The organism is Streptomyces triculaminicus (genome assembly GCF_017349075.1).
In the GTDB taxonomy this organism is placed as follows: Bacteria; Actinomycetota; Actinomycetes; order Streptomycetales; family Streptomycetaceae; genus Streptomyces; species Streptomyces triculaminicus.
In genome coordinates this window covers 56533-516289 of record NZ_JAFMOF010000001.1, presented here as the reverse complement: position 1 = coordinate 516289, position 459757 = coordinate 56533, and the positions used below count along the sequence as shown (strand labels likewise).

Here is a 459757-nt window from a genome sequence, read left to right as displayed (position 1 = left end):
CGCGCCTTCGCGCGCGGCGCCGCGGCCCTCGGCGTGGACGTCACCGAGATCGGCCTCTGCTCCACCGACCAGCTCTACTTCGCCAGCGGCCAACTGGGCCTCCCCGGTGCGATGTTCACCGCCTCGCACAACCCGGCTCAGTACAACGGCATCAAGATGTGCCGCGCCGGCGCCGCACCCGTCGGCCAGGACACCGGGCTGAGCGAGATCCGCGCCCTCGTGGAGGGCTGGGTCGCCACCGGCGCCCCCGAGCCCGCCGCCACCCCCGGCACGATCACCGAGCAGGACGTCCTGGCGGACTACGCCGCCCACCTGCGCTCCCTGGTGGACCTCGGCCGGATCCGCCGCCTGAAGGTCGTCGTCGACGCGGGCAACGGCATGGGCGGCCACACGGTCCCGACCGTCCTCGACGGGCTGCCGGTCGACCTGGTGCCCATGTACTTCGAGCTCGACGGCACCTTCCCCAACCACGAGGCCAACCCGCTCGACCCCGCGAACCTCGTCGACCTGCAGGCCAGGGTCCGCGAGACGGGCGCCGACATCGGCCTCGCCTTCGACGGCGACGCCGACCGATGCTTCGCCGTCGACGAGCGCGGCGAGCCCGTCTCCCCCTCCGCGATCACCGCCCTGGTCGCCGCCCGCGAGCTGGCCAAGCACCCCGGCGGCACGATCATCCACAACCTCATCACCTCCTGGTCGGTGCCCGAGGTCGTCGAGGAGCACGGCGGCAAGGCCGTCCGTACGCGTGTGGGGCACTCCTTCATCAAGCAGGAGATGGCCCGCACCGGCGCGATCTTCGGCGGCGAGCACTCCGCGCACTACTACTTCCGCGACTTCTGGAACGCCGACACCGGCATGCTGGCGGCCCTGCACGTGCTGGCGGCCCTCGGCGGCCAGGACGGCCCGCTGTCCGAGCTCGTACGCCAGTACGACCGCTATGCCGCCTCCGGCGAGATCAACTCCACCGTCGCCGACCAGGCCGACCGCGCCGCCGCCGTCAAGGCCGCCTACGAGGGACTCGAGGGCGCCACCCTCGACGAGCTCGACGGCCTGACCGTCACCACCGCCGACTGGTGGTTCAACCTCCGCGCCTCCAACACCGAGCCCCTCCTGCGGCTGAACGTGGAGGCCCGCGACGAGGCGACGGTGACCCGGGTGAGGGACGAGGTCCTGGCGATCGTGCGGGCGTGAACCACCCGCCCGGCGGGCCCCGCACGTCCGTCCCGGCCCAGCCGGGTATGTGGCTTACGCTGACCACAAAGAACCCGTACATCCCGAAGGGAACCCCCATGCCGCTCGAAGCCGGCCTCCTGGAGATCCTCGCCTGCCCGGCGTGCCACGCCCCCCTCCGCGAGGAGAACGCCACCGAGGAGACCCCCGAGCTGGTGTGCGAGGGCGCGAGCTGCGGTCTGGCCTACCCCGTCCGCGACGAGATCCCCGTCCTGCTGGTGGACGAGGCCCGCCGCCCCGCCTGACCCGCCCCGGCCTGCCCGCACGCGAGGGCAGGCTTCCCCGTACCGCACGGCGACCGGAGGCTGATCCCCGTTGTTCGACGAGTCACTCCTCGATAACCCCGACGGCCTCTCCCGCGCCGACCTCCACGGCCTGCTCCGGGGCGCCGCCGAATCCGGCGCCCGGGTCCGCACGGCCGCCCGCAACGCGGCCGAGGCCGGCGTGGGCGCCCTGCAACCCGACGGCCGCCCGCGCACCGTCCTGGTCGCCGGCCCCGGCCCCGCCGCCGGCTCCACCGCCGACCTGCTCACGGCCCTCGCCGGCGACACCTGCCCCGTCACCCTGGTCCGCCCGGCCGGCGTCGCCCCGGCCCCCGGCGCCCTGCGCTGGACCCTGCCGGGCTGGACGGGCCCGCTCGACCTCCTGCTCGTCGCCAGCCCCGACGGCACCGAACCGGGCCTCGCCCTCCTCCTCGAGCAGGCCTACCGGCGCGGCTGCACCGTCGTCACCGTCGCCCCCGCCGGCTCCCCGCTGGCCGAAGCCACCGCCCAGGTCCGAGGCCTGGTGGTGCCGCTGACCAGCACCCCCTACGAGACCACGATGGCGGGCGGCGAGAGCGCCGCCGGCATGCTCGGCGACGTCTCCGACAGCGTCCTGCCCACCGGCCCCGGCACCCTGTGGTCCCTGGTCACCCCGCTGCTCGTGCTCGGCGACCGCGTCGGCCTCCTCGACGCCCCGGCCGCCGCCATCGAGGCGCTCGCCGACCGCCTCGACCACGTCGCCCAACGCTGCGGCCCCGCCATCGCCACCTACAGCAACCCCGCCAAGACCCTCGCCGCAGAGCTGGCCGGCACCGTCCCGCTGATCTGGACCGAGGGCGACCTCGCCGTCGCGGCCGGCCGCCGCTTCGCGACCGTCCTCGCCGCCCTCGCGGGCCTGCCCGCGCTCGCCGCCGAGCTCCCCGAGGCGCTCACCGCGCACGGCACCCTTCTCGCCGGCGCCTTCGCCGCCGGCGCCGACCCCGAGGACTTCTTCCGCGACCGCGTGGACGAGCCCGAGGCGCTGCACGCCCGCGTCGTCCTGCTGCGCGAACGCGAACCCGCCGTCACCTCGCCCGCCCCCGCCGCCCGCGAGCTGGCTCTGCACCGCGACACCCCCGTCAGCGAGCTCGAGGCGACCGAGGGCAGCAGCCCCCTGGAGATCGCCGCGGAGTTCCTGGCCATCACCGATTTCGCCGCCGTCTACCTGGCGCTCGCCTCGAGCCCGTAGAACAGGCGCAGACCCCGCCCGTACGAGTCCAGCGCGCGCAGTAACAGGCCGACCCGAGACTTCGCACCAACAGTCAGGAACGCCCATGGACCGCCTCGTCAACACCGTGCGCCCCTACGCGTGGGGCTCCACCACCGCGATCCCCGAGCTGCTCGGCACCCCGCCCACCGGCGAGCCCCAGGCGGAGCTGTGGATGGGCGCCCACCCCGCCGCCCCTCCCGCGTCGACCGCGGCGCCGGCCCGGTCCCGCTCGGCGACCTCATCGCCGCCGACCCCGAGGGCGAACTCGGCGCCACGACCGCGGGACGCTTCGGCCCCGTCCTGCCCTTCCTGCTCAAACTGCTCGCCGCGGCCGACCCGCTGTCCCTGCAGGTCCACCCCGACCTCGGGCAGGCCGCCGCCGGCTTCGCCGAGGAGGAGGCGCGCGGCGTCCCCCGCGACGCGGCGCACCGCAACTACAAGGACACCCACCACAAGCCCGAGCTCATCTGCGCCCTGACCCCCTTCGACGGCCTGTGCGGCTTCCGGGCCCCCGACGCCACCGCCGAACTCCTCGCCGCCCTCAGCGTCGACTCCCTCAAGCCCTACGCCGACCTCCTGCACGCCCGCCCCGAGAGCGCCGCCCTGCGCGAGATGCTCACCGCCGTGCTGAGCGCCGAACGCACCGCCATGGCCGAGACGGTCACCGCCGCCGCCCACGCCGCCGAGCGCCTCGCCGCGAGCGACCACCCCCACCGCGCCGCGTACGCCGCCTACGCCTCCATCGCCCGGCACTACCCCGGCGACCCCGGCGTCATCGCCGCCATGCTCCTCAACCACGTACGCCTCCAGCCCGGCGAGGCCCTCTACCTCGGCGCCGGAGTGCCGCACGCCTACCTCGACGGCCTCGGCATCGAGATCATGGCCAACTCCGACAACGTCCTGCGCTGCGGCCTGACCCCCAAGCACGTCGACGTCCCCGAACTGCTGCGCGTCGTCCGCTTCGAGGCCACCGAGCCCCGCGTCCTGCGCCCGGAGGCGGACCCCGACGGCGCCGAGGTGTACGAGACGCCCGTCGAGGAGTTCCGCCTCTCCCGCTACGCCCTGGCCGCCGGCTCCGAGCCCCACCGGCTCGACGACCGGACCCCGCAGATCCTGCTCTGCGTCGACGGCCGCGCCCGCCTGCGTGGCGAGGACGGCACCGAACTGACCCTCGGACGCGGCGAGTCCGCCTACGTGCGGGCGGGGGAGCGGGTCACGGCGGACGGCGAGGGCGCCCTCTTCCGCGCCTCGGTCCCCGCGTCGCGTTGACCGTCCGGGGCCTTTCGGGTCGACCGCCCGGACCTCTCGGCGCGCGGCCGGGCGCGACTGCTGCGACAATGACCGGCCGTAACCGGTAAAGGGAAAGCAAAGCAGGCGACCGCAGCAGCAGTAGTGGCGGAGTCGCGGAAGGGAAGTCCCGCACCATGAGTGCATCAGGCGGAACCAAGGCCATCGTCGCCGCCCTGGGCGCCAACCTGGCCATCGCGGTGGCGAAGTTCGTCGCCTTCGCGTTCAGCGGCTCGTCGTCGATGCTCGCCGAGGGCGTGCACTCGGTCGCCGACTCCGGCAACCAGGCACTGCTGCTGCTCGGCGGCAAGAAGGCCCGGCGCAAGGCGAGTGAGGAGCACCCGTTCGGCTACGGCCGCGAGCGCTACATCTACGGCTTCCTCGTCTCCATCGTGCTGTTCACCATCGGCGGCGTCTTCGCCCTCTACGAGGGCTACGAGAAGATCGCGGAACCGCACGAGCTCGACAACTGGTACTGGCCGATCGGGGTCCTCGTCTTCGCGATCATCGCCGAGGGCTTCTCCTTCCGCACGGCCATCAAGGAGTCCGACGAACTGCGCGGACAGCAGAGCTGGCGCTCCTTCATCCGTACGGCGAAGGCACCCGAGCTTCCGGTGGTCCTGCTCGAGGACTTCGGCGCGCTCGTCGGCCTCGTGCTCGCCCTCGGCGGCGTCGGCCTCACCCTCGCCACGGGCGACGGCATCTGGGACGGCATCGGCACGATGTGCATCGGCGCGCTGCTCGTCCTGATCGCCCTGGTGCTGGCCGCCGAGACGAAGTCGCTGCTCCTGGGCGAGGCCGCAGGCCCCGAGCAGGTGGCGAGGATCCGCGAGGCCGCCGCCGACGGCGAGAGCGTCCTCGGCGTCATCCACATGCGCACCCTCCACCTGGGCCCGGAGGAACTGCTGGTCGCCGCGAAGATCTCGGTCCGGCACGACGACACCGCCGCCCAGGTCGCCCGCGCGATCGATGAGGCGGAAGCCCGCATCCGCGCCGCCGTCCCGATCGCCCGCGTCATTTACCTCGAGCCCGACATCTACAGCGAGGCGGCGGCCGCGGCGGGCGAGGACCCCGCGGCGACACCGGGCGGCCCGGGGGCCTGAGCCCTCAGCCTTGATTCCCGGCCCGTCCGGCGTTTGAGGACACCGGGGCGGGACGGGGGCAAGGCCCCCCACCCGCCTCAGCCCACCTCCTCCAGAACCCGCAGGGCGGACGCCACATCCGGCGCCGCCAGCAACCGCCCCCGGAAATCCGCGTCCAGCAGCTTGCGCGCCAGCAGCGCCAGAATCCGCAGGTGCTCCTCCCCGGCCGCCGCCTCCGGCACCGCGATCATGAACACGAGCCGGGCCCTCGTCCCGTCCAGCGCCCCCCACTCGATCCCCTCGGCCGACCGGGCGAAGGCCACGACCGGCTCCGTCACCGCGTCCGTCTTCGCGTGCGGGATCGCGATCTCCTCGCCCAGGCCGGTCGTGCCCAGCCGCTCCCGGGCGAGGACGGCGCCGACGAGGGCGTCGACGTCCGTCACCTTGCCGGAGGCCGCCAGCAGCTCGGCCATCTCCCGGATCGCCTCGTCCTTGCGCCCGGCGGCGAGCTCCTGACGCACGGTCCGCTCGGAGAGGTGGCCCGAGAGCGCCCCGGGCGGTCCCCCGGCCGGCGCGGCGGTCCGCGCGCCCCCGGGAGCGCGTGTCCCGGCAGCCGGGCGGGGCACCGGCAGCGCCGCGCGGGCCGTCGGCGCGCCCAGGGCCATGAGCGTGACGGTCGTCAGCGCGGTCACGACCGTTCCCATCGCGATGGCGGTCAGGTACATCGGCACCCCGCCGACCGCTCCCAGCACCGCCACGATCGGCCCGCCGTGCGGCACGCTGTCCGTGACCCCCGCGAGTCCCGCGATGGCACCCGCCACCGCGCCGCCCGCCATGTTCGCCGGGATCACCCGGGCCGGCCGCGCGGCAGCGAACGGAATGGCGCCTTCCGTAATGCCGAAGAAGCCCATGAACAGCGCGGCCAGCCCGGTCTCCCGCTCCGGATCGCTGAACATCCCGCGCCGCAGCACCGTGGCCAGCCCCTGCCCCAGCGGCGGCACCGGAATGGCGGCCGCGCACATGCCCATGACCTCCGGGTTCCGCGAGACCAGCCCCGCGCCGAAGAGGAACGCCGTCTTGTTGACGGGCCCGCCCATGTCGAACGCGATCATCAGGCCCAGCACCACGCCCAGCACCGCCGCGCCGGCCCCGGTCAGCCCGCCGAGCCAGTCGGTGAGGTGCTCGAAGACCCAGGCGATCGGACGGCCCAGGACATAGATGAAGAAGAGCCCCACGGCCGAGGTCGCCAGGACCGGGATCACGATGACCGGCATGACCGGCCGGACGAACCTCGGCACCCGGGCCTTCTTGATCCACAGGACCACGTACCCGGCCAGGAACCCCGTCACGATCGCACCGATGAAGCCCGCCCCCGACTTGGAGTCGTAGAGGGCACCCGTATTGGCGATCCAGCCGCCGATCATGCCGGGGACGAGCGCGGGGCGGTCCGCGATGGCGTAGGCGATGTAGCCGGAGAGCACCGGGATCATCAGCTTGAAGCCGATGTCCCCGATGTCGAAGACATGCCGCCAGAACGACCCCTCGGGAATCACCAGCCCGCCGTCCGGCTGCGGATGCCCGCCCAGAGCGAGCGACACCGCGATCAGCAGACCGCCGACCACGACGAACGGGATCATGTACGACACGCCGTTCATCAGCGCCCGGTAGACGACCCCACGGCCGCCCCCGCCGCCGCGCCCGTCGCCGCCGCCCAGGAGGGCGCCCCCGGCGCCGGCCCCGCCCCCGGCCTCGTACACCGGGGCGTCCCGCACCCGCTCGATCAACTGCTCGGGGTGATGGATCCCCTCGGCCACGCCCACCGCCAGCACCCGCTTGCCCGCGAAACGACTCAGGTCGACGTCCTTGTCGGCGGCGACGATGACCCCGTCGGCGTGGCGCACCTCGTCGTCGGACAGGACGTTCTCGGCCCCGATCGAGCCCTGCGTCTCGACCCTGATGTCATGGCCGAGCGCCTCCGCGGCCTGCACCAGCTTCTCCGCCGCCATGTACGTGTGGGCGATGCCGGTCGGGCACGCGGTCACGGCGAGCAGCTTGAGCCTCCGCCCGCTCGACGCCGGGCGCACGGGGGGATCGGCTGAGGGCGTCACACGGTTCTCCTCACCACTCGCTCACCATGGGTCGGTCACTGGTCGTCCGCACTGATCGTCCGCATGGATCGTCCACCGCATCCTGCAACAGAGGAAGGGCCCGAGGGCGGGTACGACGGGGCCGAACGGAGGCCAAGGGGGCTGGGGTTCGCCATACCCCCCGGTGTAGATTCGTGCCGAGAAGCCAGACGTCGCTGCTGATGGCGGTCGGGCGGCCCGCGCGACGGACCGGCCGAGGGAGAGAGGGCCTCCGACGGACTGGGCTGCGGCAGGGGATCAGTGTGGACCGAGCCGTGTCCGCGCTGTCCGGCCGCGTGCACAGCCGTACCCACTCCCGCTCGTCCCTAGAGGAGCAGCCCGTATGACTACCACTACCGGCCAGGACTTCAAGGTCGCGGACCTGTCGCTGGCGGCCTTCGGTCGTAAGGAGATCACCCTCGCCGAGCACGAGATGCCCGGCCTGATGGCGATCCGCAAGGAGTACGCGGAGGCGCAGCCCCTCGCCGGCGCCCGCATCACCGGCTCGCTGCACATGACCGTGCAGACGGCCGTCCTGATCGAGACCCTCGTGGCCCTGGGCGCGCAGGTGCGCTGGGCCTCCTGCAACATCTTCTCGACCCAGGACCACGCGGCCGCCGCCGTCGCGGTGGGCCTGGACGGCACCCCCGAGGACCCGCGCGGCGTGCCCGTCTTCGCCTGGAAGGGCGAGACGCTGGAGGAGTACTGGTGGTGCACGGAGCAGGCGCTGACCTGGCCGAACACCCCCACGGGCGGTCCGAACATGATCCTGGACGACGGTGGCGACGCCACCCTCCTCGTCCACAAGGGCGTGGAGTTCGAGAAGGCGGGCGCCGCTCCCGACCCGGCGACCGCCGACAGCGAGGAGTACGCCCAGATCCTCACCCTCCTCAACCGCACGCTCTCCGAGAACCCGCAGAAGTGGACGCAGCTGGCGTCGGAGATCCGCGGTGTCACCGAGGAGACCACCACGGGCGTCCACCGTCTGTACGAGATGCAGCAGGCCGGCACGCTGCTCTTCCCCGCCATCAACGTCAATGACGCGGTCACCAAGTCGAAGTTCGACAACAAGTACGGCTGCCGCCACTCCCTCATCGACGGCATCAACCGCGCCACCGACGTCCTGATCGGCGGCAAGGTCGCGGTCGTCTGCGGCTACGGCGACGTGGGCAAGGGCTGCGCCGAGTCGCTGCGCGGCCAGGGCGCCCGCGTGATCGTCACCGAGATCGACCCGATCAACGCCCTCCAGGCGGCGATGGACGGCTACCAGGTCACCACCCTGGACGACGTCGTCGAGATCGCCGACATCTTCGTCACCACGACGGGCAACAAGGACATCATCATGGCGTCCGACATGGCCCGGATGAAGCACCAGGCGATCGTCGGGAACATCGGTCACTTCGACAACGAGATCGACATGGCCGGCCTGGCCAAGGTCCCCGGCATCGTCAAGGACGAGGTCAAGCCCCAGGTCCACACCTGGACCTTCCCCGACGGCAAGGTCCTGATCGTGCTGTCCGAGGGCCGCCTGCTCAACCTGGGCAACGCCACCGGCCACCCGTCCTTCGTGATGTCGAACTCCTTCGCGGACCAGACCCTGGCCCAGATCGAGCTCTTCACCAAGCCGGAGTCCTACCCGACCGACGTCTACGTCCTGCCCAAGCACCTGGACGAGAAGGTCGCCCGCCTCCACCTCGACGCCCTCGGCGTCAAGCTGACCGTGCTCCGCCCGGAGCAGGCCGCGTACATCGGCGTCCCCGTCGAGGGCCCGTACAAGCCCGACCACTACCGCTACTGATCCGGCGACCGAGGCTGCTGAGACGGCTGACGCGAGTCTGAGTAACTTGTAGAGCCCCAGAAACCGGTGGAACAGGCCCCCGCCCGCACGGCGGGGCCTGCCCCGTTCGCGTCAAGGACCCCGCCATGCCCCGCGGCCGCTACTCGCTCCACGACCCCACGATCACTCCCCCTCGGCAACGAGCACTTCCACTGCGCCCCCGGCCCCTCCGGCTGGCGCTACGTCTCGCAGCTGACCGGCCCCTCCGGCACCCCCGCCGGCTCGGTCGACCTCGCCATCGACGACCTCGGCCGCCCCATCCGCCTCCAGCTCCAGCGATCGGACTGGCAGGTGCGCGGCGCGGCGATCGACGGCATGACATGGGTCCGCACCGACCCGACCGGCGAGCACGCGACGGAAGGCAACGTCCGCGCCCACGCCTTCACCGGCGCTTCCCCCGCGTTCTACGTGGCCATCGCCCGTCTCCTCCGGCTCTCCCCCGGCGACGAGGCCGTTCGAATCCGCCTCGTCTCCTTCACCGCGCCCGTCCTCGCCCCGCGCACGCTCGACCAGTCCTGGGCCCTGGTCGCCAGGACAGCACACGCCACTGACAACGGCCCGCTGGAAGTGGACGAGTACCAGGTCAGCGAGCTGGACACGGGGGAGCAGTACGCCGTCCACCTCGCCGGCGACGTGGTCCTCTCCGCCCCCGGCATCGAGCTCGAGGACCTCGAGAGCCCGCCGTCGTCCTTCGGGGCCCCCTGAACCTGGTACTGTTCTCCTCGCCTCGCAAAAACCGTTGACACGGGATGAGCGGGGAGGTAGATTCGAACGGTTGCGACGAGGTGGACCTGGTCCCCTGCAACGGTTAGTATCTGACCAGCTTCGGCCAGTGAAGACAATTCAACGGCGAAGCGGCTCGACTCCCTCCGGAATCGGAAAGCCGATGTGAATCGGCCGGAACGGTTTCTGATAAAGTCGAAAACGTCGAAACCCCGCTCCAACAGGGGGCCGGAAACGAAATCCGAACCGACTGCTTCGAATGTGAAGCGGTAAGGAACGGAAAACGGATCTGGTAAGGTTGGAAACAACGAAGGGAAGCGCCCGGAGGAAAGCCCGAGAGGGTGAGTACAAAGGAAGCGTCCGTTCCTTGAGAACTCAACAGCGTGCCAAAAGTCAACGCCAGATATGTTGACACCCCGTCCATCTCGATGGATGAGGTTCCTTTAAAAGTCCTACCGGGTCCTTTGCGGATCGGGTGGGCACACACAGCGAGGACGCTGTGAACGACCGGGCCTATTCCGCCTGGTTGTTCCGCTCAACGCGAGTGTGAACCGGATTACCGGTAAACATTCACGGAGAGTTTGATCCTGGCTCAGGACGAACGCTGGCGGCGTGCTTAACACATGCAAGTCGAACGATGAAGCCCTTCGGGGTGGATTAGTGGCGAACGGGTGAGTAACACGTGGGCAATCTGCCCTGCACTCTGGGACAAGCCCTGGAAACGGGGTCTAATACCGGATACGACCTTCGAGCGCATGCTTGAAGGTGGAAAGCTCCGGCGGTGCAGGATGAGCCCGCGGCCTATCAGCTTGTTGGTGGGGTAATGGCCTACCAAGGCGACGACGGGTAGCCGGCCTGAGAGGGCGACCGGCCACACTGGGACTGAGACACGGCCCAGACTCCTACGGGAGGCAGCAGTGGGGAATATTGCACAATGGGCGAAAGCCTGATGCAGCGACGCCGCGTGAGGGATGACGGCCTTCGGGTTGTAAACCTCTTTCAGCAGGGAAGAAGCGAGAGTGACGGTACCTGCAGAAGAAGCGCCGGCTAACTACGTGCCAGCAGCCGCGGTAATACGTAGGGCGCAAGCGTTGTCCGGAATTATTGGGCGTAAAGAGCTCGTAGGCGGCTTGTCACGTCGGATGTGAAAGCCCGGGGCTTAACCCCGGGTCTGCATTCGATACGGGCAGGCTAGAGTTCGGTAGGGGAGATCGGAATTCCTGGTGTAGCGGTGAAATGCGCAGATATCAGGAGGAACACCGGTGGCGAAGGCGGATCTCTGGGCCGATACTGACGCTGAGGAGCGAAAGCGTGGGAGCGAACAGGATTAGATACCCTGGTAGTCCACGCCGTAAACGTTGGGAACTAGGTGTGGGCGACATTCCACGTCGTCCGTGCCGCAGCTAACGCATTAAGTTCCCCGCCTGGGGAGTACGGCCGCAAGGCTAAAACTCAAAGGAATTGACGGGGGCCCGCACAAGCAGCGGAGCATGTGGCTTAATTCGACGCAACGCGAAGAACCTTACCAAGGCTTGACATACACCGGAAACGGCCAGAGATGGTCGCCCCTTGTGGTCGGTGTACAGGTGGTGCATGGCTGTCGTCAGCTCGTGTCGTGAGATGTTGGGTTAAGTCCCGCAACGAGCGCAACCCTTGTCCTGTGTTGCCAGCATGCCCTTCGGGGTGATGGGGACTCACAGGAGACTGCCGGGGTCAACTCGGAGGAAGGTGGGGACGACGTCAAGTCATCATGCCCCTTATGTCTTGGGCTGCACACGTGCTACAATGGCCGGTACAATGAGCTGCGATACCGCGAGGTGGAGCGAATCTCAAAAGCCGGTCTCAGTTCGGATTGGGGTCTGCAACTCGACCCCATGAAGTTGGAGTTGCTAGTAATCGCAGATCAGCATTGCTGCGGTGAATACGTTCCCGGGCCTTGTACACACCGCCCGTCACGTCACGAAAGTCGGTAACACCCGAAGCCGGTGGCCCAACCCTTGTGGAGGGAGCCGTCGAAGGTGGGACTGGCGATTGGGACGAAGTCGTAACAAGGTAGCCGTACCGGAAGGTGCGGCTGGATCACCTCCTTTCTAAGGAGCACATAGCCGACTGCGAGCGAATGACTCGCACGGTTGCTCATGGGTGGAACGTTGACTATTCGGCACAGTTCTTGAGGGATCACTAGTACTGCTTCGGCGTGGAACGTGAATCTTGAAAGACTGGGTCGGGCACGCTGTTGGGTATCTGAGGGTACGGACTTCGGTCTGAACCTTCGCGATGCCGGCCCCGGTAAAGCTTTGCTTCGGCAGAGTGTGACGGGTGGCTGGTCGTTGCTTGAGAACTGCACAGTGGACGCGAGCATCTGTGGCCAAGTTTTTAAGGGCGCACGGTGGATGCCTTGGCACCAGGAACCGATGAAGGACGTGGGAGGCCGCGATAGGCCCCGGGAGCTGTCAACCGAGCTTTGATCCGGGGTGTCCGAATGGGGAAACCCGGCAGTCGTCATGGGCTGTCACCCGCTGCTGAACACATAGGCAGTGTGGAGGGAACGCGGGGAAGTGAAACATCTCAGTACCCGCAGGAAGAGAAAACAACCGTGATTCCGGGAGTAGTGGCGAGCGAAACTGGATGAGGCCAAACCGTATGTGTGTGATACCCGGCAGGGGTTGCGCATGCGGGGTTGTGGGATCTCTTTTCATGGTCTGCCGGCCATGAGACGAGTCAGAAACCGTTGGTGTAGGCGAAGGACATGCGAAAGGTCCGGCGTAGAGGGTAAGACCCCGTAGCTGAAACATCAACGGCTCGTTTAAGAGACACCCAAGTAGCACGGGGCCCGAGAAATCCCGTGTGAATCTGGCGGGACCACCCGCTAAGCCTAAATATTCCCTGGTGACCGATAGCGGATAGTACCGTGAGGGAATGGTGAAAAGTACCGCGGGAGCGGAGTGAAATAGTACCTGAAACCGTGTGCCTACAAGCCGTGGGAGCGTCGCGCATCAAGCTTGCTTGGTGCGTCGTGACTGCGTGCCTTTTGAAGAATGAGCCTGCGAGTTTGCGGTGTGTTGCGAGGTTAACCCGTGTGGGGAAGCCGTAGCGAAAGCGAGTCCGAATAGGGCGATTGAGTAGCGCGCCCAAGACCCGAAGCGGAGTGATCTAGCCATGGGCAGGTTGAAGCGGAGGTAAGACTTCGTGGAGGACCGAACCCACCAGGGTTGAAAACCTGGGGGATGACCTGTGGTTAGGGTGAAAGGCCAATCAAACTCCGTGATAGCTGGTTCTCCCGAAATGCATTTAGGTGCAGCGTCGTGTGTTTCTTGCCGGAGGTAGAGCACTGGATAGGCGATGGGCCCTACCGGGTTACTGACCTTAGCCAAACTCCGAATGCCGGTAAGTGAGAGCGCGGCAGTGAGACTGTGGGGATAAGCTCCATGGTCGAGAGGAAACAGCCCAGAGCATCGACTAAGGCCCCTAAGCGTACGCTAAGTGGGAAAGGATGTGGAGTCGCAGAGACAACCAGGAGGTTGGCTTAGAAGCAGCCACCCTTGAAAGAGTGCGTAATAGCTCACTGGTCAAGTGATTCCGCGCCGACAATGTAGCGGGGCTCAAGCGTACCGCCGAAGTCGTGTCATTCACACAATAACCCCAACGGGTGTGTGGATGGGTAGGGGAGCGTCGTGTGCCGGGTGAAGCAGCCGCGGAAGCGAGTTGTGGACGGTTCACGAGTGAGAATGCAGGCATGAGTAGCGATACACACGTGAGAAACGTGTGCGCCGATTGACTAAGGGTTCCTGGGTCAAGCTGATCTGCCCAGGGTAAGTCGGGACCTAAGGCGAGGCCGACAGGCGTAGTCGATGGACAACCGGTTGATATTCCGGTACCCGCTTTGAAACGCCCAATATCGAATCAGGCGATGCTAAGTCCGTGAAGCCGTCCTGGATCCTTCGGGTGAAGGGGAGTGGTGGAGCCGACGAACCAGACTTGTAGTAGGTAAGCGATGGGGTGACGCAGGAAGGTAGTCCAGCCCGGGCGGTGGTAGTCCCGGGGTAAGGGTGTAGGCCGTGTGATAGGCAAATCCGTCACACATTAAGGCTGAGACCTGATGCCGAGCCGATTGTGGTGAAGTGGATGATCCTATGCTGTCGAGAAAAGCCTCTAGCGAGTTTCATGGCGGCCCGTACCCTAAACCGACTCAGGTGGTCAGGTAGAGAATACCGAGGCGTTCGGGTGAACTATGGTTAAGGAACTCGGCAAAATGCCCCCGTAACTTCGGGAGAAGGGGGCCATGTCCGGTGATGAGTCTTGCACTCTGAGCTGGGTGTGGCCGCAGAGACCAGCGAGAAGCGACTGTTTACTAAAACACAGGTCCGTGCGAAGCCGTAAGGCGATGTATACGGACTGACGCCTGCCCGGTGCTGGAACGTTAAGGGGACCGGTTAGCTCTGTTTCGACAGGGCGAAGCTGAGAACTTAAGCGCCAGTAAACGGCGGTGGTAACTATAACCATCCTAAGGTAGCGAAATTCCTTGTCGGGTAAGTTCCGACCTGCACGAATGGCGTAACGACTTCTCGACTGTCTCAACCATAGGCCCGGTGAAATTGCACTACGAGTAAAGATGCTCGTTTCGCGCAGCAGGACGGAAAGACCCCGGGACCTTTACTATAGCTTGATATTGGTGTTCGGTTCGGCTTGTGTAGGATAGGTGGGAGACTGTGAAGTCATGGCGCCAGCCATGGTGGAGTCGTCGTTGAAATACCACTCTGGTCGTGCTGGATGTCTAACCTCGGTCCGTGATCCGGATCAGGGACAGTGTCTGGTGGGTAGTTTAACTGGGGCGGTTGCCTCCTAAAGAGTAACGGAGGCGCCCAAAGGTTCCCTCAGCCTGGTTGGCAATCAGGTGTTGAGTGTAAGTGCACAAGGGAGCTTGACTGTGAGACCGACGGGTCGAGCAGGGACGAAAGTCGGGACTAGTGATCCGGCGGTGGCTTGTGGAAGCGCCGTCGCTCAACGGATAAAAGGTACCCCGGGGATAACAGGCTGATCTTCCCCAAGAGTCCATATCGACGGGATGGTTTGGCACCTCGATGTCGGCTCGTCGCATCCTGGGGCTGGAGTCGGTCCCAAGGGTTGGGCTGTTCGCCCATTAAAGCGGTACGCGAGCTGGGTTTAGAACGTCGTGAGACAGTTCGGTCCCTATCCGCTGCGCGCGCAGGAGTCTTGAGAAGGGCTGTCCCTAGTACGAGAGGACCGGGACGGACGAACCTCTGGTGTGCCAGTTGTCCTGCCAAGGGCATGGCTGGTTGGCTACGTTCGGGAGGGATAACCGCTGAAAGCATCTAAGCGGGAAGCCTGCTTCGAGATGAGGACTCCCACCCACTTGATGGGGTAAGGCTCCCAGTAGACGACTGGGTTGATAGGCCAGGTGTGGAAGACCGGTAACGGTTGGAGCTGACTGGTACTAATAGGCCGAGGGCTTGTCCTCAGTTGCTCGCGTCCACTGTGTTAGTTCTGAAGTAACGAACTCGCCTTGCTGGCTGGAGTTCTAACTTTATAGTGTTTCGGTGGTCATAGCGTTAGGGAAACGCCCGGTTACATTCCGAACCCGGAAGCTAAGCCTTTCAGCGCCGATGGTACTGCAGGGGGGACCCTGTGGGAGAGTAGGACGCCGCCGAACTCCTTTTGAAGAAAGCCCTGGCAGGGTTCCCTGCCAGGGCTTTCTTGCGTTTCCGGACCCTTTCGCGTTCAGCTTCCCACCCCCTCCGCACGGTCCCGACTCCCCCGGGGGCGAGGGCCGGGGCGTGTGGGGAAGCGGAGCGCTTTCCCCACACCCACCAGATCAATTACTACTGCTCGCCCTCCGCGGCGGCCCGCGCGAGTTCGATGTCCAAGGACTCGCGACGAATGCGCTGATCCATATACAGAAGAGCCGTCACCCCGGACGTAATGGGCAGGGCGATGGTCGAGGAAATGGTCGCGCTGATGCCGCTGATGATCAAGTAGGACCAGCTCATGGAGCCGCCCTGGAAACCGGCGGAGAGGTTTTCAAGATCAACGCTCGTGAACAGTCCGATGATGGTCGCCGGAACCTGGACCACCGTGCCGATCATGAATACAAGGAGAGTGGCGAGAAGCTGTATTCCGAGGATCCGCCATCCCGAGCCCCGCACCAGTTTCGCCGAGCGCCGCATACTCGCGATGGCGCCCTGCTTTTCCAGTACGAGGGCCGGCGCGGCGAGGCTGTAGCGGACCCAGAGCCAGGCGGCCAGGACGATGGCCGCGATCGCTCCGGCCGCGAGGGCCAGGAGCCCCGGACCTTCCGCACCGCTTGCGACGATCAGCCCGCCCGGCAGCAGGCCGGCCGCGAAGACGCCCCCGACCAGCAGGGGCATCAGGCAGAACAGGCCGGCCATGCTCCCCAGGTGGGGGCGGGTGCGAGCCCAGGCCTCGCGGGCCGTGACGGGGCGCCCCAGGACCGCGCGGCTCACGACGAAGGTGAGCATCGCGGCGGCGAAGACCGAGCCCACGAGGCCGACGAGTGCCATGACCGCCGTCCCGCCCAGATCCTTCACAGCGGCGTCGAGCCACTCCCGCACCGGCGTGGTCTCGTCCAGCTCCGTCACGTCGGGCAGATCGCGGAGCCACAGCCCCGTCACGACCGTGCCCACGGCCTGGGTGGAGGCCGCGACGACGAAGGACACGCCCAGTGCCGTCCTCCAGTGCCTGCGCGCCGCGCTGAACGCGCCGTCCAGGATCTCGCCGACGCCCAGCGGCCGTAGCGGCACCACACCCGGCTGTGGCGCCTGAGGCTGCTGAAAGCCGCCCCAGCCGCCTCCAGGGCCCCATCCTCCGGGTCCCTGGCCCTGGCCGCCGCCGCTGGTGGCGCGGGCCCTGCCCCAGCCGGGCGGAGTGCCGCCCGGAGAGTCGTTCATTTCCATAGCTCCTTCTGAATTCCTTACCGGTCGGCCATCGTGTCACGGGCCCCTGCGGCGCCCCCGGGCTCCTGATCCTCGTAAGAGGGAGCCGGGCGGAGGTGGCCTTCAATAGTTGCTGTGCGCGGGGCAGACTGGACTAATGGCTGATCAGCACGCGGCACCCGCGTCCCGCTCCGGATCGTCCGCCGTCCCCGCCCTGCGCTGGGAGGACCTGCCGGAAGGTCCCGTGATCGTCCTTCTGGACCAGCGGCGGCTTCCCGTCGACGAGACCGAGCTGATCTGTACCGACGTACCCGCGCTGATCGAAGCGATACGCGGCCTCGCCGTGCGCGGCGCCCCTCTTCTGGGGATCGCCGGGGCGTACGGGCTCGCGCTGGCGGCCGTACGCGGCTTCGACGTGGAAGAGGCGGCCGAGAGGCTCGCCCACGCCCGTCCCACCGCCGTGAACCTGGCCTACGGCGTGCGTCGCGCCCTCGCGGCCCATCGCGTCGCCCTGAGGTCCGGCGCGGGCCCGGAGAAGGCCGCGGAGGCGGCCCTCGCCGAGGCGCGCGCCCTGCACCGGGAGGACGCCGAGGCGAGCGCGGACATGGCGGCGCACGGGCTCACGCTGCTCCAGGAGCTGCTGCCCGGCGGGGGCTATCGCATCCTCACCCACTGCAACACCGGTTCCCTGGTCTCCGGCGGCGAGGGCACGGCCTTCGCGGTGGCGAGGGCCGCGCACCGGGCCGGTGAGCTGCGGCGGCTGTGGGTGGACGAGACGCGGCCGCTGCTGCAGGGCGCCCGGCTCACCGCGTACGAGGCGGGGCGGGCCGGCATGCCGTACACGCTGCTCACCGACAGCGCGGCCGGCTCGCTGTTCTCGGCGGGGGAGGTGGACGCGGTGCTCATCGGCGCGGACCGGATAGCCGCGGACGGCTCGGTGGCCAACAAGGTCGGCAGCTATCCGCTGGCCGTGCTGGCCCGCTATCACCATGTGCCGTTCGTCGTCGTCGCGCCCACCACGACCGTCGACCTCGGTACTCAGGAGGGCGCGGCGATCGAGGTGGAGCAGCGGCCCGGTCACGAGGTGACGGAGTTGCCGACGACGGCCGACGCGACGGGAACGACGGCTTCTGTCCCCGTCGCCCCGGTGGGTGCGCAGGCCTACAATCCTGCGTTTGATGTCACACCGCCGGAGTTGGTGACCGCGATTGTCACGGAAAACGGCGTTCTCTCACCCGTCACGGAGGCGGGTCTGGCGGAGCTGTGTGACAGGTCACGATCGGGTAATGGGATGATGTCGATATGAAGGGACGCGTCCTTGTCGTCGACGACGACACAGCACTGGCCGAGATGCTCGGAATTGTGCTTCGTGGTGAGGGTTTCGAGCCGTCGTTCGTAGCGGATGGCGACAAGGCTCTCGCTGCTTTTCGAGAGGCCAAACCCGATCTTGTATTGCTCGATCTGATGCTGCCCGGCCGTGACGGCATTGAGGTGTGCAGACTGATCCGGGCCGAGTCCGGGGTGCCGATCGTGATGTTGACGGCGAAGAGCGACACCGTCGATGTGGTGGTCGGGCTGGAGTCCGGCGCGGACGACTACATCGTCAAGCCGTTCAAGCCGAAGGAGCTGGTGGCCCGCATCCGGGCCCGTCTGCGCAGGTCGGAGGAGCCGGCGCCGGAGCAGCTGACCATCGGCGATCTGGTGATCGACGTGGCCGGCCACTCGGTCAAGCGCGACGGGCAGTCGATCGCGCTGACGCCGCTGGAGTTCGACCTGCTGGTGGCGCTGGCACGTAAGCCGTGGCAGGTGTTCACCCGCGAGGTGCTGCTCGAGCAGGTCTGGGGCTACCGCCACGCCGCCGACACGCGGCTGGTGAACGTGCACGTACAGCGGCTGCGCTCGAAGGTCGAGAAGGACCCCGAGCGGCCGGAGATCGTGGTGACCGTCCGTGGTGTGGGCTACAAGGCGGGGCCGAGCTGACATGCCGGGCAACGGTGCCGCTCCGGAGCGGGACACGGGGCGGCCCGTCGGCACGTCGTCGGGCGGCGGCATATCGTTCTTCCGCCGTCTGTGGCGTGCCGGAAGGCTGCTGTCGGACGGCGCGGGCGCGGGGCCGGTGCATCCGCTGCTGCGCCTGTACGTGCGCTGGGTGCGGCGTCCGCTGCTGCCCGCGATGCGGCTGTGGCGTCGCAACATCCAGCTTCGGGTGGTCGCCACCACGCTGTTGATGTCGCTCGGCGTGGTGCTGCTGCTGGGCATCGTCGTCATCGGGCAGGTGCGCAACGGTCTCCTCGACGCGAAGCGGCACGCCTCGCAGAGCCAGGCCGAGGGTGGTTTCAAGGCGGCGAGGGACGCCGCCGACCCGGGTGCCGAGGGACGCGGCCAGGACGGCTCGCAGTCCGGCGGCCGGGGCAATCCCGACTCCGGTGCGTGGCTGACCGCCCTGGTGCAGCAGCTGGCCAGCGGTGGCCAGGGTGTGTACCACGTGGTGGCGCTCAGTGCCGCGGGCGACGGCAGCGGTTCGTACGTGGGCGTCGGCGGTACGCGCGGCCCGCGGGCTTCGGGGGACATCGACCCCGAGCGCAGCGTGCCGGCGGATCTGCGCCGGCAGCTGGACGTGCGTACGGGCACGTTCGAGAAGCCCGGCACGATCAAGCGCAGCGCCTCGGACGAGGGCGAGCCGGCGCTGATCGTCGGCAAGCGGATGTACGACGTCAACGGCGAGCCGTACCAGCTCTACTACCTCTTCCCCTTCACCCAGGAGGAGAAGTCGCTGAGCCTGGTCAAGGGCACGTTGACGACCGCCGGGGTGTTCGTGGTGGTGCTGCTGGGCGCCATCGCGTGGCTGGTGGTGCGGCAGATCGTCACGCCTGTGCGGATGGCCGCGAGCATCTCCGAGCGGCTCGCCGCCGGCGTGCTGCAGGAACGGATGAAGGTCACCGGCGAGGACGACATCGCGCGTCTGGGTGAAGCCTTCAACAAGATGGCGCAGAACCTCCAGGTGAAGATCCAGCAGCTGGAGGAGCTGTCGCGCATGCAGCGGCGCTTCGTCTCGGACGTCTCGCACGAGCTGCGGACGCCGCTGACGACCGTGCGGATGGCCGCGGACGTCATCCACGAGGCGCGCGACGGCTTCGACCCGGTGACCGCGCGCTCGGCGGAGCTGCTCTTCGGGCAGCTCGACCGCTTCGAGTCGCTGCTGGCGGACCTGCTGGAGATCAGCCGGTTCGACGCGGGCGCGGCCGCCCTGGAGGCCGAGCCGATAGACCTGCGCGACGTGGTGAACCGGGTGATCGACGCCGCTCTTCCGCTCGCGGACCGCAAGGGCAGCAGGCTGCTCGTACGCGGCGACGAACAGCCGGTGATCGCCGAGGCGGACGCCCGGCGCCTGGAGCGGATCCTGCGCAATCTCGTGGTCAACGCCGTGGAGCACGGCGAGGGCCGGGACGTGGTGGTGCGGCTGGCCGTGGCCGGCGGCGCCGTGGCGGTCGCGGTGCGCGACTACGGCGTCGGCCTCAAGCCGGGCGAGGCGACGCGGGTGTTCAACCGCTTCTGGCGGGCCGACCCCGCTCGGGCGCGGACGACCGGCGGCACCGGCCTGGGCCTGTCGATCGCGGTCGAGGACGCGCGGCTGCACGGCGGCTGGCTGCAGGCCTGGGGCGAGCCGGGCGGCGGTTCGCAGTTCCGGCTGACCCTGCCGCGCACGGCCGGCGACACGCTGCGCGGATCGCCGATCCCGCTGGAACCGGACGACTCGCGGCGCAACCGCGGGCTGAACGAAGCGGGGGTGCCGCAGGCGCTGCCGGGAAGGCAGGCGCCGGTGCCGGCGCAGACCAGGAACGTACGCCCGACGGCGGATCCGACCGCCCTGCCGGGCAGCGGGGCACGCGTGGTGCCGCGTCCGGGCGGGACGCTCGGCGGGGACAGGAACGAGAAGAACGGTGACCGGGCGGGCCATGGGTCCGGGGGCGGCGGTCGAGGGACGACCGGAGGCGACCGTGACGGTCAGGCGTAGGACCCGGCGGATGGCCGGCGGCGGCCGCGGCCGGCGGGCGGCGGGATTCGGCGTGCCGGTGGTCGTCGGCATGCTGCTGGCCGGCTGTGCCTCGATGCCCGGCAGCGGCGAGGTGAGCTCGGTCGACTCCTCGCAGCGTGCCGACGCCGACGCGCAGGTGCGCGTGTACGGCGTGCCGCCGCACAAGAACGAGCACCCCCAGGAACTGGTGGCGGGCTTCCTCGAGGCGACGACGAGCGACGACCCGGACTACGAGACGGCCCGGATGTACCTGGCCAAGAGCGTCAAGCGGCACTGGGACCCGTCCGCGGCGACCATCGTGCTCGACCGCACCCCGCAGGTGCGCGTCGAGCGCCGCGGGGGCGACCGGGAGCAGTCCTACACCGTCACCCTGACCGGCAAGCAGATCGCGCGGGTGGACGCCAAGCACGCGTACAAGCCGGACGAACAGCAGTTCACGACGACCTTGCACATGGCGCGCGAGGACGGCGAGTGGCGCATCGACGCGCTGGACGCCGGGCTGGTGCTGGGGGTCTCGGACTTCCAGCGCATCTACCGGTCGGTCAATAAGTACTACTTCGCCGAGCTGGGCCCGGACGGGGGCGGCGCGGACAGCACCCGGGGCGTGCTCGTCGCGGACCCGGTGTACCTGCGCAAGCGGATAGACCCGGTGACCTCCGGGGTCAAGGCGCTGCTGGACGGGCCCACGAACTGGCTGGACCCGGTCGCCGGGACGGCCTTCCCGACCGGTACGCGCCTGGTCGAGCCGCGGCTGTCCCTGGACGATTCGAACGCCCTGAAGGTGCGGCTGAACGACCGGGCGGCCGGCGCGGACCAGGAGCAGTGCCGGCGCATGGCCGCGCAGCTGCTGTACACCGTTCAGGAGTCCGCCAAGGTCACCGATGTGACGCTGCAGCGCAAGGACGGCTCGCGGCTGTGCACGCTCGGCCGGGAGCAGGCCAAGGAGTACGCGTCGGACCAGACCTCCGGGCGGCCGGATCGGCAGTACTTCGTCGACGGCCAGCACCGGATGGTGAGCCTGGCCGACACCGACCACGAGGCGCGCCGGGTGGCGGGGCCGTTCGGCACGGACGGCGCGGCCCAGCTGCGGTCGGTCGCGGTGGATCGCCACCAGCGGCGCGCGGCCGGGGTGTCCGCCAACGGTCAGTTGCTGTTCGTCGCCCCCCTGCAGGGCGGCGCGCCGCTCGGCGAGGCCCGGGTGACCGTGCACGGCGGCGGCACCGCGAGGACGGGGCTGACCGCTCCGAGCTGGGACGGACTGGGCGACCTGTGGTTCGCGGACCAGGACCCGGATCGGCCGCGGCTGCTGCGGCTGGCGGGCGGCACGGGCGCGCCCGAGGAGGTCCAGGTGCCCGGGCTGGACGGCGGGCGGATCAGCGGGGTGCGGGTCGCGGCGGACGGCGTCCGGATCGCGCTGCTGGTGACGAAGGGGGACCATACGGTCCTCAAGCTCGGCAGGGTCGAGCGCCGGGGGAGCGTGGGACGGCCGAGCCTGTCGGTGCAGGAGCTGCGTTCCGTGGCCCCGCGGCTCGAGGACGTCGTCGCGGTGTCGTGGGCGGGCGCGAGCCGGCTGCTGGTGGCGGGCAGGGAGCAGGGCGGCCCGCAGCAGCTGCAGTACGTCGAGACCGACGGATCCCAGCCGAACGGTTCGGGGCTGCCCGGCATCACCGTGGTGCGCGGCATCGCCGCGTCCGAGACGCCCGGCAAGGCGCAGGCGCTGGTCGCCGAGGGCGACGGCGGCATCTTCCGGCTGCTTCCGGAGTCGAACTGGAAGCTGGTGGGCAAGGAAGGCTCGGCTCCGGTCTACCCGGGGTGACGGCCTGGCCGAGGTGCCCCCCGACTGAGGCCCTGGCGTTCGTGCTGGTCGGGGCCCGGTTTTCGGGGTTTTCCACAGGGGTGGCGGGGGTGCCGCCGCGGCGGGACAGTAGAGGCATGCGCGGATGGTGGCGGGAGATCACGGGCCTGGTGCTGCCGCCGGTGTGCGCGGGTTGCGGGCGGTCCCGCCTTGTGCTGTGCGCGGAGTGCCGGATACGGCTGTGCGGTGGGCGGGCGCGCCGGGTGGTGCCGGATCCGGTGCCGCCGGGGCTGCCGTCGGTGCAGGCGGCCGCGCCGTACGCGGACGCGGTGCGGCATGTGCTGCTGGCGCACAAGGAGCGTGGAGCGATGGGACTGGCGGAGCCGCTGGGCGCCGCGCTGGCGGGCGCGGTCATGGGGGTGCGACGGTCCGGTGCGGCGGGGGATGTACGGGGCGGGAGCGGCCCTCTGCTGCTCGTCCCGGTGCCTTCCACGCGGAGGGCGGTGGCCGGGCGGGGGCATGACGCCGGGCGCCGGATCGCTCTGGCGGCGGCGCGCGGGCTGCGCGCCGCCGGGATACCGGCCCGGGTGGCGGCCGTGCTGCGGCTGCGGCGGGCGGTCGCGGATCAGGCGGGGCTGGACGCATCGCACCGCAGGGCGAATGTGGCGGGGGCGATGGGGGTAACAGAACGAGTGGGACGCCTGTGGCTGCAGGGAAAGCAGGTGATGGTGGTGGATGACCTGATGACGACCGGGGCCTCGCTGGCGGAGGCGGCGCGGGCGGTGTCCGCGGCGGGTGGCCGCGTCGTGGGTGCCGCCGTGATCGCGGCTTCCCCGCGTGCTTTCGAAAACCACCGGAACTGACGGAGAAGGCCCTTCGTTCCTGAGGGAAACGGCGGGAAAACACCTGAATGGAGGTACGTCGCGGTAGGGGGTACCGACGGGCTTCCCAGCGAGATATGTTCGGTTGTGAGGAATGGCAGGAGCTATGCCTCATATCTCCGATTGGCGCGTTTCGTACGCCTTCGATGAAGCTTGAGACAAGCGCGAAGGGGCTCGAAGCCAGGGGGTGCAGATCTTGTCGACGGGGGAGGAGGAGGTGGAAACCGCCTAGTCGGTGGCTCCGGAGAACCCCGGAGCCTGTTGCAAGAGGGATGCGCTCCGCAACCTTCGGCGGGGCGATCCGGGAACGGAGTTCTGCGTGGACATCGTCGTCAAGGGCCGCAAGACAGAGGTGCCCGAGCGGTTTCGCAAGCACGTGGCCGAGAAGCTGAAGCTGGACAAGGTCCAGAAGCTGGACGGCAAGGTGATTCGCCTCGACGTGGAGGTGTCCAAGGAGCCCAACCCCAGGCAGGCAGACCGGTCGGACCGGGTGGAGATCACGGTGATCTCCCGTGGACCGGTGATCCGGGCGGAGGCCGCGGCGACGGATCCCTACGCCGCGCTCGATCTGGCAACCAACAAGCTCGAGGCGCGACTGCGCAAGGAGCACGACAAGCGCCACGACCGCCGGGGCAACGGACGCATCCCGGCGAGCAACGTCGCGGCGACCGTCATCGGCGCCGCGGAACTCAACGACAGCGGTCAGCTGGCTTCGGAGCAGCAGACGGGCGGGGTGCCCGTCACACACATGGGTTCGCTGGAGGTCCAGGGCGAAGGGCCGCTGGTGGTCCGCGAGAAGACCCACTCCGCAGCCCCGATGACGCTCGACCAGGCGCTCTACGAAATGGAGTTGGTCGGCCACGACTTCTATCTGTTCGTCGACTCCGAGTCCAAGCTGCCCAGCGTCGTCTACCGGCGACACGCCTACGACTACGGCGTCATCCGCCTCAACGCCGACCCGCTCTTCGAGGCGGAGCCCGGCGGCTCGGGCGGAGCACTCGGAGGCTGAAGCGCGCGGCCACGGCCGCGATCGGCGGCCGTGGCCCGTGTGAGCCGTTGAACCCGTTGAAGGTGCCCCAGGAGCGCCGGTGCGCCCCCGGGGCACCGCCGTGCGACCGCGAAGAGCACTGCCCGGCGGCCCGGCATGGAATCATGAGGGGCCAACCTCCGGTCCTCCGAAACCGGTTGGGGCGGCGCAGACTGTGCAACCGCGAGGGGCCATGGCCTTCAGGGGGAGGAACGATGGCGGACAGGTTCGGACTCGTGACCGGGCCCGGTGAGGACGACGACGGGGGCGCCCACCCGGACCGGGGGGCCGCCCGGGCGGAGCCGATCCGGGTTCTGGTCGTGGACGACCACGCCCTCTTCCGCCGGGGACTGGAGATCGTCCTCGCGCACGAGGAGGACATCCTGGTCGTGGGGGAGGCCGGGGACGGCGCGGAGGCGGTGGACAAGGCGGCCGACCTGCTGCCCGACATCGTGCTGATGGACGTCCGCATGCCCAAGCGCGGCGGGATCGAGGCCTGCACCTCCATCAAGGAGGTGGCCCCCAGCGCGAAGATCATCATGCTGACGATCAGCGACGAGGAGGCCGACCTCTACGACGCCATCAAGGCCGGGGCGACCGGCTATCTCCTCAAGGAGATCTCCACGGACGAGGTGGCGACGGCCATCCGCGCGGTGGCGGACGGGCAGTCCCAGATCAGCCCCTCGATGGCGTCCAAGCTGCTGACCGAGTTCAAGTCGATGATCCAGCGCACCGACGAGCGACGGCTGGTGCCGGCGCCCCGGCTCACCGACCGCGAGCTGGAGGTGCTCAAGCTCGTGGCGACGGGGATGAACAACCGCGACATCGCCAAGGAGTTGTTCATCAGCGAGAACACCGTCAAGAACCACGTCCGCAACATCCTGGAGAAGCTGCAGCTGCACTCCAGGATGGAGGCCGTGGTCTACGCGATGCGGGAGAAGATCCTCGAGATCCGGTGACCGGTGACCGGTGACCGGAGCCCGGCGGTCCGTGATTCCGGTGTCCCCGGGCCCGTTCCGCCGGCGGCCCCGGCCGGTGCCGTCAGCCGAGGGCCGAGACCAGCGCCGCGGCCAGGCGGGCGTCGTCGCAGCGCTCGACGCGCACGGCGTCGCAGCCCACCCACTCCGCGGCCTCCCGCAGCGCCCGGGCCATGGGCTCCACGGCCCGGGGCCCCTCGAGGGAGACCTGCCGGGCCACCAGCGTCCGCCCCTCGCGCGCCGGGTCCACCCGCCCGGCCAGCCGGCCGCCCGTCAGCAGGGGCATCGCGAAGTAGCCGTGCACCCGCTTCGCCTTGGGCACGTACGCCTCCAGCCGGTGGGTGAAGCCGAATATCCGCTCCGTGCGCGGCCGGTCCCAGATCAGGGAGTCGAACGGCGACAGCAGCGTCGTGCGGTGCCGTCCCCGGGCGTCCTCGGCCAGCGCCGCCGGGTCCGCCCAGGCCGGCTTGGACCAGCCCGCCACCGCGACCGGGACCAGGCCCGTGCCCTCGATGACCGCGTCCACCTGCTCGCCCCTGAGCCGGTGATAGTCGGCCAGGTCCGCCCGCGTCGCCACGCCCATCGCCGCGCCGGCCTGCGCGACCAGGCGCCGGGTGCACTCGGCGTCGTCGAGGTCGTCGTGGAAGAGCGCGTCCGGCACCGCGCGCCGGGCCAGGTCGTACACCCGCTTCCAGCCGCGCCGCCGCGTGCACACCACCTCACCGGTGTCGAGCAGCCACTCCACCGCGATCTTGGTCTCGGACCAGTCCCACCACTCGCCGCCGTTGCGCGCGCCGCCCAATTCCGCCGCCGTCAGGGGCCCGTCGGCCTCGAGACGGGCGCGGACGGCCGCGCACGAGCGCTCGGAGTTCTGCATCACGTGCCAGCGGTGGCCGCGCGCCCGCAGGGCGCGGCGCCGGAAGGCGAAGAGCGGCCACTCCTCGACGGGCAGGATGCACGCCGCGTGCGACCAGTACTCGAAGGCGTGGTCACCGGACCAGTACGCCTCCTCGACCGCTTCCCGCCCGACCGCGCCCAGGCGCGCGTACGGCACCAGCTCGTGGGAACGCGCCAGCACCGAGATCGTGTCCAGCTGGACCGCGCCCAGCCGGCGCAGCACTCCGCGCGTCGCCGCGCGCCGGTCGGGCGCGCCGAGCAGGCCCTGGGCGCGCAGCGCCAGCCGCCGGGCCTCGTCGGCGGACAGTTCGGCCTCGGGCCGGGGCGTCGCGGGCGTACGGGCGGTGCTCGTACGGCCGTTGGGGGTGGCGGCGGTCGTCATACCCGTCACCCTAGAGCCGGCCACTGACATCGCCGCCGGGAAGATCAGCCGCGCTCGGGAAAGGGCAGGTAGGGCGTGGGCGACGGCATCCCGAGGTCGGAGGGGAGGAGGGATCCGGTCCAGGCGTCGCGGCGGGTGCCGTTGTGGTGGATCTTCGCGCGCTGGATCCCCTCCATCCGGAAGCCCGCCTTGAGCGCGACACGGCGCGAGCCCTCGTTCCCGGCCTCGGCGTACCACTCCAGGCGCTCGACGCCGAGGTCCTCGAAGGCCCAGCGGATCACCTCGCGCGCCGCCTCCACGGTGTGGCCGCGGCCGCGGGCCTCCTTGGCGGTCCAGTAACCGAGCTCCGCCTGCCGCTCGGGGGTGCGGAGCTCGGCGAGCCGGTGCAGGCCCATGGAGCCGACGAGGCGGTCGTCGTCGCGGCCGAAGAGCCCGAAGTTGTACATGGAGTCGTCGCGCCATCCGTTCGGGGACATCTCCTCGACGAAGGCGCGGGCGTGCTCCAGCGAGTAGGGGGAGGGCACGTGGGTGTAGCGCGGAATGTCCGGGTCCTGGCAGGCGGAGTGCACCGCGGGCACGTCGGCGGGGGTGAAGGGGCGCAGCACGAGCCGTTCGGTGGTCAGCTGTATGGGCTCCATGGCCGGAGTGTAGAGAGGAGCCCGCGGAACGGCGTCCGAATATCGGTGCCCGGCACCTTCCGGGAGCGCCGTTCGTTCTCCCTGTGGGTGACACCCGGCCTGGGTGGCGACGGACCTCCCGGCGCGGCGGGGTCCTCGCTTACGATGGCCGTTGCGGCGGGGACTGTCCCGTCGTGCCCGCGCACCCCACCGTGCCCAGGCCCGACCGGCAAGGAGCCAGCCTACGTGTCCGTCTTCGGCAAGATCATGCGTGCAGGAGAAGGCAAGATCCTGCGCAAGCTGCACCGCATCGCGGACCAGGTCAATTCCATCGAAGAGGACTTCCTCAACCTCTCCGACGCCGAGCTGCGTGGCCTGACCGAGGAGTACAAGCAGCGGTACGCCGACGGTGAGAGCCTGGACGACCTGCTGCCCGAGGCCTTCGCGACCGTCCGCGAGGCCGCCAAGCGCGTCCTCGGTCAGCGTCACTACGACGTGCAGCTCATGGGCGGTGCCGCCCTGCACCTGGGATACGTGGCGGAGATGAAGACCGGTGAGGGCAAGACCCTCGTCGGTACCCTCCCCGCGTACCTGAACGCGCTGTCCGGCAAGGGCGTCCACCTGATCACGGTGAACGACTACCTCGCGGAGCGCGACTCCGAGTTGATGGGCCGGGTGCACAAGTTCCTCGGCCTGTCGGTGGGCTGCATCCTCGCCAACATGACCCCGGCGCAGCGTCGCGAACAGTACAACTGCGACATCACGTACGGCACGAACAACGAGTTCGGCTTCGACTACCTGCGCGACAACATGGCCTGGTCGCAGGACGAGCTGGTCCAGCGCGGCCACAACTTCGCGGTCGTCGACGAGGTCGACTCCATCCTGGTCGACGAGGCCCGTACGCCGCTGATCATCTCCGGTCCGGCCGACCAGGCCACCAAGTGGTACGGCGACTTCGCCAAGCTGGTCACCCGGCTGACCAAGGGCGAGCCCGCCAACCCGCAGAAGGGCATCGAGGAGACCGGCGACTACGAGGTCGACGAGAAGAAGCGCACGGTCGCCATCCACGAGGCCGGCGTCGCCAAGGTCGAGGACTGGCTGGGCATCGACAACCTCTACGAGTCGGTCAACACCCCGCTCGTCGGCTATCTGAACAACGCCATCAAGGCGAAGGAACTGTTCAAGAAGGACAAGGACTACGTCGTCATGGACGGCGAAGTCATGATCGTCGACGAGCACACCGGCCGTATCCTCGCCGGCCGCCGCTACAACGAGGGCATGCACCAGGCGATCGAGGCGAAGGAAGGGGTGGACATCAAGGACGAGAACCAGACGCTCGCCACGATCACCCTGCAGAACTTCTTCCGCCTCTACGGCAAGCTGTCCGGCATGACCGGTACGGCCATGACCGAGGCCGCCGAGTTCCACCAGATCTACAAGCTCGGCGTGGTGCCGATCCCGACGAACCGGCCCATGCAGCGCATGGACCAGTCGGACCTGATCTACCGCACCGAGGTCGCGAAGTTCGCCGCCGTCGTCGAGGACATCGCCGAGAAGCACGAGAAGGGCCAGCCGATCCTGGTCGGCACCACCTCGGTCGAGAAGTCCGAGTACCTCTCGCAGCAGCTCGCCAAGCGCGGCATCCCGCACGAGGTGCTCAACGCCAAGCACCACGAGCGCGAGGCGTCGATCGTCGCCCAGGCCGGCCGCAAGGGCGCCGTCACGGTCGCCACCAACATGGCCGGCCGTGGTACGGACATCAAGCTCGGCGGCAACCCCGACGACCTCGCCGAGGCGGAGCTGCGCCAGCGCGGCCTGGACCCGGTCGAGCACGTCGAGGAGTGGGCGGCGGCGCTGCCCGACGCCCTCAAGAAGGCCGAGTCCGCGGTCAAGGAGGAGTTCGAGGAGGTCAAGTCGCTGGGCGGCCTGTACGTCCTGGGCACCGAGCGCCACGAGTCCCGCCGCATCGACAACCAGCTGCGCGGCCGCTCCGGCCGTCAGGGCGACCCCGGCGAGTCCCGTTTCTACCTGTCGCTGGGCGACGACCTGATGCGCCTGTTCAAGGCCCAGATGGTCGAGCGCGTGATGGCCATGGCCAACGTCCCCGACGACGTGCCGATCGAGAACAAGATGGTCACCCGCGCCATCGCCTCCGCCCAGTCCCAGGTCGAGCAGCAGAACTTCGAGACCCGTAAGAACGTCCTGAAGTACGACGAGGTGCTCAACCGCCAGCGCGAGGTCATCTACGGCGAGCGCCGCCGCGTCCTGGAGGGCGAGGATCTGCAGGAGCAGATCCGGCACTTCATGGACGACACCATCGACGACTACATCCGCCAGGAGACCGTCGAGGGCTTCGCGGAGGAGTGGGACCTCGAGCGGCTGTGGAGCGCCTTCAAGCAGCTCTACCCCGTGCGCGTGACCATCGAGGAGCTCGAGGACGCCGCCGGCGACCGCGCGGGCATCACCGCCGAGTTCATCGCCGAGTCCATCAAGGACGACATCGCCGAGCAGTACGCGGCTCGCGAGGAGCAGCTGGGCTCCGACATCATGCGCGAGCTCGAGCGGCGCGTCGTGCTGTCCGTCCTGGACCGCAAGTGGCGCGAGCACCTCTACGAGATGGACTACCTCCAGGAGGGCATCGGCCTGCGGGCCATGGCCCAGAAGGACCCGCTCGTGGAGTACCAGCGCGAGGGCTTCGACATGTTCACCGCCATGATGGAGGGCATCAAGGAGGAGTCCGTCGGCTACCTGTTCAACCTGGAGGTCCAGGTCGACCAGCAGCTGGAGGAGGTCCCGGTCGACGAGGCCGAGCGGCCGTCGCTGGAGAAGGTCCAGGACACCGTGCCTGCCGCCCGTCCCGAGATCCGTGCGAAGGGCCTCGCCGCCCCGCAGCGGCCCGACCGGCTGCACTTCTCCGCCCCTACCGTGGACGGCGAGGGCGGCGTGGTCGAGGGCGACTTCGCCAACGACGAGCCGGGTGAGTACCGCTCCGAGGCGGACGGCCTGACCCGCGCCGAGCGCCGCAAGGCGCAGCGCAGCGGTGGCGGTGGCGGCCGCCGTCGCAAGAAGTAGTCCGCACCGGCGGGCGCGGAGGGGCGGGACACCACGGGTGTCCCGCCCCTCCGGCGTTCTCCCCCCCCGCCCGCGGACCACCGCATGGCCGCGCTGCCCCGCGTCATGGCCGCCGCGCCCCGCCCAGCTCGACGGCCGAGCACCGCCAGCGCAGGTCGGGGCAGTGCTCGAGCCGGAAGGCCAGCGCCTGCAGCCGGTCGCCGGAGGCGATCCGCGCGTACGCCTCGATCACCCCGGGCCGGGGCCGGAACTCGTCGCAGCGGCGTACGACCGGGGTGGCGCCGCCCGGCGGCTCGGGGCGCAGGGGCGCGCCGGGGGCCAGCTCGGTCAGCTGGTCGTAGGCGGGGCCGAGGGCGTAGCCGAGCATCCAGTGCACCGGGCGCTGCCCGCTGAGGGTGAGCAGCAGGCGCTCGGCGAACCAGTAGCGGGGTGCCGCTCGCGTTCGCGGCGGCGGGCGGCGGGCCCGTCGGCCGGGCGCCGGGTGTCCGTACGCCGGGTGTCCGGCCGGCGTGGCGGCGCGTTCCTGAGGCCGCTCTTCGTCCTGTGCATCTCTCGCCCCCGCGGTGCCCGGGCCCGGTGCGTCGTACCGGGCGGTAGGTCGGTCGTGGATCTTCTACCGGCGCCTTCGCGGGGACGGCAAGGACGCGGCGCGGGCGACGGCGCGGCGGGCGGGGTTCACCTATCCGGGGAGGCGGGCCGTGTCGCGCGGGTGCGGCCGGGAACCCCGGTGACCGACGGGCCGGACCGTGGGGGTGACCGGCACTTCGAAGGGGGACTCGCGCCCGTATGCTGGCAGCACTGTTCGTAAGCCCTCAGTCACCCAGGAAAGCGGCGGTCATGCGCGTCTACGTCCCCCTGACCCTCCCCGGCCTCGCCGAGGCGCACAAGGCGGGCGAGCTGGGCCCGGCGCCGCTGGACGCCTACGCCGTCACTCCCGCCCTGCGCGAGTGGTACGTCTCGGAGGACATCGAGGAGCTGGAGTACGCGGCCCTCGGCCGCGCCGCCCAGGGCTCGCTGCGCCGGCTGGCCGCAGACCCGCGGGCCCCGCGCCGGCGGGTGGTCGTCGCCGTGGACGTGCCGGACGGCGCCGTGACCATCGACCCGGAGCGGGGCCTGGACCAGTCGGCGCTCGGCTGGGTGCGGCTGGCCGAGCCGGTGCCGCTGCGGAAGGCGGCGGCCGTGCACGTCGACTCCGACGACGCGGAGGAGGACGTGACCGCCGCTGCCGCCGCCCTGGGCGCGGCGGACCGGGGCGACGACGACGCGCAGTTCACGGTGGACGGCGCCGACGACCACGACCTGATGTGGTTCGGCGTGCAGGAGATCCCGAACCTGATCTGACACCGGTCCGGGGGTTGTCACAGCCCCCGGGTACCGTCTGGGCATGGGGACGCACAACGTAGAAGACGCTGGAAGCGCTGCCGCGGCCGAGGGCGCTGTGAAGACCGTGAACGCCGTGAAGGCCGTGAACGGGGACGGGCCGGCGCACCTCGTCTGGGACTGGAACGGCACGCTCTTCCACGACATCGACGCGGTGATATCGGCGAGCAACGCCGCCTTCGCCGAGATCGGCCTGGAGCCCATCACCCTCGCGCGCTACCGCGAGCTGTACTGCGTGCCGATCCCGCGCTTCTACGAGCGGCTGATGGGCCGCCTTCCCACCCCGGCCGAGTGGGACCACATGGACCTGGTCTTCCAGCGGTACTACCGGGACCACCTCATACGTTGCGCGCTCGCGGACGGGGCCGAGTCGCTGCTGCGGAGCTGGCAGGAGGCGGGCGGCACGCAGTCGATCATGTCGATGTACGGGCACGAGGACCTGCTGCCGCTGGTGCGCGGCTTCGGCATCGAGCGCCGGTTCATCCGAGTGGACGGACGTACGGGCCCGTCCGGCGGCAGCAAGGCGGAGCACATGGCCCGCCACATAGCCGGCCTGGACGGGGTGAGCGCCCGCCGCACGGTGGTCATCGGCGACGCAGTGGACGACGCCGTGGCGGCGGCCCACGTCGGTGCGCACGCCGTGCTGTACACGGGCGGTTCGCACAGCCGCGAGAGTCTGGCGGAGGCCGGTGTCCCGGTTGTGGACAGTCTGGCGGAGGCCGTCGCGGAGGCCGAGCGTCTCGTCGGGTGAGTCGTCGCTGTCCAGAGCGTCAAAGTTCGGGCCCCGGATTTGTACGAAAGCGGCTCGTGACGTTTTCGGGGGGAAGAGCGATAGCCTTACCAGGTGATCAGCGCGATATCCAGCAGGGGCGACGTCGCCCCTGCCCTGCGCCCGGGATGCCACCGCTCCCGGGCCGCCGCTGGTCCCCGGAACCGGGCGCTTCACACGAACTTCATCGAGAACGTCCCGGTCACCCCTCATCCCGGCATAACGTCGAAGACGACCGGAGACTCCGGGTCACGGCGTGAAGCCATCACCACCTATGTCTCGCAACGGCGCGCGACAGGAGCCAGAGGACATGCAGACCAAGCTGGACGAAGCCAAGGCCGATTTGCTCGAGCGGGCGGCCCGCGTCGCTGAAACCGGATCGGCCGGGGGCCCACGCCCGGCCGGACCCCAGGGTGAGGGCGGGGTCGACCACGAGACCATGACCGCCTACCTCCAGCGTTACTACCTGCACACCGCGCCCGAGGACCTCACCGGACGGGATCCGGTCGACATCTACGGCGCGGCCATGTCGCACTACCGCCTGGCCGAGCAGCGGCCGCAGGGCACCGCGAACGTGCGCGTCCACACCCCGACCGTGGAGGAGAACGGCTGGACGTCCAGCCACTCCGTGGTCGAGGTCGTCACCGACGACATGCCCTTCCTGGTCGACTCCGTCACCAACGAGCTCTCCCGGCAGAACCGCGGCATCCACGTCGTCATCCACCCGCAGGTGATCGTGCGCCGCGACGTGACCGGCCGCCTGCTCGAGGTCCTCGGCTCCGCCTGCGACGCCCACGGCACGGGCACGGACACCGAGGCGCCGCACGACGCGCTCGTCGAGTCCTGGATCCACGTCGAGATCGACCGCGAGACCGACCGCGACGACCTCAAGCAGATCGCCGCCGACCTGCTGCGCGTCCTCAACGACGTCCGCGAGACCGTCGAGGACTGGGGCAAGATGCGCGACGCCGCCCTGCGCATCGCCGACGGCCTCGCCGACGAGCCGACGAACGACATCCCCGGCACCGAGCTCGACGAGGCCCGTGAGCTGCTGCGCTGGCTCGCCGCCGATCACTTCACCTTCCTCGGCTACCGCGAGTACGACCTGACCAAGGTCGCCACCAGCGGCGGCGAGGAGGACGTCCTGACGGCCGTTCCCGGCACCGGGCTGGGCATCCTGCGCTCCGACCCCTCCCACACCCCCGACGGGCACCACGACGGCCACCACGCGCCGCTCTCGCGCCCCTCCTCGCCCTCCTTCAGCCGGCTGCCGGCGGACGCCCGCGCCAAGGCCCGCGAGCACAAGCTGCTGGTGCTGACCAAGGCCAACAGCCGCGCCACCGTCCACCGCCCCTCCTACCTCGACTACGTCGGGGTCAAGAAGTTCGACGCCGCGGGCAACGTCACCGGCGAGCGCCGCTTCCTGGGCCTGTTCTCCTCCGCCGCGTACACCGAGTCCGTGCGCCGCGTCCCGGTCATCCGCCGCAAGGTCGCCCAGGTCCTGGACGACGCCGGCTTCCGCCCCGACAGCCACGACGGCCGCGACCTGCTCCAGATCCTGGAGACCTACCCGCGCGACGAGCTGTTCCAGACGGACACCGACCAGCTGCGGTCCATCGCCACCAGCGTGCTCTACCTGCAGGAGCGCCGCCGGCTGCGGTCGTACCTGCGCCGCGACGAGTACGGGCGCTACTACTCCGCCCTGGTCTACCTGCCGCGCGACCGCTACACCACCGGCGTCCGGCTGCGCCTGATCGACATCCTCAAGGAGGAGCTCGGCGGCTCCAGCGTCGACTTCACCGCCTGGAACACCGAGTCGGTCCTCTCCCGCCTGCACTTCGTCGTCCGCGTCGAGCCCGGCGCCACCCTGCCCGACCTCACCGACGCCGACGCCGACCGCATCGAGCAGCGCCTGGTGGAGGCCGCCCGCTCCTGGGCCGACGGCTTCGCCGAGACGCTGACCGCCGAGGTCGGCGAGGAGCGCGCCGCCGAGCTGCTGCGCACCTACGGCCAGGCCTTCCCCGAGGGCTACAAGGCGGACCACAGCCCCCGCGGCGCCGTCTCCGACCTCGGTCACCTGGAGAAGCTGACCGCGGCCGGAGGCGACCGCGACTTCGAGCTGAGCCTGTACGAGCCGGTCGGCGCGAAGCCGGGCGAGCGCCGCTTCAAGATCTACCGCACGGGCGAGCCGGTCTCGCTCTCCGCCGTCCTGCCGGTGCTGCACCGCTTGGGCGTCGAGGTCGTCGACGAGCGCCCGTACGAGCTGCGCTGCTCGGACCGGGCCACCGCCTGGATCTACGACTTCGGGCTGCGGCTGCCCGACAACATCGTGGGCGACGACGCGCGCACCCGCTTCCAGGAGGCCTTCGCGGCCGTGTGGACCGGCGCCGCGGAGAACGACAACTTCAACAACCTCGTGCTGCGGGCCGGCCTCGACTGGCGGCAGGCGATGGTGCTCCGGGCGTACGCCAAGTACCTGCGGCAGGCCGGTACGACCTTCAGCCAGGCGTACATGGAAGACACCCTCAGCAACAACGTCCACACCACGCGGCTGCTGGTCAACCTCTTCGAGGCCCGGATGTCCCCGGCCCTCCAGCGCGCCGGCAACGAGCTCATCGACGGGATGGAGGAGGAGCTGGACGGTGCCCTCGACCAGGTCGCGAGCCTGGACGAGGACCGCATCCTGCGCTCCTTCCTGACCGTCATCAAGGCCACGCTGCGCACGAACCACTTCCAGCGCGACGCCGACGGCGCCCCGCACCCGTACCTGTCGATCAAGCTCGACCCGCAGGCCATCCCGGACCTGCCGGCGCCCCGCCCGGCCTTCGAGATCTGGGTCTACTCCCCGCGTGTCGAGGGCGTGCACCTGCGCTTCGGCAAGGTCGCGCGCGGCGGTCTGCGCTGGTCCGACCGGCGCGAGGACTTCCGCACCGAGGTCCTGGGCCTGGTCAAGGCGCAGATGGTGAAGAACACCGTCATCGTGCCCGTCGGCGCCAAGGGCGGCTTCGTCGGCAAGCAGCTGCCGGACCCGTCGGTGGACCGCGACGCGTGGCTGGCCGAGGGCATCGCCTCGTACAAGACCTTCATCTCCGGCCTGCTCGACATCACCGACAACATGGTCGGCGGCGAGGTCGTGCCGCCCAAGGACGTCGTCCGCCACGACGAGGACGACACCTACCTCGTCGTCGCCGCCGACAAGGGCACCGCGACCTTCTCCGACATCGCCAACGAAGTCGCGCAGTCCTACGGCTTCTGGCTCGGCGACGCCTTCGCCTCCGGCGGCTCGGCCGGATACGACCACAAGGGCATGGGCATCACCGCCCGCGGTGCCTGGGAGTCGGTCAAGCGCCACTTCCGCGAGCTGGGCCACAACACCCAGACCGAGGACTTCACGGTCGTCGGCGTCGGCGACATGTCCGGTGACGTGTTCGGCAACGGCATGCTGCTCTCCGAGCACATCCGCCTGGTCGCCGCCTTCGACCACCGGCACATCTTCCTCGACCCGACCCCGGACGCGGCCGTCTCCTACGCCGAGCGCCGCCGTCTGTTCGAGCTGCCGCGCTCCTCCTGGGCCGACTACGACACCTCCCTGCTGTCGCAGGGCGGTGGCATCCACCCGCGCACGGCCAAGTCGATCCCGGTCAACGCCCATGTGCGCAAGGCCCTGGGCATCGAGCCGGGCGTCACCAAGATGACCCCCGCCGAGCTGATGAAGGCCATCCTCAGCTCGCCGGTCGACCTGCTGTGGAACGGCGGCATCGGCACGTACGTCAAGGCGTCCACCGAGTCGCACGCCGACGTGGGCGACAAGGCCAACGACGCCATCCGCGTCGACGGCCAGGACCTGCGGGTCAAGGTCGTCGGCGAGGGCGGCAACCTGGGCCTGACCCAGCTCGGCCGCATCGAGTTCGCGCTGACCGGCGGACCGGAGTCCACCGGCGGCAGGATCAACACCGACGCCATCGACAACAGCGCCGGCGTGGACACCTCCGACCACGAGGTGAACATCAAGATCCTGCTCAACGCCCTCGTCATCGACGGCGACATGACCGTCAAGCAGCGCAACAAGCTGCTGGCGGAGATGACCGACGAGGTCGGCGAGCTGGTGCTGCGCAACAACTACGCGCAGAACGTCGCCCTGGCCAATGCCGTGGCCCAGGCCCCCAGCCTGCTCCACGCCCACCAGCGGATCATGCGCAGGCTCACCCGCGACGGCCACCTGGACCGCGCGCTGGAGTTCCTGCCCAGCGACCGGCAGATCCGCGAGCGGCTGTCGGCCGGCCGCGGGCTGACCCAGCCCGAGCTGGCGGTCCTCCTCGCCTACATCAAGATCACCACGGCCGAGGAGCTGCTCACCACCGAGCTGCCCGACGACCCGTACCTGCAGCGACTGCTCTACGCCTACTTCCCGCAGGCGCTGCGCCAGTCGTTCGGCGAGCAGATCGACAGCCACGCGCTGAGCCGCGAGATCATCACCACCGTCCTGGTGAACGACACCGTCAACACCGGTGGTTCGACCTTCCTGCACCGCCTGCGGGAGGAGACCGGGGCCTCGCTGGAGGAGATCGTCCGGGCGCAGACCGCGGCCCGCGAGATCTTCGGTCTCAACGCCGTGTGGGACGCCGTCGAGGCGCTGGACAACGAGGTCGCCGCCGACGTCCAGACCCGCGTGCGGCTGCACTCGCGCCGTCTGGTCGAGCGCGGCACGCGCTGGCTGCTCAACAACCGGCCGCAGCCGCTGCAGCTGGCGGAGACCATCGAGTTCTTCCGCGACGGCGTGAACGCGGTCTGGGCCGAGCTGCCCAAGCTGCTGCGCGGCGCCGACATGGAGTGGTGGCAGTCCATCCACGACGAGCTCGTCGCCGCCGAGGTGCCCGACGAGCTGGCGGTCAAGGTCGCCGGATTCTCGTCCGCCTTCCCGGCGCTCGACGTCGTCGCCACCGCCGACCGTTCGGGCAAGCAGCCGCTGGACGTGGCCGAGGTCTACTACGACCTGGCCGACCGGCTGCACATCACCCAGCTGATGGACCGGATCATCGAGCTGCCGCGGTCCGACCGCTGGCAGTCCATGGCCCGTGCCTCCATCCGTGAGGACCTCTACGCCGCCCACTCGGCGCTCACCGCCGAGGTCCTGTCGGCCGGCAACGGCGCCTCCACCCCGGAGGAGCGCTTCGTGGAGTGGGAGGAGCGCAACGCCGCGATCCTGACCCGGGCGCGCACGACGCTGGACGAGATCCGCGGCTCGGACGCCTTCGACCTGGCCAACCTGTCGGTGGCGATGCGCACGATGCGCACGCTGCTGCGCACCCACGGCTGAGGCGCGGCCTCCGCATCGGTATGAAAGGGGCGGCTCCGGGGAAAACCCCCGGAGTCGCCCCTTTCGCATGCTAAGAGAGACGGATGGCAGTCGTTCCACGGCTCGTTTCCCGCCCGTCACGGCTCGTATCCCTCCCCGCCCGTCGCGAGACGGCCGTCGCGGTGGCCCTCCATCTGGCCGTGGCGGCCGTCGGCTTCGCCGTCCTGCTGCTGGTCAGCCACCACCTCGGGCACGGGGTGCGCTGGGTGCTGTACCGCTGGGACAGCGGCCACTACCTGCGCGTCGCCGAGCGCGGTTACCCCAGTGCCATCGTCTACCGCCCCGACGGGACGCCCGCGTACAGCCGGCTCGCCTTCTTCCCGCTCGTGCCGGCCCTCATCCGCGCCGCACACCTGCTGACCGCGCTTCCCTACGCGTACGCGGGCGTGCTCGTCTCCTGGTGCGCCGCCGCGGCGGCCGCGGCCGGGGTGTTCGCGCTCGTACGGGCGGCCGGGGGCGGCGCGGGCGCCGGGTACGCGTGCGTGGCGCTGTGGTCCTGCTCGCCGTACGCCTTCGCGCTGTGGGTGCCGTACTCGGAGGCGGTCTTCAGCGCGCTGCTGGTGTGGGCCCTGGTGGCCCTGCTGGCGGCCCGCTGGCTGACGGCCGGCGTGCTGTGCGCGCTGGCCGGCGCCGTCAGACCCACGGCCACGGTCCTCATCGCGACGCTGGCGCTGGCGGCGGGCTGGGCGGTGCTGCGGGGCCGGGACGGCTGGCGGCCGTGGGCGGCGCTGGCGCTGGCGCCGCTGGGGCTGGTGGCCGGGTGGCTGTTCCTGGGCAGCAGGGTGGGTCGCTGGGACGGCTGGTTCGAGGCGGAGCGGGCCTGGGGTCAGTCCTTCGACTTCGGCGCGGGCACGGTCGGGTTCCTGTGGGAGGTCTTCCTCCACCGCGACGGGCAGGCCGAGGACGTACGGCATGTGGCCGTGGTGGCGGTGGTGCTGCTGACGGCCGTGGGGGCGCTGGCCCTGGCGCTGGACCGGAGCGTGCCGTGGCAGCTGGCCGCGCTGGTCGCCGCGGCCTGGCTGCTGATGATGGGGACGCCGGGCTCGCAGTTCTCCAAGCCACGCTTCATGCTGCCGTTCCTGCCGGTTCTGCTGCTGTTGGTGGCCAGGCCGCTCGCGCGTGTTCCGCTTGGGGTGCGGTGCTGTCTCTACGGTGGAGGTGCGGTGGTCTCGGGTTGGTACGCGGCCGGTTTGCTCGTGCTGTTCGACGGCTCGCCGTGACCGTCGCCGGCCGCGCCGTCGTGCTCGGACGCCCGCCGCGGGACGTGGCCGGGCAGGGCGCGGAACACCCAGGCGCGGTAGGACCAGAAGCGGAACAGCGTGGCCGTGGCGATGCCGGCGAACTTGAAGACGTTGCTGAGGAAGGGGCTCGCCCATCCGAAGCCGTAGGTGGCGGCGTAGAGGATGCCGTTCTCGATGACCAGCCCGACGCCGCTGAAGGCGGCGAAGAGGAAGACCTCCCTGCTGCGGTGGCTCTTGTCGCGGTCCCGGTAGGTGAAGTAGCGCAGGCCGAGGTAGTTGAAGGCGATGGCCACGGTGGTCGCGATCACGCTGCAGCGCACCACCGGCAGTCCGGTGGCCCCGCGGCAGATGTTGAAGACGCCGAGGTTGACGAAGATCCCCAGGCCGCCCACCGTGCCGAACTTCGCGAACTCGTGAACGAGCGCCAGCAGGCGGCCGCGGCCACGCGCGCGTGCCCCTCTCGTCGCTCTCCCTCTCGTCCCTCTCGATGGTGTCGGTCGCAAGGGCTTCTCCCGATACGGTCGCCACGCCTAGCGGACATTTCACGCAGACAACCGATTGTAGTGTAAATTGCCGCAAAAAAAGACGCACTGCGATGAGGCGACCACAACGGGCGAGGAACTGGCATGACAGAGGCGGTACTGCTCGTCGGCGGCAAGGGCACTCGGCTCCAGCCGCTCACCATCAACACGCCCAAGCCCATGGTCCCGGCGGCGGGAGTGCCCTTCCTGGCCCACCAGCTGGCCCGCGCGAGAGCCGCCGGGGTGGACCACGTCGTGCTCGCCACCTCCTACCTCGCGGAGGTCTTCGAGCCCTACTTCGGCGACGGCTCCGCCCACGGCCTGCGGCTCACCTACGTCACCGAGGACGAGCCCCTGGGCACCGGCGGCGCCATCCGCCACGCCGCCCGCGCGCTGACCTCCGGGCCCTCCGACCCCGTCCTGGTCCTCAACGGCGACATCCTCACCGGCCTCGACATCCGCGGCCTGCTCCTGCGCCACGAACGGGCGCAGGCCGACGTCACCCTCCACCTGACGCGGGTGGCGTCCCCCGGTGCCTACGGGCTCGTGCCCACCGACGCCGACGGCCGGGTCCTCGCCTTCACCGAGAAGCCGCAGCGGCCCGAGGAGATCGTCACCGACCAGATCAACGCCGGCTGCTACGCCTTCCGGCGCGAGGTGATCGACGCCATCCCCGGCGACCGCCCGGTCTCCGTCGAACGCGAGACCTTCCCCGGCCTGCTCGCCGACGGCGCGCTGCTGCACGGCGTGGTCGACGCCTCGTACTGGCTGGACGTCGGCCGCCCCGCCTCCTTCGTCCAGGCCTCCGCCGACCTCGTGCGCGGCGTCGTCCGCTCCCCGGCCGTCCCCGGGGAGCCCGGCGAACACCTCGTGCTGCCCGGCGCCCGCATCGAGCCCGGCGCCCGGATCGGCGGCGGCACCGTCGTCGGATCCGGCGCCCACATCGCGGCCGGAGCCGACGTCCAGGGGTCCGTCGTCCTCGACGGCGCCCGCATCGAGGCGGACGCGCGCGTGCGCGCCTCCATGGTCGGCAGCCGCGCCCGGGTGGGCCCGCGGACCGTGCTCGACGGCGCGGTGATCGGCGACCACTCCCGGATCGGCGCGGACAATGAACTGCGCGAGGGGGCCCGCATCTGGTGCGGCACGGCCATCCCCGACGCCGCCATCCGCTTCTCCGCCGTGTGACCCCCGCTCCCGCCCGCCCTCCACCGGTCGTGGTCTTCTCCGCCGGTCGTACCGACAAGGAACCGCTGCCCATGAGCGTTCACCACCGCACCGCCCCCGCGACACCGCTCCCCGCGGAATGGGGCCGCACCCCCCTGACCGTGGTGATGCCGACCTACAACGAGGCGCAGAACCTGCCCACCATGGCCGAGGCGCTGATGGCCCTGCCGCTGCCGGGCCTGAGCCTGCTGGTCGTCGACGACGACAGCCCCGACGGCACCGGCACCATCGCCGAACAGCTGGCCGAGAAGTACAACGAACTCGGCCGCACCCGCATGGGCGTCCTGCACCGCACCACCAAGGACGGCCTCGGCCGCGCCTACGCCGCCGGAATGGGCCGGGCCGTCACCGAGGGCGCCGCCTACGTCCTGCAGATGGACGCCGACGGCAGCCATCCCGCCGACCGGATCGCCGAGATGCTCGGCGTCGCCCTGGCCACCGGCGCGGACGTCGTCGTCGGCAGCCGGTACGTGCCCGGCGGCACGCTCTCCGACGCCTGGGCCACCCACCGCAAGCTGCTCTCGCGCTGGGCCAACGCCTACGCCAGCGGCATCCTCGGCACCCGCGTCCGCGACATCACCGGCGGCTTCAACCTCTGGAGCGCACAGGCGCTGCGCGCCATCGACCTCGCCTCCCTCGACAGCGCCGGCTACAGCTTCCAGGTCGAGATGAAGTACCGCGCGCTGCGGGACGGCTTCACCGTCATGGAGGTGCCGATCCACTTCGAGGACCGTGCCGCCGGGGAGTCGAAGATGAACCTGGCGGTCCAGCTCGAGTCCGTCGCCATGCCCTGGCGGCTGCGCTCGAAGGCGCTGCGCGCGGCGAAGCCCGGCAAGCGCGCCCGCTGACCCGTGACCCGGACCGCCCCACCTCTCGCCGCGCGCGCCGCGCTGTGGCGGTCGGCCGCCGTCGGCGTCGTGCTGCTGACGGTCCTGCTGCTGCTCATGGTGGTGCGGCTGCCGTGGTCCGGCGACCTCGGCATGCACGGGGCGGTCCTCGAGCGGCTGCGCGCCGACCTCGTCCATCCGGGCAACCCCCTGGTGGACGAGGACACCGACAGCCCGTACTACTCGCCCTGGACGGTCTCGCTGGCGCTGGTCGCCACGGCGGGGGGCTGGAGCACCTTCGCGGTGCTGCGGCTGGCCGCCCTGGCCGGCCTCGTCCTGCTGGGCACCGGGACCGCCGCCTTCGTACGGACGTTCAGCCGCCGGCGGGGGGCGGTGCCGCTCGCCCTGCTGTGCGTGCCGCTGCTGTACGGGGTGCGGCTGTTCGCGTGGAGCGGTGTGCCGGGCCTCACCTCTCTCTGTCTGACCCTGGCCTATCCCAGCACCTTCGCCCTCGGGCTCGCCCTCCATCTGTGGGCGCTGCTGCGGCGGGCCCTGGCCCAGGCCTGGGGGCCGGTGGGCTTCCTGGGGCTGGGGGTGCTGCTGGCCGGGGTGCTGCTGTGCCATCAGTTCACGGGAGCGGTCGCGGTGCTGGGCGCTACGGCCGTGCTGCTGGGCGCGCGGCCGGGGCCGGGCACGGCGGTGCGGCGGAGGCTGGCCGCCGGGGCCGCGCTGGCGCTGGCGCTGCTCCTGTGCTGGCCGTACTACCCCTTCCTCGCGCTGGCCGGCGGGGGCGGCCTGGACGCCATCCACCGGCCGCTCTACGGCCATCTGGCGCAGAAGTTCTGCCTGGCGGGGCTGGGCGTGGTGGCGCTGGCGGTGCGGTGGCGGCGCGACCACCGCGATCCGCTCGCTCTGCTGTTCGTCCTGGGCACCGTGGCCTTCGCCGCCGGATGGGTGAGCGGCCACTACGCGTGGGGGCGGGTGCTGCCGGCGGTGCTGATCTCCGCCCAGCTCGCGCTCGCGGTCGAGGTGGCGGAGACGGCCGCGAGCGGCGCCGGCCGACGGCGGTGGGTGCCGGCCGCGGTGACCGGGGCGGCCCTGCTGGCGGGCGCGTGGACGCAGGCCGGCGTGCTGGCGTACGTCCTGCGCGAGGACGCCGTTCCGCCCGGGCTGCGCGACGTGCCGTCCGTCGCCCTCTGGCCGCGGTTCGGCTGGGCGGCGGCGAAGGTGCCCAAGGGCGCGACGGTGATGACCGACGACTACTACGCGCTGCGCACGCTGCCCGCCTACGGCCCGTACACGGTGGCGCCCGCCTACCCCGACGCCTTCCTCCCCGACGAGAAGCGGCGCCGGGAGGCCACCCGGCGCTACTTCACCCCTGCCACCTCCCGGGCCGAACGGCTCGGCATCCTCAAGGAGTACGGCGTGCGATGGGTGCTGCAGAAGAACGGCGGAGCGGGCCTGCCGCCCGGCGATCCGGCGCTGCGGGCGACGGCCCGGGGGCCCGGCGGGTTCGCGCTGCTGGAGGTCGTGGAGCGGTGAGCGCCCCCTCGAACGCTTCCTCGAACGCCTCCTCCGGGCGTCCGGACGGCCTGGGCCGCCTGCTGCGCGCCAGGGCCTCGTGGCCGGTGCTGACGGCCGCGGTGCTGCTGTTCGCGCTGAGCTCGATCCGCCCGTACGCCAAGGACCGCATCGGCATCGACAACGCGGTCGTCGTGCGCGCGGCCCGGGCGTTGCTCGAGGGCGGCTCGCCGTACGCGGACCGGCGGTTCCTGTATCTGCCGGGTGCCGTCTTCGCGGCGCTGCCCCAGACGGTGCTTTCCGAGCGGGTGCTGTTCTACGCCGTTCCGGTGGTGACGGGCGTGCTGGTGGCGGTGGGGGCGGTGCTGGCGCTGCGGATCTTCGGCGTACGGGCCGACAGCCGGCTGGCGGCGGCGGTGGCGGTGGGGATCGCGTTGTTCCTGCCGTTCCACAGCCTGGTCTTCCTGGGCAACTGGACGGCGGCCTCGGTGGTCGCCTTCCCGGCGGCGCTGCTGCTGGCGCGGCGGGGGCGGTGGAGCGCGGCGGGCGCGGTGGTGGGGGCGGCGATCGCGCTCAAGCCGATACTGGTGCCGCTGTTGCTGCTGTTCGTGCTGGCCCGGCGGTGGCGGGCGCTGGGGTGGGCGGTGGGCGTTCTGGTGGGGGTGTCGCTGGCGGCGGCCTCGGCGATGCCCCGGCCCGGGCTGTTCCTCACCCGGACGCTGCCGTTCCTGTTGCATGGGCAGGATGCCTACGCGCGCCCGTACGACGCCGCGTGGCCGTCCGTGCTGCCCCGGCTGGGGGTGCCGCAGTCGCTGGCGTTCGCCCTGGCCGTGCTGGCGGCGGTGGCGGTGCTGTACTGCGCCGGGCTGCGGTGGCGGGGCGGGGGTGAGCCGGGGTCCGGCTGGTGGAGCGGGGCGCTGCTGATGCTGGCGGCGTTCGTGGTGTCGCGGCCGTCGTTCCTCAACTACGCGCTGGTCGTCGTGCCGTCGCTGGTGGCGTCGGTGGTGGTGCGGGGGCGGTGGTGCGGTCGGTGTGGTTCTGGATGCCGCTGGTGCCGCAGTTGGGCGGGGTGCCGTGGCCGGGGCTGGACTCGGCGGAGCGGCACGCGTTCAAGGACATCGTGATGTTCGGCGGCCTGGCGGCGGTGCTGGCGCTGGCGGCCTGGCGGGGAGAAAACCGCGGGCGGATCGAGGGTTTGGTTACTGTGCGTAGCGGTGATTACTCTAAGTATCGACAGTCGGCCACCGCCGACGCCGCCGAGTCGCTGCCCGACCGGAAGTGAGGTGATCGTATGCCCGCCACGGCCGAGCCCCTGCCCCCCGCCGGTGAAGCCTTCCCCGCCGCCGCTGCCGGCACTCCCGACGTCAGCGTCGTGGTGATCGTCTACAACGATGCCCCGAGGCTGCCGCGCGCCGTCCGGTCGGTGCTCGGACAGTCGCTGCGCCACCTCGAGGTGATCGTCGTCGACGACTGCTCGACGGACGCCACGCCGTCCGTCGTGCGGGAGCTGGCCGGCTCCGACCTCCGGGTGCGCGGCCTGCGGCTCGCGTCGAACAGCGGAGGGTGCGGCGCACCGCGCAACGCCGGCATCGCCGCGGCCCGGGCGCCCTATGTGATGTTCCTCGACAGCGACGACGAACTCCCCTACCACTCCTGCAAATCGCTGCTGCTGGCCGCCGAGGAGACCGGCGCCGACTTCGTGACCGGCGAAGTCACCCGCCTTTTCGAGGAGACCGGAACCACGGGCCTGTGGTACCCCGAACTCTTCGAGGACGTCCGCGTCGTCGAGGGCGTCCGCGCGGCCCCCGAGTACTTCACGGACAGCCTCTCCACCAACAAGCTCTACCGCGCCGACTTCATCGACCGGCACGGCCTGCGCTTCCCCGAAGACCTGCACTACGAGGACCAGCTGTTCACCGCCAAGGCCTTCACCCTGGCGCGCGCCTTCGCGGTGGTGCCCTGGCCCGTCTACACCTGGCGGCTCGCCGGCGACCCAGCGGCCGGGCCGTCCATCTCCTCCAGCCGGCACAAGATCCAGAACGTGGCGGACCGCATCCGGGCGGCCCGGCTCGTCGACGACTTCCTGGAGGAGACGGGCAACGCCGACCTGAGGCCGGCCAAGGACGCGAAGTTCCTGAGGCACGACCTCCGTCTCCACCTGGGCGACCTGCCCTTCCGCGACCCGCGGTGGACCGAGGAGTTCGCCGCCACCGTCGCCCCCTATCTGGCCGGCATTCCGGCCGAGGCCTTCGAGGCCCTCCCGCGCGAACAGCGGATCTGCCAGTACCTGCTGACGCGGGGACGGCTCGAGGAGGCCGCCGAATGCGCGCGCACCCTCGACCGCCCCCGGCTCGCCCCGCGCCACGTTGTGGTGGACGACACCGGACGCACCTTCTGGGGCCGGACACCGCCCGAGGACGCGCGAGCCGCCGCCGCGCTGGACATCAGCGCGTGGCGGCTCGGCGAGCAGCCGTTCACCACCGGCCCGCTGCGGCACGAGGTGACCGCGCTCGAGCGGGCCGGCGCCCGGCTGCGGATCGCCGTCAGCACGTACGACCCGGCCCGGCTGCTGGCCGGCCGGGTGCCGGTCACGGCCGAGCTGCGCGTCGCCGCCGCCGGCGAGCCGCTCGCGGTGCCCTTCCGGTACGCCCCCACGCAGGACCCTCCCGGCGCGGAGCGGGGACCGGCGGTGCGGACCGCCGACGTCGAGCTCGATCTGTCCCAGGTGCCCATGGGGCTCAAGGGATTCCGGGGCCGGCGCCACCCCGTGATCACACTGGACCGGCTGGGGCTGACCCGCACCGACCCGCTGCTGGCCCCCGCCGGCCTGACCCCGCTGCGCGTCCGGGCGGGAAGGCACGAGATCCGGGCGGCGTGCGAGGGGCGGGGCGCGGGCCGGCTCGAGCTCACCTGGGAGCGTGCGGGCGCCCTGGGCCGCGCCGAGGCCGCCGCGCCCCACCTGACCCCCGTCAGCCGCGGCGCCCGCCGGCTGACCCGCAGGATGACCGGCCCCCGCGCCAAGGCCCTGGCCTACCACGAGCTGCAGAAGCTCCCCATCGACGACGAACTCGTCGTCTTCGAGGCCCTGGAGGGCCGCGGCTACGCCGACAGCCCCCGCTACATCCACGAAGAACTGTGCCGGCGCGGCCTCCCGCTGCGCGCCGTGTGGTCGTACACGGGCAGCCCCTCCTCCTACCCGGACGGCGTGGAGCTGATCAGACGGGGCAGCTGGGAGTACGTCCGTACGGTCGCCCGCGCGCGGTACTGGGTGGACTCGCACGGCTTCCCGGCGCTCTTCGCCAAGCGGCCCGGCACCCGCTATCTGCAGACCTGGCACGGCCAGGCGTTCAAGCACATGGGGTTCGACATCCCCGAGCTGCGCCTCGCCGCCCCGGAACGGCGCCGGCAGCACCGCGAGATGGTGAACCGCTGGGACGCGCTGATCGCCCCCAGTGAGGAGTTCGAGCGCACCTTCGTGCGCGCCAACGAGTACAGCGGCAAGCTGCTGCGCACCGGCCTGCCCCGCAACGACGTGCTCGTGCGGTGGAACGACCCCGAGCAGCGCGACCGCGCCGCCGCCACCCGCGAGCGGCTGCAGATCCCGGACGGGCGCGCGGTGCTGCTGTACGCCCCCACCTTCCGCGACGGGGCGCGCGGCAGCGGGGAGTCGGTGCGGGTGGACCTGGCGGAGCTGGCCCGGGAGGTCGGCGACGCGTGGACGGTCGTGGTCCGCCCGCATTACTACGAACGCTTCACGGTGCCCCGCGAGCTGGGGCACGCGGTGCGCGACGGCCGCGAGTTCACCGACCTCAACGACCTGATGCTCGCCTCCGACGCGCTGCTGACGGACTACTCGTCGGTGATGTTCGACTACGCCAACCTCGGCCGCCCCATCCTGCTCTACGCCGACGACTACGAGAACTACCGCTCCGTCTCGCGCGGCACGTACTACGACCTGGCGGACATCGCCCCCGGGCCGATGCTCTCCACGACCGGCGAACTGGCCGCGGCGCTGAAGGACCTGAAGGCGGTGCGCGAGCAGTGGGCGGGGGCCCACGCCGCGTTCCAGGAGAGGTTCAACCCGCTGGAGACCGGGCGGGCGAGCAAGGCCGTGGTCGACCTGTTCTTCGAGGGGAGCTCCCGATGAGCCGCCGCGACCTCCTCCTCGTGGGCATCGACGTCGACTCCATGGGCGGCTCCCAGCGGGTGCTGCACACCCTCGCCCAGGGATTCGCCGAGCGCGGCCACGCCGTCGAGCTGATCGGCATCCGGCCGAGCCTCGAACCGCACACCTACGTCGCCGACCCGGCGTACCGCCGCACCACGCTCTACCGCACACCGGCGCCCTCGCCCTGGCAGGCCGCCTCGCTCTCCGAGCGGCTGAACCCGGCACGGCTGCGTGAGGCCCACGCCGAACGAACCGAGCGCGACCGCGCCCGGCGGCGGCTGGTCCGGCGCTTCGCGGCGGCGCGGGAGGGCCATGTCGTCATCGGCTCGCCCTGGGCGGCGGTCTGGCTCGAGGCCGTGCCCCGGCCGCCGGGGCTGCGGGCCATCGGCCAGTATCACGAGTCCTTCCTGCAGGCCCGCTCGTCCGTCAACCTCCAGCTGATCCTGCGCCACTACCCGGAGCTGGAGAAGGCGCTGTTCCTCAGCGAGGCGGACGCGGCGGAGTTCCGCCGCCGGAGGCTGCCGAACGCCGGGGTGATGCCCAACCCGCTGCCGTTCACCCCCCTCGCGCCCGCGCCCCTGGACACCCGGCGCGTCGGCGCGGTCGGCCGCCTCGATCCCGTCAAGCGCCTGGACCGGCTGATCGACGCCTTCGCCACGGCCTGCGCCGGACACGACGGGTGGGAGCTGCACCTCTTCGGCGACGGCCCGCTCGAGCCGGAGCTGCGGGAGAGGGCCGTCCGGCGCGGGATCGGCGACCGGGTGCGCTTTCGGGGCAGCGTCCGCGACATGGCCGCCGCCTACCGCGAGCTGTCCGTCCTGGCCCTCACCAGTGAACGCGAGGGGCGCCCCATGGCCCTGGCCGAGGCCTCCGCGGCGGGGGTGCCCTGCGTCGGCTTCGACCTGTCCGGCGGCGTACGCGAGCTCGTCGCGCACGGCCGCACGGGCACGCTCGTCCCGCACGGCGACACGGCGGCGTTCGCCGTGGCGCTGGAGGAGCTGATGGCCGACGGCGCGCTGCGCGAGCGCTACGGGCGGGCAGCGCGCGAGCACGTCGCGCCGCTGGCGCTCCCGGCGGTGCTGGACCGGTGGGAGGCGCTGTTCGAGGAGATCGACCGGTGAGGCGGGAGAAGCGGGTGAAGGGGGCGAGGCCGGCGGTGTGCGCGCGGTGCGGGGTGGCCGTGCCGGCGCGAGGTGCCGCCGACCCGGGGCGTGTCCTACCAGGGCGTGCTCTGACGGACCCGGCGGCGCAGCCTGCGCAGGGCGACGCCGGTGGCGCACCGCACGCCGGGCGCGAGCCGCAGGGCGAGCGATCCCCCGCCGGTGGCGTAGGGCTGTGCCAGCAGCAGTCCGTGCCGGGCGCTGGGCAGCGCGACCGGCCGCATGTCGTCGCCGGCCGCCCGCACGGCGGCCCGCAGGATGCCGCCGTGGGTGCAGTGGATGCGCACGCGGATGTCCCAGGCCTGCGGGGCGTCGGCGGGGCGCCGGCCCCGCCGCGCCAGCTCGGCGAGGTCGAGGTTCAGCTCCGCTCCCCACATGGAGTCGTCGGCGGCCAGCGGGACGGTGTGTTCGAGGACGGCCTTGCCGTCCCTGAGCCGGAGTTCGATGTCGACGGTGTGCGGGCGGGCCGCCGTCAGGCGCCCGTAGAGGTCGTGGACGCACAGGCGCAGCTCGGTGCGGGCGCCCGTCCGTGGGCGCAGCTCGGCGTCCACGGTGACCGGCAGCCGGCGGGCGGGTTTGGCGCCGGAGCCGGTGAGGCCGTCGAGGAGGACCTGCGGCAGGTCCGTCGCCCAGACCGCCCGGCCCGCCACTTCGGCGTACGGAGGGAGCAGCCGGGCGGGGCGGGCGGCGAGCTGGGCGAGGCGGTCCAGGTCGCGGGGCGTCGCCGTGGCCAGCACGACCCGGGCGATCCAGCGCGCCGGGGCGCGGGCGGCGCACAGGTCGGCCTCGTCGTAGGAGGCCAGGCAGTCGCGGGCCACGCGCCACCAGGCGCGGCGGTAGCCGGGCCCGTGGCCGGGCAGCTCCCGGACGTACATGCGCAGGTCGTGGTCGAGGAACTTCACCCGCGCGGCGTGGGCCAGCGGTGCGCTGCCGGCCTCGCGGAAGACCTCCACGCTGTGCTGGTGGGCGCGGACGCGGGCCTGCCAGTTGGAGACGCGCTCACGGTCGAGGGAGATCGACGGGCGGTCCGCGTCCCGCCGCACGTGCCAGATGTAGACGGTGTCGGGGACGGTCGCCACCCGGGGGGCGGCCGCCAGGACCCGGGCGGTGAAGACGAAGTCCTCGTAGCGGAAGGCCCCTTCGGGGAAGGCGATGCCGTGCCCGGCGAGGAAGGCGCGGGCGTAGAGCTTGTTGACGCAGAGGGTGTCGCGCAGCAGCGCCGGGTGCCGCTCGGGGCAGTCGTGGACGGCGGGCCGCCGGTAGAGGGGGGCCTGCCAGGGGGTGTCGCGCCGCCGGGGGAGCTCCCGGCGCACGCACAGCCCGGCCGCCACGGCGGCGTCGTGCCGCAGCGCCGCGTCCAGGAGCGCGGCGGCCGCGCCGTGGGGCAGGACGTCGTCGCTGTCCAGGAACATCACATAGGGGGCGGTGGCCGCGCGGACGCCGTCGTTGCGGGGGGTGCCGCAGCCGCCGCTGTTGACGGGGCGGTGGATGACCCTCAGGCGTGGCTCGCCGGCGGCGATGCGGTCCAGGACGGCGCGGGTGCGGTCGGTGGAGGCGTCGTTCACGGCGATGACCTCGGCGACGGCCGGGCCCTGGGCGAGGGCGGAGCGTACGGCGTGACCGATGTGCGCGGCGTCGTTGTAGCCGATGACGATCACGCCGACCCGTGCGGTGAGGATTCCGCTCCCGTTCACTGTCACAAAACACAGTCTTATCGAATAAGTAGTGTCAATCAGGGCATTCTGCTCGTCCGCGTGGCCGGACGGGCCGTCGAAGGACCGGCGCAGGGGAGGGGCGCGCATGGTGAGGGAACGGGAACACGAACGGACGCGGGAACGGGAGAACGAACGGGAGGACGAACGGGCGTGGGAGCGGCCCGCGACGGCCGCGGCGGCGCGACGGGGGTGGGCCGGAGCCGCGCCGCTCGCGACCGTCGTACCGGCCGCCGTCATGCTCGTCCTCGGCCTGTGGGGGCTGGACCGGGGCACCATGTGGCGGGACGAGGCGGCCACCCTCCAGGTGGCGCGCCGCTCGCTGCCGGAGATCCGGCGCCTGCTCGAGGACGTCGACGCCGTCCACGGCCTGTACTACCTGCTGATGCACCCTCTGGCGGCCCTGGGCGCGGGGGAGACGACGCTGCGGCTGCCGTCCGTGGTGGCGGCCGCGGCCACCGCCGCTCTGGTCGCCGCCCTCGGCCGCCGCCTGGCCCGGCCCCGGGTGGGCCTGTGGGCGGGACTGCTGTACGCGGTCACCCCGTTCGTCAGCCACTACGCCCAGGAGGGCCGCTCGTACGCCCTGGTCGCGGCGGGGGCCGCGCTGGCCACCTGCCTGCTGATACGGGCCGTCGAAGGGACGCCGGGGGAGGACGGCGGGCCGCCCCGGTACGGGCGCTGGGCCGGTTACGGCGCGGTGGTCGCGGTCACGGCGCTGCTCCACGAGTTCGCCGTCCTGCTGCTGGCCGCCCACGCCGTGACCCTGCTGGTCTCCCGGGTTCCCGGGCGGGTGTGGCGCGGCTGGGGCTGCGCGGCGGTGGCCGCCTGCGGGCTGCTGGCGCCGCTGGCCGTGCTCTCGCGCCGGCAGAGCGAACAGGTCTCGTGGATCCGCACCCCGGGCTACGAACAGGCCAGGGCGCTGCTGTACGCCTTCGCGGGGCCCGGCGAGGCCGTCGTGGTGGTCACGCTGCTCCTGGCGGCCGTCGCGATCGTCGCCCCCCTGCCCCGCAAGGGGCCGCTCGGGCTGACCGCGGTGGCCCTGCCCCTGGTCCTCGTCCCGCCCGTGCTGCTCTACGCCGCGTCCCAGCGGCAGCCGCTCTTCCTCGACCGCTATCTGCTCTTCTGCCTCGCCGGGCTGCCGCTGCTCGCCGCCGCCGGCGCCGAGCGGCTGCTCGGCCTCCTGCCGTGGCGGCGGGTGGCGACGGCGGCAGGCGTCGCGGCCATCGTCCTGGCCTTCGTCTGGCAGCTGCCCTTCCACGAACGGGAGCGGCTGCCGGGCAGCCGGGGCGACGAGCTCGCCCGCGTCGCCTCCGCGGTCGGCCGCGTGGCCCGGCCGGGGGACGCGGTGCTGTTCCTCCCGCTGCACGAGCGCCGGATATCCCTGGCTTACCCGCGCGACTTCACCGGGCTGCGCGACCTCACGCTCAAGAGGACGCCCGCCGCCTCCGGCACCCTCTTCGGGAAGGAGGTCGGGACGGACGAGCTGAGGGCCCGGCTGCGGGGGCTGCCCGCGCGGCAGCGGGTGTGGGTGGTGGCCGATACGACCACCGTGGGCACGCCGTGGTTCCGCGCCCAGCGCGAGGAGTTCGCCAAGACGACCGCGCTGGGCGCGCTGTACCGGGAGGAGTCCACCGTGTTCGTGCGCGGCGGCGCCGTGTCGCTCTACATGCGCCGCTAGCAGGGGCGGTGGGCCGCCGGTTCACTTGACGGCGCCGGCCATCACCCCGCTCACGAACTGGCGCTGGAAGGCGAAGAAGACGCCGAGCGGCACGATCATCGACAGGAACGCGCCCGAGGCGAGGATGTCGACGTTGTCGCCGAACTGACGGACCTGCTGCTGCAGGGCGACGGTGATCGGCGGGTTGCCACTGTCCGCGAAGATCAGCGCGACCAGCATGTCGTTCCACACCCACAGGAACTGGAAGATGCCCAGCGAGGCGATGGCCGGTCCGCCCAGCGGCAGCACCACCCGGGTGAACAGCCGCAGCTCGCCCGCCCCGTCCAGCCGGGCCGCCTCCAGCAGCTCGCGCGGTATCTCCGCGAAGAAGTTGCGCAGCAGGAACACCGCGAAGGGCAGGCCGAAGGCGGTGTGGAAGAGGACGACGCCCACCGTGGACTCGAAGATGCCCAGGGTGTTGAAGAGCTTGGCCACCGGAATGAGGGCGACCTGGACGGGCACCACCAGCAGCCCCACGACCACCATGAACCACCAGTCCCGGCCGGGGAAGTCCAGCCAGGCGAAGGCGTATCCCGCGAGCGCGCCGATCAGGATCACGAGCGCGGTCGCCGGAACGGTGATCAGGGCGGTGGTCAGCAGGGAATGCATGACCTTGTCGTTGGCGAAGAGGGTGTTGTAGCTCTCCGTCGTGAGCTGGGCCGGGTGGGCGAAGACCTGCCACCAGCCCGACGCCGCGATGTCCGACTTGTCGCGGAGCGAGGAGAGCAGCAGCCCCACCGTGGGCATCAGCCAGAACAGCCCCACCACGACGAGGAAGACCCGCAGCAGGCCGCCGCCAAGCCGGGCGGCTATGCGGGCCGGCAGCGACTGCTCGGCCCGTACGACCGTGTTCGCGGTCGGGGTGACGCGCGTGGTGCTCATCGCCGGCCCTCCTTCTCCCTGCGGATCCGCCGGACGTTGACGACCACCACCGGCAGGACGAGCAGCAGCAGGAAGACGGCGATGGCGCTGCCCACGCCCTGGTTGACGTTCGTGCCGAAGGAGGACTGGTAGAGCTGCAGGGCCAGCACGTTGGCGTTGTCGAGGCTGGAGCCGGGGGCGATGATGTAGACGAGGTCGAAGATCTTCAGCACATTGATCATGAGCGTGACGACCACGACCGCCAGCACCGGCGCCAGCAGCGGCACGGTCACCCGCCGGAAGACCTGCCACTCGTTCGCGCCGTCCACCCGCGCCGCCTCCAGCAGTTCCCGGGGCACGCCCGCCAGGCCCGCCGCGATGAGGACCATGGCGAAGCCCGCCCACATCCAGATGTAGGCGCCGATGATGGACGGCGTCACCAGGGTGGGCCCCAGCCAGTCCACCCCGTTGTAGGCGGTGGCGAAGTTCGCGGCGGGCAGCCGCAGCCGGGCGCCGTCCGCCGCCGGGGGCAGCGTGAAGGTCCCGTCCGGGTCGGTCGTGGCCGAGGCCACCGTGCGGCCGTCCTTGACGGCCTCCACCGTCACCCCCGCGAGCGCCTTCTCGCCCGCGTCGATCTTCCCGGCGGTACCGCCGCCGCCCCGGGTGAAGTCCATCCACACGGTGCCGGTGACCTTGCCCGCCACGTCCCGCGCGGGGATCGCCTCCTTCGCGCCGCCGACGTCCTCCGGCTTCACGGCCACCAGCGGCAGCGCGACGGCCGTGCCCGCCCGCACCACGCCCCGGGTGGTGTACGAACCGCCGTCGCTCGCCGCCAGCTCGCCCGCCGGCCGGGGCCGTGCCCCCGGGTAGGGCGCGGGGGCCGCGAACGTGTCGTGGATGCCGACCCAGACCGCGTTGGCGACGCCGCGGTCCGGGTTCTGCTCGTACACCAGCCGGAATATGATGCCGGCGGCGAGCATCGAGATGGCCATGGGCATGAAGACGACCAGCTTGAACGCCGTGCCCCAGCGCACCCGTTCGGTGAGCACGGCGAAGATCAGGCCCAGGGCGGTGGCCACGGCCGGCGCCACGACGACCCAGACGACGTTGTTCTTCAGGGCCGTGCGGATCCGGTCGTCGGTGAAGACCTCCTGGTAATTGTCGACGCCGACGAAGCCGTCGCCGGAGGCGTCGAAGAGGCTGCGGTAGACGGAGTAGCCGATGGGGTAGACGACGAGGGCGCCGAGCAGGGCCAGCGCGGGCAGCAGGAAGCAGGCGGCGATCCACGGGCGCGTGCCGAGCACGCTCCGGGTCCTGGCCGCCGGGCGCTTCCCGGCCGCGGGCGGGGGAGCGGTCGCGGAGGTCACGGCGGTGGCCCCGTCAGCCCGTGAAGGCCTTGGCCGCGTCGGTCTCCAGCCGTTGCTGGGTGCCCTCCACGTCCTTGGGGTTGCGCAGGAAGTCCTGCAGCTGCTTCCACTCGCCCTGCCCCGGCTTGCCGCCGAACGCGGCGGGAGCCTGGTCGGACATGTCGAAGCGGAAGTCGTCGCCCGCCGCCACCACCGCCTTGGCGATGGAACCCATCACCTGGTCGGGGTAGACGGTCAGCGGCAGGTTCTTGTTCGGCGAGACGAAGCCGCCGTCCTTCGCCCAGATCCCCGCCGCGTCCGGGGAGGCCAGGAAGGTCAGCAGCGCCTGGGCGGCCTGCCCGTCCTTCAGCGCCACGCCCACGTCCCCGCCGGTCACCACCGGGGAGCGGCTGCCCACGGCGGGGAAGGGGAAGACCTTGGCGTCCGTACCGATCTTCGCCTTGGTGCCGGCGATGGTGGCGACGGAGAAGTCGCCCTCGAAGACCATGGCGGCCTTCGCCTTCTCCCCGCCGCTGAAGGTCTGGCTGACCGAGGCGGGGAACTGCGTCTGCAGCGCGCCGTCGTTGCCGCCCGCCAGCAGCTGCTTCGTGCCGAAGAGCTGGGCCAGCGTCGTCAGCGCGTCCTTCACGGACGGATCCGTCCACTTGATCTTGTGCTGGGTGAGCTGGTCGTACTTCTCCCGGCCCGCCTGCGAGAGGTAGACGTTCTCGAACCAGTCGGTGAGCGTCCAGCCGTCCGCGCCGCCGACCGAGACCGGCGCGACGCCGTAGTCGGCGATGGCCTGTGCGGTGCGCAGGAATTCCTGCCAGTTCTTCGGCTCCTTGGCGCCCGCCGCCTCGAAGATCTTGGTGTTGTACCAGACGAGGGACTTGTTCGCGGCCTTGAAGTACACGCCGTACTGCTTGCCCTCGGAAGCGCCCAGGTCGCGCCAGCCCTTGGCGTAGTTCTTCTCCAGCTGGGCGTTGGCCTCGGCGCCGAGCGGCTTGAGCCAGCCCTTCTTCGCGAATTCCCGCAGCACGCCCGGCTGCTGCAGTATGGCGACGTCCGGCGGATCGCCGCCCGCGACCTTCGAGCCGATGAACGCCGACATGTCGTCACCGCTCGGCACGAACGAGACCTCCGCGCCGGTGCGCTTGGCGAACTCGTCCAGCACCTTGGTGAAGCTCTTCTGCTCGGCGCCGGTCCACACGGCGGTCACCTTGAGCTTCTGGCCGTCGAGCTTGGGGAGCTGGACGGTGTGGGGGATGACGTCGGACTTGCCGGGAACCGGTTCGCCGCTCGCGCCGCCCTTCTTCCCGCCGTCATCGCCGCCGCAGCCGGCCGCGGTGAGCGCCAGGCCCCCCGCCACGACCAGGGAGAGCGCGCCGCGTATGGCGCGGGTGGATGGTGTTGCGGTCGGTGATGCGGTCGGTGATGTGCGTGTCGCCCTGCGCATGGCCCGTACCTCCCGTGCCCGGTCCCCGTTGGCGGCCGCGCCGTGCGTTGTCCCTGCATACGGCCGCACTCCCGTGCGACAGTCCTACGCCCGGTGTCAGGTCACCGCAATACCGTCTCGGGGGTTAACGAGCCGATCGTGACCGGGATGTGACGCGCTGCCAGATGGGCGACGGCAGCGCGGTCACGACGGCGGCGCGGTCACGGCGACGGCGGGGGCGACGACAGCCGGGGCGACGGCGGCGCGGTCACAGCAACGGCGGGGCGGCCTGCGCGGCCGCGGACTGGGCCGCCCGCTGCAGGGCGCTGGCCAGCAGGGCCAGATCGGTCGGTCCGTTGCCCAGCTCGCGCAACGGGCGCCGGGTGGGCGGGTCGCCCATGCGCTGCCAGTCCAGCGGGACCACCGTCGGCCGCTGTGTGGCCGTGCGCGGGATGCGGCCGGTGACCCGGCCCGCCTGGAAGGGGATGGTCGCGGCGTCGTCGGGGCGCTGCAGCCGGCCCCGGCCGGGGGCCGGTTCGCCCGCTCCCGTGCCGTCCGGCTCCGCGGCGGAGGCGTCGGCCGGCGCGATCTCCAGCGTCGCCCGCAGCCCGGCCCGTTCGACCGCCGCCGTGTCGGCCGTACGGTCCGGGCGGCCGGACGCGACGATCAGGTGGACGCCCAGCCGCTCGCCGTCACGGGCCACGGACTCCAGCGCCCGGACCACCGAACCGGCCGCCGGCCGGCCCGTGGCACCCAGGGCGGGGGCGACCAGGGCGTCGAAGTCGTCGACGAGGACGACCAGGCGCGGCAGCGCGGTCTCGGCCGTGCGGGCCGGACCGCCGCGCTGGGTGCGCAGCTTCAGGGTGCCGGTGGAGGGCGTCTCGAGGTCGCCGGAGGAGGGCTCCACCGGGCGGCGGGGAGCCACCACCGACGGCGCGGACGCCGCGGTGTCGCGCTCGTGCCAGCCGGAGAAGTCGAGCGTGCCCAGCAGCTCGGCGCGGCGCTTGAGCTCCGAGCTCAGCGCCTGGGCGAACTCCCGCATCCGCACCGGGTCGGAGGCGGCGAGATAGGTGGAGACGTGCGGCAGGTCCGTGCAGACCCGCAGCCCCTCGCCGCGCTCGGCGGCCGCCCCGTCGACGAGGACCAGCGAGAGCCGGTCGGGCCGGTCGGCGGCGGCCAGCGACGCGGCGAGCGAGCGCAGCAGCTCGGTCTTGCCGCTGCCGCGTCCGCCGTGCACCACCAGATGCGGGCCGTCCGCCGCCAGGTCGACCGTGAGCGGCCCGTGCGGCCCGGCGCCCAGCACGGCGACGGCCCGGCCCCCGGGGCGGGCGCCCCGGTCGGTCGCGGCCGCCCAGCGGGCGGTCAGCGAGGCGGGGGTGGCGCGGGCGAGCCCCAGCTCGTCCAGCAGGCGCGCGGTGCGCGGCAGGGCCGCCGCGATGCGCGAGCCCTGCAACGCCCCGGCCGTGTCCGCGAGCCGCAGGGGGGCCATCGCCCGGGCGAAGCGCTCGGCCCAGGCGGCGGAGACGGCGTCGAGCGCGGCGATGGCCGGCCGCCCGGCGGCGCCCTCGGCACCGCCGGTGTTCCGGTCCGTGGCGGGCCGCTGGGCCGGCTGCCCCTGGCCGCCGGCGACCGGGGCCGCCTCCGGGGCTTGGCGGATGACCTGGACGACCGTGGCCACGTCGCCGCTGAGCAGGGCGACGGCGCCGCAGTGCGGGAAGGCGGGCGAGGCCGCCGCGGCCGTCTTCAGGGTCGCCGACACCGGGGAGGAGGGCGTGGTGGCCGGGGCGTCCGCCAGGCACAGCAGGTGGATGCCGGCCGCCGGGCCGGCCACGGCCAGCCGGGCGACCGTCTCGCGCAGGCCCGCCGAGCCGGGGTCGCCGTCCACGATCAGCACGGTGTACGGGCCGCGGTGGCGTCCCGCGGCCGCGGCGACGACCTCGGGGGACGCGCCCGGCCAGCTGGTGCCCAGGGGGCCGTCGTCCAGGCGGCGCACCAGCTCGGCCGTGCGGGCCTCGGCCTGCTCGCGGTCGTAGGCCAGCAGCAGACGGCAGTCCTGCCCGTGCGCGGGCCGCGCGTGCGGCAGCCAGCCCAGCCAGGACCACTCCGCCAGCCGCTCCTCGGCGGGGCGTGCGCGGTCGGCGCTGATGAGGACGTACTCGAGCGCGGCGGGCGCGTGCAGCGCGGCGAGCTGGGCGAGCACGGACCGGGCCAGTCCGGACAGCCGTGCCCGGGGACCGGCCAGGCCCAGCGACCCGGCCTGGCGCAGGCCGACCGTGACCGGCACGGACGGCAGCGGGCCGCCGCCGTCGGGGCGGTAGCGGTCGGCGGTGCCCAGCCGCACGGTCAGCAGGTCGGGGTGGTCCGGGCCGCGCTCCCACAGCCGCGGTCCCGGGCCGAGGGCGGTCAGCAGGACGGTCGCCGGGTCCGGCCAGCGCTCGCGCAGCGCTACCGCGCCGCAGGCGGCGGGACCGCTCGCGGCGGGGTCGTCGCCGGCCGGGCGCTGCTCCACGGCCGGGTCGCCGGGGCGGCGGTCGGCGTCGCGCCCGGTCAGCCCGCCGGTCAGCCGGCGGGCCCAGGCTCCTATGCCGCGGCCGCGCCGCTTGCCGCCGGGCTCGGTGCCCTCGGCCGGCTCGGGACCCGCGGCCGGGGCGGAGGGGGTGCTCAGGTCGGCGTACCCGGCGGCGCTGGTGGTGGCGCCGGCCCCCGCCGGGGCGGGCGCGGTGGCGGGAGGGGCCGGGGGTGGCCCGCGCCGGGGCCGCCGCGCCAGGTGCCCTCGCCGTAGGCCGTGCCCGGCGCACTGTCGCCCCGGTCGGCGCGCGGGGGCGTGCCCGAGGCGCTCTGCGCCGGGGCGGCGTCCGGCGTCGCCCCCACCCGCAGGTGCCCCTCGCCGTCCGGGACCGCCGGCAGGACGCCGGGCCCCGAGCCGTCGGGGGAGCCCGCGCCGTGCAGGCTGAGCGTGGATTCGCCGACCCGCAGCAGGGCGCCCGCCGGCAGCGGCACGGGCTCGCCGTCCACGGCCTCGCCGTCGAGCAGTGTGCCGTTGGTGGAGCCCATGTCGTGCAGGGTGACGGTGCCGTCGTCGGCGAGGGTCACCGCGCAGTGCAGGCGGGAGACGTCGGGGTCGTCCAGGGGGATGTCGGCGGAGCTCGAGCGGCCGACGCGGACCTCGCCGCCGTGCAGCAGGTGGACGCCGCCGGCGTCCGGGCCGGAGACCACGTGCAGCCGGGCGGCCGCCTCCGGGACGCCGGAGTGGAGCACGCCCGCGTGCCGCTCGGGGTCGGCGGGGGCGCCCAGCGAGAGCACCGCGCCGTCCGTGAGCGGTGGCTCGCCCAGCGCGCAGCGCTGTGGGTCGAGGCGCTCGCCGCCGGCGTGGACCACGACGGCACCGCTGCCGAGGTCGGAGCCGGCCGCCGCGACGGCGGTCGCGAGGCCACTCGCCACGGCCGCCAGGGCGGTCCCCGTGGGGGCGGTCACGAGCACATCGCAGGCGCACGTGGTGTGGCCGCTGAGCGGCCCGAGGACGGTCAGCCGGATCTGCATCGCCGTCAACGGTCCCTTCCTGCCCCGGGTGTGCGGCGGGGCCGGAACTGAAGCCACCCCCACCGCGCACGGGCGCGTCGGCACGTACAGGTCACCACGTTCGCGCGGGGTCTCCCGCTCCCTCCCCGCCGCATCCGTGCTGCGAGCATCCTCGCACCTGCCGCCGACGACGCGCCCGGCGAGAGCCGATTCGTGATCTTGAACGACCATCCGAGTATGGGAAAGCTCGCAGCCCACGGTCGCCCTTGGCTGATTTCTTTAACCGCTTGTCCGCTCTCGACCTATTTCTTGCCGTTATTTACGAGAGCCTCCGCCGCGCGGCAACCATCCGCCCGCGCCCCGCGTCTATCCCACAAGCCCCACCGGATTCGCCGGACGGACGGTCCGGGAGGCGGCACTACAGTGGGCGCGAAGCCGAACACCTCGGAGAGCTTGGATCACAGAGCTCGCATCACGACCAGGGAGCGCATGACGTGCGGCCGGTAGGCAGCAAATACCTGCTCGAGGAGCCGCTCGGACGCGGGGCCACGGGCACCGTCTGGCGAGCACGCCAGCGCGAGTCGGCCGGAGCCGAGGCGGCGGTGGCCGGGCAGCCCGGCGAGACCGTCGCGATCAAGGTCCTCAAGGAGGAGCTGGCCAACGACGCGGACGTCGTGATGCGCTTCCTGCGCGAGCGGTCCGTCCTGCTCCGGCTCACCCACCCGAACATCGTCCGCACCCGCGACCTGGTGGTCGAGGGCGACCTGCTCGCGCTCGTCATGGACCTCGTCGACGGCCCGGACCTGCACCGCTACCTCCGCGAGAACGGCCCCTTCACCCCGGTCGCCGCCGCGCTGCTGACCGCGCAGATCGCCGACGCCCTCGCCGCCAGCCACGCCGACGGCATCGTCCACCGCGACCTGAAGCCCGCCAACGTCCTGCTGAAGAACGACGGCGGCCAGATGCACCCGATGCTCACCGACTTCGGCATCGCGCGCCTGGCCGACTCGCCCGGCCTCACCCGCACCCACGAGTTCGTCGGCACCCCGGCCTACGTCGCGCCGGAGTCCGCCGAGGGCCGCCCGCAGACCTCCGCCGTCGACATCTACGGCGCCGGCATCCTGCTGTACGAGCTGGTCACCGGCCGTCCGCCGTTCGCGGGCGCGACCGCGCTGGAGGTGCTCCACCAGCACCTGAGCGCCGAGCCGCGCCGTCCCACGACGGTCCCCGAGCCGCTGTGGACGGTCATAGAGCGCTGCCTGAGCAAGCGGCCCGAGGAGCGGCCGTCCGCCGAGAACCTCGCCCGCGCCCTGCGCGTGGTCGCCGCGGGCGTCGGCGTCCACGCCTCCCCCGCGCAGGCCGAGGCCGCCCTCGGCGTCGGCGCGCTGCTCGCCCCGGACCCCGAGCCCGCCCAGGTGCCCGGCACGGGCCTGGGCGCCGCTCCGGCGGCCGGCTCCGGCGACGCCGACCCCACGCAGATGCTGCCGCCCGTCGCCCCCGGCTCGTACGACCCGAACGCCGCGACGAGCGTGATGAACAGCACCGGCCACGGCGCCGGCCCCAACGCCGACCCCACGCAGGTGCTGCCCGCGGGCCCCGGCGCGTACGGCGGCGGGGACCCCACGCGCGCCATGCCGCCCGTGCCCCCGGGCCCGCCGCAGGGCCGCCCGGACCAGCAGCAGGGCGACAGCCCGCACCCGTGGCAGACCCAGATGCGCGCGGCCCGCGACCGCAACGACCAGACCCAGGTGCAGTACCTCGACCCGAGCGAGGACCCGCTGCGCCGCCGTCCCGCCCGCCGTCCGGGGCCCGCGCCCCAGCAGCCCCAGCAGTACGGGCAGCAGCACGGACAGCAGGGGTACGGGCAGCAGCAGTACCCCGCCCAGGCCCCCAGCCGCAGCCGCGTCCCCAGCAGTACGCGCCGCCGCGCGCCCCGCAGGGTCGCCCGGACCGGCGGCCCCAGCGGCACCACACGCCGCAGCCGCCCCAGCCGCAGCCGTACACCCCGCCGCCGGCCCCGCGCCGGCCCCCGCTCCGCGCCGCGAGCCGCGCCCGCCGCGGCAGCGCAGCGCGAACCCGATGCGGATCCCGGGGCTGGGCTGCCTCAAGGGCTGCCTGTTCATGATCCTGGTGCTGGTCGTGGGCTCCTGGCTGGTGTGGGAGTTCACCCCGCTCAAGGACTGGGTCGCCGACGGCAAGAGCTTCTGGGACGCGACCTGGGACTGGTTCACCGACCTCAAGGACTGGGTCTCGAACGTCGGTTCCGAGGCCAAATAGTCCGTCGTGCCGGACTCCCCATGTCTGTCGATTTGTCGACACCTGACGGGTGTTTTCTGCCGCAGAAGTGGCGGTTGGCGGCGAATCGGAGTCCCCAACGGTGCGTCAGACGCGTAGCTTGGTCGCCAGTGCGTCTGTCGGATGACGGAGGAGTCGGGGAACAGTCTTGGCACGGAAGATCGGCAGCCGGTACACCGCCCACCAGGTCCTGGGACGCGGCAGCGCCGGGACGGTGTGGCTCGGCGAAGGCCCCGAGGGGCCCGTCGCCATCAAGCTCCTGCGCGAGGACCTCGCCTCCGACCAGGAGCTGGTCGGCCGCTTCGTGCAGGAGCGCGCGGCCCTCCTCGGTCTGGACCACCCCCGCGTGGTCGGCGTCCGCGACCTCGTCGTCGACGGCGCCGACCTCGCCCTGGTCATGGACCTGATCCGCGGCACGGACCTGCGCACGCGCCTCGACCGCGAGCGGCGCCTGGCGCCCGAGGCGGCCGTCGCCATCGTGGCCGACGTCGCGGACGCGCTCGCCGCCGCCCACGCGGCCGGGATCATCCACCGCGACGTCAAGCCCGAGAACGTCCTGCTCGACATGCAGGGCCCGCTCGGCCCCGCCGGCGCGCACCCCGCGCTGCTCACCGACTTCGGCATCGCCCGCCTCGTGGACTTCCCGCGTCCGGCCCGCGAGCGGCCCGCGGCCTCCGGCGACACGGCGGGCGGCCGCTCACCGAGCCAGCGCAGCGTCATCGGCACCCCCGACTACCTCGCCCCCGAGATCATCGAGGGCCTGCCGCCGCGCGCCTCCGTCGACGTCTACGCCCTGGCCACCGTCCTCTACGAGCTGCTGGCCGGCTTCACGCCCTTCGGCGGCGGCCACCCGGGCGCGGTGCTGCGCCGGCACGTGACGGAGACCGTGGCGCCGCTGCCCGGCATCCCCGACGAGCTGTGGCAGCTGATCGTCCAGTGCCTGGCCAAGGCGCCCGCCTCCCGGCTGCGCGCCTCGGAGCTCGCCGCCCGCCTGCACGAGATGCTGCCCGGACTGGCCGGCATCCCGCCGCTCGACATCGACGAGCAGCCGGACGAGGAGCCCGAAGCGGCGGGTGCGGAGCGCGAGGGGCCGTACGAGTCCGCAGCGGCCGCGCCCGGCGCCGTGGAGCCGCGTCGGCGCGGCGCCGTCCCGCTGGTGCCCGGCGGCGTCTCCGACTCGTCCCGCGACACGCACACCAGCATGCGCGTCCCCGGCCCCGAGGAGCTCGCGGGCGGCGCCCACGGCACGGCGCGCGCCCCGCGCTCGCCCGGCCAGCCGCGCGCCGGGTCCGCCCGCAACCGGGCCGAGGCCGCGCGGCGGCGCCGGATCAAGCTGGGCGCCGCGGCCGTGGCGCTCGCCGCGGCCGCCGGAGTGGGGGGCTGGTTCGCCACGAGCGGCGGCTCCGACCCCGGGGACGCCAAGCCGGGCGGCAAGCCCGGCGTCCACCGCACCGGCCCCGCCCGGCCCCCGGCCGGGCCCGGCCAGGACCCCGGCCAGGGCTCGGTGGCCCCGCTGCGCTAGGCGTCCGGGCCGTCGCGGGGCCGCCTCCGGGCCCTCCGCGGCGGCCGCCGGACCGCCCTTCGGACCGGGATGTTGCGCGTAGCCGTTAGTCTGGGTGCGTGGCAGTCGTTGACGTATCCGAAGAGCTGAAGTCCCTCTCCTCGACCATGGGGTCGATCGAGGCCGTCCTGGACCTCGACAGGATGAGGGCCGATGTCGCCGTGCTCGAGGAGCAGGCGGCGGCCCCGTCGCTGTGGGACGACCCCGCCGCGGCGCAGAAGATCACCAGCCAGCTGTCGCACCTGCAGGCCGAGGTCCGCAAGGCGGAGACCCTGCGCGGCCGCATCGACGACCTCGCCGTGCTCTTCGAGCTCGCCGAGGCCGAGGACGACGCGGACACCCTCGCCGAGGCCGAGGCCGAGATGGCGTCGGTCCGCAAGGCGCTGGACGAGATGGAGGTCCGCACCCTCCTGTCCGGCGAGTACGACTCCCGCGAGGCGCTGGTCAACATCCGCGCCGAGGCCGGCGGCGTCGACGCCTCCGACTTCGCCGAGCGCCTGCAGCGCATGTACCTGCGCTGGGCCGAGCGCCACGGCTACAAGACCGAGATCTACGAGACCTCGTACGCCGAAGAGGCCGGCATCAAGTCGACCACCTTCGCCGTCCAGGTCCCGTACGCCTACGGCACGCTCTCCGTCGAGCAGGGCACGCACCGCCTGGTGCGCATCTCGCCCTTCGACAACCAGGGCCGCCGCCAGACGTCCTTCGCCGGCGTCGAGGTGCTCCCGGTCGTCGAGCAGACCGACCACGTCGAGATCGACGAGTCGGACCTGCGCGTGGACGTCTACCGCTCCTCCGGCCCCGGCGGCCAGGGCGTCAACACGACCGACTCCGCGGTCCGCCTGACGCACCTCCCCACCGGTATCGTCGTCTCCTGCCAGAACGAGCGCTCGCAGATCCAGAACAAGGCGACCGCGATGAACGTCCTCCAGGCCAAGCTCCTCGAGCGTCAGCGCCAGGAGGAGCGCGCCAAGATGGACGCCCTCAAGGGCGACGGCGGCAGCTCCTGGGGCAACCAGATGCGTTCGTACGTCCTGCACCCGTACCAGATGGTCAAGGACCTGCGTACCGAGTTCGAGGTCGGCAACCCGCAGTCCGTGCTCGACGGCGAGATCGACGGCTTCCTGGAGGCCGGCATCCGCTGGCGCAAGCAGCAGGAGCAGACGGCGAAGTAAATCTTCGCGTAAAGCTCTGCGTAAACCTCACCCGACAACTGCGAACAACCCCCAACGCAGCGGGACATACCCGCCCGTAACTTCCTTGACGCTGCCCGGAAAACTGGGAAGGCTGACGGGCGGCATGCGATCACTGGGGCGCGTGTGGCGGGGGGCGAGCGGCCCGGCCGGTACGACAGTCGTACGGCCGGTCAGTCACGCCGCCCCCAGGACGCCACCGCCCCGTGGAGAGCTGCTCCAATGACGAGATCGGCTACTGGGGGTAGCAGCAGATGACGAACAGGACGCGACTGCGTGTCGCGCGAATAGCCGCGGGCGCGATGATCGCCGCGGGCGCCTCCCTGACGGCCGCGGGTGCGGCCTCGGCCGCCGGTGTCGACGTCGAGGTCGGCGGCGTCGGCGTGAAGGCCCACGTGGGCGTCCGCGCCCCCGACGGCGACCCGACCACGGGTCCGACCGAGATCCCGCAGCCCCCGACCTCCGGGGGCTCCACTTCCGGCGGTTCGACCAGCGGTGGCTCCACTGGTGGTGACCCGTCGACCAGCGGCGGCTCCACGAGCGGTGGCTCGACCAGCGGTGGCTCCACCGGTGGTGACCCGACGACCTCCGGCGGCTCCACCTCCGGCGGTTCGACCAGCGGTGGCTCCACTGGTGGTGACCCGTCGACCAGCGGCGGCTCCACGAGCGGTGGCTCCACCGGTGGTGACCCGACGACCTCCGGCGGCTCCACCTCCGGCGGTTCGACCAGCGGTGGCTCCACCGGTGGTGACCCGACGACCTCCGGCGGCTCCACCAGCGGCGGTTCCACCTCGGGTGGTTCCACCAGTGGCGGCTCCACCTCCGGCGGTTCCACCTCGGGTGGCTCGACCAGCGGTGGTTCGACCTCCGGCGGCTCGACGAGCGGCGGCTCCACCAGCGGCGGTTCCACCTCCGGTGGCTCGACCTCCGGTGGTTCCACCAGCGGCGGCTCCACCGGCGGCGACGACGACCACAGCGGCTCCTCCGCCACCGGCGGCAGCGGCTCGACCGGCGGCAGCGGCGACGACGCCCACACCTGCCCCGTGGACACCGACGGCAACTGCAACACCGGCACCGACAGCGCCGGCTCGCGGCCCGTGGACCAGGGCAAGGACAAGGAGGAGCTCGCCCAGGTCGGCCAGCCCAGCCAGGGCGGCTCGTCCGGTTCCTCCGACTCCGCCGCGCCGTCCGGCGAGCTGGCCCAGACCGGTGCCGGTCAGACGACCTTCCTGCTGGCCGGCGCCGCGACGATGATCGCGGGTGGCATCGGCTTCCGGATGCTGCCGCGCCTGATCAACCGCGGTACCGCCGCCTGACGGCCGTACCCCCTGGTGACACGATCGAGGCCCGGAGCGCTGTCGCGCTCCGGGCCTCGATGGCTCATGTCCGCGTCGGGGCGTCACCCGGCGAAGCCGCGGGCGAGCACGGCCACCGCGACGAGCGCCACCAGCAGCGCTATCAGCGCGGCCGGCGTCAGCCCGCCGAAGACGCCTTCCTGGTGCTGCAGCCGCTCACGGCTGGCCCGGCACACAGGGCACCTGCCCTCGGCGACGGGGGCCGCGCAGTTGGCGCACACCAGTCGGTCGCATGTCATGCGAATTCCTCCTCCGGTACGTCCAACGCGCGAGAAAGCCGAGCGGTTCCCCTTACCACTGTGCCAGCTTTCCCGCCGTTCGGCGCGGGCGGTCCCCCAAACCACGGGATGGGGGCCGAATGTCCGGGACTTTGTCCCCGATGGGGCGGTCGTCGGCGTCAACGCCGGATGCCCACTGCGCGTGCACGAGCGGTTCGGTAGGGTCACGCACACCGACGGACGCCGTACGAGGCGGCGTCCGTGCCGCTACGAGGCGACGCGTGGTGCACTTGTGATCCGATTCGACAACGTCTCCAAGTCCTACCCGAAGCAGAACCGGCCGGCTCTCCGGGACGTCTCGCTCGAGATCGAGAAGGGCGAGTTCGTCTTCCTGGTCGGTTCCTCGGGTTCCGGGAAGTCCACGTTCCTGCGCCTGCTGCTGCGCGAGGAACGCGCCACCCACGGCCAGGTCCATGTGCTGGGCAAGGATCTCGCCCGGCTGTCGCACTGGAAAGTGCCCCACATGCGCCGCCAGTTGGGCACCGTCTTCCAGGACTTCAGGCTGTTGCCCAACAAGACCGTCGGCCAGAACGTCGCCTTCGCCCTGGAGGTCATCGGCAAGCCGCGCGGGGAGATCCGCAAGTCCGTGCCGCAGGTCCTGGAGCTGGTGGGGCTCGGCGGCAAGGAGGAGCGGATGCCCGGCGAGCTCTCCGGCGGCGAGCAGCAGCGGGTCGCGATCGCCCGCGCGTTCGTCAACCGCCCGCTGCTGCTGATCGCCGACGAGCCGACCGGAAACCTGGACCCCCAGACGTCCGTCGGCATCATGAAGCTGCTGGACCGGATCAACCGCACCGGGACCACGGTGATCATGGCCACCCACGACCAGCAGATCGTCGACCAGATGCGCAAGCGCGTCATCGAGCTCGAAGAGGGCCGTCTCGTACGTGACCAGGCGCGCGGCGTCTACGGCTACCAGCACTGAACCGTCCAGACGGCACTGTGGGCATTGACCCTGTAGGCATTGAAAGGACGCCATGCGCGCCCAGTTCGTCCTGTCGGAGATCGGCGTCGGTCTCCGCCGCAATCTCACGATGACCTTCGCGGTGATCGTCTCCGTCGCCCTGTCGCTCGCCCTGTTCGGGGGCTCCCTGCTCATGCGCGAGCAGGTCGGCACGATGAAGGGCTACTGGTACGACAAGGTCAACGTGTCGATCTACCTCTGCAACAAGAACGACGCCGAGACCCAGCCCGCCTGCGCCCGGGGCGCGGTCACCGAGGACCAGAAGAAGCAGATCAGGGCCGATCTGGAGCAGATGCCGATCGTCCAGAACGTTCAGTTCGAGACGACGGACGAGGCGTACAAGCACTACAAGGAGCAGTTCGGCAAGTCGCCGATCGCCTCCTTCCTCACCCCCGACCAGATGCAGGAGTCCTTCCGCGTCAAGCTCCGCGACCCCGCCAAGTATCAGGTCGTCTCCAGCGCCTTCGCCCAGCGCGCCGGGGTGCAGGAGGTGGAGGACCAGCGCAAGACGCTCGAGCCGCTGCTCAACCTCCTCAACGGCATGAACATCGCGGCCCTGGGCGTGATGGCGCTGATGCTGGTGGTCGCCCTGATGCTGATCGTGAACACGGTCCGGGTCTCGGCCTTCAGCCGCCGCCGAGAGACGGGGATCATGCGGCTGGTCGGCGCCTCCAGCTTCTACATCCAGATCCCGTTCATCATGGAGGCCGCGTTCGCCGGGCTGCTCGGCGCGGGCTTCGCATGCGTCCTGCTGGTGGGCGGCCAGTACTTCCTGGTGAACAACTGGCTGGTTCATCAGATCGACGTCATTCAGTTCATCGGATGGGACGCGGTACTGGCCAAGCTCCCGCTCGTGCTCGCGATCGGGCTGCTCATGCCCGCTCTGGCGGCCTTCGTGGCGCTGTGGAGATACCTCAAAGTGTGAGACGTGCCAAGGGCGTCGTACGGTCAACTCCCCATGCGGCGCCCCGCGGTGTCCTAGACTCACGCGCATGCCCGGCCCGACGATGTTCGCTCCGCAGTGCCGCGTGCGCCGTGGAGCGGCGCTGACACTGGTCTTCGCCGGTGTGCTGGCGGCGGGCGCCGCCGCCGGGGCGTTCGACGCGGACACCGACGACGGCCGGACTCCGGCGTACGGCGCCCCCGCGCGCACCGCCGCCCGGGCCGTGGACCGCAACGCCGTGGACCGCCGGGCCGTCGAGGCCGCCGCCGAGGCGGCCGCGCAGAACGGCCGGTCCGGCTCGGAGGCGGCCGCCGAGGTGGTCAGCCGCAGCGGCGACAGCTGGGGCGCGGTCTACAGCGCCCGCGAGTACGAGGGCTTCGCGCTCGCCCTGGACGGCGCGTACGTCGGCGTCGGCCTCACCATCCGGCGCACCCCGGACGGCCGGATGGAGGCGGGCGGCGTCGTGCCCGGCAGCCCCGCGGAGCACGCCGGCATCGCCTCCGGCGACCGCATCGTCGGCATCGACGGCACGGACGTCACCGGCCGCCCGGTCACCGAGGTGGTCTCCCTCCTGCGCGGCGACCGCCTCCGCGACGGCCGGTCCTCCTCGGCGGCCTGGGGCCGGCCGGACGGCGTCGGCACGTCCGTACGCCTGGAGCTGCGGCGCGGGGGGCGGCGGTGGGAGCGCACGCTGCGGCGGGAGCGGCTGGTCACCCGGAGCGTCGAGGTCGAGCGGATCGGTGACGGTGACGGCGCGGGGCCGCCCGCCACCCTGGTCAAGGTCGCCTCCTTCACCAAGGGCACCGGGGAGCGGGTCCGCGAGGCGGTGGCCGCGGCAGCGCCCGGCGAGGGCGTCGTGCTGGACCTGCGCGGCAACTCCGGCGGGCTGGTCACCGAGGCCGCCACCGCCGCCTCCGCCTTCCTCGACGGCGGTCTCGTCGCCACCTACGACGTCCACGGCCGCCAGCAGGCCCTGCGGGCGGAGCCGGGCGGGGACACCCGGCGGCCGCTGGTCGTCCTCGTCGACGGCGGCACCATGAGCGCCGCCGAGCTGCTGGCCGGGGCGCTGCAGGACCGCGGCCGGGCGGTCGTGGTGGGCTCGTGGACCTTCGGCAAGGGGTCCGTCCAGATGCCCAGCCGGCTGCCCGACGGCTCGGTCGCCGAGCTCACCGTCGGCCACTACCGCACCCCCGCCGGCCGCCGCGTGGACGGCGCCGGGATCGCCCCCGACCTGGCCGTGCGCGGCGACGCCGAGCAGCGGGCCCGCACAGTATTGGGTGGCCTCGGGGGTGGGTCCTAGTGCGAGAATGGCGACGCTATGACTAAGAAAGAGAAGACGGGTCGCAAACTGGTCGCGCAGAACAAGAAGGCGCGACACGATTACCACATTCTGGACACCTATGAATGCGGCATGGTGCTGACCGGCACCGAGGTGAAGTCGCTGCGCCAGGGTCGTTCCTCGCTGGTGGACGGCTTCGTGCAGATCGACGGCGGCGAGGCCTGGCTGCACCAGGCCCACATCCCCGAGTACGCCCAGGGCACGTGGACCAACCACAGCGCGCGCCGCAAGCGCAAGCTGCTGATGCACCGGGCGGAGATCGACAAGCTCGACTCGAAGTCGCAGGAGACGGGGCACACCATCGTGCCGCTCGCCATCTACTTCAAGGACGGCCGGGCCAAGGTCGAGATCGCCCTGGCCAAGGGCAAGAAGGAGTACGACAAGCGGCAGACGCTGCGCGAGAAGCAGGACACGCGCGAGTCGAACCGGGCGATCGCGGCCGCCCGCAGGCGTCAGCGCGCCCAGCAGGCCCAGCGGGGCTGACCCCTCCCGGGAATACGCTGGCACCCTCGTGCGTTGGTCACGTACGATGGGCGAACCGCACACCGGTTGGTAACCGGTGCGCAGCTTGAAAACACAACATGGGGATGATCGGTTTCGACAGCGGATGTCGAAGCAGGGGAAGCGTGTCGAGGAAGCGGCAATGATCTCGTAAACCATATGTCGCAACCAATAATCGCCAACACCAAGCGCGATTCCTTCGCCCTCGCTGCCTAAGTAGCGACTTGCGAAGTGTCAGCCCGGGGCTGTTCCCGACCCGGATCCTGGCATCAGCTAGGGAACTAAACCACTAGGTCCGGTCACGGGACCTGGTGGGAAATCAAACAGTGACTGGGCCTGTCGGAGACTTGTTCGCGTGATCTCCGGGGCCGAGAAAAGCGCAGCGAACTGCACACGGAGAAGCCCTGGTTCTGCACCGTTGGACGCGGGTTCGATTCCCGCCATCTCCACTCATCCCATGTTTCATGTGAGGCGAAGGCCCCACCGCCGAGAGGCGGTGGGGCCTTCGTCGTCTCCAACGGCCCTCCGGGAGCAACCGCCCGGCCCGGCCGGCCCTCTTACAGGAGGACCGAAGGGGGTGGCCGGGTGAACTGGACACGGACGGCGGTCGCCGTGCCGGCAGTCGTCGCGCTGTGGCTGGGCGCGGTCCCGGCCGCGTCGGCCGACGACGGACCGGGCGGGGTGCAGCTGCTGCTCAACGGCGCCTACGACAACCGCCCCGGCGAGCTGATCGACATCGATGTGCGGGGCGTACGGGGCCCCGGCGAGGTCACCGTCTCCTCGCCCGTCTTCCCCCGTCCCGTGCGCCTGGCCCCCTACACCCAGGACGGCGCCGGTCACCACGGGCGGCCCGCGATCTCGATGACCGTGGCGCCTGGTACGTACCCCCTCACCGTCCGGGCCGGCGGCAGGGCGGTGGCCAAGGAGCGGGTGGAGGTCAAGGCCGCGCGGCGGCCGGAGTTCCTGGCGGGCACACCGGGCGACGTGCTGCGGCCGGGGGAGCGGCTGGCCCTGTCCTTCGACGACCTCTACCCGGGGGAGCGGGGCGACGTCTTCACGGCGGCCTCGCCGGCCTTCGCAGCGAAGGTGCGGCTGACCCACGACCCGGCCGGCGGCCACTGGAACAACCCGCGGATGTTCACCGCGTTCGTCGCCCTGCCGACGGACGTCAAGGACGGCACGTACAAGGTCGCGCTCAGCGGCCCGGACGGGCGTCGGATCGACGAGAAGCCGCTCGAGGTCCGCGCGGCCCGCCCCGGCGACTCCGACTACGTGGGCAGGGCGCGGGGACCGGCGTTCTTCACCGCCTCCGGCCGGCCCGACGACGCCCGCCCGCACGGGCACCGGGTCCGGGCCGGCGGCAGCGTCAACGTGCTGTGGAGGGACGCCTCACCCGATCCGGGGGAGGAGGAACGGCTGATGGCGACCTCGCCCGCCTTCGAGCGGCCCGTGCCGCTGCGGCGCGACGACAGCAAGGCCGGGGACGGCGACGACCCCCGCTACTACGGCCCGGCCCGCGTCCGCGCGGGCCTGGAGGCCGGCCGCTACCCCGTCACCGTCATCAGCCACCACGGACGGGTCAAGCGCACGGGCCACCTCGTCGTCACCGGCCACGCCGCCTCCGCGGCCGCCTCCGGTCCCGGCGACGACGGCCCGGACCGCACCCTGCTGATCACGGCCATGAGCGCGGGCCTCGCGGCGGCGGTCGCCGCGACGGGCGTCGCCCTGCTGCGGCGCCGCAGCAGGGCCGGAGGATGGCGGCGCGAGCACGCCGAGGGGCCCGCGCGGAGCTGACCGGCCCGGGGGTTTTCGAGGCCGGCCGGCCGGGGCACCCTGAGGTGCGGCAGCTCGGGCGGGGCCGGGAACGCGGCGCCGCCGAGGGACTCGTGGAAAGGGGACGCGCATGGCGTCGGCAGCGGCCTCCTACGACCTGCGCTTCGACGCCGGGAGGCTGTGCCTCGACCTGGTCGCCACGGCCGAGCCGGTGGAGCGGCTGGACAGCCCCCGGCGATTACGGGCCTGGCTGCTCGGCGTGGGCCTGGTGCCGCCGGGCACCCCGCTCGACGCCGTGGACGCGGCGTGGCTGGCGCGTTTCCAGGCGGCCCGCGGCCTGCTGCACCGCGTCGTGCACGCCGAGATCGACGGCCGGGCCGCCGACCCCGACCTGGAGCGCGTCAACGCCCTCGCGGTCACCGCGCCGCCCGCACCGGTCGTCGTGCGGAGCGCCGACGGCGACCTCGTACGCGCCGTCACCGGAACCCCCGACTGCGGCGCCCTGGTGGGGCAGATCGCCCGGGACGCCGTGCAGCTGCTCACCGATCCGGCGGAGCGGAACCGGCTGCGCCGGTGCGAGGGGGAGGGCTGCCCGCTGGTCTACCTCGACACCTCGCGGGGGCGGCGCCGGCGCTGGTGCTCCAGCGAAGTGTGCGGCAACCGCGAGCGGGTGGCCCGCCACCGGGCGATGAAGCGCCGGTAGGCCACCGGCGGAGATTTCCCGCCCCGGAGGTGAACACGGCGGCCCACGCGTGCGTACTCATGGCCGGAAGGGGCTCTCGGCCCGCACCCGCACACCAAGGGGACGTCATGACGGCACACGCGCGGAGGACCGCACGCATCGGCCTGTTCGCGGTCGGCGGGGCGGTGGCACTCGCGCTCACCGCGACGGGCTGCGGAGCGGGCGACTCCTCGTACGGCGGGAGCGACAAGAGCACGCCGGGCCCGCAGCAGGAACAACCGAAGGAACAGCCGCAGCAGCCCGACGCCGGCGCCGCCGGCCTGACCACGGCCCAGGACCCGAAGCTGGGCACCGTCGTCACCGACACCAAGGGCTTCACCCTCTATCGCTTCGACAAGGACACGGCCAAGCCCTCCGCCTCCCACTGCGAGGGCGACTGCGCCGCCGCCTGGCCGCCCGTGACGGCCGCCGACCAGGTCTCCCTCAAGGGCGTCGACAAGAGCCTCGTGGCCACCGTCACCCGCGCCGACGGCTCCAAGCAGCTGACGCTCGGCGGCTGGCCGCTCTACCGGTTCGCCAAGGACGCCAAGCCCGGCGACACCAAGGGCCAGGGCGTCGGAGGCACCTGGTTCGCCGCCGGGCCGCAGGGCAAGAAGGCGCAGGCCCCCGCCAAGGCCCCGGCCGGTGACTCCGGCTCCACCGGCGGCACGTCCGGCGGAACCGGCGGTTACGGCTACTGACGGCAGAGGGAAGCCGCGCCCCGGGAATCCCGGACCGCGCTCTCGACCGAGGGGGATGGCTTGCGCAAGGATGCCGCCGTGGCTGACAGGACGCGTCCCGACGAGGACCTGATGCGGTCGCTCTACGAGGAGCACGCCGGCCCTCTGCTGGCCTTCGTGCTGCGCCTGGTGGCAGGCGACCGCCAGCGGGCGGAGGACGTCGTCCAGGAGACGCTGCTGCGCGCCTGGCGCAACGCCGACCAGCTGCGCGGATCCGCAGGCTCCGTACGGCCGTGGCTGGTGACCGTCGCCCGGCGCATCGTCATCGACAACCACCGCAGCCGGCAGTCCCGCCCCCGCGAGGTCGATCCCGGCCCCCTGGAGCTGATCCCCGCGGCCGACGAGATCGACCGGGCGCTGCGCCTGATGACCATCTCCGACGCGCTCGGCGACCTGTCCGAAGCCCACCGAGAGGCCTTGATCGAGACCTACTTCAAAGGACGTACGGTGAGCGAGGCAGCACAGGCGCTGGGCGTACCGGCCGGGACCGTCCGGTCCCGCGTCTTCTACGCGCTGCGCTCCCTGAAGCTCTCGCTCGAGGAACGAGGAGTGACGGCATGAACGGGCCGGCACCGGACCATGAGCACCCGCGCCGGGACGACGGGCACACCGCCGTCGGCCCCTACGCCCTCGGCGTCCTCGACGAGGCCGACGCCGCCCGCTTCGAGGAACACCTCGCCGAGTGCCCCCGGTGCGCCGCCGAGCTCGACGACCTGATGGGCCTCACCCCCTTCCTCGCCGAGTTCAAGGAGTCGTCCCCCGACCCCGGCCTCCTCACCGTCCGGCCCCGCCCCGAGCTGCTGGACCGGGCGCTCGACGACGTCACCGCCACCCGCCGGGCTCGGCGCGTCCGCCGGCTGTGCCTGGCTGCCGCGGCCGCCGCGCTGATCGTCGCCGGGCCGTTCGCCGGCGCCGCGCTCACCGCACGGGACGTCCCCGACCACAGCGGCGTCAGCGCGGCCAAGCAGATGTACGAAGAAGGCGACAAGATCGGCGCCGTCGATCCCGTCACCAAGGTCGACGCGACCGTCTCGCTGCAGAACAAGCCCTGGGGCACCCATGTGGCGCTCCGGCTGGGCAACGTCAAGGGCCCCCTGACCTGCGACCTCGTCGCCGTCGGCAGGAACGGCCAGGAGCAGACCGTCACCACCTGGGCCGTCCCCGCCTCCGGATACGGCATGGACAAGGGGGACGGCTCCCCGGCCAAGTGGGGCGCCGAGCCGCTCTACACCCACGGCGGCGCCGCGTTCGAACGCGCCGACATCGCCCGTTTCGAGGTCCGCACCCTCGACGGAAAGCACCTCGCGACGGTCAGGATGTGATTCGTCAACAGGCAACAGTCGTGGCAAACCCCTCATGTCATGACAGGTGCGGTCGGCACCCTTGTTCGCGTACGGTTGACGGCTGCCCTACGCACAGCAGAAGGGGGCCTGGGTGGCCGCGCAGAACGCCACACACGCGCACGTGGCGACAGGACCGGCGATGGAACCCGACGGGGTCCGCGACCGTGAGATCGGTGCCGAACAGCACCATCTGGACCGGGTGTACCGGCGCCTGGAGGAGAAGATCCACGAGGCGGAGTTCCTCATGGACGACGCCGCCAAACGAGGCCAGGTCGGCACGCCGGGCGCGCTCGCCGAGCGGGACGCGCAGGTGTTCCGCGCGGGGGTGCACCTCAACCGGCTGAACAACGAGTTCGAGGACTTCCTCTTCGGCCGGATCGACCTCCTCCTCGGCAAGGACGGCAAGAAGGGCCCCGACGGCGCCTACACCTCCGTCGAGCCCGCCGACGACGCCGTGTGCGAGGACCGCGCCGAGATCGCCGAGACGCTGCACATCGGCCGCATCGGCGTGCTCGACGCCGACTACTCCCCGCTGGTCATCGACTGGCGTGCGCCCGCCGCCGCGCCCTTCTACCGCGCCACCCCGGTGGCGCCCGGCCGGGTCGTACGCCGCCGCGTCATCCGCTCCAAGGGCCGCAAGGTCCTCGGCGTCGAGGACGACCTGCTGCGCCCCGAGCTGACCACGACGCTGGACGGCAGCGCCCTGCCGGTGGTCGGCGACGGCGCGCTGATGGCCGCCCTGGGCCAGGCCCGCAGCCACACCATGCGCGACATCGTCTCGTCCATCCAGGCCGAGCAGGACATGGTCATCCGCGCCCCCGCCGCCTCCGTGACCGAGGTCGAGGGCGGCCCCGGCACCGGCAAGACCGCCGTGGCCCTGCACCGCGCCGCCTACCTCCTCTACCAGGACCGCAGGCGCTACGCGGGCGGCATCCTCGTCGTCTCCCCGACCCCGCTGCTGGTCGCCTACACCGAGGGCGTGCTGCCCTCCCTGGGCGAGGAGGGCCAGGTCGCCATCCGCGCCGTCGGCTCCCTCGTCGACGGCGCCGAGGCCGACACGTACGACGAGCCGGCCGTCGCCCGCGTCAAGGGCTCCTCCCGCATGCTCAAGGTGCTGCGCAAGGCGGTTCGGGGCGCCCTGGAGGTCCCCGCCGGGGGCACGGGCACCCCGGACCGGCTGCGCGTGGTCGCCTTCGGCGCCCGCGTGGAGCTGGAGGCCGACGACCTCCGGCGCATCCGCGAGTCGGCCCTGGGCGGCACCGCGCCGGTCAACCTGCTGCGGCCGCGCGCGCGGCGGCTGATCCTCGACGCCCTCTGGTCGAGGGCCGGCGGCCCCCGGCGCTACACCGACCCCGAGCTGGCGGCCGAGGCCCGTTCGGCGTTCGACGAGGACGTCACCACCGAGGACTCCTTCATCGACTTCCTCGAGGCCTGGTGGCCCGAGCTCACCCCGCGCCGGGTGCTGGCCTGTATGGCCGACGAGCGCCGCCTCTCGCGCTGGGCGCGCCGGGTGCTCAACCCCCGCGAGGTCCGTCAGCTGGCCCGGTCGCTGGGCCGCCTGGACGGTCAGGGCCGGGGCCCGCTGTCGGTGCACGACGTGGCGCTGCTGGACGAGCTGGAGACGCTGCTGGGCGTGCCGCACCGGCCCAGGAAGCCGCGCGAGGCGGACCCGCTGGACCAGCTCACGGGGCTGGAGGAACTCATGCCCCAGCGCGGCGAGTCGCGCCGTGAGCGGGCCGAGCGGCTGGCGCAGGAGCGCCGGGACTACGCGCACGTCATCGTCGACGAGGCGCAGGACCTCACCCCGATGCAGTGGCGCATGGTCGGCCGCCGCGGCCGCCACGCGACGTGGACGATCGTCGGCGACGCCGCCCAGTCCTCCTGGTCCGCCCCGGACGAGGCGGCCGAGGCCCGCGACGAGGCGCTGGGCGCCCGTCCGCGCCGCCGCTTCCGGCTGACGGTGAACTACCGCAACCCCGCGGAGATCGCCGAGCTGGCGGCGAAGGTGCTGGCCCTGGCCATGCCGGGCATGGAGTCGCCCTCGGCCGTCCGTTCCACCGGCGTCGTGCCCCGCTTCGCCGTGGCGGGCGCCGACCTGGGCGCGTCCGTACGGGACGAGGCGCTGCACCTGCTGGCGGACGTGGAGGGCACCGTCGGCGTGGTCGTGCCGATGGGCCGCCGCGCCGAGGCGCGCGGCTGGCTGGCCGGTCTCGGCGACCGGGTGGTGGTGCTGGGCAGCCTGGAGGCCAAGGGCCTGGAGTACGACGCCACGATCGTGGTCACGCCCGCCGAGATCGCCGACGAGTCGCCGGCCGGACTGCGCGTGCTGTACGTGGCGCTGACCCGCGCCACGCAGCGGCTGACGGTGCTGTCGGGGGAGCGGGACGATCCGGACGAGTTGGGTGTGCCGGACCTGCTGCGGGACTGACGGCGAGGGAGGTGGGGCGGCGTCGACAGGCTGACGCCGTCCGACCGGAATTGACGTGCCCTAAATGGAAGACGCCCTACCGGAATGACTTCCGGGAGCGGTTTGTTAGCCTGGGTACGGCACCGGCTCGATCCAAGCCCCCGGGCCCAACCTTAGTCGCTTCGAGCGACCACTTGCCGCGAGGCGAGCATGGCGGGTCGGTGTCACAGACGTCCCGTACGGGCGTCCCTCTCCATCGGAGGGGGACGCCCGTTCGGCGTTTTCGGCCTTCTCGTATCTTGGAAGGCCCCTTCCGGTATGCGGCGCTGGTTACCGCGTACTGGCCGGTAGGTGGGACGATCAGGCATCGCGCATCACTGAGCGCGGCAAACGAAACAGGGAAAGCAGAGGAAAGCGGCCATGGCAACGGCGCCTAGCGTCTCGTACTCGATGACGGTCCGACTCGAGGTCCCCGCGGGCGGGACCGCGGTCAGCCAGCTCACCACGGCCGTCGAGTCCTCCGGCGGCTCCGTGACCGGCCTCGACGTGACCGCCTCCGGCCACGAGAAGCTCCGGATCGACGTCACCATGGCGACCACGTCCACCGAGCACGCCGACGAGATCGTGGAGAAGCTCCGCGGCATCGAGGGCGTCGTCCTGGGCAAGGTCTCCGACCGTACGTTCCTGATGCATCTCGGCGGCAAGATCGAGATGGCGTCCAAGCACCCCATCCGCAACCGTGACGACCTCTCCATGGTCTACACCCCCGGCGTGGCCCGTGTGTGCATGGCGATCGCGGAGAACCCCGAGGACGCCCGCCGTCTGACCATCAAGCGCAACTCGGTGGCCGTGGTCACCGACGGCTCCGCCGTGCTGGGCCTGGGTAACATCGGCCCCAAGGCCGCGCTGCCGGTCATGGAGGGCAAGGCGGCCCTCTTCAAGCGCTTCGCCGGCATCGACGCCTGGCCGATCTGCCTGGACACCCAGGACTCCGACGCCATCGTCGAGATCGTCAAGGCCATCGCCCCCGGCTTCGCGGGCATCAACCTCGAGGACATCTCCGCCCCCCGCTGCTTCGAGATCGAGGCCCGGCTGCGCGAGGCCCTGGACATCCCCGTCTTCCACGACGACCAGCACGGCACCGCCATCGTCGTCCTCGCCGCGTTGACCAACGCGCTGCGCGTGGTCGGCAAGGGCATCGGCGACGTACGGGTCGTCATGTCCGGTGCGGGCGCGGCCGGCACGGCCATCCTGAAGCTGCTGACCGCCGCCGGCGTCAAGCACGCCGTCGTCGCCGACATCCACGGCGTCGTCCACGCCGGCCGCAAGGACCTCGTCTCGGCCGACCCCGAGTCCGCGCTGCGGTGGATCGCCGACAACACCAACCCCGAGGGCATGACCGGCACCCTCAAGGAGGCCGTGCGCGGCGCCGACGTCTTCATCGGCGTCTCGGCCCCCAACGTCCTGGGCGGCGAGGACGTGGCCGCCATGGCGGACGACGCCATCGTCTTCGCGCTCGCCAACCCCGACCCCGAGGTCGACCCGGCCATCGCCCGCCAGACCGCTGCCGTGGTCGCCACCGGCCGCTCCGACTTCCCCAACCAGATCAACAACGTCCTGGTCTTCCCCGGCGTCTTCCGCGGCCTGCTGGACGCCCAGTCCCGCACGGTCAACACCGACATGATGCTCGCCGCCGCCCGCGCCCTCGCCGACGTCGTCGCCGGCGACGAACTCAACGCCAACTACATCATCCCCAGCGTCTTCAACGACAAGGTCGCCGGGGCCGTCGCCGGTGCCGTGCGGGAGGCCGCCAAGGCCGCCGGAGCGGCTGTGACGGCCGCCACGACGGCCTGACGACGGCGCGTCGAGTGGCGCGGGGCTCCTTGAGCCCCCATAAGGTGTCGGGCAGACATCCGGGGCCGCAGAAATGCGCCCGCATCCGAGGCTGTGACGCTGGCCGTGGCGCTTTCCGTGTGACTCTCCAGGGTGCCGGATTGGCTTTCCCGCCACTGGTGGGGGCAGGATGCGTAACCAGGCGCGAGGGTCTGGCATACGGACCCGGGTCCGGGGACTGTCCGAGGGCCCTGGCAGCATCGGCTTCGATCTCACGCCTCATTGGCAAGAAGAACACGGGAGTACAACATGAACCGCAGTGAGCTGGTGGCCGCTCTGGCCGACCGTGCCGAGGTGACCCGCAAGGACGCCGACGCCGTTCTGGCCGCGCTCGCCGAGACCGTCGGCGAGGTCGTCGCCAAGGGCGACGAGAAGGTCACCATCCCCGGCTTCCTGACCTTCGAGCGCACCCACCGTGCCGCTCGGACCGCGCGCAACCCGCAGACGGGCGAGCCGATCCAGATCGCTGCCGGTTACAGCGTGAAGGTCTCCGCGGGCTCGAAGCTCAAGGAAGCCGCGAAGGGCAAGTAAGCCTCGGGCGCCGCGTCAAGCGTCGCAAGGGCGGCCACCCCGGTCCGGGGTGGCCGCCCTTTTGGCGTTCGTGAGGGCCTGTCAGCCCCGTGAGCGGCCTCGGAACGCGAAGAAGCCCGTACGGACCTTCGAAGGTCTGTACGGGCTTCACGCGGCCTTACGGGGCGTCAGGCGCCGGGCGGGCCGCTTCGGGCGCCTTACGGGACGTCAGGCGCCCTGCGGGCTCAGGCTCCCGGGCGCTCCACGTTCGCGCCGAGGACCTTCAACTTCTCCATGCTGTGCTTGCCCGGGGGATGACCCCCGGACCCCCAGCCCGGCATGGGTCAGCCGGCGGAGACGCCCGGGCGCTCCACGTTCGCACCCAGCACCTTGAGCTTCTCCATGAAGTTCTCGTAGCCGCGGTTGATGAGCTCGATGCCGTGGACACGGGACGTGCCCTCGGCCGCGAGGGCGGCGATCAGGTAGGAGAAGCCGCCGCGCAGGTCGGGGATGACCAGGTCGGCGCCCTGCAGCTTCGTCGGGCCGGAGACGACCGCGGAGTGCAGGAAGTTGCGCTGGCCGAAGCGGCAGGCGGAGCCGCCCAGGCACTCGCGGTAGAGCTGGATGTGGGCGCCCATCTGGTTCAGGGCGGAGGTGAAGCCCAGACGGGACTCGTAGACCGTCTCGTGGACGATGGACAGGCCGGAGGCCTGCGTCAGCGCCACGACCAGCGGCTGCTGCCAGTCGGTCTGGAAACCGGGGGCGACGTCCGTCTCCAGCGCGATGGCGTTGAGCGGGCCGCCGGGGTGCCAGAAGCGGATGCCCTCGTCGTCGATCTCGAAGGCGCCGCCGACCTTGCGGTAGGTGTTGAGGAACGCGACCATCGAGCGCTGCTGGGCGCCGCGGACGTAGATGTTGCCCTTGGTGGCCAGGGCCGCCGAGGCCCAGGAGGCGGCCTCGAGGCGGTCGGGCAGGGCGCGGTGGTTGTAGCCGTCCAGCTTGTCCACACCGGTGATGCGGATGGTGCGGTCGGTGTCCATCGCGATGATCGCGCCCATCTTCTGCAGAACGCAGATGAGGTCTTCGATCTCCGGCTCGACGGCCGCGTTGGACAGCTCGGTGACGCCCTCGGCGAGGACGGCGGTGAGCAGGACCTGCTCGGTGGCGCCGACCGAGGGGTAGGGCAGACGGATCTTGGTGCCCCGCAGGCGCTGCGGCGCCTCCAGGTACTGGCCGCCCTCGCGCTTCTCGATCGTGGCGCCGAACTGGCGCAGGACCTCGAAGTGGAAGTCGATCGGCCGGCCGCCGATGTCGCAGCCGCCGAGGCCGGGTATGAACGCGTGGCCGAGGCGGTGCAGGAGCGGGCCGCACAGCAGGATCGGGATGCGCGACGAACCGGCGTGGGCGTCGATGTCCGCGACGTTGGCGCTCTCGACGTACGTGGGGTCGAGGACCAGCTCGCCGGGCTCGTCGCCGGGGCGCACGGTCACACCGTGGAGCTGGAGCAGGCCGCGCACGACGCGCACGTCACGGATGTCCGGGACGTTGCGCAGACGGCTGGGGCCGTGGCCGAGCAGGGCGGCGACCATGGCCTTGGGCACGAGGTTCTTCGCGCCGCGGACGCGGATCTCTCCCTCGAGCGGGGTGCCGCCGTGGACAAGCAGGACATCGTCAGGGCCGGTCATGGATCTCGCGTTCCTGGAGTTGGGCAGGGGGCAAGAAGAAAGGGTAATGCGACCGGAGCCCCTTTCGGCCGCCCCGAGGGCGCTCAGGGCACGCAATGGTTTTGTCACAACACTCTGCGTTTATGGAATGGTCGCTACCGGTTATCGCGACGTCGCATTCCGGTCATATGCGCGGGCGCTGCTCTCGTACGCCCCCTTCCCGCCCCCGACGGTCGTCCCCGTCCACTCCCCTCCGGCCCCGAAATGCGGGATCATGTGGCCATGACCGAGGTGTCCTCGCTCACAGGGCGGCTGCTCGTCGCGACGCCCGCGCTGTCGGACCCGAACTTCGACCGCGCGGTGGTGCTGCTGCTCGACCACGACGAGGAGGGCTCCCTCGGCGTGGTCCTCAACCGGCCGACCCCCGTCGACGTCGGCGACATCCTCCAGCCCTGGGCCGCGCTGACCGGGGAGCCCGGGGTGGTCTTCCAGGGCGGCCCCGTCTCGCTGGACTCGGCGCTGGGCGTGGGCGTGGTGCCGGGGGAGCAGCACGACCAGGACGACCGGCACGCCGCCCCCGCGGCGGGGGACGGGCCCCTGGCGCCCCCCAGGACGCGCCCGGGGCGCGCGGACCCCATCGGGTGGCGCCGGGTGCACGGGGCGATCGGCCTGGTCGACCTGGAGGCCCCGCCGGAGCTGCTGGCCGCCGAGCTGGGCTCGCTGCGCATCTTCGCGGGCTACTCCGGCTGGGGCCCCGGCCAGCTGGAGCAGGAGCTCGTCGAGGGCGCCTGGTACGTGGTCGAGTCCGAGCCCGGCGACGTGTCGTCCCCCGACCCGCGGCAGCTGTGGCGGGCCGTTCTGCGGCGTCAGCGCAACGAACTGGCGATGGTCGCCACCTATCCGGACGACCCGAGCCTCAACTGACGGGGCCCGGCCCCAGTACCCTTGGAGACCATGAGCACTCTCGAGCCCGAGCGCGGGGCAGGTACCGGCACCCTCGTAGAGCCGACACCGCAGGTGTCGCACGGCGACGGCGACCATGAGCGCTACGCCCACTACGTCCAGAAGGACAAGATCATGGAGAGCGCGCTCTCCGGTTCTCCGGTGGTGGCGCTGTGCGGCAAGGTCTGGGTTCCCGGGCGCGACCCGAAGAAGTACCCGGTCTGTCCCATGTGCAAGGAGATCTTCGACGGCATGGGCGCCGGCGGCGACGGCAAGGGCGGCAAGGACGGCAAGGGCGGCGACAAGAAGTAGCTCCCGTTCCACCCACCTCAGGCTTTTCCACGGCTCCTGGGAGGCGCGCACGCGCCTCCGGGAGCCGTTCGTCTTCGCCGGGCCGCGCACGCGCCCTCGGCGGCTCCCGGCGCCCGCGCACGGAGGAGTGACGCATGGCCGATCCGCTGACAGCTCCGTCGACCGGTCTGTCGACCGGTCCCCCGGCCGCTCCACCCCCGCTCCCGGACCTGATCCCTGCCCCGCGCCGGATGCGGGGCGCGCCGCCCGGGGCCGTGTACGCACCCGGCGAGGACGGCGGCGTGGTCCTCGACGAGGACACCGTGCTCGAGGCGCGGCCCGGAACCGAGGACGTGGCGCGCTGGCTGCGCGCGACCGTCGGCGCGGCGACGGGCCTGCCGCTCGCGCCCCCGGGCCCGGCTCGGCCGGACGGCGCGGATCCCGGCGCGGGGCGCGGAGTGCGCGTCGTGCTGAGCGTCGACGCGGCCGTCGGGCGGGAGCTCGGCTCCGAGGGGTACCGACTCGTCGTCGACGCCCACACCGTGCGCGTCGCCGGGGGCGGGGCCGCCGGGGTCTTCTGGGCGGCGCAGACCCTCCGTCAGCTGCTCGGCCCGGAGGCGTTCCGGCGCGCGCCGGTGTCCCCGCGCCGCGCGTGGACCGTGCCCCGCGTCGTCGTCGAGGACGCCCCGCGCTTCCGCTGGCGCGGGGTCCTCCTCGACGTCGCCCGGCACTTCATGCCCAAGGACGGCCTATTGCGCCAGATCGACCTGCTCGCCGCCCACAAGCTGAACGTCCTGCACCTGCACCTGACCGACGATCAGGGCTGGCGCGTGGAGATCGAGCGCTACCCGAGGCTGACGGAGACCGGCGCCTGGCGGGCGCGCACCCGGACCGGGCACGGCGCGTCCGCGCTGTGGGACGAGCGGCCGCACGGCGGTTACTACACGAAGGACGATCTTCGCGAGATCGTCGCGTACGCGGCCGGACGGCACGTCACCGTCGTGCCCGAGATCGACATTCCGGGCCACTCGCAGGCCGCCATCGCCGCGTACCCCGAACTGGGCAACACCGACGTCATCGACACCACCACCCTCTCCGTCCGCGACACCTGGGGCATCAGCGAGAACGTACTCGCCCCCACTGACAACACCCTGGCCTTCTACGAGAACGTGCTGGCCGAGGTCCTCGAGCTCTTCCCCTCGCCCTTCGTCCACATCGGCGGCGACGAGTGCCCCAAGGACCAGTGGAAGGCGTCACCGGCCGCGCGGGCGCGGCGGGAGGCGGAGGGGCTGGCGGACGAGGACGAGCTGCAGAGCTGGTTCGTCCGGCACTTCGACCGCTGGCTCGCCGGCCGGGGCCGGCGGCTCATCGGCTGGGACGAGATCCTCGAGGGCGGCCTGCTGGACGGCGGCCTGTCGCCCGGGGCCGCGGTCTCCTCCTGGCGCGGCCGCGCGGGCGGCGTCGCCGCGGCCCGTGCCGGGCACGACGTCGTCATGTGCCCCCAGGAACAGGTCTATCTCGACCACCGGCAGGCGCCGGGCGACGACGAGCCCGTCCCCATCGGCTACGTCCGCACCCTGGAGGACGTCTACCGCTTCGAGCCGGTACCGGCGGAGCTGACGGAGGCGGAGGCCGGCCGGGTGCTCGGGGCGCAGGCCAACATCTGGACCGAGGTGATGGAGAACCAGCAGCGCGTCGACTACCAGGCGTTCCCGCGGCTGGCCGCCTTCGCGGAGGCGGTGTGGTCCGACCTCCCGCCGCCCGCCGTCCGCGACTACCCGGGCTTCGAGCGGCGGATGACCGCCGCGCACTACGCCCGGCTCGACGCCCTGGGCGTCGACTACCGCCCGCCCGGCGGCCCGCGCCCCTGGCAGCGCCGGCCCGGCGTGCTCGGACGTCCGATCGAGGGTGCGCCCCCGATCGTGTGAGGCGCGGCGGAAGGTGACGAACCGTGGGGCGGCCCCTGGCACGGTGGTCGTTCACACACTGCCGTAAGTCGTACAAGGGTCACCGAAGCATGGCAATACGCAGGCAATACGCACAGATTGCCCAGAGTGCTCATGAGGGAGAGAGCTCCCGAATCCGGACTTTTCCTGCCTCCATCCCGAGTGAGGGCAGTCCGGCGGTTCGTGGACCCTCGCGACGGCGCACCCGGAAGATGTGCCAGAGTTGCCACGTCCGGGCCGACAGCACGTACCGTACGGCGAGACCTGGCGGAACAGTCGGGACCTCCGGGGAAGGGGCAGCTGGGTTGACCACGCACGCACCGCAGGCGGCGCACACGGTGACGTTGCCGGGCTCGCTCGACGAAGCCGTGGCGGCGCTGGCCGCCATGCCCACGGCCGTGCCCGTGGCGGGCGGCACGGACCTGATGGCCGCCGTCAACTCCGGGCTGCTCCGGCCCGCCGCAGATCCGCAACGCCGGCACCCTCGGCGGCAACATCGCCTCCGCCGCCCCCACCGGCGACGCGCTGCCCGTGCTCGCCGCGCTGGAGGCCTCGCTCGTCATCGCGGGGCCCGGCGGCGAACGCCGCGAGATGCCCATCGGCCGGCTGCTGGCCGGCCTGGACATGCTGCGGCCGGGCGAGCTCATCGGGTACGTGCGCGTGCCGCTGCTGCACGCCCCGCAGACCTTCCTCAAGGCCACCGGCCGTACGGGCCCCAGCCGCGCCATCGCGTCCGTGGCCGTCGTCCTGGACCCCGCGCGGCGCAGCGTGCGGTGCGCGGTGGGCGCGGTGGCGCCGATGCCGCTGCGGCCGTTCGACGCGGAGCGCTGGGTCTCCTCGATCATCGACTGGGACGGGGAGCGCACGCTCGCCCCGGACGTCCTCGCGGCGTTCGGCGACTACGTCGCCACCGCGTGCATCCCCGACCCGCCCCCCGCACAGTCCGCCCTCGACGGCACCGAGCCGGGTACCCTGCCGCCGGCCGTCCTGCATCTCCGTCGTACGGTGTCGACTCTGGCCCGCCGAGCTCTGGGGAGGGCACTCGCGTGAGTGACGAACAGCAGCGACACCCCCATGCGTCCGCCGCGGGCGGCTGGCAGCCCATTCCCCGAGGCGGGGAACTGGACGCCGAAGGCACGACCTTCGTGCAGCTCCCGCCGGAGCTCCTCGCCCACCCCGGCACGGGCGCCGGAGCCGGCGCGCAGGCATCCTGGGGACCGCTCGCGGCACCCGGCACGGGCTACGCCCCCCCGGTGGCCGACACGTGGCAGCAGCCCGTGGCCGCGCCCGTCCCGGTCGCGCACGGCGGGCAGCACGGCGGTCAGTGGGACGCGCCGGCGTACGAGGCCCCCTACGGCCACGCGGGCGTGCCCGCCGACTCCGCGCCGGGCGGCGCCGACGACGGCGGTGCCGCCGACCCGCACGCCACGGAGCAGTGGCCCATGCCGTTCGCGGCCGAGGACGGCCAGGGCGGGCAGGCGGGGCACGAGGTCCAGTTCGGTCATGACCTCCAGTTCGGTCACGACGGCCAGGCCGACCCGTTCGGTCACGAGGCCCAGGCCGGCCAGTTCGGTCACGACGGCCAGGCCGGCCAGTTCGGTCACGACGGCCAGGCGGGCCAGTTCGGCCACGACGGCCAGGCGAGCCACGGTGGCCAGATCGGTCACGACGTTCCGTTCGGTCATGACGTCCAGGGCGGCTATGAGGCCCAGGCCGGCCATGGCGGCCAGCCGGGCCGGCCGGGCCAGTTCGGTCACGACGGCCAGATGGGCCACGACGTCCAGGCCGACCCGTTCGGTCACGACGTCCAGGCCGGTCACGACATCCAGGCGGGTCGGTTCGGTCACGACGTTCCGTTCGGGCATGAGGTTCCGCCCGGTCACGGAGGCGTTCCGGCGGCCGATCCCGCGGTGACGGGCCAGTGGTCCGTGCCTGCCGCCGGCGACGACTCGGTGGACGAGTCGGGGGAGTACCCCCTGCGCGAGGCGGGCCTGGAGGCGCGCCACGAGTACGCCGCGCCCGTCGGCGAGGTCACCGGTGCGGGCGACGATCCGACCGGAGAGTGGACGACGGCCGCGCGCGCGGAGGCGCCGACGGAAGGCGATCCCGCCCCCGAGTCGCCCGAGCCCCCGCTCGACCACGCCGCACCCGACGCCACGTCCCCCGACCACGCCGCGCCGGCGGCACCCGAGGCCGCCACTCCGGCACCCGAGCCCGTGGCCGAGCCGACGGCGGAGCCCGTGGCCGAGCCCGAGCCCGAGGCCGTCCAGGCGCCCGCCGCCGAGGCACCGGCCGTCGCGCCGGAGGCCGTGGCCGAGCCCGTGCCCGTACCGGAGCAGTACGCCGGGCCGGAGGCGTACGCCGCGGCCGGGGCGCAGCCGGAACCGCCGCTGGAAGCGCAGCCGGAGCCGCAGCCCGAGGCGCTGCTCCAGCCGCACAACGAACACCCGTGCGCCTCGTACGTCCTGCACGTCAACGGCACCGACCGTCCCGTCACGGACGCCTGGATCGGCGAGTCCCTGCTGTACGTCCTGCGCGAGCGCCTCGGCCTCGCCGGCGCCAAGGACGGCTGCTCGCAGGGCGAGTGCGGCGCCTGCTCCGTCCAGGTCGACGGCCGGCTCGTCGCCTCCTGCCTGGTGCCCGCCGCGACCACGGCGGGCTCGGAGATCCGTACGGTCGAGGGCCTGGCGCAGCACGGGCAGCCGTCCGACGTGCAGCGGGCGCTCGCCGAGTGCGGGGCCGTGCAGTGCGGCTTCTGCGTCCCCGGCCTCGCCATGACCGTGCACGACCTGCTCGAGGGCAACCACGCCCCCACCGAGATGGAGACCCGCCAGGCCATCTGCGGCAACCTCTGCCGCTGCTCCGGCTACCGCGGCGTGCTGCAGGCCGTGCGCCAGGTCGTCGACGAGCGCGCCGAAGCGGCCGCCGCTCTGGAGGAGACCCAGCAGCAGCAGCCGGACGCGGCCACGACGGACATCCCGCACCAGGCGGGCCCGTACGGCCCGTACGGCGACGGCAGCGACAGCGGTGACGGAAGGGCGATGGCATGACGGGAATGGGCGGGACCGCCGGAATGGGCGGCCTCGGGGGCACGACGGGCGCGGGAGACATCCCGGCGTCCGTCACCACCGCCACCCTCGTGCCGCCCGCCGTCCCCGAGGGCCCGCCGCGCGGCATCGGCGTCTCCCTCCCGGCCGCCGACGCGCTCGCCAAGGCGCAGGGCACCTTCCCGTACGCGGCCGACCTGTGGGCCGAGGGCCTGCTGTGGGCCGCCGTGCTGCGCTCACCCCACCCGCGCGCCCGCATCGTCTCCGTCGACACCACCACCGCCGCGACGATGCCGGGCGTCCGGGCCGTCGTGACGCACGCCGACGTGCCCGGTGATGCCGCCCACGGCCGGGGCGTCGCCGACCGGCCCGTCTTCGCGTCCGACACCGTCCGCTACCACGGCGAGCCGATCGCCGCCGTAGCCGCCGACCACCCCGACACCGCCCGCCTCGCCGCCGCGGCCATCGCCGTCGAGTACGAGGTGCTCGAGCCGGTCACCGACCCCGAGGCGGCCTTCGCCGCCGAGCCGCTGCACCCCGACGGCAATCTGATCCGTCACATCCCGCTGCGCTTCGGCGACCCGGACGCCGTCGGCGAGGTGATCGTCGAAGGCCTGTACCGCATCGGCCGCCAGGACCCCGCCCCCATCGGCGCCGAGGCCGGCCTGGCCGTACCCCGCCCGGACGGCGGCGTGGAGATCTACACCGCCTCCACCGATCCCCACTACGACCGCGACCTCGCGGCCGCCTGCTTCGCACTGGAGCCCGAGCGCGTCAAGGTCGTCGTCACGGGCGTCCCCGGCGCGATGGGCGACCGCGAGGACGTCGGCACCCAGATCGCGCTCGGCCTGCTGGCCCTGCGCACGGGCCACCCGGTCAAGCTCGCGGCCACCCGCGAGGAGTCCTTCCTCAGCCACGTCCACCGCCACCCCACCCTGCTGCGCTACCGCCACCACGCGGACGCCGACGGCAAGCTGGTGAAGGTCGAGGCCCAGATCCTGCTGGACGCGGGCGCCTACGCCGACTACTCCTCGGAGGCCCTGGCCGCGGCCGTGTCCTTCGCCTGCGGCCCGTACGTCGTCCCGCACGCCTTCGTCGAGGGCTGGGCCGTACGCACCAACAACCCCCCCTCCGGCCATGTGCGCGGCGAAGGCGCCATGCAGGTGTGCGCCGCGTACGAGGGCCAGATGGACAAGCTCGCGGCGAAGCTCGGCCTCGACCCGGCCGAGCTGCGCATGCGCAACGTCATGGCGACCGGCGACCTGCTGCCCACCGGCCAGACCGTCACCTGCCCGGCCCCCGTCGCCGAACTCCTGCGCGCGGTCCGCGACTACCCGCTCCCCGACCTCCCCCAGGACGACCCCGAGGACGACTGGCTGCTGCCCGGCGGCCCCGACGGCGCCGGCGAGCCGGGCGCGGTACGGCGCGGCGTCGGCTACGGCCTGGGCATGGTCCACATGCTCGGCGCGGAGGGCGCGGACGAGGTCTCCACGGCCACGGTGAAGGTCAGCGGCTCGGTCGCCACGGTCATCTGCGCGGCGGTCGAGACCGGCCAGGGCTTCACCACCCTGGCCCGCCAGATCGTCCAGGAGATCCTCGGCATCGAGGAGGTCCACGTCGCCCCCGTCGACACCGACCAGCCCCCGTCCGGCCCGGCCGCCCACGGCCGCCACACCTGGGTCTCGGGCGGTGCCGTGGAGCGTGCGGCGCGCATGGTGCGCACCCAGCTGCTGCAGCCGCTGGCCCACCAGTTCGGCATGTCCACGGAGCTGCTGACGATCGCCGACGGCAAGATCACGTCCTATGACGGCGTGCTCAGCACGACGGTCGACGAGGCCCTCGACGGCAAGGAACTCTGGGCCACCGCCCAGTGCCGCCCGCACCCCACCGAGCCCCTCGACGACACCGGCCAGGGCGACGCCTTCGTCGGCATGGCCTTCTGCGCCGTGCGGGCGGTCGTCGACGTCGACGTCGAGCTCGGCTCCGTGCGCGTGGTCGAGATGGCCGTCGCCCAGGACGTCGGCCGCGTCCTCAACCCGGCCCAGGCCCGCACCCGCATCGAGGCGGGCGTCACCCAGGGCGTCGGCGCGGCCCTCACGGAGAACCTCCGCACGAGCGGCGGCCAGGTCCGCCGCCCGGATCTGACCGGCTACTCCCTCCCCACGGCCATGGACGCGCCCGAGGTGCACATCGTCAAGCTGGTCGAGGAGCGCGACGTCGTCGCCCCCTTCGGCGCCAAGGCGATCAGCGCCGTCCCCGTCGTCACCTCGCCGGCCGCCGTGGCGGGCGCCGTACGGGCCGCCACGGGCCGCCCCGTCAACCGCCTGCCGATCCGCCCCCAGACGGCCGCGGCGGCTGTGACCGCCGTGACGCAGGAGGTTTGAGTACCCGTACTCAGGTGGATGTCATTCCCCGTCAGTAATCTGTGACAGGTTGCGACATGTGACGGGGGATGACACGAGGGGTGGGACGGACGTGAGTGCCGGGTCGGCGGCTGCCGGAATGTACGCGGAGCTCGAGTCACTGAAGATCTTCCGGGGGAAGCTGGAGGGCATCCTCGCCTCCCTCCCGGGCACGGAGGCGGACCCGAAGCTCGTCGCGGACAACCATTTGACGGTGGCCCAGCTGGGTGTAGGTTTCCCCGAGGCCGACTCGCTGCACGGCGCCTACAACGACATCCACGGCCAGCTCAAGACGCTGGTCTCCCTCCTGAACGACCAGATCGAGGCCCTCAGCACGGCCACCCACGCCGCCCGCGTCGGCTACGCCAACGTCGACGAGGACCTGCGCGCACGAATGGCCGCGATCCAGGCCAGGACCCTGGCCCTCTACGACCCGAGACTCGACCCCACGCCCCGAAGACGCCCCCCCAGGCTCCCCTGCGGCCCGCCCGAAGGACACCACCGAGGGGAGCGTCGGATGACGGCATCGACACCGTCGACACCATGGTCACCGGGTGGGTGCGGGTGCGGGTGCGGGTGCGGGTGTGGGGTGAGCCCGATCCTGCCGAAGCCGGCCAGTGGTCTGATCATCGCGTCGGATTTCGAGTCGAAGTCGCATGACGAGTTGTATGCGATGGTCGAGCACGCGGATGTGGAGCGTACGACGTTGGTGGCGGCTCGGCTGTCTTCGGCTGCGGCGTTGCTCGCGTTGTTGGGTGATGAGCTCAAGGGTCATGTGTCGCAGGTGCGGTGGGAGGGTGAGGCGGGCGAGGCCTTCCGTGTGTGGGGTGCGGACATGGCCAATGCGACGTTGCGGCTGGGTGAGCTGAGTGGCAGTGCGGGTGAGTGGATGGCGCATGCGGCGTCGACGCTGTCGAGGGTGAAGTCGGCGATGCCGAAGCCGTCGGCGGCGCGGGCGACGCTGGATGCGTACCGGCAGGGGAATCCGGAGCGGGTGGGGCAGGTGCCCTCGCCGCTCGTCACGGACCAGTCGGGGGGCCTGCGGACGTCGGGGCCCACGCAGCGTCAGGCGTATGAGGCCCAGCAGGCCCCTGCGGAGGCGGCGCGCCTGATGCGCCAGCTTGCGGAGTCGTACGCGTGGTCGGCGCATCAGCTGTCGGTGGCGCCGCGGCCTACGTTCCGGCCGATGCCGCCGCTATTTCCTGATGACCGAGACCGTCATCAGGAGTATTTGCCGCTCCCTGAAGCCCAGAACGGAAGGGGAGCTGACAGCAGTTCACGAGGGACGGCCGGTCTGCCGGGAAGCCTGCCAGGCATTTCCCATCCAGCGAACGGGAGTTCCACTGTTGCAGGACCGGCTGAGCTTCCTGGAACGCGTCCGATCCCGTTGGAGGTCGCGGGAGGCGCGACGATTCCGCAGCTTCCGAGCCTGCCCTCCGGAGGACCTGCGGATCCTCCATTTTCTGGAGGTGGCGGTGCGGATCGTCACCCTCTCCCGCCTGCCGCGGCATTCCCGCAGGTCTCGACCATCCGTCCCACACCAGTCGGGCTTGGTGATGGAGCCGGGAGCCCTGCTGATCGTCGGAGGCCCATTTCCGGCTTCCCCGGGCGTGCTGTTGGGGGAGGAAGAATCAATGTGCCTCTGCCTGGCGTACCCAGTGACGGCATCATCGGCGGCCGGCCTGTGCCGCGCGCGTCGAACCAGGGCTCGTCCCAGCTTCCTCGTGGCACGGTCGTCGGAACCGAGACCACTCAAGGGCGGCCGCAGACGGGATTTGCGCCGGGCGCGAGCGGCGCCATGCCCGGAAGCCCAGCCAGCCGAGGGGGCAGCGGCAGCACGGGTGGTCGACGGCTTGCGACGGAACGCGGTGGGGTTGTGGGAGGCCGCAGGCAGCAGCGCGTCAGCGGCGAAGGAGCTCCCGCTTTTACTCCGGGCGGGGCTGGTTTGGTTCGGGGCACGAGTGAGCCGGGGCTTGCCAACGGGGCCAACAGGCGGCGGCAGAGGCCCGACTACCTGGTTGAGGATGAGGAGTCCTGGTCGCAGAGCAATCGTCGTCTCGTTCCCCCTGTCATCGACTGATCTCAAGAAGAGGACTGGAGGAAAGACGTGCGACGGAGCGGAAGGTCCGCTGGTAGATGGAAGAGCGTGGTGTGCGGTGCTGCTGCGCTCGGCATCACTCTTGTCTCGAACGGGTTGGCTGAGGCCGATACGATCCGTTCTCAACAGTGGTATTTGGACGCCATGCACGCCGACGAAATGTGGCAGACGGCCACTGGAACCGGAGTGACGGTAGCCGTGATCGACAGCGGTGTGGACGCTGAACTGTCCGATCTACGTGGGCAGGTACTGCCTGGCGAGGATTTCGCAGGCCTAGAGGGTGACGCCCACTCCGACTACAGCGGCCATGGGACGACTATGGCCGTGCTCATCGCGGGAACGGGCGAGAGTTATGGCGGTGCTGGAGCGGTGGGCCTTGCTCCGGGGGCCAAGGTCTTGCCGCTGCGCGTACTGGGCGTCAAAGCACCGCCTTCCAGGATAAGCCCTGATAAGGCATTGGCTAGAGCGATCCGGTTCGCCGCAGACTCGGATGCCAAGGTCATCAACATTTCGATGGGCAGCCCAGGCGACAGTCAGGAGCAGCAAGAAGCAGTCGAGTACGCCGTCGCCAGGGGAAAACTGATTTTCGCTGCCGCCGGCAACGACGGAGACAAGAGCAACCTGCTCGAATTCCCCGCAGCATACCGGGGGGTGGTTGGTGTGGCAGCTGTTAACCAGGAGATCAGGGCTACGCAGGAATCGACGCACGGACCCCAGGTGGATCTCGCGGCCCCCGGTGACAACATCGTCGCCACCTGCAAGGGCGGCACCGGCCTCTGCCGTACCAGCGGCACGAGCGACGCCACCGCCCTGGCCTCCGCCTCCGCGGCCCTGGTCTGGTCCGCGCACCCCAGCTGGACGGCGAACCAGGTCCTGCGCGTCCTCATCAACACCGCCGGCGGCCCCAAGAGCGGCGAGAAGCGCAGCGACAGCCTCGGCTACGGCGTCGTCCGCCCCCGCATCGCCCTGCAGAACCCCGGCGACCCCGGCCCCCGGACGTCAGCCCCCTCCCCGAACTGGCCGCGGCAGCCGCGAAGCCGGTGGCGTCGGCTCCTGCCAGGCCACAGGCCGGTGGTGCGAAGAGTTCCGAAGACGGCCACTTGTTGCTGATTGCGGGCGTTGCCGCCGCGGTCGCCGTGGCGGCAGGTGCGGCCGCGATTCTCATGTGGCGCCGCCGGGATCTACCGAACTGATTCTGTATTCGCCGTCATATGTTTATCTCATCAACTTGCTTAGTTAAGGCTCACCTTGACGGATGCTCCGCGCCCTGAAGCCAATGGCGATTCCCGAATATCGCTCGCCTCCGCCGGTCCCGCCGACGGAGGCAACGGCACCCACAAGGCGAGTGTCTGGCCCTGGACCACTGCCGCGGGTGTAGCCGGTGAGCTGCGCCAAGTGATCCGATTCCTGAAATTGGCGGAATAATGCATGCTTCTTTGAAGCTCGACATGGATCTCCTCCCGGCCTGATAGACGGAGATGAGCGGAGTGCTGTGAAGTTACTGACGCCAGCCGATTTAGACTTCGGTGCGAATCTCGTAGAGACGGGAAGCTCTAGAGGGCGCAGTGGGTGCTGGGGAAGAGATTCTGAAAGCCTCAAAAATCAAGCCCGCATGGCGGTCAGGAAGCGTAAAGAGTCCGGAATCACAGTGCCTCTGGTATCCGCATGCTTCCGCTTGGCGGAAGGCCCTGATCTGCACGGTGAATACTGACCGTCAGCGCCTCGCACGGCGTCGTACGCTTGGCCGATGAGATCCTTACGCTGCCGGTTTCTTCGCCCAGGGGCGGTCGTCATGCTGCTTGCTGTAGCCGGGTGCTCGTCGGGTGGGACTGCGGACGCGCGGCCTGAGCCGCGTCCGTCGGGGGAGGAGACGCGGTATTGCCGGGCATTGCTCGCGGCGTTGCCTGGTGAGGTGAACGGGGCGAAGCGGAGAGACGGCGGGCGTGGCTCCGAGTTCAGCGCGGCCTGGGGGCGTCCGTCCGTTGTGTTGCGTTGTGGCGTCGGGCGGCCGCTTGTTGTTACCGAGGGGCATAAGAGCTACGACCCGTATGCCCCCACGATGGAGATCGACGGCGTCGAGTGGTTGCTCGAGCCGCAGCGGGACGGCAGCGTCCGCTGTACGACGTCCAAGCGCCGGGCGTGGGTGGAGGTGACCGTACCCAAGGAGTACATGGGGAAGGCGGGCGGTATCAGTCTGCTCACCGACCTCGCCGATGCCGTGAAGAAGACAGTGCCTTTCGGATACATCTGACGTGGCACCGAAGGGACTCAGGCGCGGACCCTGAGCTCAGAGCAGGTGGTCGAGCTCGCCGCGCTTGGCGGCGGTGATGAGGTTGCGCAGGCCTTCGGGGGTGGTGGTGATCAGCCTTGTTGGGCGGGCCTTTCGGGGCGCAACATGCTCGTGGCGGGTATTACCGCCGCAGCCGTTATGGAAATCGCCGTAGCCACCTGTGTTTGACGTCCTGCCGGTGCGGTTACGGCGGCACCGGTATGGATCTGTCTCTTGCTGTGCCTCGCGGGTCGGTTACAGCCTGAAGACTCCGCGCCAGGTCCACCCTGAGCTGAGGACCACCTTCTGCAGGGCATTCCTCATGTCCCGTGTGTCCAGGCGATACGTCTCGACTCTGTGACGGCGGCCGTCGGGCCCTCGTTCGTATGCCCACGCCCGTTCAACCGAGTACCCTCACCCACGGCTGTACCCGCCCGACCGGGACAGTCCCTCCCTGGCGGAGGTCCACTGCTCCTGGAGAATCCGCACCTCATGCCCTGACGGGTCCAGGCGCATCCGGATCCTGAGTCTCCGTTCCACCTTCTCACGGGAGGAGGAGCGCGCCGGGATCCACCATTCCGCCGTCAGGTCGGCTTTCTCCCAGGGATTGGCCCTGCGCACGCGGTAGGGCACGTCCGGGCTGTTGACCGCGAACAGGGCGTTTCGGGCCTCCGTGGCGGAGCGCGGTGCGACATCGCTGTCGGGGTGCTTGGTGCCGAGGATCTTGCTCCAAAGGCCCATCGTCAGACCTCTGCTCCGGCACCCGGGCGCACCGTGCGCACGAAGTCCTGGAAGTCTCCGAGAACGGTGTCGGTCACCACTCGTTTTTCCCAAGTCCGCGCCAGATCCATCCGGCGCCGAGGACCGCGTCGCGCAGAGGCTTCTTCATAAGACGCGTGTCGAAGCGGAACGTCTCGACCTTGCGCCGGCGGCCGTCGGATCCCCGCTGGAACTCGCTCTCCCAGGAAACTTCAAAGATTTGCCCACGGCCGTGCTCGCGCGACACGGCAAACTTGGGAGGATCCCCGACCCACATCACCTTCCACTGCTCGTCGATGCTCTGCACTTCGCACTTCGCAGGGTCCAGGCGCATCCAGACATGGAATTTCCGCTCGAGCTGCTTACGGGAGCGGGCGGAGCCCCAGGCCGGCTCCCAGACCCGCCACTCCGCCAACAGCGTGGCTGCATCCGATCGGGAGGAGCCGCGCACGCTGATAGACACGTCCGAGCCGTTGATCGCCAGCAGCGCGTCCCGGACCTCTGCAGGGGAGAGCGGTGTGACACCGCTGTCGGGGTACTTGGTACGGCTCAGGTCGTCCCGGAAGCGGTTTATCTTGTCTCGAAGGCGGCCCATCGCTAGACGCCACCCTCGGTGTGCGGACGCACCGTGCGCACGAAGTCCTGGAAGTCTCCGCGAACGGCGTCGTGCTGGGCCGCGGTGGCGGTCAGAGCCAGCCGGACCACCGCCCGCTTGTGCGGCTCCTCGATGTCCGGCATGGACAGGTACACCTGGGACTGGATGAGGTCGCGGCGCGTGTCGCCGGCGACGGCCGAGAAGGCCACTCGCTGGGTCAGGGCGGGGACGTCCGGGGAGCCGGCCTCGCGGCGGTGGGTCACCACCACCGACTCGGCAACCTCGCGCAGGCGCTCCATCGACTCGTCGGCGAGCTCGGCCAGTGTCGCCGCATCCGACCGGTATTCGCCGTCGACGGTGATGTTGGCGGTGAACCCTGCGTCCGGCTGCGGATGCACCGCGGCGAACGCGACCGCGGGGGCGTCGACCCCCTCAGGACGGGCCGGGAGCCATCCTTCGGGCAGGCGGAATTCGATCGGCACCGGCAAACTCGCAGCCACTTTGGGCTTTCCTTCCGTGGAGAAATACATCAGAACCAACTGCTGACGGCTTTCTTTGCGGAGCCGGCGGCGTCGTCGACCGCGTCAAACGCATCGCCCACCGCGTCGGCCACATCGCCGGCAGCTTTGGTCACCTTGTGCGGATCGACGGTGATCTCGAATCCCACTGCTCCGCCGACAACGGGCGAGCCTCCTGCCTTTCCGCCGAGCTTCCACACTCCGGTCTTTTCGTCCTTCTTGTAGCCCCACCAAGCCTCCGCGCCAGGACCGGACCACCCCTCGGCCGTCGAGCCGATGCCGATTCCACCGACCTCCGCACCCCAGGCGACGGTGCCCTTTTCGCCGGCGAACGACTTCGCGCCGATAGTGACTTCCTCCTTGGTGGCCTTGGCATTGACCCCGACCTCGGCACCGGAGAACCCTTCGGCCCGCGCGTAACCACCGACTTGCCCCAACCCGGCCCGGCCTTCGACGGTCGCCCGATGCCCTATCGACGCCTCGGCCTTGCCGGCGACGCCCTTTTGGTTGAAACCGTAGTTAGCGGTGGCTCTGGCCCCACCGTAGGCGTCGACGATCCCGGAGAGCTTCATTGGGCCGTGGGATTCCGACACTTCCGCGGTTACGTGGTACAGGTCGATATTTGCCTTGACCGAGCCCTCCTTCCCGTACTTGGGGTCGCTGGTAACGGTGAAGCCCACATCGGGCCCGGTCGCCTTGACCTTGCTGTCGACTCGTGTACGGGAGTCGGAGTGGTGTGACCACGCCGCCGCGGCCTTCGCCAGGCCGCCCTCGGCATGCGCGTTGAAGCCGTTGCCGAAGGCCACCGCACTGCTCAACGCACGCTGAACCCCTTGGTCGACCTCGTCCACGGCTCGTACCGCCTTGGCGATTCCGTCCGTCCACTCTTGGGCCATCTGCTGGGCCTGGGCCACCAGCTGGGGGTAGCCCGGGTCGTGGTGAAGGGCGTTCTGCTCCTGTGCGGAGAGCTTGCTGAAACCGACATACGTGGCCCTGCCCGAACCGTCGACCTTGTAGTCCTTCGCCTCCGCGTCGGCGACCAGGTCCTTCACTGCTTTCTGCAGCCGGGTGAGCTCGGTGTGTGCCTGCTTCAGGAGGCTGGCGACGGCCAGTGCCTCCGTCTTGGCTGCAGCGTATTCAGAGGCCGTGGCCGCGGAGCTGTTCTGATGCGCGGTGAAAGCCTGGCCCTGCCATTTGCCGTTTGCCATCGCGCGCTGGACGTGCTTTTCGTAATCCTCTTTCAGCTCGGCGAAGCGATTGCCCATCTTCTGCCACAGTTCGGACGCGTTCAGCAGTGGCGACAGATCGGCGGCCGTCACATCCTGGTAGCTCAGCGCCATGATCGACCCCCGGTCACCAGTCGTTTATACGGCTGCGAAACGGCTCCTGCGGCGCAGTGCTTGCCGAGCCGAATTGCGCCGCAGTGGCGGCGTCCTGGCCCTGGAGAAGAGTGTTCGTGCTGCGCAGCGCATTCAGCTCCCGGTTCAGCCGGGCCATCAGCCAGCCCGCTTGCATCTGCCAGACGCTCATCGCTTCCGACAGCCCTTTGTCCGCAGCCCAAGCGGACAGTCCATTCAAACCGCTGTCCGGCTTCAGCAGACTTGACCGCGCCCCCGGGTCGACCATGGGCGGGTGCACCGTCCCGCCGCCTTCCCCAATGCGACCGGCAGCCTGGGTGTCCGGCAGCAGATGCCGCTCCATGAACGTCGCGGCACGCTGTTTGTCGCTCGCCGAGCTCGCCAGTGTCCCCTGGTCACCGCTCACTCCGCCGGCATTCGCCGGGGCCGGCTGCAGCCGTTGTCCAGCAGAGTTCCCGTCACTCATGCAACCCCCCCTAGGGTTTGGGCCTCTGTCTGTTCCGCGCGCCAAGCGGGCGCGGAAACAGATACCTGGCATGCACCTTACAGGTATGGGGCTGGTGTGAAGATCTAGAAACATGGCTCAGATGACGCGCCCAAAGCCGCCTGATTGTTGGCGTGCGTAGTCGCTGTCAGTGGCCGTCAGCAGCCTTGTTCCGCAGATCTACGGAGGACCTGGTGCGGACGATCGGGCGCGAGCGAATGCACGTTATGCGGTTCAGTCCCCGCGACGGCGCAGGAGCAAGGGGCGGCTTGGGAGAGCGCGGCCTACCACGGGAGATTTGGCCAATGGCCGATTGAGTGGCTTGTTTCGAAGGCGTTGGCCCTCATTGCCGAGGGTGGTGGTGAAGCAAGCGGCGGGCCATGCCCAGACCGGGCCAGTACCAGCTTGGGGTCCGATACATCGTCGATGCCAACAGTCGCATCGGATATGCGCTGTTCTGATGCGGGGAGTGTCTGCAAGGGATTTCGGTCTCCCAGGCGCGTGCTCCTGAGGGTATGCAGGCATGGTCACTCGGTGATCCAGCCGCGGTCGCGGGTGTCCTGACTCCACCCGACACGAATGGCGCGTGGCCGAGCCGAACACTCAACGGCATCTACAGCAAGTGGTCGAGTTCGCCGCGCTTGGCTGCTTCGATCAGGTTACGGAGGCCTGCGGGGGTCGTGGTGATCAGTTCGGTGGGGTTGGCGGTCTCGCGCAGTACCGGGGTTCCGTCCGGGGTGTGTCCTATCTGCAGGCAGGCGTTGCCGCCGTCCCCGCCGCATATGGGGTTCTGCCACTGGATCTCGGACATGGGTAATCCCTTCAGAGTTCCTTGCGGATGGAGAGGATGAGGTCGCGCGACTCGGTCGGGGAGAGGCAGGCGTCCTCCATGGTGTCGAGAAGGCGTCGGTAGCTCCTCAGCTGCGTCTCGGCGTCGACGAAGACGGAGCCGTGGAAGCTGTCCAGCTGGACGGTGTCCAGGCCGGCGACCGTTCCGTTGGCGTACAGCATCGGCTGACCTGCGCCTGCGAAGCCTCCGGCTGCGAAGGGGAGCGCCAGGATGGTGATGCCGCTTCGTTCGCTCATTTCCAGCAGGTGGGTCAGTTGGTCGCGGGCTACCTTCCGTCCACCGAACTGCATGCGTAGGGCGGCCTCGTGAACGATCGCGAGGTATCGCGGTGGGTGCTCCCGGAGCGTGAGCACCTCCTGGCGCCGCATGCGGTACGTGGCGCGGATCTCGACTTCTCTCGCTGGAAGGAAGACGAGGCTCTTCTCGAAGACGGCGCGGGCGTACTCGGCGGTCTGGAGCAGGCCGGGCATGTGCACCATGACGAAGACGCGCATGGCCGTGGCGTGGTGTTCGAGCTCGGCGATGTCCAGGAACGACGGCGGTAACTTTCCCCGGTAGGACTCCCACCAGTGGGTGCTTCGTTCTTGCGCCATGTTGACCAGAGCGGTGGTGAGGTCGCGGTCCGCGCAGCCGTAGTTGACCGCGAGAGTGCGCACGCGGTCGGCGCTGATGCCGAAGCGGCCGGACTCCATATTGGGGATGCGCGTGCGGTCGACACCCAGCAGAGCTGCGGCTTCGTGTGTGCTGACACCTGCGGCTTCACGCATTCTGCGCAGTTCGGCGCCGAGGCGCTGTTGGCGAACGGTGGGGGTGCTCCGTGGCGGCATGTCACCTCTCTCGGGGTTCTCGGACAGTCTGCTCCTGCATGGTTGGCGAATCCATCGAGTAGCAGTGTTTTACGAGCGAGCCGCACTGTGCATCGCCAATGCGCTACCGTCGGTATCGCTTGGCTCACACGCAGTGGCGCCGGAAGTGCACCGCGCGGCATGCCCTCCTTCCCTGGGTGGGGTGTGTCCGTGCCCAGGGAGGCAAGCCACCGGTGGTCCGTCGCGTGCGAGAACTCCCCCACCTGTGAACGTGCTTGGAGTCCGCACATGAGCAATCGCGATGAACTCTGCATGCCCGCCTCACCGCCGACGGCGACGTCGGACCGGCCGGACCGGGCGAATCTGGACTACTCCTTCGGGTTGCCGGGCGGTGCGTACTGCCTGGGGACGGCCCGTACCGCCGTGGGGCGGGTGCTGGCCCAGCACGGGCTCGGGGACATGGCGGAACTGGGCGTGCTCGCCGCCTCCGAACTGCTCAGCAATGCCGTGGTGTTCACGCCCGGCCGTGCTGTGAGTCTCGCCCTGCGGTGGCGCTTCGGGGTGTTGCGGCTGACCGTGTTCGACGAGCACCCCGAGCACGCGGACAGCGTCGAGATCGTCTGCCGGGCGCATCGGCGGGAGGCGTTGTCCACGTTGCAGGCGGTCGTGGACGAGTGCGGGGGCGTGGTCGGGCTGGCGGCGGCGGAGAAGCCGTTGGCCGGGAGCAAGCTGTGGGTGGCGATGCCGCGCGTGGCGGGGAGGCATTATGCCGAGCTCTGAGGCATGCCGGACGTGGCAGGCGTGGCGGATGTGCGCGCATCCGGCGGGGTGGTCGTACTTCGGCGGTGTGGCGCGCTGCGAGCGGTGCGGGACGCGGCGGTTCTTGGACTACGGGGCCCTGCGGCCGCCCGGGATGCCCAGCGTCGTACGCTCGGCCGATGGGGTTCTTACGCCGCCGGTTCCACCGCCCGGGTGCGGCCGTCGTCCTGCCCTGTGCCCTTCGGATACATCCGAGGCCGCCCCCGTGGCCGCCCTGCTCACCGGTACGCGTTGGCCAAGGCGATCCACAGCCACGCGAGAAAGATGACGGGTACCACCGTCGTCAGGACGCCCAGTACGAGGCCCGTGAGCGCCAGGCCTCCTCCCGTCGTCTCGCCTCGCTTCGCCTTGGCGCGTCCTCTCAGGCCGGTGATGACGGCGGCGATGCCGAGAGGGATCGAGAAGAGGAGGCTCGACAGGTCGCCCGCGCTCCACAGGGCTGCCATGCCGCAGGTGAACGCCGCCCAGCCGTCCTTGTTGGAGGGCTTGGACAACGTCGTCGTCAGGGGCTGGAGCGGTTCGGTGTTCATTTCGGTGTTCATGAGGTGATCTCATCGCTTCGGCATCGCCTCCGGGCAGCGCGGAGGTGCTCAATGCCGGCTGAGTGGTCGTACTCAGTGCCGGGCTTCCCGTGCCCTGAGCCGCCGCAGCGTGTAGCCCGTTCCCGTCGGGTCGACGGTCTTCGTGGCCTGCTTGAAGAGGTACTCCGCGCGTTCGTAGGACAGGCGGCGGCGGCCCGTGTCCGGGCAGAGGTCGGCCTCCGAGGGGGTCCGGGCCGGGCCGGGGCGGCGGTCGGAGAGGAACAGTGGGCCGCGGGTGCGGCCGGCCACCAGCGGTGGGAGCAGCCGGGCGGTTTGCTCGTGCCAGGTGATCCACGAGCCGTTCGCGCGGGCGCGACAACCAGAAGGATCGAGGTCCTCGACGTTCAGGGACAGGGCGGTGCTCACGCCGGCCGCCGACTCGTGCAGAAGGCTCCACAGGGCCCGCTCGCGCGGGGCGATCCCCGGGCGGCCCAACAGCTCTACGAGCTCCGCCCCTTCGATCGCCGGCGCCGGGGGACCGGTCGCCGCACGCCGTTCGAGGTGCGCCGCGAGGCCCTCGAGGGAGGCCCAGGTGCCGAAGGAGCTGACGGCCGACCGGTGCCGGTTCCACGTCCGGGCGGCCGCGTCGCCCCAGGCCGTCGCGAAGACCCGGGCCACCACGTCGGCGGTCAGCGAGGTCAGCGGCAGGTCGTCGCCCAGGGCCCGGCACAGGCGGCGCAGGGTCTGGCCGTACGAGCGGATCGTCGCGGCGTCCAGGCCGTCGCGCCCCAGGAAGTCCCGGGCGGCCGAGCCCAGGGTGGCGGCCGGCGCGGCGGGGCCGGTGAGGGCGTCGGCGCGGCGGTGCAGGAAGGCGCGTTCGGCGGCGTTCCGGGTGAGGGACGCGGCGCGGCGGAACTCCAGCCGGGCCTCTTCGTCGCGTCCGAGGCGGGCCAGCAGATCGCCCCGCACGCCGGGGAGAAGGTGGTAGTCGCGCAGCGCGGGGTCGGTCAGGAGGGAGTCGGCCTGGTCGAGGCCCGCCTGCGGGCCGTGTGCCATCCCGGTCGCCACGGCCCGGTTGAGCCGTACGACGGGCGTGGGCAGGAGCCGGACCAGCGCCTCGTACAAGGCCGCGATCCGCGCCCAGTCGGTGTCCTCGGCCGTACGTGCCTGGGCGTGGCAGACGGCGATCGCCGCCTGGAGGACGTACGGGCCGGGCGGGCCGCCGGCCTCGCGTGCGCGCAGCATGGCGGTGAAGCCGCGGCGGATGAGCAGCTGGTCCCAGCGGCCGCGGTTCTGCTCCTGCAGCTGGACGGGTTCGCCGGACGGGCCGGTCCGGGCGGCGGCACGGGAGGCCTGGAGCTCCATCAGCGCGACCAGACCGTGCACTTCGGCGTGGTCCGGGGCCAGTTCGGCCAGCATGCGGCCCAGCCGCAGGGCCTCGAGGCAGAGGTCCGGCCGGATCAGGTCGTCGCCGGCCGTCGCCGCGTAGCCCTCGTTGAAGACGAGGTAGACGACGCCGAGTACGGACGACAGGCGCTCGGCGAGCTCCGCCCGGGCGGGCAGCTCGAACGGCACCCGTTCCTCCGCCAGCGTGCGTTTCGCCGCCGCGATGCGCCGGGCGATCGTCGTCTCGTCGACGAGGAACGCCCGCGCGATCTCACCGGCGGTCAGGCCGCCGAGCAGCCGCAGTGTCAGTGCGACGCGGGCCTCGGCGGGCAGGACCGGGTGGCAGGAGACGAACATCAGCCGCAGGACGTCGTCCCGTCCGTCCTCTGCGGCGTCTTCCCGCACATCGCGGGCGATCTGCTCGTGCTTGCGCTCCAGGAGCCGGTCACGCCGGATGCGGTCGACGGCCCGGCGCCTGGCGGTGGTCATCAGCCAGGCGCCGGGGTTGGCGGGTACCCCCGACAGCGGCCACTGCTCGAGGGCTGCGACGAGCGCGTCCTGGGCGAGCTCCTCCGCGAGGCCGACGTCGCGCACCAGCCGGGGCAGGGCGGCGACGATCCTGGCCGACTCGAGCTTCCAGACCGCGTCGACCGCGCCGTGGACGTCCGTCATGGGCTTGGTGCGGGGCCGGTCAGGGACCGAAGACCTGCTGGATCACGCTCTCGCCGTCACCGACGAGCTTCCGGAAGCGGCGCGCGATCTCGATCGCCTCCTCCTTGGAGCGGACCTCGACCAGCGCGAAGCCGGCCACGGCCTCTTTGGCCTCGGCGAACGGCCCGTCCGTCACCGTTATCTCGTCGCCCGCCGACGTCACGCGAAAGCCCCCCGGCTCGAGGCCGCCGGTGGCCAGCAGGACGCCCGACGCCGTCAGCTCCTCGATCCACGCGCTCATCTCCGCGAACAGCTTCTCGTCGGGGGCGGCCTCGGTGGGCTTGGTCATCATCAGGTAGCGCATGGGTCTTCCTCCGTCTGTCGTGCGGTCCTCGGTGGCCCGCTTCCGACCAAGCGTCGATCAGCCTATGTGACAGGGAATCAGGCAGCAGACGGGCGGCACCGACGGCGGTAGTAGCCGTAGGTCTGCGCCAGCACCAGCGGGCCCCACAGCACGAACAGGCCGCTGACGGTGTTGGCCAGCGACGCCCACCCGGCGTTGTCGAAGTCCGGGTTCGAGAAGCCCGCCAGGCCGAAGGTGCACAGCACCCAGTCGGCCAGCAGTGCGGTCAGGCCGAGACCGGCCAGCGTCGCGGGCACGATCACGGCGAACGGCGGGACGCGCCTGCCGCCGATCCTCGGGATCCAGCGGGGTACGACCTCGCCCCAGGGGCGTACGAGGCCGAAGCACAGCAGCGCGAACGCCTCGGACAGCAGGCTGAGCCCGAAGACGTAGGGGATGGTGAACCACAGCGGTTCCGATGGCGGCTCGAGACCGATGCCCATCATGTACCCGAAGGCGATGGGCAGTCGCCAGAGGCAGACGGGCAGGCCGAGCAGGGGGATGAGGTGGGCGGTTCGCTCCGCCCAGCGGGTTACGGGCCGCTCGGTTCGTGTCGCGCTGATTGCCATGACCCCAGCCTGTCCGGCCACTCGCGCCCGTGGATCATGCGCGAGTGCGATCGGCCTCCGCCGTACGGCGGAGCCGGGATCGGCAGTGCGGCCTAGCCCGCGTACAGGTACAGCGCCAGGCCCACCGGGCCCGGGCAGGCGACGGCGGCGACGATGGCCGAGCGGGTCGGGGCGGTCAGGCCGAAGAGCCTGAGGCCCTGGTAGGCGGCCGCCAGGAGGAGGGCGGCCGCGGCGAGGACGCCGACCACCTGCAGCAGGAACTCCCCGGCGGGGGCGCCCGCGGCCGCTCCCCAGACGGCGATCATCGCCACGACCACCAGGCACAGGCCGAGGGCCTGCGCCGTGATGGCCCAGAGGACCACGGCCAGAGTCTCCGTGAACCCCTTGCGCCGCGAGGGACGGACGGGCAGGGCGGGAGACGTGGGGTACGTGTTCATGTGATGCATCCTGCGCCGACGGCTGCGCCGGGATCATGAGTACCGCTACTCAACGGCTACTCAAGCTCTACTCAACAGGAGTGGAGGCCGTGACTGGAATCGAACCAGCGTAACTCGCTTTGCAGGCGAGCCCCTAAGCCACTCGGGCACACGGCCGTGCTGTTCTTCTTATGGGCACGACCCTAGGGGCATGTGCCGGGGGCCTCAATGGGGCGGACCGTGCTGGCACAAGACCGCCATGTGCCGTTCATGAAGCGCGAGCCGTGTCCGGCAGTGGCCACGACCGCAGGAACTCCTCGCCTCGCCCGCGGGCACAAGTCCACCATGTCGGATCTATTCGGTGATCCAAAAGCAACCCACGCCCCCTCGCCCCATTAACCCAAATTCCGCTTATGATTTCGGCGTGTTCGACTCCCGGCACATCAAGACGTTCCACGCGGTCGTGACCGCGGGGTCGTATTCGGCTGCCGCCCGCGCGCTGGGCTACACCCAGCCGGCGATCACCCAGCAGATGAAGGCCCTCGAACGGTCGGTCGGCACTCCGCTGTTCACCCGCGTCGGCCGCCGCATGCGGCTGACCGAGGCCGGCGAGGCGCTCGCCCGGCACTCCGAGACGATCCTCGCCAGCCTTTCCGCCGCGCAGCAGCAAATGAGCTCGCTGACGCGGCTGCGCGCCGGGCGCGTCCGTGTGTGCGCGTTCCCCAGCGCCGGGGCGACCCTCATCCCCGAGGCGCTGGCCCGTCTCGCCGCCGACCACCCGGGCGTACGGGTGGAGCTGCAGGAGGCCGAGCCACCGGACTCGCTGAGCCGGGTCGTGCGCGGCGAGTGCGACATCACGCTCGCCTTCACCTATCCCGGCCTGCGCGAAGAGGTTCCCGACGAGCTCGTGGAGATACCGCTCTTCGAGGACCAGCTGACCGTTCTGCTGCCCACCGGGCATCCTCTCGCCCGCCGCCGGGCGGTCAAGCTCGCCGACCTGGCCGAGGAGCGGTGGATCGCCGGCTGCCTGCGCTGCCGCACGAACTTCCTCCACGAGTGCGCCGAGCAGGGATTCGCACCCGACATCGCGTTCACAACGGACGACAACCTCGTCGTGCAGTCGCTCGTGGCCGAGGGGCTGGGTGTGGCGATGATGCCGGCGCTCGTGCTGTCCTTCCTCCGGCACGACAAGATCACCGGACGGGCCCTGGATCCGGCCGCCCGCCGCTTCGTCTCCGCGTACGTGCTCCGCGACCACCTGAGAATCCCCGCCAACGCGCTGGTACTTGACGAGCTGAAGGCCGTCGCCGCCCGGCGCGTCGGCTGCTGAGCGGGCCCGCTCGGTCCATAAGCGCACGTTGACGGCATGGCAACAAACTGTCGTTGGACGTGATGGATCAAGCGCCTCGACGCTGCGTGTATGACCACACCTACCGCACCCCTGACGACCGCGCGGCTCGACCAGCTCGTCGGCGACGTCCGGGACGCCGTAGGCCGCGGCCTGCCGCCCGACACGACGGCGTACCTCGTCGGCGAGCGGCTCGCGGTCCACCTCGGCGCTCCCGATCTGCTCACCGACGAACAGTGCGAGGGCGACCCCGAGCGCTACCGCCAGCACATCCTGCACGCCGAGAGCGACGGCAGCTTCTCCGTCGTCGCGCTGGTGTGGATGCCCGGCCAGCAGACCTCCATCCACGACCACGTCTCCTGGTGCGTCACCGGCGTCCACCAGGGCACCGAGAGCGAGCGCCGCTACCGCCTCGTCCCCGAGGGCATGACCGCCCGCCTGGTGGCCACCGAGGACGTGGTCAACCGGCAGGGCGACGTCTGCGGCTTCGCGCCGCCCGGCGACATCCACCGGGTGCGCAACGCCTGTTCGTCCGTCGCCATCTCCCTGCACATCTACGGGGCCGACGTCTCACGCCTGGGCTCCAGCGTCCGGCGCGTGTACGACCTGCCGGCCGACGCCCTCTGATGGCCCTCCTCCACCAGCGGGCCGCGAGCCCGCCGAACCCGCCGAACCCCTCGAGCCCGCCGCGCCCGGCGGCGCCCGGCAAGCTCCCCGGCCTCGCCATGGCCGTCGGCGGGGTCGCCCTGGCCTGGGGCGTCCACGCGCTCCTGCCCGTCGTCCCCATGCTCACCGCCGCCGTCGTCCTGGGCATCGCCGCGGCCCATCTGCCGGGCGTACGGGCCAAGGTGCGCGGCGCCGGCAAGCCCGGCCTGACGCTCGCGGGCAAGCGGCTGATGCGGGTCGGCATCGTGCTGCTCGGGCTCAAGCTCAGCCTGGACGACGTGCTCGGGCTGGGCTGGGCCACCGTCGCGATGGTGCTCGCGGTGGTCGCCGCGACGTTCTTCGGGACGCTGTGGCTCGGCCGCCGGCTCGGGCTGCGCGGCGACCAGCCGCTGCTGATCGCCACCGGCTATTCCATCTGCGGCGCCTCCGCGATCGGCGCGGTCAGCGAGGTGTCGGGCAGCGACGAGGAGGACGTGGCGACGTCGGTGGCGCTGGTGACGCTGTGCGGCACGCTCGCCATCGCCGTGCTGCCGCTGCTGCACCACCCGCTCGGGCTGGGCGACGCGCAGTTCGGCCGCTGGGCCGGGGCGAGCGTGCACGACGTCGGCCAGGTCGTGGCCACGGCCCAGACCGCCGGCCAGGCCGCGCTCGGGGACGCCGTCCTGGTCAAGCTGATGCGGGTGGCACTGCTGGCGCCGCTCGTCGCGGCCGTGGCGGTGTCCGCGCGCGGCCGCCGCCGGGGCGTCGTCCAGGCGTCCGGCAAGCGGCCCCCGCTCGTACCGCTCTTCGTGCTCGGCTTCCTCGCCATGGTCGCCGTACGGACGACCGGCCTGGTGCCCGGCGGCGTGCTCGACGCCGCCCAGCACGCCCAGGAGCTGCTGCTGGCCGCCGCCCTCTTCGGGCTGGGCAGCGCCGTGCACCTGCCCTCGCTGGTGCGCACCGGCGGCCGGGTCGCGGCGCTCGGGCTGAGCTCGTGGGTCGTGATCGCGGGCGCCTCGTACGGCGGGGTGCTGCTGACCACGTGAGCCGATCACGTGGGCCGATCACGTGGGCCGACCACGTGAGCCGACTACGTGAGCTGACCACGTGAGCCGACCACATGACACGGGCGGGCCACATGACCCGGGCGGGCTCCCCCGCCCACGAGGGCCTCGAAGGCCCCGGCGCCTGGACCTGCGACGCGGGCACCGGGGGCCGGGGCCTTCGGACTAGGCCCTACGGACGATGGGATTCCATTCGTCCGGCCGGGGGCAGAAGGGCCGGTCCCTTCCTACGCTGGCCGGCATGACCACAACCGACGCCGAAGGCACCGACCTCGCCCTGTCCGCAACCACCCCGGAGGACCCCGGGGGCATACTCGGGCGCCGGTTCCGGGCGCTCACCCTCGGCATCGTCTCCGTCGTCTCCCTCATCGCCTTCGAGGCGAGCGCGGTCAACACCGCGATGCCGGTCGCGGCGCGCGCCCTGGACGGCCTCGAGCTCTACGCCTTCTCCTTCTCCGCCTTCTTCACCGCGAGCCTGTTCGCCATGGCGCTGTCGGGGGAGTGGTGCGACCGGGCCGGGCCGCTCGCCCCCCTCTTCACCGGCATCGCCGCCTTCGGCGGCGGGCTGGTCGTCGCCGGGTCGGCGGGGACGATGTGGATGTTCGTCGCGGGACGCGGGGTGCAGGGCATCGGTGCCGGGCTGGTGATCGTCTCGCTCTACGTCGTCGTCGGGCGGGCCTACCCCGAGCGGCTGCGGCCGGTGATCCTCGCGGCCTTCTCCGCCGCCTGGGTCGTCCCCGTGATCGTCGGCCCGCTGGTGGCCGGCACCGTCACCGAGCGGATCGGGTGGCGCTGGGTGTTCCTGGCCATCCCCGTCCTGGTCCTGCCGCCGCTGGCCGTGATGCTGCCCGCGCTGCGCAAGCTGCCGGCCGGCGACCGCACCGCGGCCATGGACCGCCGCCGGATCCTCCTCGCCCTCGCCGTGGCCGTCGGCGCCGGACTGCTGCAGTACGCGGGCCAGGACCTGCGCCCCGTCTCCCTCCTGCCCGCCGCCGCCGGACTCGCCCTGCTCGTCCCGTGCGTGCTGCGGCTGCTGCCCGCGCGCACCTTCCGGGCCGGGCGCGGGCTGCCCACGGTGGTGCTGCTGCGCGGCGTCGCCCAGGGGTCCTTCCTCGCTGCCGAGACGTTCGTGCCGCTGATGCTGGTGACCGAGCGCGGCCTGTCGGCCACCCTCGCCGGGCTCTCCCTCACCGGCGGCGGGCTGACGTGGGCGCTCGCCTCGTACACCCAGAGCCGCCCCCGCCTGGAGCCCCACCGCGAGCGGCTGATCGGCCTGGGCATGGCGCTGCTGGCGCTCGCCGTGGCGCTCGCCCCCCTGGTGCTGATCACGTCCGTGCCGGTGTGGATCGTGGCCGTCTCCTGGATCATCGGCGGCTACGGCATGGGCCTGACGATCTCCGGCGGCGCGGTGCTGCTGCTCAAGCTCTCCCGGCCGGGGGAGGAGGGCGCGAACTCCGCCTCCCTGCAGGTGTCGGACGCGCTCGGCAGCATCGTGCTCGTCGGCCTCGCCGGTGTGCTCTTCGTCTCCTCCGGCGGCGGCTCGGTCGCCGCGGACGCCGACGGCGCGGCCGCGCCACCGCACGCCTTCGTCGCCGTCTTCGTCCTGGCGTCGGCGAGCGCGCTCGCCGGCTCGTATCTGGCGACCCGTCTGCGGCCGCGGGGGCAGGGCGTGTCCTAGGGCCTTCGGCGGTTCGTTCCCCGGGCCGCCCCCTCGATGACCAGGGGCTCCGCCCGCGGACCCCTGGTCATCGAGGGACGAACAGGATGAATTCGGCCACTGTGACCTCCGTCCCACCCCCGGGTGAGCCCCGGTCGTACCGCCCGGGAGCCCTCGCGGACGCGGGTAGGCTTGCGCGGTTGCCGATCGCCGAGCCAGCCGACGGAGACCGTGACTACCACCACAGCGAACCACCATCTCTCACCCGCCTTCCCCGGCCGGGCCCCCTGGGGTACCGCGAACAAGCTGCGCGCCTGGCAGCAGGGCGCCATGGAGAAGTACGTCCAGACGCAGCCCCGCGACTTCCTCGCCGTCGCCACCCCGGGCGCCGGAAAGACCACCTTCGCGCTCACCCTCGCCTCCTGGCTGCTGCACCACCACGTCGTCCAGCAGGTGACCGTGGTCGCGCCCACCGAGCACCTGAAGAAGCAGTGGGCCGAGGCCGCCGCCCGGATAGGCATCAAGCTCGACCCCGAGTACAGCGCCGGCCCGCTGGGCCGTGAGTACCACGGCGTGGCCGTCACCTACGCCGGCGTGGGCGTGCGCCCCATGCTGCACCGCAACCGCTGCGAACAGCGCAAGACGCTCGTCATCCTCGACGAGATCCACCACGCCGGCGACTCCCGCTCCTGGGGCGAGGCGTGCATGGAGGCCTTCGACCCGGCCACCCGCCGGCTGTGCCTGACCGGAACGCCCTTCCGCTCCGACACCAACCCCATCCCCTTCGTCACGTACGAGGAGGGCAACGACGGCATCCGCCGCTCGTCCGCCGACTACACCTACGGCTACGGCAACGCCCTGTCCGACGGCGTCGTCCGGCCGGTCATCTTCCTCTCGTACAGCGGCAACATGCGCTGGCGCACCAAGGCGGGCGACGAGCTGGAGGCCCGCCTCGGCGAGCCGATGACCAAGGACGCGATCTCGCAGGCCTGGCGCACGGCCCTGGACCCGCGCGGCGACTGGATGCCGAACGTGCTGCGGGCGGCCGACCGGCGGCTGACCGAGGTCCGCAAGTCCATCCCCGACGCCGGGGCCCTCGTCATCGCCTCCGACCAGGAGTCGGCCCGCGCCTACGCCAAGCTGATCCGGGAGATCACGGGCGAGGGCGCCACCCTCGTGCTGTCCGACGACTCCGGCGCCTCGCAGCGCATCGACGACTTCGCGCAGTCCGACTCGCGATGGATGGTCGCCGTCCGCATGGTGTCCGAGGGCGTGGACGTGCCCCGCCTCGCGGTCGGCGTGTACGCCACCACCATCTCCACACCGCTGTTCTTCGCCCAGGCCGTCGGCCGCTTCGTACGCTCGCGGCGGCGCGGCGAGACCGCGTCGGTGTTCGTGCCGACGATCCCGACGCTGCTGACCTTCGCCAACGAGATGGAGGTCGAGCGCGACCACGTCCTGGACAAGCCGAAGAAGGACGGCGACGACGAGAACCCCTACGCCGAGGAGGACAAGCTCCTGGCGGAGGCGGAGCGGCAGCAGGACGAGGACACCGGCGAGAACGACCAACTCTCCTTCGAGGCGCTGGAGTCGGAGGCCGTCTTCGACCGCGTGCTCTACGACGGCGCCGAGTTCGGCATGCAGGCCCACGCCGGCAGCGAGGAGGAGCAGGACTACCTCGGCATCCCCGGACTGCTGGAGCCCGACCAGGTGCAGCTGCTGCTGCAGAAGCGGCAGGCCCGCCAGATCGCCCACAGCCGCAAGCGCCCCGACGCCGAGGTCGACCTGCTCGAACTCCCCGCCGAGCGGCGCCCGGTGGTCACCCACAAGGAGATGCTGGAGCTGCGCAAGCAGCTCAACACGCTGGTGGGCGCGTACGTCCACCAGAGCGGCAAGCCGCACGGCGTGATCCACACCGAGCTGCGCCGGACGTGCGGCGGACCGCCCAGCGCGGAGGCGACGGCCGGACAGCTCACCGAGCGCATCAAGAAGGTGCGCGAGTGGGCCACCCGTATGAAGTGACGTTCACGCGGGCGTTCGGGCGGAAGCCCCAGCGGACGTGACATGACGTGCCGGACAGGGCGCGGGCTCCCCGACCGGGGGCCCGCGCCCTGTCCACATGGTGGGAACTGCCCGCCGATACCCGTGAATCCGCTGCACAGTGACCGGATTGTGGGCAGACTCTTCCGCTGAGCGGACCGGCGGCGCTACGGTGCCGCTCACGCACACGCCCCGTGGCAGCGCCGCCGCGGAGCGCAGCCGGATCATGCGTCAACGGCCGGCGGCCTCTCTTCGCGCGCTGCCGGACGGGACCGGTGGCGCACCCCACCGTGACGAGGGCCGCCTCTCATCGGAGGAGGGGCGTCGTGACCGCGGAGACTTCGCAGACGCTCGACAGAGGACTGCGCGTCCTCAAACTGCTCGCCGACACCGATCACGGTCTGACCGTCACCGAGCTGTCCACCCGGCTCGGCGTCAACCGCACGGTCGTCTACCGGCTGCTCGCCACGCTCGAGCAGCACGCACTCGTCCGCCGGGACCTCGGCGGCCGGGCCCGGGTGGGCCTGGGAGTGCTGCGGCTGGGCCGTCAGGTCCACCCGCTCGTACGCGAAGCGGCCATGCCCGCGCTGCGGTCGCTGGCCGAGGACATAGGGGCCACGGCCCATCTCACGCTCGTCGACGGCGCCGAGGCGCTCGCGGTCGCCGTCGTCGAGCCGACCTGGACCGACTATCACGTGGCCTACCGCGCCGGGTTCCGACACCCCCTGGACCGTGGCGCGGCCGGACGGGCGATCCTCGCCGCACGCCGGGGCGAGGTCGACAACCCCGGATACGCCCTCACCCACGGCGAGCTGGAGGCCGGGGCGAGCGGGGCGGCGGCGCCGCTGCTCGGGGTGAGCGGGATCGAGGGGAGCGTGGGTGTGGTCATGCTCGCCGATTCCGTCCCCGAGCGGGTGGGAACGCGGGTCATGGAGGCCGCGAAGGAGGTGGCGGACGCGCTGAGGTAGCCCCGAGGGAACGCTGAGGCAGTTCCCAACGCTGAAGTAGTTCCAACGGCACGCCGGTGTCGCCCCGGCGGCACCCCGCCGGGGCGGCACCGTGCGGGCGGCCCGACGGCCGCCCGCCTGCCTCGCCTGCCGCTCGCGTGGCGCCCGCACGCCGCCCACCGGCCGCCCGCGTGCCGCGCCCGCCCCGCGCGTGAATTAGATTCGCAGCATGCCTGCTCCGTCCCAGCCCGCCCCGGGCGCGAAGACCACGGCTGCCACGACCGCCGGGAGGAAGCGCGCGCGCACCCTCGCCGTCTGCGCCGCGCCCGTCGTCGCCCTGCTCGCGGTGGCCGCGCTCGTCCCCCTGCCGTTCGTCATCGCCCAGCCGGGCTCGACGACCGCGAACGTCCTCGGCGAGCACAAGGACAAGCCGGTGATCTCCATCACCGGCGCGGCGACCCGGAAGACCAGCGGACAGCTGCGCATGACCACCATCGAGGCCACCGGGCCGGACGCGCGCGTGGACCTGGGCGACGTCGTCGACAGCTGGTTCCGCACCGACCGGGCCGTGATGCCGCGCGACTCGGTCTACCCCGCCGGGCAGAACGACGAGGAGATCGAGCGGCACAACGCCGCCGAGATGAAGAAGTCGCAGGACTCCGCCGCCCAGGCCGCCCTGCGCTATCTGCACCGCTCGCCCAAGGACGTGAAGGTGGAGCTGAGCCTCGCCGACGTCGGCGGCCCCAGCGCCGGGCTGCTCTTCACCCTCGGCGTCATCGACAAGCTCGACGGCGACGGCCGCGGCGGCGACCTGACCGGCGGCCGGAGCATCGCGGGCACCGGCACCATCGAGCCGGACGGCACGGTCGGGCCCGTCGGCGGCGTCTCGCTCAAGACGCAGGCGGCACGGCGCGACGGCGCCACCGTCTTCCTCGTCCCCAAGGAGGAGTGCTCGGACGCGCGGGCCGAGCTGCCCGCCGGCCTGCGGCTGATCCCGGTCGCCGACCTCAAGGACGCGGTCTCCTCGCTCAAGGCCCTGGCGGCCGGGCAGCGCGTTCCCGCCTGCCCGGCCTGACGCCCGCGCCCGTCCTCCTCGAGGGGCCTGCTCAGTCCTCGGACGCCTGCTTGACCAGCGGGATGATCCTCAGCGGCACCGGGTTCTCCATGACGATCGCCGTGGAGGCCCGGACGATCCCCTCGAAGCCCACCACCCTGTCGATCACCCGCTGCAGGTCGGCGTTCGAGCGGGCCACCAGCCGGCACAGCATGTCGCCGTGGCCGGTCGTGGTGTGCAGCTCCAGCACCTCCGGGACGGACGCCAGGTGGGTGCGGACGTCCGCACCCTGGCCCTGTTTGATCTCCAGCGTCGCGAAGGCGGTCACCGGATAGCCCAGCGCGGCCGGGTCCACGTCCGGGCCGAAGCCGCGGATCACCCCCTGGGACTGCAGCCGGTCCAGCCGCGCCTGGACCGTGCCGCGCGCCACGCCGAGGCGCCGGGAGGCCTCCAGCACCCCTATCCGGGGCTCCTCCGCGAGCAACTCGATCAGCCGTCCGTCCAAACGATCGATCACCCTGGTCCGCCTCTCGTGGTCATCCTGCACAGATCGCCCGGATTCCCCGGGCCTCCGCTATGCAGGATGCCCAGGGAAAACGCAAACTATTGCGCACCTTGTGGTTCGGAGAGACCCTGCGGCCATGACTCAGACCACGGATCACACCCCGCACACCGCGCGGCAGGCCGACCCCTTCCCGGTCAAGGGGATGGACGCGGTCGTCTTCGCCGTCGGCAACGCCAAGCAGGCCGCCCACTACTACTCCACCGCCTTCGGCATGAAGCGCGTCGCCTACTCCGGACCGGAGAACGGCAGCCGCGAGACCGCGAGTTACGTCCTGGAGTCCGGCAGCGCCCGGTTCGTCTTCACCACCGTGATCAAGGCGAGCACCGAGCGCGGCCGCTTCCTCGCCGAGCACGTCGCCGAGCACGGCGACGGCGTCGTCGACCTGGCCATCGAGGTGCCGGACGCGCGGGCCGCGTACGCCTACGCCCTCGAGCACGGCGCCACCGGTCTGGAGGAGCCCCACGAGCTGAAGGACGAGCACGGCACGGTCGTCGTGGCGGCCATCGCCACCTACGGCAACACCCGGCACACCCTTGTCGACCGGTCCGCGTACACCGGCCCGTACCTCCCCGGCTACGTCGCCGCCGCCCCGCTCGTCGAGCCCGGCCCGCGCCGCTTCCAGGCCATCGACCACTGCGTCGGCAACGTCGAGCTCGGCAAGATGAACGACTGGGTCGGCTTCTACAACAACGTCATGGGCTTCACCAACATGAAGGAGTTCGTGGGCGACGACATCGCCACCGAGTACTCCGCGCTCATGTCGAAGGTCGTCGCGGACGGCACCCTCAAGGTGAAGTTCCCGCTCAACGAGCCGGCCATCGCCAAGAAGAAGTCGCAGATCGACGAGTACCTGGAGTTCTACGGCGGCCCCGGCGTCCAGCACGTCGCGCTCGCCACGAACGACATCGTCGCCTCCGTCCGGGCCATGCGCGCGGCCGGCGTGCAGTTCCTCGACACGCCGGACAGCTACTACGACACCCTCGGCGACTGGGCCGGCGAGACCCGGGTGCCGATCGAGACCCTGCGCGAGCTGAAGATCCTCGTGGACCGCGACGAGGACGGCTACCTCCTGCAGATCTTCACCAAGCCGGTCCAGGACCGCCCGACCGTCTTCTTCGAGATGATCGAGCGGCACGGCTCCATGGGCTTCGGCAAGGGCAACTTCAAGGCGCTCTTCGAGGCCATCGAGCGCGAGCAGGAGCGCCGCGGAAACCTCTGACGAGGCGATCTTCCGCCCTGCCGCCGACGGTGGCAGGGTGGGGGCCATGGGCGATCTGATCAAGCTCCTGCTCGAGGAACTCCCCGCCGAGGCGGTCCTCACCGACCCCGACGTCACCGCTTCGTACGCCAACGACATGGCGAGCTTCTGCGCGGCGGGGGCGCCGGCCGTCGTCGTCCTGCCGCGCACGGTGGACCAGGTGCGTCACGTCATGCGCACCGCCACCGCCCTGCGGGTGCCGGTGGTGCCGCAGGGCGCGCGCACGGGCCTGTCCGGCGCGGCCAACGCCGTCGACGGCTGCGTGGTGCTCTCGCTCGTCAAGATGGACCGCATCCTCGAGATCGACCCGGTCGAGCGGATCGCCGTGGTCGAGCCGGGCGTCGTCAACGCCGTGCTCTCCCGCGCGGTCGCCGAGCAGGGCCTGTACTACCCGCCGGACCCCTCCAGCTGGGAGCAGTGCACCATCGGCGGCAACATCGGCACGGCCTCCGGCGGGCTGTGCTGCGTGAAGTACGGCGTGACCGCCGAGTACGTCCTCGGCCTCGACGTCGTCCTCGCCGACGGCCGGCTGCTGACCACCGGCCGCCGCACCGCCAAGGGCGTCGCCGGCTACGACCTCACCCGCCTCTTCGTGGGCTCCGAGGGCAGCCTCGGCGTGGTCGTGCGCGCCGTCCTCGCGCTCAAGCCCGCCCCGCCGCGCCGGCTGGCCCTGGCCGCCGAGTTCCCCTCCGTGGCCGCCGCCTGCGAGGCGGTACGGCAGATCATGGCGCGCGGCCACGCGCCGTCACTGCTGGAGCTGATGGACGCGACCTCCGTACGGGCCGTCAACTCCTTCGCCCGCATGGGCCTTCCCGAGTCCACCGAGGCCCTGCTGATGGCCGCCTTCGACACCCCCGACCCCACGGCCGACCTGGCCGCCGTGGCCCGGCTGTGCAGCGCCGCCGGGGCCACCGAGGTCGTCCCCGCCGAGGACGAGGCCGAGTCCGACCTGCTCCTGCAGGCCCGCCGGACGGCCCTGCCCGCGCTCGAGACCCTGCGGCCCGCCACGATGATCGACGACGTGTGCGTGCCGCGCTCGAACCTCGCGGCCATGCTGGAGGGCACCGCCGCCATCGCGCGCGAGCACGACCTGACCATCGGCGTCGTCGCGCACGCCGGGGACGGCAACACCCACCCCGTCGTCTGCTTCGACCCCGCCGACCCCGACGAGGCACGGCGGGCCCGGGAGTCCTTCGACGCGATCATGGCACTGGGCCTGGAGCTCGGCGGCACCATCACCGGGGAGCACGGGGTGGGCCTGCTGAAGAAGGAGTGGCTGGAGCGGGAGGCCGGGCCGGTGGCCATGGAGGTCCAGCGCGGCATCAAGGCCGTCCTCGACCCGCTCGGCCTGCTCAACCCCGGCAAGGTCCTCGACGGCTGACGCGGCGGGCGGCCGGGCGGGGAGGTTACGCGCAGGTCCGTACCGACCACCCCAACGGGTTCCTCCCCGGCGACCGCCCCGCACCCGAACGGTCCCCTCCGGCTAGGCGCCGGGCGCCAGCAGCTCCCGCAACGCCTCGTCCAGGGGCAGCCATTCGCGCTCGGCGCCCGGCGCCACGGTCCGCAGGGTCCTCTCCAGCCACGCCGACACGCCCGCCGCCGGGGCCATCAGCAGCGCCTGCCCATCCGGCGAGGACAGCGCGATGCAGACCATGGGCCGCCCCCGGTCCTTGCCGGGGAAGACCCGCACGTCCCCCTCCCCGGCCGCTCTGAACGTCCCGTCGACGAGCAGTTCGCGGGAGAAGGTCCACGTCACGGGCTTGTCCGAGGTGACGTGGAAGGTGATGTGGACGGCATAGGGGTCGTCCGTACGGTAGGTCAGCCGGGCCGGGACGGGGATGCTGCGCTGCGGCGACAGCACCAGGCCGATCTCGAGCTCTCGTTCCACCACGGTGTGCATGACGTACGCCCTCTCTGCTCTGCTTCCGTCGGCGCGCGGCCCCCTCGCAAGGAGAGGCCCGCTCCTGGAGAGAGCGCTCAAGGCGCACATCATGACGCGACTTCCCGGGATCGGTACCGACTTTTCGCGCGGTCCGCGCAGTCGCACGTGTGAGTGGTCCGGCCCGGGGACGGTCACAGACCCAAGTGCCGTCTGGTAGACCTGTTGGCTACCCAGTACGGCCGAGCAGATACGGGACACCGGAGACCATGAGCGCACCTATCTCGGGATCCGCTGACAGCAGCCCCGCCAGCGGCTACTATCCCGACCCCTCCATCCCCGGTTACATCCGCTACTGGAGCGGCACCGCCTGGGTCCCCGGCACCAGCAGGCCCGCGCCCGCCGCGGGGGAGCCGATGCCGGCCCCGCCCGCCGGCGCGGCCCCCGCCCCGCTGCCCGCGCTCGCCGCGCCCGTACCGCCGACGCCCCGGGCCGCCGTCCGGCAACTGCCGGACGAGACCGGCCCGGTGTTCCTGGACGAGGAGCCGCGGAGCGGCCCGGAGCGGGCCGGGGCCGCCCCGGCCTGGCAGGCCGACACCGCGCACCAGGAAGGCTTCGGCGGCGAGCAGGACCGGCGCGTCTCCTGGGGCGGTGACGTCCCCTCCGCCTCCTCCGCCGCCCCGGCGCTGCCCGCGGCGCGCGACCCGCGCGTGGCCGAGCCGCCCGCCCGGGAGGCGACGCCGTCCGCCGGGCCCGACGTTCCCGGGCAGGGCACCCTGACCCTGCGGCCCAAGCCGCACGGCGCCGCCCGGGCGGGCCGCCCGCCCCGTCCCCTCCGTCGACCCGCGCCGGGAGCCCGCCCCGACGACGCCCGCCACCCCCGCCCGCAGACCCCGCAGGCGCAGGGGGTCCAGACCCCGCCCGAGAGCGGGGCCGCCCTGCCCGTGCGGCGCCCGGAGTCCGCGCCGGTGCCCGTCACCCAGCCGCAGCCCGTGGGCTGGGCCCAGCAGGTGCAGCAGCTCGCCCAGCAGGGCCCGCGGCCCGGCGCGGGGGAGCCGGCGCCGGCCTGGAAGCCGCCCAAGGAGGATCCGTTCCTCAGCGCCGCCCAGGCGCAGGGCCGTCCCGCCGGACTCGGCCGGCGGCTCGCGGCCCGGCTGCTGGACACGCTGCTGCTGGGCGGCGTGGTGGGCGCGGTCGCCGTGCCGCTGTGGGGCAGGGCCGTCGACCACATCGACGCCAAGGTCGACCAGGCCCGGCAGACCGGCGAGACCGTCACGGTCTGGCTGCTGGACGGCACGACCGGCGGCTATCTGGCCGTCGTGCTCGCCGTGCTGCTGATCGGCGGGGTGCTCTACGAAGCGCTGCCGACGGCCAAGTGGGGGCGCACGGTGGGCAAGAAGCTGTGCGGGGTGCGGGTGCTGGACATCGAGTCGCACGAGACGCCCTCGATGGGCGCCGCGCTGCGCCGGTGGCTGCTCTACGGCGTGCTGGGCGTGCTCGGCGTGGGGGCGCTGGGCGTGCTGTGGTGTGTGTTCGACCGGCCGTGGCGGCAGTGCTGGCACGACAAGTCGGCCCGTACGTTCGTGGCGTCGGCGGAGAGCTGAGCTGACTCGAACGGCATACGGCCGGATGCGCCCTTCGGAGCCCCGGGTTCCACTGGGTCCATGAGCACCGAGCCGCCGCCGGACGCGGACGACAACGACCCGTTCAAGAAGCAGCAGCCGCCGCCCGGGCCCCCGCCGCCGTACCCGGGATCGGGCGGCGGGAGCCCGTACGGGGGCGGCCCCGGGGGCGGCGCCCCGGGCGGCGGCGGGCCCTACGGTGGCGGGCCGTACGGCGGCGGGTCGGAGAACCCCTACGGCGGCCGGAACGGCGCGGCCGATCCGCTGGCGGGGATGCCGCCGCTGGCCAGCCGCTTCAAGCGGCTGATCGCGAGGATCATCGACGCCTTCATCGTGGGCATTCCGGTGAGCGTCGTCTTCTGGCTGGCGACCTGGGGCTACGACCCGTGGAGGGACACGAGCAAGAACACGGGCCTGAGCATCCTCATCTCGCTCGTCTACTTCCTCTACGAGGGCCTGATGCTCACCACGCGCGGGCAGACGCTCGGCAAGATGGCGATGCAGATCCGCGTCGCGATGCTGGACAACGGCGCGATCCCGGAGGGCAGGCCCGGCTGGACGCGCGCGGCGGTCTACTCCCTGCCCGAGATCGTGCCGTGCTGCGGCTTCGTCTTCTGGCTGCTCAACGTGCTCTGGTGCACGTGGGACGAGCCGTACCACCAGTGCATCCACGACAAGGCGGCGAAGACCGTGGTGGTCTCGACGGTGCAGTGAGCGCCGTCAGCCGTGGAGGGAGTGCTCTCCCACGGCGGACGCGGCGTGCGCGGGCGTGCGCTGCTCGGGCAACCGGGCGGCGGCGTCCGCGCGTTCGCGCGGGATCCGCACCAGGGACGCGACGAGCAGTCCGAGGGCCAGGGCGGCCAGCGCGATGACCGCGACTTTCGGACCCGCGTCCGCCCCTGTCAGCAACAGCATGGCGAGGGTCGTGAAGACGACGGTGGCCGATCCGTAGGCGATCTGTGCAGGAGTCGGACGCGACATGGCGGGATCCGTCCTCAAGGCATCGAGAAGGGGGGTGCGGAGCCGGCTGGTACATACAGCAATCCCGACTCTACGGTGCTCTCTGCCCGAGCGGAACTGGCGGTAAGCGTGACCTAACCCACGGTACTCGGAGCATTCGGGGCGCACGGGGTCGCGGGGCGCGCCAAGGCGTGCCGGGCGCACGCCCGTTGTGGCCCGAAATCCGCAACATAAAGACCGGATAACGTACTTGCTCGCGGCGCCTCAGTCAAGATCTGTCTTTTCTTGAGTCTCTCCGGTCAAATACCTCCACAGTTCTTACTGGGGAGGACATTCACAAGTGAAGAGCAGCCAACGGCGGGTCGCTCGATCCGCCGCCGTGGTCGTCGTGGCCGCCGCGCTGGGCGCGGGGACGCTGACGACGGGTATCGCGCAGGCGACGGGCTTGACCGCCCCGTCCGGCGCGGACCAGGGCCCCTCGGCCGTCGCCGCGCGCCAGGACCCGGCACAGAAGGGCCGTGCCGTCGAGCACGACCTCAAGGGCCCGTTCAGCAAGAAGAAGGAAGCCCAGCGCAAGGCCGCGCTGGAGCAGGTGATCGCCGGCGACGCCAAGACGGAGCAGCGCGGCGCGTCGAAGGTCGTGCAGCTCGGCCGGGGGAAGTACGTCGAGCTCGCCCGGGAGAAGACCGACAGGATCTTCACCATCCTGGTCGACTTCGGCGACAAGGTCGACGACACCACGATGTACGACCCGGACGGCCCCGACGGCCCCAAGCCGCCCGTCAAGAAGTACGGCGGCAAGGCCGGCCCGGCGCACAACACGATAGCCGAGCCGGACCGTGCGAAGGACAACAGCACGGCCTGGCGCAAGGACTTCGACCGGCAGTACTTCCAGGACCTGTACTTCTCGCACGACAAGGACAAGGAGTCCCTGGCGAAGTACTACGAGAAGCAGTCCTCCGGACGCTACTCGGTCGAGGGCACCGTCACCGACTGGGTGAAGGTGCAGTGGAACGAGGCCCGTTACGGCTCCAACTACTGCGGCTCCACCAACTGCCCCAGCGCCTGGGACCTCGTCCGCGACGGCGTGAACCAGTGGGCGGCGAACCAGAAGGCCGCCGGTCGCAGCGACGCCGACATCAAGGCCGAGCTGGCGAAGTACGACCAGTGGGACCGCAACGACTACGACGGCGACGGCAACTTCAACGAGCCGGACGGCTACATCGACCACTTCCAGATCGTCCACGCCGGCGAGGACGAGTCCGCCGGCGGCGGCGCCCAGGGCAAGGACGCCATCTGGGCCCACCGCTGGTACGCCTACGGCTCCGACGCCGGCAAGACCGGCCCCACGGGCAACAAGGCGGGCGGCGCCCAGATCGGCGACACCGGCATCTGGGTCGGCGACTACACCATGCAGCCGGAGAACGGCGGCCTCGGCGTCTTCGCCCACGAGTACGGCCACGACCTGGGCCTGCCCGACGAGTACGACACCACCGGCACCGGTGAGTCCTCCGTCGCCTACTGGTCCCTGATGTCCTCCGGCTCCTGGCTGGGCGAGGGCAAGGAGAGCATCGGCGACCTGCCCGGCGACATGAGCGCCTGGGACAAGCTGCAGCTGGGCTGGCTCAACTACGGCAAGGCCAAGGCGGCGACGAAGTCGACGCACAAGCTGGGCGTGGCGGAGTACAACACCAAGGACAAGCAGGCGCTGGTCGTCGATCTTCCGAACAAGAAGGTCACCACGGACGTCGTCAAGCCGGCCGAGGGCACCCAGCAGTGGTGGAGCGGCCAGGGCGACGACCTGAAGAACACCCTCACCCGTAGCGTCGACCTCACCGGCAAGGCCAAGGCCTCGCTGGACCTGTCCGGCTGGTGGGACATCGAGGAGAACTACGACTACCTCTACGCCGAGGTCTCCACGGACGGCGGCGCCAACTACACGCCGCTCGACGGCACCGCCGACGGCAAGGTCATCACCCGTGACGGCGGCGACAAGCCGGCCCTGACCGGTGTCTCGGGCGCGTACAAGAAGCTCTCGTACTCCCTCGACGCCTACGCGGGCAAGAAGATCGACCTGCGCTTCCGCTACGCCACCGACGGCGGCACCTCCGGCAAGGGCTTCACCGCCGACGCCATCACGCTGACCGCCGACGGCGCGAACGTCTTCTCCGACGGCGCCGAGGCCGGCGACAACGGCTGGACGGTGAAGGGCTTCTCGCGCATCGGCGCCTCCTTCACCAAGGAGTACCCGCAGTACTACATCGCCGAGAACCGGCAGTACGTCTCGTACGACCGGACCCTGCGCAACGGCCCGTACAACTTCGGCTGGCGCAGCACCAAGCGCTCGTGGGTCGAGCACTTCCCGTACCAGACCGGTCTGCTGATCTGGCAGTGGGACACCTCGCAGGTGGACAACAACGTCGGCGTCCACCCGGGCACCGGCCGCATCCTGCCCGTCGACGCCCACCCCAAGGCCGAGAAGTGGGCCAACGGCAAGCTCATGGACAACCGCTTCCAGGCGTACGACTCGGCCTTCGGCTGGTTCCCGGCCCAGGGCTACACCGTGCACTCGGACGGCGTGGCGACGCGCGTCAAGGGCAAGCTGGGCGTTCCGGTCTTCGACGACCACAAGAACACCTACTACGACGCGGAGAACCCCACGGGCGGTGTGAAGATCACCGACACCAACACCCGGATCCGGATCCTCACCCAGGCCCCCAGCGGCTCGACCATGACGGTCCAGGTCGGCCCGGCCGGCAAGTGACCCACCGGTAGGCGGGAGCTCCGCGACCGCGCCGCAGGTCGGAACCGCACCGGCCGTCGCCCCCTGGCGGGCGGCGGCCGGTCGGCTTGAGAATGCCTCTCATGATGGTCTTATCGACAGCCTTGTCCATCAGGGAGGCATGAGGCGGATGACAGGTGGTGGATTCGTCCGGCTCCCCGACGGCAGCGTGGTCGTCGCCCTGTCGCTGACCATGCCGCCCGACGACGGCCCCCGGCCGGGAGCACGCGTCCGCGTCCTCGTCCACGCCGCCAACCGCGCCCGGGCCCTGACCCGGCTGCGCAACCTCGGGATGCGCGCCGTCTACCTGCGCGGCAACACCGAGCCGCCCGTGCCCGACGAGATCACCGCCGTGCTGCACCACCCGGACGGGGTGGTCTGGCGGTCCGCCCCCGACGACGACACCGAGTCCTGGCACCCCATCGCCAGCCTGCTGCGGGGCAGGCCCGCCGGAGCCGCCTGAGAGCCCCCGTACGGCCCCCCGGGCGCCGTCAGCCGCCCTGGACGACCGGCTTGCCGCTGAGCTCCACCCCGGCCTCCCGCAGCTCCTCCAGCGCCCGCTGGGTGGTGTGCGGGGCGACGCCGGCGGTCAGGTCGAGCAGCACATGGGTGGCGAAGCCGTGCCGCCGGGCGTCCAGGGCGGTGGCCCGTACGCAGTGGTCGGTGGCGATGCCCACCACGTCCACCTCGGTCACCCCGCGCTCGCGCAGCCAGTCCGCCAGCGGCGTGCCGTTCTCGTCCGCGCCCTCGAAGCCGCTGTACGCGGCCGCGTGGGCGCCCTTGTCGAAGACGGCCGCGACGGCGCCGGAGGCGATGACGGGCGCGAAGTTGGGGTGGAAGCCGCTGCCCTCCGTGCCCGCCACGCAGTGGGCGGGCCAGCTCTTCTCGTAGTCGGGGCGCTCGGAGAAGTGGTCGCCGGGGTCCACGTGGAAGTCGCGGGTGGCGACCACGTGGGCGTAGCCGGCCGGCGCCTCGCCCACCAGGTCGGTTATGGCGGCGGCCACGTCGGCGCCGCCGGCCACCGCGAGGCTGCCGCCCTCGCAGAAGTCGTTCTGCACGTCGACGATGATCAGCGCACGGTTCATGGTGCAGATCCTTTGTGAGGGGGCCTCGGCCGACGACGCGATCAACCCTGTGTGACCGAGGGTAGTGACTGCCCTTGCGCAATGGGAGGGGCACTCGGGCGCGCCCGGGGGCATCCCGTCAGGGATCTCCCGGGCGCGCGGAGTTCCCTCAGAGGTACTCCGTGGGCAGCACGGGCTCGCCGCGCGAGAGCTGGGTCGCCGACATCGGCAGCCCCCCGCGCGCCGCGGCGTGCCGCTCCCGCGCCGCGTCCAGGGGCTCGCGGGCCACGACCTCGCCGCCCCTGACCAGCTCCACCAGCAGCTGCCGGTCGGCCAGCTCGGCCGGGATCTCCCCGGTGCCCACGACCTCCGCCTCCGCGACGCCCGAGGCGTCGGTGCGGCGCGCGGCCCACTTGCGGCCGCCGAGGGAGGTCTTGCCGCCCATCGACTTCTTGGCGACGGGCCGCAGCGGAGCCCCGGGCTCGTCCGCACGGGCGACGAGCTTGTAGACCATCGAGCAGGTGGGGTGGCCGCTGCCGGTCACCAGCTGGGTGCCGACGCCGTAGGCGTCCACGGGGGCGGCGGCCAGCGAGGCGATGGCGTACTCGTCCAGGTCGCTGGTGACCACGATGCGGGTGTCCTTCGCGCCCAGGTCGTCCAGCTGCTGCCGGACGCGGTGGGCGAGCAGCAGCAGGTCTCCGGAGTCGATCCGGACCGCGCCGAGGTCCGTTCCGGCGACCTCCACGGCCAGCCGGACCGCCTCGGTGACGTCGTAGGTGTCCACCAGCAGCGTGGTGCCCGAGCCGAGCGAGTCGACCTGGGCGGTGAAGGCGTCGCGCTCGCTGTCGTGCACGAGGGTGAAGGCGTGCGCACTGGTGCCGACCGTCGGAATGCTGTAACGGAAGCCCGCGGCGAGGTCGGAGGTGGAGGAGAAGCCGCCCACGTAGGCCGCGCGGGCGGCGGCCACGGCCGCCAGCTCGTGGGTGCGGCGCGCGCCCATCTCGATCATCGGCCGGTCGCCCGCCGCCACCGCCATCCGCGAGGCGGCCGCGGCGACGGCGGAGTCGTGGTTGAGGATCGAGAGGATCACGGTCTCGAGCAGCACCGCCTCGGCGAAGGTGCCCTCGACGCGCAGCACGGGGGAGCCGGGGAAGTAGACCTCGCCCTCGGGGTAGCCCCAGATGTCACCGCGGAAGCGGTAGTCGGCCAGCCAGGCGAGGGTGGGCTCGTCCACGATCCGCTGCTCGGCGAGGAAGTCCAGCACGCCGCTGTCGAAGCGGAAGTTCTCCACGGCGTCCAGGACGCGGCCGGTGCCCGCCACGACGCCGTAGCGCCGGCCTTCGGGCAGGCGGCGGGTGAAGACCTCGAAGACCGAGCGGCGGTCGGCGGTGCCGGACCGCAGCGCACCCTGCAGCATCGTGAGTTCGTACCGGTCGGTGAAGAGGGCCGTCGATGGAACGTCCACCGGGAGCCTCAGGTCCGCAGCGTTCATGGCACAAGATGCTACCCCCAGATCTCGTCAGAGTGACGATTTCTGGAGCGTGATCTACGGAACCCCTGCTCGGGCCTGTGTGCGAAACCCGGACCCCGTTTGTGCGGGCGGGGGGTGCGAGTGGCAGCATGGATACGTGAGCGACGCACGCGAGGCCGCCGGGCCGCAGAAGATCTCAACCCGCACTTGCGCCTCGCGGGCGGAGAAGCGACCCATGGAGCGCGCGTGAGTGTTGCACCGGTCGAGATCGAACGGCCCGAAACGGGCGAGTCGCCCTTCGCGGTGGCCGAACCCGATGTTCCTTGGGTGACCCTGGTTCATAACGACCCCGTCAACCTCATGAGTTATGTGACGTATGTGTTCCAGGCCTACTTCGGCTACTCCAAGGACAAGGCGCACCGGCTGATGCTCGACGTCCATCACAAGGGCCGCGCGACGGTCTCCAGTGGCAGCCGTGAGGAGATGGAGCGCGACGTGCAGGCGATGCACGGCTACGGGCTCTGGGCGACGCTGTCGCAGGACCGTTGATGGCCGGGCACTTCGAGCCGCTGGCCGGCGGCGGGGCGGCCGTCGCCCTGGACGAGGTCGAGGTCTCCATCCTGCGCAGCCTGGCCGTGCAGCTCCTGGAGCTGATCGGCCCGGGTGACGACGGGGGCCCGGACGCCGCCGACCCGCTGGCCCGGCTGTTCGCGGAGGGCCCCAGCGAGCCCCCGGCCGACCCGGCCCTGGCCCGGCTGTTCCCCGACGCCTACGGCGACCCGGACAGGGAGCAGGACCGGCAGGAGCGCGCGCACGCCGCCGAATTCCGCCGCTACACCGAGAACGACCTGCGCACCCGCAAGCGCGAGGACGCGCTCGGCATGGTCCGCTCGCTGGACTCGCTGACGGTGTCGGGCGACGACGCCGCGGTGCTCCGGCTGGGCCCCGAGGACTGCGGGCGCTGGCTCGGCGCGCTCAACGATCTCCGGCTGACCATCGGCACCCGGCTGGAGATCACGAACGAGGACGACGGGGACGAGCTGTTCCGGCTGCCGGACGAGGATCCGCGCAAGCCGATGGTCATGGCCTACCTCTGGCTCGGGGGCCTTCAGGAGACCCTCGTCGAGGCCCTGATGGCCTGAATGAGGACGTCCGCTCAGCGGAGCCTCAATTCCGGATAACGATCGAATCACTGTAACGGCGGCCTTTGGCTGCCGTTGTTCGCTATGTCCGCTTTTATTTGTGGCGTGCGCCATAACGCGCAGGACGATCACCCGGTCACTCGTGATACATCTTGCCGACCTGCCTCTGCGACGCCACCCCTGTCGCAGCGGAAGCGCTAGCCGACCGACCGTCGGCGCTGAGCAGGAACTCCATCCGGGGGGATCGGAACCCGATCCGGAGCATCCGGATCGGTATGGAGAAAGGCGCACCACCATGACCTCTGAGCAGGTCGCCGACCGCACCGCAGTGCGGGACGGAGAGGGAAGCGGCAAGGAAGCTTCCGAGGGTTACCAGCGGGGACTGGGTAACCGACAGATTCAGATGATCGCCATTGGTGGCGCCATCGGCACCGGCCTCTTCCTGGGCGCGGGCAGAGCGATATCGAAGGCCGGACCCAGCCTGATCCTGGCCTACGCGATAGCCGGCCTGGTCATCTTCTTCATCATGCGAGCGCTCGGTGAGCTGCTCATGTACCGCCCGGTGTCGGGCTCCTTCTCGGACTACGCCCGAGAGTTCCTCGGCCCCTTCTGGGGTTATGTGACCGGATGGACGTACTGGCTCTTCTGGGTCGTCACCGGCATCGTCGAGGTGACCGCCGCGGCCTCCTATGTGCAGTACTGGAACAAGTCGATCCCGCAATGGGTCTCGGCGCTGGTCTTCACCGTCATCCTGTACTTCGCCAACCTGATCTCCGTGAAGCTCTTCGGTGAGCTGGAGTTCTGGTTCTCGATGGTCAAGGTCACCGCCATCATCGGCATGATCCTCATCGGCATCGGCGTGCTCACCATCGGCTTCTCCGACGCCGGTGACACCGCCACCGTCTCCAACCTCTGGAACGACGGCGGATTCTTCCCGCACGGCATCGGCAACACCCTGATGACCCTGCAGATCGTGATGTTCGCCTTCCTCGCCGTCGAGCTGGTCGGCGTCACCGCGGGCGAGGCCAAGGACCCGGAGAAGACGCTCCCCAAGGCGATCAACACCGTGCCGTGGCGCATCGCGGTCTTCTACATCGGCGCGCTGATCATCATCCTGGCCGTGGTCCCGTGGGGCGAGTTCATGCCGGGCGTCAGCCCGTTCGTGGCCGCCTTCCAGAAGATCGGCCTGCCGGCCGGCGCCGGAATCGTCAACTTCGTGGTCCTCACCGCGGCGCTGTCGTCCTGCAACTCCGGTATGTACTCCACCGGCCGCATGCTGCGCGACCTGTCCCTCAACGGCCAGGGCCCGAAGTTCTTCGGTCAGCTGAGCAAGAAGGGCCTGCCGCTGCGCGGCACCACCTTCTCGGCCGCGCTGATGCTGGTCGGCGTCGTGATCAACTACGAGTGGCCGGGCAAGGCGTTCGACTACGTCGTCTCCTTCGCGACCATCTCCGGCATGTGGGCCTGGATCATGATCCTCGTCTGCCAGCTCCGCTACCGTCGCAAGGCCGACCGCGGCGAGCTCCCGCAGTCCGCGTTCCGTGCCCCCGGCGCGCCGTGGACCAGCCTCTTCGCCCTCGCCTTCATCTTCATGGTCATCGTGATGATGGGCATCGACAAGGACGCGCGGGTCTCGCTGTACTGCGCCCCCGTCTGGGCGGCGATCATGTGGGTCTCGTACATCGTGCTCAAGAAGCGCAACCCCGAGGCGTTCGAGCGCAAGGAGTACTCGCAGGTCTCCTGACGACCGCCACGTGAACGACGGAACCCGCCCGTACCACTGGTACGGGCGGGTTCTTCGCGTTCGGCCGTGTTCCGAAACCGGTCATGTTCTTGAAACATCGCGACCGGCCCGCGCGACGCACACCCCTTCTATTGTGGGCGCATGCTGACCATCACCCAGGCCCTGTACGACCGGATCGTCGCGCACGCCCGTGCCGACCACCCCGACGAGGCGTGCGGCGTGGTCGCCGGCCCGGCCGGCAGCGACCGCCCCGAGCGGTTCGTCCCGATGCTCAACGCGGCCCGGTCGCCCACGTTCTACGAGTTCGACTCGACGGACCTGCTGAAGCTCTACCGCGAGATGGACGACCGCGACGAGGAGCCCGTCGTGATCTACCACTCCCACACCGCGACCGAGGCCTACCCCTCCCGCACCGACGTCTCCTACGCGGGCGAACCGGGCGCGCACTACGTCCTGGTCTCCACGGCCGACGGCGACGGCGCCGGGCCGTTCCAGTTCCGCTCGTTCCGGATCGTCGAGGGCGAGATCACCGAGGAGGACGTCACGGTGGTCGAGGCCTACTGAGCGGCCCCCATCCGCTCACCACTCAAGACGACCTGTTTCACATACCGGGACGAACATACGGCTGCCGCACGGGGAATCGATACGATGCGCCCACAGTTCTCCCTCAGGAACCAGGAACCTCCCGCACTCCGACAGGAGCACAACCCATGGCCATCGAGGTCCGCATCCCCACCATCCTCCGCACCTACACCGACGGCCGGAAGGCCGTCGAGGGCAGCGGCGCCACGCTCGACGAGCTCTTCAAGGACCTGGAGACCCGCCACGCCGGCATCCGCGAGCGCCTGGTCGACGAGTCCGGAGAGCTGCGCCGCTTCGTGAACGTCTACCTCAACGACGAGGACGTCCGCTTCCTGGCCGGGATCACCACCGAGCTCGGCGACGGCGACAGCGTCACCATCCTCCCGGCCGTCGCCGGCGGCATGGCCTAGATCGGGCAGCCGGTGCGCTACGACAGCCCCCTGGCCGCGGTGGGCAACACCCCGCTCGTCCGCCTGCCGCGCCTGTCCCCGTCCGCGTCCGTGCGGATCTGGGCCAAGCTGGAGGACCGCAACCCCACGGGATCGGTCAAGGACCGCCCCGCCCTGCACATGATCGAGCAGGCGGAGAAGGCCGGCCGGCTCACCCCGGGCTGCACGATCCTCGAGCCCACCTCCGGCAACACCGGCATCTCCCTCGCCATGGCCGCCAAGCTCAAGGGCTACCGCATGGTGTGCGTGATGCCCGAGAACACCAGCGAGGAGCGGCGGCAGCTGCTCGCCATGTGGGGCGCCGAGATCATCCCCTCGCCCGCCGCCGGCGGCTCGAACACCGCCGTGCGGGTGGCCAAGGAGCTGGCCGAGCAGCACCCCGACTGGGTGATGCTCTATCAGTACGGCAACCCCGACAACGCCGGTGCCCACTACGCCACCACCGGCCCCGAGATCCTCGCCGACCTCCCCGAGATCACCCACTTCGTGGCCGGCCTCGGCACCACCGGCACCCTGATGGGCGTGGGGCGCTATCTGCGCGAGCACCGGCCCGGTGTGCGGATCGTCGCCGCCGAGCCGCGCTACGACGACGTCGTCTACGGCCTGCGCAACCTCGACGAGGGCTTCGTGCCCGAGCTCTACGACGCGTCCGTCCTCACCACCCGCTTCTCCGTGGGGTCCGAGGACGCCGTCCGTCGCACCCGCGAACTCCTCGCCGAGGAGGGCATCTTCGCGGGCGTGTCCACGGGCGCGGTGCTGCACGCCGCGCTCGGCGTCGCGCGCAAGGCGGTACGCGCCCAGGAGAGCGCCGACATCGTCTTCATCGTGGCCGACGGCGGCTGGAAGTACCTCTCCACCGGCGTCTACACCGCCGCCACCACCGAAGAGGCGGTCGAGACGCTGCACGGCCAGCTCTGGGCGTAGTGTTCCCGTGCCGTCCGCGCGCGCCGGTCCGTATGAACAGACCGGTCCGTAAAGAACAGAACTGTGCACGGATGAACTGCTACTACCGATGTTGGGAAGCGGCTGACATCATCCCGTAGGAGACGCACATGAACTGTCCCGCATGTGGATCTTCGGACACGAGGCAACTCAACAATGGAAACTGGCAGTGCGGAAGCTGCGGCGCAGTCACGGCTGGATAGGGCGGCGTGGGATGCACTCGCCCCTGAAACGCGCGAGCGGCTGGCGGCCTTCATGTCGCCGGAGGTCTTCACCGTGACGGCGGGCAGCAAGGAGTCGGCCGAGCGCTTCCAGCGCTTCATGGACACCCTCGACCGCGCCGAGCGGCACCGCCCCCTGTAAGGCGCCCGGCTCCGGCCGCGTACCGTCCGCGCGGCCGCGCCACCCGTGCGTACGTATGTCCCCCTGCCCGTCCCCGTGAGGGCCCCGTCCGCGCCGCGTCGTCCGGCGCGGGCGGGGCCCTGCGCCCATGCGGGGGGTCGTCGGGCGCCGTAGCGGACCACGTCCGTCCTGGTGATTCCGCCCACACGCCCCGCCCCGGAGGAGTCCGCGCCTCCATCTCGCCTTACCCTCGACTGCACCGCATGGCCCCCCGTAACCAGCCCACGGAGGTTCAGGCCCGCATGAAGCTCACCGTCGTCGGATGCTCGGGCTCGTTCCCGTCCACGGAATCGGCCTGCTCGAGCTATCTGGTGGAGGCCGACGGCTACCGGATCCTCCTCGACATGGGCAATGGCGCCCTCGGCGAGCTGCAGCGCCACATCGGTCTGTACGACCTCGACGCCGTGCTGCTGTCGCATCTGCACCCCGACCACTGCATCGACATGTGCGGCTACTTCGTCGCCCGCTACTACCGCCACGAGGGCGGCCGTGCCGACGCCATACCCGTCTACGGCCCGGAGGGGACCGAGCGGCGGCTGGTCACCGCCTACGGCGACGTCCCCCACGAGGCCTGCATGAGCGAGGTCTTCGACTTCCGCACCCTCGCGCCGGGCACGTTCTCCCTCGGCCCCCTCACGATCCGCACCGCCCGGGTGAGCCACCCCGTGGAGGCGTTCGCCTTCCGGGTCGAGCACGACGGCTCGGCGCTGGTGTACTCGGGCGACACGGGCCCCTGCGAGGCGTTGTCCGAGCTGTCGCGGGGGGCGGACCTGCTGCTGTGCGAGGCGTCCTTCACCCACGGCAAGGAGGACATCCCCGATCTCCACCTCAACGGCCTCGAGGCGGGTCAGACGGCCGCCCGGGCCGCCGTGGGGCGTCTCGTCCTCACCCACATCCCGCCGTGGACGGACCCCCTCACCAACCTCCGCGACGCGCGCTCGGTCTACGACGGCCCGGCGGAGCTGGCCCGCGCGGGCGCGGTCTACGAGCTGTAGGGGCGCGGACGGTACGTACGCACAAGGCCCGCGGAACCGGAGTGGTTCCGCGGGCCTTGTCGGTCCGGCCGGGCGCTACGGCCCCGGTGCCGTCAGGACTTGATGTCCTCCAGCTGGCCCTCGGGCTCACGGCCCGGGGTGGGGAGGTTGAACTTGGTGATCGCGAAGCGGAACACCACGTAGTACAGGGCGCCGAAGCACAGGCCCACCGCGGCCAGCATCCACGGCTTGCTGGCGATGCCCAGGTTCAGCAGGAAGTCGATGGCGCCGGCCGAGAAGCCGAAGCCGTCCTTCATGCCGAGCGCCCAGGTCAGGGCCAGCGAGACACCGGTGAGCACCGCGTGGACGGCGTAGAGCGCCGGGGCGATGAACATGAAGGTGAACTCGATCGGCTCGGTCACACCCGTGACGAACGCGGTGAGCGCGAGGGAGAGCATCATGCCGCCGACGACCTTGCGGTTCTCCGGGCGGGCGCAGTGGACGATCGCCAGGCACGCGGCCGGCAGCGCGAACATCATGATCGGGAAGAAGCCGGTCATGAACTGTCCGGCGTCCGGGTCGCCGGCGAGGAAGCGGGCGATGTCGCCGTGCTTGCCGTTGAAGTCACCGGCCTGCAGCCACGGGAAGGAGTTGAGCAGGTGGTGCATGCCGACGGGGATCAGCGCGCGGTTGGCGACGCCGAAGATGCCCGCGCCCACGGCGCCGGAGCCGACGAGCCACTCGCCGAAGTTGTGCAGACCCGTGCCCAGGACCGGCCAGATGAGACCGAAGACGATGCCGATGACCAGACCGGCGAACGCCGAGAGGATCGGGACGAGGCGGCGGCCGCCGAAGAAGCCCAGCCAGTCGGGGAGCTTCTTGCGGCTGTAGCGCTGGTAGAGCAGGGCCACCACGAGACCCATGACGACACCGCCGAGGACGCCGGCGTTGACGGGCGCCTCGTTCATGACGATCTTGCCGTCGACGACCGCGGCGACCTTCGGCAGGTTCTTGTCGGTGAAGGTGGCGAGCACCTCCTTGAAGACCAGGTAACCGGCCACGGCGGCCAGCGCCGTGGAGCCGTCGGACTTCTTCGCGAAGCCGATCGCCACACCGACGGCGAACAGCAGCGCCATGTTGCCCAGCAGCGCGTTGCCGCCGGCCGACATATAGCTCGCGATCTTGGTGATGAACTCGGGGAACGACTCGCGACCGAGCATGTCGTTGTTGCCGAGGCGCACCAGCAGTGCGGCGGCGGGCAGGACCGCGACCGGCAGCATCAGGCTGCGGCCGATACGCTGGGCGACGGCCATGGCGCCGGCGCCCCGCTTCTTCTTCTGCGGTGCCGCCTCTTCAGGCGCCGCCTTCGCCGCCTTGGCTGCCGTACTCATCGGATTCCTCCAGGTGAGGCGGGCGCTCGGGGGGATGGGGGACGGCCCGCATTTGGTCTACACCACTAGTGGTTTAGACCTGTTGTAGCACGTGAGTCGGGCATAAAGGAATCCACAGTTCCAGGTGCTGTGGGCCACATCCGTAAAGATCACGTGAAGCTTAGGCGCTGCGTCACGTCGCGTTCACCACACGGTGACGGCGGGGGCCACCGGACCGCCTTCTACTTGACGTTCTCCTTCTCGATCTCCTCGGCCAGTTCCTCGGGTTCCCGCCCGGGCGTCGGCAGATCGAAGAAGGCGATGGCGAAGCGGAAGATCGCGTAATAGACGGCCGCGAAACCGAGCCCGATCGGAATGATCAGCCACGGTTTGGTCGCCAGCCCCCAGTTGATGACGTAGTCGATCAGCCCGGCCGAGAAGCTGAAGCCGTCGTGGACCCCCAGCCCCCAGGTGAGCGCCATCGAGACGCCGGTCAGCAGGGCGTGCACCACGTACAGCAGCGGGGCGATGAAGAGGAAGGAGTACTCGATCGGCTCGGTGATGCCCGTGACGAACGAGGTCAGGCCGACCGAGAGCATCATGCCGCCCACCGTCTTGCGGTGCTCGGGGCGCGCGCAGTGCGTGATGGCCAGCGCGGCGGCCGGCAGCGCGAACATCATGATGGGGAAGAAGCCGGAGGTGAACTGCCCGGCGTTCGGGTCGCCCGCCAGGAAACGGTTGATGTCGCCGTGCACCACCGTGCCGTCCGGCGTGGTGTAGGAGCCGAACTGGAACCACACGAAGACGTTCAGGAACTGGTGCAGGCCGATCACCAGCAGCGCGCGGTTGGCGACGCCGAAGATGCCCGCGCCGGTGGCGCTCAGGTCGGACAGCCACTCGCTGAAGCTCGTCAGCCAGCCGCCCACCGTCGGCCAGATCCCCAGGCACAGCACGGCGAAGGCGATGCCCACGAACGCCATGATGATCGGTACGAGCCTGCGGCCGTTGAAGAAGCCCAGCCAGTCCACCAGCCGGACCCGGTGGAAGCGCTGCCAGAACCAGGCCGCCAACAGGCCCATGACGATGCCGCCGAAGACGCCGGGGTTCTGGTACGAGGCTGCCGCCGGCGTGCCCGCCGCGGTGACGCACACGCCGCTCAGCAGGCCCAGGACGGCCGGCTTGGAGCCGGCGGGGCAGGCCTCGGGGAACTGGTGCAGCACCGCGTAGTAGACGAGGAAGCCGGCCACCGCCGCGAGCGCCGTGGAGCCGTCCGACTTCTTCGCCATGCCGATGGCCACCCCCACCGCGAACAGCAGCGGCAGGCCCAGCGAGGAGTCCAGCAGCGCACCGCCCGCGCCGGCCATGACCTTGGCGACGTCCGTCCAGCCCAGCCCGTCCCTGCCGAACACGTCCGGCTGCCCGAGCCGGTTGAGGATGCCCGCCGCGGGGAGGACCGCGATCGGCAACTGCAGGCTGCGGCCCATCTTCTGCAGGCCCTGGAAGAGGCCGTGCCGGCGCTTGCGCTCCGGCGGACGCGCCGCGGCGGTCGAGCTCATCTGCGTCCTCCGGCTGCTGGCATACTGGTGTAGACCACTTGCGGTGCGGTCGCGGACCTCCCGGAACAGGTGTGCCGGGTGGTCGCCATCTTTCGGTAGATGGCGGACATATGCCCGCATAGTTGGGCTATACGTGGGTAACCGTGTGAAAGCCGGTCGGCGGGATCGCCGAGGGGCTGAGACAACCAGGAGTGCACATGGCCAGCAAGGCTGAGAAGATCGTCGCCGGCCTCGGCGGGATCGACAACATCGACGAGATCGAGGGCTGCATCACCCGCCTCCGCACCGAGGTGAACGACCCCTCCCTCGTCGACGAGGCCGCCCTCAAGGCCGCCGGCGCCCACGGCGTCGTGACGATGGGCACCGCCATCCAGGTCGTCATCGGCACCGACGCCGACCCGATCGCCGCCGAGATCGAAGACATGATGTGAGCTGAGCCCCAAGGCTCCTCGCACAGGGCCCCGTACCGGTTCAAGCCAACCGGAACGGGGCCCTCTGTTGTCCGGATAGGCTCACCACCATGTCTCGCATCGACGGCCGTACCCCCGACCAGCTCCGCCCCGTGACCATCCAGCGCGGCTGGAGCAAGCACGCCGAGGGCTCCGTCCTCGTCTCCTTCGGCGACACCAAGGTCTTCTGCACCGCCAGCGTCACCGAGGGCGTGCCCCGCTGGCGCAAGGGTTCCGGCGAGGGCTGGGTCACCGCGGAGTACTCGATGCTGCCCCGCTCGACCAACACCCGCGGCGACCGCGAGTCCGTCCGCGGCAAGATCGGCGGCCGTACCCACGAGATCTCCCGCCTCATCGGCCGCTCCCTGCGCGCCGTCATCGACTTCAAGGCGCTCGGCGAGAACACCATCGTCCTGGACTGCGACGTCCTCCAGGCCGACGGCGGCACCCGCACCGCCGCCATCACCGGCGCCTACGTCGCGCTGGCCGACGCCATCACCTGGGCCCAGGGCAAGAAGCTCGTCAAGCACGGCCGCAAGCCGCTGACCGGCACCGTCTCCGCCGTCAGCGTCGGCATCGTCGACGGCGTCCCGCTCCTCGACCTCTGCTACGAGGAGGACGTCCGCGCCGAGACCGACATGAACGTCGTCTGCACCGGCGACGGCCGCTTCGTGGAGGTCCAGGGCACCGCCGAGGCCCAGCCCTTCGACCGCGACGAGCTCAACCGCATCCTCGACCTCGCCGTCGCCGGCTGCGCGTCCCTGGACGCCGCCCAGCGCGAGGCCCTCGCCCGCACGCTCTAGCGGCCCCGGTCCCGGGGACCGGAGGCGGTCCCCGGGATAATCGGCGCATGAAGCGCCTGATCCTCGCCACCCGCAACGCCCACAAGGTCACCGAGCTCCGCGCGATCCTGGCCGGGGCCGGCCTCGACGTCGAACTCGTCGGCGCCGACGCCTACCCCGAGATCCCGGACGTCAAGGAGACCGGCGTCACCTTCGCCGAGAACGCCCTCCTCAAGGCCCACGCCCTCGCCCGTGCCACCGGCCACCCGGCCGTCGCCGACGACTCCGGCCTGTGCGTCGACGTCCTCAACGGCGCCCCCGGCATCTTCTCGGCCCGCTGGGCGGGCCGGCACGGCGACGACAAGGCCAACCTGGACCTCCTGCTGGCCCAGCTCTCCGACATCGCCGACGAGCACCGCGGCGCCCACTTCGCCTGCGCGGCCGCGCTCGCCCTCCCGGACGGCACCGAGCGCGTCGTCGAGGGCCGCCTCGAGGGCACGCTGCGCCACGAGCCGGCGGGCTCGGGCGGCTTCGGCTACGACCCCGTCCTGCAGCCCCTCGGCGAGTCGCGCACCTGCGCGCAGCTGACGGCGGAGGAGAAGAACGCCATCAGCCACCGCGGCGAGGCCTTCCGGGCGCTGGTGCCCGTGGTGCGCGAGCTGCTGGGCTGAGACCGGACGCCGAAGGGCCGCCCCGCGACGCGCGGGACGGCCCTTCGTTCGTGTGCGGCCGGAGGGACTCGAACCCTCACGGGTGTTACCCCACTGGGACCTAAACCCAGCGTGACTGCCAATTCCACCACGGCCGCCGGTCACGGCCATCGTATCGGCCCCCAGGCGGTAGTTGGGAGGCGGTCCGGGCGGCGCGCGCCCCGCGCCGGACACGTCGCCGGCGCCCGCGAGGCGAAGCCGGTGCGCCCCGACGGGAACGCGGAGTGCCGTTTCACCGTCCCTCAGAGCGGGAGTGGACACGCCCGTGAACGAACACCCGCACGTGATCGAGGAAGAGAGCCCGATGACCGACCGCGCCGTGGCTCGTTGGGCGGGCATGCGCACCGTGGTGGCGATCCTGGCAGGAGTCGCCGTGCTGGTGCTCGGCGGGGTCTGGCTGGCCAACGCCACGGACCGCGCGCGCAGCGTCGACGAGGCGCCGAAGACCACCGCCGCCCAGAAGTCGCGGGCGGCCGGGCAGGAGTCGCAGGTGGAGGTCGACGACGCGGACTCGCGCGAGGTGCCGGGCGTGCGGGACTGCGGGGTCGGGGAGCCGGTCCCGGAGCCGACGATCATCACCCTCGACTGCTCCACCGCGGGCCGGGTGGCCAGCGGCATCCAGTGGGACCGGTACACGGCGGCCGGCGCGGACGGCAGCGGAGTGGTGCAGGTCTCCAGCGGCGCCGCGGGAGCGGCGGCCGGCAAGTCCTTCCCGGCACGGCTGCGGCTGTTCGGGCCGAAGGAGGTGGACGGGCTGGTGGCCTTCACCGCCCTCGAGGTGACGTACACGGGTGCCACTCCCAAGGGGGAGCACACAGAGGTGTTCCCGATCGCGTGATGGGTATTCGTGGCCGGATCGCGCTCGCGATCTCCTTTGTCACCGCCTTGGCCGTCGTGGTCCTCGGCGTCGCCGTGCACCACATCTCGGGCATGGAACGCGACCGGCAGGCGCTGGCGTACCAGGACGGACTGCTGAGCTCCGCCCTGCAGATCTACCAGCGCGACGGCACCCTCGCGCTGGGCGCCCAGCTGGACGACTCCACGCTGCCGTTCCCCCTGGAGAAGGCCGTGGCCAAGGGCCAGTCGGGCACGTACATCAGCGGCGGCGACGACCCGCGCGTGTGGGCCGCGACGCCGGTCGGCGACGACAAGGTGCTGTCGATCTCGGCGTCGTACCCCGACCGCGACCCGCTGCAGGCCGCGCTGGACAAGGCGCTGGTGGTGGCCGGCGCGGCGACGGTGGCGCTGATGGCGGTGGTGGCGTGGTTCGTCGCGCAGAGCCTGTCGCGGCGGCTGCGGCTGAGCGCCGCGGCGGCCCGGCGGATCGCCTCCGGCGAGGCGCCCGACGCGGACGCGCTGCACGCCGGCGGCCGCGACGAGGTCGCCGAGCTGGGCCGGTCGGTGCACCACATGGCCATGTCGCTGGCGGCGCGGGTGTCGGCGGAGCGGCAGTTCACGGCGGACGTGGCGCACGAGCTGCGCACCCCGGTCGCGGGACTCGTGGCGTCCGCGGAGCTGCTGCCGCACCCGCGGGCCGTGGAGATGGTGCAGGAGCGCGCGCAGACGATGCGTGCGCTGGTGGAGGACCTGCTCGAGGTCTCCCGGCTGGACGCCGGGGTGGAGAGCGCCCAGCTCGAGGCGGTGGAGCTGCCCTCGCTGGTGCACGGCATCGTCAAGCGGGCGCGCGGCCAGCGCGGGGTGGGCGACGTGGCCGTCGCGGTGATCGGCGAGGGCCGGATCGTGGTGACCGACGCCCGCCGGGTGGAGCGGGTTCTGGTCAACATCCTCGCCAACGCCGCCAAGCACGGCCGTCCCCCCATCGAGATCACCGTGGAGGGCACCCGGATCGTCGTCCGCGACCACGGCGACGGCTTCCCGCCGGGCCTGGTGGACCAGGGGCCGCGCCGGTTCCGTACGGCCGCGCCGGAGCGCGGCACGGGCCACGGCCTGGGGCTGACGATCGCGGTGGGCCAGGCGGCGGTGCTCGGGGCGCGGCTGGCGTTCGGGTCGGCGGAGGGCGGCGGCGCCCAGGCCGTCCTCGACCTGCCGGAGGCCGAGGACGAGGGCGAGCCCGAGCGGTCGCCGTGCCCGCGGGCGATTACAGCCCCAGGTCCTTGATGATCTTCGCGACGTGGCCGGTGGCCTTGACGTTGTAGAGGGCGCGCTCGACCTTGCCCTCCTCGTCGACGACGATGGTCGAGCGGATGACGCCGGTGACCGTCTTGCCGTACAGCTTCTTCTCGCCGAAGGCGCCGTAGGCCTCGAGGACCGCCTTGTCCGGGTCGCCGACGAGCGTGACCTTCAGGCTCTCCTTCTCGCGGAACTTCGCGAGCTTCTCCGGCTTGTCCGGGGAGACGCCGATGACGTCGTAGCCGTGCCCGGCGAGGAGGTCGAGGTTGTCGGTGAAGTCGCAGGCCTGCTTGGTGCAGCCCGGGGTGAGGGCGGCGGGGTAGAAGTAGACGATGACCTTGCGGCCCAGGTGGTCGGCGAGCGAGACCTGCTTGCCGTCCGCGTCGGGCAGGGTGAAGGCGGGGGCGGTCTCGCCGGGCTGCAGTCGCTCGCTCATGGCTCTCCTCGACAGATCGTGGTTACGGTCCCGAGGGTAGTCAGGTCACGGATCGGGGGTGCCGCGGGGCGCCGGGCCGGGGCAGCTGACAGACTGTAGTCATCACTCTTCATTCTTATCGACGAGACGGAGGCAGCGCGGTGGCGGAAGCCAGGACCCCTGCGCAGATCGAGGCGGACATCGCCCGTCGGCGGCAGGAGCTCGCCGTGACGCTCGACGAGATCGGTGTGCGGATGCACCCGAAGACGATCATCGGGGACGCCAAGGCGAAGGTCGCCTCCAAGGTGGACCACACGGCGGGCCGCGCGTATGTGGCGGCCAACCGGGTCGTCTCCGAGGTGCGCGCCCGCTTCACCGCCGAGGACGGCTCCCCGCGCCTGGAGAGGATCGTTCCGGTGGCCATGGTGGCCGTGGGCGTCGTGGGCCTGCTGGTGGCCTCCTCGAAGAAGTCCTCGAAGCCCTCCGGCCGCCGTAAGCGGTAGGCCACGGTGACCGGTTCGGGCCGGATGACGGCCCTGTGGCCTCGCCGCCGGGCCCGGGCAGGTACCGTCTTCGCGTGAGTACGAACACCACCCACGACAAGCTGCCCATCCGGATGCTCCACGACCGCGTGCTGGTCCGGACCGACATCCCCGAGGGCGAGCGCCGGTCCACCGGCGGCATCGTCATCCCGGCGACGGCGGCGGTGGGCCGCAGGCTCGCCTGGGCCGAGGTCGTCGCGGTCGGGCAGAGCGTACGCACGGTCGAGCCGGGCGACCGGGTGCTCTACGACCCGGAGGACCGCGCCGAGGTGGAGGTCCGCGGGGTCGCCTACGTCCTGATGCGCGAGCGGGACCTGCACGCGGTGGCGGCGGAGCGCCTCGAGGGATCCGAGGACTCCACAGGTCTCTACCTCTGACGGATGTCCCTGTCCGTCCACTTTTGATACGGTCGTCATACCCGACGAGACGCGCCGTACCGGGTCAGGACAAGACGACGCACCCCTGGAGAGTCCCTTTTCCCCCGGAGGTGCCGTCATGGCATGGGTCCTGCTCGCCGTCGCCGGTCTGCTCGAGGTCGGCTGGGCGATCGGCATGAAGTTCACCGAAGGTTTCACGCGGCTGTGGCCGAGCGTGTTCACCGTCGCCGGCATCGTCGCCAGCATGCTGCTGCTGGCCCAGGCCGCCAAGACGCTCCCCATCGGCACGGCCTACGGAGTGTGGGTCGGCATCGGCGCGGCCGGGGCGGCGGTGCTCGGCATGACCGTGCTCGGCGAGCCGGTGACCGCCGCCCGGGTCCTGTTCATCACCCTGCTGCTGGTGGCCGTGGTCGGCCTGAAGGCCACGTCCGGCCACTGAGCGGCCGTCAGTAGTCGTACCCCAGCAGGTCGCCGGCGCCCCGGTGCTCCGCCGGATGCCGCTCCTTGCCCTCGTTCGGCGGCCCGAACGTGGGCAGTCCCGGCGGCGTCGGGAAGCCCGGCGGGGTGACCGGCGGAACCGTGAACTCCGGTGGCTGCCGCGGGCCCTCGGTGGGCGGCGGGCTGAACGGTGGGACCGTCGTCGGCGGGGCGGTGGGCTCCGTCGGCGGAGCCGACGTCGGGCTCGGCTCGAGGGGCGGCGTCACCACGCCGCCCTGCGGCTCCAGGTCGAAGTCGGTGGCCTCGGTGCCCTCCAGCGCGTCGGCGGTGTACGACGCCCAGATCCGCGCCGGATAGTCGCCGCCGTTCATACGGGCCTCCCCGGCCGCCCCGTACAACGGCTTCTGGTCGCCGGTGTCGGGGTCCTGGCCCATCACCGCCACGACGGTCGCCAGATCGGGGGTGTAGCCCGCGAACCAGGCGGCCTTGTCCTCCTCGGCCGTGCCCGTCTTGCCCGCCGCCGGCCGGCCCGCGGCCTGGGCCCTGCGGCCGGTGCCGCTCTCCACGACGCTCTGCAGGATCGAGGTCGTGGTGTCGGCGGCCTCGCGCGTCACCACCTGCTTGACCTCCCTGCCGTCCGGCAGCTGGATGTCCTCGCCCGACTTGGCCACCGACTCCACCAGCGTGTACGGGCCGTGCCGGCCGTGGTTGGCGAGCGTCGCGTAGGCCTGGGTCATGTCCAGGACGCTGGCGGTGGCGACACCGAGCGCGATGGAGGGGGTGGCGGTCAGGTCGGGCGTCCGGGCGGGGACGCCGAGGGCGACGGCGGTGGCCTTGACCTTCGCGGGGCCGACGTCCTGGGCCATCTGCGCGTACACGGAGTTCACCGACAGGTCGGTGGCCTTGGTGACCGTGATCGGGCCGTAGGACCGGCCGTCCTCGTTCTCCGGCGCGTAGCCCACCGGGCCGCCGCTGCCCTGCACCGGCCGCCTGTTGGTGCCGTCGTAGACCGTGTACGGCGTGATCGGGCGGCCCTGCTGGGTGGTGGAGTCGTTGTCGACGGCCGAGGTGAAGACGAACGGCTTGAACGTGGAGCCGACCTGGTAGTCGCGCCGGGTGGCGTTGTTGACGTACTGCTTGGTGTAGTCGATGCCGCCGTAGAGGGCGACGACCTTGCCGGTCTTCGGGTCGATGGAGGCGCCGCCGGCGCGTACGTACCGGTCGACCTTGCGGTCGTCGCTGAGGTCGTCCATCAGCTGCCCGCGCACCGCGTCGACGAAGGCGGCCTGCTTCTTCCTGTCGATCGTCGTGGTGACGCGATAGCCGCCGGCGGCCAGCGTCGTCTCGTCGATGATCTTGTTGGTGGTCAGGTAGTCCTTGACGGCCTCCACCAGATAGCCGCGCTGTCCCGTCATGCTCAGCCGCGGCTTGGTCTTGCCGGGCATCGGGAACGTGATCCGCGCCCGCTCGTCCTGCCCGAGCCACTTCTTCTTCAGCATGCCGTCGAGGACGTAGTTCCAGCGGGCCAGCGCCCGCGGCTTGTTCTCGGGATGCGCGCCCACGTCGTAGGCGCTGGGGGCGTTGAGGAGGGTGGCGAGGTAGGCGCCCTCGGCGGTGGTGAGCTTGTCGGAGTCCTTGCCGTAGTACGCCTGGGACGCGGCCTGGATGCCGTAGGCGTTGCGCCCGAAGTAGCTGGTGTTGAGATAGCCCTCGAGGATGTCGTTCTTGCTCTCCTCGCGGTCCAGCTTGATGGCGATGAAGAACTCCTTCACCTTGCGGCTGATGGTCTGTTCCTGGCCGAGGTAGTAGTTCTTGACGTACTGCTGGGTGATCGTCGAACCGGACTGCTTCCCCTTGCCGGTGACGGTGTTCCAGGCGGCGCGCAGCATCGCCTCGGGATTGACCGCCGACTCGGAGTAGAAGTCGCGGTCCTCGGCGGCGAGGACGGCGTGCTGGACGTCCTTGGGGACGCGGCTGAGCGCCACGCTCTCGCGGTTGACCTCGCCGTCGCGGGCGAGCTGGGAGCCGTCGGAGTAGAGGAAGACGTTGCTCTCGGCGACGGCGGCCTTGTTGGCCGGGGGGATGTCGACCAGCAGATAGCCGGCGACCAGCGCGCCCACGATCAGCAGGACGATCAGGAGGAAGCCCCCGAGCACCATGCGCCAGGTGGGCACCAGCCGGCGCACGCCCGTGCGCCGGGGGCGGCGGCCTCGTCCGCCGGGCGCGCCGGGTGCCGCGGCCGCCTCCCCCCGCGGGGCCCAACGGGGCGGCGCGTGACCAGCACCGGCGGACCGCTGCTGTGACTGCTCGTCGCTCATGTCTCCAGGGACTCCTCGGCCGCCGCCGAGGTTGTGCGGCCACGGCGGAGCAGTATCGGGTCGGGCGGTTCCGAACTGCGTCGTACGCCCCGAAAGACACTGTCGCATCAAGCGTTCCGGCTGAAGGTCCCAGCGCACGTTTGACAGCTCCGTAAGGGCCGTTCAGGCCAGCCCGACCACTCCATGGGGTGAAATTCCGTGGTTCGAGGACGATACGTACGGCTAGGCTCGTGCGCTTCGGCGACGACGAGGGGGATCGCGGGATGCGGCTGTACGCGGCCGTCGCGGCCGGCGGCTTCCGGCGGTACGCGACGTACCGGACGGCCACCGCCGCCGGGGTGTTCACCAATACGGTCTTCGGTTTTATCGTCGCCTCCACCTACATCGCCCTGTGGAACGAACGCCCGCACCTGGGCGGTTACGACCGGGCGCAGGCGCTGACGTTCGTCTGGGTCAGCCAGGCGCTGCTGGCCTCCGCCTCGCTGCTCGGCGGGGGCTTCCAGGAGGAGCTCCAGGACCGCATCCGCTCCGGCGACATCGCCGTCGACCTCTACCGGCCCGTGGACCTGCAGGCGTGGTGGCTGGCGAGCGACCTGGGACGGGCGGCCTTCCAGCTGCTGGGACGCGGTGTGGTGCCGCTGGCCGTCGGCGCCCTCGCCTTCGAACTCGCCCTCCCGGCCGACCCCGTGACCTGGCTGTCCTTCCTGCTGTCGGTCCTTTTGGGCCTCGTCGTGGGCTTCGCCCTGCGCTATCTGGTGGCGCTGTGCTCCTTCTGGCTCCTCGACGGCGCCGGGGCGGGCATGCTGAGCGCCCTGCTGTGCATGTTCTTCTCCGGCACGCTGCTGCCCCTGAACGTCTTCCCCGGCGCCTTCGGCGAGGTCGCGCGGACCCTGCCGTGGGCGGCCATGCTGCAGGTGCCCGTGGACGTCCTCCTGGAGCGCCACCGCGGGACCGGCCTCGCCGCCGCGCTGGCCTTCCAGGCGGTGTGGGCGGCGGTCCTGCTCGCGGCGGGACGGCTGCTGCAGTCGGCGGCGACGCGCAAGGTGGTGGTCCAGGGTGGCTGACGCCGCCGTGCGCCGGTGGGGCGAGGGGCTGCGCTGCTACGGGCTCATCGTGGGCATGTGGGTGCGCTCGACGATGGCGTACCGCCTGTCCTTCCTGATGATGGCCGCGGGCAACTTCGCCGCCACCGCCCTGGACTTCGTGGCCATCGCCATCATGTTCTCCCACGTCGACGTGCTCGGCGGCTTCTCCCTCCCCGAGGTGGCCTTCCTCTACGGCACGACGAGCACCGCCTTCGGCATCGCCGACCTCACGCTCGGCAACATGGACCGCCTCGGCCGGCGGGTGCGCGACGGCACGCTGGACGTGCTCCTGACGCGCCCGGTGCCCGTCCTCGCCCAGGTGGCCGCCGACCGCTTCGCGCTGCGGCGGGTGGGCCGGCTCAGCCAGGGAGTCCTGCTGCTGGCCTGGTCGCTGACGCGCCTCGACGTCCACTGGACGCCCGTGACGGTGGCGCTCGTCCCGCTGATGCTCGTCAGCGGAGCGGTCATCTTCGGGGCGGTCTTCGTCGCCGGGGCGGCGTTCCAGTTCAGGGCCGACGACGCCTCGGAGATACAGAACGCCTTCACCTACGGCGGGACGACGCTGCTGCAGTACCCGCCCACGGTCTTCGCCACCGACCTGGTGCGCGGGGTCACGTTCGTCGTCCCGCTCGCCTTCGTCAACTGGCTGCCGGCACTGCGCGTCCTGGGCCGCGACGACCCGCTGCGGCTGCCCGCCTGGGTCGACTTCGCCTCGCCCCTGGTGGCGCTCGGGTGCTGCGCGGCGGCCGCTCTGGCGTGGCGGACGGGACTGCGGAGCTATCGGAGTACGGGGAGTTGACGAGGGTGGACGCGTTCATCGAGCTCGACGGCGTGCGGAAGGTCTTCGACGTTCGCCGCAGAACGGGCCTCCTGCGCCGGGAACGGCACCAGGTGCGGGCCGTGGACGGCATCAGCTTCCGCGTGCCGCGCGGCGAGATGGTCGGCTACATCGGCCCCAACGGCGCCGGGAAGTCCACCACCATCAAGATGCTCACCGGCATCCTTACGCCCAGCGGCGGGCGCCTGCGCGTCGCGGGCGTCGACCCCTCCCGCGACCGGACGGGGCTCGCCCGCCGCATCGGCGTGGTCTTCGGGCAGCGCACGACCCTGTGGTGGGACCTTCCCCTGCGCGACTCCTACGGCCTGGTGCGCCGCATGTACCGCGTCCCCGAGGACCGTTATCGCGCCAATCTCGAGCGCTGCGTGGAACTGCTCGACCTCGGCCGGCTGCTGGACGTGCCCGTACGGCAGCTCTCGCTCGGCCAGCGGATGCGCGGGGACATCGCGGCGGCGCTGCTGCACGACCCGGAGGTGCTCTACCTCGACGAGCCCACCATCGGCCTCGACGTGGTGAGCAAGACGAAGGTGCGCGAGTTCCTGCGCGAGGTGAACGCCGAGCGCGGCATGACCGTTCTGCTCACCACGCACGACCTGACCGACATCGAGCAGCTCTGCAAGCGGGTGATGGTCATCGACCACGGCCGGCTCGTGTACGACGGCGCGCTGGACGGGCTGCACGCGGTGGGGGAGAGCGAGCGGACGCTCGTGGTCGACCTGGAGCACGAGATGCCGCCCATCACCGGAGTGCCGGGCGCGCGCACGGTGAAGGTCGAAGGGACGCGGCAGTGGCTGGCGTTCCCCGCGACCCACAGCGCCGCGCCCGTCGTGGCGGCGGTGGCCGGACGGTATCCGCTGGTGGACCTGTCGGTGCGGGAGCCCGACATCGAGGAGGTCATCGCCCGGATGTACGCCGAACGGCCCACGCCGTAGGCCCTTAGGCTGAACGCCATGATGAGCGAACTTCCTGAGATGCGGGCCTCCGACGCGGAGCGCGAGCGGATCGCCGAGGCCCTGCGCGAGGCCGTCGCCGAGGGGCGGCTGGACATGGAGGAGTTCGAGGAGAGGCTGGACGCCGCCTACAAGGCCCGCACCCACGCCGATCTGGAACCGCTCGTCCGGGACCTGCCGATGCCCTCCCGCACGCGCGTCGGGGCCGCCGAGCCGGCCACCGGGGACTGGGCCGGGCGGATCGGCGGCCGGGCGACGTCCAAGGGCGCCGTGGGCATCATGGGCGGCTTCCAGCGCCGCGGCGGATGGACCGTCCCCCGGCGGTTCACCGCCTTCACCTTCTGGGGCGGCGGCGAGATCGACCTGCGCGAGGCGCGGTTCGAGGACCGCGAGGTCGTCATCCGCTGCGTCGCCGTCATGGGCGGCATGCAGGTCACCGTCCCCCCGGAGCTCGAGGTGCAGGTCGGGGGCATCGGCATCATGGGCGGCTTCGACGACAAGGCCTCCGGCCCGGGCACCCCCGGATCCCCCACGGTGCACATCACCGGCTTCGCCTTCTGGGGCGGCGTCGGCGTCGTCAGGAAGCTGCCGAAGGCCGAGCGGAAGCGGCTGCGGGAGGAGCGGCGCGAGGAGCGCCGCCTGGACCGCGAGGAGCGCCGGAGCGACCGCAAGAGGCTGGAGTGAGCGTTGGAGTGATCGTTTCTCCTCGCGTCCGGGCCGCGGCCGCGGCTCACAGCGCGGCGGCCACCGGCCGGCTCTTGAGCCCGTCGAGGTCCAGGGCGTCGGCCATCGCGCGGTAGCCGGCGTCGCTGGGGTGCAGATGGTCGCCGCAGTCGTACGCCGGGAGGAGCTGCTGCGGGTTCGCCGGATCGCGCAGCGCCCGGTCGAAGTCGACCACATGGTCGAAGACGCCCCCGGCGCGGATCTCGGTGTTCACGCCCTGCCGCACGACCTCCTGCTCCGGCACGACGCCCTTGTGGCCGCTGATGGGCGTCAGCGTGGAGCCCACCACGCGCACCCCGCGCGCGTGCGCCCGCGCCACCAGCTGCCGCAGGCCCGCCACGATCCGGGCCGGGTCGGTCTGCTTGGGGCGACGCAGGATGTCGTTGACGCCCAGTTCGACGACCACGACCCGCACGCCGGCCCGGGACAGCACGTCGCGGTCGAAGCGCTCGAGGGCGCTGGGGTTGTTCGCCGGGGAGGTGCCCTGGCCGCCGAGCAGGATCCGGTTGCCGCTGATGCCCTGGTTCAGCACGCCGTAGCGCGGGGCGTCGGGCTCGGAGCGCAGCCGGTCGGCCAGGAAGTCGGTCCAGCGGCGGTTGGCCCCCACGGTGGAGGACACGCCGTCGGTGATGGAGTCGCCGAGGGCCACCACCGAGCCGCGCGCCTCGGTGCTCCAGACGTCGACGGCGGTGACATAGCGCCAGTAGGGGCTTTTGGTGGTGTACGCGCCGGCCTCGGTGTCCTCGACCCGGTCGCCGTTCGCGAGGTAGGCGGTCTGGCGGGCGTACGGGTGAAGGGTGACCGGGCCCGAGGGCGTGGGGGAGTAGGTGGTCACCATCAGGTCGGCCGCGTAGCCGACGGCGAACCGGACCGGGTCGCTGACGGTGGCCCGGCCGGCCGGGATGGTCACCGTGCTGCGCCCGCCGAAGGTGAGCGCGCGCATGCTGCCGGGCACGGCGGCGGGGCCGCCCGGCGTGGCGGCGAGGGCCAGCGAGGCGTGGCTGACGGTCAGCGGGGTGGTCCCGAAGAGGTTGGACAGGTGCACCCGGGCGCTGCTGCCGGCGAGCGTGGTGTGCAGCACGTTGCGGATCGAGCGGCCCGGAAGGCCCTGGGGGGTGTCCGCCTCGGCCACCGCCGGGGAGGTGGACCAGGCGCCCACCCAGCCGCCCGTGGCGGCCGGCGCAGCCGAGCGCCGGGCCTCGTGGGCCCGGTCCGCGGGCCGGTCGTCGGACCCGCCCGCGGTGAGGAATATCGCGACCGAGACCACGATCACCACGCCCACCAGCGACGCGAGCACGGCGTACGCGGCGCCGTGGGGCAGGGGTGACCTCTTCATGGGCGGTTGTCTCCTGGGTACTGCGGAGCGTACGGCTCCGGGCCGGCCTGGCGGCCTGTGGGGGCGAGAGCCACGCAGCGCGTGCTCGTGACATGTCATGTGCGACTTGTCAGACGCGGGGAACTCTTCGTCCGTTCCCCGAGTAGGTCGGGCAGGGACAATGCACGTGAGGACAGCCGGAAGGGGTGGTGCGGATGAAACGGTCCCATGGACAGGAATCGGCTGCCGCCGGTGACGGTGCGAATGCCGCCGATGGAGTGATGCCCGCCGTGCCCGGCGGACTCACCTACAGCGCGGCGGACGCCGAGAAACAGCGCGGCGTCCGCCGGATGAAGGCGCTCGCCACGGGCCTGCTGCTGGCCGTCGCGGCCGTCTACACGCTCGCCACGTGGGCCCGGACCACGGGGTGGGGCGGAGGCTGGGCCGGCTTCGTCGCGGCCGCCGCCGAGGCGGGCATGGTCGGCGCGCTCGCCGACTGGTTCGCCGTCACCGCGCTCTTCCGGCGGCCCATGGGCCTGCCGATCCCGCACACGGCCATCATCCCGACCAAGAAGGACCAGCTGGGACAGAACCTCGGCGACTTCGTCGGCGAGAACTTCCTCTCCGGCGTGGTGGTGCGGCAGCGGCTGCGTTCCGTCGGCATCGGCTCCCGGCTCGGCACCTGGCTGAGCCGGCCCGAACACGCCGACCGGGTGACCGACGAACTCGCCACCGCCCTGCGCGGCGCCCTGACCGTCCTGCGCGACGCCGACGTCCAGGCGGTCGTCGGCGAGGCCATCACCCGGCGGGCCGACGCCGCCGAGATCGCGCCGGGCATCGGCACGATGCTCGAGAGGATCGTCGCCGACGGGGGCCACCACAAGGTGGTGGACCTGGTGTGCGTACGGGCCCACGACTGGCTCGTCACCCACAGCGACTCGGTGATGGCGGCGGTCGCCGGAGGGGCCCCCGGCTGGACGCCGCGCTTCGTGGACCGCAAGGTCGGCGAGCGGGTCTACAAGGAGCTGCTCCGCTTCGTGACGGAGATGCGCGACATGCCGGATCATCCGGCGCGCGGCGCCGTCGACCGCTTCCTCGCGGACTTCGCTCACGACCTGACGTCCGACGACGACACACGCGCGCGTGTCGAGCGGCTGAAGTCCGAGGTGCTGGGCCGCGGCGAGGTGCAGGACATCATCGCCTCGGCGTGGTCGTCCGTGCGCGCGATGATCGTGGCCGCGGCGGAGGACGAGCGCAGCGAGCTCCGGACGCGCACCCGCGCCTCGATCCTCTCCCTGGGCGACCGGATGACCGGCGACGAGCGGCTGCGGCGGAAGGTCGACGGCTGGCTGGAGGACGCGGCCGTCTATGTGGTGACGACCTATCGGGACGAGATCACCGCCCTGATCACCGACACGGTGGCCGGCTGGGACGCGGAGCACACCTCCCGCAAGATCGAGGCCCACATCGGCCGGGACCTGCAGTTCATCCGGATCAACGGCACGGTGGTGGGGGCGCTGGCGGGGCTGGTGATCTACACGGTGTCCTGGCTGTCGGGGGCGTAGGGCTGCGTAGGGGGCGTAGGCGACGTAGGCGGGGCGGGCGGAGTCCGGGGTGCGGGGGCCGGGGCGGCGGCCGGGCTTCTCGGTGCTGAGGCCGGAATCGGGGGCTTAGGGCGGAACGGGCTCGTCCGCGACCTAGGGTCGGTCCGTGAAGAAACGTCCCAACCTGCTGTGGCTCCTGGCCCCGTATGTCCTCTACCTGGGCACCCTCCCCCTGGTGGACCGCGTCCACCCGACCGTCCTGGGCCTGCCCTTCCTCTTCTTCTGGCTGCTGCTGGCGACGTTGCTGACCCCGGCCGCCGTCTTCCTCGCCTGGCGGGGCGACCGCAAGCGGGGACGCGCGTGAGCGGCGACGCCGCCGTCGCGTCGGCGATCTTCGGCGGATTCATGCTCCTGACCGTCGCCCTGGGGCTGCTGGCCGTCCGCGGCCACGGCCGCACCACCGGACTGGCCGAGTGGTCGGTGGGCGGCCGCAGCCTCGGCACGGTCTTCATCTGGGTCCTGATGGCCGGTGAGGGCTACACCAGCTTCAGCTACCTCGGCGCCGCCGGCTGGGGCTACAACCACGGCGCCCCCGTGCTCTACGTCATCGCCTACATGTCCTGCGGGTACGCGCTCGGCTACGTCGTCGGCCCGACGCTCTGGTCGTACGCCCGCCGGCACGGCCTCGTCACCATCACCGACATGGTGGCCCACCGCTACGGCCGGCCCTGGCTCGGCACGGCGGTGGCGATCCTGGTGACCGTGTGCCTGCTGCCGTACATCCAGCTGCAGATCACCGGCATGGGCGTCGTCGTCTCGACGATCTCCTACGGGGCGATCAGCCTGAACTGGGCCTACTTCATCGCCTTCGCGGTGACGACGGGCTTCGTGGTGGTGAGCGGCCTGCGCGGCAGCGCCTGGGTCTCGGTGCTCAAGGACCTCATGGTCATCGTCACGCTCGGCTTTCTCGCCGTCTACGTGCCCCTGCACTACTTCGACGGCTACGGCCCCTTCCTGGACCGGATCGTGGCCGAGAAGCCGGACTGGCTGACCTTCACCGGGCACGGCGGCAGCGGGCTGGGCGGCAGCTGGTACGTGACGACCAGCTTCCTCAACTCCCTGACGGTCGTCATCTTCCCGACCACCGTGGCGGGCTACCTGGGCGCGCGCAACGCCGACGCGCTGCGGCGCAACGCCATGCTGCTGCCGTTCTACAACGTGCTGCTGTTCGTGCCGATGCTGCTGGGCATGGCGGCGATCTTCGTGGTGCCGGGGCTGACCGGGGCCGGCTCGAACCTCGCGCTGTTCAAGCTGGTCGTCGACTCGCTGCCGGCCTGGGCGGTGGGCGTGATCGGGGTCGCGGCGGCGCTGTCGTCGATCGTGCCGATGGCGGTGTTCATGCTGGTCATCGGGACGATGTGGGGGAAGAGCGTGCTGGGTGCGATCCCCCGGCTGGCCGCCCGGCCGGACCGGCAGAAGACGGCGGCGCAGGTCGTGGTGGTGGCGGCGGGCACGCTGGCGCTGGTGCTCACCTACACCGAGCCCAACACGCTGGTGCGGCTGTCGCTGATCTCGTACGAGGGCATGGCGCAGCTCGTCCCCATGATTCTGCTGGGGCTGGTGTGGCGGCGGATGACGCTGTGGGGCGCGGTGAGCGGCCTGGCGGCGGGTGGTGCGCTGGTGTGCTGGCTGGTCTTCACCGGGCACGATCCCGTGTGGGGGGTGAACGCGGGCGCCGTGGCGCTGGTCGTGAACCTGGCCGTGGCGCTGGCGGTTTCGTTCTGGGGGCCCCGGACGGCCGACGCGCGGCCGGACGAGGAGGTGCTGGCGTCGGATCCGGGCCGGGATCCGGACCGGGACGCGGGCGGGGATACGGACCCGATGGGGGGCGTTGTCAGTGGGGCGGTCTACCATCGGAACGACTGAACTGGTGAGCGGCTGAACTGCCGTTCTCTCATTCGACCGTGCGAGGGGGAGGGGCCCGATGCGTCACGTACTGCGTGCCGTGGCGCGTGACGTGCTGTGGACGCACGTCAGCGTCTTCCTCCTCCTGCTCGGCGAACTGCTGCTGGCCCAGACCGGCCTGCTGTCCGCCGTCGCGTTCGCCGCGACCACCGCCGTCGCGCTCGCGCTGACGCTGTGCGCCGTCGCCGTGGCGGCCGCCCGCACGGGCGGTCCGCTCACGCCGACCCGAATACGCACCGCGATACGGGACCGGGAGCTGCGCACGGCGTTCCTCGCCCAGCGCGATCCCGACGCCCAGGGCCGCCGACGGCCCCGAGCGCCCGGCCTGCCCCTCCCGGCGGCCGCGTAGGCGCGTTCCGCGCATCCCTGTCCTCCCGCCGGCGGCATGCTCTTCATCGCTTGCCGCCCGCGCTCACCGGGGTGCCCGGGGGCTGTGCCCACGTGGCTCGTCACGCCGAATTCCCTTGCTTCCTTCGGCACGACGAGACCCGTGGAGGGCTCACTCACCATGTCCGTCTTCTCTCCCCTCTTCACCTCACTCGGCTCGCTCCTCACGCATCTCGCCGACGCGCTCGACCCGCTGCTGGGCGCCTCGGCGACCGCCGGGGCGATCGTGGTGTTCACCGCGTGCGTGCGGCTGGCGCTGCACCCCCTGACCCGTTCGGCGGCCCGTGGCGAGCGGGCCAGGGCCGAGCTCGCGCCCCGGCTCGCCGAGCTGCGGCGGAAGTACGGCAAGAAGCCCGAACGGCTGAAGGAGGAGGCCGCCAAGCTCTACGCGGAGACCGGGACGTCCCCGCTGGCCGGGTGCCTGCCGATGCTGGTGCAGCTGCCGGTGTTCTACGTGATGTACCACCTGTTCTCGACCGGTGACGGAGGAGGCGATCTGCTGAAGCACAAGCTGCTGGCCGCACCGCTCGGCGGGCGGTGGGCCGACGCCCTGGACGAGGGCGGCCCCCTGGGCGCGCAGGGGCTGGTGTACGCGGCGCTGTTCGCGCTGATGGCCGTCGTCGCCACCTGGACGTACCTGCGCAACCGCAAGACCGCGGCGGCGCTGCCCGCGGCGGCGGGCGCGGACGCCCCGGCGCCGGGGGTGGCGACGATGGTGAAGCTGATGCCGCTGCTCTCCTTCGGCACGCTGGTCACGGCCGCCGTGGTGCCGCTCGCGGCGGGCCTGTACCTCGTGACGACCACCACGTGGACGGCGGTCGAGCGGGCGTACCTCCAGCCGCTGCGGACGCCGGCAGGGCGGGAGAAGCAGGAGGAGCGGGCTTCCGCCACGTAGGGCGAGTCCGATGGGCCCTGGGTGCCACGGACCGAAAGGGGGCTTGTGGAGTGTGCCTCCGTTCTTGGACGATCGAGCGGAGGGGCTTGACGACTGGGGGGAGTTGTAGCGATGAGACTGCTGCGGGTGGGGCCCGCCGGGGCGGAACGCCCGGCGCTGCTCGAGGACGACGGGACGCTGCGCGATCTGTCCGGGCTGGTCCCGGACGTGGACGGCGCGCTGCTCGGCGACCGGGCCGCGCTCACCCACGTCCGGGCCGCCGTTGGCGCCCGCATCCTGCCCGTCCTCGACCCGAGGGGGCTGCGGATCGGCCCGCCGGTCGCCCGGATCGGCAAGATCGTCGGCATCGGCGCCAACTACCGGGACGCCGTGGCCGAGGCGGGCCTGGCGGCCCCGGCCGAGCCGGTGGTCTTCCTCAAGGCGCCGGACACGGTCGTCGGCCCGGAGGACACCGTGCTCGTGCCGCGCGACAGCGAGAAGACCGACTGGGAGGTCGAGCTCGCCGTCGTCATCGGCCGGACCGCGCGGTATCTGCGGACGGACGAGGAGGCGCTGGCATCGGTGGCCGGGTACGCCGTGGCCAACGACGTCACCGAGCGCGAGTTCCAGAACGAGCGCGGCGGCCAGTGGGACAAGGGCAAGAACTGCGAGACGTTCACTCCGCTGGGGCCGTGGCTGGTGACGGCCGACGAGATACCCGACCCCCAGGCGCTGGGGATGCGGCTGTGGGTCAACGGCGAGCTGATGCAGGAGTCCGGCACGGCGGAGCAGATCTTCCCGGTCGCGTATCTGGTGCGGTACGTCAGCCGGTTCATGACGCTGTATCCCGGCGACGTCGTCAGCACGGGCACGCCCGCCGGGACCGCGTTCGGCAGGCCCGAGCCGAAGCCGTATCTGCGGGCGGGGGATGTGATGGAGCTGGAGATAGACGGGCTGGGGAGGCAGCGCCAGCAGGTGAAGAACGCGTAGGCCGTCCGGGGGCCGACGGGTGTGGCTCCGTGATCCGCTCCGCGCAATATGCATATTTTCGGATATGTCTCAGAGGGAGCGTGGAACGCGCCGGGTCGTCCGTTCGGTCGCCGCCGCCACGGCCACACTGGCCGCGGCCGGGGGCACCCTGCTGGCATGTGCCTTCGCGGCACCGGGCGCGGGTGACGGGCGGCCCGTCGCCGGGCCGGGGCCCTGTGTGCCGGGCAGGTGCCCGGCCGCGTACCCGGACCCGCACGGCGGCGCCGTCGTGGGGCGCGACAACGGCGTCAACGTCTTCGTCGGCGGCGACTTCGCGGTGCGCGGCGCGGCGGCCGGGGCCGAGGGCCGGGTGGTCGTCGAGGGTGAGTTCGACCTGGCCAAGGGGTCGGGGTCGCCCCGGCGTACCACGTGGGGGCCGTGGGGGTGGGCTCCCGGGTGCCGCCCGACAACGGTTCGCCGTTCCTGCGGGTGGGCGGCGACCTCAAGCTCGCCGCGGGCCAGCGGCTGCTCGCGGAGGACGGTCCCGTCAACGGGACGGTCGCCTTCGCCGGACGGCAGACCGGCACGGGGACGGTGAGCCCGAAGGCCGTGCGCGACACGGGAGCGCTGGCGGCGTTCGACGGGCTGCGGGAGGAACTGACCGCGGCCAGCACGTGCTACGCCTACGACAAGGGGGTGCCGAGGAAGCCGACGGGGACGGCGGTGAACCAGGGCAAGGTCACGGTCTTCACGGGGGACGGCACCTCGGCGTTCCAGGTCTTCAACGCGCCCTTCGACCTCGTCGCACCCGACGGGAGCGCGCAGAGCCTCTCCTTCCGGAAGATCCCGGCGAACGCGACGGTGCTGGTGAACGTGACCGACGAGAATGGTGAGGCGCGGACGATCAACACCTCGGCCGTGGCGCTCGCCGGCGTGCGGCGGGAGCGGCTGCTGTGGAACATCCCCGACGCGAAGGTGGTCCGGATCGCGGGCGGCGGGCAGCTGCAGGGCTCGGTGCTGGTGGGCCGCCGCTCGTCCACGACCCGCCTGTCGGTGGCGGCGGTGAACGGGCGGGTGTTCACGGCGGGTTCGCTCGCCCATGAGTCGGGGACGGGCGGTGCGGGCGGCCAGACCATCCACGCCTACCCCTTCGTGGGCGTGCTGCCCGAATGCGGGACGGGCCCGACCCCGGACGGCGGCCACACGGACACCGGTGAGCCGGTGCCCTTCCCGACGGGAGTGCTGCCGCCCGGCTTCCCCGGCCTGGAGGGTCTGGAGGGCCTGGAAGGCCTGATGGGACGCCCGGGGGCCGCCGGCCCGGACGACGCCGCCCCCGCCGAGGGGCGCGAGCTACCGCGCGAAGGGCCGCCGATGAGGGCCTCGATGGCGGTCGGCGCGACCCTCATGGCGGTCGGCGCGGCCCTGGCGCTGACCGTACTCTTCCGCACCCGTTCGGGCCCCGGCTCCGGCCCCGGCCGCAGAACCTGACGGGACACCGGCCGCCGACCTCCGATCGCGGCGGGTTACCGCCCGGCGGCCGGCCGGTAGGTGCAGACGTTGACGCCCGTGCCGCTGGTGACGGTGGAGACCAGCTCGAGCGTGCGCAGCGTGCCGTCGACGGGGAAGATCGTCTTGCCGCCGCCGAGGAGCACCGGCATGACCATGAGCCGGAGTTCGTCGACCAGGTCCTCGCCCAGGAGGGTGCGCGCCAGGGTGGCGCTGCCCATGACCAGCAGGTCGCCGCCGTCGGTCCCGCGCAGCTCCCGGATGCGGGCGACGGCCTCGGCGCCGGGGATGCGCGTGGTGTTGTTCCAGGTCAGCTCGTCGTCGCCCAGCGTGCTGGACACGACGTACTTCGGGAGGGCGTTCATCCGGTCGGCGAACGGGTCGCCGGCCCGCTCGGGCCAGGCCGCGGCCATCGTCTGCCATGTGCGGCGCCCGAACAGCAGCGCCTCGGCCCTGCCCGTCGCGTCGGCGAAGGCGCCGCCGACCACCTCGGGGTCGAAGAAGGGGTGCGACCAGCCGCCGTGGGCGAAGCCGCCGTCGGTGTCCTCGCCGGGGCCGCCCGGCGCCTGGACGACACCGTCGAGGCTCATGAACTCACTGATCACGATGCGCATGGGGAGTGCTCGGCTTCCTGTTCGGACGTACGGCAGGTCACTGCCCGGGCTGTGACGGATCACTGCCCGGGCTATGACAGGAATGGAAGCACGCGCCACTGACAACGGCCGCTGCCCGCAGGGCGGATCAGTCGTACAGTCTCCCGGCGTACTGCGGGCCGTAGTAACGCTCGAGGTCCTCCAGGGCGTCCTCGGGCCGCTCCAGCGACTTGGAGATGCGCGCCCGTGAGGGGACCGCGTCGGGGTTCCAGGTCTCCGGCTTCCAGAGCCCGGAGCGCAGGAAGGCCTTCGAGCAGTGGAAGAAGACCTCGTCGATCTCGACGAGGACCGCGAGCTGCGGCCGGTGGCCCTTGACGACCATCCGGTCGAAGAACGGCGCGTCGCGGACCAGGCGGGCCCGGCCGTTGACGCGCAGCGTGTCGCCGCGGCCCGGCACCAGGTAGATCAGGCCGATCCGAGGGTTGCTCAGGATGTTGTGGAAGCCGTCGGCGCGGCGGTTGCCGGGACGTTCCGGCACGGCGATCGTCGTGTCGTCGAGAACGACGGTGAAACCGGGCGGGTCGCCCTTGGGGGAGACGTCGCAGCTGCCGTCGGCCGCGGAGGTCGCCACCAGGCAGAACGGCGACTGCGCGAGCCAGCGCTTGTCGTGCTCGTGGAGCCGGGTGCGGACCTTGCCCGCGGCCTGCGGTGTGGGCCGGCCGAGCAGCTCGCGCAGCTCGTCCCCCGAGGTGATCTCGACTATGCCGGCGGCGGTCCCCATCGGTGCGTCCTTTCCCCGTACGTGTCCCGTTCGGAGCGTAACCGCCCCGGATGGGCATTGCGTGGGCGTGTGGCGCACGCCATGAAGGGATTGCGTACCGAAGGGAAATGACAGCCCATCAGGGGTGTGGGGCGGATCGGTGGGGCTCGGCGAGGAACCGTTCCAGCGCCTCGACGACCAGCGCGTGGTCCTCGCCCTGCGACAGCCCCGACACCGCCACCACGCCCACCACGCCTGTGCCGCGCACCCGCAGCGGGAACGCGCCGCCGTGCGCGGCGTAGCGGCCGGGGTCGAGGCGGGAGGAGTCCTCGAAGGTGCGGCCCTTGGCGCGGAAGCGGGCGCCGACCAGGTACGACGACTCGGCGTAGCGCTCGACGACCCGGCACTTGCGGTCGATCCAGGCGTCGTTGTCGGCCGAGGTGCCGGGCAGGGCGCAGTGGAAGAGCCGCTGGGCGCCGCGCCGGATGCCGACCGTGACGGCCGCGCCGCGCTCACGGGCCAGGTCCGTCAGCAGCCGGCCCAGCCGCCAGGCGTCGTCGTGGTCGAAGCGGTCCAGGACGAGGCGCCGTTCGTCGTCGGCGAGCCGGGCGACCTCCTCGCTCACCGCGTCTCCTCCAGGCGGACCGTACGGCCCTCGGCCGCCGAGGTCTTCGCGGCCTCCAGCACGCGCAGCGCCGCCGCGGCCTCCGTCGCCGTGACCGGGGGCCGTCCGCCCGTGCGCAGGGCGTCGGCGATCGCCGCGTAGTACGCCGGGTAGTCGCCCGGCAGCGTCCGCACCGGTTCGCCGCCGCCCGTGAGCGGGGACTCGCCGGCGCCGAGGCGGCCCCAGGACGACTCGGCCTCGACGCCCCAGGCGCGGCCGTCGCCCGGCCGCAGGCCTTCGCGCAGCGCGGCCTCCTGCGGATCGAGCCCGTACTTCACATAGCCGGCCGTGCTGCCCAGCACCCGGAAGCGCGGGCCGAGCTGGGAGGCGGTGGCGCTCATCCACAGGTGGGAGCGGACGCCGCCGGTGTGGGTGAGGGCGATGAACGTGTCGTCGTCGGCCTCGGCGCTGTCGCGGCGGACGTCGGCCTCGGCGTAGACGGTCGCGGCGGGGCCGAAGAGGGCCAGCGCCTGGTCGACGAGGTGGCTGCCCAGGTCGTAGAGGATGCCGCCGACCTCCGCCGGGTCGCCGGACTCGCGCCAGCCGCCCTTGGGGCGGGGGCGCCAGCGCTCGAAGCGGGACTCGAAGCGCAGTACCCGCCCGAGGGCGCCGTCGGAGACCAGCCGGGCGACGGTGCGGAAGTCGTTGTCCCAGCGCCGGTTCTGGAAGGCGCTGAGCAGCAGGCCCCGGCTGTCGGCGAGCGCGGCCAGCGACTCGGCCTCGGCGGCGGTCGCGGCCAGCGGCTTGTCGACGACGACCGGCAGCCCGGCCTCGAGGGCGGCGCGGGCGAGCGGGACGTGGGTGCGGTTGGGGGAGGCGACGACGATCAGGTCGAGCTCGCCGGCGCGGGCGAAGAGGGCGTCCGCGCTGTCGGCGGTACGGGCCCCGGGGTGCTCGGCGAGGGCCTGGCGCCGCCGTTCGGGGTTGGCGGTGACGACCGTGTCGAGGACCAGCCCGTCGGTGGCGGCGAGGAGCGGGGCGTGGAACACCGAGCCCGCGAGGCCGTAGCCGATGAGGCCCACGCGGAGGGGGGCGCGGAGGGCGCCGGTGGCGTCGTCCGGGGCGGCATCCATGTCCGTGGTTTCCATGCCCTCCACTTTGGCAACAGTGTTGCGTAAGTGCAAGCGGAGTGGAGAATGAGGCCGTGAGCACTATCGGAGCCGGTCCCGGAACCCATCCTGGGGCCAACCTCGCCGCCCTGCGCGACCACAACGCCGCCCTCGTCCTCGGCCTGCTGCGCGACGCCGGCGAGGCCGGCGCCAGCAGGGCGGAACTGGCCGCGGGCACGGGACTGACCCCGCAGGCCGTCAGCAAGATCACCGGTCGGCTGCGGGAGTCCGGCCTCGCCGCCGAGGCGGGCCGCCGCGCCTCCACGGGCGGCAAGCCCGCTACTGTCCTGTGCCTGGTGCCCGGCGCCGCGCACGCCCTCGGCCTCCACCTCGACCGCGACACCCTGACCGTCACCCTCGCCGACCTCATGGGCGCGGCCGTCGCCACGCGCACCACGCCGCTCGCCTTCGGCGCGGGCGGGGACGCGGTGCTCGACGCGGTGGCGCGCGAGGTGACGGCGCTGCTCGCGGAGGCCGGGGCCCCCGCCGTCCTCGGCGCCGGAGTCGCCGCCCCCGGCCCGCTGGACCACCGCGGTGGCGTGCTCCACCGCGTCACCGGCTTCCCCCAGTGGGACGGCTTCCCCCTGCGCGACGCGCTGAGCGAACGGCTGGCCCTGCCCGTCACGCTGGACAAGGACACCAACGCCGCCGCCCTCGGCCTCGCCCTGCGCGGCCCGCGCGACGCCTCCTCCTTCGCCTACCTCCACCTCGGAACCGGCCTCGGCGCGGGCCTCGTGCTCGGCGGCCGGGTGCACCGCGGAGCCAGGACCGGTGCGGGCGAGTTCGGCCACCAGGTGCTCCAGCTCGACGGCCCCCCGTGCCCGTGCGGAAACCGCGGCTGCCTGGAGGTCCTCTGCCTCGCGGCCGTCGCGGCCGGCGACACCGCCCGCGCCGCCCGCCTGCTCGGCGTCGGCGCCGCCAACCTCGTCCGGCTGCTGGACATCGACCATGTGCTGCTCGGCGGCCGGACCGTGCTGGCGGACCCCGACGCGTACGTCCGCGGAGTGCGCGCCGAACTGGCCGACGCCACCGCCGTCCGCGTCGCCCCCGGAGGCGACCGCACGGTCGTCGAGGGCGCGGCCGAACTGGTGCTGGCCCCCCTCTTCGGCCGCGGTGTGGATGAGATGACCATCGGCCTATCGGGCGGACATTGACGCCCAGTCGGGCGCAAGCCGCGGGCGACGCGATGACCGGTCGCGGACCGGTGGGATGTTCCGGTACGACCGGAGCCGCCACCCGGAGAGGTCCCGCGATGCCTGCGCTGTCCGCGATGTGCCCGACCCGAGCGCCGAGGCCCGTCCGGCGGTTCCTCCTCGCGTGCGCCGCCCTCCTCGCCTGCGCCACCCCGGCCGCGGCGGCTCCGTCGCCCGCCGACCCCCCGTCGCAGCGGTGCGGCGACCCCGTCGGCAGCGAGTTCCCGATCACCTCGCGGCTGAGCGGCGGCCCCGGGGCGTACGAGCGCGGCGGCACCCCGCACACCTGGCGGCTGGAGCTGCACAACGACACCGACGGCGAGTGCCGGTCCATCCACCCCGTCGCCGTCCTCGCCGACAAGCGACGGGCCCTCCAACCCGGCCACGTCCACCTGGACTTCTACGACCAGAGCGGCTCGCGCTGGCTGCCGGTGCGCCTCGAGCACACGGACGAGGCGGAGAACGTCGGGGTCCTCGGCGACACCCCCTCCGGCTTCCCCGGCTTCGCGGTGCCCCCGCACGGATTCGTCACCGTCCAGCTGCGGCTCGGCTTCACCGCCGGGGCCCCCGAGGGAGCGGTCACCGCCAACGTCACGGCCGTCCAGAAGCGCGGCGCCGACGGCGCCTGGGTGGGGGAGTCCGACGACTACACCTTCGCCGTGGGGCCCGCCCGCGCGACCCCGGCCTCCTCCTCGCCGTCCGATCCGTCCGGGCCGTCCGCGGCGGACGTGCCGAGCGGCCCGTACGGCCCGTCCGGCGGGCCCGCCGACGCCGCCGCGGCCTCGTCCGCGCTCGCCGACAGCGGCGACGAACGCCCCGTGCTCGCGATGGGCCTCGTGGCCTGGGCCCTGCTGGCCGCCGGGGCGGCGCTGCTGATCGGCGCCCGCCTGGCCCGGGGCCGCCTGCTGGAGGCGGCGGAGGCCCCGGCGGAGGACGACGAGGAGCGGCATACCGGGACGGAACGCTAGGAATCGGCGGCCCGGGGCCACCGCCGGGGACTGATTAGGCTGGGGGTGTCAGGGCGGCGCACGAGTGGTGCCGCCCTGGCGTCCCGGTGTCCCGCCGGTGACGGGCGACAGCACGGCAGGAGTCCCGCAGTGGCAGAGCGCAAGCCGATCGAGTCCTGGCTCACCGACATGGACGGTGTCCTCATGCACGAGGGCATTCCGGTGCCCGGGGCCGACGCCTTCATCAAGGGGCTCCGCGAGTCCGGCAAGCCCTTCCTCGTCCTGACGAACAACTCGATCTACACCGCCCGGGACCTGCACGCCCGGCTGCAGCGGATCGGGCTCGACGTGCCGGTCGCCAACATCTGGACCTCCGCCCTGGCCACCGCCCAGTTCCTCGACGACCAGCGCCCCGGCGGCACCGCCTACGTCATCGGCGAGGCCGGGCTGACCACCGCCCTGCACGACATCGGATACGTCCTGACCGACGCCGACCCCGACTACGTGGTCCTCGGCGAGACCCGCACCTACAGCTTCGAGGCGCTCACCAAGGCCATCCGCCTGATCAACAACGGCGCCCGCTTCATCGCCACCAACCCCGACGAGACCGGCCCCTCCGCCGAGGGCGCCCTGCCCGCCACGGGTTCCGTCGCCGCGCTGATCACCAAGGCGACCGGGCGCGAGCCCTACTTCGTCGGCAAGCCCAACCCGCTGATGATGCGGGCCGGGCTCAACGCCATCGGCGCCCACTCCGAGACCAGCGCCATGATCGGCGACCGGATGGACACGGACATCCTGGCCGGGCTCGAGGCCGGCATGGAGACCTTCCTCGTGCTCACCGGGCTGACCCGGGCCGAGGAGGTCGACCTGCACCCGTTCCGGCCGTCCCGCGTCGTCGACTCGATCGCGGACCTCGTCGACCTGATCTGACGCCTGCTCCGCAACCGGCGTGACCGGTTCCAACGGCCGGTCCGATCCCGCCGCGTGGGGGTCGGATCCGGCCCGTAATTGGGCCGAACCGGTCTGATTGGTTCTGAAGATCGTCAAATGGAGCAATACGAGCACGGAGCGGATGCGTACGGCCGCCTCGGCGGGTGAACCTCTGGAGTACCAGGAGGTTCACTATGGCTTCAGTCCGCTACGCCCTCTGCGGCGCCGTGGCCGCGGCGGTCGTCGTCTGCGCCGCCACCGCCCACGCCAACGACGGCCCCGTCACCATGTCAGGAACCATCGAGCTCACGCCCGTCACCAGCAGGCCGGGTGCCGAAGTCCAGCTGCGGGTCGCCGGCTGCGAGAGCAACCGGGCGACCGCCACCTCCGAGGCGTTCGTGACCGACGCCAAGCTCACCAAGGACTCGGCCGGCATGTTCGCCGAGGCCACCATCCGCGAGACCATGGCCGCCGGAACGTACCCGGTCAGGATCAACTGCGAGGGCGTCGACGCCACGGCCGAGGGAAAGCTGACCGTCGTCACCGACGGCCGGGACCTGTCCGACCGTCACGCCGGCGCGCAGAGCGACCGGGCCGACGGCGACCGCGCCGCCGCCGTGGGCCCCGACCCCCGCGAGGCCTACGGCCACGCCTCGCCCGTCGCCCCGGTGCCCGCCGGAGGCGGCGGCACCCGTCATGTGGCCGCCGCCGAGGCGCCCGACACCGGGGGCCTCGTGCTCGCGGGCACCACCGCGGCCATCGCGGGCGGCCTCATCTGGTACCGGCGCCGCACCAACGCCCAGCAGCGCCGACAGCAGCAGCAGTAGCGCCATGCCGGACGAGCGCGCGAGCGGTGCAGGCCGTCTGCTGACCGGAATGGCCTGGTCCGCGCTGCTGGTGGCGCTGTGGCTGTGGGGCCGGGACGTCACCGAGGTGCCGATGGCGGTCTCTCCCACCACCGGCGACGTGGCCGCCGCCGGGCGGCCCGGCCACGCCCTGCCCCCGGCCCACGACCCCCTGCCCCCGGCCCGCCCGGGAGCCCTCACCATCACCACCGCGAACATACGTGCCCCCATCGAGCCCCACGGCCTGACCCGGCAGGGCGCCGTCGAACCGCCGCCCTTCACCCGCCCCGGCGCCGTCGCCTGGTACCAGGGAGGACCCGCCCCCGGCAGCCCGGGCGCGGCCGTCCTGGTCGGACACCTCGACACCGACCGCGCGCCCGCCGTCTTCTCCGCACTCGGCGACCTCGGCCCCGGCGAGAAGATCGGCGTCACCCGCGCGGACGGCTCCACCGCCGAGTTCACCGTCGAGGACGTCGCCGTCTTCACCAAGGACCGCTTCGACGCCGCGAAGGCCTACGGGCCGCGCCGGCCCGACCGGGCCGAGCTGCGCCTGATCACCTGCGGCGGCAACTACGACCGCGAGCGCCGCTCGTACAGCGCCAACATCGTCGTCTCCGCCTACCTGACGGACACGACCGCCCCCTTCGCCACCACCGACATCCGAAAGGCCTGACGATGAGTCCGACGCCGCGGCCGCGCCCGGTCCGGCCGAGTCGCCCGACAGGGCGACTCGGTATGTGTCATGGCATGACTGCCCACGGCCGTGGGCACGTCTGTGCCAGCATTGAGAAGGCATCTCCGGGCACCGCCAGAGGCAGTACACCCAAGGGGGAGTGGATGTACGGCAGCGACGCCGGACGCGCGCGTGGGGCCCGCCGGACGCGGGCACGGGCGGGGGCGACCGCGGGGATGCTCCTGCTCCTCGCCGTCGCGGGGTGCTCGTCGGGCGACGAGGCGTCGCCGAAGAAGAACCCCCCTTCCGTGTCGCCCGCCTCCCAGCTGCCCAAGTCCTCCTCCCCGTTCTGGGTGAACCCGGACGGCACCGCCGCCAAGGAGGCCACCCGGCTGCGCGAGGACGGCAAGAAGCGGGACGCCGACCTCATCCAGAAGATCGCCGGGCAGCCGGTCGCGGAGTGGGTGGGCGCGGACGACCCGGAGGGCCAGACCCGGGGCTTCACCGAGGCGGCCACCAAGGCCGACCGGGACGCCCTGCTCGTGTTCTACAACATCCCCCACCGCGACTGCGGCCAGTACTCCCAGGGCGGCGCGGCCGACGGCGACGCCTACCGCGCCTGGCTGGAGAAGGCCGTACGCGGTATCGGCGACCGCACCGCGACGGTCATCCTCGAACCCGACGCGCTGCCGCACATGGAGGACGGCTGCACCCCCCAGCAGTTCCACGAGGAGCGGTACGCCCTGCTGAAGGAGGCCGTGGGCAGGCTCAAGGAGCTGCCCCGCACCAAGGTCTACCTCGACGCGGGCAACCCCAGCTGGGTCACGCCGGGCGACCGGATGGCCGAGCCGCTGCGCCGGGCCGGCATCGACCGGGCGGACGGCTTCGCGCTGAACGTTTCCAACTTCCAGACCACCGAGGACAGCAAGGACTACGGCCGCAGGCTCTCCGCCCTCGTGGGCGGCAAGCACTTCGTCATCGACACCAGCCGCAACGGCAACGGCCCGCTCAGCGGCGGCGACCACGAGAAGGCCTGGTGCAATCCCTCGGGCCGGGCCCTCGGCGCCCCCCCGACCGTCCGGACCGGGGACGCGCTCGTGGACGCCTACCTCTGGGTCAAGCGGCCCGGCGAGTCGGACGGCGCCTGCAAGGGCGGCCCGGACGCCGGCCAGTGGTGGGAGACGTACGCCCTCGAGCTGGCCCGCAACTCCCGCTGACCCACCCGGCCGCTCCGGTCCGGCACCGAGCCGGAGCGGCCGTCCCACTGTGGAGCAGCGGAGCTCAGGAGGAGTTCGCCGACGACTCGGCGGCCGCCGCCGGGGAGAACTCCTCCGCCACCGGCACCTTGACCCACACCGCCTCCGACGGGGTCCCCTTCGCGTCGACGACGTTGAGCATGTACCAGCCGGGGGGCACCAGCGAGGGGTCCTTGGGGAGCGTCACGGTGAACGTGTCGCCCGAGACGGTCAGGTCCAGGGCGATCGAGCGCTGCTCGATGTTCGTGACGTGGGTGAAGGAGCCCGGCCGGATCAGCCGGCCCCTGACGATGCTCTTCGCCCGGTCCGCGCGGTAGGTGGCCGACTCTCCCAGCCGCACCGTGCGGGGCGCGGTGTCCTTGATCTCCGGGCGTTCCTCCCGGAAGGCGTAGGGCGGGGTGTAGAGGTCGATCTGCTGCTGGAAGGTGCCCGGCCTGGTGTTGTCCTTGTCGCCGAAGAGCGAGTCGGAGCCGAACGTCATCACCCGCCCGTCGGGCAGCAGCAGCGCCCCGGAGTGGTAGTTGCGCCCCACCAGCGGATCGGCGACCGGGCGGGTGCTGTTGGCCCTCGGGTCGTACAGCTCCGCCGCGATGACGTTGGAGTCGCCGCGGCCCCGGTAGTCGCCGGAGCCGTTGGTGGTCAGCACGGTGTCGTCGGGCAGGATGACGCTGCTGGGGTAGCGCACCTTGGCGTAGAGGTCGGGCCCGTCGTGGAAGCGGGGGCTCTCGTCGCGCAGGTCGACGATGCGGGTCCGGGCCGTGGACCTGCGGTCCTCGCCCACCCCGCCGCCGCCCAGGACCATGTAGCGCTGCAACTGGGCAGGCGGCAGCAGCACGGACATCGAGGTCTCGAGGATGTCCGGGTCGCCGATGCCCGGCACCACGGTGAAGTCGTTGCTCTCCAGGTCCCACAGCCCCGGCACCCGGCCCTTGTCGGCCGGGCCGTAGCCGGCGTTGGAGCCGGTGTAGAAGATCCTGCCCTTGTCGGTGAGGAACAGGGCGGGGTAGGTGGGGAAGAAACGCTCCTTGGGCAGGTACGTCCACTTCTTGGTGGCCGGGTCGTAGATCTCGTTCTTGCCGGGGACGACCTGGCCGATCTCGTCCAGGCCGGAGACCGACAGCACCCTGCCGTCCTGAAGGGTGGTCAGGGTGGGGTACCAACGGGCCTCGTGCATCGGGTCGACCGTGACATAGCGCTCGGCCACCGGGTCGAACTCGAAGGCGTCCTTGATGCCCTGGAAGTCCTTCTTGTCGAAGGAGAGCTTGTTGGCGATGCCGTAGGAGTTCCGGGCGTCGGCGCCGGACAGGCCCTCGACGCGGTAGTTGTCCGTCGCCCCGGTCTCGTACTCGTGGCCCTTGTCCAGCGCCTCCACGTACACCCGCGCCGTGCTGGCCGTGACCTTGACCTTGTCGCCCTCGCCGGTCTTGGCGGCGCGGGGCACGAGGACCGCGTCCTTGGACTCGAAGGTCTTGTGGTTGGCCTTGCCGGTGAAGCGGGTGCCCGCCGGGAAGGTCATCGGCTTGTCGGGGTTCTCGTTGTGGACGATCATCAGGCCGCCGGCCTTGTCGACGTCGCCGTCGAGCTTCTCGTAGCGCTGCGTGCCGCCCGCCACCAGGAGCTTTCCGTCGGGCAGCTGGGTGTGCCCGGAGCAGAAGAGGTCCTTGGGGGTGGGGATGTCCTTGTAGGTGTCCGTGCGCGGATCCCACAGGACCGTGCGGAAGGACTTGGCCTTGAAGTTGGCGGCGTTGTTGCCGGAGCCGGCCACGAGCAGCACCTTGCCGGTGTGCAGCAGGGCCGCGTGGATGGTGTTGATCCGGTACTCCTCCGGGACGTCCACCACGTCCCAGTGGCCGTTCCTGGCCTTGTACTCCGGCTTGTTGATCTTGTAGTCGTGGTACTGGTCGGCGGCGTATCCCCAGATGGCCGGTGCGTTCATCCCGCCCAGTACGAGCACGACCGCCGCACCGATCGCCAGGCGGCGGGTGCGGCGGCTCGGGGTGAATCTCATGTCTGGGGTGCCCCCTCGGGGTGCTCGGCGGGCCGCTTCGCGCGGTGGAGGGTCCACCACCAGGCGACGATCGGCGCGAGGGTGACCGCCAGCGCGAGCGAGGCCCAGGTGCGCATCGCCACATGGGTGTGGCCCGCGACCAACGAGGCCACCAGCGATCCGCCGAAGACCATCAGGAAGAACAGGTGGATGCGGAAGGTGCCGAAGAGGGTGTCGGGGCTGGCCGAGTCGCCCTTCGGGGTGACCACGAACCTGCTCTTGCGGCGCAGCACCGCGTCCGTCAGGGAACGGGCGTAGATCGGCGCGGAGAGCGCGGACATGACCATGCCGGCCAGGCCGCCCGAACCCTCGGGTTCGTGCGGCGAGACGTTGTGCCGGCGGTTCCAGACGTAGAGCCCGATCTGGAGGGCCGCCGCGTCGCTGTAGAGCATCATCCAGATTTCGGAATTGATGGAGATTCCCGAGGCGCCGAGCCCCAGGAAGAGCGCGCAGCTCAATGCGCCGAGCATCCAGTTGACAGCCGTCATCGGGTAGTAGATGACCATCAGGGTGTAGTTGAGGAACTTCCCCGGGGAAAGGGTGAAGGGCCCTTTCCAGTACTGCTTGATGATCGTCTCGTAGGTGCCCCGGGACCAGCGCAGCTGCTGGGTGAAGAAGTCCGTCCAGGCGCTCGGGCCCTCTCCGACGGCGAGGACGTCCGGGGTGTAGACCGAGCGCCACTTTCTGCCCGTCCCGGGATTGCGGTGGCGGTGCAGCTCGAAGCCGGTGGCCATGTCCTCGGTGATCGAGTCGTACAGGCCGCCGATGCCCTTGAGGGCGCTGATGCGCACGGCGTTGTTGGTGCCGACGAACATGGGGGCGCCGTAGCGGTTGCCGGCGCGCTGGATGAGGGCGTGGAAGAGGAACTGCTGGCTTTCGGCGGCCTTGGTGACGGCCGCGTCGTAGTTCCCGTACACCTGCGGTCCAACGACAAAGGCGACATCGGGGTCACGGAAATATCCGAGCATGCGCTCGAGGAAATTCGGCAGCGGTACGTGGTCGGTGTCCACGGAGGCGAAGAAGTCGTAGTCGTCGCCGTGCGCGTCGAGCCAGGCGTTGTAATTGCCGTGCTTGGTCTTCGCGCGGTGCGGGCCCTTGGGAAGGTTCCACTTCTCGACCCCCTTGCGGCTGAAGTGGTGCACGCCCAGCCTCCGGCAGACGTCCTTGACCTCGGGGTCGTCGCCCTCGTCGAGCAGCCATACGTGCACCGGACCGCGGTGGCGCACCCGGACGGCCGCCTCCAGGGTCCGGGTCACCATCTCGATCGGCTCCTTGCCGGGCACGAAGGAGGTGAGGAAGGCGACGCGGGTGCCGGTCTCGGGCACGACCGGTATGGGATCGCGGGCGACGAGCGTGGCGTGGGCGTTGGAGGTGACGTTGAGCGTGCGGAAGAGCTCGATCAGGCCGATGGACACCAGCATCACGGTGTCCAGGACCCGCATGAGGGTGGTGCCGTTCTCGCGCTGCGTCCAGTGGGCGGGCTGCATCAGCCACACCAGCAGGCCGAGCGAGACCACGGGCGCGGCGCCCAGCAGCAGCGCCGCCTGGACGCGGTGCGGCTCGTCGGCGAGCAGGCTGCGGTAGCGGACGCGGTACGGGCCGGGGCCCTCGCCGGGGTCGGTGAGCGGGCCGGCGAGGCGGCTGTAGTGCTCGTAGTCGAAGCGCGGAAGCGGCTTGCGATGGTGGGGCGGCGAGAGCCTCGGCGGGTCGGAGTGCCGGGGACGGCCTCCCGTGCCGGCCGGGGCCGGAAAGCGCAGCCGGGTCGTCACCGATGGATCGTAGGTCTGCTGCCGGGCATCGGCAGGCGTGGACGTCATGAGTCATCCCCCCGCACGCATGGTGAATGCGTGTACGTGCCAGTGCGTGGCCCCGCGGGCCCCCCTCGGCCGCGCGGGCGCGCAGGTGCCGGCTCCCCCCGGCACCAACCAACTCACTGGTCAGACAGTGACATTGGGTGAAGCTGTGCGTTTCAGGATCTCGGACCCCGCATCATGATCGCAAGGGTGAAACAAGGTGTTTACCGGGCAAAGCGGTACGTCGAACGAAGATGCGTACGAATGTTGCCCAAGTGGTCACGGGTGACACGCTTGTGTGTTCGTATCGCCCGGAGAACGACTCAAGGCCCCTCACCGAAAGGTGAGGAGCCTTGAGACTCGCGTGCGCCGCCAGGGACTCGAACCCCGGACCCGCTGATTAAGAGTCAGCTGCTCTAACCAACTGAGCTAGCGGCGCCTGCTGACAGAGAAAACTCTACCCGACTCCGGGGGTGCCTTTGACCACCCCCGCGATGCGGGGCCTCGGGAGCCCGTGGGGGTGATCCGGCGAAATCGAGTCCGATACGTCCGGTAATGACATGAATATTTGCTACGTACGGTAGCGCCTGGGCGACGTGCGGTCCCTTTCGGTCGCTGAGACGCTGTGCCGAGCGCCCGGGCGGTGGCCGAAAAAAATCAGCGGAAGCCGCCCGGGGCCGCCGGAAGCCGGAGGAAAGGCGGCCAAGGAGATGCCCGAGGACATATCCGGGGAGGGCGCCCGCCGTCGGCGGGGCGCCATGCGCGCCGCACTGCTGGCGGCGCTGGGGGCCGCGGCGATCGCCGGGCCGGGGGCGGTCGCGCGGGCGGCGGAGCCGCCACGGCCGGGCCCCGGTCAGGGGGCCGACACCGCCACGCTGGAGCCGAAGCCCGACGACCCGGAGCTCGCAGCCCAGGAGCTCGCCGGCCGTGAAGCCGCAGGCCAGGACCTCGCGGATCAAAACCTCGCGGAGGCGGAGGGCGCGGGCGCCGTCCCCGCCCTCGAGCCCGCGCTCGTCTTCGCGCTGCGCCAGGTGGGCGACCCGTACGCCCTCGGGGGCGTCGGGCCGCACCGCTGGGACTGCTCCGGGCTGGTCCAGCGGGCCTACGCCCGGGCCGGCGTCCGCCTGCCGCGCCTGGCCGCCGACCAGTACCGGGCCACCCGGCGCATCCCGCGCGGCGACCTGCGCCGCGGCGACCTCGTCTTCTGGTCCAGCGACGGCCGGGCCTCCGGGGTGCACCATGTCGCGATCTATCTGGGGGGCGGCCGCTACCTCGAGGCGGCCCGCCCCGGCACCCGGGTCCGGATCTCCACGTTCGCCGACTACAACCCGCACATGTACGGGCGTGTCACCCGGACGGCGGCGCGCTGACGGGGTGGCGGTGGTCGCGGTCGGTGAGGTGACCGTGGTGTGTCAAGGGTGCGAATTTGGCCTGGACATGGCGAATATCCGGGTCTAGCCTCCGTATTGGTCTGGACCGCAACCCACTCGACTCACAGAACCCCCCACGTTCTCGAGGAGTGCCAGCATGCGCAAAAAGATCAGTGCGGCGATCATCGGCTCAGGAGTCGCCTGCGTCTCGGTCCTCTCCACCACGAGCGCCTCCGGTCACGGCTACACCGACGCCCCCACCAGTCGCCAGGTGCTCTGTTCCCGGGGCACCGTCCAGGACTGCGGCGACATCCAGTGGGAGCCCCAGTCCGTCGAGGGCCCCAAGGGCTTCCCGTCCCGCGGCCCCTCCGACGGCACCATCTGCGCCGGCGGCAACAGCCGCTTCGCCGAGCTCGACGACCCGCGCGGCGGACAGTGGCCGGCCACCCAGGTCACGGCGGGCCAGAACCTGACGTTCCGCTGGAGGATCACCGCACGCCACGCCACCACGGACTTCCGCTACTACCTCACCAACAGCACCTACGACCCCCAGAGGCCGCTCACCCGGGCGGACCTCGCCACCCAGCCCTTCCTGACGGTGCCGTACGGAGGCCGCGTCCCCGACGCCACCGTCAGCCACCAGGGCACCCTCCCCGCCGGGAGGACCGGCAAGCAGCTGATCGTCGCCGTCTGGACCATCGCGGACACGGGCAACGCGTTCTACGCCTGTTCCGACGTCCAGTTCTGACGTCCGGCCGCCGCCCATGAGGACGGCCGTGGGGTGACCGGTCGGCGATCACCCCACGGCACTCATCCGGCGGCGCTCACTCGGGCGGTGTTCACCCGGCGGCGCTCACTCGTCGGGGTCGCGCCGCAGGGCGATCCGGGCGAGCACCCCCGCCACCACCAGGGCGACGACGGCCAGCAGCGCGTAGTCCGGCACCGCGTTGCCCACCCGGGAGGCCAGCTCCTCGAGGCGGAACTCCTGGTCGGCGTCCAGGACGCCCGGCAGGCCGGTCGTCCCGTCGTAGACGAGGAAGAGCGTCCCGATGCCGATGAAGAACAGACCGGAGACCAGGGACGTGGTGTGCAGCCGCAGCCGGCCCAGGCGTATCTCCCTGCCGCGCAGCCAGGCGCGCCCCCCGAGCCGGAAGCGGTCCCAGAAGAGGGCCAGGACGAACAGCGGCAGCGCCATGCCCAGCGCGTAGACGGCCAGCATCGAGGCCCCGTACACCGGGTTGCCGTTGACGGCGGTCACCGTCAGGACCGCGCCGAGGATGGGTCCGGCGCAGAAGCCGGCCAGTCCGTACACGCAGCCCAGCAGGAACGTCGACGCGGCGGTGCGCGGCGTGATGCGCCCGGCGGCCGCCTGGGCCTTCTTCGAGGCGAAGCCGAGGCCCACGATCTGTGCGACGCCCAGGGCGATCACCACCCAGCCGCCGGTGGTGACCAGCAGGTCCCGGTGGCCGTTGAAGAGCCGGCTGGCGGCGCTCGAGGCGGCGCCGAGCGGTACGAGCGTGGTGGCGAGCCCGAGGTAGAAGACGCAGGTCCGTGCGAGCAGCCGGCCGGGACTCGCGAGCGAGTACGCGAAGAACGCCGGCAGCAGCAGGGCGCTGCACGGGCTGACCAGGGCGAGTGCGCCGCCCAGGAAGGCGGCGAGGTAGCCGATGTCGGTCACTTGCCGGACTTCCCGGCGGCGTCCTTCACCGCTTTGGCCTGGGTGACGGCGGCCTCGAACTCCTTCAGCGGCTGGGCGCCCGCCAGCGGCCGGCCGCCGACGAGGAAGGTGGGTGTGCTCTTGACGCCGAGGGCGTAGCCCTCCTCCTGGTCCTTCTTGACGGCGGCCTCGGCGTCGGAGCCGTTCAGGTCCTCGCGGAACCTGTCGAGGTCCTTGACGCCCGCCGTGCCGGCCATGTCGACGAGCTTGTCCTCGGCGAGGGCGTCGCCCTTGCGGAGCTTGGCGAAGACCTCATGGTGGAACTGCGCGAAGCGGCCCTGGCGGCCGGCGGCCCAGGCGGCGCGGGCGGCGCGCTCGGAGTCCTTGCCGAAGATCGGGAAGTTGCGGAACTCGATGCGCAGGACGCCCTCGTCCACGTACTTGCGCACCAGCTCGGGCTGGGTCTCCCGGGTGAAGCGGCCGCAGAAGGAGCACTGGTAGTCGGCGTACTCCACGAGCACGACGGGCGCGTCCGCCCTGCCGACGGCCAGGGGGTCGCCCTTGTCGCGGCGGCTGGTGATCTTCTCCAGCCGGTCGTACGTGGGCTGCTGCGGGTCGAAGGCGGGCTGGGCGGCGGAGGGCTCGTGCCTGCCGGAGTCGCCGCCGTTCCTGGCGAGGGCGATGCCGGCGGCGGTGACGGCCACGACGAGGGCGATGATCGCGCCGATGGCCGCCAGGCGGCGGGAGGGCGTGGAGACGCGTGCGGACATGTGAGGTGGTGCTCCATGGGTCGTGAGGATCTGGGCATGCCGGAGCACGGCCCGTGCGGGGCCGTGGCGGGGGCGGTCCTAGATCCGCAGGACGGGGAGCAGCTCGGCGCAGCCGGCGACGGCACGGGCGGCGCCCGTGGGGCGCCGGGGCGGGGGCCTCGGTCTGGGGAGCGCCAGGCGGGTGGCGCCCGGGCCGGTGACGGGGTCGGCGTGCGCGGCGGCGACGGCGACCTCGGCGCCCTTGAGGGGAACGTCCTGCTGGCGGCAGGTGCCGCCGGTGTCGGCGGCCTCGGCCCGGGGCCGGGCCTCGGGCCGGTCCTTGGGCGCGGCGGCCGCGGCGGTGGTGTGGGCGCGGGTCGCGGCGAGGGCGGACGTGCCCGCTGGCGCGTGGACGGCGGGGGAGACGCCGCACAGGGAGGGGGCGAAGACGGCGGCGATAAGGAGCAGGAGCACGGCGGCTGCCGTCGGACGGCGTCGCTGCGACACGCGCGCCCCTCCTTCCCCTCTGTCCTCGCCGGTCTCTTCCGCCCGGGGCGGGAGACGGCCTCCCATGCTACGGGCCGTACGACGAAGGCCCCCACCGATCGGTGGGGGCCTTCGACTGTCTGTGCGCCGCCAGGGACTCGAACCCCGGACCCGCTGATTAAGAGTCAGCTGCTCTAACCAACTGAGCTAGCGGCGCCTGCTGACAGAGAAAACTCTACCTGATGTCCGGGGGTGTTCCGAACCACCGGTCACGCCAGCCCCTCGGACCCCCGCTCCGCCCCGCGCCACGGGCTGTCGGGGCCCCGCCCTACAGGGTCAGCGACAGCAGCATCGGCGCGGCGTGGCGGTTCAGCGTGTCCGCCGCCTCGCGCAGCCGGTGGGCGTGCTCGAGCGGCAGGGACAGGACCAGCGAGCCCACCGAGCGGCCCGCGGTGATCGGGACGGCCGCGCAGACCGTGCCCACCGCGTACTCCTGGAGGTCGAGGACCGGGACGGTGGCGGGCTGGGCGGCCAGCCGGCTGAAGAGGACCTTCTCGTTGGTGATCGTGCGGGAGGTGAGGCGGGCGGTGCGGTGCCGGGAGAGGTGGTCGCGCCGGTCGTCCTGGTCGAGCTGGGTCAGCAGGCACTTGCCGAGCGCCGTGGCGTGGGCGGCGGAACGGAAGTCGACCCATTCGTTGACCTTGGGGGTGCGGGGCCCGTCCGCGTACTGCGTGATCCGGATCTCGCCGTCGACGTAGCTGCTGAGGTAGACGGCCGCGCCGACCCTGTCGCGCAGCGTGTGCAGGGATCGCTGGAGCTTGGCGGCCAGCGCCTGCTTGCGGTCGCCGCCCGAGCTCAGCAGGGCCAGCGCCTCGCCGGTGACGTACGCCCCGTCGCCGGTGCGCTCGACGTACTCCTCGCGGCGGAGCATCAGCAGCAGGTGGGCGAGGTGTCCGGCGGGCAGTCCGGTCTCCCGGACGATCTGCGCCTCGCTGACGCCGCCGGTGTACTTGGCGACCGTCTCCAGCACGCGCAGGGCGTACTGCACCGAGTGGAACGGTGCGGTCGGCTCGGGCCTGAGCGCCACGGTCTCCCCCTAGCGATGTTCCTGCGGGTGTCCCGCTCTCCACGATAAGGGTGAATCCGGCTTCCGGGAGGCGGTGTTGAACAGAATGAACGCCCCACCCGTACCCCTGTCCTGGGCTTTGCGACCTTGGCATATGCCTCCGTCCTCAGGGTGCCCGCCCGGGACCGCCGAGGCCCGCCGGGAATAATCGGAGAGAGGCTCCGGTTGTGGCCGCTCAGGGTGCGACGCCGCACCCCGGACAGCTCCTGTCCGCTCGGGCTCCTGCCCGATTCAGGTTCTTGCTCAATCAGGGAGGCGGGCCACCGTGGCCGACGTGCGGGACGACGACATCATCCGGGCCAAACCCCTCGGCAGCGCCCCCGTGGCCCTGTCGGTCCTCGACCTGGCCACGGTCGGCACCGGCCGGACCGCCCGGCAGGCGCTGCTCACCACGGTCGACCTCGCGCGCCTCGCCGAGCGGCGCGGCTACCACCGCTTCTGGGTCGCCGAACACCACTCGATGCCCGGGGTCGCCAGCTCCTCCCCGGCCGTCATCCTGGCGCACGTCGCCGCCCACACCGAGCGCATCCGCCTCGGCTCCGGCGGTGTGATGCTGCCCAACCACGCCCCGCTGGTGATCGCCGAGCAGTTCGGCACGCTCGAGGCCCTGGCCCCGGGCCGCATCGACCTCGGCCTCGGCCGGGCGCCGGGCACCGACGGCGCGACCGCGGCCGCGCTGCGTCGCCAGGACCGGATGCCGCAGGGCGCCGACGACTTCCCGGAGCAACTCTCCGAGCTGACCCGCTTCCTGGACGACGACTTCCCCGACGCCCACCCCTACGCCCGCATCCACGCCGTACCGGGGCCGATCCAGGGCCGGGTGCCCGGCGGGGTGCAGCGCGCCGACCGGCCCTCGATCTGGCTGCTCGGCTCCTCGGGCTTCAGCGCACGCCTGGCCGGGCTGCTCGGCCTGCCGTTCTCCTTCGCCCACCACTTCTCGGCGGCCAACACCCTGCCCGCCCTCGAGGTGTACCGCGAGTCCTTCCGGCCGTCCGCCGTCCTCGACCGCCCGTACGCCAAGATCGGCGTCCAGGCGTTCGCCGCGGACGACGCCAAGGAGGCCCGCCGCCAGGTCCTCACCGGCGCGCTGTCCATGCTCCGCCTGCGCACCGGGCGTCCGGGCCTGGTGCCCTCGCCTGAGGAGGCCGCCTCCTACGCGTACGGCCTGGCCGAGCAGGAGTTCGTCGCCGACTGGCTGCGCAACGTCGTCTTCGGCACGCCGGACGAGGTGCGCGAGCAACTGACCTCGCTGGCCGAGCGGACCGGCGTGGACGAGCTGATGATCACGACCAACGCCCACGGCCCGGAGGCGAGGCTGCACAGCTACGAGCTGATAGCCGACGCGTTCGGGCTCCCCGGCGGCGCGTAGCCGCGGGCGCCGGGGCCCCGCCCCGCCGGACGGACCGCCACGGGGGTGCGGCCCGGCCGGCGGGGCGCCGCGCCCTCGGGCCGTACGCCCCGGCTCCGGGTCGTACGCCCGCGCCTAGGGCCGTACGCCCGCGCCGAGCAGCGCGTCGATGCGTTCCGGCGGCACGGGGCGGGAGTAGAACCACCCCTGGCCCGTGTCGCAGCCGATCCGCCCCAGGCGCTCGGCCTGTTCCGCGCTCTCCACGCACTCGGCCGTGACGGTCAGGCCCAGCCGGTGCGCGAGCTGGACGAGCGCCTCGACGATCGTCTCGTCGGCGGGGTTGGGGTGTTCCTCGGTGCGGAAGCCGCGGACGAAGGAGCCGTCGAGCTTGAGGGTGGAGACGGGCAGGCGGCTGAGGTAGGCGAGGTTGGAGTAGCCGGTGCCGAAGTCGTCGATGGCGATGGCGACGCCCATGTCGCTCAGCGCCTGCAGCTGTTGCAGCGGCCGGCCCGCCGAGCCCATCACCGCCGACTCGGTGAGCTCCAGCTGGAGCAGGCGGGCCGGCAGCCCGGTCTCCGCCAGGATCGCCGCCACGTCCGCCACCAGGTCCGAGTCCCACACCTGACGCACCGCCACGTTCACGCTGACCAGGATCGGTTCGGCGGGGTGGTCCAGCTGCCAGCGCCGCGCCTGGCGGCAGGCGGTCGCCAGCACCCAGCGGCCGAGCGGCACGATGGCGCCCGTCTCCTCCGCCAGGCCGATGAAGCGGTTCGGCGCCAGCGTCCCCAACTGCGGGTGGTGCCAGCGCACCAGCGCCTCCACGCCCCGTACGACGCCGTCGTCCAGCCCCACCAGCGGCTGGTACTGCAGGGAGAACTCCTCCCGTTCGACCGCCGGGCGCAGGGTGCTGGAGAGGGCCTGCCGGGTCATCCGGTGGGCGTTGCGCTCGGGGTCGAAGAGCGTCCAGCGGGCCTTCCCGTCGGCCTTCGCCCAGTAGAGCGTGGTGTCGGCGGCCTGCATCAGCTCGGTGGCGTGCGTTCCGGCCGCCGGGCGCTCGACCACGCCGATGCTGGCCGAGACCGCCAGCCGCTGCCCCGCCACCTCGAACGGCCGGGCCAGCCTGGCCTGTACGGCCGCCGCGAGGTCCACCAGCTGCTCGGTGCCGGCGGACTCCTCGACCAGCAGCGCGAACTCGTCGCCGCCCAGCCGCGCCACCAGGTGGCCGCCGGGGGCCGCGCACTCGGTCAGACGTCTGGCCACCGCGACCAGCAGCCGGTCGCCGGCCCGGTGCCCGAGGGTGTCGTTGATGGCCTTGAAGCCGTCCAGGTCCAGGTAGCAGAGCCCGATCCGGCCGCCGCCGCCGCGCGACACGGAGGCGGCGGCCAGCGCGGCGGCCAGCCGCTCGAAGAACAGGCTGCGGTTGGGCAGCCGGGTCACCGGGTCGTGCATCCGCAGGTGGCGCAGCCGGGCGCGCAGATCGCGCCGGTCGGAGATGTCGGCCACCGACAGCAGCGCGTCGCGGCTGTCGGGCAGCGCGGTGACGGTCACCTCGGCCCACACCCCCTGTCCGTCCGGCTGCCGGAGTCTGCGGGTGCAGTGCAGCCGGTCGCGGCGGCCCAGCAGGACGTCGCGGTACGCGCTCCAGGTGCGGGAGTCCTCGCGCAGGCCGGTGAACTCGGCGGCGGGGGAGTCCTGGAGCCGGGCGGGGTCGGTGCCCAGGAGCGCGCCGAGGGCGTCGTTGGCGGTGCGTACGAGGCCGTCGCGGCCGACGACGGCCATACCGAGGCGCGCGGCTCGGAAGGCGGCGCGGAAATCATTCGAAGTGACGTGACGTTGCGTGACGACTGGCGGCGTCGTACCGGGCGTGCCGCCCTGGCCGTCGAGTGTTCCGCTCAACGTTCGCTCCCGCGTGGCATTCGTTCCGCACGGGTCCCGTGCGGGTCTTCATGAGTCTCGTACGCGTGGTGGAAAAGGCGGCAAATGGCCGACTGTAGGGGGATTCCGTGCTGGAAGTGTGGCGAGCATAGAGCCCGCGCAGGGACCGTTCCAGCGGCCCGGCCGTGAGGGGTGGAGCCGCAGGCGGGGGTCCGACCGTTTCTGCGCGTCTGTGCACATCCATGGGCGATCACGGTTGGAGCTGCATGGTTGCGTCTTCTCGATTGACCACATGTGACCGTGTGTGATGTACCCAGAAGTCGGCTTAGTCACTCGACTGGGGTAGTGAAACGGGGCATAACACCGCAAATAACAAGAGGGTGGGTGAGGTCTCCCGATTCCGTCCCCGGAGGTCGACGTGGTGCGTCCGCTGACACCCATGGGAGTGGACCGGCCGCGGCCGCGCCGCGTCGAGCGGTCCCGGCTGCAGCGCGCGGGTGCCGTACTCACCAGCCTGTGCGCGATCGCCACCAGCCTCGCCGCCGCCCCGGCGCACGCGACCGGTCCCGGCGGCCCCTGCGCGCTGCCGCGCAGCCAGGCCCACCATTCCGAGGGCGTCGACTCCTGGAACACGGACTATCCCCGGCCCGTGGGCCGGCTCGACGCCGTCATGGTCTTCCTGTCGTTCCCCGACTCCAAGCCGAGCGTCTCCCCCGAACGGCTCGCCGCCGACCACTTCCCCGGCACGTCCCGCTTCTTCGAGCGGGCGTCCTACGGGCGGTTCACCCTGCGCGCCCACCCGCTGAAGCGGTGGTTCCAGATGCCCCGGCCCTCCGGGGACTACCACATACAGCGCGACTGGGACGGCGAACAGCGCTCCGCCTACCTGCGGGACGCCATCGCCGCCGTGGACAAGGACGTGAACTTCCGGCGCTACAACCTCGTCTACCTCGTCGCCGACCCCGACGCCCCGGGCGTCGACTCCGACGCGACCAAGGTCGTCAACCTCGAGGAGCCCATCGCCGTCGACGGCACGGAGCTGCACCGCGTCGTCACGGTCTTCGAGCACCACCCGCCGGACCGCAACGTCCTCGCCCACGAGACGGGGCACGTCCTGGACCTGCCCGACCTCTACCACCGGCCGACCGACGGCAAGGGCGACTGGGACACCCACGTCGGCGACTGGGACCTCATGGGCAGCCAGTTCGGGCTGGCCTCGGACCCCTTCGGCTGGCACAAGTGGAAGCTGGGCTGGCTCGGCCCCCGCCAGGTCGAGTGCGTCAGCCGCTCCGGCGGCTCGGCGCACGTCATCCAGCCGCTCGAGGCCCCGATGCGCCCGGGCACGGACGGGCGCACCCGCATGGTGGTGGCCCGCACCGGGGTGACCAGCGCGATCGTCGTCGAGGCGCGGGGCGCCTCCGGCAACGACGCCGCCACCTGCACCGAGGGCGTACTGGTCTACCGGGTGCGCAGCGACACCGCCTCGGGCGGCGGGCCGGTCCAGGTGCTGGACGGGCATCCGGGCACCCACGCCTGCTGGGGCGAGTCGGTCTACCCGCCGCTGGCCGACGCGCCGCTGGTGACGGGCGAGTCGCTGAGCGCGGACGGGGTACGGGTGGACGTGGTGGGGCACACGGTGACCGGGGCGTGGAAGGTACGGGTGACCCGGAGGTGAATCCTCCGCGGCGTGCCGGAGCCCGGACATGACGAAGGCCCTCACCAGTGGTGAGGGCCTTCGTCTGTCGGTGCGCCGCCAGGGACTCGAACCCCGGACCCGCTGATTAAGAGTCAGCTGCTCTAACCAACTGAGCTAGCGGCGCCTGCTGACGTGGAAGACTTTAGCACCCCGGTCCGGTGGAAAGAAAATCCGTATGTTTCAGCCCGCCGCAGGGGTGGGTACAGGGGTCGCCCGCGCGGCCCGTACACAGGCCCACAGCAGGACGTCCGCCGCCGGGAGCCAGGGACTGCGGCCGTCCGGGACGACCAGCCAGCGGCTGGCGGGCGGGGTGGGCTCGAGCCCCGCGGGCGGCGGGCAGAGCGGCGGGACGGTCACGGCGTCGCCCGTGCCGTAGGAGAGCAGCGGCGGCGGTGCCGTCCGGCCTTCGCCTCCCCACTCCTCCCAGGCCAGCAGCGCGGGCAGCCGCTGGGCCGTGCCGGGCGCGGCGAACAGCAGGAGCCGGCCGCGCTGCGCCGCGACCGGGCCCGAGCCGGGGCCCGCCGGCGACCACAGGCGGTCGAGCATCCGGCGGCCGAACAGCATCGGGGCGTCGATCACGTCGAACGCCGTGCCGCAGGGCAGGATGACCGTGGCCAGCGGGTCCTCGGCCCACAGGGCGTGGACGCTGTGCGGGAAGCGGCTGGCGGAGGCCAGCCAGTCGGCCCCGGCGAGCGGGACGTGGGGGCGGCGGGCCGGGGGCGGACGGGACGCGGATCGTGCGGCCAGGTGGTCATGGCCCTATGGTCGGCGGCCCGGCGGGGTGCGCCCGGGGGAGTTCGGGGAATTCGGGACAGGGCCGCGGGGGGTGCGCTACGGTGCGCCCCCGCATATGCCAACGGCCCATGATCGAAGATCATGGGCCGCGTCGGATCAGTCGCGGGCGCTGCTGCCGCGCAGCAGGTCACGGCCGAACTCGACCATCTTCTTCGTGTAGTCCTCGCTCCACTCGGCATGCTCGGCGATGACGGCCGTCGGCAGTCTGTCGAAACGCCGGGGATCGGCGAGCTGAGCCGCCGCCACCGCCTGGTACTCCGTCGCCCGGTCCGCTGCCGCGCGGAAGGCCAGTGCCAGCTCGGTGGAGCGGGACAGCAGCTCACGCGGGTCCTCGATCGACTCGAGGTCGAAGAAGTGCTCCGGATCGGCGACGGCCTCGGGTGGCTCGAAGAGCAGCTGCGCGGGCTTCAGGCGGCGCGGAGCACTGTCCTGCGCGCCGGGAGCCTGCTTCGGCTCGCACATGTACATACCTCCAGAATCGTCTGCACCGTCATCCATTGTCCTGCCGCGCGCAAGTGCGCCCCCGCGCCACGGCCCCCTCACGGCCGCCAGGGGACGCGGTGCTCGGCCAGGTGGGCCAGGACCGCGTGGTTGGCCTCCCACCCGTCCGGGAACTTCACCGTCACCCCCAGCTGCACCGGTTCCGTGGCGGGGTGGTCGTCCAGCAGGCGGTCGACGCCCGCCCGGCAGACCACCACGCACGCGTGCCGGTGCCGCGAGGCCAGGACGCACAGGCGGCCGGTCTCCAGGTGGAACGCCGTCGCGTCGGGGCGGCCCGACAGGGGGTGGAGCACGACCGTGACGTCGAATTCGCGCCCCTGGAGCCGGTTCGCCGTGTCCACCGTGACCCCGGCCACGCCGAGCTCCGCAAGGGCCGCGCGGACGGCCGCGGCCTGGTCGCGGTGGGCCGTGCCCACCGCGATCCGCTCCGCCGTCAGCGGGGCCGGATCCGGCGCGCTCTCGCTCGTCACGGCCCCGCCGCGGTCCAGCAGCCGCCGGACGACGTGCGCGACCGCGCCCACCGCCTCCGGGTCCGTACGGGGCGTGTGGCGCGCGGGCAGCTCCAGCAGGCCCCACCCCGACTCCGCCGCCTCGTCCAGCACCCGGTCCGGTCCGGAGCCGTCCGAGCGCACCGCGAAGGCGAGCCGCCGGTCGCCGTGGCCGGTGCCGCTGCGGAAGGGCGTGTACGGATAGAAGGCGTCCGAGACCAGCGGCGCGGCGGAGGCGGGCAGCCGCCAGGAGACCGGCAGCCGGTGCTGGGGAAGCCCGGGGTTGTGGGCGAGCAGGGTGCTGACCGCGCTCGCCGACGGGTCGTACGACAGCCCCGCCCACTGCTCCGCGCCGACCACGCTGAAGGGGTCGAGCTGCCCCGGGTCGCCCACGAACAGCGCCCGTTCGAAGAGCCCGGCCACGGCCAGCAGCGCGTCCGAGCGCATCTGGTACGCCTCGTCGACGATGGCGTGGCCCCATGGCTCGGCGATCTTGGTGTGCGCCCACTTGGCGGCCGTGGAGACCACGACGTCCAGCCCGGCGAGATCGGCGGCCTTCGCCGAGGTGACGACGGAGTCCAGCGCGTCGAGGGCAGGGTCGTAGGCGCGGCGCTCGCTGCTGTGCAGCCGGCCGACCGGCAGGTCGGGGTCCTGCTTGGCCAGGCGCAGCACGAGGTCGTCGACCTGGGCGTTGGTCTGGGCGACGATCATCAGCGGGCGCCCGGCGGCGGCCAGCTCCCGGGCCGCCCGGACGACCAGTGTCGACTTCCCTGCGCCGGGCGGGGAGTCCACGACGACGCCGCGGTGCGGGCCGTGCAGGGTGTCGCGCAGGATCGCGTCCGTGGCCTCGGCAGCCGCCCGGCCGGGGTCGAAGGCGCGCCCGCGCTCCATGCGTACGGTCACAGGTGGTCCTCCGCGGTCACCGGGTCGGGGGCCTCGGCCGCGGCGGCCGGCGGGCCGCCGTGGGTCCAGGGCGTCTGCTCGGGCTCGGGCAGCTCGGGGCCGCCCCTGGGGGCGTGCTCGAAGAGGGTCCAGCACACCTGGTCCCCCGGCTCGGGCACGGAGCCCGCCTCCGGGGTCTTGCCGCGCCCCATGCCTCCGGTCAGCCGTACGGTCAGGGTGCCGTCCGGGCCGTGGGAGACGAACTCCGCGGGCTGGGACCTGCCGTCCGGCAGCGCGCGGTGCAGCTTCACGCCGTCGGCGACGTGCGGGGCGTCCTGGGTGCGGAGGGTCACCAGCGGGCGCGGACGCGGAATCTTCGCTTCCGAATACTCCATCACCACCTCGGCGACCGGCCCGGCGAAGGCCTCACCGGCCAGCCGCCGCCCGGCCATCACCAGCGGATCGTCGAGCGCCTCCTGCGCGTCGAGCTGGGCCTGCGCGGTCTCGCGGGCGGCCAGCTTGCGGGCCGCCGTCACGGCGTCGTCCCGCCGCGGCTGCGGGGGCTCCCCGGCGCGGACGCGGTCGCGGTGCGCGGTGTACGACCAGCGGTCGCGCTTCCAGCGCTCGCCGACGCGGGCGCCCTCGGGCAGGGCGCGCAGCAGGTCGATGCCCTGCCAGACGGCGTCCCAGGTGGGCCGCAGCTGCCCCTCCAGGAGGTCGCGTATCTCCCGCTCGGCGTCGGCCAGCGCCCGGTGCGCCGCCGCGAACCGGTGCGGCGACGCCTGGAGGACGTCCGCGCGGGCCCGGTCGTAGCGGGCGATGGCCGGGGCCAGCCGCTTGTTGTCGAAGACCGGGTCGGTGGCGGGGCCCGCGGGCGGGTGGGCCGGCAGGCCCTCCGCGTCGCGGGCCAGCTCCGCCCGCAGGGCGGCCGCAGCGCCCGACGTCCCCTCCGGCGGGTCGATCCAGGCCAGCAGGGCCCCCAGGTGCTGGTCCTCGAGGACGCTCTGGCCGGTGGCCCAGTGGCGGCCCAGCACCTGGGTCATCGCCAGCAGCAGCGACGAGCCGGGGACGCGCGAGCGCTCCCCGAAGTGCGTCAGCCAGCGCCCGAGCAGCGGCACCCGAGGGGGAGCCGGATGCGGCGCGTCGGGGTCCTGTTCGGCGGTGCGGCGGAAGCGCATCGAACGGCCGAGCAGCCGGACGTACTCCACGCCCGCCGCGCTCGGCACCACCACCTGCGGGGCGTCCGCGCACAGCTCGACCTCGACCGGCACCTTCTTGCCCGTCGTCGGGTCGGTCTCCTTGCGCTCCTCGCGTTCGACGGCGTCGGCGCACTCCTCGATGCGGGGCAGCATGGCGTCGGCCAGCTCCGCGAGGAACGCCGAGCGCAGGTCGCGGTCGCGCGGCTGGGCCACGACGAGCAGGCGGGGGGCGTCCCGCTCGGTGCCCACGAGCGCCCCGAGCGGAGCACCGGCCTCGCCCGCGGTGGTCAGCGGCACGAACACCAGCGGCCGGTCGGAGACATGGCGGTGCCGCACGGTGGCCAGCGGCCGGGCCCGCCCGTCCCGCGCGGCCTCCAGCCGGGCGAGGGTGTCGATCAGGGACATGACGCCGCTCCCGCCGTCTCCAGCGACTCCGCCCGCAGCCGTGCCGCGCGGCGCAGCGCGGCGACCGCCGGATCGCCGGGGTCGCCGGCCTCGCCGGCCGCCGCGGCGAGGACCGCCTCGATCGTGCTCAGACCGCCGAGCTCGGCGCGCAGCGCGCGGCCCAGGGTCTGCACCGCGTCCGCCGCCCGGGACCGGGCGCGGCAGTGGAAGGCCAGCTCGCACGCCGCCAGGCACTCGGGGGCGTACGCCGCGCCGACGGCGTCGACCGCGGCGGCGAGCTCGTCGGCCGGCCGGGTGGGCGTCCGCCCGTCGTCGGCCAGGCAGAGGTCGAAGGTCGTGCCGTGGGGGAGGCCGTCGGCGATGTCGGCGACGCCCGTCAGCCGGTCCAGCTGACGGCGTGTCGTGGCGACCTGCTTGCGGAGGTCGACGAGGGCGGCGTCGGGGAGGTTGGAGAAGTTCTTCGGGCAGACCAGCAGCGCGCTGTGGCGGACCGAGGCGCCGTCGCCGATGCGCTCGGCGACGGGCTCCAGGGCCAGCGCGTACACCGCCGCCTGGCGGGCGGCCGCCCCCACCTTCGCCGCGTCGGCCGCGCCGTCGACCATGGCGAAGGACTTGATCTCCACGACCGTCCAGCCGCCGTCGGGGTGGACCACGACGGCGTCCGGCTCCAGGTACGCGGGCGTGCCGGCCACGGACAGGGCCAGCATGGGGTGGTCCAGCAGCGCCCACCGGCCGGCGGCCGTGGCCTCGCGCAGGGCGAGGGCGGTGCGGGCCGTGCGCCCCTCGGGCCCGGAGGCGGCGAGGTCCGGCGTGTCGACGCCGCCCGGTCCGGGCGGCGGGGGCGAGCCGTCGCCGAGCCGCTCGCACAGCAGGCGGATCAGCTCCGTGCCGCCGTCGTCCTTCGCGCGGGCCTCGAAGGCGTGGCCGCGCACGAACGCGAACTGGGACTGTCCGAACGTCGCCGGCGAGCCGAGCGCCCGGGCCAGGGCCGCCTTGTCGACGCCGGCGCCGTCGAGCAGGGCCCGGCGGTGGCAGCCGGGGTTCGCGGCCAGCGCCGCGAGCGCGCGGGCGTCGAGCGGCAGCGGTGCGACGGCCGGGCCGCGCAGCTCAGCGAGCCGCTGTCGCAGCGCCGTCGGTGCGGCTGTCTCCGGCCTCGCCCCGGGCCGGCTGACGGGGGATCTGGTCACTGGCGTCCGCCTCGCGAAGTCTCTCCGGCGCTCCCGGACGGCCGGCTCCGGCCGGGGAGCCGGGGGAGGACGTCCGGACGAGCGCAGTACCCGCCGCAGTCTCGCACCCGCCACTGACAATCGCGGGCGTCCCGGCGGTTTCCGCGGGCGCGGCGCCGGCGAAGCGGGTCCGGATCCGGTCGGCGAGGCGCACCGCGGGCCGCGAGAGCAGGAAGCCCGCGCCCATCACGGCGACGCCGGCGACGGCGTCGAGGAAGTAGTGGTTGGCGGTGCCCATCACCACGAGGGCGATGGCGAGCGGGTAGGCCACGCCCGCGACCTTCGTCCAGGTGGCGCGGCCGTGGCGCCAGAGCGCCACCCCGCACCACAGGGCCCAGCCGACGTGCAGGCTCGGCATGGCCGCGTACTGGTTGGTGAGCCCGCCCAGACCGCGCGGGGCGCTGGCGTCGCGGCCCCACCAGCCGTACGCGGAGTACTGGTGCATCGTGTCCACGAAGCCCTGGGCGTCGTCGAGGAGGCGGGGCGGGCAGGTGGGCAGCAGGGTGAAGCCGATGAGGCCGATGAGGGTGGAGATCATCAGCCAGGTCCGCATCCGGCGGTAGTGGTCGGGGCGGCGTCGGAAGAGCCAGACCAGCAGCGCGGGAGTGAGGAGGTAATGCAGGGCGGCGTACGCGAAGTCCGCGGGTATGCCGATCGCCGGATGGCTGGTGAACAGACGGTTGAGCGGGTGCTCGAAGTCTATTCGGAACGTTTTTTCAAGATCGAGAATGCCGAGGCCGTGATCCACGGCCGACTGCACATCTCCCCTGACCAGGAGCCGGCCCGCCGTGTACAGCCCGTACACCACGGCTATCAGTGGCAGTTCGGTCCACCAGCGCGGCCGCTTCCCGAGTGGTGCGGTGCGGTACATCCGGACGGCTCTCCATTTGTTCAGGCGGCCAACAAGCGCGCTTGCAACCGTACGGTGTACGCCACATTGCGCGCACACCGCCCCGGGACTTTCCCGGAACCCCGAGGCGGCGGGAGGGGAGACGCCGTCGCTGGCCAGAGGGTTGCCTGAGAGTGAAGTGAGTGATGATGGGGGCTGGACGGAACCGACGTCACGCCGGAACTGTCGCGAAAGTCACCGAAATCTTGTGAAGGGGCCCTCGCCATGGCACCGCGCATCCTGCTGGCCCGGCACGGACAGACGCAGTGGTCGCTGTCCGGGAAGCACACCGGCCGCACGGACATCCCGCTGCTCGACGAGGGCCGGCGCGGCGCCAAGCTGCTCGGCGAGCGCCTGCACCGCGCGCCGTGGAACGCCCTGCCGGACGTCGAGGTGCGCACCAGCCCGCTCGTGCGCGCCAAGGAGACGTGCGAGCTGGCCGGCTTCGGGGACCGGGCGAGCGACTGGGACGCCCTGATGGAGTGGGACTACGGCGCCTACGAGGGCATGACGCCCGCCGAGATCAAGGCGGGCCGCCCGGACTGGCTCATCTGGCGCGACGGCGTCCCCGAGGGCGAGACGCGCGAGCAGGTCGCCGCCCGCGCCGACGAGGTCGTCGAGTGGGCCCGCTCGGCCGACCGCGACGTCCTGGTCTTCGCGCACGGCCACATCCTGCGCACGATCGTGGCCCGCTGGCTGGGCGAGGACCTCTTCTTCGGCTCCCGCATCCGCCTCGACCCGACGTCCCTGTCCGTCCTGGGCTGGGCCTACGGCGCCCCCGCGCTGGTGCGCCTGAACGACACCGGCCACCTCGGCTGACGCACCGCCGGCCCCGCCGGCGCCCGCCTACCCGGCCTGCGCGGCGGGCCGGTGGCGGGCCAGGAAGCCCGCCACCACCGGCTCCGCCGCGTGCCGGCGCAACTGCCGCGCCGTGGCGGTCAGCATGGTGCGGACCCGGGACGAGCGGACCTCCTCCAGCAGGTCCAGCGCCCGGCACCCGGCGGCCGCCGCCTCGTCCGGGGCGCCGCCGCGGGCCAGGTCGCCCGCCAGCTGGGCGGTGTAGAGGGCGATGTTCCGCGCGAAGTGCGGGTCCTGCAGGTCCACCGCCCGCTCCGCGTGCTCCGCCGCGCGCCGCCAGTCGCCGAGGGCGGACCAGCACTGGGCCTCCAGGCCCTCCAGCTCCGCCTCGCCGAAGAAGGTCATCCACTCCGGGTCCGCGTCGTCCGGCCCCCGCCCGAACAACGTGCGCGCGCGCAGCAGCGCCTCCTCGCACGCCGCCCGGTCCTCCAGCCGCGCCCAGCCGCCGGCCTCCCGCAGGGCCAGCAGGGACATCAGCCGCGCCGAGCCCAGCCGCCGGCCGGCCCGCTGCGCGGCCTGTGCGGCGCGCACCGCCTCGCGGGGCCGCCCCGCGTCCCGGGCGAGGAAGGCTGTGTTGCAGAAGGCGTGCGCCTCCAGCGCCGCGTCGCCCGCCACCCGGGCGGTCGCCAGCGCCTCCGCGTAGTGCGAGCGCGCGTCGGGGAAGCGGCCCGAGTCATGGGCCAGCCAGCCCACCGAGATGGCGAGCTCGCCCGCCCCCGCGTGCAGCCGGTCGGCCACCGACCGCCGCCGCGTCTGCGCGTCGAGCAGCGCGTAGGCCGCCTTCAGCGGGCGGCCGGCGCGCCGGTAGAGGCCGTCGGCGCCGTGCCGGTCGTCGAGTACCCGGATCTGCCGGACCGCCTGCTCGACGGCGCAGGCCTCGGGCTCTCCCGCGCGGCGCGGGCCCGGGGTGCCGGGGGCGGCGCCCAGGGAGGCGGCGGCCATGGCGGCCGTGCCGGAGGTCATGAACGCGCGACGCAACACGTCGCTCTCCTTGTTGCTGTCGAAGTTGCTGCCGGAGCCTCGTGCGAAGGCCCCGTCCGCCCCGGGAGAGGCCCCGGGGGAGGTACGGCTTTCGGCGGGGCTCTCGGTTTGCCCGGGCAGCGCGGAACCCTTTTTGCGCGCCCCCCGTCCACGCACCGTTTCGCGCGGTGCGAAGCCCATGTCCACCGGCTCGAGGCCGGGGAACATGTGCCGGAACACCCGCTCGTAGGCGTAGTTGGGGCAGCGGATCTCGCCCGACTCGACACGCCCGACATAGCGCGCGTCGCAGGAGACGTGCTCGCTGATCTCGCGGCCCGCCCGCCGCACCGCCGCCGCGAACTCCCCTGGTGAGCGCTGTCCGCGCAGTTCCCGGAAGGCGGTGTTGGGGCGTGCTGACGAGGACGCGCGGTGCGACGCCATGGCGGACCCTCTCCCTGGCGAGCCGCCCCGGGGGCAACCCGCGGGGCGGGCGGCTGTGCTTGCCGTGTGGCGTGACGACCGTACCGGCTGTGGCGGGGCGACTACGCCGGGTTTGCCTACAAACGGGATATCCCACCTGTCATCCGCCATGAACTGCCATCCTTTGGCGCGGCATGGCGCCGTAGCCGTTGACGCCCACGGCCGTTGAACCCTCCGAGCGTGAGCGCGCTCGACGCGGAGTGGCACTGGCGTGAGGAGGGTTTCCCGTGGCGGAGGCCGGAGTGGACATCGGCGGCGGCTCACGGACGACGGCGCCGCACCGGCCGCGTCAGGACCACGGCCCCTCCCCCAGCCCGACGCGGGCCGCCGCCGAGGACGGCCGGCCGTGCGACCTCGTCACCGTCCCCTCCCGGCAGGGCCTCGAGGCGGTCGACATCCTCCGGCTGCGCGACGGCGTCGGGCCCGTGCTGCACGACGGCGAGGGCGACACCCTCGGCTTCCTCGTCCCGCCCGGCACCGCCGACCGCTGGGACGTGCCGGGCAGCGCCTGCACCCAGACCTACGGGCGCGGGCCGCACCCGGCGGTCGGCATGCCGCCCGTCAAGGGCACCGGCTGGCTCGTCGCGCCCGACGCCGCCTACGCCTGGGCCACCGACCCGGCCGTGCTGCGCGCCGCCCTCGGCGAGGCCGCCCGCACGATCGAGGCCGTCGACCGCTGCCGCTGAGGCACCCGTTCCGCCGGGCCGCCGCCGCGGCCGGAGCGCCGCGCGCCACCGGCGATACTTGACGGGTGGCGAAAGGCAAGCAGAAACCAGGTCGCGGGCGCACCGCGGAGGCGGTGACCGCGCGGGTCGACGGCGGTCTCGCCGAGCTCGTACCCGACCGCGACCGCCCCCGCGGCCGCACCCTGCTCATCGACGGGGCCCCGCAGTCCCATGTGGACCTCGACGACCCGGCCTACCTCGATTTCGCCTACCAGCGCAGGCTCGGCCACATCGCCGACCTCGTCGCGCCGCCCGGCAGACCGGTCCAGGTCCTGCACCTGGGCGGCGGCGCCTTCACGCTCGCCCGCTACGTCGCCGCCACCCGCCCCCGCTCCACCCAGCAGATCGTCGAGATCGACGCCCCGCTGGTGGCGTTCGTCCGCGCCGAGCTGCCCCTGGAGAGCACCTGGCGCGTCCGGGTGCGCGGCGGCGACGCCCGCGAGGGGCTCGGCAAGCTGCCGGACGGCTGGGCGGACCTGATCATCGCGGACGTCTTCAGCGGCGCCCGCACGCCCGCCCACCTGACCAGCACCGAGTTCGCGGCCGAGGTCCGCCGGGTGCTGCGCCCCGGCGGCTTCTACGCCGCCAACCTCGCCGACGGGCCGCCGCTCGCCTACGTCAAGGCGCAGATCGCGACCGTGGGGACCGTCTTTCCCGAACTGTGCCTGACCGCCGACCCGGCCGTCCTGCGCGGGCGCCGCTTCGGCAACGCCGTGCTGCTGGCCTCCGACCGCGAGCTGCCCGTCGCCGAGCTGACACGGCGGGCCGCCACCGACCCCCACCAGGGCCGGGTCGAACACGGCCGCGCCCTCGCCGACTTCACCGGCGGCGCGGCGCCCGTCAGCGACGTCGACGCCCGCCCCTCCCCGGCCCCGCCGCCCTCCGTCTTCGAGTGACGGCCGCCTCAGCTCGGCGTCAGCCGGCCGGTCCGGGCCACCCGGGCGTACCAGCGGGCGCTCGACTTGGGCGTACGGGCCAGCGTCGCGTAGTCGACGTACACCGCGCCGAAGCGCTTGCTGTAGCCGTACGCCCACTCGAAGTTGTCCAGCAGCGACCAGAGGAAGTAGCCGCGCACGTCGGCCCCGTCGCCGAGGGCGCGCAGCACCGCGTCGAGGTGGGCGTGCAGGTACGCGATGCGCTCGGGGTCGTGCACCGCCCCGTCCGCGTCCGGCTTGTCGTCGTAGGCGGCGCCGTTCTCGGTGATGATCAGCGGCAGTCCGGGCGCCTCGCGGGTGAAGCGCATCAGCAGGTCGTACAGGCCCGTGGGGTCCACCGCCCAGTCCATCGCGGTGCGTTTGCCCGGGGGCCGGTGGAACGCCACCCGGCCGGCGCCCGGCCAGGGCGAACGCCCGCCCGCACCGTGCCCGTCGGACCGGTCGGGCCGATTGTCAGTGGCGGCTGATACCACTGTAGGCGCGTAGTAGTTGATGCCCAGCGCGTCGAGGGGGTGCTTGACGATGTCCGTGTCGCCGTCCCGCACGAACGACCAGTCGGTGATCGGCTCGGTGTCGGAGATCAGATCCGCGGGGTACGCACCGCGCAGCATGGGCTCGGTGAAGATACGGGTGGCGAGGGCGTCGACGCGCCGCTGAGCGTCCAGGTCGCCCGGCGCGGGGGTACGGGCCCGCACGGCGGCGGGGTTGAGGGCGACGGACAGCCGGGCGTCCGCCGGCAGGACGGTGCGGAGCGCCTGGGCGCCGAGGCCGTGCGCCAGGTTGAGGTGGTGGGCGGCGCGCAGCGCGGCCTCGTCGTCCGTGCGGCCCGGCGCGTGGACCCCGGCGGCATAGCCGAGGAAGGCGCTGCACCAGGGCTCGTTGAGCGTGGTCCACAGCCCGACCCGGTCGCCCAGCGCCTCGCCGACCAGCAGCGCGTAGTCGGCGAAGCGGTGTGCCGTCTCGCGCGCGGGCCAGCCGCCCGCGTCCTCCAGCTCCTGGGGCAGGTCCCAGTGATAGAGCGTCAGCATCGGTTGGATGCCCCGGGCCAGGAGGTCGTCGACGAGCGCGCGGTAGAAGTCCAGTCCGCCGCGGGAGGCGGGCCCCCGGCCGGTGGGCTGCACGCGCGGCCAGGAGACGGAGAAGCGGTACGCGCCCAGCCCCAGCTCCGCCATGAGCCGGACGTCCTCCTCGCGGCGGTGGTAGTGGCCGGTGGCCGTGTCGCCGGTGTCGCCGCCCAGCACCCGGCCGGGGGTGCGGGAGAACGTGTCCCAGATGGAGGGGGTCCGGCCGTCCTCTCGGGCCGCGCCCTCGACCTGGTAGGCGGCGGTCGCGGCGCCCCACAGGAAGCCGGTCGGAAAGGTCACGGTCATGGTCGCTCCCGAAGAGGTGAGAGGAAGGGGAGGGGAGAGAGTGGACGGATCAGCCTTTGACCGCGCCCCGCATGATGCCGCCGACGATCTGGCGGCCGAAGAGGGCGAAGGCCAGCAGCAGCGGCAGGGTGCCCAGCAGCGCCCCGGCCATGACCACGGCCTGGTCGGGCACATAGCCCCGGCCGAGCCCGGTGAGCGCCACCTGCACGGTCGGGTTCTCCTGGGTCAGCGCGATCACGGGCCAGAAGAAGTCGTTCCACGCCTGGACGAAGGAGAGCATCCCCAGCACGGCCATCGCCGGCCGGGCGACGGGGAAGACGATGTGCCACACCACGCGCCAGCTGCTCGCGCCGTCCGTCCGGGCCGCCTCGATCAGCTCGGTGGGCAGCGCCTCCACGAGGTACTGCCGCATGAAGAAGACCCCGAACGCGCTGACCAGCGTGGGCAGCACCACGGTCTGCAGCCGGTCGGTCCAGCCCAGGCCGGCGACCACCATGAACAGCGGGACGACACTGAGCTGCGGCGGCACCATCATCGTGCCGACGGTCAGCGACAGCAGGACGTTCTTCAGCCGGAACCGCAGCTTGGCGAAGGCGAAGCCGGCGATCGTGCAGAAGAGCACTGTGCCGAGCGCGACCGTCCCGGCCACGAGCGTGGTGTTGAACAGCGCGAGCCCCATGTTGGCGTCGCTCCACGCCGTGCCCAGGTTCTCTCCGAGACGGTCCCCGAACCACAGCGGCGGCGGGGTGCGGGCCAGCCGGGCGTTGTAACGCGAGGCGGCGACGGCCGTCCAGACGAGGGGGAACAGCGAGCCCGCGGTGAACAGCGCCAGCACCGCGTAGCCGACCGGCCCGGCGCGCAGCGGCCGTCCCGCACGGGGTGGCATCGCCATGGGCTCCTCTCACCGGTCCTTCCGCAGCCGGCGCGCGATCAGCACGTTGACCGCGGCCACGAGCAGCAGAAGGAGGAACATGCTCCAGGCGACGGCCGAGGCCCGCCCGAGGTGGTAGTAGAACCAGCCCTGCTCGTAGAGGTAGAGCCCGAGCGTCTGGAACTGGTGCGAGGCGCCGCCCTTCTGGCCGCCCGCCCCGCCGAACAGCAGGGGCTCGCCGAAGAGCTGGGTCGCCCCGATCGTCGAGACCACGACGGTGAAGAGGATCGTCGGCCGCAGCGCCGGAACGGTGATGTGCAGGAACTGCCGCCCGCGCGACGCCCCGTCCAGCGCCGCCGACTCGTACAGCTCGTCGGGCACCGCCTGCATGGCGGCGAGATAGATGAGCGCGTTGTAGCCCGTCCACCGCCAGATCACGATCGAGGAGACCGCGCACCGCGAGCTCCAGGTGCCGTTCTGCCAGTCGACCGGGCCGACGCCCAGGGTGCCCAGGGCCCAGTTCACCAGGCCGTAGTCGCGCCCGTAGAGCAGGACGAAGACCAGGGTGGCGGCGGCGACCGAGGTGGCGTACGGGGTCAGCAGCGCGACCCGCCAGAACGTCGCGGCGCGCAGCCGGTAGTGGAGCAGATGGGCCAGGCCCAGGGCCATCAGCAGCTGGGGGACGGTGGAGAGGACCCCGATGGTGACGGTGTTGCGCAGCGCGTTCCAGAAGAAGTCGTTGTCGAGCAGCCGGAGGTAGTTGTGCGCACCCACCCACACCATGCGGTCCGGGGCGGTCAGCTCCACCCGGTGCAGCGAGGCCCAGCCCGTATAGAGGAGAGGGAAGAGCCCGAACGCGGCGAAGAAGGCGAAGAACGGCGCGACGAACGCGTACGGGCTGTAGCGCAGGTCCCAGCGGTAGAGGCGGCTGCGCCAGGCGGCCGGGCGGTCCCGGTCGCGGCCGGCGGGGCCCGCTTCCGCCCCCTCCACCGCCGTGGTCGTGGCGGTCACTCGTCCACCGCGTTCTTGATCTCCTTCTGCGCCGCCGCCCAGCCGGCCGCGGGGGACCTGCCCTGTTGTTCGACCTGGGCGATGCCGATGTCGGTGAACGCCGTGCCGATCTGCTGCTCCCCCGGGCCGAAGACCAGCAGGGGCACCGACCGGGCGGCCGTGGTGAAGATCCGCCCGATGGGGGCGTCGCCGAAGTAGGGGTTCCGCGCGTCCCTGACCGCGGGCATGGCGTACGAGGCCGGGGTGGAGGGGATGCTCGCCTGCCGTTCGAAGAGCCGGGCCTGCTGGGCGGGGGCGGTCAGCCAGACGGCCAGCTCGATCGCGGCCGCCTTGTGCCGGGCGGCCTTCGGGACCGTGACGAAGGAGCCGCCCCAGTTGGCGGGCCGGGGGGCCGCGGCCACGTCCCACGCGCCCCGGCCGGCGGCGCCCGACTTCTCCTTGATGTAGCCGAGCATCCAGGGCGGGCAGGCGACGGTGGCGAAGCGGCCGTTCGCGAAGGCCTGGTCCCAGGGCTTCTCGAACTGCTTGAGGCGGGCCGTCAGCCCGGCGCGCACCGCCTGCACGGCCAGGTCCCAGGACGTTCTGACCGCGGGGGAGTCCATGTAGACGGGCCGGCCGGAGCGGTCGTGGTAGCGCTCGGGATAGGCGTGGACCGAGGCGTTGTAGATGCCGGCCGCCGAGTCGGTGAAGACCGTGCCGGCCGGGGCCCGGCGGGCGTAGGCCTTGCCGGTGTCGATGTACTTCTGCCAGTCGCCGGCCCACAGCCGGCCGACCGCCTCCCGGTCGGTGGGCAGCCCGGCCCGCCGGAAGAGGTCCTTTCTGTAGCACAGGGCGATCGGCCCGATGTCCGTGCCGAGGCCGATGGTCCGGCCGTCGGGCGTGGTGGCCTGTGCCCACTTCCACGGCAGCCAGTCCGCCCGCCGGACGCCCTTCGCCCGGGACAGGTCCTCGAAGAGGCGGCCCTGGGCGGCCGCCACTTCGTGGACGTTGCCCACCTCCATGGCCTGGATATCGGCGAGCCCGCTGCCGGCCGCGAGGTGGGTGAGCAGCTGCGGGTAGTAGGCGTCGTTGCGCTCGATGACGCTTTCCTTGACGACGACGTCCGGGTGCAGCCGCTCGTACTCCTCGTAGAGCCCGGCCTGGCGGTAGCCGAAGACACCGAAGGTGCCGATGGTGACCGTGGTCCGCCGGTGGTGCCCGGCGTCGTCGTCACTGCCGTCCCGGGCGCAGCCGTCGAGCACGCTCACGACGAGGAGGAGCGCGGCGGCGGCCGCGAGGACCAGCGCCCGGCGTCGGTAGGGACCGCTCGGCCAGGCCGGGGTCACCTCTCGACGTTGACGTTCTCAGCCTGCGGTCCCTTCGGTCCCTGGGTGACGTCGTAGCTGACGCTGTCGCCCTCGTGCAGTTCTCGGAAGCCGGTGGTTTGGATGGCGGAGAAGTGGACGAACACATCCGGACCGCCATCGTCCTGCTGGATGAAGCCGAAGCCCTTGTCGGCGTTGAACCACTTCACTTTGCCCGTTGCCATCGATCATGACCCTTCGTCCGGTGTCGGCACCTGAGCATTCCCCGGACCGACGCCGAACTTCCCCTGGCCGCGCCGTGCATCACCCGTGAGGGCTACAAAACGATAAGAGCCCGGTCCGCTTACGCGAACCGGGCTCTTCATCAGGGTGAGTAACGGGACTCGAACCCGCGACATCCTGGACCACAACCAGGTGCTCTACCTGCTGAGCTATACCCACCATGTCCGGTGTTTGTTTCCGTGTTTCTTACCGGCCGAGAAAAAGTGTACAGGGTCCGGAGGGGTGCTCGCTCCCAGCTCTCGTCGTGCCGGGAGCGAGCTGCGTCACTATGCCTGGCTGCGGCTTTACGCCTGGACGGGCAGGACGTGTTTGGCCGCGATGGCCTTCGCCGTGTCGGAGTCCGGACCGGGCTGCGGCACGAAGATCGCCTCGCGGTAGTAGCGGAGCTCGGCGATCGATTCGCGGATGTCGGACAGTGCCCTGTGGTTGCCGGTCTTCTTGGGGCTGCTGAAGTAGGCGCGCGGGAACCAGCGGCGGGCCAGCTCCTTCACCGAGGACACGTCCACGATCCGGTAGTGCAGGTGACCCTCCAGGGCGGGCATGTCCCGCAGCAGGAATCCACGGTCGGTGCTGACCGAGTTTCCGCACAGCGGGGCCTTGCCCGCCTCCGGGACGTGCTCACGGACGTACTCCAGGACCTGACGCTCCGCTTCCTCGAGCGTCGTCCCGCCGTCCAGCTCCGTGAGCAGCCCGGAGGCCGTGTGCATCTGGCGCACCACCTCGGGCATGGTGGCGAGGGCCTCGGCGGGCGGGCGGATGACGATGTCCACGCCGTCCCCGAGGATGTTCAGCTCAGAGTCGGTGACCAGGGCGGCCACCTCGATGAGCGCGTCGGCCGACAGCGAGAGCCCGGTCATCTCGCAGTCGATCCACACCATGCGATCGTTCATACGTCTCACCCTACGGGGCGCTCCCGCTGACCGGGCAGGCGTGGAGCATAGAGGTCGGCATCCGATTTGCCGGAATCATTGGGGTTCATCCCATGACTTCCGCCGTGACCGGCGTGGCCCATATGACCTCCGTGGCCGACGTGCGGCGGCGGGCTGCCCAGGGGCGCACCCGTCACCGCGTGCGCGGCCGGAGCCATGGCCGTGCGCCGCATCCCCATGAGCGACGGCTCGCCGGAACGGTGCTCGACGGGATCCGGCCGGTCGAACCGGTCCCCGCGCTCACCCCGCTCCACACGCTCCGCCCGCTCGCTCCGCTCCACGCGCTCCGGCCCGCTCTGCGGCCGGCGCGCCCGGTAGGCGGCCCGGTAGGCGGCGGGGGAGGATCCCAGCTGCCGGCGGAAGTGGCCGCGCAGGGCCACCGGCGAACGGAAGCCGCAGCGCCCGGCGACCTCGTCCACGGAATAGTCCGAGGTCTCCAGGAGTCGCTGCGCCTGCAGCACCCGCTGAGTGATCAGCCACTGCAACGGGGCGCTCCCGGTGAGCGAGCGGAACCGTCGGTCGAACGTGCGACGGCTCATATAGGCGCGGGCGGCCAGGGTCTCCACGTCGAACTGCTCGTGGAGGTGCTCCAGCGCCCAGGCGACGACCTCGGCGAGCGGGTCGGCGCCGATCTCCTCCGGTAAAGACCTGTCGAGGTAGCGCTCCTGTCCTCCGCTGCGGCGCGGTGGCACGACGAGGCGGCGGGCCAGGGCCCCCGCGGCGTCGGCGCCGTGGTCGGTGCGGACGATGTGCAGGCACAGATCGATGCCTGCCGCGGTGCCCGCGGACGTCAGTACGTCGCCGTCGTCCACGAAGAGCTCCCGGGGGTCCACATGGACCGACGGATAGCGCTTGGCGAGCGTGGGCGCGTACATCCAGTGGGTGGTGGCGGGCCTGCCGTCGAGCAGGCCCGCGGCGGCCAGTACGAAGGCCCCGGTGCACAGCCCGACGATGCGGGCCCCCTCTTCATGGGCCCGGCGCAGCGCGTCGAGTGCGGCGGCCGGTGGCGGCTGGGTGATCGACCGCCAGGCCGGTACGACTACGGTGCCGGCCCTGGAGAGTGCCTCCAGGCCGTACGGTGCGGTCAATTCCAGGCCGCCGGTCGTTCGCAATGGCACATCTTCGCCCGCGCACACCAGCAATCGGTAGCGGGGAACTCCTGCGTCCTGTCGGTCGATCCCGAACACGGAGAGCGGAATGGAGCTTTCGAAGATGGGGCCGCCGCTGAAAAGAAGTACGGCGACGATCTCCCGGCGGCGGCGTCCGGAGAGCTTACGCGCGGCCTCCGGTGCGGTCGTGGAGTCCTGGCTCATGGCGCTAAGCCCCCCTCGGCGGTCGAGTCCTCTCGGTCCTGCACGTTTCCCCTCGGTCCTGAACGGTTCCCCCGCCGGTCATGGCCAAGATCGAATCTACTGCGTCGTTTGGAGACGCGGTGACCAGTTCACCACCCGCCTCTAAGTCGACATGACAACTTGGCGCGAAGCGTTCGATCACGAAGCGTTGCACTTGCAGGCCCCGGTGAAAAGTACGCCTCTCGCCCATGCCCTCTGTCCGTAGGCGGCAACCGCCCTGCAGGCCCGTTTCCTTGCTGGTCGACCGGCTGTTGGAGGGCTCTTTGGCCAAGGTGTGAAGTTCGGGCCGAACTTGGCTGAAAACCTACGGGTGCAGGCGTGCGAGAGGGTCCGTCGAGGGGGGATCAGGAGCCCGGATGACGCGCCCCGCGATGGCTTCCGCCGCCCGTCCGGCCGCGCCTGCCGCGGTGCGGAATCGGCTGTTCCGAGGAGACCCTCGCGGCGGTGCGCGCCGACTGGCGCAGGAGGGCGTGACAGGCGGAGGTGAGGGCCACCAGACCGGCCGCGGTGCCGGCCGCGCCGCCGAAGGACTGACCGCACATCAGCAGGACGACCGGAACCAGGACGCAGCTGAACGCCGCCCAGCGGACCACGTCGCTCACCGGATCGGGGGACTGCCCCTCGGAGGTGTCCTCGCGGGCGTCATCACGGGTTCCGGGCACGAGCGGCTCCCTGCTGGCGGCTGCTGGAGGTGGTACGCGGTACTACAACGGCGGCCCGGGGGCCTGGGTCACTGGGGAGTGGGTACCAGTGAGTAGAGCCGGGGCCATTGCGCTACGCGCCGCGCTCGTGCATGCTCCGGGGAACGCCCACGGGGGCTCGTTCCCGTGCGGCGGCCTCTGGGCAGGCAGGCAGTGTCGCCGTACCCTGGGGGTAAGCACTTGAAAAGATGAATCCCGGACGGATTTGGCCGTCCATGATCCATCCGAGGGCGTGCCCCCCGACAACTCCAACCAGTCCACCGCTGATCCCCTCGACACGAGGCTTCCTTCGCCGAGACACCGATGGCCGGTCACGAATTCTCCGAACCCGCGGACCGCAAGCGGATCGCCGATCAGACGGCGCATCCCGAAGCGGCGGAAGAAACACGTCATTCCTGCGATCCGGCGTTCCAGCACGGCGTCGTGGTGGGCTTCGACGGTTCCATGTCGAGCGAGCGAGCGCTTGCGTATGCAATCGGGATGGCCCGCCGTTCCGGCTCGGGCCTGATCATCGTGCATGTGGCCAACCGGCTGCCGACGACGGTGTGGGCCGGCTGTGAGCCGCCGGTCTTCGTGGACGTTCCCGATCACCGCACCGAGGTGCTGGGCCTGGAACTCGCCTGCGCGGACTATTTGTCCGAAGTGCCCTGGATTCTTGTGGAGCGTGGTGGGGACATCTGCCATGAGCTCGAAGAGGTCGGCCGGGAGTACGCGGCGGACGCGATCGTGGTGGGCTCCACGCACGGCCTGGTCGGCCGGATCTTCGGCTCGGTGGCGGGCCGGCTGGCGCGGCGCGCCCAGCGGCCGGTCGTGGTCATCCCGTAGAGCGACCGGACCTGTCCGGACATGCCCCGGAGGCATGTCAACTCCCGCGGACCGAAAGGCCGATGGCGTCGAATCCGGCGTGAAGCGCGTCTTGACGTGCGTCTTGGCATGCCTTGGCGCGTGCCTTGGCGAGCCGCGAAATCTACTCACGCGTAGAGGTGGCTCGTGCCCCGGGTGCGGGTAGGTCTCCGGCACACGACGCTGTCGTGCCGCCGGACGGGAGGTGACGGTTCCCGGGACCGGTGGCATCACCGCCGGTGTGAGGGCGACGCCGGCACAGGGGAGGCGGCCCTCCCCGCGCGCGTGGTGGCACGCGTGGGGAGGGCCGTCCTCTCGTACCTGTCGCGGACAGGTGCGGACAGGTCCGAGAGGGCTTGGGGGCCCGCCGGGGGCGGGCCGGGGCGGACCAGGGCGAAATCGCCCGGCCGTGACTACTCGACCGTGACGGACTTCGCCAGGTTGCGCGGCTTGTCGATGTCGCGGCCCATGGCCTTCGCCGTGTAGTAGGCGAAGAGCTGCAGCGGGATGCCCATCAGGATGGCGTCGAGCTCGTCCTCGTTCTTCGGCACCACGATCGTGTGGTCGGCCTTCTCCTGCTCCTGGTGCGCGACGGCGAGGATGCGGCCGCTACGGGCCTTGATCTCCTCGAGCGCGGCGCGGTTCTTCTCCAGCAGCTCGTCGTTCGGGACGATCGCGACGGTCGGCATGGCGGGCTCGATCAGGGCCAGCGGGCCGTGCTTGAGCTCGGAGGCCGGGTAGGCCTCGGCGTGGATGTACGAGACCTCCTTCAGCTTCAGCGAGGCCTCGCGGGCCACCGGGTAGCCCCGGACGCGGCCGATGAACATCATCGACTTGGCCTCGGCGTACTCCTTGGCCAGCTCCTCGATCTGCGCCTCGTTCGCCAGGATCTCCTCGATCTGGCCGGGCAGCTTGCGCAGGCCCTCGATGATCCGCTTGCCGTCGGCGACGGACAGGTCGCGGGTGCGGCCCAGGTGCAGGGCGAGCAGGCCGAAGGAGACCACCATGTTGGTGAAGCACTTGGTGGAGACGACGCAGACCTCGGGGCCGGCGTGCACGTAGATGCCGCCGTCGGTCTCGCGGGCGATCGCCGAGCCGACCACGTTCACCAGGCCCAGGACGCGGGCGCCCTTGCGCTTGAGCTCCTGGACGGCGGCGAGGACGTCGTAGGTCTCACCGGACTGGGAGACGGCGATGTAGAGGGTGTCGGGGTCCACGACCGGGTTGCGGTAGCGGAACTCGGAGGCCGGCTCGGCGTCCGCGGGGATGCGGGCCAGCTCCTCGATCATCTGGGCGCCGATCTGACCGGCGTGGTACGAGGTGCCGCAGCCGAGGATCTTGACCCGGCGCACCGCGCGGGCGTCGCGGGCGTCGAGGTTCAGGCCGCCGAGGTGCACGGTGGAGAAGCGGTCGTCGATGCGGCCGCGCAGCGCGCGGTCCACGGCGTCGGCCTGCTCGTGGATCTCCTTGTGCATGTACGTGTCGTGGCCGCCCATGTCGTACGACTCGGCCTCCCACTCCACGGTGGTCGGCTGGGCCGAGGTGGAGGAGCCCTCGGTGGTGTACGTGCGGTAGTCGTCGGCGCGCAGGGTGGCCATCTCGCCGTCGTCGAGGGTGACGACCTGGCGGGTGTGGCTGACCAGGGCGGCGACGTCGGAGGAGACGAACATCTCCTTCTCGCCGATGCCCAGCACCACGGGGGAGCCGTTGCGGGCGACGACGATGCGGTCCGGGAAGTCGGCGTGCAGGACGGCGATGCCGTACGTGCCCTCGATGTACTTGACCGCCTCGCGGACCTTCTCCTCCAGCGTGCCGGCCTCGGAGCGGGCGATGAGGTGGGCGAGGACCTCGGTGTCGGTGTCGGAGACGAAGACGAAGCCCTCGGCCGTCAGCTTGGCACGCAGGTCGGAGGCGTTGTCGATGATGCCGTTGTGGACGACGGCGACCTTCTCCTCCGCGTCCAGGTGCGGGTGGGCGTTGACGTCGTTCGGGGCGCCGTGGGTGGCCCAGCGGGTGTGGGCGATGCCGGTGGTGCCGGCGAAGCGCTTGGGGAGGCGGGCCTCCAGCTCGCGGACGCGACCCTTGGCCTTGGCGGACTTCAGGCCGCCGGCCTTGCCGCTGGCGTGCAGGGCTATGCCCGCGGAGTCGTAGCCGCGGTACTCCAGCCGCTGCAGGCCCTCCAGCAGCAGCGGAGCGACGTCACGCTTGCCGATGTATCCGACGATTCCACACATAGGTGACCCTCCCAGGTTAAACGATCAGTGGCGCCCGGAGGCGACGACGACGGTGGAAGCGGTGAGGCGGCCGTGCGGGGCCGCCTCACCGTTTCCGTCCCGGCTGCCGGTTCAGCCGTAGACGATGCGACGCAGTTGCCGCAGTGAGAGCTCGGGTGGTGCCACGGCGCGGTGCGGCAGCTCCGCGGCGATCCGCTCGAAGATCTCCGTGTTGTTCAGCCCGCCGGACTGCAACTCGCGGTGGCGGCGGCGGACGAACTCCTCGGCCGTCTCGTCGAAGTACGCCAGCACGTCCAGGACCACCCGGGCAGCCTCGCCGCGCTGAAGCGGCGTGCTGCGCACCAGGTGGTCGACCAGGTCGTCATGGGGCATACGGCGTTCGAGCACCCGTCGATACTGAGGGCTACGGAGAGCATTCGCAAGAATCCTGCCCGATTTCGGGCAGGGAATCCAGGGAATGTGAGGTGAATCAGCTGCAAACGTCTGAAGATCGCCTGATTTGCCAGGCCGGGCCGGCCGGCCGGGGAGGGCAGGGGCAGGCCGGGCCGGGCGGGGGAGGAAAGGGGCAGGCCGGGCCGGGCGGGGGAGGGTTCCCGCCCGGGTTCCCCCCCGAGCGGTCAGTCCGTGAGTCCCAGCTCGCGGGCGATCAGCATGCGCTGGACCTCGCTCGTGCCCTCGCCGATCTCGAGGATCTTGGAGTCGCGCCACATCCGGGCGACCGGGTATTCGTTCATGAAGCCGTAGCCGCCGTGGATCTGGGTGGCCTCGCGGGCGTTGGTGACCGCGATCTCGGAGGAGTAGAGCTTGGCCAGCGCCGCCTCCTTCTTGAACGGCTCGCCGTGCACCAGGCGGGAGGCGGCGTCGCGCCAGGCGATCCGGGCGGTGTGGGCCCGCATCTCCATGTCGGCGATCTTGAACTGGATGGCCTGGTTGGAGCCGATCGGCCGGCCGAAGGCCTCGCGGGTCTTCGCGTACGACAGGGACTCGTCGACGCAGCCCTGGGCCAGGCCCGTGGCCAGGGCGGAGATCGCGATACGGCCCTCGTCCAGTATCCGCAGGAACTGGGCGTAGCCGCGGCCCTGCTCGCCCAGCAGGTTGGCGGCCGGCACCCGGACGTCGGAGAAGGACAGCTCGCGGGTGTCGGAGGCGTTCCAGCCGACCTTGGAGTAGGGGGCCGCCACCGTGAAGCCGGGGGTGCCGGACGGCACGATGATCGAGGAGATCAGGGGCTTGCCGTCCGGCTTGCGGCCGGTGACGGCGGTGACGGTGACCAGGCCGGTGATATCCGTGCCGGAGTTGGTGATGAAGCACTTGGTGCCGTTGATCACCCATTCGCCGGTGGCCTCGTCCAGGCGGGCCGTGGTGCGGGTGGCGCCCGCGTCGGAGCCGCCGTCGGGCTCGGTCAGGCCGAAAGCGCCCAGCATCTCGCCGGAGCAGAGCTTCGGCAGCCACTCCCGCTTCTGCTCCTCGGTGCCGAAGCGGTAGATGGGCATCGCGCCGAGCGAGACCCCCGCCTCGAGGGTGATGGCCACGGAGGAGTCCACGCGGGCGAGCTCCTCGAGGACCAGCCCGAGGGCCAGGTAGTCCCCGTCCATGCCGCCGTACTCCTCGGGGAACGGCAGCCCGAACAGGCCCATGCGGCCCATCTCCCGCACGATCTCGTACGGGAACTCGTGCCGCTCGTAGAAGTCGCCGATCTTCGGGGCGACGACGTCGTGTGCGAACTCCTCCACGGTGCGGCGGAGTTCCTCGTGCTCGGGGGAGAGGCGGTGGTCCAGCGACATGGCTCAGGGCTCCTGGTGGGAGAGGGCACGGACGGTGCGGGACGGGCTGGGTCGGCCCAGTTGGCGGGCCATCCACACGCTGGTGGCGGTGAGACGGCCGAGATCGACGCCGGTGGTGACACCGAGGCCGTCGAGCATCCATACGAGGTCTTCGGTGGCGAGATTGCCGGTGGCGCTCTTGGCGTACGGGCAGCCGCCGAGGCCGCCGGCCGAGGCGTCGACCGTGCTCACGCCGTGCCGCAGGGCGGCGAGGGTGTTGGCGAGGGCCTGGCCGTAGGTGTCGTGGAAGTGCACGGCGAGGCGGTCGGTGGGCACGGCGGCCTCGTTGAGCGCGGCCAGCAGCGCCGTGACGTGGCCGGGGGTGGCCACGCCGATGGTGTCGCCCAGGCTCAGCTCGTCGCAGCCGAGGTCGAGCAGGCGGCGGGCGACGCGGACCGTCCGCTCGATCGGCACGGCGCCCTCCCACGGGTCGCCGAAGCACATGGAGAGATAGCCGCGCACCCTGAGGCCGGCCTCGCGGGCCGTCGCGACGACCGGGGCGAACATCTCCAGCGACTCGTCGACGGTGCGGTTGAGGTTGGCCTTGGCGAACGACTCGGTCACGCTGCCGAAGACGGCGACCTCACGGGCGCCGAGGGCGAGCGCGCGGTCGAGACCGCGCCGGTTGGGCACCAGCACCGGGAGGCGGGCCCCGACGCCCTCGAGCATCGGCAGCAGCTGCTCGGCGTCGGCCAGCTGGGGCACCCACTGGGGGTGCACGAAGCTGGTGGCCTCGACGGTGTCGAGCCCGGCGGCCGCCAGCCGGCGGATGAACTCCGCCTTGACCTCCGTCGGGACGATCGTCTTCTCGTTCTGCAGGCCGTCGCGGGGGCCCACCTCGTGGATACGGACGCGGGAGGGGAGGGCCGGGTCGGGCACGGCCATGGGCAGCTGGCCGATCATGATTCCTCCAGGGGCGCGACCGGGGTGACGACGGCCAGGACCTGGTCCATCGCCACCGTGCTGCCGGCGGTCACGTCGAGCTCGGTGACGGTGCCGGCGTGCGGGGCGGCGATGACGTGCTCCATCTTCATCGCCTCGACGACGAGGAGGCTCTGGCCGGCGGCGACCTCGTCCCCGACGGCCGCCTTGACCACGGTGACCGTGCCGGGCATGGGGGCGGTGAGCGTGCCCGCGTGGGCGGCGCCGCCGCCACCGGTGAGGGCGGCGGCCACGGGGTCGTGGGGGGTCAGGTGCCAGGCGTCGCCGTCCCGGGCGAGCCAGGTGCCCCGGGGGCCGGCCGCGTGGGCGAAGGCGTGGGTGACGCCGTCGATCTCGAGGGCGATCCCGGCGCCCCGGTCCGGCAGCAGCTTCGCGCCGGCCGGGCCGGCCTCGCCGACGGCCACCTCGCCCTCGCGCACCCGGACCGTCACCGGGGCCTGCCCCGGCACGCGGAAGTGGTGGGGCGTCCAGGCGGGGGTGCCGCCCAGCCGCCAGCCGCTGGGCGCGGAGAAGGGGTCCGCCCAGCCCGAGGGGCCTTCGGCCCGCTCCTCGGACAGCCGGGCCTGGGCGCGCAGGGCCCCGGCGGCGTAGACCTCCCGCGGCACGTCGGCCGGCACCAGGGACGCGGCGTCCCGGTCCACCAGGCCGGTGTCCAGGTCGCCCGAGACGACGTCCGGGTGGGCCAGCAGGCGCCGCAGGAAGCCCACGTTGGTGTCCACGCCCAGGACGGTGGTCCCGGCGAGAGCCGCCCGCAGGCGGCGCAGGGCGGTGGCGCGGTCGGGGCCGTGGGCGATCACCTTGGCGAGCATCGGGTCGTACGACGTGCCCACGTCGCCGCCCTCGGCCAGGCCGGAGTCGACCCGTATCCCCTCGCCCGCCGGCTCGCGCAGCGCGAGCACGGTGCCGGCCGACGGCAGGAAGTCGACGCGGTCGCCGCTCACGCGCGCCGTCTCCGCGCAGACGCGGGCCTCGATCGCGTGGCCGGAGAACGTCACGTCCTTCTGGGAGGGGCCCAGCACCTCGCCGGAGGCGACGCGGATCTGCCACTCCACCAGGTCGAGGCCCGTGACCAGCTCCGTCACGGGGTGCTCGACCTGCAGCCGGGTGTTCATCTCCATGAAGTAGTAGGAGGAGGGGGCGTCGCCGGGAACGATGAACTCCACCGTGCCCGCGCCCGCGTAACCGCAGGACCGCGCCGCCTGCACCGCCGCCTCGCCCATGGCCGCGCGCGTCGGCTCGTCCAGCAGGACGCTCGGCGCCTCCTCGATGATCTTCTGGTGCCGCCGCTGCAGCGAGCACTCGCGCTCGCCGAGGTGGATGACGTTGCCGTGGCCGTCCGCCAGTACCTGGATCTCGATGTGCCGGGGCCGGTCGACCCAGCGCTCGACGAGCAGCGTGTCGTCGCCGAAGGAGCCGCGCGCCTCGCGCCGGGCGGCGGTGATCTCCTCGCCGAGCAGCGCCTCGTCGCGCACGAGCCGCATGCCCTTGCCGCCGCCGCCGGCCGACGGCTTCAGCAGCACGGGCATGCCGATCTCCCGGGCGGCCTCGACGAGCCGCTCGTCGCTCAGGCCGCTGCCCACGGAGCCGGGCACGACCGGCACGCCCGCCGCCCGGACCGTCTCCTTGGCGCGGATCTTGTCGCCCATCAGCTCGATGGCCTCGGCGGGCGGGCCGATGAAGGCGAGCCCGGCACCGGCGCAGGCACGGGCGAAGGCGGCGTTCTCGGCGAGGAAGCCGTAGCCGGGGTGGACGGCCTCGGCGCCGGTGCGCGCGGCGGCGTCCAGCAGCCGCTCGATGGACAGATAGCTCTCGGAGGCGGCCGCCGGGCCGATGCGCACCGCGGTGTCGGCCTCGCGGACGTGCCGGGCGCCGGCGTCGGCGTCGCTGTACACGGCGACGGAACGGATGCCGAGGGCGCGCAGCGTACGGATGACCCGTACGGCGATCTCGCCCCGGTTGGCGACAAGGACAGTCTCGAACATGCTCCGCCTCACATCCGGAAGACGCCGTAGCCGGGCTCGCCCAGGGGGGCGTTGGCACAGGCGGTCAGGGCCAGGCCCAGCACCTGCCGGGTCTCCAAGGGGTCGATGACACCGTCGTCCCACAGCCGGGCGGTCGCGTAGTAGGCGTTGCCCTGGGTTTCGTACTGCTCGCGGACGGGGGCCCGGAAGGCCTCCTCGTCCTCCGCGCTCCACTGCTCGCCGCGCGCCTCGAGCTGGTCGCGCTTGACGGTCGCGAGGACCGAGGCGGCCTGCTCGCCGCCCATGACGGAGATCTTGGCGTTGGGCCACATCCACAGGAAGCGCGGCGAATAGGCGCGGCCGCACATGGAGTAGTTGCCCGCGCCGTAGGAGCCGCCTATGACGACCGTCAGCTTCGGCACGCGCGCGCACGCCACGGCCGTGACCATCTTGGCGCCGTGCTTGGCGATGCCGCCCGCCTCGTACTGCCGGCCGACCATGAAGCCGGAGATGTTCTGCAGGAAGAGCAGGGGGACGCCGCGCTGGTCGCACAGCTCGATGAAGTGGGCGCCCTTCTGGGCGGACTCGGAGAAGAGGATGCCGTTGTTGGCGACGATGCCGACGGGGTGGCCGTGGATGCGGGCGAAGCCCGTCACCAGGGTCTGGCCGAACTCGGCCTTGAACTCGGCGAAGCGCGAGCCGTCGACGACCCGGGCGATCACCTCGCGCACGTCGTACGGTGTGCGCGAGTCCACCGGGACGGCGCCGTAGAGCCCCGCGGGGTCGGCCACGGGCTCCTCGGCCGGCTCCACGGACCAGGGCAGGGGCCCGCGCTCGGGGAGCGTGGAGACGATGGTCCGCACGATGCGCAGGGCGTGGGCGTCGTCCTCGGCGAGATGGTCGGTGACGCCCGACACCTTCGAGTGAACCTCGCCGCCGCCCAGCTCCTCGGCCGTGACGACCTCGCCCGTCGCGGCCTTCACCAGCGGCGGGCCGCCCAGGAAGATGGTGCCCTGGCCGCGCACGATGACGGCCTCGTCGCTCATGGCGGGGACGTAGGCGCCGCCGGCCGTGCACGAGCCGAGGACCGCGGCGATCTGCGGGATGCCGGCGCCGGACATGCGGGCCTGGTTGTAGAAGATGCGGCCGAAGTGCTCCCGGTCGGGGAAGACCTCGTCCTGCAGGGGCAGGAACGCGCCGCCGGAGTCGACGAGGTACAGGCACGGGAGCCTGTTCTCCAGGGCGATCTCCTGGGCGCGCAGGTGCTTCTTGACGGTCATGGGGTAATACGTGCCGCCCTTGACGGTGGCGTCGTTGGCGACGATCACCGTCTCGCGGCCGGAGACCCGGCCGATGCCCGCGATGACCCCCGCCGCGGGGGCGGCGCCGCCGTACATCCCGTCGGCCGCCAGCGGGGCGATCTCCAGGAACGGCGAGCCGGGGTCCAGCAGGGCGTCCACCCGGTCGCGCGGCAGCAGCTTGCCGCGCGCGGTGTGCCGCTCGCGGGCCCTTTCGCCGCCGCCCAGCCGTGCCTCGGCCAGCTTCTCCCGCAGCCCCGCCACCAGCTCGCGGTGCGCGGCCTCGTTGGCCCGCCAGGCGTCGGAGGCCGGATCTGCGGCGCTCCCCAGCACCGGTGCCTGCTGCATGTACTCGAGCTCCCTTGCTCGGTTAATGAGCGTTAACACATCCGCCTTCAGGTTAACGACCACTAACGCCGCTGTCTAGAATCGATTTCGTGAATGACGCACCCGCCCGCCCCCAGGCGGCTCCCCCCCCACCCGCCGCGAGCAGATCCTCCGGGAGGCCGCCCGGCTCTTCGCCGAGCGCGGCTTCCACGGCGTCGGGGTGGACGAGATAGGAGCGGCGGTCGGCATCAGCGGCCCCGGGCTCTACCGCCACTTCGCGGGCAAGGACGCGATGCTGGCCGAGCTGCTGGTGGGTATCAGCGGCCGGCTCTTCGCGGGCGGCCGGCAGCGGGTGGCCGACGCCGCCGAGGCCGGGGCCGGCCCGGCCGAGGTGCTCGACGCGCTCATCGACGGGCACATCGACTTCGCCCTCGACGACCGCGCGCTGATCACCCTCCACGACCGCGAGCTGGGCCAGCTGCGCGACACCGACCGCAAGCTGGTCCGCTCCCTGCAGCGTCAGTACGTCGAGCTGTGGGTCGACGTGGTCCGCCGGCTGCACCCGGACGCCGCCGAGGCCGAGGCCCGGGCCGCCGTCCACGCCGTCTTCGGGCTGCTGAACTCCACCCCGCACCTCGGTCGCCCCGGCGCCCTGCCCAGCCGGGCGGCGACGGCCGCGCTGCTGCGCCGCCTCGCGCTGGGGGCGCTCGCCACGCTCTCGGCCTGACCGCCCGGCCGGGCGGTGCGTGGCGCGAAGCGGACCGTCGCGATCGCGCCGACAGGTTCTGGACAGCTCCGGTACCGGCCGGTAGCTTGCCTGAGCAAGCGCTTACACAGCGGGAGGGGAAGCCGTCATGCGCCGCACCGTCTTCAACGAGGACCACGAGGCTTTCCGGGAGACGATCCGGGACTTCATCGCCGCCGAGGTCGTGCCCCACTACGACGAGTGGCGCGAGGCGGGCATCGTGCCGCGCGACTTCTACCGCACGCTCGGCGAGCTGGGCGTCTTCGGCATCGAGGTGCCCGAGGAGTACGGCGGCGCCGGCCAGAGCTCGTTCAAGTTCCAGGCCGTCATCACCGAGGAGTGCGCCCGCGCGGGCGTGAGCTTCGGCGGCGCGGGCGTGCACACCGCGCTGTGCCTGCCGTACCTCCTCGCCTACGCGAACGAGGAGCAGAAACGGCGCTGGCTGCCGGCCTTCGTCTCCGGCGGGATGATGACCGCCATCGCCATGACCGAGCCCGGCACCGGATCCGACCTGGCCGGCATGAAGACCACCGCCCGGCTCTCCGAGGACGGCACGCACTACGTCCTCAACGGCGCCAAGACCTTCATCACCGGCGGCGTCCACGCCGACCGCGTGCTCGTCTGCGCGCGGACCGCCCCGCCCACCCCCGAGGACCGGCGCGGCGGCATCTCGATCCTCGCCGTCGACGCCGCCTCCGAGGGCTACGCGGTCGGCCGCAAGCTGGAGAAGCTCGGCCTGAAGACCTCCGACACCGCCGAACTGTCCTTCACCGACGTCAAGGTGCCCGTCGAGGACCTCCTGGGCAAGGAGGGCGAGGCCTTCTCCTACCTCATGCACAACCTGCCGCAGGAGCGCCTGGGCATCGCGTTCGGCGCGTACGCGCAGTCGGCCGCGGCCGTCGCGTTCGCCACGGAGTACGTACGGGACCGGACGGTCTTCGGCCGGACGGTCGCGTCCTTCCAGAACACCAAGTTCACGCTGGCCGACTGCCGGTCCGAGGTCGACGCGATGCAGGCGGTCGTGGACCGGGCCCTGGAGGCGCACGACGCGGGCGAGCTGACCGCCGCCGACGCCGCCTCCGCCAAGCTCTTCACCACCGAGCGCGCGGCCGTCGTCATCGACAAGTGCCTCCAGCTGCACGGCGGCTACGGCTACATGATGGAGTACCCGATCGCCCGCCTGTACGCGGACACCCGCGTCAGCCGCATCTACGGCGGCACGAGCGAGGTCATGCGGTCCATCGTCGCCAAGTCGATGGGTCTGTAGGGCGACCGATGACGAACGAGCCCCTCACCCCCCTCGACGACCTGCTCGGCCTGCTCGACCTCGAGCCGATCGAGGAGAACATCTTCCGCGGCGCCGCCGGCCGCGCCACCATCGTGCCGCGCGTCTTCGGCGGCCAGGTCGCCGCGCAGGCCCTGGTCGCCGCCGGGCGCACGGTGCCGGCCGACCGGCGGGCCCACTCGCTGCACTCGTACTTCCTGCGCCCGGGCGACCCCGGGGTGCCCATCGTCTACACCGTGGACCGCATCCGCGACGGGCGCTCCTTCACCACCCGCCGCGTCGTCGCCGTGCAGCACGGGCAGCCGATCTTCCACCTCTCCGCGTCCTTCCAGACCGAGGAGGAGGGGCTCGAGCACCAGGAGCCCATGCCCCCGGCACCGGACCCGCTCACCCTGCCCACCGCCGCGGAGATGCTGCCCCACTACGCCGACCGCCTGGGCGGCCCCGAGGTCGTCGAGCGCATCCTGGAGGCGCGCGACGCGGTCGACCTGCGGTACGTGGACGAGCCGCCGCTGGCCAGCGTCGGCGAGCGGCGCGAGCCGAAGTCGCAGGTGTGGTTCCGGACGAACGGCAAACTGGCCGACGACCCGATGCTGCACATCTGCCTCGCCACCTACGTCTCCGACATGACGCTCCTGGACTCCGTGCTGCTCGCCCACGGCCGCGGCGGCTGGGCCGTCGGGGACGTCGTCGGCGCGAGCCTGGACCACGCCATGTGGTTCCACCGGCCCTTCAGGGCCGACGAGTGGCTGCTCTACGACCAGGAGAGCCCCACCGCCCAGGGCGGCCGGGGGCTCGCGCGCGGCCGGATCTTCACGGCGGACGGGCAGTTGGCCGTGTCCGTCATCCAGGAGGGCGTCGTCCGCGTTCCGCGCGCCTGAACGACCTCGTACCCTCTTGAAGTCGATCAGTATCGGGAGGGGTACGGGGATGCCGCGCACGGGAACAGCCATGAGCAACGCGGTTCGAGCACTGCTGATGACCACCGGGGTGGCCTTGATCGCCTTCGGTGCCGTCTTCTTGTTCTTCTGGCACGCCGAGGTCGTCGAACTCGCCGGCAGCGCCCGGCTGATATCGGGCCTGGCGCTGAGGGCGGTCGAAGCCGCCGTGCTCTACGGCGGCTCCTGGCTGGCCGTCAAGGGCTGGAACGGCCGCTGGGGCAAGCAGGAGGCCTAGCCCCGCCTGGACGGCCCCGCCTACAGCAGCCCCGCCGCGCCCAGCAGATACGCGGTCATCGGCTCGTAGAAGCGCGGGTCCACGACGTGGTCGTCCAGCGGCACGGCCACCTGCAGGACGCCCTCGGCCTCGGCGAGGAAGAGGGCGGGGTCGTTGGAGTCGGCGAAGCCCACCGCGTCGATGCCGCGCTGCGCCGCGCAGCCCGCCCAGCCGTGGTCGGCGACCACGAGATCCGGCTGGGGGCGGCCCTGCAGCCGCAGGCCGTCGAGGATGGCGGCCATGGGGGCGGGGGAGTGGGTGTGCCAGAGGGTGGCCCCGCGCTCGTACACCGCCACGTCGGCGACCTGGTAGACCGAGCCGTCGTCCGCCCGCAGCCCGCCGGGGACGGAGACGATCTCGCACCCCGCCGCCCGCAGCGCGGCGGCCGTGGTGCGGTGCACGTCCAGCAGCCCGCCCGGGTGGCCCGTGGCGAACAGCACCCGCTTGCCGTCCTCCGCCGCCTTGCGCAGGAGGGTCGCCGCGCGCTCCAGCGCCGCCACCGTCAGCTCCGGGTCGATCGTGTCCTGGCCCACCCGGTGCTCGAGGTCGTCGCTGACGCCGCAGCGCTCGGCCATGACGGCCAGCACGTCCTGCTCGTCCGTCCACCGGTCGCCGAGCTCCAGACCGAACCAGTACTGCCGGTCGCCCTGCGCGAGCCTGCGGTAGTGGTCGAGGTTGTTCTCCCGGGGGGTGGCCACATGGCCCGCGATGCGCGTACGGAGGAGGTGATCGATCAGCTCGGTACGGCTGGGTGGTATCGGCATGGGCTCATTCTCCCCCGGCTGAGCGCGATGGACGTCGTGTCCATATGAACGGGCGGACCCTTCACTTCCGTACATGTGCGGAATCCGCCGCCCTGCCTACCCTCGGGTACGTCCTATGGCAGTCGCTCCGACGTTGACGTGACCGTGACCCGTCGGCGCCCCGTCCGTGATCCGAGAGGCCCCAGCATGAGCACCCCCGCCCCCCGTGAACCGCGCGGCCCCGTCGACTCCTCCCGCATCCCGCGCTACGCGGGCCCCGCGACGTTCGCCCGGCTGCCGCGCCTCGACGAGGTCGGCACGGCCGACGTCGCCGTCGTCGGCGTGCCGTTCGACACCGGCGTCTCCTACCGTCCGGGCGCCCGCTTCGGCGGCAACGCCATCCGCGAGGCCTCGCGCCTGCTGCGCCCGTACAACCCGGCCCAGGACGCCTCGCCCTTCGCCCTCGCGCAGGTGGCGGACGCCGGCGACATCGCCGCGAACCCGTTCAACATCGACGAGGCCGTCGAGACCATCGAGGCCGCGGCCGACGACCTGCTGGGCACCGGCGCCCGCATGATGACCCTCGGCGGCGACCACACCATCGCCCTGCCGCTGCTGCGCTCGGTGGCCAAGAAGCACGGCCCCGTCGCCCTGCTGCACTTCGACGCGCACCTGGACACCTGGGACACGTACTTCGGCGCCGAGTACACCCATGGCACGCCGTTCCGCCGGGCCGTCGAGGAGGGCATCCTCGACACCGAGGCGCTGTCCCACGTCGGTACGCGCGGCCCGCTGTACGGCAAGAAGGACCTCACCGACGACGAGAAGATGGGCTTCGGCATCGTCACCTCCGCGGACGTGATGCGCCGCGGCGTCGACGAGATCGCCGACCAGCTGCGCCAGCGCGTGGGCGACCGCCCGCTGTACATCTCCATCGACATCGACGTTCTGGACCCGGCCCACGCGCCCGGCACCGGCACGCCGGAGGCGGGCGGCCTGACCTCCCGCGAGCTGCTGGAGATCATCCGCGGCCTGTCCTCCTGCAACCTGGTCTCCGCCGACCTGGTCGAGGTCGCCCCCGCGTACGACCACGCCGAGATCACCTCGGTCGCGGCCTCGCACGCGGCCTACGAGCTGACGACGATCATGTCGCGGCAGATCGCCGCCGCGCGCGGCTGAGACCCCGCGTCGGGCATCACGCAACCGAACGGTTCCGGCAGCGGCGTAAAGACCGTGTAAGTCCGGGCCCGTCGGGCGACAAGGGCACGTAAGGGCACGCCGGGGGCGTGCCCTCAGGCGGTTTGCTGAGGCGGTCGTTCCCTGCCGCCCACACCGCCGAAGGCCACATCCTGATGCCGTACCTGGCGCCCGAAGCCCCCGCACAGGACCTCGTACCGCCGACGCCCGGCCCCAGCGCCCGGCGTCGCCACCGCCGCGTCTCCGGCGGTCTCGTCGACCCCCGGCAGCTGATCGCCTCCTTCCCGGACGCGTTACGCAAGCTGCACCCGAGGGCGATGGTCAAGCACCCGGTGCTCTTCGTGGTCGAGGTGGGCTCCGTCCTCACCACGCTCTCCGCCGTCCTGGACCCCTCCGTCTTCACCTGGCTCATCAGCGTCTGGCTCTGGCTCACCGTCGTCTTCGCCAACCTCGCCGAGGCCGTCGCCGAAGGGCGCGGCAAGGCCCAGGCCGAGACGCTGCGCCGGACCCGGAGCGTCACCGCCGCCCGGCGGCTGCGCGCCTGGCGGGTGGGCATGGACCGGCGCGACTGGGAGGAGGAGCGCGTCCGGGCCGGCGAGCTGCGCCCGCACGACGTCGTGGTCGTGGCGGCGGGGGAGGTGATCCCCGGCGACGGCGAGGTCGTCGACGGCGTCGCGGCGGTGGACGAGTCGGCCATCACGGGCGAGTCGGCCCCGGTCGTCCGGGGGTCCGGAGGCGACCGTTCCAGCGTCACCGGCGGCACCACGGTGCTCTCCGACCGGATCGTCGTCCGGATCACCTCGCGCGTCGGCCACACGTTCCTCGACCGCATGATTGCGCTGGTCGAGGGCACCAGCCGGCAGAAGACCCCCAACGAGCTGGCGCTGAACATCCTGCTCGCCTCGCTCACCGTGATCTTCATCCTGGCCGTGGTCTCGCTCCAGCCCATGGCCAGCCGGTCGGGCGCGCCGCAGAGCATCACGGTGCTCGTCGCGCTGCTCGTCACGCTGATCCCGACCACCATCGGCGCCCTGCTCTCCGCCATCGGCATCGCCGGCATGGACCGGCTCGTCCAGCGCAACGTCATCGCCCTCTCGGGCCGGGCCGTGGAGGCGGCGGGCGACGTCGACACGCTGCTCCTGGACAAGACGGGCACCATCACCCTCGGCAACCGCCAGGCCGTCTCCTTCGACCCCGTCCAGGGCGTCGCGCACGAGCTCCTGGCCGACGCGGCGCAGCTGGCCTCGCTGTCCGACGAGACGCCCGAGGGCCGCTCCATCGTCACGCTCGCCGAGCGATACGGCATCGGGCACGCCGCCGGCGACTTCGCCCACGGCCGCTTCGTGCCCTTCTCCGCCGAGACCCGCATGAGCGGGGTCGACTTCGCCTTCGACGGCGACTTCTGCCGCATCCGCAAGGGCGCCGGCGCCGCGGTCGCGCAGTGGGTCCACCGGCGCGGCGGACACGTGCCCGAGGAGGCCGGCCGGCTCGCCGACCTGATCGCCGCGGCCGGCGGCACCCCGCTGCTCGTCGCGGTCGAGGACCCCGAGGGGGCGCGGATCCTGGGTGCCGTCCACCTCAAGGACGTCGTCAAGCCCGGCATCGCGGAGCGCTTCGCGGAACTGCGGGCCATGGGCATCAGGACGATCATGGTCACCGGCGACAACCCCGTCACCGCCCGGGCCATCGCCGCCGAGGCCGGGGTCGACGACTACGTCGCCGAGGCCACCCCCGAGGCCAAGCTGGCCCGCATCCGCGAGGAGCAGGCCGGCGGCAAGCTCGTCGCCATGACCGGCGACGGCACCAACGACGCCCCCGCCCTCGCCCAGGCCGACGTCGGCGTCGCCATGAACACCGGCACCCCGGCCGCCAAGGAGGCCGGGAACATGGTCGACCTCGACTCCAGCCCCACCAAGCTCATCGAGATCGTCGAGGTCGGCAAGCAGCTGCTCATCACCCGTGGCGCGCTCACCACCTTCTCCATCTGCAACGACGTGGCCAAGTACTTCGCGATCGTCCCCGCGATGTTCGGCGGCGTGGCCGGCTACGAGGGCCTGGAGAAGCTGAACGTGATGGGGCTGCACAGCTCCACCTCGGCCATCGCGTCCGCGATCATCTTCAACGCCCTCGTCATCGTCGCGCTGATCCCGCTCGCGCTGCGCGGCGTGCGCTACACCCCCTCCTCCGCGCACGCTCTGCTGCGCCGGAACCTCGGCCTGTACGGGCTGGGCGGGCTCGTCGCGCCCTTCGCGGGGATCAAGCTCATCGATCTGCTGATCCAGTACGTACCCGGCATGTGACGCGTACCCGACCGGCCGTTTTGTTGCGCCGGGATGAAATCCGCAGCCCAGAGCGTTGGGGCCTTCCGTCGGAACAGGGACAGCGGGAGGTCTGGGGTGGCGGCGACGGATGCGACCGGTCAGGGGTGGGCCAGGCGGCTCGCCGGGTACTGCTGGCGGTACCGCGGGGCGGTGCTGCTCGCGCTGGGCTCCTCCCTCGCCGGCATGGCCGTCATGGCGCTCGTACCGCTCATACCCAAGATGATCATCGACGACGTCATAGGTTCCGGCGAGCGCCCGCTCGCCCCCTGGGCCACGCTGCTGATCGTGGCCGCGGTCGTCGTCTACGGCCTCACCTACGTCCGCCGCTACTACGGCGGCAGGCTCGCCCTCGACGTCCAGCACGACCTGCGGACCGAGATGTACGCCGCGATCGCCCGCCTCGACGGCAGGCGGCAGGACGAGCTCTCCACCGGCCAGGTCGTCGGCCGGGCCACCAGCGACCTGCAGCTCATCCAGAGCCTGCTCTTCATGTTGCCGATGATGATCGGCAACATCCTCCTCTTCGTCATCTCGCTCATCGTGATGGCGGTGCTCTCCCCGCTGCTGACCGTGGTCGCCCTCGCCGTGGCCCCGGCGATCTGGATCCTCGCCCAGCGCAGCCGCACCAAGGTCTTCCCCGCCACCTGGTACGCCCAGGGGCAGGCGGCGGCCGTCGCGGGCGTCGTGGACGGCGCCGTCACGGGCGTACGCGTCGTCAAGGGCTTCGGCCAGGAGGCCCAGGAGGCCGGGAAGCTGCGCGAGGTCAGCGGGCGCCTTTTCGCCGGCCGGATGCGCACGATCCGGCTCAACTCCCGCTACACCCCCGCGCTGCAGGCCGTGCCCGCGCTCGGCCAGGTGGCCATGCTCGCGCTCGGCGGCTGGATGGCCACGCGCGGACAGGTCACCCTCGGCACCTTCGTCGCCTTCTCCACCTACCTCGCGCAGCTCGTGGGGCCGGTGCGGATGCTGACCATGGTCCTCACCGTGGGCCAGCAGGCCCGCGCGGGCGTCGAGCGCGTGCTCGAGCTCATCGACACCGAGCCGGTGGTGCAGGAGCGCGCCGGGGCGCACGAGCTGCCCGGCGACGCCCCCGCCACCGTCGAGTTCGACGACGTGACCTTCGGCTACGACCCCGAGCGGCCCGTCGTGTCGGGCCTCTCGCTGCGCGTCGAGCCCGGCGAGACCGTGGCCGTCGTCGGCGCCTCCGGCAGCGGCAAGTCGACGCTGGCCCTGCTGCTGCCGCGCTTCTACGACGCCACCTCCGGCGCCGTCCGCGTCGGCGGCCATGACGTGCGCGAGCTGACCCTCTCCTCGCTGCGCGCCGCGATCGGGCTCGTGCCGGAGGACAGCTTCCTGTTCTCCGACAGCATCCGCGACAACATCGCCTACGGGCGCCCGGAGGCGACCGACGAGCAGATCCGGGCCGCCGCGCGCGCGGCGCAGGCGGACGGGTTCATCTCCGCGCTGCCCGACGGCTACGACACCACGGTGGGCGAGCAGGGCCTGACCCTCTCCGGCGGCCAGCGCCAGCGCGTCGCGCTCGCCCGCGCGATCCTCACCGACCCCCGGCTGCTGCTCCTGGACGACGCCACCTCCGCGGTGGACGCGCGCGTGGAGCACGAGATCCACGAGGCGCTGCGCGGCGTCATGGCGGGCCGTACGACCCTGCTGATCGCCCACCGCGCCTCCACCCTGGCCCTGGCCGACCGCATCGCCGTCCTGGACGGCGGCCGCCTCGTCGACGTGGGCACGGCCGAGGAGCTGGAGGAGCGCTGCGCGGTGTACCGGCGGCTCCTGACCGACCCCGAGGAGCTCGCGGGGGTGGCCAAGGACCCGGCGGGCGCCGCGATCCTCGTCGGCTCCTTCGGCGGCGAGGCGTCGGCCACGGGCCTCGCCGAGCCCCCGGTCCGCGACGCCGGCACCGAGCGGGCCGGCGTGGACGGCGTCACCCCGAGTCTGTGGGTGCGCAAGGACACCGGCGACGCGGCGGGCGCGGGCGGCGACTCGGCCGGGACGCCCGCCACGCCCGAGCTGCTGGCCAAGGTGGCGGCCCTGCCGCCGGCCACGGACACGCCCGGCATCGACGAGGAGCTCGCCGCGCGGCCCGAGGAGTCCTACGGCCTGCGCCGGCTGCTGCGCGGCTTCGGGGCGCCCCTGGCGGTCAGCCTGCTGCTGGTGGCCGTCGACGCCCTGGCGGCCCTGCTGCTGCCCGTCCTGATCCGGCACGGCATCGACCAGGGCGTCCAGCGCCTGGCGCTCGGCGCGGTCTGGACGGCCTCCGCCCTCGCGCTGCTCGTGGTGCTCGTGCAGTGGGCGGCGCAGATCGGCGAGACCCGGATGACGGGGCGGACAGGCGAGCGCGTGCTGTACTCGCTCCGCCTGAAGATCTTCGCCCAGCTGCAGCGGCTCGGCCTGGACTACTACGAGCGCGAGCTCACCGGCAAGATCATGACGCGGATGACGACGGACATCGACGCCATGTCGACGTTCCTGCAGACCGGCCTGGTCACCGCCGTCGTCTCCGTCCTCACCTTCTTCGGCATACTCGTCGCCCTCCTGGTCATCGACGTCCAGCTGGCGCTCGTCGTCTTCGCCACCCTGCCGCCGCTCGTCGTCGGGACGGTCTTCTTCCGCCGGCAGAGCGTCAAGGCGTACGAACTGGCCCGCGAGCGCGTCGGCTCGGTCAACGCCGACCTGCAGGAGAGCGTGGCCGGGCTGCGCATCGTGCAGGCGTTCCGCCGGGAGACGTCGGGTGGCCTCCGCTTCGCCGAGCGCAGCGCCTCCTACCGCGAGGCGCGGGTGCGCGGCCAGTGGCTGATCTCGGTGTACTTCCCCTTCGTGCAGCTGCTGTCGTCCGTGGCGGCTGCCGCGGTGCTGATCGTGGGCGCGGGCCGGGTCGAGGACGGCACGCTGACGGCGGGCGCGCTGGTGGCGTACCTGCTCTACATCGACCTGTTCTTCGCCCCCGTGCAGCAGCTCTCCCAGGTCTTCGACGGCTACCAGCAGGCGACCGTCTCGCTCGGCCGGGTGCAGGAGCTGCTGCGCGAGCCGACGACCACGCCGGTGGCCGCGAAGCCGTTCGCGGTGCGTGAGCTGAGCGGCGAGGTCGTCTTCGACGACGTGCGCTTCTCGTACGGCGGCGCCGACGGGGGCGGGGAGGCCGCGCTGGACGGCATCAGGCTGACCGTGCCGGCGGGGCAGACGGTGGCGTTCGTCGGCGAGACCGGCGCCGGGAAGTCCACGCTGGTCAAGCTGGTCGCGCGGTTCTACGACCCGACCTTCGGCGCGGTCCGCGTCGACGGCCGCGACCTGCGCGAGCTGGAGCCGGTCTCCTACCGGCACCGGCTCGGCGTCGTCCCCCAGGAGCCGTACCTCTTCCCCGGCACCGTGCGCGACGCGATCGCCTACGGGCGCCCGGACGCGAGCGACGCGGAGGTCGAGGCGGCCGCGCGCGCGGTGGGCGCCCACGAGATGGTCGCCACGCTGGACGGCGGCTATCTGCACACGGTCACCGAGCGCGGACGCAACCTCTCCGCCGGCCAGCGGCAGCTGATCGCCCTGGCCCGGGCCGAGCTGGTCGACCCGGACATCCTGCTGCTGGACGAGGCCACGGCCGCGCTGGACCTGGCGACCGAGGCGCTGGTCAACGAGGCCACCGACCGGCTGGCCGGGCGGCGTACGACCCTGGTGGTCGCCCACCGGCTGACCACCGCGGCCCGTGCGGACCGCGTCGTGGTCCTCGACGGCGGCCGTGTCGTCGAGGACGGCACGCACGCGCAGCTGCTGGCGAAGGACGGCGCGTACGCGCGCCTGTGGCGGACGTTCACCGGCGAGGTGGTCCCGGCCTGAGGGCCGGGGCCGCCCCCCGGGGCGGCCCGGAGCAGGACGAACCGGTCGAACCGGGCCGTACGCCCAGCAAGATCGAAATCTCCGCCCACTGACTCTGGCGTGGCGGATGGTGCCCCCGGTAGGTTCGCGGCGACCTTTGCGAACCCAGGGGAGGGCGCATGCGCAAGGCTCTCAGAGCACTGCTGGCACTGACGATGTCCATAGGGGCGGTCGGTGCCGGCAGCGCGGCAGCGGGCGCGGCGACGGCCGCCGACACCGCGCCGGACATAAAGGAACGCATCCTGAAGATTCCGGGGATGAGTTTCGTCGAGGAGAAGCCCTACGAGGGCTACCGCTACCTCGTGCTGAACTACAAGCAGCCGATCGACCACAAGAACCCGGCCAAGGGCACCTTCGAGCAGCGCTTCACGCTGCTGCACAAGGCCACCGACCGGCCGACGGTCTTCTTCACCTCCGGCTACAACGTCAACACCAACCCGTCCCGCAGCGAGCCGACCCGGATCGTCGACGGCAACCAGGTGTCGATGGAGTACCGCTACTTCACCCCGTCGCGGCCCAAGCCCGCCGACTGGTCGAAGCTGGACATCTGGCAGGCCGCCAGCGACCAGCACCGCCTCTTCCAGGCGCTCAAGCCGGTCTACAACAAGAACTGGCTGGCGACCGGCGGCAGCAAGGGCGGCATGACGGCGACGTACTTCCGCCGCTTCTACCCGAACGACATGAACGGCACCGTCGCCTACGTCGCGCCCAACGACGTGGTCAACAACGAGGACTCGGCCTACGACCGCTTCTTCGCGAACGTGGGCGACAAGGCGTGCCGCAACCAGCTCAACTCGGTGCAGCGCGAGGCGCTGCTGCGCCGCGACGAGATCGTCGGCCGCTACCAGAAGTGGGCCGACGCCAACGGCAAGACGTTCAAGGTCGTCGGCAGCGCCGACAAGGCCTACGAGAACGTCGTCCTGGACATGGTGTGGGCGTTCTGGCAGTACCACCTGCAGAGCGACTGCAAGACCGTCCCCGCCACCAAGGCGTCCACGGACGATCTCTACAAGTTCATCGACGAGATCTCCGGCTTCGAGGCCTACACCGACCAGGGCCTGGAGCAGTACACCCCGTACTACTACCAGGCGGGCACCGAGCTGGGCTCTCCGACGTTCAACTCGCCGCACCTCAAGGGGCTGCTGCGCTACCCCGGCATCTACGCGCCGCGCAACTACGTGCCGCGTGACATCCCGATGAAGTTCCGCAACGGCTCGATGGCCGACGTCGACCGCTGGGTGCGCGAGGACAGCAAGCGGATGCTGTTCGTCTACGGGCAGAACGACCCGTGGAGCGCCGAGCCGTTCCGCCTGGGCAAGAACGCCGAGGCCCGGCACGACTACCGCTTCTTCGCTCCGGGCGGCAACCACGGCACCAAGATCGCCGACCTGGTGGCCGATGAGCGGAACAAGGCCACGGCCGAGGTCCTGCGCTGGGCGGGCGTCGCACCGGCCGCCGTCCAGAAGGACGACCGCAAGGCCAAGCCGCTGGCCCCGTTCAACTCCAAGCTCGACCGCAAGGACGTGGAGCGCAACACCATGCTGCGTCCCTAGCGGCCGGTAGCACTCCGGGCAGGCTGTCAGGAAAGGCGGCGGGCGCACCCCACGGGAGCCCCGCCGCCGACCTGTACGTACAGGTCGGTCGCCGGGGGACAGTCCTCGCGGGAGCCCACCGCGCGGTCCACCCGGAACTCCGGTTCGTGCGGGCCGGAGCCGTCGCAGGCGGCCTCCTTCACCACGCCGTGCCGCTCGGTGTACACGCAGTCGCCCGGCACCGTCAGCGGGCCGCCGCCCATGCCCGGGTCGCCCGGGTGCGGCGGGCGCAGGTTGCGCATGCAGGCGTAGCCCTCGGGGACGCTGTCCGACTCCGACGTCCCGGCGTCGACGGCCGTGATGTGCAGGACGAAGTCGGTGCTCTCGGGACAGCGCGGACCGCCCGTCCGCGGGCCGTAGTAGCGGGCGAGGACGCTCGCCGCGGCCTGCTCGCTCCCGCAGTCGACCTCGGCGAAGGCGGGCCGCCCACGGCCCGTGCACGCCCCGCGGCCCAGGAACGTGGCGACATACCCCGAACCCGCGTCCGCGACGCTCCCCCCGCCCTGCGCGACGGTCTCCGCTCCGGTGCGCCCGGCGGCCTGACAGCCGGTGAGCGCGTACGAGCCGTACAGCACGGCGAGCGCGAACAGCGCCTTCGGCAGCGCGCGATGGCGCATGGTCTCCCCCAACCCACCCTACGAGCGTCCAGAGTTACCCGACGGCCACCGGCGCACACCAGGCGTGCGGGAGGCTTCGCGGAGGGTGACCGCGCGCCTCTCGTCTGCCTGCCGGGCGGTCCGCCACCGGTGCGTCGGAGGGGGTGCACCGGCGGCGGCGTGCTGCCGTCCGCAGGCGGCGGAGAGGGGGTGGGTCGGCGACGCGGCCAGCGGCGGAGCCGACACCGCTCTGCGGAACCCGGCGGCAGCACGCCCCTTGGACGGACCGCGCGCCGGAGCGGTTCCGCCCGGGGGTGCGCACCCCGTCGCCCCGGCCCGGTTTCCGGGTCTACCCGGCCGCGCGGCGCGCCCTGCCGAAGCCGCGCGCCCGGCGCCACCGGGCGGCCGGACGTACGGTCAGCAGCTTCGCGCGCGGGGCGAGCCGCCGGACCATCGCGAAGACCGACTCGGTGCGGGAGAGGTCGCTGTCCAGCACGGTGAAGAGGTTGACGCCGAGGTAGAAGGTGACCGCCGCGTTGGCCAGGTCCCTCGGGGGCATCAGCCGGGCGAGCGGGCTGCCCCCGATGACCCGCTCCAGGGTCTCCTCCATGAACGCCAGCCACGGGTCGACGCGTACGCGGATCTCTTCGCGCAGCTCCGGCTTGGCGACGGCGGCGGCGACCAGCTCGGACAGCAGCGTGATGTGACCGCCCTCGAGGTCGTCGCGGTACACGCGCGTGGCGGCCGCGGCGAGTTCCTCCAGGGTGCGGGCGCCCGCCACCGTGGCGGCGTGCTGTTCCAGGCGCTCGGCGGAGGAGCGGTCCAGGGCGGCGAACAGCAGGGCGTCGACACCGCCGAAGTGGTAGAAGATCAGCGCCGAGTTGACGCCGGCCTCCTTGCCGATCGTCCGCGCGCTGGCCTTGCCGTACCCCTGGGTGCGCAGGACCGTTCCCGCCGCGGTGATCAGCCGTTCCTTGGTCTCCACCGACATGTGCCGTCCCCTCGCAGAGCGCTCATCATACGGTTCGGGTCCTCCAGGATTTGAGCGAGTGGTCAAGACCCGGGGGGAGAGTCAGAAGCTGCGCTCCGGCCACCGCTCGCGCAGCAGCCGCACGGTCTCGTGGATGGCCGGACGGCGGGCCGCGCCCGCACGCCAGTAGGCGAACAGCCGCCGGATGGGGGTGGGTTCCAGCGGCACCGCCCGTACGCCCTCGAGGAGCGGGCCGCGGCCCAGGCGCGGCACGAGGGCGATGCCCAGCCCGGCCGCCACGAGCGCCACCTGGGTGTGGTTCTCGGCGACCTGGTAGGCCAGGTCCGGCTCGCTGCCCGCGCCGCGCAGGGTGCGCACCAGCCAGTCGTGGCAGACCGTGCCGGGCGGCTGGCAGACCCAGCGCTGGTGCGCCAGGTCCGTCTCGCGCAGCGGCCCCGGTCCGTCGAGCGGATGGCCCCGCGGCACCAGCACGTCGCACACGTCGTTGCCGATCCGCACCCGCTCCAGGCCGTCCGGCGCGGGCAGCGGCTCGATGTCCCATTCGAAGGTGACCGCCAGATCGAGCACGCCCTGCGCCACCAGGGCGACGGATTCGTGCGGGTCGACCTCGGCCAGGCGGGTGTCCAGGGAGGGGTGTTCGCGGGCGAGCGCGGCCAGGACGCCCGGCATCAGCCCGCGCGCGGCCGACGCGAACGCCCCGACCACCAGCCGGCCCGTGGGCAGCCCGCGCCGCTCCTCCAGGTCCGTCTCCGCGCGTTCGACCATGACCAGCAGCTCCCGCGTGGTCTCCGCCAGCCGCACGGCCGCGTCCGTCAGCACCACGCCGCGCCCGCGGCGCTCGAGCAGGATGGTGCGGGTCTCCCGCTCCAGCTTGGTGATGGACTGCGACACGGCGGACGGGGTGTAGCCGAGCGCGACGGCGGCCGCGCTGACCGAACCGTGCACGGAGACGGCGTGCAGGGCACGCAGCCGGGACAGATCCAGCATGATCCTCAGGCCCCCATCGTTGAGCGTTGCTGAATCCCATCATGAAGAAACCCGCGCTGGTGCTACATGGTGCGTACAGATGATGCTCGTCGCATGCGACCACCGCACATAGCCCTGGCCGTCGCCGTAGCGGCCCTGTGGGGCGTCAACTTCGTCGTCATCGACGTCGGCCTCCACCACTTCCCGCCCCTGCTCTTCTGCGGGCTGCGCTTCCTCGCCGCCGCGCTGCCGGCCGTCTTCCTCGTGGGGCGGCCGCCGGTGAAATGGCGGTGGATCATCGGAGTGGGACTGGCCCTCGGCGTGGGCAAGTTCGGGCTGCTGTTCGTCGGCATGCGTGCCGGGATGCCGGCCGGGCTGTCCTCGCTGGTCCTGCAGGCCCAGGCGGTCTTCACCGCCCTCTTCGCCATGCCGGCCCTCGGCGAACGCCCGGGAAGGGTCCGGCTGCTGGGCATGGGCGTGGCCCTGTCGGGCATCGTGGTCGCGGCCGTAGACGAGAGCGCCTCCGGGCCGGTCCTCGGCTTCGCCCTGGTCGTGATCGCGGCCGCCTTCTGGGGCGTCTCCAACGTCCTCACCCGCAAGGCCGCGCCCTCCGACGGCCTGCGCTTCACCGTCTGGATCAGCACCGTGCCGGTGCTGCCCCTCCTGCTGCTGTCCCTCGTCTTCGAGGGCCCCGAGGCCGACGCCGAGGCCCTGACATCCCTGGACTTCGCCGGGGTGGGCGCCCTGCTGTTCGTCGCCTGGGTCAGCACCGTGCTCGGCTTCGGCGCCTGGAACTTCCTGCTGCGCGGCTACGACGCCTCGTCCGTCGCCCCCTTCACGCTGCTGGTGCCCGTGTTCGGCATGACCTCCGCCGCACTGCTGCTGGGGGAGGACGTGAGCCCGCTGCGGTGGTGCGCGGCGGTGCTGCTGGTGGGCGGGGTCGCCGTCACCTCGCTCGCGGGGCGGCGGCGACCAGCCCCCGCAGATACTCCGCTCCCGGACCCGCCAGCTGCTCGAAGTCGGCCACGTGAGGATGCCAGCGCTTCTCGTACTCCCAGCACAGCCAGCCGTCCCAGCCCGCCCGGCTGAGCGTCCCCACGCAGGCGCCCAGCGGCAGGACGCCCGTCCCCAGCTGCACCGGGGTGGTGTCCTCGGCCGAGCCGACGTCCTTGACCTGCACATAACCCAGGTGCGGGGCCAGGGCGGGGAAGCTGACGGCCGGCTCCTCCCCGCCCCGCCAGGTGTGCAGCACGTCCCACAGCGCCCCGATGCTGCCGTGCCCCACGGGCCCCAGGACGCGCACGGCGTCCTGAGCGCGCCCATGGGAGTCATGGGTCTCCATCAGGACGCGCACGCCCGTGTCGGCGGCGAGCGGCGCGATCGCCCCGAGCCGGCGCGCGGCCGCCGCGTCGGCCTCGTCACCGGGCTGTTCGCCGGCGCCGGGGAACACCCGGACGTACGACGCCCCCAGGTCGCCCGCGAGCCGCACCAGGCCGTCCAGCTCCGCCAGCACCGGCTCGTCGGGGCCCGGTGCGGCCACGCGCGCGTACCCGGCCACCGCCAGTACCGCCACGCCCGCCCCGGCGAACGCCTCGGCCGCGGCGGCCCGCGACGCGGGCGGCATGCCGGGGTGCACGGGCTCCTCCGGATGGGCCCGCAGCTCGACGCCGTCGTAGCCGTGCTTCCCGGCGAGCCGCACCACGTCGGGCAGGGGCAGTCCGGGCGTTCCCAAGGTCGAAAAGGCCAGCTTCATGGTGATCGGTTTCCCCGTCCGGCGGCGGGAAATGCCCCTGATGCCGAAGTCGGGAACACCGGGGGACGGGAGGGCGACCGCGCATGACGGCCCGGGGAAGCGGAAAACCGCGCGTGACCACCAGGGACACGCGCGTGACGACCACGGACATACGCATCGCCGTGAACGGCGCGACCGGCCGGATGGGCCATCGCCAGCACCTCGTACGCTCCCTCCTCGCCCTCCGCGAGCAGGGCGGCGTGCCGCTCGGCGACGGCAGGACCCTGCGGCCCGATCCGGTCCTCGTCGGCCGCGACGGCGGCAGGCTGGCGGCGCTCGCCGCACGCCACGGAATCGAGCGGTGGTCCACCGACCTCGACGCCGTCCTCGCCGACCCGGACGTCGAGGTCTACTTCGACGCCCAGGCCACCTCCGCCCGGCCCGCCGCGCTGCGCCGGGCCATCGCCGCGGGCAAACACGTGTACTGCGAGAAGCCCGTCGCGGGCCGCTACGCCGACGCCCTGGAGCTCGCCCGGCTCGCCCGGGCCGCCGGGATCCGGCACGGCGTCGTCCAGGACAAGCTCTTCCTGCCCGGACCGCGCAAGCTCAAGAGGCTCGTCGACGAGGGCTTCTTCGGCAGCGTGCTGTCGGTGCGCGGGGAGTTCGGCTACTGGGTCCTCGAGGGCGACCGGGAGCCCGCCCAGCGGCCCTCGTGGAACTACCGCGCCCAGGACGGGGGCGGCATGGCCGCCGACATGTTCCCCCACTGGGAGTACCTGCTGCGGGAGCTGTTCGGCCCCGTACGGTCCGTACAGGCGCGCCTGGCGACCCACATCGACCGCCGCTGGGACGAACGGGGCCGGTCCTACGAGGCCACCGCCGACGACGCCGCCTACGCCATCTTCGAACTGGAGGGCGGCGCGGTCGCGCAGTTCAACTCCTCCTGGGCCGTGCGGGTGTACCGCGACGAACTGCTGGAGCTCCAGGTCGACGGGACGGACGGCTCGGCGGTGGCGGGGCTGCGCCACTGCCGGGCCCAGCACCGCTCGGCCACCCCCCGGCCCGTATGGGATCCCGACGGGCCGGCCGCCGAGGACTTCCGCGCGCAGTGGCGGGAGGTGCCGGACGCCCCCGGCGACGGCGACAACGCCTTCCGCGCCCAGTGGGAGCTCTTCCTGCGGCACGTCGCGCTGGGCACCCCGTGGCACCACGACCTCTTCGCGGGCGCGCGCGGCGTGGCCCTCGCCGAGGCGGGCCACCGGTCCTCGCGGGAGGGCCGGCGGCTGCCCGTGCCGGAGCCGGCGCCGTGATCCGCCTGCCGGACGCGTCCGGGGCGCTGCGCCCCTACACGCCACGGGCCGCGCGCCCGGTGCCCCCCGGGCCGCCGCCGCGCCTCCGTACGGTCCTGGCCGCCGCCCATGTCGTCGCCGACCCCTTCGGCGACACCGCCCCGGGCGGCCGCGCCGCCCTGGACTGGGACGCCACGCTCGCCTTCCGCCGCCACCTGTGGGCGCACGGACTGGGCGTCGCGGAGGCGATGGACACCGCCCAGCGCGGCATGGGCCTGGGCTGGGACACGGCCGCCGAGCTGATCCGGCGCTCGGCGGCCGAGGCGGCGGCGGTGGGCGGCCGGATCGTCTGCGGGGCCGGCACCGACCACCTGACGCCGCCCTACGGCTCGCCGGACGACGTCGCGGCCGCCTACGAGCGCCAGCTCGAGGTCGTGGAGTCGGCGGGCGCCCAGGCCGTCGTCATGGCCTCCCGGGCCCTGGCGGCCGTCGCCCGCGGACCGGAGGACTACGAGCGGGTCTACGGGCGGCTGGTGCGCCAGACGGAGCGCCCCGTGATCCTCCACTGGCTCGGCCCCATGTTCGACCCCCTCCTGGAGGGCTACTGGGGCGCCACCGACCTCGACGCCGCCACGGAGACGCTGCTGCGGATCGTGACCGCCCACCCCGGCAGGGTCGCGGGGGTGAAGGTCTCCCTGCTGGACGCCGGGCGCGAACGGGCGCTGCGACGGCGGCTGCCGGCGGGGACACGGTGCTTCACGGGGGACGACCTCCACTACCCGGAGCTGATCGAGGGCGACGACGGCGCGTCCAGCGACGCGCTGCTGGGCGTCTTCGACCCGCTCGGGCCGCGGGCGGCCCATGCCGCGCGCCTGCTCGACTCCGGCGACCGGCACGGCTTCCGGGCCGTGCTGGACCCGACCGTGCCGCTGGCCCGGCACCTCTTCGAACCCCCGACGCGCTTCTACAAGACGGGCATCGTCTTCCTGGCCTGGCTCGCCGGGCACCAGCACCACTTCGTGATGCCCGCGGGGCTGCACGCCGCGCGGACGGTGCCCCACCTGGCGCGGGCGTACGAACTGGGCGACGGCCTCGGCCTGTTCCCCGACCCCGAACGGGCCGGCGAGCGGATGGCGCGCTGGCTGGCGGTCCACGGGGTGGAGCGGTGAGCGGGCTCGAGCGGTTCAGCCTCAACCAGTGGACGGTCCGGCAGTGGTCGCTGCCCGAGCTGGTGGCGGGCTGCGCCGCCGCCGGGGTGCGGGCCGTGGGGCTGTGGCGGGAGCCGGTGCGGGAGTACGGCGTCGAGGCCGCCGCCCGGCTCGTACGCGGCGCCGGGCTGACCGTCAGCAGCCTGTGCCGGGGAGGCTTCCTCACCGCCGCCGACGCCCCCGGGCGGGAGCGCGCGCTCGCCGGGAACCGCGCCGCCGTCGAGGAGGCGGCGGCACTCGGTGCCGCCGCCCTCGTGCTGGTGGCGGGTGGTCTGCCGGCCGGCAGCCGGGACCTGCCCGGCGCGCGCGAGCGGCTGGCCGACGCCCTGGCCGAGCTGGGGCCCTACGCGGCCGGGTACGGGGTGCGGCTGGCGATCGAGCCGCTGCACCCGATGTTCGCCTCCGACCGTTGCGTGGTCTCGACCCTCGGTCAGGCCCTCGACCTCGCCGAGCGCTTCCCGGCCGGCCAGGTGGGCGTGGTCGTGGACACCTATCACCTGTGGTGGGACGACGCGGTGGGCCGCGAGCTGGTCCGGGCGGGGGAGGGCGGCCGGATCGCGGCCTTCCAGCTCGCCGACTGGATCACGCCGCTGCCCGAGGGGGTGTTGCTGGGGCGGGGGCAGCTGGGAGAGGGGTGCGTGGACCTGAGGTGGTTCCGCGAACGGGTGGAGGCGGCGGGGTACGCCGGGGCCGCCGAAGCGGAGATCTTCAGTCCGTCGCTGTGGGCGCGCGAGGGGGCGGAGGTGCTCGCGGAGACGCTGGACCGTTATCGCACGCATGTGCTGTGACCTGGGATTCGGTACCGTAGGTAACGGAATCATAACGCCTTGGAATCGTTGCAACCCTTCGGCGTCCTGGCGGGTCGTTATGAACATCAGGCTTCCCGGGGAGGGATCCGGGGGGATTCAGGGGAAGCCGGTTCCGGGGGGAACGCGAGGGGCTCGGTCGCAGACCGGGCCCCTCGAATCGTTCCGGCCCCGCCCCGGACCCGCTCGCCGGCTCCTCTCGCCCCAAACCGGAACCACGGCTATCCACAGGCCCGAACGACTGTCGGACCCCGGCGGTACCGTCGGGGCATGGTGCAACTGGCTGTGGTCGAAGGGGTTCTCGAGCGGATCACCTACGCCAACGAGGAGAGCGGCTATACGGTCGCGCGCGTCGACACCGGGCGCGGCGGCGGCGACCTCCTCACGGTGGTCGGCGCGCTGCTCGGCGCGCAGCCCGGCGAGTCGCTGCGCCTGGAGGGGCGTTGGGGATCCCACCCGCAGTACGGCAGGCAGTTCACCGTGGAGAACTACACGACGGTCCTGCCCGCCACGATCCAGGGCATCCGCCGCTATCTGGGCTCGGGCCTGATCAAGGGCATCGGCCCGCGCATCGCCGACCGCATCGTCAGCCACTTCGGCACGGACACCCTCGACGTCATCGAGAGCGAGCCCGCCCGCCTGATCGAGGTCCCCGGGCTCGGCCCCAAGCGCACCCGCTCGATCGGCGCCGCCTGGGAGGAACAGAAGGCCATCAAGGAGGTCATGGTCTTCCTGCAGGGCGTCGGCGTCTCCACCTCCATCGCCGTACGGATCTACAAGAAGTACGGCGACGCCTCGATCTCCGTCGTCCGCAACCAGCCCTACCGCCTCGCCGCCGACGTCTGGGGCATCGGCTTCCTCACCGCCGACCGGATCGCCCAGTCCGTCGGCATCCCGCACGACAGCCCCGACCGGGTCAAGGCGGGCCTGCAGTACGCCCTGTCGCAGTCCGCCGACCAGGGGCACTGCTTCCTGCCCGAGGAGCAGCTCATCGCGGACGCCGTGAAGCTCCTCCAGGTGGACACCGGCCTGGTCATCGACTGCCTCGGCGAACTCGCCGCGGACGAGGAGGGGGTCGTGCGCGAGAGCGTTCCCGGCCCCGACGGCGGCGAGCCGGTCACGGCCGTCTATCTGGTGCCCTTCCACCGCGCGGAGCTCTCCCTGGCCGGGCAGCTGGCGCGACTGCTGCGCACCGAGGAGGACCGCCTGGCGGCGTTTCAGGACGTCGACTGGGACAAGGCCCTGACCTGGCTCGCGGGGCGTACGGGCGCGGAGCTGGCGGCCGAGCAGCAGCAGGCGGTCAGACTCGCGCTGACCAGCAGGGTCGCGGTCCTCACCGGCGGGCCGGGCTGCGGCAAGTCCTTCACCGTGCGGTCCGTGGTGGAGCTGGCCCGGGCCAAGAAGGCCAAGGTGGTGCTGGCCGCGCCCACCGGGCGGGCGGCCAAGCGGCTCTCCGAGCTGACGGGCGCCGAGGCCTCCACCGTCCACCGGCTGCTGGAGCTCAAGCCGGGCGGCGACGCCGCCTACGACCGCGAGCGGCCGCTGGACGCCGACCTGGTGGTGGTCGACGAGGCGTCGATGCTGGACCTGTTGCTGGCGAACAAGCTCGTCAAGGCCGTGCCTCCGGGAGCGCACCTGCTGCTCGTCGGGGACGTGGACCAGCTGCCGTCGGTGGGGGCCGGCGAGGTGCTGCGCGACCTGCTCGCCGACGGCGGGCCGGTCCCGGCGGTCCGGCTCACCCGGATCTTCCGGCAGGCCCAGCAGTCCGGGGTGGTCACCAATGCACACCGCATCAACTCCGGGACGCACCCCATCACTCAGGGGATGCAGGATTTCTTCTTCTTCGTCGAGGAGGACACCGAGGAGGCGGGCCGGCTCACCGTGGACGTGGCGGCGCGGCGCGTCCCCGCCCGGTTCGGCCTCGACCCGCGCCGCGACATCCAGGTGCTGGCTCCCATGCACCGCGGCCCCGCGGGCGCCGGGACGCTCAACGGACTGCTTCAGCAGGCCATTACGCCCGCCCGCCCCGACCTTCCTGAGCGGCGCTTCGGCGGCCGGGTCTTCCGGGTGGGCGACAAGGTCACCCAGATTCGCAACAACTACGAAAAGGGGCAGAACGGAGTCTTCAACGGCACGGTGGGCGTGGTCACCGCGCTGGACGCCGTCGAGCAGCGTCTGACCGTGCGTACGGACGAGGACGAGGAGGTCGGCTACGACTTCGACGAGCTCGACGAGCTCGCGCACGCCTACGCGGTCACCATCCACCGCTCGCAGGGCAGCGAGTACCCGGCCGTGGTGATCCCTGTCACCACGGGGGCCTGGATGATGCTGCAGCGCAATCTGCTGTATACGGCGGTCACCAGGGCCAAGCGGCTCGTGGTGCTGGTGGGTTCCCGGCGTGCACTGGGGCAGGCGGTGCGCACGGTGTCCGCGGGCAGGCGCTTCACAGGGCTCGATTACCGGCTCACGGGGAGCGGCGGAAGACGTGACGGAGGTGGCATTCGTCTCTGAGCGGTTTACCAATGCGGGCGAAGGGGGCAGGATGGGCAGGCTGGGCGGCACTGAGTGCCGCCTTTAGGCCCTATGGCCGACCCCGAGTGCACGTACATCGTCCAAATGGGGGAAGGTAGGGGTAGTCAGGGCACCTCGAAGAAGAGGCACAACGTCGGTGAGGGATGACGTGAGCGACAACTCTGTAGTAGTGCGGTACGGGGACGGCGAGTACAGCTACCCGGTGGTCGACAGCACTGTCGGCGACAAGGGCTTCGACATCGGCAAGCTGCGTGCCCAGACCGGTCTGGTGACCCTGGACTCCGGCTATGGCAACACCGCCGCCTATAAATCCGCGATCACCTACCTCGACGGTGAGCAGGGCATCCTGCGCTACCGCGGTTACCCGATCGAGCAGCTGGCCGAGCGCAGCTCGTTCCTCGAGACGGCGTTCCTGCTGATCAACGGCGAGCTGCCGACCGTCGACGAGCTGGCGACCTTCAAGGGCGAGATCACCCAGCACACCCTGCTGCACGAGGACGTCAAGCGGTTCTTCGACGGCTTCCCGCGTGACGCCCACCCGATGGCCATGCTGTCCTCCGTGGTCAGCGCGCTGTCGACCTTCTACCAGGACAGCCACAACCCGTTCGACGAGAAGCAGCGTCACCTGTCCACGATCCGGCTGCTGGCCAAGCTGCCGACGATCGCGGCGTACGCCTTCAAGAAGTCGATCGGTCACCCGATCGTCTACCCGCGCAACGACCTCGGCTACGTCGAGAACTTCCTGCGCATGACCTTCTCGGTGCCCGCCGCGGAGTTCGAGCTGGACCCGGTCGTCGTCAGCGCCCTGGACAAGCTGCTGATCCTGCACGCCGACCACGAGCAGAACTGCTCGACCTCGACCGTGCGCCTGGTGGGCTCCTCGCAGGCCAACCTGTTCGCGTCGATCTCGGCCGGCATCAACGCCCTGTGGGGCCCGCTGCACGGTGGCGCCAACCAGTCGGTGCTGGAGATGCTCGAGAGCATCCAGCGCAACGGCGGCGACGTGGACTCCTTCATCCGCAAGGTGAAGAACAAGGAGGACGGCGTCCGCCTGATGGGCTTCGGCCACCGCGTCTACAAGAGCTTCGACCCCCGGGCGAAGATCATCAAGGCGGCGGCGCACGACGTCCTCTCCGCGCTCGGCAAGTCCGACGAGCTGCTGGACATCGCGCTGAAGCTGGAGGAGCACGCGCTCTCCGACGAGTACTTCGTCTCGCGCAACCTCTACCCCAACGTGGACTTCTACACCGGTCTGATCTACCGGGCCATGGGCTTCCCGACCGAGATGTTCACCGTGCTCTTCGCGCTCGGCCGGCTCCCCGGCTGGATCGCCCAGTGGCACGAGATGATCAAGGAGCCCGGCTCCCGCATCGGTCGTCCGCGCCAGATCTACACGGGCGTCGTCGAGCGCGACTTCGTCCCGGTCGAGCAGCGCTGACCCCCGTACGGCACTGGGGTCCGCGTCCCGCGGGCCCCTGGGCGCCCCGCACCGCTCCGGCGGTGCGGGGCGCCCTCGCGTTTTCGGCCTGCAGTGCGTTTTCGGCCCGCGGCGGGGCCCGGGCATGCGAAACCCGCAGGAAGCCCGGCATGCGAAAAGCGCCCCGTCTCCGATCCCCCCACGGGTCGGAGCGAGGCGCTTTTCTGTCCCGGCGCGGATTCCCCCCACGGGACCCGGCCGGGAGCCGACGGACGCGATCTGCCGGGACGCGTACGTACGGGAGGGCCGCTCAAAGCTCCCCGGGTACGTGTCCCGGCCACGCGTAGCCGGTCCGTCCCCCAAGACGATCCAGCACTGCCTGGTTAGACCAATGTCCCCCCACGATGGTTACCTGCCAATCGCTGTGATCTAGGTCTCCAGGAGAAAACGGGACGTCAGGGGCGTCGGGGACGTCAGGCGCGGCCGACGAGCTCGTAGCCCGCCTCGTCCACGGCCGCGCGGACCGCCTCGTCGTCCAGGTCGGCGCCGGCGGTGACGGTGACCAGGCCCGTGGCCGCCACGGCCTGGACCGAGGTGACGCCGGCGATCGTGGAGAGCTCGCCGGTCACGGCGGACTCGCAGTGGCCACAGGTCATGCCGGTCACCTTGTAGACGGTGGTGGTCATGTGGACTCCTCGGTAGGGAAGATTCGTGTGCCGTACGACGGCGGTACCAGACTACCCCCCGGGGGTATTCCCGGGGGGTAGGGGTGAGGGGGAAATGCGCCGCGGGCGTCAGGATCTCGGGCGGCGGTTGCGGTTGCCGGGCCGGGAGGCGACCCAGCTGCGGATGGTGTCGGCGAACCAGTACGGCTTCCCGCCCTCGCTGAGGTCCGGGGAGGGCAGCAGTCCGTGCTTGCGGTAGGACCGCACGGTGTCGGTCTGCACACCGATGTGCGCCGCGATTTCCTTGTAGGACCAGAGTCGACGGTCGGTCATCTCTCGCGCCTCTCCGCTGCGCCGCAGTCACGGAGGGGGGTCCGTGGGGGGAACTGCGACGCGGCCTTGGTGATCGTCAGCCTGCCCCCGGAGAACGACGCAGAGTGATCAGGCGGAGCCGTTGTCCGGCTCCTGTGACGGAAGGCTCGCGCGGATGTGACGCTCGTAACAAGAAGGTGACTCCGTAACAGCCGTCCTTCCGCGGGCCCCCGCCGGCCCGGCGGGTCGCCGCCCAGGCGGCCCCGGCTCCCGTCAGCCCACGTCCGCGAGCCGCACCGGACGCCGCTCGCGCCGTGAGACCTCGCAGGCCTCGGCGATGTGCAGGGCGCGCAGCCCCTCCGCCCCGGGGCAGGGGCTCGCGGAGCCGTCCCGTACCGCCCGTACGAACGCCGCGAGCTCGGCCCGGTACGCGCCCTCGAACCGCTCCAGGAAGCCCCGCCAGGGCCGCGCGGGCGCCCCGGGCCCGTCCGGCTCGGCCGAGGTCAGCGGCGCGCGCCCGGACAGCCCCACCACCCACTGGTCGCGCTCCCCGGACAGCTCCGTGCGCACGTCGTACCCGGCGCCGTTGTACCGGGTGGCCGTCGCCGTCACCAGCGTGCCGTCGTCCAGCGTGAGCAGCGCCGCGGCGGTGTCCACGTCGCCGGCCTCGCGGAAGAAGGCGGCACCGGCGTCCGAGCCGCGCGCGTACACCTCCACCACCTCGCGCCCGGTCAGCCAGCGCACCGCGTCGAAGTCGTGGACCATGCAGTCCCGGATCAGCCCGCCGGAGTGCGGCAGGAACTCCGGCGGGGGCGGCGCGGCGTCGGAGGTGACGCAGCGGATGGTGTGCACCCGCCCCAGCGCCCCCGAGCGCAGCGCCTCCCGGGCCGCCAGGAAGCCGGCGTCGAAGCGGCGCTGGAAGCCGATCTGCAGCAGGGTGCCCGCCGCCTCCACCTCGCGCAGCGCGGTGACCGTGCCGGCCAGGTCCAAGGCGACGGGCTTCTCGCAGAACGCGGGCAACCCGGCCCGGGCCGCGCGGGTGATCAGGTCGCCGTGCGCGGTGGTCGTGGCGGCGATCACGACCGCGTCCACGCCGCGCCGGTTGAGGACTTCGCCCACCGTGCGGGCCGCGTGCGCGCCGACGGCGCGCGCCAGCGCCGCCGCCCGCGCCGGGTCGGCGTCGGCGACCACCAGCTCGGCGACGCCGTCGGTGCCCGCCAGCGCGGCGGCGTGGAAGGTGCCGATGCGCCCCGCGCCGAGCAGCCCGATCCGCAGTCCGCCGTGGTTCACGGTGCTCATCCTCCGTAGAGGGCCGGGCGCGGCACGAGCGTGACGGGCGTGCGTTCGCCGGTGGCCTGGGCCCGTACCCCGGCCTCGCAGACGGCGGCGGCCGCGTAGCCGTCCCAGACGCCGGGGCCCGTGGTCTCGCCGCGCCGGGTGGCGTCCACCCAGGCCTGCACCTCACGGTCGTAGGCGGCGCGGAAGCGCACCACGTAGTCCGGGGCGATCTCCCCGCCCCACCGGCCGGCGGTGTTGACGTAGAGGCCGTGGGCGTCGCCGGCCCGGGCCGTGCCGTGTTCGCCGACCGCCTCGCAGCGCACCTGGTAGCCGAAGCCGCAGTTGAGGAAGACCTCGACGTCGACGACCGCGCCCTCCGCGGTCTCGAACAGCACGAGCTGGGGGTCGCTCAGCCCCCCGGGCGCGGCGGACGAGGAGGCGGGGCGCAGCACGGTGACGTGGGTGATCTCCTGGCCCAGCAGCCAGCGCGCCACGTCGATCTCGTGGACGACCGAGTCGTTGATCGTCATCGGGCCGGTGAAGCCGGGCGGGGTGGCGGCGTTGCGGTGGGTGCAGTGCAGCATCAGCGTCCGTCCGAACGCGCCGGAGTCCAGCAGCGCCTTGAGCTGTTGGAACTCGGCGTCGTAGCGGCGCATGAAGCCCACCTGCGCCCGCCGGTGCCCCAGCCGGACCTCCGCCTCCATCACCCGCAGCGCGGACGCGGCGTCCGGGGTGAGCGGCTTCTCGCACAGCACGGGCAGGTCGCGGGCGAACGCCTCCAGCAGCGCCGCCTCGTGGGCCGGGCCGGGGGAGGCGACGAGGACGGCGTCCACGGCGTCGTCCGCCATCGCGGCGGCCGGGTCGGTGTAGGCGGCGCAGCCCGGCACGGAGGCGGCCACGGCCCCGGCGCGCTCGCCGTCGATGTCGACGACGGCCGCCACCCGGGCCCCGCTGATGACCTCGTCGATGCGCCGGACGTGGTCCGAGCCCATCCTGCCGGTGCCGATCACGGCCACGCCGAGTGTTCCGTCTCGCGTCATTGCACGTTCCTCAAAGCTGGGGGGCCTCGGAGCTGGTGGGGCGGCGCCCTAGGCGCCGCAGGAGCGCAGGAAGGCGCGGGTGCGCCGGGCGATGGGCAGGGGCTTGCCGGGCGGGCAGGGGTACATGTCCTGCTCGACGATGGCGAAGAGGTCGACGCCCAGGCCCTGCGCCGCGGTCAGGACGGGCTCCAGCGCGGGGACGCCCGTCGGCGGTTCGCACATCACGCCCTGCGCCACGGCCGGGCCGAAGGGCGTGCCCCGCTCCACGACGCCCGCGAGGACGGCCGGGTCCACCTGCTTGAGGTGGAGGTAGCCGATCCGCTCGCCGTAGGTCTTGATGAGCTTGACGCTGTCGCCGCCGCAGTAGGCGTAGTGCCCGGTGTCCAGGCACAGGTGGACCAGCGCGGGGTCGGTGGCGTCGAGGAACCGCTCGACGTGCGCCTCGGTGTCGATGTGGGTGTCCGCGTGCGGGTGGACGGCGATGGTCATCCCGTACACGTCGAGGACCTCGCGCGCCAGGCGTTCCATGCCGGAGGCCAGGTGGCGCCACTGTTCGGCGGTCAGCTCGTGACTCTCGATCACCTCGGCCGTCCTGTCGTCGCGCCAGAAGGAGGGGATGACGACGAGGTGGCCGGCCCCCGTGGCGCGGGCGAGGCCCGCGACCCGGGAGACCTGCTCCCAGGTCTCCTCCCAGACGGCCGGGCCGCGGTGCAGGGCGGTGAAGACCGTGCCGGCGCTGACGCGCAGACCCCTGCTGCCGGTCTCCTCCAGCAGCAGATCGGGGTCGGTGGGCAGATAGCCGTAGGGGCCCAGCTCGATCCACGCGTAGCCGGCCTCGGAGACCTCGTCCAGGAAGCGCCGCCAGGGCACCTGCGCCGGGTCGTCGGCGAACCAGACGCCCCAGGAGTCGGGGGCGGATCCGACGCGGATCCGGTCCAGGGCGGGGGGAGGGGGCGAAGGCGTGGCGGTGGAGTCCATGCGGCGGCTCTCCTCTCGCCGGTCGGCGTTGACCGGTGAAGGCTTAAGGATGCCCGTAGCTTCATGGCTGTGCGGAAGAGTGTCAAGATTTCGTCCGGACATAAGGACGTAACGTCAATAGCGGCTCGATGACGTCCTTATGTAAGGACAAATGCTTGACAGGGTCGTCCGCCCCCCGCTAGACCTGAGCCCGGAGCGAGCCGCCGCGCGGAGGGGACGAGGAAGACCATGACCGGTCCGTACGAACTCATCACCATGGGCCGGCTGGGGGTGGACCTCTATCCGCTCCAGACCGGGGTGCCGCTCGCGCGGGTCGAGACGTTCGGGAGGTTCCTGGGCGGCTCGGCGGCCAACGTGGCGGTCGCCGCCGCCCGGCTGGGCCGCCGGACCGCGCTGATCAGCCGCACCGGCGACGACCCCTTCGGCGGCTACCTCCACGACGCGCTGCGCGACTTCGGCGTGGACGACCGCTGGGTGACCCCGGTGGCCGCCTACCCCACGCCCCTCACCTTCTGCGAGATCCACCCGCCGGACGACTTCCCGCTGTACTTCTACCGCCGGCCCAAGGCGCCCGACCTGGAGATCCACACCGACGAACTGGACCTGGACGCCGTCCGGGCCGCCCGCGTCTTCTGGATGACCGGCACGGGCCTGAGCGAGGAGCCCAGCCGCACCGCCACACTGGCCGCGCTCGAGGCCCGGGGCGGGCGTGGGACGACCGTCTTCGACCTGGACTGGCGGCCGGTGTTCTGGGGCGACGCCGGCGCCGCGGCCGCCCGCCCGCTGTACGCGGCCGCCCTGGCCCACGCCACCGTGGCCGTCGGCAACGTCGACGAGTGCGAGGTCGCCACCGGCGAGCGCGAGCCGTACGCCGCCGCGCGGGCGCTGCTGGCCGCCGGCGTGGAGCTCGCCGTCGTCAAGCAGGGGCCGAGGGGCGTGCTGGCCGTCCACCGCGACGGCACCACCGCCGAGGTTCCGCCGGTGCGCGTCGAGGTGCTCAACGGGCTCGGCGCGGGCGACGCGTTCGGCGGCGCGCTGTGCCACGGGCTGCTCGCGGGGTGGGAACTGGAGCGGGCCGTACGGTTCGCCAACGCCGCCGGGGCCGTCGTCGCCTCCCGGCTGGCCTGCTCCGCCGCGATGCCGACCCACGACGAGGTCACGGACCTGCTGGACCGGTCCGCAGAGAGGGACCGGCCGGCCGAAAGGGACCGTTCAGCAGAGACGGACCGGTCCGTCGAGAGGGGCCGGCCCGTCGAGATGGACCGTTCCGCCGAGAATGAGGGTTCCCCGTGAGCATCCGTATCGCCGACCTGCCGCGCGTGCGCAGCCGCCACCCCGAGGCCGTGGCCGAGGCCGCCGCCCGGCGCGCGCGCCGCCCGCTCGTCGGCGACAGCGGCCGGCTGATGATCGTCGCCGCCGACCACACCGCGCGCGGCGCGCTCGACGTGGGCGGGCGGCACCTGGCCATGGCCAACCGGTCCGACCTGCTGGAACGGCTGTGCCTGGCCCTCTCGCGGCCCGGCGTGGACGGCGTGCTCGCCACCGCCGACATCCTCGACGACCTGCTGCTGCTCGGCGCCCTGGAGAACAAGGTCGTCATGGGCTCCATGAACCGCGGCGGCCTCTTCGGGGCGTCCTTCGAGATGGACGACCGCTTCACCGGGCCCCGCGCCGACGACATCGTCCGGCGGGGCTTCGACGCCGGCAAGCTCCTGCTGCGCATCGACTACGACGACCCCGGTTCGCTCACCACGATGGAGTCGGCCGCGCGCGCGATCGACGAGATGGCGGCCCGCCGGCTGCCCGTGTTCGTGGAGCCCTTCCTCTCCCGGCGGGTCGACGGCCGTGTGCGCAACGACCTGAGCGCGGAGGCGGTCACGAAGTCCCTCGCCATCGCGTCGGGCCTGGGCGCGACGTCCGCCTACACCTGGCTGAAGGTGCCGGTCACCGACGACGCATGCGACATGGCGCGGGTGATGGAGGCCTCGACGCTGCCCGCCGTACTGCTCGGCGGCGACGTGGGCGACGACCAGGACGCCGCCTACGAGCGGTGGCGGTCGGCGCTGCGGCTGCCCACGGTGCAGGGGCTGGTGGTGGGAAGGGCGCTGCTGTACCCCGCCGACGGTGACGTGGTCCGGGCGGTCGACACGGCGGTGGGGCTGCTGTGACCGCGTCCGCACCGGCGCAGCGCCGGAAACGGAGGAAGGCCTTCCGCTACGGCGGCGAGCGGCCCCTGACGACCTGTCCGGCGTGCCGAGCGAGGAGAGACGCGCATGACCTCTGACCACCGACACCTGCCCGCCGGAGCCGGCGCCGACGGCGCCTACGACCTGGACATCGGACCGGAGCGCGCCGGATGGACGTACTCCTCGCTGCGGGTGGTGACCCTGCGGCCGGGCGCGGCCCACACCTTCGACGCCGGCGACAGCGAGTGGATCGTGCTGCCCCTTGCCGGCGGCTGCACCGTCACCACCACCGGTGACGGCGGCGGCGAGATGACGTTCGAACTGAACGGCCGCGACAGCGTCTTCACCGCCGTCACCGACTTCGCCTACGTCCCGCGCGACGCGCGCACCACGCTGACCTCACCTGGTGGGGGACGGTTCGCGCTCGCCGGGGCGCGCTGCGAGCGGGCGCTGCCCGCCCGGCACGTGCCCGCCTCCGCCGTCCCCGTCGAACTGCGCGGCACCGGCAGCTGCTCCCGCCAGGTCAACAACTTCGCCGCCGCCGACGTCTTCGCGTGCGAGCGGCTCATCGCGGTCGAGGTCCTCACCCCGGGCGGCAACTGGTCCTCCTACCCGCCCCACAAGCACGACGAGCACCACGCCGGCGAGGAGTCGGAGCTCGAGGAGATCTACTACTTCGAGATCGCCGCCGCTCCCGGCGGCGAGGCGGGCCTCGGCTACCAGCGCGTGTCGCCGTCCCGCGAGAAGGGCACGGACGTCCTCGCCGAGGTCCGCACCGGCGACGCCGTGCTGATCCCCGACGGCTGGCACGGTCCTTCCATCGCGGCGCCCGGCCACGCCATGTACTACCTCAACGTGATGGCCGGCCCCGGCCCTGGCCGCGAGTGGCTCATCCGCGACCACCCCGCCCACGCCTGGATCCGCTCCACCTGGCCCGGCCAGGACCCCGACCCCCGCCTGCCGCTGTACGAAGCGCCCTGAGGAGGCCCTTGATGACGACCCGACGGCTCACCGTCGCCCAGGCGCTGGTGGAGTTCCTCGCCCACCAGTACACCGAGCGCGACGGCCGCCGGCACCGCCTGATCGCCGCCTGCTGGGGCATCTTCGGCCACGGCAACGTCGCCGGCGTCGGCCAGGCCCTGCTGGAGTCCGGGGACGCGCTGCCCTACCTCCAGGGCCGCAACGAACAGGCAATGGTGCACGCCGCCGTCGGATACGCCCGGCACAACGACCGGCTCTCCGCCCACGCCGTCACCACCTCCATCGGCCCCGGCGCCACCAACCTCGTCACCGGCGCCGCCCTCGCCACGATCAACCGGCTGCCCGTCCTCCTGCTGCCCGGCGACACCTTCGCCACCCGTCCCGCCGACCCCGTCCTGCAGCAGCTCGAACACCCCGGCGCGGGCGACGTCTCCGTCAACGACTGCCTGCGCCCGGTCTCCCGCTTCTTCGACCGGATCACCCGCCCCGAGGCGCTGATCCCCGCCGCCCTCCAGGCGGCGCGCGTCCTCGCCGACCCCGTCGAGACCGGCGCCGTCACCCTCGCCCTGCCGCAGGACGTGCAGGCGGAGGCGTACGACTGGCCGGAGGAGTTCCTCGCCGACCGCGTCTGGCCCGTACGCCGTCCCGCCCCCGACCCGGCGGAGCTCGAGGCTGCGGCCGCGGCGGTACGGGCCGCCCGGCGGCCCCTGCTGATCGCCGGCGGCGGGGTCCACCACAGCGAGGCCGAGGACGCCCTGCGCGCCCTCGCCGACGCCACCGGCATCCCCGTCGCCTCCACCCAGGCGGGCAAGGGCTCGCTGCGCCACGACCACCCGTGCGACGTCGGCGGCATCGGCCACACCGGCACCGCCGTCGCCGACGCGCTCGCCGCCGGCGCCGACGTCGTCATCGGGGTCGGCACCCGCTACAGCGACTTCACCACCGCGTCCGCCACCCTCTTCGCCGCCCCGGGCGTCCGCTTCGTCAACCTCAACATCACCCCCTACGACGCCCACAAGATGGCCGGCCTGCCGCTCGTCGCCGACGCCCGCACCGGGCTCGAGGCGCTGACCGAGCGGCTGGCCGGTCACCGCGTCCCGGACGCGTACGCCAGTGCGTACACCGCCGGGAAGGCGGAGTGGGAGGCGACGGTCACGCGCGCGTACTCGTCGCGGGACGGCCGGGGCGACGGTGCCCGCCCCACCCAGGCGCAGGTGCTCGGCGCGCTGGACGCCGTGGTGGGCGACGAGGACGTGATCATCAACGCGGCGGGCTCGCTGCCGGGCGACCTGCACAAGCTCTGGCGGGCCCGCTCCCGCCGCCAGTACCACCTGGAGTACGGCTACTCCTGCATGGGCTACGAGATCCCGGCCGCCATCGGCGTACGGCTCGCCGACCCCGGCCGGCCCGTGTGGGCCCTGGTCGGCGACGGCACGTACCTGATGATGCCGACCGAGCTCGTCACGGCCGTGCAGGAGGGCGTCGCGATCAAGGTGATCATCGTGCAGAACCACGGCTACGCCTCGATCGGCGGGCTCTCGGAGTCCGTCGGCGGCGAGCGCTACGGCACCGCCTACCGCTTCCGGGCGCCCGACGGCACGTACACCGGCGATCCGCTGCCCGTCGACCTGGCCGCCAACGCCGCCTCCCTCGGCATGACCGTGCTGCGCGCCCGCACCACCCGCGAGCTGGGCGCGGCGCTCGCCGAGGCGCGCGCCTCGGACCGGCCCACATGTGTCTATGTGGAGACCGAAACAGCCGACACAGTGTCCGGCGCGCCTCCGGCGCAGGCGTGGTGGGATGTGCCTGTCGCCGAGACCGCGACCCGCCCGGCGGCCGTGACGGCCCGGGAGGAGTACGACCGCAACGCCGCCGCCCGTCGTCGTTATCTTTGACCGTAAGGAAGGCCGAGCAGATGAAGACCGTCAACCACTGGATCGACGGCAAGTCCGTCGAGGGCGGCTCCGGCACCTACGGGCCGGTGACCGACCCGGCGACCGGCGCCGTCACCACCCGGGTCGCCTTCGCGTCGGTCGAGGAGGTCGACGCGGCCGTCGCGGCCGCCAAGGCCGCGTACGCGACGTGGGGCGGCTCCTCGCTGGCCGCGCGCACCTCGGTGCTCTTCCGCTACCGCGCGCTGCTGGACGCCCACCGCGACGAGCTCGCCGCGCTGATCACCGCCGAGCACGGCAAGGTGCACTCCGACGCGCTGGGCGAGGTCGCCCGCGGCCTGGAGATCGTGGAGCTGGCCTGCGGGATCACCACCCAGCTCAAGGGCGAGCTGTCCACCCAGGTCGCGAGCCGGGTGGACGTCGCCTCCATCCGGCAGCCGCTCGGCGTCGTCGCGGGCATCACGCCCTTCAACTTCCCGGCCATGGTGCCGATGTGGATGTTCCCGCTCGCCATCGCCTGCGGCAACACCTTCGTGCTCAAGCCGAGCGAGAAGGACCCCTCGCCCGCGATCCGCCTCGCGGAGCTCGCCGCCGAGGCCGGCCTGCCGGACGGCGTCCTCAACGTCGTCAACGGCGACCGGACCGCCGTCGACCGGCTCCTGGAGCACCCGGACGTCGCGGCCGTCTCCTTCGTCGGCTCCACGCCCATCGCCCGCCACATCCACACCACCGCCACCGCCCACGGCAAGCGCGTCCAGGCTCTCGGCGGCGCCAAGAACCACATGCTGGTCCTGCCCGACGCCGACCTGGACGCCGCCGCGGACGCCGCCGTCTCCGCCGCCTACGGCTCGGCCGGCGAGCGCTGCATGGCCATCTCGGCGGTCGTCGCGGTCGGCGGGACCGGCGACGAGCTGGTGGCGAAGATCCGCGAGCGCGCCGAGAAGATCAAGATCGGGCCGGGCGACGACCCCACGTCCGAGATGGGCCCGCTGATCACCAAGGCCCATCGCGACAAGGTCGCCTCCTACGTCCACGACGCCGCCGCCCAGGGCGCGGAGGTCGTCCTCGACGGGACCGGCTTCACGGTGGCCGGCTACGAGGACGGCCACTGGATCGGGCTGTCGCTGCTGGACAAGGTCCCCACCACCGCCGACGCCTACCGCGACGAGATCTTCGGCCCGGTGCTGTGCGTGCTGCGCGTCGCGACGTACGAGGAGGGCGTGGCCCTCATCAACGCCTCGCCGTGGGGCAACGGCACGGCCGTCTTCACCCGCGACGGCGGTGCGGCCCGGCGCTTCCAGCTGGAGGTCGAGGCGGGCATGGTGGGCGTCAACGTGCCCATCCCGGTGCCGGTGGGCTACCACTCCTTCGGCGGCTGGAAGCACTCCCTGTTCGGCGACCACCACATCTACGGCAACGACGGCGTGCACTTCTACACCCGCGGCAAGGTCGTCACCACCCGGTGGCCCGACCCGGCCGACGGCGGGGTGGACCTGGGGTTCCCCCACCACCGGTAAGCCGGTTGGGTTGCCCCGGTTTGCTTCGGTATGGACCGTAAGCTCGGGGCATGACCTGGTCGAGCGCGCTGAAGGACACCGCACGCGCCGGGCTGACGATCGAGAAGGCCAGCCTGGAGCCGATGGTCGCGCTGCGCGGCGCGTGCGGTGTCGCGATCGTCATCGGACTCACGCTGTGGCTGGGCACCCCACGGCTCGCGGTGTCCTCGGCGTTCGGCGCGTTCGCCTCGGGACTGGCGACCTTCCAGCGCAGCTGGCGGCCGCGGCCGGTCCTCGCGCTCGCCGTGGCGATGGGGCTGGCCTTCAGCACGTTCGTGGGCTACATGGCCATCGCGAACCATGTGCTCTTCGTCGTCCTGCTGGCCCTGTGGACGCTGCTGGCGGGCATGGCCTGGGCGATCGGGCCCGTCTCGGGGATGGTGTCCTCGCAGATGGTCGCCGTCATGCTGTTCACCGTGACCCTGCCCACCTCCGTGCTGGGGGCGCTGCACCACGCCGGCCTGATCGCCTTCGGCGGGCTCGTGCAGGCCGCGCTCATCGTCGTCTTCCCCATCCGGCCCTGGGGGCGCCAGCGCGACGCCCTCGCCGACGCGCTCGCCGCCGAGGCCGACTACGCGCGCCGGCTCCGCCACGACCCGGTGGCCACCTTCGACCCGCAGCCGCTGATGGACGCCCGCAGCGCCGCCGCCATGACCCCGCGTCAGGCCCGACGGCGGCCCGGCCAGCTCGGCGGCCCGCGCGGCCTCGCCGAACGGCTGCGGCCCGTACTGGCCTCGCTCGCCGACCCCGTCCTCGGCGCGCCCCCCGAAGGCCCCGAGCGCGACCGGGTCCGCGAACTGCTCGGCGCCGCGGCGGCCGTCCTCGACGCGGTGGCGCACGCGGTCCGCTGGGGGCGGCCGGTGAAGGTCAGCCCGGAGGCCATGGCCGCGCTGGACGTGCCCGACGAGACCCGCCCGGTGCTCACGGGCGCCGCCCAACGGTCCGCGCTACGGCTGATCGTGCTCCTCGCCGACGTCGTGGAGTCCGCCGACGAACGCGTCGAGTCCACCCGCCCCACCGTCCCCGAGGAGCGCCGCCACCTGCTGCGCCCCTCCGTGCCCCGCCTCGTGCCCGTCGGCCTGCGCGCCCTGCGCCGCGAGGCGCGCTGGTCCTCGGCCATCGGACGGCACGCCGTGCGGGTCACGGCGGTGGTCTCGCTCGGCTACGCCCTGGGCTCCATGCTGCCCCTCGGGCACGGCTACTGGGCCCCCATGACCTCGGTGATGGTCATGCGTCCCGACTTCGCCCAGACCTACTCGCGCGGCGTCGCCCGCTTCGCCGGGACCGTGGTCGGCGTCTGGCTCGCCGGCGGGCTGATGGCGCTGTTCCACCCGGGCATGTACGTGTGCGCGGGGCTGGCCGTGCTGTGCATCGGGCTGATGTACCTGCTGATGCGCACGGGCTACAGCGTCGCCTCCACCTGCATCGCCGCCTACGTCGTCTTCCTGCTGGGCATCGCGGGCGAGGGCTGGTCGCAGACCGTCTGGGCCCGCCTCGCACTGACCCTGCTGGGCGGACTGCTGGCGCTCGCCGCGTACGCCGTCTTCCCCGCCTGGGAGACGCTCCGGCTGCGCGACCGCCTCGCCGACTGGCTCGACGCCAACGGCCGCTACGCCCTCGCGGTCCTCGCCCGCTACGCCCACCCCGACGTCCGCAAGCCGCGCCGGGTGCGCGAGGCCCTGCTGGACCAGCGGGCGGCCCGCCTGGAATGGGAGGAGGCCGTCGCCCGCGCGGAGAAGGAGCCGGTGCGCCACCGCGGCATCTCCCGCCGCGCGGAGCGCGCGGCGGAGTCGGCCATGGCCATGATGGGCCGGGCCACCATGCTGATGGAGGCTCACCTCCCCGACAGCGACGCCCCGCCGTCGCCGGGCGCCGAGGCCTTCGCCGCCGCCCTGCGCGACGCCCTGCCGGACGCGACGGCGGCCGTACGGGAGCGCCGCCGCCCGGACTGGACCGCGCCGCACGAGGCGTACGCCGCGTGGCGGGCGGCCGTGGACGAGGAGGGCGTGGCGGTCCGGGCGACCGAACTGCTACTGGACGCCGTGGACGAGCTGGCGGACGCCGTGGCGCCGCGCAGGCGGCGGGAGGCGCCGGGGCGGCCTACGGCGTGAACAGCCGGTCCAGGTGGGCGTCGGCCAGCGCCAGCGCCTCGGCCGGCGAGTGCACGTCGAGCAGCGTGTAGCTGGTCAGCCCGTCGACCAGGCAGATCAGCAGCGTCGCCTCGGTGTCCGGGTCGCGGTCCGGGGCGATCTGACCCTCCGCCATCGCCCGCCGGATCTGGTCCGCGAACAGCGCCCGCAGCAGCGGAACGCCCTCCTTCGCATGTTCCCGCAGCCGTTCGTCGTGCACGGCCTGCAGGAAGTACGCGACCTGCACCAGGTTGCCGCTGCGGCTCTCGTCGTCCAGCGGCAGCATCTCGGCGACCGACTCGCGCAGGATCACGCGCGGCGAGGGAGCGGTCGCCGACGCCTCGACGCGCGCCCGGACGCGCCGCGCGGCGAGCTCGTTGACGTGCTCGAGCGCGAACACCAGCATGTCGCCCTTGCTGCGGAAGTAGTGCTGCAGCTGCCCGAGCGAGATGCCCGCCTCGGCCGCCACGTCGCGCAGGCTCGCGCCCTCGAGGCCGCGCGTGGACGCGATCCGCCAGAGGGCCTCGGCGATGCGGCGTCGGCGTTCGTCGTGATCGACACGCTTGGGCACGTTTCCTGCCTCTCGTTTTTACAGGTCAGTTGTATTGCCATACGCTGCGGGCCTGGCAGTACAACTGACTTGGAAAGAATGGGGGACATGGTGGCCGGAAACCCGCACCATTCTCAAATCGGGCGGCTCCGGCCCCCACGGCACCGCGCCGGCCCCCGCGCCCGCCGCTGGTGGACCGCCCGGGCCTGGCTCGCCGTCGGCGGCCCGGCGCTCCTCGTCTCCGGCGCCCTCCTCGCCCCGTCGGCCCTCTTCTTTCCCGGGGCGCTGTTCTGGCTGGCCCCGCTCACCGCCGCCGCCCTCGCCCCCGCGCTCGGCTACGCCCTTCTCGCGCCCGCCCGGCGCTGTCGCACCCACGCTTGGGAGGTGGGGGAGTCGGCCGTCTACGCGGCGAGCGGCTGGTACTGGCGACGGCGCCGGATCGTCGCCCTGGCCGGCGTGCGCGACGTCGCCGTCCGGCGCGGACCGTTGCAGCGGCTGTACGGGCTCGCCACCGTCACCGTCACCACCGGCTCCACCGCGGCCGACCTGCGGATCGCGGGCGTGCCCGAGGCCGAGGCCCGGACGCTGGCCGAGCGCATCCGGACGGGGGTGGCGGCGTGACGGTCCTCGCCACGGCGGACATCCGCCGGCTCCGCTACGCCCCGCTCACCTTCTGGGTCTGGGGAGGCGTCCTCATCGCCGCCGGAACGGTGTGGAAGATCCTCAAGGCGACGGGCGTCAAACCCTGGCGGCTCGGCTTCGTGCGGCGCCTGGCCGAGGCGTTCGGCGGCGACGCGCTGTGGGTGTCCGTCCCCCTGGCGCTCGCGGCCATGACCGCGCTGGGCGTGGCGGGCGCGCTGGGCCTGCACGCCCTGACCTGGTCGCGGTACCGGCTCGAGCGCACCGCCGAGGGCGGCCTCACCGTCCGCCGGGGCCTTTCGGGCAAGGACGCCGTCTCCATCGCGCCCGATCAGCTGTGCGGGGTCGCGCTGCGTGAGCCGCTGCTGCTGCGGGCCGGCGGCGGAGCGTCCGTACGGGCCGTGGCGGGCGGCCTCGGCAACCGCGACCAGAACCGCACCCGCAGCGTGGTCCTGCCGCCGTCGCCGAAGGCGGAGGCCGAGCGGGTGTGCGCGGGCGTGCTCGGCGAGGGCGAGGGCGTGGACGTGGCCGGGCTGCGCGGGCATCCCCGGGCCGGTCTGCGGCGACGGGTCGTGGCCGCCCTCGGCTGGTGGGTGCTGCCGGTGGTCGTGGTGCTCGCGGTGCTGGGGTGGCTGCTCGCACTGCCCGTGCTGCTCGCCTGCGCGGCGGGCTGGGCGCTGGCCGTCACTCCGGTCGCGCTGATCCTCGCCCGGGACGCTTACCGGGGGCTCGGGCACGCCGTCCGAGGCCGCTATCTCGTCGTGCGATCCGGCACGTTCGGACGGGAGACGGTGACCCTCGCCCGGAATGCCGTACAGGCCTGGACATTTACCGATACGCCCTTTGCGCTCCGGGCAGGTGTGGTCACTCTCACTGCGGCGGTGCCCGGAGGGGAGGACGGATATCGCATTCGGGACATGTCGGCGGCGGAAGCGGCCGAGTTCGCGGAGTACGCGGCTCCGGGAATCGTCCGTGAGTTCTTGATCGATACAGATGCCTGAAAAGTCTGTCGTACATTCGCACCCAACTTTTTGTTATCTGCGGGCCGATCCCCGGTCTCCTAGGTGTCGGATCGAACGCCAACGTGGCGGGTGCGGAAAGAGGTGCGGGCGTGAAGAGTGTGAGCGTGGCCGTGATCGAGGCGGCGCGGGCCGGTGACACGGCGGCCCAGGACGAGCTCGTCGCCACCCACCTGCCGTTGGTCTACAACATCGTCGGGCGGGCCCTCAACGGCCACGCGGACGTCGACGACGTCGTCCAGGACACCATGCTCCGCGTGATCAACGGCCTCGACGGGCTGCGCGATCCCGCGAGCTTCCGCTCCTGGCTCGTCGCGATCACCATGAACCAGATACGCAGCCACTGCCGGGAGCCCCACCCCGAGGCTCCCGTCAGTGGCCTGCAGGACGTGGTCGGCGAGATCGCCGACCCCAAGGCCGACTTCGTCGACCTGACCATCGTGCGACTGGGTCTCGCGGGGCAGCGCAAGGAGGCCGCCGAGGCCACCCGCTGGCTCGACGAGGGCGAGCAGGAGGTCCTGTCGCTGTGGTGGCTGGAGGCCGCCGGCGAGCTGACCCGCGCCGAGGTCGCCTCCGCGCTCGAGCTCACCCCCCAGCACGCGGCCGTGCGCATCCAGCGCACCAAGGCCCAGCTGGACATCGCCCGGGGCGTGGTCCAGGCGCTCGCCGTCCAACCCCGCTGCCCGCAGCTCGCCGAGACCACCGCCACCTGGGACGGCGTCCCCTCCGCGCTGTGGCGCAAGCGCATCGCCCGCCACGTGCGCGGCTGCGGCCGCTGCACCGGCGCCCTGGCCGTGCTGGTCCCGGCCGAGGGGCTGCTCGTCGGCCTCGGCCTGGTGCCCCTCGGGGGCGCGCTGCTCGGCTGGTGGCGTGGCGCCGCGACGCTGCCGACGCAGTCGGTGGCCCACGCCGCCCCGATGGGCGGCCGCGCCCAGGCCCGCCGCGCGAGCGGTCACGGCCGACGCGCCGGCCGTGGCCACGGGGCACCCCGTACGAACCGCACGACCCGGCGGGCCGCGGTCGGCGCCGGCGTGCTGGCCCTCATAGCCGGCGGCGTGCTCGGCGGCGGCTACCTCTTCCAGAGCGAGCCCGAGAAGACCGTCAGGACCGAGGCGGACGCCGCCACGAGCGACCTGAAGCAGCTCAACGCCGGCGAGCCGTCGCCGCTGCGCCCCACCGCTTCGCAGTCCGCCAAGCCCAGCGCGTCGGCCTCGGCCAGCCCGTCGCCCAGCAGCTCCACGCCGGGGGCCAAGGCCTCGGCCAAGGCGTCCCCGTCCTCCTCCGCCGACGCCCCCGAGCGCACGGCCGCCGCGCCCAAGCCCACCCCGCGCAAGACCAAGGCCCCCTCCGGCGGTGGCGGGCCCCTCGCCCAGCAGGTCGTCGACCTCGTGAACGCCGAGCGCGCGAAGGCCGGTTGCTCGCCGGTGACGGAGAACAGCCTCCTCGACGCCGCCGCCCAGGGCCACTCCGACGACATGGCCGCCCGCGGCTTCTTCGACCACACCAACCCCGACGGCAAGGGCCCCGGCGAGCGCATCACCGCCGCCGGCTACCAGTGGAGCACCTACGGCGAGAACATCGCCTACGGGCAGCAGACCCCCGCCTCGGTCATGGACTCCTGGATGAACAGCTCCGGCCACCGCAAGAACATCCTCAACTGCAGCTTCAAGGAGATCGGCATCGGCATCAACAAGGCCCCCGGCGGCCCGAGGTGGACCCAGGTCTTCGGGGCGCGATAGGCGGGTCAGGCGGCGCCCCGGCGCCGCCGCTGCCGCCGCACCCAACGGGGCAGGACCCGTAGCGGCACCAGCAGCCCCCACCAGAACTTCGCGGCGGTGGGGGACGCCACGGCGACGGGAATCGACGTGGCGAAGACGACGGCCAGGGTCGCGTTGGCGTACAGCAGCCGCGCGACCCGCCCCGGCGACGCCTCCGGCACGAGCGGCGGGCCGCCGCCGGCGCGCAGCCGCAGGGTCATGACGGTCAGCAGCGCCGCGGTCAGCGCGATGGCGGCGGCGTAGCCGGCCGTGGCCTGAGCGGTCTCGCCGTACTCGCTGAGCAGCCGGGTGGGGAACGGCAGCGCGGCGATCACGGCCAGCAGCGCCAGCTCCAGGCGCACCGTCGCCCGGTCGATCTCGACGATCAGGCTGAACAGCCGGTGGTGCGCGAGCCACAGCAGGCCGACGACCGTGAAGCTGAGCAGATACGCGTAGACCTTGACCAGCACCTCGCCCAGCGCGTGGCCGAGCTGCCCGGCCGAGAGGCCTTCGGGGACGCGGATCTCCAGGGCCAGCAGCGTGATGGCGATGGCCGTCACCGCGTCGGCGAACGCCAGCAGCCGGTCCTTGCCTATCCCGTATGCATCGCTTCCGTACGCATCGCGCGGCACGGCATAAATCGTACGGAAGGTGGCGCCGCGTCATCGCCGTCGCCCGGTAAACCGCACGATCGGGTGAGCCGCCGTGGTCATGTCCCGCGCCGGACTCCTCCCTTGACCGTGGCGCGGAGGTACTCGCGGTTCATCGTGCTGATCGCCGTGAGCGGGATGCCCTTGGGACAGGCGGTGGCGCACTCGCCGGTGTTGGTGCAGCCGCCGAAGCTCTGCGCGTCCATCGCGTCGACCATGCCGAGCACGCGTGACGCCCGCTCCGGGGCGCCCTGCGGCAGGACGTTGAGGTGGACCACCTTCGCCGCCGTGAAGAGCATCGCCGAGCCGTTCGGGCACGCGGCCACGCAGGCGCCGCAGCCTATGCACTCGGCGTGCTCGAAGGCGAGGTCCGCGACGGGCTTGGGCACGGGCGTGGCATGGGCCTCGGGGGCCGAACCGGTGGGCGCGGAGACATAGCCGCCCGAGGCGATGACGCGGTCGAAGGCCGAACGGTCGACGACGAGGTCCTTGACCACGGGGAAGGCGGCCGCGCGCCACGGTTCGACGTCGATCGTCTCGCCGTCGCGGAAGTGACGCATGTGGAGCTGACAGGTGGTGGTGCGCTCGGGGCCGTGCGCCCGGCCGTTGATGACCATGCCGCACGCGCCGCAGATGCCCTCGCGGCAGTCGTGGTCGAAGGCGACGGGATCGTCACCGGCGAGGATGAGCTCCTCGTTGAGGTGGTCGAGCATCTCCAGGAAGGACATGTCCTCGCTGATACCCGTGACCTCGTAGGTGGTCATGGCGCCGGGCCCGGCCGCGTCGCGCTGGCGCCAGATGCGCAGGGTGAGGTTCACGCGTAGCTCCGCTGGGTGGGGTGGACGTACTCGAAACGCAGGTCTTCCTTGTGCAGGACGGGCGCGGCGCCGGGGGCGGTGAACTCCCAGGCCGTCGCGTACGCGAACTCCTCGTCCCGGCGCGCCGCCTCGCCGTCGGGCGTCTGGCTCTCCTCGCGGAAGTGCCCTCCGCAGGACTCGGAGCGGTGCAGCGCGTCGAGACACATCAGCTCGGCGAGCTCCAGGTAGTCGACGATCCGGTTCGCCTTCTCCAGCGACTGGTTGAGCTCCTCGCCCGAACCCGGCACCTTGATCCGCCGCCAGAACTCCTCGCGCAGCTCGGGTATCCGGCCCAGCGCCTTGCGCAGGCCGCTCTCGGTGCGGGACATCCCGCACTCGTCCCACAGCAGCTCGCCCAGCTCGCGGTGGAAGGACTCCGGCGTCCGGTCGCCGTCGTTCTCCAGCAGCCGGCGCAGGCGGGCCGTCACCTCCGCGACCGCCCCGGCGGCCGCGGGGTGGTCGTGCGGCACCTCGTCGTGGGGGTGGCGGGCGAGATAGTCGTTGATGGTGGCGGGCAGGACGAAGTAGCCGTCGGCCAGGCCCTGCATCAGGGCCGAGGCGCCCAGGCGGTTGGCGCCGTGGTCGGAGAAGTTGGCCTCGCCGATCGCGAAGAGACCGGGGACGGTGGTCTGCAGGTCGTAGTCCACCCACAGGCCGCCCATCGTGTAGTGGATGGCCGGATAGATGCGCATGGGCACCTCGTACGGATCCTCGGCGGTGATCCGCTCGTACATCTCGAAGAGGTTGCCGTAGCGGGCCTCGACGGCCTCGCGGCCCATGCGGGCGATCGCGTCGGCGAAGTCGAGATAGACGCCCTGGCCGCCGGGCCCCACGCCGCGCCCCTCGTCGCAGACGTTCTTGGCGGCGCGCGAGGCGATGTCGCGCGGGACGAGGTTGCCGAAGGCGGGGTAGATCCGCTCCAGGTAGTAGTCGCGCTCGTCCTCAGGGATCTCGGCCGGCGGGCGGGTGTCGCCCCTGGCCTTGGGCACCCAGATGCGGCCGTCGTTGCGCAGCGACTCGCTCATCAGGGTCAGCTTCGACTGGTGGTCGCCGGAGCGCGGGATGCAGGTGGGGTGGATCTGGGTGAAGCAGGGGTTGGCGAAGTGCGCGCCGCGCCGGTGGGCGCGCCAGACGGCGGTGGCGTTGGAGTTCTTGGCGTTGGTCGAGAGGTGGAAGACGTTGCCGTAGCCGCCGCTGGCCAGCACCACGGCATCGGCCAGGTAGGTGTCGACACGGCCGGTGACCAGGTCGCGGGCGACGATGCCGCGCGCCCGCCCGTCGACGACGATCAGGTCGAGCATCTCGGTGCGGGTGTGCATCTCGACGCCGCCCGCGTCGATCTGGCGGCTGAGCGCCTGGTACGCGCCGAGCAGCAGCTGCTGCCCGGTCTGCCCGCGGGCGTAGAACGTTCTGGACACCTGCACACCGCCGAACGAACGGGTGTCCAGCAGGCCGCCGTACTCGCGGGCGAAGGGCACGCCCTGCGCCACGCACTGATCGATGATCTCCACCGAGATCTGCGCCAGGCGATGCACATTGGACTCGCGGGCGCGGAAGTCGCCGCCCTTGACGGTGTCGTAGAAGAGGCGGTGGACGGAGTCGCCGTCGTTGCGGTAGTTCTTCGCGGCGTTGATGCCGCCCTGCGCGGCGATGGAGTGGGCGCGGCGCGGCGAGTCCTGGTAGCAGAACTGCACGACGCGGTAGCCCTGTTCGGCCAGCGTCGCCCCCGCCGCGCCGCCCGCGAGGCCGGTGCCGACGACGATGACGGTGTGTTTGCGGCGGTTGGCGGGGTTGACCAGTCTCGCCTCGAAGCGGCGGCGGTCCCAGCGCTCGGCGATCGGCCCGCCGGGAGCCGCCGCGTCGACGAGCGGCTCGCCGACGGCGTAGTGGAGATACTCGCTCATCTCAGCTCACGACTCCTGTCAGAACACCGAGGGGCACGGCGATGAAGCCGCAGGTCAAGAGCGCCGCGAGGGCATTGGCGACGGTCTTCAGGGCCCGGTCGCGGCGGGGCGAGCCCGCGCCCAGCGTCTGGGCGGCGCTCCAGAAGCCGTGCCGGATGTGCAGCCCGAGGGCGAGCATCGCGGCGATGTAGAAGGCGGAGACGTACCAGCGGTCGAAGGAGGCGACGAGGTTCTCGTACGGGCGGCCCTCCTGGGCGTTGGGGTTCACGTCGAGGGTGGTGAGGTCGAGGATGTGCCAGACGACGAACAGGGCGAGGATCACTCCGCCCCAGCGCATGGTGCGGGTGGCGTAGCTCTTGCGGCGCGGCCTGTGCGCGTACTTCGCCGGGCGCGCCGCCAGGTCGCGGCGGCTGAGCTGGTACGCGGCCACACCGTGCAGGACGACCGACGCGCTCAGCGCCACCCGGGCGGTCCACAGGAACCACTCGCGGTGCAGGAACGGCTCGCCGATGGTGCGGATCCAGTGCCCGTAGTGGTTGAACTCCCCGGCGCCGAAGAACACTTTGAGGTTGCCCATCATGTGGGCGACCAGGTACGCCAGCATGACCAGGCCGGTGGCGGCCATGACCGCCTTCTTGCCGACGGTCGAGCGCCACGCGGAGCGGATGAGGGACGGAGGCCGGTCCGTCCGGGTCGCCAGTGCCATGCCGCCGACGCTAGGGCGGGTGCCCACGATGCGTCCAAGACATGATCGGGCTCGTTTCCATAGGTACCTCCTATCTATCGTGGTGGGGTGCAACTTCAGCAGCTCCGCTACTTCGCCACGGTCGCCGAGGCGCGGCACTTCACCCGGGCCGCGGAGGCCCTGCATGTGGCCCAGCCTTCGCTGTCCCAGCAGATCCGCGCGCTGGAGCGCGAGTTGGGCGCCGAGCTCTTCCATCGGGCCCGGGGCAACATCACTCTCACCGACGCCGGCGAGGCCCTGCTGCCGCTCGCTCGCCGCATCCTCGCCGACACCGAGACGGCGCACCGTGAGGTGCAGGAGGTCGCCCAGCTGCGGCGCGGCCGGGTCCGGCTCGGTGCCCCGCCGAGCCTGTGCGCGAGCCTGGTGCCGGACGTGCTGCGCACGTACCACGCACGCTTTCCCGGCATCGAGCTGCACGTCGACGAGGGCGGCTCCCAGGATCTGGTGCGCCGCCTGGCCGACGGCGGGCTCGACCTGGCGCTGATCATCACCCCGCTCGGCGTCGGTGCCCCGGCGCTGGTGACGACGGAGCTGCTGCGGGAGGACCTGGTGGTGGTCTCGGCCCCGTCCGGGCCCCCGCCCACGCGTCGGGGCCATATCCGGGTGGGGGAGCTGCGGGATCTGCCGATGGTGATGTTCCGGCGTGGCTACGACCTGCGGGAGATCACCACCGCCGCGTGTCGTGCGGCGGGCTTCGAACCCTCCTTCACCGTCGAGGGCGGCGAAATGGACGCCGTCCTGGGTTTCGTGCGCGCGGGTCTCGGGCTCGCCGTCGTCCCCGGGATGGTCGCGGCCCGTTCCGGACTGCGCGTCACCCCCTTCGAGGACGACCGCATGCGCCGTACCGTGGCCGTCGCGCACCGGAAGGATGCGCCGCCTCCGCGCGCGGCCCGTGAGCTGCGGCGTGTGCTGCTCGAGCACTTGGGCGAGGAGTGAGCGCCCGGGGGTGCGGTGTGACCGGCCCCAGGGTGTGACCGTTTGCCGCGCCGGGGGCGGGCCCGGCGGCTTGGGGGCGGGGCTCAGCCCTCGCCGAGGTCGGCGCTGACGATCGCGCGGAGCGCGGCGAGGTGGGAGCGGTAGGCCGCTCGCCCCTCCTTGGTCAGGCGCAGCCACACCCGCTGCCGGGTCTCGCGCACGGCCCGCCGCTGCTCGACGTAGCCGGCGTCGGACAGGACCGTGACGTGCTTGCTCAGCACGGACGGGCTGACGCCGAGCGTCTCGCGGATCGTCGCGAACTCGATCTCCTCGACGGCGTCCAGCGCGGCGCAGATCCTCAGCCGGTTCGGCGCGTGGATCGTCTCGTTGAAGCCGTCTTCGGGGGCGGTCACTATGCGGGTATGCCCTTCGTGCGGGAATGCCTTTCGAGTCCCAGGATGCCCCCTCCGACCAGCAGCGCGGCCGGCACCCAGACCCAAGGCATGTCGGCCTGGTGTTCCACGACGAGCGCGGTCACGTACACCGTGATGCCGAGGATCGCGCCGACGGCCATCTGGCGCCCCGTCTTCGGGGTGGCGCGGTGCATGACGCCCATCTTGCGCACCTGCAGGACCACGAACGTCATCATGCCCACGAACAGGACGCCCACGGCGGTGATGTCGAAGGGGTCGGGAAGCAGATTCGTGAGGAAGATCCCGACCAGGAACGCGGCCAGCGTGGGTTGGTACCACCGCCCGGGCGAGATCGCCCCGACCGCGGCCTGAGCCTGTTCCGCGAGGGCCAGGGCCTGGGCGGCGCTCTCCCGCGAGGGCATGGACGGGTCGGACGGCCGTGAGTTCTCATCAGTTGCCATGACGGAAAGTGAACCACGCTGTTTCCGTCATGGCAACTGGTAATTTTCCGCTGTGGAAAGTCGGGTGAAAGGCCAGGTGGGAGCCCGATGGGGCGAGGGAGGGCCCGGCGGGAGCCCGGTGGAGAGGGAGGGCCTGGCAGAGAGGGGGAATCCGGTGCGGTCAGGCCGGAAGGCCGACCCACACCCCGGCGAAGGCCGCCCCCACCCCGCACGTCACGCTCGCGGCCGCGTTGAGGACGGCGTAGCCCCGCGCCCCGTCCTCGGTCAGGCGCAGCGTCTCGTACGAGAAGGTGGAGTACGTGGTCAGGGCGCCGCACAGGCCCGTGCCCAGGAGCAGGCGCAGGTGCCCGTCGGGCAGGGCGCCGGCCAGCAGGCCCAGGACGAAGCAGCCCGTGACGTTGACCGCGAACGTCCCCCACGGGAACACGGAATCGTGACGGGACTGGACGAAACGGTCGGTGAGGTAGCGCAGAGGGGCGCCGAACATGGCGCCGGCGATGACGAGGAGCCAGTTCACGCGGGAGTCTCCGGCGGAATCTCGACCTCGTCGAGGGTGATCAGGCCACCCGATCCCGGCCCGGTCAGTTCCCGCAGGACCGGCAGGAAGGCCCGTACGCGCTCGGCCGTGTCCACGATCACCACCGCCACCGGCAGGTCCTCGCTCAGCGACAGCAGCCGGGAGGTGTGGATCCGCGAGGAGGCCCCGAAGCCCTCGATGCCGCGGAAGACGCTCGCACCCGCCAGGCCGGCCGCGTGGGCGCGATGGACGATCTCGGAGTAGAGCGGGCGGCCGCCCAGGCCGCCCGAGCCCGCCGCCGTGTCCGACTCGCCGACGTAGACCGTCAGCCGCAACGCCGTGCCGGGTGCGGGCATTATCGGGCCCTCCGCGCGATCAGGCGCCGGGTCGCCGTCGCCGCGGTCCACACCGCCGCCATCGCCGCGCCGAGCGTCGCGGCCGCGTACGCCGCCGCCGTCCCCGCGTGGCCGTCCCGCACCAGTTCCTCGATGTCCACCGCGTATGTCGAGAAGGTCGTGAAGCCCCCCAGCACCCCTGTTCCCAGGAACGGCCGCGCCAGCCGGTGCGGGCTGCCCGCCTCCGCGATGGTCACCAGCAGCACTCCGATCAGCGCGCACCCGACCGCGTTGACCAGCAGTGTCGTCCAGGGGAAGGCGCCGCTCGGCGTCGGCCACAGCAGCCCGGCGCCGTAGCGGGCGGTCGCTCCCGCGGCGCCGCCCAGCGACACGGCGCAGAGCACTGGCCACTGCCCCGGCGCCCCGCGCCGTCGGGCGGGCGCGGGCGCGGCGCCCGCCCGTGCCACCGCCCCCGGCTGCGTCGTACCCATCGCCTCAGGCTAGCCCAGCGCTGCCCGCGCCATCGGTCCGCCGGGCCTCGGACCATCGGTCCGCCGGGCTTTCAGACCATCGGGCCGACGACCGTGGCCAGGCAGGCCTCCGCGCGGTCGGCGTCCATCAGCCATTCCTGGTAGTCGGCCGGGTCCGCGAAGCCGTTGACGTAGCGGTGGGCCAGCTCCGGATGCCGGGCGGCGGCCGCCAGGACGTGCTGGACGTGGTCGGGCAGCGGAGCGTCCAGCACCATGTTGGTGAAGGCCGTGGTGTGCCGGGCGTGGTCCCACCAGCCGGCGAACGTCTCGTGCATCCACGCCCGGTCGAACGGCCGATCGCCCCGCTCCAGCACCGAGCCCAGATAACGTTCCGCGCAGCGGGCGGCGTTGTTCGCCCCCTGGCCGGTGATCGGGTCGTTGAGGACGACGGCGTCCGCCATGCCGAGGACGTACGCCCCCGGGGCGACCTCCGCCACCGGATGCCGCACCACCGGCGTCAGGCTCCCGGTCAGCCACGCCCCCGGGTCCGTCGGTTCGGCGCGGGCGAAGAGTTCGTACTCCCAGGGCGCGTACGAGCGCAGCAGTTCCAGCGAGCGCAGCAGCGTCGCGTCCGGGCCCGAGACGTCGCCCCAGCAGTCGAAGGGGCCGCCGGGATGCCCCTCCCAGAGCAGGATCACGCACGGCCCCGAGCCCGTCAGCGCCGGCAGCACGAAGAACTCCCCGGCCTCCGGGAAGCCCCACATCCGCAGATAGGACGGCGGCAGCCCGGGGTCGGGCGCGGCACCGTGCAGGTAGACGCAGGCCAGGGTGCGCTTGGGGCCGGCGTACGGGCTGTGCCGGTCGTCGCGGCCGAACACCTGGCCGAGGGGGCCGTATCCGGTGGCGACGACCGTCAGGTCGTGACCGGCGGCGAGCGGCGCCAGATCGTCGGGGGCGACCTCCCGGTATTCCACCCGGCCGCCGCGGTGCTCGAACAGCTCCAGCCAGTGCGCGGTCTTCACCCGCTGGTCGACGGACCGCGCCGGCTCGTCGAGGGCGGCGGTGATGGTCCGCTCCGGGACGGGCACGCCCGGCGGGTCCACCGGACCGATCCGCAGGCCGTCGATCCGGGGCGTCGACTCGTCCCACATGTTCAGGGCCGCCGACCGCTCCAGGGCGAGCGCCGGACCGTACATCAGCTGGGTGGACATCACCCGCCCCCCGCGCACGGCGTCGGGTGTGCGCGCCGAGACCACGGTCACCTCGTAGCCGCCGGCCGCCTGCAGTCCCAGGGCCAGCTGCAGTCCCGCCTGGCCCGCGCCGACGATCGCAATCCTGCGCATGGTTGCCTCCGAAAAACCGGATTCCGTGGCTCGCCCCCGATGTAACCGTCCACGGCGCACGCTGTACAGACGGCACGCGAGTGGCGCCCCAACCGTCACCCGGCTCCGGGGATGGCAGGAAAACGGCGCTTTCGGCGCGCTGTGCCGGGGTAGTCGTCTGGCCGGTCACCTTCCGCCGTCTTCCGCTTCCGAGAACCGTCGAGAACGGAGCCACCCGCCCGTCGGGGTCGGTGAAGGCCGCAGCCGATCCATGGAGATACGCGATGACGAAGCAACCCCAGCCGCCCCATCCGGTGGCGCCTCGAACGGTGTCACCCCGGCTTCAACGGGCGAGAATGCTCGACCGGGTCGAGGAACGGCTGCGCACCGTCCTCGACGAGGAGCACCACCGCTGGCGCACCGCGGACGCGCGCGGCGCCGGGCTCGTGGAGTCCCTCGCGGAATTCGTGGCGGCGGGCGGGGACCGGGCCCGCCCCCTGGTCTTCCTCACCGGCTACCTCGCGGCCGGCGGCGACCCGGACGCCTCCCGGGCCGTCGACGCCGCAGCGGCCCTCGAGCTCCTGGACACCTGCACCCTCATACGGAGCGACGTCCGCGACAACGCCGCCCTGCGCCGGGGCATGCCCACCCTCCACGTCAGCCGCGCCGCCGAGCACGAGCGCGGCGGCTGGGCGGGCGAGGCCAGGCGCTTCGGGGAGTCCACCGCCACCCTCGCCGGGGACCTCGCCCTCGCCCACGCCGACCGCCTCATGGCCCCGCTGCCCGCCGAGGCCCGGCGGATCTGGGACGAGCTGCGCACGGAACGGGCGATCGGCTCGTACAGCCACCACGCCATGACCGCCGAATACCTCGACGACCCCTGGCCCGGGCGCTGTGTGACCGGCTGCGACGTGGGCTGCGCCGCGGGGTGGTACGCCCTGCGCCACCCGCTGCGGCTGGGCGCGGCGCTCGCCGGGCGGCCGGACCTCGACGGCCCCTACGAGGCGTACGCCCGGTCGTTGCACGCCGCGTGGCGGCTGCGGGGGTTCCTCGACGGCGGTCCGGAGTACGCGTGGGACGCCCAGCTGCTGCGGGAGATCCTGCTGGAGCCGGAGGAGCACGACGTGGCCGAGGAGCTCATCCAGGAGCTCGTCGAGCGCGCCTGCCGCACGGCGGAGTCGCTGTCGCTGGCCGCCGGCTGGGGCGAGGAGCTGGCCGCGTTCGCCGACCGGGTCGCGTCGCAGGACGGGTGAGCTCCGGCGGCGCCCGGCGCGCCCCCCGCGGGGCACGCCGGACGCCCCGCCCCTACTCCGGCACGACGGCGGGTGCCACGGACCGGTCGGCGGCCGTCGTGGTCCCGTCGGAGGCCGCCCGGTGCGTCGCGGGCACGGCGATGGCCGTCACGATCAGGCCGTCGTGCACGCGCCAGCGGCCGCTGAAGCCCGCCAGCCGGTTTCCGGTCGCCGCCAGCAGCGGCGCCGGGTCGATGAGGCGCGCCGTGAACGTCTGCGCGTCGGGGTCCACCTCGACCACGGCGTCCTCGAAGTCCAGCCAGAGGCCGGTGAGCGGGAACCACGCCTTGTAGACGCTCTCCTTGGCGCTGAACAGCAGCCGGTCCCAGTGCACGCCCGCGTGCCGGGCGGCCAGCCGCGCCAGCTGCCCGCGCTCCTCGGGTCGCGTGACCAGCCTGCGGACTCCCGCGTTGGGCAGGGGCTGGTGGGGTTCCGCGTCCAGTCCTATGGTCATCACGTCGCGGGCGTGCGCGACCGCCGCCGCGCGGTAGCCCTCGCAGTGCGTCATGCTGCCGATGACCCCGGCCGGCCACCGGGGCGCGCCGCGCTGCCCGGGCAGGATGGGGGAGGGGGCGAAGCCCAGCCTCCCCAGCGCGGCGCGGGCGCAGGACCGTACCGTCGTGAACTCCTTGCGCCGCTTGTCCACCACCTTGGTCAGCAGCGCCTCCTCCTCGGGGAAGAGAGGCGGAGGGTCCACCGGGTCGTGGAAGGACTCGGCGGACTCGACCGCCGACGGGAGCAGCGCGCCGATCAGTTCCGCCGGCCGTGACGCCGCCCGAGACATCTCACCGTGATTCACGGAAGGAACCCTGCCAGCCCGGAAGCCGGTGCGGAAACCCCCATTTCCGTTCATCGGTGCGCATTGGCATCACTCGAACGCTTCATGAACGAAACCTTTGTGCCCCCTACCCGTTGATCCGGGCTCCCGGCCGTCACCGACCGGGTGCTCGTCCCGTACGACCAAGCAAAGGTGTCTCCCCATGTCTCGTATCGCCAAGGCAGCAGTCGTCACCGCCGCCGTGGGCGCCACTCTCGTCGGCGTGGCCGGCGGCGCGGTCGCCGACGCCGGAGCCAAGGGTGTGGCGGCCGGTTCTCCCGGTGTCATCTCGGGCAACGTCATCCAGGTGCCGATCCACATCCCGATCAACATCTGCGGCAACTCCATCGACATCGTCGGCCTGCTGAACCCGACCTCCGGGAACATCTGCGTCAACAGCTGACCGGCGATCGTCCGACGCGGTCGATCCGCGGCTCCGGGGTGCGCTCCCCGACCCGGAACCGTCCCGCGCGTATGGCGCCCCCGACGCTCCGTCGGCGGGCGCCATGCGCCGTCGTGCGCCCGGCCCGTAGGATCACTCCTCCCGGCCGCGGAGGGGGCGGAACCGGGGCGGGACCGGGCGAGTTGGGGGCTGGGGCGTCATGGGCGACGGCAACGACAACACCATCGGGGGCGGCACGTTCCACGGCACCGTGGTGCAGGCGCGGAACGTGCACTATCACTCCACCGCCCCCACACGGCGGGCCCCGCGGCTGCTGGACGCCGCGCCGGAGGTGTTCGTCGACCGCGATCCGGTCTTCGAGATCCTCGCGCGCGCGGCCGCCGAACGGGCCGGGCGCACCGCCCCCCTGGTCGTCGTGGTCACCGGACTGCCCGGCATGGGGAAGACCGCCACCGCCCTGCGCTGGCTGCACCAGCTCGCCGCCGACTTCCCCGGCGGCCACCTCCAGGCCGACATGAGCCCGCAGGGCCCGCTCAGACCCCGCGACCCCGTCGCCGTACTCGAGGGCTTCGTACGAGAACTGTCCGACCGTCAGGACGACCGCCCGGCCGGCCCGGACGAGCTCGCCGCCCACTACCGGTCGCTGACCGCGGACGCGCCCGCCCTCGTGCTGCTCGACAACGTGGTCACCGCCGGCCAGGTACGCCCCCTGCTGCCCGGCCACCCCGAGAGCGTGGTCGTCGTCACCAGCCGCTCCCCGCTCACCGGTCTGCGGGCCTCCCACCCGCGCACCCTGGCGGTGCCGCTGCGGGCGCTGGACGCGGCGGCGGGCGCCGACCTCTTCCACACCGTGGCCGGGCGCCCCGACGTCCTGGACCGGCCGGCACTGGAGGACGTCCTGAGCGCCTGCGCGGGGCTGCCCCTGGCCGTGCGGATCGCGGGCGCCCGCGCGGGTGAACTCCTCGATTCCGGGGAGGATCCGGCCGTACTCGCCCGCGAACTCATCGACCGCCGCACCCGTCTGGAGGCGCTCGCCGTGCCGGACGACCTCTCCGTTCCGCAGGTCTTCGACGCCGCTCACGCCTCCCTGCCGGAAGGGGCGGCCGCGCTCTACCGGGCGCTGGGCGCGCACCCCACACCCGAGTTCTCGCGCGAGCTCGCGCGGCGCGTCGCCGACGCTCTGGACGCCGACGCGGAGACCGACGTACGGACGCTCGTGCGCGAGGGACTGCTGGAACCGGCCGGTACGGGGCGCCTGCGGATGCACCGGCTCGTCCACGACCACGCGCGGGCCGCCGCCACGAGCGCGGAGACCGAGGCGGCGGTGGGCCGGTACGCCGACTGGTACCTGCGGCGGGCCGCCGCCGTCGAGCGGCTGACCTCGTCCCGGTGGCGCTACGGCCCGCTCTTCGCGGGCCCCGGAAGCGACGACGGCGCCGGGCACGCGTTCCGGGACGCCGAGGAGGCGCTGGACGCCCTGGAGGCCGACCGTGCCAATCTGGTGGCCGTGGCCGAACTCGCCCACGGCACGCACCGGTACGCACAGACCTGGCAGCTGTGCGAGGCCCTGCGCGGCTTCTTCTTCCGCCGCAAGTACCACGCGGACTGGATCGCCGTCTGCCGGCTCGGCCTGGCCGCGGCCGAGCGGTGCGACGACCCCCTCGCCGTGTCCCGCATGCACCTGGAGCTGGCCTTCGCCTGCACCGACGCCCGGGACGAGCGGGCCGCGGAGCACTACCGGCACTCCCTGCGCCTGGCCTCGGCCGCCGGGCACGCGCGTACCGTGTCGTCCGCGCTGGAGGGGCTGGGGCTGCTGGCGCTGGCCGCGGACGACCCCGCCGCGGCTGCCGAGCACTTCGGGCGCGCGGTGGATGCGCTGGACGGCATCGACCACCCGCGGGGCCGGGCCCTGCTGACCCTGCACCTCGGGCGTGCCCTCGCCGCCGAACGCCGTCACGAGGAGGCGGCGAGCCTGCTGCTGCGCGCCCGCGACCTCTTCGCGGCACTGCCGGACCCCTTCAACGAGGCCAAGGCGCTGTGGCACTACGCGCATGCACGCGTGCGTGCCGATCGCTCCGACGAGGCGGTCGCCCCGCTGAACGAGGCGGCCGGGCTGATGCAGACGTGCGGGGCCCCGGAGGAGCAGGCCGGCATCCTGCTGCTGCGGGGCGACGTCGCGGCCGGTCGCGGCGAGCGGGAGGCCGCCGAGGCGGACTGGCGGACGGCGGCGGAGCTGTACGACCGGGTGGGCAGCCCCTTGGCGCGTACGGCGCGGGAGCGGCTGGGCGGCTGAGGTCAGCCCGCCGGGCGTTCGAGGACGCAGGGCAAGCCGGCCACGGTCACCACGACGCGGTCGCCGTCCGGCAGCGCGTACAGCGCCGACGCGGCGACGGCGACGGGGTCCGGCGGCGCCGCGCCCGTCCACCGGGCCGTCGTCCGCCCGCCGTCCCGTGTGAACGCCACACAGCTGTTCGCCTGCTCTCCGGCGAAGGCCGCCAGCCAGCACCCCGGATGCTCTCGGAAGACCCGCTCGGCGGCCTCTCGGAACGTTTCACCGCGCGCCGGCGGGCGGGCCAGCACGACGTCGGCCGTGCGGGACCAGCGGGAGTCGGGCTCGCCCTCGGCGGTCACGAGGTGGGGGTCGGGCAGGTGGCCGGTGACCGCGTCCTGCAGGGCGGCGGGGTAGCGGCGGAGCTCCAGCCCTCCGTCGGCGGTGCTACGGGCGTCGGCGTACGCGGCGGGAGCCACCGGCTCGTGGCGCTCGGCGGGGAGCGGCAGGGGCAGGGCGACGGGGCGGGGACGGCGGGCTGCTCCGGTTCGGGCAGCTCCATGCGGGAGTAGTACAGGCGGCGCAGCAGCTCGGCCGACCGCATGGGCCGGGAGGTGACCAGTGCGCCGATGCCGTCGAGCCGTTCGTCGCCGGCCCGGCCGGCGGCCGCGCGGGCGAGCTGCCGCTCCAGGGGGACGTCCGGCGCCACGCGGGCCAGCGCCGCGCCCAGCCGGTCCATGGGCGAGTCCTTCGCCACCACGTCCTCCCCGAACGCGCCGAGCAGCCCGGGCACGCCGAGCGCGGCCGCGTACAGGGTCAGCGAGCCGTGGTCGCCGGCGAACGCGTCGGCCGCCACGAGCGCCGCCTTCCAGACGTCGGTATCCGGTGACGGCAGGATGAGCCCGGCCCGCAGGAAGGGCGCCAGCCACGCGCGGAGCTGCCAGCCGCCGTGCCCGTACCAGACGTTGGGGTGCACGGCGGCCAGGACGCGGTACTCGTCGGACGGCAGCTCGGCGAGCGCGCGGCGCACGAGGTCCATGTTCGCGCCGAGGAGGGAGTGCGGGCCCCAGGTCGAGGTGAGGACCAGCAGCTTCTGTCCGGGGCGCAGGCCGAGCGCGGCGCGGTACTCCTCCCGGAAGGGGAGCGAGGCGCGCAGCCGGTCCATGCAGGGGTCTCCGGCGACGACGGAACGGGGCACGGCCTCCGGGCAGCCGCGGCGCAGGCGCTCGCGTTGTTCGTCGTGGGAGAGGACGATGGCGGAAGGAATCAACTCGCCGTCGTGAGTGAGCCATTCGGCATCAAGGCCGAAGGCCTCCGGTTTCCGGTTTCCGGTTTCCGGTTTCCGGTTTCCGGTTTCCGGTTTCCGGTTTCGCTGCAAGTATTTATTGTACCCGGCGCCGTGCGGGGCGCCGACGAGCGGCGCGTCGATCTTCTGCAGTTCGCCACCCCGGCTGCTGCTCACGGCGAGGTCGAATTTCTCGCCGAGGGCCATCTCCCAGGATATGCAAGGAAGTTCGCGGGCGGTCATGAATTCCCGTATCCCCGCCTCGAACGCAGACGACCCCGTGCAGGTGAAGACGACCTGGACGCGCGGATCGCCCTCGAACGGCTCCAGCAGGTCCAACAGCCGTGTCGCAGAGGTGACGTTGTGGATGACGCCCAGGACCGTGCGCACGGGAGAGGCGGTCGTCCAGCGCGCGGCGTCGTCCCTCAATGGGACGTACGAGACCCGGGATGCTCCTGTGTCCGGCACCGCCGCTCCTTGATCTCGCCTGCTCCGACCCCGCAGACGATACCGGCCGCCTCTGGGGTGATGGCGATGCGTTGTTCGATCATTACTTTGTGTATATATGCAAGTTCGTGGGGGAGTGTGTAGGCGAGGGGGCGGATATGGAGGCTGGTGGTTCGGCATCGAACAGGGCTCAGGAAGCCCGGCGGCACGAGCGTGAGCTGCGCGAGCAGTTGCGGGCCGCGCAGCAGGAGGCCCGGCGGTGGGAGGCGGCGAGCGAGGGCGAGCGCAAGGTCGCGGCCCAGCTGCTGATGCTCACCCGGCGCGGCTGGCGGCTGCTGGTGGACCGGCGGTGGCCGGGGACGCGCGCGGCCAACGTCGACATGTTGCTGGTCGGGCCCGGCGGGGTCTTCGTCATCGACGTCAAGAACTGGCGGGCGGCTCCCGGCGCCGCCGACGGTCATCTCACCGCCGGCCGCCAGCGGCGCGACGGCGAGATCGGCAAGCTCCTGGCCGTGACGCGGGTGGCGGAGGTGGCGCTGGCGCCCCTGGGCCTGTCGCCCGTGGCGGTCCAGCCGCTGATGGTCTTCGCGGGCCGCTCCTTCGACGGCACGCTCGACCGCGTACGGCTGCTGGGCGAGCGGGAGGTGGGCCCCGCCCTGCTGGCCGAGCGCACCCGGTTGGGAGCGGCCATGGTGTGTGCGATCGCCGACCACCTGGAGGTGGTGTTCCCGGCGTACGAGGGCTCGTACGTCCCCGAGGAGCCGTCCGTGCCCTCCGCCGATTCCGGCCGCCCGGCCCCCGACGGCGGGGGCACGTCCGACGCCGCCTCCGGCGACACGGCCGACGACAACGCCCTCTTCGACATCGCGAGCCTGTGCGACGCGGCCATGGACGCCGCGCGCCGCGCCCCCGTCGAACGGTGGATGACCTTCCTGCACCCCGACCAGGTCGCCCTCGTACGGCGCAACTGGTCCGGCCCCGCGCGCGTGAGCGGTCCGGCGGGCACCGGCAAGACCGTCGTGGCGCTGCACCGCGCCGCCCATCTCGCCCAGCGCACGACCGGGCGGATTCTGTACGTCACCTTCGCCAGCAATCTCCCGCGCGTCCAGGGCACGTTTCTGCGGACGATGGCACCGGCCGTCGCCGACCGGGTGGAATTCCGCAGCCTGCATTCCTGGGCGCGGAAATTCCTCGCCGAGCGCGGAATTCCGCACCGGCTGCACGGCGGCCGGTCGGAGGACGCCTTCAGCAGGGCCTGGGTGCGGTGCGGCCGGCCCAGCGTCCTCGCCGCTCTCGACCCCTGCCCGCGCTATTGGCACGAGGAGATCGACTGCGTCATAAAGGGACGCGGCATCACGGGTTTCGAGGAATACGCGACGCTGCGGCGCCAGCGACGCCGGGCCGCCCTGCGCCGCCCGCACCGCGAGGCGGTCTGGGCGCTGTACGAGGAGTACGAGCGCGTCCGCCGCGCGCGCGGCGTGCACGACTTCAACGACATCCTCAGCCTGGCCCTCGCCGAGGCCCGTGCCCGGCCGGGACGCTCCCCGTACGCGGCGGTCATCGCCGACGAGGTGCAGGACCTCACGCTCGTCGGGGTGCGCCTGCTGCACGCGCTCGTCGGGGACGCCCCCAACGGGCTGCTGCTGGTGGGCGACGGCCAGCAGGCCGTCTATCCCGGCGGCTTCCGGCTCTCGGACGCCGGCATCGACGTGCGCGGCGACCGCGGGCAGGTGCTGCGGACCAACTACCGCAACGCCCAGCAGATCCTCGACGCCGCCCTCGCGGTCGTGGCGGACGACGCCTTCGACGACATCGACGGCACCCGCCTCGCGGGTCTGCGCGACGTCGACCGCACCTATCACGGCGGTCAGGTCACCCGGTCCGTCTCCGGCACGCCCGCCGAGCACGACGACGCCCTTCTGGCGGCCCTGCGCGCTCGTGGAGAGGCCTCCTGGCCCGACTCGGCCGTGCTCTGCCGCTCCCGCCGCGAGACGGCCCACTACCAGCGCCTGCTGGCCCGGGCGGGAATCCCGTTCTGCTCCCTCGAGCGCTACGACGGCCGGCCGGTCGCCGCCGTGAAGGTGGGCAGCTACCGCCGGGCGAAGGGCCTGGAGTTCAAGCACGTCTACCTCCCGGACCACGAGCCCGCGCCGGCCATGCCCTCCGTCGCGGCCCCGGTGACGGCCTCGGTCACGTCCTCCGGCATGTCCGCCGTCAGGCCCTCTGCCGCGCCCTCCGCCACGTCCACGCGCGCGTGCACCGTCGTCGGAGACGAGGACATCGCCCTGGAGCGCGCGGAACTCTCCCGGACCCAGCTCTTCGTGGCGATGACCCGGGCCAGGGACAGCCTCTGGCTGGGCTCGGTGGCGCGTGGTTTGAGCGACGTGTCATAGCGGTGTCAGCGGACCACGCTTGGATGAAACGGACCACACGTCGAAATCGATGCAAAGGGGCGGCGGGCGTGCGATCCGCGTTCCGAGGGAGAAACCATGTACAAACCGAGCCACGCGCGCCTGTGTGAGGAGATCGCCGAGCAGAGCGGGCACCTCGCCAAGGCGCTCGCCCGCCTCGACTTCGCCGGGCGGATCGATACCTGCCCCGGCTGGACCGCGGCCCACCTCATGGGCCATATGCACACGGCCTTCGTCTGGGCGACGGGGATCCTGACGAGCCCGGGTGCCGAGTTCCACCCGCCCCACGTGTTCCTGCCCGAGATCCCCGAGGGCGCTCTCGACCCCGCGATGCCGTGGTCGCACTACGTCGACGCGCTCGCTCGCGCGTACCTGAACGCCCCGTCCGGCGAACGGGCCGTCGAGGAGCGTCTGGTCTCACCGGTGACGGACTCCGCCGACGCCTTCGTCGCCGCCCTGCAGGAGAGCGGACCCGACGCGCCCGCCTGGACGACCTACGGCGAGCCCCGGTCCCGGTTCTGGGCGACCTGGGGTGCGCTCGAGGCCGCCGTGCACCGCGCCGACGCCGACATCGCCCTGGGCGTCGAGCCCCGGCTCGACCCGGACGTGGCCCTGAACAGCCTGAACTTCTGGTTCACTTCGATGGGCGAGCCGGGTGTCGCCGCGTTCCTCAACCCACGGGTGGTGGATCTGCGCCGCTCCGGCGAGCTGATCCTCTTCCAGGGCGACGGCACTTCCCCGTCCCGGTCCGGGCAGTGGCTGCTGCGCCTGTCGCCCTCGGGCCCCGCCATCGTCGCTCCCGACAGCGGCCGCCCGGACGTCACCGTTCGAGCGCCGGCCGATCAGCTGCTGCTGCTGAGCAAGCGGCGGCTGCCCGTCACCGCCCCGGGGATCCGCGTCTCCGGTGACGTCAGCCTGGTGCATCACTGGCTCGACCACGTGCTGGCCTAGCCGGCGTCCGGCGACCTCGGCCCGGCCAAGGCGTCGCGCGGCGAAAACCCCTCCCGCCCGGGAGGGGTGAAGCGCCGGCTTATCGGTTGACGGCGAAATTCTTGTCGATCCGCTCGTGCAGCGCGATGCCGACCGCGACCGAGACATTCAGGGACTCGGTCGAGCTGATCATCTGAATCGATACCGAGGACGAGGACGCGTCCTTGAAAAGATCCGAAGGTCCGCCCTTTTCGCTGCCGAACAGCAGGGCCAGACGCTCCTGCTTGCCGCCCAGGTCCTTCACCGTGAGTTCGCCGTCGGCGTCGAAGACCATCAGCGACATTTCGCTGTCCCGAATGAAGGCGACCGCGTCCTCTCGATCGGCGAGGACGATGGGAAGCGAGAAGACGTAGCCGCGGCTGGCCCTCAGCAGGCGCCGGTCGGCGATGCTGGTGAGATCGCTGTCGACCAGCACGATTCCCGCGGCACCGAGCGCGAGCGACGTGCGCACGATCGCGCCGATGTTGCCGACGATCTTCACGCCGTCGAGCACGACGACGTCCCCGCCCCGCTTGGCGATGTCGCCGAACCTGGCCGGGCGCGGAACGCGGGCGAGGCCGAAGGTCTTGGCCTTCCGCTCCCCCTTGAACAACTGGTTGACGACCGACGAATCGACGAGGCGTACGGGAATGTTCCGCTGCTTGCACAGATCGAGCAGCTCGGGAGAGATCGGGCTGCTGTCGCTGCCGTATACCTCGATGAATTCCACCCCCGCATGGATGGACTGCATAAGGGGCTCGACGTCCTCGATCAGCGTAGTCCTGATGTTGGACCTCGAAGGCTTGGTGACATCGATAATTCGTTGAATCGCGGGGTCGGAGATATTTGCGATCGTGTCCAACTCAGTCATGCGTTGATCCTAACGGCTCCGGGGTGCGGCGATGCGGTAGCGAGCGACGGCCGGCCCCGCGCCCGTCGGGTCGCTCTCGTCGCGGTCCGTGACCATGCGGAGGGGAGGGAGGGGGCGGAGGCGGTGGGCCCCGCCGCCCAGCAAAACGCCCCTCCGGGGAAGAGAGGCGCGGAACATGGAGCGAGCGCCCCCGGCAGGACTCGAACCTGCGGCCAAGCGCTTAGAAGGCGCCTGCTCTATCCACTGAGCTACGGGGGCCGGTTGTACGGCGGTCGCGGACGGCTGAAGCCCCGGGCTCGGTGGTGCCGTGACCTTGCCGGGGACAAGGATAGGGCTCCGCGTACCTCGTCCCGGTTGCTTCACCTCCGTGACACGATGTGGAGGTTCGGTGAAGCGGTCCTGATAATCGCAGGCAGGTGCGAATTTCGCATCGTTTTTGACGCCCCGGGCGCCGGGTGTTGTGTACTCGTTATGCCTGAGCCCCTTGCGCCACGCCTCGCGCGCCAGGGGCTATACGCTTCAAAAACACACCAGAATTGGGCATTCTGCACGTGTGGCGACCTTGGACGTACGGCCCCGACTGCTTGACGCGCTGTCCGCACTGCGTGATCGCGTGGACGCCGCACGCTTTCCGCTCCCCCTCCCCGGCGCAGCACGTGCCCGCCGGAACCGGGCCGAGCTCCTGGCGCAGCTCGACGATTACCTGGTGCCCCGCCTGTGCGCCCCCGAAGCGCCGTTGCTGGCGGTCGTGGGGGGCTCCACGGGGGCGGGCAAGTCCACTCTGGTCAACTCGCTTGTGGGGCGCCGGGTCACTGAGGCGGGGGTGCTGCGGCCGACGACTCGCACGCCTGTCCTTGTCTGCCATCCGGACGATCATCACTGGTTCGCCGGATCGCGGGTGCTGCCCCGGCTCCAGCGGGTGTGGGTGCCGATGCAGGAGTGCGCCGCGGCGGCGTACGAGGCGGAGGCGATGGACGACGACGTGTCGGCGGATGCCATGGAGCACGAGCCCTTCGCCCTGCGCATCGAGACCGACCGCGCCCTCCCGCGCGGGCTCGCCCTCCTCGACGCACCTGACATCGACTCACTTGTCGAGCACAACCGTGACCTTGCCGCCTCGCTGGTCTGCGCCGCCGACATCTGGGTGCTTGTCACCACCGCGACCCGGTACGCCGACGCGGTGCCCTGGCATCTGCTGCGTACGGCCAAGGAGTACGACGTCACGCTCGTCACCGTGCTGGACCGGGTGCCGCATCAGGTGGCCGTCGAGGTCTCCCGGCAGTACGACGCCATGCTGGAGCAGGCCGGGCTGGGCGACGTGCCCCGCTTCACCATCCCCGAACTGCCCGAGTCGGCCGACGGCAGCGGGCTGTTGCCCGCCACCGCCGTGGCGGGACTGCGCGCCTGGCTCGCCCAGCGGGCCGAGGACCCCGCCGCGCGGACGGTGGCGACCGCCCGTACCGCCCGGGGCGTGCTCTCCTCGCTGGGCTCGCGGCTGCCGGGCCTCGCCGGGGCCTCGGCGGTGCAGCACGCGGCGGCCGTCCGGATGCTGCAGAGCGTGGAGGAGGCGTACGGGCGCGCGGTCGAGCGCGTCCGGCGTGAGATCGCGGCGGGGGAGGCGCTCGCCGGCGACGCGCTGACGCACTGGCGCGGGCATCCCCACGACAGCACCCCCGACGAACTGCTGAACGCGCTCACCGGCTCCGTCATCGCCCTGCTGACCTGTGCCGCCGACGCCGCCGACGAGGAGATCGCGGCGGCCTGCGGCGGCGACCCGGCGGCCGAGGCGGCGCTCGCGCCCCGCGACCCGGACGGTGCGAGCGGGCGCGTCGGCGTGGCCGTGCGCCGGTGGCGGCGCTGCCTGGAGGAGATCGCCCAGGAGGAGGTGCGGGCGGCGGAGCGCGACCGCGGCAACGAGGCGGAGAAGACCGCCGCGTTGCTGGCGGCGGCGCTGCTGGGCGGCGGCCGGGCGAGTGCGGCGGGGGACTCCCTGGCCAGGACGCTCGGGGCCGGCGCCGCGCTGCGGCTGCGCGACCGGGGCGGCGACCTGCTGTCCGACTGTCTCGAACGGGTCCTCGAAGGCGAGCGGGACCGCAGGACGGCCCCCCTCGAGGCCCTCGACCTGACCCCTGAGCATCAGGTCGAACTCATCGCGGTGCTGTCCCTACTGCAGAAGGAGAGATGACCGCCGTGCCGTCAGCAGACGAGGTGGGCCGCTTCTGGAACGACGGTTTGATCGCACGCCGCGGCCGGCCGGACGGCGGCTCCCGCCCGGGAGCCGAACCCGAGCGGCCGGTCCCGGTCGCCGCTCGCCCCCTGGTGCCCGCGGGCCCCCGGGTGACGACCTCCCCCGCCGGCCAGGCCCTCAGGCCCCGGCTCGACGCGCTGCGCGAGCTGGTGGGGCTTTCGAGGGCCCGACTGGACCGGCGCACGCTCGCTGAGGCGGGCCGGGTGCTGGAGGAGGCCGCGGCCCGCCACCGGCACTCACTCGACCTCACGGTGGTGGCCCTCGCCGGGTCCACCGGCAGCGGCAAGTCCTCCCTCTTCAACGCCCTCGCGCGGGCCCAGCTCTCGGAGGCGGGGGTGCGCAGGCCGACGACGGCTACGCCCTTCTCCTGCGCCTGGACCGACCGCGCCGACGGACTGCTCGACCGCCTCGGCATCCCCGCCCGGGCCCGCCGCCAGCCGGTCCGGCCGTACGACCCGGCGCTGAGCGGCCTGGTCCTGCTCGACCTGCCCGACCACGACTCGGCGGCGGTGGGCCACCGTGAACAGGTGGACCGGCTGCTGGGGCTGGTGGACGCGGTGATCTGGGTGGTGGACCCGGAGAAGTACGCGGACGCGGTGCTGCACGAGCGCTATCTGCGGCCCCTGGCCGGCTACGCGGAGGTGACGTTCGTCGTCCTCAACCAGGTGGACCGGCTGTCCACGGACGCGGCGGACCAGGTCCTGGACGACCTGCGGCGGCTGCTCGACGAGGACGGGCTGGCGCTGGGCGAGCACGGCGAGCCGGGGGCGGCGGTGCTGGCCCTGTCCGCCCTGACGGGCGAGGGGGTCGGTGAACTGCGCGAGGCCCTGGGCGCGTTCACCAGCCGGCGGAGCGCGGCGGAGCTGCGGCTGACGGCCGACGTGGACGGGGTGTCGGCGCGGCTGCGCAGGGCCTATGTGGCCGACGGGCGGCCGGGGCTGACGGAACGGGCGCGACAGGAGTTCGAGGACCGGCTGGCGGAGGCCGTGGGGGCCCAGGCCGCCGGGCTGTCGGCGGAGCGGGCCTGGCGGCGGGACGCCGAGCGGGCGTGCGGCACGGCCTTCAAGCGGGTGCGCGGCTGGCACGACCGGCTGTTCCTGGGCGCGCGCGCCCGGCACCACACCGCCGACGACACCGAGCCCGTCGGCTACGCGGCGCCGCAGCGCCGCACGGCCTCCCGGCCGCTGGTGGAACGGGCCGTACGGGCGCTGGCGTACGAGGCCTCGGCCGGGCTGCCCGGCCCCTGGGCACAGGCGGTGCGCGAGGCGGCGGCGCGGGGCGCGGAGGGCTGGCGGAGGCGCTGGACGAGGTGGCGGCGGTGGCCGCGGAGACGGCGGCGACGTGCGTCGGCGGTACGGCGCGGGCGGTACGGCCCCGCTGGTGGGCGGCGATCGCGGCGGGGCAGGGGTGCTGCTGGCGATGCAACTGCTGGGGGCGGCGTGGCTGGTGGGCATGTTCACCGGGGACTTCGGCGGGCCGTGGTGGCTGCCGGCGGAGCTGCTGGCCGGCGGCAGCCTGGGCGGCCCCGTCCTGGCGTGGTGCGGCCGGATCGCGGCGCGGGGGCCCGCGCGGGGCTACGGGCTGGAGACGGAGCACCGGCTGCGGGGCGCGGCGGCGGGGTGCGGGCGGGCCCGGGTGCTGGAGCCGGTGGCGGCCGAGCTGCTGCGGTACCGCGAGGTGCGGGCGCAGTTCGTGATCGCGGCCGGAGAGGCGTAACGAGAGAGGCGTAGGAGTTCTGGCGGTACGGGCGGTGTTCGCGTGGGGGAGGCGGTTGTCCACAACCGGTACGTCGTCCACAGCCCCCGGCGGGATCTGGACGTCGCGGGCACCATGAGATCCGAGACGACGACGGGGGAGGCGTTCCGGATGAACGAGACAGTGGTGACGGTCGTGGGCAACGTGGCCACGCAGCCCGACTTCAGGGAGGCGGCGAACGGCTCGGCCGTCTCGCGCTTCCGCCTCGCGGCGACCGTGCGCCGCTGGGACCGGGAGCGGGAGGAATGGGAGGACGCGTACACCAGCTTCTACACGGTGTGGGCGTGGCGCACGCTGGCGGCGAATGTGGTGGGTTCGGTGTCCGTGGGGGAACCGGTCATCGTCCAGGGAAAGTTGCGAATTCAGGAGCAGGAGCGCGAGGGAAAGCGCTGGCTTTCGGCCGACATTGACGCCGCGTCGATCGGCCACGATCTCACTCGCGGTACGTCGGCATTCCGCAGAGTGTCACCGGCGCGGCCGCTCCCGGTCGAGCCGGTGCGGTTGGCGGGCGCGGGGCCGGGGGCGCTCCCGGTGGCGCCGACGGGGGCCCGCGACCCGGCCGGGACTGCGGTGATGCCCGGCCCGGCGTTGACGACGCCCCTGTGAAATGAGCGCTTTGTCCCGGTGATTTGTCGATAATTCCGGGTCCGGTACGCCTATGCGATAACGATTCCGATTCGGATCGGTGATGCGAAGGCATGTGCGGGGGGCGGGTTCTGAGCGCTCCCTAAGATCCTTCTCCATAGCAACGGGGGCTTCTGAGTTTTGAGTTGCCCGGTGGGGCGCGCCCCCGAAGGTCCGCACCGGCCTTCGCGCGAGGCGCCCACCCGAAAGGAAATCCATGAACTCTGTAAAGAGGCGGGGCGTGACCCGCCTTGCCGCGGTGATTCTGACGACGGGTCTGGCGGCGGGCGGCACCGTCGCCACGGCGGGCGGCGCGTCGGCCGACGAGGCGCCGCAGAACCAGGGCGGCGTGATCGCCACCCTCGGCCGCATCACGGCCGGCGGCGGGGCCGTCGTCCACGACCGGCGCAAGACGGGCAACGTCATGGCCGGCCTGTTCGAGATGAAGGTCGAGGGCGGGGGCGCGCTCCAGACGTACTGCATCGACATCCTCACCAACACGGTCGACGGCGCGAAGTACAAGGAGACCGGCTGGAACGAGTCCTCCCTGCACGCCAACAAGAACGCGGGCAAGATCCGCTGGATCCTCCAGCACTCCTACCCGCAGGTCAACGACCTCGCCGCGCTCGCTACGACCTCCGGCGCCGGCACGCTCGACGCGAACACCGCGGCCGCCGGTACCCAGGTCGCCATCTGGCGCTACTCCGACAACGTCGACGTCGAGGCGAAGAACCCGGCGGCGGAGAAGCTCGCCGACTACCTCTACAAGAGCGCCGAGAACGTCGAGGAGCCCAAGGCCTCCCTGACGCTCACCCCGCCCGCCGTCTCGGGCCGGTCCGGCCAGAAGATCGGTCCCGTCACCGTCCACACCAACGCGAGCAGCGTCACTGTCGCCCCCTCCGGTGACGCCGCGGGCCAGGGCGTGAAGGTCGTCGACAAGGCCGGCAAGCCGGTCACCTCGACGGGCAACGGCGGCGAGCTCTACTTCGACGTCCCGGCCGGCGCCCCCGACGGGTCCGTCACCCTGAAGGCCACGGCCGCCACCAAGGTCCCGGTCGGCCGCGCCTTCATCGGCAACCACACCAAGACCCAGACGATGATCCTGGCCGGCTCCAGCGAGAGCACCGTCTCCGCCGCCGCCACCGCGAACTGGGCCACCAAGGGGGCGATACCCGCCCTCAGCGCCAAGAAGAACTGCGAGAAGGGCGGTGTGGAGATCACCGCCGACAACAAGGGCGACCAGCCCTTCACCTTCGAGCTGGAGGACCGGAAGCACACCGTGCGACCCGGCGGCTCCGAGACCGTCCTGGTGAAGGTCGGCGAGGACCAGGCGTACAAGTTCACGATCACCGGGCCGAACGGCCTCTCCAGAACGTTCTCCGGAATCCTGGACTGCAAGACTGCCGAGACCGGCAGCACCGGCGGCTCGACCGGCGGCACCGCCACGCCCTCCGCCACCCCCACTCCGGCGTCGGGCAAGACCACCAGCGGCACCACCACCGGCACCTCCGGCTCGGCCACCGGCGGTGACCTCGCCACCACGGGCAGCAGCAGCGCCACGCCCGTCATAGCGGGCGTGGCCATCGCTCTCGTCGTGGTCGGCGGCGGCGCGGTCTTCCTCCTGCGCCGCAAGAAGACGGTCGGGGGCGAGTAGCGCCCGGCGCGCCGACGCGGCCGCACGGCCGGTGACCGGGGGAGATCCCACGGTCACCGGCACGTCGCCCGCAACGCGTTTCCGCCAAGGGCTTCCCGTACGGCAAGATGGGGTGTATCTGCCCTCACTGCGGCGGAGCCGCACATTGGCCCTTCTCGAATGCCGGACGGTTTCTCTTGGCTGAGTACATCTACACCATGCGCAAGACGCGCAAGGCGCACGGCGACAAGGTCATCCTTGATGACGTGACGCTGAGCTTCCTGCCCGGTGCGAAGATCGGTGTGGTCGGCCCCAACGGTGCCGGTAAGTCCACCGTCCTCAAGATCATGGCCGGTCTGGAGCAGCCGTCGAACGGCGACGCGTTCCTGTCGCCCGGCTTCAGCGTCGGCATCCTGATGCAGGAGCCGAAGCTCGACGAGACCAAGACGGTGCTCGAGAACGTCCAGGACGGCGTCGCCGAGGTCAAGGGCAAGCTCGACCGGTTCAACGAGATCGCCGAACTGATGGCGACCGACTACTCCGACGCGCTGCTCGACGAGATGGGCAAGCTCCAGGAGGAGCTGGACCACTCCAACGCCTGGGACCTCGACGCGCAGCTCGAGCAGGCCATGGACGCGCTGGGCTGCCCGCCCGCCGACTGGCCGGTGGTCAACCTCTCCGGTGGTGAGAAGCGCCGCGTCGCGCTGTGCCGCCTGCTGCTGGAGGCCCCCGACCTGCTGCTCCTCGACGAGCCCACCAACCACCTCGACGCCGAGTCGGTGAACTGGCTGGAGCAGCATCTCGCCAAGTACGCGGGCACCGTCGTGGCGATCACCCACGACCGCTACTTCCTCGACAACGTCGCCGAGTGGATCCTCGAGCTCGACCGCGGCCGCGCGATCCCCTACGAGGGCAACTACTCCACCTACCTGGAGAACAAGGCCTCCCGCCTGAAGGTCGAGGGCCAGAAGGACGCCAAGCGCGCGAAGCGCCTCAAGGAAGAGCTGGAGTGGGTCCGCTCCAACGCCAAGGGCCGCCAGGCCAAGTCCAAGGCGCGTCTGGCCCGTTACGAGGAGATGGCGGCCGAGGCCGACAAGATGCGGAAGCTGGACTTCGAGGAGATCCAGATCCCGCCGGGCCCGCGCCTGGGCTCCGTCGTCGTCGAGGTCAACAACCTCTCCAAGGCGTTCGGCGACAAGGTCCTCATCGACGACCTGTCCTTCACCCTGCCGCGCAACGGCATCGTCGGCGTGATCGGCCCGAACGGCGCCGGCAAGACCACGCTCTTCAAGATGATCCAGGGCCTGGAGAAGCCGGACTCCGGCTCCATCAAGGTCGGCGAGACCGTCAAGATCTCGTACGTCGACCAGAGCCGCGCCAACATCGACCCGAAGAAGACGCTGTGGGCCGTCGTCTCCGACGAGCTGGACTACATCAACGTCGGCCAGGTCGAGATGCCGTCCCGCGCCTACGTCTCCGCGTTCGGCTTCAAGGGCCCGGACCAGCAGAAGCCGGCCGGCGTGCTCTCCGGCGGTGAGCGCAACCGCCTCAACCTCGCGCTCACCCTCAAGCAGGGCGGCAACCTGCTGCTCCTCGACGAGCCGACCAACGACCTCGACGTCGAGACCCTGTCCTCGCTCGAGAACGCGCTGCTGGACTTCCCCGGCGCCGCGGTGGTCGTCTCCCACGACCGTTGGTTCCTGGACCGAGTGGCCACGCACATCCTGGCCTACGAGGGCGAGTCCAAGTGGTTCTGGTTCGAGGGCAACTTCGAGTCCTACGAGAAGAACAAGATCGAGCGCCTCGGCGCGGACGCCGCCCGTCCGCACCGTGCCACCTACAAGAAGCTGACGCGGGGCTGATGCACCGGCTGTGCTTCGCCGACGCCGGGGAGGCGGCCGACCTGGCCGCCTTCCTGGCCCGGCTGATCCACTACGACCGGGCCGCCGCCGTCCGGCTGCAGGCCGGCGGCGGCGTGCTCGGCGTCTTCGGCCGCCCGCCGTCCTTCGAGGTCCTCGCGATCCGCACGGCCCGCCTGGCCACCGACGTCACCCTGGACGTGACCGTCTCGGCCGGACAGCTCGCGGACGCGCTCGACAACGGCGACCCGGCTGCCGACGGCGGCCTGGAGGCCGTGGTGCCCGAGGCCGTCACCGGCCCGCCCTGGGCCGGCGTCCTGCCGCCGCGCGGCGGCTGGCGGCGCGTCGAGCCCTTCCCCGGTGCCCAGGATGTACGGGGCGCGGTCGCGGCCGCCGTCGCGGAGTTCCGGGCCCGGGACGAGGCGCTGCCCGAGCAGCACCGCACCCGTGCCGAGCGCGAGCGCATCGGCCGGGAGATCTGGTCGCGCACCCTGGGCGACACCGGGCTGCCTCTGCGTGCCGTGCACGCCGCCCAGTCGCTGGGCTTCCTGCGTCCTGCGGGGGCGCGGGAGCGGGAGTCGCACCAGGCCGTGGCGAGCGTCGCGGCCGGTGCCGCCGTCCGCGCCGCGGGCGCGACGGCCCTGGCGCCGGAGCCGCTGGCCCTCTTCGCCGCACGCGGCTGGCTGCGGCTGCGCACCCCCTACGGCTCGGTGGCCGTGCGGACGAGCGGCCTGCGGGACCTGACGGTCACCCCCGCCTGACGGCACGGACGACACAAAGGTCACGGACTCACGGAGTCACGGACGCCCGGGGCGGTTCAGCCCTGGGTGTTGACCATGGAGGCGGCGGCGTAGGTCATATAGCCCCACAGCTGCCGCTCCAGCTCGGGCGCGAGCCCGAGCTCGTCCACCGCGTCCCGCATGTGCCGCAGCCAGGCGTCGTGCGCGGCGCGGTCCACCGTGAACGGCGCGTGCCGCATCCGCAGCCGGGGGTGGCCGCGGTTCTCGCTGTAGGTGCGCGGGCCGCCCCAGTACTGCATCAGGAAGAGCACCAGGCGCTCCTCGGCCGGGCCGAGGTCCTCCTCCGGGTACATCGGCCGCAGCAGGGGATCGCCGGCCACACCCTGGTAGAAGCGGTGGACCAGGCGCCGGAAGGTCTCCTCGCCGCCGACCTGCTCGTAGAAGGTCTGCTCCTGAAGCGTGCCGCGCGGAATCTCATTCACCCCTCCATGGTCTCAGACCACCCGGCGGAGGACCGGCGGCTTAGGACTCTCCCGCCGCTCCCGGCCCCTCAGCCCCGCCGGACCGTGATCGTCGTCCACGCCCCCACGTGCACCCGGTCGCCGTCCTGGAGCGGAACGGGCACATAGGGCTGGATCGGGTCCTCGGAACCGTTGACCGTGGTGCCGTTGGTGGAGTCCTGGTCGACGACCGCCCAGCCGCCGTCCGGCTGCTGCACCAGCATGGCGTGCTGGTGCGAGACGCCGGGGTCCTCCGGCGGGCGGGACAGGTCGATGTCCGGGGACTCGCCCGTGCTGTGCCGGCGGCGGCCGATGGTGACCTGGTGGCCGCCGAGCGGGAAGCGCAGCTCGGGGGAGTAGGCGGGCAGGTTCAGCCCCGACGCCTCCGGGCCGCTGCGGTTCATCATCGACAGGAAGTACTCCCGGTCGGGCGTGATGACCGCGACCCAGACGCCGCCCTGCGCGGGCACCCCGGGCGGCGGTACGGGCCGCGGGGCGCCCTCGGCCGGGCCGCGCTCGCCCTGGTGCTCGTAGGAGTACGGGGAGGGGGCGGCGGCCTGGCCCGGGACGGGCGGGGGCAGCACCCAGTCGTCCTCGCCGAAGACCTGCGGCTGCTCGTGCGGGACCAGCGGCTCGGCCGGGCGGTTCACGCGCGACGGGCGGGAGCCGTGGTAGTCGAAGCTCTGCGGCGGCTGGGCGTGCTGCGGCGGGGGCGGCGGCGCCGACTGGAAGCCCTGGACGGGCTGGGGCGGCTGGGCGTAGGGGTTCGCCGTCCGGGTCGCGAAGTTGTAGCGGCACTCCTCGCAGAACGGCGCCTGCGCCTCCCGGGGCGTACGGCACTGGGGGCACAGCTCCGCCTGGACGGTGACGTCGCCGCCGGCGGCCGGGAAGCCGTAGCCGCCCGTGCCGGGCGGCGGGGAGGACGGCGGCGGAGGCACGACAGGCGCGGGCGCGCCGGCCTCCGGCATCCGGTGGCCGCACACCTCGCACCAGTCTTCGGCACCCGACTGATGGCCGTTCGGGCAGGTCGGCATGGCGGTGGATTCCCCCTCGTCACTTCTTGACGCGAACGGTCTTGGTGGAGCGCGTCTCGAGCGTCATCTCCGCTTCCTCCGAGACCTTCGTCTTCAGCCGCACAGTACCGTTCGCCGCGTCCACGACGTCCACCACCTTGGCGAGCAGTTTCGCGGTGTCCTCATGGCCCGAGCGGCTGGCCAGCTGCACCGCGCGGCCGAGCTTCGCCGTCGCCCCGTCGACGTCCCCGGACTTGCGCAGGTCCAGCCCCTGCTGGATGGCCTGGGCCAGTTCGGCCTGGCCCGTGTAGTGCGCGACCTGCGGGTTGATGGACGTGGACGCGGCCAGGTCGTCCGTCCACACCGCCCGCACCAGCCCCTGCGCGAGGACGTGCGGCGAGGCGCCGTCCGGGGTGGGCAGCACCAGCGAGACCCGGGCGGCGAGCATCTCCTGGCCCACGTGGGCGCTCGGCACCCGCACGCACACGTGGTAGTCCCGCGACTCGTCGCCCCAGGAGCCGGTGGGGTAGTCGCTCGCGCGCGGACCGGCCGCGGACCGGCGGTCCGTCAGTTCCTCGACGGTGGGCGCCATCTGCTTGACGAAGAGCACCTCGGCGCCCTGCGGGGTCCACAGCCGCAGCGAGACGTCGCCGACCTCCTTGCCCATGACGGTCTCCATCATCGACGTGAAGTCCGCGGCCAGGGCGGCCGGGTCGGCGACGATGTCGGCGCTGCCCAGCAGGGCGGAGGCTATGCCCGTGACCTCCTTGACCTCCCAGTCGGTGCCCACGCCGCGCGCGTCGCAGGTGAACCGGCCCGCGCACGCGTCCAGCGACGCCCGCAGCGCCTCCGGCTCCTCGTGCTCGTTGCGCCCGTCGGTGAGCAGGATGCCGTGGCGTATGGAGGCGTCGGAGGAGGAGAGCAGCCGGTCGGCCAGGCGCAGCCAGGTGCCGATGGCCGTACCGCCGCCCGGGCCGAGCTTACGCAGGGCCTCCTTGGCCTGGCCGCGGGTGGTGGCGTCGGCCACCGCCAGCCGCCCGCCGCCGGGGTAGACCTCGCGCGCCTGGTGGGTGCCGGCGACGACGGCGAAGGCGACGCCGTCGCGCAGCGCGTCGATGGCGGCGGCCGTGGCGTCGCGGGCGTTGCGCATCTTGGCGGGCGGGTAGTCCATCGAGCCCGAGCAGTCGACCATGACCACGACCGCCGCGTCGGGGGCGTGGCCGCCGGGCGAGAAGGAGCCGGGGGACAGGGAGCCGGAGGGGAGCGACGGCTCGCCGGGGCCGCCGGCGGCGGTGACCGTGACGATCGCGTTGACCTCGCGGCCGCCCTCGGGGAGGTTGACGTTCTGGTACACCTCGACCGAGAACCGCGGCACGCTCGGTGGGGACATACTGGCCATCTCATCCGCTCCTTCGTACTCCACGTGGTCACATGGGGCGTGCGGCGGGGCGGACAGCCGCGCGGCGCCGGGCACGGCGCCGCGTATCGATCCCCCCGTGGTCACTCAAGGCCGTCAGGCCGATCCTGCCCCCTCGCGCGGGGCCGGGAACGGCAGTACGGCCACTGTTACGTTGTCGTGGCCCCCTCCGTCCAGGGCGTGCGTCAGCAGACGGCGTGCGCACTCCAGCGGCCGGGTGCGGGCGTCGGGCGGCACGACGGCCGCCATGTGCTCGGCGGACTCCGCGTAGTTCCACAGGCCGTCGGTGCAGACGATCACCACGCCCGGCCGGTCGGGGTGGTACGAGGCGGTGTGCGGCTCGACCTCGTAGGCGTCCGCGCCCAGCCAGCCGGTGATCGCGTGGGCGCGCTCGTCCGCGTACGCCTCGGCCTCCGACATCAGCCCGGCGGCCACCATCTGGGCCGCCCAGGAGTCGTCCTCGGTCAGCCGGGCGGGCTGGGTGGCGCGGTCGTCGGGCACCCAGTAGGCGCGGCTGTCGCCGACCCAGCCGACCGTCAGCAGGTCGCCGGTGACGATGGCGCTGACGATGGTGCAGGCGGGGGCGTTCTCCTGGCGGTAGTGCTCGTGTTCGCGCGGCCGGGGGGCGGGGGCGGCCGCCAGGCCGGCGACGGCCTCGGCGGCCAGGACGATCGCCCGGTGGGTGGCCTCCCTGGGGGGCGCGCCCCGCTCCAGGTCCTCGACCAGGGCGGCGTGCGCCGCGGCGCAGGCGGCGGCCGACGCCTCGTCGGGCCGCGAGGCGGACGACACGCCGTCGCTGACGACCGCGACGACGGTCCGGCCGCCGGCCAGGTCGGTGGTGGACACGGCGTACGCGTCCTCGTTGCGGTGGTGGCGCAGGCCGCGGTCGGTGACCGCCGCGACGCCTGCCGACTCGTGCTCCATGTGATCCCGTTCGCGCGGTTGTGCATGCCCGCAGTGTTCGCAGTACCCGTCTTTGTCGATCATGCCCGACCGGCAGGCCGCACAGGCTCCGCCGGGGGTCGCGCCGTGCGCCGGCTGGGTGGGCACCCCACCGGCCGGCGGGGCGAGGCGGTAGTCGTCCGCCCCTCGTACCACCGGCGTGTCAGGCTGCCGCCACCCGTCGGCCCGCGCCCTCCCGGGCGCGGCCGGCACCGCCGAGAGGTCCGCGCCGCAGCCTCCGCAGAAGTTGTCGGCCGGCTCCAGCGGCTCGTGACAGACGGGACACGCCGTCAGTTGTGGGGGCAGTTGCGACATCGATCACACCCATGTCCTGGGGCGGTAACGGTTGGCCCGCTCCACCAGTTCGATCCGTTCCTCACCGCGCTGGGCCAGGCGGGCGAGCACGCGGTACGAGCGTTCCAGCCCGAACCGCAGGTCCTGCTCGTCGAGGCCGCTGCCGAGCAGGCGCGCCGGCCCCGGCGCGGCTCCGCCGCCGGCGGCCGCGCCCTGACGGCCCGACAGCACCCAGTCCAGCGCGGCGCCCAGCACCTCGGACGACAGCTGCTCGCGCCGCACCGCGTCCAGGCCGAAGTCCGCCAGCCGCTCCACCTGCCCGGCGGCCGCGCCGAGGTCCGCCAGCAGCGCGTCCCGCGCGGAGCGCTGCCGCAGCCGCGCCCGGACCGCCGCGACGCGCGCCGCCGTGTAGTGGATGGAGGCCTCCGGCACGGACTCCAGGGCGGCGACCGCCCCGGCCCGGTCACCGGCGGCCAGCCGCACCCGGGCCAGCGCGAAGGCGGCGCCCACGAAGCCCGGGTCGGTCGCCCACACCAGACGGTAGTACTCGGCGGCGTTGTCGAGCTGGCCGAGGAGCTCCGCGCACACCCCCAGCGCCAGCTTCGGGGCCGGCTCGCCGGGGAAGGCGTCGTAGACGGCGTCGAAGGAGAGCGCCGCCGTCCCGTGGGCGCCGACCACCAGAGAGTGCACGCCGCGGTGCCAGACGGTGCGCCAGTCCTCGGGGTGGGCGGCCTCCAGGGCGTCCAGGGCCGCTCCCGCCGGGCCGTCCTCGCCGAGTTCCAGCTGGGCCCGTACCCGGCGCAGCCGCAGCTCCGGAGAGTCCGCGGGCGCCGCCCGCAGCGCGGCGTACAGCTCGGCGGGCTGGGAGGCGAGCAGGCCGGCCAGGAAGCCGGCGTTGGGGTCGGAGCCGTCGACGAGGGGCGGCGGCAGGGCGAGGGCGGTGGCCCGGGCGTCCAGCGGCTCGACGGCGGGCACCGAGGGCCCGGCGCCCTGCGCGGGGATCACGGCCGGGCCGGGGGCCCGCCGGCCCGTCGGCCGCTCGCCGAGCAGCGAGACCTCCCCGGTCCAAGGCGCGAACAGGCGGGTGTCCACCACCCGAGGCTCCGGCCCGAACAGCGTGGACACCGCCGGCCGGGGCGTGCCCGTCTGCAGCGCCACGATCTCCCGCAGGACGCCCGTCAGCTGCTCGGCCATCTCGTCGGCGGAGGAGAACCGGCGCGCCGGGTCCGGGTCGGTGGCCCGCACGAGCAGCCGGTAGAAGGACTCGTAGCGGGTGAGGACGTCGATGTTCTCCGGGTCGGGCAGGCCGTCGGCGAAGACGGTGGTGTAGCCCTGGAAGTCGAAGGTGAGCACGGCGAGGGTGCGCGCCACGGTGTAGAGGTCGGAGGCCACCGACGGGCCCAGCTCGGCGACCTCCGGGGCCTGGTAGCCGACCGTGCCGTAGATGGGGCTGTCGTGGTCGTCCATCCGCCGGACCGCGCCCATGTCGATCAGCTTGAGCCGGTCCTGCTGCTGGATGGCGTTGTCGACCTTGAAGTCGCAGTAGAGGAGGTTGCGGCTGTGCAGGTGGGCCAGCGCCTCCAGCGCCTCGATGCCGTACGCGCAGGCCTGCTCCACCGGCAGCGGGTCGCGCCGGCCGTCGGGCCGGCGCCGCTCGTTGGCGATCTCCTTGAGGGACTTGCCGCCGACGTACTCCATGACGATGTAGCCGTCGAGGCTGCCGGTGCGCTGGTCGAGGTGCTCGACGAAGTTGTAGATGCGGACGATGTTGGAGTGCTCGATCTCCGCGAGGAAGCGCCGCTCGGAGACGGCCGCGGCCAGCGCGTCCTCGTCGCCGGTGTCGAGCAGGCCCTTGAGGACCACCCACCGGTCGGAGACCGCGCGGTCGATGGCCAGGTAGATCCACCCCAGCCCGCCGTGCGCCAGACATCCGGCGACCTCGTACTGGCCGCGCACCACGTCGCCCGGGTGCAGCTTGGGTACGAAGGAGTAGGGGTGGCCGCACTTGGTGCAGAAGCCCTCCGTGCGCCCCGGGCGCCCGGCGCGCGAGCGCCCCACGGGGACGCCGCAGTCGCCCCTGCTGCAGAACCGCTTGCGCTCGGGCACCTCCGGCCGCTCGAGCACCGCGGCGCGGGGGTCGGGGCGCGGCAGGCCCGGCATCGTGACCAGGCCGGCGCCCAGCCGGTTGCGCCCGGGGCCGGAGCCTCCCGTCTGCCGGCTGCGCACCGAGACCGAGGGGGGCCCGCCGGCCTCCGTCCGTCCGGAGCCCGCGGACAGGGAACGGGAGAGCCGGCCGGGCACCGACCGGCGCGAGGAGGCGGACCGCGAGGACGACCGGGAGGACCCGCGTGATGACCCCGACGATCCGGACGACCCCGATGAACCCGACGCCCCCGACGACGACCCGGCGGAGGGCGCGCTTCCAGCGCTCCCGCCGCTCCCCGCGCTCCCCTCGCTCCCCTGCGCGGAACTGCCCCGTCCGCCCGCCCGGGTGACCCCCGTGGGAGGCGAGGAGATCTGCCCGCCGGGCGAGACCACCGGTGCCAGCCCGCACTCGCCGCAGTACAGCTCGCCGCCGCCGACGTCCTCGTAGAGGCCGCCGCAGTCCGGCCGCTGGCAGCTGGTGCCCGTCATGATTCCCCCCTGCCCTCGGCGGCCCCGGGAACGGCCGAACGGGCGGGCGGGGCCGCCGCCTCCGCCACGGCCCGCTGGAAGCGCAGCACGGCGCCCTCGGCGGCCACCAGATCGCACGGCGCGCTCCACAGCATGCGGCGCGCCACGTCGTACCGCTCGAGGACGAAGTGGTCCTCCGCCAGCCCCAGCCGGGCCGCCTTGGCGCGGTACGCGTCCAGCCGGCCACGCAGCTCGGCCCGTACGGCCAGCGGGGCGGTCACCGCCGTCAGCGACTCGCGGGCGCGCAGCAGCTCCTCCTCGGCGCGCTGCTCCAGGCTCTCCAGCAGCGGGGACAGGCGGTGCCACCGGGCGGCCTTACGGTGCTCGGAGGCCATCGCCAGCTGCTCGTAGAGCGCGGTCGGCGGCCCGGAGACGGCGGGCACCTCGGACGCGGCGATCTTCGACAGGACCTCGACGCGGGCCTGCCGGGCCTCGCCGAGGGTGCGGTCCGCGCGCGAGAGGACGTCGCGCACGCGCATCAGCCGCTGCTCGGCGTCCTGGCGGACGTCGAGCACGGCCTCGATCTCGCGGCGTACGTCCTCCAGGGCGAGGGCGGCGCGGTCGTAGCGGCCGGTGTCGGGGCGGCCCCCGCCGGGCGCGGTTCCGGCCGGGGCGCCGGTCCAGAAGGCGAGCGGATCGGATATCACTTCGGACCGCAGCGCGGTCAGTTCCGCGGCGATCCGCTCCAGGTCGTCGCCGGCGGGGTGGTCGCCGGGGCGCACGCCCACGGAGTGGGCCAGGGCGCGGCTGCGCTGCAGTTCGGCGGCGAGCAGGTCGATGCGGGCGGGCAGCGCGGACCAGACGGCGTCGGCGGCGACCACCACGTCCAGGGCGCGGGCGTACCAGCTGTTCATCCGGTCGACCAGCTCGTGCAGGCTGAGCCGTTCGCTGAGCTTGGCGGAGGCTCCCAGCAGCACGGCCGTGGCCGCCGGCGGGCCGGCGGGCAGGGTGATCCCGGTGCCGCGCAGCAGGTCCGTCAGCTCCGACAGCTCGCCCTGGGTGGGCCAGCGGCGGCGGGCGCGCAGCTCACGGGCCGCCTCCAGCGCGTCGGTATAGGCGTCGAAGTACACCCACAGCTGCGTGATGAGCGCCTCGGTGACCTCCCACCGGTCCTTGGTCACCCCGGCCAGCTCCGCGCCCTCCAGCAGGCGACGGCCGGCATGGTCCTGGAGGGCCAGCAGCGAGGACTCCACGGCCTCGTGCTCCGCGCCGAGTCTCGCCAGCGCACGGTCCACCTCCTCGCGGCTCAAGGCCGGCCCGGTGGGCCCCGCGACCGCCATCGATCCCCTCTCCTGTGCGCGGCCCACGCCACGCACGAACGCTGTGAACGGGATTCCCCGTCCGTGCCGGTACGTCGTCGGTCCCCAGTCCCTGTAGGTCAATCCTCGTACGTCGGTCCGTGTACGTCGCTTCTCGTGCTTCGGTTCTCCTGCGTCAGTCCTTGTACTTCGGTTCCGGAGGGGCGGTGATCCCCTTGAGGTCGGCCGCCAGCCACTTGCGGTAGGCCACCATCCACGGGCTCTCGGCGCCGCCCCGGCGGTAGTCCTCCAGAACCGCGTTGACCCGGCGTACCAGGTCCTGGTCGCCCAGGTTCATCGCCACGCCGTAGGACTCGGTGGTGAACGGTTTGCCGACGAGTCGCACGGACGGGTCCTGGGCCGCCTGTCCGGCGGCCAGCGCGCTGTCGGTGATCACCGCGTCGACCTGTCCGAGCTGGAGCCGCACCAGGCAGTCGAGCTGGTTGGGCACGGTCAGCACCGTGGCGCCGTGCGACTCGGCGCGCAGCTCGCTCTCGCCCGTGGATCCCTTGGCCGTACAGACTTTCTTCCCCTTCAGGCTGTCGTCGAACGCCGTGACCGGTGACCCCTTGGGGGCCAGCACCTGCTGCCCGGCCTCGAAGTAGGCCGTGGAGAAGGCGACTTGCTTGATCCGGTCGCAGTTGATGGTCATGGTGCGCGCGATGATGTCCACCTTGCCCTTTTCCAGCGCGGGTATGCGTTGGTTGGTGGGGATCGCCAGAAAGGTGACCTTGTCGGGGTCGCCGAGGACGGCCTTGGCCACGGCGCGCACGAGGTCGATGTCGAAGCCGCTGAGCTCACGGGTGGCGGGGTCGCGGTAGCCCCAGCGGTAGCTGTTCTGGTCCACGCCGGCGATGAGCCGGCCGCGGCTCTTGATGCGCTGCACCGCCGGGCCGTCGGCGATGGAGGGCCGCAGGCTCGCCTCCGGGTCGGCGCACTTGGCCGGCGCGCGCACCGCCACCTGGCGCACGGAAGCGGCGGCGGGCGCCCGGCCCCCGGCGTCGCGCGGGGCGGCGGGCGGCAGCGCGGCGAGCGCCGCGGCCATCGCACAGGCCGCGGCGGCGACCGCCGCCCACCGCCCGCCGGTCCGTCCGCTCATGGTCCAGCCTCCCCCTGTCACCGGTACTCCGAGAGCCTGCGCCCGATGCCCAGCACAGCGGCCGCGGCACCCAGCACGGCGAGCACGGCGGCCCCCGCCGCCAGCCCCGTCAGCGCCCCGCGGCCGTCGTCGGCGGCCGACCGGAACTCGCCCTGCTCATGGGCCAGCGCCTGGCCCAGTTCCCTGTCCACCCGGTCGAACGATTCGCCGGTGCTGTCCTTCTCGCCGATCACCTTCGGCAGCGCGCGTTCGTAGTAGCCGCCGTCGTCGGCGGCGCGGGCCTCGCGGTGCCGCTGCTGCCACTGGCGTACGTCCTCGATCGCCTTGACCAGCGGCTCCCGCCCGCCGTCGCCGTCGGCCAGCGCCCGCGCCCGGCCCAGCAGGCTGTCCGGCGCCGGGGCGCCGGACGCCGGCGTGTCCTTGGCGTCCGCCCCCACGAGCCGGCCCATTCCCGAGCGGTAGCTCGACTCGTAGGCGTCGCCGCCCTCGGGGGTGAGCACGGCGCCGCGCGCCACGAGGGTCAGGCTCTCGTCGCCGCGGGCCTGGAGCGAGGCGATGCGGGCCTCGTTGAGCACGCGCAGGGACTTGGCGCCGTGCTCGTAGGAGGTGGTCAGGCCCGACCGCGCCAGGGCGTGCCCGGTCACCAGCCACAGCAGCACCACCGCGCAGGCGGCGGTAGCGGCCAGCAGGCCGTGGTTGAAGACGCGGTTGGTGCGGTGGTAGTCGCGGCGCTGGGCCCAGCCGAGCGCGCCCAGGGCCAGCACGCCGGTGGCCAGCGCGACCCAGGGCCAGGACTCGGCGTCGTCGTAGTCGGAGCCGAGCCGTCCGGTCTCGGCCTCGTACAGCGCGCGGGCGGCGGGCAGCAGGTCGTCGCGCATCCGGTCGCCGGCGTGCCGCAGATAGGCGCCGCCCAGGGGCAGACCCTGGCGGTTGTTGGCGCGGGCCGACTCCACCAGGCCGGTGTAGACGGGAAGTTGGGCGTTGAGCAGGGCTATCTGGCGCGCCGCGCCGTGCGAACCCTCGGTGTTGGCGGCCGCCTTGACCAGCAGCTCGGAGGCGAGCGCGATGTCCTTCTCGTACCGCTCGCGGACCGCGCGCGGTTCCTGGCCGCCGGCGAGGAAGCCGCCGGCCGCGGCGGTGTCGGCGTCGGCCAGGGAGCGGTAGATGTCGGCGGCGTCGGCGCTCAGCGGCTGGCTGTGGTCGACGACGGCGTCCGAGGCCGTGGTCCGGTCGGTGACCTGCCAGGCGGTGACCGCCCCGAAGGCCACCAGCAGCGCCGCCAGCACGGCCCCGATGATGCGCAGTCTGCCGGGCTCCGTGGTGGCCGAGGCCTTCAGACGGTCCAGACCCTCGCGCCACGCTGTGCGCCGGGTGCCCGGATCCGGCTGCGGTTGTGACACGTGACCTCCCCCTTGGTCGCCGGCGGCGTCCGTCGCTCCGAGAGCCGCGAGGGACGGATGCCCGGCCAGCAGTATGGCCGCAGGGACTGACAAACACACCGGTCATGCATCGATCTTGTGCGGACCGGGATATTCCCCGGATTCCCCGGTGTGTCCGTGTCGGCCTTCTCCTGTGTCCACGCGTGGGGTGGCTGTTCGGTTCCCGTACGAGTGGACCGAGTGGACCAAGGGGGCGCGGCCGGACAGTCCCGGAGAAATGCCGTGGGGGCGGCGGGCCGGGGCCCGCCGCCCCCACGGGCGGCCGTACGAGAGGGAATCTCAGCTGTCGTACGTGTAGAACTTCGTGTGGTCCAGCATGTCGGCCGGGGTGACGTTGTTCCAGGGGCGCATGGTGTCGTTGAGGTCCACGACATTGGCCGTGCCGGCGGCCGGAAGGTACGTCGAGGTGGGGTGCAGACGCTGCCAGTCGGCCCACAGCTTGTCGATGAAGCAGTGGTGCAGCCAGAAGACGGGGTCGTTGGGCGAGACGCCGGAGGCCATCTGGCCGCCGATCCATACATGGACGCGGTTGTGGAGGTTGACGCCGCGCCAGCCCTCGAGGTTGTTGCGGAAGCCGTTGGAGGAGCTGTTCCAGGGGGCCATGTCGTAGGTGGCCATGGCGAGCACGGAGTCCACCTCGGCGCGGGTGGGCAGCGCCCGGACGCCCGCGCCCAGCTCGCGCTGGAGGAAGGGCCGGCTGTCCACCGAGACGTTGATGTTCCACTGGCCGGTGGAGTAGGCGAACGGGCCGGTGGTGACCTGGGAGTCACGGCTGCGGCCGGTGCCGCCGAGGAAGTCGGCCCCGAATATGGAGGCGGTCGTGGTGCGGTCGGCGGTCCAGTCCCAATAGGGGAGCGTCACCGAAGAATCGATTCTCTGCAGCTCCTGCTCGAACTGGAGGAGGAAGCGGCGGTGCCAGGGCAGGAACGACGGCGAGCGGTGGCCGACGCGGTCGCCGGAGTCGGAGTCGCTCATGATGAACTCGTTGTGCGTGCGCACGAATTCGTCGTAGCGACCGTTCTTCTTCAGCGCCAGCACGGCGTTGACGAAGTTGCGCTTCTCGGTGGCGGTCAGGGTCGCCTGGTTCTTGCGTACTGCCATGGGGATCGTGTCCTCTCGGGTCGGGGCGGGGTGGCCGGCAGCGGCCGGAATCAGGCGGTGGCGATCGGGACGAGCACGGCGCCCTGGAGCTTGTCGACGGCGGCGCGGGTCAGCGCCAGCGGGTCGGCGAAGGTCTGGTAGTGGTTGACGACGCTGATCCAGGTGCCGTCGGCGTTCTGCATGACGTGCAGTTCCTTGCCGTCGATGGTCACGGCGAAGCCGCCGTGGTGGGCCTGGTGGCCACCGGTGGCGGGGGCGCCGACGATGCGGCGGCCCTTGTACGTCTCGTCGAACGCCTGCGGGCCGTGACCGGCGTGGTCGCCGTGGCCGGAGTGGTCCATGGGCTTCGCGCCGGTCTCGGCGGTCGCGATGCCGGCCACGCCGGCCAGTGCGGCGCCGGCCACGGCGACGGCCGTGCCCCGGAGGACGAAGCGGCGGGTGACGGTCTTGGACATGGGTGTCCCCCCTCGGGATGCGGATGGTCGGGAGCAGGGGTTGCCACGAGGCCGCCGAGTACCGTTTTGGGGTGATTTCGGGGGCTGTTGGTCGTATTTCGTGATCAATCCGTGCGTGCCCGGATGCTTGCATGCGGCCGGAGAGGGGGAGAAACGGTTGCTCTGAATACGGACATTGGGGTACATGAATGGTCAACCAATGTCAGAAGAGAAATTTCTGAGGCGTCCCGTTGCTGACGTGATTGTCAGTAAGTTCGGTGAACAGGACGGGTCATTGATGGAGGATTTGCGGTCACCCGGGCCTCTCGGTGACGTCTCTCACGATGTGAAGATGACGTGAACAGACCGCACACCATGGAATCCGGCCACGCTGAGGCGGATCGCTACGCCGGATCCCACGGCACACGCGGGCCGCGGCACAAGGGGCGTCCTAGCCGTAGTGGGCGCGCAGCCTGCCGTACGCCGCGGCCGGCGCCCCGGCGCCGTCGAGGGCCAGCAGCGCCGCGCCCAGCACGGGCGGCGCGGTGACCACGCCCGGCACGGCCCGGGGCGCCCGCGCGGCCAGCCGCGCGACGACCCGCTCGTGGAGCAGCGGGTGGCGCGCCGCGAGCACGCCGCCGCCCAGCACCACCGGAACCTCGGCGTCCAGCAGGTCCAGCCGGCGCAGCGCGCTCACCGCCATGGCGACGACCTCGTCGGCCTGCCGGACCACCAGCGACCGGGCGATCGCGTCCCCGGCCGAGGCCACCGCGAAGAGGACGGGCGCCAGTTCGTGCCGCCGCTCCCAGTCGATGTGCCCCAGGTGCAGGGCCTCGACGAGCTCCGGCACTCCGGCCAGCCCGAAGTGGGCGGGCAGGGCCTCGCTGAGCGCGGTGGCCTCGCCGCGGCCGTCCGCCGCCCGCGCCGCCCACCACAGCGCCTCCTCCGCCAGGACCCCGCCGCCGCCCCAGTCGCCGGAGATCCGCCCGACCGCCAGGAAGCGCGCGGTCCGCCCGCCCGGCGCGATCCCCGAGCAGTTGATGCCCGCCCCGCACACGACGGCCACCCCCGCCCGCTCGCCCGCGTCCGGCAGCCCCGCGCGCAGCAGGGCGAAGGTGTCGTTGGCGACCGTGACCGTACGACCCCACCCGTACGCCGCGATCTCCGCGGCCAGCCGCTCCTCCTCCACCGGCAGGTCGGCGTTGGCCAGGCACGCCTGGACATGGGCCACCCGGCTCGGGGCACGGGGCCCGGCCCGCTCGACCGCCCGTGCGACCACGGCCGCCAGGCCGGCCACCGCCCGTGCGGCGCCCTCCGTCACCGGCTGGAAGCCGGCGCCGCGCGCCGCGCCGAGCACCGTGCCGTCGGCGTCCACCAGCACCACGTCGGTCTTGCTGTTGCCCGCGTCGACGGCGAGCAGCGCACCGCTCACGCCCACGCGAGGTGCTCCCGGTTGTGGGCGAGGAGGGCGTCGGTCAGCCGGTCCGCGGAGTCGCTCTGGCCGACGAGCGGATGGGCCAGCAGGGCCCGGAACACCCGGTCCCGGCCGCCCTTGAGCGCCGCCTCCAGCGCCAGGTGCTCGTATGCCGTCACCCCCGCGACCAGCCCCGCGAACAGCGGCTCCAGCGGTCGTACGGGCAGCGGGCGCGCGCCCTGCCCGTCCACGGCCGCCGGTACCTCGACGACCGCGTCGTCGGGCAGGAAGGGCAGGGTGCCGTTGTTGAGCGTGTTGACCACCTGGACGTCGCCGGTGCCCGACAGTAGCGAGGATGTCAGCGCGACCGCCGCCTCCGAGTAGAAGGCGCCGCCCCGCTTCGCCAGCAGCGCCGGCTTCTCGTCCAGCGCCGGATCGCGGTACATCGCCAGCAGTTCCCGTTCCATGTCCGCCACTTCGGCCGCCCGCGAGGGCCGGGTCCGCAGCTCCTCGACGACGGCGTCGTGCCGGTAGAAGTAGCGCAGGTAGTAGGAGGGCACGACCCCCAGCCGGTCCAGCAGCTCGCGCGGCATGCGCAGGTCGGCCGCGATGGCCTCGCCGTGCTCGGCCAGCAGCCGGGGCAGGACGTCCCGGCCGTCCACGCGCACGGACCGCTCCCAGGTGAGGTGGTTCAGGCCCACGTGCCCCAGCGTCACCTCCCGGGGATCCACGCCGAGCAGGGCCGCGAACTTCCGCTGGAAGCCGATGGCCACGTTGCACAGCCCGACCGCGCGGTGCCCGGCCGTCAGCAGGGCGCGGGTGACGATCCCGACGGGGTTGGTGAAGTCGACGATCCAGGCGGCGGGGTTGCGGCGGCGCACCCGCTCGGCGATGTCCAGCACGACGGGGACGGTGCGCAGCGCCTTCGCCAGGCCGCCCGCGCCCGTGGTCTCCTGCCCGACGCAGCCGCACTCCAGGGGCCAGGTCTCGTCCTGGTGGCGGGCCGCCTGGCCGCCCACGCGCAGCTGCAGCAGCACGGCGTCGGCGCCGTCGGCGGCCGCGTCCAGGTCGGCGGTCCAGGAGACGCGGGCCGGGTGGTCCTGCCGGGCGAGGATCCGCCGGGCCAGCGCGCCCACCGGCTCCAGGCGCCCGGTGTCCGGGTCGACGAGCACCAGCTCCGTCACCGGCAGCGTGGCGCGCAACCGGGCGATGCCGTCGACGAGTTCGGGGGTGTAGGTGGAGCCGCCCCCCACCACTGCGAGCTTCAACCCTTGACTCCTGTCGGTGTGACGCCTTCGACGAAGCGTGGCATGGCGGTACTTCCTTCGGGCCGAGGATGCGGGGAAGTGACGCGATGGGCGTACGGCGGTACTGGACGGAGGACTGCGCTGGGCGTAGGGCTGCGCTGGACGTACGGCGAGGAGCGGGGCGGGCGGCCGGAAGGGGACGTTCAGGCGGTGTCGAAGACGGTGTCGCGGGCGGCGGCCAGCGCGCCGTACAGCGCGCCGGCCAGGACGGGGGAGCCCTCGACGCCGCTCAGCCGCAGCCGCGGCCGGGGCAGCGCCAGCCCGGTCAGCTCGTCCTCGACCAGCTCGCGCAGCCGCTCGCCGCCGGCCCGGCCGACCTCGCCGCCGAGCACCACCAGTTCGGGGTCGACGACGGCGACGATCGCCGCCAGCCCGGTGGCGACGCGTGCGGCGAGCGCGGCGAGGAAGTCCTCGCCCGCGCCTGGGCTGGAGGCCGCGAGGAGCAGGGCCTGGGGGGCCGTCGGGGCGTCGATGCCGTGCTCGCGGGCGAGGCCGAGCACGGCCGCCGAGCCCACGAGCATCTGGAAGCCGCCCCCGCCGTCCGGCCCGGCGGTGGCCTGGGGGCCGCCGCGCGCGAGCGGGGCGCCGGGCAGCGGCATGTAGCCGACCTCGCCCGCGCCGCCGGTCGCGCCGCGCAGCAGTCGCCCGCCGAGGACGATGGCGGCGCCCACGCCCTCGTCGATCCACAGCAGGACGTAGTCGTCGGCGTCGCGGGCCGCGCCGCGGTGGCGCTCGGCGAGGGCGGCGAGGTTGACGTCGTTCTCGATGACGACGGGCGTGCCGAGGAGCGCGGCGAGTTCGGCGCGCAGGGCGGGCGCCTGCCAGCCGGGCAGGTGCGGGGCGTAGCGCAGCGTGCCGGTGCGGGGGTCGAGGGCGCCGGGGGTGCCGATGACCGTGTGCCGCAGGGCGGCCCGGCCGAGCCCGGCGGCGGCCAGGGCGCCGTCCACCGCCTCGGCCACCGGCTCGCACACCCGCTCGTCCGTGGCCGGGGCGGCGACGCGGTGTTCGCCGGTGACGGTGCCGGTGATGTCCGCGACGGCGGCGGTGATGCCCTTCTCGTCGACGGCGAGGCCGGCCACGTGCGCGGCGGTGGGCTCGATCTCGTAGAGCTGGGCGTTGGGCCCGGGGCGGCCGGTGACGTTGCCGGTGACGCGGACCAGGCCGGCGGCCGTCAGCCGGCCGAGCAGCTGGGAGGCGGTGGGCTTGGACAGGCCGGTCAGCTCGCCGAGGCGGGTGCGGGTGAGCGGGCCTTCCTCGAGGAGGAGGTCGAGCGCGGCGCGGTCGTTCATGGCCCGCAGGACGCGGGGCCTCCCGGGGACTCCGGCTCCGGCCATGGCTGTGCACCCGTCTGTCAGGGGTCCGGCAGGGAATTGTAAGGAAAGTTTCCTAATGGCGGAGGGACGCTATTGGGCGCCTCGGCAGGCCGTCAAGAGGGCCGGGACCCGCCCCGCGTGCCGTGGCGCCCGGGTGCCGGCGACCGTAAAAATCAGGCGACGCCCCCCACCCGCCGCTGTTAGCTTCCTGCCACATGGAACAACTCGGTGAAAACGCCATACGCGCCTCCTTCGTGAACTGCTCGAAGGGCGAGGCGCGCAGGATCAGCCTGCCCAAGGGGCTGGCCGAACTTCCCTGGGCGGACCTGGACTTCCTCGGCTGGCGTGACCCGGGTGCGCCGGACCGGGGCTACATCGTCGCCCTGCGGGGCGGCGAACCCGTCGGCGTCACCCTGCGCGTGCCGCAGGGCGGCCCCCGCAGCATGGCCAAGACCACCCTGTGCTCCGTGTGCCTGACCGGCCACGCCGGCTCGGGCGTATCCCTGCTCGCCGCCCGCAAGGTCGGCGCCTCCGGCCGCGACGGCAACACCGTCGGCACCTACATCTGCACGGACCTGGCCTGTTCCCTGTACGTACGGGGCAAGAAGGTTCCGGAGCTGACCATGCGGTACAAGGAGTCGCTCTCGGTGGAGGAGCGCGTGGCCCGGATGACGGGCAACCTCGACGCGTTCCTGGACAAGGTCTTCCAGGTGCAGGGCGCGCCGGTGGGCTGAAACGGCCGACGCCGAGACCCGCGCGGTCGGCGTGCATACGCAAGGGCCCCCTCGCCACATCGGCGGCGAGGGGGCCCTTGCGTCCTGTGCGTCCTGTGCGTCACTTGCCTATGGGAACTCCCGGCGTGACCGGCGGGATCGGTGTCGTCGCCTGGGACTGCGGGGACGTGGGGTTCGCCAGCGCGGACGGGGCCGCGACGGCGGCCGCCGGATCCGCGATGATCACGGTCTCCAGGTCCGGGTCGAGGGGGCGGCCCACGATGCGGATGCCCTCCGCGTCCAGCGCCCGCTTGATGCGCCAGCGCAGCTCGCGCTCCACCCCGACGGCCTTGCCCGGCATGGTCTTCACCGAGACCCGGATGATCACCGAGTCGAGGTAGATCGCGTTCAGGCCGAGCACCTCGACCGGCTCCCACAGCCGCTCGCTCCACGGCTCGGCCTTGCGCATCTCCTCACCGGTCCGGGTGATCACCTCGCGCACCCGGTCCAGGTCCTCGTCCGCGCGCACCTGGACGTCGACGCCCGCGGTCGCCCAGCCCTGGCTGAGGTTGCCGATCCGCTTGACCTCGCCGTTGCGCACGTACCAGATCTCGCCGTCCACGCCGCGCAGCTTGGTCACCCGCAGGCCGACCTCGATCACCTCGCCGGAGGCCACCCCGGCGTCGATCGTGTCGCCGACCCCGTACTGGTCCTCGAGGATCATGAAGACGCCGGAGAGGAAGTCGGTGACCAGATTGCGGGCGCCGAAACCGATGGCGACACCGGCCACACCCGCGCTGGCCAGCAGCGGAGCAAGGTTGATCTTGAGTACGGAGAGGACCGTCAGGGCCGCCGTTCCCATGATCACGAACGAGGCGACGCTGCGCAGCACCGAACCGATGGCCTCCGAGCGCTGCCGCCGCCGCTCGGCGTTGACCAGCAGGCTGCCCAGGGCGGTGCCGTCGACCGCCTGGGCGGTGCGGTTCATCCGCGCTATGAGCTTGGTGATGGCGCGTCGGATCAGGTGCCGCATGGCCACCGCGATCAGCAGGATCAGGATGATGCGCAGGCCGTTGCTGAGCCAGACGGACCAGTTCTGCTCGACCCAGCCCGCGGCGTCGTTCGCCGTGCGTTGGGCCTCGTCCAGGGACGTGGGACGAGGCGTCGAGTCTGCGGCCAGGGCAGCGGACCAGAACACAGCAGGAATCCTCCGGTGTGGGACGGACCCGCGACGAGGAGCGATGCGGGCGATCCACCACACTAACGGGGCAGGCAAGGTGCCCCGTTGTTCTGTTCGATACGGGACCGCTCTTGCGCGGGGATGGCCGTGGTGGGTCCGGCAGTGCTCCCCGGTGTGCTCCAAAACACCTGAGACCCGTTACTCAGTGATGGTGGCGCCGGTGGCGGGGGCCAGGGGACACTTGCAGGAGATCGTCCCGGCGCGAGCCACGCGCCGCCGGCGTACAAGGAGGCACCCGTGCCGCATGTCCTGGTCCTCAACGCGTCGTACGAGCCGCTCGGCGTCGTACCGCTCCGCCGCGCGCTCATACTCGTCCTCAATGAGAAGGCCATCAGCCTCGAGGACTCCGGCGCCTATCTGCACAGCGCGTCCTGCACCGTCCCCGCCCCCAGCGTCGTCAGGCTGAAGCGCTTCGTGCGGGTGCCCTTTCGGGGCCCCGTCCCGCTCACCCGCCGTGCCCTCTTCGCCCGCGACGGCGGGCGCTGCGCCTACTGCGGTGGCGTCGCAACCAGCGTCGACCACGTCGTCCCGCGCAGCCGAGGCGGCCAGCACGCCTGGGAGAACGTGGTCGCGGCGTGCCGTCGCTGCAACCACGTCAAGGCCGACCGGCACGTCGCCGAGCTCGGCTGGCGGCTGCGTCACCAACCCGCGCCGCCGTCCGGCCTGGCCTGGCGGATCATCGGCACGGGCCATAGGGATCCGCGCTGGCTGCCGTACCTGGAAGCCTACGGCGCGGAGGACGCGATGGCCCGGATCGACGGCATCTCCGCCTGAGATCACCGGGCCATCGTCGTCTGCGGGGCGCGTGGTGTCCCGGACGCGGCGATGACCCGGTCTCAGCGCGTCTGCTCGCCCTTTCCGGGCTCGCGCACGGCGTACGCCTCCACCTGCCACAGCGAGTAACCGAAGCGCGTGGCCCGTTTCTCGCCCTGGACGCGCACGAAGCGCGCGTCCGGCGCGTCCATGCGCACGGCCTCCACGCCGCCCTTGCCGTCGGCGACGGCGGCCGCGTCGCGCCAGGTGCGGCCGTCCGGGGAGACCTGGACGCGGTAGCGGGCGGGGTGGGCCTCCTGCCAGTGCAGGACGAGCCGGCCCAGCCGGACCGGGCGGGCCAGCTCCAGCTGCCACCAGGCGTCGTCCCGGGCGGGTGAGGACCAGCGGGTGCGCGGGTCGCCGTCGAGCGCCGCGGAGGCCGGGAAGCGGGAGGTCTCGTCGCCGGAGGAGGTCGCCCGGCCGCCCGGCGCCAGGTCGGGTCCACCGGTCGGCGGAAACGCCCGGACGGTTACGGTCCGCTCCTGTCCGGCGAGGCTGACGGGCACCGCGAACGCCCGGCCCGGGCTCCCGGCCGGCACGGTCAGCTCGATCCGGGCCGTGGTGACGCCCCCGCGCACCGCGGACAGCTCGGCCGGGGCCTTGACCGTCACCCCGTCGGGCACCTTGACGGTGAGCTTCTCGTGCACCGCCTCCGGGCGCTGGTTGATCATCCGGGCCTCGATGACGGCCGGCCTGCCGCCGGTCTCCGCGTCCACCTCGCCCTGCCCGACCTCGAAGACGGCCGTGCGGGTGTCGGCGTACCAGGGGGTGAGCTCGTGCACGGCCGGCGGGGCCGCCGCCGCGTCCCCGCTCCACACCACCCGCAGCGCGTCCGCCCGCAGCCCCTTGCCGGGCACCTGCGTCCAGCCGCCGGCCTCCACGGGCCCCAGCGGCTGCCAGCCCTTGACCGGGTCGTGCGCCTCGACGGTGCCCGCCGGCTGCCGCCCCTGCCCGGGGTCGGTGAGCAGGGTGACGACGGTCAGCGGGTGCGGCTCGGGCAGCCGTACGGACAGCGGTTCGCCGGGCTTCGGGCGGAGGGCGGTGGCCGGGTCGCCGTCGGTGGCCCGGCCCGCCGTGCGCAGCGGCCGGTCCACCCCGGTCCAGCCGTTGGCCCGGACCAGGGCCTGGTCCAGGAAGGGCGTCAGCACGCCCGTGCCCACGGTCACCCGGTCCTGGCCGATCCGCCCGCGCAGCCGCTGGACGTCCAGCTGGGCCCGCCAGGCCCCGGCGCCGTCGCCGCGCGCCTGGGCGGTGAGCATGTCCACGGCCCGCACGCCCGCCTCGCCGTGCCGGGCCAGCTGCTCCAGCCACGGCCGCACCTCCGCGCCGAGGGCGGGGGAGAGCTTCTCGCGCGCCGAGGCCATGGTGCGGAAGGCGGCCCGCAGCTTCTCCGCGGCCCCCTCCAGCCTGCCGGCGTCGGAGCCGGCCAGCGCCGCCCAGAAGTCGTCCAGCAGCGGCCGCAGGTACGCCGACTCCTCGCCGCCCAGCACGGAGGAGGCGTCGTTGCCGGCGAGCGCCCGCAGCGCCTCGCGGGCCTGGCCGTCACCGCCCGCGAGGTCGTCGACGGCGGCCCGCCAGGACTCCTCGGGCCGGTAGCCGCGCGGGTTCCAGGCGTAGTCGGCGGTGGTGAACAGCGGGATGCGGGACGCGGTCGGCTGGGCCGAGGCGTTGGCGAGCAGCGCGGCCGAGCCGGTGGCCACGGCCGGCTCGCGGCCGGTGTAGGGGCCGAGGAAGATACGGTCCTGCGCGAAGTCGTTGACCGGGTAGTTGTCCATGGTCACCAGCGGGTGGCCGAAGGCCGCGCGGGCGTCGGCCAGTTCGCCGCCGGTGATGGTCTTGGGCACCACCCCCACGCCCGTCCACGCCACCTCCACCCGTGGGTCCAGCGCGTCGGCCAGCGCCCTGCGGAAGGCGGTGCGGCCGTCCTGGTAGTACTCGGTGGGCAGCAGCGACAGGGGGGCTGCCGCGTCGCCCTTGGCGGCCAGGTGCCGGGCCAGCTCGCCCGCCACCTTCGCCTGTGCCTTGGCCGCCGCCTTGGGGCCCGATCCGAACGCGTCGGCGTCCGCGTCGCAGTGCCACTCGCTGTAGCTGACGTCCTCGAACTGCAGCTGGAAGGCGCGCACCCCCAGCGCCCACATGGCGTCGACCTTGCGCTTGAGCGCCCGCATGTCCCCGGCCGAGGAGAAGCACATGGCCTGCCCCGGGGAGACCGCCCAGCCCAGCGTCACATGGTTGCGACGGGCCCGCTCGGCCAGCACCCGGAACTCCGCGCGCTGCGTGGCGGGGTAGGGGTCGCGCCAGCGGGCCTGGCGGTAGGGGTCGTCGCCGGGCGCGTAGAGGTAGCGGTTGAGCTTGTTGCGGCCCATGAAGTCCAGCTGGGCCAGCCGCTGCGGCTGGGACCAGGGCCTGCCGTAGAAGCCCTCGGTGACGCCGCGCACCGCCGTGACGGGCCAGTCCCGGATCACCGCGCCCGCGAAGCCGTGCCCGCCGTCCCGCTCCACCACCAGCTGGCGCAGCGTCTGCGCGGCGTGGAAGAGCCCGTCGGTGCCCATGCCCGCCAGCGCCACCGCCGGCCGGCCGCCGGCGGTGCCCGTCGCCAGGCGGTAGCCGCCGCGGGGCAGGTCGGCGATGGGGCCCGCGCCCAGCGACCGCAGGGCGTCCTCGGCCGCCTGCCCGCCCGCGTAGACGATGAGCCCGGCCGGCGGCGGGGTGCCGCCGGGCTGGGCATCGACGACCGTGCGGGCGCCCGCGGTGCGCAGGACCTCGCGCAGCGCCTCGATGGCGTAGGGGTCGGTGCCCTGCTCGGCCATCAGGGTGACCTCGGCACCCACCCGGACGTACGAGCCCTGGGCGCGTGCCGCCTGGGGGCGCGGCCAGACGGGCGGGAGGCCGCCCGTGCTCTCCCGGTCGGGGGCGTCCGCGCCCGGGGCGCCGGCGGCCGGCGAGGGCCCGGGGTCGGCCAGGGCGTCGCCGGCGTTGCCGAGCAGCCCGCCGAGGAGGGCGGCCGCCAGGACGGTGACTCCGGCCCGCCGGGGGCGGCCGGAGGCGGAGGGGAGGACCCGGCCCAGCCGGCCCGTGCCGAGGGTGCGGCCGGGCCGCCGGTCGCCGCCGTCGTGTCCGTAGGACGCGTGTCCGTACGGCTCGTGCCCGCACGCGTCGTGTGCGTACGAGGGGTCGTCGCCCGGGAACCGCACGGCCTTCTCCTTGCCCCTGGTGTCACGCCCGTGAGCGATGAGCCCATCACCAGGTGCTGGGCGTGTCAACGCAGCTGCCCGAACTGCCGGTAATGCCCCACGGGTCACGGAAGGAAGCCGAAGCGGAACCGAAAGCGAAGTCTCCCGAAGGGGCGTCAAAGCGACATCGGGGAACGGAAGGTGTCGACGGCCGCGGCGGATGGGTAGGGCATCAGGCGACCGGCCCGGGCGACCACGGAGGTATCGATGGGCAGAGCGCGCCTTGCCGAACTGCACGGTGTCGCCACCACCTACGAGCCCGCCCCCGGCCACAGCGCCCGGGTCGCCGAGGACACCGTCGTCGCGGTCCTCGCCGCCCTGGGCGTCGACGCCTCCACCCCCAGGGCCGTCCACGACGCTCTCGAGGCCCACGGGGCCGCCGCGCGCGGGCGCCTGCTGCCCCCGGCCGTCGTCCTCCGCCAGGGCCACAAGCGGAATCTGCCGGAGCTCCCCGGGGGAACGCTGCTGCGCGTCGACACCGAGGACGGCGACAGCCTGGAGTGGGACGGGGCGGCGCCCCTGCCGCTCGGCGGCCACCTCCTGCGCGCCCAGGCGCCCGACGGCCGCGCCGCGCGCGCCCCCCTGATCGTCGCCCCCGGCCGGCTGCCCGTCCCCGACGGACGCGGCCACGGCTTCCTCGTCCAGCTCTACTCCCTGCTGTCCGCCCGCTCCTGGGGCATGGGCGACCTCGGCGACCTGGCCGAGCTCGCCGCCTGGGCGGGCCGCTCCTTCGGCTCCGACTTCGTCCAGGTCAACCCCCTGCACGCGGCCGTCCCCGGACCGCCCACCGACCCCTCGCCCTACCGGCCCTCCTCCCGCCGCTTCCCCGACCCGGTCCACCTGCGGGTGGAGGCGGTCCCCGAGTTCGGCTACCTCACCGGAGCCGCCCGCGAGGAGGCCGACGCCCTCCTGGCCCGCGCCGCCGGGCTGCGCGACGGCGTGCTGCGGCACGGCGCGCTGATCGACCGGGACGCCGTGTGGGAGCTCAAGCGCCGGGCCCTGGAGCTGCTGCGGGCCGTGCCGCAGGGCCCCGGCCGCCGCGCCGCGTACTGCGACTTCCTCGCCGAGCAGGGCCAGGCCCTCGACGACCACTCCACCTGGTGCGCGCTGGCCGAGGTGCACGGCCCCGACTGGCACACCTGGCCCGCCGGCCTGCGCGACCCCCGCTCGGCCCGCACCGCCCGCGCCCGCGGCGAGCTGCTGGACCGCGTCGACTTCCACTGCTGGCTGGCCTGGCTCACCGACGAGCAGCTGGCCGCCGCCCAGCGGACGGCCCGCGCCGCCGGGATGCGCGTCGGGCTCGTCCACGACCTGGCCGTCGGCGTCCACCCCTCGGGCGCCGACGCCTGGGCGCAGCAGGACGCCTTCGCCGCCGGGATGTCCATCGGCGCGCCCCCCGACGCCTTCAACTCCCGGGGCCAGGACTGGGGCCTGCCGCCCTGGCGCCCCGACGCCCTGGCCGCCACCGGCTACGCCCCCTACCGCGAGCTGCTGCGCGGGCTGCTGCGGCACGCGGGCGCCCTGCGCATCGACCACGTGATGGGGCTGTTCCGGCTGTGGTGGGTGCCCCAGGGCTACGAGCCCCGGCGCGGGGCGTACGTCCGCTACGACGCCGAGGCCATGCTCGGCGTCCTGGCGCTGGAGGCGCACCGGGCGGGCGCGGCCGTCATAGGCGAGGACCTGGGCACGGTCGAGCCCGGGGTGCGCGAGACGCTCGCCGAGCGGGGGGTGCTGGGCACGTCGGTGCTGTGGTTCGAGCGCGACTACGCCGGCGGCGCCGCGCGGCCCGAGCCGCTGGAGCCGGAGCGCTGGCGGGCCGGCTGCGTGGCCACCGCCACCACGCACGACCTGCCGAGCACCGCGGCCCGGCTCACCGGCGACCATGTGGAGCTGCGGCACCGCCTGGGGCTGCTGGACCGGCCGCTGGCCGTCGAGCAGCGCGAGGACGCCGCGGGGGTGGCGGAGTGGCTGGCGCTGTTCGGCCGGCTGGGGCTGCTGCCGGAGGGGCCGGGCGACGAGGAGGCGGCCGTCAGGGCGGTCCACCGCTTCCTGCTGCGCACCCCTGCCCGCCTGGTCGGCGTGTGGCTGCCGGACGCAGTGGGGGACCGCCGCCCGCAGAACCTGCCGGGCACCTGGGATCAGTACCCGAACTGGCGGCTGCCGGTCGCCGACGCCGCCGGGCGTCCGCTGTCCCTGGAGGAGCTGACGGCCTCGCCCCGGCTGCACGCGCTGATGGAGGACCTCCGTGAACAGGGGGGCGAACAGGGGGGCGGAGCCGGCGGACGCCGATAGGCCACCCCGGGCGCGCGCGGTCGGCGGCTGTCCGATACGTTGAGGCCGTGAGCAATAAGGTCAACAAGAACGCCGTGCGCGCCGGTGCCATCTCCGCCGGCACGATGCTGATGCTGCTGATGTCGTCCCCCGCGTTCGCGCTCACCCGCGACGACGGCGACGACCCGGGCCCGGGCCTGAGCGTGATCGACACGCTCGGCCTCTACGTGGCCCTTCCGATCGTCCTCTTCCTGGTCATCGCGGGCCTGACCATGGTCCTGGCCCGGGGCTCGGACAACCCCCGTACGCACGTCGCCAGCACGCACCACCCGCGCGCCTAGCGCCGAGGCCCAGCGCTCCACGCCGTACCACGCCGGCCATGACTCCGCTCCGGAGTCATGGCCGGTTTTTTGCTGCCCCGCACCGGGGCCGGGCGAGGTGGAACGATCATCTTTATGTCGCCTTTAACTTACGCTGACGTAACCTACGGGGCCGTAAGTAACTGTTGGTAAGCCGCCCCACCCCCAGGAGCCGTCCGTGACCATCGCCCCCTCCCTGCACGGCGACTCGGCCGTATGGAGCGACAGCCGGCTGCTGTACGCCCTCGAAGAGGTCGTCGAGACCGAGCTCAACCGGCACCTGAAGGTGGCGAAGGAATGGATGCCGCACGAGTACGTGCCGTGGAGCGACGGCCGTAACTTCGACGGCGTCATGGGCGGCGAGGCCTGGGCCCCCGAGCAGTCGAAGGTGACGGAGATCGGGCGCACCGCCCTGATCGTCAACCTGCTGACCGAGGACAACCTCCCCAGCTACCACCACGAGATCGCCTCGCTCTTCGGCCGCGACGGCGCCTGGGGCACCTGGGTGCACCGCTGGACGGCGGAGGAGGGCCGGCACGGCATCGTGATGCGGGACTACCTGCTCACCTCGCGCGCCGTGGACCCGGTCGCGCTGGAGCGGTTCCGCATGCAGCACATGTCGGAGGGGTTCGAGTCCGACAACCGGCACAGCATGCTGCACTCGGTCGCCTACGTCGCCTTCCAGGAGCTGGCCACCCGCATCTCGCACCGCAACACCGGCCACCACTCCGGTGACCCGGTCTGCGACCGCATGCTCGCCCGCATCGCCACGGACGAGAACCTGCACATGGTCTTCTACCGCAACCTGCTCGGGAAGGCCTTCGAGCTGGCGGGCGACCAGACGATGTGCGCGGTGCGCGACGTGGTGACCAACTTCCGGATGCCCGGCCACGGCATCCCCGGCTTCGAGCGCGCCGCCGCCCAGATCGCCATCGGCGGCATCTACAACCTGCGCATCCACCACGACGACGTGCTCCAGCCGGTGCTGCGCTTCCTGAAGGTCCTGGACATCACGGGCCTCGGCCCGGAGGGCCTGCGCGCCCAGGAGGAGCTGGGGCTGTTCATGGGCGGCCTCGACGACCAGGCGACGAAGTTCGACGAGAAGCGCGAGGCGCTGCTGGCCCGGCGACGGGCCCGGGCGGAGAAGGCCTGACAACGCCGAGGGCGCCCCGGACCGAACGGTCCGGGGCGCCCTCGCATGTGTGACCTCAGACGGCCGCGGCGGCGTCCGCGGCCTGGGCCTTCAGGGCCCGCTCGACGCCCGCGCGGGACTCGGTGACCAGGCGGCGCAGCGCCGCGTTCGGCTCGGCCGAGGCCAGCCAGGCGTCCGTGGCGTCCAGGGTGGCCTGGGAGACCTGCAGCGCGGGGTAGAGGCCGACCGCGATCTGCTGGGCGATCTCGTGGCTGCGGTTGTCCCAGACGTCCTTGACCACCGCGAAGTACTTCTCGGCGTAGGAGGCGAGCAGCTCGCGCTGGTCGGCCTGCTGGAAGCCGCCGATGACCGACTCCTGCACGGCGTTGGGCAGCTTGTCCGACTCCACGACCGAGGCCCAGGCGCGCTCCTTCGCCTCGGCCGTCGGGCGCGCGGCCCGGGCCCAGGCGGCGTGCTCCTCGCCCGCCGAGGTCTTGTCGCGCTCCAGCTCGGCGGCGATGGCCGCGTCGTCCGCGCGACCCGTCGCGGCGAGCCGGCCCAGCAGGTCCCAGCGCAGCTCGGTGTCGACGACCAGGCCCTCGACGGTCTCGGTGCCGTCCAGCAGGCCGGACAGCAGGCCCAGCTGCTCGTCGGTGCGGGCGGTGGCGGCGAAGGCCCGGGCCCACGCCAGCTGGTGGTCGCTGCCGGGCTCGGCCGCGCGCAGGTGCTCGAGCGTGGCCTCGGTCCACCGCGCCAGGCCCGTCTCGCGCCAGGTCGGCGCGGCGTACAGCTCGAGCGCGGTCTTGACCTGGCGGTGCAGCGACTGCACCACGCCGATGTCGGACTCCTTGGCGATGCCGGACAGCACCAGGTCCAGGTAGTCGCGGGTGGCCAGCTCGCCGTCGCGGGTCATGTCCCAGGCGGAGGCCCAGGACAGGGCGCGGGGGAGGGACTCGGCGAAGTCGCCCAGGTGCTGGGTGACGGTGGCCAGGGACTCGGCGTCCAGGCGCACCTTGGCGTACGACAGGTCGTCGTCGTTGAGCAGCACCACGGCCGGGCGGGCCGTGCCGACCAGCTGCGGGACCTCGGTCAGCTCGCCGTCGACGTCCAGCTCGATCCGGTCCTTGCGGACCAGCTTGCCGCCCTCGAGGTCGTACAGGCCGATCGCGATGCGGTGCGGGCGGAGCGTGGGCTCGCCCTGGGCGCCGGCGGGCAGCGCGGGGGCCTCCTGGCGCACGGCGAAGGAGGTGATGACGCCGGCGTCGTCGGTGGTGACGGCGGGGCGCAGGATGTTGATGCCGGCGGTCTCCAGCCACGCCTTCGACCAGGCCTTCAGGTCGCGGCCGGAGGTCTTCTCCAGCGCGCCCAGCAGGTCGGACAGGCGGGTGTTGCCGTAGGCGTGCTCCTTGAAGTACGCCTGGACGCCGGTGAAGAACGCGTCCATGCCGACGTAGGCGACGAGCTGCTTGAGGACGGAAGCGCCCTTGGCGTAGGTGATGCCGTCGAAGTTGACGAGCACGTCGTCCAGGTCGCGGATGTCCGCCATGATCGGGTGGGTGGACGGCAGCTGGTCCTGCCGGTACGCCCAGGTCTTCATGGAGTTGGCGAACGTCGTCCACGAGTGGGGCCACTTGCTGCCCGGGGCGTAGGCCTGGCAGGCGATGGAGGTGTACGTGGCGAACGACTCGTTCAGCCACAGGTCGTTCCACCACTCCATGGTGACCAGGTCGCCGAACCACATGTGGGCCAGCTCGTGGAGGATGGTCTCGGCGCGCACCTCGTACGCGGCGTCCGTCACCTTCGAGCGGAAGACGTACTGGTCGCGGATGGTGACCGCGCCCGCGTTCTCCATCGCGCCCGCGTTGAACTCCGGCACGAAGAGCTGGTCGTACTTGGCGAAGGGGTAGGCGTAGTCGAACTTCTCCTGGAACCAGTCGAAGCCCTGCCGTGTCACCTCGAAGATGGCGTCGGCGTCCAGGAACTCCGCCAGCGACGGGCGGCAGTAGATGCCCAGCGGGACGGTCTGCCCGTCCTTCTCGTACGTGCTGTGCACCGCGTGGTACGGGCCGGCGATCAGCGCGGTGATGTACGTGGAGATGCGCGGGGTCGGCTCGAAGCGCCAGACGTTGTCCGCGGGGCGCTCCGGGGTCGGCGAGTTGGAGATCACGGTCCAGCCCTCGGGGGCCTTCACGGTGAACCGGAACGTCGCCTTCAGGTCCGGCTGCTCGAAGGAGGCGAAGACGCGGCGGGCGTCCGGCACCTCGAACTGCGTGTAGAGGTAGGCCTGCTGGTCCACCGGGTCCACGAAGCGGTGCAGGCCCTCGCCGGTGTTGGTGTACGCGCAGTCCGCGACGACCTTCAGTTCGTTGCGCCCGGGCACCAGGCCCGGCAGCGCGATGCGGCTGTCCCGGAAGACCTCGCCCGCGTCCAGCGCGGTGCCGTTCAGCACGACCTCGTGCACGGCCGGCGCGACCAGGTCGATGAAGGAATCGCCCGCCTCGGCGGCCTCGAAGCGCACGGTGGTGACGGACCGGTAGGTGCCGCCCTCCTGCGCGCCGGAGAGGTCGAGGTCGATCTCGTAGGCGTCCACGGTCAGCAGGCGGGCCCGCTGCTGTGCCTCTTCGCGGGTCAGATTCGTTCCGGGCACCAGGGCATCTCCTTCACATCACGGCACATCACGACGTTCTGGGCCATCCTTCCACGCCGTCGCTGTCCGTGGCTGGTCCGTACGCTGACGGCGGATGCGCCGAGGGGGCGGGCCGGCCGGCCCGCCCCCTCATGACGTCGCGTCGTGGGTCAGCCGCGCAGCTCGGCGGCGACCAGCTCGGCGATCTGGACGGCGTTGAGCGCGGCGCCCTTGCGGAGGTTGTCGCCGGAGAGGAACAGCGCCAGGCCGTGCTCCACGGTCTCGTCCGCGCGGATGCGGCCCACGTACGAGACGTCCTTGCCCGCCGCCTGCAGCGGGGTGGGGATCTCGGACAGCTCGACGCCGGGCGCGTCCTTCAGCAGCTCGTAGGCGCGCTCGACGCTGACCGGACGCTCGAAGCGGGCGTTGACCTGCAGGGAGTGGCCGGAGAAGACGGGGACGCGCACACAGGTGCCGGAGACCTTGAGGTCCGGGATCTCCAGGATCTTGCGGGACTCGTTGCGGAGCTTCTGCTCCTCGTCGGTCTCGAAGCTGCCGTCCTCGACGATCGCGCCGGCCAGCGGCAGCACGTTGAAGGCGATGGGGCGCTTGTAGACGCCCGGCTCCGGGAACGCGACGGCCTCGCCGTCGTGGGTCAGCTCGGTCGCCCGGTCGGCGACCTCGCGCAGCTGGCCGTCCAGCTCGGCGACGCCCGCGAGGCCCGAGCCGGAGACCGCCTGGTAGGTGGTGGCGATCAGGGCGGTCAGGCCGGCCTCGGCGTGCAGCGGCTTGAGCACCGGCATGGCGGCCATGGTGGTGCAGTTCGGGTTGGCGATGATGCCCTTGGGGCGGTCGGCGATCGCGTGCGGGTTGACCTCGGAGACCACCAGCGGCACCTCGGGGTCGCGGCGCCAGGCGGAGGAGTTGTCGATCACGACCGCGCCCTGCCCGGCGACCTTCTCGGCCAGCGCCTTGGAGGTGGCGCCGCCGGCGGAGAAGAGCACGATGTCCAGGCCCGAGTAGTCGGCGGTGGCCGCGTCCTCGACGGTGATCTCGGCATCCTGCCAGGGCAGCGTGGAGCCGGCGGAGCGCGCCGAGGCGAACAGGCGCAGCTCGCTGACCGGGAACTTCCGCTCGGCGAGGATGTTGCGCATGACTGCGCCGACCTGACCGGTGGCTCCGACGATTCCGATCCTCACGCGTGCTCCCTAGCTCATGTACACCACAACTGTCACCGCCGGGGACGGCGCACCCGGCTGAACGGTTCCATCATGTGGTGGTACCCGCCCCAAAAGTCCAATCCATTGTCCGGGGACCGGGACGCCGGAGCACGGCGGCCACGCCGGGGCGGGCCGTGGAGCTCAGTGGAAGGCGTCCAGATCGTCCGCGTAGTGCTCGATCGCCCGCCGGTGGCCGTGCACCCCCGGGTCGCCGCTGGTGGCCGCCACCACCTTGAGCAGGGTGGTCACGGACTCGTGGTGCTCGCCGGCGTTGTACAGGGCCATGGCGGCGAACACCCGCAGCGCCGGGTCGTCGGGGAACTCCTCCAGCCCCCGGCGCAGCGTCTCCAGCGACCGTTCGTGGCGGCCGAGCACGCGGTAGGTGCTGCCCAGCCCGAGGAACGCGCCGTGGCGGTCCTGCGCGGTGAGCCCCGGGGTGCTCAGGGCCCGCTCGTAGTACGGCACCGCCTCGGCCTCCAGCTCGAGCTTGTCGTGCGCCCAGGCCGTCTGGTAGGCGATCTCGGCGTCCTCGGGGTACCGGTCGGTCAGCGCCAGCAGCTCGCCGCGGGCCCGCTCGGTCTCCCCTTGCTCGCGGAGGCGGACCGCGCGGGCGAGGGCGGCGTCTCGGTCATCGTTCATGAAGGGTCACGCTGCCACGCCCGGCCCGGGCGGGCCAAGGGGCGCTTCGCGTCAGGCGGGCTGGGCGGCGAGTTCCTCGTCCGGGCCCTTGGCGGCGGGCGCATCGTCGCCCGGGGCCAGGGCCCGCAGGTCCACGTAGCGGAGGGTGAGCAGGGTGAGCAGGACGGGGAGGGTGCCGCCGAGCACGAAGAACCAGACGACGAACTCCCGGCCGGAGCCGATCCCGGCCAGCGCCATGGAGACCGGCACCAGGGCGAGCGAGCCGAGCCAGTCGATGCTGAACACGCGGCCGCGCACCGCGGCGGGGACCCGCGTCTGCACCAGCGTCGACCAGTAGACGTTGCCCATGGAGGAGAAGACCCCGTAGACGGCGGCCAGCGGCAGCAGCATCCAGAAGGACGGCACGAAGACCATCAGCGCCAGCGGGGCCGCCCCGGCGGTCCAGGCGAGCAGCATCCACAGCGGGTAGTGCCTGGGCGGCCGCCGCGAGGCGAGGAAGAGCGAGCCGGCCATCGCGGAGATCCCGAAGACGGCGAGCAGGGTGCCGTAGTCCCGGGCGTCGCCGCCCAGGTCGTTGTGGATGACGAAGGGCAGCAGCACCTGCCGGGGGCCGGTCTGCAGGAGCAGCACCACGCCGGACCACAGGATGAGCACCCACAGCCAGCGCTCGCCGAACAGGTAGGACAGGGCCTTGCGGTAGGGGACCGGCTCGCCGTCGGCCTCCTCCCCGTCCTGTCCGCCGGCGGCCCGCAGGGGCTTGACCGACCAGGCGCACAGGGCCGCGACGCCGAAGCTCGCCGCGTCGAGCAGGATGACCGGCAGCGGGCTGAACAGCGAGATCAGTACGCCGCCGAGGGCGGGGCCGGCCATCCGGGCGGCGAGCGAGCGGACCACGGACTCCAGGGCGTTGGCCGCGTGCAGGTCCTCCTCGGGCACCAGGTCGGGGGTGAAGGCGTCGGCCGCCGGGCCGCTGACGGCGGCCGAGGCGCCCAGCACGAAGGCCGCCGCCGTCAGGTGCCACACCGCCAGGTGCCCGCTCGCGTGGGCCACGGCCACCGCCGAGAGCACCGCCAGGCTCGCCACGAAGGACCACGCGATGACCGCCTTGCGCGGATAGCGGTCGGCGAGGGCGCCGCCGACGAGGACGCACGAGACCAGTCCGACCGACTCCGCGCCGACGACCATGGCCAGGTCCGAGCTGCCGCCGCCGATGGTGATGGTGATCCACGGAAGGGCGACGAGCCACACCCCGTCCCCCACCATGCTGATGACGAAGGACAGGAAGAGCAGCCGGTAGCTCTTGTGCCGCAGGGGCGCCAGCGTTTTCGACGGGGCCAGCATGGGGTTTCCCACCTCTTGGACGACGACGGACGGGAGCCGGGCCGCGGCCGCCACGGCGGTCACGACCCGGCCGGGAGCGGCCGGCCTTCCCTAGGCCACGGCCTGGATCTTCTTGCGGAGGGCGACGCGGATCTTTCGTCCGTCGGGACCGTCGATGAGCATGACCGAGGGCGTCGCGTGCGTCGTGGGAAGCTCGCGCAGCCGCTTCTGGTCCGCCACCTGCTCCTCGTAGTACTCACGGCTCGCCGGGATGACGTTCGGCCGCAGCGAGGGGATGGGGCGCTGCTCGCGGGGCCAGTCGATGACGTCGTTGCCGGGGCGGTAGTCGCTGCCGTCCGCCGGCAGCAGGGTGCGCGGCCGGTTGATGGTGAAGACGTTCTCCAGGTGTTCGAAGGCGTGCCCGACGCCCGGAGGGATCAGCAGGTACCGGCGGGGGTCCGGGGTGAAGGTGATCGCGAGATCCGCGCCGTAGGTCGGCGAGTCCACCCGGGTGTCGATCAGGTGCAGGGTCACCTGCTGGTCCCTGGGGCCGACGAAGGTCAGCCGGTCCTCCTGGCCGAGGTGGATGCCGTAGGCGTCGTGGGAGTAGCCGGTCTCGCCGTGGTCGATGAAGTAGAGCGGGTGCCGGTCGAGCAGGGCGGAGAAGCCGGACTCGGGGCCGCTGACCACGACGGGGTGACGGACCCAGCCGGCACCCATGACGCCCTCGACCGGCTCCCAGGCCTTCTCTTCCGCCTTGGGCAGGCGCTTGCGCAGTTCCACGCGGCGGATCGTTCCGTCGGCGAGCCGGACCTCGCGCGTGAGGGGGTACTCGTGCGAGATCTTGGGGATCATGCTGCGCTGCTGGGAGGCCACCAGGTCGTACCAGAGCTCGCTCGCCGGATGGGAGTTGGGCCGGTAGTACGGCAGGTCCTGCTGGGCGATGTCGAGCGGGATGTTGATGATGTCGGCGTCGGGCTGCCACTCCAGGCTGCCGCGGACCCACTGCTCGGGGTCGGGGAGGAAGAGCTCGTAGGAGTTGATGGTGTTCACGAACTCCAGGCCGTCGAAGGTGTGGGCCACCCCCGGCGGAATGTAGAGGGCGCGTCGTGAGGCGGGGGACCAGACGTGCCGTTCCCGGACGCCCGCCGTGGGGGATCCCTCGCGGCAGTCGATGAAATACCCGGTGATTTCCCCGGTGGACGGCCCGAGGAACGTCAGGACGTCCGCCTGGCCGAGGTGAATTCCATAGTGACCGTAGCTGAATTCGGTCTCACCATGGAATACCAGCGTGGCCGGACGGAGCGTGGGGAAGGGGACGACGTACGAGTCCTTCCCGTTGTCGATTCGCCAGTTCTCGCGCCAGCCCAGTCCGTCGATGGAAAATGACTCGCTCACGGTGATCTCTTCTCTCGTCCCCTGTTCGGCGGCCCCGGGGCCGTTGTCGGGAGCGGGGCGCCCCGCCCGTGAGCGTGTGGAACCCCCACGGGCGGGGCGCCCCGGCGCGGTGGGTCAGCCGAGGATCTCGACGTCGTAGCCGGCCGCCTCGGCGGCCGCGCGCAGGTCCTCGACGGAGGTGGTCGGCAGCTCCTCGAAGATCTCCGTCACCATGAACTGCTTGATGCCGGCCAGGGAGGAGGAGAGCCGGGTGGCCTGCTCCGCGTCCTCGAACTTCGAGAAGGCCAGGTTCGCCATCAGCGACTGCAGGGCCTCGTCGCCGGAGGCGGCGGCCTCACGGAGCTTGAGGAGGGCCTCCTCGCTCACGCCGTCCCAGTTCGCGTCGGCCTGGACACCCTCGGCGTAGAGGCCGTCCAGCAGCTGCTTGGCCGGGGTCGTCACAGCGGTGTTCTCAGCCATGATTGGCTCCTTCTGGCTCGGTACGGATCAACAGGACCACGGATAAGGGAAGTTCCCCGGCTTTCGCCGTTCCGTCTGTGCATGCATTCGACCAGTCGCACAGAAGTCGGGTCAATGAAATGCCCATTGCGTTCGCTGAACCGCTCAATCGGACATGCCGATTCCCGCAGCTCCCGGCGGTCAGGCCGCCGTTGACATCGGATTGCCGCTCTCGTTCCCGCCGGAGTCCTCGGCCATGAATTCGACGGACCTGTCGATGAAGGTGCGCAGTTCCGCCGGCATCTGCCGGCCCCGGCGCCAGACGATCTGGGTGAAGACCTCGAAGGGCGGCGTCCAGTCGAGCGCGACCAGCGAGCCGGCGGCGATCTCGTCGGCCACCGCGACGGCGGGCAGCAGGCCCACGCCCAGCCCGGCGCGCATGCCGCGCTTGGTGGACTCGATGGTGCCGAAGCCCAGCACGCCGGCGGGGCCGCCCCGCACCCGCCGCACGGCGGTCTCGAACAGTTCGCGGTAGCCGCCGCTCTCCTCGGGGGCCAGGACGGGCACCCGCGCCAGGTCTTTGGTGGTCACCGGCCGCACCGCGGCCAGCGGATGGGACGGCGGGGCGACCAGGAGCAGGGGAGCGGGCCCGAGCACCGTGGCGCGCAGGCCGGGGTGCTCTCCCCTGGGCGCCGGCAGGAAGCCCGCGTCCAGGGTGCCCTGGCGCACCGCCCGCAGGGTCTCCGCGCAGGGAGTGGGCCGCAGCACGACCTCGAGCCGGGGGTAGCGGCGGTGGAAGAACTCGAGCAGCGGAGGCATCCGGTAGGAGATGACGCTCTCGGTGGTGCCCACCGTCAGGGTGCCGGACACGAGCCCGGCGCCCGCCGTCGCCGTGCGCGCCTCCTCGGCCAGCGACAGCATCCGCTCGGCGTACGGCAACAGGCGCTGTCCGGCGGGAGCCAGGACGACCCCGCCCGGCAGGCGCTCGAAGAGGCTGACCCCCAGCGAGTTCTCGAGCCTTTTGATCTGTCCGGTGACGCTGGACTGCGCGTACTTGAGCTCGGCGGCGGCCCGGGTGAAGCTCAGGAGGGTGGCCACCTTGTGGAAGGCGGCGAGCTGCCGGATGTCCATGTGTTCTCCTTTCACGCAAGAGGAGCCACGGGAAGGTGCGGTGCCGGCCGGCGCTTCAGCGGCCTCCGCCGACTTCCAGGACGGCTCCTGTCGTATAGGACGAGGCGTCGGACAGCAGGAACCACACGGCCTCCGCGACCTCGCCGGGCTTCCCGGCGCGCCCCAGCGGCACGTCGTGCCACGGCGGGCAGGCGCTCCCGGACGCGCCGCCGGTCCCGCCCCGGCCGTTCTCGATCACTCCCGGGGCCACGGCGTTGACCCGGATCCCCTCCGCCGCGAGCTCCTGGGCCGCTCCCCGGGTGTGGGCGTGGACGGCCGCGTGGAGGGCCGCGCCGTGCACGGAGAGGAATCCGCCGCCGGTGCGGGCGTCGAGCGAGGAGACGTTGACGACGGCGCCGCCGGCGCCGCCACGGGAGACGGACATGCGGTGGGCGGCCTCACGGGTGCACAGCAGCACGCTGCGCAGCACGGACCGGTACGCGGCGTCGGCCTGCTCGATGCTCAGGTCGCCGATCCGGGCCGGGAGGCCGGTCGCGCAGGCGTGGTTGACCACGCCCGTCACCGGTCCCAGGGTGGCCGTGGCCGTGTCGAAGAGGCGCTCCACGTCGCACTCCTCGGAGGTGTCCGCGCGGACCGCCAGGGCCTGGCGGCCGGCGTCGCGGACCGTGCGCACCAGCGCGTCGGCCCGGCGCCGGTGGTGCAGATAGCCGACGCACACGGAGTGGCCCAGGCCCGCCGCCCGCTGGGCGACGGCGGCTCCGATGCCGAGGCCGTCGGCGGTGACGATGATCAATGCGGCTCCCGGGCTCCGGTCGTCGACGGCACCTGCCGGCTGTGGGGCGTGTCCGCCCTAGGGCCTGTCCGATGGGTCGGCACAGGCCCCGCGACGCCTGGTACGGCACCTCGCCGCGTTGTCGCATCACCCGAGTACGCCCAGTACGCGGGAGATGCTCCGCCTTGCGATGTACCGCACCGGACGCCGCGGGGCCCGCACCGACCCATCGGACAGGCCCTAGGACGTACCCGCCGGCGCCCTCACGCCGTGCGGCACTGCCGGGCCGACACGGCGCGGTGGGAGGTGACGGCCCGGTCGAGGTTGGTCGCGGCGCTGATCAGCGCGAGGTGGGTGAAGGCCTGGGGGAAGTTGCCGAGGGCCTCGCCCGCGGGGCCGATCTCCTCGGCGTACAGCCCGAGGTGGTTGGCATGCGTGATCATCTTCTCGAAGATGTAGCGCGCCTCGCCGACCCGGCCCGCCCGGGCGAGGGCCTCGACGTACCAGAAGGAGCACAGGTTGAACGTCCCCTCCCGGTCGGGGAGGCCGTCCGTGCCGTCGGCCTCGTAGCGGTGGACGAGGCTGTCGCTCACCAGCATGCCCTCCAGTCGGCGCACGGTGGACAGGAACCGCGGGTCGGACGGTCCGGCGAACTTCACCAGCGGCATGATCAGGAGCGAGGCGTCCATCGTGGAGCCGTCCGCGTACTGGGTGTACGCGCCCAGGTCCGGCGCGTAGCACCGGTCCTGGACGAACCGGTAGGCGGCCGCGGCCGTGTCGCGCCAGCGCTCGACGGGGGCCGGCATGCCGCGGTGGCGGGCGATGCGCATCGCCCGCTCGAAGGCGACCCAGGTCATCAGCGCGGAGTAGGTGAAGCGCCGGCGGCCGCCGCGGGTCTCCCAGATGCCGTCGTCGGGCTCCTCCCAGTGCTTCTCCAGCCAGTCGAGCTGCCGGCTGAGGGCCTCCCACAGTTCGTAGGAGATGGGCTCGCCGTGCTTGTTGTAGAGGTAGACCGAGTCCATCAGCTCGCCGTGGATGTCGAGCTGCAGCTGCCGGGAGGCGGCGTTGCCGATGCGCACCGGCCGGGAACCGCGGTACCCGCACAGGTTCTCCAGGATCGTCTCCGGCAGGTCGGGCCGGCCGTCGATGCCGTAGAGCACCTGCAGTCCCGTGTCCGGCGGGGCCTCGACGCAGCGCCGGTGGAGCCAGTCGGTGAACGCGGCGGCCTCCTCCGTGAACCCCAGCCGCATCAGCGCGTACAGCGTGAAGGCCGCGTCGCGGACCCAGGTGTAGCGGTAGTCCCAGTTCCGGCCGCCGCCGAGCGACTCGGGCAGGGAGGTGGTCGGTGCCGCGACGAGGGCGCCGGTGGGCTGGTGGACGAGGAGCTTGAGGACGAGGGCCGAGCGTTCGACCGCCTCGCGGTAGCGCCCCTGGTAGCCGGACCGGCGCAGCCAGCCGTCCCAGTAGCGCAGCGTGTCGTCCAGCAGCCGTGACGCCTCCTCGGCGTCGATGGGCCGGATCTCGCCGCCCCACTGGGCGGCCAGCACCAGGGTCTGGCCCTGCTCGAGCACGACGGTCGCCGTCGCGGCGCCGTCCTCGGCGCGCAGCGGCACGGACGAGCGCAGCACCAGCGCGCCGGCCGGTCCGCTGAAGACGGCGCCGACGCCCTCGACCACGGTGACCTCGTGCGGCGCCCTGGCGTAGTCGAACGCCGGGCGGCAGGACACCTCCACGACCGCGCTCCCGCGCACCATCCGCACCTGCCGGATGATCTGCCGGACGTCCGAGGGCGGGTAGAGGGGATGGTCGGGCACCATGAAGTCGTACAGCTCGGCGACGGCGCGCTGCCCGAGGAAGCGGGTCAGCAGCACATTGGAGTCCGGCAGGTACATCTGTTTGGTCCGCTCGACCTCGCGCACCCGCACCGAGAACGCGCCGCCGCGCCCCGCGTCGAGCAGCGAGCCGAAGACCGACGGAGCGTCGAACCGCGGCAGGCAGCACCAGTCGATCGTGCCGTCGACCCCCACGAGCGCCACGGTGTGGAGATCACCGATGACGCCGTGGTCCTCGATCGGCAGATAGTCCCCCGTCCGGCCCCCGGTGTCGTGCTTCATGGCCGGTCCCCTCTCGGCGGGACACGCGATACCTCCCGTTATACCTCCGCGGCCGCGAAGGGGCCCGCGCGGGGCGGCCCCCGCGCTAGCCGGCGGGCCGGGACGTCAGCCGGAGGCGGGCCTCCAGTTCGTGCTCGCCGGGGACCGTGCCCTGGTCCTCGACGGAGAAGGCCTCCGCCAGCTCCTCCTTGACCTGGCGCACGGGGTCGGCGGCGCCGAACAGGTCGACGGTCACCGCCCCGCCCAGGGTCTGGCCGGCGGCCCGCGGAGGGCGGCGGGTGCGCGCGTCGACGACCAGGCACCACACCGTGGCGGCGGCGGCCCCCGGGCGCGCGGGGCGGCTCTCGGTGGGCGACGGGCCGGCGCCCTCGGGGAACGCCTCCTCCAGGACGCCGAAGACCACGCCCGCGTCGTCGTCGGCGCACCCGGTCAGGTGAACGCTGACGTGGTCCGCGCTCTCGGCACCGCTCATCACCGTGCTCCTCTGCCGTCGGCTCTCCTTCCCGACGGTACGAGCAGCGGCCCGCCCCGGCGCGGCGGCGCGGCCATCCGTGCGGCGAGCGCGGGGGAGGGGGCGCGCCGCCCCGCCGGCCATACGGCGCCGTACGGTCGTTCGTACGCATGTACAGCGAGGGGCCATCACCCCTTCGGGAGGCGCCACTTCGCGGTCGTCAGGAGGGTGCACCCCTTCGTTGTACGGGCGTTGCTCCGCCGGGCCCGCCGACGGCCGGACCAGGCGCGGGAGTCGAAAGGGGCAGGACTATGATTTCGATTCGGCATCGAACGTCGTCGCCGGCCCGGTGAGGCGCGCCAGGTGCCGCGAGACGCTCTTGGAGGCACCCCGTGTCGATCGAGCTGAACCACACCATCGTCCTCTCCCGTGACAAGCACGAGTCCGCCCGGTTCCTGGCGGACATCCTGGGCCTGGAGGCCGGAGCCCCCTTCGGACCGTTCGTCCCCGTCGCGACCGGCAACGGCGTCACCCTCGACTTCATGACCGTCGACGAGGGCGAGGAATTCACCCCCCAGCACTACGCCTTCCTGGTGTCGGAGGAGGAGTTCGACGGGATCTTCGAACGGATCCTGCGGGCCGGGATCGACTACTGGGCCGATCCGACCCGGAAGGTCCCGCGCCAGATCAACCACAACGCCGGCGGCCGCGGCGTGTACTTCACCGACCCGGGCGGTCACTACCTGGAGGTGCTGACCCGGCCGTTCGGCGGCGGCGCGCGCTAGTCGGACATCCGGGCGGACGGCCGCCCTCCGTCAAGGACTCAAAGGGATTCTTTGAGGACTTGACGGAATTCATTATTCGACTTATAGCGCGATTCTCGGTAGCTTCGGCGGAGTCCGAAGAGGCCGCATTCCGGCCCTCTTCCGCATCCGAAACCGAAGGCGGTGTGTGCGTTGGTGGCCGAGCGCCGAACGGCGGCTCCCTGGAAGTTCATGGCCGCCACAGCGATCCTGTGGGGCTCCGCGTTTCCCGCGATCCGCGTCGCACTGGAGGACTACCCGCCGACGGCCATGGCCGTCCTGCGCCTGACCTTCGCGGTCCTCTTCCTGCTCCCGTTCCTGTTCACCGGCCGCATCAGCCGCCTGAGCCGGGGCGACATCCCGCGCATGGCCGCGTTCGGACTGTCCGGGATGACGGCCTACCAGCTGCTGCTCTACGCCGGCGAACGGCACGTCGAGGGCGGCACGGCCGCCATGCTCGTCGCCACCTCGCCGGTCTTCGCCACCGCCCTGGGTATGCTCGTCCTGCGCGAACGCCCCGGCGCCTGGGGTGTCGCCGGCCTCCTGGTGGCCCTGGGCGGCGCCCTGGTCGTCGCGACGGCGAGCGGCGACGGCGGCGGCTCGTGGACGGGCATGGCGATGATCGTGCTGGCCGCCGCCGCCCAGGCCACGTCCTTCATCCTCCAAAAGCCCCTGCTGCGCCGCTACTCGGGCATGGACTGCATCTTCTACGGCAGCCTCTTCGGCCTCCTCCCGCTGCTCGCCTTCGCCCCCGAGGCGGCCGGGCACCTGGTGACCGCCGGCTGGCAGCAGAGCGCCGCCGTGATCTGGCTCGGGCTCGGCTGCACCGTCCTCGCCTTCTGCACCTGGTCGCGCGTGCTCGGCGCCGCCACCGCGTCGACGAGCTCCCTCGTCCTGTACGCCGTGCCGGTCGCCGCGCTGGCCCTGGACGCCCTGCTGCTGGGCTCCCTGCCGGCCCCCTGGCCGGCCTGGGCGGCCTGATCGTGCTGGCAGGCGTCGGCATAGCCGCCGTCCGCCGCCCCCGGCCCGCCCGGCCCCCACGCCGGCCCCGGAACCGGAACCGGCCGTGGCCGACGACGTGGCGAAGGACCGCATTCCCGCGTCCGTCTGAACCGACCCCGCTTGCCCGCACCGGCCGGATGACCCGCACAGGGTCATCCGGCCGTTCGGCTGTCCGGGCGACGGGGTGCATCGGGCGTCCGGCCGCGCGGAAGGCAGTAGGGCATGTTCGAGAACACCAACGCGTTCAGCGGGTTCGCCGTGAAGGACGTCGGGCAGGCCAGGAGCTTCTACGGCGAGACGCTCGGGGTGGCGGTGTCCGGGCAGGACGGCCTGATGTGGCTGAACTTCCCCGGCGGCACCAAGGTGCTCATCTATCCCAAGCCCGACCACAAGCCCGCGAACTGTACGATCCTCAACTTCCCCGTGCCCGACATCGAGGCGGCCGTCGACGAGCTCGGGCGGCGCGGGGTGACCTTCGAGCGCTACCCCGGCATGGACGCCGACGAGAAGGGCATCTTCCGCGGCGGCGGCCCGCTGATCGCCTGGTTCACCGACCCCTCCGGCAACATCCTGTCCGTCCTGCAGGAGGACTGACCGGCCCGCTCGCGCCGCACTGTCAGACCCTGGTGCGACACTCCCCTACGTGAGATGGGCAGTGGCGGATGCGGGCGACCAGGGCGTACGGCTCTGCCCGGTCGACGGTGACGGGCGGGCCGCCGGGCCCGTGGAGACGGCGCCGGACCTGGCCGCGGCGGTGCGGGCGCGGCCCGGCGTCGAGCGCTGGGTGTGGGCCTCCACGGCGCCGGCGTACGGCCGGCTGCTCGCGGCCGGCGTGCGCGTCGAGCGGTGCTACGACGTCGAGGCCGCCGAGGCCCTGATCGTCGGGCACGAGGAGGGCCAGTCGGGCCAGCCGCGCTCGCTCGCCGCGGCCTGGGCCCGGCTGCGCGGGCTGCCGGTGCCCAAGGACCCGCCGGTGCGGGCGGCCGGCGCCCAGCCCTCGCTCTTCGAGCCGGGCCCGGTGCCGCTGCCGCCGGGGACCGACGGCCTTCAGGCACTGCTGGAGGTGTACGAATCCCAGCTCGCCCGTACGGGCCGGACCGCCCACCCCGGCCGGATGCGGCTGCTGACCGCCGCCGAGTCGGCGGGCATGCTGGTCGCGGCCGAGATGGGCCGGGCGGGGCTGCCGTGGCGGGCGGACGTGCACCGCGACCTGCTCCACGAACTGCTGGGCGAGCGCTACCCCGGCGGCCAGGAGACACGGCGGCTGGCCGAGCTCGCCGACGAGGTCTCGCGCGCCTTCGGCGACGGCGTGCGCGTACGCCCCGATCTGCCCGCCGACGTCGTACGGGCCTTCGCCCGTGAGGGCATCGCCCTGTCCTCCACCCGCGCCGGGGAGCTGCGCCGGATCGACCACCCGGCCGTCCCGCCGCTGCTGGAGCACAAGAAGCTCTACCGCCTCCACACCGCCCACGGCTGGTCCTGGCTGCAGGCCTGGGTGCGCGACGGACGCTTCCGGCCCGAGTATCTGCCCGGCGGCACGGTCTCGGGGCGGTGGACCACCAACGGCGGCGGCGCGCTGCAGATCCCCCGGGTGATCCGGCGGGCGGTCGTCGCCGATCCCGGCTGGACGCTGGTCGTCGCCGACGCCGACCAGATGGAGCCCCGCGTCCTGGCCGCCGTCTCGCGCGACCCCGGGCTGATGGACGTCGCGGGCAGCGGCCGCGACCTGTACGCGGACCTCGCCGAGCGCGCCTTCGCCGGCGACCGCGAGCGGGCCAAGCTCGCCATGCTGGGGGCGATCTACGGCCAGACCTCGGGCGACGGCCTCAAGCACATGGCGGACCTGCGCCGCCGCTTCCCCCGGGCGGTGGCCTACGTCGACGACGCGGCGCGCGCGGGCGAGGAGGGCCGCCTCGTGCGGACCTGGCTGGGCCGCACCTGCCCGCCCTCGTCCACCGCCGTCCACGACGAGGCCGGCATCCCGCAGGAGGACGCCCAGGACGTGCCCGCCCACGGCAGCACGGCCGGCGCCCGGGCCCGCGGCCGCTTCACCCGCAACTTCGTGGTCCAGGGCAGCGCGGCCGACTGGGCGCTGATCGTGCTCGCCGCGGTGCGGCAGTCGATCGCCGGCCTGCGCGCCGAGCTGGTCTTCTTCCAACATGACGAGGTGATCGTTCACTGCCCCCGCGAAGAGGCGCCGGTGGTGGCCGAGGCGATCCGCACGGCGGGGGACCGCGCCGGGCGCATCGCCTTCGGCGACACGCCCGTGCGGTTCCCCTTCACGACGGCCGTCGTGAAGTGTTACGCGGAGGCCAAGGCGTAACGTTTCGCCGCGGCCCGGCGCAGCTCGGCCTTGTCCGGCTTGCCGGCCTCGGTGAGCGGCAGCGCGTCGGCCAAGGTGATGGACGCCGGCTCGTACATCGCCCCGCGCTCCCTGCGCACCAGCTCCCGCAGCTCCGCCTCGCCGACGCCGCCGTCCGGGCCGGCCACGACCACCGCGTGCACTTGCTCCATGCGGTCGGCGTCCCGGACGCCGAAGACGGCGCTCTGCAGGACGCGGGGGTGGGAGTTGAGGAGGTCCTCGAGCTCGGAGGTGTAGACGTGGCCGCCCACCACGATGATCATGTCCTTGAGCCGGTCGACGACCGTCAGGAAGCCCTCGTCGTTCAGCAGGCCCACGTCACCGGTGTGCAGCCAGCCGTCGCGCAGCACCTCGGCGGTCAGCTCCGGCTGCTTCCAGTACCCCTGCATGATGTGCGGCGAGCGCACGCAGATCTCGCCGTGCTCCCCGCGCGGCAGCGCCCGCCCGGACTCGTCGCGGATCTCCACCTCGACGTGGGGCAGCACCTGCCCCGCGGTCCTCAGCAGCTCCGGCCGCCGCTCCGGGTCGTGCTGATCGGGCATCAGCATGCTGATGCCGCCCACCTCGCTCTGCCCGTAGAACTGCAGGAGCACGGGCCCGAAGCGGCGTACCGCGTCGGCCAGCCGGGCGGGGGAGGCCTGGCAGCCCCCGTACACCAGCGAGCGCAGGCTGGAGGTGTCGGTGGTCGCCGCGTCCGGGTGGTCCATGAGGCGGTAGAGCAGCGGAGGCAGCAGGAACAGGTCGGTGACGCGCTCCCGCTCGACGGCGGCGAGCACGGCGGCGGGGTCGAAGTCCTCCTGCAGCACCACGCTGCCGCCCGCCCCCAGGGTGAGGTCGGTGAACATGCCCCCGACGTGGGCGACCGTGGTGCATACCAGCTGCCGGCGCACATGCTCGCCCTGCAGCGCCCGGATGTCGCTCACCTGGTCGAACGTGGTGCAGATGCCCTTGGGGTGCCCGGTCGTCCCGCCGGTGTGGCGGATGGTGCACACGTCGTCCGGCCGTGCCTCGCCGGGCACGGGCTCGTCCGACAGCCCGGCGGCCGCCGCCAGCAGGTCCTCGCCCGCGGGGGCGGGGCCGAGCGTGAGGACGCTCGCGACCGGCGCCTGCGCCGTCACCTCGGCGGCGCGGTCGGCGTAGCGGGGGTCGACGATCAGGGCGCGCGTCTCGACGTCCCGCACGATGGCGACCTGGGCCTCGGCCGAAAGCTTGTTGTAGAGGTGGTTCACGCGGCAGCCGAGGAGGTGGGCGGCGTAGCGGACGGCGATGACCTCGGGCAGGTTGCCGCCCAGCAGGCTCACCGTCGTGCCGCGCCCGAGGCCCCGCTCCTTCAGGGCGCGCGCCAGACGGTGCACCAGAGCGCGGAACTCGCCCGCGCTGACGCGCCGCTCGCCGTGGAGTAACACCTCCCGCTCGGGAGCGTCGTTCAGATGGTCGAGGATCTGCTCCGCGTAGCTGCGGAAGGGAGGCTGGGCGGCGTGCATGTGCGGCTCCTGGCGAACGGTCATATGGTTACCTTGGGCAATCATATGAAGGATGTCGCTCCGCGATCAACGCGTCAGAATGGGTCAATGCACCAGCAGACGCAACTCACCCACATAGGGGTTCCGGTAAGAACGCTGTCACCAGCCGCAAACGGCGGTGATCTTGCGGGACGTCACCCGTGTGGGTGAGTCCGGGGCCGTAGGGCTGCGGTGGGTGAAGCTCTGCGAGGACGATCGGCGATCGTGGCCCGTACTCCGTTGGACCTGGACGAACTCGTCGAGCACTGGACGCTGTTGAAGGACGAGCAGGCGCTTGTGTCCGGCAAGCGCGGTGCGACGCGACTGGGCTTCGCCGTGCTAGCGAACCGGAGTGGGCCGCACTTCTCACACCCGCCGACCGACGTGGCCTGACCCCGCTGTTCTGGTCCCACATCCGCCCGTACGGGGAGGTAAACCTCGACATGGACACCCGCCTGAACCTCACTGCGGGCTCGACGGTTCCCCGCCCTCGTACCGCTGCGGCCGTCGAGCAGCCGGTGCTGAGCCCCAGGGATCCGTGAGTGCCCGATTCCTGAACCTGGAGGGTTGCCGGGGTTCATACCTCGGTGTGGTGGGCGAGCGCGGCGTCTGGTTTGCCGTGGCCCTCGGTCTGAACGGTGTGGCCAGTGGCGGCAGTCGGCCGGGGGACGGCGTGGATGAGGCATGTTCGGCGGCGACCGCGAGTTCGTAGGCCTGGACCACGGTGAGCTGCGGGCAACAACGATGTCGGCTTCGGCGCGCAGTGTGTGGCCGATCCATGCGCATGCGGACCTGTCCGACGTCTCGGGCACCGTCGACATCGCGAAGGGCGGGCTCTGCCGTGACGACCAGATCGGGGTCGACGGAGCCCATCAGGCGCCGGTACACCTCATGGGCTCCTCGAACGGCGCGGGAGCCTCGTGCGTTGCAGCCAGCTTCCCCCCAAACGCCTCGGCCGACCAAACGCTCGACCGCCACCCCGTCCGCCGCCTGATGCGGAGAGCCTTCTCGTGTATTGGTGCGGCCTGCCCACAACCGCCCGCCATACGCGTAGCGAAGCCCTGAGAGGCGGCACTGACCCTGCCGGCCTGCTCAGCCGTGGAAAGTTATGCGTCCCTGCACGGTGTCATACCGTCACGACGCGCGTGTGCTCACATAGTTGGCGACAAGTCATGCTGGAACACGCTCCGCCTTCGAAGTGCCACCGGCCCGCTGTGCCATCAACGTCCACCACGCTCAGCTCACTCAATGGCGGAGTCGATGATATGCGGCATCCCCGGTGTCAGCTCCGTCCGCCTCCGCTTACTCTCCCAACAGGTGCGCCGCTCTCAGCTTGGCAAGAAGTGCGTTGAAATCAGCCTTCAGATGGTCAATATCCAACGCGTGCGAGTCCGGCTGATCTGGCACGCACTGTGGAATCGCCTCAAGGAACTTTTTGTTTCCGGGAGCTTCCAAGTCATTGAGCGTCTCCCACTCTAGGCAATTATCCTCAGTCGTATCACCAACAGTTTGGCTCCAGGGCTGCGGCTGACTTTGACCGGAGATGTTGAGGTGCGGGTCCAATGGGCCACCGACCTTGTACGCTTTCAGTCGATACAAGAAGCCATTGGCGGGCGTCGGGGGCAGCGGCTTGACGGTTTGCCCTATATAGTAGTGCGTGCTGGGAGCCCAGATAGAAGCCGCTTTCCCCCTTCCACACGCAGCCTTCACCGCCCACCCGATCGGGCCCTCGCGCTCCGCATCTCTAAGGCCATTGAGGATCAGATCACCCGGGCGGTAGAAGTTTGAGCTACCCGCAAGGGTATCGAAGGGATTTCCGCTATAAACAACACAGATTCGCCGCTCACCGTTATTATCAGGTCTTCCAATCCAGGCTTCCGGAAGCATCAGCGCGCCGGGGCGCGGACCGTTTGCGTACGCGGTTTGATAGTACGTAGGGAAAGTCTGGCCCTTACTCAGAAGGGACGTTTCAATCCTGCCGATACGAGGGTCATTAGAATCCCGAGATACCTGGACTTGGGTACGGAAGAGTGAATCCCCGTCGACGGGTTGCAACTTGCCGTCCACCATCATGGACTGAATATCCTGAATGATCGTGGCATCCACATTATTTCCGAGGGTGTTGGACGTTACGACCGAAGGCGGGCATGGGCCCAAGCATTCCCATGTCACACCGCCATCTTTTGTGCCATCCTGTGTCAGGCCCCCGAACGTTGGGACCTCCGTGAACCATTCATGAGGCATACCGGTCGGGTTTGCCGAACTAGCTCCGAGAGTATGCCCGCCGACTTTTGCTTCAAATAGGTATCCCAGCGCCTTTGGGGTTGGTTGGTCTGGTGCGGGTGGGGGCGGCGTTACCTGCTCGCCCCTATCTATATCGATCCCACCGGTGACGGCCCGATAATATTGCACTTTGGAAGAGTTATTTAGCACTTTCAGAGCAGAGGGTCCAGATCCTCCTCTGACGGCGCCATAGCCCCAGTACGTTGAGTCCGGGGTGATGTCCATGTCCCCTCCGACTACAGCGATATGCCCTCCCTTGAATACCGCTGGTGCATCCCCTTCGGCATAGCAACCGACATATACAGAGAACGCGCCATCGCTTTCGGAGTTGATGTTTCGGTGCTGGTTTGCTTCGGTGTGACACGAAACAAAGGTGCAGCCGAGGTACGAAGCATCATGAATTCCATCACGCCCGTTATCTGTGGCAGAGACGTTCATGAACAGCATGGTATTTGCATTATCCTTACCCTCGCTGCCGATGTCGAGCCCATGCTGACCATTGCCAAAGATAAGGCAATCGCGTATCTGTGTGAGGTTGGCATTAACTAGCGGCTTAAAGCCAGGCGGATAGCTTGCGTATATCGTTATTCCGTTACGCCTGAAGCCAGCGACCCGCACCTGCTCGATCCACGGGCCGTGCGCCATAACTCGTACGCCATCCATCTGCGGAACCTGATAGAGCGGGGGCGTGGGGGTGCCCCTCCTTTGTGAGGGTTTCGACTCGAGGGTGAACTGGCGAAGCACAGCATAGTCAGCACGACCGCGATCGGGCAGGTCGGTATAATAGCCCGTCAGGGCAATTGCGCAATAAACGGTCTCTCCGGCGCCTACTCCGACTTTACCGATACTGCCTCCGATACCTGGAGTGATTGGAGGAGGGGGTTCAAGGGGATTGGTCCTGGTGGAGAGGTTGAAATCTCCGCTTGCGACATCTGCGATTATTCGGGAAGTTCCTCTGAAGCCAAGGCCGGCTCCCTCCAGAATGCAACCGTTCGAGACGACAAGAGGCTTCGTAATCAGGTAGTCGCCCGGAGGAAGGTAGACGACTTTGCCGTCGGACAACGGGTCATAATCCGGCATCGTTCCGAGTCGCATTGCGCAGTCCAGGGCATCTTGGAGCGCGTCCGTGTCGTCGGTCTTTCCATCCCCTGCCGCTCCGAAGTCGAGCACGTTCAGCCGCGTGTCGCGGCGGGGCCGGATTGTCACCATGCCCGAGGCGTCACAGTCACCGATCCAGTTCGGAGCGCTGATGCAGACTTTTGCTTTTGTCGGATCGTTTTTGCGCACGCGCACGGCGTTAGCCCGCACGAGTTTTCCCGAACTGTTGACGCCAACCGCGCCAGGCTTTCCGGGGCCTAGGCCGCCTGCAACAACGCCGCCTATTTGAACATCGACCTTCGCCTTGGCGGCCGCCGTCTGCAGAGCAATCCCAAAGAACGGAAGGGTGTGCAGCGTCTGCAACGTCTCGTCGCTGGGTGGGTTGTTGCTCAGCGGGACAGCAGGGGCGACTGCAGGGCTGACGGCGGTGGTCGGTGATCCGGGGGTGGTCGGTGACTGGGTGATGCGGACCGCCTGGCCGGCTGTGACCTTCTCGGCGGCTTGCATGGTGACGATGACGATGTCCATGGGAACTTCTCTTCCGTTGAGACTTCGTTGGCAAACGCAGGTCCAGGGAACACGTCAGTTCCGGGAGCGGCCTCAGGGGAGGCCGGGCGATGGTCCGCGCTAATCAGCGCCAGAGGTATCACTGAATCCTTTATGGGCGCCGCCTCTAAGGGTAGGCGTGCCAAGCCGTCTCGGCGATTTGAGATCACGCACCACTGCCCTGGTCTGGCACCGCGAAGGGCGATGTCAACGCGCCCGTACGCGACGCCCTTATTTCCATGAACTCAGGCCCCCTCTTCCACGTCCCGGCTCGGCGCGTCCGGCCAGTTCGACTCGAAGACGGTGCAGGCTCTCGCCGCAGGGCTTCGACAGAGGTGCTCGATGTTCGGTTCGTAATCACATGAGTCCGAGCAGGGGTGAGCGGCCGGCGGGCATCGCGGGCATTGCCCTGAAGGGCGGAAGCCGTGGCGGTCTTGCGCGTCTTGCTCATCAATCGACCGATTGATGAGCAAGATCGGTAAGTGGCGGCGCGTGACCGGATCGACGCCGGATCATGCCCATAAAACGGTGTCAGAAAGTCGATGTGCGCAAGAACTTGAGGGGCACCCTTTTCTGTACGATCTGGCAGGTGCAGCCACCCCAGGATGACGACGCCGCCGATCTCCTCGCCCCCGCTCCGGCCGTCCGGACCGGCGGCCTCGTGGGATACGCACGCGTGTCCACCAAGGGGCAGCTGCTCGACCGGCAGATCCACGCTCTCACCGAAGCGGGATGCATCCGGATCTTCGCCGACAAGAAGTCCGGCAAGAACGCCGAACGCGAGGAGCTGTGGAAGGCCCTCGACTTCCTGCGCGAGGGCGACACGCTCGTCGTCCCGTCGATGGACCGGCTCGGCCGCTCCATCCAGGACCTCATCGCGATCGTGTCCGGCCTGCGCAAGCGCGGCATCGGGTTCACCTCGCTGCACGAGGCGCTCGACACGACCACACCCGGCGGGCGCCTGGTCTTCCACGTGTTCGCGGCCCTGGCGGAGTTCATCCGCGAACTCATCGTGCAGGGCACCAACGAGGGCCTGGACGCCGCCCGCGCCCGCGGCGCCCGGCTCGGCCGCCCGCCGGCGATGACCGAGGAGCAGGTACGTCACGCCCGCGACCTACTCGCCCGCCCGGGGAACACCGTCACCTCGATCGCCAAGCTCCTCGGCGTCTCCCGCAACACCATCTACAACTACGTGCCCGAACTCAAGGGTGGTCGCCTCGCGCTCGCTGAGGCGACCAACACGGCGGAACTGCCCCGGCCCTCCAGGTCAGAGGACTGACCACCGCCGTTTGCGGCTGGTGACAGCGTTCTTACCGGCACCCCAGATACCCGCCCCCGAGGGCGTCGCCCCCGCCACCGGATACAGCCACGTGGTGACGGGGTCCGGCCGCATGGTGGCGGTCTCCGGCCAGGTGGCCCTCGACGAGCACGGCGAGGTCGTCGGCGCGGGGGACACGACGGCGCAGGCCCGGCAGGTCTTCACGAACCTCGGGCGCTGCCTCGCCGCGGCCGGCGCCTCCTTCGCCGACGTCATCAAGCTCACCTACTACGTACTACGTCACCGACATCGCCCAGCTGCCCGCCATCCGCGTGGTGCGGGACGAGTTCCTCGACGCCGAGCGGCTGCCCGCCAGCTCGGCCGTCCAGGTGGTGGCGCTCTTCCGCCCCGAACTATTGCTGGAGGTCGAGGCGTTCGCGCTCGTCGAAGCGGGTGGTATCGCCCCCTGAGCCGGGTTTCCTTCCGACGGCCGGGGAAACCGCATCGTATGGTGCGAATCGGCTACACGATGATGACCGAGCAGGCGGGCCCCCGGGAACTCGTCGGCCATGTGGTGGGAGCGGAGGAGGCGGGCTTCGACTTCTCCGTCACCTCGGACCACTACTTCCCCTGGCTGGCCTCCCAGGGCCACGCGCCGAACGCGTGGGCCGTCCTGGGCGCCGCCGCCCAGGCCACGTCGCGGATCCCGCTCATGACCTATGTGACCTGCCCGACCGTCCGCTACCACCCGGTCCTCGTCGCCCAGCAGGCGGCCACGCTCCAGCTGCTGTCGGGCGGACGGTTCCGGCTCGGGCTGGGATCGGGCGAGAACCTCAACGAACACGTCGTCGGCGGCGGCTGGCCCGCCGTCAGCGTCCGCCACGAGATGCTCGCTGAGGCCGTCGGCATCATCCAGGCCCTCTTCGACGGCCGTACGCTCAACCACCGCGGCCCGCACTACGACGTCGAGCACGCCAGACTCTGGGACCTGCCCGACGAACCCCCGCCCATCGGCATCGCCGTCTCGGGCGAGGACTCCTGCCGGCTCGCCGGCCGGCTGGCCGACCTCGTCATCGCCGTCGAGCCCAAGAAGGAGCTGCTGGAGTCCTTCGACCGGCACGGCGGAGCGGGCAAGCCCCGCGTCGGGCAGCTGCCCGTCTGCTACGACCCCGACCGCGACGCCGCGCTCGACCGTGCCCACGACCAGTTCCGCTGGTCGGGACTGGGCTGGCCGGTCAACGCCGAGCTGCCCACCGACGTCTCCTTCGAAGCCGCGACCCGGTACGTCACCAAGGAGCAGGTGGCCGAGTCCATCCCCTGCGGCGCGAAGACGGAGGACTTCGTCGACGCCGTACGCGAGTACGCCGACGCCGGGTTCACCGAGATCGCCCTCGTCCAGATCGGCGGCGACCACCAGGCCGGCTATCTGCGCTGGGCGGAGAAGGAGCTCCTGCCCGCGCTGCGCGAACTCTGACCCACCGGGCCCCGCCCCCGTTGTCCGACGGGGGCGGCCGGGTCAGTCCAGCAGCCGCGCGGCGACCCGCAGATCGGACACCAGGCCCGCGTACGCCTCCTCCCGCGCCGCGGCGTCCGAGCGCAGCACGGCCGAGGGATGGATGGTCGCCACCAGCAGCCCCCCGCCCCCGCCGTTCCCCTCGCCGTCTTCGTCACCGCCGCCGTTCAGCGAGGGCAGCGGCAGCGCCACGCCCCGCTCGTGGCTCACCCGGAACGACGATCCCATCAGCGACTTGCCGGCCGTGGCGCCCAGCGCGACCACCACCTCGGGGTCCAGCAGCCGCAGCTCCGCGGCCAGCCAGGGCCGGCACGCGCCGATCTCGCGCAGGCCCGGCGCCTTGTGGATGCGGCGTTTGCCGCGCACGGCCTGCTCGAACTTGAAGTGCTTGACGGCGTTGGTGATGTACGCGTCGGCCGGATCGATGCCGGACTCGTCGAGCGCGCGCATCAGCACACCCCCCGCGGGGCCCACGAACGGCCGGCCCCGCCGGTCCTCCTGGTCGCCCGGCTGCTCGCCCACGAGCACCACGCGCGCCGACGGCTCTCCCGCGCCGAACACCGTCTGCGTCGCCTCGCGGAACAGCGGACAACCCTTGCAGTCCGCCGCGGCCTTCCGCAGCGCGTCGAGCCCGGCCCCCGAGGGCACGAACGGGCTCGCGTCGTAGGCGGAGTCGGTGCCGCGCGCACCGCCGCGAACCGAGTCGCCCACGAGGACCACCTCCGTGCCATCACCGGTGCCGGCGGCCTCCGCCGCCCGCTTCACCCCAGTGTGGCCCCGGGCGCGCCGTGGCGCCGGGCGGCCGCCGCCACGGCGCGCGGTGCCCCGATCACCCCAGGTCGGCGCCCATGGTCCTGGCGAACGTCGCCGGATCGGCGTCGAAGCCGTTGACGGTGCCCCGGAACCCCCAGGCGCCCGAGGAGTCCCGGGCGAACTCCGCGACGGTCGCCGCCGTGGCGTCCGCCACCGAGCCGAAGTCGTCCACCCGCAGCGCGGTGCGCCCCTCGCTTATCCGCACCGCGGTGTTCGCCACCTCGGCGAAGGTCCTGCGCCCCCAGCGCTGCTGGATGGCCACGCCGACGACGACCCGGACGTAGCCGGACGACAGGCGCTCGAGCTCCAGGGTCATCACCTCGTCGTCGCCGAAGCCCTGCCCCGTGCGGCTGTCGCGGTTGAGGGTGATGGTGCCGTCGGGCGAGCGGCTGTCGAAGTGCACGAGGTAGGCGGGCTCGCCGTACGGGTCGTCCGCGTGGTACGTGGCGGCGATGATGTCGAGGTCGTGGGCGGGCTCCCCGCCCGTGCTCGGATCCCACCGGAGGGCCACCTCCACGGTGCCGATCCCCTTGTTGGGACTGCTCATCGGGCTCCCCTTCCGCTGAACCGCTCCATCCGCACACCGGACGCCGCCGGTATGTCAGCGCATCATGCCACGTGCCCTCTCCCGCCCGGAGCACAACGGACACATGGGCGGTACCGAACGGTTTCGACGTGGGCCGAACACCGGTGACCGGCCCGGCGACGGCGCCCCATCATCACGCAGACACACCGCGTCGACCGTGGGAGGGGAACGTTGTCCAAGGCCCGTGCACACCTCGAGGTGCCGCCCGGCGTGCGCGCCGGCATCGCGGTGTTCGACCGCCGGACCGGCGCGTTCACCGCGCGGGCCGACGCCCACGCGCTCTTCCGGTCGGCGTCCGTGGTCAAGCTGCTCATCGCCCTCGACCACCTGTGGTCCCGGGGGCCCCGGAACCCCCTCACCACCGGCGACGGCGAGCGCCTCGACATCATGCTGCGCAGCAGCGACGACGCCGCCGCGAGCCACTTCTGGACGCGCAACGGGGACGGCGCGATCGTCGAGCGCATGGTGACGCGGCTCGGACTGGCCGACACCGTGCCGCCGCCCGAGGAACACCCCGGCTTCTGGGGCTACACCGGCCTCTCGGCCGCCGACACGGTCACCGTCTACCGGCACCTCCTCGAGGACGCGCCCGCGCCGGCCCGCGACCGCGTCATGGACGCCCTGCGCAACGCCACACCCCGGGGGACGGACGGCTTCGACCAGTCCTTCGGCATCCCGGCGGTCTACAGCCGCCCATGGGCGGTCAAACAGGGCTGGTCCGGCTTCGACGCCCAGGGCCGCTCGCCGGCCACCCCGAAGCGGCGGCCGGTGACGGCCGGCGGCGTGGACCTCGTCCGCGGCGCCGTGCACACCACCGGCACCGTCGGCGCCGCCGACCGCAGCGTCGTCGTCGTGCTCACCCTGCACCCCGAGGGCACCGGCTACGGCAGGGCGTGCGCCGACGTCGGCAGGCTGACCCGCACCCTGGACGTCCCCGGCGGCGTGCCCACGGACTGACCGCGCCCCGGGCCGTACGGAGCGCCCGAAGGGCCGGCGATCCGGGTGGCGGAGGTGCCCAGGCCGCTGGGAACGCCCCACGAGGGCGCCGTCCGCGGCGCGTGGTGCCGCAGCAGGTCCGCCTCGGCGTAGCGGTGGCACTCCCGGTGCCAGGTGAGGATCACGGACATCCAGTTCTTCAGCTCCTGCGCGTACCCCTCGAGCGTGGCCCGCCCCTCCTCGTCGAGGCCGAACTCCTCGCACACCAGGGGCAGCTGGGTGGTGACGACGTGCTGGAACTCGCGCATGCGGGAGTTCATCAGGTCGCTGACGATGCCGAGGGCCTCGGTGCGCCCGCAGTCGAAGAAGTCCTCGACGACGAGGACGGCGTTGTGCACCTCGCCCTCGAACTCGATCTCCTTCTGGTAGGAGAAGACGTCGTTGGTCAGGCAGGCGTAGTCGGCCGCGGCGTTCTCCATGGCCTGCACGGGACGGGAGCGGTAGACCTCGGGCGGCACGGCCCGGTCGTGGCCGATGCGGGCGAGGGCCATGGTGAGGTCCGAGCCGAAGGTCTTGCGCCGCATCTCGATGTAGTCGACGGGCTCCGGGACGCGGTTCGCCTTCTGGTTCGCCAGCTCCCACAGCCAGCTCTCCACCATGGTCTCGATGGCGGCCCGGAACGTCCGCCGGGCCTCCTCGCCCATGGGCGTCGCGGTACGGGTCCACAGGTCGGCGAGCCCGCGCTCGAGCGGGTTGAGCGGGTGCGGCGTGGCGCCGACGTCGAGCGGCGTGAACGCCATCAGACGGTCGTTGCAGGCCTTGGCGGCGGCCAGGTCGGCGGTGCGGCCGAAGACGACGGGGTACAGGTCGTCCCCGTAGGTGCCCCAGGTGAGCCAGTCCGTGGCGATGTCGAGCGCCTCGGGGGTGGCCTCCGGGTGGATGCCGGCGGCGCACAGCGCGAAGTCGTAGTCCCGCAGCTTGCCCTCGTCCCACAGGCCGGAGAAGGGGACGTCGGGGGAGGGGGTCAGCAGGCCCATCCGGTGGCTCCAGGCGATGTTGTGCCGGCGGGAGCCGTCCAGGTGGGGGCTGAGCGTGGTCGGGAACGGCATGTCGAAGTCGGGCAGCGGCAGGTGGCCGACCTTCTGGAAGGGCCGGTGACCGTGGCGGCGCGCCCGCGCGGGCAGGCTCGCCGCGATCGAGAGCGGCACCCGGGCCGCCGAGGTGCCGAGCCCGAGGGGGCCGCCCAGCGCCCGGCCCGTGACCGCCGGGGCGCCTCCGGTGGAGCCGTTCATATAGCGGCTGGAGCGCATGTGCCACTCGTGGCCGCCCGACTGCCAGTCCTGCAGGCCCTTGACGTAGGCGAAGACGTCGGCGCACTCCGAGGGGCCCAGGCCGTGCTCGAGGAGCAGCGGCCCCACCTCGGTGAGGGCGGTGTGCTCGAACTGCTGGAGCCGGGAGGTGAGCAGGTCGTTGACGGAGTCGGCGGCCTGCTGGGTGTCGCAGCCCAGGAACCGCTCCAGCACCAGCACGGCGTTGGCCAGCTCGCCCTCGGTCTCGGTCTCGCGCTGGTACGAGAAGAGGTCGTTGCGCAGGTGCACCCCGTCGGCGAAGGTGTCCTTGAGCACCCGCATCGGGCGGCTCGCCGCGATGACGTCGGGCACCTCGGCGCCGGCTGCGTACTCGACGAGATGGGCGGACCACGGGGCCCCGCCCACCTTGCGGCGCATCTCGATGTACTCGACGGGGTTGGCGACCCGGCCCTCGTTGATGTTCGACAGCTCCCACAGGGATTCCTCGAGCAGGTGCCAGGTGCTCTCGCGGAAGCGCCGCCGCCAGGCCTGCGACATCGACGGGACCGTACGGGCCCACAGGTCCGCCAGGCCCGCCTCGACCTGGTTGACGGGCTCGGGGGGAGCGGGGTCGCCGTCGAGCGGCATGAAGGCGGGCAGCCGGTCGAGGTAGGCCTTCGCGCCGGCCATGTCGCCGGTGCGCTTGAACAGGTGCAGGAAGTGGTCGTCGAAGAAGAACACCCACACGTACCAGTCGGTGACCAGGTCCAGCTGGGGCCCCGAGGCGTCGGGGTGGGTGTAGGAGCACAGCAGGGCGTAGTCGTGCGAGTCGACGTCGTTCTCGTCCCAGATGCCCGAGCCCTCGACCATGCCGAACGCGCGGGCCCACGCCTTGGAATGCTCCCGGGCGCCCTCCAGATGGGGGTTCAGCCGGGCCGGGTACGGCATGTAGAAGTCGGGAAGCTCAAAAGGGTTCGGCATCGCGTGCGCGGCCTTTCGGGGACGGTGCCGGGCGGGCGGTCACCGCGACGCTAGGCGCCGGACCCGGGGAAACGGGCCGGGTAGTCGGATTTCCCCTCAATATGGTGAAGGCGGGAGCGCTTCCGGTTAACGATCTTGAAGGCCCGTCACCAGCTCCAGCAGCACGGCGGTCAGGGGGCCGGTGGCCGGGGCCCGGCTGTCCCGGTCCGGCAGCACGAGGTAGACGTCGCGCGGCGGGAACTGCCCGGCCAGCGACCGCAGCGCGAGGCCGGGCCCGAGGCTCGGCACGGCGAGCGCCGGAAAGAGCCCGATGCCCATCCCCGCGGCCACCATGCGCTGCTTGCCGTACCAGTCGTCGCAGCACAGCCCCACACGCGGCTCGAAGCCCAGCCCCAGGCACAGCTCGCGCAGCGGGCCCAGGCAGTCGGGGTGCGCCCCCTCGATCCATGTCTCCTCGCGCAGCTCGGACAGGCCGATCGGCCCCGGCCCGGCCAGGCGGTGTCCGGCGGGGAGGGCGACGAGCTGCTCGTCGGTCATCAGCCGCAGCAGGGACAGGCCGTCGAACCGCTCGCCGGCCAGATCCCACTCGGTCACCAGCGCCAGGTCCAGCTCGCCCGCCCGCAGTGAGGCCAGGTGATCGGCCGGGCCGCCCGCGCACAACGACAGCCGGACGGCGGGATACCGCCGGGAGAAGCGGCTGAACAGCTCCGGGACGATCCCCGCATTGGCGCTGGCGAACGCGCCCAGCCGCAGCCGGCCCCCGGCCGTCCCGGCCAGCGCCCGGACGCGCTCCTCGGCCAGCGCCAGCTGGCGCATGATCACCCTGGCGTGCTCGATCAGCGCCTCTCCGGCCGGGGTCGGCCGGACCCCGCGGCTGCCGCGCAGCAGCAGCGGCGTCCCGACCTCGTGCTCCAGCGCCGTGATGCGCCGGGAGACGGCCGACTGGCTGTACGACAGGGCGTGCGCGGCGGCGGAGATCGAGCGGTGCTGCGCCACGGCGAGGAGAACCCGTAAGTGGGGGACATCCAGCATGGGCTCAGCATGGCACCGCCCGGGCGCCACCGGTCAGGCGGCGCATGGCCGCCATTCCCGGAACGCAAAGGTCCACAAGGCTCGGGTGTTCTCTTCGGACGGCCCCTCGACCAGGATGGGCAAGCGAACTCGCCCATCCATGCCGGGAGACCGGCGTTCGACGATTGGGGGTTTTCCTCTTGACCACCCAGGCCCACGCGAAAGACGAGACACGACAGGAGATGGCCGCGGGCTGCGTCTCCTACTCCTGGACACCGGAGGTGCACGACTTCTACGGTGATCCCGAGGCCATCCTCCACAAGATGGACCACGTGGACATGGAGCTCTCGAGCCGGAGGATCTTCGTCCTTCTCACGGAGAGTCAGGGAAGCGCGGACGTGCGCTTCTTCGAGCAGGCCGAGGGAGGCGACTACAAGGTCTCGACCTGGTCGGGCGGCTCGCTGGACGGGCTCGGCGGCCGGCTGGCCGACACCATCCTGAAGAACAAGGGAATCCACTGCGTCGGTGAGCAGACCCGTGCCCTCCTCGCCCCGCTCGGCATGACCGAACAGGCGACCGTCCCCGCACCGGCCAACCCGCGGGCGGCCTTCGCGCACACCGTACGCAACCACGGCAAGGACACGTTCACGCGCGCCACCTGCGCGCTGCTCTGCTGATCCGGGCCTCGGCGCACCCCTGGACGACCGCCTCCGACAGGCCGGAGGCGGTCGTTCCCTGCCGCCCCCGCATCCCGGCACCCTTGACCCCGAAGACCCCATGAGCAACCCCCGACGACCCCCGACGACAGGAGCCGCGGTGACCGCACCGGCGCGAGAGGCCGGCGCACGTGACTTCGCCGGACTGTGGGCCGCCTACGCGGTGAGCAATCTGGCGGACGGCCTGGTCGTGATCACGTTTCCGCTGATCGCCCTCACCCTGACGTCGTCGCCCGGGCTGGTGGCCGGGGTGAAGTGGGCGCAGACCCTGCCGTACGTGCTGTGCACCCTCCTCATCGGCGTCCTCATCGACCGCGTCGAGCGGGGCCGGCTGATCCTCGCCGCCCACGTGCTGCGGGTGGCGGCCCTGGTGCTGCTGGCCCTCGCCGTCGCCGGCGACGCGGCACCGCTGCCGGCCCTGTACGCCACGGCCTTCCTGCTGGGGACGGCCGAGATCGCGGCCGACCTGTGCACCTCCTCCGTCCTGCCCATGGTCGTGGGACGGGACCGGCTCGACACCGCCAACTCCCGGCTGGAGAGCACCCGCTCGTCGCTGAACGAGTTCGTCGGGCCGCCGCTGGGCGGCCTGCTCGTCGCGGCGGGGACGACCGTCGCCGTCCTGGGCACGGCCGGCGCCTACCTCGTGGCGGCCGGCGCCCTGCTGCTCCTCTTCCGGGGCCCCTACCCGCCGCCCCGGGCCGCCCGCGACGAACCCGTCCTGCGCTCGCTGCGGTCCGAGCTCGCCGAGGGGCTGCGCTTCCTCTGGCGCCACCGGCTGCTGCGCGGCGTGGCCGGCATGGTGTGCGTGATGGCGGGGGCGTGGAGCGCCTGGACGGCCGTCCTCGTCCTCTACGCGGTCGCGCCCGGCCCCATGGGCCTCAGCGGCACCGGCTACGGCCTGCTGCTGACCACCCTCGCCGTCGGCGGCGTGCTGGGCTCCCTCGCCGCCGGGCGCGTCCAGCGCGCCATCGGCGTCCGCAACCTGCTGGCCGTCGACGTCATCACCAGCGTGATCATGCTGGCCACTCCGGCCCTGACCTCCCAGGTCTGGGCCGTCGGCGCGGCCACGCTCCTGGGCGGCGTCGGCAGCGGCCTGTGGAACGTCACCGTCGTCACCCTCCGGCAGCGCCTGATCCCCGACGCCCTCCTGGGCCGGGTCTCCAGCGCCAGCCGCATGATCGGCTGGGGCGGCATGCCCGTGGGCGCCGCCCTGGCCGGCCTCCTGGCGCAGGTCTCCGGGCCGCGCACGGTCTTCGCCCTCGGCGCCCTGGCCTGCGCCCTGCTCCTGATCCCCTTTCTGACCGTGCTGCGCGAGGACACCCTCCGCGCCGCCCTCGCGGCGGCCGACCGCGCGCCGGAACAGGACCAGCCGGACCAGGACCAGCCGGATCGAGACCGGCCGGACCAGGGCTAGCGGCCGGGGGCCGGCGGGACGCCCAGGAGCTCCTCGAGCCGGGCGACGGTGGCGGCGGGGCCCGTGTGCCGCACCACGGCCATGCCCAGGTCCTGGGCGGGCGTGAGGTTGCGGGCGGAGTCGTCCACGTACACGCACGCCGCGGCCGGCAGCTCCATCCGCTCCACCATGACGGCGTAGAGCGCGGGGTCGGGCTTGCGCAGGTGATGGTCGCCGGACAGCACCACGACGTCGTACCGCGTGCCCAGCTTGTGGCCCTCGTACGGGTCGAACGGGGTGGAGCCGAGGCTGTTGGACAGCACGCCCACCCTCACCCCGGCGGCGCGCCACGCCCGCGCGGCACCGGTCAGCACGGGCTCGGGGCGCACGTCGGCCAGGACGCGGCCGAGGAGGTTCGTGGCGTCCACGCCCAGCAGGTCGGCCGTGCGGGCGTTCCACTCCGCCTGGGGGAGCACCCCGCGCTCCAGGTCCGCGAACAGCTCCCGGCCCACCGGATCGGCCGAGACGACGTCCGCGAAGGCGTCGGGGGCCAGGCCCTCGCGCAGGCAGAAGGCGCGGGCGCTCTCGGACACCGGCGTGCTCAGCACCCCGCCGAAGTCGAGGATCAGGCCCCGTCGCCGCGGCTGGGACATCGGCGGCTCCTCACCGTGCTCCGCGCCCCGGTGCCGGGCGCGTCCCGACACCTCCGATCGTGACGGATCCCCTCCGGGGCGTCAACGACGCACATCTGTCCACGACCAGGCCGCCGACGTGCGGCGATGCTCCGCCCGGCCGCGCCCGACTGGCCGCCCGGCCGCGACTCTGGTCACCTGGAGGCATCCTGTGGGCCCGAGGAGGATGACCGATGGACATCGGCGCACTGACCGACGAAACACTCCGTGACCTGCGCCGTCCGCGCGACTACCCGGCCGTGTCACTGCTGCTCCCCACGACCCGGCGCTCTCCGTACAGCACCGAGGACGCGGTACGGCTGCGCAACACGATCGCGGAGGCCAAGCGGCGGCTCGAGGAGGATTCCCGGGTGACCCGGGCCGCCCGGACCGACGTCGGGAACCGCCTCGACGCCGCGGCCGCGGAGGTCGACCTCACCCATACCACCGACGGGCTGCTGATCCTTGCCGCCCCGGGCGAGCACCAGGTCTGGTACCTGCCGCGCTCGGTGCCCCAGCGCGTGGTCGTCTCGGACACCTTCCTGACCCGCAACCTGGTCGCCGCCCGCATCGTCGAGGAACCGTACTGGGCGCTGGCGCTCTCCGAGAGCGAGAGCCGCCTGTGGGACGGCGCGGGCGAGAACCTCACCGAGGTCACCGGCGACGGCTTCCCGGTCCGCCCCGCGCTCCCCGACCACGAGGACGCGCTGCCCGGCCGCCACTTCGACAAGGTCGGCAAGCACGCGCTGACCTCCCGCGAGGAGGCCCACCTGGAGCGCGAGCGCCAGTACATGCGCACCGTCGCGGGCGCGCTCACGCCCGTCCTGAACGGCACGACCCGGCCGCTGTACGTCGTCGGCCTGCGGGAACAGATCGCCCTGCTCGAGAAGCTGCTCCCCAACCCCGGCGTCATCACGGCCCGGGTCGAGAACGGCGGGGCGAGCGCGAAGTCCGGGCACGAGCTCTACGACATCCTCCACCCCGCCTTCGACGCGCGCCGCTCCTCGCGCCAGGGCGAGGTGCTGCGCCGCCTGAGTGACGCACGCGGCCAGAAGCGCTACACCTCGGGCCTGGACGAGATCTGGCAGACCGTACGCCAGGGCCGGGTGGCCCTCCTTGCGGTCGAGGACCACTACCAGGTGACCGCGCGGGTGGACGGCAACGGCGGCCACCCCCAGAAGGTGGAGGCGCCCACCGAGCCCCTGCTGGCGGACCCCTCCATCCACGAGGACGTCGTGGACGAGATCGTGGAGAACGCGCTCCGCAGCGGCGCGGACATCGAGTTCGTCCCGGACGACACCCTCGCCTCCGAGGACCGGCTGGCGGCCGTACTGCGCTTCTGACCGACGGAAGCGCAGGGCACGGCAGGCACGCGGACGACCCCGGCCGGCAGACTCAGCCGGGGTTGTTCGTGTGGGTCAGGGTCTCCCAGGCCACGAACAGGTTGTCCGTCCCGCGCCGGCGCGCCGGCCGGGCGGCCTCCTCGGGGCCTGGGAGCGCCCACCCCCGGCGGTTGCCCAGGTGGTTGAGGAGGACCTCGGTGTCGGGCCCCATCCTCACCTTCAGCCTCCCGTCGCACAGCCATGACGGGGCCGGGTCGCCCAGCTGGTAGCGGGTGTGGAGGTCCAGCGCCGCGCGCAGCCGCTCGGCGATCTCGTCGTAGAGGTCCACACCCTGGTGCCAGGCGGTCTCCGCGACGTGGGCGGTGGCCGCGAGGGCGTAGCCGACGTGGGTGAAGTTCCGGCAGGTCTCCTGCGCGAGGCCGTCCACGAAGACGCGCTGGCCGAACCAGTACGTCCTGATGTCGTCCGCCGTCTTGATGCGGCTGCCCCGCGGCCGCTCGGGCAGCGGCCCGTCCGAGCGCAGGTAGAAGTAGGCGGGAACGCGGTCGCGGAACCGGCGAACGGCCGTCTCGAAGGCCTCGGTGTCGTCGAGGAAGACCGCGATGCCCATGCTCGCGTCGGCCATGGTCAGGTCCCAGTTCCCGTTGTGGTCCGGGGCGCCCCGCTCGGTCAGGGGCAGATACGCGGTGCGCAGTATCGTGGCGAACCGCCGCACCCGGGCGCGCGACCAGCCGTCGTAGGTGTAGCGCATGATCTCCCCGGCCCGCGCCCAGGAGCTCCCCGACCAGGCGGCCTGCAGCGGCGCGTTGCCCTCGGTGTGGTCCTCCACCTCCGCCGACCAGGCGTCCATGATCTGCACGGCCTTCCGGGCGTGCGCGCGGTCGCGGGTGACGTACCACAGCAGGGCGTGGGTGTACGCGGCGATCGCGTCCCGCCGCTCCTCCACGCACCCCCGGCCGGGCTGGGAACCGGGCGGACACCGCACGACCGCGACGGGCGCCGCCGTGTAGTCGAGCGATCCGTACGTGCTGGACCGCATGGCCTCGAACTCCGACGCCCACGGCTCGGCGCCGTCGGCGACCCGCGCGCGGATCCGCTTCAACTGCGCCCGGGTGAGCAGGACGCCGGGGTGCCGGAAGGCGTGCCCGGAGTCGTCCCGTCGTACGGGACGCCCGGGCGCGCCCGCCGCGCCGGACAGGACGGCGGCCGGTGCCGCGGGCGCGTCCGGGCGCGTCGGCGGGGCCTGGGGCGTCAGGGGCGTCAGGGGTGTCAGCGCGGCGGCGAGCGCGGCGACGACACCGGCGCGCGGCAGCACGCCTCGTGAGAAGGTTCCGGGCACTGCCACCTCCGGTGCGACTATCCGCAAGCCTCGGGCCCAACGGCGGGATCCGCCGGACGCGTTGCGCCGATCGGCGGCCACGAACCACCCGCCGGGGAAAACGGGTTGCCGCCGCGCACCGGCAGGCGCCACTCTTCCCGTGTGATCGAGACCCGGGAACTGACGGCGGACGACTGGCCGGTGTGGCGGCGCCTGCGGCTGGCCGCGCTCGCGGACGCGCCGGACGCCTTCGGAGCGCGGCTCGCGGACTGGCAGGGCGACGGCGACCGGGAGGAACGGTGGCGGGCGCGCCTGAGCATCACCGGTTCGCTCGACCTGGTCGCCGTCGTCGACGGCAAGCCCGCCGGCATGGCCAGCGGCGTCCCCGGTCCCGAACAGGGCGTCGTCGAGCTGATCTCGCTGTGGGTCGGCCCCGGCGCGCGGGGCCGGGGCGTGGGGGACCGCCTGGTGCGGGCGGTGGAGGACTGGGCCCGGCGCGGGGGAGCGGAGGTGCTGCGGCTCAAGGTGGTCCCGGACAACGCCCCGGCGATCGCGCTCTACCGGCGCAACGGCCTGAAGGTCACAGGCCGGCGCGGCGAGGCGGGACCCGGCGGCCGCGAGGAACACGTCATGGCGAAGCGGCTGCCCGGCCGGGCCCTCTGACGGTCCGTACGGCCCCTGCGCCTACCGGGCCCGCACGGTCGCCCGTACCGGGACGGCCGGCTGGAGGAGGAGGCCCACGGCGGGCCGGCCGTCGTGGGGGTCGGCCTCGAGGTGGAAACGCCGGGCCAGCGTGGCGAGCACCAGCGTCGCCTCGACGAGCGCGAAGCGCGCGCCGAGGCAGGTGCGCCGGCCCCCGCCGAAGGGGAACCACGCGTGGTCCGGCACGGCGTCCGGGGCGTCGGCGTCCCAGCGTTCGGGCCGGAAGGCCGCCGGGTCGCGGAACCACCGGGGGTCGCGGTGCGTGGTCCACTGGCTGCACCACACGATCGTGCCCGCCCGGACGGGCGATCCGCCCAGCGCGGCGTCCTTCCCGGCCACGGCGGGGATGACCCACGCGGGCGGGTACAGGCGCAGCGCCTCCTTGACGATCTGCCGGGTCCAGGGGAGCCGTTCGTAGTCCTCGTAGGCGGGCGGCCGCCCGCCGAGCACCCGGTCCAGCTCCTCGGTGAGCCGGGCGTGGGCGTCCGGGGAGCGGGAGAGCAGCAGCCAGGTCCAGGTCAGGGTCGTGGAGGTGGTCTCGTGGCCCGCGGCCCACAGGGTCACGGCCTCGTCGCGCACCTCACGGGCCGTCAGGGCCCGGCCGTCCTCGTCGCGGGCGGCGAGGAGGCGGCCGAGCAGATCGTCCTGCCGGCCGTCGGCGGGATCCTCGGCGCGCCGCGCGTCGATCAGCCGCCGGATCTCCGCGTCGACCACGGTCACCGCGGCCAGCAGGCGGCGCCGCCAGGGCGGGCGCGCCCAGGACGGCAGGAACAGATTGACGCCGCCCCGCAGCTCCGTCGCCAGCTCGCGCTGGATCGCGGCCATCGCATCGCCGAGGCGGCCGCCGTCGTCCTCGAGGTCGTTCCCGAAGAGAGTACGGACCACGATCCGCTGAGTGAGCCGCGTCATCTCGCGGCGCACGTCGACGCGTCGGCCCTCGCGCCAGGCGCCGGCCAGCTCCGTCGCGCAGTCGACCATCGTGGTGGCGTACGTGCGCACGTGGCGGGGGCGGACGGTCGGCTGGACCAGGGTCCGCTTGCGGCGCCAGTCGGCGCCCTTGCTCAGCAGGACGCTGTCGCCGACCAGTTGCTTGAGGCCCCAGCCGATCTCGAGCGGCTCGAAGGTCTGCTCGACCGCCGCGAGGAACTCGGCGATGTGGTCGGGCCGGGAGACGAAGACGCTCCTGCGCGGACCGAGCCGCCAGGTGACGACGTCGCCGTGGTCGCGCAGCCGGCCGAAGAAGGCCAGCGGATCCCTGCCGAAGGCGGCGAGGTTCCCGAAGAGGGGCAGGCCGCGCGGACCGGGAACGGGGCGGGCGGATGCTGCGGACACGGCCATGAGGGATATTCTCCGGCCCTTCCGGGTGGGCGTGGAATACGGCTTACGGGTGATGTCGGGACGCGTTCGCGCGGGGGCGAACGCCCGGGCGGCCTCACGCGCGGCGCAGGCCGCGGAGCACCTTGCCCTCGGTGCTGAGGTAGCCGTGGGCGTAGTCGAAGCGCGGGGTGTCGGCGAAGGTGAGGTAGAGCCATTTGAAGTTCTCGGCGAAGACGTAGGCGGGGCAGTGGTCGCCCTGGGGCATGGGCCGCCGGGTGACGTCGGCGACGACCGTGTAGCCGCCCGGGACGCGGTGGTACTTCCTGAGGTTCTGGAAGTAGCGCCAGGCCGTCGTGCGGTAGTACGCCTCGCCCGTCTGCCAGTAGAGCTGGAAGGCGCAGTTGGCGTACTCGGGGCGCAGCTCGTTCCTGGGGTCGACGGCCTGTAGGCGGGTGTAGTCGATCTGTTCCGGAATCACGGAGTACTTGTCGAGGACGGCCGTCCACGACCGGTAGTAGTCGGCCGCGAGGCCGGGGTCGCCGCCCACGGGCAGGATGGCGACGGCCAGGGAGGACTGCCGCCGGCTCGTGGTCGCCCCGGTGCCGAAGTCGACGTGCCGGAACCACAGCAGCCCGTCCGCCCGCTCGGCCTGGTGCCGGCGCAGCGCGTCGTCGAGCATGCGGAACCAGTCCCGGCACTCCTCGTCGCCGAACATCTCCCACGCGCCCCACAGATACTCGTAGAACGAGTCCGCCGGCGGGTCGACGGCGACGGCCTGCCGGTCGGCCCACCGGCCGGTCTCGACGTTCATGGTGGTCGCGAGCAGGTCCAGCCCCGAACGGCGCTCCACCAGGGCGCGCACGGCGCGCTTGGCGGCCCGGCGGTAGCGCGGGTCGCCGGTGAGCTCGGACAGGACGGAGAACTCCAGGAGATGGGTGCCGATCTCGGCCACCGGCGAGACGGCGCCCGAGACGCGGCCGGTGCGGAGGTTGACGTACCGGTAGGGCATGCCGGTCGGCGACGCGGTGAAGGCCGGCAGCAGCCGGTCCGTCAGGTCCGCGCACAGGTCGAGCAGGGCCCGCCTGCCGGTCGCCAGATGGCCCGCGAGCAGGCCGCCGACCAGGCGGATCGTCGCCTCGAAGACCTGGAAGTCGGCGTCGATGTCGAAATCCAGATGGTCGACGATCCACCGCACGCACCGGTCGGCCTCGTCGTCGAGCCCCATCAGATGGTGGGTGTCGAGCGCCTCGACGATCGACAGCCCGACGGGGTGACCCCGGGCGAAGAACTCGCGGTGACCGCCCGAGACGGGCAGGACCTCGTCATGCCCCCAGGCGAAGCGCTTGTACCCCTCCCAGGCGTGGAGGAACTCGTCGCGGATCTCCCGTGCCTTCGCGGCGTCCGGCCGTGTGCCGGGCATCACCCGCCGGGCTCCCGGCGCGGCGGCCGCGCCGGTCCCGCCACCCAGGGCGAGGCCGCTCGCGGCCGCGAGCGCGCAGAGCATGCCACGACGGGACGCGTGCGCCCCGAACGATGTGTCGGTCATCGGGTGGGTCCTCCTGACCATTCGTGCCGGGCCCGGCGGAGTGAGCGGTGATCGCAGTATGGGGCGCCGCGGCCGCTCTCCCCGGCAGGCGCGGCGCCGGGGCCGCCCTCGGCGTGACGGGCGTGGTCCGGAGACCGGCCCCGCCCGGGTCCCACGCCGCTCGGCTCAGCCGGGGAACCGCAGGAACCGCGGCGGCACCCGCTCCGCCAGCCACACCCCGTTCCCGGTCACCCGGAAGACGTGCCCCGCCGCGTGCATCGCCGCGGCGTCCACCGACAGCACCACCGGCTTGCCGCGCCGGGCGCCGACGCGCGTGGCGGTCTCCCGGTCGGCCGACAGATGCACATGGTGGCGGTTCATGGGCGACAGCCCCTCGGCCCGTATCGCCGCCACGTTGCGGCCGACGGTGCCGTGATAGAGGTACGGCGGGGGCTCGGCCGCCGGTAGCCCGAGGTCCACCGCGACCGAATGCCCCTGCTGCGCCCGGATGCGGTCCCCCTCCAGCGCGAACCGCCGCTTGTCGTTCGTGGCCACCACGTGCTCCAGCTCCTGGCGGCCGACGGGGAAGCCGTGGGCCGCCGCCGCGGCCAGCAGGACGTCGACGTCCACCCAGCCCTGCGCGTCGAGGCTGATGCCGATGCGTTCGGGCTGGTGGCGCAGGTGCAGCGAGAGGTACTTCGAGACCCGTACGGTCCGTCGTTCGTCCATGCCCCCAGCCTGCCTCGCCGGACGGCCCGTGGTCAGCCGGTTTTCCGCGGGCGACGGACCGGGGGCGTCAGGCCCAGGGGGCCAGCGGGTACCAGATCAGGTCCCGCCGGGCGAGGATCCGCACGTCCCAGTACAGGACCATGAACACGCCCGCGGCGATGAAGGCCGCCGCCGTCAGCGCCGACGCGCGGCTGGGCTTCGCGGCGAACCAGCCGTACAGCCGCTCGCCCGCCAGGCCGGCGACGAGCAGGAACAGCACGGCCATGATCAGGATGTTGCCGAGGGCCTGCAGGCCGAACGCCGCTGCGCCGTAGAGGACGTTGTGGCTCTCCGCCGCGTCGCGGAAGAGCTGACGGAACAGCGGATACGGGCGGCCGATGAGGAACGAGCCGGTCAGCGCGCCCATGACGACCATCGGGGCGTTCGGGAAGCGCGCCGAGAGGCGGGCCAGCGGATCGCGGACCAGGCCCAGCGAGGCGAGGCCGAGATAGGCCATGCACAGGCCGACCAGGCCGAACACCACCATGGACTGGATCAGCCGGGGCGAGAAGCCGCCCGCCGCGGTGGTGGACTGGAACTGGGGCATGCGGGTGCCGGCCAGCGCGACGACCACGCCGTAGGCCGCCGACACCGCGACCGATCCGGCGGCCAGCAGCCCCAGCGGCCGGATCATGCGCGCCATCCGCCCCCGCCGGGTCGGCACACAGCCGGCCAGCGGGGCGATGGCGCTGAAGGCGGCCACATTGCAGGCGGTGAACGTGCCCGCCACCCCGGTGGCGAGCGCGAAGGCGATGCCGCCCAGGGCTCCGGTGATGGGCGTCTCGCGCGAGTCGTGGCCCAGCAGCGTGTCGGCCACGTTGCCCCCGATGGTCCGGTCGACGAACTCCGCCGACCACACCACCGTCAGCGCGAATCCGAACAACGCGGCCAGGAGGACGACCAGGGCCCGGCGGCCGGGGAAGAATCCGTTGACGAAGAGGGACGTCGCCGGCGCCGTCCCACCCCGTCCCCGTATGAGAGGGCGTCGGGCATCGGGTCTGTCGGGTGCCTGGGTCATCGGATGGCCTTTCCCGGGGCGGACTGGCGTCGGCCCGGAAACTACTCGCGGTCCGCCCCGCCGGGGATCTGCCGGGGGAGGATTGAGCACGCCGGAAGAAGGCGGAGAGAGGCGACAGACCAGGTGGCCCTCGGGGTCGCGCGGCGGACGGGCGGTGCCCGGGATCCGGGTCCACCGACGGGCCGTACGCCGCCGCGCGCGGCCTCAGGGCAGCGGCTGCTCGGCCCAGATGACCTTGCCCTCGGCCGTGTACCGGGTGCCCCAGCGCTCGGCCAGCTGCGCCACCAGGAACAGCCCGCGGCCGCCCTCGTCCTCGGCGGCCGCGTAGCGCAGGTGCGGCGCGGTGCTGCTGGTGTCGGAGACCTCGCAGATCAGGGCGCGGTCGCGCAGCAGCCGGACGCCGATCGGGCCGGAGGCGTGCCGGATGGCGTTGGTGATCAGTTCGCTGAGGATCAGCTCCGTGGTGAACCCCAGCTCCTCCAGGCCCCACTCGGTCAGCTGCCGGGTGATGTCGGCCCGTGCGGCCGCGACGACCGCCGGGTCGGCGGGCAGCTCCCAGGTGGCGATCAGATCGGCTTCCAGGCGCCGGGTGCGGGCGATGACCAGGGCGATGTCGTCGGCCTGGCGCGCGGGGAGCAGCGCGCCGAGCACCGCGTCGCACATCTTCTGCGGCGACCGGCCGGGCTGCGCCAGCGTGCGGGCGAGGATCTCCAGGCCGACGTCGATGTCCCGCGTACGGTCCTCGATGAGGCCGTCGGTGTACAGGGCGAGGCTGCTGCCCTCGGGCAGGCGCAGCTCCACGGCCTCGAAGGGCAGCCCGCCCAGGCCGAGCGGCGGCCCTGCGGGCAGCTCCGGGAACTCCACCGTGCCGTCGGGACGGACCAGCGCGGGCAGCGGATGGCCGGCCCGGGCCAAGCTGCACATCCCGGTGGAGGGGTCGTAGATCGCGTACAGGCAGGTGGCGCCGGCGATCGGCGCCTCCCCGTCCACGTCCGCCGTCTCCTGGTCGATCCGGCCGATCAGCTCGTCGAGGTGGCCCAGGAGCTCGTCCGGCGGCAGGTCCAGGGAGGAGAAGTTCTGCACGGCCGTGCGCAGCCGGCCCATCGTCGCGGCGGCGTGCAGCCCGTGGCCGACCACGTCGCCCACGACCAGGGCCACCCGGGCGCCGGGCAGCGGGATGACGTCGAACCAGTCGCCGCCCACCCCGGCCTGGGCCGGCAGGTAGCGGTAGGCGATGTCGAGGGCGTTCTGCTCCGGCACGCCGCGCGGCAGCAGGCTGTGCTGCAGGGTCACGGCCATGGCGTGCTCGCGGGTGAAGCGGCGGGCGTTGTCGATGCACACCGCCGCCCGGGCCGACAGCTCCTCGGCCAGGGACAGGTCGTCGTCCTCGAACGTCTCGCTGTCCTGGGCCCGCCAGAAGTTCACGATGCCCATCAGCACGCCGCGCGCCTTGAGCGGAACGGTGATGAGCGAGTGGAAGCCGTAGTCGAGGATCTGCTGGGTGCGTACGAGGTCCTGGGTGCGCCAGCCGTCGGAGACGCGCAGGTCGGGCACGAGCACGGCCTGCCCGCTGACGAAGCCCTTCGCCTGCGGGGTGGTCGCGGCGAAGCGGTGCACCTCTCCCGCCTGGTAGAGGGGATGGTCGTCCGGGGAGCCGCTCAGGGCCACCCGGCGCAGTTCCGGGGCCTCGTGGCCCACCCCGATCCGGGGCTCCTCGCCGCGCAGCACCGGCTCGGCGAGGTCGACGGAGACGTAGTCGGCGAACCGGGGGGAGGCCACCTCGGCGAGCTCCTCGGCGGTGCGCTGCACGTCCAGGGTGGTGCCGATGGCCACGCTCGCCTCGTACAGCAGCCGCAGCCGGCCGCGCGCCACCTCGGCCTTGCCCGCGAGCGCGCGCAGCTCGGTGGAGTCCCGCAGGGTGGCCACGCTGCCCGGCGGACCGCCCCGGCGGTCGGTCGGCCGCTGGTTCACCGCCAGCAGCCGCTCCCCGACGGGCAGCACCTCGTCGGTGGCCACCCGGCGCGACGCCAGGAGCTCCGCCATCCGGGGATCCAGGCCCAGGGCGTCGACGGGCCGCCCCTCCACGTCCGTGGGCAGGCCGAGGAGCCGGCGCGCCTCGTCGTTGGCGAGCAGGACGTGGCCGTCGCCGCTGACGATGACCACGCCCTCGCGCACCGCGTGCAGAACCGCGTCGTGGTGCTCGTACATCCGGGTCATCTCGACCGGGCCGAGACCGTGGGTCTGCCGCCGCAGCCGCCGGGTCACCAGCGCCGTGCCGCCCGTAGCGAGCGCCAGGGCGACGGCGCCGGTGCCCAGGACGACCGGCAGCTGCCGGTCGACCGCGCTGCTCACCGAGCGGACCTTGAGCCCGGAGGAGACCATGCCGACGACCCGGCCGCGGTCCGTCACCGGCACCACGACCTGCAGCTCCTCGCCGAGGGGGCCGTTGACCTTCTCGACCGTGACGTGGCCGTGCAGCGACGGCTCGATCGTGCCGACGAACTTCTTGCCGATCTCCTTCGGTGAGGGGTGGGTGTAGCGGATGCCGTCGCGGTTCATCACCACCAGGAAGTCGACACCGCCCTGGTGGCGGGCGGCCTCGGTCAGCGGCTGGAGCGTGGCGGACGGGTTGGGGCCGCTCATGGTCTGCACCAGGCCCGGCGAATGGGAGAACGCCTCGGCGGCGGCGAGCGAACGGTCGCGCGCCGCCTGGAACCTGTCGCTGCGCGCCTGGAGCAGGAGCGTCACCACCGCGGCCACGATGAGCAGCAGCACGATCAGGACCTGCAGCACGAACATCTGGCCGGCGACGCTGCGGTCGGCGACCGACCGCAGGCGCCGAGCCCACGGCAGCCCTGCGCCCGCGCGCCTCTGTCGCCGCTCACGCCGGCTACCTCGGCGCCGACCGGCGAACCAGCGACCCGATGGCCTCCAGGAGCGGCCCCGGATTCGGGCCATACCCCTATGTCTACCCCGCCCTCTTCCGCGGCGCGAACGGTACGCGCCACCCTGTGGTCCTCTCCGGATGCGGAGGGCGCCCGGTGACGGCAGCGTGGGCGGGACGAAGGGACGGACGAGCATGCCGCGCAACGGAGCACACGACGGCACCCCGGACGGCCCCGGCGCGCGGCGGGGCCGGGGCGCGGAGGACGCCCTCGGCACGCCGGCAGGTGACCGGGCGGCGACCGGGCGTCACGAGACGCAGGAGGAACGCGCCGACCGCCGCTGGAACGAGCTGCTCCAGGAGGTCCGCGTCGCCCAGACCGGCGTCCAGATCCTCTTCGGCTTCCTGCTGACCGTCGTCTTCTCGCCGAAGTTCACCGCCCTCACGGCCACGGACCGCGCCATCTACATCGTCACCGTCGTGCTCGGCGCGGCCACCATGGGCGCCCTCATCGGGCCCGTCTCCTTCCACCGGCTCGTCACCGGGCACCGCCTCAAACCCCAGACCGTCGTCTGGGCCTCCCGGCTGACGCTCGTGGGCGTGGTGCTGCTGCTGGCCACGATCGTCTCGGCGCTGCTGCTCGTCCTGCGCATCGCCCTGCACTCCTCCGCGGTGCCCTGGCTCGTCGCGGGGCTGAGCACGTGGTTCCTGCTGTGCTGGTTCGGGCTGCCGGCGTGGGCCCGGCACCGCTACGCCGACGGGGGCCGGCCGAAATAGGCCGCCGCACCGGCCGTGCGTGGCCCGCCGGCCGGTGGGTTCACTGCTCGTAGGCGTCCACCAGGGCCTGAATGTCGATCTTCTTCATCTGGAGCATGGCCTTCATGACCCGGCCCGCCCTGACCGGGTCGGGATCGCCCAGCAGCTCGGTCAGCCTGCGCGGGTTGATCTGCCACCACAGGCCGTAGCGGTCCTTCAGCCAGCCGCACTGGCCCTCCTCGCCGCCCTCGCCGAGCCTGGCCCAGAGCGTGTCGACCTCCTCCTGCGTGGCGCAGTCGACCGACAGGGAGACGGCCTCGTTGAAGGTGAAGTGCGGACCGCCGTTGAGGGCGATGAACTGCTGCCCGGCGAGCTCGAAGGCGATGGTCATGACCGTTCCGGCCTTCCCCGGCCCGGCCTCGCCGTAGCGCTGCGTCTCCACGATCCGGGAGTCGTCGAAGACGGACATGTAGTGCCGCACCGCCTCCTCGGCCTGGTCGTCGAACCACAGGAAGGGCGTGATCTTCTGCATGACGGTGTCATACCGGACGGGGCCCGGCGGCCCGGCCCGCGGAAGGCCCGCGCCCCCCAAGGTCACCCGACCGGGTCCGCGTGGCCGGCCACCGGCTCGGCCGGGGACGGGGCGGACGGCTCGGGCGGCCCGGGGCGCACGAGGCGGTGCTGGGCCAGACAGGCGGCGGCGATGACCGTGCCGAAGGCGGTCCAGCCGAGGGGGCCGGCGGCGATGGCGGCGGTGACGGCCAGGGGGCCGACCGCGCGCTGGCTCGCCTGGGCCAGGCCGTGGACGCCGAGGTAGGAGCCCTGGGACTCCTCGGGGGCGAGGGCGACGGACAGCTCCCACGAGACGGTGGCGTGCAGCATCTCGGCGAGGGTGAAGCCGACGGCCGCCGCGGTCAGGGCGATGCTCGCGGGCACGGCCCCGTGCACGGCGGAGGCCGCCATGGCGACGCCGGAGGCCAGGAAGGTGAGGGAGAGCGGCAGCAGGAGGCGGCGGGCCGCGCTCGTCGTGGCACCGAACCGGGCCAGAGGGACCTGGAGGCCCACGACCATCACGTTGTTGAGGACCATCAGCAGGGGCACGAGGCCGTGCGGGGCGTCGGTGGCATGGACGGCCCACAGGGACAGCCCGACCTTGAAGATCGCGTCGTCGAGGAAGAGCACCGTGTCGGTGGCCACGTAGGCCAGGTAGGTCCGGTCGCGCCAGGGGCTGGTGGCGCGCACGCCGGCGGCGGCCCGGCCGCCGGTGGCGACGACGCGGGCCGGTGCGGTGGCCTCCGCGCAGCTCAGGGTGATCGCCGCGGCCGCGACGAAGGAGAGGGCGTCGCCGACGAGCAGGACCCGGTAGACGGTGGTGGTGCCGGCGGCGAGGGCGGCGGCCGCGCCGAGGCCGCCGAGGGCCCAGCCGACGTTGGCGACCGTGCGGTTGACCGCCTGGTAGCGCACGCGCTCGGCGCCCGCGACGCGGGTGCCGTACAGCTTGGTGAGCACGCTGGCCGCCCTGTCGCCGAACCCGGCGAGCGCCGAGAGCACCAGCAGCGGCGTGAAGTCGGTGGTCAGCAGCAGCCCGAGGGCGGACGCCGCGCGCAGTACCTGGCAGGCGGCGAGCACCCGGGTGAGCGGAAAGCGGTCCGCCAGCCTGCCGCCGACCGGTGCCCCCGCGATGCCGGCGACCCCGGCGACGGCCGCCAGCGTGCCCACCTGGGCCACGCTCAGCCCGGTGACGAAGGTGAAGTACAGCACCGAGGTCGCGGCCCACAGGCCGTTGCCGGTGCGGTCGACCAGTGCGACCGCGAGCATGCGCCGCCCGTCCCGGCCTCCCGGTATGCGTGCTGTCAGTGCGGCCCACCGCTGCGTCGGGCTCACGATCTCCCCCTGGTCCCTCGTCCGACGTCCGGCATCCGGCGTTCGAAACGCTTGCCGTCGGCTATGTATTGATACATAATCAGTTACGTGGCAATACGATATGGGATCACCGGCGGTACGGCCAAGGCCATTTCCGCCTCGGTCGAACGCGCCGTCACCGAAGGTGCCCTGGAGCCCGGCGCCGCCCTCCCGCCGGTGCGCCGGCTCGCGGACGACCTCGGCGTCAGCCCCGGCACCGTCGCGACCGCCTACAAGGAACTGCGGCAGCGCGGCATCGTGGTCACCCGCGGCCGCGGCGGCACGGTCGTCGCGGAGGGCCCCGGCGTGGCGTCGCGGCGGCCGCCGAAGGTGCCCGAAGGGCTGCGCGACCTGGCCGGAGGACACCCCGACCCCGCCCTCCTGCCCGAGCTGGTGCCGCCCGTACGCCTCTCGCCCGGCAGCCGCTCGCACCGCTCGGTGCCACGCCTGCCGCGCCTGGAGGAGACGGTCCGCGAGTGGCTGGCGGCCGACGGCGTTCCGGCCGGGCACGTCACGTTCGCCCACGGGGCGCTGGACATGATCGGACGGCTGCTGTCCGTCGAGCTCCGGCCGGGCGACGCCGTGGCCGTGGAGGATCCCGGCTACCACCACCTCCTCGACCTCGTCACGGCCCTCGGCCTGCGCACGGTCGCGGTCGCGGTCGACGACGAGGGCATGCGGCCCGAGGCGCTGCGCGCCGCGCTCCGGGAGGGTGTACGGGCCGTCGTGTGCGTCCCCCGCGCCCAGAACCCGTACGGCGGGTGCTTCTCGGCCGCGCGCCGCGACGCGCTCGCCGGCGTCCTGTGCGAGGCCCCCGACGTGCTCGTGATCGAGAACGACTTCGCCACCGAGATCGCCGGAGCCCCCCTCCACTCGGTGACCGGGGCCGGCCTGGCGCGCTGGGCGCACGTACGGACCGTCACGAAGTTCCTGGGAACGGACCTGCGATGGGCCGCCGCGGCGTGCGACGCGACCACGCTGGCCCGGCACGACGGGCGGCTGCTGCTCACCTCCGGCTGGGTGAGCCATCTGCTCCAGGAGACCGTGCTCGGCCTGATGGTGGACGCCGCGACGAGCGCGCTCGTCGGGCGGGCGCGGGAGGCGTACGCACGGCGGCGCCGGACCCTGATCGACGAACTCGGGCGGCACGGCATCGCGGCCCACGGCGCCAGCGGCATGAACGTGTGGGTGCCGGTGCGGGACGAGTCGGCCGTTGTCAACGGGCTGCGCTCGCACGGCTGGTGGGTCGCCGCCGGGGCCCGCTTCCGGATCGGCTCCGCACCGGGAGTGCGGATCACCACCGCCGCGCTGCCGACGTCCGACGGGGCGCGCCTGGCCCGGGACTTCGCGGCCGTCCTGGGCGAGTCGCAGGCCACATACGGGGGATGAGGCCGCCCGGGCCGCCGGCGGCCTCCTTGAGGAAAGCGGCCGCCGGGCGGGCTCAGGCCGCGGCCCGGCCGGTGGTGTGACCGATGATCGCGGCGGCCAGCGGGGCGAGCACCTCGCGGGGCAGGGCGTGGCCCATGCCCGGGATCTCCACGACGCGCGCCCCGCGGACGGCCTGGGCGAGGTGCTGCGGGTGCGGCGGCGGGAAGACCGGCTCGGCGGGGGCGGAGACGACGAGGGTGGGCACGCGGTTCGCGGCCAGCTCCTCGGTGCGCAGCAGCCCCGAGTCGTCGGCGCGGCCGTGCGCGGTGCCGGCGGTGTGGTGCCCGGTGTGTTCGACGATCCGCCGCTCGAGCGCGCGGAAGTACTCCGCGTCGAACGGGATGTGGCCGCCGCTCAGCACCCGCCAGTGTTCGACGCGCCGGTCCAGCTCGGCCTCGAGTCCACGGTCCTCGACGGGCCGGGCCCACATCTCCAGCACCTCGGGCGCGATGCCGGGCAGCTCCGTGGCCGGAACCAGGGTGCCGTCGGGGCGGGTGTAGGGGGCGGTGCTGAGGGCGCACGTACCCATCAGCGTGGCGCTGAGCAGCCGGCCGGGATGGTCGGCGATCAGCAGCTGCGCCAGCAGGCCGCCCAGTGACAGCCCGGCGATGTGGGCGCGTTCGATGCCCAGGCCGTCCAGGACCGCGACGGCATCCCGCGCGAGGTCGGCGATGGCGTAGGGCTGCCGCTCGAAGGGCCGGCTGGAGCGGCCCGTGTCGCGGTGGTCGTAGCGGATCACCCGGTGATGGACGGCGAGCGCGTCGACCAGCTCGTCCGGCCAGCCCATGCCGGAGGCCTGCGCTCCCATGATCAGCAGCAGCGGCGGGGCGTCGGCGGCGCCGCGCTCCTCCGCCCAGAGGCGGATGCCGGGTGCCGCGTCGATGAAGTGTTCCATGGGTTCTCCTTCTTGGGGCCGACGAAGACAGGCATGATCATACGAGACGTCTCGTCTCGCGGTCAAGGAGTGACCGGTTCCCGCCCGGCGCAACGAATCCCGTTCCTCCTCGTTGGGCCGGGCGGGCCGCCGATGGGGAAGACGCGCGAACGAGGAAGGGTGAGGCGATGCCGGTGACGCCGTACGCCCTGCGCGTGCGCGACGTACGCAAGGCGTACGGATCCCGCCAGGTGCTGCGCGGCGTCTCGCTGGATCTCCGGCCGGGCACCCTCGCCGGCATGGTGGGGGAGAACGGCGCGGGCAAGACCACCCTGCTGCGCATCCTCTGCGGCCAGACCGCGGCCGGATCCGGCGAGGTCGACATCAGGGGATCGCTCGGCTACTGCCCCCAGGAGACCGTGCTCAACGACTTCCTGACCGTCGACCAGCACGTGCGGTACTTCCGGGCCGCCTACGGACTGCGGAGCACCGGCCGCGCCGAGGAGCTCATCGAGGAGCTCCACTTCGCCGAGTACCGCCACACCCGCGTCGACGACCTCAGCGGTGGAACCCGGCAGAAACTGAACCTGACCCTGGCCCTCATGCACGACCCGAGCGTGCTGTTGCTCGACGAGCCCTACCAGGGCTTCGACTGGGAGACGTACCTGCGGTTCTGGAGCCTCGCCGCCCGACTTCGCGACAGCGGGCGCTGCGTGCTCGTCGTCTCCCACCTCGCCTGGGACGCCGAACGGCTGGACGTGCTCCACCGGCTGCGCGAGGGAGTCGCCGAGCCGTGGGAGCCCGGCGGCCGGACGGCGGCCCCCGCGGACGGCGACGGCCGGTGAACGGGGTGAACGGGACGTGGCGGCGGCTCGGCACGGCGGTGGGCTTCGCCCTGCTCGAACACGCCCGCAACCGCTTCGCCCTCGTCCTGGTCCTGTTCTACATTCCGCTCTGGCTCAGCCTCGAGAGCTGGTTCGTCGCCCGCAAGCCCGCGAGCTTCATGCTCCGTGCGACCGGACGGACCCTCACCGTCGACGGCAACCACCTCACGATGATCTCCGGGGCGGTCAACACGGTCACCCTCATCGTCGGCTTCATGATGTTCATGACCACCTTCAAGTCGCTGGCCTTCGACCGCCGGCTGGCCTTCGCCGGCTACCCCCGCGTCCATCTGCTCGTCGCCAAGGTCGCCGCCATGACGCTCGCGGCGGCCCTGATCGCCGCCTACGCCACCGCCGTCGTCCACTGCTACTGGGCCCCCGTCCGGCCCGGCCTGCTGACGGCCGGGCTGTTCACGGCGGCCGTCGCCTACGGCGGGATCGGCATCCTGCTCGGCTCGTTCCTGCGCAACGAGCTGGAGGGCATGTTCCTCATCATCATGATCAGCCTCCTGGACACCATGCTGCAGAACCCCATCAGCAATCCGGAGGCGAGCAAGGACGGAGTGCATCTGCTGCCGGAGTACGGACCGACGCAGGTGAGCATGGCCGCGGGCTTCACCCACGCCGTCCCGTACCGGCAGCTGCTCCTGGGGCCCGCCTGGTTCGCCGCGATGTGGCTGCTGGGAACCGCGGCCTTCCACCTGCGCACCCGCGACCACCGCCCCCGGGGACGGACCCCTCGCCCGGCCGGGCGGGCCCTCGATTGAGGACAGCCGGTGTCCTGTAACGCCCCTAGTGTCGGACCCGGAACGGGCGCCGCTTCGGCGTGAGGATGTCCCGTCACCCCTTGGTTCATTTCCTTGCGAAGAGGAGCAGCGATCCCCATGAGCAATACGTCCGGTGCGGCCGCGAACGAGGCCCGGGTGAAGTGCGCGGCCTTCTGGGGCCACGACGGCAAGGCGCTCGCCGAGTTCTATGCCGCCGCCCTGGGATGGAAGGTCACCGAGACCTACGGCGACGCCGCCGCGATGATCAGCGACGGCACGACGCGTTATGTCTTCTATACGGCGAAGGGATTCGAAGCTCCGCGCTGGCCCCAGGACGAGCTCGTCTTCCACCTCGACCTGAGCTTCGACGACGTCGCCGCCGCCGAGGACCGCCTGATCTCCCTGGGCGCCACCAAGCCCGAGCACCAGCCGGGCGGCACACACTGGACGGTCCTGCTGGACCCCTCCGGCCAGCCCTTCTGCATCAGCGCCCACCGCGGCTGAGAGCGCTGACGCACCGTGCGCGTACCCTCGCGCACGGTGCGACGCGGGGAGTCCTCGTGTGAGGCCGCCCATAGGGGCCAGATCACTTACGAAAGCGATTAGTGATCCTCCTTGAGGCGCGAAACCGGGATTTCCCGGCTTCCCGGACCCCCGCCATTCCGATTGCGCATAGTAGGTCACACCTTTGCCAGCGGGTTTTCGCGCCGCTAACAATTGCTGAGTCGCACGGCGCCGTCGACCGAGAAACGGCGCTCTTTTTGCGCCATTGACGGCCATTGCGACGTAAGCGATTGGAAGGGTTCAGCTCGTTATGCGCTCCACCGTCTCCGGTTATGCCGCTCTGTCCAAGGCCCATAAGTTCTCCGCTGCCGGTCTGGTGACCGTCGCCGGCACCGCCGCTCTGACCTTCGCCCTGGTCCCGCAGGCCTCGGCCGCCGATGCCCAGTCGGCCGCCGTGAAGCCGGTGGCGCAGAACGCTCAGTCCTTCGGCGAGACGCACGACGCCGAGCTGGCCAAGGCCGCGGACGACGCCGCCGCGCAGGCCAAGGCCAAGGCCGGTGCCACGGTGAAGGCCAAGGCCGACGAGGACCGCGCGAGCCGTTCGACCGAGCGCAAGCCCATCAAGCCCGCCGCCAAGCCGGCCCCGGCGAAGAAGGCCTACGCCGACAACCTGGACGGCTGGATCAACGAGTCCCTGGACGTCCTGCGCGCCAAGGGCATCCCGGCCTCGTACGAGGGCATCAAGCGCAACATCATGCGCGAGTCCACCGGTAATCCCCGTGCGATCAACGACTGGGACATCAACGCGGTGAACGGTGTGCCGTCGAAGGGTCTGCTGCAGATCATCGACCCGACGTTCAAGGCGTATCACGTCGAGGGCACGTCCTGGGACATCTATAACCCGGTCGCCAACATCACCGCGTCCTGCAACTACGCGGCCGACAAGTACGGCTCGATGGACAACGTCAACTCCGCGTACTGATATCACACGCACCGCAGCACCGCAGCACCGCGCGCAGAGGGCGGCGGCACCCCGGACCACCGGGGTGCCGCCGCCCTTTCGGTTATCGCGGCGGCCGGACGGACAGCGCGTGGCGAAACTCGTCGCGCGGATCCCACCGGGCCTTGATCCGCTGCAGCCGGGGGTAGTTGTCCTTGTAGTAGAGCGTGTGCCAGGGGACGCCGGAGGTGTTCAGGGCGGGGTCGGCGAGGTCGGTGTCCGGGTAGTTGACGAAGGAACCGTCGTTCGCCCCGCCCGGCGCGGGCACACCGCCGGTGTCCGCGTACACGGTCCGGTAGAAGTCCCGCACCCACGCCAGCGGCGGGCCGTCGTCCTGCCCGGCCTCCCAGCTCGACGTGTAGATCGCCTTGAGGATCGCGTCCCGCTGGGCGACGGCCGTCGCGTCGGACGCGACGGTGTTGACCCGGCCGCCGTAGGAGACCATCCACAGCGACCCGTCGAGGTCCGCGCCCGCCGTGCCCGACAGCCGCTCGTAGGCGACCTCGGCCTGGCGGTCGGTGAAGCGTTTGCGCAGGTAGGCGGCCTTCGCCTTGAAGCGGGCGGGCGCGGTCCCGTGCACCGCGCCCGCGGCCCGCAGCCACGGCACGCTCTCCTGGCCCCGGGCCGGCTTCGCGTCGACCCCCCGGCCGACCGCCGCCACGTAGTCGTCGAGCAGGCGTTCCGCGCCGCGTCCGGTGGAGTCCAGAAGACCCGCCAGGGTGACGGTGCCGGATTTGCGGGTGTTGAGCATCAGCACGCTGAACAGCCCCGCGTAGGGCGAACCGGGCGCGCTGTTCCGCTCGTGCCACTCCCCGTGGTTGCGCACCAGGCGGGTGAACGCGCGCCGGTCCAGGTCCTTCCAGGACCAGGAGGCGTAGAAGCTCGTCACCGCCTCCGGGGCCCTCGGCAGCAGCCGCGCGGGGTCGCCGCCCTTGGCCGCCGGGTCACGGAACCAGTAGCGGGTCACCACACCGAAGTTGCCGCCCCCGCCGCCGGTGTGGGCCCACCACAGATCGTGGTTCGGGTCCGCGGGGTCGCGGGTGGCCACCACGCTCCTGACGTTCCCCGCCTTGTCCACCACCACGACCTCGACCGCGTGGAGATGGTCGACCGACAGCCCGTACCGGCGCGACAGCGCGCCGTACCCGCCGCCCAGGACGTGCCCGCCGACCCCGACCTCGGCGGTGGCGCCCGCCGGGATGGCCACGCCCCAGCCCAGGAAGAGCTTGCGGTACACCTCGCCGAGGAGCGCGCCGGGCTCGACCGCGAACGCCTCGCGCCGTGCGTCGTAGTACACGGCCGACATGGGGGAGAGGTCGATGACCACGCGGACGGCCGGGTCGTCGACGAAGTTCTCGAAGCAGTGCCCGCCGCTGCGCACGGCGATGCGCCGCCCTTCCCGCACCGCCTGCCGCACCGCGTCGACGACCTGTCCGGTGGTGCTCACCACGCGGACGTAGTCGGGCCGGCCGACGAAACGGGCGTTGCAGCCGCGGTGGGTGAGGGAGGGGTAGCGCGGGTCGCCGGGAGCGACGGTGACCGCGTCCGCCGGCGGGGCCGTCGCGGCCCCGGGCGCCGCGGACGCCGCCGGCGCCGCGACGCCCTGGGCCACTAATCCGGCGGCCGTACCGCCCCATACCGCCGCGCCTGCCAGAACGCCGCGACGCGTCATGTCCGCCATGGTGCACTCCCGTTGACTCCGATTGCCGGGGACGATCTCGTCCCCTTCGCATGATCGACGTTCGGAGCGCGGACGGGCATCGTCCGCGATGACCATGTGGCCCGTACACCCTTCGGGGTACCGGCACCCTCCCGGCGGAGGTTGCGTCCCGGCGCCCCTGGCCCCCAGGGCGTGTCCCTAGTACCCGACGGTGAACCGCGTGCGGTGGTGGCGGGGGCCTTCGGCCTCGTCGAGGAGGGCCACGGCGAGGTCCTCCATGGAGATCTCCGAGACGCCCCGGTCGTCGACGAGCAGCTCGTCGGCGCCCAGCCGGTAGCCGCCGGTGCGCCGGCCCGGCTCCAGCAGGGCGGGCGGGCTCACGTAGGCCCAGTCGACGACCGTCTCGTCGCGGCAGACGGCGAGCTGCTCGCCGCAGGCCAGGGCGATGGGCCGCCAGGACGGGGGGACGAGCGCGGGGTCGTCGACCACGGTGCGGCCGCCGCCTCCCGGTACGGTCAGGCTGCCGGCGCCGCCGACGAGCAGCAGGCGGACGCCGGTCCGGGCGAGCCCGGCGAGCAACGCGCGGGTAGCGTCGGCGAGTTCGCCCTCGCTGCCGGGCGCCGGCCGGGTGGCGCTGATCACGAGGTCCTGCCCGGCGCTGAGCTCCGCCACGGCGTCGGCGTCGCGGGCGTCGCCCGTGCGGACCGTCGCGGCGGGCGGAAGGGCGCCGGCGCGGGCGGGGTCGCGGACGACGGCGGTGACCTCGTGGCCGCGGGACAGGGCCTCGGCCACGACCCGGCTGCCCACGTTTCCGTTGGCTCCGAAGACGGTGATGCGCATGCTGGTCAGCTCCTTGCAGAGGGGGAGGGGAGGGGGAGGGGGAAGTAAGGGGTGGGTGCCGGTCCGTCGGGCGGTCGCCGGTGCGGCGGTCTGCGCGGCGACGAGGGCGGCGAGGACGACGAGGCCGCCCACGAGCTGCGGTGCGCTGAGGTCCTGGCCGAGCCACAGCCAGCCGAGCGCGGTGGCGACCATCGGGCTGAGCAGGCCGAGGAAGGCCACCTTGGTCGGCGGCAGGGCCCGTATCCCCCGGAACCACAGGGCGTAGGCCACGGCGGTGCCGATGACGGCGAGGTAGCCGTAGCCCGCCAGGTTGGCGCCGGTCGGGACGGGCGGCCGGCCCTCGACGAGGAGTGCGACGGGGAGCAGCATCAGACCGCCCGCGGTGAGCTGCCAGCCCGTGGTCGCCAGCAGGGGCGCGGGCGACGTCCACCGCTTGCTGAGCACGACTCCGGCCGCCATGACGACGGCGCCTCCGGCCGCGGCCGCCACTCCCGTCACGTCCAGATGGGCGTCCGCCCGCAGGACGAGCAGGGCGATGCCGGCCACACCGGCGACGCCGGCGGCGGCCGTGCGCACGGTCAGCCGCTCGCCGAGCAGCAAGGCCGCCAGACCGGCCGCCAGCAGGGGCTGAATGGCGCCGATGGTGGCCGCGACGCCACCGGGCAGCCGGTACGCGGCGACGAACAACAGGGCGAAGAATCCGCCGATGTTGAGGGCGCCGAGCACCAGGGCCCGCCACCACCAGTCGCCCTGCGGCAGCCGGCGGGTGAGGGCGATCAGCACCAGACCGGCCGGCAGCGCCCGGACCGTCGCGGCCAGCAGCGGGCGGCCCGGCGGCAGGAATTCGGTGGTGACGAGGTAGGTGCTGCCCCAGACGGCGGGGGCCAGCGCGGTCGCGGAGACGACCTTGAGTCGATTGCTTAGCACTAAGCGAATGTATCTCACCGCTAAGCGAATCCGGCCTCGAGTGCGCCGTGATGTACCTCACCGCTAAGACGTCACTAAGGCATCGGTTAAGGCATTGGCTACGATGACGAGGTGGCAGATCACGTCGACCATGTACTGGAGCAGTGGGCCCGGCAGCGTCCCGACCTGGACGTATCGTCGATGGCGGTCATCGGGCGGCTCAAGCGGCTCTCCCTGCTGATCAACACCGAGCTGCGCCGTACCTTCGCCGCGCACGACCTCGACGCCGCGTCGTTCGACGTCCTCGCCACCCTGCGCCGCAGCGACGCGCCCCACCGGCTGACCCCCGCCGAGCTGATGCGGGAGTCCATGGTCACGTCGGGGGCCATCACCCAGCGCCTCGACCGCCTCGAGGGGCGCGGGCTCGTGACGCGCGTGCCCAGCGCGTCGGACGGCCGCAGCGTGGTCGTCTCCCTGACCGACGAGGGCCGTTCGCTCATCGACCGGGTGCTGCCCGACCACATCGCCACCCAGAGCCGGCTCCTGGCCGCCGTCGGCCCCGAGGGGTGCGACGATCTCGCCGGGGTGCTCCGGGATCTCCTGGAGTCGCTCGGGGACAAGCGCGGCTGACGGCCTCTCGGCCTCGACGGAGACGGTGCGCCTGCCGGGTCGCCGGGACGACGTCCGGCGGCCCGGCAGGCTTTCGTGCACCCGCCATGATGAACGACCGCCGTGCGCAGGCGTCACGGCCGAGGTGATGCCGCGCTTGCTGTGCGCACCGCAAGTGGAAGTTGGCGCACCGTATAGCCCATAGGGTTGTCGGACATTGTTCGCTGCACAACGAAGCTGCACAACGAAGCTGTGCGTTGAAGCGGTGCGACGAACACGAGCGACGGAGCACTCACGCGCGCTCCGCGCCGTGCAGCCGACAGAAGGGGCGGTCCGGGCGGTGGAGCTTCCGCGCGTCGAGTTCAAGGTGCTGGGGCCCATGGAGGCCGTCGCCGACGGCCGGACCCTGCCGCTCGGCGGCCCCAGGCAGCGGACCCTCCTCGCCACCCTGCTGGTCCATGCCGACGTCCCGGTGAGCGCGGACCGTCTGTGCGACGCGATCTGGGGAGAGACGCCGCCCGCGTCCGCCCAGGCCAACGTCCGCAGTTACGTCGCCGCGCTCCGCAAGGCGCTCGCCCCCGGCCCCGGCCCCGGCGAGGACCGCCTCGGCCTGGGACACCGCGGCTACCTGCTGCGCGTGGAGCCCGGCGAACTGGACCTCCACCGCTTCGAGGACCTCGCCGCCGACGGCCGCAGGGCGCTCGCCGTCGCCGACCACCACCGGGCGGCCTGCCACCTGAGGGAGGCGCTCGGCCTCTGGCGCGGCGCCGCCTTCGACGGCGTGGCGCACAACGAAGCCCTGCACATCGAGGCCGTCCGCCTCGAGGAGGCGCGGCTGACCGCCGTCGAGGACTACGCCGAGGCGCGCCTGGCGCTGGGCGAACACCGCGAGGCGGCGGGCATGCTGCGCGAGCAGACCGCCCTGCACCCGCTGCGGGAGTCGCTGTGGGCCAAGCTGATGCTCGCCCAGTACCGCAGCAACCGCCCCGGCGACGCGCTGCGGTCCTACGCGCACGCCCGCGCCGCCCTGCGCGAGGAACTCGGCCTCGAACCGGGCGACGAACTCCGCCGGCTGCACCGCGCGGTGCTCGTCCGCGACCCGGCGCTCGGCGCCGCCCCCGCCCCCCTGAGACCCGCCCGGGCCCTGCCCTCCTGGCGCACCGTCAACCAACTCCCCGCGGACATCGCCGACTTCGTCGGACGCGACCTCGTGATGTCCCGGGCCGCCGCGCTCCTGGAGCCCGCCGCGGCACCGCCCGTGGCCGCCTCGGCCCCCGGCGTGCCCTCGGCCGCCGCCCCCGTCGTGATCCTCACCGGGCCGCCCGGCGTCGGCAAGACCGCCCTGGCCGTCCGGCTCGCCCACCTCCTGCGCCATGCCTTCCCCGACGGCCGCCTCTTCCTGCGCCTGGACGGCACCCGAGGGCCCCGCCGCCCGGCCGGCGCCGTCCTGGCGGAGCTGCTGCGCGGCCTCGGCGCCGCCGCCTCGTCCCTGCCCGAGGCGACGGTGGACCGGGCCGCGATGCTCCGGCTGCTGCTGTCCGGCCGCAAGGTGCTGGTGGTGCTCGACGACGCGCGCGACGAGGAGCAGATACGCCCGTTGCTCTCCGGCGTCCCCGGCTGCGCCGTCCTCGTCACCGGCCGGGACCGGCCGGCGGCCCCGGCGGGCGCCCACCTCGTCGACGTCACCCCCCTCGACGACGAGGAGTCCCGCCTGCTGCTGCGGCGCACGGCCGGACCCCGCCGGCTCGAGGCCGAACCCGAGGCGACCGCCTGGGTCGTGGCCGGCTGCGCCGGCCTGCCCCTGGCCCTGAGGGTGGCGGGCGCGGTGCTCGCCGGCCGCCCCCACTGGCGGGTGAGATGCCTCGCCGACCGGCTCGCCGGCGCGCACGGCACCCAGGAGGAGCCCGCCCCGGACGCCCCCGCCGTGCACAGCGCCGTCGCCGCCGCGTACCGGAGCCTGCCCGCCGAGGCGGCCCGGGCCTTCCGGGCCCTCGGCCTGCTCCCCTCACCGCGCTTCCCCGGCTGGGCCCTCGCCGCCCTGCTCGACGCCGACGACCCCGACGGACCCCACGGGGGCACCCCCTCCGCCGCGCTCGACGCGCTCCTCGACGCACACCTCGTCCAGGTCGAGGGCGCCGACGCCCAGGGCCGGCTCCGGTACCGCAGCCACGACCTGCTGCACGCCTACGCCGCGGAACGGGCCCTGGCCGAGGAGCCGGCCCGGTGGCGGCGGGAGGCGACGGCCCGGGTCCTCGACGGCTGCCTGACCCGGGTCCGGGCGGCCGGCGACCAACTCCTGCGGGGCGAACCGGGCGACCTCGTCCGGGGCGGCCCGGGCGACCTCGTGGGATGGCTGGAGAACGAGCGGGAGGGCCTGGTCACCCTGGTGGAGTTCGCCGCCGCGACCGGCCACGGGCCGCACGTGGCCGCCCTCGCCGCCGCCCTGGAGGACGTCTGCCACCTGCGGAACTGGTGGGACGAGTGGGACCGGGTGGCCCGGGCCGCGCTCGACCGCGCCGAAGCCGACGGCGACCAGGTCGCCGTCGCGGTCGCCCAGGGCTCCCTGGCCCGGGCCCACGCCGTGCGCGGGCGCGTGGACGAGGCCGTGACCCGCTGGGAGCGGGCCCTCGAGCGGCTGGACGCGCTGGGCGAGCCGCACCACGCCGCCCGCCTGCGCACCCACCGCAGCTTCGCCGTGTCCGACCGGGGCATGGCCGAACTCGCCCACGACGACGCCCTGTCCGCCGCCGAGGCCATGGGCCGGCTCGGCGACGCCCACGGACAGGTCCTCGCCCTGCGCAGCCTCGGCTACGCGCTCGTGTGCCGGGGGCGCGAGGCCGAGGCCGCCCGGGCCCTGGAACCGGCCCTGGAGACGGCCGAGCGGCTCGGCCACCCGCTCCTGCTCGCCGACGTCCTGCAACTGCTGGCCGTGACCGACATCGGCCTCGGCCGGCTGGGCCGGGCCGCCCGGCAGACCCACCGGGCCCTCGCCGGCTACAGGATGGTGCGGCACCGCCCCGGCGAGGCGTACGCGCTGGTCACCCTCGGGCGGATCCACGTCCGCCTCGGCCCCGACCAGGCGCCCAGGGCCCTGGGGCCGCTCGCCGAGGCCGCGTCTATCTTCACCGAGCTCGGCGAGCGCCGGGGAGAGGCCCTCACCTCCTACTGGCTCGGCAAGGTCCACGCCGCCCTGGGCGAGACCGCCCGGGCGACGAGCCGGATCGCCGAGGCGCTGACCGGCTTCCGCGTCCTGCGCATGCCCTTCTGGGCCGAGACCGCCCGCCGGGAGCTCAGCGCCCTGGCACGGGCCGCCACCCCGCCCGGCCGCGCCCCCGACGGCCCGTCGGAGTGCCCCTACGCCGTGCGCTGAGGGGCCGTCGCGCGCCCTTGTGCGTTTCTCATGCGCTCGCCGACCACGGTGGTACCCAGTCCACGAAGGGAGGCGCGGTGTACGACGTCGCCGCACCCGCTGTCGAAACGGTCGCCGTCGACGTGCTCAAGGAGGTCCTGTCCCACCAGCGCAGACTGCGCGACGGAGGATGCGCCGGGGAGGTCTGCCCGCGATGCGTCCGCCACCACCTCGAGGCGGTGCGCCGCGCGATGGCGAGCGGCCGGCGCATCGAGTTCGTCCTGCCGGCGTTCCCCACGAAGTCCCCCAACCCCGCCAAGGTGCTCGGCCCTCTGCCCGACCTGGCCGAGGAACTCGCGCTGCGCTTCCTCGACGGGCTGTGCGAGCGCATCGCCAGGATCTATCCGCCGGGCGCCGTCATCCTCATCTGCTCCGACGGACGGGTCTTCAACGACCTGCTCGGCGTCGGCGACGAGAACGTCACCGGCTACGTACGGGCCCTCGACCGCATGATCACCCGGATCGGGGCCACCCGCCTCGAGCAGTTCACCCTCGACGAGGTCCATCCCGGCGCCGGGCACGAGGACATGCGCGCCATGCTCTCCGCCGGCCACGCCCCGACGCTCGAGGAACTGCGCGAGGAGGTTCGCGGGGGCGGTGCGCCGCTCGCCATGTACCGCGGCATCACCCGCTTCATGCTCGAGGACCTCTCCACCCCCGACTACACCGGCACCCGCTCCGCCCTGCAGCGCAGATGCCGGCAGCTCGCCTACCGCGTCATCCAGCGCAGCCGGGCGTGGGGGAACCTGCTCGACGAGCTTTTCCCGGACGCCGTCCGCCTGTCGATCCACCCCCAGCCGTGCGCCACGGACAAGATCGGCATCCTCCTCGCGGACACTCCGGACGCCTGGCTGACGCCCTGGCACGGCGTCGCCGTCGCCTCCGGCGGGCGCTTCACGCTCATGAAGCGCGCCGACGCCGAACGGGCGGGCGCCACGCTCGCCTACGTCGGCGGGCGCCCCAGCTTCTACGCGCTCGAGCCCGCCGGCACCGGCGGGAGCGCGCCCGCGGCCGCGCACCGCGAGCCCCTCGAGGGCGCGGCCTGCGCGTGAAGCGCGCCCGCCCCGCCCCCTCGGCGCCGGCCGCCCGGGCCCGTGCCGGGCGCGGCCGCCCGTACCACCTGAAGGAGAACACCATGACCGACGCCCCCGACGTCCCGGCCGCCGGCCGGTACGACGTCACGCCCGTCGAGCCCTTCGGGGTGGCGATCCTGGCCCCGGAACCCGGGGCACGCGTCGCCGACCTCGACGTCACCACCCTGCGCGCGCTCGTCCGCGCGCACCACATCCTGCTGCTCCGCGGCTTCGCGCCCTTCGGCGGCCCCGAGGAGCTGTCCGCGTACTGCGAGCTGTGGGGCGAACCCAGCGTCTGGCCGTTCGGCACGGTCCTCGAGCTGGTCGAGAAGGAGCGGCCCGAGGACCACATCTTCGACCACAGCCACATGCCGATGCACTGGGACGGCATGTACCGCGACCACATACCGGAGTTCCAGATATTCCAGTGCGTCCACGCCCCCGGCGCGGACGACGGCGGCGAGACGACCTTCTCCCACACCACCGCCGTGCTCGAGCACGCCGACCCCGGCACGGTCGCCCGCTGGTCGCGCATGACCGGCACGTACCACCGCGCGATGGAGTACTACGACAGCGTCACCGTCTCGCCGGTCGTCACCGCGCACCCTGTCCACGGCGCTCCGGTCGTCCGCTACAACGAACCCGTCGCGCCCGGCGACGGCGACTTCGTCAACCACCCGGACCTGCGCTTCACGGGCCTGCCCGACGACGAGCTCGCCGAGGCCCACCGCACCCTGCGCGCCGCGCTCCACGACCCCGCGCACCTGTACGTCCACTCCTGGCGGACCGGCGACGTCGTGATCAGCGACAACTACACGCTGCTGCACGGCCGGAACGCCTTCACCAGCGGCGCCCCCCGGCACCTGCGCCGGGTCCAGGTGCTCGGCACCCCGCCGCTGGTCAACCCGGGACTGGTCCGATGACCGGCCCCACCTCCCTGATGACGGGAGACGCCTATCTGGAGAGCCTGCGCGACGGCCGCCAGGTCTTCCTCGACGGGGAACGCGTCAAGGACGTCACCCGTCACCCCGCCTTCCGTAACTCCGCGCTGTCCGTGGCCCGGCTCTACGACGCCCTGCACGACCCGGCCACCGCCGGCACGCTCACCGCCGTCGACGAGGCCACGGGCATCCGCACCCACAGGTTCTTCAAGCCCAGCCGCTCGGCGGCCGAGCTGGTCGAGGCCCGGGAGGCCATCGCCACCTGGGCCAGGATGAGCTACGGCTTCCTCGGGCGCACCCCCGAGTACAAGGCGTCCTTCATGGCGGGCCTCGGCGTCAACGCCGGCTACTACGGGCCGTACGCCGCCAACGCCACCGCCTGGTACCGCGAGTTCGTGAGCAGGGCGCTGTACCTCAACCACGTCATCATCAACCCGCCCGTCGACCGCAAGCGGGCGATCCACGACATGGAGGACGTGTTCGTGCGCGCCGTGCGCGAGACGGACGCCGGCGTGGTGGTCAGCGGGGCCAAGATGCTGGCGACCGGATCCGCGATCACCAACGCCGGCTTCGTCGCCCCGGTCGGGTCGGCGGTCCTCGCACCCGGCAAGGCGGAGGCGTTCGCCCTGGTCTTCTTCGTCCGGATGGACAACCCCGGCGTCAAGCTCGTCTGCCGCACCCCCTACGCCACCCAGCACGCCGGCAGCCCCTTCGACGCCCCCCTCAGCAGCCGCTTCGACGAGAACGACAGCGTGCTCCTGCTCGACGAGGCGCTGATCCCCTGGGAGGACGTGCTCGTCCACCGCGACGTCGAACGCGCCACGGGCTTCTACGCCGCCTCCGGCTTCCCCAACCTCTACAACTTCCAGAGCGGCACCCGGCTGAGCGTCAAGCTGGACCTGATGGCCGGGCTGCTCGCGCGCGGTACCCGGGCCAACGGCACCGACGGGTTCCGGGGCGTCCAGGCCGCCGTCGGCGAGATCATCACCATGCGGGACATGGTGTGGGCGCTGACCACGGCCATGGCCCACGACCCCGAGCCGGGCAGCGGCGGCACGGTCGTACCCCGCCTGGAACACGCCAGTGCCCTGCGGATGTACAACGCGCAGGTCTGGGACCGCGTCCACGAGATCTTCGAGACCATCCTCGGCGGGGCGCCCCTCGCCGTGCCCTCCAGCGCCCGCGACCTCGCCAACCCCGAACTGCGCCCGCTGATCGACCGCTTCTACCGGGGCTCCGACACCAGCGCGCTCGAGCGGATCAAGCTGCTCAAGCTGGCCTGGGACGCCATCGGCACCGAGTTCGGCGGCCGGCACGAGCTCTACGAGCGCAACTACTCCGGCAACGGCGAACAGGTCAGGCTCGACGCCCTCAGGTGGGCGACCCGGCGCGGCGGCCTCGCCCGCTGCGAGGACCTGGTGCAGCAGTGCCTCGACGACTACGACCTCGACGGCTGGCGCAGGGGCCCCTGGCGCGACGTGGCCCTCACCGACTGAGAACGACGGCTAGGAGAACACCATGTGCGGCATCACCGGATGGGTCGACTTCACCCGCGACCTCACGACCGGGCCACCGGCGGCTCCGGTCCTCGACGCCATGACCGACACCCTCACGGCCAGAGGACCCGACGCACGCGGCGTATGGCTGGACACCCACGCCGCCCTGGGCCACCGGCGGCTGTCCGTCATCGACCTCGAGCACGGCACCCAGCCCATGCTCACCCCCGAACGCGGCCGCGGAGACCTGCCGCGGGCCGTGATCTCCTACGGCGGCGAGATCTACAACTTCCCCGAACTGCGCGAGGAACTCGCCCTGCTCGGGCACCGGTTCACCACCCGCAGCGACACCGAGGTGGCGCTGCGCGCCTACCTGCAGTGGGGCGAGGACTTCGCCCGCCGCCTCAACGGCATGTACTCCCTCGCCATCTGGGACACCGCCCGCGAGGAACTGCTGCTCGTCCGCGACCGGCTGGGCGTCAAGCCGCTCTTCTACCACCCCACGCCCGGCGGCGTGCTCTTCGGCTCCGAGCCCAAGGCCGTCCTCGCCCATCCGACGGCGCGGGCCGAGGCCGGGCCGGAGGAGCTGTGCGACGCGCTGCTGTTCCTGCGCACCCCCGGCCGCGTGCCCTTCCGCGGCATGCGCGAGGTCAAGCCGGGCCACCTGCTGCGGGTGGGCCGGTCCGGCATCACCGAGCTGCGCTACTGGGCCCTGGAGGCCCGCCCGCACACCGACGACCTGAAGACCACCGTCGCCACCGTCCGCGACCTGCTCGACGACATCGTCCCGCGCCAGATGGTCGCCGACGTGCCGCTGGTGTCGCTGCTGTCCGGCGGCCTGGACTCCAGCACGGTCACCGCCCTCGCGGCCCGCGCCCGCGCCGCCGACGGCGGCCGGCTCGCCACCTTCTCCGTCGACTTCACCGGCCACACCGAGAACTTCCGCGCGGACGCCATCCGCCCCACCCCGGACGCCCCCTACGCCCGCGAGGTCGCCCGGCACGTCGGCAGCGACCACCACGAGATCGTCCTGGACCGCGCCCGGCTCCTCGACCCGGCCGTGCGCCGCACCGTCCTCGGGGCCTGGGACCTGCCGTTCAACTTCGCGGACCTCGACGTCTCCCTGTACCTGCTGTTCGCCGCCGTCCGCGAACACGCGACCGTGGCGCTGTCCGGGGAGGGAGCCGACGAGGTCTTCGGCGGCTACCTGTGGTTCTCCGACCCCGAGGCGCGGCGCGCGGAGACCTTCCCCTGGCTGAAGCTCGGCGCCCACCGCGGCCTCGACCCCCGCTCGCTCTTCCACCCCTGGTTCGTCGACGACATCGACCTCGGCACGTACGAGGCCGACCTCTACCGCACCGCACTGGCCGAGGTGCCCCGCCTCGACGGCGAGGACGCCGAGAGCCGGCGGACACGGGAGCTGAGCCATCTGACCCTGACCCGGTGGCTGCCCATCCTGCTCGACAAGAAGGACCGGATGGGCATGGCCTCCGGCCTGGAGGGCCGGGTGCCGTTCTGCGACCACCGCATCGTCGAGTACGTCTTCAACGTCCCCTGGGAGATGAAGACCTTCAGCGGCCAGGAGAAGGCGCTGCTGCGCGCCGCCGCCGGCGACCTGCTGCCGGAGTCGGTGCTGCGCCGTAAGAAGGCCGCCTACCCCTCGATCCAGGACCCCGCCTACGACCGGGCCCTGATCGCGGGCCTCGGCGCGGCGGCCGCCGACGCCGGAGCGCCGCTGAGCCCGTTCCTCGACGGCGACGCGGTACGGCGGACGACCGTCAGGACCGCCACCGGCAGCCTGTCGGAGTTCGAACGGATCCTCGTGGAGTCCACCGTCCGGCTGGACGAATGGACCCGCGCCTACCAGGTGGAACTGACCGGAGTGAAGGGAACGGGCTGATGCGTGCGATCGAGATCCGGGAGACCGGTGGACCGGAGGTCCAGCTCTACGTCGACAGGCCCGACCCCGGGCAGCCCGGCGAGGGGCAGATCCTCGTCGAACTCGCCGCGGCGGGAGTGAACTTCATCGACCTCTACCGCCGCGAGGGCCGCTATCCGTTGCCCGTGCCGTGCGTGCCCGGCGAGGAGGGCTCCGGCGTCGTCCTGGCCGTGGGCCCCGGCGTCACCCGCTTCGCGCCCGGCGACCGGGTCGCCTGGACGACCGTGCTCGGCAGCTACGCCGAACGGGTCCTCGTGCCCGAGGACAAGGCCATCGTCGTGCCCGAGGCCATCGACCTGCGGACGGCCGGCGGCGTGCTCGTCCACGGCATGACCGCCCACTTCCTCGCCCACGACTCCTACCCCGCCCGGGAGGGCGAGACGGTGCTCGTCCACGCCGCCGCCGGCGGTGTGGGCCTGCTGCTCACCCAGATGCTCAAGCGGCGCGGCGTCCGCGTCATCGGTACGGTCTCCACGGGGGAGAAGGAGCGCATCGCCCGTGCCAACGGCGCCGACGAGATCGTGCGCTACACCGGGACCGACGACCTGGCCGCCGAGGTCCGCGCGCTCACGGGCGGGGAGGGCGTCCACGCGGTCTACGACGGCGTCGGCGCCGCCACCTTCGACGCGAGCCTCGCCTCGCTGCGCACCCGCGGCACGCTGGTCCTCTTCGGAGGGGCCAGTGGCGCCGTGCCGCCCGTCGACGTGATGCGGCTGCTGTGGGGCGGCTCGCTGACGCTGACGCGCCCCTACCTGGAGCACTTCCGGGCCACCGTCGAGGAGTTCGAGCGGCGGGCGGGGGAGGTGTTCCGGGGCATCGCGGGCGGCACGCTGACGTTCACCGTCGCCGGGACGTACCCCCTCGCCGAGGCGCACCGCGCGCACACCGACCTGGCCTCCCGCCGTACCTCCGGAAAGCTCCTCCTCATCCCGTGAACCCGTAAAGGAGACCGCTCATGGGCGACATCGCCGGTGCGGGCCTGCTCTCGCACGCGCCCGTCATCATGTTTCCCGAGCCCGCCCGGATCGAGGCCAACGGCGGCGGCGACTTCACCCTCGCGACCGGCCTGGAGCGGCTCCGGCGCGAGGTGACCGACCCGTCGGAGTACGACACCGTCGTGGTCCTCGACTCCCACTGGGCGACGACGACCGAGGCGGTGATCACCGCCCACCCGCGCCGTACGGGCCTGTTCACCTCGGACGAGATGCCCGGTGCGATCAGCCGGCTCCCGTACGACCTCCCCGGCGACCCGGAACTGGCCCGCGCGGTCGCCGCGGTGGCCCGGAAACGGTCGGTGTGGCTCGAGGCCAATGACGACCCCTACCTGCCGGTCCACTACGCGACGCTCAACCTCTGGACGTACCTCGGCCGGGCCGGCACACCGTGGGTGTCGGTGTCGGTGTGCCAGACGGCGACCACGGAGGACTTCCTGGCCATGGGGGAGGTGGTCGCCGAGGCGGTCGCCTCCGTCGGCCGGAGGGTCCTCCTGCTCGCCTCGGGCGGCCTGTCCCACCGCTTCCGGCCGCTGGCCGAGCTGCGCGACCGGATGGCGGCGGACCCGGCCAACATCGTCACGCCCGAGGCCCGGGCGGCGGACGAGCAGAGGATCGCCTGGCTGGAGGAGGGCCGGCACGACCGCGTGATCGCGACCATGCCGGAATACCTGCGCTTCGCCCCCGAAGCGCGCTTCGGCCACTACCTGATGCTGGCGGGCGCACTCGGCGGCGCGGCGTGCCGGGCGCGCGGCCGGCGGTTCGGCGCGTACGAGAACGGCATCGGCACCGGCCAGGTCCACCTGTGGTTCGACGAGCCCGCCGCCGGGCCGGGGCGGCCGTGAGCGGCTCGCGCCGGCGGGGCCGGACAGACGGATTCCGGCCGTCGTGGCGCAGTGCGGGAGGTTCCTCTTCGCGCGGCCGGTGACGTTCCGCTCGCCGCACGGTGGCCGACTCCGGCCGGTACAGCGAGCGTCGCCGTGTCGAGGGGCACCGCTCCGAAGGGCCGGTTCTCCGCCGCGCGCGTCCGGCCGGCGACGGCCGCACGCGCGCGCGGAACCGCCGGAACGTGCTGCTCCGCAGGGGGCCGGGGCGTATACGGGGGCATTCCGGCTCGGCTCAACCTGAGCTGTACATGCCCTCGGGCCGGTGGTGGCATGGACCGCACGAAATGAGCCCGCACACCAGTGGAAGGGGCTTCCGATGCTCAGACCTGCCATGATCGCCGGCGCGGCGCTCGTGCTCGTCGCCGCCTCGCAGTCACCGTCGTCCGCCGCCGATGACGGCGCCCCGCCGCCGGACAGGGTCGTCATCGACGTGGCGTCCGTCAACGGCTCGGGCTGCCCCGCCGGGACGGCCGCCGTCTCCGTGGCGCCGGACAACACGGCCTTCACCGTCTCGTACAGCGACTACCTCGCCCAGGTGGGCGTCGGCTCCAAGCCGACCGACTTCCGCAAGAACTGCCAGCTCGGCCTGAAGGTCCACGTCCCCCAGGGCTGGACCTACGCCATCGCCCGGGCCGACTACCGCGGCTTCGCCCACCTCGAGCGCGGCGCCACCGGCATGGAGCGGGCCAGCTACTACTTCCAGGGCTCGCCCAACACCACGGCCGTCAGCCACCGCTTCGCCGGTCCCGTCAGCGAGAACTGGCAGACCTCCGACGTCACCGACGTCAACGCCCTCGTCTACGCCCCCTGCGGCGTGCAGCGCATCCTCAACGTCAACACCGAACTGCGCGTCGGCGCCGGAAGCTCGGACCCGGCGACGACCACCAGCTTCATGGCGATGGACTCCACCGACGGCAACGTCAACACCCTCTACCACTTCGCCTGGAAGGAATGCTCCTGACCGTGAGCCGCACACGGCACACACCGTCGGGAGCGCCGCGCCGCAGCGGGCCCTGAGTCAGTGGGAGGGACCTCCATGTTCAGACCTGTGATGACCGCCGCCGCGGCCGCGGCGCTACTGGCCACCTCGTCCCCGGCGACCGCGACGGGGTGGCCGGGGGACGGCGTGCCCCCGCCGGACAAGATCGTGATCGATGTGGTCGCCGTCAACGGCTCGGGCTGTCCCGCCGGGACGGCCATCGTGACCGTCTCCCCGGACAACACCGCCTTCACCGTCTCGTACAGCAACTACGTCGCCCAGGTGGGCGTCGGCTCCAAGCCGACCGACTTCCGCAAGAACTGCCAGCTCGCCCTGAACGTCCACGTCCCGCACGGCTTCACCTACGCCATCGCCCAGGCCGACTACCGAGGCTTCGCCCATCTGGAGAAGGGCGCCACGGGCCTGGAGCGGGCCAACTACTACTTCCAGGGCATGTCGCAGACCGCGTTCGTCAACCACCACTTCACGGGCGCGCTCAACGACAACTGGCAGACGTCCGACACCACGCCGATCGACCAGGTGATCTACGCGCCCTGCGGAGCCACCCGCTACTTCAACATCAACACCGAGCTCCGCGTGGACGCCGGCACCTCCGACCCCTCCAAGACCACCAGCTTCCTGGCGATGGACTCCACGGACGGCAACATCAGCACCCTCTACCACTTCTCCTGGAAACCGTGCCCCAAGACCTGACCCGCGGCCCCCGCCCCGCGCCCGCCCACCGCGTCAATTCGGCTGTACGGCTGCGGAACCGGTGCGGTCCAAGGGACAGTGGAGGGGCGCGGCGCGGGGCGGGGGCAGGTGTCGGTGGGCAAGGTATTCATCAGTCACTGCACGAACCGTGACCGGCGCGCCCGGGCCCTTCGCGACCGTGTCGCGGAGCGCCTGCACGCCGACCGGTACGAAGTCCTCCTCGACGCCCGGGACCTACGCCCGGGGGAGGAGTGGCGGCCGAAGCTCTACGCATGGCTGCGCGAGTGCCGCGCCGCCGTCGTCCTGCTCAACCGCGACGCGCTGAAGTCGGGGTGGGTGCGCCGCGAGGTCGACATCCTCATGTGGCGCAGGAGCTTCAACCGCTCCCTGTTCGTGATGCCGCTGCTCGTCGACGACGTCACCACCCAGGACGTCCGCGACGCCGGCATGGAGGACCTGGCCGCCCTGCAGGTGGCCCGCGTGCGCTACGCGGCCGGGGACCAGGGGGTCCGGGAGGCGGACATCGCCGAGCTCCTGGCCGGCTTCCGGGAACTACCCGCCTACGACCGCCAGGACCCCGTGAGCGCGTGGACCGGCAGGATCGAGGCGCACCTCACCCGCGTCTGGGACGCCCGCGCCCTCACCGACGCCGGCCGGGCCCTGCGTCTGCCCGACGACGGCCACGACGCCCCCGGCGCCGACCTCAGCTGCGGCCTGCTCGCCGCCCAGATGCTCCACACCCACGCCGCGGCCCAACTGCGGGACGCCGTCGGCACCGTACGCGACTTCATGGACCCCGGCGTCTTCGGCAACCTCGTCGAACTGGTGCTGCCCGTATGGGTCGACGCCGCCTCGGCCCGCCACGTCCTGCCCGCCGGCCGCCACGCCCTGCGCCACACGGTCGTGCTCAAGGCCACCCACCCCGACACCGGCGCGTACTACCTGGGCCGCGCCTTCTGCATGGACGCCTCCCGCTACATCTCCATGTACGCCGGCGCCGGGCCGTGGGGCGAGGAGGACCCGGAGGAGGAGCTGAAACGCGCCTGCGAGGAGACGATCAGGGCGACGCTGCACGTCCAGCCCTGGAAGCGGCTGGACGAGGTGCGCCGGACGCCGGACTGCCTGACCTTCCTCGTGCTGGACGCCCAGGCCTGCTCCCTGGAACAGGCCGGGCGCGTGGTGGGCTGGCTGCACGACCTGATGCCCTGGCTCTGCGTCCTCGTGCTGCCCCACCCGGCACAGCGGGCGGACCCCGGGCCGTTCGCCTCGGCGGTGGACATCGCCCCGCCCTTCGGCGAGGCGGAGGAAGAGGAGTCGATAAGAGCCGCGGCCCAGATGGTCCGGCTCGCGCAGCGATCCGTTCAAGGGATGAGGGACTGGGGGCGGAGGGGATGAACGCGCACGACAAGGAGAGGGACGAGGGCGGCCCGGGCGCCCGCGGCCGGAGCGGCCACGCGCTGCCGGACCGCAGCGACGGAGCCGTCTACGTCATGTCCCAGGAGATCGAACTGGTGGTGAAGGTGGCCCGCGCGACCGGGCGCCCGCTCCTGCTGCGCGGCCGCCCCGGATCCGGCAAGTCCTCCCTGGCGCTCTACCTCGCGCAGACCAACCACTGGCGCTACTACGAACACGTCGTCACCCAGCGCACCCACCCCCAGGACCCGTTGTGGACCTACGACAGCGTCCGCAGGCTCTCCGACGCCCAGCTGCTGAGCACCCGGCCCCAGAACGCCCGGCTGGACGACGCGGCGTACGTCCGGCCCGGCGCCCTGTGGTGGGCCCTGGCACCCGAATCGGCGCGGCGGCGCGGCAGGGACCTGGGCCACGGCCCGGACGACACCTGCCGCGAGCCGTTCGAGGAGATCAACGCGGACCGCCGCGGCCGCCCCGCGGTCGTCCTCATCGACGAGATCGACAAGGCCGACCCGGACGTGCCCAACAGCCTCCTGGTACCCCTCGGCGCGCACCGCTTCACCGTCACCGAGACCGGCGCCGGCATCCACGCGGAGGAGGAGCAGGACGAGGCCCGGCTCTTCCGCCACCTCGTGGTCATCACCACCAACGAGGAACGGGAACTGCCCCAGGCCTTCCTGAGGCGCTGCGTCGTGCTCACCCTCCCCGACCACGACGAGCAGACCCTGGTGCGCATCGCCGTGCGCCACCTGCGGCACTGGTACGGGGCGGTGCTCCCCGAACACCGCACGCTCGCCTCGGCGCTGGCCCGGGAACTGGGCACCGTCCGCGCCGAGGCCGAACAGTTCGGGCTCCGCCCGCCCAGCACCGCCGAATACCTCGACGCGCTCCGGGCCTGCATCACCCTGGGCATCGACGTCTCCGACCCCGAATGGGAGTGGCTCAAGCACTGCGCCCTCCTCAAGCGCCAGCAGGCCGTCGGGGAGGAGTGGTGACGGGTCAGGCCTGGCTCGGCGACGTGGCACGGGCCGCCGTCGCCCTGGACGCCTCCTCCGCCGCCGACTGGCGGCACATCGCCGCATGCCTGGGCCTCGGCGCGCCCCGCCCCACCGGCCCCCGCCCCGAGCCCCGCGCCACGCCCGAGACCCACCCCCGGCGCCGCCGACCCCTCGGCCGGGGAGAGCGACGACCCCGCCCGGCCGGCCACCCCGCCCCCGCCCCGGGACAGCGCGCCCCCGGACGCACCATCGCCCTCACCCCGTGGAACACCGCCCGCCGGCGGCCACCGGATGGACCGTCGACCCTCTGCCGCCCCCGGCCGCCGCCGCCCACCGCACCGCGCTCGCCCACGACCCCCTCCTCGCCCCCGGACCACCGCCGCCGTCCTGCACGCCGCCCTGGCCCGCAGCACCTTCGAAGGAGAGCTCGACGTGGAAGCGGCCGTCGACCGGGTCTCCGCCTGCGGCCGCTGACCGAACTGCCCCGCCGCCCCGTCTTCACCCTGCGCTACGGCGTCCAGATCCTCGCCGACGTCTCGGCCTCCATGGAGCCCCTCGCCCGCGACGTGACGGACGTCGTCGCCCGCGTCCGCGCGCTGGCCGGCGTCGCCGGCACCCGCACGCTCTACTTCTCCGAATCCCCGCTGCGCGGCGCGGGCGAGGGGCCCAGGGCGCAGTGGCGCCCGTACCGCGTCCCGCCCGCCGGCACCACCGTGCTCATCCTCTCCTCCCTCGGCCTGACCGGCCCCGTGTTCAACCCCCACCGGGCCGCACCGGGGGAGTGGCTCGCCACCGTGCGGGCGATCCGCGCCCACGGCTGCCGGCCCGTGGCGCTGGTGCCCGCGCCCGAACGCCACTGGCCGCGCTGGCTGCGCGCCACGCTCCCCGCCGTCGTCTGGGACCGCGGCACCACCGTCGGCCGGGTGCTGGGAACCGTGCGATGAGCGGCGCGGCCGACCGGGAGCTGGCCGTACTGCTCAGCACCGCGACCCGCATCGAGCCCGAACTGATGCGCGCCGTACGGCTGACCGCCGCCCCTCGGCTGGACGTGGCGGCGGAGACCGAGCTGTGGTTCGGCGACCTCGTCGAGCGCCGCGCCTCCGGCCACATCGTGCTGCGCCGCGACCTGCTGCCCGAGCTGCGGCAGGAACTGGCCCGGCAGCTGGCGACCGCCCGCGAGGACGCCCCCGTCCACCGCGTCGGCGCCATCGTCGACGAGGCCCACCGCGCCGGCTCACCCGCGCTGCACGCCGAGGAGAGGGCCGTCTGGCACGCCGTGCGGGGCGGCCCGCGCAGCGAACGGCTCATCGAGGAGGCGCTGCTCCCCGCCCTGCGCGCCCTGGTGGACCAGCACCGCGACGGCGTCGCCCGCTGGTTCGCGGGCGCCTGGGGACGGCTGCCCGAGGCCGTGCGGAAGGTGAAGACCGCCTGGCAGCTGGCCACGGTGACGGCCGCGCTGCAGGGCGCGGCGGGCACGGGCGTCGCCATCCGGCGGCGCCCCCCGGACGGGCTGCTCCTGGCCGACGTCGGCCTGATCGCCGCACGGCTGCCGCGCACCGAACTCCCCGTTCTGCGCGACGGCCGGCACCTGATCCTGGGCCAGGAGGCCGCCGTCGCCGGCGCCTACACCCTCACCCTGCCCGACACCGACCCCCTCGTGCTGGAACTCACCCTCTCCTCGGGCCCCCCGACGACCCTGCTGGTCGGCCGGGGCGAGAGCGCGACCCGCAGGGTGGACGGGCACGGAGTACGGCTGGCGGTCGCCGACGGCTCGGTGTACGAGATCCCGGCACCCTCCGCGGCACCGGCCGGCCACGCCGGGACGGGCGATTCCACCGTCCCCGGACCGGGACGCGTCCTGATCAGCTACGCGGGCCCCGAGCGGCCCTGGGCCGTCTGGCTCGCCCATGTGCTCGAGCAGGCGGGCTTCCGGGCGAGCCCCGTGCACTGGGAGGTGGACCGGCGGGACGCGCTCGGCGGGGCACTGGAGGACCTGCGGGCGGCCGGGGGACGGGTGCTGCTCGTCCTCAGCGACTGGTACGTCCGGCTGGCCGACCGCACGGACGAGGAATGGATGACCGCCTGCCGGGAGGTGACGGAGCGCCACCCCGGGCGCATGACCGCCGTGAGCGTCACCCACCGCCCCCTGCCCGTGGGAACGGCCCTGCTGGAACCCGTGGAGCTGTGGACCGTCTCCGAGGCCGAGGGCTCGCCGGCGCGTACTGGACCGGCTCGGCGTCCCGGACGCGGCCCACGGCGTCACCGCCTCCCCGCCCGGCCGGCCCCCCGCTTCCCGAACGACCCACCCCTGGTGTGGGGCGCGGTGCCCCGGCGCAACGTCCGCTTCACAGGGCGCGACGCACTGCTCCTCGACATCCAGCGGCTGCTGACGGACGCACCGCCCGGGGCTGCGGTCTGCGCCCTGCTGGGCATGTCGGGCATCGGCAAGACCCAGCTCGCCATCGAGTACGCCCATCGGTTCAGCAACGACTACGACGTCGTGTGGTGGGTGGACGCCGACACCTCCGGCACCCTGCGCGAACGCCTGGCCGAACTGGCCGTCGAGCTGGGCCTGACCGCCGGCTCCGAACCGGGCGGGCGCGTCAGGGCGGTCCGCGAGGCCCTGCGCCGGGGCGAGCCGCACCGCGGCTGGCTGATCGTCTTCGACGGCTGGGACGACCTGGAGGAGGCCGGCGAGCTGCTGCCGCAGGGGCCGGGCCATGTGCTGATCACCTCGCGCAACCGCGGCTGGCACGACGCGGGCGCGACCGTCGTCGAGGTCCCCGCCTTCCTGCGCCACGAGAGCGTCCGCTATCTGACGGGCCGGGCGCGGCGACTCCAGCACGACGAGGCCGACGCGGTCGCCATCGCGCTCGGCGACCTCCCGCTCGCCGTCGCCCAGGCCGCCGCCTGGCTGAGCGAATCGGGCATGGGCGTCGACGACTACCTGCGCATGGTGCTCGAGGGCGAACCCTCCGAGCCGTACGGCCCCGACCAGGTGAGCCACCTCTCCCGCAGCGCCCTCACCTCCTGGCTGATCCTGATCGACCGGCTCCGTGACACGCAGCCGCACGCCGCGGAACTCCTGGCCCTGTGCACCTGCTTCGGCCCCGGCGCGATACCGCTCGGCCTGGTCCGCCGCGTTCCGCCCGGCGAACTCCCCGAGGCCCTCGCCGAGGCCGTCACCGAGCCGCGGCACTGGACCCGGGCCCTGGGCACCCTCGTCGACTACTCCGTCATCACCCGTGAACACCACGGCCCCGGCGACGAGGCGGCGCGCCCGGAGGACGACGTGGTGTACATGCACCGGATCGTCCACGACATCGTCGCCCGGCTCACCCCGCCCGACCTGCGCCGCACCTACCAGCGGCTGGTCCGCCGCGTGCTCGCCGCCGCCGGCCCCGGCAACCCCCAGGACGCCCGCCTGTGGCCCCGCTACGCCGAGCTGCTGCCGCACCTCGAGCCCTCCGGCGCGCTGTCCGCCGCCGAGCCCGACGTACGGCGGCTGGTGCTCAACTGCCTGATGTTCACGTACGTCAGCGGCATCTACCGCGCCGGTCTCGAACTCGCCGAGCGGGTACGGGCGCGGTGGGAGGAGCTGTTCCCGCCGGACGACCCGCAGATGCTCGACCTCACCGTCCGGCAGGGGAACATCCTCCGCGCGCACGGCCGGTTCCACGCCGCCTACGACCTCGACCGCGCCATGCTGGAGAGGCTGCGCGCCACGCCCGGCACCGGCCGGGACGTGGCCCTGATGTCCGCCACCAGCTGCCTGGCCGCCGACCAGCGCTTCCTCGGCCAGTACGAAGAGGCGCTCCAGCTCCAGCGCGAGGTCCTGGAGACCGCCCTCGCGCTCCGCGGCCCCGACGACTACCTGACCCTCCTCGCCCGGCACAACCTCGGCGCCGGCCTGCGGCTGCTGGGCCGCTACGCCCAGGCGTACGAGATCGACGTGGAGACCCTGCACCGGCGGGAGTCGCTGCTGCGCACCCGTCATCCGGCCACCCTGGGCTCGAGCCTGGCCTGCGCCCGGGACCTGCGTCTGATGGGCCGCTACCGCGACGCCCTGGCCCGCCAGGAGCTGGGCGTGCGGCTGCACGTCCAGGTCCTCGGCCCCCTGCACCCCCAGACCCTGCGAGCCCGGCACAACCTCCTCCTGTGCGAGCTGAGGGCGACGGGAGGACCGGAGACGGACGCGGGCATGAGCGGCCTGCTGGAGCAGATGGAGCAGGTGCACGGCCGCGACCACTACGTCACCCTCGGCCTCGTCGTGGACCTCGGCAACCACGCCCGCGAGCAAGGCGACCTCGACCGGGCCCGCGACCTCATCGCCGAGGGCGAGAGCGGCTTCCGCGACATGCTGGGCCCCGCGCATCCGGTCAGCACCGGCATGCTCTCGAACGTAGCGCTCGTCCTGCAGGCCGCCGGCGAACACGTCGATGCGCTCGCCCTGTTCGAGGCCGCCCTCGCCGGCTTGACCGCCACTCTCGGCCCCGACCACCCTTGGGTGCTGGGCTGCGCCCTCAACGCCGCCGCCGGCCGCAACGTCACCGGCCGCCTCGACAGCGCCGAGAACCTCAGCCGTGACACCCTCCGCCGCGCCCGCCGCGCCCTGGGCGCGGACCACCCCTTCACCCTCTCCTGCGAGATCGCCCTCGCCGCGGACCTGCGCGCCCTGCGGGAACGCGAGCAGGCCGCCAAGGTGGAGGAGGACGCCCTCCAGCGCCTCACCCGCACCCTGGGCGCCCAGCACCCGCAGACCCTCGCAGCCCGCCGACGCACGCGCCCCACCTGGGACTTCGAGCCGTACCTGGGCTGAGCCGCAGCCCCGGCGGACTTGACCTCAAGCCCGCTTGGGGTGTGATCGTTTCGTTCATGACACGCCTGACCGGCCTACGCCGTCCCGACGCCGGAATCACCCTCATCAGCCGCTGGGGCACCGGCACCCCGGAGCGCACGCGCGCCGCCGCGGACGCGCTCCTCGAACAGTGGTCGGCGGCGGACGCCCCGGCCATCCTGCTGGCCACCCATGTCTTCACCGACGTGGACGGCTCGGGCCTTCTCATCCACGGACAGTGGACCAGTGCGGAGGAGCACCAGGCGTTCGTCCGCGACGGCCGCGCGGCGCGGGTCGGCCGCATCGACGCGCGCGTCCCCGGCATCGAGCGCAGCGGTCTGAGCCGTACGCACCCCTACCGCGGCGTGGTCCTCGACGCCGACGGCGAGGCCGGCGTCTTCGCCGTCGCCTGCCACGAGACCGACGGCGCGCCCGGTGGCGCGCGGGCGTGGGCCGACGCGCGGGTGGACGCGCTGCGCGACGGAGCGCCGACGGGGCTGCTGGCCGCGCACCTTCACCTCGATGCCGACGACAGGCGCGTGGTGGAGATCTCGGAGTGGGCCGACGGGGCGGAAGGGGAGACGCCGGCCCGACTGGCCGGGCTGCCCCTCACCCGCTACCGCTTCTACGGCTCGGCCGACCGGTGACCCCGGCGGGGGGCGACCGCCGACGACCCCCCGTCCTCAATATCTTGAATGTGCGCTTGTGTGACTTAACGTTCCTTACGTGATGTCCTCGTGAACGGGCCCGGGCCGCCTCCACGGTGGCCACGCCGCCCCGTGGGCCCGGCCGCCGCGCTCACGGGGCTGCTCCTGGCCGTCACCACCACGGCCTGCGGCAGCCTGGACGAGCGCCGCGACGACGCGCGTGCGGCGGCCGTCCGCTTCGAGCAGGCGCTGCGGGGCGGTCGGACGGCGGTGTTGTGCGCGGTGCTCGCCCCCGGCACCCGGGAGGAAGTGGAGCAGTCGGCCGAGGAGCCCTGCGACCGGGCGGTGGAGGGGGACAGGCTCCCGGCGGGCGGCACGGTCCGGCACATGGACGTCTACGGCGACCAGGCGCGAGCGGTCCTCGAGCACGACACCCTGTTCCTGGCGCACTTCGACGCCGGCTGGAAGGTCACGGCCGCCGGATGCGAACCGCGTGGCGAACAGCCCTACCAGTGCGAGATCAAGGGCAGGTGACCCGTCCGTGAGAACGATGTTCGGATCGTGCCTGGTGCTGATCCTCGTGGGTCTGGCCTATTTCACGGCGCTGGGGCTGATGCACCGATGAGCCGGGACGGCGGAGCGGGCCGGGAACCGGCGCGGCACAGGAGCACGGGCCGCAAGGACAGGGGCCGGGTGCGGGGCTTCCTGTACGACAACGGCCTCGGGCTCGCCTTCGGCGCCGCCTTCGTGCTCGCCCTCGCCGGCCAGGCCATCGCCGGGCGCGCCGAGTTCAACAGCGACCTCATCACCGATGGCCTGCAGCCGGTGGGCTACCTCGCCTATCTGACCTCCTCGGACTTCGCGGTCGACGTCACCGAGAACTGGCAGTCGGAATACCTGCAGTTCTTCCTCTACATCTCCGTGACCGTCTGGCTCGTCCAGCGCGGCTCACCCGAGTCGAAGCCGGTCGACAAGGCCGGCCTCGAATCCGACCACGAGCAGCTGACCGGCGAACACGCCCGCCCCGACTCGCCCCGCTGGGCCGCCGCCCACGACTGGCGCCAGGCGGTCTACTCCCACTCGCTCGGCCTGGTCATGGGCACCATCTTCCTGATGTGCTGGTTCAGCCAGTCCGTCACCGGCGTGGCCTCCTACAACGAGAAGCAGCTGCGCCGGCTCGAGGCCCCCGTCGACTGGGGCGAGTACCTGGCCCGCGCGGAGTTCTGGAGCCGGACCCTGCAGAACTGGCAGTCCGAGCTGCTGGCCGTCGCCTCCATGGCCGTCCTCTCCATCTACCTCCGCCAGCGCGGCTCACCCGAATCGAAGCCCGTCGGCGCGTCCCACTCCAGCACCGGCGTCGAAGGCTGACACGGCGTCAGCCACCCCGAAGGAGGAGATTCCATGCCCGTGAGACCGAGCGAGGCCGTCGCCGCACCCCAACGGCCGCCGACGCGCGGCAGACCGCCCGCCCGCTCCCGTGCGTCCCGTACGAAGGAGCCGTCCGGCTATCCCATCGGGCCGTCCGACCGGTCCTTTCTCAGGCGGACCAGCACCCACCGCCCGACCACGGGTTTCTTCCTCGACTTCGACGGCCCGCCTCCGGCCCGCATGGAGCTGGCCGCGCGCGTCCTGGAACGGGCGCAGGAGCTGCCCGCGCTCAACGACCTGATCCGGACGGCGGACGGGAGCCGCTGGCGGGCGGGCGCGGGCGTACTCGACGCGGCGGTGCACATCCACTGCCGCACCGGCCTGAACGGGCCGGGACACGTCGACGAGGCCGCCAACGACCTGCTCCACCACGCGTTGCCGCCCGAGGGGCGCCCCCAGTGGGACCTCTGGCTCCTCGCCGGCACCGAACCCGAGGGCTTCCGGCTCTGCTTCCGGATCCACCACGCCATCCAGGACGGCGTGGGCGCCGCCCATTCCGCGCTCGCCCTCCTCGCCGACTCCGCGACCCGTGGCCCGCACCCGCACCAGGCCTCCCGCCCCACACCCTCCGGCATGCTCCGGGCCGGCCGGGACGTGGCCCGCGCCCTGCGACCCGAGCGCCGATGGCCCGAGCTCCAGGCGGCCCCGACCGGGCGTTCCCGCTGGACCTACGCGGACGTGGACGCCTCCCGCCTGCGGGACCTGGCCGACGCCCACGGCGCCAGCGTCAACGACGTCTGCCTCGCCGCGCTCGCCATGGCCCTCCGCTCCTGGCGCCACGAACGCACCGCGTCGACCGGCGCGGGAACCTGCCCCGACCTGCCGACGCTCGTCCCCATGTCGACCCGGCAGGCCCACGAGCTCCACACCCCCGGCAACCGCACGGTCGCCCACCGCCTGCTGCTCCCGTGCTCCGAGGAGCGCCTGCGGGACGCCGTGGCCCACGTCCACCGCCAGACCGCCGTCGTCCGGCGCGACCGCAGACGCGACGCCGCCCGTGCCGCCCTCGACAGACCCCTGGTGCCCGCGCTGGCAGACTGGACCGTCCGCGCGATGGGCAACCCGCGCACCACCCCCCTCAGTACCAGCAGCATCACGTTCCCCGCGGCCTTCAGCTGCTTCGGGGCCCGGCTCGCCGCCGCGTCGATGTTCTACAACGTGCAGGAGAACCTGCCGACCTACGTCTCCTTCACCCGCACCCCGACGACCGTCCGCTGCGCGCTGATGCGCGACGACGCCCTGGCCCGCACCGCCCCCCTCCCGCACCTGTGGAGGCGGACGCTGGACGAGACCGCCGTGTGACACGGGACGACCCGGGATTGGTCCGGACCTATTGACGGTCGACCATGCCCGCCCTACGTTCGGTGAAAGATTCCCCAACCGGCTCGAGGGGGACGGCACATGAGCGGACGAACAGCGCGCCTGATACGCCTCCTGGGAGCCGGGACCGCGGCGCTGACCATGGCGTTCGCCGCGCAGGGCCCCGTCGCCGCCGCGCCGGGACCACCGTCCGAGGACACGTGCGCGGTGAAGCCGAAACCCTCGGGGAAGGTGCTCCAGGGGTACTGGGAGAACTGGGACGGCGCCGCGAACGGCGTCCACCCGCCGTTCGGGTGGACGCCGGTCACCGACCCCCGCATCCGCGACCACGGCTACAACGTGATCAACGCCGCGTTCCCCGTCATCCGCTTCGACGGCACCGCCCTGTGGGAGGACGGGATGGACGCCACGGTCAAGGTCCCCACCCCGGCCGAGATGTGCCGGGCGAAGGCCGAGGGCGCCACGATCCTGCTGTCCATCGGCGGCGCCACCGCCGGCATCGACCTCGGCTCCAGCGCCGTCGCCGACCGCTTCGTACGGACCCTGGTACCGATCCTGAAGGCATACAACTTCGACGGGATCGACATCGACATCGAGACGGGCCTGATCGGCAGCGGCGACATCAGCAGACTCTCCACCTCCCAGGCCAACCTCATCCGCGTCATCGACGGCATACTCGAGCAGATGCCCCCGGAGTTCGGTCTGACCATGGCACCCGAGACGGCCTACGTCACCGGAGGCAGCGTCACCTACGGCTCGATCTGGGGCGCATACCTGCCGATCGTGAAGAAATACGCGGACAACGGTCGCCTGTGGTGGCTCAACATGCAGTACTACAACGGCAGCATGTACGGCTGCTCCGGCGACTCGTACTCCGCGGGGACGGTGCAGGGCTTCACCGCACAGACGGACTGCCTGAACAAGGGGCTGGCCGTCCAGGGCACCACCATTCGCGTCCCCTACGACAAGCAGGTGCCGGGGCTGCCGGCCCAGCCCGGCGCCGGTGGCGGCTACATGCCCCCTGACCTGGTGAAACAGGCTTGGAACACCTACGGCAACGGGCTGAAGGGCCTGATGACTTGGTCCCTCAACTGGGACGGCTCCAAGGGGTGGACCTTCGGTGACAATGCCAGGAGGCTGCAGGGCCGCTGAGCCCAGCCCGGCAATCGTCCGGTCGGTACGCCTGGCCGTTCTCCTCGGTGAAGACGAGACCTGAATTCTGGACGGCGGCCATTTCCTGGTCTCGGAAGATTTCGGCCAGCTGTGCAGGGTGATTTTCGGTCTGGCTTCGGGTGGGCGGGTTTGCGCTGGTTAGGATGTCATGTCCACCGTACGTACGCGCAAATGACGGAGGCGCCCGTGAACTCTGATAAGCCCACGAACCAATTCGGCTTCAAGAAGATCATCGGGATCGGCTGCATTGTCGCCGGTTCCGTTCTTGCCACTTTGTTCTGGGATCTGGAGGTCAAGTGGTTCCAGGGCGGCCCCCTCGGCCTGGTGCTCATTCTGCTCGGCGCGATGGACCTCTGGGAGGACTACCGGTCCTCCCAGGGAAAGAAGAGCAAAAGCATCATGGACGAGCTGCGGGAGGAGATCGGCAGCCTCGATCCGAACCGGAAGCGGAGCAATGATGAATGACGGAGTTGCCCCTCGTCACCGCGGGGGCGCGGCGTCCGCCGTCGCCGCCGTGGTGACGTCCGCGACCAGTTCCACCATGTCCGGGCCGTAGACGTCCGAGCCGATCACCTTCAGCAGGAGGCAGAACGTGCCGTCGAGGCCATGGCGGCGGGCGAGCCGCGCGTGGTGACGGGCCAGATAGCGTATGGCCGCCTGGTTGGTTATCCCCCGCTGGCCCGAGGAGAGGAAGACCGGGCGGCCGCCGGCCGGGGCGGTGAGCCGGGCCAGCAGGACGTACTCCACCCTGCCCTTGTCCATCCGGTACGTCTGGCCGCCGATGGTGAACGCGCCGCCGTCAGGAACGCTCTCGTAGTCGGTGTTCACCTCCACACCCGGCAGGAGCGCGCGCAGGTGCGCCTCGGTGCGGTGGTTCGACGCCGGTCCGCCCACGCAGAACTCGGTCCGGGTGCCGAACCCCTGCCGGGCGGCGTCGTGCGCCACGATGTCCGCGTTCGCCCCGCACTCCTTGATCAGCGCGGACAGCTCGAGCAGCGCGAAGGTGTCGTAGCGCGAGACGCTGTGGCCGCTCGCACTCGGGTCCTGGTTGACCACGAGCAGGCACTCGGACCCGCCCGGCAGGCCGAAGAACGTCTGCTTCCGCCGAAGTTGGCGCCGCCACAGCAGCGTTCTGACGAACCAGCCGGCGGCCCCGCTGATGCCGCTGGCCGTCAGGCCCAGCACGATGTTGCGCACGTCGTCATTCATGAGCGGGCAGCTTACGGGGCGTCATACGCCCTCGGCCCTACGGCCGGAGCCGGATGCGGGCGGTGATCCGGTCCTACGGCCCGAGCCCGATGCGGGCGATGATCCGGCACACTAGCGTCTCGGGACATGGAGATCACCGAGTCGCCCCGGAGCCCTGAACAGCGCAAGCACGACGTGCTGGAGAGACTGGGGCGTGAGCAGGACATCTGGGTCGCGTCGGCCGACGAGGACGGGCTGCCGTGCCTGGTGCCGCTGTGGTTCCTGTGGGACGGCGAGGCGATATGGATGTCCACCCGGTTCACCAACCCCACCGGCCGCAACCTGCGGGACGGCCGGCGCGCCCGCCTCGCGCTCGGGCACACCCGGGACGTCGTCCTCATCGACGGTGACGTGGAGAGCTTCACCGCACGGGAGGTGCCGGCCGCGGCGGCGGACGCGTTCGCGGAACGTTACGGGTGGGATCCGCGTCGCAACGGCGGCTCGTACGGGTACTTCAGGGTGCTGCCGCGTGCCGTGCAGACGTGGCACGAGGAGCACGAGCTGCCAGGCCGTCACCTCATGCGTGAAGGGCAGTGGGCTGTGTGACCTCGGCCGCCGGGGGAGGTGCGGGCCGGCGCGTGGACCGTCAGGCACCCGGGGGAGCGGACGCGGCCGGCGGCAGGCCGTCGCGGAGGAAGGCGGTGTGCGCCCCGCGTTCGGCCTCCAACGAGGCGGCCACGCGGCGCCGCAACGGCTCCGGGAACCGCGCCAGCGCCGTCTCCTCGTCGGCGAACTCGGCCGCCGCGATCTCCGAGCCCTGCAGGACCAGGTCCTCGGCCCGTACGGGACGGTCCGGGTGCGCGGCGAAGATGAACACCAGGAGGGACCTGCCGTACGCGGCCGCCGACAGGTTGTCCACCGCCAGCAGCCGCCCGGTGCGCAGGCCGCGCAGGCCCAGTTCCTCCTCGGCCTCCCTGGCGAGCGCCGCCGGGAGGTCCTCCTCGGCCTCCACGAAGCCGCCGACGATGTCCCACCCGGGTTTGTAGACGGGGTCGACGATCAGGAGCCGCCGGCGGTCGTCGCGTACGAGCGCGTCCACGGCGACCAGCGGTGCCGGCAGGCCCCGCAGGAACCGTGCCAGTCGCGTAGTGGGAGTGTCCATGCGTTCCTCCGGTGCCGTAGCCGCGCGGCCCACGACCGTGAGCATGCCCGGCGCGCCCGTACGGGAAGCGCATGGCCATCCACCCCTTAACGTGGTGACCATGATCAATGCCGACGACGTCCGCAGGATCGCGCTCTCCCTCCCGGAGACGGCCGAGAAGGAGGCGTGGAACATGCCGACCTTCCGGGTCGCGGGGAAGATGTACATCACGATCCCCGACGACCGGACGTCGTTCGCCGTCCGCTGCCCCCGGCACGAGCGGGCCGAACTCATCGCGGCGGAGCCGGAGAAGTTCTGGGTGCCCCCGCACGAGGCGAGTTCCGCGTGGGTGCGCGTACGGCTCGCGGCCCTGGAGGACCTCGACGAGCTGCGCGACATCCTCGTCGACTCCTGGAGGCAGGCGGCGCCGGAGCGCCTGGCGGATGCCCTGCCCGGCGGCGGAGCCCCCGGCGACGGCGCGGGCACCGGGAAGCGCTGACCGGGGCCGGGCCCGTGGCCCGCGCCGTCGCCGGGATCAGGAGTCGGAGAAGCTCATCATCATCAGCTTCCCCGGATCGGCGACGGGCGCGAACCCGACCCGGGCGTAGACCTCGTGCGCGTCGAGGGTGGACAGCAGCACCCGCTTGAGGCGGTAGGGGGCGAGGTGGTCGCGGACGGCGGTGGCCAGGAGCGTGCCGACGCCCCTGCCGCGGTGCTCCGGGGCGACGTAGACGTCGCAGAGCCAGGCGAAGGTCGCGAGGTCGGTGACGACGCGCGCGTAACCGGCCTGGCGGCCTTCGGCGTCGTACGCGCCGAAGTTGACGGAGGCCGCGACGGACCGCTCGACGGTCTCGAGGCTGCGGCCGATGGCCCAGAACGCGTCGGTGGACAACCAGCGGTGGACGAGCCCCGTGTCGAGGCGGCCGGGATCGGTCGAGATCTCGTATCCGTCGCGCAAGGCGTCCGCAGTGCGAGTGATCATGGACCGCAAGCGTAGGCGTGCGGCCCGGAGATGACCATTGATCAGGGCTTTCCGCCGGCGGCCGGCTGCGGCCACAGCGGGCCCGGGCCCTTGAGGAGGCGGTGGGTGGGGGCGGTGCTGGCGTGCTGGACGCCGGGCAGGGAGGCCACCGGGCCGGTCAGATAGCGGTAGAACGAACCGGCGTTCTGCGTGTTGATGCTGGCGCACAGATTGGTGGCGCCGGTGGTCGCCGCGGCGAACGGCACCTCCGGATGCTCGGCCAGCGCCCGGCCCACCGTGTCCAGCCGCGCCGGCTCGACCTGCAGCCACAGCGTGGCCCGGAACCCGTGGTGCAGGATCCGCGGGTGGTAGTCGAGGTCGAAGTAGAGGACGCCCGCCGCGCGCAGCTCCGCCAGTCGCCGCCGGACGGTGGTCTGCGACCAGCCCGTGGCCGCGGCCAGTTCGCCCAGCGGAGCGCGCCCGTCCTGGGTCAGCGCAGCCAGCAGGCGATGGTCGCGCGCTTCAAGGGGGTACGGCGCGGCCGGCTCGTGCGGGCGGCTCGCCGGAGCGTCGGCGGGGGTGAGGGCGGCGACCTGTTCGGGGGTGAGCGGCCCGGTCTTGCTGACCAGGCTGCGCTCCTGGCCGAAGAACACGTGCAGCAGGCTGTGCGCCGACACGTCCACGACCCGCGGCGTGCGCGGCAGCTTCTGCAGCAGCAGGGCGTCGCTCTCGCCCCGGTCGCGGGTGCGGACGTTGCAGATGATCTCCGTACCGCCCGAGGTCAGCTTCACCCAGCTGGTGTCCGGATGCCGTGCCAGCGCCTCGCCGACCGAGCCGGCGGCGTCCGGCGTGCAGCGCACCCGTACGAACCAGGGGGTGTCGCCGACCCGCATCGGATCGGTCAGCCCCACCACGCGCAGCGTGCTCGTGGTGCGCAGCCGGGTGTAGCGGCGGGCGACGGTCTGGTCGGACACCCCCAGCACGTCGGCGATCCGGCTGAAGGGCGCCCGCCCGTCGATCTGCAGGGCGTGGACGAGGGGCTGGTCCTGAACGTCGAGGGCGGGCAGGAGCGCCCGCAGATCGGTGTCGATATCCACCACAGAAGGCTACGGGATGTCGAAATCCGCCACGTAAGGATCATTGGCTGCGGCATCGGGCGGCATCACCGCAGGCTCGACGAGGACGGCTCACCGGACCCCCGAAGGGACCTCCGAGCCGGGCCCAGCACCTCTTCGACACTCCGCAGAACAACTCCGCGGACAACTCCACTGAACAACAACTCCACTGAACACTCCACGAAACGAGATTCGGATGCGTAAGTGGCGGCCCTTGATGGCTGTCTCCCTGGGCGCTTTCATCCTGCTGGTGGACGTCACGATCGTGAACGTGGCACTGCCGCAGATGGCCGAGGACCTGCACGCCGGCTTCGCCTCCCTGCAGTGGGTGGTCGACGCCTACGCCCTCGCCCTGGCCGCCCTCCTGCTCGCGGCGGGCTCGCTCGCCGACCGCTTCGGCCACCGCAGGCTCTACGTGGCCGGGCTGATCCTGTTCGCCCTGGCCTCCCTCGCCTGCGGGCTGGCATCCGGCGCCGGCGTCCTGGTGGCCGCCCGCGCGGTGCAGGGCGTGGGCGGCGCCGCGATGTTCGCCACCACCACGGCCCTGCTCGGCGCCACCTACCAGGGGCGTGACCGGGGCACCGCCTTCGGCGTCTGGGGAGCCGTCAACGGCGCGGCCGCCGCGGCCGGCCCGCTGCTCGGCGGCCTCCTGACCGAACACATCGGCTGGCAGGCCGTCTTCCTGGTCAACCTGCCGATCGCCGCGGTGGCCGTCCTCATGACGCTGCGCGTCATCGCCCCCGACCGGCGCGACGAGGCCCGGCACGCGGCGCCCTCCGGCCGTCTCGACATCCCCGGCGCCGTGACCTTCACCCTCGCCGCCGCCGCGCTCACCTACGGGCTCATCCGCGGCAGCGAGGACGGCTGGACCTCCGCGCTCACGCTGGGCGCCTTCGCCGTGGCCGTGGTGTCGCTCGCCGCCTTCGTGACGGCCGAGATCCGCGCCGAGCGCAAGGGCGGCCAGCCCATGCTGGACCTGGCCCTCCTGCGCAGGCCCTCCTTCAGCGGGCTGATGGGCGGCGCGCTCCTGCTCCAGGGCGGCGCCTTCGGCGGCCTCGCGCTGCTCTCGCTGTGGCTGCAGTCCGTCATCGGCCTGGGCCCGATCGACGCCGGCCTGTCCCTGACCCCGCTGGCCGTCGTCTCCTTCCTTGTCTCCCTCGTGGCCGGCCGCTACCTGCAGCGCCTGACGCCCCGGCTGCCGATCGGCCTCGGCCTGCTCGTGGTCGCCGGCGGCATGCTCCTGCTGAACGCCGGACTGACGGCGGACGCCGGCCGGTCCGCCGTGATCGCCGGGCTGTGCGTGACCGGCGCCGGCGCCGGGCTGGCGATGCCCGTGCTGGTGTCGGCGGCGATGGGAAGCGTGCCGCCCCAGCGCATGGGCATGGCGGGCGGCGCGGTCAGCACCTTCCGCCAGCTGGGCATGACCCTGGCGATCGCCGGCCTGGGCGCCGTCTTCACCAGCCGCGTCGAGAAGGTGCTCGAGGAGTCGGGTACGGCTGCCGACCCGCACGCCGCCGCGTCGGCGCTGGCGGGCGGGCAGGCCCACCGGATGATCGAGAGCGCTCCGGCCGCCGTACGCGACGACACCGCGCGCCTGGTCCACGAGGCCTTCGCGGCCGGCCTGGACCGCGTCTTCCTGTGCGCGGCGGTCGCGGCCGCCGTCGGCGGCCTCCTCGTCCTGGCGCTGGTGCGCCCCACGCCCCGCCCCGAGGGCGGTGCCCGCGCCGGCGGCACTCCGGCCGAGCAGGTGCCCGGATCCCGCGGCGAGGCCGAGCCCGCGAGGGCCTAGCGCCGAAGAGCGCGGCAGACGGCGAGTGGCCGGGGAAATCCCCCGGCCACTCGCCGTTTCCGTGCCCGCCCGCGCTATCCGGGCGGGGGCGGCACCGTTCAGCCGCCGGCGCGGGCGCGGCGGGATCCGCCGGAGGCACCCGCACTCCCTGCCCCGTCCACCGGCCGACGGCACGTCGGAAGGTCCCGGGCCCGGCGGACGGGGGAGAGGAGCAGCACCAGGCCGGCGAGCGGGACGCCCGCCGTCGTGATCCACATGGCAGTGCGCAGGCCGAGCGCCGTACCGAGCGCGCCGCCGAGCAGCGCGCCGAGCGGGATCGTCCCGTAGTTGACGAACGCGGTGGTCGCCGTGAGCCGGGCGAGGAGCTCCGGCGGGCAGTAGCTCTGCAGAAAGCCCGCCTTGATGACATTGCCGCCCACGACGCCGGCCGTCACGCAGAAGCCGCCCGCCACGAAGAGCAGCACCCCCGTGCCGCCGACGGTCAGCGGCATGAGCAGGGCGAACACGGCGAGCCCCACCTCGAACAGCAGCGTCGCGCGGGCCGTACCGAACCGGCCGGCGACCCGGCGGGCCGCGAAGGCCCCGGCCACCCCTCCGGCACCGGCGGCCGCGACGAGGACCCCCACCGTGCCGGGGCCCAGACCGACGTCCTGGACCAGGAAGACCACCCGTATCGACTGGTACCCCATGAGCGCCAGGTTGGAGGCGGCTCCGAAGAGCGTCAGCGTCCGCAGCCAGGGGTCGCCCGCGACGAGGCGCAGCCCCTCGCCGACCTCGCCCGCCAGCCCTCCCCGGCGACGCCCGGCCCTGGGGGGGCGGGGCTCGCGGTGCCGTATGCCCGCCAGACAGAGAAGGGACACCAGCAGCGTCGCGGCGTTGGCGAAGAGCCCGTTCACGGCGCCCGCCAGCTGTGTGATCAGACCGCCGGAGCCGAGCCCGGCGATCTGCGCGGCCGACGCGCTGCCGTGCAGCTTGGCATTGCCCTCGGCCTGGTCGGCGGGCTCCAGGAGACCGGGGAGATAGGCGGTGTAGGCGGTCTGGAAGAAGACGGCGGCGGTACCCGTCAGCAACGCCACGACCAGGAGCAGGCCGATGCTCAGGCGGCCGAAGGCGGCGGCCGCCGGGACGGCGGCGAAGAGGAGCAGCGAGGCCACGGCGGCGGCCAGCATGACGGGCCTGCGCCGGACCCGGTCCACCCAGGCACCCGCCGGAAGGCCGATGACCAGCCAGGGCACCCACGCGGCGGCGCTCAGCAGCCCGACCTGGAAGGTACCGGCCCGCAGGTCGGACACGGCGATCAGCGGCATCGCGACCCCGGTCACCGAGGCGCCGAACTTGCCTGCCGTCTCACCGCACCACAGCAGCCGGAAATCGCGGTGGCGGCGCAGGAGGCCGCCACCGCCGGCACTCCGCGTCATGAGCCGCCACGCTCCTTGCGCGGGAAGGACTGCAGCTGCACGACGACCGGCAGGGCGCCGGGGACGGGCTCGGCGTCCGCAGCGGGCGTGTGACGGGCGATGACGGCCATCAGCTCCGTGTTGAGGGCGGCGAGCTGCTCGGGCGACAACCGCAGGTCACGCCAGTCGGAGACGGTCCCCGCCGCGCGCCATTCCGCGTCCCAGTCCTCGTTGACGTAGGTCACGACCCGGCTGAAGTACTGCTGCACCAGTTCATGGAGATAGACGGACAGTGCGCCCCGGCTCTCGGGGTCGTCGCGGAACTCGGCGATGTTCAGCTCGTTCGCCACACCGACCCTCCGCCACCAGCGCTCACGCTTCGTGCCGCGTCCGGTCTCCTCCTCGATGAAGCCGTGCTCGGCGAGGTGGCGCAAGTGCCAGCTGACGGTGCCGGTGTTCTCCCCGAGGCGCTCGGCGAGCAGCGTGGCGGTCGCGGGCCCGTCGAGGCTGAGCAACTCGAAGATCCTCATCCGCAGGGGGTGGGCCAGCCCGCGCAGGCTGCGGGCGTCGATGCGGCGAGTGGGACGTGGGGCTCCGGAGGCTTCGGTCATGACGGCATCGTAAGTTGCAGAGACTCCTCTGCATAGAGTTCTCTGCAGAGGAGTCTCTGCAACATGCCCGGGCAGGGGCGTCCACCGCACTCGAGTGCTCACGTGCTGTGAGTCGAAGGGGGGTCGGTTGTGAGGCCCCTCATGGGGCCTGGATCACATACGAATCCGGGTAGTGGAGGCCGAGGCTTCAATAGGCCCCTTCGGCGCGCATTTCGTTCGGTGAATACGGCGTTCCGCCGTAGGTCACACCTTTGCCAGGGGGTTTTTGTGCCGCTAACAATTGCTGAGTCGCACGGCGCCGTCGACCGAGAAACGGCGCTCTTTTTGCGCCATTGACGGCCATTGCGACTAAGCGATTGGAAGGGTTCAGCTCGTTATGCGCTCCACCGTCTCCGGTTATTCCGCTCTGTCCAAGGCTCATAAGTTCTCCGCTGCGGGTCTGGTGACCGCTGCTGGTGCCGCCGCTCTGACGTTCGCCCTGGTGCCGCAGGCTCAGGCTGCGGATGCTCACTCGGTCGGTGTGAAGCCGGTGTCGCTGAGTGCTCAGGAGTTCGGTGTGACGCAGGACGCGGAGCTGGCGAAGGCCGCGGACGCTGCTGCCGGTCAGGCGCAGGTCAAGGCCGCTGCCGCGGTGAAGGCCGAGGCGAAGGCGAAGGCCGATGCCGCCGCGAAGGCGAAGGCCGACCGTGAGCGTGCGAGCCGTTCCGAGGCGCGTAAGCCGATGAAGCCCGCCGCCAAGCCGGCCCCGGCCAAGCCCGCCGCGAAGCCCGCTCCGGTGAAGAAGGCCTACGCGGACAACCTGGACGGCTGGATCAACGAGTCCCTGGACATCCTGCGCGCCAAGGGCATCCCGGCCTCCTATGACGGCATCAAGCGCAACATCATGCGTGAGTCGACCGGTAACCCCCAGGCGATCAATGACTGGGATGTCAATGCGGTGAACGGTGTGCCGTCGAAGGGTCTGCTGCAGATCATCGACCCGACGTTCAAGGCGTATCACGTCGAGGGCACCTCGTGGAACATTTACGACCCGGTCGCCAACATCACCGCGTCCTGCAACTACGCGGCCGACAAGTACGGCTCGATGGACAACGTCAACTCCGCGTACTAAACGCACCGAGCGGACGAGCACGGAAAGGGCGGCGGCACCCGGGACACCCCGGGTGCCGCCGCCCTTCGCGTTGCCCCAGGGATCGTGTCCTTCGCCCGGGTGACTCAGTTGAAGGGATACACGCCCGCGTGCGCGCACGCGAGCGGGCGATCGTATCGAGCGGAGAGGGGAGGGCCCCGCAGTGACGAGCGTGTGGCTTCCGCCGGAGGAGTACCTGGCGACGCTGCCCAAGGCGACCATGTACGGCTGTCTGTTCTTCACCGACAGTGAGGGCCGCCCGCTGCAGCTCCGGTCGTCGGTCGATCCGGGGCTGTGGCAGTTCCCCGGCGGCAACACCGACCCGGGGGAGACCCCGTGGCAGACGGCGGTGCGGGAGACGAGGGAGGAGACCGGCATCGTCTTCACGGGCCGGCCGCGTCTCCTCGCCACGCACTTCCTCCCGCCGGGCGGCGTCTGGACGGTCTCCAAGGTCGGGTTCGTCTTCGACGGCGGCACCCTCACCGACGAGGAACTGTCGCGCATCGTCCTGGACCCGGCCGAGCACTGCGAGTGGCAGGTGCGCTCCATGGAAGGCTGGGCTCCGGCGCTCGGCACGGCGACGTGGGAGCGGCTGGCGGCCGTGAACGCGGCCCGGGCGACGGGAGTGCCGGCGTACCTGGAGACGACGTTCGAGGTCTGCATGTGACCGGCCGGCGGGACGCGGCCGGGCGGGAAACGATCGGCAAGGATCCGAAAGCGACCGGGAAAGATCGAAAAGGGTACAGTCGGCCCCGCTGAAGGGGGCGGCGCAGGGCCGTTCCCCGGCATCGACGGGGGCAGGGCACAGGCATGGCGGGCGACCGGATCGCCGGGCGCGGGGACGAACTCGACGCGCTCGGAAGCTTTCTGACGGACATCCGCTCCGGCTCCGGCCGGGCCCTGGTGCTGCGCGGCGAGCCCGGGGCGGGCAAGTCCACGCTCCTGCGGTACGCCGCCGCGCACGCGGCCCCCGCGCGGGTGCTGACGGCGACGGGTGCCGAGCCCGAGTCGGGGATGGCCTTCGCCGCGCTGCACCAGCTGCTGCGTCCGGTCGTCGGCCTGGCCGACGCGCTGCCCGACGCCCAGCGCGACGCCGTCCGCGCCGCGCTGGGCCTGGCCGAGCCGGCGGCGGCCCAGGACCGGTTCCTGGTCTCGGCGGGCGTGCTGTCCCTCCTGACGGAGGCGGCCGCGACCGACGGCCTGCTCTGTGTCGTCGACGACTTCCAGTGGGTCGACCAGGCCTCCGCCGACGCCCTGCTCTTCGCCGCCCGCCGCTTCGACGGCGACGGCGTGGGGCTGCTGATCGGCACCCGCGACGTGGCCGCGGCCCGGCAGGCGCTCCGCGCGCTGCCCGCGCGGGACCTGGGCGGAGTGGACGCCGAGGGCGCGCGCGAGGTGCTGGCCGCACGTGCGGGGATCACACCGGAACCCACGGTCGTCGAGCTCGTCACGACCGCCACGGGCGGCAATCCGCTCGCCCTCCACGAGGCGGCCGGCCTGCTGACCGCCGAGCAGCTGACGGGCCGGGCGCCGCTGCCCGACCCGCTGCCGGTGGGGCACGGCGTCGCCGGGATCTACGGCGAGCAGATCGCCCGGCTGCCCGAGGACACCCGGACCGCCCTGCTCGCCGCCGCACTGGCGGGACGAGGCGACCCCCGGCTGATACGGGCCGCCGCCACCCGGCTCGGGGCGGACCCCGACGCCCTGTACGCCGCCGAGGCGGCCGGGATCGTCGACCTGCTGTCGGCCGAGGTCCGCTTCCGGCATCCGCTGATCCGGGCCGCCGTGCACGCCGGCGCCACCCCGGCGGCCCGTCGCGCGGCACACCGTCACCTCGCCGCCCTCCTGGAGGAGGCCGACGACCGCGACCGCGCGGCCCGGCACCGCGCCGAAGCCGCCACCGGCCCCGACGAGGACGTCGCCGCCGCGCTCGCCGCCGCCGGCGAACGGGCGCGCGCCCGGGGCGGCTACGCCGACGCCGCCCACACCCTCGCCCGAGCCGCCGAACTGACTCCCGACCCGGGGAGCAAGGCCCGCCGACTCAAGGACACGGCCGCCGCCGCGTGGCTGGGCGGCCACCCCGGGCGGGCCCAGACGGCCCTCGCGGCGGCCCGCGACCTCGCCCGGGAGCCCGTACTGCTCGCCGAACTCGCCCAGATCGGCGGCAGGTTCGAGCTGTCCTCGGGGAACGCCGCCGAAGCGCTGCGGGCGTTCCTCGCGGCCGCCGAACGCGCTGCCGCGCACACGACGGAAACGGACGGCTCACACGAGCAGGGCGACGCCGCCACCCGGCGCGTTGTCCTCGCGCTGCTCGCCGACGCCGCCGAGGCCGCCGCCGCCATCGGCGACACCGAGGCCGCCGTACGCATCGGACGGCAGGCGGTGGACTTGACCGGGCCGACCGGGTCGCCCTTGGTGCCCGCCGACGCGTTCCTGCGTGACGTCCTGATGGGAATGGGCGCGCTCTACGAGGGAGAGACGCGCCGCGGTGTCCCGCTGCTGCGCCGGGCCCTGGCCGGCCTCCCGGACGACGGACACGACGGCCGCGACGGAGGCGACGGTCATGACGGAGGTGACGGCGAGAACGCCGCGGCCCGCCTGCTGTGGGCGGCGGCCGCCGCCAGCCTCCTTGGCGAGAGCGACGCCGCCGCCCGCTATGGCGCCCGTGCCGGCCGCGTCGCCCGCGTCTCCGGCATGGTGGGCACCCTGCCCGTCGTCCTGGAGAACGCCGCCACGGCCGAGCGCATGAACAGCGGATTCGCGCTCAGCGCCGCCCTGTCCGAGGAGGGCCTGGCCCTCGCCCGGGAGACCGGCCTCGACAACTCGGTCGCGGCCCACCTCGCCAACCTCGCGGTCTGCGCCGCCGTCCGCGGCCGCGAGGACGACTGCCGCGCCTACGCGCACGAGGCACTGGCCATCGCCATTCCGCACCGCCTCGGACTGCGCGCCGGCGTGGCGTCGTACGCCCTCGGCCTGCTGGACCTCGGACTCGGCCGCTTCGACCGGGCCCACGAACGGCTCACCGCGCTCACCTCGGCGGGCCCCGGCGCGGGCCATCCCGTCGTGGTGTGGGGCTCGACCGCCGACCGGGTGGAGGCGGCCGTCGCCGCCGGGGACCTCGCGGCGGCCCGCGCCGCCACCGACTTCCTCGGCCGGTGGTCGGCCGACGCCGCCTCACCCCGCTCCCGGGCGCTGCTCGCCCGCTGCGAGGCCCTGGCCGCCGACGACGGCGACGCGATCGCCCTCCTGAGGCAGGCGCTCGACCTCCTCGGCGAGGACGACGACCAGGACGCCACCACGTACGACCGGGCCCGTACCGCGCTCCTGCTGGGCGAGCGGCTGCGTCGCGACCGGCGGACGGGCGACGCGCGGTCCCACCTGCGGCAGGCGGCGGAGGCCTTCCACCGCATGGGCGCCGGGCCGTGGGAGCGCCGGGCGCGCGGCGAGCTGCGGGCGGCCGGGGAGACGACCGGCGCCGCCCGCCCCGCCGCCCTCGAAACGCTCACCGCCCAGGAGCTGCGCATCGCCCGGCTCGTCGCCGAAGGTGTGAGCAACCGGGATGTCGCGGCCCGCCTTTTCCTCAGCCCGCGCACCGTCGAGTACCACTTGTACAAGGTGTATCCCAAGCTCGGCATCACCTCGCGCGCCGAGCTGGCCCGCCTGCTGCGCTGACGGCCCGCCACCCCCACTGGTCCGGCGGCACGTGGACGGCCAGTATTCCTACGGATGGCACCGGTGGGCCGGCACGGCAGAGTTCCACCTGTCCGCGGAACGAGCGGACGGCAGGACGAACGGACCGCGGAGAACAGGGGCAACGCATGTCAGCGACGTCAGAGATGTCAACGGTGGGACGCATGGTCGAGGTGGGCGGCATCGAGCTGTGGACCGAGGAGTTCGGGGATCCCTCCCACCCGCCGGTGCTGCTCATCGCCGGCTCGATGAGCCAGGGGCTGCTGTGGCCGGACGAGTTCGTCGGGCGGCTCGCGGCGGCCGGCCACCGGGTCGTCCGGTACGACCACCGGGACGTGGGCCGCTCGACCGCCCTCGACTTCGAGCGGAACCCCTACACCTGGGCCGATCTCAAGGCGGACGCGGTCGGCCTGATGGACGCCCTGGGGATGGGCTCGGCCCACCTGGTGGGCCACTCGGCCGGCGGAATGCTCGCCCAGTGGATCGCGGCCGAGCACCCCGGCCGCGTCGAGAGCCTCACCGTGATCGGCTCCTCGCCGCTCGGCGCCGGCGAGGCGCACGTGCTCGTACGCGCCCTCATGGGTCAGCCGCAGCCGGAAGGCAGCCTGCCCGAGCCCACTGCGGAGTTCGTGGACTTCTTCCGGAACGCGGCCGCCGGACCGCCGCCCGTCACCCGGGCCGAGACCGTCGACTTCCAGATCGAGCTCGCGCGCGTCCTGCGCGGCGCCGCGTGCCCGTCCGATTTCGACGAGGACGCCCAGCGCCGCCTGGAGGAGCGGCTCTACGACCGTATGCGCGACCCCCGCAGCGCCGCCAACCACCGGCTCGCCGGGATGGCCGACCCCGACGCGGAGCCGCAGGGCGCACTGGCACGGGTGAGTGCCCCGACCCTCGTCGTCGAGGGCACCGCCGAACCGGTCAAGCCGGGCCACGGCCGGATCATCGCGCAGGAGATCGCCGGAGCGCGGCTGGAGATGGTCCCGGGGATGGGGCACATGCTGACGGCGGACGCCGTCGAGCCGGTCGCGAACGCGCTCGTCGCGCACCTGGACGCCTCGGCGGGAGGACGCGGCGCGTGAGGGGAACGCGACCGGGCGGACCGACGGCGGCGACGCTCGAACCGGGCTCGCGGCCGGACCCTTCGCGGCCTTCGGCCACCCGATCCGGGCCGGGTGGCCGCCCGGTCGCACCACCGGATTCCGACGGGCGAGGAGACGGACGATGACGACGGACGCCACAGAAGGACACGACTGGGGCAAGAGCGACTTCGAGGACGTCTACGACCGGCCCGATCCGCGCGCCTACTTCACCCGGCTGCGGCCGCTGGACTACCGGATCCCCCACCACGCCCAGCCCGTCTACCGGGCCCTGGCCGAGGAGCGGGCCCGCCGGGCCCCCTCCCGGCCGCCCGGCGCGGTCGTCGACCTGTGCTGCTCCTACGGCGTCAACGCCGCACTGCTCAACCACGACCTGACCCTGGCCGACCTCTACGCGCACTACACCAGCCCCGACGTGGCCGCGCTGACGACGGAGGAGCTCGCCCGGCGGGACCGGGAGTTCTACGCCGCGCGCCGCCGCGCGGACGCCGTACCGGTCGTCGGCGTCGACGCCTCGCCGCGGGCCGTCGCCTACGCCCGTGACGTCGGCCTGTTGGACGCCGCCTTCGCCGTGGACCTCGAGACCGCCGACGCCTGCCCCGACCTGGCCCGCGCCCTGGGGAACGCGTGGCTGATCACGGTCACCGGCGGCCTCAGCTACATCGGACCGCGCACCTTCGACCGCGTGCTGGCGCACGCGCCCCGGGACGTCCAGGTGGCCGCCTTCGCCCTGCGGACCGTCGACTACGGGCCCATCGCCGGCGTGCTGCGCGACCACGGCCTGGTGAGCGAGACCTCGCCCGAGCTCCACCCGCAGCGCCGCTTCACCGACGAGGACGAACAGCGGCGCACGGTGGCCCGTGTCACGGCCCTCGGCATGGACCCGGCCGGATACGAGGCCGAGGGCTACTACTACGCCCGCTACTACCACTCCCGGCCCGCGGAACCCCTCGCGCCGCTCGCGCCGTAACCCCACCGCCGCACCTCACGTCACAGGGGGCGCATGCGTATCCGGCGAGCGGGTACTCGGCAGGTCCCGCCGTATCCACGGCGGGCCGAGGCACCCGCCGTACGAGCCGGAGGTGGATGGCATGGCCCGGGACAAGCACAGGAAGAGCGGTTCCGATCGGTACGAACGGACTGGCAAGGGCGGGACCGGAAAGGACCGGCGGTCATGACGGACCGGCGCCGCGGCGGCATTCCCCGCGACATGCAGGACCAGCAGGCGAGCGGCCCCCGGCGGGACCGGGCGGTCCCCAAGGGCGGAAAGGGCGCCCGCGACCGGCGCGAGGCCCGGGACGCCGGAACCGAGGACACCGGCGAGAAGGGAACCCGGCGTCGCGACGAGGCGGCCGGCACGGTGGACCCGGCGACGGGCGAGCCGCCGGACTGACGCCGCGACCCGCGACCGCGATCCGCGCCGGCCGCCGGGGCGTTCACGCGGGGCGGTCGCCCGTGCCGTCGGCGATCCGGTGCTCCAGCCGCTGCACGCGCTCCACGACCCTCGGCGTGACGGCGCGGTCCTCGGAGCGGGCCTGCCGCACCTGTTCGAAGCCGTGGTGGTCGAACCACGCGATGTCGCCCTGGCGCACGAACCGCTCCGGGGCGTGCCGCAGGAAGCGCAGCTCGCTATCCGGGAAGGTCGCCGCCGGTCACAGCGGTCAGGCGCCCGTCGGGAGCGCGGTTCACGCGGACCGCCCCGACGGATTCCGTATCGACGTCCTTGCTGAGCCGCCGCACCCCGTCGACCGATACCTCCAGCGCGCGCGTGCCGCCCGACGCAGGGATCTCCAGGAGCCGGGCGTAGCCGGTCTGCAGCCGGGTGCGCAGGGCCGGCTCGTCCAGGGCGACCTCCCCGTCCACGGACACCACGACGTGCTGTCCGTCGAAGCCCTCCTCCAGCGCGATCTTCAGGGCGCCCATGGGGCCCGCTCCCTCCGGTCGGGTTCGTCGTCGCCTCCGATCACACCACAGGGAGGCGGGCCGTGGTCGCCGGCCGCGCCCGGTACGCGCGAACGCCCGAAAGCCGGTTCCCCGGGTGCGGGGAACCGGCCTTCGGAGGGCGCCTGAACGGGAAGGTCAGTGTCCGTCGGCGGCGGTGGCGGTGCGCTGGCGCACGTAGCCGGTCACCGCGAGGGCCAGTGCCAGGCCGCCGGTGAAGTACAGCTGGACGCGGGTGTCGGTGTCGATGGTCATGAGCACGAGGACTCCGGCCACACCGGCCAGCGTCACCCAGGTCAGATACGGGAAGCCCCACATCCGCACCACGAGCTTCTCGGGCGCCTCGCGCTCCAGCCGGCGGCGCAGCAGCAGCTGCGAGGCGGCGATGAAGCCCCACACCACCAGGACGACCGCGCCGACCATGTTGAGCAGCCAGGCGAAGACGGTGGTGGGCCACCAGTACGACAGCAGCACGGCGACGAAGCCGAACGCGGACGAGGCGAGCACCGCGCGGCGGGGCACCCCGCCGGAGACCTTGCCCAGGGCCTTGGGGCCCTGGCCGCGGGAGACCAGCGAGTAGGCCATGCGCGAGGAGCCGTAGATGTTGGCGTTCATCGCCGACAGCAGCGCGACGAGCACGACCACGTTCATGATCTGGCCGCCGGCGGGCACGCCGAGGCGGTCGAGGACGGCGGCGTACGGGCCCATCTCCGTGACCGTCTTGTCGTGCCACGGGATGAGCGTGACGATCACCAGCATCGAGCCGACGTAGACGATGCCGATCCGCCACATCGTCGTCTTCACGGCCTTGGCCACGCCGCGGGCCGGGTCCTCGGACTCGGCGGCCGCGATGGTCACGGTCTCCAGGCCGCCGTAGGCGACGACCGAGGCCAGCAGACCGGTCAGCAGGCCGTCCGCGCCGGTGGGCAGGAAGCCGCCGTCGTGGAGCAGGTGCGCGGTGCCGGGGGAGTGGCTGCCGGGCAGGAGGCCGAAGACGGCGAGGGCGCCGAGGACCAGGAAGAGGGCGATGGCGCCGATCTTCAGGGCGGCGAACCAGAACTCGAACTCACCGAAGTTCGCGACCGCGCCCAGGTTGGTGCCGCAGAAGAGCGCCATGAAGACCAGCACCCACATCCAGGACGGGGTGCCCGGGAACCAGCCCTGCACGATGTGGGCCGCGCCGATCGCCTCGACCGCCACGCCCACGACCAGCAGGGTCCAGAACATCCAGCCGGCGGTGAAGCCTGCCCACCGGCCGATCGCGCGGTCGGCGTGGACGGAGAAGGAGCCGGAGACGGGGTTGGCGGCGGACATCTCGCCGAGCATCCGCATCACGCACATCACGAGAAGGCCGGACACGGCGTACGCGAGCACGATCGACGGGCCCGCCGCGGCGATGCCGGCGCCGGAGCCCACGAAGAGGCCCGCGCCGATGACGCCGCCGAGGGCGATCATCGACAGGTGTCGCTGCTTGAGCCCGTTCGACAGGGCGGAGCCCTGCTGCGGGGGGCTCTCCTCCGGTGTGCGGGAAGAGGGGAGTGTCCGGGTCATGGTCAAAACCTGTCCATAATGCGAGACTGAAGAAGGCTCGAGTATGGACAAGCGCGGGGAGAGGGCGCTCGCCCGTCCGATATGCGGACGGTCCGCTCACGCACCGTGATCACTCTGCGGCAAAGGCTTCGCGTCCCTTTGTCCGGTTCCTTCAGCGGCGCACATAACAGCGCGTGGTGGTGCCGCCCGGGAGGGTGTGGACGCGCACGAGGTCGCTGAGGTAGTGGACCAGGAGCAGGCCGCGCCCGCCCGGCCGGTCCGGCGGCGGTGGGCAGCGGCCCGCCAGCGGGTCGCCGATGTGGCCGCCGTCCGTCACCTCCCACACGACGTGTTCGTCCTCGGCCCAGATCCGTACGGTGCCCGAGCCGCCGCCGTGCAGCACGCTGTTCGTGGTCAGCTCGGCGACGGCCAGGGCGAGATCGTCCCGGCGCGAGGGTGCCAGGCCCAGCGCCACGGCGCGCTCGAGGACGAGGTGCCGGGCGGCCGGGAGAAGGTCGCCGTCGAAGACGAACGCGAAGGCGGCGGCACCGGGCGGCGGGAGCGGCCGGTTGTAGGCGGCGATGACACGGTCGGGGGCGTACGAGCCGCTCGGCGCCTCCTTGCCGTCGGCGATGACCACCGGGTGGGTGGCGTGCGCGTCCGCCAGCACCTCCGGGGCCAGCCCCGCCACGTCGTACGGGCACAGTATGGTGACCCGCCGGCCGGTGAAGGCGTGGTTGATCAGCGCCTCGTGCTGGACGCAGGCCGGGTACTCCACCGCGGAACGGCCGGCCCAGATCGGCTCACCGACGAGGCGGACGCGCACGCCGGGATGGGCGTCGGCGAAGGCCAGCAGGACCCGGGGGATGATCCGCCCCGGATTGCGCCCCGCCTGCTGCATGTCGAGGAACCGCACCGCCGCGCCGTCCGTGCCCAGCTCTCCGCGCAACTGCTTCAGGTTGTGCGACGGCACGGCCACCGCCACCGGCTCGCCGGCCTCCAGGCCGGCGCGGATGAACGACACATTGGCGGCGAGGTACTCGTACCGGTCCCGGTAGAACAACGCCGGATGTGTGAAGGCCTCGTCCGCGGCCGTCACGTCCCCCACCCGTCACCCCCCGATCGCCGACAAGCCGGACGACGATGTCTCCACGATACGGCGATGCACGACGAGGGGAAGTGGGGACGATGGGACGCGGCGTCATGACGCCGGCACTTTCCGTACGCCACGGCACCTCACTGTTCACTGTTCGGCGAGCATGTGCGTACGCAGCCGCGCGAGCGTTCGGCTCAGCAGGCGGGAGACGTGCATCTGGGAGATGCCGAGCCGCGCCCCGATCTGGGACTGCGTCAGCTCCTCGCCGAAGCGCATCCGCAGGATCTGCCGCTCCCGGGTGTCGAGCTCGGGCAGCAGCCGCCCCAGGACCTGGATGTTCTCGACCTTCTCCAGGTTCTCGTCCGTGGTGCCGAAGCGTTCGACCCACGCCCGGGAGACCGCGCGGGTGCGCTGCGGGGCCTCGTCGTCCGCCGGCATGTCGAGGGAGTTGGCCCGGTAGCCGTTGCTGGCGATCTGGGCCTCGACGACCTGCTCCTCGGACAGGTCCATCACCTCCGCCAGCTCCCTGACGTTGGGGGAGCGGCCGAGCCTGCTGGAGAGCTCGTCGGTGGCCTTGGCCAGCTCGACCCTCAGCTCCTGCAGCCGCCGGGGCACGTGCACCGCCCAGCTGGTGTCGCGGAAGAAGCGCTTGATCTCACCGGTGATGTAGGGAATGGCGAAGGTGGTGAACTCCACCTCGCGGGTGAGGTCGAAGCGGTCGATCGCCTTGATGAGGCCGATCGTGCCGACCTGGACGATGTCCTCCATCTGCTCCGAACGCGCCCGGAAGCGGCCGGAGACGAAGCGGACCAGCGAGAGGTTCATCTCTATGAGGGTGTTGCGCACGTACTGGTACTCGTGCGTGCCCTCCTCGAGGACCGCCAGACGGTCGAGGAACACCTTCGTCAGGGACCGGGCGTCCCGCGGGTCGACGCCGGCCGCGTCCTTGACCTCCGGCAGCCCCTCCGCCTGCCCGTCGTACTCCCGCGGGGAGTTGCTCTCCTCGGCCGTCGTCGACCGGGTCGCCTGTGTGGTGCTCACGCGCGCCCTCCTTCGTTCGGCTGTCGGACGTGCGCCTGCCCTACGCTCCCGCCCCTATTCCGCCGTGGGCGAAAAATTCTCCATGTCCTGTTCGTCATGTCAACGCATCGTGTCCACACGGGGTGGCGACGCGTCAGATCCTGGAGGCGGAGGGGATGGGCGGGGCATGAGCGGGGACGCCGCCGCCCCCGGCCGGACGCGGCCGGGGGCGGCGCGGCGCGCTCCCCGTCGCCCGGGGCGCGCGTGCGTCCCGCGGGCGGTCAGACCGCGCCGCGCCACTCGCCCGTCTCGATGCCCCGCGACTCGATGAAGGTCTTGAAGCGCTCCAGGTCGCCCTTGGCCTGACGGCGGACGAAACCGAGCTTGTCGCCGAGCGTGTCGACGAACCCCTCGGGGTCGTGGTCGAACTGCAGCATCACCTTGGTCCGTCCCACATCCAGATGGTGGAAGGTGACGACGCCCGCCTGCCGGACCTCACCGGCCACGGTCGTCCAGGCCACGCGCTCGTCGGGGATCTGCTCGGTGATCACCGCGTCGAACTCCCGCCGGACGCCGTCCGTCTTGGTCACCCAGTGGGTGAGCGTCGGCGTGCGCTGTTCGACGCGTTCCACGCCCTCCATGAACCGCGGGAACTCCTCGAACTGCGTCCACTGGTTGTACGCCGTGGTCACGGGGACGGCCACCTCGATGGATTCCTCGATCTTCGCCATGATGCCTCTCCTTCGCCGTCGGTGACGGTCGGTCACCGGTGCGGCTGCCCTCGATCCCCGCGCTCAGACCTCGCACGGCCGCAGTTTCCGTCCCGTCCTGCCGGGCAGCCGACGCGGAGAAGAGATCACGGAAGAGCCGACCCGAAAGGAGGGAGCACACGATGGCGTTCCTCGTCGCGGCTCTCCTCGCCCTGGGCCTCCTGTCCGGCACCGTGGCCCACATCCCGCCGGCGGTGAGCCTCGTCGCGGCGGCGCTCGTGTCCGCCTGGCTCCTGGTCTTCGCCCTCCGCGAGCGCCGGCCCCACCGGCGCGACCACTGACCGCACGCGCCACCCGGCCCGGCCCGAGAGGAAGGACCGATGAAACCCTCTGTCACCACCGTCACCCACGACCGCGAACGCACCGCGCCCCGCACGACCGCCCCCGCCGCCCCCGCCGGCACCGGCCGTCACCGCGCGGACGGCCCGCGCCGCGACGCCGACCTCATGGCGATCGCGTCCTTCGTCTCCGGACTGGTCGGGCTCCTCGTCTTCAACGTCGTGCTCGGCCCCTGCGCCCTCGCCCTCGGCGTCACCGCCCTGGCCCGCGGCACGGGCCGCCGCTTCCGCGCCCTCCTGGGCTGCGCTCTGGGCTGCGCCGACCTCGTGCTGCTGCTCGTCCTCTCCCTCGCGCAGGGAACGCCGAGCTGGCATCTGAACGCCTGACGGGACCCGGAGCCGTCGTCGCGGCCTGACGCGAAGGGGCGACGCTACTGACGGCGGCCGGAAGCCATTAGGGTGCCCGGCATGAAGATCATCGACCTCGCTCCCGGCGACGACCGCCTCATATCCGACCTCCTGCCCGTCCTGCGGCAGCTGCGCCCGCATCTGACGGAAGACCTCTTCCGGCAGGTCTACGAGGAGGGACACGGCCAGGGCCTGCGCTTCACGGCCGCGTACGGCGACGACGGCGTGTGCGTGGGCGCGGCCGGCTGGCGCGTACTGGTCAACACCGTCGCGCTGCGGGCGCTGTACGTGGACGACCTGGTGACCGCCTCCGACGCGCGCTCCACCGGCGTCGGCCACCACCTCCTGGCGCACCTCCAGGAGCACGCCCGCGAGTCCGGCTGCCATCTGTTCACCCTGGACTCCGGAACCCACCGCACCGACGCCCACCGCTTCTACCTGCGGGAGCGGATGGCCATCTCCGCCTTCCACTTCCAGAAGGACGTCGGCTGACGCGGCCGCCCCGAAGGCCGGCCGGCGCGGGCACCACGCCCGGGCCGGCCGGGCGGCGGGCCGCCCCGGCAGCCCGTACGGCCGAACGAGGCCGAGCGGCGCGGTGCGCGATCCCTCATGCTGGTCTCGGCGGCCCTGCGCGCCGCACGCGTCGAGGGGGTGACCGCACCGGGGGGCCGACCGAGGGCCGAAGGGCTGAGCACAGTGACGATCAAGACCTTCCTCGAGCCCGGCACGGACCGCCCCCAGGACCTCGCCGCCGCCAGACGGGCCTGCACGGCGCCCGGCGGCGCGCCCCTGCGGATCTCCGTCGTCATCCCGGCCCGTGACTGCGGCCCGACGATCGAGGGCGTGGTGCGGCCGGTCGTCGAGGAGCTCATGGCGGCCGGGGCGGTCGACGAGGTGCTGGTCGTCAATCACCACTCCACGGACGACACCGCCGAGCGGGCGGCCCGCGCCGGAGCCCGGGTGATCGACTTCTCGTCGGCCGGCCCGATCACCGAGATCCCGGACTCCGGCAAGGGATCGGTCATGTGGAAGGGCATCTGGGCCAGCGACGGCGACATCGTCGTCTTCATCGACGGCGACCACCTGAGATTCGACTCCTCCAAGGTCTCCCGGCTGATCGGGCCCCTGCTGGGCGACGCCTCGCTCCAGCACGTACGGGCCTTCTACGACCAGTACGGGGGCGGCCGCACCACCGAGGCCATGGCCCGCCCGATGCTGTCCCTGCTGCACCCGGAGCTGGCCGGCATGCGCCAGCCGCTCAGCGGCGAGCACGCCACGCGCCGCGCGACGCTGGCCGAGCTGGTGTTCCCCGTCGGGTGGGGAACGGAGTTCGGGATCCTCGACCAGATCTGCCGCCGCCACGGCGCCGCGGCGATCGGCCAGGTGGACCTCCAGTACAAGGAGCACGTCAAGGGGGACTGGGCGCACATCTCGATGCAGGCCTTCGAGCTGCTCTACGTGGCCATGCGGACGGAGTTCCGCGCGCAGGGCCGCCCGCTGCCGGAGCACTGGGGCAGCGTCGTGCTGACGCCCGGCGACCGGCCCGGCGAGGTTCTCCGTCGCCCCGCCCGGACGGGGGAACTGCCGCCGCTGATGAGCCTTCCGGGCTGGCCGGAGCGGGAGCGGCAGCGCCTCGGTGTGTGATCCGGCCGGCCCGGTGCGGACCCTTGGGTCACGCGAGGCCGCGGCCGCCCCGGCCGGCCGCGCCGCGGAGCTCGTCCGCGCTCACCTCGACGAAGCCGGCCGTGCGCGTGGTGGGAAGGCGGCCGTCCGCGTCGACGAGGCTCCTGAGGCCTTCGACGCGCGGGCGTTCCGCCTCGAACTCCTGGACGAAGCCGACCCAGTGGCGCAGGAGGCCGGGGAGCGCGTCGACGTCCGTGAACGACACCTCGCGCAGGAAGGTGGCGCGGAGCTCGGGGTGGGGGAGCGCGTCACTGATGCCGTCGACGGTCCACTGCCTGCCGGTGCTCATCGGGTCCTCCACGCTTTCGCGGCCGGCTGTCACGGTAGCGGATGAAGGGGGCCCGGGGCCCCGCCCTCGTGCATGCCCGCCGCCACCGTCGCCGCGGTGCGAGCGCGCCGGTTCAGGCGTGGTCGGTGAGCTGGGTGTAGCCCTTCGCCCGTGCGCAATGGGCGCAGCAGAAGAACATGCCGTCCGTCTCCAGGCCGTGGCCCAGGATGCGGCATCCGCAGTTGTCGCAGATCGGCGCGAGTTTGTGGGCCGCGCATTCGAAGCTGTCGAAGACGTGCACGGCTCCTGCGGCACGTACCTCGAAGGACAGTTCGTAGTCGTTGCCGCAGACCTCGCACACCGTCATGTCGCTCATTCCTTGCCGCTCTCTCGGTTCGGGGCGCTGTCGCCTCCGGGGCGCTGGGTCGCCAGGATGCAACACGCCGGGTCGCGGAGACCGTCGGCGCCACGACGACGCGGGCACGGGGGCGCGGGCATCGCCCGTCCGGCCTCACCGCCCGTCCGCGGGCGGGCTTCCGCCGTCCTCCTCCGCCCCGTGGGCCGTGCCGGGCACCGGCACGAGCGGGTCACGCCGTTCGATGGCCAGGATGGCCACGTCGTCGCTCACGGACCCCCCGGCGTGGGCGAGCAGATCGCGGTGGACACGATGGACGAGCCGCTGAGGATCTGTCTCCTGCCAGGAGGCGACCCGTTCGGCCAGCGGGTAGAAGCGTCCGTCGGCGTCACGGGTCTCGATGACGCCGTCCGTGTACAGCAGCAGCACATCGCCCACCGCGTAGGGGAAGGACTCGGTGGTGTAGTCGTCCTCCGTCAGGGCGCCGGTCATGCCGAGCGGCAGCGCGGGGTCGGCGACCGCCAGGGCGGTGACCTCGCCCCCGCTCAGCAGCAGCGGGGGAGGGTGACCGCAGTTGATCAGCTGGATCAGCGGCCGGTCGTCGGGGATGTCCAGGACCACCGCGGTGACGAACCGTTCCCCGCTCGCGTCCGGCTCCGTCATCTCCCAGTACGAGGCGTTCTGCAGATGGGCCACCAGCCGGGGCAGCGGAGGGTTGCGGTGCGCCGCCGCGCGGAAGGCGCCGAGCAGCAGGGCGGCGTCCCCGATCGCCGAGAGCCCCTTGCCGCGCACGTCGCCGATCATGACGCGGGTGCCGTGCCGGGTCCGCGCGACGGCGTAGAGGTCGCCGCCCATGCGGGTCTCGGCCTCGGCGGCGAGGTAGACCGACGCGCACGCCAGGGGTCCGATGCTGGCGGGGATCGGCCGCAGGAACACCCGCTGGGTCACCTCGGCGACCAGGCGCGCCTGGCTGAGCTGCCGCTCGTGGCCCTCCTGGGCGTGCCGGAAGATCACCAGGAGGATGGAGATGAGGAGCAGGGCGGCGATCTGGGCCTGGTGGTTCGGCGTCGTCAGGCCGCCGTGGAAGACCCCGATGACGACCTGGGCGGTCACGGCGAGGGCCCCGATGACGGCGGTGAGCGCCGCGCCGCCGATGGCGGCGGTGATGGCGGGCGCGGCGACCAGGAGCGGCCCCAGATGGATGTTCGGGGGCGTCAGCAGATCGACCACCGTGACCAGGGCGATGAGCCCGAGCGGCACCGCGATCAGCGAGCGGCGGCCGAGCGGCCGTCGCCGCCCGGAACCGAACCGTCTCCGCTGAAGGGCCATGGTTCCTGCTTACCTCGTCGGAGCGCTCCCTGCTCACCTGCCACCACCGTGCCCCTCGTCGTCACACGATCCGCGTCGTCGCCGGGGCGGCTCTCCACCTGGGCGCCCCGTCGCGCGGCGGCTACGGTGAACGGGTGGCGGGAACGTGGGCGATCGACGACGTGGGTGTTCTGCGGCTGCCCTCCGGGCGGCTGATCCGGGGCCGGGGGCTGCGCCGGGGCCTTCCGCCCGGCCCGCTCCCCGGCTTCGCCGTGTACCTCCTGGGCAAGCGGCCCCCGGAGGTTCCCTGGGAGTCCCGCTGGCTGCGCTGGCCCGACTTCCGGTTGCCCGACAGCCCCACGGACGCCCAGGCGGTGCTCGGCGAGGCCTGGGCGCGGGCGGGATCCGACCGCGTCGAGATCGCCTGCGGCGGCGGCCGCGGCCGCACGGGCACCGCCCTGGCCTGCCTCGCCGTCCTGGACGGTGTCCCCGCCGACGCGGCGGTGGCGTTCGTACGCCGCCACTACGACCGCCACGCCGTCGAAACGCCCTGGCAGAAGCGCTACGTCCGCCGCTTCGCCGACTGAGCTCCGGGGGTCGGCGGACCGGTCAGCGCTTGGCGTAGTCGGCGAAGCCCTGCCAGTCGACGAGGACGCACGGCTCGTCCCCGATGACCCAGGCGTCGTGACCGGGCGGGCAGATCATGTAGTCGCCCGGCCCGAAGTCGTCCTCCTGGCCGTCGTCCATGGCGATGTGCATCCGGCCCGAGATGACGTAGCAGGCGTGGGAGGCCTGGCAGCTGTCGGTCCCGGCGATCGGCTTGATGTGCTGGGTCCAGCGCCAGCCGGGTTCGAAGGTGGCCCTGCCGACGGCCCCGGCACCGGCGTCCACCAGCTCGAGCTTTCCTTTGCCGTCCTCGAAGGGGCGGACTTCCTCGGGCGAATCGAGGCTCTTGCGTACGAGACCGGCCATCGGGCGCTCTCCTCGGTAGCTGATCGGCTGCCTCGAACGTAGTGGCCGCTGCGGCGGGCGGCGAGCCGTGCGCGGCGGGCGGGTGACGGTCCCCGCCCGCCGCGTCCCGGTGTGCTCCCGGGCGTTCCCGGCCGTCAGGCCAGGGCGCTCACCAGGAGCTTCGCGGTCTCGGCGACCAACGCGTCCTCACCCTTGGCGTCGGGGCTGTGCTTGGTCGTCAGGACAGACAGCACGAGGGGCGAGCCGTCGGGGCTCCAGGCGACGCCCACGTCGTTGTTGGTGCCGTAGCTTCCGGCTCCGGTCTTGTCCCCGAGGGTCCAGCCGGGGGGCAGCGCCTTGCGGAAGCGGTCGGTGCTGGTGGTGTTGCCCAGCAGCCACTTCGTCAGCCGCTCGCGGTCCTCGGGCGCGAGGGCGTCGCCGAGGACGAGCCGGGCGTAGGTCCGGCCGATGGCGCGGGGGCTCGTGGTGTCCTCCACGCGCCACGGCTCGGCCGAGTTCAGCGTGGGCTCCCAGCGGTCGAGGCGGGTGACGGGGTCGCCGACCGAGCGGCAGAAGCGCGTGACGGCGTCCGGGCCGCCCAGCTCGCGGAGCAGGAGGTTGGCGGCGGCGTTGTCGCTCTGCTGGATGGTGGCCTCGCACAGCGCGGCCACGGTCATGCCGTCGGCGATGTGGTCCTTCGTCACCGGCGCCCAGACGGCCTTGTCGACATCACCCTGTGTGTAGTGGACGCGCTTGGCGAGGAACGTCCCGTCGTGGTCGAGGTCCCGCAGGACGGCGGCGACGGCGAGCGTCTTGAACACCGAGCACATCGGGAAGCGCTCGTCGGCCCGGTAGCGCACCGTCCGGCCCGTCCTCGGGTTGTGCGCGAACACCCCCACACGCGCGGAGTGCTCACGCTCGAGCCGGCTCAGTCGCCGGCAGATCTCGTCGTCGCCGGGCGTCGACGCGTAGGCCGTGCCGCTCGTGGCGAGGGCGGCGGTCAGCGCCGTTCCCGCGCCGAGGGTCAGCATCGCGCGGCGTGACAGGGTGCCACGGGTGGTCTGCGGGAGGGATTCCACGGTCGTACTCTTCTCTCTCGCTGGACAAAGACGATCTTGAAGACGCCGGCAGCAGACCGATCAGTTCCACTTGCGCGCCATGACGCCGATGACCGCCCCGCGAGGAGAGTCCCGATGAGCGAGCCCACCGTTCCCGACCCGGCCTGGTGGCAGGCGGACCCCGACCGCTGGGAACTGCTGGCCTTCGACGGCCGCTACGACGCCGAGGGCCTCCCGTACGACGCCGGCTGGAAGGACCGCGAGGAAGTGCTGGACCTGCTCCTCGCGGACCCCGGCCCCTGCTCCGCGGACTTCGCGCGCTTTCTGCTGCGCCAGGAAATCCTCGGTCACGGCCATGCCTGGGGGTACAGCGATCGCATCGGCATGGCGGCCCTGCTCGTCGCCGAACAGCGGCGGATCGAGGACGTCTGGCTGCTGTGGGATGCGAAGTCCAGAAGCTTCGACACCTTTTGCGGGCTGCCCGACGCCTTCCTCGTCGTCAACGGCGTCGAACGGACCCTGGAGTACATACGCGGAAGTGATGACTCCGGGCGGGACTGGTGTCTCGAGTTCCTCGACGGGATGGCATCGGTCACGGACGAAGCCGTCGCGGAAAAACTCGTCCGCATACGCGAGTACTACGGCGAGCTCAGGGAACTGCGGAGCGATGAGCCGGCCTGACGCCGGACCGCAAGCCTTTTGATCCGTTATCAGGAAGGGAATGCGCCCCCCAGGCCTCGGTCGGATAGACGAGTGATTGCGCCGACGTCACGATTGGGGCCAGGGGTGAAATTATGTTGATCTGTCGGTCGGTGGGGGACGTAGATTGATCCGCACACGACGGTCCGCGTGAACGCCGGGAAATCCGGCGTGCGGGAACGTTGTCTCACCGATCGAAAAGAAAGCTTTTCCATGCGTCGCATCACCGTCCGTCGTACCGCCATCGCCGCTTCCGCGATGTCGCTGGCCCTGCTCGCCGGCGCTTGTGGCTCCAAGGAGTCCGAGGCGAAGGACGAACCCAAGGCCAAGGCCTCCGCCGGCGCGCCCGCCGCCCCGGCCGGGAAGGCCCTGTCGCAGGCCGAGCTGGAGAAGCTCGCGCTGGCCGAGAGCGACCTTCCGGGCCTCAAGGTCGCCGGCGCCACCAAGGCGGACACCGAGTCGACCAAGACCATGGGCAGCGACAAGGCAGAGTGCAAGCCGCTGGTCGACGTCATGGCGATGCGCGGTGCCGGCAAGCCCGGCGCGACCGTGACGCGCAAGGCCATGAAGATGCCCGCGAAGCCGGCCGAGGGCGCCTCGGCCGAGGAGAAGATGAAGGCCGGCCTCGGCGCGCTCGGCACCACCGTCACGGCCGCCACGCTGGGCTCGCACGACGGCCAGGGCGCGGCGGACGCCATCGCCGCGGTGAAGAAGGCGGGAGCGGCCTGCGCCGGCGGCTTCGTCATGACGGCCGACGGTGAGAAGACGAAGTTCACCAAGGTCGAGCCCCTCTCCCTCACGGCGGGCGACGAGTCCGTCGCCTTCACCTTCGCCATGGAGGTGGAGGGCGGCGACGCCGCCACCACCCACATGGTGGTGGCGCGCAAGGGCGGTACGGTCGCCTCCTTCTACGCCCTGAGCCTGGCCGGCAAGGCGGAGCAGCCCAAGGACGTCGTCGACGCCCAGATGAAGAAGCTCGGCTGAGCCCTTCCGGCGAACGCCGCGGCAGGCCGGGCCCGGACGGGGGCCCGGCCTGCCGCGGCGCGTTCCGTGGCCGTCGCTCAGCCCCGGACGCGCACCCCGTACCGGGTGCGCAGGACGCGCACCTCCCAGTACGAGACGGCCGTGACCGACAGCGGTCCGCCGAGGAAGGCCGCGATCTGCACGGGCAGCGGCCCGTTGGGCAGGCCGTCGCCGAGCTGGACGAGGTTGAGCACCCACACGAGGACGGTGGTGAGCACGGCCGGCAGCGCGGCGTGCACGTCGGCGGTGTTGAAGGCGTAGCGGGCGGCGGGACCCGAGGCGAAGAAGAGGAAGCACGCCGACCAGACCAGATACGGAACCCCGACGACCAGGGTGAGCAGCCCGACCAGCATCTGGACGGCGACGACGTCCTCCATCAGTTTCAGCAGCCCGCCCAGGCCGAGGAACCCGCCGACGGCGAGGGCGGGAACGCCCAGGTACCAGCCGATGGCCTTGAGGGGGTAGCGCAGGCGTGAGCGGAGCAACGCCCGGTGCCGCGGGGGCGCGTACCAGATGAAGCCGGCGATGACGAGCGGCCCCACCAGTATCAGGGTCAGCGGGGCGAGGAACAGCTTGGTGAGCCCGTCCGCGAACACCGCGCTCCAGCCGCCGTCCACGCCGTAGACGGATATCAGCGCGAAGGTCGTCAGCAGGCCGGCTATCGCGCGTGCCTTTTGGACGCGACCTATGACGGGATCGCTCACCCGGCCCGTGCTGGGGGCCGCGAAGATGGCGACGGCCCGGGCGCGGGCGTGCCGGGCGGACCCCCATGCGAGGTTGCCCCGGATTCCCGCCGTCTGGTCTCTGAGCGCCATCGAGGCGTCCTCCCCTGTGAAGATCGATCTCGGGGGAGTCTATCGAGGGCCGCCGAGCCCTCCTCCGGCCCTCGCGCAGCAATATCGAAGATGCCCTTCCGCTCAGCGGCGTGTGATCATTCCAGAGGATCCAAAACGGACGGAATGGCGGAAGTGCCGCCAGCCGCCCGCGAGTTCTCGTTTCCGACCACTCGGATGGGAAGGGACACGACGTCATGGTGAATTTCAGGACCGGACCGTTACCCGCACTGGGCGCGGCCGCCGCGCTGGCCCTCGGCCTCTCCGTCGCGGCCCAGGCCCCCGCGCTCGCCGTCCAGGCCGCACAGATCACGGTCACCCCGTCGGAGAACCTCAACGACGGCCAGAGCGTCACCGTCTCGGTGACCGGCGCGCAGCCCGGCGCGGAGTACTTCGTCGGGCAGTGCGCCAAGGTCAACGGGGCCGACGCCTGCAACTGGGGCAGCGCCACCCCCTACCGCACCGACGACAAGGGCGCCGCCACCTTCCAGCTCGTGGTGAACAAGGCGTTCCAGGGCAAGTCGCCCACCACCGGCGAGGTCGTCGGGTCCGTCGACTGCGCCGCCGTCCAGTGCTACGTCGACTCGGGCGGCCCGAACGAGCACATCGGCCAGGTACGGCTGAGCTTCGCCGGATAACGCCCCGCCGGGACCGGTGGGTACGGGCAGGCCGCGTACCCACCGCCGTTTCCAGGCGAGGCAGCGGCTAGCGGCGCCCGGACCGCGCCAGGGCCTCCCGCACGGCCTCCTCCGTACGCCCCACCACGGCCGAGCCGTCGTCCGCCGTGATGATCGGACGCTGGATCAGCTTCGGATGCCGCGTCAGGGCCTCCACCCACCGCTCCCGGGAGCCCTCCTCGCGCGGCCAGTCCTTCATCCCCAGCTCCTTGGCCTCGGCCTCCGTGGTCCGGGTGATGTCCCACGGCTCCAGCCCGAGCCGGCCGAGCACCGCACGGATCTCCTCCGCGCTCGGCACGTCGTCGAGGTAACGCCGGACCGTGTAGCCGGCGCCCTCCGCGTCGAGCAGCGTGAGGGCGCTGCGGCACTTCGAACAGGCGGGGTTGATCCAGATCTCCATGGCCCTACGGTAACCGCCGGCTCGCACCCCGCCCGCCCGGGGCCGTGCCCGCCGCGTACCCCCACGCATGACCGTATGGGTCCTGGGTAGCCGAGCCCTCGTCCCGGTCAGGGTGGCCGGGGCGGGAGGAGAAAACCCGTGGTGATGGCTCACCCTGCGGTGCTGACCAAACTGATCGAGGAGTACGAGGAACTCCGCGCGCTGTACCGGGGCGAGGGCGGTGAGCAGGTACGGCGGCGCATGGACGACGTCGCCTACACCCTGTGCGTCTCCACCGGCACGCGCGACGTGGACGCCGCGGTCGTCGCCGCCCGGCGGCAGCTGGCCTGACGGACCGGGGGCCGCGCCGCCCGCGGCCTCCGCCGTGCCGGGGCCGGCGCCCCCGAGGGGCAGCGGTTCACCGGTCGAGCTCGGTGAACCGCTCCACGGCCGCCGTCCTGCCGGTGACGACGATGATGTCGCCGTGCTCGACGACCGTCTCGGCGGTGGCGTGGGTGAAGTCCTCGCCGGGCCGCTTGATTCCGACGACCGTCACCCCGTACTTGCTGCGCACCCGGCTCTCGCCCAGCGGCATCCCGGTGACGACCCCCGGGGCGGCGGTCTTCACCAGGGCGTAGTCGTCGTCGAACTGGATGAAGTCCATCATCCGCCCGGTCACCAGATGCGCCACCCGCTCGCCCATGTCGTGTTCCGGAAGCACCACATGGTGGGCGCCGAGCCGTTCCAGGATGCGGCCGTGCTGCCGGCTGACCGCCTTGGCCCAGACGTTGGGCACCTCGGCCTCCAGCAGGTTCGACGTCGTCATGATGCTCGCCTCGACGTCGGAGCCGATGGCGACCACGGTGCTGGTGAACTCGTGCACGCCGAGCTGCTGGAGCACCACCGGGTCCGTGCAGTCGGCCGCCACCGCGTGGGTGATCACGTCGCTCAGCTTCTGGACCCGCACCGGGTCGTGGTCCACACCGAGGACGTCCCAGCCGCGCCGCATCAGTTCACGGCACAGCGAATCGCCGAACCGCCCGAGTCCGATCACGACGACCTGCTGGCCGGCCGGGGGCTGGGGGCGCCGCGCGGTGCGCTTGTCACGGCGCGCTCTGAGGGGAGCTCTGAGGGGGTGCAGGTAGTCAGCCAATGACGGGTCGCTCCTTCGGTAGCTCGTAGCGGCGCAGGCGTTCGCGCAGCGCCAGCGCCGACACCAACGTGACCGGACCGAGCCGGCCGACGAACATCAGCGCGATGAGGATGAGCTTTCCGGCCGTGGACAGCCCCGGGGTGATGCCGGTGGACAGGCCCACCGTGCCGAACGCCGAGACGACCTCGAACAGCACCGCCGAGAGGGACTTCCCCGAGACGGTGAGCAGCACGAGGGTCGCCACGACCACCAGCCCGATGCTCAGCAGGGCGACGGTCAGGGCCTGACGCAGGACGGACGGCGCGAGGCGCCGCCGCATCACCTCGGCGGCGGGTTCGCCGCGCACCTCGGCGAACATGGCGGCGGCCAGGACGGCGAAGGTGGTGACCTTGATCCCGCCGGCGGTGCCCGCGCTTCCCCCGCCGATGTACATCAGCACGCAGGTCGCCAGGAGCGTCGACGGCCGCATGGCGCCGATGTCGAGGGTGTTGAAGCCGGCCGTACGGCTCACCGCCGAGTGGAAGAACCCGTTGAGGACCTTCTCGTCCCAGTCGAAGGGGCGCAGCGTGCCGGGGTTGGTCCACTCCAGCAGGCATGTCAGCACGGTCCCCGCCGCCAGCAGCACCACGGAGGTGAGCACGGTGAGCTTGGTGTGCAGCGACCAGTTGCGCTTGCCCTGGGTCCGCCTGCGGCGCCGGTGGCGCAGCACCTCGAGCAGGACGGGGAAGCCGAGGCCGCCGATGATCACGGTGAACGCCACCGGCAGGGTCACCCACGGGTCCTCGGCGTAGGGGACGAGGTTGTCGGGCCTCAGTCCGAACCCCGCGTTGTTGAACGCCGAGACGGCGTGGAAGAGGCCGAGGTAGGCGGCGTCCCCCAGGCCCCGCCCGTAGGCGAGGAAGAGCCGGAGAGCGAGCAGCGTGCTCACCGCGGCCTCGACGGTCAGCGTGATCACGGCGACGCCGACCAGGACGCGCCGTACGTCCCCGAGGCCCAGGCTCTTCGTCTCCGCCTGCGCCGTCAGCCGCATCCGCAGCCGCAGCTTTCCGGAGATCAGCAGCGCCAGCAGCGAGGCCATGGTCATGATGCCGAAGCCGCCGAGCTGGATCAGGGCGATGATCACGCCCTCGCCGAAGCCGCTCCAGTACGTTCCGGTGTCGACGACGACGAGCCCGGTCACGCAGGCGGCGGAGGTCGAGGTGAACAGGGCGGTGACGAAGTCCGCGCCGTGCGGGCCCTCCGTGGCGACCGGCAGCATCAGCAGCAGCGCGCCACCCGTGATCACCAGGGCGAAGGCGCCCACGAGGGTCCGTGCGGGATGGATGGTGAGCAGCCACCGCAGGAGCTGCGCCGTGTGCCCTGCCACCCGCCGACCTCCCGCCATGAATCGACTGATGTTGCCGAATATCTGACGAAAAGGTACCCGGGGATCCGCTCACGACCGGGTCACCCCGCCGATCCGCGGGGATCCGGCTCGCCGGACGAGTGCCGGCGATCAGCCGGCCCGGTGAACGTGCCCCGCCCGGATCGGGCTACGGCTTGTTCAGGTAGGTGAGGACGGCGCGGACGCGGCGGTTGGTGTCGTCGTCGTCCATGATGCCGAGCTTGCCGAACAGGGAGGTGGTGTACTTGCCGATGGCGCTCTCGCTGAGGAAGAGGCGGCGGCCGATGGCCTGGTTGGACAGTCCCTCGGCCATGAGACCCAGCACGGAGTGCTCGCGTTCGGTGAGTTGGCCGAGTCCCCGGCTCGGGGAACCGTTGGACAGCAGTCTCGCGATGACGGCCGGGTCCATGGCGGTCCCGCCGCCCGCGACGCGCTCCAGGGCGTCGATGAACTGGTCGGCGTCGAACACGCTCTCCTTGAGGAGGTAGCCGACGCCGCCGGAGCCGTCGGCCAAGAGCTCGCGGGCGTAGAGCTGCTCGACATGCTGGGAGAGGATGAGGACCGGCAGTCCGGGTATCTCGCCGCGGGCGGCGAGTGCCGCCCGCAGGCCCTCGTCCGACTGGTGCGGCGGCATGCGAACGTCGATGACGGACACGTCCGGGCGCCATGTCCGCAGCGCGTCGAGCGTCTCGGGTCCGGTGGCGGCCGTCGCCACCACCTGGTGCCCGTACGCCTCGATCAGGCGGACCATCCCGTCGCGCAGGAGGTAGAGGTCTTCGGCTACAAGGATGCGCATGGCACCGTCATCCTGACATGGGTAGGGCCGCCCGGCGGGCTGGTGATCTCCAGGGTGCCGTCGAAGACCGCGAGGCGGCGGCGCAGCCCCGCGAGCCCGCCGCCGGCCCGGGCGTCGGCCCCGCCCCGGCCGTCGTCCTCGACCTCGACGACGAGGCCGGTCTCGTCCCCGGCGAGGCGCACGCGCGCCCGCGACGCGTGGGCGTGCTTGACCGCGTTGGTCAGCAGCTCGGCGACGCCGAAGTAGACGGCGGACTCGATCGGCGGGTCCAGACGCAGCGAGGTGCCGGCGCCGACGGCCACGTCGAGGGGGACGTCCAGAGCGAGGGCACGGACGGCGTCGACAAGTCCCCGCTCGTTCAGCACCGGCGGGCTGATGCCCCGGATCAGCTCGCGGAGCTCGGTCAGCGAGGCGGTGGCGCCGGCCCGCGCGTCCCGCATCAGCGCCCTGGCCTGGTCGGGGTGGGTCTCCATCAGCTTTTCGGCGGTCGCCAGGGAGAGCCCGAGCGCGACCAGGCGGGCCTGCGCTCCGTCGTGCAGGTCCCGCTCGATCCGGCGGATCTCGGCGGCCTGCGCGACCGTCGCGTCCGCGCGCCGGGCGGTCAGCTCCTCCACCCGGTCCGCCAGCGCCATCGCGGGCGACGGGCGCAGGAAGCGGACGGCCACCGGCTCGACGGTCCGCCAGGCGTACGGGGCGGAGGCGACGGCCACGACCAGGCCGAGCGCCCCGACGAGGCGCGCGGCGGGCACCGGCAGGTCGAGCGCGAGAACCGCCGCGGCCACCATGGCCGGCGGGAAGGCGGCGACCACTCCCGCGGTGAGCGGCGCGATCCCCGTGAACCGAAGGTCGCGCCAGGTGGCCGGGTCGCCCCACCAGGTCCGCCACTTCTGATCCATGACGGCGTCCCGGCGGCTGCGCTCGTAGCCGAAGCCGTTCCACCAGTACCCGGTGGACATCCGCGTGACCGGCCCGCCCTGCCGGTATCCGGCGGGGATGACGGTGGCGGTCCACCTCGCGACGAGGAAGCGGATCACCCGGCAGACCGGGCGGGACAGAGCGAGCGTGCCCACGCACACCAGCACGAACGGCGCTGTCCACGACCACGGGTTGCCCGCGCCCCACCGGATCCCCAGCGCCACGGCGGCGGCCCACACGGCCGGGACCAGCATGCTCACGGCCGCTACGACGCACGCCCGCACGAACCCCACGCCGGCGCGCGCCACCCACGAACCCAGCTGTCTCATGACTCTTCCTCCGCTTGCCGTTCGGTGCTCCCACTGTGCACCGCGCGGAGCCCGCCACCGCCCCGGTCGGTCAGGGAGTGGGGCTACCCCCACCCACCCGTGGGTCCAGGCCGATACCGCGTCGGTCGAGCGCTCCGTAGCGTCGGTGAGCATGGAAACCAACACCCGCACCATGACCGGGACGGCACACCTCAACAGCCCCCGCGCCCAAGGGGCCTTCGGCACGGCGGAGATCAGCATCAAAGTCTACGGCGCACTCAGCACCGCCGCCCTCGTGGCCGTCATCGCGGTGTCGAGCAGCGGTCACATGGTGAACACCTTCATGTGGGTCCGGGCAGTCCTGCTGCCGGTGGTCGCCGTGCTGATCCACCGCTTGACCGTCTCCGCTTCCCGGGGATCCCGACGGGCCTTCGAGCGCGTGAGCGCCCTCGCCGTCATCATGCCGATCGCGATCATCGGCGTCGACCTGATCCCGGGTGTCTGCCCGCCGTGGTACGCCGTGATGCAGACCGTCTGCATGCTGCCCGTCGTCCGCGTCGCGTTCATCACCCGCGGCTCCGCACTGCGCGCCGCCTTCCCCAAGGGGCGCTGATCGGGCGCCGGACGCGTTGGTCCGCCACCGGCCGGCAAGTCCGGGTTGTTTCGTCGCCGAGCACGGCTCCAGGTCAGTCCGTGGACGGCACGGGCGCCCGGCTCGTGGGCCCGGGGTTCTTCCTCTCCGAACCGCCGGTGCACCGGCGCAGAGTTGCGGTGGCGATGTCCAGGAAGTCCGATGCGGGGCCGGCGCGACCGCTCTCCGGTACCGCCAGGCAGGTCTCGACGGGCAGGGCGTCGGCGACGGTCAGGTAGACGAGGTCAGGGCGGGAGTAGGACTCCGCGACGCTGACGGGGACGAGCGAGATGCCCTGCCCGGAGGCGATGAGCTCGAACTTCTCCTCCAGCGACGACGTCCGCCGCGTCCTGCCGCCAAGGATCGGCTCACCGTCGAGATCGGCCGATGTGAGGGTGCTGCGGCCGGCCAGCGGATGTGTCACCGGCAGGCACGCGACCTTGGTCTCGTGCCCGATGGGGACGGTGCGCAGCCCCGAGTCGTCGAAGGGGCGCCGGAGGTATCCCACGTGCGCGCGGCCGTCGCGGAGCGGCGCGTCCCGTTCCCACCAGCGCAGCGGGAAGACATCGACGGCGACCTTGGGATGGCTCGCCGTGAACGCCCGGATCGCGTCCGACACGTGCAGGCCGGGCGAGAACGCGACGACGAGCCGCTGCTCGCCCCGCTGGGCCTCGTGCACGCGTCGCAGCGCCAGGTCCACCACCATGGTGATCCTTGACGCCTCGTCATACAGCTGTATCCCCGCGGGGGTCAGCTCCACGCTGCGCGTGGTCCGCGTGAACAGCGAGCATCCCAGCTCCTGCTCGAACGCGCGGATCTGTCGGCTGAGGACCGGCTGTGCGATGAACAGCGCCTGTGCCGCCCGGCCGAAGTGCCGGTGCTCGGCCACCGCGACGAAATAGCGGAGCTTCCGCAGATCCAGATCCATGCCGTAACGGTATCAATGCGGCCCCAAGGGTATTGGACGTCCGGCCGACCCCACTCGGAGACTTGCAGCGTGCTCGACGCACTCACCCCACGGCCGTGAACGACGCTCCGCGACAGTGCTGACGCCCTGACCGCGAGAGGAATCACATCAGCCGCACCCGGCCCGCCGGACCGCCTCGACTCTCAAGGAATCACATGAACGACACCCGCAAGACCGCCGTCATCATCGGGGCCTCACGGACCCTGGGCCTGGGGCTCGCCGCCGAGTACCTCCGTCGCGGCTGGGATGTCGTCGGCACGGTCCGCGGCAGCCGGCGCACCGGCCTCCACGACCTGGCCGAAGCATCCGGAGGACGGCTGACCGTCGAGTCGCTGGAGATGACCGAGCCGGAGCAGATCTCGGCACTGCGCGACCGCCTGGCAGGGCGCACTGTGGACCTGCTCTTCGTCAACGCCGCCATCACACGAGGCGATATCCCGATCGGCGAGGTCCCGACGGACATGTTCACCGAAGTCATGGTCACCAACGCCCTCAGCCCGATGCGCGTCGTGGAGTCCCTCCGCCGGCTGGTCGCGCCGACGGGGACCATCGGCGTCATGTCCTCCGACCAGGGAAGCATCGCTTTGAACACGGAAGGCGGGCAGGACCTGTACCGCGCCAGCAAGTCCGCGCTCAACCAGTTGATGCGCAGCTACGCCGCCCGCCACGCCGAGGACACGCGGACGCTGCTGCTCATGGACCCGGGCTGGGTCCGCACCGAACTGGGCGGACCCGACGCCGACCTCAGCGTGGAGGAGAGCATTCCGGGGGTGGCGGAGACGATCGAGCGCCACCGGGGGAAGCCCGGCCTTCACTTCGTCGACCACCAGGGGCAGGTCGTGCCCTGGTAGGCCTCGGCGTCCGCTGCGGCCGCGGCTCTTCCGTCGCTGGAGCGTTTCTCCCAGGAGTGTCCTGAGGCCATGCCCTGCCCGAAAACGGGTGCGATCCCGCCGGTTCCCCGGCCAAAGAGGGAATCGAACACGACATGGCGTCATAGAGGGTGTTCGTCCGGCACACGAGGCTGCGAGAGTCCGGGGTGCCGCCCCTGTCCGGGGGCGCCGGTGGATGAACAACTCGACGAAGGGACACTTTCGTGGGGAAGAAGACCGCCACGATTCTCGCGGCCGCGGCACTCGCGGCCATGACGCTCGCCGGACAGGCGAGCGCGACGCCCTCCGGCCACGCCGTAACGGCCGCCAAGAGCACGACGGCAGGGCAGACGGTCAAGCAGAGCCGGACCATACACGCCACGTTCACCCTGGAAAGAAACAAGTCGGTGAGCTCCAACACCGCCCGGCTGGTCATGCAGTCCGACGGCAACCTCGTCATCTACGACGAGTTCAATCGGGCCCGCTGGGCCACCGGAACCGTCGGCCAGGGCTGGAAGGCCGTCTTCCAGACGGACGGCAACTTCGTGGTCTACACCCGCTCGAACCGCGCCGTCTGGGCCTCGAACACCGACGGCCACCCCGGCTCCCGGCTGGTCGTGCAGGACGACGGCAACGTCGTCATCTACGACGGCAGCCGCGCGATCTGGGCCTCCGGCACCGACCACTGATCCACCGCGCTCACCCGTCACCGTCACCCGGTGAACCGGGCCCCGTCGCCCGCACGCCACGTGCCGGGCGACGGGGCGAGGCCGGCCCGTCATCGCGACGGGCCGGCCTCGCCCGGTTCGGCCCCTGCGCCTCCCACACGGTCCAGCCGTCGGCCCCGGATCGCCCACGCACGGGCGGTGAAGGCGACCGACCGTCGGGCCGCGTGGGCACGGTCTCGCCGAGCGCGGACACGCGGCCTGCGGGCCTGCGGGGGAGGGGTCGCTCGGCGCCCGGCGGTGCCGCTCGTATGACTGTTCGTCCTCTGTCATCTCTTTCTCCCCCTTCGACCACCTTCGAAGGCTCTGGCCACGCTATGGGTACGAGGGCCAGGCTGATGTCCACGGCATCAGCCGTCCTTCCAACGAAGAGGGAGAGCACCATGACGTTTCGCGGATCATCCGCATCAGAGCCCGCCCGCCGTGGCCGTCGGCTCAGCCTGGCGACTGTCGTACTGGCCGGTGCCCTGGCCGCTTCCGTGGCCGCTCCCGCCAGTGCTTCCGCCCCGGCGGGCGCTGCCGCCCCGGTGAAGATCCAGGCCTGCGGCTGGAACAAGGGCGAGAACGGTGAGCGTGCCTACTACGAGCACTGCGCCACCAACACCAACGTCTGGATCCAGGTCACGCGCTGGCCGCGGTCCAACTACCACCGCTGCGTCGGACCGGGCCGTACCAACCTGGACTTCGACGCCACGGGAGCCTGGTACGACAGCAACTACCGCGGCGGCCTGTGCTCCCACCCGGGGGACACCGGCCCCTGATCCGAGCGCCGCGGGTCCACGGGCACGCGCGGACCGGCCCCCCGCCTGCTGTCGGCGGCAGGCGGGGGCGCCGCACCGCGTCCGAGCGGGCGCCTGGTTTGTGATGTCACTCTCGCCGGCCGCCACGGCCGGTGCGGGCGGCCGTAGGGTGACCCGCGTGAAGAGACACATCGCGTTCGAGCGACTGCACAACTTCCGTGACCTGGGCGGCTATCGGGCGGCCGACGGCCGCACGGTGCGCTGGGGCCGGCTGTACCGCTCCGACTCACTGGGCAAGCTGAGCGGCCAGGACAAGGACCAGGACCGCTTCCGCGCCCTGGGCATCCGCACCGTCATCGACCTCCGCTACCCCTGGGAGATCGAACGCAGCGGACGCGTCCCGCCCCACCACGGTCTGGCCTACCACAACCTGAGCATCGAACACCGGCCCTACGACCAGGCGGGCCTGGGCCCCGACGTCGAGCCCGCCCGCTTCCTGGCCGACAAGTACGGCGAGGTCGCCCACGACGGCGTCAAGGAACTCCGGCGCGCGCTGGAGATCGTCGCGGACGACACCGGTCCGCTGGTGTTCCACTGCCACTCCGGCAAGGACCGCACCGGCCTGCTGGCCATGCTGGTCCTCGCCCTGCTCGGCGTGCACGAGGACGACATCGTCGCCGACTTCGCCCTGACCGAACTGGCCACCGCACGCCTGGTCGCCGAGTGGCACATCAACTACCCGGACCTGACCCTCACCTGGCCCGCCTACGGCCGCGCCCCCGCCGAGGTCATGCGACTGTTCCTGGTCGACCTGACCACGCGCTACGGATCGGTGCACGGCTACGCCGCCGAGCGCCTCGGCGCCGACGAGGACCTGGTGACGGCACTGCGCGAACGGCTACTGCAGCCCTGACGCCTTCACGAGCCGCCCGCCTGGTGCCCTCAGCACTGGCCGAGGACCTCCTCGAGCCTGCTCTTCTCGGCGGAGGTGACGCTGAGCCCGTAGTAGTCCTTGACCCCGATCCAGGCGCGGCCGTAGGCGCATTCGTAGCCCTTGGGCAGCCACTTGTCCGGCATCTTGTCGCCCTTCTCGCGGTTGCTCCACGTGGAGACCGCGAGGAGCTGCGGGGAACCGCTGAGGTCGTTGGCGAACGCGCGGCGCTTGTGCTCCGGCCAGTCACGGGCTCCCGAGCCCCATGCGACCCGGAGCGGCACGATGTGATCGATGTCGACACGCAAGGGGTTGGTGAGCGTCATGTTGTCGTAGGCGCTGTGCCAGCGCCCGCCGACGACCTTGCAGTTGCCCTGCAGAGTGGCCGGGATCTCGGACAGGGCCTTGAGGGCGAGCTCACGGGTCGAGCACTTGTCGGCACCGTGCAGCACCCAGCAGCTCTTCCCGCCGAACCGGGTCCGCTCGAAACCCTTGCTGTCGAACGCCCGGACGTCCAACTCACGGAGCATGCGCGTGGCGTCTTCCAGATCGGGCATGTTGCGCGGCCACTTGACGGCGGGGACGCGGCGCGCCTCCCGGGAGCGCGGCCCGGCGGGCCCCGCAGCCGTCCCGGCTGCCGCGCCGCCCCCGGGCTGGTGCACGGCGCCCAGGCCCGTATCGGAGACGGGAAGCCGGTCCTCTTCTGCTCCCTCGCAGTCGAGCTCGTCGAAGTTGAGCGGAGCCCCGTGCTGCCGGCCGCTCTGCGAGCCGGCGGCCGGTGCCTCCGCGACGGCCGTCGCCCCCGGCAGCATCGCCGCGGGAAGCACGGCGGCGACGAGGGCCGAGGCTATGACCAGTCCTCTGTACGGATACCGGGGCATGAGGATCTCCTTCGACGGATGTGCCGTGACGCCCGCGTGTGACACCCGCCGGGCCGCCGGAAGCCCCGGCCGGTGCGGGCGACAGGCTGAACGCGAGGACGACGGCCTCTCGGACAGGACGCGTTCTCGAGCCTGACCCGGATGAACCGGCCACGCAGTACCAGGACGCCCGTCCGAGCGGCTGCGGGAGCGCGTTCCACCTGTTCGGCCCAAGCGGGGCGCGGAGCGCTCGCACGCGTGGCGTACCTGGCCACGGCCGTTGTCCTCAACGTCGCCGCACACCTGTCAGCGCCGACCCGCGCAACCTCATGGACGGGTCTTCAGGCCGTCCAGGGTGAGGTCGAGCAGGCGCTCTGCTTGCTGTCGTCGTTCGGGGCTCGCCGAGGTCAGGGCGATGCCTTCCAGGGCGGCTCCGATATCGGTGGGGCTGATGTCGGTGCGGATCGTCCCGGCGGCCGCGCACGCGTCCATGAGGGTGGTCAGGGCGGCCCGGATCATTTCCCGGCTGTGACCGTAGGGGTTGCTTCCTGCCGCGGCAATGGCGCGCAGGGCGTCGATCATGCCGTACTTGGCCGTCACGTAGTCCAGGAAGAGGCGGGTCCAGGCGCGCAAGGCCTCAAGGGGCGGTTTCGCTGCCAGCAGGGCGGGGGCCGCGTCGCACAGCTGGGCCACCTCGTTGCGGTAGACCGCCTCGACCAGTGCTTCGCGGGTGGGGAAGTTGCGGTACAGCGTGGCACTGCCCACCCCCGCCTCTTTGGCGATGCGCTCCAAGTGAGCGTCGAGCCCCTCCGACGCGAATACGCGCACCGCAGCCGTGAGGATCTTCTCCCGGTTACGCCGCGCGTCAGCTCGCAACGGTCGTTGCGCTCCGTCGACCATCAGCGCTTGCCATCCCCTCTCAGGCTCTCCGACTTGCTGATCGGAAGGCGCCTCCACTTGATCTACTCTAAGTGGAGGCGCCCCCACTTCTACTGTAGGTCAACGCGCCGACCTGCGCACAGCCCATGAAAGGAAGTTGGTCATGTCAGGTATCGAGGGCAAGGTCGTCGCGATTACGGGCGCCAGCAGCGGCATCGGAGAGGCGACGGCGATCTACCTCGCCGAACGCGGGGCCTGCTTGGTGCTCGGAGCCCGGCGAGAGGACCGGCTGAACGCGGTGGTGGACCGGATCACGGCGCAGGGCGGCTCGGCTGTCGGGGCCGTCGTCGACGTGACGCGCCGCGAGGACCTCAAGCGCCTGGCGGACACGGCGGTCGACCACTTCGGCCGGCTCGATGTCCTGGTCTCCAACGCGGGCACGATGGCGATCTCGCCGTTCGACGAACTGCGCCAGGACGACTGGGACGCCATGGTCGCCACCCACATCACGGGCCTGCTCAACGGTATCGGGGCAGCGCTGCCCATCTTCCGGCGGCAGCACTCCGGGCAGTTCGTCAACGTCGCCTCCACCGCGGCCTACGTCGTGAAGTCCCCCCAGGCCGTCTATGCGGCCACCAAGACCGCGGTGAAGGTGCTGACCGAGGGCCTGCGGCAGGAGTCGGGCCCCGACCTGCGGGTCACCCTCGTCTCGCCCGGTTTCACCAACACGGAAGGCGTGGGCAAGGGGGGAAGCCCCGAAGCGGCGGCGGCAGCCGTCCGGTACCGCGACGAGATCGCCATGCCGCCCTCCGCTGTCGCCTCCGCCATCGGTTATGCGATCGAGCAGCCCGACGGTGTCGACGTCAGCGAGATCGTCGTCCGACCCACCGTGCAAGCCTGAGGTGCAACCGGGAACGGTGCGCTCTAGCCTGCGGCCAAGCCCTGCTTCGGCAGACCGTCACTCTTGAGGGGAACCCTTTCATGGCATCCCTGCGCGCGTTAGCCCTTCGCACCGGCGTCGCCGCCGGCGCGGTGCTCTCCGTGGCGACGCTGGGTGTCCACCCCTGCACAGGCCGACCCGAACACCTCATCCGTCGCGGCGACGGCGACGCGCAGCAGATGGGCGAACACCGGCACCGGCAAATGCCTGGACGTGCGGGGCGGTGCCATCCAGGACACCGCCATCGTCCAGCAGAGTCCGGGCCATCACCCGCCGGCCAGTGGCCTGCAGGACGTAGCCATCAGTCCCACGAGTTGAAGAGCGCTGCGCCAAGCGTCGCTGGTCGCCAGTGCTTGATCTGCCTCCACTCCGCGGCGGACAGAGCAGAGGCGTCCGACTCTGCCAGCGGGGACAACAGCTGCGTTGCGCCCAGGACGGCGAAGCCGAAGTCGCTGAGGGCAGGGGCCCAGGCAGGGGGAGCCTGGAATTCGTCGGTGTACCAGTACTGCCGGTCACCGACGAAGGCGATCAGCGGATAGTGGGCGTGGAACAACGCGATGTGCGGGCCGTCACGATTGCTGATCGTGGCGCTGTGGAAGTTCTGGGGGTACTCGCGCTCCGCGAAGTCCTCAACCCGCCCACGGGCTGCTCGGGATGCGGCGTACCAGGCGGCACGGCACGCCTTGGGATCGGTACGCGGCACCGGCGGATCTCTTCGGTCACGGAACCCCGTGACGCCCCTCTCCAAACGGAAGGCGACGTGTGGGCTGTCCACCGTCACCCCCTCCGAGCAGGCCGCTCAAACTTCGATGGCACAAACTTACGAGTCATCAATCTTCCGCGACAATGACCAGCCCCGCGCACCGGCGGACCGCCCTGCATGCCCGCCGCGGCGGCGGGTACGACCCTTCCCGTACGGGGGAGTTGTGGAAGCGGCCGAGGAGCGAGGGGTGTCGGAAGTGATTCGAAAGCTGCAGGCGATCGCGCTGGACTGCGCCGATCCGGTACGGCTCGCGGCGTTCTACGCGGAGCTGCTCGGCGGCCGGGTGGTTGCGGAGCCGGAGGACCCCGACTGGGTCGAGGTGCACGGGTTCGAGGGAACGCCGCTGGCCTGCCAGCGGGTGGACGGCTACCAGCCGCCGGAATGGCCCGGCCAGCGGTACCCGCAGCAGCTCCACCTGGACTTCGACGTGGACGACCTCGACGGGGAGGAGAAGCGGGCGCTCGCCCTCGGCGCGACCGTGCTGGAGCGGACGGACCAGCTCCGCCCGGGGGCCAACTGGCGGGTCTACGCGGACCCGGCCGGCCATCCGTTCTGCCTCTGCCTCCACTGAGTCCACCGGGCACGGCGGGACGCGCGGCGGATCGCCCTTAGCGAGCTCGGAATCGAGTGGCACGGCCGAGGGGCCTCGCCCGAGAAGAAAGCCCAGGGGGCCGCGGGGTGAGAACCCCGCGGCCCCCTGCTGCTGTCTACCAGCTCCAGTAACCGTGCGAGATCCAGCCGGACACGCCGGTGTTCACGTCGTAGACCTTGTCCCAGTTACCGTCGCCCGAGACGTCACGGTGTGCCAGGCGGTGGTCGCTGTAGCACAGGCCGACGACCGAGCTGGACGTGCTCGCGGCGGCGCGGATGCGCACGCCCTCGCCCGTGCAGTGGCCGTAGACGTCGTCGGCGTACGCCGGCGCCGCCAGAGCCGCGCCGCCGAGCGTGGCGGCGACCAGCAGGCCCGCCACGGCAGCGGCACGCTTGCCCGCGCTCTTCCCCCGAATTACCGAATTCACTTGTTACTCCTCAAAGATGGTCCAGCCGAGTGCCAATGATCTTGGACCCGACGAGACGGAAAACTACCAGCAGATGATCTTGAAAAGGTCCCTAAAGCCGTTTCGAGACATGTCCATGACCAATCGGTGACAGTCCGTGCCGGAGGTGCGGCGGGGATGCCCCTCAGAGCCACACCTACGCCGCACCGTGCCGCCGATGTGCAGCGCGACTGGGCCGCTGACGGCTGTGTCGTCGCCTGAGGCGTCCCGGGCCGGGCGTCGGCCTACGCCCGGCAGTTGGCGACCGTGCCGCCCGCGCGATGGTCGATGCGGCAGAGGTTGTCGCCACGCCCGCCGTCGACGGTTCCGTATTCGCCGACGACGACTGCCGTGCCGCCGGGCCCCTGGATGACGTCATCGTCGTCGTCCCCCAAGGCCGTGACGTATGCGGCCTGTCCGATGGACGGCGCCTCGATGAGGTCGGCTCCGGCGCCCCCTCGGAGGTAGACGGGGCGCGCTTCGGAGTCGGTGCCGATGGCCCCGGCGCGGATGACGTCGTTGCCTTCGTCGCCGTCGACGGTGACGGGGGTGGGCAGGCGGGACGACAGCCGCGAGGTCCTCTCCACGGTGATCTTGTCGTCACCGGGGCCGCCATGGAGCGGGCCGCCGAGTTCCCCGACCGTGATGGTGTCGTCGCCGGGTCCGCCGTCGAGCCTGCTCGTCCTGTCCAGCGCGGTGACGCGGAAGGAGGCGAGGCGGAGGGTGTCGTTCCCGTCGCCGCCGTCGATGCTGGTGCCGGTCACGGCGCCGGTGGTGATCACGTCGGCCCCGGCGCCGCCGTTGATGTGCCCCCGGTAGGACACGTCGCCGGTGGTGAGGGTGTCGTTGCCCGCGCCGCCGTAGACGGTGCCCTGGACGCTCCACTTGTCCTTGTCGGTCACGGTGATCTCGTCGTCGCCGTCACCACCATCGACGAGTCCACGGATGTCCCCTCCGCTGCCACCGGCGAGGATCTTGTCGACGACGATGACGTCGTCCCCGCCGAGGCCGTTGACCACGCCGGACAGGTGGCCGCTGACGGCGTCGCCGCCCCTGACCTCGATGATGTCCGCCTTGTCGGTGCCGTTGAGGGGCCCGTCGGAGGAACGGAGCCCCTCCGTGCACACGATGTGGACGCCGCCGGCCGGCAGGTCGCCGCTGGTGCAGCCGGGCGGTAGGGCCGGGGCGGCGGTCGCGGCCGGGGCCGTGGGCGCGGCTATGAGCACGAGGCACGTGACGAGCGCGCCGACGGCGGTGTGTCTGACGGTGCGTCTGGGGGTGTGTCTGAAGGGCATGGTTGTTCCCTCCTGAAGGCGGTGAATATGCCACTGGTGAGGGCCAACAGCGTTCTCGCCCGGTCGCGGACTTCACAAGCGGGAAACCAGCCTGGCCGGATGGGTGCATGCGGAGGCCCGGGCAGGAAGACGTGGGGGAGCGGGGCGCGCGCCGCCGTGTGGCGTGTGGCTGGTTCTGAATTGTGGGGGTGAGGGGGCGTGCAACCCCCTTTGGGGTGTGGAGAGTCTTTGTGGGCACGGAGACGGCCGTCCCGCGTACGTCCATCAACCGGCACCATGCGACTTCCACGGAGGACACAGTGAAACGTGCTGTACGTACCCGCGTTGCGGGAGCTGCGCTGCTCGCCGCCGCCACGACCGTCACCACGCTGGTGGCGGGCGCCGGGACGTCCGTCGCCGCTCCCGCCCGCGCCGACGCCGCGTACAACCGGGAGTGCGGCTCCGGATACACGCAGGTCAACCAGATCCCGATCCCGGGCCGTGGGACGGTTTTCCTGGCCTACAACGCCGCCACCGGCAAGAACTGTGTGGTCACCAAGCGGAACAGCTCGAGCGGCTCACCGCTGTGGGTGGGCTCCTGGCTCCAGCGCAACAAGGAACTGAAGTCGAAGCAGGAACAGTACGGCTTCTTCACCTCGTACTCGGGGCCGGTCCACCTGAACGCCAAGGGCACGTGCGTCGACTGGGGCGGCGAGATCGACGGCTATGCCGTGGCCCGTTACAAGACAAACTGCGGCACCCTGGCGTAGACCGGGACGGCAGGCCCGCCGACCCGGAACCGGGCCGGTGAGCGGAGCGGTGGGCGGCGGGACGTACGACCCTGCCTGTCGCTCCGCTCATCTCCACAGCTCGGACAACGGAGGTACCGCGCATGAACGCCGACACCGACCGACCGACCTTCCTGCTGGTCCACGGAGCCTGGCACGGAGCCTGGTGCTGGGACCCCGTACGCGCCGCGCTCGACGCCGACGGTTGGCGATCCCACGCCGTCGATCTGCCCAGCGCCAATCCGCCGGCCGGCCGGCACGACGGCGCCCGCCCGGTGGGCATGCTGGACGACGCGGACGCCATCCGGGACAGCCTCCGGCGCATCGACGGCCCGGTGGTGGTGATCGCCCACTCCTACGGCGGCGTCCCCACCACGGAAGCCATCGCGGATGCCGCGAACGTGGTAGGGGCGGTGTACCTCGCCGGTTTCCCACTGGATGCGGGCGAGAGCATGTTCACGTTCCTCGGAACGCCCGTGCCGGACGACGGCACGGGCCACGCCCCGCCGTACGAGGACGCCCGGCGGATACTCTTCGACGACGTGCCTGAGGCCGATGCCGACCGCGCCGTGGCCCGGCTGCGCCCGCAGAGCGTCCGGTCCTTCACGGAGCGGGTCACCACGGCAGGATGGCGCACCGTGCCCTCCAGCTACGTCGTCTGCGACCGCGACCAGGCGCTCGAACCGTCCCGGCAACGCGAGCTCGCCACGCGCGCCGATTCCGTCCACCGGCTGCCGAGCAGCCACTCGCCGTTCCTCTCCATGCCCCGGCGACTTGCCACTCTCCTGGGCCGGATCGCCACCTCCGCCCACCCCACCCCACGACGATGACTCGCCCCGTCCCAGCCGGCTGGTCGGCCCGGGTGCGGGTTGAGGAGCGAGCGGGGGAGTACGGCAGAATCCCGCTGTGACGTCCATGAGGGTCCTGAGCGAGCTGGAAGCCGGCATGGCGGAGCTGTCCACGCCGATGCGGGTGTACGTGGCGGCCGGGCGGTTCACCGAACCGGACCCCGACCTGCCGGAGCTGGCGGCCCGGATCCGCACACTGCTGGCCGTGGTCGCGGCGGACGAGGCCTGGCGGCGCTTTCTGCCCGGGTACGCCCCGCCGTCCGTTCCTGAGATCTGCGCCGCTCTGGAACCGGTGGAAACGCACGGGGTCGCCGCGTTCCTGGCCCTGGTCGCGGGCGTCGACCTGGTCTGGCCGGGCCACCGGCATCTGCCCGTCGAGACCGCCGAGCCCGCGGCGGACCGTGTGGTGTCCCTGCTCGGACCGGAGGCCGGCTGGTGGACCAACCACGACGCCGGATGCGGCGCCGTGAACGGGCTTACCCCGCTGTTCGACAGCCTGCTCGCCGGAACGAACGGTGAGCACTTCGCGCTGGCCCTGCAGATCGCCGACGACTGAGCGCTCCACAGCCGCCGGCGTCGAGCGCCCTGCGCACTCCCGCGTGCGCAGGGCGCTCAGTCATGGTGTGCCTCAGGAGCAGCGGCCGCCGGTGTTGGTGCTCCAGATCGGCTGCCCGCCGGGCCGGTAGATGACCAGGTTGCCGTCGTTCTGGACCTGGAGGTAGGCACCCGGGTTGCCGTCGGTGCCCGAAGCCCACAGGGCGCGGCTGTTGGAGTCGTAGACGACGAAGTTTCCGTCGTCCTGCATGGTCGCCCGGTAGCCGTTGGGCCAGGCGTTCGACGCCTGCCACATTCCCGCGTTGCCGCAGTAGAGCACCAGGTTTCCGTCGTTCTGGAGCTCGATCCTGGTGTTGCCCGCCTTCATGTAGCCGCCGCGGTAGAGCGACGACCCGGCGGGGAGGGACAGGTCAAAGGCTCTCGGCGGGGCTGCGGTCGTGCTGGTGACCGCCGTGGTCGCCGAAGGCGCGGCGGAAGCGGTGGCGGCCGTGGTGGCGGCCGTGGAACCCGCCAGGGCGAGTGCTGCCAGCGCGAGAACCGCACGCTGCCTTCCGGTGCGCTTCATGATGTCCTCCATCGTCTGCACAGGCAGGGCCTGTGGCTGTGGTTCGCGGAGTTACGTGCGCCGTTGATGCGGTGCCGTGGTACCGGCGCATTCACAGCCTGCCGGTGAGGGGGCGGAGGCCACTACGACAAGTGGCGCGTTCGCGGACGGGATGTGCGCGGCGGTCTGTGGTGGCCGCCGTCGTCGTATGCGGCATCGGTGAGGGCGTCACACGACAGGACCGTGATGCCGCGACGCCGGGTGGCCACGGCGCCGTCGGCACGCAGCTGTTCCAGGGCGCGGGCGACGGAACGTAAGGACGTGCCGAGATGGTCGGCGAGTTCGGCCTGGGACAGCGGGATCGGGCGGGCCGGGGAGGCCTCGGAGCGACCGGGGCTGAGGTCGAGCAGGAGCAGGGCCAGGCGCTGGTGGACGGTGTGGGCGGCCGCGTCCAGGCGTCGGTGGTCCGAGGTGCGGAGCCGGTCGGCGACCGTACCCAGCAGGGCGAGGGCGGCGCCCGGAGTGTCCCGCAGGTAGCGCACGAAGTCGTCGGCGGGGATGGTCGCCGCCCGTACCGCGTCGGCGGCGGTGACCCGGGCCAGGCGAGGATGGCCGTCGATGGCGGCGAGTTCTCCGACGACGCTTCCGGGCCCCCGCAGGGCGAGCAGGATCCTGCGGCCGTTGCCGGCGGAGAGGGTGATCTTCAGGTAGCCCTCATGGACGAGGAGGACGTGGCGGGAGGTGTCGTTCTCGTGGAGCAACACGTCGCCGGTCGCGTAGGTTCTGGCCGTGCCCATCGCGAGCAGTCGCCGACGGGCCTGCTCGTCGAGCCGGTCGACGTAGGCGTACCGGTCGGTGAAGGTGCGCTCCATCTGTTCCTCCGTTTGAAGTGCGGCCTGTTCCTCCGTTTGCGGCGCGGCGGGAACATGCCATCTGTCGTGGTCTTCACGGCCGCCGTCCGGCATCCTGATCCGAACACAAGTGCAGCACCAACCAGCCCGCTCCCATGCCCCCTTCACCCGGCCATGCGCGGCGGCTTTGCGTCACGGAGGTTGTTTGATGACGGTCGTACCGGCCCGGCGGACCATGCTCCTGTTCGACATCGAGGACTCGCAGCGTCACCACGACGCCGGTCAGCAGGCGATCCGGCAGACCTTGTACGACGTCGTGGGCGCGCTGCTCGAGGAGTCGGGCGCCGATGAGGCCGCGTGCCGCACGGAGTACCGGGGCGACGGGCTGTTCGTCCTGGTGGACCCGGCCGTCCGACTGCCCGCGCTGTTACGGCAGTTGCTCATCACCCTGCCCGAGGAGCTGGCCCACCGCCGGCAGAACCACGGCCACGGCGCCCCCGTCCGGCTGCGGGTAGTGCTGCACCGGGGCACGGTCGTCGAGGACGAGAACGATGTGGTCGGCTCCACCCTCAACTCGGCCTTCCGCCTGCTCGACAGCGATCCGCTCAGGTCGTCCCTGCGCGGGGCCGGACCGGGGACCGACTTCGTCCTGTGCGTCTCGGAGACCGTGTACGACGACGCGGTGTGGCCGGGGCACAAGGGCATCGACCGGGAGGCGTTCCGGCAGGTGGTCGTCCCGGCCAAGAACGGCAGCCGGGTGCTGACCGGCTGGCTCTACGCACCGGAGAGACGGGGGCAGGGGGCCGAACCCTCCGAGGCCGGACCGGACTCGGCCGCTCGGCCCGGGCAGACCGGCCCGGCGGCGCCGGGCGGCGCGGGCGTGGTCAACGTCAAGGGGGCCCAGGTCAGCGGCGGTCACGTCGGCACCCTCACCAACACCTTCAACGGCTGAGGGCGCAGAGGCCACAGGAGACCACACGCATGGAGCGACAGCAGATCCCGGGGCGCCGTTCCCTGGCTCAGCGCCGACGGCAGCGGGCCGCGGCCGGCCACACGGACCTCTCGCACAAGGTCAAGGGAGCCCAGGTCAGTGGTGGCCATGTCGGCACGCTGACCAACAACTTCCACGCGGCGGCACAGCATCACCACTACCACGGGCCCGCCGACACCGCGCTGCCGCAGGCGGGCCGGGTGCCCTCGGAACGGCTGGAGCAGCTGGAGCGCGTGTACGTACCCGGTCCGTACCACGCCAAGGCGCTCGAGCAGCTGCTCGCGCAGCGTTACGTGGTGCTGCGCGGCCAGCCCGGCACCGGCCGCTCCACGGCCGCGGCCAGGATGCTCGCCGAGGTGGCCGGAACCGACGTGTACCGCCTCGCGGAGACGACGGAACCGGAGAGGATCCCCGACCGGGAATCCCGGACGGGCGGCTTCATCCTGCCCGTCTCGCCGCAGGGACGCGTACTGACCCGCGGCGCTCTGGAGACGACAGCCTCCCGGTTGCTCGAGAACGAGCAGTACCTCGTGCTCGTCGTCGACCACAACGTCCGGCTCAGTGGTGTGGAGCCGGTGGACTGGGAGCCCGCGCCGCCTCGCGACGTGCTCGCCCGGCACCTCGAGTCACTGCTCGGCGACGACGACTACCGTGCCTTCGGCACGGAGCTGATGCAGCTGGAGGCGACTCGCCTTTTCCTGGCCTCGCCCCCGGTACCACGCGAATGCCCCACGTACGCCCGACTCCTGGCCGGGTACCGGCGCGGCACGGTGTCGGAGGCGGAGCTGGAGGACTTCGACACCGAGGCCGACCGGCGCCGGGTCGCGTCCGCCCTGGGCAATCCGGACGTCTCGCTGTGGGACAAGGCGTTCCTGATCGCCCTGTCGGTCCTGGGCCCCGCGCCGTATCCACTGCTGATCCAGTGCGGTGACCGGCTCGCGGAAGGGTTGTACGCCGTCGAGCAACCCGGCACGCCCGTGGGTCGCCCGGTGTTCGACCCGGACCGGATGAGCAGGCTGCTGGGGATGGCGCACGCCTACCTGGCGGAGCCCGCCGGGACCCGGTTCGACGGCGCCGAGCGGCCGGTCGTCCGCATGTACGACGAGGACGACCGCCTGCACGTGCTGGGGCAGGTCTGGTGGCAGCATCCCGAGACCCGTGGCCCGTTGACCGAGTGGCTGGATTCGCTGGCGTACGACGGCGAGGACAGCCCGGTCCCGCTGAGCCAGGTCCTGCCGGCGGAGGACGCCCTGGCGGAGGGAGCGATGCTCCTCGGCCTGGTGGACTTCCCCGGCGCCTCGGACGACCTGCTGACCGTGTGGGCGATGTCCCCGAACGAGTCGGCCCGCCGCGTCGCCGCCACGGCGATGAACTACCTGGCGGAGTACGACGCGTCGGCCGACGACGTGCACGACGTGCTCGCCGACTGGAGCAGCGGCCCGGAACCGGAACTGTGCTGGACCGCGGTGCACGCCTACAGCACCCGCACCGACACGCTCGGCGCCCGCACGCCCGCTGAGGCGCTGACCGTCGTCGAGAACGCGCTGCAGGCCATGCTGGACCAGGCGGCCGGGACCGAGGACGAGGGGGAGGCCGAGGACGAGGGCGACGAGCCGGACCTGCTCGGCGAGTGCGGCGACGCGCTGTGGTGGATCGCCGAGGTGGGCGACGCCACCGCCATCCGGACGGTGACCGAGCACCTGCACTCCTGGGTGTTCGGCACCGGCGAAGCCGATGAGGAGAGCGAGGAAGGCGAAGAAAATGAGGAAGGCGAGGCGCGGTGGCGACGCCTGGGCCTCACGCTCTTCCTGCGCGCCAACCACGCCGCCGACGCCGACGAGGACACGCTGCTGGGCGTCTCCTTGCTCGCCCTTCTGGCCGACGACCGGCCCGGTGTACCGCAGCGGACCCGCGACCAGGTCCGCAACCTGTGGACCGAAGCGCTGAGCGCCCCGGACAGGGCCGACGACGTCCGGGAGCTGCTGCACACCTGGCTGGCCTGCGCCCGGGCACACAAGCCGTCACGCCACTACCTGGCCGAGCGGCTGCTGCCCGAGCTCACCGCCGATCACGACGGCAGCGAGCGGCTGCGCCTCCTCATACAGGAGACCGCCGCCGCCTCGGGCCGACCCGACGACGCCCGTCTCCTCACCCCATAGGCAGCCCCCATGTCAGCAGCCCTCCCCCGGCGGCCCCGCCCTCCCCACCGGCCGACACCACCACCGACCTCGCACTCCGGCTCCTGACGGAGAGCCGGAGGGAGATCGGCCAGGCCGACACCAAGGCGACCACCCTCCTCACCGTGGCGGTCGCGGCCGCCGGCGTCACCGTCACCGTCCTCGTCGGCCGCCCCTGGCACCCCGCCGTCCTGTCCACCCCCGCCCAATCGCTGTGGTGGACCGGGTGCGTTGCCTGGACCGCCGCCCTGATCCTCCTCCTCGCCGCCATCACCCCCGCCGCCTGCGCAGCCCCTGGCGACGAGGACACCCCTCGCCTACTTCGCCGACATCCGCCGGACACCCGACCCCCGCACCCTGCGCCAAGCACTCGCCGACACCGCCCGGGACCCCTCACCCCCCTGATCGGCGAACTCGTCACCGTCGCCCGCATCGCCACCGCCAAGCACCGCTGCGTCCACGCGGGCGCGTTGTGCCAGATCACCGCGATCCTGCTCATCACCACGGCTCTGATGGCCGGATGAACCAACGGCTCAGGGCGAGCCGGCACGCCGACTCACCGACCACCGTCAGCCGCACCGCCAGGCTCGAGGCCGGGCACACCGGCGGCGTCAGACGCCGGTCTCTGCCCGGCGCCGGGCCCAGAAGGGCGTGTCCCAGCGTTGTTCGCCCCGGTAGCAGAGGGTGCGCGCACGCAGGTACTCGCTGTGGATCGTCCTGACCCGTTCCGCGTAGGTCTCCAGTGCCCTCGGCTTTCCGGCGGCGTCCGCGTGAACGGCGTCGGCCGCTGTGATGCCCGTGGCGAGGGCCGTGAGGATGCCCCGTGCGGCGATGGGATCGGACGAGGTGGCGGCGTCACCGACCGCGGCCCAGCCCGGCCCGGCCGCCGCGGTCGTACAGGACGTCGCCGCCCGGGCGACGCGCAGCCGGACTCGAGGTACCGCTGCTCCGCGAACGACGCGTTCGCGGACGTGCGTGGTCGCCATCAGGGCGCTCCACCAGCGCTCGGGTGCATGGAAGGCCTGTTCGGCGACGAGGTCGGCGTCCGTCATCATCATGACGACCGCATGGCCACCCGGCAGCGGTGCGGTGTACCACCAGCCGTGGGTCGTGGACTCGACGAGCGAGGTGTGCGGAACGCCGCGGCGCACGGCACCACGCGGCAGGCAGGCCGCGATCGCGACCAGACGGTCGGAGCGGGTGACCGTGCCCCCGGCGAGGCGTGCGAGGCGCGCACCCGGTCCGGTGGCGTCGATGAAGTAGCGGGCACGGATCGTCTCCCGGCCGAGCGTCAGCCGCCAGTGACCGGGCAGCCGTCGTACGGTCGCGACCCGCCCGGTCCGTACGCGGGCCCCCGCCCGGCGGGCCGCATCGGCGAGCGTACGGTCGAAGAGGGTGCGATCGAGATGCCAGCCCGGCCCATGAGGGCCGGCGAGGAAATCGGTCTCGTCCACCGTGCTCCTTCCCCAGGCGGACTGGTACCCGTAGCAGGGCCTGTGCGATCCGTCGGCGACGCGTTCGAGCGCGCCGAGGCGTGCGAGCAGGGGCCTGGCCCGTGGCGAGAGGCTCTCACCGGGCTTCCACCGGGGCGTGCGGCCGGGGTCGACGAGGGTGACCGCCGCACCGTGACGCGAGAGGGTGATGGCGGCCGCGGCACCCGCAGGCCCCCCGCCCGCGATCACCGCATCGCAGGACTCCTCGGGCGCGCGGGTGTTCATCAGTGGACGGCTCCCATGCCGGTGATCTCGGGCTCGACGGCCCCGACGACGGCCCCAGCGACGGCTCCGGCGACGGCCCCTGCGAGGGCGTCGGCCATCACCGCTGTGGGCGTGGACAGCAGGACCCTGGCCTGTGGAGGTGCCAGGTCCGGCAGGGGGCATCCCGCCGCGATCCACGCGATGGTGACGTCGCGGCCGGTCCTGCCCGTGCCCGGCACCACCGCGGAGAACGCCCTGCCCATGGCGTTGGTGGGGGCGAGCAGATCTTCGACGAAGGGGCTCAGTTCAGGGTGACCGGGTGAGATGAGCCCGTTGTCCGGATGGGCGATGGCAGCCAGGAGCGAAGCGGTCGGCTGTGTGAACCACCAGGCCACCGGTTCCGTTCTGGTCCCGGCGGGATCCACGGGATCGGGGCCGGTGATGAGTTTGCGGGCGTGTGCGGGGACCCCCGTCTGGCGGGGACGCAGGGTGTCGACCAGCAGCGTCATGGCCTTGAGCGGGGTGACGACGGGGACGGGGTGCGGGGCGGGGGCGGCCAGCGACCGTGTCCACTGACGCCACAGCTCCAGCTCGCTGTCGGTGAAGACCTTGTACATGGGGCCGGTGTAGGCGGTCAGTTCGAAGAAGGGGCTGTGCTCCGGGTCGCCCGCCTGGATGAGGCCGGATTCCTGCAGGGCTCGGAGCAGGCCGGGCGGGTCGAGGAACCAGTCGTTGATCCTGGTCCCGCCCAGTTGCTTTCCGTCGTGGTTGAGCGAGGCGAACGGCGCCTTGCGCTGGATCAGGTCGATCAGGCGATCGGTCGTGGTGGGCGGTGCGGTCAGCAGCGCCTTGAGGTCCTCGCCCAGTTGCCCGGTGATCGAAAAGGCCACGTAGCCGTTCCAGATGCGCTGCCACTGCTGCTGGACGGCCTCTTCGCCACCGCTGTTGTAGACCTCTTCCAGGTACTGGACCACCGCGTCGCGGGCCTTGGCCCCATGCCCCGAGACGGCGTTGTCGATGCCGATGTGCATCCTGTAGAACTGCGCGTTGATGCCGTGGTGGTCGAACAGCCTGACCGTGGGGACCAGCCCCACCACTTCCCACTCCAACTGCAGCGTCATGCCGAGGATCTCCGGGAAGAACTGCTGGGAGTGCTGGGAGATGGCCAGTTGGAACGCCCCGACGGTGTACGCCGAGTCGAGCATCTCGGGCAGCATCGCGAACTCGTAGGAGTCCACCGGCGGCAGGTACAGGCCGACGCTGTGCAGCAGATCGTCGTAGAGATTGGCATGGTTCAGGGTGGGATCGCCGCCGCCCATCTCGTCGATCCAGATGGAGAACAGCAACGACTGGATCTCGCTGATCGGCCCGGCCCGGGTGATGTTGCGCAGCCACGCGCCGTCGAGGAGGTTGAACGGCGCGAACTGCCGGATGCGCTCGACCATGTCGTGGCGGGCGCGGAAGGTCGGGTTCAGCCCTGGGTCGAAGTTCTCCGATTCGGCCACCAGCGTGGTGTAGATCAGCTGCAGGCGTGCCTCCAGCGCGTCACGCGTGTACCGGAACGGGCGCAGTGTCAGGGGGAGGAAGGACGCGGCCCGGGCCGCTTCGAGTACGGCCTCCGCGTAGTGCCGGGCGGCCTGCGCCTGCTGGGGGAACTGGTCGGGGTGCTGGAGCGTGTAGAACCACTCGCGGTCGCTCAGTCCGACCTGCCCGGCGCGCTCCGTCTCCACCAGCACCGGCTCCCCGTCCGGGCCGGGGCGGGAGACGACGAAGCCGAGGCTGCTCCACTTCTCGACCATCTCATTGTCGCCCGCCTTGTCCCGGAGTACGGCCCAGAGCCTGTTGACCCGCTCCCGGTAGTGCTGGGCGCTCTCGCCGGGCAGTCGCTCGAGCTCGGGGGCGGGGACCAGCTGGATCCCCACACCGCGCGCCCACGGTTTGCGGTAGACGTCCATCTCGGTCGGTTCCGACGGGTCCGACGCGGCCCGGATCAGCTCGCGGTACTGCTCTTCGGGGAGGACCTCGTCCGGGCGTTGGGCCGGCCACCAGTGCGTGTTGCACTCGTAGAAGTCGGCCTGCCACGGAACGGCCATGTACTTGGTGATATCCCCTGCCGCCAGGCCCTCCCGGAGCCGGAACGGTGCGGCCCAGGTCGTGGGCTCGTCGGCGATGAACGTCATCTCGATGCCGGGGAAGAACGGGCCGCCCACACATGCTTCGAGCGCGGCCCGAACCAGTGCGTGCGGCCGTTCCGCCGGCGGCAGTTCGTTCAGGGGCAGGTCGTTGGGCGGCAGGGGTCCGGCGGCGGTGCCGGTGCCGTCGGCGACGAAGTCGCCTTCGGCCCACCTGCGCATCCGTTCGTACTGGCCGGGCAGGAGCGTGAACCAGGTGCGGGGCTTTCCTTCGATCGGATCGCCGTCGTCCCCCGCGAGCTGCGGCATGAACGTGTAGTTCGCCTGGGTCACGTCGTCGGCGCCGGGAGTGCGCAGCCTGCCGAACACCGACTGTCGCAGCGGTGCGGCGTCGGGGGCGCTCGATGCCAGCTGTGCGAAGCGATCAGGGTCGAGGAAGTCGGCCGACTCGCCCTTGCCGTGCCCGCGCGCGGCGTTCGCGCTCACCCAGGAGTACCCGCAGATCCGGGTGAGCAGCGGTTCGATGTCGCGGACGAACGACACCTCCTGCGCCTGCGGCAGCCGGCCGGCGCGTTCGGCGGCCTCGCGGGCGACGTCGTAGAGCGTCACCAGGTTCGGGACGTCCGGCGCGAAGTCGGGTGGCGCGACGATCACCCAGGCGGGGGTCACCGGAATCGTTCGCCCGCCCGGCACGCTCACGGTCGCCCTGACGGGCCCGTCGGAGGTGTCGTCGTACCAGAAGTCGTTGTTGGCGTAGGTGATCAGCGGGTTGTCCGGCTTCACGGACGCCGAGTGCCCGAATCCGCCCAGCACGAGAAGTCGTCCCGCCTCGTCCGTACGCAGTTCCCCCAGGGGGACGGGGGTGCCCAGGAACGTTCCGGTGTCGAACCGGGCGTCGGACCCGTCGGCGTCCGGGCCGCTCACGCTACGGGCCCCAGGTCCGATGACCAGTGCGGTACGCGCCTCGGGATCAGCGGGATCCACGTGTTTGTTACGTCGGTTGTCCGGTGACTCCGACTGATGGAAACGGCCGTTGAACTGGAACCATGCCCCTTTGGCGTTCGCCAGCTCGACAGCCCACGTCACGTCCGCCTCGGCTGCCGTGACCTCACCCAGTACGTTGTGGTCCTTGTCGAACCCGTAGACGCGGAAGCGCGCCGCCTGACGTTTGACCCGCCCGTCGGCATCCTTGAATCCTCCTGCCGGGCGAACCCCGGCCCCCGGCACCTCCGGGCCCGGAAAGAACTCGTCCGGGCTGTTGCCGACCCGTGCGATGCCGACCGTGGGGTGGATTTCGCAGTAGGCGACGTCGTCGAGGTTCACGGCGGTCTCCAGTCGGTTCGCGGCGGGCGTGACCAGGCTCGGTGTCCCCTGGGGCGACCGCTCGCCGAGTCCGGCTGATCTCTGGTGATTTCATGATGAATGGGCGTGTACGAGATCAGGGGTCGCCGCGCCGGAGGCATCCGGAATGTCGTGCACGGCGCGCGCACGGCTCACACCGTCGGCTGTCCGCTGTGAGCTGTCAGCCGAGGATCTCGGCGTTGGGCACGAAGCGGTACCTGCGTTCAGGGTCGACCATGTCGTCGAGGTCGGAGAAATAGAACGACGTCGTCGTGCCGGCCACCACGTCGAGAAGGAAGCGACTGCAGGAGACGGGAGTGGCCTCCCACAGAGGGCCGCGGCCCTCGTTGAGGATGACGGTCCACTCCTCCGGCTCGACATCGGGCCGGACCAGCCAGTACAGGAAGTGCCCCGCGCCTTCGTCGAATCCCCAGGGCACGAGCCGGACGTCGCGGTCCTCGAGTTCCCGCGGCCGCTCCTCACCCGCCTCCCAGAGCCCATCGAGGATCTCCTCGCGCTCCGCGGTCTGGGCGACGAGGTCGTACATCGCATCCGGGTATCCGGGCGCCAGCAACCAGAGCGTTCCCGCGAAGAGTCCGCCACCGTACGCCTGGACGATCCGCTTGTAGTCGGCCGGCAGGGGAGTGCCCAGGGCCTCCTCCACCGCGGCCCACTCCACGTCCTCGGCGCCGGTCGGCGGTGGTGGGCACAGCCGCTCCAGCGGTGCGGTGTGGCGCAGGGCGCGGGCCATCCGGATGTCATCGGACAGGGCACTGAGCCGCGGCGGGGTCCTGCCGGCGTCCAGCACGACCGCGCGCATCCGGTCGCCGACCGCGGGACGCGGCGTGTCCGACCACCATGAGGGGTGTTTGGCCTGATCCATGAAGCCTTCGTGCCCGTCCACGTCGACCACGGCCCCGACCGGAGCCACGGCCGTGACGACGACGTCGCACTCTTGATGATCGGTAAGCATGGCGTCCACCCTGCACCATGAGGCGGGCCGTGGACGCGGCGGGTGGACGCACTGCCGGATGACCGCCTCCGTTGAAGCGAGGCGGGCCGTATCAGACGTCCCACACCCCCGTCGCGGCGGCCGTGGCGGCGTACTCCTCGAACGTGCGAGGAGCGCGGCCGAGGGCCTCTCGCACGCCGTCGCTGACGTAGTCGTCCTCGCCGCGCCGGATGTCGTCCAGGTAGGAGGCGATGGCTTCGGCGTCCGCCGCGGAGTGGCCCTCGGCGATCCGGTCGGCGACGAAGTCGGCCGGGGTCTGGTGGCGGTGGCGGAGGTCGCGTCCGATGGCGGCGCCGATGACGGCGAGGGCCTCGGCGAAGGTGAGCGCGCGGGGGCCGGACAGGTCGTACGCCTTCCCCGCGTGGCCGTCGGCGGTGAACGCGGCGACCGCCACGTCGGCGATGTCTTCGACGTCGATGAACGGTTCGCGACCGTCCCCGGTGGGAGTCGGCAGATCACCGGCGCGCACACCGGACAGGAAGAAGTCCGGGGCGGCGAAGTCCTGCGCGAACCAGCAGGGCCGCAGCATGGTCCACTCGAGGCCCGACTCCCTGACCGCGGACTCCGTCTCCGGTACGCCGCCGTCGCGGTCGAGACCGCGCACCGACAGCTGGACGATCCGGCGGACGCCGGCCGCCTTCGCCCGGTCCACGAACGCGCTGCGCTCGGACAGACCGAGCGTCTCCGTCGGGACGAGATACACGGCCTCCGCTCCGGACAAGGCGGGATCCCAGGTGGAGCGGTCGGTCCAATCGAAACGGGTCGTTCCCGAGCGCGAAGCGGAACGGACGGTGTGGCCGAGGGCCTGGAGGCGAGGGACGACGCGACTGCCGGTCTTGCCGGTCGCGCCGAGGACGAGAATCTGTGTCATGCCCCCAGCCAACCCGGGCCGGGCCGTACGATCCATGATTGATACAGCCGATTCCCTGTGCGATCGTCCCGCTATGGATCTTCTCGACGACTACCTCGCCGGGGTCCGGGCGCACGGAGCCGTGTTCTGCAGCACGGTCAGTGCCCCACCCTGGGGGCTGCGGTTCACCGAGCCCGCACCGCTCGCGCTCACCGCGATGCTGCGCGGTGACGGATGGCTCGTACCCGCCGAGGGCGACCCGGTCGAACTGCCGGAGGGCGGCGTCGCGCTGATCCGGACGCGGCAGCCCTACACCGTCGCGGACCACCCGGACAGCCGGCCGCGGGTACACGTCGACGGCGCCGACCGCTGCACCCTCACCGGCGACGATCCGGCGGAGGAGGGACGCAACTGGCGGGTCACCGGTCGCCTCGTCGGCGAGAGCGCGGGCACCGGACCGGACCTCCTGGTCACCGCCGGATACCGGGGCGGCGGCGATCTGTGCGTACCCCTGCTCGACGCCCTGCCGCCTGTCGCGGTCGTGCAGGCGGAGCCGGGCCTGGTCTCGCTCCTCGCCCTGATCGCCGCCGAGGTGGAGCACGACGAGCCGGGCCAGCAGGTCGTCCTGGACCGCTTCCTGGACCTGCTCCTCGTCCGGGCCCTGCGCTCGTGGTTCGCCCGCTCCGACACCGCACCGCCCACCGGATACCGGGCCCTTTCCGACCCCCACATCGGACACGTGCTGCGCCGGCTGCACGAGGACCCGGCCCGGCCGTGGACCGTGGCCTCACTGGCGAAGGAAGTCGGCATGTCCCGTACGGCGTTCGCCCGCCGCTTCTCCGCCCTGGTCGGCCGGCCGCCCCTGACGTACCTCACGGAGTGGCGGATGACCCTGGCCGCCGACCGGCTGCGCACGCCGGGGGCCACGGTCGCGGCGGTTGCCAAGGACGTCGGATACGGGGACGGCTTCGCGTTCAGCGCGGCCTTCAAACGCGTACGGGGCGTAAGCCCCACCGCCTACCGCGCGAGTGCGCTCTGACCTGCACATAGGGTCCTACACGGCCTGGCGCGCCACGCGGTGGCGGAGGTAGACGACTCCCGAGCTGAAGGTGCGGGTCTCGACGAGTTCGAGATCCACCCGGCGCTCGCGCCGGGGAAAGAACGGAATGCCACCGCCGACCAGTACCGGGTGGACCCTGGCCCGGTACTCGTCGATCAGACCCAGCTCGGCCGCCTCGGCGGCGAGCGTCGCGCCGCCGATCGCGATGTCGCCTTCCCCCGGCTCGGCCCGCAACCGCTCGATCTCCTCCGCCAGGCCGCCGGAGGCCAGGCGGGCATTGCCCTGCACCGCCGACAGCGTGGTGGAGAACACCACCTTCGGGAGCGCCTTCCAGAGCGCGGCCCACTCGAGCATCGAGTCGTCGAGCGACGGATCCTGGTCGGCGGTCTCCCAGTACAGCATCGTCTCGTAGAGCCGTCGTCCCAACAGGTGGACGCCGACCTCACGGATCTCGTCGGTGACGAAGCGGAACACCTCATCGCCGGGCGCCGTCCAGCCGAAGTCGCCGTCCGGCCCGACGATGTAGCCGTCAAGTGAGACGCCCATCGAGTAGGTCACGCTGCGCATCAGAAGTCCTCTCGGTAACGGGTTCGACAGTACGACCGCCGGACGCCGCAGGGTCATCGCGGCTCGCGGCATCCTCTGAACCGAGTCGCCTCACGAGATCCACGCCCAGGCCAGCCGGCTACGCGACGGAGGCTCGGCAGTAGACGGACCCCGCTGCCACTCCTCCTACGCCGGCCCGTCAGCAGCCGGCTCGCGCAGCACCAGCCACTCCTGGAGCTCGATCAGATTCCCTTCCGGGTCTTCCAGGTAAGCGACCCGCATCCGGTCGCCCATCGGGCCCGGATCCCGGGTGAACTCCGCCCCCCCGCGAGGTGAACTCGGCATGGGCGGCGTCCAGGTCGTCCACCCGCAGCACCACCAGCGCGCGGTATCCCTCCGGCTCCGCCCCCAATCGCCCCAGCACGTCGGCCATCTGAGCCCGGTCCTGCAGCGCGATCGCGGCGTGTCCGGTGTCGGGGCTGAGCTTGGCGTACGGGCCGCCCTCGGCCTCGAACTGCGGCTTGAGCCCGAGCACGTCCCGGTAGAAGCGGTAGACGGCGGGGAAGTCGGACACCAACAGGCGTATCTGGGTGAGCTCCATACTGACCTTTCTAACCCAGTTCCGGCTCCGGTTCCGGCTTGATCGCGATCTTTGAGTGGGCTTCGCCGGAATTCAGCGGCGTATGCGGCTGTAGTCAGCGCCGTGCAGCCCGTGCGGCGCAGGTCATGCTCGTCGACCGTCGGCACCAGCTGCACGGACACCCTGTCCGGTGGGCTGTCGGCGGTCCATAGGCGATGTGTCGGTGTCCCCTGGGACCGTGGTGTCGGGCTGCCTCGTCGAGCAGCCGCAGCCGCCTTCAGCAGCAAGGGAGCGCCACCACTCATGTCGGGCATGTCCTCCACCCAGCCCTGGGATGTTCAACGGCTACCGCGCGCCGATGACAAGGTCTTCCTGATCACGGGCGGCAACGCCGGAATCGGGTACTTCGTCGCGGAGCAGTTGTCCGGAACCGGAGCCACCGTCGTGCTGGGCAGCCGGAATCCCGCCAAGGCCGAAGTCGCCATGGCCGCGATCCGTTCACGTGTGTCCAGCGCGCGGGTGCGGGCCGTACGGTTGGATCTCGCCGACCTCTCGTCGCTGAGAACAGCGGTGGAGTCGATGGAAGTGGATCGCCTCGATGCAGTGGTCCACAACGCCGGCGTCGCCCTCGACGCCCCGCCGCGGCGAGAGACCGGGGACGGCCACGAGCTGATGTTCGGCACGAACCACCTCGGGCACTTCGCGCTGACCCAGTGGCTGATGCCCCTGCTGTCGACCGCACCGGCGGCCCGTATCGTGACCACGGGCAGTTTCGCGGCGAAGTCCGAACGGCTCGACCTCGACGACCTTCACTCCCGGCAGGGCTACCGGCCCAAGCGCGCCTATGGCCGCTCCAAGCTGGCGCAGATGTACTTCGGTCTCGAACTCGACCGCCGCCTACGGGCCGTCGACAGCACAGTGGCGAGCGTGGTGGTCCATCCCGGCGGCGCCTTGGACTCCCTCACCCCGTCACGGCCGCCGGTCCACGCGCGGACCACTGGTGCGTGGCTCCGCATGGCCCCGGCCGCGCTCCTCGTCCACGGCAAGCACGCCGGTGCATGGCCCGCGGTCCGGGCGGTGCTCGACCCGTCCGTGCGGGGAGGGCAGTTGTGGGGACCGCGCATCTTCGGCCTGCGTGGCAAGCCCTGCCGGGAACCCGTATGGAGTCAGCTCACCGACACCTCCGTCGCCGCGCGGTTGTGGGACGCGAGCTGCGACCTGACCGGCGTCGACCTCGGCACCATCCCCGGATAGTCCCGGGCGCACCGGCCGACAAGCGTGCCCAGGTCGGCTGGCGGGGACGGTCAGGCGCCGGCCGGAATGGCGAACCGTACGTCCGTCAGCTGCTCCGACAGTTCCCACAGGCGGCGGCCCGTCTCGCTGTCGGCGGCAGCGGGGGCGAGTTCCACCCGCGTCGGGACGCCGCGCAGTTCGGCCGTGCCGTCCGGCCCGATGAACTGACCTCCCTGCGCATCGGGGTCGGTCGCGGCGTACAGCTGGGGCAGTGCGCCGCGGTCCGGGTCCTGGGCGAGGAGCGGGTTGCCGATTCTGCCGAACACGATCCGCCACAGGCCGGTCGGCGCGCTCGTCTGCAGGTTGGTCGCGGTGTAGCCGGGGTGGGCGAGCAGGCTGCGCACCGGGCTGCCGGCCCGGGTCAGCCGTAGATGGAGTTCTCGCCCGAAGACGGCATTGGCGAACTTCGACTGGTTGTAGAAGCCCATGGGCGAGTAGCCGCGCTCACCCATGAGGTCGTCGAAGCGCAGGTACGCCTTCCGGTGGTTGACCGAGCTCACCGTGACCACGCGTGGGTCGTGCCCGGCGGTCAGCAGGTCGAGCAGCAAGCCGGTCAGCGCGAAGTGGCCGAGGTGGTTGCAGGCGAACTGCAGCTCGTGGCCCTGCGCGCTCAGCGACCGAGGAGGTGCCATCACGCCGGCATTGTTGATGAGCACGTCCAGTCGTGCATGGTCGGCGTGCAGCTTCTCGGCGAACGCCCGCACCGAGTCGAGGTCGGCCAGGTCGAGGTGACGCACTTCGAGGGCGGCGCCCGGCTGCTCGGCCGTGATGCCGGCGGCCGCCCGGCGGCCCTTGTCCTCGTCGCGCACCGCGAGGATCACGTGCCCGCCCCGGCGGGCGAGCGCCCGGGTGGTCGCCAGGCCGAGGCCGCTGTTGGCCCCGGTCACCACGAACACCCGCCCGGTCTGGTCCGGGATCCGTTCGGCAGTCCAGTGCCGCTGCTTCCGCTGCTTTGTCATGCGACACACACTGCTGTGTGTGGCATGCAGTGTCAAGATGTCACCGAGTGACATGAAGGGCATGGCGTTACAATCGTGCGGTGACCTCCCGTCCTGAAGTGACCATGGCCGAGCGCAAACGTCGGCTCGTCGCCAACGAGCTGACCGAAGCAGCGCTGCAACTACTGGCGTTGAAGGGGTTCGACGCGGTCACCATCGACGAGATCGCGACGACCGCCGGCGTCTCCAAGCGCACGTTCTTCCGCTACTTCGCGTCCAAGGAGGACGTGGTCGTCCAGTTCCTGGCCGACATGGGCGCCGACATGCGCGCGGAGCTGGCGGCCCGGCCTGCCGGGGAGCGCCCCGCCGAGGCGCTGCGGCACGCCGTCGCCGTTCCCATCGCCACCTGCGCCGACCACTCCGACAGGGCATTGCGCGTGGTTCAGCTGATTCTGCGCACTCCTGCCCTGCACGCGCGCTTCCTGGAACGGCAGGCTCAGTGGCGCGACGACCTGGCGGCGGAACTGGCGCACCGCCTGGGGCTCGACCCCGACAGCGGCCTGTACCCGCGGCTGGCCGCCGGGATGGCGCTCAACGCCTTCGATGCCGTGCTGGACCGGTGGAGCGGGAGCGACGGGGGCGAGGACCCCAACGAACTCATCGAGCACGCGTTCGCCGTCATCGCCCCCGCACTGGACACCGCCTGACCCTCTGCCTCTCCGCCCCTCCCGGCCGTGCCCGGCTTCGCCCAACCGGCCCTGACCGTACGGCCCTTGGGTGACGCGTTCCCCGCGGCGAGTGCCGCGAGTAGGGTACCCATGCCCGCTGCCCCCGGAGTGTGCCGGAGCCGTGACCTGTCTGATCAAGGGGGCGTCACGTTCGATGATGTGTGAGGCCATGTGACTGATCTCGAGGAGTCCGGCGAATCGGTGGAGCAGCTCGCCGCGGTCTGGCGGGCCATGGTGCTCGACCGCGACGCGAACGCGGACGTGCGTGACCTGCCTGGCATCGCCGTTCGCTGGGCCGACTGCCGGTTCGCGTTCTGGAACTGCGTCACCTTGACCGACGTGGGGGCGCAAGCCGAGACCGTCGGCCAACGCCTGAACCAGGCCGCGGACATCATGCGCTCGAAGAAGCACCCGGGGTTCCTGTGGCTCTTCGAAGACCTTCTCGACGACGGGGCCCGCTCCGCGCTGGGGAGCGCGGCCGAGCGGGCCGGCCTTCAGGACGCCTTCGCCGGCACGGGCATGGCCGGAGACCTGCTCCCCATCCCCGAGCCGGCCCACCCCGACCTGACGTTCGTGCGCGTGACCACTGACGAGCAGCTGCGAGCCTATGCGGACATCAACTCGCGCGGCTACGGATTCCCCCTGGAGCACGGCCGCGACGGACTCGTCGGATCCACGCTCTGGAAGAACGAGGTGTACGCCTACCTGGGGATGCGGGGCGACGTTCCGGTGGCGTGCGCCGGAGCGGTCGAAGCGGAAGGCCGCCTCTTCGTCGTGCTCGTCGCCACGGACCCGCGGTGGCAGCGCAGGGGCTACGGAGAGGCGGTCACCCGCAAGGCGCTGTACGAGGGCGCCCGGGCCACCGGTCTGACCCGCGCGACGTTGCACGCGACCGCCGCCGGAGCTCCCGTGTACCCGCGTATCGGGTTCGAGCCGAACTCATCGATCCGCTTCTACAGTCTCAAAGACTGATCCCAGTGCGAGGCGGCGGCGCGAAGGGGTAGGACGGCCCCGGAATTCCCCGCCGACCCGAGCCGCGGCTTCGAGCGCGCTTCATCCGGCTCCACGCTGCCCGTACCCCGAGAGACCGGTGGCACCGGCCCGGCCTCGCCATCTCCTGCTGCCCACGGTGGTCCGGGCTGCTCCGTGAATGTCGTCGGAGTCGCTGGATTTTTGTTATCCGCTTCCTGCCCCCGCGTCTCCTGAGTGTTGGACGCAGTACTCAGAAGACGCGAACCGGAAGTGATTCACGTGAACCGTGAGAGCAAGACCTCGACGTTCGACCCGGCCTCCGACGGGCCCCGCCGTTCTCGCCGGCGCCCCGGCGGCCGGCCCCGCCGGGCGGTCGTGGTGTCCGGAGCGGTCGCCCTGATGGCCGTCGTCGGCGGTGGCTACGGCGTGGCCAAGACGATGGGCGGCACCAGCGGTGACAACGGCCGGGATGCCGAGGCGGCTTCCGCACGCGCCGCCGCCGGCCGGACGCCCGAGGGGCCCGCCGAGCCGTCCGCCGCCTACGCCCCTGCGGCTCCGAGCGCCACCCCGCGCGATGCGTCCCCGAGCGCGAGCACGAACAAGGACGCGTCCGGCAAGACTTCCGGCTCCGACCGGTCCGCGAAGACCGACGCCGGATCCGGCAAGGCCGCCGGTGGCGACGCCGGGTCCGGAGCCAAGGCCGAGCGCGGAGCCATGTCCGGAGCCACGTCCGGGGCGACCTCCGAGACCGGCTCCAAGCCGGCCCTCGCCGCCGGCAAGACCGGCGGCAAGGCCCCCACCGGCACGAAGAAGAACGGCTCCCACGTCCAGCAGGTCGTCGACATGGTCAACGCCGAGCGCGCGCGGCACGGCTGCTCGCCCGTCACCGTCAACGCGAAGCTGCAGGCCGCGGCCCAGGGCCACTCCGACGACATGGCCGCCCGCGACTACTACGCCCACACCTCGCCCGACGGGCGCGGCCCCGGCGACCGGATATCCGCCGCTGGATACCGCTGGAGCACGTACGGCGAGAACATCTTCAAGAGCCCCAAGGACGCCCGCACGGCCATGGACGGCTGGATGAAGAGCCCCGGACACCGTGCCAACATCCTGAACTGCGCCTTCAAGGAGATGGGGGTGGGCGTCAACTTCAGCTCCAACGGCCCCTGGTGGACACAGAACTTCGCCGCCTCCTCCTGATTCACTCCCCGCACCGCTCCCGCGCTCGCGGCCCCGCTCGTTTCCCTGGAGACAGTTCGAGCGGGGCCGCGAGACCCTGCCGAGGACGAACGGTCGCGCTGACCGACGCCTCGCTCCCGAAGCACTCCTAGCCGACTGTCTCGAGAGGGGGTGCCGCCGGCCTCGCTGTTCCGAATACCTCGTCGAAGGGTGTGGAGCGTTCCGCGGGGATGAAGTAGTAGGCGGTTCCGGATCCGATGGGGGAGTGGGGGCCGTGCCTGCCGGACAGCAGGATGTCCATGGGGGTGAGGACGCCGAGATCGTCGAAGACGTAGATGACCGGGAGCCGTGTCCATGCCGTCAGCTGGAGGTGGGCCATGACGGCGTCCCGTTGGACGGAGTGGCGGCCTGTGTCCCTGCTTTTCATCCGGCCCTTGCAGTCGACCAGGACGACGCGCTTCTCCTGGGCGGCGATGAGGTCCGGTGTCCAGCGCAGGGAGCTGTCCGTGCCGCGCAGGGCCCGGCTCACCACGTCGGTCAGTATCGCCTGTCCCCATGCGGCGACGTCCCACCCCCGTACGGTCAGCTCCTGCGCGACCCGGAGCTCGTGAGCGTCTCCTACGGCTTTCCTGTCGTGAAAGCTCGCCATACGGGCAAGTGTCGCCGAACCGCCGCGGGCTGAAACGATCAACGAATCCGTACCGGCCAGCAAGGGGCGGGAAGCCGGGGGACGAGTGGTGCTCAGTGGTGTCCGTGGGCGTCTGCCCGCGTCCATCGTGCCTCACCGCGCACACCCAGGTTTGACCGAATTGTGCGGTCCCCGTGCGTCGGCCTACCGTCGGCCGGCCTGGACGGTTCCGCATCGTCCGGCGAGACGACCCGCGCCGGCCCGGCCTTCGCCCGCCGCCACGGATTCGGCTCCAGCCGCTCCGTGCGGTGGCAAGTCGAAGCCCTCGACGCGCCGTACCGTCAGCTTCGTTCGGCGTCGCCGCCAGCACGCGGGTCGATCCGGAAGTCGAAGGCGACGGTCCCGGGGTCGACGGCCGTCACACCGCCGTCGACGGTGAGGACCGCGCCGTTGACGAAGGAGGCGGCGGGCGAGAGCAGCCAGGTGATGGCCTCGGCCACCTCCTCCGGTTCCCCGGGGCGGCGTGCGGGAATGAGGCGGGTCGCCTCCTCGTACGCGGCGTCCGTGCCGCCGTCCCCGAGGCCCGCCTCGTCGGCGAAGCGCGTCATCCTCCGGTCGGCCATCTCGGTGCGTACCCAACTGGGGCAGACGGTGTTGGCGCGCAGCCCGTGGCGGCCGTAGTCGACGGCCAGGGAGCGGCAGAGCTGCAGCAGGGCCGCCTTCGACGTGGCGTAGGCGGCGTTGCCCACGCCGTTGCGCAGCGCGGACACCGAGGCGACGGCGACGACCGAGCCCTGTGCGGTCAGCAGGTGCGAGAGCGCGGCTCGCAGCAGGAGGAAGGGGCCGGTGAGGTTGGTGCGCATCACGTTCTCCCAGTCCTCGACCGAGAGTTCGCCGACGCCCCCGCCGACGCCGATGCCCGCGTTGAGCACCAGGCCGTCCAGCCGTCCGTACGCCCCTACGGTCGCCTCGACGAGCTCGCGCACGGCGTCGGGGTCGGCGGCATCGGAGGGATGCGCAAGGGCGCCGGTCTCCTCCGCGATCTTCCGCAGTGGCTCGGGTCGCCGCCCGGAGACGACGACGTGGTGCCCGGCAGCGCGCAGCATCCGCGTGGTGGCGGCTCCGATGCCCGTGCCTCCGCCGGTAACGAGGTAAACCCGCTGGTCCGTCACGGTCGTTCCGCCCTCCGCAGTGGTCGCGTGCTCTCCTCGTGATCGTACCCGGCCCGTTCGAACGGACAGGATCCCACCAGCACGCCGAGGACGACGTCCCGTAGGGGGCCGATGACGTGTGTCTCGGCCTGGGCGTCCTGTTCGTTGCCCTCGCTCACCGAGGCGACGTTCGGTTTGCAGCTCGCCCGGTGCGGGGCGAAGGTTGGGTAAGAGGGGGTTGTGACGTGCCCGTATCGACTATCGACGGGCCGAAATCCAGCACGCGGGCGGCCTCAGCGCATGCATGTCGAAAGTGCATGCATGCTGAACTCATTCGGATGACGGGTTCCCGCCCGACAATTCCCGATGACTCGATGAATCGAGGTCGCGATGAACGCGAACCCGACTGTGAACGGCTGTGGCGAGCACCGTTCCGGCCCCGTCGTCGGTACGGCTCTGGTGAGGGGCGTGACGTTCCCGGTCAAGGGCGCCCAGTACGCAGAGGTGGACGGGATGGCGATGTTCGAGGGCGATATCGTCCTCGGTGCCGTCAACGAGATACAGGCCGCCGCCACGTCCGTCCAGGATGAACTGATCCTCGCCTCTGTAGGAGTCACGGGTGAGGAGTTCCGCTGGCCGAACGCGACCGTCCCCTTCGAGATCGACCCCGGGCTTCCCGACCCGCAGCGCGTCACGAGCGCCATGCAGCATTGGACGTCCCGCACCCGTATCCGCTTCGTGGCGCGGACTCCCGCCAACGCTGTGCAGTTCCCGGACTTCGTGCGCTTCGTGCCGGGCGGTGGATGTTCGTCCAACGTCGGTCGACGAGGCGGTCCGCAAACCATCACCTTGGGCTCGAACTGCAGCGCCGGGAATGCCATCCACGAGATCGGGCACACCGTGGGGCTGTGGCACGAGCAGAGCCGCGAGGACCGCGATCAGTTCGTCACCATCGTCTTCGCGAACATCGAGCCCGACATGCAGCACAACTTCGTGCAGCAGATCACCGACGGCGATGACCTGGGCCCGTACGACTACGGCTCGATCATGCACTACCCGCCGGGGGCCTTCGCCGTGGACACCAGCAAGCCGACCATCATCCCCAGGCAACCGCTGCCTGTGGGAGTGGTGCTGGGACAACGAACAGGGCTGTCCCAGGGCGACATCGACGGAGTCCACACGATGTACCCGGCGCCTTCTGTCACGATCAAGGAAGTGGCCAAGGACCCGCCCCTCGATATGCCGGCCAAGCCGCCCTTCCTGGAACCGATGAGCCCGAGCGCTGCCAGCCCCTTCGTGCTGGCCACTCCCCATCAGGCTCCTTCCATGACCTCCACGACCGCACAGCCCGACGGACTTGTCGAACAGGTCCGTCAGCTCACCCAGACGCTGGCCGCCCTTCAGCAAGGCCTCTCGGTTGCGGTCGCCAACCAGAACAACCTCATGGCCCAGCTCGGAGTAGCAGCCGTGAGCGGTACCGGACAGCCTCGATGATTCTGGTCGTCTCCTACGACGAGGACCACACAGCCGACGTCGTGCGCCGACTGGAGGCCGCCGGCCGAGAGGTGGTCCGTGTCGACCTGGCCGACCTTCCCGTCCGTGGCGAAATCACCATCGACTACCCCGCGGACGGCCGACCGGAGTACGCGCTCGCCACCCCGGCGGGGCGTACTCGACTGGACGAGTGCCGCGTCGCCTGGTGGCGGCGCATCCGGCCCTTCACCGTCGACCGCGCTCTGGGTGCGGCACGGGACCAGGGCTTCGCGGCCAGCGAAACCAGCCACGCGCTGCACGGCCTCTTCCACTCCCTCGGCTGCACCTGGGTCAATCCGCCCGCCCTGGACGCGATGGCCCACCACAAGCCCTACCAATGGGAGATGGCGCGCCAGGCCGGTCTGGTGCTGCCGCGCACTCTGGTCACCAATCGACCGGAAAAGGCCCGCCGGTTCATTGAGGAAGTCGGTGTCGGACGGACCGTCTTCAAGGCATTCATCGCCGGCGTCGATGCCTGGCGCGAAACCCGACTCGTTCGCGCGGAGGAGCTGGAAAACCTGGAATCCGTGCGCTATGCCCCCGTGATCTTCCAGGAGTTCGTCCCCGGGGCCGATCTGCGGGTGACCGTCATCGGCGATCGCGTCTTCGCCGCCGAGATCGACGCCTCGGCCACCAGCTATCCGGTCGACATGCGGATGGTGGTCGACGAGACCCCGGTGCGGCCGGTCGCTCTCCCGCCGCCTCTCACCGCCGGACTTCTCCGGCTCATGCGCCGTCTCGGCCTGGTGTACGGCGCCATCGACCTGCGTCGGCGCCCCGACGGGCAGTACGTGTTCTTCGAGGTCAATCCGGCGGGGCAATGGCTGTTCGTCGAAGAACGCACGGACATGCCCATCAGTGCGGAGGTCGCCGCTCTCCTGTCACGCAGGGACGCCCGGGATCCGGGCTCGGAACGGCTCCCCCCACGGACCCTCGCCGGCAGGGCGGGATGAGCGGCACCGTCAGGGGCCGGGTGTCCCTGCCCCCCGACGCCCCCAGGCTGCGGGCCGCCCGCCTCCTGGTGGAGGTACGGGACGTCTCCCGGTCCGACGCGCCTTCGACGGTGATGGGCTCACAGGTTCAGGCCGACGTGCCACTGGCCCCGGGAGGCAGCGTCCCCTTCGAGGTGGAAGTGCCCGACCTCGACCCCGCCGGCTCCTACGGCCTTCGTGTCCACGTCGACCTGAGCGGGACCGGAACCCTGGATCCGGGCGACTTGATCAGCACTCAGGCCAGCCCGGTGCCGGTGGAGACCACCGATTCGCTGATCGCTCCCGTCAGCAGGCTGTGAAGGCCCGGCGGCTGCCGGCGGCAGCCTCGGCCGCCCTGCGCGCCGACGACGAGGAGGGGGCCTGCGCCTGCCTCCTGCCGGGCCATCACACGTGATCGTCGTCCTGGCGCGCCCGCAACGCGAGCTGCCGGACCCGATACCCGGCCCTGGCGAGGCGCTGGTGCGGCTGGGTGCGGCCGGGGTGAACTACATGGACGTCGGCGCCCGTGCCGAGGGCGGCCCGGGCTGGGCGGCGCCCGCGATCCTCGGCGCCGGGGGAGGGGTTATGTCGCGGCCCTCGGGGAAGAGGTTCGGGACCTGGCCATCGGTGACCGGGTGGCCTGGTTCTACCACCCCGGCAGCTACGCCGAGCTGCTCGCCGTCCCGGCCCACTCGCTGGTCAAGGTGCCCGACGGCATCAGTGACGAGACCGCCGCCGACCACGTGCTGGTCCACTCCGGCGGCGGCTTCGAGGAGCAGGTCAGGGAGCTCACCGGCGGCACCGGGACGTTCCACTCCTCCCAGGCGGCCCTGCGCTCGCACGGGGTGCACGCCTACTACGGCCCCTTCATGGGCGTCCCGACCCTGCGGCCCACCGACCTGCCCAACAGCATCCTGCTGACCTACCCCGTGGTCCACCACCACGTCCCCACCCGCGAGACCCTGCTGCAGCGGACCGGGGAGGTGTTCGACCTGATCCTGTCCGGGCGGCTCACCCCGCGCGTCACCGGCCGCTACCCGCTCGCGGAGGCGGCCCGCGCCCACGCGGACATCGAGTCGCGCCGCACCACCGGCAAACTGCTGCTCCTGCCCTGACCGGCCGCAACCCGCTCCGGCCGCAGCCGCCGCGCCCGACCGCTTGAACCGAACACAACAGCTCGCACCGGGAGGACCGGTGCCGTTGACCCGCAAGGGCGCCGCGACCATGCAGGACGTCATGGCCCGCACGGCGACTAGCAAGAGCCAGCTCTTCCACTACTTCCCCGGCGGGAAGGACGACCTGCTCCTCGCCGTGGCCCGGCACGAGGCGTCCCGGGTGATCGACGAGCAGCAACCGGAGCTTGGCTCTCTCACCTCCTGGGTGGCCTGGCAGCAGTGGCGCGACAAGGTCGTCGCCCGCTACCGCGCGCAGGGCAGCGACTGTCCCCTCCACGCGGCCGTTGCCCAACTGGGCGGGACCACCGATGCCACCCGGACCGTGGCCGGCGAACTGCTCGGCCGGTGGCAGCGGCAACTCGCCGCAGGGATCCGCCATATGCAGGGCAGCGGCGGGATCGCCCCCGAACTGGACGCCGAACGAGAGGCCGCGGCCCTGCTGGCCGGCATCCAGGGCGGCGTGCTGATCCTCATGACCACGGGCGGCTCCACCCACCTGGAGGCCGCGATCGACCTGGGCATCGCCCACCTCCGCGCTTCCGTCCGCCGAGAGCGTTGAGAACCCCGCGGCCGGACGAGAACGCGCAGCCGTCGCAGGGTCGACAGCCGGGGGCTCCCCTGACGGGTCGTCCGAATCGGCTCCGCCGGCAGGCGGCGTGCGGGCAGCAGTGCGACCACACGTGTCCAGGGCGCGTCCGGAATGAGGCCGCCACGCACCCGGACACGCCAGCGACCGGAATCCCGAGTGCACGACCTACCGCTCGACTCGCTCCGGCGTGATCAGCCATCCCGCTCCTGCAGTCAAATGACAGATGTACTGGGATGCAGCTGTGGGGCACAGTTGGACCGACGCCGCCCCCGCAATCCACAACTGGATACAGTTCCCAAACTCGCCGATGCCGCAAATGCTTTGGATCGGCATGTCCAACCTCCGCTGCTCCCTGCCGCCCTCGGCAGCACGGCCGACAGCTCCGGGCTGAATTCCGAGAGAATTCACACCCTTCGACTCAAAAGCTCTCCGGTCGTGCTTTTCCAGCCGGACCCTTGACCGATCCGGAGGCGGCGGACGATGATCACGGTGCACCGCGGGCGAGGGAGCTTTCCAAAGGCGAGCGACTTTTCGATCTCATGCTTCATAGAGGTGCAGGGCTGTGCGTACCACCACCGCTCCAGTGACGGCGCCCATCGTGCCGGGCCGTTTTCCCTTACTCGGCCACCTGCCGCAGTTGGCCGTACAGCGGGTGGACTTCCTGCAATCGGTCAGGGCGCAGGGCGACATCGTCAGGATATTCCTCGGGAATCGGCCGGTGTTCGTCCTGAACTCGCCGGAGGCCGTCCACAGCGTTCTCGTGACGCAGAGCAGGAAGTTCGGCAAGGGGCTGCTGTTCGACATCGCGCGGCCTTTCGTCGGGAACGGCATCATCACGTCCGAGCGGGATTTCCACCGGCGTCAACGTCGCGCGCTCCAGCTCGCTTTCCACCGTGACAGCGTCGCCGCGTGCGCCGGCACGATGACCGACATCGCAGAGGAACAGGTGTCGTCCTGGAGCCCGGGCGAGGTGATCGCCATGGATCTGGTGATGCGTCGGATGATGACGGTCATGCTCGTCGCGACCCTGTTCAGCACCGAACGCCCGGACGGCGCCGCAGCCGTGGCCGAGCTGGGGGAGCGGGTCGCCGAGCACCTGACCACGGTGATGCGCGGGGTCTTCGTGGGCACCGTCCTGCCCGCCCCGATCGCGTCCTCGCCCGCGCTGGGGCACCGCAAGTACCTGTCCGCGGCCGCGGCGCTGCGCGATCAGCTGGGCAGCGCGCTCCCGTCGTCGCCACCGATCCCGATCACGGAGCCCGCTCCCGCCGCTCACACACGTGACCAGCGCCACAACCCTTATGAAAGGCCCCGCCATGTCCTACCCCGCCGCCCGCTACCACGGAGACAAAGGCGAAGTGAACGCCTCCTTCCGTACCGCGGACACCCCGCCGGACCTCACCTCGCCCCGCGGCGACGCCTACCGCTACCTCGCCACGCACGAGTCCACCGGGGGCGAGTACGGCCTGTACCAGGTGGACCTGGCAGCGCGGGCCGCCGGCGCCAAGTCCCACTTCCACAAGGCGATGTCGGAGGCCTGTACGTTCCGCCCGGCGGCCTGCACGCCTTCAAGAACGTGACGGACGAGCCCATGTCGATGCTCATGCTCTTCTCCCCGGGCGTCCCACGCGAGGATTTCTTCGAAAGGGTCGCGGAGATGTCGCAGCGCGGCAGCGAGGAACTCAAGGAGTTCCGCGTGCGGCACGACAGCTACTTCGAGGAGGACTTCGGGGCGGGGGCGGTGTAGCGGACTGCCGTTAAGGATCCTGGCAGGAGGGGCAAAGCATCGCCGGGCGCCTGCCGTATCGAATCACCAGGTACGCTCCCGGCCATGCGACTCTCGGTTGACGCCCTTTTATTCGATAGTGACGACACAGTCGTCTCCATGCGCTTGGTAGCCCGTGGCGCGTGGCGGCAATGGGCGGAGTCGTACGGCATGACCTTGGAAGAGGTGATGGCCCGGGTCCCGGTGCACGGCCGGCCCGCCTCCGCGATCATCGCGGACCTCATGCCCGCCGACCAGGTGGCCAAAGCGGTGCGGCGCCTGGAGGACGCCGAGGTGGCCGGCGCCCTGGCAGGCAACGTCACCCCGGTGCCCGGAGCCGCCGACCTCATCGCCTCACTGCCCGCGGATCGTTGGGCCGTCGTGACCTCCGGCACCCGCCGTGTCGCCGAGGCCCGGCTCGGGCAGCTCGGCATCCTCCCCAAGGTCCTCGTCACCGTCGACGACATCACCCACCACAAACCTCACCCGGAACCCTTCCTCCTGGCAGCCGAGCGTCTCGGCGTCAGCCCTTCCCGCTGCGCCGTCGTTGAGGACTCTCCGGCCGGTCTGGCCTCTGGGCGCGCGGCAGGCATGACGACCATCGCCCTGACCACCACACAGGCGGCGGACAGGCTTGAAGCGGATGTAACCGTCAAGGACCTCACCGCGATTTCTGCTCACGTCTCGCAGGACGGACAGCTCGAGATTACGGTCGGCTGACGACTCTGCGCCCCGGGCGGAACACCCATGGTCGGCGACCAGGGATGTGCGGGCGACAACGGCCTGCGGATGCAGGGCGAGAACCCCGGTCTCCTCTGGTTGCGAGGCACGTGCCGGCGGCCGGTCATGGGTGAGCCTCCGCCACGTGATTTGCAGTGGGACCGGTTCGCTCCAGGCCCTGAGGCATCGGCCGACAGCGCTCATGGAAATGTGCCCCGGGCGGGGTGGTGCTGACCTCCTCGGACGAACCAAGCGAAGGGGTGCTCACATGGGGGACATATCAGCGGAGCGGCGGCGCATCCTGCAGTCGCCTCCGCCCGGGCTCGTCGCGGAGGCGGCTGCGAACCCGGGCGGGTCGGTTGCGGCGATCGACTCCGACCTCATCGGCGACCCCAACGGCTACGTCCCGGGGGAAGCGATCGAGGGATTCTGGCGGGTCGGCGCGGACGGGAAGCTGACCGGCGAGTTCGTGGAGAATCCGAACTACGGCCCGCCCAAGGATGACTTCGTCAAGCTCACGGATTCCGAGCACTGGCTGGGCTGGCTCGGTGAACAGCCCGCCGTCGCGGTGCGCGACTCCATCGCGGGAATCCTGGACGAACAGGTCCCTGGAACGGTTCTGGAGTGGATCAAGGTCCTCGACGCTCCGCGTTACCTCACCGCAGGCCGCCCCCAGCCGGACGATGCGAGCCACATGATCGTCACCCGGGCCGGCATCGCCCTGTCCTTCGCGCTCTCCGTGACCAGCCCCGGACGCAGACGGGAGATCCTTCAGGGTGTGTTCTCCTGGGTCGCCGTCAGTCTCGACCAGCCCGGCACACGCAAGGACCGGGTCTGGCTCGACCTACGAGCTGACCTGGACTGGGCCGAGACGGAACTCCGCAAACGGATCTACCTCGTCGGCCAGGCCCCAGTCCCCGGCACCACCACCTGAACCGGCACCGCGAACAGCTCATCGCTCAGCTTCGGGTGGGAAACGGGCACTTTCGAACGCAGGGTGATCTCACCGCCCTCTTCCCACGCCCGGCGCCACCGCGGGACCGACCGCACACTCACCCGTAGACGACCACCAGCCGTCAGCCCCCACGACACCACGGCTACAAAGTCAGTAACGGCGAGCCGATGTGCGGCCGGCCGAAGAGCGCGGTGAACAGGCGACGAAGGGCCGGCCGGCGATGGACCGGCCGTCGGGCAACAACGCGGTCTGGGTCAACAACGCCCCCGGATGCCCCGGTTCCTGACACGGAGGCCCTCAGGTAGCTGCTGGCGCGTACCCGCTACGGGCCTTCGCTCTGCCCTCGGCGAATCTGCCGGGGGCAGAGAAAGCTGTCGCGGGGCCGCGCACGGCCGGAGAGTGGTGAAAGACCCGACCACGCCACCAACCCGGCCGAGGAGACCTCATGTCACCCCTCTTCTCACCCCTAGCCCTCGAACCGCGCGCCACCGACGGCGACGCGTCCCCGACCCGCTTCGACGACCACCTCGCCTCGCTGCTGCTCATGCAGCGCATCGTCTTCCTCGGCACGGAAGTCAACGAGGCCTCCGCCAACCGCGTCTGCGCACAACTGCTGCTTCTCTCCGCCGAGGACCCCCGCACCGACATCGCCCTCTGCATCAACAGCCCCGGCGGCTCGGTCACGGCCGGGCTGGCGATCTACGACACGATGCGGCTGATCCCCAACGACGTCTCCACCCTCGCCATGGGATTCGCCGCCAGCATGGGGCAGTTCCTCCTCACCGTCGGAACACCGGGCAAGCGCTACGCCCTGCCGAACGCGCGGATCATGATGCACCAGCCGTCGGCCGGAATCGGCGGCACCGTCGCCGACATCGCCATCCAGGCCGAGAACCTCGAATTCACCAAGAAGGCCATCGAGCGCATCACCGCCGAGCACACCGGCCAGTCCGAGGAGACCGTCTCCCGCGACGGCGACCGCGACCGGTGGTTCACGGCGCAGCAGGCGAAGGACTACGGCATGATCGACCGCGTCGTGGAGTCCCTGGAGGACGTCCGCCCGGCCGGCACCAAGCGACGGATCGGACTCTGACGACATGAGCCAGTACACCATTCCCACCGTCGTCGAGCGCACCTCGAACGGGGAGCGGGCCTATGACGTCTTCAGTCGACTGCTCTCCGAGCGCATCATCTTCCTCGGCACGGAGATCGATGACGGCGTCGCCAACGTCGTCATCGCCCAGCTGCTCCACCTCGAATCGTCCAGCCCGGACAGCGAGATCGCCCTCTACATCAACTCCCCGGGCGGATCCTTCACTTCCCTCATGGCCATCTACGACACGATGACCTTCGTCCGCGCCCCGATCTCCACGTTCTGCGTCGGTCAGGCCGCCTCCACCGCGGCCGTACTCCTCGCCGGCGGCGACCCGGGCCGGCGCTTCGTCCTCGAACACGCGCGGATCCTGCTGGGACAGCCCGCGAGCGGGGGCCGGCAGGGGACCGTCTCCGACCTCACCCTGCAGGCCAAGGAGATGCTCCGCATCCGCTCGGAAGTGGAAGAGGTCCTCTCCCGGCACACCGGCCACGACGTCGCGTCCCTGCGTGCCGACATGGACCGCGACAAGGTCTTCACCGCACAGGAGGCGGTGGAGTACGGCCTCGCGGACGCGGTCCTCAGCCGCCGGGTCCTGCCGACGGCCGCGTAGCCGCGGGGGCGGGTGGCCGCGCTACGGGGGTGGGCGGCCACCCGCCAAGCCGACGTCAGCCGGTCAGGCAGGCGATCAGGCAGGCGATCAGGCGGCGAGGCGCACTTCGCCCTGCCGCCGTTGCGCCTGCGACGCTGCCCGCCCGACCGAGCGGACGTGCGTACGGCTGGCCAGGCGGATGAGCTCTGCCTGGACCAAGGCGAGGAGCTCGGCCAGGCTGAGCCCGAGCGCCGCGGCGGCGGCCGCGAGCACTTCGGAGGACGCCTCCTTGAGCCCGCGCTCCACCTCGGAGAGGTAGGGCATGGAGATTCGCCCGGCGTCGGCCACGTCCTTGAGCGTCCGCTTCTGCGCCAGCCGCTCCCGGCGCAACACCTCCCCCACGATGTTCCGCCAGAGGGGCTCCCGGGCGGGGCGGAGGGGGATGACACGGGCGGGCGCGGGGTTGGACGCGGGCTTCGAGGCTTGGGTACTCACCCTTCCAGCGTAGAAGCGCGAAGGCACCCGGAGGCCGGTTGGACGTTCTGCCGCCCGCGAAACTGCGACGATTCTCGTGCGCCGACGCGGCCCACTCGTGGGCGGCGCCGGGGCCTCGGAGGCCACGAAGCGCACCGGCAAAGGGGGCTGCGAGCCGGGCGGTCGCGGACCTCGCCGGGAACCCGTCAGTAACTGGTGCGGGGGCGCGGTGTACGTGGGCCGCGCCCTTTCGCCATTCCGTAAGCGCGGTGTTCGCGTCGTCACCGAACTCGACACCGTTGACGGTGCAGACCCTTTAGCCGAGCCGCGCGGTTCTGCTGGCAACGAGTCGGCTGTCGGCGAAACCCTCCACGCGGGCCGATTGAGCGGTGGAGGCGTCGGGGATGGTGATGTCGGCCTGGCCGTCGGTGAGATCGACGGAGTTGCGTGGGCGCTGGTCGACGTAGACGTCCAACCGGTCGATGTTGGTGGCTTTGACCTTGAGCCGCAGAGCACCGTCGGTCATGGTCGCTTCCGTGATCGCCACAGGGTGTGGGGTCAGGCCCTTGAGGACCTGCCCAGCGCGCTCGAAGAGGTCGGCGTTGCCCTCCAGCAGGTCCCGGCGGGTCATTTGGTAGGGCACGTCCGGGGTGATGCCGAGGTCCTCCACCGGCGTACCGGAGTTGGCGCCGACCCGCAGGGTGCGGCGGATCGCCACCCGCATGCCGGCTCCCTTCGGCAGCGGTACGTACGGGGTGTCGGGTTCGTCCTCGAGGAGTGCTACGAGGTGCTCGTGGTCCCAGACGTTGGCGCCGCCGGCACCGGTGTTCTCGTCGGTGCCGAGGACGGGGCCGATCCGATGGTCCTGGAAGCCGGCGGCGAAGATGTCGGTGGCCGAGTAGCAGCGAGCGTTGGTGATGAGGACGACCGGGCCGAAGTACTGCTGGCCGATCGCATTGGCACGTGTCTCGGGTGTGATGGGGACAGCGCTGGAGAAGGTGGAGCCGATCTCGACGGCCTGCTCCATGGAGGGCACCCAGGCGCCCAGCTCATCCTGGTGCTTACGGCAGATCCGTAGGTTGAGCGGGGAGTTGATGAACTGCGTCGGCTCGGGTGTGATGGGGCGCGGGGTGAGCGTCTGCAGGGCGAACTCGGCGTTGAAGATGATGCCGCCGCCGTTGTCCCGGACGTCCAGGATCAGTCCGCGGTCCGGCATCAGGCCGAGCAGGCGGACGAACTCACTGACGAACCCTTCCACGTCGCGCTCGAGGAAGGTGAAGATCCGGATGTAGCCGAAGGTACCGGAGGAAGTCCGCACC

The 459757-nt window shown here is 72.3% G+C and carries 402 protein-coding genes, 7 tRNA genes, 3 rRNA genes, 1 other RNA gene, 15 pseudogenes and 1 riboswitch (2 of these 429 running past the window's edge); of the genes and pseudogenes, 239 read left to right on the top strand and 189 right to left on the bottom strand.

The annotated features are described in order from the left end of the window. The 5 genes and pseudogenes from J1792_RS02425 to J1792_RS02405 form a co-directional block, all read left to right on the top strand. A protein-coding gene (locus tag J1792_RS02425; RefSeq protein ID WP_086573448.1) for a phosphomannomutase/phosphoglucomutase crosses the window boundary here: on the top strand, positions 1-1191 show its 3' portion. It extends 174 nt beyond the left edge of the window; the window shows 1191 of its 1365 coding nt (coding positions 175-1365); its start codon lies beyond the left edge, outside the window; it ends in the stop codon at positions 1189-1191. 98 nt (positions 1192-1289) lie between these two features. Further along, entirely contained in the window at positions 1290-1475 is a 186-nt protein-coding gene (locus J1792_RS02420; RefSeq protein WP_086573449.1) for a Trm112 family protein, read from the top strand. Positions 1476-1545: 70 nt separating this feature from the next. After that, the gene (locus J1792_RS02415) at positions 1546-2721 is read left to right on the top strand and encodes an SIS domain-containing protein (RefSeq protein ID WP_207246591.1); all 1176 of its coding nucleotides are present in this window, start codon (positions 1546-1548) and stop codon (positions 2719-2721) included. Between the two features lie 85 nt (positions 2722-2806). Further along, positions 2807-4011 (top strand): annotated as a pseudogene (gene manA / locus J1792_RS02410) (mannose-6-phosphate isomerase, class I). 155 nt (positions 4012-4166) lie between these two features. Further along, entirely contained in the window at positions 4167-5132 is a 966-nt protein-coding gene (locus tag J1792_RS02405; protein ID WP_086573452.1) for a cation diffusion facilitator family transporter, read from the top strand. A 77-nt stretch (positions 5133-5209) separates the two neighbouring features. Here the strand turns inward: J1792_RS02405 and J1792_RS02400 are convergent, their stop codons facing one another. Further along, entirely contained in the window at positions 5210-7219 is a 2010-nt protein-coding gene (locus J1792_RS02400) for a fructose-specific PTS transporter subunit EIIC (RefSeq protein WP_207246590.1), read from the bottom strand. Between the two features lie 361 nt (positions 7220-7580). Here J1792_RS02400 and ahcY point away from each other — a divergent pair, with 361 nt between their 5' ends. From ahcY to rrf, 5 genes and pseudogenes are all read left to right on the top strand, one after another. Beyond that, positions 7581-9035 carry an adenosylhomocysteinase gene (gene ahcY, locus J1792_RS02395; RefSeq protein WP_207246589.1) on the top strand — a complete coding sequence of 485 codons (1455 nt, stop codon included), beginning with the start codon at positions 7581-7583 and terminating at the stop codon, positions 9033-9035. Between the two features lie 125 nt (positions 9036-9160). Next, positions 9161-9779 (top strand): annotated as a pseudogene (locus J1792_RS02390) (hypothetical protein). 587 nt (positions 9780-10366) lie between these two features. Beyond that, positions 10367-11887: ribosomal RNA gene (locus J1792_RS02385) — 16S ribosomal RNA — on the top strand. Between the two features lie 276 nt (positions 11888-12163). Next, a 23S ribosomal RNA gene (locus J1792_RS02380) occupies positions 12164-15276 on the top strand. Positions 15277-15351: 75 nt separating this feature from the next. Then, a 5S ribosomal RNA gene (gene rrf, locus J1792_RS02375) occupies positions 15352-15468 on the top strand. Together the 16S, 23S and 5S rRNA genes form the textbook arrangement of a ribosomal RNA operon. A gap of 169 nt (positions 15469-15637) precedes the next feature. Here rrf and J1792_RS02370 read toward each other — a convergent pair. Continuing rightward, positions 15638-16723 carry a DUF7847 domain-containing protein gene (locus J1792_RS02370; protein ID WP_242645422.1) on the bottom strand — a complete coding sequence of 362 codons (1086 nt, stop codon included), beginning with the start codon at positions 16721-16723 and terminating at the stop codon, positions 15638-15640. Between the two features lie 142 nt (positions 16724-16865). Here J1792_RS02370 and mtnA point away from each other — a divergent pair, with 142 nt between their 5' ends. From mtnA to J1792_RS02335, 7 genes are all read left to right on the top strand, one after another. Continuing rightward, positions 16866-18014, top strand: a complete 1149-nt coding sequence (mtnA, locus tag J1792_RS02365) for an S-methyl-5-thioribose-1-phosphate isomerase (RefSeq protein WP_086567091.1) — start codon at positions 16866-16868, stop codon at positions 18012-18014. After that, positions 18011-18688: a two-component system response regulator MtrA gene (gene mtrA / locus J1792_RS02360; RefSeq protein ID WP_010356958.1), complete on the top strand. Its 678-nt coding sequence runs from the start codon at positions 18011-18013 to the stop codon at positions 18686-18688. Before mtnA ends, mtrA begins: the two co-directional genes overlap by 4 nt. Position 18689: 1 nt before the next feature. Next, positions 18690-20723: an MtrAB system histidine kinase MtrB gene (mtrB, locus tag J1792_RS02355; RefSeq protein ID WP_086567089.1), complete on the top strand. Its 2034-nt coding sequence runs from the start codon at positions 18690-18692 to the stop codon at positions 20721-20723. After that, on the top strand, positions 20707-22560 hold the full coding sequence (locus tag J1792_RS02350; protein ID WP_307842887.1) for an LpqB family beta-propeller domain-containing protein: 1854 nt from the start codon (positions 20707-20709) through the stop codon (positions 22558-22560). The genes mtrB and J1792_RS02350 overlap by 17 nt, the downstream gene beginning before the upstream one ends. 116 nt (positions 22561-22676) lie before the next feature. After that, positions 22677-23402, top strand: coding sequence for a ComF family protein (locus J1792_RS02345; protein ID WP_207246588.1), 726 nt, complete (start codon positions 22677-22679; stop codon positions 23400-23402). 337 nt (positions 23403-23739) lie between these two features. Beyond that, positions 23740-24429 carry a ribosome hibernation-promoting factor, HPF/YfiA family gene (gene hpf, locus J1792_RS02340; protein ID WP_179198751.1) on the top strand — a complete coding sequence of 230 codons (690 nt, stop codon included), beginning with the start codon at positions 23740-23742 and terminating at the stop codon, positions 24427-24429. Positions 24430-24662: 233 nt separating this feature from the next. Further along, positions 24663-25406 (top strand): response regulator, encoded by a 744-nt coding sequence (locus J1792_RS02335; protein ID WP_086566534.1) that lies wholly within the window; start codon positions 24663-24665, stop codon positions 25404-25406. A gap of 82 nt (positions 25407-25488) precedes the next feature. Here the strand turns inward: J1792_RS02335 and J1792_RS02330 are convergent, their stop codons facing one another. Together J1792_RS02330 and J1792_RS02325 are read right to left on the bottom strand one after the other, a co-directional pair. Then, complete coding sequence (locus J1792_RS02330; RefSeq protein ID WP_372446062.1) at positions 25489-26703, bottom strand: winged helix-turn-helix domain-containing protein; 1215 nt, start codon at positions 26701-26703, stop codon at positions 25489-25491. A 44-nt stretch (positions 26704-26747) separates the two neighbouring features. Further along, positions 26748-27341 carry a GNAT family N-acetyltransferase gene (locus J1792_RS02325; RefSeq protein WP_207246587.1) on the bottom strand — a complete coding sequence of 198 codons (594 nt, stop codon included), beginning with the start codon at positions 27339-27341 and terminating at the stop codon, positions 26748-26750. 225 nt (positions 27342-27566) lie between these two features. Here J1792_RS02325 and secA point away from each other — a divergent pair, with 225 nt between their 5' ends. Then, positions 27567-30392, top strand: a complete 2826-nt coding sequence (gene secA / locus J1792_RS02320) for a preprotein translocase subunit SecA (protein ID WP_086566530.1) — start codon at positions 27567-27569, stop codon at positions 30390-30392. A gap of 103 nt (positions 30393-30495) precedes the next feature. On the opposite strand, the gene J1792_RS35675 is transcribed toward secA, so the two are convergent. Beyond that, positions 30496-30759, bottom strand: a complete 264-nt coding sequence (locus J1792_RS35675) for an Rv3235 family protein (protein WP_372446088.1) — start codon at positions 30757-30759, stop codon at positions 30496-30498. Positions 30760-31229: 470 nt separating this feature from the next. On the opposite strand from J1792_RS35675, the gene J1792_RS02310 reads away from it, so the two are divergent. The 4 genes from J1792_RS02310 to J1792_RS02295 all read left to right on the top strand — a co-directional run bounded on the left by J1792_RS02310 (position 31230) and on the right by J1792_RS02295 (position 39117). Continuing rightward, positions 31230-31733: a DUF6912 family protein gene (locus J1792_RS02310; RefSeq protein WP_086574223.1), complete on the top strand. Its 504-nt coding sequence runs from the start codon at positions 31230-31232 to the stop codon at positions 31731-31733. Positions 31734-31776: 43 nt separating this feature from the next. Then, positions 31777-32523, top strand: a complete 747-nt coding sequence (locus J1792_RS02305) for an HAD family hydrolase (RefSeq protein ID WP_086574221.1) — start codon at positions 31777-31779, stop codon at positions 32521-32523. A gap of 328 nt (positions 32524-32851) precedes the next feature. Next, on the top strand, positions 32852-37858 hold the full coding sequence (locus J1792_RS02300; RefSeq protein WP_207246586.1) for an NAD-glutamate dehydrogenase: 5007 nt from the start codon (positions 32852-32854) through the stop codon (positions 37856-37858). 83 nt (positions 37859-37941) lie between these two features. After that, a complete protein-coding gene (locus J1792_RS02295) occupies positions 37942-39117 on the top strand; it encodes a hypothetical protein (protein ID WP_143587841.1) in 1176 nt (391 codons plus the stop codon). Here J1792_RS02295 and J1792_RS02290 read toward each other — a convergent pair. Further along, positions 39045-39566 (bottom strand): GtrA family protein, encoded by a 522-nt coding sequence (locus J1792_RS02290; RefSeq protein ID WP_086574225.1) that lies wholly within the window; start codon positions 39564-39566, stop codon positions 39045-39047. The genes J1792_RS02295 and J1792_RS02290 overlap by 73 nt on opposite strands. Before the next feature lie 198 nt (positions 39567-39764). On the opposite strand from J1792_RS02290, the gene manB reads away from it, so the two are divergent. The 7 genes from manB (at position 39765) to J1792_RS02255 (ending at position 48520) form a co-directional block, all read left to right on the top strand. Beyond that, positions 39765-40844: a mannose-1-phosphate guanylyltransferase gene (gene manB, locus J1792_RS02285; protein WP_207246585.1), complete on the top strand. Its 1080-nt coding sequence runs from the start codon at positions 39765-39767 to the stop codon at positions 40842-40844. Between the two features lie 71 nt (positions 40845-40915). Further along, entirely contained in the window at positions 40916-41731 is an 816-nt protein-coding gene (locus tag J1792_RS02280; protein WP_207246584.1) for a polyprenol monophosphomannose synthase, read from the top strand. 3 nt (positions 41732-41734) lie between these two features. Beyond that, positions 41735-43252: a hypothetical protein gene (locus tag J1792_RS02275; RefSeq protein ID WP_307842886.1), complete on the top strand. Its 1518-nt coding sequence runs from the start codon at positions 41735-41737 to the stop codon at positions 43250-43252. Continuing rightward, entirely contained in the window at positions 43249-44355 is a 1107-nt protein-coding gene (locus J1792_RS02270; RefSeq protein ID WP_207246583.1) for a glycosyltransferase 87 family protein, read from the top strand. The genes J1792_RS02275 and J1792_RS02270 overlap by 4 nt, the downstream gene beginning before the upstream one ends. After that, positions 44355-44513, top strand: coding sequence for a hypothetical protein (locus J1792_RS02265; RefSeq protein ID WP_207246582.1), 159 nt, complete (start codon positions 44355-44357; stop codon positions 44511-44513). The genes J1792_RS02270 and J1792_RS02265 overlap by 1 nt, the downstream gene beginning before the upstream one ends. Before the next feature lie 9 nt (positions 44514-44522). Beyond that, positions 44523-47378: a bifunctional glycosyltransferase/CDP-glycerol:glycerophosphate glycerophosphotransferase gene (locus J1792_RS02260; RefSeq protein ID WP_207246581.1), complete on the top strand. Its 2856-nt coding sequence runs from the start codon at positions 44523-44525 to the stop codon at positions 47376-47378. After that, positions 47375-48520 (top strand): glycosyltransferase, encoded by a 1146-nt coding sequence (locus tag J1792_RS02255; RefSeq protein WP_207246580.1) that lies wholly within the window; start codon positions 47375-47377, stop codon positions 48518-48520. Before J1792_RS02260 ends, J1792_RS02255 begins: the two co-directional genes overlap by 4 nt. A gap of 95 nt (positions 48521-48615) precedes the next feature. On the opposite strand, the gene J1792_RS02250 is transcribed toward J1792_RS02255, so the two are convergent. Next, a complete protein-coding gene (locus J1792_RS02250; RefSeq protein ID WP_307842885.1) occupies positions 48616-50259 on the bottom strand; it encodes a glycosyltransferase family 2 protein in 1644 nt (547 codons plus the stop codon). A 100-nt stretch (positions 50260-50359) separates the two neighbouring features. Here J1792_RS02250 and J1792_RS02245 point away from each other — a divergent pair, with 100 nt between their 5' ends. Further along, a complete protein-coding gene (locus J1792_RS02245; RefSeq protein ID WP_207246578.1) occupies positions 50360-51949 on the top strand; it encodes a glycosyltransferase family 39 protein in 1590 nt (529 codons plus the stop codon). Positions 51950-51970: 21 nt separating this feature from the next. Here the strand turns inward: J1792_RS02245 and J1792_RS02240 are convergent, their stop codons facing one another. From J1792_RS02240 to J1792_RS35300, 5 genes are all read right to left on the bottom strand, one after another. Then, a complete protein-coding gene (locus J1792_RS02240; RefSeq protein ID WP_086566062.1) occupies positions 51971-52870 on the bottom strand; it encodes a carbohydrate ABC transporter permease in 900 nt (299 codons plus the stop codon). Further along, positions 52867-54153 (bottom strand): carbohydrate ABC transporter permease, encoded by a 1287-nt coding sequence (locus tag J1792_RS02235; RefSeq protein ID WP_242705026.1) that lies wholly within the window; start codon positions 54151-54153, stop codon positions 52867-52869. The genes J1792_RS02240 and J1792_RS02235 overlap by 4 nt, the downstream gene beginning before the upstream one ends. Positions 54154-54229: 76 nt before the next feature. Then, complete coding sequence (locus J1792_RS02230; protein WP_086566060.1) at positions 54230-55651, bottom strand: ABC transporter substrate-binding protein; 1422 nt, start codon at positions 55649-55651, stop codon at positions 54230-54232. A gap of 247 nt (positions 55652-55898) precedes the next feature. After that, positions 55899-58139, bottom strand: coding sequence for an FtsK/SpoIIIE domain-containing protein (locus J1792_RS02225; RefSeq protein WP_307842884.1), 2241 nt, complete (start codon positions 58137-58139; stop codon positions 55899-55901). A 152-nt stretch (positions 58140-58291) separates the two neighbouring features. Further along, positions 58292-59170 (bottom strand): FHA domain-containing protein, encoded by an 879-nt coding sequence (locus tag J1792_RS35300; protein WP_307842936.1) that lies wholly within the window; start codon positions 59168-59170, stop codon positions 58292-58294. 473 nt (positions 59171-59643) lie between these two features. Here J1792_RS35300 and J1792_RS02220 point away from each other — a divergent pair. The 4 genes and pseudogenes from J1792_RS02220 to J1792_RS02205 all read left to right on the top strand — a co-directional run bounded on the left by J1792_RS02220 (position 59644) and on the right by J1792_RS02205 (position 65514). Continuing rightward, positions 59644-61426, top strand: a pseudogene (locus J1792_RS02220) (serine/threonine-protein kinase). 166 nt (positions 61427-61592) lie between these two features. Continuing rightward, positions 61593-62966 (top strand): serine/threonine-protein kinase, encoded by a 1374-nt coding sequence (locus tag J1792_RS02215; protein ID WP_207246577.1) that lies wholly within the window; start codon positions 61593-61595, stop codon positions 62964-62966. A 98-nt stretch (positions 62967-63064) separates the two neighbouring features. Then, positions 63065-64180: a peptide chain release factor 2 gene (gene prfB, locus J1792_RS02210; protein WP_086567839.1), complete on the top strand. Its 1116-nt coding sequence runs from the start codon at positions 63065-63067 to the stop codon at positions 64178-64180. A gap of 272 nt (positions 64181-64452) precedes the next feature. Further along, the gene (locus J1792_RS02205) at positions 64453-65514 is read left to right on the top strand and encodes a hypothetical protein (protein ID WP_086567840.1); all 1062 of its coding nucleotides are present in this window, start codon (positions 64453-64455) and stop codon (positions 65512-65514) included. A gap of 83 nt (positions 65515-65597) precedes the next feature. Here the strand turns inward: J1792_RS02205 and J1792_RS02200 are convergent, their stop codons facing one another. Further along, complete coding sequence (locus tag J1792_RS02200) at positions 65598-65792, bottom strand: hypothetical protein (protein WP_086567842.1); 195 nt, start codon at positions 65790-65792, stop codon at positions 65598-65600. 271 nt (positions 65793-66063) lie between these two features. Between J1792_RS02200 and ftsE the strand changes: the two genes are divergently transcribed. From ftsE to J1792_RS02135, 13 genes are all read left to right on the top strand, one after another. Further along, positions 66064-66753 carry a cell division ATP-binding protein FtsE gene (gene ftsE, locus J1792_RS02195; protein WP_086567844.1) on the top strand — a complete coding sequence of 230 codons (690 nt, stop codon included), beginning with the start codon at positions 66064-66066 and terminating at the stop codon, positions 66751-66753. 52 nt (positions 66754-66805) lie between these two features. Next, the gene (gene ftsX, locus J1792_RS02190; RefSeq protein WP_086567846.1) at positions 66806-67717 is read left to right on the top strand and encodes a permease-like cell division protein FtsX; all 912 of its coding nucleotides are present in this window, start codon (positions 66806-66808) and stop codon (positions 67715-67717) included. A 67-nt stretch (positions 67718-67784) separates the two neighbouring features. After that, positions 67785-69035, top strand: a complete 1251-nt coding sequence (locus J1792_RS02185; protein WP_086567848.1) for a S41 family peptidase — start codon at positions 67785-67787, stop codon at positions 69033-69035. 18 nt (positions 69036-69053) lie between these two features. After that, on the top strand, positions 69054-69557 hold the full coding sequence (smpB, locus tag J1792_RS02180; protein WP_086567849.1) for an SsrA-binding protein SmpB: 504 nt from the start codon (positions 69054-69056) through the stop codon (positions 69555-69557). A gap of 100 nt (positions 69558-69657) precedes the next feature. Next, positions 69658-70027: a transfer-messenger RNA gene (ssrA, locus tag J1792_RS02175) on the top strand. Between the two features lie 133 nt (positions 70028-70160). Continuing rightward, entirely contained in the window at positions 70161-71369 is a 1209-nt protein-coding gene (locus J1792_RS02170; protein ID WP_086567851.1) for a hypothetical protein, read from the top strand. A 109-nt stretch (positions 71370-71478) separates the two neighbouring features. Beyond that, complete coding sequence (locus J1792_RS02165; RefSeq protein WP_086567853.1) at positions 71479-72051, top strand: CGNR zinc finger domain-containing protein; 573 nt, start codon at positions 71479-71481, stop codon at positions 72049-72051. 107 nt (positions 72052-72158) lie between these two features. Further along, positions 72159-72770: a hypothetical protein gene (locus tag J1792_RS35670; protein ID WP_086567854.1), complete on the top strand. Its 612-nt coding sequence runs from the start codon at positions 72159-72161 to the stop codon at positions 72768-72770. Positions 72771-72830: 60 nt separating this feature from the next. Beyond that, positions 72831-73370: a sigma-70 family RNA polymerase sigma factor gene (locus J1792_RS02155; RefSeq protein ID WP_086567856.1), complete on the top strand. Its 540-nt coding sequence runs from the start codon at positions 72831-72833 to the stop codon at positions 73368-73370. After that, positions 73367-74131, top strand: a complete 765-nt coding sequence (locus tag J1792_RS02150) for a zf-HC2 domain-containing protein (protein ID WP_086567857.1) — start codon at positions 73367-73369, stop codon at positions 74129-74131. The genes J1792_RS02155 and J1792_RS02150 overlap by 4 nt, the downstream gene beginning before the upstream one ends. A 160-nt stretch (positions 74132-74291) precedes the next feature. Further along, positions 74292-76580: a HelD family protein gene (locus J1792_RS02145; RefSeq protein WP_179198812.1), complete on the top strand. Its 2289-nt coding sequence runs from the start codon at positions 74292-74294 to the stop codon at positions 76578-76580. A 399-nt stretch (positions 76581-76979) separates the two neighbouring features. Continuing rightward, a complete protein-coding gene (locus J1792_RS02140; RefSeq protein ID WP_207246576.1) occupies positions 76980-78413 on the top strand; it encodes an NAD-dependent malic enzyme in 1434 nt (477 codons plus the stop codon). A 288-nt stretch (positions 78414-78701) separates the two neighbouring features. After that, complete coding sequence (locus J1792_RS02135; protein ID WP_004951951.1) at positions 78702-78983, top strand: HU family DNA-binding protein; 282 nt, start codon at positions 78702-78704, stop codon at positions 78981-78983. A 323-nt stretch (positions 78984-79306) separates the two neighbouring features. Here the strand turns inward: J1792_RS02135 and murA are convergent, their stop codons facing one another. Continuing rightward, the gene (gene murA / locus J1792_RS02130) at positions 79307-80647 is read right to left on the bottom strand and encodes a UDP-N-acetylglucosamine 1-carboxyvinyltransferase (RefSeq protein WP_207246575.1); all 1341 of its coding nucleotides are present in this window, start codon (positions 80645-80647) and stop codon (positions 79307-79309) included. Positions 80648-80908: 261 nt separating this feature from the next. Here murA and J1792_RS02125 point away from each other — a divergent pair, with 261 nt between their 5' ends. The 7 genes and pseudogenes from J1792_RS02125 to J1792_RS36155 form a co-directional block, all read left to right on the top strand. Continuing rightward, positions 80909-81550, top strand: a complete 642-nt coding sequence (locus J1792_RS02125; RefSeq protein ID WP_207246574.1) for a YqgE/AlgH family protein — start codon at positions 80909-80911, stop codon at positions 81548-81550. A gap of 30 nt (positions 81551-81580) precedes the next feature. After that, positions 81581-81880: a DUF3039 domain-containing protein gene (locus J1792_RS02120; protein WP_207246573.1), complete on the top strand. Its 300-nt coding sequence runs from the start codon at positions 81581-81583 to the stop codon at positions 81878-81880. A gap of 134 nt (positions 81881-82014) precedes the next feature. After that, positions 82015-83787, top strand: a complete 1773-nt coding sequence (locus J1792_RS02115; protein ID WP_207246572.1) for a beta-N-acetylhexosaminidase — start codon at positions 82015-82017, stop codon at positions 83785-83787. 323 nt (positions 83788-84110) lie between these two features. Beyond that, a pseudogene (locus J1792_RS02110) lies at positions 84111-84855 on the top strand (FAD binding domain-containing protein). Further along, the gene (locus tag J1792_RS02105) at positions 84852-86855 is read left to right on the top strand and encodes a 2Fe-2S iron-sulfur cluster-binding protein (RefSeq protein WP_307842881.1); all 2004 of its coding nucleotides are present in this window, start codon (positions 84852-84854) and stop codon (positions 86853-86855) included. Before J1792_RS02110 ends, J1792_RS02105 begins: the two are co-directional and overlap by 4 nt. 23 nt (positions 86856-86878) lie before the next feature. Further along, the gene (locus J1792_RS02100) at positions 86879-89236 is read left to right on the top strand and encodes a xanthine dehydrogenase family protein molybdopterin-binding subunit (RefSeq protein ID WP_242645584.1); all 2358 of its coding nucleotides are present in this window, start codon (positions 86879-86881) and stop codon (positions 89234-89236) included. Positions 89237-89354: 118 nt separating this feature from the next. Then, a pseudogene (locus tag J1792_RS36155) lies at positions 89355-89657 on the top strand (DUF2563 family protein); the annotation flags it as partial. A gap of 368 nt (positions 89658-90025) precedes the next feature. Here the strand turns inward: J1792_RS36155 and J1792_RS02095 are convergent. Beyond that, on the bottom strand, positions 90026-90313 hold the full coding sequence (locus J1792_RS02095) for a hypothetical protein (RefSeq protein ID WP_207246571.1): 288 nt from the start codon (positions 90311-90313) through the stop codon (positions 90026-90028). A 1090-nt stretch (positions 90314-91403) separates the two neighbouring features. Between J1792_RS02095 and mycP the strand changes: the two genes are divergently transcribed. Both mycP and J1792_RS02085 read left to right on the top strand, forming a co-directional pair. Further along, complete coding sequence (mycP, locus tag J1792_RS02090) at positions 91404-92462, top strand: type VII secretion-associated serine protease mycosin (protein ID WP_307842880.1); 1059 nt, start codon at positions 91404-91406, stop codon at positions 92460-92462. A gap of 637 nt (positions 92463-93099) precedes the next feature. After that, positions 93100-93603 (top strand): DUF3515 domain-containing protein, encoded by a 504-nt coding sequence (locus tag J1792_RS02085; RefSeq protein WP_207246570.1) that lies wholly within the window; start codon positions 93100-93102, stop codon positions 93601-93603. A gap of 432 nt (positions 93604-94035) precedes the next feature. Here the strand turns inward: J1792_RS02085 and J1792_RS02080 are convergent, their stop codons facing one another. The 7 genes from J1792_RS02080 to J1792_RS02050 all read right to left on the bottom strand — a co-directional run bounded on the left by J1792_RS02080 (position 94036) and on the right by J1792_RS02050 (position 99012). Continuing rightward, complete coding sequence (locus J1792_RS02080) at positions 94036-94362, bottom strand: hypothetical protein (protein WP_242645419.1); 327 nt, start codon at positions 94360-94362, stop codon at positions 94036-94038. 73 nt (positions 94363-94435) lie between these two features. Then, the gene (locus J1792_RS02075) at positions 94436-94975 is read right to left on the bottom strand and encodes a hypothetical protein (RefSeq protein WP_207246569.1); all 540 of its coding nucleotides are present in this window, start codon (positions 94973-94975) and stop codon (positions 94436-94438) included. 2 nt (positions 94976-94977) lie between these two features. Further along, on the bottom strand, positions 94978-95475 hold the full coding sequence (locus J1792_RS02070; protein ID WP_207246568.1) for a hypothetical protein: 498 nt from the start codon (positions 95473-95475) through the stop codon (positions 94978-94980). 29 nt (positions 95476-95504) lie between these two features. Beyond that, entirely contained in the window at positions 95505-96833 is a 1329-nt protein-coding gene (locus J1792_RS02065) for a hypothetical protein (protein ID WP_207246567.1), read from the bottom strand. 13 nt (positions 96834-96846) lie between these two features. Then, the gene (locus J1792_RS02060) at positions 96847-97317 is read right to left on the bottom strand and encodes a hypothetical protein (protein WP_207246566.1); all 471 of its coding nucleotides are present in this window, start codon (positions 97315-97317) and stop codon (positions 96847-96849) included. Between the two features lie 631 nt (positions 97318-97948). Beyond that, complete coding sequence (locus J1792_RS02055) at positions 97949-98146, bottom strand: DUF397 domain-containing protein (protein WP_207246565.1); 198 nt, start codon at positions 98144-98146, stop codon at positions 97949-97951. Between the two features lie 11 nt (positions 98147-98157). Continuing rightward, a complete protein-coding gene (locus tag J1792_RS02050; protein ID WP_207246564.1) occupies positions 98158-99012 on the bottom strand; it encodes a helix-turn-helix domain-containing protein in 855 nt (284 codons plus the stop codon). A 267-nt stretch (positions 99013-99279) separates the two neighbouring features. On the opposite strand from J1792_RS02050, the gene J1792_RS02045 reads away from it, so the two are divergent. Both J1792_RS02045 and J1792_RS35665 read left to right on the top strand, forming a co-directional pair. After that, entirely contained in the window at positions 99280-99771 is a 492-nt protein-coding gene (locus J1792_RS02045) for an ATP-binding protein (protein WP_207246563.1), read from the top strand. After that, the gene (locus tag J1792_RS35665) at positions 99758-100078 is read left to right on the top strand and encodes a DUF6255 family natural product biosynthesis protein (RefSeq protein ID WP_372446061.1); all 321 of its coding nucleotides are present in this window, start codon (positions 99758-99760) and stop codon (positions 100076-100078) included. The genes J1792_RS02045 and J1792_RS35665 overlap by 14 nt, the downstream gene beginning before the upstream one ends. On the opposite strand, the gene J1792_RS02040 is transcribed toward J1792_RS35665, so the two are convergent. From J1792_RS02040 to J1792_RS02015, 6 genes are all read right to left on the bottom strand, one after another. After that, positions 100029-100352, bottom strand: coding sequence for a DUF4190 domain-containing protein (locus J1792_RS02040; RefSeq protein ID WP_207246562.1), 324 nt, complete (start codon positions 100350-100352; stop codon positions 100029-100031). The genes J1792_RS35665 and J1792_RS02040 overlap by 50 nt on opposite strands. Before the next feature lie 72 nt (positions 100353-100424). Next, positions 100425-102389, bottom strand: coding sequence for a DUF6596 domain-containing protein (locus J1792_RS02035; protein ID WP_207246561.1), 1965 nt, complete (start codon positions 102387-102389; stop codon positions 100425-100427). 19 nt (positions 102390-102408) lie between these two features. Further along, complete coding sequence (locus tag J1792_RS02030) at positions 102409-102732, bottom strand: YciI family protein (RefSeq protein WP_207246560.1); 324 nt, start codon at positions 102730-102732, stop codon at positions 102409-102411. Positions 102733-102809: 77 nt separating this feature from the next. Beyond that, positions 102810-103340, bottom strand: coding sequence for a hypothetical protein (locus J1792_RS02025; protein ID WP_207246559.1), 531 nt, complete (start codon positions 103338-103340; stop codon positions 102810-102812). A 92-nt stretch (positions 103341-103432) separates the two neighbouring features. After that, positions 103433-103777, bottom strand: coding sequence for a hypothetical protein (locus J1792_RS02020; RefSeq protein WP_207246558.1), 345 nt, complete (start codon positions 103775-103777; stop codon positions 103433-103435). A gap of 81 nt (positions 103778-103858) precedes the next feature. Continuing rightward, positions 103859-103933 (bottom strand) — tRNA-Cys (locus tag J1792_RS02015). A gap of 247 nt (positions 103934-104180) precedes the next feature. Between J1792_RS02015 and J1792_RS02010 the strand changes: the two genes are divergently transcribed. The 7 genes from J1792_RS02010 (at position 104181) to J1792_RS01980 (ending at position 112532) form a co-directional block, all read left to right on the top strand. Continuing rightward, the gene (locus J1792_RS02010; RefSeq protein WP_086572152.1) at positions 104181-105086 is read left to right on the top strand and encodes a LysR family transcriptional regulator; all 906 of its coding nucleotides are present in this window, start codon (positions 104181-104183) and stop codon (positions 105084-105086) included. Positions 105087-105176: 90 nt separating this feature from the next. Continuing rightward, positions 105177-105731: a cysteine dioxygenase family protein gene (locus tag J1792_RS02005; protein WP_086572154.1), complete on the top strand. Its 555-nt coding sequence runs from the start codon at positions 105177-105179 to the stop codon at positions 105729-105731. Beyond that, positions 105731-106795 (top strand): YeiH family protein, encoded by a 1065-nt coding sequence (locus J1792_RS02000; protein WP_086572156.1) that lies wholly within the window; start codon positions 105731-105733, stop codon positions 106793-106795. Before J1792_RS02005 ends, J1792_RS02000 begins: the two co-directional genes overlap by 1 nt. A 259-nt stretch (positions 106796-107054) precedes the next feature. After that, a complete protein-coding gene (locus tag J1792_RS01995; RefSeq protein ID WP_086572158.1) occupies positions 107055-108491 on the top strand; it encodes an MFS transporter in 1437 nt (478 codons plus the stop codon). A 210-nt stretch (positions 108492-108701) separates the two neighbouring features. Beyond that, positions 108702-110492, top strand: coding sequence for a DEAD/DEAH box helicase (locus J1792_RS01990; protein ID WP_086572160.1), 1791 nt, complete (start codon positions 108702-108704; stop codon positions 110490-110492). 344 nt (positions 110493-110836) lie between these two features. Continuing rightward, positions 110837-111478, top strand: coding sequence for an IclR family transcriptional regulator (locus J1792_RS01985; protein WP_086572162.1), 642 nt, complete (start codon positions 110837-110839; stop codon positions 111476-111478). Between the two features lie 208 nt (positions 111479-111686). After that, positions 111687-112532: a S16 family serine protease gene (locus J1792_RS01980; protein WP_107431154.1), complete on the top strand. Its 846-nt coding sequence runs from the start codon at positions 111687-111689 to the stop codon at positions 112530-112532. A 31-nt stretch (positions 112533-112563) separates the two neighbouring features. Here J1792_RS01980 and J1792_RS01975 read toward each other — a convergent pair whose 3' ends face one another. Continuing rightward, positions 112564-113028 (bottom strand): Lrp/AsnC family transcriptional regulator, encoded by a 465-nt coding sequence (locus J1792_RS01975; RefSeq protein WP_086572163.1) that lies wholly within the window; start codon positions 113026-113028, stop codon positions 112564-112566. Between the two features lie 124 nt (positions 113029-113152). Here J1792_RS01975 and hppD point away from each other — a divergent pair, with 124 nt between their 5' ends. After that, positions 113153-114295 carry a 4-hydroxyphenylpyruvate dioxygenase gene (gene hppD / locus J1792_RS01970; protein ID WP_086572164.1) on the top strand — a complete coding sequence of 381 codons (1143 nt, stop codon included), beginning with the start codon at positions 113153-113155 and terminating at the stop codon, positions 114293-114295. A gap of 46 nt (positions 114296-114341) precedes the next feature. Continuing rightward, positions 114342-115715, top strand: coding sequence for an FAD-binding oxidoreductase (locus J1792_RS01965; RefSeq protein WP_207246557.1), 1374 nt, complete (start codon positions 114342-114344; stop codon positions 115713-115715). A gap of 102 nt (positions 115716-115817) precedes the next feature. On the opposite strand, the gene J1792_RS01960 is transcribed toward J1792_RS01965, so the two are convergent. Next, positions 115818-116234, bottom strand: a complete 417-nt coding sequence (locus tag J1792_RS01960) for an SsgA family sporulation/cell division regulator (RefSeq protein WP_086572167.1) — start codon at positions 116232-116234, stop codon at positions 115818-115820. A gap of 248 nt (positions 116235-116482) precedes the next feature. Between J1792_RS01960 and J1792_RS01955 the strand changes: the two genes are divergently transcribed. Then, positions 116483-117817, top strand: a complete 1335-nt coding sequence (locus J1792_RS01955; RefSeq protein ID WP_207246556.1) for an RDD family protein — start codon at positions 116483-116485, stop codon at positions 117815-117817. 60 nt (positions 117818-117877) lie between these two features. Then, positions 117878-118549 carry an RDD family protein gene (locus tag J1792_RS01950; protein ID WP_207246555.1) on the top strand — a complete coding sequence of 224 codons (672 nt, stop codon included), beginning with the start codon at positions 117878-117880 and terminating at the stop codon, positions 118547-118549. A gap of 6 nt (positions 118550-118555) precedes the next feature. On the opposite strand, the gene J1792_RS01945 is transcribed toward J1792_RS01950, so the two are convergent. Beyond that, positions 118556-118816: a hypothetical protein gene (locus J1792_RS01945; RefSeq protein WP_179198711.1), complete on the bottom strand. Its 261-nt coding sequence runs from the start codon at positions 118814-118816 to the stop codon at positions 118556-118558. A 319-nt stretch (positions 118817-119135) separates the two neighbouring features. On the opposite strand from J1792_RS01945, the gene J1792_RS01940 reads away from it, so the two are divergent. Together J1792_RS01940 and J1792_RS01935 are read left to right on the top strand one after the other, a co-directional pair. Then, positions 119136-121559 carry an immune inhibitor A domain-containing protein gene (locus J1792_RS01940; RefSeq protein WP_086565978.1) on the top strand — a complete coding sequence of 808 codons (2424 nt, stop codon included), beginning with the start codon at positions 119136-119138 and terminating at the stop codon, positions 121557-121559. Positions 121560-121707: 148 nt separating this feature from the next. Further along, a complete protein-coding gene (locus tag J1792_RS01935; RefSeq protein WP_207246554.1) occupies positions 121708-122040 on the top strand; it encodes a hypothetical protein in 333 nt (110 codons plus the stop codon). Between the two features lie 28 nt (positions 122041-122068). On the opposite strand, the gene J1792_RS01930 is transcribed toward J1792_RS01935, so the two are convergent. Together J1792_RS01930 and J1792_RS01925 are read right to left on the bottom strand one after the other, a co-directional pair. Beyond that, positions 122069-122662, bottom strand: coding sequence for an isochorismatase family protein (locus tag J1792_RS01930; protein WP_086565980.1), 594 nt, complete (start codon positions 122660-122662; stop codon positions 122069-122071). Positions 122663-122810: 148 nt separating this feature from the next. Further along, entirely contained in the window at positions 122811-124133 is a 1323-nt protein-coding gene (locus J1792_RS01925) for a nicotinate phosphoribosyltransferase (protein ID WP_086565981.1), read from the bottom strand. Between the two features lie 225 nt (positions 124134-124358). Between J1792_RS01925 and clpS the strand changes: the two genes are divergently transcribed. From clpS to J1792_RS01885, 8 genes are all read left to right on the top strand, one after another. Then, on the top strand, positions 124359-124661 hold the full coding sequence (clpS, locus tag J1792_RS01920) for an ATP-dependent Clp protease adapter ClpS (protein ID WP_086565982.1): 303 nt from the start codon (positions 124359-124361) through the stop codon (positions 124659-124661). After that, a complete protein-coding gene (locus tag J1792_RS01915; protein ID WP_086565983.1) occupies positions 124661-125254 on the top strand; it encodes a DUF2017 domain-containing protein in 594 nt (197 codons plus the stop codon). The genes clpS and J1792_RS01915 overlap by 1 nt, the downstream gene beginning before the upstream one ends. 295 nt (positions 125255-125549) lie before the next feature. After that, positions 125550-126998 carry an amino acid permease gene (locus J1792_RS01910; protein WP_086565984.1) on the top strand — a complete coding sequence of 483 codons (1449 nt, stop codon included), beginning with the start codon at positions 125550-125552 and terminating at the stop codon, positions 126996-126998. A gap of 141 nt (positions 126999-127139) precedes the next feature. Continuing rightward, positions 127140-127562: a M67 family metallopeptidase gene (locus J1792_RS01905; protein ID WP_086565985.1), complete on the top strand. Its 423-nt coding sequence runs from the start codon at positions 127140-127142 to the stop codon at positions 127560-127562. 146 nt (positions 127563-127708) lie between these two features. Beyond that, positions 127709-127990 (top strand): MoaD/ThiS family protein, encoded by a 282-nt coding sequence (locus tag J1792_RS01900; protein WP_086565986.1) that lies wholly within the window; start codon positions 127709-127711, stop codon positions 127988-127990. 12 nt (positions 127991-128002) lie between these two features. Beyond that, positions 128003-128953 carry a PLP-dependent cysteine synthase family protein gene (locus J1792_RS01895; protein ID WP_086565987.1) on the top strand — a complete coding sequence of 317 codons (951 nt, stop codon included), beginning with the start codon at positions 128003-128005 and terminating at the stop codon, positions 128951-128953. 128 nt (positions 128954-129081) lie between these two features. After that, a complete protein-coding gene (locus tag J1792_RS35660) occupies positions 129082-129174 on the top strand; it encodes a transposase (protein WP_107430956.1) in 93 nt (30 codons plus the stop codon). 441 nt (positions 129175-129615) lie between these two features. Beyond that, entirely contained in the window at positions 129616-130368 is a 753-nt protein-coding gene (locus J1792_RS01885) for an MBL fold metallo-hydrolase (protein ID WP_086572741.1), read from the top strand. A 92-nt stretch (positions 130369-130460) separates the two neighbouring features. Here J1792_RS01885 and J1792_RS01880 read toward each other — a convergent pair whose 3' ends face one another. Both J1792_RS01880 and J1792_RS01875 read right to left on the bottom strand, forming a co-directional pair. Beyond that, positions 130461-131738 carry a PTS transporter subunit EIIC gene (locus tag J1792_RS01880; protein ID WP_086572739.1) on the bottom strand — a complete coding sequence of 426 codons (1278 nt, stop codon included), beginning with the start codon at positions 131736-131738 and terminating at the stop codon, positions 130461-130463. A 221-nt stretch (positions 131739-131959) separates the two neighbouring features. Continuing rightward, complete coding sequence (locus J1792_RS01875) at positions 131960-133273, bottom strand: PTS transporter subunit EIIC (RefSeq protein WP_086572738.1); 1314 nt, start codon at positions 133271-133273, stop codon at positions 131960-131962. Between the two features lie 197 nt (positions 133274-133470). On the opposite strand from J1792_RS01875, the gene J1792_RS01870 reads away from it, so the two are divergent. The 3 genes from J1792_RS01870 to rdgB all read left to right on the top strand — a co-directional run bounded on the left by J1792_RS01870 (position 133471) and on the right by rdgB (position 135175). Continuing rightward, positions 133471-133704 carry a PTS sugar transporter subunit IIB gene (locus tag J1792_RS01870; protein ID WP_086572736.1) on the top strand — a complete coding sequence of 78 codons (234 nt, stop codon included), beginning with the start codon at positions 133471-133473 and terminating at the stop codon, positions 133702-133704. Positions 133705-133793: 89 nt separating this feature from the next. Further along, the gene (gene rph / locus J1792_RS01865; RefSeq protein WP_086572735.1) at positions 133794-134525 is read left to right on the top strand and encodes a ribonuclease PH; all 732 of its coding nucleotides are present in this window, start codon (positions 133794-133796) and stop codon (positions 134523-134525) included. A 47-nt stretch (positions 134526-134572) separates the two neighbouring features. Beyond that, a complete protein-coding gene (rdgB, locus tag J1792_RS01860; RefSeq protein ID WP_086572734.1) occupies positions 134573-135175 on the top strand; it encodes an RdgB/HAM1 family non-canonical purine NTP pyrophosphatase in 603 nt (200 codons plus the stop codon). Between the two features lie 53 nt (positions 135176-135228). Here the strand turns inward: rdgB and J1792_RS01855 are convergent. Further along, positions 135229-135312 (bottom strand) — tRNA-Leu (locus tag J1792_RS01855). A gap of 167 nt (positions 135313-135479) precedes the next feature. On the opposite strand from J1792_RS01855, the gene J1792_RS01850 reads away from it, so the two are divergent. Both J1792_RS01850 and J1792_RS01845 read left to right on the top strand, forming a co-directional pair. Continuing rightward, on the top strand, positions 135480-136052 hold the full coding sequence (locus tag J1792_RS01850) for a hypothetical protein (protein WP_307842877.1): 573 nt from the start codon (positions 135480-135482) through the stop codon (positions 136050-136052). Then, positions 136052-137332, top strand: a complete 1281-nt coding sequence (locus J1792_RS01845; RefSeq protein WP_086572733.1) for a sensor histidine kinase — start codon at positions 136052-136054, stop codon at positions 137330-137332. Before J1792_RS01850 ends, J1792_RS01845 begins: the two co-directional genes overlap by 1 nt. On the opposite strand, the gene bcp is transcribed toward J1792_RS01845, so the two are convergent. Beyond that, positions 137313-137780 carry a thioredoxin-dependent thiol peroxidase gene (gene bcp, locus J1792_RS01840; protein ID WP_086572731.1) on the bottom strand — a complete coding sequence of 156 codons (468 nt, stop codon included), beginning with the start codon at positions 137778-137780 and terminating at the stop codon, positions 137313-137315. The two genes, J1792_RS01845 and bcp, sit on opposite strands and share 20 nt — an antisense overlap. 140 nt (positions 137781-137920) lie before the next feature. Here bcp and J1792_RS01835 point away from each other — a divergent pair, with 140 nt between their 5' ends. The 3 genes from J1792_RS01835 to J1792_RS01825 all read left to right on the top strand — a co-directional run bounded on the left by J1792_RS01835 (position 137921) and on the right by J1792_RS01825 (position 139117). After that, complete coding sequence (locus tag J1792_RS01835; RefSeq protein ID WP_086572730.1) at positions 137921-138262, top strand: DUF3618 domain-containing protein; 342 nt, start codon at positions 137921-137923, stop codon at positions 138260-138262. A gap of 113 nt (positions 138263-138375) precedes the next feature. After that, complete coding sequence (locus tag J1792_RS01830; protein ID WP_048831771.1) at positions 138376-138678, top strand: GroES family chaperonin; 303 nt, start codon at positions 138376-138378, stop codon at positions 138676-138678. Positions 138679-138697: 19 nt separating this feature from the next. Next, positions 138698-138762, top strand: a riboswitch (guanidine-III (ykkC-III) riboswitch). A 34-nt stretch (positions 138763-138796) separates the two neighbouring features. Further along, the gene (locus tag J1792_RS01825; protein WP_086572728.1) at positions 138797-139117 is read left to right on the top strand and encodes a DMT family transporter; all 321 of its coding nucleotides are present in this window, start codon (positions 138797-138799) and stop codon (positions 139115-139117) included. Positions 139118-139124: 7 nt separating this feature from the next. Here the strand turns inward: J1792_RS01825 and J1792_RS01820 are convergent, their stop codons facing one another. After that, a complete protein-coding gene (locus tag J1792_RS01820; RefSeq protein ID WP_086572727.1) occupies positions 139125-141434 on the bottom strand; it encodes a transglycosylase domain-containing protein in 2310 nt (769 codons plus the stop codon). A gap of 263 nt (positions 141435-141697) precedes the next feature. On the opposite strand from J1792_RS01820, the gene J1792_RS01815 reads away from it, so the two are divergent. The 4 genes from J1792_RS01815 to J1792_RS01800 are packed head-to-tail and all read left to right on the top strand — an operon-like array spanning position 141698 to position 144991. After that, on the top strand, positions 141698-142498 hold the full coding sequence (locus J1792_RS01815; RefSeq protein WP_086572743.1) for an ABC transporter permease: 801 nt from the start codon (positions 141698-141700) through the stop codon (positions 142496-142498). 55 nt (positions 142499-142553) lie between these two features. Continuing rightward, positions 142554-143318 (top strand): ABC transporter permease, encoded by a 765-nt coding sequence (locus J1792_RS01810; protein ID WP_086572742.1) that lies wholly within the window; start codon positions 142554-142556, stop codon positions 143316-143318. A 5-nt stretch (positions 143319-143323) separates the two neighbouring features. Further along, a complete protein-coding gene (locus J1792_RS01805) occupies positions 143324-144289 on the top strand; it encodes an ABC transporter ATP-binding protein (protein WP_372446059.1) in 966 nt (321 codons plus the stop codon). 21 nt (positions 144290-144310) lie between these two features. Further along, positions 144311-144991 (top strand): DUF1707 SHOCT-like domain-containing protein, encoded by a 681-nt coding sequence (locus J1792_RS01800; protein ID WP_242645418.1) that lies wholly within the window; start codon positions 144311-144313, stop codon positions 144989-144991. Positions 144992-145037: 46 nt separating this feature from the next. Here J1792_RS01800 and J1792_RS01795 read toward each other — a convergent pair whose 3' ends face one another. Then, positions 145038-146366 carry an SGNH/GDSL hydrolase family protein gene (locus J1792_RS01795; protein WP_207246552.1) on the bottom strand — a complete coding sequence of 443 codons (1329 nt, stop codon included), beginning with the start codon at positions 146364-146366 and terminating at the stop codon, positions 145038-145040. 260 nt (positions 146367-146626) lie between these two features. Between J1792_RS01795 and J1792_RS01790 the strand changes: the two genes are divergently transcribed. The 7 genes from J1792_RS01790 to J1792_RS01760 all read left to right on the top strand — a co-directional run bounded on the left by J1792_RS01790 (position 146627) and on the right by J1792_RS01760 (position 153572). Next, positions 146627-147910: a DUF445 domain-containing protein gene (locus J1792_RS01790; RefSeq protein WP_242645417.1), complete on the top strand. Its 1284-nt coding sequence runs from the start codon at positions 146627-146629 to the stop codon at positions 147908-147910. 145 nt (positions 147911-148055) lie between these two features. Next, positions 148056-148253 (top strand): DUF3311 domain-containing protein, encoded by a 198-nt coding sequence (locus tag J1792_RS01785; RefSeq protein WP_242705035.1) that lies wholly within the window; start codon positions 148056-148058, stop codon positions 148251-148253. Positions 148254-148294: 41 nt separating this feature from the next. Beyond that, complete coding sequence (locus J1792_RS01780) at positions 148295-149815, top strand: sodium:solute symporter family protein (RefSeq protein WP_086575066.1); 1521 nt, start codon at positions 148295-148297, stop codon at positions 149813-149815. A gap of 58 nt (positions 149816-149873) precedes the next feature. Beyond that, the gene (locus tag J1792_RS01775) at positions 149874-150203 is read left to right on the top strand and encodes a DUF6412 domain-containing protein (RefSeq protein WP_179199130.1); all 330 of its coding nucleotides are present in this window, start codon (positions 149874-149876) and stop codon (positions 150201-150203) included. 141 nt (positions 150204-150344) lie between these two features. After that, entirely contained in the window at positions 150345-151136 is a 792-nt protein-coding gene (locus J1792_RS01770; protein ID WP_242705036.1) for a YidC/Oxa1 family membrane protein insertase, read from the top strand. A gap of 111 nt (positions 151137-151247) precedes the next feature. Further along, positions 151248-152105, top strand: a complete 858-nt coding sequence (locus J1792_RS01765) for a fumarylacetoacetate hydrolase family protein (protein WP_086575048.1) — start codon at positions 151248-151250, stop codon at positions 152103-152105. A gap of 408 nt (positions 152106-152513) precedes the next feature. Continuing rightward, the gene (locus J1792_RS01760) at positions 152514-153572 is read left to right on the top strand and encodes a choice-of-anchor A family protein (protein ID WP_307842875.1); all 1059 of its coding nucleotides are present in this window, start codon (positions 152514-152516) and stop codon (positions 153570-153572) included. A gap of 35 nt (positions 153573-153607) precedes the next feature. Here the strand turns inward: J1792_RS01760 and J1792_RS01755 are convergent, their stop codons facing one another. From J1792_RS01755 to J1792_RS01740, 4 genes are all read right to left on the bottom strand, one after another. After that, positions 153608-154204, bottom strand: a complete 597-nt coding sequence (locus tag J1792_RS01755; protein ID WP_086575052.1) for a dihydrofolate reductase family protein — start codon at positions 154202-154204, stop codon at positions 153608-153610. 127 nt (positions 154205-154331) lie between these two features. Further along, complete coding sequence (locus J1792_RS01750; protein WP_086575053.1) at positions 154332-154964, bottom strand: pyridoxamine 5'-phosphate oxidase family protein; 633 nt, start codon at positions 154962-154964, stop codon at positions 154332-154334. Between the two features lie 118 nt (positions 154965-155082). Continuing rightward, the gene (locus tag J1792_RS01745; protein WP_086575055.1) at positions 155083-155568 is read right to left on the bottom strand and encodes a heme-degrading domain-containing protein; all 486 of its coding nucleotides are present in this window, start codon (positions 155566-155568) and stop codon (positions 155083-155085) included. Continuing rightward, a complete protein-coding gene (locus tag J1792_RS01740; RefSeq protein ID WP_242645416.1) occupies positions 155565-156695 on the bottom strand; it encodes a Gfo/Idh/MocA family oxidoreductase in 1131 nt (376 codons plus the stop codon). Before J1792_RS01740 ends, J1792_RS01745 begins: the two co-directional genes overlap by 4 nt. A gap of 56 nt (positions 156696-156751) precedes the next feature. On the opposite strand from J1792_RS01740, the gene J1792_RS01735 reads away from it, so the two are divergent. From J1792_RS01735 to J1792_RS01710, 6 genes are all read left to right on the top strand, one after another. Further along, positions 156752-157870 (top strand): ROK family transcriptional regulator, encoded by a 1119-nt coding sequence (locus J1792_RS01735; protein ID WP_372446058.1) that lies wholly within the window; start codon positions 156752-156754, stop codon positions 157868-157870. Positions 157871-157986: 116 nt separating this feature from the next. Continuing rightward, positions 157987-158877, top strand: a complete 891-nt coding sequence (locus J1792_RS01730) for a hypothetical protein (protein WP_207246550.1) — start codon at positions 157987-157989, stop codon at positions 158875-158877. Positions 158878-159006: 129 nt separating this feature from the next. Next, positions 159007-159786: an HAD-IIA family hydrolase gene (locus tag J1792_RS01725; protein ID WP_086575060.1), complete on the top strand. Its 780-nt coding sequence runs from the start codon at positions 159007-159009 to the stop codon at positions 159784-159786. Between the two features lie 194 nt (positions 159787-159980). Further along, the gene (locus J1792_RS01720; RefSeq protein WP_086575062.1) at positions 159981-160613 is read left to right on the top strand and encodes a hypothetical protein; all 633 of its coding nucleotides are present in this window, start codon (positions 159981-159983) and stop codon (positions 160611-160613) included. A 4-nt stretch (positions 160614-160617) separates the two neighbouring features. Further along, positions 160618-161304: a class F sortase gene (locus J1792_RS01715; RefSeq protein WP_207246549.1), complete on the top strand. Its 687-nt coding sequence runs from the start codon at positions 160618-160620 to the stop codon at positions 161302-161304. Positions 161305-161468: 164 nt separating this feature from the next. After that, on the top strand, positions 161469-162521 hold the full coding sequence (locus J1792_RS01710; protein WP_086569544.1) for a glycoside hydrolase family 6 protein: 1053 nt from the start codon (positions 161469-161471) through the stop codon (positions 162519-162521). Positions 162522-162585: 64 nt separating this feature from the next. Here the strand turns inward: J1792_RS01710 and glxA are convergent, their stop codons facing one another. The 3 genes from glxA to J1792_RS01695 form a co-directional block, all read right to left on the bottom strand. Next, positions 162586-164568 carry a radical copper oxidase GlxA gene (gene glxA / locus J1792_RS01705; protein ID WP_086569542.1) on the bottom strand — a complete coding sequence of 661 codons (1983 nt, stop codon included), beginning with the start codon at positions 164566-164568 and terminating at the stop codon, positions 162586-162588. After that, positions 164565-166424, bottom strand: coding sequence for a glycosyltransferase family 2 protein (locus tag J1792_RS01700; protein ID WP_207246548.1), 1860 nt, complete (start codon positions 166422-166424; stop codon positions 164565-164567). Before J1792_RS01700 ends, glxA begins: the two co-directional genes overlap by 4 nt. A gap of 341 nt (positions 166425-166765) precedes the next feature. Beyond that, a tRNA-Lys gene (locus J1792_RS01695) sits at positions 166766-166839 on the bottom strand. Between the two features lie 271 nt (positions 166840-167110). On the opposite strand from J1792_RS01695, the gene J1792_RS01690 reads away from it, so the two are divergent. Next, positions 167111-167770 carry a C40 family peptidase gene (locus J1792_RS01690; RefSeq protein WP_086569539.1) on the top strand — a complete coding sequence of 220 codons (660 nt, stop codon included), beginning with the start codon at positions 167111-167113 and terminating at the stop codon, positions 167768-167770. A 157-nt stretch (positions 167771-167927) separates the two neighbouring features. Next, complete coding sequence (locus J1792_RS01685; protein WP_086569537.1) at positions 167928-168518, top strand: lytic polysaccharide monooxygenase auxiliary activity family 9 protein; 591 nt, start codon at positions 167928-167930, stop codon at positions 168516-168518. Between the two features lie 105 nt (positions 168519-168623). Here J1792_RS01685 and J1792_RS01680 read toward each other — a convergent pair whose 3' ends face one another. The 5 genes from J1792_RS01680 to J1792_RS01660 all read right to left on the bottom strand — a co-directional run bounded on the left by J1792_RS01680 (position 168624) and on the right by J1792_RS01660 (position 171749). After that, complete coding sequence (locus J1792_RS01680; protein WP_207246547.1) at positions 168624-169448, bottom strand: cytochrome c biogenesis CcdA family protein; 825 nt, start codon at positions 169446-169448, stop codon at positions 168624-168626. Beyond that, a complete protein-coding gene (locus J1792_RS01675) occupies positions 169445-170197 on the bottom strand; it encodes a DsbA family protein (protein ID WP_207246546.1) in 753 nt (250 codons plus the stop codon). The genes J1792_RS01680 and J1792_RS01675 overlap by 4 nt, the downstream gene beginning before the upstream one ends. Before the next feature lie 78 nt (positions 170198-170275). Beyond that, a complete protein-coding gene (locus tag J1792_RS01670) occupies positions 170276-170683 on the bottom strand; it encodes a hypothetical protein (RefSeq protein ID WP_207246545.1) in 408 nt (135 codons plus the stop codon). A 122-nt stretch (positions 170684-170805) separates the two neighbouring features. Further along, positions 170806-170879 (bottom strand) — tRNA-Lys (locus tag J1792_RS01665). A gap of 111 nt (positions 170880-170990) precedes the next feature. Then, the gene (locus tag J1792_RS01660; protein ID WP_207246544.1) at positions 170991-171749 is read right to left on the bottom strand and encodes an IclR family transcriptional regulator; all 759 of its coding nucleotides are present in this window, start codon (positions 171747-171749) and stop codon (positions 170991-170993) included. A gap of 304 nt (positions 171750-172053) precedes the next feature. On the opposite strand from J1792_RS01660, the gene J1792_RS01655 reads away from it, so the two are divergent. Beyond that, positions 172054-173157, top strand: a complete 1104-nt coding sequence (locus J1792_RS01655; RefSeq protein WP_207246543.1) for an LLM class flavin-dependent oxidoreductase — start codon at positions 172054-172056, stop codon at positions 173155-173157. Positions 173158-173271: 114 nt separating this feature from the next. Here J1792_RS01655 and J1792_RS01650 read toward each other — a convergent pair whose 3' ends face one another. Next, positions 173272-175032 carry a putative bifunctional diguanylate cyclase/phosphodiesterase gene (locus J1792_RS01650; RefSeq protein ID WP_207246542.1) on the bottom strand — a complete coding sequence of 587 codons (1761 nt, stop codon included), beginning with the start codon at positions 175030-175032 and terminating at the stop codon, positions 173272-173274. A gap of 418 nt (positions 175033-175450) precedes the next feature. Between J1792_RS01650 and J1792_RS01645 the strand changes: the two genes are divergently transcribed. Next, complete coding sequence (locus J1792_RS01645; protein ID WP_207246541.1) at positions 175451-176686, top strand: M6 family metalloprotease domain-containing protein; 1236 nt, start codon at positions 175451-175453, stop codon at positions 176684-176686. A gap of 71 nt (positions 176687-176757) precedes the next feature. Here J1792_RS01645 and J1792_RS01640 read toward each other — a convergent pair. The 7 genes and pseudogenes from J1792_RS01640 to J1792_RS01610 all read right to left on the bottom strand — a co-directional run bounded on the left by J1792_RS01640 (position 176758) and on the right by J1792_RS01610 (position 183074). Next, positions 176758-176831, bottom strand: a tRNA-Lys gene (locus J1792_RS01640). Beyond that, positions 176822-177454, bottom strand: a pseudogene (locus tag J1792_RS01635) (bifunctional DNA primase/polymerase). The gene J1792_RS01640 and the pseudogene J1792_RS01635 overlap by 10 nt, the downstream one beginning before the upstream one ends. A 144-nt stretch (positions 177455-177598) precedes the next feature. After that, positions 177599-177964: a DUF8844 domain-containing protein gene (locus J1792_RS01630; protein WP_207246540.1), complete on the bottom strand. Its 366-nt coding sequence runs from the start codon at positions 177962-177964 to the stop codon at positions 177599-177601. 77 nt (positions 177965-178041) lie between these two features. Then, a complete protein-coding gene (locus tag J1792_RS01625; protein ID WP_207247062.1) occupies positions 178042-179382 on the bottom strand; it encodes an AAA domain-containing protein in 1341 nt (446 codons plus the stop codon). 8 nt (positions 179383-179390) lie between these two features. Next, positions 179391-180977, bottom strand: coding sequence for a hypothetical protein (locus J1792_RS01620; RefSeq protein WP_207246539.1), 1587 nt, complete (start codon positions 180975-180977; stop codon positions 179391-179393). Continuing rightward, positions 180968-182164 carry a hypothetical protein gene (locus tag J1792_RS01615; protein ID WP_086573815.1) on the bottom strand — a complete coding sequence of 399 codons (1197 nt, stop codon included), beginning with the start codon at positions 182162-182164 and terminating at the stop codon, positions 180968-180970. The genes J1792_RS01620 and J1792_RS01615 overlap by 10 nt, the downstream gene beginning before the upstream one ends. After that, on the bottom strand, positions 182085-183074 hold the full coding sequence (locus tag J1792_RS01610) for a phosphatase PAP2 family protein (RefSeq protein ID WP_086573816.1): 990 nt from the start codon (positions 183072-183074) through the stop codon (positions 182085-182087). The genes J1792_RS01615 and J1792_RS01610 overlap by 80 nt, the downstream gene beginning before the upstream one ends. Positions 183075-183317: 243 nt before the next feature. On the opposite strand from J1792_RS01610, the gene J1792_RS01605 reads away from it, so the two are divergent. Continuing rightward, complete coding sequence (locus J1792_RS01605) at positions 183318-183911, top strand: histidine phosphatase family protein (RefSeq protein ID WP_086573818.1); 594 nt, start codon at positions 183318-183320, stop codon at positions 183909-183911. Positions 183912-183938: 27 nt separating this feature from the next. On the opposite strand, the gene J1792_RS01600 is transcribed toward J1792_RS01605, so the two are convergent. Beyond that, on the bottom strand, positions 183939-185351 hold the full coding sequence (locus J1792_RS01600; protein WP_086573819.1) for a tetratricopeptide repeat protein: 1413 nt from the start codon (positions 185349-185351) through the stop codon (positions 183939-183941). 266 nt (positions 185352-185617) lie between these two features. Here J1792_RS01600 and J1792_RS01595 point away from each other — a divergent pair, with 266 nt between their 5' ends. Both J1792_RS01595 and J1792_RS01590 read left to right on the top strand, forming a co-directional pair. Next, a complete protein-coding gene (locus J1792_RS01595; protein WP_086573821.1) occupies positions 185618-186076 on the top strand; it encodes a hypothetical protein in 459 nt (152 codons plus the stop codon). Positions 186077-186141: 65 nt separating this feature from the next. Beyond that, on the top strand, positions 186142-187011 hold the full coding sequence (locus tag J1792_RS01590) for a spermidine synthase (protein WP_207246538.1): 870 nt from the start codon (positions 186142-186144) through the stop codon (positions 187009-187011). Positions 187012-187019: 8 nt separating this feature from the next. Here J1792_RS01590 and J1792_RS01585 read toward each other — a convergent pair whose 3' ends face one another. The 9 genes from J1792_RS01585 to J1792_RS01545 all read right to left on the bottom strand — a co-directional run bounded on the left by J1792_RS01585 (position 187020) and on the right by J1792_RS01545 (position 194831). Continuing rightward, the gene (locus J1792_RS01585; protein WP_207246537.1) at positions 187020-188420 is read right to left on the bottom strand and encodes a GH1 family beta-glucosidase; all 1401 of its coding nucleotides are present in this window, start codon (positions 188418-188420) and stop codon (positions 187020-187022) included. Positions 188421-188469: 49 nt separating this feature from the next. After that, on the bottom strand, positions 188470-189312 hold the full coding sequence (locus J1792_RS01580; protein ID WP_086573825.1) for a carbohydrate ABC transporter permease: 843 nt from the start codon (positions 189310-189312) through the stop codon (positions 188470-188472). 9 nt (positions 189313-189321) lie between these two features. Beyond that, positions 189322-190302, bottom strand: coding sequence for a carbohydrate ABC transporter permease (locus J1792_RS01575; protein WP_086573827.1), 981 nt, complete (start codon positions 190300-190302; stop codon positions 189322-189324). Then, positions 190299-191627 (bottom strand): ABC transporter substrate-binding protein, encoded by a 1329-nt coding sequence (locus J1792_RS01570; protein WP_086573828.1) that lies wholly within the window; start codon positions 191625-191627, stop codon positions 190299-190301. Before J1792_RS01570 ends, J1792_RS01575 begins: the two co-directional genes overlap by 4 nt. Further along, on the bottom strand, positions 191624-191830 hold the full coding sequence (locus J1792_RS01565) for a cold-shock protein (protein WP_086573830.1): 207 nt from the start codon (positions 191828-191830) through the stop codon (positions 191624-191626). Before J1792_RS01565 ends, J1792_RS01570 begins: the two co-directional genes overlap by 4 nt. A gap of 144 nt (positions 191831-191974) precedes the next feature. Then, positions 191975-192047, bottom strand: a tRNA-His gene (locus J1792_RS01560). 125 nt (positions 192048-192172) lie between these two features. Further along, positions 192173-192778 (bottom strand): oligoribonuclease, encoded by a 606-nt coding sequence (gene orn / locus J1792_RS01555; protein WP_086573831.1) that lies wholly within the window; start codon positions 192776-192778, stop codon positions 192173-192175. 5 nt (positions 192779-192783) lie between these two features. Continuing rightward, entirely contained in the window at positions 192784-194130 is a 1347-nt protein-coding gene (locus tag J1792_RS01550) for a helix-turn-helix domain-containing protein (protein WP_086573833.1), read from the bottom strand. A gap of 383 nt (positions 194131-194513) precedes the next feature. Continuing rightward, positions 194514-194831, bottom strand: coding sequence for a hypothetical protein (locus tag J1792_RS01545; protein WP_307842873.1), 318 nt, complete (start codon positions 194829-194831; stop codon positions 194514-194516). 342 nt (positions 194832-195173) lie between these two features. On the opposite strand from J1792_RS01545, the gene J1792_RS01540 reads away from it, so the two are divergent. Next, positions 195174-195695 (top strand): universal stress protein, encoded by a 522-nt coding sequence (locus tag J1792_RS01540; protein ID WP_071965807.1) that lies wholly within the window; start codon positions 195174-195176, stop codon positions 195693-195695. A 431-nt stretch (positions 195696-196126) separates the two neighbouring features. Here the strand turns inward: J1792_RS01540 and glmS are convergent, their stop codons facing one another. From glmS to J1792_RS01510, 6 genes are all read right to left on the bottom strand, one after another. Next, positions 196127-197947, bottom strand: a complete 1821-nt coding sequence (glmS, locus tag J1792_RS01535; RefSeq protein WP_207246534.1) for a glutamine--fructose-6-phosphate transaminase (isomerizing) — start codon at positions 197945-197947, stop codon at positions 196127-196129. 111 nt (positions 197948-198058) lie between these two features. Beyond that, a complete protein-coding gene (locus J1792_RS01530; RefSeq protein WP_086574229.1) occupies positions 198059-198334 on the bottom strand; it encodes a hypothetical protein in 276 nt (91 codons plus the stop codon). A 230-nt stretch (positions 198335-198564) separates the two neighbouring features. Further along, entirely contained in the window at positions 198565-199725 is a 1161-nt protein-coding gene (locus tag J1792_RS01525) for an acyl-CoA dehydrogenase family protein (protein WP_086573409.1), read from the bottom strand. 9 nt (positions 199726-199734) lie between these two features. Continuing rightward, positions 199735-200673: a hydroxymethylglutaryl-CoA lyase gene (locus tag J1792_RS01520; RefSeq protein WP_086573406.1), complete on the bottom strand. Its 939-nt coding sequence runs from the start codon at positions 200671-200673 to the stop codon at positions 199735-199737. Continuing rightward, positions 200670-202694, bottom strand: a complete 2025-nt coding sequence (locus J1792_RS01515) for an ATP-binding protein (protein ID WP_086573407.1) — start codon at positions 202692-202694, stop codon at positions 200670-200672. Before J1792_RS01515 ends, J1792_RS01520 begins: the two co-directional genes overlap by 4 nt. Positions 202695-202702: 8 nt before the next feature. Continuing rightward, a complete protein-coding gene (locus tag J1792_RS01510) occupies positions 202703-204319 on the bottom strand; it encodes a carboxyl transferase domain-containing protein (protein ID WP_207246532.1) in 1617 nt (538 codons plus the stop codon). 145 nt (positions 204320-204464) lie between these two features. Between J1792_RS01510 and J1792_RS01505 the strand changes: the two genes are divergently transcribed. The 4 genes from J1792_RS01505 to J1792_RS01490 all read left to right on the top strand — a co-directional run bounded on the left by J1792_RS01505 (position 204465) and on the right by J1792_RS01490 (position 207504). Next, a complete protein-coding gene (locus J1792_RS01505) occupies positions 204465-205025 on the top strand; it encodes an SACE_7040 family transcriptional regulator (protein ID WP_207247060.1) in 561 nt (186 codons plus the stop codon). 127 nt (positions 205026-205152) lie between these two features. Then, positions 205153-206310, top strand: coding sequence for an acyl-CoA dehydrogenase family protein (locus J1792_RS01500; RefSeq protein WP_207246531.1), 1158 nt, complete (start codon positions 205153-205155; stop codon positions 206308-206310). 8 nt (positions 206311-206318) lie between these two features. Next, entirely contained in the window at positions 206319-207209 is an 891-nt protein-coding gene (tesB, locus tag J1792_RS01495; protein WP_207246525.1) for an acyl-CoA thioesterase II, read from the top strand. 70 nt (positions 207210-207279) lie between these two features. Then, positions 207280-207504 carry a hypothetical protein gene (locus J1792_RS01490; protein ID WP_207246523.1) on the top strand — a complete coding sequence of 75 codons (225 nt, stop codon included), beginning with the start codon at positions 207280-207282 and terminating at the stop codon, positions 207502-207504. 20 nt (positions 207505-207524) lie between these two features. On the opposite strand, the gene J1792_RS01485 is transcribed toward J1792_RS01490, so the two are convergent. Next, entirely contained in the window at positions 207525-208307 is a 783-nt protein-coding gene (locus tag J1792_RS01485) for a phosphatase (RefSeq protein ID WP_207246520.1), read from the bottom strand. Positions 208308-208493: 186 nt separating this feature from the next. Here J1792_RS01485 and speB point away from each other — a divergent pair, with 186 nt between their 5' ends. The 4 genes from speB to J1792_RS01465 all read left to right on the top strand — a co-directional run bounded on the left by speB (position 208494) and on the right by J1792_RS01465 (position 217245). After that, positions 208494-209465: an agmatinase gene (speB, locus tag J1792_RS01480; protein ID WP_086567368.1), complete on the top strand. Its 972-nt coding sequence runs from the start codon at positions 208494-208496 to the stop codon at positions 209463-209465. A gap of 173 nt (positions 209466-209638) precedes the next feature. Then, entirely contained in the window at positions 209639-211783 is a 2145-nt protein-coding gene (kdpB, locus tag J1792_RS01475; protein ID WP_207246506.1) for a potassium-transporting ATPase subunit KdpB, read from the top strand. A gap of 33 nt (positions 211784-211816) precedes the next feature. Beyond that, on the top strand, positions 211817-215653 hold the full coding sequence (locus J1792_RS01470) for an ABC transporter ATP-binding protein (protein WP_207246504.1): 3837 nt from the start codon (positions 211817-211819) through the stop codon (positions 215651-215653). Between the two features lie 158 nt (positions 215654-215811). Further along, complete coding sequence (locus J1792_RS01465) at positions 215812-217245, top strand: S28 family serine protease (RefSeq protein WP_086567364.1); 1434 nt, start codon at positions 215812-215814, stop codon at positions 217243-217245. Between the two features lie 26 nt (positions 217246-217271). Here J1792_RS01465 and J1792_RS01460 read toward each other — a convergent pair whose 3' ends face one another. The 3 genes from J1792_RS01460 to J1792_RS01450 form a co-directional block, all read right to left on the bottom strand. Then, on the bottom strand, positions 217272-217901 hold the full coding sequence (locus J1792_RS01460) for a hypothetical protein (RefSeq protein ID WP_179198791.1): 630 nt from the start codon (positions 217899-217901) through the stop codon (positions 217272-217274). A gap of 328 nt (positions 217902-218229) precedes the next feature. Further along, the gene (locus tag J1792_RS01455; RefSeq protein WP_086567362.1) at positions 218230-218871 is read right to left on the bottom strand and encodes a TetR/AcrR family transcriptional regulator; all 642 of its coding nucleotides are present in this window, start codon (positions 218869-218871) and stop codon (positions 218230-218232) included. Between the two features lie 81 nt (positions 218872-218952). After that, the gene (locus tag J1792_RS01450) at positions 218953-219858 is read right to left on the bottom strand and encodes a LysR family transcriptional regulator (RefSeq protein WP_086567360.1); all 906 of its coding nucleotides are present in this window, start codon (positions 219856-219858) and stop codon (positions 218953-218955) included. Positions 219859-219951: 93 nt separating this feature from the next. Here J1792_RS01450 and J1792_RS01445 point away from each other — a divergent pair, with 93 nt between their 5' ends. Beyond that, complete coding sequence (locus tag J1792_RS01445; RefSeq protein WP_086567359.1) at positions 219952-220926, top strand: EamA family transporter; 975 nt, start codon at positions 219952-219954, stop codon at positions 220924-220926. Here J1792_RS01445 and J1792_RS01440 read toward each other — a convergent pair. Beyond that, a pseudogene (locus J1792_RS01440) lies at positions 220877-221590 on the bottom strand (sugar phosphate isomerase/epimerase family protein); the annotation flags it as partial. The gene J1792_RS01445 and the pseudogene J1792_RS01440 sit on opposite strands and share 50 nt — an antisense overlap. 182 nt (positions 221591-221772) lie before the next feature. Between J1792_RS01440 and J1792_RS01435 the strand changes: the two are divergent. The 5 genes from J1792_RS01435 to J1792_RS01415 all read left to right on the top strand — a co-directional run bounded on the left by J1792_RS01435 (position 221773) and on the right by J1792_RS01415 (position 228842). After that, positions 221773-222879, top strand: a complete 1107-nt coding sequence (locus J1792_RS01435) for a Gfo/Idh/MocA family protein (RefSeq protein ID WP_242645563.1) — start codon at positions 221773-221775, stop codon at positions 222877-222879. After that, positions 222876-224027 (top strand): dihydrodipicolinate synthase family protein, encoded by a 1152-nt coding sequence (locus J1792_RS01430; RefSeq protein WP_086567357.1) that lies wholly within the window; start codon positions 222876-222878, stop codon positions 224025-224027. The genes J1792_RS01435 and J1792_RS01430 overlap by 4 nt, the downstream gene beginning before the upstream one ends. Further along, the gene (locus J1792_RS01425) at positions 224024-224854 is read left to right on the top strand and encodes a sugar phosphate isomerase/epimerase family protein (RefSeq protein WP_207246502.1); all 831 of its coding nucleotides are present in this window, start codon (positions 224024-224026) and stop codon (positions 224852-224854) included. The genes J1792_RS01430 and J1792_RS01425 overlap by 4 nt, the downstream gene beginning before the upstream one ends. Before the next feature lie 288 nt (positions 224855-225142). Further along, a complete protein-coding gene (recD2, locus tag J1792_RS01420; RefSeq protein WP_086570640.1) occupies positions 225143-227383 on the top strand; it encodes an SF1B family DNA helicase RecD2 in 2241 nt (746 codons plus the stop codon). Positions 227384-227552: 169 nt separating this feature from the next. Next, positions 227553-228842, top strand: coding sequence for a citrate synthase (locus J1792_RS01415; RefSeq protein WP_086570638.1), 1290 nt, complete (start codon positions 227553-227555; stop codon positions 228840-228842). A gap of 452 nt (positions 228843-229294) precedes the next feature. Here J1792_RS01415 and J1792_RS01410 read toward each other — a convergent pair whose 3' ends face one another. The 5 genes from J1792_RS01410 to J1792_RS01390 form a co-directional block, all read right to left on the bottom strand. Continuing rightward, a complete protein-coding gene (locus J1792_RS01410; protein WP_086570637.1) occupies positions 229295-229507 on the bottom strand; it encodes a heavy-metal-associated domain-containing protein in 213 nt (70 codons plus the stop codon). 108 nt (positions 229508-229615) lie between these two features. Then, positions 229616-229819 (bottom strand): MerR family transcriptional regulator, encoded by a 204-nt coding sequence (locus tag J1792_RS01405; RefSeq protein ID WP_086570635.1) that lies wholly within the window; start codon positions 229817-229819, stop codon positions 229616-229618. A 252-nt stretch (positions 229820-230071) separates the two neighbouring features. Next, positions 230072-231073: a Gfo/Idh/MocA family protein gene (locus J1792_RS01400; RefSeq protein ID WP_179198925.1), complete on the bottom strand. Its 1002-nt coding sequence runs from the start codon at positions 231071-231073 to the stop codon at positions 230072-230074. A gap of 20 nt (positions 231074-231093) precedes the next feature. Beyond that, the gene (locus J1792_RS01395) at positions 231094-232116 is read right to left on the bottom strand and encodes a Gfo/Idh/MocA family protein (RefSeq protein ID WP_086570631.1); all 1023 of its coding nucleotides are present in this window, start codon (positions 232114-232116) and stop codon (positions 231094-231096) included. A 48-nt stretch (positions 232117-232164) separates the two neighbouring features. Further along, positions 232165-233094 carry a sugar phosphate isomerase/epimerase family protein gene (locus tag J1792_RS01390; protein ID WP_207246501.1) on the bottom strand — a complete coding sequence of 310 codons (930 nt, stop codon included), beginning with the start codon at positions 233092-233094 and terminating at the stop codon, positions 232165-232167. 228 nt (positions 233095-233322) lie between these two features. On the opposite strand from J1792_RS01390, the gene iolC reads away from it, so the two are divergent. From iolC to J1792_RS01360, 6 genes are all read left to right on the top strand, one after another. Then, a complete protein-coding gene (iolC, locus tag J1792_RS01385; RefSeq protein WP_207246499.1) occupies positions 233323-234387 on the top strand; it encodes a 5-dehydro-2-deoxygluconokinase in 1065 nt (354 codons plus the stop codon). Then, positions 234384-235262, top strand: a complete 879-nt coding sequence (locus J1792_RS01380) for a Cgl0159 family (beta/alpha)8-fold protein (protein ID WP_086568369.1) — start codon at positions 234384-234386, stop codon at positions 235260-235262. Before iolC ends, J1792_RS01380 begins: the two co-directional genes overlap by 4 nt. Positions 235263-235367: 105 nt before the next feature. Further along, positions 235368-236261, top strand: a complete 894-nt coding sequence (iolB, locus tag J1792_RS01375; RefSeq protein ID WP_207246497.1) for a 5-deoxy-glucuronate isomerase — start codon at positions 235368-235370, stop codon at positions 236259-236261. Positions 236262-236272: 11 nt separating this feature from the next. Continuing rightward, entirely contained in the window at positions 236273-238156 is a 1884-nt protein-coding gene (iolD, locus tag J1792_RS35655) for a 3D-(3,5/4)-trihydroxycyclohexane-1,2-dione acylhydrolase (decyclizing) (RefSeq protein ID WP_086568372.1), read from the top strand. Between the two features lie 20 nt (positions 238157-238176). Continuing rightward, positions 238177-239670, top strand: a complete 1494-nt coding sequence (locus J1792_RS35650) for a CoA-acylating methylmalonate-semialdehyde dehydrogenase (RefSeq protein WP_207246496.1) — start codon at positions 238177-238179, stop codon at positions 239668-239670. A gap of 50 nt (positions 239671-239720) precedes the next feature. Next, positions 239721-241820 (top strand): FUSC family protein, encoded by a 2100-nt coding sequence (locus tag J1792_RS01360; protein ID WP_086568376.1) that lies wholly within the window; start codon positions 239721-239723, stop codon positions 241818-241820. On the opposite strand, the gene J1792_RS01355 is transcribed toward J1792_RS01360, so the two are convergent. Then, positions 241810-242409: a TetR/AcrR family transcriptional regulator gene (locus J1792_RS01355; RefSeq protein WP_086568378.1), complete on the bottom strand. Its 600-nt coding sequence runs from the start codon at positions 242407-242409 to the stop codon at positions 241810-241812. The two genes, J1792_RS01360 and J1792_RS01355, sit on opposite strands and share 11 nt — an antisense overlap. A gap of 87 nt (positions 242410-242496) precedes the next feature. Here J1792_RS01355 and J1792_RS01350 point away from each other — a divergent pair, with 87 nt between their 5' ends. The 3 genes from J1792_RS01350 to J1792_RS01340 all read left to right on the top strand — a co-directional run bounded on the left by J1792_RS01350 (position 242497) and on the right by J1792_RS01340 (position 245785). After that, positions 242497-243009: a PH domain-containing protein gene (locus J1792_RS01350; protein ID WP_086568380.1), complete on the top strand. Its 513-nt coding sequence runs from the start codon at positions 242497-242499 to the stop codon at positions 243007-243009. Beyond that, positions 243006-244028 (top strand): PH domain-containing protein, encoded by a 1023-nt coding sequence (locus tag J1792_RS01345; RefSeq protein WP_086568381.1) that lies wholly within the window; start codon positions 243006-243008, stop codon positions 244026-244028. Before J1792_RS01350 ends, J1792_RS01345 begins: the two co-directional genes overlap by 4 nt. 110 nt (positions 244029-244138) lie before the next feature. Then, positions 244139-245785: a sigma-70 family RNA polymerase sigma factor gene (locus tag J1792_RS01340; protein ID WP_207246494.1), complete on the top strand. Its 1647-nt coding sequence runs from the start codon at positions 244139-244141 to the stop codon at positions 245783-245785. 5 nt (positions 245786-245790) lie between these two features. Here J1792_RS01340 and J1792_RS01335 read toward each other — a convergent pair whose 3' ends face one another. The 4 genes from J1792_RS01335 to J1792_RS01320 all read right to left on the bottom strand — a co-directional run bounded on the left by J1792_RS01335 (position 245791) and on the right by J1792_RS01320 (position 249920). Continuing rightward, entirely contained in the window at positions 245791-246435 is a 645-nt protein-coding gene (locus J1792_RS01335) for a TMEM175 family protein (RefSeq protein WP_086574094.1), read from the bottom strand. A gap of 77 nt (positions 246436-246512) precedes the next feature. Next, positions 246513-247271, bottom strand: coding sequence for a succinate dehydrogenase/fumarate reductase iron-sulfur subunit (locus J1792_RS01330; RefSeq protein ID WP_086574092.1), 759 nt, complete (start codon positions 247269-247271; stop codon positions 246513-246515). Next, positions 247268-249214 carry a fumarate reductase/succinate dehydrogenase flavoprotein subunit gene (locus J1792_RS01325; protein ID WP_086574090.1) on the bottom strand — a complete coding sequence of 649 codons (1947 nt, stop codon included), beginning with the start codon at positions 249212-249214 and terminating at the stop codon, positions 247268-247270. The genes J1792_RS01330 and J1792_RS01325 overlap by 4 nt, the downstream gene beginning before the upstream one ends. Before the next feature lies 1 nt (position 249215). Then, positions 249216-249920, bottom strand: a complete 705-nt coding sequence (locus J1792_RS01320; RefSeq protein WP_086574088.1) for a succinate dehydrogenase cytochrome b subunit — start codon at positions 249918-249920, stop codon at positions 249216-249218. A gap of 87 nt (positions 249921-250007) precedes the next feature. Between J1792_RS01320 and J1792_RS01315 the strand changes: the two genes are divergently transcribed. Further along, complete coding sequence (locus J1792_RS01315; RefSeq protein WP_207246492.1) at positions 250008-250895, top strand: LysR family transcriptional regulator; 888 nt, start codon at positions 250008-250010, stop codon at positions 250893-250895. An 83-nt stretch (positions 250896-250978) separates the two neighbouring features. Here the strand turns inward: J1792_RS01315 and J1792_RS01310 are convergent, their stop codons facing one another. The 6 genes from J1792_RS01310 to J1792_RS01285 form a co-directional block, all read right to left on the bottom strand. Next, the gene (locus tag J1792_RS01310) at positions 250979-251287 is read right to left on the bottom strand and encodes a transcriptional regulator (protein ID WP_242705040.1); all 309 of its coding nucleotides are present in this window, start codon (positions 251285-251287) and stop codon (positions 250979-250981) included. Beyond that, positions 251287-251748, bottom strand: a complete 462-nt coding sequence (locus J1792_RS01305) for a hypothetical protein (RefSeq protein WP_143587794.1) — start codon at positions 251746-251748, stop codon at positions 251287-251289. Before J1792_RS01305 ends, J1792_RS01310 begins: the two co-directional genes overlap by 1 nt. A 160-nt stretch (positions 251749-251908) precedes the next feature. Beyond that, positions 251909-252265: a fluoride efflux transporter CrcB gene (gene crcB / locus J1792_RS01300; RefSeq protein WP_086573227.1), complete on the bottom strand. Its 357-nt coding sequence runs from the start codon at positions 252263-252265 to the stop codon at positions 251909-251911. Further along, positions 252262-252621, bottom strand: a complete 360-nt coding sequence (locus tag J1792_RS01295) for a DUF190 domain-containing protein (RefSeq protein ID WP_086573229.1) — start codon at positions 252619-252621, stop codon at positions 252262-252264. The genes crcB and J1792_RS01295 overlap by 4 nt, the downstream gene beginning before the upstream one ends. Next, positions 252621-253091, bottom strand: a complete 471-nt coding sequence (locus J1792_RS01290) for a fluoride efflux transporter FluC (protein WP_086573230.1) — start codon at positions 253089-253091, stop codon at positions 252621-252623. The genes J1792_RS01295 and J1792_RS01290 overlap by 1 nt, the downstream gene beginning before the upstream one ends. A 71-nt stretch (positions 253092-253162) precedes the next feature. Next, on the bottom strand, positions 253163-254413 hold the full coding sequence (locus tag J1792_RS01285; RefSeq protein WP_207246490.1) for a styrene monooxygenase/indole monooxygenase family protein: 1251 nt from the start codon (positions 254411-254413) through the stop codon (positions 253163-253165). A gap of 263 nt (positions 254414-254676) precedes the next feature. On the opposite strand from J1792_RS01285, the gene J1792_RS01280 reads away from it, so the two are divergent. Further along, the gene (locus tag J1792_RS01280; RefSeq protein WP_242645415.1) at positions 254677-255645 is read left to right on the top strand and encodes a polyprenyl synthetase family protein; all 969 of its coding nucleotides are present in this window, start codon (positions 254677-254679) and stop codon (positions 255643-255645) included. A 52-nt stretch (positions 255646-255697) separates the two neighbouring features. Here the strand turns inward: J1792_RS01280 and J1792_RS01275 are convergent, their stop codons facing one another. Continuing rightward, positions 255698-256438 (bottom strand): 4'-phosphopantetheinyl transferase family protein, encoded by a 741-nt coding sequence (locus tag J1792_RS01275; RefSeq protein ID WP_086573239.1) that lies wholly within the window; start codon positions 256436-256438, stop codon positions 255698-255700. A gap of 226 nt (positions 256439-256664) precedes the next feature. Between J1792_RS01275 and J1792_RS01270 the strand changes: the two genes are divergently transcribed. Then, positions 256665-256904, top strand: coding sequence for a chaplin (locus J1792_RS01270; RefSeq protein WP_086573235.1), 240 nt, complete (start codon positions 256665-256667; stop codon positions 256902-256904). Between the two features lie 199 nt (positions 256905-257103). After that, positions 257104-259197, top strand: coding sequence for a tetratricopeptide repeat protein (locus tag J1792_RS01265; RefSeq protein ID WP_207246489.1), 2094 nt, complete (start codon positions 257104-257106; stop codon positions 259195-259197). 2 nt (positions 259198-259199) lie between these two features. Here J1792_RS01265 and J1792_RS01260 read toward each other — a convergent pair whose 3' ends face one another. Together J1792_RS01260 and J1792_RS01255 are read right to left on the bottom strand one after the other, a co-directional pair. Beyond that, a complete protein-coding gene (locus J1792_RS01260) occupies positions 259200-259535 on the bottom strand; it encodes a hypothetical protein (protein WP_207246487.1) in 336 nt (111 codons plus the stop codon). Continuing rightward, a complete protein-coding gene (locus J1792_RS01255; protein ID WP_207246485.1) occupies positions 259532-260926 on the bottom strand; it encodes a hypothetical protein in 1395 nt (464 codons plus the stop codon). The genes J1792_RS01260 and J1792_RS01255 overlap by 4 nt, the downstream gene beginning before the upstream one ends. Before the next feature lie 137 nt (positions 260927-261063). On the opposite strand from J1792_RS01255, the gene J1792_RS01250 reads away from it, so the two are divergent. Then, positions 261064-263298, top strand: coding sequence for a nuclease-related domain-containing DEAD/DEAH box helicase (locus tag J1792_RS01250; protein WP_207246483.1), 2235 nt, complete (start codon positions 261064-261066; stop codon positions 263296-263298). 96 nt (positions 263299-263394) lie between these two features. Further along, positions 263395-264267, top strand: a complete 873-nt coding sequence (locus tag J1792_RS01245) for a maleylpyruvate isomerase family mycothiol-dependent enzyme (protein ID WP_086571843.1) — start codon at positions 263395-263397, stop codon at positions 264265-264267. 79 nt (positions 264268-264346) lie between these two features. Here the strand turns inward: J1792_RS01245 and nshR are convergent, their stop codons facing one another. Continuing rightward, positions 264347-265156 carry an NshR/TsnR family 23S rRNA methyltransferase gene (nshR, locus tag J1792_RS01240; RefSeq protein WP_086571842.1) on the bottom strand — a complete coding sequence of 270 codons (810 nt, stop codon included), beginning with the start codon at positions 265154-265156 and terminating at the stop codon, positions 264347-264349. 185 nt (positions 265157-265341) lie between these two features. Continuing rightward, positions 265342-265414, bottom strand: a tRNA-Arg gene (locus J1792_RS01235). 304 nt (positions 265415-265718) lie between these two features. On the opposite strand from J1792_RS01235, the gene J1792_RS01230 reads away from it, so the two are divergent. The 6 genes and pseudogenes from J1792_RS01230 (at position 265719) to J1792_RS01205 (ending at position 274036) form a co-directional block, all read left to right on the top strand. Beyond that, positions 265719-267341, top strand: a complete 1623-nt coding sequence (locus J1792_RS01230; RefSeq protein ID WP_086575361.1) for a dynamin family protein — start codon at positions 265719-265721, stop codon at positions 267339-267341. Further along, positions 267338-269120 (top strand): annotated as a pseudogene (locus J1792_RS01225) (GTPase). Before J1792_RS01230 ends, J1792_RS01225 begins: the two are co-directional and overlap by 4 nt. 42 nt (positions 269121-269162) lie before the next feature. Continuing rightward, positions 269163-269765, top strand: a complete 603-nt coding sequence (locus J1792_RS01220) for a single-stranded DNA-binding protein (RefSeq protein WP_372446055.1) — start codon at positions 269163-269165, stop codon at positions 269763-269765. Between the two features lie 235 nt (positions 269766-270000). Continuing rightward, entirely contained in the window at positions 270001-271437 is a 1437-nt protein-coding gene (locus J1792_RS01215; RefSeq protein ID WP_207246482.1) for a Cys-Gln thioester bond-forming surface protein, read from the top strand. 176 nt (positions 271438-271613) lie between these two features. Continuing rightward, positions 271614-273278 (top strand): energy-dependent translational throttle protein EttA, encoded by a 1665-nt coding sequence (gene ettA, locus J1792_RS01210; RefSeq protein WP_086573617.1) that lies wholly within the window; start codon positions 271614-271616, stop codon positions 273276-273278. Then, positions 273278-274036 (top strand): DUF8010 domain-containing protein, encoded by a 759-nt coding sequence (locus tag J1792_RS01205; protein ID WP_086573619.1) that lies wholly within the window; start codon positions 273278-273280, stop codon positions 274034-274036. The genes ettA and J1792_RS01205 overlap by 1 nt, the downstream gene beginning before the upstream one ends. A gap of 56 nt (positions 274037-274092) precedes the next feature. Here the strand turns inward: J1792_RS01205 and J1792_RS01200 are convergent, their stop codons facing one another. The 6 genes and pseudogenes from J1792_RS01200 to J1792_RS36150 form a co-directional block, all read right to left on the bottom strand. Then, complete coding sequence (locus J1792_RS01200; RefSeq protein ID WP_086573620.1) at positions 274093-274497, bottom strand: globin; 405 nt, start codon at positions 274495-274497, stop codon at positions 274093-274095. Between the two features lie 68 nt (positions 274498-274565). Beyond that, positions 274566-275549, bottom strand: coding sequence for an FHA domain-containing protein (locus J1792_RS01195; RefSeq protein WP_207246479.1), 984 nt, complete (start codon positions 275547-275549; stop codon positions 274566-274568). A 19-nt stretch (positions 275550-275568) separates the two neighbouring features. Continuing rightward, entirely contained in the window at positions 275569-276927 is a 1359-nt protein-coding gene (locus J1792_RS01190; RefSeq protein WP_086574645.1) for a vWA domain-containing protein, read from the bottom strand. Between the two features lie 114 nt (positions 276928-277041). Then, positions 277042-278202, bottom strand: a complete 1161-nt coding sequence (locus J1792_RS01185; RefSeq protein ID WP_086574643.1) for a protein phosphatase 2C domain-containing protein — start codon at positions 278200-278202, stop codon at positions 277042-277044. A 3-nt stretch (positions 278203-278205) separates the two neighbouring features. After that, a complete protein-coding gene (locus J1792_RS01180; RefSeq protein WP_505391852.1) occupies positions 278206-280137 on the bottom strand; it encodes a serine/threonine protein kinase in 1932 nt (643 codons plus the stop codon). Positions 280138-280212: 75 nt separating this feature from the next. Then, positions 280213-280341, bottom strand: a pseudogene (locus J1792_RS36150) (serine/threonine protein kinase); the annotation flags it as partial. Between the two features lies 1 nt (position 280342). Between J1792_RS36150 and J1792_RS36075 the strand changes: the two are divergent. Next, a complete protein-coding gene (locus J1792_RS36075) occupies positions 280343-280774 on the top strand; it encodes a hypothetical protein (protein ID WP_425444548.1) in 432 nt (143 codons plus the stop codon). Between the two features lie 37 nt (positions 280775-280811). Here J1792_RS36075 and J1792_RS01175 read toward each other — a convergent pair whose 3' ends face one another. The 8 genes from J1792_RS01175 to J1792_RS01140 all read right to left on the bottom strand — a co-directional run bounded on the left by J1792_RS01175 (position 280812) and on the right by J1792_RS01140 (position 290235). After that, entirely contained in the window at positions 280812-282134 is a 1323-nt protein-coding gene (locus tag J1792_RS01175) for a coiled-coil domain-containing protein (RefSeq protein WP_086574639.1), read from the bottom strand. A gap of 154 nt (positions 282135-282288) precedes the next feature. After that, positions 282289-283251, bottom strand: coding sequence for a glutamate ABC transporter substrate-binding protein (locus J1792_RS01170; RefSeq protein WP_086574637.1), 963 nt, complete (start codon positions 283249-283251; stop codon positions 282289-282291). A 17-nt stretch (positions 283252-283268) separates the two neighbouring features. After that, positions 283269-284651, bottom strand: a complete 1383-nt coding sequence (locus tag J1792_RS01165; RefSeq protein WP_086574635.1) for a GlnX family signal transduction membrane protein — start codon at positions 284649-284651, stop codon at positions 283269-283271. 318 nt (positions 284652-284969) lie between these two features. After that, positions 284970-285791 carry a tyrosinase MelC2 gene (melC2, locus tag J1792_RS01160; protein WP_086574633.1) on the bottom strand — a complete coding sequence of 274 codons (822 nt, stop codon included), beginning with the start codon at positions 285789-285791 and terminating at the stop codon, positions 284970-284972. Positions 285792-285841: 50 nt separating this feature from the next. Next, positions 285842-286246, bottom strand: coding sequence for an apotyrosinase chaperone MelC1 (melC1, locus tag J1792_RS01155; RefSeq protein ID WP_086574632.1), 405 nt, complete (start codon positions 286244-286246; stop codon positions 285842-285844). Between the two features lie 430 nt (positions 286247-286676). After that, entirely contained in the window at positions 286677-287663 is a 987-nt protein-coding gene (locus J1792_RS01150) for an N-acetylglucosamine kinase (RefSeq protein WP_207246477.1), read from the bottom strand. Next, on the bottom strand, positions 287654-288907 hold the full coding sequence (locus J1792_RS01145; RefSeq protein WP_207246475.1) for a 6-phospho-beta-glucosidase: 1254 nt from the start codon (positions 288905-288907) through the stop codon (positions 287654-287656). Before J1792_RS01145 ends, J1792_RS01150 begins: the two co-directional genes overlap by 10 nt. A 182-nt stretch (positions 288908-289089) precedes the next feature. After that, complete coding sequence (locus tag J1792_RS01140; protein WP_207246473.1) at positions 289090-290235, bottom strand: ROK family transcriptional regulator; 1146 nt, start codon at positions 290233-290235, stop codon at positions 289090-289092. 239 nt (positions 290236-290474) lie between these two features. On the opposite strand from J1792_RS01140, the gene J1792_RS01135 reads away from it, so the two are divergent. Next, entirely contained in the window at positions 290475-290993 is a 519-nt protein-coding gene (locus J1792_RS01135) for an FBP domain-containing protein (protein WP_086570880.1), read from the top strand. A 100-nt stretch (positions 290994-291093) separates the two neighbouring features. Here J1792_RS01135 and J1792_RS01130 read toward each other — a convergent pair whose 3' ends face one another. Then, entirely contained in the window at positions 291094-292170 is a 1077-nt protein-coding gene (locus J1792_RS01130) for a mechanosensitive ion channel family protein (protein WP_086570882.1), read from the bottom strand. A gap of 279 nt (positions 292171-292449) precedes the next feature. On the opposite strand from J1792_RS01130, the gene J1792_RS01125 reads away from it, so the two are divergent. Continuing rightward, positions 292450-292986 carry an HNH endonuclease gene (locus tag J1792_RS01125; RefSeq protein ID WP_086570884.1) on the top strand — a complete coding sequence of 179 codons (537 nt, stop codon included), beginning with the start codon at positions 292450-292452 and terminating at the stop codon, positions 292984-292986. Between the two features lie 62 nt (positions 292987-293048). Here J1792_RS01125 and J1792_RS01120 read toward each other — a convergent pair whose 3' ends face one another. Next, positions 293049-296219, bottom strand: a complete 3171-nt coding sequence (locus J1792_RS01120) for a glycoside hydrolase family 84 protein (protein ID WP_372446054.1) — start codon at positions 296217-296219, stop codon at positions 293049-293051. Positions 296220-296465: 246 nt separating this feature from the next. Between J1792_RS01120 and malQ the strand changes: the two genes are divergently transcribed. The 3 genes from malQ to J1792_RS01105 all read left to right on the top strand — a co-directional run bounded on the left by malQ (position 296466) and on the right by J1792_RS01105 (position 300041). Beyond that, on the top strand, positions 296466-298550 hold the full coding sequence (gene malQ, locus J1792_RS01115) for a 4-alpha-glucanotransferase (RefSeq protein ID WP_207246472.1): 2085 nt from the start codon (positions 296466-296468) through the stop codon (positions 298548-298550). A gap of 47 nt (positions 298551-298597) precedes the next feature. After that, positions 298598-298870, top strand: coding sequence for a hypothetical protein (locus J1792_RS01110; protein ID WP_242705042.1), 273 nt, complete (start codon positions 298598-298600; stop codon positions 298868-298870). Positions 298871-299066: 196 nt separating this feature from the next. Beyond that, positions 299067-300041, top strand: a complete 975-nt coding sequence (locus J1792_RS01105; RefSeq protein ID WP_086570888.1) for an acyl-ACP desaturase — start codon at positions 299067-299069, stop codon at positions 300039-300041. A gap of 55 nt (positions 300042-300096) precedes the next feature. On the opposite strand, the gene pepN is transcribed toward J1792_RS01105, so the two are convergent. The 10 genes from pepN to J1792_RS01055 form a co-directional block, all read right to left on the bottom strand. Next, on the bottom strand, positions 300097-302667 hold the full coding sequence (gene pepN, locus J1792_RS01100; RefSeq protein ID WP_086570890.1) for an aminopeptidase N: 2571 nt from the start codon (positions 302665-302667) through the stop codon (positions 300097-300099). Between the two features lie 149 nt (positions 302668-302816). Further along, on the bottom strand, positions 302817-303845 hold the full coding sequence (locus tag J1792_RS01095) for an aspartate-semialdehyde dehydrogenase (protein WP_207246470.1): 1029 nt from the start codon (positions 303843-303845) through the stop codon (positions 302817-302819). 162 nt (positions 303846-304007) lie between these two features. Next, positions 304008-304505, bottom strand: a complete 498-nt coding sequence (locus J1792_RS01090) for a tetratricopeptide repeat protein (protein ID WP_207246462.1) — start codon at positions 304503-304505, stop codon at positions 304008-304010. Positions 304506-304556: 51 nt separating this feature from the next. Further along, positions 304557-305846 (bottom strand): MFS transporter, encoded by a 1290-nt coding sequence (locus tag J1792_RS01085; protein WP_207246460.1) that lies wholly within the window; start codon positions 305844-305846, stop codon positions 304557-304559. A 90-nt stretch (positions 305847-305936) separates the two neighbouring features. Continuing rightward, complete coding sequence (locus J1792_RS01080; protein ID WP_207246458.1) at positions 305937-307223, bottom strand: dTDP-4-dehydrorhamnose 3,5-epimerase family protein; 1287 nt, start codon at positions 307221-307223, stop codon at positions 305937-305939. Between the two features lie 114 nt (positions 307224-307337). After that, positions 307338-307682, bottom strand: coding sequence for a hypothetical protein (locus J1792_RS01075; protein WP_086566585.1), 345 nt, complete (start codon positions 307680-307682; stop codon positions 307338-307340). A gap of 180 nt (positions 307683-307862) precedes the next feature. Next, entirely contained in the window at positions 307863-308792 is a 930-nt protein-coding gene (locus J1792_RS01070; RefSeq protein ID WP_086566584.1) for a LysR family transcriptional regulator, read from the bottom strand. Positions 308793-308847: 55 nt separating this feature from the next. Further along, on the bottom strand, positions 308848-309585 hold the full coding sequence (locus tag J1792_RS01065) for an SDR family oxidoreductase (RefSeq protein ID WP_086566582.1): 738 nt from the start codon (positions 309583-309585) through the stop codon (positions 308848-308850). Between the two features lie 242 nt (positions 309586-309827). Next, positions 309828-311678, bottom strand: coding sequence for a glycoside hydrolase family 15 protein (locus J1792_RS01060; protein ID WP_086574520.1), 1851 nt, complete (start codon positions 311676-311678; stop codon positions 309828-309830). Positions 311679-311763: 85 nt separating this feature from the next. Beyond that, positions 311764-312150, bottom strand: coding sequence for a hypothetical protein (locus J1792_RS01055; protein WP_086574518.1), 387 nt, complete (start codon positions 312148-312150; stop codon positions 311764-311766). A 371-nt stretch (positions 312151-312521) separates the two neighbouring features. Here J1792_RS01055 and J1792_RS01050 point away from each other — a divergent pair, with 371 nt between their 5' ends. The 4 genes from J1792_RS01050 (at position 312522) to J1792_RS01035 (ending at position 316257) form a co-directional block, all read left to right on the top strand. Continuing rightward, entirely contained in the window at positions 312522-312914 is a 393-nt protein-coding gene (locus J1792_RS01050) for a VOC family protein (protein ID WP_086574516.1), read from the top strand. Between the two features lie 174 nt (positions 312915-313088). After that, a complete protein-coding gene (locus J1792_RS01045) occupies positions 313089-313913 on the top strand; it encodes a DMT family transporter (protein ID WP_307842863.1) in 825 nt (274 codons plus the stop codon). 243 nt (positions 313914-314156) lie between these two features. Further along, positions 314157-314528 (top strand): VOC family protein, encoded by a 372-nt coding sequence (locus tag J1792_RS01040; protein ID WP_086568567.1) that lies wholly within the window; start codon positions 314157-314159, stop codon positions 314526-314528. A gap of 49 nt (positions 314529-314577) precedes the next feature. Next, positions 314578-316257 carry a bifunctional 3'-5' exonuclease/DNA polymerase gene (locus J1792_RS01035; protein WP_207246456.1) on the top strand — a complete coding sequence of 560 codons (1680 nt, stop codon included), beginning with the start codon at positions 314578-314580 and terminating at the stop codon, positions 316255-316257. Here J1792_RS01035 and J1792_RS01030 read toward each other — a convergent pair. After that, positions 316236-317780, bottom strand: coding sequence for an AMP-binding protein (locus J1792_RS01030; protein WP_207247057.1), 1545 nt, complete (start codon positions 317778-317780; stop codon positions 316236-316238). The genes J1792_RS01035 and J1792_RS01030 overlap by 22 nt on opposite strands. 243 nt (positions 317781-318023) lie before the next feature. Between J1792_RS01030 and J1792_RS01025 the strand changes: the two genes are divergently transcribed. Next, positions 318024-318191: a hypothetical protein gene (locus J1792_RS01025; protein WP_207246455.1), complete on the top strand. Its 168-nt coding sequence runs from the start codon at positions 318024-318026 to the stop codon at positions 318189-318191. 184 nt (positions 318192-318375) lie between these two features. On the opposite strand, the pseudogene J1792_RS33835 reads toward J1792_RS01025, so the two are convergent. Further along, positions 318376-318695 (bottom strand): annotated as a pseudogene (locus J1792_RS33835) (cation transporter dimerization domain-containing protein); the annotation flags it as partial. A gap of 405 nt (positions 318696-319100) precedes the next feature. Further along, positions 319101-321707, bottom strand: coding sequence for a glycosyl hydrolase family 28-related protein (locus J1792_RS01015; RefSeq protein ID WP_207246451.1), 2607 nt, complete (start codon positions 321705-321707; stop codon positions 319101-319103). A gap of 607 nt (positions 321708-322314) precedes the next feature. Here J1792_RS01015 and J1792_RS01010 point away from each other — a divergent pair. From J1792_RS01010 to J1792_RS01000, 3 genes and pseudogenes are all read left to right on the top strand, one after another. Then, positions 322315-323004 carry a recombinase family protein gene (locus tag J1792_RS01010; protein ID WP_086568576.1) on the top strand — a complete coding sequence of 230 codons (690 nt, stop codon included), beginning with the start codon at positions 322315-322317 and terminating at the stop codon, positions 323002-323004. A gap of 112 nt (positions 323005-323116) precedes the next feature. Further along, a pseudogene (locus tag J1792_RS01005) lies at positions 323117-323453 on the top strand (RidA family protein). A 38-nt stretch (positions 323454-323491) separates the two neighbouring features. Continuing rightward, the gene (locus J1792_RS01000) at positions 323492-324457 is read left to right on the top strand and encodes an LLM class F420-dependent oxidoreductase (RefSeq protein WP_086568578.1); all 966 of its coding nucleotides are present in this window, start codon (positions 323492-323494) and stop codon (positions 324455-324457) included. Positions 324458-324499: 42 nt separating this feature from the next. Here the strand turns inward: J1792_RS01000 and J1792_RS00995 are convergent, their stop codons facing one another. After that, on the bottom strand, positions 324500-325207 hold the full coding sequence (locus J1792_RS00995) for a UdgX family uracil-DNA binding protein (RefSeq protein WP_086568605.1): 708 nt from the start codon (positions 325205-325207) through the stop codon (positions 324500-324502). Positions 325208-325325: 118 nt separating this feature from the next. Beyond that, entirely contained in the window at positions 325326-325856 is a 531-nt protein-coding gene (locus J1792_RS00990) for a TerD family protein (RefSeq protein WP_086568580.1), read from the bottom strand. Positions 325857-326066: 210 nt separating this feature from the next. Here J1792_RS00990 and J1792_RS00985 point away from each other — a divergent pair, with 210 nt between their 5' ends. Continuing rightward, positions 326067-326852: a hypothetical protein gene (locus J1792_RS00985; RefSeq protein WP_086568582.1), complete on the top strand. Its 786-nt coding sequence runs from the start codon at positions 326067-326069 to the stop codon at positions 326850-326852. Here the strand turns inward: J1792_RS00985 and J1792_RS00980 are convergent. Next, the gene (locus J1792_RS00980; RefSeq protein WP_242645413.1) at positions 326777-329101 is read right to left on the bottom strand and encodes a family 2 encapsulin nanocompartment cargo protein terpene cyclase; all 2325 of its coding nucleotides are present in this window, start codon (positions 329099-329101) and stop codon (positions 326777-326779) included. The genes J1792_RS00985 and J1792_RS00980 overlap by 76 nt on opposite strands. A 126-nt stretch (positions 329102-329227) precedes the next feature. Further along, complete coding sequence (locus J1792_RS00975; RefSeq protein ID WP_086568583.1) at positions 329228-330133, bottom strand: LysR family transcriptional regulator; 906 nt, start codon at positions 330131-330133, stop codon at positions 329228-329230. A gap of 179 nt (positions 330134-330312) precedes the next feature. Here J1792_RS00975 and J1792_RS00970 point away from each other — a divergent pair, with 179 nt between their 5' ends. Both J1792_RS00970 and J1792_RS00965 read left to right on the top strand, forming a co-directional pair. Then, positions 330313-330789: a hypothetical protein gene (locus J1792_RS00970; RefSeq protein WP_143587615.1), complete on the top strand. Its 477-nt coding sequence runs from the start codon at positions 330313-330315 to the stop codon at positions 330787-330789. A 139-nt stretch (positions 330790-330928) separates the two neighbouring features. Then, entirely contained in the window at positions 330929-332242 is a 1314-nt protein-coding gene (locus J1792_RS00965; RefSeq protein ID WP_179198847.1) for an MFS transporter, read from the top strand. Here J1792_RS00965 and J1792_RS00960 read toward each other — a convergent pair. Then, positions 332239-332874 carry an HAD-IA family hydrolase gene (locus J1792_RS00960; protein WP_086568589.1) on the bottom strand — a complete coding sequence of 212 codons (636 nt, stop codon included), beginning with the start codon at positions 332872-332874 and terminating at the stop codon, positions 332239-332241. The two genes, J1792_RS00965 and J1792_RS00960, sit on opposite strands and share 4 nt — an antisense overlap. Positions 332875-333086: 212 nt before the next feature. On the opposite strand from J1792_RS00960, the gene J1792_RS00955 reads away from it, so the two are divergent. After that, complete coding sequence (locus J1792_RS00955) at positions 333087-334235, top strand: baeRF3 domain-containing protein (RefSeq protein ID WP_086568590.1); 1149 nt, start codon at positions 333087-333089, stop codon at positions 334233-334235. A gap of 52 nt (positions 334236-334287) precedes the next feature. Here the strand turns inward: J1792_RS00955 and J1792_RS00950 are convergent, their stop codons facing one another. Continuing rightward, a complete protein-coding gene (locus tag J1792_RS00950) occupies positions 334288-335574 on the bottom strand; it encodes an alginate lyase family protein (protein ID WP_372446087.1) in 1287 nt (428 codons plus the stop codon). A gap of 141 nt (positions 335575-335715) precedes the next feature. Between J1792_RS00950 and J1792_RS00945 the strand changes: the two genes are divergently transcribed. Beyond that, entirely contained in the window at positions 335716-336216 is a 501-nt protein-coding gene (locus J1792_RS00945; RefSeq protein ID WP_086568592.1) for a GNAT family N-acetyltransferase, read from the top strand. Positions 336217-336237: 21 nt separating this feature from the next. On the opposite strand, the gene J1792_RS00940 is transcribed toward J1792_RS00945, so the two are convergent. The 5 genes from J1792_RS00940 to J1792_RS00920 form a co-directional block, all read right to left on the bottom strand. Then, positions 336238-337593 carry a cytochrome P450 gene (locus J1792_RS00940; RefSeq protein WP_086568594.1) on the bottom strand — a complete coding sequence of 452 codons (1356 nt, stop codon included), beginning with the start codon at positions 337591-337593 and terminating at the stop codon, positions 336238-336240. A gap of 94 nt (positions 337594-337687) precedes the next feature. Further along, on the bottom strand, positions 337688-339118 hold the full coding sequence (locus tag J1792_RS00935) for a glycoside hydrolase family 47 protein (RefSeq protein ID WP_086568595.1): 1431 nt from the start codon (positions 339116-339118) through the stop codon (positions 337688-337690). Between the two features lie 165 nt (positions 339119-339283). Continuing rightward, a complete protein-coding gene (locus tag J1792_RS00930; RefSeq protein ID WP_086568597.1) occupies positions 339284-339826 on the bottom strand; it encodes an RNA 2'-phosphotransferase in 543 nt (180 codons plus the stop codon). Positions 339827-339893: 67 nt separating this feature from the next. Further along, positions 339894-340883 carry a hypothetical protein gene (locus J1792_RS00925; protein ID WP_207246449.1) on the bottom strand — a complete coding sequence of 330 codons (990 nt, stop codon included), beginning with the start codon at positions 340881-340883 and terminating at the stop codon, positions 339894-339896. A gap of 204 nt (positions 340884-341087) precedes the next feature. Then, positions 341088-343682 (bottom strand): SpoIIE family protein phosphatase/ATP-binding protein, encoded by a 2595-nt coding sequence (locus J1792_RS00920; protein ID WP_242645412.1) that lies wholly within the window; start codon positions 343680-343682, stop codon positions 341088-341090. Positions 343683-343962: 280 nt separating this feature from the next. On the opposite strand from J1792_RS00920, the gene J1792_RS00915 reads away from it, so the two are divergent. After that, positions 343963-344544, top strand: coding sequence for a DUF6328 family protein (locus J1792_RS00915; protein WP_242645411.1), 582 nt, complete (start codon positions 343963-343965; stop codon positions 344542-344544). 40 nt (positions 344545-344584) lie between these two features. Here J1792_RS00915 and J1792_RS00910 read toward each other — a convergent pair whose 3' ends face one another. Both J1792_RS00910 and J1792_RS00905 read right to left on the bottom strand, forming a co-directional pair. Beyond that, positions 344585-345055 carry a VOC family protein gene (locus J1792_RS00910; RefSeq protein ID WP_086568611.1) on the bottom strand — a complete coding sequence of 157 codons (471 nt, stop codon included), beginning with the start codon at positions 345053-345055 and terminating at the stop codon, positions 344585-344587. A gap of 62 nt (positions 345056-345117) precedes the next feature. After that, a complete protein-coding gene (locus J1792_RS00905; protein WP_207246447.1) occupies positions 345118-346341 on the bottom strand; it encodes an MFS transporter in 1224 nt (407 codons plus the stop codon). 153 nt (positions 346342-346494) lie between these two features. On the opposite strand from J1792_RS00905, the gene J1792_RS00900 reads away from it, so the two are divergent. Then, entirely contained in the window at positions 346495-347814 is a 1320-nt protein-coding gene (locus J1792_RS00900) for an aminotransferase class I/II-fold pyridoxal phosphate-dependent enzyme (protein WP_207246446.1), read from the top strand. Positions 347815-347866: 52 nt separating this feature from the next. Here J1792_RS00900 and J1792_RS00895 read toward each other — a convergent pair whose 3' ends face one another. Further along, positions 347867-348748: an alpha/beta fold hydrolase gene (locus tag J1792_RS00895; RefSeq protein ID WP_207246436.1), complete on the bottom strand. Its 882-nt coding sequence runs from the start codon at positions 348746-348748 to the stop codon at positions 347867-347869. A 167-nt stretch (positions 348749-348915) separates the two neighbouring features. Here J1792_RS00895 and J1792_RS00890 point away from each other — a divergent pair, with 167 nt between their 5' ends. The 4 genes from J1792_RS00890 (at position 348916) to J1792_RS00875 (ending at position 351864) form a co-directional block, all read left to right on the top strand. Then, positions 348916-349572, top strand: a complete 657-nt coding sequence (locus J1792_RS00890; RefSeq protein ID WP_207246434.1) for an ABC transporter ATP-binding protein — start codon at positions 348916-348918, stop codon at positions 349570-349572. 5 nt (positions 349573-349577) lie between these two features. Next, complete coding sequence (locus J1792_RS00885) at positions 349578-350378, top strand: ABC transporter permease (RefSeq protein ID WP_207246421.1); 801 nt, start codon at positions 349578-349580, stop codon at positions 350376-350378. A 117-nt stretch (positions 350379-350495) separates the two neighbouring features. Next, positions 350496-350882, top strand: a complete 387-nt coding sequence (locus tag J1792_RS00880; RefSeq protein ID WP_207246419.1) for a VOC family protein — start codon at positions 350496-350498, stop codon at positions 350880-350882. A gap of 310 nt (positions 350883-351192) precedes the next feature. Beyond that, a complete protein-coding gene (locus J1792_RS00875; RefSeq protein WP_207246418.1) occupies positions 351193-351864 on the top strand; it encodes a transglycosylase SLT domain-containing protein in 672 nt (223 codons plus the stop codon). A gap of 82 nt (positions 351865-351946) precedes the next feature. Here the strand turns inward: J1792_RS00875 and J1792_RS00870 are convergent, their stop codons facing one another. Continuing rightward, a complete protein-coding gene (locus tag J1792_RS00870; RefSeq protein ID WP_307842859.1) occupies positions 351947-353554 on the bottom strand; it encodes an FAD-binding oxidoreductase in 1608 nt (535 codons plus the stop codon). A gap of 186 nt (positions 353555-353740) precedes the next feature. Then, on the bottom strand, positions 353741-355309 hold the full coding sequence (locus J1792_RS00865) for an EamA family transporter (protein WP_207246415.1): 1569 nt from the start codon (positions 355307-355309) through the stop codon (positions 353741-353743). Between the two features lie 111 nt (positions 355310-355420). Here J1792_RS00865 and J1792_RS00860 point away from each other — a divergent pair, with 111 nt between their 5' ends. The 20 genes from J1792_RS00860 to J1792_RS00765 all read left to right on the top strand — a co-directional run bounded on the left by J1792_RS00860 (position 355421) and on the right by J1792_RS00765 (position 380608). Continuing rightward, complete coding sequence (locus J1792_RS00860; protein WP_086575386.1) at positions 355421-355918, top strand: MarR family winged helix-turn-helix transcriptional regulator; 498 nt, start codon at positions 355421-355423, stop codon at positions 355916-355918. A gap of 319 nt (positions 355919-356237) precedes the next feature. Continuing rightward, positions 356238-359267, top strand: coding sequence for an AfsR/SARP family transcriptional regulator (locus tag J1792_RS00855; RefSeq protein ID WP_207246413.1), 3030 nt, complete (start codon positions 356238-356240; stop codon positions 359265-359267). Positions 359268-359344: 77 nt separating this feature from the next. Further along, on the top strand, positions 359345-360358 hold the full coding sequence (locus tag J1792_RS00850) for an L-tyrosine/L-tryptophan isonitrile synthase family protein (RefSeq protein ID WP_107431161.1): 1014 nt from the start codon (positions 359345-359347) through the stop codon (positions 360356-360358). Between the two features lie 83 nt (positions 360359-360441). After that, complete coding sequence (locus J1792_RS00845; protein WP_207246411.1) at positions 360442-361302, top strand: TauD/TfdA dioxygenase family protein; 861 nt, start codon at positions 360442-360444, stop codon at positions 361300-361302. Further along, on the top strand, positions 361299-362816 hold the full coding sequence (locus J1792_RS00840; protein ID WP_086572444.1) for a 4-hydroxyphenylacetate 3-hydroxylase family protein: 1518 nt from the start codon (positions 361299-361301) through the stop codon (positions 362814-362816). Before J1792_RS00845 ends, J1792_RS00840 begins: the two co-directional genes overlap by 4 nt. Positions 362817-362838: 22 nt before the next feature. After that, positions 362839-364716: an asparagine synthase (glutamine-hydrolyzing) gene (gene asnB / locus J1792_RS00835; RefSeq protein ID WP_086572442.1), complete on the top strand. Its 1878-nt coding sequence runs from the start codon at positions 362839-362841 to the stop codon at positions 364714-364716. After that, on the top strand, positions 364716-365690 hold the full coding sequence (locus J1792_RS00830; protein WP_086572440.1) for a quinone oxidoreductase family protein: 975 nt from the start codon (positions 364716-364718) through the stop codon (positions 365688-365690). Before asnB ends, J1792_RS00830 begins: the two co-directional genes overlap by 1 nt. A 20-nt stretch (positions 365691-365710) precedes the next feature. Continuing rightward, positions 365711-366592: a DODA-type extradiol aromatic ring-opening family dioxygenase gene (locus tag J1792_RS00825; RefSeq protein WP_207246410.1), complete on the top strand. Its 882-nt coding sequence runs from the start codon at positions 365711-365713 to the stop codon at positions 366590-366592. 358 nt (positions 366593-366950) lie between these two features. Next, positions 366951-367595, top strand: a complete 645-nt coding sequence (locus tag J1792_RS00820) for a DUF4360 domain-containing protein (RefSeq protein ID WP_086572436.1) — start codon at positions 366951-366953, stop codon at positions 367593-367595. Positions 367596-367670: 75 nt separating this feature from the next. Beyond that, the gene (locus J1792_RS00815) at positions 367671-368327 is read left to right on the top strand and encodes a DUF4360 domain-containing protein (RefSeq protein WP_207246408.1); all 657 of its coding nucleotides are present in this window, start codon (positions 367671-367673) and stop codon (positions 368325-368327) included. A 114-nt stretch (positions 368328-368441) separates the two neighbouring features. After that, the gene (locus J1792_RS00810; protein WP_179199168.1) at positions 368442-369722 is read left to right on the top strand and encodes a toll/interleukin-1 receptor domain-containing protein; all 1281 of its coding nucleotides are present in this window, start codon (positions 368442-368444) and stop codon (positions 369720-369722) included. Then, the gene (locus J1792_RS00805) at positions 369719-370735 is read left to right on the top strand and encodes an AAA family ATPase (protein ID WP_086575435.1); all 1017 of its coding nucleotides are present in this window, start codon (positions 369719-369721) and stop codon (positions 370733-370735) included. The genes J1792_RS00810 and J1792_RS00805 overlap by 4 nt, the downstream gene beginning before the upstream one ends. Continuing rightward, positions 370732-371682 (top strand): hypothetical protein, encoded by a 951-nt coding sequence (locus J1792_RS34980; protein WP_207246407.1) that lies wholly within the window; start codon positions 370732-370734, stop codon positions 371680-371682. The genes J1792_RS00805 and J1792_RS34980 overlap by 4 nt, the downstream gene beginning before the upstream one ends. Then, a complete protein-coding gene (gene fxsT / locus J1792_RS00795; protein ID WP_242645410.1) occupies positions 371679-375557 on the top strand; it encodes an FxSxx-COOH system tetratricopeptide repeat protein in 3879 nt (1292 codons plus the stop codon). The genes J1792_RS34980 and fxsT overlap by 4 nt, the downstream gene beginning before the upstream one ends. A 56-nt stretch (positions 375558-375613) precedes the next feature. After that, positions 375614-376222: an antibiotic biosynthesis monooxygenase gene (locus tag J1792_RS00790; protein ID WP_207246405.1), complete on the top strand. Its 609-nt coding sequence runs from the start codon at positions 375614-375616 to the stop codon at positions 376220-376222. Positions 376223-376354: 132 nt separating this feature from the next. Continuing rightward, on the top strand, positions 376355-376756 hold the full coding sequence (locus J1792_RS00785) for a hypothetical protein (RefSeq protein WP_086573954.1): 402 nt from the start codon (positions 376355-376357) through the stop codon (positions 376754-376756). 159 nt (positions 376757-376915) lie between these two features. Then, entirely contained in the window at positions 376916-377590 is a 675-nt protein-coding gene (locus J1792_RS00780) for a DUF6766 family protein (RefSeq protein WP_086573952.1), read from the top strand. 33 nt (positions 377591-377623) lie between these two features. Further along, on the top strand, positions 377624-378952 hold the full coding sequence (locus tag J1792_RS00775; protein ID WP_086573950.1) for a wax ester/triacylglycerol synthase domain-containing protein: 1329 nt from the start codon (positions 377624-377626) through the stop codon (positions 378950-378952). A gap of 99 nt (positions 378953-379051) precedes the next feature. Further along, positions 379052-380122: a chitinase gene (locus tag J1792_RS00770; RefSeq protein WP_086573948.1), complete on the top strand. Its 1071-nt coding sequence runs from the start codon at positions 379052-379054 to the stop codon at positions 380120-380122. Between the two features lie 207 nt (positions 380123-380329). Continuing rightward, positions 380330-380608: a hypothetical protein gene (locus tag J1792_RS00765; protein WP_207246403.1), complete on the top strand. Its 279-nt coding sequence runs from the start codon at positions 380330-380332 to the stop codon at positions 380606-380608. A gap of 15 nt (positions 380609-380623) precedes the next feature. Here the strand turns inward: J1792_RS00765 and J1792_RS00760 are convergent, their stop codons facing one another. Further along, positions 380624-381352, bottom strand: coding sequence for a hypothetical protein (locus J1792_RS00760; RefSeq protein WP_086573943.1), 729 nt, complete (start codon positions 381350-381352; stop codon positions 380624-380626). A gap of 126 nt (positions 381353-381478) precedes the next feature. Here J1792_RS00760 and J1792_RS00755 point away from each other — a divergent pair, with 126 nt between their 5' ends. Beyond that, a complete protein-coding gene (locus J1792_RS00755; protein ID WP_086573941.1) occupies positions 381479-381937 on the top strand; it encodes a pyridoxamine 5'-phosphate oxidase family protein in 459 nt (152 codons plus the stop codon). Positions 381938-381977: 40 nt separating this feature from the next. Here J1792_RS00755 and J1792_RS00750 read toward each other — a convergent pair whose 3' ends face one another. After that, a complete protein-coding gene (locus J1792_RS00750) occupies positions 381978-382493 on the bottom strand; it encodes an NUDIX domain-containing protein (protein WP_179199068.1) in 516 nt (171 codons plus the stop codon). A gap of 100 nt (positions 382494-382593) precedes the next feature. Between J1792_RS00750 and J1792_RS00745 the strand changes: the two genes are divergently transcribed. After that, a complete protein-coding gene (locus J1792_RS00745; RefSeq protein WP_086573959.1) occupies positions 382594-382971 on the top strand; it encodes an MmcQ/YjbR family DNA-binding protein in 378 nt (125 codons plus the stop codon). Positions 382972-383007: 36 nt separating this feature from the next. On the opposite strand, the gene J1792_RS00740 is transcribed toward J1792_RS00745, so the two are convergent. Then, the gene (locus tag J1792_RS00740; RefSeq protein WP_086573937.1) at positions 383008-383454 is read right to left on the bottom strand and encodes a GNAT family N-acetyltransferase; all 447 of its coding nucleotides are present in this window, start codon (positions 383452-383454) and stop codon (positions 383008-383010) included. A 41-nt stretch (positions 383455-383495) separates the two neighbouring features. Then, a complete protein-coding gene (locus tag J1792_RS00735; protein WP_179199069.1) occupies positions 383496-384524 on the bottom strand; it encodes an Lrp/AsnC family transcriptional regulator in 1029 nt (342 codons plus the stop codon). A gap of 241 nt (positions 384525-384765) precedes the next feature. Here J1792_RS00735 and J1792_RS00730 point away from each other — a divergent pair, with 241 nt between their 5' ends. Continuing rightward, the gene (locus J1792_RS00730; protein ID WP_242645409.1) at positions 384766-386337 is read left to right on the top strand and encodes an MFS transporter; all 1572 of its coding nucleotides are present in this window, start codon (positions 384766-384768) and stop codon (positions 386335-386337) included. 98 nt (positions 386338-386435) lie between these two features. On the opposite strand, the gene J1792_RS00725 is transcribed toward J1792_RS00730, so the two are convergent. Then, positions 386436-387755, bottom strand: a complete 1320-nt coding sequence (locus J1792_RS00725; RefSeq protein ID WP_086573932.1) for an MFS transporter — start codon at positions 387753-387755, stop codon at positions 386436-386438. Next, entirely contained in the window at positions 387752-388345 is a 594-nt protein-coding gene (locus J1792_RS00720) for an ArsR/SmtB family transcription factor (RefSeq protein WP_086573930.1), read from the bottom strand. Before J1792_RS00720 ends, J1792_RS00725 begins: the two co-directional genes overlap by 4 nt. A gap of 376 nt (positions 388346-388721) precedes the next feature. Between J1792_RS00720 and J1792_RS00715 the strand changes: the two genes are divergently transcribed. The 6 genes from J1792_RS00715 (at position 388722) to J1792_RS00690 (ending at position 395654) form a co-directional block, all read left to right on the top strand. Next, positions 388722-389456 carry a transglycosylase SLT domain-containing protein gene (locus J1792_RS00715; protein ID WP_207246401.1) on the top strand — a complete coding sequence of 245 codons (735 nt, stop codon included), beginning with the start codon at positions 388722-388724 and terminating at the stop codon, positions 389454-389456. 181 nt (positions 389457-389637) lie between these two features. Further along, the gene (locus J1792_RS00710; protein WP_086572175.1) at positions 389638-390141 is read left to right on the top strand and encodes an NUDIX domain-containing protein; all 504 of its coding nucleotides are present in this window, start codon (positions 389638-389640) and stop codon (positions 390139-390141) included. 143 nt (positions 390142-390284) lie between these two features. Beyond that, positions 390285-393146: a helix-turn-helix transcriptional regulator gene (locus tag J1792_RS00705; RefSeq protein ID WP_207246400.1), complete on the top strand. Its 2862-nt coding sequence runs from the start codon at positions 390285-390287 to the stop codon at positions 393144-393146. Between the two features lie 146 nt (positions 393147-393292). Next, entirely contained in the window at positions 393293-394243 is a 951-nt protein-coding gene (locus J1792_RS00700; protein ID WP_242645408.1) for an alpha/beta fold hydrolase, read from the top strand. Between the two features lie 142 nt (positions 394244-394385). Beyond that, a complete protein-coding gene (locus J1792_RS00695) occupies positions 394386-395231 on the top strand; it encodes a hypothetical protein (protein WP_207246398.1) in 846 nt (281 codons plus the stop codon). Between the two features lie 204 nt (positions 395232-395435). Continuing rightward, complete coding sequence (locus J1792_RS00690; RefSeq protein ID WP_086572182.1) at positions 395436-395654, top strand: hypothetical protein; 219 nt, start codon at positions 395436-395438, stop codon at positions 395652-395654. Positions 395655-395697: 43 nt separating this feature from the next. Here J1792_RS00690 and J1792_RS00685 read toward each other — a convergent pair whose 3' ends face one another. The 6 genes from J1792_RS00685 to J1792_RS00660 form a co-directional block, all read right to left on the bottom strand. Further along, complete coding sequence (locus J1792_RS00685) at positions 395698-395853, bottom strand: hypothetical protein (RefSeq protein ID WP_179198982.1); 156 nt, start codon at positions 395851-395853, stop codon at positions 395698-395700. 37 nt (positions 395854-395890) lie between these two features. Next, a complete protein-coding gene (locus J1792_RS00680; RefSeq protein WP_086572184.1) occupies positions 395891-396184 on the bottom strand; it encodes a hypothetical protein in 294 nt (97 codons plus the stop codon). Positions 396185-396340: 156 nt separating this feature from the next. Beyond that, the gene (locus tag J1792_RS00675; RefSeq protein ID WP_086572186.1) at positions 396341-397753 is read right to left on the bottom strand and encodes an amino acid permease; all 1413 of its coding nucleotides are present in this window, start codon (positions 397751-397753) and stop codon (positions 396341-396343) included. Positions 397754-397904: 151 nt separating this feature from the next. Continuing rightward, positions 397905-398831 carry an anti-sigma factor RsbA family regulatory protein gene (locus J1792_RS00670; protein WP_086572190.1) on the bottom strand — a complete coding sequence of 309 codons (927 nt, stop codon included), beginning with the start codon at positions 398829-398831 and terminating at the stop codon, positions 397905-397907. A 144-nt stretch (positions 398832-398975) separates the two neighbouring features. Beyond that, positions 398976-399869, bottom strand: coding sequence for a SigB/SigF/SigG family RNA polymerase sigma factor (locus J1792_RS00665; RefSeq protein WP_179198983.1), 894 nt, complete (start codon positions 399867-399869; stop codon positions 398976-398978). A 260-nt stretch (positions 399870-400129) separates the two neighbouring features. After that, positions 400130-400579, bottom strand: a complete 450-nt coding sequence (locus J1792_RS00660) for an SRPBCC family protein (RefSeq protein WP_086572693.1) — start codon at positions 400577-400579, stop codon at positions 400130-400132. Positions 400580-400740: 161 nt separating this feature from the next. Here J1792_RS00660 and J1792_RS00655 point away from each other — a divergent pair, with 161 nt between their 5' ends. The 4 genes from J1792_RS00655 to J1792_RS00640 all read left to right on the top strand — a co-directional run bounded on the left by J1792_RS00655 (position 400741) and on the right by J1792_RS00640 (position 402948). Beyond that, complete coding sequence (locus J1792_RS00655; protein ID WP_086572692.1) at positions 400741-400899, top strand: hypothetical protein; 159 nt, start codon at positions 400741-400743, stop codon at positions 400897-400899. Positions 400900-400938: 39 nt separating this feature from the next. After that, positions 400939-401283: a DUF4190 domain-containing protein gene (locus J1792_RS33825; protein ID WP_242645407.1), complete on the top strand. Its 345-nt coding sequence runs from the start codon at positions 400939-400941 to the stop codon at positions 401281-401283. An 81-nt stretch (positions 401284-401364) separates the two neighbouring features. Further along, positions 401365-401796 carry a GNAT family N-acetyltransferase gene (locus J1792_RS00645; RefSeq protein WP_086572705.1) on the top strand — a complete coding sequence of 144 codons (432 nt, stop codon included), beginning with the start codon at positions 401365-401367 and terminating at the stop codon, positions 401794-401796. 204 nt (positions 401797-402000) lie between these two features. Next, positions 402001-402948, top strand: coding sequence for a glycosyltransferase (locus J1792_RS00640; RefSeq protein ID WP_179198998.1), 948 nt, complete (start codon positions 402001-402003; stop codon positions 402946-402948). A 28-nt stretch (positions 402949-402976) separates the two neighbouring features. Here J1792_RS00640 and J1792_RS00635 read toward each other — a convergent pair whose 3' ends face one another. The 3 genes from J1792_RS00635 to J1792_RS00625 all read right to left on the bottom strand — a co-directional run bounded on the left by J1792_RS00635 (position 402977) and on the right by J1792_RS00625 (position 404939). Beyond that, the gene (locus J1792_RS00635; RefSeq protein ID WP_086572689.1) at positions 402977-403276 is read right to left on the bottom strand and encodes a hypothetical protein; all 300 of its coding nucleotides are present in this window, start codon (positions 403274-403276) and stop codon (positions 402977-402979) included. 112 nt (positions 403277-403388) lie between these two features. Next, positions 403389-403622, bottom strand: coding sequence for a metallothionein (locus J1792_RS00630; protein WP_086572687.1), 234 nt, complete (start codon positions 403620-403622; stop codon positions 403389-403391). Positions 403623-403766: 144 nt separating this feature from the next. After that, positions 403767-404939 carry a PP2C family protein-serine/threonine phosphatase gene (locus tag J1792_RS00625; protein WP_086572686.1) on the bottom strand — a complete coding sequence of 391 codons (1173 nt, stop codon included), beginning with the start codon at positions 404937-404939 and terminating at the stop codon, positions 403767-403769. 134 nt (positions 404940-405073) lie between these two features. On the opposite strand from J1792_RS00625, the gene J1792_RS00620 reads away from it, so the two are divergent. Continuing rightward, complete coding sequence (locus tag J1792_RS00620; protein ID WP_086572685.1) at positions 405074-405505, top strand: protein-tyrosine phosphatase family protein; 432 nt, start codon at positions 405074-405076, stop codon at positions 405503-405505. Positions 405506-405527: 22 nt separating this feature from the next. Here the strand turns inward: J1792_RS00620 and J1792_RS00615 are convergent, their stop codons facing one another. Both J1792_RS00615 and bla read right to left on the bottom strand, forming a co-directional pair. Beyond that, a complete protein-coding gene (locus J1792_RS00615) occupies positions 405528-405890 on the bottom strand; it encodes a cupin domain-containing protein (RefSeq protein ID WP_086572683.1) in 363 nt (120 codons plus the stop codon). Positions 405891-406024: 134 nt separating this feature from the next. Continuing rightward, on the bottom strand, positions 406025-406900 hold the full coding sequence (bla, locus tag J1792_RS00610) for a class A beta-lactamase (protein WP_086572704.1): 876 nt from the start codon (positions 406898-406900) through the stop codon (positions 406025-406027). Positions 406901-407062: 162 nt separating this feature from the next. Here bla and J1792_RS00605 point away from each other — a divergent pair, with 162 nt between their 5' ends. Together J1792_RS00605 and J1792_RS00600 are read left to right on the top strand one after the other, a co-directional pair. Then, positions 407063-407608, top strand: a complete 546-nt coding sequence (locus J1792_RS00605) for a hypothetical protein (protein WP_086572682.1) — start codon at positions 407063-407065, stop codon at positions 407606-407608. A gap of 231 nt (positions 407609-407839) precedes the next feature. Continuing rightward, positions 407840-408610, top strand: coding sequence for a hypothetical protein (locus J1792_RS00600; protein WP_086572680.1), 771 nt, complete (start codon positions 407840-407842; stop codon positions 408608-408610). 77 nt (positions 408611-408687) lie between these two features. Here J1792_RS00600 and J1792_RS00595 read toward each other — a convergent pair whose 3' ends face one another. Next, positions 408688-409464: a hypothetical protein gene (locus J1792_RS00595; protein ID WP_086572678.1), complete on the bottom strand. Its 777-nt coding sequence runs from the start codon at positions 409462-409464 to the stop codon at positions 408688-408690. A 215-nt stretch (positions 409465-409679) separates the two neighbouring features. Between J1792_RS00595 and J1792_RS00590 the strand changes: the two genes are divergently transcribed. Further along, positions 409680-410120 (top strand): enediyne antibiotic chromoprotein, encoded by a 441-nt coding sequence (locus tag J1792_RS00590; RefSeq protein WP_086572677.1) that lies wholly within the window; start codon positions 409680-409682, stop codon positions 410118-410120. Positions 410121-410187: 67 nt separating this feature from the next. Here J1792_RS00590 and J1792_RS00585 read toward each other — a convergent pair whose 3' ends face one another. Then, the gene (locus J1792_RS00585) at positions 410188-410559 is read right to left on the bottom strand and encodes an arsenate reductase family protein (RefSeq protein WP_207246397.1); all 372 of its coding nucleotides are present in this window, start codon (positions 410557-410559) and stop codon (positions 410188-410190) included. A gap of 138 nt (positions 410560-410697) precedes the next feature. Here J1792_RS00585 and J1792_RS00580 point away from each other — a divergent pair, with 138 nt between their 5' ends. Continuing rightward, the gene (locus J1792_RS00580) at positions 410698-410889 is read left to right on the top strand and encodes a DUF5133 domain-containing protein (protein ID WP_086572673.1); all 192 of its coding nucleotides are present in this window, start codon (positions 410698-410700) and stop codon (positions 410887-410889) included. A gap of 67 nt (positions 410890-410956) precedes the next feature. Here the strand turns inward: J1792_RS00580 and J1792_RS00575 are convergent, their stop codons facing one another. The 4 genes from J1792_RS00575 to J1792_RS00560 all read right to left on the bottom strand — a co-directional run bounded on the left by J1792_RS00575 (position 410957) and on the right by J1792_RS00560 (position 415115). Beyond that, complete coding sequence (locus J1792_RS00575) at positions 410957-411691, bottom strand: potassium channel family protein (protein ID WP_242645406.1); 735 nt, start codon at positions 411689-411691, stop codon at positions 410957-410959. Beyond that, complete coding sequence (locus tag J1792_RS00570) at positions 411684-413057, bottom strand: TrkH family potassium uptake protein (RefSeq protein ID WP_242705229.1); 1374 nt, start codon at positions 413055-413057, stop codon at positions 411684-411686. Before J1792_RS00570 ends, J1792_RS00575 begins: the two co-directional genes overlap by 8 nt. A gap of 166 nt (positions 413058-413223) precedes the next feature. Next, the gene (locus J1792_RS00565) at positions 413224-413871 is read right to left on the bottom strand and encodes a response regulator transcription factor (RefSeq protein ID WP_086572670.1); all 648 of its coding nucleotides are present in this window, start codon (positions 413869-413871) and stop codon (positions 413224-413226) included. Then, positions 413856-415115, bottom strand: coding sequence for a sensor histidine kinase (locus J1792_RS00560; protein ID WP_086572669.1), 1260 nt, complete (start codon positions 415113-415115; stop codon positions 413856-413858). The genes J1792_RS00565 and J1792_RS00560 overlap by 16 nt, the downstream gene beginning before the upstream one ends. Before the next feature lie 151 nt (positions 415116-415266). Here J1792_RS00560 and J1792_RS00555 point away from each other — a divergent pair, with 151 nt between their 5' ends. Further along, complete coding sequence (locus tag J1792_RS00555; RefSeq protein ID WP_242645405.1) at positions 415267-415707, top strand: hypothetical protein; 441 nt, start codon at positions 415267-415269, stop codon at positions 415705-415707. A 73-nt stretch (positions 415708-415780) separates the two neighbouring features. Here the strand turns inward: J1792_RS00555 and J1792_RS00550 are convergent, their stop codons facing one another. Next, positions 415781-416653 (bottom strand): LysR family transcriptional regulator, encoded by an 873-nt coding sequence (locus tag J1792_RS00550; RefSeq protein ID WP_086572668.1) that lies wholly within the window; start codon positions 416651-416653, stop codon positions 415781-415783. A 194-nt stretch (positions 416654-416847) separates the two neighbouring features. Here J1792_RS00550 and J1792_RS00545 point away from each other — a divergent pair, with 194 nt between their 5' ends. The 4 genes from J1792_RS00545 (at position 416848) to J1792_RS00530 (ending at position 419939) form a co-directional block, all read left to right on the top strand. Beyond that, the gene (locus J1792_RS00545; protein ID WP_086572667.1) at positions 416848-417543 is read left to right on the top strand and encodes an SDR family oxidoreductase; all 696 of its coding nucleotides are present in this window, start codon (positions 416848-416850) and stop codon (positions 417541-417543) included. A gap of 242 nt (positions 417544-417785) precedes the next feature. Continuing rightward, positions 417786-418250, top strand: coding sequence for a hypothetical protein (locus J1792_RS00540; RefSeq protein ID WP_086572665.1), 465 nt, complete (start codon positions 417786-417788; stop codon positions 418248-418250). Positions 418251-418669: 419 nt separating this feature from the next. After that, positions 418670-419047, top strand: coding sequence for a DUF6355 family natural product biosynthesis protein (locus tag J1792_RS00535; protein ID WP_086572664.1), 378 nt, complete (start codon positions 418670-418672; stop codon positions 419045-419047). 157 nt (positions 419048-419204) lie between these two features. Beyond that, the gene (locus tag J1792_RS00530; protein ID WP_086572698.1) at positions 419205-419939 is read left to right on the top strand and encodes a tyrosine-protein phosphatase; all 735 of its coding nucleotides are present in this window, start codon (positions 419205-419207) and stop codon (positions 419937-419939) included. A 29-nt stretch (positions 419940-419968) separates the two neighbouring features. Here J1792_RS00530 and J1792_RS00525 read toward each other — a convergent pair whose 3' ends face one another. Both J1792_RS00525 and J1792_RS00520 read right to left on the bottom strand, forming a co-directional pair. Beyond that, positions 419969-420838: an HNH endonuclease family protein gene (locus tag J1792_RS00525; protein ID WP_086572663.1), complete on the bottom strand. Its 870-nt coding sequence runs from the start codon at positions 420836-420838 to the stop codon at positions 419969-419971. A 306-nt stretch (positions 420839-421144) separates the two neighbouring features. Beyond that, positions 421145-421717, bottom strand: coding sequence for a TetR/AcrR family transcriptional regulator (locus tag J1792_RS00520; RefSeq protein ID WP_086572661.1), 573 nt, complete (start codon positions 421715-421717; stop codon positions 421145-421147). Positions 421718-421859: 142 nt separating this feature from the next. On the opposite strand from J1792_RS00520, the gene J1792_RS00515 reads away from it, so the two are divergent. After that, positions 421860-422597: an SDR family oxidoreductase gene (locus J1792_RS00515; RefSeq protein ID WP_207246395.1), complete on the top strand. Its 738-nt coding sequence runs from the start codon at positions 421860-421862 to the stop codon at positions 422595-422597. Positions 422598-422937: 340 nt separating this feature from the next. Here J1792_RS00515 and J1792_RS00510 read toward each other — a convergent pair whose 3' ends face one another. After that, positions 422938-423339, bottom strand: coding sequence for a hypothetical protein (locus J1792_RS00510; RefSeq protein WP_307842854.1), 402 nt, complete (start codon positions 423337-423339; stop codon positions 422938-422940). 256 nt (positions 423340-423595) lie between these two features. Between J1792_RS00510 and J1792_RS00505 the strand changes: the two genes are divergently transcribed. Beyond that, complete coding sequence (locus tag J1792_RS00505) at positions 423596-423970, top strand: VOC family protein (RefSeq protein WP_179198999.1); 375 nt, start codon at positions 423596-423598, stop codon at positions 423968-423970. Between the two features lie 136 nt (positions 423971-424106). On the opposite strand, the gene J1792_RS34975 is transcribed toward J1792_RS00505, so the two are convergent. Continuing rightward, a complete protein-coding gene (locus tag J1792_RS34975) occupies positions 424107-424418 on the bottom strand; it encodes an SH3 domain-containing protein (RefSeq protein WP_107431169.1) in 312 nt (103 codons plus the stop codon). A 263-nt stretch (positions 424419-424681) separates the two neighbouring features. Continuing rightward, positions 424682-425731, bottom strand: coding sequence for a hypothetical protein (locus tag J1792_RS00495; RefSeq protein WP_086572656.1), 1050 nt, complete (start codon positions 425729-425731; stop codon positions 424682-424684). 299 nt (positions 425732-426030) lie between these two features. On the opposite strand from J1792_RS00495, the gene J1792_RS00490 reads away from it, so the two are divergent. From J1792_RS00490 to J1792_RS00480, 3 genes are all read left to right on the top strand, one after another. Further along, positions 426031-426480 carry a spore-associated protein A gene (locus J1792_RS00490; RefSeq protein WP_242705226.1) on the top strand — a complete coding sequence of 150 codons (450 nt, stop codon included), beginning with the start codon at positions 426031-426033 and terminating at the stop codon, positions 426478-426480. A 122-nt stretch (positions 426481-426602) separates the two neighbouring features. Then, a complete protein-coding gene (locus tag J1792_RS00485) occupies positions 426603-427328 on the top strand; it encodes an alpha/beta fold hydrolase (RefSeq protein ID WP_207246392.1) in 726 nt (241 codons plus the stop codon). Positions 427329-427413: 85 nt separating this feature from the next. Further along, positions 427414-427902 carry a hypothetical protein gene (locus tag J1792_RS00480; protein ID WP_242645519.1) on the top strand — a complete coding sequence of 163 codons (489 nt, stop codon included), beginning with the start codon at positions 427414-427416 and terminating at the stop codon, positions 427900-427902. Between the two features lie 72 nt (positions 427903-427974). On the opposite strand, the gene J1792_RS00475 is transcribed toward J1792_RS00480, so the two are convergent. Next, a complete protein-coding gene (locus J1792_RS00475; protein WP_107431186.1) occupies positions 427975-428466 on the bottom strand; it encodes a hypothetical protein in 492 nt (163 codons plus the stop codon). Positions 428467-428588: 122 nt separating this feature from the next. Next, positions 428589-429317, bottom strand: coding sequence for a Crp/Fnr family transcriptional regulator (locus J1792_RS00470; protein ID WP_179199040.1), 729 nt, complete (start codon positions 429315-429317; stop codon positions 428589-428591). 187 nt (positions 429318-429504) lie between these two features. Between J1792_RS00470 and J1792_RS00465 the strand changes: the two genes are divergently transcribed. The 3 genes from J1792_RS00465 to J1792_RS00455 are packed head-to-tail and all read left to right on the top strand — an operon-like array spanning position 429505 to position 432988. Next, entirely contained in the window at positions 429505-430248 is a 744-nt protein-coding gene (locus J1792_RS00465; RefSeq protein ID WP_207246391.1) for a hypothetical protein, read from the top strand. Between the two features lie 29 nt (positions 430249-430277). Continuing rightward, complete coding sequence (locus J1792_RS00460) at positions 430278-432446, top strand: hypothetical protein (RefSeq protein ID WP_207246390.1); 2169 nt, start codon at positions 430278-430280, stop codon at positions 432444-432446. After that, a complete protein-coding gene (locus J1792_RS00455) occupies positions 432443-432988 on the top strand; it encodes a Pycsar system effector family protein (RefSeq protein WP_505391851.1) in 546 nt (181 codons plus the stop codon). Before J1792_RS00460 ends, J1792_RS00455 begins: the two co-directional genes overlap by 4 nt. A gap of 87 nt (positions 432989-433075) precedes the next feature. Here J1792_RS00455 and J1792_RS00450 read toward each other — a convergent pair whose 3' ends face one another. From J1792_RS00450 to J1792_RS00435, 4 genes are all read right to left on the bottom strand, one after another. Then, positions 433076-434182 (bottom strand): NAD(P)/FAD-dependent oxidoreductase, encoded by a 1107-nt coding sequence (locus J1792_RS00450; RefSeq protein ID WP_179199156.1) that lies wholly within the window; start codon positions 434180-434182, stop codon positions 433076-433078. Then, the gene (locus J1792_RS00445; RefSeq protein WP_207246388.1) at positions 434182-437616 is read right to left on the bottom strand and encodes a LodA/GoxA family CTQ-dependent oxidase; all 3435 of its coding nucleotides are present in this window, start codon (positions 437614-437616) and stop codon (positions 434182-434184) included. The genes J1792_RS00450 and J1792_RS00445 overlap by 1 nt, the downstream gene beginning before the upstream one ends. Before the next feature lie 199 nt (positions 437617-437815). Next, positions 437816-438607, bottom strand: a complete 792-nt coding sequence (locus J1792_RS33815; protein WP_242645403.1) for an SMI1/KNR4 family protein — start codon at positions 438605-438607, stop codon at positions 437816-437818. Between the two features lie 91 nt (positions 438608-438698). Continuing rightward, complete coding sequence (locus J1792_RS00435; RefSeq protein WP_086566916.1) at positions 438699-439517, bottom strand: NmrA family NAD(P)-binding protein; 819 nt, start codon at positions 439515-439517, stop codon at positions 438699-438701. A gap of 73 nt (positions 439518-439590) precedes the next feature. Between J1792_RS00435 and J1792_RS00430 the strand changes: the two genes are divergently transcribed. Beyond that, a complete protein-coding gene (locus tag J1792_RS00430; protein WP_086566914.1) occupies positions 439591-440535 on the top strand; it encodes an AraC family transcriptional regulator in 945 nt (314 codons plus the stop codon). A gap of 15 nt (positions 440536-440550) precedes the next feature. Here the strand turns inward: J1792_RS00430 and J1792_RS00425 are convergent, their stop codons facing one another. Both J1792_RS00425 and J1792_RS00420 read right to left on the bottom strand, forming a co-directional pair. Continuing rightward, a complete protein-coding gene (locus J1792_RS00425) occupies positions 440551-441123 on the bottom strand; it encodes a dihydrofolate reductase family protein (RefSeq protein WP_086566913.1) in 573 nt (190 codons plus the stop codon). A gap of 165 nt (positions 441124-441288) precedes the next feature. Beyond that, positions 441289-441703: pseudogene (locus tag J1792_RS00420) on the bottom strand (VOC family protein). A gap of 282 nt (positions 441704-441985) precedes the next feature. Here J1792_RS00420 and J1792_RS00415 point away from each other — a divergent pair. Further along, positions 441986-442936, top strand: coding sequence for an SDR family NAD(P)-dependent oxidoreductase (locus tag J1792_RS00415; RefSeq protein ID WP_207246387.1), 951 nt, complete (start codon positions 441986-441988; stop codon positions 442934-442936). Positions 442937-442986: 50 nt separating this feature from the next. Here the strand turns inward: J1792_RS00415 and J1792_RS00410 are convergent, their stop codons facing one another. Continuing rightward, positions 442987-443934 (bottom strand): oxidoreductase, encoded by a 948-nt coding sequence (locus tag J1792_RS00410; protein WP_086566908.1) that lies wholly within the window; start codon positions 443932-443934, stop codon positions 442987-442989. Positions 443935-444038: 104 nt separating this feature from the next. Here J1792_RS00410 and J1792_RS00405 point away from each other — a divergent pair, with 104 nt between their 5' ends. From J1792_RS00405 to J1792_RS35290, 3 genes are all read left to right on the top strand, one after another. Next, a complete protein-coding gene (locus J1792_RS00405) occupies positions 444039-444620 on the top strand; it encodes an acyl-CoA-like ligand-binding transcription factor (RefSeq protein WP_086566907.1) in 582 nt (193 codons plus the stop codon). A 192-nt stretch (positions 444621-444812) separates the two neighbouring features. Beyond that, positions 444813-445613: a GNAT family N-acetyltransferase gene (locus J1792_RS00400; protein WP_086566905.1), complete on the top strand. Its 801-nt coding sequence runs from the start codon at positions 444813-444815 to the stop codon at positions 445611-445613. 279 nt (positions 445614-445892) lie between these two features. Next, positions 445893-446813 carry a CAP domain-containing protein gene (locus tag J1792_RS35290; protein WP_242705224.1) on the top strand — a complete coding sequence of 307 codons (921 nt, stop codon included), beginning with the start codon at positions 445893-445895 and terminating at the stop codon, positions 446811-446813. A 127-nt stretch (positions 446814-446940) separates the two neighbouring features. Here the strand turns inward: J1792_RS35290 and J1792_RS00390 are convergent, their stop codons facing one another. The 3 genes from J1792_RS00390 to J1792_RS00380 all read right to left on the bottom strand — a co-directional run bounded on the left by J1792_RS00390 (position 446941) and on the right by J1792_RS00380 (position 448750). Continuing rightward, positions 446941-447441 (bottom strand): hypothetical protein, encoded by a 501-nt coding sequence (locus J1792_RS00390; RefSeq protein ID WP_086566904.1) that lies wholly within the window; start codon positions 447439-447441, stop codon positions 446941-446943. Between the two features lie 320 nt (positions 447442-447761). Further along, entirely contained in the window at positions 447762-448592 is an 831-nt protein-coding gene (locus tag J1792_RS00385) for an SDR family NAD(P)-dependent oxidoreductase (RefSeq protein ID WP_086566903.1), read from the bottom strand. Further along, on the bottom strand, positions 448589-448750 hold the full coding sequence (locus tag J1792_RS00380) for a hypothetical protein (protein ID WP_179198768.1): 162 nt from the start codon (positions 448748-448750) through the stop codon (positions 448589-448591). The genes J1792_RS00385 and J1792_RS00380 overlap by 4 nt, the downstream gene beginning before the upstream one ends. A gap of 211 nt (positions 448751-448961) precedes the next feature. Between J1792_RS00380 and legP the strand changes: the two genes are divergently transcribed. The 11 genes and pseudogenes from legP to J1792_RS00325 all read left to right on the top strand — a co-directional run bounded on the left by legP (position 448962) and on the right by J1792_RS00325 (position 457985). Further along, a complete protein-coding gene (gene legP / locus J1792_RS00375; RefSeq protein ID WP_086566901.1) occupies positions 448962-450065 on the top strand; it encodes a Dot/Icm T4SS effector Zinc-dependent metalloprotease LegP in 1104 nt (367 codons plus the stop codon). Then, entirely contained in the window at positions 450062-451057 is a 996-nt protein-coding gene (locus J1792_RS00370; protein ID WP_207246386.1) for an MvdC/MvdD family ATP grasp protein, read from the top strand. The genes legP and J1792_RS00370 overlap by 4 nt, the downstream gene beginning before the upstream one ends. Next, positions 451054-451395 carry a YbaY family lipoprotein gene (locus J1792_RS00365; protein ID WP_086566897.1) on the top strand — a complete coding sequence of 114 codons (342 nt, stop codon included), beginning with the start codon at positions 451054-451056 and terminating at the stop codon, positions 451393-451395. The genes J1792_RS00370 and J1792_RS00365 overlap by 4 nt, the downstream gene beginning before the upstream one ends. Positions 451396-451585: 190 nt before the next feature. Further along, a pseudogene (locus tag J1792_RS00360) lies at positions 451586-452190 on the top strand (zinc-binding dehydrogenase). A gap of 79 nt (positions 452191-452269) precedes the next feature. Then, entirely contained in the window at positions 452270-452809 is a 540-nt protein-coding gene (locus J1792_RS00355; RefSeq protein WP_372446052.1) for a TetR/AcrR family transcriptional regulator, read from the top strand. A gap of 592 nt (positions 452810-453401) precedes the next feature. After that, positions 453402-453818: pseudogene (locus J1792_RS35645) on the top strand (cytochrome P450); the annotation flags it as partial. A gap of 337 nt (positions 453819-454155) precedes the next feature. Continuing rightward, positions 454156-454586 (top strand): annotated as a pseudogene (locus J1792_RS00345) (cupin domain-containing protein). Between the two features lie 84 nt (positions 454587-454670). Further along, on the top strand, positions 454671-455324 hold the full coding sequence (locus tag J1792_RS00340) for an HAD-IA family hydrolase (RefSeq protein WP_086566894.1): 654 nt from the start codon (positions 454671-454673) through the stop codon (positions 455322-455324). Positions 455325-455592: 268 nt separating this feature from the next. After that, the gene (locus tag J1792_RS00335) at positions 455593-456258 is read left to right on the top strand and encodes a hypothetical protein (protein WP_207246385.1); all 666 of its coding nucleotides are present in this window, start codon (positions 455593-455595) and stop codon (positions 456256-456258) included. 466 nt (positions 456259-456724) lie between these two features. Continuing rightward, the gene (locus J1792_RS00330) at positions 456725-457372 is read left to right on the top strand and encodes a ClpP family protease (protein ID WP_086566891.1); all 648 of its coding nucleotides are present in this window, start codon (positions 456725-456727) and stop codon (positions 457370-457372) included. A gap of 4 nt (positions 457373-457376) precedes the next feature. Next, positions 457377-457985, top strand: coding sequence for a ClpP family protease (locus tag J1792_RS00325; RefSeq protein WP_086566889.1), 609 nt, complete (start codon positions 457377-457379; stop codon positions 457983-457985). 87 nt (positions 457986-458072) lie between these two features. Here J1792_RS00325 and J1792_RS00320 read toward each other — a convergent pair whose 3' ends face one another. Both J1792_RS00320 and J1792_RS00315 read right to left on the bottom strand, forming a co-directional pair. Then, positions 458073-458459: a helix-turn-helix domain-containing protein gene (locus J1792_RS00320; protein ID WP_086566888.1), complete on the bottom strand. Its 387-nt coding sequence runs from the start codon at positions 458457-458459 to the stop codon at positions 458073-458075. Between the two features lie 295 nt (positions 458460-458754). After that, positions 458755-459757: the 3' portion of a S41 family peptidase gene (locus J1792_RS00315; RefSeq protein ID WP_207246384.1), read on the bottom strand. It continues 929 nt past the right edge of the window; 1003 of the gene's 1932 nt are visible here — the last part of the coding sequence; its start codon lies beyond the right edge, outside the window — the gene reads right to left on this strand; its stop codon occupies positions 458755-458757.

Bases quoted from the DNA above. Each gene is read 5' to 3' on its own strand.
- J1792_RS02420 (WP_086573449.1), top strand. From the start codon at position 1,290: ATGCCGCTCGAAGCCGGCCTCCTGGAGATCCTCGCCTGCCCGGCGTGC.
- J1792_RS02405 (WP_086573452.1), top strand. From the start codon at position 4,167: ATGAGTGCATCAGGCGGAACCAAGGCCATCGTCGCCGCCCTGGGCGCC.
- ahcY (WP_207246589.1), top strand. From the start codon at position 7,581: ATGACTACCACTACCGGCCAGGACTTCAAGGTCGCGGACCTGTCGCTG.
- J1792_RS02370 (WP_242645422.1), bottom strand. From the start codon at position 16,723: ATGAACGACTCTCCGGGCGGCACTCCGCCCGGCTGGGGCAGGGCCCGC.
- mtnA (WP_086567091.1), top strand. From the start codon at position 16,866: ATGGCTGATCAGCACGCGGCACCCGCGTCCCGCTCCGGATCGTCCGCC.
- mtrA (WP_010356958.1), top strand. From the start codon at position 18,011: ATGAAGGGACGCGTCCTTGTCGTCGACGACGACACAGCACTGGCCGAG.
- mtrB (WP_086567089.1), top strand. From the start codon at position 18,690: ATGCCGGGCAACGGTGCCGCTCCGGAGCGGGACACGGGGCGGCCCGTC.
- J1792_RS02345 (WP_207246588.1), top strand. From the start codon at position 22,677: ATGCGCGGATGGTGGCGGGAGATCACGGGCCTGGTGCTGCCGCCGGTG.
- J1792_RS02335 (WP_086566534.1), top strand. From the start codon at position 24,663: ATGGCGGACAGGTTCGGACTCGTGACCGGGCCCGGTGAGGACGACGAC.
- J1792_RS02330 (WP_372446062.1), bottom strand. From the start codon at position 26,703: ATGACGACCGCCGCCACCCCCAACGGCCGTACGAGCACCGCCCGTACG.
- J1792_RS02325 (WP_207246587.1), bottom strand. From the start codon at position 27,341: ATGGAGCCCATACAGCTGACCACCGAACGGCTCGTGCTGCGCCCCTTC.
- J1792_RS35675 (WP_372446088.1), bottom strand. From the start codon at position 30,759: ATGCTCGGCTACGCCCTCGGCCCCGCCTACGACCAGCTGACCGAGCTG.
- J1792_RS02310 (WP_086574223.1), top strand. From the start codon at position 31,230: ATGCGCGTCTACGTCCCCCTGACCCTCCCCGGCCTCGCCGAGGCGCAC.
- J1792_RS02305 (WP_086574221.1), top strand. From the start codon at position 31,777: ATGGGGACGCACAACGTAGAAGACGCTGGAAGCGCTGCCGCGGCCGAG.
- J1792_RS02300 (WP_207246586.1), top strand. From the start codon at position 32,852: ATGCAGACCAAGCTGGACGAAGCCAAGGCCGATTTGCTCGAGCGGGCG.
- J1792_RS02295 (WP_143587841.1), top strand. From the start codon at position 37,942: ATGGCAGTCGTTCCACGGCTCGTTTCCCGCCCGTCACGGCTCGTATCC.
- manB (WP_207246585.1), top strand. From the start codon at position 39,765: ATGACAGAGGCGGTACTGCTCGTCGGCGGCAAGGGCACTCGGCTCCAG.
- J1792_RS02280 (WP_207246584.1), top strand. From the start codon at position 40,916: ATGAGCGTTCACCACCGCACCGCCCCCGCGACACCGCTCCCCGCGGAA.
- J1792_RS02265 (WP_207246582.1), top strand. From the start codon at position 44,355: ATGTTCGGCGGCCTGGCGGCGGTGCTGGCGCTGGCGGCCTGGCGGGGA.
- J1792_RS02260 (WP_207246581.1), top strand. From the start codon at position 44,523: ATGCCCGCCACGGCCGAGCCCCTGCCCCCCGCCGGTGAAGCCTTCCCC.
- J1792_RS02255 (WP_207246580.1), top strand. From the start codon at position 47,375: ATGAGCCGCCGCGACCTCCTCCTCGTGGGCATCGACGTCGACTCCATG.
- J1792_RS02245 (WP_207246578.1), top strand. From the start codon at position 50,360: ATGGTGAGGGAACGGGAACACGAACGGACGCGGGAACGGGAGAACGAA.
- J1792_RS02240 (WP_086566062.1), bottom strand. From the start codon at position 52,870: ATGAGCACCACGCGCGTCACCCCGACCGCGAACACGGTCGTACGGGCC.
- J1792_RS02230 (WP_086566060.1), bottom strand. From the start codon at position 55,651: ATGCGCAGGGCGACACGCACATCACCGACCGCATCACCGACCGCAACA.
- J1792_RS35300 (WP_307842936.1), bottom strand. From the start codon at position 59,170: ATGCAGATCCGGCTGACCGTCCTCGGGCCGCTCAGCGGCCACACCACG.
- J1792_RS02205 (WP_086567840.1), top strand. From the start codon at position 64,453: ATGACGAACAGGACGCGACTGCGTGTCGCGCGAATAGCCGCGGGCGCG.
- J1792_RS02200 (WP_086567842.1), bottom strand. From the start codon at position 65,792: ATGACATGCGACCGACTGGTGTGCGCCAACTGCGCGGCCCCCGTCGCC.
- ftsX (WP_086567846.1), top strand. From the start codon at position 66,806: ATGCGCGCCCAGTTCGTCCTGTCGGAGATCGGCGTCGGTCTCCGCCGC.
- J1792_RS02185 (WP_086567848.1), top strand. From the start codon at position 67,785: ATGCCCGGCCCGACGATGTTCGCTCCGCAGTGCCGCGTGCGCCGTGGA.
- smpB (WP_086567849.1), top strand. From the start codon at position 69,054: ATGACTAAGAAAGAGAAGACGGGTCGCAAACTGGTCGCGCAGAACAAG.
- J1792_RS02165 (WP_086567853.1), top strand. From the start codon at position 71,479: ATGGCGTCGGCAGCGGCCTCCTACGACCTGCGCTTCGACGCCGGGAGG.
- J1792_RS35670 (WP_086567854.1), top strand. From the start codon at position 72,159: ATGACGGCACACGCGCGGAGGACCGCACGCATCGGCCTGTTCGCGGTC.
- J1792_RS02150 (WP_086567857.1), top strand. From the start codon at position 73,367: ATGAACGGGCCGGCACCGGACCATGAGCACCCGCGCCGGGACGACGGG.
- J1792_RS02145 (WP_179198812.1), top strand. From the start codon at position 74,292: ATGGAACCCGACGGGGTCCGCGACCGTGAGATCGGTGCCGAACAGCAC.
- J1792_RS02140 (WP_207246576.1), top strand. From the start codon at position 76,980: ATGGCAACGGCGCCTAGCGTCTCGTACTCGATGACGGTCCGACTCGAG.
- J1792_RS02135 (WP_004951951.1), top strand. From the start codon at position 78,702: ATGAACCGCAGTGAGCTGGTGGCCGCTCTGGCCGACCGTGCCGAGGTG.
- murA (WP_207246575.1), bottom strand. From the start codon at position 80,647: ATGACCGGCCCTGACGATGTCCTGCTTGTCCACGGCGGCACCCCGCTC.
- J1792_RS02125 (WP_207246574.1), top strand. From the start codon at position 80,909: ATGACCGAGGTGTCCTCGCTCACAGGGCGGCTGCTCGTCGCGACGCCC.
- J1792_RS02120 (WP_207246573.1), top strand. From the start codon at position 81,581: ATGAGCACTCTCGAGCCCGAGCGCGGGGCAGGTACCGGCACCCTCGTA.
- J1792_RS02115 (WP_207246572.1), top strand. From the start codon at position 82,015: ATGGCCGATCCGCTGACAGCTCCGTCGACCGGTCTGTCGACCGGTCCC.
- J1792_RS02100 (WP_242645584.1), top strand. From the start codon at position 86,879: ATGGGCGGCCTCGGGGGCACGACGGGCGCGGGAGACATCCCGGCGTCC.
- J1792_RS02085 (WP_207246570.1), top strand. From the start codon at position 93,100: ATGAGATCCTTACGCTGCCGGTTTCTTCGCCCAGGGGCGGTCGTCATG.
- J1792_RS02080 (WP_242645419.1), bottom strand. From the start codon at position 94,362: ATGGGCCTTTGGAGCAAGATCCTCGGCACCAAGCACCCCGACAGCGAT.
- J1792_RS02075 (WP_207246569.1), bottom strand. From the start codon at position 94,975: ATGGGCCGCCTTCGAGACAAGATAAACCGCTTCCGGGACGACCTGAGC.
- J1792_RS02065 (WP_207246567.1), bottom strand. From the start codon at position 96,833: ATGGCGCTGAGCTACCAGGATGTGACGGCCGCCGATCTGTCGCCACTG.
- J1792_RS02060 (WP_207246566.1), bottom strand. From the start codon at position 97,317: ATGAGTGACGGGAACTCTGCTGGACAACGGCTGCAGCCGGCCCCGGCG.
- J1792_RS02055 (WP_207246565.1), bottom strand. From the start codon at position 98,146: ATGTCCGAGATCCAGTGGCAGAACCCCATATGCGGCGGGGACGGCGGC.
- J1792_RS02050 (WP_207246564.1), bottom strand. From the start codon at position 99,012: ATGCCGCCACGGAGCACCCCCACCGTTCGCCAACAGCGCCTCGGCGCC.
- J1792_RS02045 (WP_207246563.1), top strand. From the start codon at position 99,280: ATGAGCAATCGCGATGAACTCTGCATGCCCGCCTCACCGCCGACGGCG.
- J1792_RS35665 (WP_372446061.1), top strand. From the start codon at position 99,758: ATGCCGAGCTCTGAGGCATGCCGGACGTGGCAGGCGTGGCGGATGTGC.
- J1792_RS02040 (WP_207246562.1), bottom strand. From the start codon at position 100,352: ATGAACACCGAAATGAACACCGAACCGCTCCAGCCCCTGACGACGACG.
- J1792_RS02035 (WP_207246561.1), bottom strand. From the start codon at position 102,389: ATGACGGACGTCCACGGCGCGGTCGACGCGGTCTGGAAGCTCGAGTCG.
- J1792_RS02030 (WP_207246560.1), bottom strand. From the start codon at position 102,732: ATGCGCTACCTGATGATGACCAAGCCCACCGAGGCCGCCCCCGACGAG.
- J1792_RS02025 (WP_207246559.1), bottom strand. From the start codon at position 103,340: ATGGCAATCAGCGCGACACGAACCGAGCGGCCCGTAACCCGCTGGGCG.
- J1792_RS02020 (WP_207246558.1), bottom strand. From the start codon at position 103,777: ATGAACACGTACCCCACGTCTCCCGCCCTGCCCGTCCGTCCCTCGCGG.
- J1792_RS02005 (WP_086572154.1), top strand. From the start codon at position 105,177: ATGACCACACCTACCGCACCCCTGACGACCGCGCGGCTCGACCAGCTC.
- J1792_RS02000 (WP_086572156.1), top strand. From the start codon at position 105,731: ATGGCCCTCCTCCACCAGCGGGCCGCGAGCCCGCCGAACCCGCCGAAC.
- J1792_RS01995 (WP_086572158.1), top strand. From the start codon at position 107,055: ATGACCACAACCGACGCCGAAGGCACCGACCTCGCCCTGTCCGCAACC.
- J1792_RS01980 (WP_107431154.1), top strand. From the start codon at position 111,687: ATGCCTGCTCCGTCCCAGCCCGCCCCGGGCGCGAAGACCACGGCTGCC.
- hppD (WP_086572164.1), top strand. From the start codon at position 113,153: ATGACTCAGACCACGGATCACACCCCGCACACCGCGCGGCAGGCCGAC.
- J1792_RS01965 (WP_207246557.1), top strand. From the start codon at position 114,342: ATGGGCGATCTGATCAAGCTCCTGCTCGAGGAACTCCCCGCCGAGGCG.
- J1792_RS01960 (WP_086572167.1), bottom strand. From the start codon at position 116,234: ATGCACACCGTGGTGGAACGAGAGCTCGAGATCGGCCTGGTGCTGTCG.
- J1792_RS01955 (WP_207246556.1), top strand. From the start codon at position 116,483: ATGAGCGCACCTATCTCGGGATCCGCTGACAGCAGCCCCGCCAGCGGC.
- J1792_RS01950 (WP_207246555.1), top strand. From the start codon at position 117,878: ATGAGCACCGAGCCGCCGCCGGACGCGGACGACAACGACCCGTTCAAG.
- J1792_RS01945 (WP_179198711.1), bottom strand. From the start codon at position 118,816: ATGTCGCGTCCGACTCCTGCACAGATCGCCTACGGATCGGCCACCGTC.
- J1792_RS01935 (WP_207246554.1), top strand. From the start codon at position 121,708: ATGACAGGTGGTGGATTCGTCCGGCTCCCCGACGGCAGCGTGGTCGTC.
- J1792_RS01930 (WP_086565980.1), bottom strand. From the start codon at position 122,662: ATGAACCGTGCGCTGATCATCGTCGACGTGCAGAACGACTTCTGCGAG.
- J1792_RS01925 (WP_086565981.1), bottom strand. From the start codon at position 124,133: ATGAACGCTGCGGACCTGAGGCTCCCGGTGGACGTTCCATCGACGGCC.
- J1792_RS01915 (WP_086565983.1), top strand. From the start codon at position 124,661: ATGGCCGGGCACTTCGAGCCGCTGGCCGGCGGCGGGGCGGCCGTCGCC.
- J1792_RS01910 (WP_086565984.1), top strand. From the start codon at position 125,550: ATGACCTCTGAGCAGGTCGCCGACCGCACCGCAGTGCGGGACGGAGAG.
- J1792_RS01905 (WP_086565985.1), top strand. From the start codon at position 127,140: ATGCTGACCATCACCCAGGCCCTGTACGACCGGATCGTCGCGCACGCC.
- J1792_RS01900 (WP_086565986.1), top strand. From the start codon at position 127,709: ATGGCCATCGAGGTCCGCATCCCCACCATCCTCCGCACCTACACCGAC.
- J1792_RS35660 (WP_107430956.1), top strand. From the start codon at position 129,082: ATGAACTGTCCCGCATGTGGATCTTCGGACACGAGGCAACTCAACAAT.
- J1792_RS01885 (WP_086572741.1), top strand. From the start codon at position 129,616: ATGAAGCTCACCGTCGTCGGATGCTCGGGCTCGTTCCCGTCCACGGAA.
- J1792_RS01880 (WP_086572739.1), bottom strand. From the start codon at position 131,738: ATGAGTACGGCAGCCAAGGCGGCGAAGGCGGCGCCTGAAGAGGCGGCA.
- J1792_RS01875 (WP_086572738.1), bottom strand. From the start codon at position 133,273: ATGAGCTCGACCGCCGCGGCGCGTCCGCCGGAGCGCAAGCGCCGGCAC.
- J1792_RS01870 (WP_086572736.1), top strand. From the start codon at position 133,471: ATGGCCAGCAAGGCTGAGAAGATCGTCGCCGGCCTCGGCGGGATCGAC.
- rph (WP_086572735.1), top strand. From the start codon at position 133,794: ATGTCTCGCATCGACGGCCGTACCCCCGACCAGCTCCGCCCCGTGACC.
- rdgB (WP_086572734.1), top strand. From the start codon at position 134,573: ATGAAGCGCCTGATCCTCGCCACCCGCAACGCCCACAAGGTCACCGAG.
- J1792_RS01845 (WP_086572733.1), top strand. From the start codon at position 136,052: ATGGGTATTCGTGGCCGGATCGCGCTCGCGATCTCCTTTGTCACCGCC.
- bcp (WP_086572731.1), bottom strand. From the start codon at position 137,780: ATGAGCGAGCGACTGCAGCCCGGCGAGACCGCCCCCGCCTTCACCCTG.
- J1792_RS01830 (WP_048831771.1), top strand. From the start codon at position 138,376: ATGCTCCACGACCGCGTGCTGGTCCGGACCGACATCCCCGAGGGCGAG.
- J1792_RS01825 (WP_086572728.1), top strand. From the start codon at position 138,797: ATGGCATGGGTCCTGCTCGCCGTCGCCGGTCTGCTCGAGGTCGGCTGG.
- J1792_RS01820 (WP_086572727.1), bottom strand. From the start codon at position 141,434: ATGAGCGACGAGCAGTCACAGCAGCGGTCCGCCGGTGCTGGTCACGCG.
- J1792_RS01815 (WP_086572743.1), top strand. From the start codon at position 141,698: ATGCGGCTGTACGCGGCCGTCGCGGCCGGCGGCTTCCGGCGGTACGCG.
- J1792_RS01810 (WP_086572742.1), top strand. From the start codon at position 142,554: ATGTGGGTGCGCTCGACGATGGCGTACCGCCTGTCCTTCCTGATGATG.
- J1792_RS01800 (WP_242645418.1), top strand. From the start codon at position 144,311: ATGAGCGAACTTCCTGAGATGCGGGCCTCCGACGCGGAGCGCGAGCGG.
- J1792_RS01795 (WP_207246552.1), bottom strand. From the start codon at position 146,366: ATGAAGAGGTCACCCCTGCCCCACGGCGCCGCGTACGCCGTGCTCGCG.
- J1792_RS01790 (WP_242645417.1), top strand. From the start codon at position 146,627: ATGCCCGCCGTGCCCGGCGGACTCACCTACAGCGCGGCGGACGCCGAG.
- J1792_RS01780 (WP_086575066.1), top strand. From the start codon at position 148,295: ATGCTCCTGACCGTCGCCCTGGGGCTGCTGGCCGTCCGCGGCCACGGC.
- J1792_RS01775 (WP_179199130.1), top strand. From the start codon at position 149,874: ATGCGTCACGTACTGCGTGCCGTGGCGCGTGACGTGCTGTGGACGCAC.
- J1792_RS01765 (WP_086575048.1), top strand. From the start codon at position 151,248: ATGAGACTGCTGCGGGTGGGGCCCGCCGGGGCGGAACGCCCGGCGCTG.
- J1792_RS01755 (WP_086575052.1), bottom strand. From the start codon at position 154,204: ATGCGCATCGTGATCAGTGAGTTCATGAGCCTCGACGGTGTCGTCCAG.
- J1792_RS01750 (WP_086575053.1), bottom strand. From the start codon at position 154,964: ATGGGGACCGCCGCCGGCATAGTCGAGATCACCTCGGGGGACGAGCTG.
- J1792_RS01740 (WP_242645416.1), bottom strand. From the start codon at position 156,695: ATGGAAACCACGGACATGGATGCCGCCCCGGACGACGCCACCGGCGCC.
- J1792_RS01730 (WP_207246550.1), top strand. From the start codon at position 157,987: ATGTGCCCGACCCGAGCGCCGAGGCCCGTCCGGCGGTTCCTCCTCGCG.
- J1792_RS01720 (WP_086575062.1), top strand. From the start codon at position 159,981: ATGGCTTCAGTCCGCTACGCCCTCTGCGGCGCCGTGGCCGCGGCGGTC.
- J1792_RS01715 (WP_207246549.1), top strand. From the start codon at position 160,618: ATGCCGGACGAGCGCGCGAGCGGTGCAGGCCGTCTGCTGACCGGAATG.
- J1792_RS01710 (WP_086569544.1), top strand. From the start codon at position 161,469: ATGTACGGCAGCGACGCCGGACGCGCGCGTGGGGCCCGCCGGACGCGG.
- glxA (WP_086569542.1), bottom strand. From the start codon at position 164,568: ATGAGATTCACCCCGAGCCGCCGCACCCGCCGCCTGGCGATCGGTGCG.
- J1792_RS01700 (WP_207246548.1), bottom strand. From the start codon at position 166,424: ATGACGTCCACGCCTGCCGATGCCCGGCAGCAGACCTACGATCCATCG.
- J1792_RS01690 (WP_086569539.1), top strand. From the start codon at position 167,111: ATGCCCGAGGACATATCCGGGGAGGGCGCCCGCCGTCGGCGGGGCGCC.
- J1792_RS01685 (WP_086569537.1), top strand. From the start codon at position 167,928: ATGCGCAAAAAGATCAGTGCGGCGATCATCGGCTCAGGAGTCGCCTGC.
- J1792_RS01675 (WP_207246546.1), bottom strand. From the start codon at position 170,197: ATGTCCGCACGCGTCTCCACGCCCTCCCGCCGCCTGGCGGCCATCGGC.
- J1792_RS01645 (WP_207246541.1), top strand. From the start codon at position 175,451: ATGGGAGTGGACCGGCCGCGGCCGCGCCGCGTCGAGCGGTCCCGGCTG.
- J1792_RS01630 (WP_207246540.1), bottom strand. From the start codon at position 177,964: ATGTGCGAGCCGAAGCAGGCTCCCGGCGCGCAGGACAGTGCTCCGCGC.
- J1792_RS01625 (WP_207247062.1), bottom strand. From the start codon at position 179,382: ATGGAGCGCGGGCGCGCCTTCGACCCCGGCCGGGCGGCTGCCGAGGCC.
- J1792_RS01620 (WP_207246539.1), bottom strand. From the start codon at position 180,977: ATGTCCCTGATCGACACCCTCGCCCGGCTGGAGGCCGCGCGGGACGGG.
- J1792_RS01610 (WP_086573816.1), bottom strand. From the start codon at position 183,074: ATGTACCGCACCGCACCACTCGGGAAGCGGCCGCGCTGGTGGACCGAA.
- J1792_RS01605 (WP_086573818.1), top strand. From the start codon at position 183,318: ATGGCACCGCGCATCCTGCTGGCCCGGCACGGACAGACGCAGTGGTCG.
- J1792_RS01600 (WP_086573819.1), bottom strand. From the start codon at position 185,351: ATGGCGTCGCACCGCGCGTCCTCGTCAGCACGCCCCAACACCGCCTTC.
- J1792_RS01585 (WP_207246537.1), bottom strand. From the start codon at position 188,420: ATGACCGTGACCTTTCCGACCGGCTTCCTGTGGGGCGCCGCGACCGCC.
- J1792_RS01580 (WP_086573825.1), bottom strand. From the start codon at position 189,312: ATGGCGATGCCACCCCGTGCGGGACGGCCGCTGCGCGCCGGGCCGGTC.
- J1792_RS01565 (WP_086573830.1), bottom strand. From the start codon at position 191,830: ATGGCAACGGGCAAAGTGAAGTGGTTCAACGCCGACAAGGGCTTCGGC.
- orn (WP_086573831.1), bottom strand. From the start codon at position 192,778: ATGAACGATCGCATGGTGTGGATCGACTGCGAGATGACCGGGCTCTCG.
- J1792_RS01550 (WP_086573833.1), bottom strand. From the start codon at position 194,130: ATGAGCCAGGACTCCACGACCGCACCGGAGGCCGCGCGTAAGCTCTCC.
- J1792_RS01540 (WP_071965807.1), top strand. From the start codon at position 195,174: ATGGCCGGTCACGAATTCTCCGAACCCGCGGACCGCAAGCGGATCGCC.
- glmS (WP_207246534.1), bottom strand. From the start codon at position 197,947: ATGTGTGGAATCGTCGGATACATCGGCAAGCGTGACGTCGCTCCGCTG.
- J1792_RS01520 (WP_086573406.1), bottom strand. From the start codon at position 200,673: ATGATCGGCCAGCTGCCCATGGCCGTGCCCGACCCGGCCCTCCCCTCC.
- J1792_RS01515 (WP_086573407.1), bottom strand. From the start codon at position 202,694: ATGTTCGAGACTGTCCTTGTCGCCAACCGGGGCGAGATCGCCGTACGG.
- J1792_RS01510 (WP_207246532.1), bottom strand. From the start codon at position 204,319: ATGCAGCAGGCACCGGTGCTGGGGAGCGCCGCAGATCCGGCCTCCGAC.
- J1792_RS01500 (WP_207246531.1), top strand. From the start codon at position 205,153: ATGCGCCGCACCGTCTTCAACGAGGACCACGAGGCTTTCCGGGAGACG.
- tesB (WP_207246525.1), top strand. From the start codon at position 206,319: ATGACGAACGAGCCCCTCACCCCCCTCGACGACCTGCTCGGCCTGCTC.
- J1792_RS01490 (WP_207246523.1), top strand. From the start codon at position 207,280: ATGAGCAACGCGGTTCGAGCACTGCTGATGACCACCGGGGTGGCCTTG.
- J1792_RS01485 (WP_207246520.1), bottom strand. From the start codon at position 208,307: ATGCCGATACCACCCAGCCGTACCGAGCTGATCGATCACCTCCTCCGT.
- speB (WP_086567368.1), top strand. From the start codon at position 208,494: ATGAGCACCCCCGCCCCCCGTGAACCGCGCGGCCCCGTCGACTCCTCC.
- kdpB (WP_207246506.1), top strand. From the start codon at position 209,639: ATGCCGTACCTGGCGCCCGAAGCCCCCGCACAGGACCTCGTACCGCCG.
- J1792_RS01470 (WP_207246504.1), top strand. From the start codon at position 211,817: ATGAAATCCGCAGCCCAGAGCGTTGGGGCCTTCCGTCGGAACAGGGAC.
- J1792_RS01465 (WP_086567364.1), top strand. From the start codon at position 215,812: ATGCGCAAGGCTCTCAGAGCACTGCTGGCACTGACGATGTCCATAGGG.
- J1792_RS01460 (WP_179198791.1), bottom strand. From the start codon at position 217,901: ATGCGCCATCGCGCGCTGCCGAAGGCGCTGTTCGCGCTCGCCGTGCTG.
- J1792_RS01455 (WP_086567362.1), bottom strand. From the start codon at position 218,871: ATGTCGGTGGAGACCAAGGAACGGCTGATCACCGCGGCGGGAACGGTC.
- J1792_RS01450 (WP_086567360.1), bottom strand. From the start codon at position 219,858: ATGCTGGATCTGTCCCGGCTGCGTGCCCTGCACGCCGTCTCCGTGCAC.
- J1792_RS01445 (WP_086567359.1), top strand. From the start codon at position 219,952: ATGCGACCACCGCACATAGCCCTGGCCGTCGCCGTAGCGGCCCTGTGG.
- J1792_RS01435 (WP_242645563.1), top strand. From the start codon at position 221,773: ATGGGCCATCGCCAGCACCTCGTACGCTCCCTCCTCGCCCTCCGCGAG.
- recD2 (WP_086570640.1), top strand. From the start codon at position 225,143: ATGGTGCAACTGGCTGTGGTCGAAGGGGTTCTCGAGCGGATCACCTAC.
- J1792_RS01410 (WP_086570637.1), bottom strand. From the start codon at position 229,507: ATGACCACCACCGTCTACAAGGTGACCGGCATGACCTGTGGCCACTGC.
- J1792_RS01405 (WP_086570635.1), bottom strand. From the start codon at position 229,819: ATGACCGACCGTCGACTCTGGTCCTACAAGGAAATCGCGGCGCACATC.
- J1792_RS01395 (WP_086570631.1), bottom strand. From the start codon at position 232,116: ATGACGCGAGACGGAACACTCGGCGTGGCCGTGATCGGCACCGGCAGG.
- J1792_RS01390 (WP_207246501.1), bottom strand. From the start codon at position 233,094: ATGGACTCCACCGCCACGCCTTCGCCCCCTCCCCCCGCCCTGGACCGG.
- iolC (WP_207246499.1), top strand. From the start codon at position 233,323: ATGACCGGTCCGTACGAACTCATCACCATGGGCCGGCTGGGGGTGGAC.
- iolB (WP_207246497.1), top strand. From the start codon at position 235,368: ATGACCTCTGACCACCGACACCTGCCCGCCGGAGCCGGCGCCGACGGC.
- iolD (WP_086568372.1), top strand. From the start codon at position 236,273: ATGACGACCCGACGGCTCACCGTCGCCCAGGCGCTGGTGGAGTTCCTC.
- J1792_RS35650 (WP_207246496.1), top strand. From the start codon at position 238,177: ATGAAGACCGTCAACCACTGGATCGACGGCAAGTCCGTCGAGGGCGGC.
- J1792_RS01360 (WP_086568376.1), top strand. From the start codon at position 239,721: ATGACCTGGTCGAGCGCGCTGAAGGACACCGCACGCGCCGGGCTGACG.
- J1792_RS01350 (WP_086568380.1), top strand. From the start codon at position 242,497: ATGGTGGCCGGAAACCCGCACCATTCTCAAATCGGGCGGCTCCGGCCC.
- J1792_RS01325 (WP_086574090.1), bottom strand. From the start codon at position 249,214: ATGAGCGAGTATCTCCACTACGCCGTCGGCGAGCCGCTCGTCGACGCG.
- J1792_RS01320 (WP_086574088.1), bottom strand. From the start codon at position 249,920: ATGGCACTGGCGACCCGGACGGACCGGCCTCCGTCCCTCATCCGCTCC.
- J1792_RS01305 (WP_143587794.1), bottom strand. From the start codon at position 251,748: ATGGCAACTGATGAGAACTCACGGCCGTCCGACCCGTCCATGCCCTCG.
- J1792_RS01295 (WP_086573229.1), bottom strand. From the start codon at position 252,621: ATGCCCGCACCCGGCACGGCGTTGCGGCTGACGGTCTACGTCGGCGAG.
- J1792_RS01290 (WP_086573230.1), bottom strand. From the start codon at position 253,091: ATGGGTACGACGCAGCCGGGGGCGGTGGCACGGGCGGGCGCCGCGCCC.
- J1792_RS01285 (WP_207246490.1), bottom strand. From the start codon at position 254,413: ATGCGCAGGATTGCGATCGTCGGCGCGGGCCAGGCGGGACTGCAGCTG.
- J1792_RS01280 (WP_242645415.1), top strand. From the start codon at position 254,677: ATGACGAAGCAACCCCAGCCGCCCCATCCGGTGGCGCCTCGAACGGTG.
- J1792_RS01270 (WP_086573235.1), top strand. From the start codon at position 256,665: ATGTCTCGTATCGCCAAGGCAGCAGTCGTCACCGCCGCCGTGGGCGCC.
- J1792_RS01265 (WP_207246489.1), top strand. From the start codon at position 257,104: ATGGGCGACGGCAACGACAACACCATCGGGGGCGGCACGTTCCACGGC.
- J1792_RS01250 (WP_207246483.1), top strand. From the start codon at position 261,064: ATGGAGGCTGGTGGTTCGGCATCGAACAGGGCTCAGGAAGCCCGGCGG.
- J1792_RS01245 (WP_086571843.1), top strand. From the start codon at position 263,395: ATGTACAAACCGAGCCACGCGCGCCTGTGTGAGGAGATCGCCGAGCAG.
- nshR (WP_086571842.1), bottom strand. From the start codon at position 265,156: ATGACTGAGTTGGACACGATCGCAAATATCTCCGACCCCGCGATTCAA.
- J1792_RS01215 (WP_207246482.1), top strand. From the start codon at position 270,001: ATGAACTCTGTAAAGAGGCGGGGCGTGACCCGCCTTGCCGCGGTGATT.
- J1792_RS01205 (WP_086573619.1), top strand. From the start codon at position 273,278: ATGCACCGGCTGTGCTTCGCCGACGCCGGGGAGGCGGCCGACCTGGCC.
- J1792_RS01195 (WP_207246479.1), bottom strand. From the start codon at position 275,549: ATGCCGACCTGCCCGAACGGCCATCAGTCGGGTGCCGAAGACTGGTGC.
- J1792_RS01190 (WP_086574645.1), bottom strand. From the start codon at position 276,927: ATGGCCAGTATGTCCCCACCGAGCGTGCCGCGGTTCTCGGTCGAGGTG.
- J1792_RS01185 (WP_086574643.1), bottom strand. From the start codon at position 278,202: ATGTCGCAACTGCCCCCACAACTGACGGCGTGTCCCGTCTGTCACGAG.
- J1792_RS01175 (WP_086574639.1), bottom strand. From the start codon at position 282,134: ATGGCGGTCGCGGGGCCCACCGGGCCGGCCTTGAGCCGCGAGGAGGTG.
- J1792_RS01170 (WP_086574637.1), bottom strand. From the start codon at position 283,251: ATGAGCGGACGGACCGGCGGGCGGTGGGCGGCGGTCGCCGCCGCGGCC.
- melC2 (WP_086574633.1), bottom strand. From the start codon at position 285,791: ATGGCAGTACGCAAGAACCAGGCGACCCTGACCGCCACCGAGAAGCGC.
- melC1 (WP_086574632.1), bottom strand. From the start codon at position 286,246: ATGTCCAAGACCGTCACCCGCCGCTTCGTCCTCCGGGGCACGGCCGTC.
- J1792_RS01140 (WP_207246473.1), bottom strand. From the start codon at position 290,235: ATGAACGACCGCGCCGCGCTCGACCTCCTCCTCGAGGAAGGCCCGCTC.
- J1792_RS01135 (WP_086570880.1), top strand. From the start codon at position 290,475: ATGGAACAACTCGGTGAAAACGCCATACGCGCCTCCTTCGTGAACTGC.
- malQ (WP_207246472.1), top strand. From the start codon at position 296,466: ATGGGCAGAGCGCGCCTTGCCGAACTGCACGGTGTCGCCACCACCTAC.
- J1792_RS01090 (WP_207246462.1), bottom strand. From the start codon at position 304,505: ATGAACGATGACCGAGACGCCGCCCTCGCCCGCGCGGTCCGCCTCCGC.
- J1792_RS01085 (WP_207246460.1), bottom strand. From the start codon at position 305,846: ATGCTGGCCCCGTCGAAAACGCTGGCGCCCCTGCGGCACAAGAGCTAC.
- J1792_RS01075 (WP_086566585.1), bottom strand. From the start codon at position 307,682: ATGGCTGAGAACACCGCTGTGACGACCCCGGCCAAGCAGCTGCTGGAC.
- J1792_RS01070 (WP_086566584.1), bottom strand. From the start codon at position 308,792: ATGGACATCCGGCAGCTCGCCGCCTTCCACAAGGTGGCCACCCTCCTG.
- J1792_RS01060 (WP_086574520.1), bottom strand. From the start codon at position 311,678: ATGAAGCACGACACCGGGGGCCGGACGGGGGACTATCTGCCGATCGAG.
- J1792_RS01055 (WP_086574518.1), bottom strand. From the start codon at position 312,150: ATGAGCGGTGCCGAGAGCGCGGACCACGTCAGCGTTCACCTGACCGGG.
- J1792_RS01040 (WP_086568567.1), top strand. From the start codon at position 314,157: ATGTTCGAGAACACCAACGCGTTCAGCGGGTTCGCCGTGAAGGACGTC.
- J1792_RS01030 (WP_207247057.1), bottom strand. From the start codon at position 317,780: ATGCACGCCGCCCAGCCTCCCTTCCGCAGCTACGCGGAGCAGATCCTC.
- J1792_RS01015 (WP_207246451.1), bottom strand. From the start codon at position 321,707: ATGGACATCGTCATCGTCACCATGCAAGCCGCCGAGAAGGTCACAGCC.
- J1792_RS01000 (WP_086568578.1), top strand. From the start codon at position 323,492: ATGGTGCGAATCGGCTACACGATGATGACCGAGCAGGCGGGCCCCCGG.
- J1792_RS00990 (WP_086568580.1), bottom strand. From the start codon at position 325,856: ATGAGCAGTCCCAACAAGGGGATCGGCACCGTGGAGGTGGCCCTCCGG.
- J1792_RS00980 (WP_242645413.1), bottom strand. From the start codon at position 329,101: ATGCCGAACCCTTTTGAGCTTCCCGACTTCTACATGCCGTACCCGGCC.
- J1792_RS00975 (WP_086568583.1), bottom strand. From the start codon at position 330,133: ATGCTGGATGTCCCCCACTTACGGGTTCTCCTCGCCGTGGCGCAGCAC.
- J1792_RS00960 (WP_086568589.1), bottom strand. From the start codon at position 332,874: ATGTCCCAGCCGCGGCGACGGGGCCTGATCCTCGACTTCGGCGGGGTG.
- J1792_RS00955 (WP_086568590.1), top strand. From the start codon at position 333,087: ATGGACATCGGCGCACTGACCGACGAAACACTCCGTGACCTGCGCCGT.
- J1792_RS00940 (WP_086568594.1), bottom strand. From the start codon at position 337,593: ATGGCCGTGTCCGCAGCATCCGCCCGCCCCGTTCCCGGTCCGCGCGGC.
- J1792_RS00935 (WP_086568595.1), bottom strand. From the start codon at position 339,118: ATGACCGACACATCGTTCGGGGCGCACGCGTCCCGTCGTGGCATGCTC.
- J1792_RS00930 (WP_086568597.1), bottom strand. From the start codon at position 339,826: ATGGACGAACGACGGACCGTACGGGTCTCGAAGTACCTCTCGCTGCAC.
- J1792_RS00925 (WP_207246449.1), bottom strand. From the start codon at position 340,883: ATGACCCAGGCACCCGACAGACCCGATGCCCGACGCCCTCTCATACGG.
- J1792_RS00920 (WP_242645412.1), bottom strand. From the start codon at position 343,682: ATGTTCGTGCTGCAGGTCCTGATCGTGCTGCTGCTCATCGTGGCCGCG.
- J1792_RS00915 (WP_242645411.1), top strand. From the start codon at position 343,963: ATGCCGCGCAACGGAGCACACGACGGCACCCCGGACGGCCCCGGCGCG.
- J1792_RS00910 (WP_086568611.1), bottom strand. From the start codon at position 345,055: ATGCAGAAGATCACGCCCTTCCTGTGGTTCGACGACCAGGCCGAGGAG.
- J1792_RS00905 (WP_207246447.1), bottom strand. From the start codon at position 346,341: ATGCTCGCGGTCGCACTGGTCGACCGCACCGGCAACGGCCTGTGGGCC.
- J1792_RS00895 (WP_207246436.1), bottom strand. From the start codon at position 348,748: ATGGAACACTTCATCGACGCGGCACCCGGCATCCGCCTCTGGGCGGAG.
- J1792_RS00890 (WP_207246434.1), top strand. From the start codon at position 348,916: ATGCCGGTGACGCCGTACGCCCTGCGCGTGCGCGACGTACGCAAGGCG.
- J1792_RS00880 (WP_207246419.1), top strand. From the start codon at position 350,496: ATGAGCAATACGTCCGGTGCGGCCGCGAACGAGGCCCGGGTGAAGTGC.
- J1792_RS00875 (WP_207246418.1), top strand. From the start codon at position 351,193: ATGCGCTCCACCGTCTCCGGTTATGCCGCTCTGTCCAAGGCCCATAAG.
- J1792_RS00870 (WP_307842859.1), bottom strand. From the start codon at position 353,554: ATGACGCGTCGCGGCGTTCTGGCAGGCGCGGCGGTATGGGGCGGTACG.
- J1792_RS00845 (WP_207246411.1), top strand. From the start codon at position 360,442: ATGACCGACGCCCCCGACGTCCCGGCCGCCGGCCGGTACGACGTCACG.
- J1792_RS00840 (WP_086572444.1), top strand. From the start codon at position 361,299: ATGACCGGCCCCACCTCCCTGATGACGGGAGACGCCTATCTGGAGAGC.
- asnB (WP_086572442.1), top strand. From the start codon at position 362,839: ATGTGCGGCATCACCGGATGGGTCGACTTCACCCGCGACCTCACGACC.
- J1792_RS00830 (WP_086572440.1), top strand. From the start codon at position 364,716: ATGCGTGCGATCGAGATCCGGGAGACCGGTGGACCGGAGGTCCAGCTC.
- J1792_RS00825 (WP_207246410.1), top strand. From the start codon at position 365,711: ATGGGCGACATCGCCGGTGCGGGCCTGCTCTCGCACGCGCCCGTCATC.
- J1792_RS00820 (WP_086572436.1), top strand. From the start codon at position 366,951: ATGCTCAGACCTGCCATGATCGCCGGCGCGGCGCTCGTGCTCGTCGCC.
- J1792_RS00815 (WP_207246408.1), top strand. From the start codon at position 367,671: ATGTTCAGACCTGTGATGACCGCCGCCGCGGCCGCGGCGCTACTGGCC.
- J1792_RS00805 (WP_086575435.1), top strand. From the start codon at position 369,719: ATGAACGCGCACGACAAGGAGAGGGACGAGGGCGGCCCGGGCGCCCGC.
- fxsT (WP_242645410.1), top strand. From the start codon at position 371,679: ATGAGCGGCGCGGCCGACCGGGAGCTGGCCGTACTGCTCAGCACCGCG.
- J1792_RS00790 (WP_207246405.1), top strand. From the start codon at position 375,614: ATGACACGCCTGACCGGCCTACGCCGTCCCGACGCCGGAATCACCCTC.
- J1792_RS00775 (WP_086573950.1), top strand. From the start codon at position 377,624: ATGCCCGTGAGACCGAGCGAGGCCGTCGCCGCACCCCAACGGCCGCCG.
- J1792_RS00770 (WP_086573948.1), top strand. From the start codon at position 379,052: ATGAGCGGACGAACAGCGCGCCTGATACGCCTCCTGGGAGCCGGGACC.
- J1792_RS00760 (WP_086573943.1), bottom strand. From the start codon at position 381,352: ATGAATGACGACGTGCGCAACATCGTGCTGGGCCTGACGGCCAGCGGC.
- J1792_RS00755 (WP_086573941.1), top strand. From the start codon at position 381,479: ATGGAGATCACCGAGTCGCCCCGGAGCCCTGAACAGCGCAAGCACGAC.
- J1792_RS00750 (WP_179199068.1), bottom strand. From the start codon at position 382,493: ATGGACACTCCCACTACGCGACTGGCACGGTTCCTGCGGGGCCTGCCG.
- J1792_RS00745 (WP_086573959.1), top strand. From the start codon at position 382,594: ATGATCAATGCCGACGACGTCCGCAGGATCGCGCTCTCCCTCCCGGAG.
- J1792_RS00740 (WP_086573937.1), bottom strand. From the start codon at position 383,454: ATGATCACTCGCACTGCGGACGCCTTGCGCGACGGATACGAGATCTCG.
- J1792_RS00730 (WP_242645409.1), top strand. From the start codon at position 384,766: ATGGCTGTCTCCCTGGGCGCTTTCATCCTGCTGGTGGACGTCACGATC.
- J1792_RS00725 (WP_086573932.1), bottom strand. From the start codon at position 387,755: ATGACGCGGAGTGCCGGCGGTGGCGGCCTCCTGCGCCGCCACCGCGAT.
- J1792_RS00720 (WP_086573930.1), bottom strand. From the start codon at position 388,345: ATGACCGAAGCCTCCGGAGCCCCACGTCCCACTCGCCGCATCGACGCC.
- J1792_RS00715 (WP_207246401.1), top strand. From the start codon at position 388,722: ATGCGCTCCACCGTCTCCGGTTATTCCGCTCTGTCCAAGGCTCATAAG.
- J1792_RS00705 (WP_207246400.1), top strand. From the start codon at position 390,285: ATGGCGGGCGACCGGATCGCCGGGCGCGGGGACGAACTCGACGCGCTC.
- J1792_RS00700 (WP_242645408.1), top strand. From the start codon at position 393,293: ATGTCAGCGACGTCAGAGATGTCAACGGTGGGACGCATGGTCGAGGTG.
- J1792_RS00695 (WP_207246398.1), top strand. From the start codon at position 394,386: ATGACGACGGACGCCACAGAAGGACACGACTGGGGCAAGAGCGACTTC.
- J1792_RS00690 (WP_086572182.1), top strand. From the start codon at position 395,436: ATGACGGACCGGCGCCGCGGCGGCATTCCCCGCGACATGCAGGACCAG.
- J1792_RS00680 (WP_086572184.1), bottom strand. From the start codon at position 396,184: ATGGGCGCCCTGAAGATCGCGCTGGAGGAGGGCTTCGACGGACAGCAC.
- J1792_RS00675 (WP_086572186.1), bottom strand. From the start codon at position 397,753: ATGACCCGGACACTCCCCTCTTCCCGCACACCGGAGGAGAGCCCCCCG.
- J1792_RS00660 (WP_086572693.1), bottom strand. From the start codon at position 400,579: ATGGCGAAGATCGAGGAATCCATCGAGGTGGCCGTCCCCGTGACCACG.
- J1792_RS00655 (WP_086572692.1), top strand. From the start codon at position 400,741: ATGGCGTTCCTCGTCGCGGCTCTCCTCGCCCTGGGCCTCCTGTCCGGC.
- J1792_RS33825 (WP_242645407.1), top strand. From the start codon at position 400,939: ATGAAACCCTCTGTCACCACCGTCACCCACGACCGCGAACGCACCGCG.
- J1792_RS00645 (WP_086572705.1), top strand. From the start codon at position 401,365: ATGAAGATCATCGACCTCGCTCCCGGCGACGACCGCCTCATATCCGAC.
- J1792_RS00635 (WP_086572689.1), bottom strand. From the start codon at position 403,276: ATGAGCACCGGCAGGCAGTGGACCGTCGACGGCATCAGTGACGCGCTC.
- J1792_RS00630 (WP_086572687.1), bottom strand. From the start codon at position 403,622: ATGACGGTGTGCGAGGTCTGCGGCAACGACTACGAACTGTCCTTCGAG.
- J1792_RS00625 (WP_086572686.1), bottom strand. From the start codon at position 404,939: ATGGCCCTTCAGCGGAGACGGTTCGGTTCCGGGCGGCGACGGCCGCTC.
- J1792_RS00615 (WP_086572683.1), bottom strand. From the start codon at position 405,890: ATGGCCGGTCTCGTACGCAAGAGCCTCGATTCGCCCGAGGAAGTCCGC.
- bla (WP_086572704.1), bottom strand. From the start codon at position 406,900: ATGCTGACCCTCGGCGCGGGAACGGCGCTGACCGCCGCCCTCGCCACG.
- J1792_RS00605 (WP_086572682.1), top strand. From the start codon at position 407,063: ATGAGCGAGCCCACCGTTCCCGACCCGGCCTGGTGGCAGGCGGACCCC.
- J1792_RS00600 (WP_086572680.1), top strand. From the start codon at position 407,840: ATGCGTCGCATCACCGTCCGTCGTACCGCCATCGCCGCTTCCGCGATG.
- J1792_RS00595 (WP_086572678.1), bottom strand. From the start codon at position 409,464: ATGGCGCTCAGAGACCAGACGGCGGGAATCCGGGGCAACCTCGCATGG.
- J1792_RS00590 (WP_086572677.1), top strand. From the start codon at position 409,680: ATGGTGAATTTCAGGACCGGACCGTTACCCGCACTGGGCGCGGCCGCC.
- J1792_RS00585 (WP_207246397.1), bottom strand. From the start codon at position 410,559: ATGGAGATCTGGATCAACCCCGCCTGTTCGAAGTGCCGCAGCGCCCTC.
- J1792_RS00565 (WP_086572670.1), bottom strand. From the start codon at position 413,871: ATGCGCATCCTTGTAGCCGAAGACCTCTACCTCCTGCGCGACGGGATG.
- J1792_RS00560 (WP_086572669.1), bottom strand. From the start codon at position 415,115: ATGAGACAGCTGGGTTCGTGGGTGGCGCGCGCCGGCGTGGGGTTCGTG.
- J1792_RS00555 (WP_242645405.1), top strand. From the start codon at position 415,267: ATGGAAACCAACACCCGCACCATGACCGGGACGGCACACCTCAACAGC.
- J1792_RS00550 (WP_086572668.1), bottom strand. From the start codon at position 416,653: ATGGATCTGGATCTGCGGAAGCTCCGCTATTTCGTCGCGGTGGCCGAG.
- J1792_RS00545 (WP_086572667.1), top strand. From the start codon at position 416,848: ATGAACGACACCCGCAAGACCGCCGTCATCATCGGGGCCTCACGGACC.
- J1792_RS00535 (WP_086572664.1), top strand. From the start codon at position 418,670: ATGACGTTTCGCGGATCATCCGCATCAGAGCCCGCCCGCCGTGGCCGT.
- J1792_RS00525 (WP_086572663.1), bottom strand. From the start codon at position 420,838: ATGCCCCGGTATCCGTACAGAGGACTGGTCATAGCCTCGGCCCTCGTC.
- J1792_RS00520 (WP_086572661.1), bottom strand. From the start codon at position 421,717: ATGGTCGACGGAGCGCAACGACCGTTGCGAGCTGACGCGCGGCGTAAC.
- J1792_RS00515 (WP_207246395.1), top strand. From the start codon at position 421,860: ATGTCAGGTATCGAGGGCAAGGTCGTCGCGATTACGGGCGCCAGCAGC.
- J1792_RS00495 (WP_086572656.1), bottom strand. From the start codon at position 425,731: ATGCCCTTCAGACACACCCCCAGACGCACCGTCAGACACACCGCCGTC.
- J1792_RS00485 (WP_207246392.1), top strand. From the start codon at position 426,603: ATGAACGCCGACACCGACCGACCGACCTTCCTGCTGGTCCACGGAGCC.
- J1792_RS00480 (WP_242645519.1), top strand. From the start codon at position 427,414: ATGAGGGTCCTGAGCGAGCTGGAAGCCGGCATGGCGGAGCTGTCCACG.
- J1792_RS00475 (WP_107431186.1), bottom strand. From the start codon at position 428,466: ATGAAGCGCACCGGAAGGCAGCGTGCGGTTCTCGCGCTGGCAGCACTC.
- J1792_RS00470 (WP_179199040.1), bottom strand. From the start codon at position 429,317: ATGGAGCGCACCTTCACCGACCGGTACGCCTACGTCGACCGGCTCGAC.
- J1792_RS00465 (WP_207246391.1), top strand. From the start codon at position 429,505: ATGACGGTCGTACCGGCCCGGCGGACCATGCTCCTGTTCGACATCGAG.
- J1792_RS00460 (WP_207246390.1), top strand. From the start codon at position 430,278: ATGGAGCGACAGCAGATCCCGGGGCGCCGTTCCCTGGCTCAGCGCCGA.
- J1792_RS00450 (WP_179199156.1), bottom strand. From the start codon at position 434,182: ATGAACACCCGCGCGCCCGAGGAGTCCTGCGATGCGGTGATCGCGGGC.
- J1792_RS33815 (WP_242645403.1), bottom strand. From the start codon at position 438,607: ATGCTTACCGATCATCAAGAGTGCGACGTCGTCGTCACGGCCGTGGCT.
- J1792_RS00435 (WP_086566916.1), bottom strand. From the start codon at position 439,517: ATGACACAGATTCTCGTCCTCGGCGCGACCGGCAAGACCGGCAGTCGC.
- J1792_RS00430 (WP_086566914.1), top strand. From the start codon at position 439,591: ATGGATCTTCTCGACGACTACCTCGCCGGGGTCCGGGCGCACGGAGCC.
- J1792_RS00425 (WP_086566913.1), bottom strand. From the start codon at position 441,123: ATGCGCAGCGTGACCTACTCGATGGGCGTCTCACTTGACGGCTACATC.
- J1792_RS00415 (WP_207246387.1), top strand. From the start codon at position 441,986: ATGTCGGGCATGTCCTCCACCCAGCCCTGGGATGTTCAACGGCTACCG.
- J1792_RS00410 (WP_086566908.1), bottom strand. From the start codon at position 443,934: ATGACAAAGCAGCGGAAGCAGCGGCACTGGACTGCCGAACGGATCCCG.
- J1792_RS00405 (WP_086566907.1), top strand. From the start codon at position 444,039: ATGGCCGAGCGCAAACGTCGGCTCGTCGCCAACGAGCTGACCGAAGCA.
- J1792_RS00390 (WP_086566904.1), bottom strand. From the start codon at position 447,441: ATGGCGAGCTTTCACGACAGGAAAGCCGTAGGAGACGCTCACGAGCTC.
- legP (WP_086566901.1), top strand. From the start codon at position 448,962: ATGAACGCGAACCCGACTGTGAACGGCTGTGGCGAGCACCGTTCCGGC.
- J1792_RS00370 (WP_207246386.1), top strand. From the start codon at position 450,062: ATGATTCTGGTCGTCTCCTACGACGAGGACCACACAGCCGACGTCGTG.
- J1792_RS00365 (WP_086566897.1), top strand. From the start codon at position 451,054: ATGAGCGGCACCGTCAGGGGCCGGGTGTCCCTGCCCCCCGACGCCCCC.
- J1792_RS00340 (WP_086566894.1), top strand. From the start codon at position 454,671: ATGCGACTCTCGGTTGACGCCCTTTTATTCGATAGTGACGACACAGTC.
- J1792_RS00335 (WP_207246385.1), top strand. From the start codon at position 455,593: ATGGGGGACATATCAGCGGAGCGGCGGCGCATCCTGCAGTCGCCTCCG.
- J1792_RS00330 (WP_086566891.1), top strand. From the start codon at position 456,725: ATGTCACCCCTCTTCTCACCCCTAGCCCTCGAACCGCGCGCCACCGAC.
- J1792_RS00325 (WP_086566889.1), top strand. From the start codon at position 457,377: ATGAGCCAGTACACCATTCCCACCGTCGTCGAGCGCACCTCGAACGGG.